The organism is Clostridioides sp. ES-W-0018-02 (genome assembly GCF_020658175.1).
Lineage (GTDB): Bacteria > Bacillota > Clostridia > Peptostreptococcales > Peptostreptococcaceae > Clostridioides.
This window is the reverse complement of the sequence record NZ_JACVVY010000004.1, coordinates 57,672-444,355: the sequence shown is the minus strand read 5'-3', so window position 1 is coordinate 444,355 and position 386,684 is coordinate 57,672. Positions and strand designations below refer to the sequence as shown.

Genomic DNA, 386,684 nt, shown 5'->3' with positions numbered 1-386,684 from the left:
TTGGTGCAGCATCAGCTCAAAATGATATGCCTATAATACTTACTAATGAAAATAGTAATATAACTGAAATAAATGATTTATTCAAAGATAAAAAAATAGATAAATCTTATATAATAGGTGGAGAATATACAGTTTCTAAAAATATAGAAAACAAACTTAAAAATCCACAAAGAATATCAGGTAGTACTAGAAATGAAACAAATGCAAAAGTAATAAAAGAGTTCTACAAGGATTCTAATATAAATAACCTATATGTAGCTAAAAATGGAATCAATAAACAAGATGATTTAATAGATGGTTTATCTGTTGGGGTTTTAGCTGGAAAAACTAAATCTCCTGTAATACTAGTAGGAAATTTACTAGACTATAGTCAAAAAGAACTATTTAAAACTATGAGATTTAAATCAGTAACACAAATTGGTGGAAATGGAAATGAAAATTCATTTAAACAAATTAAAGAAATAGCTTAATATTTTAAAACGGGCTATATTCAAATAATTTTATTTGAATATAGCCCGTTTTTATTACAATTATAAAATTAATCTTTATTTATCATTCATACTTAGTAATTTATCTAAGTATACTGACTTTAGCTGCTTACTAGCCAAAGCTTTTTTAGCTGGTTCAAGTTTTAATATAGCTGATAGTATCGCTCCCATAGCTCTATGACTAGCTAAGGCATTATTATCAAAAATTAGATTTTGTAATTGCCCTTTCTCGATTGCCATGAGAACTGCTCTATGTACTGAATTTGCAGGAGTTATTATTTTTTCATCTCTCTTTAATAGCATAACACTATTTTTGTGACAATTTCTAACACAAACGCCACAACCTAGACATCTATCCTCATCAACTTTTATATATTCTTTATCATTTTCTTTTACTTTACTTATTGCATCTATTGGACATGCAGATATACATTTACCACACTTTACACAACTTTCATGGTTTATATTTGGTATAAAACTAGTTGTTTGTACTGGGTGAAGATTTCCAAATCTTTTTGCTGCTACTAGCGCCTCACAACAGCAACCACAACAATTACATATAAATGTAACTCCTTTTCGAACATTTTCTCCACATTGAACTAAATTATGTTCATATGCTTGATGAAGTAATTCCTTACATTCTACTTTATCTACACGTCTTGCAAATTTATTGTTTATTAAAGAATTAGCTACATTGTCAAATGTCATACATATATCCATAGGAGCATCACAGGCTTTTCCAACGTGTTGCATTCTATGTCTACAATAACACATGCTTATACCTATATGAGTCGATTCATCAATTATATGAGTAGCTCTTTCATAATCTAAAATACTTACTTCATTATCATTAGTCAATACTTCTTCTTGAACGTAAACTCTTCCAAGTTTTGTTTCTGTTGAATAAAATAAATCTTTAATAAAATCTTCTTCTACATTCATATACTGATAGTAAAGTTCTGATAAAAGTTTTTGGTCTATATCGTGTCTTGTTCTCATCATGGCAAACTCAAAAAAACCAGCCATTGGAGGAGACATTATATATTTTTTACCTTTTTTATCTTCTATATCTAGTATTAGTGCCCTACTAGCTAGCTTATCTAGCACCCTATATGCTTCACTTTCACTTGTACTCCAAATTTTAGCTGCTGTTTTTACTCTAAAAGGCTTTATTGGAAGTTGTGCCACTAATTTTGCCTCTTGTTCTGTAAAAAGTACATTTAGTATTTTATATAATGTATCGGAGGGTGGAGCACCCTGTGGAAATTTATTTATTCTTTCCTCTAAGCTTTTATACATGTTTTTAGCAGTTATATGAGAAATAGTAATCACCTTCTTTTTCTTTTGTTTTGCAATATAATCAAATATCTTTCTTTATTATCTAAACTCCTACTTTATATAATACCAATTCTTTCTAAATAGTTAAATACCTCTAGCAATTTATTTATTAGATTTCTTATATAAATAAAAACCGTTTAATCAGCATAATTATAGTTTATACCAATTAAACGATTTTAATAATATTTTACATATCTATAAATTATTTTTATAGTATTTTATATACTTTCCTTTCTTATATTATCTATTATATTCTCCTTATTTAATTTGTTCATAGGTATATATGCTGCTATAAAGGTTATTATAAAAACACTAACTATGCATATGCCAATTGCTGTCCATGGTATAACTGTAGAAAACTCAATTACACCTGAAACTAATTTATTCATAATTAATATCAACCCAATACCAATTGGTACGCCAAACAATAAAGATAAAATACCATAGATAAAACTTTCTAAGTATATCATTTTTCTAAAACCTACAGGAGTAACACCTATTGATTGTATTATTGCTAGTTCTCTTTTTCTTAGATTTATACTTGTACTTATTGTATTTAGTATATTTGTAACACTTACTAGAGATATCACTACTATAAACCCATATACAAAAACTTTAATAGCTTTTAAATTTTGCTTTTCACTTTTGTCACTTGTATTTTCATCATGAAAATTGACATTATTTTTTTTAGCCAAAGACTCTATACTCTTCCTAGTCTGAGCACTTCCCCCTGAGTCAATAAAGACAATACCTTTCTCTAACTTTAAATCCATATTTTCAGCAACCTCATCATAAGTTAAAAATTGCAATCCCATATTTTGATAACCCATTCCTAGACGTTTTTCATCTGTTATACCAAGAATTTTTATGTTTACTTTTTTCTTTGAATCATTTTCGCCAGTATATTCACAAGTTACAATATCTCCAACTTTGTAATTAGTTAACTCTATTACGCCTTTCTTACCCTTTGATTCAAAGTAACTTTTTCTAACAAATATCACTCCATTTTCTTTAATCGCTCTTTCTTTATCAAAAGAGCCTTTTATTAAGTTTTTTGTTTTATTTTGTATTGCAGTTTCTCCAGGAAAAATTATTTCGTTGTTGTTAAACTCATATACATAACTATCTCCAACCTTACGTTGTTGATAATAATCCTTAATTAGATTTTCTTTAGATTTATTTATTTTATCCTTATCTACTCCTATAGAAATATACTCTCCTACAGCTACTTCAAAGTTTTTTATTCCAGATATATTTTTTAGTTTATTTATAGTATCATCCATAGACTTAGATATTTGTCTTGAACTTAAATATAAATCGTAGTTTCTTTGAGAATTTCTGATTTCTTCACCTTTTAAGAAATTCGCCATAAATCCGCTAAAAGATATAAATATTACTATACTTACTATTAAAGAAAAAAGTGTCACAATAAATTTCTTTCTATTTCTTCTTACACTTTTATATGCAAGTACACCTTCTGTTCCAAAAACTAATTTAATAAGTTTCGAATTTTTAACCTTACCTACTTTGTAATCTCCACTACTCCTTATTACACTAAGAGGAGAAATATTAGAGGCTGTTATTGCAGGTAGGAGAATTGATATAAAAATTGTAAGTAAAACAATTATTATACTGATAATTATTATTAATGGATTATATACTATTTGTAAACCCATCTGTGATACAACTGATTCTGTAAGATATTTATTTATAGCTTTAAATACTAAATCTATAGCTACTGTTCCAGACAATAGTCCTATTGGTATTCCAATACAGCTAATTATAATACCTTCAATAAAAACTAATCTTTTAATTTGATTAGTAGTAGCTCCTATAGAATTTAATATTCCAAACTGCTTTTTTCGTTCAGTTATAGAAATACTAAAAGAATTATATACTGTAGCAATTGTACATATAATTACTAAAATAGTTACCATAGTAATTATAGCTTTTATAGAACTATTTATATTTGCATACTTACTAGCTCCTTGTAATCTCAATAAATGTTCATTGTATTTTATCATTTCAGAGTTTGATGCTTTATCTTTATTTGTATATATATTATTACTTATTTTTCTTGTTATTTCATATATATCTTTAGGATTTTTTGCTGTTATTGATATATTCACTGTCTCTTTATTATTATCTATAGGATTAAAGTAAGTTAAACCAGTATCAACTTGGTCAGTGAGTTCAAATCCTGGCCTTTTGATTATACCTACAATTTTAAATGTCTTTTCTTTTTCATTGGCAATATAATCACCTTCATGAAATACACTCATATCATCAATTTTTTTGTTATTACTATCAAACATATCACCTACTTTTAAGGTTATCTTATCTCCTATTTTTAGCTTTTTCTCCATAAGATTAACTATGTTTTCACTTAAAATAATTTCTCCATCTTTATCTGGAAATCTACCTTCTTTTATAGAAACTATATATCCTTCCATAGCATTTTTATCATATTGCTTAATGCTTAATATACCATTTACAGTATCTTCTATTCTAGAGTATCCAAGTTGATTAGTAAGTGCATAACTTTTTATTTCAGCTGATTTTGTTGCATAGTCTATATTTTTTTTGTTTACATTGTAGAATTTAGCATGAAAACTCCCATCATTTTTTATGGTTTCTCTTATTTGATAATCCATAAAACTTTCAAATATGTTACCTATACCACAAATTAAAGCAGTGGAAAGTATTATTCCAATTATAGTTACAATAGTTCGTCTTTTATTTTGTTTTAAATATCTAACAGTTAGAGATGTATATAGATTCATTTATATCACCTCATCACTTTTTATAATTCCATCTTCTATGCCTATAATTCTATCCGCCTGAAGTGCTATATTTTTGTCATGAGTTATCATTATTAATGTTTGATTATATTTTTTTACTGATAATTTTAATAACTCTAGTATTTCTTTTGAGTTTTTGCTATCTAGATTACCTGTTGGTTCATCTGCTAATACTATAGATGGTCTATTAATTAAGGCACGTCCTATAGATGTTCTTTGTTGTTGACCTCCTGATAATTGATTAGGAAGATGATTTTCTCTGTTGCTTAGACCCAATATTTTCATCAAATCATTCAAGTATTCTTTATCAATCTTTCTATTATCAAGCTCTGCTGGAAGTAATATATTTTCTTTGACATTTAAAACTGGAATCAAATTATAGAATTGATATATAAGACCTATATTTCTTCTTCTAAATATTGCCAAATCCTTAGTTTTTAGATTATATATATCTACATCATTTATATAAACCTTACCACTAGTAGGTCTATCAACACCTCCTAATAAATGTAATAATGTACTCTTTCCACTTCCACTTGGACCTGTTATTGCTATAAACTCACCTTTTTCTATAGACAAGCTTACATTTTTTATTGCATCGACTTTTGTTTCATTTTTACCATAACTTTTAGTCAAATTTTCTACTCTTAAAATTTCCATAACTACCTCCAATATTTATATTCTGTACTTCATATATTAGACTCAAGCTATTACTATAAAGTGAATTAAATATTACAGATTAGTCACTATTATCATCATATATCTTATGAAATGCTATATGAAATTCAGTTCCTTTACCTTTTTCACTATTTACATAAATATCTCCATTTTGACTTTCTATTATGGATTTTGCCATTGCAAGCCCTATACCTACACTATCCTCTTTTGAACTACTTTTCCCTCTATAAAAACGTTTAAAAATATGTGGTATATCTTTTTTATCTATACCTTCACCATCATCTTTTATTATTAACTCTGAAAATAATGGATTTTCTTTGTAAATTATACTTATATTTCCAAACTCAGGAGTATGTTCTATACAATTTTTTATTATATTTACTAAAGCCTCAACTGACCAATCAATATCACCAACATAAGATACATTACCATTGCCTTCTATACTTAACTTTTGGTTTTTAATCTCCATAGGTATTTTCATTGGTTGGATTGCTCTATGTATAAGTTCACTAAACTTTATTTTTTCTCTCTTAAACTTTATAACTTTAGCTTCTACTTTTGATAATTTAAGCATACTTTTAATCAACCAGTCCATACGATTTAGTTGATTTTTTATCTTGTCTAAAAAATCTATTTTCACTTCATATGGTACATCATTATATAATAAATCACTTAGTATGATTAAGGAAGTCATGGGAGTTTTTAACTGATGTGATATATCTGAAATTGTATTATTTAAAAATATTTTTTCTGAATTTAAAAGTTCAACTTTTTCATTAAGAATTGTTGTCATCTTCAATAGCTCTGTTTTTAAAAGACCTATCTGCCCTTCTTGATTTCTATTTTTCATATCAAATTCTTTTCCTTCTGAACTATAGTAAACATACTTAGTCATATCTGATAAATCATTATACATAGTTCTAAAATATTTAAGTATCAACATAAATATCATCATAAAAATTATACAAACTAAGATTATATTTATTTTTATAGTGTTTGAAAGTAATTTGGAAGTAAGAGGCTCAGAATTTATTCTAATAGTTTTGTCATAGTTATACTTACTTAATATTTTCTCACCAAATTCTACATTTTGCATGGACTTTCCTTGTGTTATTATATCTACGATATCACTTTCTAGTTTTGGATACTTGTTAACTAAGGTTCCTATTATAGCTTGATTATTTTTTACAATCATATTTTTAGTTGTATTTATATTGATTACACTAAATCCAGTTGATATAAGAATTACCATCAACATTAAAATAATATATTTACTAAAAAAATTCTTTACTTCAGGATTATATAGAAACATTATTTTCACTTCCTATCCATTTATAACCTAGTCCTCTTACAGTTTCTATGTAAATTGGTTTACATAAGTCATCTCCTATTTTTTCTCTAAGTCTTTTTATATAAACAGTTAAAGTATTATCACTAACAAAATCATAAGTTACATCCCAAAGCTTTTCTAGTATTTGAGTTCTACTCAAAACTGTATTTTTATTCTGTATAAGAATTAAAAGAAGCTTATATTCAACAGATGTCAGAAATATTTCTTTGTTATTTTTATATACTCTAGCTTCTAATGTATATATATTTAAATCTCTATATTTAAGTATCTTTTTATTTTCTTCTGTAGCGTCACCTTTTCTTCTTAAAACAGCTTTTATTCTCGATATTAATTCTCTAATTCTAAAAGGTTTTGTTATATAGTCATCTCCACCTATATCAAGACCCAGTACAATGTTTACTTCTTCATCATAAGCAGTTAAAAATATTATAGGAATCTGAGAAAACTTTCTTACATACTCACAAAATTCATATCCTGTTCCATCTGGTAACATTACATCCAGTAGTACCATACTATATTCATTAGAAGATATCATTTCTTTTCCACTTGATAAATCCTTTGATATATCTACACTAAATCCCTCTTGCTCCAATGCATACTTTATTCCAAAAGAGATAGTACTGTCATCCTCAACTATCAATAACTTTAACATAACTATTTCCCTTCTTAACATTTTAATTTTAAACTATTTACATATACAACTTTTATTATACACAATTGTTTTAGATACTAAAATATATTTAGAATTACAAAATAGTCACAAACAATTACTAAAAACATAAAAATAAAAATGCAAGTTGACACTTAACTATTTTGAAAATAGTATAGATTTTTCTCAAGTTAAGCTACAACTCACATTTTAGATATTTAATTTTATATAAACTAGTATTCTCATCTGTTTAACTATTTAAAGCTTACTTTATTCTTCCTCATATTTTTTATATTCTTCTTCTTTATAAATATTATTTTTTTTGTCATCTTCATGTAAATCAATGTCTTTTTTATCATTTTTAACACTATTTACATAATGCATCATTTCTTCTTGAGAAACATGTGGACAATTTTCACAATTTATTCTTCTTGAATTAAATTCTCTTACTTTTTTTTTTAATTCTTCATATTCATAATCTTGTTTTTTATCACTACAATCACATTCATAACCAAACTCATCATATTTATAGTCATTGTATTGATTATTTCCATAATACTCTGTATCAATCATTTGAGACATTTGAGATTTAGATTTAATGTTTTTTATCATCCTATAAGTTGCATATGCACCCACTCCTGTAATCACGGCTCCTGCAAACATCATTGGCTTACTCATTCCATCATCTTTTTTATTCATTTGTCTTTTAATTAAATATGTTAACATATTTTTTCTCCTTTCTGATTTCTATTTATAGATAGTATCTGTATTATTTTGATAAAAATTATGTTATTTTTAAATTACAATTTTTACAAATAATATAAATCATCTTGTAGAATATAAATTTATATTTTGTACTTGATAATGTTTTTTGTGTTATACTATATATATAACAAGTATTTTTATTTATAACGATATTATGGAGGTTTTTTATGATTTTAAATTTAGATTTTAATAGTGATAAGTCTATTTATGTACAAATTAAAGAAGAGATAACTAAAGCTATAGCTTCAGGAGAATTAAAAATAAATGAATCACTTCCATCTGTAAGAAGTATGGCTGAAAATATTGGTGTAAATCTACATACTGTAAATAAGTCTTATAATGAACTAAAAGAAGAAGGATTTTTAAATATTGATAGGCGAAAAGGTGCAATTGTAGCTCAACTTCCAATGGAAACAGAAAATTCAACTCGCCAAAAAAATAGAATTGATTTAGAACTTTTAGTAGCAAAATCTTATTTATCAGGTATCAATAAAGAAGAGTTCTTGACGTTAAGTAAAAATCTATTTGATAAGTATGAGGTGAAATACTATGAATAAGATTGAATGTTTATTTACAATATTTTCAACCTTAATTTTGATGTATGCTACTTTTTATTTTATGCCACATCTTATTGGCAAAAATCACATTTATGGTGTTTCTATAAACCAAGAACATAGAAACTATCCTGATTTTATAATACTTGATAAAAAATTTAAAAAACTTTTATCTATAGGATTCATTGTGATTTTTATTTTAGTTTTAGCTCTAGTTTTTATGTTTGATAAAATAGAATTTTCTTATTCTATTAGTATTATAGGGTTTTTACTATATGAAAGTATATTATATATCTATATTCATAAAGAAGTTAAAATGACTAAATCCAAGTTTTTCACTGAATTAAGTCAGATAAGTGCAGACTCAAAATTGGTAATAGATATGGATTTTATAAATGAAAAAAATAAAATAATAAAAAAATTTAAGATATTGTATTTAATACCAGTATTACTTACTTTTGGAATAAGTATTTTTATATTGCTTAACTATAATCAATTACCAGATTTAATTACTACGCACTCTACTATAACAGGAAAACCTGATGGATTTATGAAAAAATCCTATCTTGGTGTGTTTAAATTAATAGGTCTTGAGTTTTGTATAATGATTTTATTATATATAACTTCTATTGGAGCTATAAAAGCGAGAATTAAAGTAGATACAAATAAAATTGAAGAAAGTAAAACTAAAAACATTAAATATCTAAATAAAATTGGTTATTTGTTTTTTATATTGATGATTATGATGATAGTACAATTCTTTATCGTTTTTTTATCATTAAAAACAAATCCAAATTTATTAACTGTTATAAATATAATAATGCTTTTAGTTATAATTTATTTAATGGTAACATATATTAATTCTCCAAATTTAAAATCCAATTCTTCTTATACTCCAGACAATGATGAAAAGTACTGGATAGGAGGTATTATATATAATAATCCAAACGACCCATCATTTATGGTTGATAAAAGATTTGGCATAGGATGGACTATAAATTTGGGAAATCCGATTGGAAAGATATTATATATTCTTATAGCTATATTTTTAATTTTTTCACTTTTTAGTGTTATAAAATCTCTTTTACTTTAAATACCATAAAAGGTATCTTACTTGTATTATTGGGTATTATATTTTGTAAGATAAGAAATATTTCATATTATCATTGAAATATAGTATTTATATATTACTAGGAATGGAGATTTGCATAATGTTGTCAAAAACTGAAATTAAATACTTTAATGATTGTGCTTCTGAGATACTTTCATCTGAAAAAGTACAACTTATGAGAACATTTCCTCATCATGGCAATGTTTCATGTCTTGAACATAGTTTATCAGTAGCATATTATAGTTATCTATTATGTAAAAAATTGCATTTAAATGTTGAAATTCAAAGCGTTATTAGAGGGGCTCTACTGCATGATTTTTTTCTTTATGACTGGCATTATAAAGGTGATAGAAAGGGATTACATGGTTTTACTCATCCTAAAGAATCACTAAAAAACGCAAATTTATTCTTTCAAATAAATGAAAAAGAAACAGACATTATTTTAAAACATATGTGGCCACTTACTGTTAGACCTCCTAGATACAAAGAAGCATTAATTGTTTGCTTATTAGATAAATTTTGTTGTCTAGTTGAGACTCTAAGGATACACTCACTACTCTCTCCTTACCACATATAAAATAGGTCTTTGATATTGTTATAATTTAATTTAAAAAGAGGTATTAAGATTACATTTAACTTAATACCTCTTTATTAATTTATTATTTATTTTTGTCATATGCTTATAAAATATAATCTTATCCTTGATAACTTATTCTTCTTATAGAGATACTTACTACTTTAAATAATAACATACCAGCTATTAAGTTTATCAATATTGCTGGTACCACTGCTACCATAAATAACGCTGTGAATGAAGCTCCAGGAAGACCTACTATAGCTTGAGCAACTAGTAAAAATAGAGTTCCACTTATAACTGTTCCTACTGGGAATATTATTGTTGCAGCTATTAAATCTTGTTTTTTACTGTTCAATTTTTTCATAAATGGTAATTTATAAATTATATACATTATCATGAACATTATATTTATTGTAATAGTTTTATCAAGTATATTTGGAATCTGACCACCTGGGAATTTAGTTGTTAATGCTGCAAATATTCCTGTTACAATTCCTGCTACCAAACAAATCTTATAATCATCCTTATTTAGTATCATTATTATAAACATCATTGCTAGTGATATATCTGGTTGCATTGGAAGTCCTATAGCAGGTGTAAGTTGATGTATCAATAATCCCATAGCTAAAAGTATTGCATTTAAAGTTAATTTTTTTGTATTTGTTTTCATTGTAATATTTCCCCCTAATTTGTTTAATATTTATTTCATTTTCGTTCCAATTTTCCATATCATTCTCTTTAGCTTTAGAAGTTCATAACATCTCTCTCACCACCTTTTATTTTAAATTATATAATTTCTTTATTAATAGTTTTTGCAAAATAAAAAACTCCGTCCTAAATCAATAGGACGGAGATTATCCGCGTTGCCACCTAAATTATATAAAAAATAAGCTTAAAACTTAATTCTTATATATCTCATTATCAAGTACTTACATACCCTATTCGCTGTAACGTGCGACTGACGATAAAGTCTACTCTCATAAAAATATAATTTCAATTTATTCCTCTAAGGTCCATTCACTATATTCCTTCTTGCTAAGATTCCACCATCCTCAGCTCTCTATGTTGAAGCTAAACATAATTACTCTTCCTTGTCATAGGATTTTTAATTTGCTGTTGCTATTATAATATTCTAAATTTTTATAATTGTCAACTGTATTTTTTATTTTATTTAAAATTTACAAAAAGTGTAGAATAATTTTTATAAATGCTTTAAACTTTTATTTAAATATTGAATTAGGAAGGATGATATTATGTTTAGAGAAATGAGATTAAAAAAGAGAGAAATGACAAAAGAAGATACTATAGAAGTATTAAAAAATGGTGAATTTGGTACTTTTTCTACTATAAGTGAAAATGGCTATCCTTATGGAGTTGCTGTAAATTATGTATACTTTAATGATTCTGTATATTTTCATTGTGCAAGAAGTGGACATAAATTAGATAATATCTCAGCAAATAACAAGGTTTCTTTCTTAGTAGTAGCTAATGAAAGTGTTCTTCCAGATAAATTTAGTACTACATATGCTAGCGCTGTAGTATTTGGAAAAGCTTCAACAGTAGACAATGAGGAAAAGAAAAATGCTCTTGTAGAAATAATAAAAAAATATTCTAAGGGCTTTATTGAAGAAGGTATGAAGTACATAGAAAAAGATATAAATTTGACAACTGTAGTTAAAATAGAAATAGACCATATTTCTGGTAAAGCTTCTCGTTTATAATAATCTAATACGATATAATAAAGTGGCTATATGTATGGTCACTTTAAATATATTTATTTATCATTATTTTTATTAATTGAAAATGCTCAAAACACTTTAAGAAACTTCCTCAATACCTATGTAGATACAACACAAAGTTACTTGTATCCAAGCTGACATAAATTTTTCCACACCCATATAAAAACTTGAAAATAATACAGTCATATATGTCAAATATCAACATAAATTACAGAATTTTTTTGCCATTAAAACTATCAAAAAAAGTAAGTAATTATTGAAAGAGAGGTTGAAAATAATTATGAAATTCAAGAAAAAACCAAAGTTTTTACTCCTCATTACATTTTTAATAATAACTATATTATCAACAGGAGCAACAGCTTTAGAAATCCATACATCATCACAAGTACATGGTGATAGTGATATCAGCAATAGAGGAAATTTCAATACCTCTGCTAATTCCAAGGTAGGTGCAGACTCACAAAAAAGCAGTGATAGCTTACCTCACAATGCACAAAACCTTAATGTTTCTTTAGACATCTGCAATGGAGGAGTAGAAATACTACCAACCTCATCCAACAAAATAATAGCAAATTACAACAACCAATACTACAATATTAAAATGATAGAACAAAACGCAAAATGGGTTGTATCTATATCAGGAAAAACAGCTAAAATGGGCAATTCTAGCTATGTTCAACTCCATATTCCAAATATAAAATGCAATATGGATGTAAATGTGCTTGATGGTAGCTTTAGTTATGATTTACCCGAAAATTGTATTGATGCAATAAATGTTACTTCAAAAGATTCAAGTATAGAATTTACTTCAAAAAATCAATACAAAAATAGCACTATTTCTCTATCCGCAACAGATAAAGAATTTCTTAAATATGGTCTAATTAATTATCCAGACTATTTTACTAAGATGAATAAAGGATTTGAATATAAGAATGGTACGAGAAAAAATCAAATTGACATTTCGCTAACAGGATTTACTAATGTTGATTTTAGAGATTAAAACATAAAAAATTGAAGGCTTTAGCCTTCTTTTTCTTTGACTTTCTGTATTCATATTTATATTTTATTGTTTATTTTTCCTTTTGGATATGAGTACATATATCATAGCACTAGGTAAAATTGAACATATTACTCATCCACAAATAATAATTATAAGAACATTATTCTTTTTATTATTGACGTTATTTATACATTGTGATATTCTTTAAGCAAAACACCATTCTGTTTAAGGGAGGATTAAATAAATGGCACGAAAACCTATTTTAGAAGGTGGTAAAAGAGAAGAAATACTTAAATGCGCTTTACAGTTGTTTCTAAAAAACGGTTATGAAAGCACCTCTATTCGCATGATATTAAATGAGGTTGGTGGAGAAGTTGGAATGTTCTACCATTACTTTTCTTCCAAACAAGAATTATTTGATGAAGCCTTAAGACTCTTCATGAAAATGCAAGGAGAGCGAACTTCTAAACTGATGAGTCAGAAATCCGATAAGATTTCCCCACGAATGAGATTGGAACAACTTATAGAATGCTATGACAGCGGAATGGATGAATTTTCGAAATTATCTGATGGAGCTATTCATTGGTCAGTTTTATCATCTATTCACAGCTTAACCTTAGAAGCAATTCTGCCCTCTTTTAGGACAATGATTATTGAAATACTCAGATTAGCAGATAAAAAAGACTTAAGTGAGTCTAAATGGCTTGCGCCATTTGTACTAAAAGGTATCAGTGGATTATTACATGATAAATCATTTGCTGAATTAAGCAAAGAAAAACAGATGCTTTTAATTATAAATTTACTATGCAGAACTTTACAAGTTCCATATAGCTTGTTTGAAGAATAAGAGAATATCGACAATGAACATCTATGTATTAAAATTGAACAATGACATCAAAAGTATATCTGAGAGAAAATGGCATTAAAAACTGATATAAGATTTGGCCTCGTTATTATGAGTAAGCAAAGAAAACTGAGTTAAAAATATAGAAAACACCAACAACTCATAAAAATGTAGTGTTTATACGAGTTTTGGTGTTTTCCTTATTCTTGACTTGCATGAAAATATGATTGGCAAGAATGGGCTGGTATATACCACTCTTTCATGCTTGCCATTTTTAAAAACAGCAAAAATGATGTTTCGTAAAATATCTCAATAAGGCACATATAAATTATACCTACTCTGAATCATAACCCCATTACTGTTCTTCTTAAATACTGATTGAAATTACCATACTCAACTTTTGTCAATGTTTCTGGATAAGACATCAAAATTAACTGATGTCCATTGCATTCTTCATGGTATGGTGGGTGAATATGTTCAAAATCATTTACCTTATATCCAACCCTCTCATAAAAACCTTGTCGCTTGATGGAAATTTTATTAATGGGAGGGTCGATTTCTAGAATAACAGTTTTGCCTCGCTGGTTTAACAGCTCCAAAGCTCTTTTTCCATACTTTTTATTGCGCATTTCAGGATTGATACAGAAATGTTCCACATAAATAAAATTCTCTGTTTCCCAGCATAAAATGATACCAACCATGTCGTTTTCATCATAAATTAAGTTAAATTGATATTCTTCATGACCCATAATTTCTGCTTGTAAAGATGGGTTTCTCTGTTCATGAAAAGGAAAACTTACATTGTATAACTTTATTGCCTCTAAATACAATTTATCTTCATATGTTCTTAGCCTCTCAAAGCGCATTTTGCTATCCTCCTATTATATAAAACAACCTTCGCACCACATCTTTTTAGTCTAATGAAACTCTAATTAGCTCTTATTTAGATTATAATATCTGTCCAAGTATAAAATGAATTGTAAGGTTAAACCATTGCTGAAAATATATCTATTTTTTATATATACTAAGACTGTTTAGATAATCTCTTATACCAAACTTAACATCATCACTTGGTCTTATATCAGAGTTATCTCCTGCTATATGAAGTATTCCATATGCTGGATGACCTCCTCTTACTGTACATGGAACTGATAAAAGCGTCATCCCCATATGTTGAGCAAATATATTCATTGATTGTAAAGCTAGTTCTCCTCCTCCATGTTGTGAACCTGCAGTAGCAAAACAACCAAATATTTTTCCACTTAAAGGTGCTCCTACCCATACATCAGAAAAACTGTCCATAAACATCTTCATTTGACCAGATACATTTCCATAATATGTTGGTGAACCCATAAATATTGCATCATAATCTAGTAATTCTTTTCCAGATTTAATTACATTTATACTTTCAAATTCATCTTTATGTTCCTTTGAATTTATCAAATAGTACTGAGGAAGTGTTTTTGCAACCTCATCACTTACTTTAAATATATCTACCTCTATATTCATTTCTTCAAGTACCTTTTTATACTCCCTTGCTAATAAATATGTACTTCCACAAACGCTATGAAAAATCACTGCTACTTTCATTTTTATCCCCCTAATCAAAATCAAATTTATTTTTTATATAGTGCTTTTATTATCAAGTACCATTAAATGATACTAAATGGATTTAAATATACATTACTTTTTATTGTTTCAATCTCTTCAAATTCATCCAAAAATCTCTTCATAACATGTTTAAATATATCTTCTGTATCAAAATGTCCACAATCTACTATACATATTCCCATATCAAGTGCATCTTGTGCCTCATGATATTTTACATCACCAGTTATTAGAACATCTGCGCCTTGTCTCTTAGCCTTTTTCACAAACTCAGAACCAGCTCCTGTTACAACAGCAATTTTTGTTATCTCGGTATTAAGACTTCCAACTACCCTTATATGCTTCATATTTAATTTTTCTTTTATTTTATTAGAAAGATTTTCTAATGTTGTACTTTCATCAAGTTTACTTATTCTACCTAATCCAAATGTTTTTCCTTTGTTTTCTAGCTTGTACAAATCATAAGCAACTTCTTCATAAGGATGTGCATCTATCATAGAACTTATCACTCCACCTAAACGCTTCTGTGGTACTACAGTTTCAATTTTAACCTCATTTACACTTTCTATATCATTTATACTTCCAAGAAACGGATTTGAGCCTTCTAATGGCTTAAATTGACCTTCTCCTTCTATCGAAAATGTACAGTTACTATAATTTCCTATATGGCCTGCTCCTGAATTACTTAGTGCCTTTCTCAACACTTCTGAATAATTACATGGAACATATACTGCAAGTTTGTATAAAGTCTCATTTTCAGTGACATCTAAAACTTTTGAGTTATTAAATTCCATAATTTCCATGAAATAATCATTTAGACCATCAAATGCTATGTCAAAATTGGTATGCATAGAATAAAGGGCTATATCATTTTTAATGAGTTTTTGTATAAGTCTACCTTTTAAGTCTGCGCTATTAATCTTATTAATTTTTCCAAATATAAAAGGATGATGTGTAACAATTAAATCAACATTTTGAGATATAGCTTCATTGATTACATTTTCATTGGCTTCTAAGGATACCAGAATCTTCTTTACATCCATATCAAAATCTCCAACTATAAGACCTACATTATCCCAATCTTCAGCTAAGCTTAGAGGATACTTTTTTTCAATTTTTCTAGTAAGACTCTTCAGTAACATATTTACCTCCTATTTATTTTATTAAATTTTCAAGTTTTCTTATTGCTATTTTACTTTCTTCTCTCTTCCTATCTATTTCTTCTCCATGTTTACCTTCTAGTTGATTAACTATAGCACTATATGTTTTTATTTTTTTTTCTACAAAGTCATAAAAAAGAGAATCTTTATTTTCTAAAAGTTTTATTCCAACTTCAAACTGTATCTCATCTTCTATTATAGTATTTTTACCTGTATATTTGGCAACTATTATTTCATATATCCTAAAATCTTCTCTCACTAAAGCCTCTGTTAAAATTTCATATCCATTATTCAGAAGATAGCGTCTAAGCTCTTCTTGTGCCTGCATAGGCTGTAATATCAATTTTTCTATACTATGTGCTACTTCTTTTTTAGCTTCTAGAAGCTCACTTATCAATATACCTCCCATACCAGCAATTATTACTTCTTCAACTTCACCTATTTCTAGTACCTCTATACCAGAACCCAATCGTAAATCGACTTTCTCTAAAAGATTGTTCTGTATGACCTCTTTTCGTGCATTGTCAAGAGGTCCTTTATTAACATCTGCCAACACTGCAAATGGAACTCTTTCCTCCTTTAGCAAATAAACTGGTATGTATCCATGGTCCGTTCCTATATCAGCTATCTTTTTACCATCTGACACCAATGATGCTATTTTTAATAATCTATCTGTTAGTTTCAAAGATATATCTCCTTTCAATCTTTTTATTTGTTCTTGATTTTAAACTAAAACCAAGATAAAAAATAATATAAAATCTCTACCACAAAATAGCCATGAGATATCACTTATCCCATGGCCTTTATTGCAAAAACATTAATGATGTATCTTTTTAATCTAAATAATCTCTAAGTTTTTTTGATCTACTTGGATGTCTTAATTTTCTTAGTGCTTTTGCTTCTATTTGTCTTATTCTTTCTCTAGTTACATCAAACTCTTTTCCAACTTCTTCAAGAGTTCTAGCTCTTCCATCCTCAAGACCAAATCTAAGCTTTAATACCTTTTGCTCTCTATCATTTAATGAGCCAAGTACATCTTCTATTTGTTCTTTAAGTAAAGAATATGCTGCTGCCTCAGCTGGAGCTGGTGCATCATCATCTGGAATAAAATCTCCTAAATGACTGTCCTCTTCTTCGCCTATTGGAGTTTCTAAAGACACTGGGTCTTGAGCTATTTTCATTATCTCTCTTACTTTATCTTCTGTCATTTCCATTTCTTTTGCAATTTCTTCTGGTTTTGGGTCTCTTCCAAGTTCTTGAAGTAGTTGTCTTGATACTCTTATTAATTTATTTATAGTCTCTACCATATGCACTGGTATTCTTATAGTTCTCGCTTGGTCTGCTATAGCACGTGTTATAGCTTGTCTTATCCACCATGTTGCATAAGTACTAAACTTATAGCCCTTTGTATAGTCAAATTTTTCAACAGCTTTTATAAGACCTAAATTTCCTTCTTGTATTAAGTCTAAGAAAAGCATACCTCTACCTACATATCTTTTTGCTATACTTACAACTAGTCTTAAGTTCGCTTCAACTAATCTTTGCTTTGCTATCTCATCACCTTCATGCATTCTTCTAGCAAATTCTACCTCTTCATGTGGCTTAAGTAGAGGAATTTTTCCTATTTCTTTTAAGTACATTCTAACAGGGTCGTCTATACTTATCCCTTTTGGTAAAGATAAATCCACAGTTTCTATTTCTATTGCAGAAGAGTCCTCATGTGAAATTACTTCTGCATCTTCATCTATGTGGCTCATATTTAAATCGTCATCAGTAGCCGAAAAGTCTATATCAGCTTTATAGTTCTTTGTTTCTGTTATTTCTATTCCCAAATTACCTAAAGTTTCATAAAGATTTTCTACCTGATCCTTATCAAGTTCAGTTTCAGAAAAAGCTTCCATTATTTCTGCAAGCGTCAATGAACCTTGCTTTTTTCCTTTTTCTATTAGTGTCTTAGCGGTAACTTTTTTTAACTCTTTTTTATTCGACTTATTTTCCACACTCAAACCTCCTTTCTCTACAAGCTTTTTAAAATTTTATTTATCTCAACTATTTTTAAAGCAATTTCCATAACTTTACCATCTACCTCTTTCATATCATTATTATTTTCTAATTCCTGTTGTTCTTTCAACAAGTTATTAATTTGTTCTTCTAATGAGTTCTTTCTGATATTTGTTATTATTCCTTCTATTTCTTTTGTGTTCTCTAAGTTTATACTATTCAAAGAAATTGAATTTAATTCTTTTAAGTATTCTTCGGATATGTTTAAACTTTTCAATTTGTCAATAGTTATTTTGTCCAATTCTTGATTTTTAATCATGTAATTTAAAATTTCTTTACTTTCATTCAATAAAAAATCACTTTCTTCTACTTTAAGTAGAGCTATTTCTCTAATTTTTTTGTCTTCTAACATTATTTTTATTAGAGTTTCTTCAACTAATTGTTTTCCATCTTGTCTAACTTCGACTTTTTCAATTACTTTTTCTTCTATCTTTTTCTGGTTTTTATTATTATATGGCTTATTGTAGTTTTTACCATACACTTCCCTTTTTATAGACTCGACATTAATATCTATTTGATTACTTAAATATTTTGTATAAAAATCAATTTCTACAGGACTTGTCAATTGTTTTATAATCTTAGAAGCTTCTTTTGCAAACTTCACTCGTTCTTCATCTTTTTGAATATTGAATTCTTTTTTAAGATGATCTATTTTATATTTTATGTAGTGAGTAGAAACATCCATTGCCTTTTTATAATCACTAAGTCCGTACTTTCTTACAAATTCATCTGGGTCTTTAGAGTCTTTCAAATCCAAAACTTTTACAGTAATGCCTAATTTAATAAGTATATCTATAGCTCTTAAAGTCGCTTTTATTCCAGCTTCATCAGAGTCATAAGATATAATAGCAGTATCCGCATATCTTTTTATTAAAATACCTTGTTGTTCAGTCAAGGCTGTTCCAAGGGTTGCTACTACATTTCTTATACCATACTGATAAAGTGAAATTAAATCCATATATCCTTCAACTAAGACTATAGTTTTATTATCTAAATTTTTTCTAGCAAAATTTAGTCCATATAAGTTTTGTTTTTTATTAAAAATTAATGTGTCTGGAGAATTTAAGTATTTTGGTAAAGAATCATCTAGTACTCTTCCTCCAAATCCAATTATATTTCCTCTATAATCAAATATAGGAAACATAACTCTATTTCTAAATTTATCATAGCAATTAGTTCCATCTCTATTTCTTGCAATTAGACCGCACTCCAATAAATCTTGTTTTGTATACCCTTTATTAATAAGAGCATTCATAAGAGAATTCCATGAATCCAAAGAAAATCCTAGACCAAATTTTTTAATTATTTTATCATCTAATCCTCTAATCCTTAAATATTCATACCCAAGATTTTTACTTCCCAATAAGTTTGAAAGATAAAATCTAGCAGCTTCTGTATGAATATCTTGAAACTTTTTAGATTTCTCTATTTTCATTCTAGTTTCTTCATTCATGTTGGTATTAATTTCTATACCACATTTATTTGCTAAAATTTTTACAGCATCCATAAAATCTAAATTTTCCATTTTCATGACAAAATTTATCACATCTCCACCTTCACCACAACCAAAACACTTATAAATTTGTTTTGATGTATTTATATAAAAAGATGGAGTTTTTTCTCCATGAAATGGACATAATCCTTTATAATTAGCTCCAGATTGTTTTATATTCATATATTCAGATATTATACTTGCTATATCACATCTAGCTTTTATTTCTTCGATAACGTCTTTTATATCATTCATATTATCACCTTCTGGTGTAATTTTTTGTGTTAACATTTCTATTCTACACTATATTCTAAATTTGTCAATCACTCAATATACAGAATTCGACTTTTTTTATTGATATCCTTCTTATTAATCAAAAAATTTTTATTTTTTATGTTAATTACATCAATATTAGATTTTTATTTATGTCAAATAATCTAACTATTAAATTATATATCTATTATCTTATAAATTTACATCAAAACTATCACGAATAAAAAAGAGGCTCTTGCCTCTTTTTAATAAACACTAATTGATTTCATCAAATCTTCAAATTCATCAAAGCAGAGAGATTGAATCCCATCTGATAGAGCATTTTCTGGGTCTGGATGAACTTCTACCATTATTCCATCTGCTCCACATGCAAGTGATGCCATTGACATAGGTTTTACTAAATATCTAACTCCAGTAGCATGACTTGGGTCTACTACAACAGGAAGTCCCGTTTCTTTTTGAATAATCGGTACAGCCGCTAAGTCTAATGTATTTCTAGTATAATCATTGTATGTTCTTATACCTCTCTCACACATTATAATGTTACTATTTCCTTCTATTGCTATATATTCTGCTGCACCTATCCATTCAGTAATTGTTGATGCGATTCCTCTTTTTAGCATAACAGGCTTATTTTGTTTTCCGATTTCACTTAAAAGAGTAAAGTTTTGCATATTTCTTGAGCCAATTTGAATTATATCACTGATACTATATAATTCATCCATATCTCTTATATCCATAAGTTCTGTAATAACAGCTATCCCAACCTCTTCTTTAACTGCTTTTAATATTTCAAGACCTTCTTTTTTTAATCCCTGAAATGAGTTTGGTGATGTTCTTGGCTTATATGCTCCTCCTCTTAAAATATTTGCACCATGACTTTTTACAAATTTAGCAGTCTTTAAAAGTTGCTCATAACTTTCTATTGCACATGGCCCAGCTATTACAAGTTTATCTTCTTTTACAGTTATTTCTTTATTATTTGTATTTATCACTATCTTTGAATTATCATTAAATAGGTTTTTTCTCATAACCTACAAGCTCCTTTACTTCTTCTATTTCTTTAGCAGATAGGAGATTTAAATATTCTTTTATTGATTTTTTATTTATTAAAAGTTCCTCATTCAAATCCATAAGTGGTATCAAAACAAAAGCTCTATCTTGAATCCTTGGATGTGGTATTAGTAATCTTTCATCAGTTGAAACTACATCATTAAAAAATAGTATATCTACATCAATAGTTCTTGGACCCCAATGTACCATTCTCTCTCTATGCAATTCTTCTTCTATTTTTTGACAATATTCTAACAACTCATAAGGTTCAAACTCTGTTTCTATCTCTACACACATATTTAGAAAATCTGCTTGTTCTGTATATCCCCATGGCTTTGTTTCATATAATTTTGATTCTTTTACTTCATATATAGAATCACTATCTCTCAAAAGTTCACATGCTTTTGATAGATTATCAAATCTATTGCCCATATTCGTCCCTATTCCCAAATAAGCCTTATTCATCTCTTGTTCTCCTTATCTCAACACCAAAGTAGTCATAAATTCCATTTACAGGAGCTTCTGGCTTTCTAACTCTAACCATAACTCCATTTACAAGGTTAAATTTATTTAAGACTTCTTCAGCAATATTCTCTGCCAAAGCCTCCAAAAGATTAAATTGTTTATTTTCTGTAATATCCTTAACAACACTATAAACTTCAGCATAGTTTACAGATTTATTTATATCATCACTAAGTCCTGCTTCTCTTGAATCAACATAAAGTTCCATGTCGACAAAAAATTTCTGACCTAGAAAATTTTCTTCTTTAAGCACACCATGATATCCATAGAATCCTAGATTACTAAGTAATATTTTATCCATTATACTACACCTACTTTCTATATATTGCATCAGTCATTTTAGCTGCCATTAAATTTTCATAAACATCATGCACTCTAACTATATCTACACCATCTCTTATTCCAAGTACAGTAGTAGCTATTGTTCCTTCCAATCTCTTTTTAGGTTCAACTGGAAGTACTTTTCCTATTACTGATTTTCGAGATGTTCCAAGTAAAATAGGATAGTCTAATTCTTTCAATTCATTTAATCTTCTTAATACTTCTATATTTTGCTCAAATGTCTTCCCAAACCCTATCCCTGGATCAAGAACTATTTTTTCTTTTTTTACACCACAGTCTATTGCCATTTTTATGCTCTCTTTAAAGAAGTCCTTTATTGACTCCATTATATCTTTGTCATAGTTTGTCCCATCTTGATTATGCATTATACATACTTCTGCATCATATTTTCCTACCACAGAAGCCATATTCTTATCTCTTCTAAGCCCCCAAACATCATTTACCATAGTGACACCTAATTTTAGAGCTTCTTCTGCAACATCTGCCTTGTAAGTATCTATTGATATTGGTATATCTAATTCTTTTTTAAGTTTTTTTATCACAGGGATTACTCTTCTTAGTTCTTCCTCTGAATCCACATAGCTATGACCTGGACGTGTAGATTCACCACCTAAGTCAATTATATCAGCACCTTGTTCAACCATTTCTTTTGCATGTTTTATTGCTATGTCTAAATTACTAAAGTCTCCTCCATCAGAAAAACTATCTGGAGTTACATTTAATATACCCATTATATAAGTTCTTTTACCATAATCAAACACAGTTAATGACACTCCCTTAAATTAAAATTTATATCTTATCAAACGATTTTTATCTACAATAATTTACTACTTCATAGTAATTAAACTCATAGCCTCAGCTCTTGATGCAATATCTTTTTCAAATATACCTCTAACTGCTGATGTAACAGTTTTTGAACCAGGCTTTTTTACACCTCTCATTGTCATACACATATGTTCAGCTTCCACTACTACTAAAACACCATATGGCTGTAACTCTTCCATTATTATGTCTGCTGCATTTTTAGTAATTCTTTCTTGTAATTGAGGTCTTTTTGCTAATGTGTCTATTACTCTAGCAAGCTTAGAAAGCCCTGTAAGTCTTCCACCTTTTGGTAAATAAGCGATATGTGCCTTTCCAAAAAAAGGAACCAAATGATGCTCACAGCATGAATAAAATGGAATATCTTTTACTAGTACTAGTTCTTCATGCTTTTCATCTGCAAAAAGAACTTTTAAGTGGTCTCTTGGTTCTTCACTAAGACCAGAGAATATCTCTTCATACATTCTAGCAACTCTATTTGGAGTCTCTATTAGACCTTCTCTATCTGGGTCTTCACCAATTGCTTCTAATATTTCTCTTACTGCATGTTGTATTTTTTCTTTATCTACTTTATTCATTTAAACTCCCCCCATTGACTCGTGACTAGAAGATTAATTTTATAATCTTTTTTGTCTCAATTTCTTTAAAAATATAATTATAAACATCTAAAAGTTTTTGATAGTCATAACTTTCACTTACCTTTGATACTAGGTTAAAAAGTTCCTTATTTTCTTTTTTCAAAACTTTTAGCAATTTTTTATCTTTTGGTACCCATTTATCATTTATATTAAAGTACCCAATTATTATATCTTTTAAATATAAATTCGTCAAAAAATGATATTCAAAAACATCAAATTTTTCTTTATTTTTCAACTTTGATATTTTTGTTTCAATATCTTGTTTTAAAAAAGACTTTTCTTCTAAAGACAATTTGCTAGGACCTTTTAAGTAAATATCTCTGCTCATATCTTTTATAGTATTGGATATATTCTCCATATCAAATAGTACTTTAGCATCCTTCATCTCTTTCACAAAGAAGTACTCTCTATCTGACAATAATTTTTTTACACCATCTTTTGAAAAATAATTTATATCAAATTCTATTCCCTTTTGTTCAAACAGTACTCGCTCTTGTTTTTCCCCTTCTTTTACAAAAACGAATACATCAATATCATTAACTTCTACATTATAAAAACTAAAATCTACATCTTTACTAGAACCCACTAGAAATACTGCTAATGTATTTGGATTGTCTATTATTTTTTTAATATTTTCACTATATACTTTATAAGTATGACTTGCCATCTCTTATCTCCAATAAATTGTTAATATTTTAATTTATTACAAACACTCTATTATTTTATTAAAAATAATATTTTCTCTGCCAAATTCTGTCTTGTCAATTTCTGTAACTTTCATTGCTCCCATAAGACTATTTGTGACAAAAACAAAATCAAAACTACTAATTTCTGATATGTTAATTTCATTTTCCATCAACTCTATATGTAATTCGTCACAAATCTTTATAATCCTTTTTTTTATTGTTCCATTTAAAATTGGTAATTTACTACTGGGTGTATATACTTTACTTCCTCTTATAAAGAATATATTACTCATAGAACATTCTAAAATCACACCATCTGAATTTATAAATATACCATCATTGTATCCATTCTTATTTGCAATATTTTTAGTATATATATTTTCAAAATAATTAGTAGTCTTATGTCTATAAATTAGGCTATCTCCCCTAACTATAGGAGATATAGTCAATTTAAAACCTTTATTATATGCTTCTTTATTATATGGAATTTCTCTAATAGATATATTGTAACCTTCATCAAAAACGGTAATCCTAAGTGCTTTATTAATAATATTTTCTTTTTTTATGTATTTAATAATTTCATCTATTAGAAATCGCTTTTCATAATTTATATTCAAATCCAAACATGTTATCGAATTGAGCATCCTATCTATATGTGTATTTAAATCTATAGCTATACCATCTTTAACTTTAATAGTCTCAAATAACCCAATTCCAAATTTACTCAAGCTACTATTAAAGCTTAAATTATTCTTCATAATATCCCCTCAAGGCTTTCATTATAGATTTTGCTTTATCTAGTGTTTCTTGGTATTCTTCATCTGGGTCAGAATCCCAAGTCATGCCTCCTCCAACTTGGAAGTATACTTTTTTGTCTTTTTTTATTATAGTTCTAATTGCTATATTAAAATCCATATCACCATTAAAACCTATATATCCAATTGAACCAGTATATACATTTCTCTGTGTTGGTTCCAGTTCATCTATGATTTCCATTGCTCTAATTTTAGGTGCTCCTGTTATAGAACCACCTGGAAAAGTTGCTTTTATTATATCAGTAGCATCCTTATCATCTTTTAGTTCACCTACAACTGTTGAAACCAGATGATTTACATTTGCATAAGGTTCAATTACAAACAACTCTGGAACTTTGACACTTCCAGTTTTGGATATTCTACCAATATCATTTCTTTCTAAATCCACTATCATAAGTAACTCTGCTCTATCTTTTTCGCTATTTTTAAGCTCCTCTTGAAGCTTTAAATCTTCTTCCTTATTTTTACCTCTTGGTCGAGTGCCTTTTATTGGTCTTGCCTCTATTTTTTTATCAATACATCTTATAAATCTCTCTGGAGAATTTGATAAGATATGTGCTTCTTCAAAATTTAAAAATGCTCCAAATGGTGCTGGACTAAATCTTCTTAAATCTCTATATAACTCAAAACTTGTCAATTCTGTTTCCCCACTAAACCTTTGTGTCAAATTAGCTTGATATATGTCACCTTGTCTTATGTACTCTCTAACATTTCCAACTGCATTTTTAAATTCTTCCTTTGTAAAGTTAGATTTAAGTTGAATAGGTTTTACATCTTTTTCCTGATAGCATATACTATCTATTCCTTTTTTCTCTCCTGTTAATATTTTTTCTTCTATATCAGCTATTATTTTTTCTTCTACTTTTATATCTATATCTGGAGTGGCTATGTAAGTTTTTCCCTTCAAATGGTCTATTACTATAACATGGTTATAAAATCCAAAATATATATCAGGCATTTCAATATCATCTATAGCAGTTCTAGGTAATTTTTCTATATAATTTCCCAAATCATAAGACAAATATCCTACAGCTCCACCTATAAACGGTAAGTCAGTTTTATTTACAACTTTATATTTATCTAATTCTTTTTTCAAATTTTCTAATGGATTTTCATCAGTATTTTTATATCTTAACACTTTAAATGGCTGGCTACTTATAAAAGAATATCTTCCTAACTTTTCTTTGTCCATAGCACTATCTAATATAAAACTATCATTTTCATTTCTAAAAATAGTAAATATCTCAAAAGAATTTAATTTAGTTTTTATTTCTCTTATCATTTTATCTATGTATCCTTTCCCTAGCTTCTTTTATAAAGTTTTTCAGCATTTCATGACCATACTCTGATAAAATAGCTTCTGGATGAAATTGTACTCCTTCTATTAAATACTTCTTATGTCTAATTCCCATTATTTCACCTTTACTTGTTGTTGCTGTAACTTCAAGTTCATCTGGAACGGTATCAGAATCAATTATAAGCGAATGATACCTAGTAACATTTAATGGATTTTTAAGACTACTAAAAACTCCCTTATTACTATGGTTTATACTGTATACTTTTCCATGAACAGGTTGTTGTGCTTTTATTATGTTACCACCAAAAACATGTCCAATAGTTTGGTTACCTAAACAAATTCCTAGTATAGGCTTCTTATCTTTGAAATATTCAACAATATCTATACAAACCCCAGCTTCTTTTGGAGAACATGGACCTGGAGATAACACAATTATCTCTGGATTTAGTTCTTCAATATCTCTTAATGTTATTTCATTATTTCTTTTTACTATAACTGTTTCCCCCAATTCTTCTATGTATTGTACTAAGTTATACACAAAAGAATCATAATTGTCTATCATGAGAATCATACTATAAATCTCCCCCCCAAAAAATTATTTAATTAATTCAGAAACTGTAACAAACTTAAAACCTTTTTCTATCATCTTTGGAATAAATATATCCAAAGCTTTGACTGTATCATCAGTTGCATAGTCATGTAAAAGTATTATATCTCCATTTTGTACTTTATTAATTATTTTATCTGCGATACTATTAGCTCCAGGATTTTTCCAATCCCTCACATCTACGCCTGTCCATAAAACTACTTTGTAATCATGCTTTTTTGCAATTTCTACTAAATCCTTTTCTCTGTAACTCCCAAATGGTGGTCTAAATAATGTAGGTTTCTTTCCAGTAACTTTCTTTAAAATTTCTTCACACTTAACAATCTCCTCTTCAATTTGACTAGAAGTTAAATTGCTTATATCAGGATGATTAAAAGTATGATTTCCTATTTCATGCCCTTCTTTACTTGCTCTTACCAGTGGTTCTTTATACCACTGTGCATGTTTTCCAGCTATAAAAAATGTAGCCTTTACATTATACTTCTTTAACACATCTAAAACTTGATCAGTTTCTTTAGGATGAGGTCCATCATCAAAGGTAATTGCTATTAGTTTCTTTTCCCTTGAACCATGTTTAATTAAAATATTTTCATTCGTTTCCATCATTAAAGCAGAAACTTTACTAAAATTGGCTATTAGTATTATTCCACAAAACAAGACTACTGCTATTAAACTCTTAAATATTGTCTTTTTTTTCCCTGGTGTCATTTTTAAACTTCCTTTCAAATATTTTAGTTATTTATAAAAATTTTGAGTGTAGTACGTTTTATAACTTCCTCCAAATATTACTCCAACTCCAATATTATTATAATTCCCCAAAATATTTTTTCTATGTCCTTCTGAATTCATCCAAGCTTCATGTGCATATATTGCATTAATCTGTCCTGCTGCTATGTTTTCTCCTGCTGAAGTATATATTATTCCTTCTCTTTTCATTCTATCAAAAGGAGTTTCATCTTTTTTGTTTATATGGTCAAAAAAATTATTATCTCTCATATCTTCACTGTGTTTTCTTGAACTTAAAGTGGCTTGCTCACTGTATCTTAGTGAATTCAATCCTCTTTGATTTCTAACACTATTTACAAGGTCTATAATTTCAAATTCAAAGCATTTTTTAAGTTCTTCTTTATCAGTTGGATATAATTCTTTGAACTCATCTTCTGTACTTTTATCAATTATTAAATATGAACAAACTCTATTTTTTTCATGAATATCGTAGAAAATTGTAATATATTTACCTTCCTTATTTATTATATCATATTGATTTTCTGAATTTATTATATATCTAGTATTTCCTTTTTTCTTATATTTTAATGGAGTAATCTTGTTTCTTACTGTTTGTCTATCTTGATTTATTTTTATATCTTGATTTTCACATGAGTTCATAGAGTTACTGTAAAGTGCAACTACCTCATCATTTTCAACACCAACCATTGCAAAATCTTTTCCATATTGATTATATACATACCAGTCAAATCCATATTCACTAGTATCAATTCTACCAGGCTTTCCAATATTAGCTAAAACTTGATTTAAGTTTTCTCCTAAATTTAGTTTTTCAAAATTTTTTATATTAGTCTCGTTTAAATTATTCTCTCCATTATTATTTAGTTGTGAGCTTTGATTTTTCTCATCTTCCTTTTTCTTTGAATTATCACTTAAGTTTATTTTATCTAAAAACTCATTCCATATTTCGCTTTGAAAAAATTTTTCCTTCAAATCATCTACTTCTCTCAATAATTCAGGACTATAAAATAAAACAATAAGTATTACTAATACTAAAGCAATTAATTTTTTCAATATATTCCTCCTTTAAAAAGCTTCACTAAAAATTTCTAATATATACATTATCATGTATTAATACTGATAATATATACTAATTAAATCCTATTAACATCTCTTTATATGTTTTTTATTTAATAAGTATTATAAAAAAGCTTTACCTATTAATAGATAAAGCTACAATCTTAATGAAAATATTTCATCTAAAGTTCTATCAAAGATAGATGGCTTATCAAATTTCCAAGTTCCTTCATAAACTAATTCATTATTTAGATAAAAAGTACCTTGACCATGTTTTTTACCATGCATAAACTCTCCTACATACTTCTTTCCTTTTGACCATATGTAAGTTCCTTTTCCATGAATCAAATTATTTTTCCATTCTCCTTCATAAAGTATTTCTCCTTCACTATTATAACAAATACCATATCCCTCCATCTTTCCACCTTTAAATTCTCCTGCATATATACATCCATCATTCCATTTATAAATACCTTTTCCATCTTTTTTGCCATTCTTCCAAGTTCCAATATATTCATCTTTACTGTTATAGAGCATATTCCCAATGCCATTCATCATGTCTTCCTCAAAATAACCTATATACTCATTACCGTTTGAAAATACAAAATTTCCTTTTCCATTTTTTTTATCTTGTTTAAATTCTCCTATGTACTCCATATCAGTTCCTTCATCAACAAAAAAAGTATATGAACCTTGACCTTCCATCTTTCCTTCTAAAAACTTTCCTACATATACATCTCCATTAGAAAATTTATATATTTTGTTTTTTGGCTTTTTTGTATCGACATCATCTATATCACGAATTGTTTTTCCTTCTAATTCCAAGACTTCACTTTCTGATGCAAAATCACCCTTTTTTAAAACACGTTTTTTCATATTTTTTATGCTCTTAATCTCTTTATTTACTTCATTTATATATTTTAAATAATTATCATACAAATCAACATATTCTTTAGATAAATTCATAATGCCATTCCTCCAACGTTATTCATAGATATTTTATTAAATCTATTAAATTTATTATATCCTAATACTGGTCATGTTTTCTACACATTGAGTAATTTTTTCAATTTTAATTTTAAAATAACCTCTTTTAAAGTGATACACAAATAGTAAATAAACCATATTTATTATATTTTTAAATAAAAGAAGCTGAGGACTATAATATATAAATTTACATATTACAAACCCTCAGCTTATATTTTTATAGTTTATAAGTCTTTTGCTTTAAATCCTCTTCCTTTTACCTCTGTAACATCATTTACAGATATAAATGCTTTTTTATCATATTTTAAAGCTATATCCTTTATCTTTGGTATCTCACTTGATGCAACTATTGTATATATAATCTTCTTTTTTTGATGAGTGTATGCACCCTCTGCATCCAAGAAAGTTACACCTCTAACTAAACTTCTCATTATGTCTTCTGCTATCAAATCGACTTCAGTTGACATTACCATAACAGATTTTTGATAATTCATTGCATCTTTAATAAAAGTCATTGAATATGCATTTAGAAATAATCCTATGAGAGTATATAATGCTAAATCTAAACCAAATAAAAAGCTTCCTGTAAGTACTATCAAACCATTTATTGCTAAAGCAGTATCTTTCATTTCTATATTTTTCTTAATTTTTAGTATTGCAGCTATAATGTCTGTACCACCTTGAGAAGACCTAGTTCTAAATACAATACCAACTCCTAAACCAGATAATATACCTCCATACACACTTTGAAGCAATATATCATTGATAGGTATGATATTACTTACTTCCTGAGTTGCACCTAATAATAATGAAAATACAATCATATTTAATAAACTTGAAATACAAAATTCTTTTTCTAGGTATATAAAACCTAAAATAAATATTGGAATATTGATTAAAAATGTTAATAGACCCACATTGATATTTGTCAAATAGTTTATAGATGTTGCTATACCTGTAGCACCTCCACTTAATAGATGTGCTGGTCTTAAGAACCCATTTATTCCTATAGATGTCATCAACATCCCCAGTAGCATTGTTGAATATCTTAAAGCTGGATGTTTTTGTAGGGTATTCTTAACTTCACTCATTTCTTTCTCCCTTCAATTCTTATAAATCTTTAGAATTTTAAAAACTTACTTTTATATATATTATTACTGATGTAATAGATAATATTTCAAGCAAATTTTTTCATAGAGTTTCTTGAACTGTCATCTATTACATCATCTATTATAGTATCTTTTATATATATGTCTAGTGCATTTTTTTATATTCCAAAATTTCAAAGTACTTAAATTCTCTCATTTATGCTCCAAATTAAAATTCTTCTAGCACAATATGATACTATATATTATGCAACTTGCAATATAGTAAATTTATAGTATTTTTTCTTAAATATTTATTTTTATAGTATTTTAGTAAACTTAACCATATAATTCTTTATTCATAATTAAGTTTTAAATGAAATTTTTATTTTTATAATTTCAGTACATGATTTTTTTATTTCATTATTTGCAATTTTTCCATTCAGTTTTTACTTTAAAATTTTTTTATTTTATTTTGTTTTAAGTATTCAAAGACGCCTATTGTTACTTTATATTTTTACATAAAATTCATTATAATTGGGATTAATATTACTGTAATCGTACCAGAAACCCCAATAGAAACTCCACTCATTGCTCCTTCTACTTCTCCAAGTTCAAAAGCTTTAGTTGTTCCCAGAGCATGTGCTGATGTCCCAAGTGCAATTCCTTTAGCAACTGGATGATTTATATTTCCAAGTTTAAATACAGTAGAAGCAACCATCCCACCAAAAATACCTGTAAAAATTATAGCTACTACTGTTATTGACTCTACACCATTTAAAGAATTTGCTAAAGATATTCCCATTGGTGTTGTTATAGATTTTGGAATAAGAGAGTTTATTATACTTACATCTGAATTAGCTATTTTACCAATTATTAATACAGATGCAAAAGAAATTATTATACCACAACCTATTCCTATAACAATCTCAAGCATATGCTTTTTAAATAATTCAAACTGTTTATAAAGTGGAACTGCAAGCACTACTGTAACAGGTCCTAAAAAGAAATTTATGCTATCTGCTCCTATCTTGTAATTTTCATAAGGAATTTTTGTTATGCTTAGAAATAATATGATTCCTACAATAGCAATTAACATAGGGTTACATATAGGATTATTTGTTTTTCGCTGAATGTATCTCCCTAAATTAAAAAACACGATTGTTACTATTATACCAAATACTGGTGTTTGTAATACATTATACATTCTTTTGTCCTTCTTCCTTCTTTTTTATCATTTTTTCCACTATAATTCCAGTGGTGTACATTACTACTAATGTACTTAGACATATAACTAGTAAAAGTACTAATACATTTTCTTTTATTAGGTCTAGTGATTTTATAAGAGACACTCCCGCTGGTATAAAAAATACAGCCATATTATCAAGGAAAAATCCACTTATATTTTCTATACTGCTTAAATCCAACACTTTAAATTGTAGCAATATGAATAATAATAGCATGCCAACTATACTCCCAGGAATAAGTATAACACTTTGTATAAATGAGCTTATATACTCTCCTATTACCCATATACATAAAATTATTACTAATTGATTGAAAACTTTCATTTTCCACCTCCAAAAACTAAAGAGATTGTTTCAAACCATATATTTGTAGTCTTATAAACAAGCAAATATCTTTCTTCAAATAGAAAGTTATGATTTAATACAATCTCTCTTTAAATTTATTTTTATTTTAATTTAATAAAATACATACTTGGTTGTTTCAAAAAACTTAATTATATAAATCTATTTTTTGCTTAAAATTTCTTTTGTTTTTGAATTGTTATACATACTATCTGGAACTTCACTTCTTAAACTATAAAAAGTTTTTTTTGCATTTTCTAAATCTCCATTATCATAATATAGCATGCCTAACTCATAGTAGGAATCATCATAGTACTGGTCATTTTTAGTATACGTATTTATATACTTCTTATAATACTTTATAGCTTCATCCTTATTTTTCAATGCTTTATTTGTTATTGCTAATTGATATATTGATTCAGAAATGTATTTTTTAGTTTTTCCTGAGGAAACTATACTTTTGAAACTATCTATCGCTTTTTCATACTCTTTATTTTTCTTTAAATCTAAAGCCTTATAGTATAAGTCTTCCTCATTAGCTACAGTGATTTCTTTTTCTGGTTCTTTATTTTTAGCTTCATCTAACTCTTTATTTGTTTTTTCTAATTCTTTATTTGTTTCACCCAGTTTTTTATCAGTTTCAGTTAACTTCTCATCTTTCTTACTTATCTGATTATTCAAGGTTTCTATTCTCTTTTTACTTTGAATAAAATATACACCCATTGCAATTACAATACAAGCAAATATAATATATGGTAAGCTATTTTTCTTCTTCTTTTTAACTCGTTTTTCCTCTTCTTTTTTACTTGTATCTTCTGGTTTCTCTTCTTCTTTTTCAAATACTGGATTATCTTTATCTATCTCTTTGAGTCTATCCAAATATCCTTCTCTCTTTTTTACATTACCTAGTTTATCATACAATAAAGATAAGATTACATATGGTTCTATTAGTTGTGGTTCTTCCTCTACTATATTCTCCAAAATATGTATTGACTCATAATTCATTTCTTCATTTATAAACCTTATAGAATGATTGTATCTGCCTAAAAATGTTTTGAAATCTTCAGATGAAATTAAATTAACATATTTTCTTGATATATGATTATTTTCATAACATAGAGCAGTATAAAAACTTTCAAATGATTTAGCAAAATCGCATTTTAATAACTTTAGAAGCCCTCTAAGATTTAATATATCAATATCTTTAGGATTTATTTCTAAAGCTTTATTTACCATATTAACAGCACTAGTTATATAGTCTTTATACGCTAAGTCCAATGCATTATTGTACCTTTTATATGATTCTAATTTTAACTCCTTTGATGTTGTATCTGACTTTGACTTCAAAGCTCCTTGTAAATTTAAAAGAGTCTCTTCTTTATAATTAGTAGTCACATAGCTTTGTTTTAATGCTTTTAGTGTCTCATCACCATCTTCTTCTTCTATGTTAAAAAAAGTTAAATCGCTTTTATTTTCTTCTATCAAAGATATATCTAAAATTTTTCTAGGCATGTTTTCTATATCTTGTTTTATATCTTTTACTAAAATAATAATCACCTCCACTTCAAAATATATATTTAAGATAACATATTTAATATGTCAAGTCAAAACTATACATTTTTTGCCATTATTCTCACAATAAAAAAGGTAATCCAATTCTTTTTATGAAAAGGTTACCTTTTTTACAATATTACTAACTTTTAATGTTGAATTTTTTTACTTTTCTATAAAGAGTAGCTATACCTATATTCAATGCTTCTGCTACTTTTTTCATTCCTTCTGTATTACTGCCATATTTTTTGATAGCATTTTCTATAGCTTCTCTTTCAAGGTCATCCATAGTCTTAACCTCTTGTTTGTATAGTTCATCCAATTTAAAAGATATTAAATCAGACATACTCCTTACAAAAGCAGTTAATTCCTTATCTTTTGAAAGTATCTTTTCTTTTTGCTCTTCATTAAATGCAGCTATACCCAATATTCCAAGTATATGTTCTCCCATTTTAACAGGAGTACATATATCTGCTAACTCTTTACAGTTTTCTCTATTTGCACACTTATTACAGTTCTCTTCTATTTCCTTATTTATAACATAGGATTTTCCATCTTTTAAAACAAGAGAATACACAGATTTCTCTGATATTGTTTCTCCTATTTTACCTCTGAATATTCCTGTTCCTGCTATCCTAGTCAAATCTTTTGTAACTAAAGTAACATCTACATCTAACACATTAGAAATATTCTCGCAAATACTTTGAACGTAATTAGTTATATTATTTAAATTCAAAGTAATCCCTCCTATTTAGATTTATATTTTTTAATACTCTACATAAATCCTATTCTTGAGAACTTTAAGCTTGTGGTTGTGGTTGTGTCTCACTAGGTTTATTATCAGTTGGTGGTGTTTCTGGTTTTGGTTTATTATCTGTATTTTGATTATTTGTATTTTGATTATCTTTATTTTCATCTGTCTTTGGCTTTTCTTCTGGTTTTGGTTCCATAGTTCCAACTAATATAATACCTTCCTTCTTAGGATAATATGAATTAGCTATTTTTTCAGTTTTAATTTTCTTGCCATTTGCATCATTAAATGTTCTATATGTTGATACAGAGTATGCATTTCTTCCACTCTTATCTACTTTTTCTTTTCCTTTAGGCATTGAAGAATCATTGACCCTCTTCATTGTAGTTTGTGAAACTCCATCTAATTTTGTTGATATTGTTATATTTTGTTTATCCTCTGCACTTCCATATATATTGCAAACAATTTGATTTCCTGAAACATAATTTTTTATGTAAATTGGATGCTTAAGATTGTTTTTAAATAAGAAATCTATTCCGCTGTCTGCAACAGTGGCATCCCTTCCTTTTGGAACATAACTTGATGGTATAGTATGATTTTTTACATTAGTAATTTCTAAGCCTGCATATAAAACAGAATTATATAGAGTTGATGAAACTTGACAAACTCCTCCACCATAATCCTCTTCCATTTCTCCCTCTACTATAACAGGAGCACTTTTGTAGCCATTCGCTTTGCTTCTTTTTCCTGTATGTTCATTAAACGAAAAAGTTTCTCCTGGCATAAGTAAAATATTACTTATACTATCTGTTGCTAATTTTATATTTATACTTCTATTTACCTGAGAAGTTTTAAATGTTGTTGCATATTTACCTAAATTTGTGTCTATATTAGCAAGTTGCTCTTTTTTTATTTTTGCTGAAGTAGCTTTTACCACTAACTTATTTGTATACTTTCCTTTTTTAATCTGACTGTCAAAACTATTCATACTCTTAGAAATATCCATTTTAAGGCCATCAGAATCTGGTACAACCTTTACCTTATCACTACTTATATCAATTGTTGCATCTTTTACCTCTACATCTATTTCTTTAGCTATTTTTTCCATTTCTGTTTTTAACTTATTTTTATCATAATTTGTTACTACTACTAAATTACTCTTTTTACCAAAATTTGCTGAAATAGTTTTTGATAGGTTGCTAAAGAAACCATTCTTTCTATTTAAATTATATGCATTTTCTACAGTTTTATCCAAATCAGCAGATAAATTTAGGTCTTGACTTTTAACTTTCCAACTTCTATCGTTGTAATTAAATTCAACATTATCTAAATTGTATTTTTTAGCTAATTCCTGCTTAGCCTGAGATTTAGTTAATCCTCCAACACTTATGCTATTAACATATGTGTTTTTTGCTATTTTCTCCCCTTTAAACTGCATACACATTATACCTACAAATATTACTAATAATAATGCTACAGCTCCAATAGCTATAACTAGCTTTTTGTTCACATTAATCATCCCTTACTTCTCCTTACAATAAAATTATTTATATACACCTACTATTATATTACTACATAATGTGCCTTAAAAACCCAAAAACTTTTTAATTATATAATAATTTAACATTATCAATATAAATAACTAATATTCACTCAATCCTTTTTCTGATATAGAATATATTTTTTCATTGTATATGTTGATAGCATAAACTTCTTTTCCTCTAAATAAACCTTTGTTTACTACAGCATAATAATAAATATTTTTTTGTTTTCCAAATAATTCTTCTAAACTTTTTTTACTTTTTACATATTTATCAGCTTTTTCTATATCCAATATATCAACCTTTTTGTATTTATTTTCTTTTTCATCAAGAGTATTAGTCAACACAAATTTAGCTTTATCTTTAGTAATACCAAATTGATAGCTTCCATCTTCTAATATTCTAAAATATCCTTCTCCATAGTCCACCTTATAATCTTTTTTACCATCTTTATATGAATATAAATCTTTAGTTTTTGCACTTATTAAAACTTCATTTATTAATTTATCATACTCATATACCTCAGCATAATAGTATTTATCGTTTTTTACCATTTGTGGAAGTGAGTTTATAGATAGATTTGCCTTTTCTTTCCCACTTTTTTTAGAGATTATATTTATAATGTCATCAGATGTTAAAGTATACAATGATAAATTCTTTTTATATTTCTTCTCTAAACTTTGTACCTTTTCATCGTCTGAATAGTCTTCTTTTAGATAGTCTATATACTGTAATGCTTTCTCATAATCACCAGAAGTGTTTGCTTCTTCTGCTTTACTTATATAGTAATCATACATTTCTTCAACACATTGTTTTTTAGCGTTTTGAGCTAGGTTGTAATATTTTTCGTCTTCTTTTAATACTTTATTATATTTTTCAATAGCATCATAATATTTATATACTTTTTGGTCTTTTACTGCAGAGTCATAAACATCTCTAGATTCTTTAATTGTTTCTACATTTTGCTTGTATACATCTAAGTTGCCACCTATACCATTTAAAATTGAAATAGTATTTATGTAAGAAATTGCCACATTGTAAGTAATATTTTCTTCTTTATACATTTCTCCAACTCTATTAGCTTGAGTTATTAAATCATCTACATTTATATTTATTTTATCTAATGATTTTACTGTATTTATTAATCCAATAAAACTTTCTTGACTTATATCTCCATCTAAATATTTGTCACCACTATTTAATAATAATTTATTTATTTTTTTAGAAATGGATTTATTAAACCTTTCCATTTTTGAATCAGAAAACTTTTTATCTACACTTGCATAGTAATCCACAGCAATAGAGTATTGTCTTTTCTCTACAATTTTTAACAACTCATTTGCTTCATTTCCTACACTAAATTCATTACTACTTAAGAAAAATACTATGATTAAAACAAGTATGCCTAATGCTGATAATGAAACTGCTACTATAGATTTTCTTTTTTCATCAATAAAATCTACAGTTTTTTCAAATAAATCTCTAAAATTCATTATAGTTCCCTCTCTATTTAGCAATATTTATATTTATGATAAACTAAATTTCTTATTGGTTATTATATCATAATTCCTGAAAAAAAATAAAAACACAAGTTAAATCGTGTTTTTATTTTACCTACCAATCATTATTTTATACATAAATATTTCCTTTACATAAATTATGATATCTTTCTCTTTATATCCCTAGAATGACTTTTTTGTTTTTTATTAGCACTGACATTTTTCATTCTTGTTGTATGTATAGTTTTGTTAGCAAATATTTTTCTAGCATTGCATAAAACAACTCCTGTAGTCAAGCATACTGTAAGCACACTCGCCATTAAAAAGTAATAATCCAATCCTACATGTACTCCCATAACTGAATTTATTAATACTAATGCAAAAGTCATTGCAAAACATATCATCATGGAGATAACTAAAATTCTTAGAATTTTTTTCAATCCAATCACCTCGTATAATCACTAATATTGACACTACCCCTTATCCATTACTATACCAAATTAGTAAAAAAATAGCAATTATTATTGTCATTTATATTACGAAAATATTAAATATTTTTAATAAATATCTTTTTTTGACATTAGTATTCCTTCATTTTAATAAAATAGTAACACTAATCTGTGCTAATTAATAGAATGAAATAAATGATAATTTATTGAGGGGTGATTTACATGCCAAATTTGCCAAGTTTAGGATCCAAGGCTCCTGATTTTAAAGCCAATACAACAGATGGCCCTATTAGACTGTCTGATTACAAAGGTAATTGGGTTGTTTTATTTTCACATCCTGGTGATTTTACACCAGTTTGTACTACTGAATTTTTATGCTTTGCTAAATATTATGATGAATTTAAGAAAAGAAATACAGAATTAATCGGCCTAAGTGTTGATAGCAATAGCTCTCATTTAGCTTGGATGTACAATATGTTTTTACTTACAGGTGTAGAAATCCCATTCCCTATCATAGAAGATAGAGATATGAGAATTGCCAAATTATATGGCATGATATCAAAACCAATGAGTGATACATCTACTATCCGTTCTGTATTTATTATAGATAATAATCAAATATTAAGAACTATTCTTTATTATCCATTGACTACAGGAAGAAATATACCAGAAATACTTAGAATAGTAGATGCTCTTCAAACTAGTGATAGAGATAATGTAGTTACTCCTGCAAACTGGTTCCCTGGAATGCCTGTTATCTTGCCATATCCTAAAAACTATAAAGAGTTAAAAAATAGAGTAAATAGTTGTAATAAAAAGTATTCATGTATGGATTGGTACTTATGTTTTGTGCCAGATAATTACACAGATGAAGAATATACTAAAAATATTGATGATACTTACAGTTGTAAAAAAGAACATACTAAAAATATTGAAAATGATTACGAACAAGAAAATATTAAGTGTATAAACAAATCTCATGACCACAAACAAGAATACAATAAGGATGTTAAAGATAGTTGTGATTTCGAACAAAAACATACTAAAAATACTAACAAAATTCATAACTCCAAACAGGATAAACTTAAAGATAAATCCTGTGATGAAATAAAATACAAATACGATAAATGTAGTAAAGAGGATAATAGCTATGATAAATGCGATAAAGAAGATAATAGCTATGAGGATTTCTATAAACAAAATTATAAAAACTATGATTATACAAGTGAAAAAAATTCTAAAAAAATAGCTATGAAAACATTAAAAGACTCAAAGAAGTTAGTTAGACCACAAATAAATGACCCATATAATCCAATAGTTGAAAATATAAATTGTCCAGATATAAATCCTATTGTAATGGAATATGTTCTTGGTAATCCAACTAATGTAGATGCTCAGTTATTAGATGCAGTTATTTTTGCATTTGCTGAAATAGACCAATATGGTAATTTATTTATTCCTTATCCTAGATTCCTAAACCAATTGCTTGCGCTTAAAGCTGAAAAGCCTAGCTTAAAAGTAATTGTAGCCATTGGTGGTTGGGGAGCTGAAGGATTCTCCGATGCAGCTTTAACGCCTACATCCAGATATAACTTTGCAAGACAAGTCAATCAAATGATAAATGAATATGCTTTAGATGGAGTTGATATCGACTGGGAATATCCTGGAAGTAGTGCAGCTGGTATAAAATCGAGACCTCAAGATAGAGAAAATTTCACACTTTTACTAACAGCTATAAGAGACGTTATAGGAGATGAGAAATGGCTTAGTGTAGCTGGAACAGGGGATATGGGATATATAAACTCAAGTGCTGAAATAGATAAAATAGCTCCAATAATAGATTATTTTAATCTTATGAGTTATGATTTCACAGCAGGTGAAACAGGGCCAAATGGCAGAAAACATCAGGCAAACCTTTTTGACTCAGACTTATCCTTACCAGGATATAGTGTTGATGCAATGGTTAGAAACCTTGAAAATGCTGGAATGCCTTCTGAAAAAATCCTTCTTGGCCTTCCATTTTATGGAAGATTAGGTGCCACTATAACAAGAACTTATGATGAACTTAGAAAAGATTATATAAATAAAAATGGATATGAATATAGATTTGATAGAGTTGCTCAGGTTCCATATTTAGTTAAAGATGGAGAATTTGCAATGTCATATGATGATTCATTATCTATATTCTTAAAAACTCAATATGTGCTTAGAAACTGTTTAGGTGGTGTATTCTCTTGGACATCAACTTATGACCAGGCAAATATATTAGCTAGAACTATGTCTATTGGTATAAATGACCCTGAATTGTTAAAAGAAGAACTTGAAGGTCTTTATGGTCAATTCTAATTAGACATAATATAAAATTTTATACTTTTGACATATAAAAAAGCAGATTGCATTATATTAAATGAGTTTTACTTAATTGATAATAATATCAATTATTTTGAAATCAGAAACTTATCTTATTATAATACAATCCTGCTTTTTTGGTTATAAGTCAATGTTTTTTTAATAGCATGCTAATTCCTAATTATATACCAATAGCTTTTTTGGCTAACTTATCAGCTTCTTCATTGTATTTATTTCCAGAATGCGCTTTAACTTTCATAAATCTGACATTTAACTCAGTTTTGATACTATCATAAAAGTTTTTATATGCTATAGTTCCTTCTTTATTTGTTTTCCAAACTCCAGTGCACCACTTTTCAATACCTTCATAGTCAAAATATAAAATCAGGTTTTGAATATTATTATCAATACAGTACTGCATTGCAATTTTAGAAGCTTCTATCTCACCCGCCACATTTCTCATACCTACTAAAGTTTGCTCTTTTCCATTTTTACTATAAGTTTTTATAACTTCATTCTTCTTTAGAATTACAACACCTGAACCATACATCTTTATTGAATGCTCATAACTACCATCAACATATGCTTCTATAAATTCTTCATCTTCTTTAAATGTTGGTTTTGTTGCTCCATAAACATACTCTTTTGCTTCCTGTGATGTAGTAAAACTCTTGTATTCAGCTCCTGAAAATCCATTTACTTGTTTTTTACACTCATCCCATGTCTCATATATTCCAATTTTTTTGCCCTTTTTTACAGCATAAAACTTTTGTTTTGCCAAATATATCACTCCCACCATTAGTTTTTATGTTTCTCTCATAAATATATCTAGATTTATTAGATAATTTTTATCGAAATACTTTACTCTCATATCTTTGTTTTCAATATCTATATGATATACTTCTCCTTTTACAGCTCTTTGCCTTATATTTTCATTGATATCTTTTTTTATAGTATTTTTATCAACTTCATCATTTTCTATTTTAGTATTGACCTGTAATGCTTTTATAGTATCAAATATAACAGATTTTAGTATTAGGCTTCTAGATTTATTTAAGTGTTTTTTTGCATAAGTATAAAAATCGTTACTATTCATCTTTAAAATTTTACAACCATGCAAATCTTGCTCTAGTCTTTTTAATGTGCTTATATTAGTGCCAACATCAAAAATCACAAAGCATCCATAATCATATTTACTTCTTAAAAGTCTTCCCATAGCTTGCTTTACTTTTATAGTCATCTGGGGATAATTTATACTGTAATAATCTATATTATACTTCTTCATTATAGTATAATACAAAGGGTCTTTAGGGTTTAAATTAGGAAGCTTGTCCAAAGTTACACATACCAAACCATCGCCTGGAATGTCTACACCTTCAAAACATCCTTTTGAGCCAAGTACTACACACTTTCTATTTAAATCATTAAGATGTCTAACACCTTTTTTATTAGCATAAATTTCTAAATTTAAACCATGCAAATATTTTTTTAATATATCATAAGTTTTTTCTTGTCTATTTTTACTATTAAAAAGAGCTAACATATGCCCTTCTGTAATGCATGATATATTCGATATAATTTTACTTATTTCATTTGGAAATTCAGCATTTTTATACTCACAAATATCAGAAAACGCTACTACAGAAACCATATTCTTATAATCAAAAATTGGTTCTATAATTTTTTCTATATTCTTAACCCTATCTATTCCCAATGTAGTTTTAAAATAAGACATATTTTGAGATAAACTTAAGGTTGCTGATAAAAATATTCCTTTCTCTAGCTGAGATAAAATATTTTCTTCAAATAAATCTGCTATTTTTAATGGAACTACTCTAAATTCAAAATCATTATAATTCTTTTCAATTTCAACTATTCTTGCATAATCATCATTCTCATCATACTCCAAGAAAATTTCAAAAACAATTTTTATATCCTCTAAATCTCTTGTCTTTGCTTTTCCAAACTTATATATATCTGTTTCTTTATCTATACTATCATCATCAATATTCCTATAAATTACAATTATTATTGAAACTAAATTTTTTATTATTTTTTCACAACTTAGTTTTATCTTTTCACTATACAATCTATAGCTAACTTCAGTATCTATATCATCTTTTTTTATTTTTCCTGCAATTTCATCTATTTGTAAATTTAATTCCCATCTTAGGTTATAATTGCTTACATTACCATATTCACTACAATTGCCAAATGCTAATATTGAATCTATTTCTTCAATAATAAGATTTATACTCCTAGCAATCTTTTGTTTATCTTTTCTTTCAATTTTTAATATATGATAGAATTTATCAAAAGCCTTTATTTTCTTCATGTTTGTATTAGTTTTTTTATACATAAAACTACTATCTTGTATAAATTCATAAGGATAAATTTCTTGCAATAAGTATCTTAAAGACTTTGAATTTATGATACTTGAAAAAAAATCATATCCTTTTTCAGTTAAATTGTGAGCCTCATCTACTATTATATTTTCTAAAGGCTTTTCATCTTTATATGGCCATTTAGCCAGTAAAGAGTGGTTTATTACTGTTATATGTTCATCTTTTAACTCTTCTGTCCTATTTTTATATAGACAATCTTTTTTACATTTTTTAGGTTTACACATGTTTGGGTCACAACTTATATTTCTTAAGTGAGTATTTATTTCCTTGAAGTTATCCAACACCCAATAATTTATTTCTTCTATATCTCCATATTTACCACCTTCAACTAATCTTTCTAAAAATATTAAAGATAATATTTCTTCTTTAGTAGGTTCTTGAGACTCATAATCTGCTATATATGCTTCTAATCTATCTATACATATATAGTTGTTTTTTCCCTTTATATATCCATAACTTACTTTACCATTTAACCCTAAAGAATTTAACACATTTGGAATATCTTTATTTATCAATTGTATCTGCAATTCTTTTGTATCAGTAGAAATTAGCAATCTTTTTTTATTAATTCTAGCTTCTAATATAGCTGGCAATAAGTATCCAACACTTTTTCCTATCCCTGTTGGCGCCTCTATGCACGCAATTTTTTCGTCATCTTCATTATTTCTAAACAATTCTCGTATTGCCTTAGTAAGCTCATACTGACCTGGTCTATATTCATATGTAAATCCCTCTTTACTCTCCCATATATGCTTATATTTTAATAATTCTTCATATTTCTTTTCTTGCTCACGTAAAATTTTTAAAGTTTCTTTTTCTTTTATATTTTCTTCTTTTGGATTAAACTCCTCATCTTCTTTTATAATACTTACATCATGAGATAAATCATAGTTTGCTTCTTCTAAAAATTTACTCCATTCCCATTTTCCAAGATTAAACTTATTTAGATATGAATTTATTTTAAAACTTAATGGCTCTAAATTAGTTTTCTCATGGTTATTAAATCTTATTAAAAGAGAATTTACAATATTTATAGTATCAATAGCATCTGATAAAGCTCTATTCTTGGTCTCAGATTTATCGCTAGTTAAAATACTTTTTAAATACACCAAACTATAATCCTTATGATATGGCTCTAAAATAATTGCCAACTCAATTGAATCAATAAATTTATTTTTTAGCTTTGGCATATAGTACTCAAAAAACTTTATTTTAAAACTTAAATCATGACATATAATCAGACTATCTCCTACAAAATTTCTTAACTCCTCTTCTACCATTTTTAGATTAAAAGCATCTTCTAAATCAATTTTTTTAAGATTATCACATAGAGAGAATACTTCTATAGGTACTTCAGCTTTATTTTTTATTAACGATTGATATGTCTCAGCTTTCCAATCTTTAATTTTAACAGCTCCAACTTCTAAAATTTCTGAATTTAAATAGTCTATTCCACTAACTTCTATATCTAAAAAAACAACATCATTCAATATACTTATTATATTATTCATTTTTTTATCCCTTCAAGTTAAACCAATTTCACTTCTACACAATAATTGCTCCTTATATTTTATCATTTATAATGTATTTTGTTTAAGATAATTAATGTTATTTTATATATCTTAAAAGAAACTTCTTTAATTTATTATTTGTATATATGAATATTTTTAACTATAAATATTCAAACTATATTATAAGAAAGATTTACTTGAAATTTTAAATAAGAGGTGACATTGTGAAAAAAGATAGCCTGAAAAAATACATTATGATAGGAGCATTCGCTTTAATACTTTTTGGAATTGCTAGTATGAACTTTAAATCCCTAGATAAAACAAAAACTCAAATTTCTAGTCCAACACTTGATACACATGAATATGATTGGTATTTTAATCCTAGAGAGGATGGTAAACAACCATCACCTATAAAAGAAGCCAATTTTTTTAAGAAATATGATTCATATTATGTAGGAAACCCTAATGAAAAAGTTATATACTTATCATTTGATGCTGGATATGAAAGTGGGAACACTCCAAAGTTGCTAGATACACTAAAAAAACACAATGCAAAGGCACAATTTTTCGTAGTTGAGAGTTATATAAAAAGTAATCCAGATTTAATAAAACGTATGGAAAAAGAAGGTCATTTGGTTTGTAATCACTCAAAAAGTCATCCATCAATGGCTGGAATTACAGATTTTGAAAAATTCAAAGAAGAAATTACAAGTGTAGAAAAAGCATATAAAGATGTTACTGGAAAAGAAATGCCTAAATATTTTAGACCACCAATGGGTAAATTTAGTGAACAATCTCTAAAATATACACAAGACTTGGGTTATAAATCTATATTTTGGAGTTTTGCTTATGTAGATTGGTATGAAAAGAAACAACCTACTCATGAGTTTGCTAAAAACAAAATTTACTCTAGAACACATCCTGGTGCAATAGTTTTATTACATCCAAATTCTTCAACTAATACTGAGATATTGGATGAAGTACTTACACATTGGGAAAAAGAAGGTTACAAACTTAAAACACTTGACTATTTAAGCAGTAAAAAATAACATTTTAATTAAAATAAAACTCCCTCATGAATTATAGTAAAAATAAATCTATTTATAAATACTTTAATTCTTGATGGAGTTTTGTGTTTTAGAATTATTTAAAAAGCATTGTCCATTCATTTATCTCTTCATATCCTATATCGTGATATATTTTTCCTGCTATTTCATTATTATAAAAAAGACATGGTATTTTCCCTTCTGACAATAGTTCTTTACTTAAATTGTACACCATATAACTAGCAAGCCCTTTTTTTCTATGCTGTTTGTCTGTACTTACAGAAACTATCATTGCTAAAAAACTAGTTTCCATACCAGTTGATACAGTACTAATCATAGTATTATTATCTTTTATGAAATATGCTCTTACGTTACCTTCTTTTAAGTACTCTTTTCTTGCTTCTATGTAATTTGGACTTACCTTATATCCTGATTCATTTAAAAGTTTTCCTATTTCATCAATGTCTCTTTCATATGCCTTTTCTATCCTATATTCATTCATAGTAGAAAAATCCAGCTCTTTTATTTTCTTTAATATACAAAATTTATTATCCAATTTTTCATAAAAATCTTTGTATATACTCACTAGTCTATCTATTACACACTTTTTTCCACTTATACTTTCTATATCTAATCCTTTTATATGGCTTTTCATTTCTTCTACATCAAAATTATTTTCTAAACTATAGATTATAAGTGTTGACTTATTTTTTAATATTATAGAAGTTATACTTTCTTCTTTTGTCTGAGACCATACTTCTTGAGAATCAGAACTAAATCCATAGTTTTCAACATATCCAATTATAAATAAGTTTAAACTTTCTTCATGTGATACATATTGCCAGAATTTTTTTTCTAAAGTATTATCTATTTTTACAATCAAGTGTACATCCTCCTTTTGTGTTAATAATGATATACCTTATAATTTATAGTATCATTTAAAGTTATTAACTTCTACTAAATATTCTAAATTTTTGTAAATAATTTAAATTTGTAAATTTATAATTTTTTCAGAAAAATCAATCAGTGATTATATTATATTTTCTACTTTACAAAATTGAACTATATTTTTAAATTTCTATGCAATATGTTGGTATTTCTGTTTATATTCTTTTAATGCCTCATCCCAGGCTTCTTCTACTGAGATACCTCTCTTGGTTGCAATCCTTTGTGCTAATTCTATTATTCTCATAGCTTTTCTTGATATATTCATATATTTTCCTCCTCTAAATTATCATAAATTATTTTAAAATTATTTAATTTGTATCAAATATATTACTTACTTATATATTACTAACTATTTGTGTACTAAGTGTGAACTATATTAGAAGAAATTTAGAACTTAATAAAACACAAATTTTATATATACTTCATATAGATTTGTCATATTATAAAAACAGTGATATAATTTATTATCATTTTATGGAGGTGATATATTATAAAAATAAGAGATGAATATACATGCCCTCTTGAAATTGTACATGATATCATTAAAGGGAAATGGAAGACTATAATTGTATTCAAGTTGAGACAATGTAATAAAACATTCTCTAACTTAGAGCATAGTATAGATGGAATAAGTCAAAAAATGTTAATCCAACAATTAAAAGAACTTAGAGAATTTGGTATTGTTGATAAAATCAGTTCAACTGGATATCCATTACATACTGAATATTTCCTTACCAATCGTGGCAAAAAAATGCTCCAAGTTGTAGAGATAATGCAAGAAATAGGTATAGAATATATGCTTGAACATGGACAACAAGAATTTTTAGACAATAAAGGAATCTGTTATAATAAATAATTCTATACATACCAAAAAGTAAGTAATTTACATTTCATTTAGCAGTATTATAATTAAAATATAAAAGGAGGTATAAATATGTCTATAGCTTTAATTTTAATTGATATTCAAAATGATTATTTTAAAAATGGGAAATGTGAATTATTTAATACAGAAAAAACTGCTGAAAATGCTAAAAAAATACTGACACTCTTTAGAAAAAATAACTTACCAATTATTCATATACAGCATATATCAATGAGTTCAACTTCATCATTCTTTCTCCCCGACACTTATGGTGCAAAAATAAATAAAAATGTTTTTCCACTTGAGAATGAAGAAATTATCATTAAACATACACCAGATAGTTTTTTTAAAACACGTTTACAAAGTTGTCTTGAAGAAAAAAACATAGATAAATTAGTGATTTGTGGAATGATGAGTCATATGTGTATTGATACAAGTGTAAGAACAGCAAAGAAACTTGGATACGATATTACGCTTATAAGCGATGCTTGCACAACAAAAAATTTATTTTGGGATGACAAAGAGATTAATGCTGAAATTGTACATCAAGTATTTATGGCATCCTTACAATCTAGTTTTGCAGATATAAAAAATACAGACATTTTTTTGTCTAATTATTGTAAATAAAAATATTTACCATTATAAAGAGCAAACTTAATTAATTTAAGTTTGCTCTTCAATCATATAATCTTATATATCCCTTCTAGTATTTTTATATATATAAAATACTTTTTCTGATTTTAGATTTAGGTGCAACAATCATATAATTTTCAAATGTTACTATATCCACATAAAAAATGTAGTGTTATAGTATATATAATATTACATAAAAGGGGGGTGCTAAATAGATGAATAATCATATACTTATTCAATTTGAATATATAGCAAGAATCATTATTGCTGGTTTATGTGGAGCTTTGATTGGATATGAAAGAAAAAATAGGCTAAAAGAAGCTGGAATCCGAACTCATTTTATAGTAGCACTAGGATCAGCACTTATAATCATTGTTTCTAAATATGGGTTTGATGATGTAGTAGGTACTCCAGGTATTGGTTTAGACCCTGCCCGTGTTGCAGCACAGGTTGTCAGTGGGATAGGTTTTTTAGGGGCTGGATTGATATTTATCAGAAATCAATCAGTGAGTGGACTTACTACAGCTGCTGGTATATGGGCGACAGCAGGTACAGGGCTTGCAATTGGTTGTGGATTATACTTACTTGGTATTGTTTCAAGCATTATTATCGTTATCACGCAAATACTACTTCATAGAGATAGGAAATGGATGAAACTCCCTACAGCAGAGCAGGTCTCTCTCAAAATTTCTAACAGCACTGATTCAATCTCATATATTGAAGAAAAATTTAAGCAGTCTAAAATTGAAATTATAAATATGAATATTAAACGCATTGATGGAGATTGGCTAGAAGTAATTATCTATACTAAATTACCCAAAGGATATAAAAAGACAAATCTGTTAAAGTTGTTTAGTGATAATCCTCTTATAGAATCTTTAGAGATATAATATAAAAAATAGACTAGCTAAACACTAGTCTATTTCTTTGTTACTAATAACATATTTTACAAGCTACATATCCATTTGCTTCTGCTTCTTCTCTACTCATTGAAATTGCACCTTCCATATTATGTGCAGTAGGAGAAGAATGATATTTATTTGATTTAGATTTTCCTCCATTTGCATATACAGTTTCAGATGTTTTTTGGTTGTTTGGATTTGATTCTTCAGTTTTAGGATTTTGAACTTGAACGTTTTCAGTTGACTTATCGACGCTTTCTTTATCAAGTTTTTCTGCTTTTTCCTTTTCTTCTTTTTCTTTCTGAGCTAACTCTAACTCCTCTTGTTTTTTCTTTTCTTCTAACTCTTTTTTCTTTTGTTTCTCTAAGTTATCTTTTTCTTCTTTTGCTTTTAATTCTTGTTTTTCTTTTACTTCCTTGTCTTTTGTATCCTGTTCTTCTTTTCTTTTTATTTCCTGTTGCTCATTTAAGTTAGGTTCCGTTGCTACTTTAAACGTTGCTCCCCACCATACCCAATTGAACATTAAGAGTATAAACACTACAAATAGGCTTATAACAACTTTTAATGTTTTTACTATTTTATTACTATTTTTATTTACACTTTTTACTAAAAATAGAATAGACAATAATAATAATGTTAATGGTAATAATAAAATTCCTATAATAACAATTAATATCTTTTGCCAACTTTTTAATACTTTAAACTTCTCAAACATAAATTCCCCTCCAAAACAATAAGTTAACTACTTTATCATCCATGACTATCAATCTAATAAGATTTAAGTCTGATAAATATTGATGTTAATTTTTAATAATCCCTTAATTTTCATCCTATATCCCCCTGTTTATACATTATTAATTAAATTATATAGTAAACAAATAATAAATGTTGTCGAAAATCAAAATTATATATTGTTAATTGGGTATAAAGATAATTATTACTAATTTTCAATCTAAACACTATCTACTTATACTTTAACCAATATAAAACATAATTAAGACTTATTCTTATGTCACACATAGAATGGAAATGAAACAGTAAATATTTTAGAAGTTCTTAAAATACAATTTGCCACCAATTTTATAATAAAGTGGCAAATTGGTGGCAAATTTACATTTTTTTATGTTATTTATTGTCTAGTTTATTAAAATTTAGCTATTTATTTACAGGAACTTGAATTTCAGTTACAAATTCATCTACAATTCCAGTTTCATGTATATCTATTTTATATATCTCTATTGGCGCAGCATTTATTTTATAATTATTTTCTTTTATAAATCTAAATACTTTTTCCATATATATTTTATTATTAGAGTTACTTCCAGTATAATTTAATGTTACATAGTACCCCTCATCAAAAACTATATTATATATCTCCTCATTATCTTCCAAAAAACAAAATACAGACTTAAACTCATTAAAGATACCATTATTGATTGCTTCAATAGAAAAAGCAGAACCAATATTATTATTTCCAAGTATATTAAATCTGTCTTCATATTCTTTTTGAAGCTTTTGAATCAAGAAATCAAAATCCTCATCTCTTTCTATATCAGCATTTAATTCTAAGGCTTTTCTTTTTTCTATATATACAACTTCTATCTCATCTATTTTAGTATTTTGAATCACACTTTCAATTGAACTTAATCTTGTTATGATATTTTCCTTGTGACTTACAAGTTCAAGCATCTTTTTGTCAATTAAATCAAGTTCTTCATTTAATATAGTTTTTGTAGATTCTATACTTCTATCGTCTAAATATTCTTTTATCTTTTTCATTGGAAAATTCAAACTTCTAAATTCTTTTATCAAATTCAATTTCCATATATCAGATATATTATACATTCTATATCCATTGGTATCTCTAAATGGTTTTAGAATTCCTATTTCTTCATAGTACATTAAAGAATCTCTTCCTATACCATATATTTTAGATATTTCTCCTATTTTATAATAATCTTTCATTTATATATAAAGACCTCCATAATTATATTTTTTCTTAAAAATAAATAACTCGTCTATTTCCCTAATTCTATTTTAGAATATACTAAAAAATCGTCTAAAACAAGTTTTCAAAAATAAATTGTATTTTGTTAACTATCTAAATATATCTATATTTTGTTCATTATTCTATTATAATATTGATTATGATGTTTCTGACTCTACGCTTTTCAAAAGATATATTTGACTTTGTATTTACATCTATGCCATTATGTTTTTATATGATATTTTTTATTTCCAAAATATACCTTTATAAATTTAATAATATTGATATATTATTTCAGTATATTGTTCAAATATTAATTAACATTTAAATATTTTTAATATAAACACAGTTAGTATCAAAAAATCAAAGTATCTTATGGAGGAATGCTATGCCAAATTATGATTATATAAAAATGTTAAATAAAAAAGTAGAACTATTGTCTAAAGATTTAGAGAAAAGAAATTGTAAATTAAAAGTCTCAAACGAAATAGATTTTTTTACTAAAATGCCAAATAGAAAATGTATATATCAATATATTGATAATTGTATTTCAAAAAATACTTCTATTGGAATTATGTTATTAAATATTGATAATTTTAAATTATTCAATGATATATACGGATACCTAGTTGGAGAAAATTTATTAATTAATCTCATTCAAAAACTATTGTATTATGTTCCAGAATCTAAAGGAATAGTTGGCCATTTAAAAGGAGAAGGATTTTTGATTGCTATCCCAAATATATCAAAGGAAAAATTAGATGATATGGGAACATCTATTATAAAATCTGCTAGGGAATTAAAAATACAACTTCCTAATGAAAAAGAAGTCTATTCTAATGTTACATTTAGTATTGGTAGTACAGTTTGGAATGGTAAATCAGATGTAACTACTTTAATACTTTTAAATCAAGTATATAGTGCTTTAAAAAAAGCTAAAAGTGAAGGTAAAAATAGATACATTTCATTTGATTTTAATGATAATAATTTTTATAATAAATTAGAAAGTGATAAAGAATTTTTATCAGAAATATCATATGCTTTATTGGATAAACAAATTGAGGTATTTTACCAACCACTTTATAACATAAAAAGTAATACTATAGTTGGATGTGAAGCACTTGCACGCTGGAGACATCCTCTTAAAGGGCTTCTCACTCCAGATAAATTTATATCTTTATTTGAACACTCTGGACTTATAATAGAATTAGATTTATATTTATTTGAAGAAAACTGTAGAAATATAAGAAGATGGATTGATAACAATGATGTGTTTGTATCAATTTGTTGTAATTTTTCTCGTCTTCACTTTTTTAACCCTAATTTTCCAAGTACTTTAAAAAATATTACTGAGAAATACAGTATATCTACATCAAATTTTAGCATTGAAATTACAGAAAATATATTAATAGAAGATACAAATACAATTATTCAACAACTAAACGAATTACGTTCTTTTGGTTTTTCTGTATCAATAGATGATTTTGGCTCTGGATATTCATCCTTTGGTATGTTGCAAAATCTCCCTTTGGATATAATAAAAATTGATAAAATATTTTTATCCCATGACTTAAATGATTTTAAAAATACAACAATTTTGTATTCTATAATAAATATTGCAAGAGCTCTTGGTATGCTTACAGTATGTGAAGGTGTTGAAACAAAACAACAAGTAGAGTTTATCAAAAGCATAAACTGTGACATTGCTCAAGGTTTTTATTATGCAAAACCTATGGAATGTAAGCAATTTGAAAAGTTACTATCTAAAAAAAATACTTCAGATAAAATGTTTATCAAATATTCTGATATAGGAAAATCTTTAATAGAAAAAATCTTTGATGCATTTTTTATTATGCAAGATATGCAAAAACTAAGAGCAAATGTTATTGAAAATATTAAATGGTTTGATTTTTATAACAAAAAAGAACTTATATCTTTTTCTGAGGTGATAGAACACTTTGAAAAACATATCAAAGGTAAAAAATTTTCTATTCTTTATAAAAGCATAACTCCACATGATGTTGGTTCAGATTCATTACTAATTAGTGGAGAAGCTGTTTTATCTGATGAAACTACTGATTATCAAAAATATAGTAATTTCTATTTTAGTGCAAATTGTATTATTTCAGAAAATAAATTAATCTTAACAAAAATACATTTAGATTTAATTAAAACTGCTGGTTATATAAATGAATTTGAATCATATTCAATACCTAAAATGACAAACACTCATCTCGATGAAAGTAGTACTTTATCACAATTTTATTCAATGCTACCTGTAGGTATCATTCGCTATGATTTACTTGGTGATATGATTATTACATATATGAATGAGGAAATGTTTGATATTATAGGTTATACAAAAGAACAATTTTTTGGTGAAATGAGTGGCAACTTAAGAGCAATTGTTCATCCAGATGATTTAGATTTTGTTTATAAAAAAAGTTTAGAAATGATTGACACAAATAATATTAATCCTTTTTTATACAGATTTATAAAACGTAATGGTCAGATTGTTACAGTTATGTATAAACAATGTAATCTTTCTGCAATTGATGGAAGATCTATTGCACAAGGTATGTATATCGATGTTGATAAAATAAAAAATTTAATAGATATTTAATTTTAACTGTCTCAACTATAAATAAATTACAAATACTGTTATAGATTTATTAAATTAAAATTCCAATTTATGTATAATTAATAACAATCGTTCGACAAATTGATGATAAAATTCCCACTATGTGCTATAAGTTAATATATAATGCAATAAAATTAATTTAAATTTAAGTCACTAGGCTATTTAGAGTAACTATTTTTGATTTATTTGTGTTTTTATAATAAAATCATTTGATGCTATAAATCAGAGTTAACATAGATAAAATAAGTTTTTATATAAAAAACCTACTTTTACTTAAAATATTGCATAAATTTTTCTTATTTCATAGAAATGTCATAGTTCAACAAAGTTTTCTAATTTAAAAGCATTAATGTATAATATAATTAATTTATATAATATTAAGAAAGGGGAATATCATGAGCACACTCTCAAAAAAAGCACCTGAATTGGTAAGACATATTTTAATGAGTTTTTATGTAAATCGAGATATTAATGAGGTATTAAGATATCTGTCAAAAGATATTACTTGGATTGGTCCAGGAGAACAAGAGTTTCTCACTTCTTTTAATGAAATAAAAGACTATTTTTATGCTGGTCAAAATGAAGTCCCTTCTTGTGATATGAATAATGAAACATTTGAAGTTGTAAGTGAAGATAAATATAGATGTATTGTAGTAGGAAAATATACTATTCGTACTAAAGAAAATGACCAAATGATTTTAGAGGTGTGTCAGCGTTGTACATTTGAAATAATTGAAAATAATGGACAGTTATTGGTGAGACATATGCACATATCAAATCCATATAGTGAAATGCAAGTTGATGAATTCTTCCCTAATAAAATAGGAACACAAAGTTATGATTATTTGCAAAGATTACTAAAGGAAAAAACAGAAGTAATTGAAATGATTACCAATAATATCAATGGTGGATTAAAAGGAAGTAATGATGATGATACATATTCATTCTTCTATGTCAATGAAGGATTACCCAAAATATTAGGATATACATACGATGAGTTTATTGAAATGAGTGGTGGCTCTGCAGTAGGTGCTGTATACCCACCAGATTTACCTAAAGCACTAGAAGATTGCCAACGTTGTTTTGCAAAAGGCACTACCTATTCATCTGAATATAGAATACGTAAAAAAGATGGAACATTAATGTGGGTATTAGACTCTGGAATGAAATCCTTAAATAGTGATGGTATCGTAAAAATTAATAGCATTATTACAGATATCACTCAACTAAAAAATATAGAGTCTGAATTAAAGTTAGAGAGAGAACGCTATCGCATTGCTTTACAAAACATTACAGATATTATGTTTGAATATGACATTAAAAACGATAACTTTATGATATATCAACGAGTTGAAATAGACCGAAAAATTGAACTAGAAAATTTTGAAACGAAAAATTATTCTAACATATTGAAAGATGGAAAAAGCATTCATCTTGATGATATTGGTAAATTATTAGAAGTACTTCGCGGAAATCTTCGTGAAACAATTGAAATACGACAGTTAGAATCATTAACTAAAGATGAATGGAGATGGATTCGTGTTCAATGTTCAGTTATTTATGATGGTGATCATAATCCAATCAAAACAATTGGCGTTTTGAAAGATATAACTGAAGACAAATCTAAATTAGAAAAATTAATTGCTCAAACTCAACGAGATCCATTAACACAGCTTTATAATCAAAAAGCATCAGAAAATTTTATAGATGAGTATCTTAACAGTACTAAACAAAAAAATAATGAAGCTTTAATGGTCATTGACATTGATGACTTTAAAACTGTAAATGATTCTTTTGGACATTTAGAAGGAAATGAAGTTTTAGTTGCTGTTTCAAAAATATTAATGCAAAATGCAGATGATAAGGATATGGTTGCTCGTATTGGCGGAGATGAGTTTATGATATTTATGAAATCGTTGACAAAGGATTTTGTAATAAAAAGTATTAATGATATTTTAACTGATGTAAGCAAAATAAAAGTAAAAAACAATCATCAAATAACATTAAGTATTGGTATCGCTTTTGCTACAGATTCAAGTAAATCATATAAAAACTTATTTTCTAAAGCAGATGAAGCTTTGTATTTAGCAAAAGCAAGTGGTAAAAATTGTTACAGAATATGTGAATAATATATTTATTTAACATATTCCATATTAATATAAATTTAATTTATAAGATATATACTTTTATAAATGCTATAATGAAGCACTGTAAACAGTAAATTCTTCCCAAGTTAAGTTATTACAATCAATATAATTTTTAATAATTCAACTTCTTTACTATATGCTCCAATCCTCTAACTACTACTTATATATTAAACTTTCTGAGGTTAACATATAGACCTCTTTACTGGTTTTTATACTATCTTTTAATCTTATACATATTTTATATATAACGAAATATTTTTGTATAAAAACATTTCGTTATATATAAGTTTCTAATTTTATAATCAATAATATAAGTTAAAATATTTGTCAATTTAATAAGATGTATTTTTAATTTGTGTTATTGTTTATAAGTCATCTCGATGATATACTGAAATTATTTAAAACATCTTTCATATGCTTAAAGAATAAAAGTACTATGAAAACAAAAAATTTAAAGAATATCCCCCTTTTACTGACAGTTTTTTCTTGGCATCAAAAGATGGAAATGCGATTTTTCCAAATGTCAAAAAACTTGATATTTCAGGAAGTCGCTACTTTAAATCAATTAATAAACTTAAAATACCTCTAAATCTAGAATCTTAATCAACATTTATAGTATATTCAAGTTGTAGTGCTAAGTTTACCCATTTACTCAAGTATCTAAATCTATTGTTAACTCTTTTTCATACTTTTTATAATTTTTTAATTTTTCTACTTCCACTTCAAGTAAATTGGATAAAATATTTTCATTTATGCTATCTTCATTGATTAATTTATTAAGTAAATGTTCTATATAATTACTATCTATCTTTTTTATTTCCATAAAAATTAGCCCTTCTAAATAAAATTTTATTAATTTATTTTTATTATATTATATTTGAAATTAAATCAATTTGTATTTGTAATTTTTTAGACACTCTTTATACTTATACTACTGCTATACTTTGATTAGGAAAATTAAATCTAATATAATTTTGTGATTATTTAAAAAAAGTCATATCTTAAAGGAGGTTTTTCTATTGAAGTTAAAAGAAAAATGGATTGATTTATTAAACCCAAAATATATTGAAAACGAGGAAAAAAGAAATAAAATACAGATTATAATATTTTTTTCTATAACTTTTGGTTTAACTTATTTATTAGGTTTTCTATTATATTTCAATAAGTTTATTGACCCAGAAAATTTTGGATTATTTATGATGATATTGCCCTTATCCTCAGTTGCAATCGCAAAATTTTATACAGAAGGAATGACTAATGATAAATATAAATTTTATTCATTAATAATATTATTTTTTCTAATTTACTTATTTTTACTTATTATTGAATTATTAAACTTAATAAATAATCAGCAATTTCAATCATTAAATACTATATTGGTTATTATAAGTAGTTTATCTATTATTCTTTATTCTGACAGTATAAAAGATTTGTCTCCTATAAAAAATATTAAAGTAGGTTGTTTATTAATTTTTTATTTCATGTTTTCCAAAATTATTCCAGAATCACTTAGCCTAATAATACAAGGAAATCAACCTAACTATGAAGGTATTTTTAATTATATATTCTCTTCTATGATGTTATTCTTCTCTATATACCCTTTTTTTGGTGAAGAATATGGTTGGAGAGGATTTTTGCAAGATATATTTTTTGATAGATTTGGTAAAAAAATTGGTATTCTAGCACTAAGTATGTGTTGGAGTTTGTGGCATTTACCTCTAATATTTACATTATATACACCCGAAACACCAGTATTAGGCTTAATAACTCGCTCAATATATATATTTGGAATTTCAATATTTTTAGGATATGTATACATGAAGACTAAAAATGTATGGTTTTGTGCTATAATCCACGCTTTAAATAATACATCTTTTCTTATATCAGGTTCTAGTATTACCTATTGTTCAACTATTACTTATTCTGATATATTAGAAATATCCATACTTATTTTAATTTTTTATGTTCCATTTCTATTTACAAAAGAATATAAGCAAAACACATAAAAATTATTATGTAAAGGAGATATACTATATGAACTTTTGGAATACCTATCTTATACTTATTGGAATAGGAATTATAATATTAACTACAACAATATACTTAATTAAATATAAAATTGTTTTTTGTAGTGAAAAATATTTTAATAAATTAGAATCAATGTATGGAAATATAGATAAAAAAAGAATTGTTAAAAATGAGAGATATAATATGGATGAATTAAAAAAAATTCATAAAGAGGAAATAATTTACATAGAAAAATATAGAAAATATTATGATTATAGTTTTAAATTTTATAATAATATGAAAGAAATGAACTCTATTGAAAATATAAGAAAAGGCTAGAATTAAGTCATCCTTGAAATCTAAAAATAACCCTGTAACCTCATTTTATATTACTTTGTATGTAGCATTTTTAACACCCTTTTTTGTAATTATAATTAGTAAATTAAAAATATACTTTATTATCATTGAAAGTTTTATCTTGATTTTCTTTATTCTTATTCTAGGTAAAGCAAATAAAAAATCAATGGAGTTTAAAGAATACCAGATATATTGCATGACTTCATTACAAATGTTGGATGACATGGAAAATAAAAAACTTATAGAAAGAAAATATATAAAAAGAAGGTAACAACTAACTCTAGTTGCTACCTTCTAGTCTATTTAACTAAGTTTTCTACTTCACTAAATGCTTTCTCATTCCCATCCCCGCCAATTTGAGTTATATTTTTGAACTTTTTATTTTTGATTAACTCTTTTTGGCTATTATCTAATCCATTTCCAACTAAGACTACTGGAGATTCAGTTTTGCCTGCAAGTACTCCTACTGATAAAGCATCTACTAAATCATCTTGTTTATTCATTCCATTCTTAGCTACATATAAGTCATTAAGTATCTCTTTTCTATAGAAATGATTTATTACTTTTGAATTAGTTTCTGTTCTATCAGAACCCGCTATTTTAGTTACAGATGGTAATGTATTACTCACTTTTTTAGTATTAAATAAAGATTCTCCACCTATTACATATGACTTTGATACTTCTTTATTACCTATTAAGTCTTTTATATCTTTCATATCATCATTTTGATTGGTAAGAAGAATTGGCATTTCCTCTTTTGCTGATATAGCTCCCATGCTTACTGCATCAGCTAGTCCTTTTTCTCCATTAACCACTACCACTTTTGACAACTTGGAGTTTTTATCTAATTCTTTTGCAAGTTTTATTGATGTTTCGTATCTATCATTTCCAGATATCCTAATTACATTTAATCCCTTTGTCTTTAAATCAGATACTACTTTTTCACCTACAGACTTTAATCCACCTACTATGTACACATTTTTTACTTCTAATCTCTTTATTTCTTTTTCTGTTAATTTATTTAAACTATCATTTTTAGTAAGCAGTATTGGTGCATCTTTAGACTTGGCAAATGGTGTTGCTGATAAGGCATCAGATATACTAGAATCATTTATTAACACTATATTATCAGCTTTATTCCATCCTTTTTGACTTATTTTTACTGATGTTTCATTTCTGTCTGAACCAACTAGTTTTGAGTTTGAAGTTGCTGTGCTAGGTTTAGAAGACTCTTCATTTGTGGATGATGAACCTCCTCCACCCCCTGACGAATTTCCTCCTGATGTTGATTTTTTTTGATTTGACCAATCTAACTCTTCTAATTTTGTGTTTTTGCTTACATCTAAACGGGTTAATCTATTTTCTCTACAATACAACCTATTAAGTTCTGTGTTTTTCGTTACATCCAAGCTAGTTAATTCATTTTGTGAACAATTTAAACTTCTCATAAGGACATTATTACTTACATCTAAACTGGTTAATTTATTTTGCGAACAATTTAAAAGACTCATAAGGACATTACTACTTACATCTAAACTGGTTAATTCATTTTGTGAACAATCTAAATTTCTTATCTTACCGTTTTTGTTTACATCTAAATTTGTTAATTGGTTTTTTTGACAGTTTAATGTAACAAGTTCCACATTATCAGAAAGATTTAAATTTACTAATTCATTTTGTGCACAAATTAAGTATTTAATATTTTTATTTTTACTTGTATTTAAACTATCTAATTTATTTTTATAACAAGTTAAATTCTCCAAGTCAATATTTTTACTTATATCCAAAACATTTATCTCATTACCATAACAATATAATTCTATAAGTTCTATATTATTCCCTATATTCAAATTTGTTAATTTGTTTCCTGCACAATCTAGATATTTTAAATTCTTATTGCTGCTTATATATAAATCCTGTAGATTACTTTCACTACAAGTTAAATCTTCTAAATTAATACAATTTTCGATATTTAGATTACTTAATTTTTCTTGATTACAATATATTTTTACAAGTTTTTCATGGTTTTTCAAATTTAAACTCTGCAATTTATTATTTTGACAACTTAACTTAAGAAGTTCTTTATTATTATCTAAATTTATATTTGTTAATTGATTAAATGAAAAGTTTAAATCTTGTAATTCTAAATTTGTAGATACATCTAAAGTATTTAAATTATTATACTCACACTTTAAAATTTTTAATTTCTGATTCTTAGACAAATTCAAACTACTCAATTCATTTTCAAAGCATAAAAGAGTTGTCAGATTAGTTGCTTTAGTTATATCTAAGTTTTTCAAATTATTTTTTCTACAGTTCAATTTTTCTAATTTAGAATTTTCTATAACTAAGTTTGTTAGATTATTTTCCCCACAATGTACTGTTATTAACTCTTTATTATTTCTTAAGTCTAGACTTGTTAACTGATTTTCATTACAATACAATTCTTTTAAATTTATATTGTTACTTAAATCTAGATTAGTTAACTGATTTCCTCTACAACTAAAATTTTCTAACCCAATAAAATAATTAATTCCTGATAAATTTTCTATTGATTTGCTTCCTAATATTAAATCTTTTGTAGATTCTATAATCGCTTTTTTCGAAGTTCCAATAGGATTCCCATCATCCAAAATACCTAATTTATCACAAATTACTTTTCTAAAATTTTCATCAGGAAAGGCTTCTTCCATTGTCATATTTTCTAAGTTATTAATTTGCCTTGCTTCATATCTAACTTCCATATTCTTCTCAATATCTTGTGCATTTATATCATGTACTAAAGGTGATACAACTACCAATGAAAGTGATAAAATAACTGCTTTTTTACTTAAAGTTTTCATCCCCACACCTCAATTAAAGTAATATTTATTCAATTGAATTGTAGCACATATTATAAAATTTCGAAATAAACTTTGAAATTAATATCCTAATCTTCAAATAATTTTTATTGTTTATAGACAAAGAAGGTAACAACTATTTTAATTGCTACCTTCTAATCATCAATTCTTAAGTTTTGATATACTAAAATTTTCAACTTGAGACTTAAATAACTGCTCAATCTCGTCAATTATACTTTGTATCTTACTTTCATGTTCTAAATCATAATATATATTTATCTCACCGATGCTATTTATACTTATAGAATATTCTTTTCTTTCTATTATACATATGCTTCCACAATCTGATAAATCATTCTTGTATATTGATTTTAATTGTCTTTTTATCTTGAGAAAGTCTATCACTGGATAAATATTATTTGGATAAAAACTCTTATCATTTATTAACATCTTATCCACCCCTTATCATTCTATTTATTAAATTTATACCTTAATCAAAATCATATTAAACATATTTTCCATATTTTTCATAATTATTTATAATAAAATATTAAATCTATAATTTGGCTTTTACAAACTCTCTAGCCTTATCCATTGTAGACCACACATCATTGTCATATATCTGAGTGAATTTTTTTCCTATAATCTTACTCATTTCTTTTATTTTATTGCAAGTTACTCCACCAATTACATACAGATTTTGTGTTTAATGTGGCTTATAGGCTTCTATATCTGTAACTAGATAACTTTCTTTTACTCTCTTGTAATATAGTCCTAAAATGTCTGCTGATACTTTATCATCACCACTATAAACAATTGTTTATACATTTGCTTCACATCATTATTTACAATACTCTTATTTAATATACCTTCTACAATTAACTTGGCCATACTTTCATATCCAAGTTTTTTAGTTCTCTAATAATCTTCTTTATTGTCACAGAAAAAACTTTCAATTAACATTGCTGTAGGCTTTGAATCATTTAAAATATATCCGATAATATTGGTGCAACTCCAAGCAAAATAAATAATTCAAATTCTAAGTTTTATACAAAACAAGAAGCACAATTGTTATTAGAAAAATAGAAAAATATCCTTATAGGTATACCAATTTTTCTGATGCTAACTCTTGGATTGCATTTTGGTAAAGCTGTATCACTTAGATGGTCAGTTAAATGTCAGTAATATAGATAATACAATTTACTTATAAAACATTTAAAATCACTATTGTTTAATAAAATTTATAATTATTTGCTATTTGCTGTTGACATTGGTACTATACTATAGTTTATCATCTATATTAGTAATAAATAAAATTATTAATTAATAGTTTCATAATTTTTATAATAGCTTTACAAGGAGTGATAATAAATGGATACAAAAATATCTATAGACGAAAACATAAGTTTGGGCAAAAGGTTTTTTAAATACTTAGCTCCATCTGTAGTTGCAATGTGGGTTTTCTCATTATATACAATGGTTGATGGAATATTTGTAAGTAAAGGAGTTGGAGAATTAGCCTTAGCTGCTGTTAATATATCTATGCCTTTTATTAATTTTATATTTGCGGTTTCTTTGTTATTTTCAACTGGTGCATCTACTATAATCGCAATTTATCTAGGAAAAAAAGATATCAAATCTGCAAATGAAGTTTTTTCATTTAATTTAGTATCAATAATTATACTATCATTAATTATATTGGCAGTAACCTTTTTTAACTTAGATAGATTGGCATTATTTTTAGGTGCCACAGAATCTACAATTGGTATGGTTAAAGACTACCTAGGAATAATAATATTTTTTAATGGTTTCTTTATAGTCTCCTATTCTTTAGAAGTTATAATAAAAACTGATGGATTCCCAATATTGGCTACTGTTGGTGTTATAATATCAGCCCTTACAAACATCATACTAGATTATTTATTTGTAATAGAGTTTGGATGGGGTGTAAAGGGTGCTGGTATTGCGACTGGTTTGTCTCAAGTTTTTTCTACTGTTTTTTTCTTAATACACTTTTTTAGAAAAAACTCAACTTTGAATTTTTCTAAATTTAAGGTTAATTTTAAGACACTTAGAAAAATTCTCTTTATAGGTTTCCCTGATTCAACTACTGAATTAAGCTGCGGTATAGTTGTTTTACTTTTTAACTTGAGTCTTACTAAATATATAGGAGAAAATGCGCTTATTTATTATAGTGTTATAAACTATATAAACACATTGGTTCTTATGACTATGATGGGTATCACTCAGGGTATGCAACCACTTACTAGTTTTTATTATGGTGCAGGAAACATAGATAATGTAAAGAAATTATTGAAGATGGGTGTAAAAGCTACAATAATAGCTTCAATAGCTGTATTTGCAATCTGTATGACTTTTTCAGAACCAATAGTTTCTCTGTTTATTCACCCAGAAGAGACTATATTATTCAATGAAGGAGTTCGTGTATTTAAAATATTCTCTATATCATTCTTATTAGTTGGATTTAATGTAATAATTTCAGGATTCTTTGTTTCAGTAGAAAAACCATCAATTTCTACAGTTATATCTCTTGGTAGAGGTCTTATAATCGTCTCTCTAAGTTTAATTGTAATGATACTAATGTTTGGTGGTCAAGGAATATGGATGACTACTATTGTTTCTGAATTTATATGCCTTATTGCATCAATAATTTTCTTAAAGAAGAATTTTTCTACATTAGATTCTAGTCTAAAAAAAATAGCTTAAACAAAAGTAGCAATAATAATATATAAAATACAGAATACCTATTATACAATCTTGCAAACATCAATACTTTGCATACATTAAGATTGTATAATAGGTATTTTATTTATGTACTTATTTTATTTCTAAATAACCATAACCATCTTTTATTACATTTCCTTTTACTTCATATTCTACAGGAGTTCTAAATACTGGCCCATCTACTACAAATGTATGATATTCTCCATGCTCTCCACATGGGTCTGAGCCTGTTTCTTTTATCTTTTTCACAAGTTCTCTGGTTAATTTTTTTCCTAGAAATTCCTCTCCTAAATGCTTTAAGTTTACTTTTGTTATGACACTACAAAATCCACTATCTATAAATTCATATACCAATTCCTCTCTACTTTCTTGCCACAATGGTAGTTCTACCTTCATACCAACTGCATCACATCTGTCAGAGTCCCACTTTTTGTGACTTTCTATATCTATATCTCCATATGCACATATTGTTGCTCCCATGTTTTTAGCTTTTATTAAAGCTCTCTCAAAACTCTCTTCATACCCTTCTACTCCACATTCAGCAACTAACAAAGGTAGTCCAATACTATCACTTACTTGTTTAAGCATCTTATGCTCTAAGTTATGAGTCCATGATTTTCCATGTTCTTCACTTATAGTTGTCAAGAGTGCCACAGGCTTATATCCTTTTTCCAACATTCTATTTAATGCTAATATACTATCTTTACCACCACTAAATGACATTACAAATTTTTCATCAGCCATTCCTAACACCTCTTTCTTTTAACTTTACTTACTATCCTAATTATACCAAATTTTTAAGTTATATAGCAAATTATATAGTATTTTAAATCATTAGTTTACTATAAAGAATGTACCTAAAATTAAAAGTATAACCCCTATGTATTTGTATAAATGCATTGTTTCTTGTCCCAAAATCACACTATCAATAAAAAAACCGATTAGAACTTGAGATACAAGTGTTAATATAAGTGTATTTGATACCCCTAAGTTTGGAATTGCTTTTACTGTAAAATATATTATTAGCCCTCCAAATACTCCTCCTAGCAATAACTTATAATTAAAACCATTTAAAGATACTAAACATTTTAAATCTCCAGCAACTATTATACTTGCAAGAAAAAATATTGCTCCTACAGTCAAACTTATAAAGGTGGCAACCAATGCTGTTGTACTCTTACCTAATTCTCCATTTATAAAAGCTTCAAGAGCAGTAGACCCACCCGCCAATAATGCAAATATTATTGCCCATAATTTTGTCATGGACAAACCTCCTCCTATATAATTCTATTAATAAGAGTTTATGATACAACCTATTAATTAATTACTAACTAGAGTTTTATTTTTATACTATGTGGCTTTATTTGAGTATAAATTTCTGTTATAATTGTTCTATTGATTTTGGAGGTGATTTTATGTATACAAATTTTAATATCAATTTTGATAACTTTAATAAAAAGGAAAATGCTACTAAATTTATGATAATGGGAGTGTTACTTGTTATATTGGGATTCTTGTGCCTTACGTTTAAGACTCTAGGTATAAAATTAATTTCTTGGACTTTTGGAGTTGCACTTTTATTCTTTGCATATTTAAATCTTAAAAACATTAATGAGTTAAAAAGATATGCTACTAAAGAAGAAATTAAACCATCTACCAATGTTCAATGGATTCTAATAATTACATGTATACTACTTTTTATATTTCCTCAAAAAATACAGAGTATTTTCTCATTACTTTTGGGCTTTTATTTAATTTTTAATCAACTCGTAGTGTTTGTAAATAGTAAAAATAATCCATATTCTAAGTTTACAACTTGGAATATAGTTAAAACTTTATTTGGTATATGCCTTATATTGTCACCACTATTTTTATCTAGATTTATAGTCTCAATAATGTCATTTTTTATAATATTATTTGGACTTGCTCTATTTTTTTCTGGAAACAAATCTAGAAAGTATTAATTATTTTGTTGCTTTATTCTTCATTACTTAAAATAGAATTTGTTTAAGTCACCTATTTGTGGTAATATGTTTTTTGTACAAATTTAATGTACAATTTTATTAGAAATAGGTGATTACTTTGGATAAATTTAAATATGCTTTTGATAATAAAAGATATCATACTTGGAATTACTACCTTAGAAATACATTTGGAGAAAAAGTCTTTAAAGTATCAATAAATGCAGGATTTACTTGCCCAAATATTGACGGAAGTATTGGCTATGGTGGTTGTACTTATTGCAGTAGAGAAGGTTCAGGCGACTTTGCTGGAAATCCTAAGGATAATCTTATTAATCAATTTTATAATATAAGAGAAATGATGTTAAAAAAATGGCCTCATGCTAAATATATTGGCTACTTTCAAGCTTATACAAATACTTATGCACCTCTTGAGGTTTTAAAAGATAAATATGAAACTATACTATCTCTTGATGATGTTATAGGTCTTTCAATCTCAACAAGACCTGACTGTTTACCAGATGATGTAGTTGATTATCTATCTGAACTTAATAAAAGAACTAATCTATGGGTTGAACTTGGACTTCAGACAATTCATGATTCTACATCTAAAATTATAAATAGAGGACATGATTATAAAACATTTGTTGAAGGTGTTGAAAAATTAAAGGCTAAAAATATAAAAGTAGTTGTACACATTATAAATGGTCTACCTGGTGAAGATTATAATATGATGATGGAAACTGCTAAGGCAGTCGGCAAAATGAATGTGGATGGTATAAAAATACATCTATTACATGTTATAAAAGATACTCCTATGGAGAAAATGCTTCAAAATGGGATGTTAACTCTTATGAGCCAAGATGAATACATTAATCTTGTTTGTGACCAACTAGAAATATTACCTGAAACTATGATAATTCATAGACTTACTGGCGATGGTAAAAGAGATGAACTGGTTGGACCTTTATGGAGTTTAAAAAAATGGGAGATTTTAAATCAAATTGATGATACATTAAAATCTCGAAACTCCTATCAGGGGTGTAAATTTATTCAAGGTTAAATAAATGATTAAAGATAACATAATAGCTATAGATAGCTTTATATAAACATAAATCTATCTATAGTTATTTTATTGTTTCCAAAGCAAATTTCATATTAAAAATTACAATGAAAAATACCCCTATATAAATATATAAGGACAAAATACATACTCTTAAATACTTTCTGTTTTCTCAGTTTGTTTTAATTTATTAGACTTATAGAACATTTTTATTCCATCATAAGAAAGATTAAGTGCTATTACAGCTGATATCAACATTAACATCACTCCAAACAGCTTTCCTATAGAAAAACTTTCTCCTAGCATAGTGCATCCAATTATAACAGAGCCAACTAATTCTACTGATGCTACAACACCTGCAACAGATAACTCTACACCTTTAGATATACCTGCTGCATAAAAAATATATGCAAGTGCCGCTGGAACAACCCCTAACATCAACATACAAGATAAAATATTTAAATCTTTAGCATAGGTTAATATTTCCCATGGTCTAGCAGAAGGAATCATAAATATCGCTCCAAATAAAAAGCTGTAAACTAATATTGTTGAACTTGAAAATTCTTTTAAGGCATTCTTACTAATAGTTGGCATAAGTGCATACGCTATTGCAGATAATATTCCAAGCAATAATCCCATAGTACTTAAGTTTTGAAAATTTAAACTTCCACCAGTTACTGCCATAATAGCTCCAATAAAGCAAAAAATCAGCGAAAATATTTTACTTCTAGTAATACTCTCTTTATAAAAAAATTTTGAAAATACAGCTAAAAACAATGGCGATGTATACAATAAAACTGCTGCTACAGATACACCTACAGTATCAATAGCTTTAAAGTAACATAAATTAAACATAGCTTGACATATAATTCCTATTATTACTGAATAAATAATTCCTCTTTTGTTTATTTTCAAAATATGTGGTGTTCTTATAGCTGAATAAACACCTAAAACTATAAATCCAAAAAATAATCTTGTAAATGCTACTTGTTCTGATGTCAATCCACTTCCCATCAGAAACTTTCCAAACAACCCAAGTGTAGCCCATAAGATTCCTGCTGTTGCTATAAATACATACCCTTTACTTTTTTCTCCCATCTTAAATACCCCTCTACTATTATTTAGTCAATACACATCATTTTTATCAAGCAAAAACCATGCCACTTTTATTTTATTTATATCGACACTAAAAACTTAGAATTTGCAACAATATTACTAGTTTTTCAACTTTTCTATAGTTATTTCAAGTATATTTTAAGTTGATTTAGACTCGCTTTAATTGTAAAATAAGTTATATATAACTTATTCAAAGTTAAAATAGACTGAAGTTTATGTATTATATAAAGATTATACTTTTAATTATATTTAATAAATTAAATATATTTTAATATATCATTAAAAATTTAGGGGGACAATAGGGAAAATGGATTTAGATTTAGAGTTTTATAAAAAAATATTAGAGGCTTCTCATGACGAAATATGTGCATCTGATGATAAAGGTATAATAATATATTGTAATAAGGCATTTGAAGAAAATTATGGTCTAAAAAAAGAAGATATTTTAGGAAAAAATGTTTCTTTCTTAGAAGAATCTGGATATTCAACAAAAAGCCCCATACCAGTAGTATTGAGAACAAAGTCTAAATTTTCACTTGAACAAGATACTCAAACAGGAAAAAAACTTATTATAACTGCAAGTCCTGTATTTGATGAAAATGGTGAGCTAGAATTCACGGTTGAAAATTGTAGAGATATAACCGAACTTAATAATATAAAAAATAAACTTGAAGATACAAAAAAACAAGTAAAAAAATACAAATCTGAAGTGGAAACACTATATAGAACTGCTCTTCGGATTGAAGATACAGTAATTATGGATGGCATAGTTATGAGACCTATTATGAATACAGTCAACCATGTTTCTAAAACTGATGTAAGCGTACTATTATTAGGAGAATCTGGAACAGGAAAGAGTTCACTTGCTAGATATATACATCACAATAGCAACAGGTCAAGTGGTCCATTTATAACTATAAACTGTGCAACTATATCTCCACAACTACTTGAATCTGAACTTTTTGGATATACTTCAGGTGCTTTTACAGGTGCAAGTACCAAAGGTAAAGTTGGTCTTGTAGAATTGGCTAACGGAGGAACTCTTTTTTTAGATGAAATAGGTGATATACCACAAAATCTACAAGCAAAATTTTTACAATTGATACAAGATAGGACTTTTACTCCAGTCGGAAGTTTAAAAAATAAAAAAGTTGACATAAGAATTATATCCGCTACAAATGCTGACTTAATTTCTAAAGTAAAAGAAAAAAAATTTAGAGAAGATTTATATTATAGATTAAATGTTATAGAAATAAAACTCCCTCCACTTAGAGAAAGAAAGGATAATTTAGTAGAGATTATAAAATATTATTTTAATAGATATTCAAGTGACTTTAATCTAAACAAGACAATTTCAAAAGAAGCTATAAGTATTATTGCAAACTACAGATTTCCAGGTAATATAAGAGAGTTACAGAATATAATTCAAAAAATCTTACTTACTTGTAGAGATAATCATATAACAACAGACGATTTACCAAGTATACTCACTAAAAATGTAAATATTGTAAATTATGGAAATAACCCTCCAACATACACAACCAATGTAGATAATTCTCTACATATTGATTATAAAAACAAAAACTTTGACACCTTGATTATGGAGTATGAAAAAAATGTAATTTTGGATGCTTATGAGAAATTTGGTAGTTCTTATAAAGTAGCTAGACAACTTGAAATTTCTCAATCCAAGGCTAATAGGCTAATTAGAAAGTATACTAATACTTAATTTTAAATTTGATAAATAAAAACTTAACATTATTTACATATTGTAAATTTCGCCAATTACTGGTATTATGAATATGGTTGAAATTATTTAAATAAATGTGATTGACTTAATTTCATATATTTACCATTAAACTTTTATCATAAATATCATATCATAATAATATATTTAATAAGTCTAATAAACTATACGAGGTGTAAATATGTTAATGAATACCCATTTTATTATGGCAAAATCGATACTTAATAATATAGATGAAAATAAAACATTCTTTATAAGCGAAAAAAATTTTATATATGGTAATATAAAGCCAGATGCTTTTTCTAAATATAAATTAAAAAAACATTATATGGATGAATCATTTAATATGATTGCTTCTAAAATAAAATATCTGTGCAGTCTTACTATAGACAGTGTTTCTAAATATTTTTCAGTAAGTAGACTTAGTCAAGAGCTTGGTGTTATCTGCCACTTTTTATGCGATTTTTTCTGCTTAGCTCATAGTGAACGCTGGGAATTTAAGCATAGTTTGAATAAACATGTTACTTATGAAAGAGAACTTGGAGCATTTGCAAAGGATGTTGATTTATCTAAAATTAAAGGTAATACTATAAATAGTGGATTTGAAAAATTTTTTGTTAAACTTTACAATGAATACAAAAAGAAAAGCGACTATATGAATGATTTAAAATTTTCAGCGTATACTTGCAATAGTGTTATAAATTATATATTAGATTCTATTTTAGCTAATACAATAAAATCATACCATATAGCAAATTGTGGTTAACTTAAGAATTTTAAACTGACAATTAATATAATCAAAATGACTGCTCTACAGAATATAAAATCTAGTTTTATAATTCTACTGAACAGTCATTTTTTTATACTGAATAGGTAATACCTTATAAAATTGATTAATTAGTAAATCAACAAACAAAAATAATTTACTAATTTTTTATTACTTCTCATCAATCTTATATCTAACTGTTTATTTTTATGATAGCATCTATAGCACTTTTTACACTATCTACTACATAATTTGCACTTTGTTTTACTTCTTCTCTTGCCTTTGACATTACAAAACTATATTTAAATCCCTCTAACATACAAATATCATTTGGAGAATCTCCAATAGTAGCAACTTCATCTGGACTTACATTTAGAGTTTTTATTACATGTTCTATGCTACCTCTTTTTGATACACTTTTAGGAACTATGTTTAAAGTATAAGTACTAGAAAAATATATTTCTAACACTTCACTAAACTCACTTTTTAAATATAATTCTATTCTAGACAACTCTTCTAAATTTTCAGAGCATATACCAATATTGCCTATAAGATTATCAAAACTATCTCTTTTCTCAAAATCGGGGTCCACTATAAAATCGCTAGAATAATGTCTAAAAGCTGTTGTGTCACTATCTACAATTACATCTCCTTTATATTTAAAATACAATTGTGCATCAGTTGATTCAAATCTATCAATAACTTTTTTTACTAATTTATCATCTATAGTTTGCTTAAAAATCACATTATAGTCTTTATCATGTATAAATGCACCATTTTCACATATATAATAGCCATTCATATCTAAGCTCCCTTCGATAATATCACGAGCCTGTTTGAAAACTCTACCTGTAGCAACATTAAACTGTACTCCTCTTTTTTCTATTTCCTCAATTGCTACTATATCTTCTTTTGTTATAGCTCCATTTTCATATAAAGTTCCATCTAAATCACAAAATATATGTTTTATCATAAATTAAAAGCCTCCAAAAATGATTTTATATTATACCAATACTTTAAATATAATCAATATCACAATAGTTTAAAGTTTTTCTAATTGTATTCTCAACTCATTAAGTAAATCTCTAGTAGCTCTCAATCTTATTTTTCTTCTATCTCCATTAAATATATTTTTTTTCACTATTATTTTTCCATTTATATATATTGCAGTATAAACCAACCCTACAGGCTTTTCCTCAGTTCCTCCACCAGGTCCAGCTACTCCAGTTGTAGATATACCTATATTAGCTCCAAGCCCTTTAGCAACGCCCTCAGCCATTTCTATTGCTGTTTGTTCACTTACTGCTCCAAAGTCTTCTAAAGTTTCTTTTTTTACTCCCAATCTTTTCATTTTGGCTTCATTAGAATATGTTACACATCCTTCAAGAAATACAGAAGATATTCCTGGGTAGTTTATAAGAGATGAAGATACCAAACCTCCAGTACAAGATTCAGCCACTGCTATTGTTAAGTTTTTTTCTACAAGAAGCTTAGAAACAGCATCTTCTAATGCAGACTCTCCTTCAGATACTGAAATATCTCCTTCAGTATATACATATTTACCTACTCTGTCCTTTATCTTTTCTTCTACTGGTCTTATAAATTCAAAAGCTTGTTCTTCATTTTCAGCTTTTGCAGTTATTCTTATTGTAACTTCTAATTCCTTTGCATACAAAGCAACTGTTGGATTAGTTTGTTCATCAATTATATCTAAAATTTCCAATTCTAGGTTTGACTCCCCTATTCCATACAATCTTAAAGTTTTTGATACTAGCATTTCCTTTGTAAATTGTTGTAGGTAAGGTTTGACACTTTCATTAAACATTGCCTTCATTTCTCTTGGAGGTCCAGGTAGTACTATTATACTTTTATCATCTTTCTTTAAAATAGCTCCTGGTGCTGTTCCATTATTATTTTTTAATACTATAGCATCCTTTGGAAAATATACTTGTTTCATATTATTTTCGGCCATTTTTTTTCCTGTTTTAACAAAGAATGATTCTAAGACTTCTAATGATGGTTTATGTAATTCTAATTCCTGTCCAAAATACTCTGCTGCAGTTTCTTTTGTCATATCATCACCAGTTGGTCCAAGACCTCCTGTAGTAATTACTAAATCACTTCTTTTTAAGCTTTCATCAAAACATTCTAAGAGTCTTTGCTTATTATCTCCAACTGTACTTTGATGGTATACTTCTATTCCCAATGCTGCAAGTTCTTTAGCTAAAAATTGAGAGTTTGTATTTACTATATCTCCCAACAGTATCTCTGTTCCTACACTTATTATTTCTGCTTTCAAATTTTATCACTCCTTGATTTATAGCCACTAAGACTAGTCTTAAGTTCATACCACTAATTTTAGCAAAAATAATGATATAAATAAAGTTAAAAAATCATTCAAATCTATCTGTAAGTTAGATTATCACTCTAAAACCACACATAATATAAACTTCACATGTAGTGGTACTTTCATCATCAACCATTAATTCATATAATTAAGTAAGTAAATTAAAAAATTTAATTTAAAAATAATAAAATTTAAAATAGGAGTGTATAATATGAAAATAGCAGTTATAATGGGTGGAATATCATCAGAGAGAGAAGTTTCTTTAAATTCAGGAAAAGAAATATATAATAATCTTGATAAAAGTAAATACGATGTTGTAAAGGTGATAATAGATGATAAAAAAGATATATTTACAAAAATACCAGAAGATACAGATTTTGCAGTACTAGCACTACATGGGAAATTTGGTGAAGATGGATGCATTCAGTCAGTACTTGAGACTATGGATATACCATATTCTGGATGTGGACCTCTTTGTAGTGGAATGTGTATGGACAAAAACATCACTAAAAAAATGCTTAGAGATTCAGACCTTCCTACTGCTCCATGGGCTTTAGTAAAATCAATTGATGAAATAAATTATGATGAGATAGACAAAATAGGCTATCCAGTATTTATAAAACCAAATTCAGGAGGTTCAAGTGTTGCTACATTCTTCATCCATTCCAAAGATGAAGTTGAAGAAGCAGTTCGTAAAGGTTTAGAAGTTGATGAGTTTGTAATGATTGAAAAATATATACCAGGTGGAGAATATACTTCATTCATATTAAATGGCGAAGTATTTCCTACTATATCTATAAAATCAGACTCAGGATTCTTTGATTATGAAGCTAAATACTCACTTGAAAAAGGAGCAAAAGAAGAAGTTATTTATTTAGATGATGAACTTCAAAAAAGAGTAAATGAGATTTCTGAGACTTGTTGGAAAATTTTTAATTGCAAAGCATATGTAAGAGTTGATATGATTATAAGTGAAGGTATTCCTTATGTTCTTGAGCTAAATACTCTTCCTGGCATGACTAAAACTAGTTTAATACCTAGAAGTGCCGCTGCTAAAGGTCTTGAGTATAGCCAATTATTAGATAAACTTATAGAATACTCTTTAAATTAGATAATACAATTTGAGGTGGTAATTTGATATTTTCAAATCTAAGATTAAATGATAGTGAACCAATTTATATACAAATTAAAAATTATATAAGTGATATGATATCAAAAGGATTAATTCCAGACAATAGTAAGCTCCCTTCTACAAGGGAGCTTAGTCAGCTTTTACAAGTTAGTAGAAATTCCATAGTCTTAACTTATGAAGAACTAAAATCAGAGGGCTTAATCTACTCTGTTTCAGGAAAAGGTACATTTGTTAATTCAAAAAATAAATCTTCAAACACTACATGGTCTTTAAATTGGGATTGTTTAGAGAATACATACTCTAAAAAAGCTAATGAATTAGATATTATAAAAAGCGAAATACCTTGGAGCTCTAACCTAATATCATTTAAAAGTATATCTCCTGATGGAGATTTATTTGATATGGAGGAATTAAAAAAATCTTTTTTAAATAGAATCTCATTAGAAGGTCACAAACTACTTAACTATGGATATGCACAAGGTTATAAACCTCTTATTGACTATTTGCTTGAATATATGACAAATAAGGGCGTTGATATTAATAACAAAGATATATTAATTACAAATGGATTTACAGAAGGCTTTGATATTATTATGTCCTCTTTCACTCAAGAAGGAGACTATATAATTTGTGAAAATCCTACTCACAACACAGCTATAAAAATTATGAAGTCACACAATCTCAATATTTTAGGTGTGGATATATCTGAAAATGGTTTAGATTTCAATATGCTCGAAAATCGTTTAATTGAGTACAAAAATAAAATAAAATTTGCATATATTACACCTTCTTATCACAACCCAACAGGGATTGTAATGACCCCTGAAAATAGATATAGATTCTATAATCTTATGAAAAAATACAATATAGCAATTATAGAAGATGGATTTAATGAAGAATTACTCTACAATAGTTCTCATATATTTCCCCTCTGCTCTCTTGATAATATGAATAATGGTGTTGTATATATTGGTAGCTTTTCAAAAATTTTATTTCCTGGAATAAGAATTGGATGGATTTTTGCAGATAAAAAAGTTATAGATAAGTTAGAAAGTGTAAAAAGGTGCAGAAATATACATGTATCTTTTTTAGACCAAGGTATTTTATTTGATTATTTAAGTAATGGAGGATTTGAAAAATACGTAAAAAAAATACGTAAATTCTATGGGGATAAATTTAACTTCGCCTATGAATGTGTAAAAAAATATATGCAAACGGAATATATCTTAGGTGATGGTGGTTTGCATATATTTATCAAGCTTAAGAATATAGATACTAGAAAGCTATTAGAAAAATGTTACAAAAAAAATGTTATCTTCATGCCTGGAGATTTATTTTTTACAAATGGCTTTGGTTCTGACACTTTAAGACTTGGATTTTCGAGACTCTCTTTTGAAGATATTGAAACTGGTATAAAAATAATAGGAGAAACTATAGATGAAATGTCCTAGGTTAACTAAATATTGTTAGCCTAGTTTATTTTTATGAGGTATAATATATATAGTTTATATGAATCTAACATGGGGGATAATATGAGTAAAAAGTCAAAACGAAAGAAGATTAATAAATTAAAGCTAACAATTGTAATAACTGTATTATTTCTTGCCTTACTATCTATATATGAGATATTTTTCTCTAAATCCAACAAAAAAGATAATATAAAAAGTCAAGAAACTATGCAAGATAAAAACAATACAACAGAGGATTCTAAAAATAATCAAAACTCTACTAAAAAACAGGAAGATAACAACATTAAGCCCACTTTTTCATATTCTTCAATACCAGATAACATAAAAAACAAAATGATTGGTAAATCTATGCCTTCTGATGAACCTATAGGATTTGATAGTTTATCTTACTTGCAACTTACCTACTACGGATTTGATGAAAAAACTCATCAAGGTGAGATGATAGTAAATAGTGAACTAGCTTCAGAAGTTGTCGATATTTTTAAAGAGTTATATGAAAAAAAATATCCAATTGAAAAAATTAAATTAATAGACGATTATGATGCTGTAGATGAAAAATCTATGTCTGATAATAATACATCTGCATTTTGTTATAGAACTGTAGCTGGTACAAATACTGTCTCAAATCATGGTAAAGGACGTGCTATAGATATAAATCCATTACAAAACCCACATGTTTCTGGAGACAATGTTAGCCCTAAGGTAAGCACTGTTTATGCAGATAGGTCGGCTTTAAAATTTGGAATGATAAAAAAGGGTGATGATTGTTATAATGCTTTTGTAAGCAGAGGTTGGAGTTGGGGTGGATATTGGAAAAACCCAGACTACCAACATTTTGAAAAATAATAGATTAGAAATAAAGGTGAATTATATGAATTTAATGACATTGGAAAATATAAGTAAAAGCTATTCTGAAAAAAAATTACTTGAAAATATATCTCTTGGTATCAATGATGGAGAAAAAATAGGACTTATTGGTGTAAATGGTACTGGTAAATCTACTTTACTTAAAATTATTGCAGGAACTGAAGAAAGTGAAACTGGCAATATAACAAAGGCTAATGGTATTAGAGTAGAATATCTTCCTCAAAACCCAACTTATGATGAAAATTCAACTGTTCTAGAACAAGTATTTAATGGAACTTCAGAAGAATTAAAACTACTTGGTAAATACCAAGAAACTTTAGAAAAACTTAATTCTAACTTTACAGATGAACTAAATAAAAAATTATTATCCATGCATGAGAAGATAGATGCTTTAAACCTTTGGGATTTAGAAAGCGAAGCCAAATCTGTACTTACAAAGCTTGGTATAAATGATTTCAATCAAAAAATAATAGAACTTTCTGGTGGTCAAAGAAAAAGAGTTTCTCTAGCCTCAGCTCTTATTACTCCTTGTGAGCTTTTAATATTAGATGAACCAACAAACCATCTAGATAATGATACCATCGATTGGCTTGAAGAATACCTAAATTCAAGAAAAGGTTCATTGCTTATGATAACTCATGATAGATATTTTTTAGACCGTGTTACAAATAGAATAATTGAATTAGATAAAGGTAGATTATTTAGCTATGATGGTAATTATTCAATATTTTTAGAAAAGAAAATGGAAAGACTTGCATTAGAATCAAGTATTGAGGATAAACGACAAAATTTAATCAGAACAGAACTTGCATGGGTTAGACGTGGAGCTCAAGCTCGTAGCACAAAACAAAAAGCTCGTCTACAAAGATTTGATGAACTTGTAAATAGAGACTCTTTCAAACCTGATGAAAATATTGATATATCGGTTGCCTCAAGTAGGCTTGGAAATAAAATAATAGAAATACACAATATATCTAAATCTTTTGAAGAAGTTACAGTTATAGATAATTTAGAATATACTTTAGCACGTACAGATAGAATTGGCATAATAGGTAAAAATGGTATGGGTAAATCAACTCTAATAAACATAATAAATGGGAAATTAGCCCCTGATAGTGGATATATCTCAATTGGAGAAACTGTAAAAATAGGTTGCTTTTCTCAAGATGATTCTCATATGAACATTGGCATAAGGGCTATAGACTATGTAAAAGAAGCTAGTGATTATATAGAAACTTCTGATGGTACTAGGATTACAGCTTCTCAAATGTGTGAAAGATTCCTTTTTAATGGTACCATGCAGTATACTTTGATAGGCAAACTATCTGGTGGTGAGAGAAGAAGACTACACCTTCTTAGAATTCTTATGACAGCTCCTAATGTACTTCTTTTGGATGAGCCTACAAACGACTTAGATATAGAAACACTAAAAATATTAGAAGAATATCTTGATGAATTTAAAGGTGTAGTAATTACAGTATCACATGATAGATATTTCCTAGATAGAATCTGTAATAAAATATTTGCATATGAAGGAAATGGAAAAATTCATATTTATACAGGTAATTATAGTGACTATCTTATTTATAGAGAGATTCAAGGAATTGAATTTGAAGAATCTAAAAAAGAATCACTTAAAAATGATGATTCAACTGCTCCAAAAAAAGAAAAACCTAAAAATGATAAAAAACTTAAATTCTCATACAATGAGCAAAGAGAGTTTGAAAATATTGATTCTGACATAGAAAAACTTGAATCTAAAATTGCAAAACTTGATGAAAGTACTTCAAAATTTGCAACTGATTTTACTAAACTTCAAGAAATTTTAGATGAAAAATCAAAATTGGAAAAAGAACTTGAGTACAAATATGAAAGATGGGAATATCTAAATAATTTAGCTGACGAAATAGCTAATAATAAATAATATTAAAACATCTAAGTTTAATAACCTTTACTTTAAGTTTATAAGTTATAAATATTTAAAAGAGCTATATGTCTTTAAAAACATATAGCTCTTTTTTAACTATCTTCTAATTTTTATATTCTGATATATCCTATAATAATTCTTTATTATAAGTCTATATCCATTCTTTCAACATAGTGACAATTGACATCAATATGATTAAAAAAAACCAATAACCTTTCATAAAGTGGATAAGATTCTTCTCCATATTTGGATTCTAAGTTTTCACCTATTTCCCTAACAGTCTTTTGACCATCAATTTGTAAAAATACAAAACTAGAATATTCATCTAGCTCTATTTTTTTATATTTAGGTATTCTAGCTTTTAACTTTCTAAAAAACTTTTGAATCTTATGGTCCTGTTTTTCAAGTATAGTTACAATACCATTTTCATCTACTTCATATTCAAGTCCATCAGTAATTTTAAATACAATATCTAAAACATCATTACTCTTGCTCATTATTTTTTACTTTAGATAAAATGATAGGTAATGTTGTAAGTACAACTAAAACTATTAATAAAGCAATTGCCATTGAATTTGTAGCAGCAAAACCACTTGGTACTTTTGGAGTTATAACTCCAGTTACTTGTAATATTATACCTATTAAACCAATGATAGATCCACCTGCAACAAGACCAGAAGATAAACTTATACCATTAGAAACTTTAGCTTCTTTTTCTTTTTCAGATTTAGATACTAGTTCAACAAATAAACGAATTAATGCTCCAACTAATATTATAGAAGTTGTTGCTATTGGTAAATAGAATCCTATAGCTATAGTCATTATTGGTAAGTTTAATGCATATAACACAATTGCCATAAATACTCCAACAATAATCATAACCCAAGGTAAACTACCTGACATAATACCAGAAGTTAATGTTGACATTAAGTTTGCTTGTGGTAATGCAAATTGTACATTATCACCAGTAGCTTTAAGTTGGTCAGAAAGTAATAAGATTACTCCTACAACAACTATAACACCAACTATACTTGCAACTGTGAAGTAACGTTGCATTTCATTTTTGCTACCACCAATGATGTAAGTTACTTTTTGAGATTGAGTATATCCTCCAGCTATAGCAATAGCAACAACTATAAATGACCCAAATAAAAGTAATGATTTATTAGCTTCTAAATCAGTCCATCCCATTATAACAAATACTAATGTTACAATAACTAAAGAAGCTATAGTCATACCAGAAACTGGAAGATTTGATGTTCCTATTGTTCCTGTTAAACGTCCAGCTACTATGACGAATAATAAAGATAATAAAAGAGATATGATAGCTCCAATAATTGCCATAGCAATATTACCAGAAATCAAGAACGCTGCTAAGAACCCAACTACTACTCCACCTAATAAAAGTATCATTTGTATAGATGAACCTTCTTCTGCATCTCCAGTACTTGATTTAGCTTTAAGTGTTTCTTTTATAGAAGCGATTATAGTTGGGATAAGTTTTATTGCACCAATAATACCTCCACAAAGCATCATACCAGCACCTATATATTTTACATAACTACTAGATATAGCTCCAACATCCATTTGGTTAAGAGGCATTGCAGGATTATTCCATACCATAGCTCCATCTTTAGCCATATCAGTAAAGTAACCTATTAAAGGTGCAATACCAAAGTTTGATAAGATACTTCCTGCAAACATTGTTAAAGAAACTTCAAGCCCTACTATAAACCCAATTCCTAAAAGTAGAGGGTTTACTTCAATATCAAATTTCCATTTGTAGAATTTACTTCCTACAAGACTCATTACATTGTTTGCTACATTTAAGAATGAACCAGTTAATACAGTGATAAATCCACTTATTACAAATCCAATTCCCATGTATTTAATTGAGTCTCCACCAGCCTCTGAAGCAACAAGTGTTTCAGATATAGCCATTGATTCTGGGTACATAAGTTTACCATGTTCTTCAATTATTAAATAATTGTGAACTATTGCTGCAACTCCTATACCAAATAAAACACCACCAACTCCAACAGCTAAGCCTTCTAAAAATGTGATTTGGCTTCCAATTAAGATAACTGCTGGTAATACGAAAATGAATCCACTTGCAACAGATTCCCCACCACTTGACATACCTTGGATTAAGTTCTTACCAAGAATACCCTTTTGGCGAGCAAATGCTCCAACAAAAGCAGAACCTATTATAGCTCCTGGAATACCTGCTGCAACTGTAAGACCAGCTTTCATTCCAGAATAAGTTGTAGATGCGGCAAAAATGGCAGCTAAAATGATACCGATAATCAATACAGCTACATTTCCACCGGTTCTGGACTTATCTGTGATGTATGGAACGTAATCTTTTCCACTAACCTCACCATAAGCTCCCTTAGGTAATTTTTTGTTCATAAAATTTTCACCCCTTTTCAGTTTGTATATATTATAACATATATACATATAAAACTTAACTTTTTATTATTTTACAAATAGCGAGTAAAAACTACTAAAATTTAATCCCATATTATTAATTTCTATTTTTAGATATTTTTATGCTAATTTTCTTTTTATTTTTCGATTATACTAAAAAGGATTAAGATAAAAAATAAAAAATTTTTTTATATTAAAATTAAATTTGTTATAAAAACACTTTAAAACACGGAAAAGTATAAAAAATACAATAATCATCCTTATAAACAGATTTTCACCACAGTAAAAATGTACAGAAAATTCTTTCTTTTATGTCAATTGATTCATTCTTGAAAATAGGTGTCATAAAGAAACTTCTATAGTTCCTTTATAACACCTGTCATAATACAAAATCACTCTGGCAATGCCCTTTTATTTACTTTTCCAATTGGTGTAACTGGTATTTTATCTATCCTCATTATTATTGTTGGAATCATGTATGGAGGTAAATGCTCATTTAAATATTCTCTAACTGTTATGTCATTTATTTTTTCACTATCCTCATCATCAATCACATAATATGCACATATATACATATCTCCATCCTCATTTGTTCTTGAGATACAAACAACACTTTTAATTTCTGTAATATTGTTTATTATGTTTTCAATCTCATACAGCTCTATTCTAAATTCATCAATTTTTACTTGATTATCCATCCTACCAATATAATCCAAATTTCCATCATCTAGCCATCTTACCAAATCACCAGTTCTATACATTAATTTATTATGTTCACAAGTTTTGTAAGGATTTTCTACAAATACTTGCTCTGTTAAACCTTTTTTATTTAAATAGCCTCTTGATATTTGGATTCCTGATAGACAGAGTTCTCCTGGAACTCCAATTGGGCATAGTTTATTTTTTTTATCTAATACATATGCATAAGTATTAAAGATTGGCTTACCTATTGGTATTTTCCCATACTCTTTATCCACATGAAAAGAAGTTGATACAACAGTAAATTCTGTTGGTCCATACTCATTATATAACTCATAGTTACGTTTTCTATATCCTTTTAATCTTTCTCCTCCTGTCTGCACAATCCTAAGTGAACTGTTGTTACAGTTTTGTATAAATAATCTTGCAAACGCTGTTGGTAATGCTAATATGGTTATATCATTTTCCTCACAATACTCATTTACTGTATATTCATCAAATTTTGCTTCTTCTGGCATAATGTTTATTGAAGCACCCATCAATAGATATGGAAATAGTTGTTTCATTACAGCATCAAAACTAAAACTTAAATATATCCCACATATATCATTTTCTGTAGCACTTATAGCTTCTATACTATAATAACACATATTTACTAAACTCTTATGCTCTATAGCTATAGTCTTTGGTCTACCAGTTGACCCTGATGTAGATATTGTATATGCACAGTTTGATGGTGTTATTTTTTCAGTTAAGTCATATCTAATTTTAAATATATCTTCATCATTTATATCAATTACTATTGTGTTTTCATTTATAACCTTACATCTAAGTTCGTCTGTAGTTATTACTACTTTTGCATTACTATCTTCAAGAAGGTAATTTAATCTTTCTTCTGGATTACTTGTGTCTATCGGGAAGAATGCTCCTCCTGATTTCATAATTCCTATGGCTGTAACAATTATATTAATGTCTCTTGGCAACATTACAGCTACTATATCTTCACTTTTTACCCCTATATGATTTAAATAGCCTGCAAATCTATCAGTTAACTCATCAAGTTCTCTATATGTCAAATTTCTATTTTCGTCTCTAACAGCTACATTATTAGGTGTTCTCTCAACTTGTTCCCTAAATAAATTAATATAACTTCTGTCATATGGTATCTCACATTGATTATCATTAAAATCTTTCAATAATATTTTTTCTTCTTTCTTACATACAAATTCTAAATCTTCTATTAAAATATTGTTATTCCTTATTATCTGCTCTATTATATAATCAAATTGATTTAATATCCTTCTAATAGTTTCTCTTTTGTATATAGATGGCTTATATTTTATTTTTATTTTTAATGCCCTTTTAGTATAAACTATTACAGATAAATCATATCCTTTTTTTTCTATGTCATAGTCATATGATAAATCAAAACTTTTAGCTACAAATATTGTATTTATAAGTTTAGTATTCAGATGATTTTTATTCTCTATATCTGATAATAAATAGTATCCATATTCTAAAGACCTACTCCATTGCCTTTTTAAATTTTTTACAACATCTATAAACTTTTCGCTTTGTCGAACCTTAACTCTTATAGGAATTATATTTATTGTTTTTCCAAAAACTACATCATCTTCATATGTATACTTTTGTAATATAAGTCCATAGATAGTTTCTATAATAGAGCTTATGCTTATATTATTCATTTTAGAATATTGAATTAGTTTCTCATGTTTTTCAATATCAATCTTAAAAATTTCATCTACAACTTCGTCAGAACAATCTTTATAAAAAAAATCATTTGGAATTTTTGCTAGATTGGTATAATCATCTAACAAATCCATCCAATAATTCATAGCTCGTTCTAAATTAACTTCATACATATCAAAATTCCCCCTTACTACTAAATCTATAGAAAAAATTCTTTTGGAATTTCATTTTTTTAAATACAGAAATATATTAATAATATATATGCAAGCTCTAAACACATGAGCTTGCATAAACTTATACTTATATATTATGACTATTAAATTCGTAATATTTATAATGTTTAAAATATATTATAACACAGATATGATTTTATTTTCTTACATTTATATAATATATAAATTATAAATTGTTATTTAATTAATGTATAATTATATTGTTTAGAATATGATATATTATATTAATTAAAATTTTATAAGAATAAGTTATATTTATTGAAAGGAGCTTTACAAATGAACATTTATGCTCACAGAGGTTTTAGTGGAAAATATCCAGAAAACACTATTCTCGCTTTTAAAAAATGCTTAGATATGGATATATACGGAATAGAACTTGATGTTCACAAGACTAAAGATGGAAAAATTGTAGTTATTCATGATGAAACGGTTGATAGAACTTTTAATGGACATGGTTTTGTAAAAGACCTTACTTTAAGAAAACTAAAAACATTGAACTCATCCTTTGAGGGTTACCAAAACAATAAAGAATGTAAAATTCCAACTTTAGAAGAAGTCTTAATCTTAATTTCGCCTACAGACCTTATCTTAAATATAGAACTAAAAACTGACAAAGTAAATTACACTAATATAGAAAAAGATGTTTTGAAACTTATTTTAAAGTATAATATGAAAAACAGAGTTCTTATATCTAGTTTTAATAGTAATAGCTTAAAAAATTTTCATAAGTTAGAACCCAGTATAAAAACAGCTTTATTATGCTACTTACCTATAAATAATGTAGTTGAATTTGCTAAATTTCTAGGAAATAGCTATCTTCACCCTCCTTTAATTTTAGTAAATGAATCTCTAGTTGAACTTTGTCACAAAAATTTACTAGGTGTCAATGTGTATACTGTAAATGAAGAAGAAGATATGCTACATTGTCTATCTCTTAATGTAGATGGTATTTTTACTAACTATCCAGATATAGCTTTAAACCTTTTACAATCGAAGCAATATAGCTAGTTATATAGTAGTTTATACTCCTTGACTTTTATATGATTAATATGTACAATTTTATTAAATTTAGCTTGGAGGTATACTTATGGATAACTTATTAAATGAACTTAAAGCTTTAAAAAGTAATTTGGATAATTTACCAATAGAAAAAATAGAAAATTACGATTTGAGTAAAACAGTTTTATTTATAATTGATGTCAATAATGGTTTTGCAAAACAAGGTGCCTTATACTCTCCCAGAGTAGAATCTTTGATAAAACCAATTGAAATTTTCGCAAAAAAAATATCAAATAAACTAAATAAAGTAATTGCATTTACTGATTGTCATACACCTAAATCTATAGAACTTTTAAGTTATCCTGTTCACTGTTTAGAAAGTGATGTGGAAAGTGAATTGGTTGACGAAATTAAATCTATAGAAAATCTACAAGTTTTCCCTAAAAACTCTACTAATGGATTTTTCGCACTAGAAAATTTAGACTTTGATGGTATAGACAATATAATTATAGTTGGTGATTGCACAGATATATGTATATATCAATTTGCAATAACTCTAAAATCTTATTTTAATCAATATAATATCGAAAAAAATATAGTTGTTCCTATGAATTTAGTAGACACTTATGACATTCCTAATGTTCATCCTGCAGAGATTTTAAACCTAGTATTTTTTAATAGTATGCTTCAAAATGGAATTAAGGTATTAAAGGAAATTAGCTTATAATAAATACTTTATAGATTTATATAGGGATACAACTTTGATAATAAGATTGTTCTATACAAATATTACTTAATACAATTAATTTAACATAACTAAAGTATATAAATATAGAAATCGCAATTTAAATATTCTTCTATACCTCTTCTGTAGGAGAAATTAAATTGCGACTTCTATTTTTTACATAATACTAATCAACTATACCGCTTCAATAGTTAAATTTACTTTTTAATAATCGTATTTATTTGTAGTTTCACACATAACTACTTTTATCTTTTTATTAAACATATTCTTATATTCTAATAAAAACTCATTTAATTCTGAGTCCATAAGATTTATTTTTTTGTCACTACAAAGCATTATTTTTTCTTGATCTATTATTACATTAATATCATTTAAATCATTTTTTATGAATGTTGTTATACAACTCTTAGGTTGAATTTTTTCACCATATTTCTCATAAAATCCTGCACTCTTTTTAAACGATTCTAAATCTTCTGTAGATACTTTGCTGGAAGTATTATTACTCATAAAACCTGCTGTAGAAGGGTCGATTCCAAAGTTTCTAAGTTGTTTTTCTACTTCTTCAGTGTCCATACCATATCTTTCCATGAACTGTTTTTGTATTTTCATAAACTTTTCTTGAGATATGTCATTATCTTTCATATAATCAAATATTTTTCTTGAAAATTCAGCCATCGACATCTTTCCATCCATAACAGAAAAATATAAGTTATATATGTATTGCTCAAATTTATCTACATCAGAATCTTTAACTTTGTTTTTTAATTCGTTAAAGTCAATTATTCTATCATCAGACATTTTTTATCCTCCTAGCTAAATTTTTACTTGTATAAGATTATACCATACTTCTAATATATTTATATATACACTATTTTTTTAATTTAACCATTTTTTCTGTTGCATCTAATTCACACATTCTTCCTAAAGGAATAGTTATCATTGGTATACAGTGCCCAGATTGTAGATTATATATAGCTGGCTTATTAACCTTCTGCGCAAATTCCTCCAATAGTTCTATTAAATCTTCTTCTTTGATACAGTCTTTAAAATCTCCAAAAATTATACCATTACATTCATCCAGTTTTCCTGAAGAATACAATTGAGTTAACATCCTGTCTAATTTATATTGACATTCTCCAATTTCTTCAATGAATAAAATTTTATCCTTTGCATCTATTTCATATTTAGTTCCTATTGTAGAAATTATTAGAGATAAGTTTCCTCCCATTATTATTCCCTCTGCTTTGCCTTCACATACAGTATAAATCTTTTCTTCTTTTGGATTTTCTAAGTATAACTCATCTTTAAATTCTAAAGCATCTACTAGAGATTTATAAGTAAATTCATCCCATTTAGCTACATTCGCTGCCATTATTCCATGATATGGTAAAAGACCACAATTTTTATAAAAAGCTAGATTTAAACCTGTTATATCAGAAAAACCTATAAATGGTTTAGGATTTTGTTTTATTATTTCGTAATTTATTTTATCTAGTATTCTTGTTGTTCCATAACCTCCTCTTAAACACATAATTATATCTACTTCTTCATCTAAGAACATCTCTTCTATATCTCTTACTCTAATATCATCATTCCCAGCTAAATAACCTTTATAATTTAGTCCACAACTTTCAGAAAATTTAACTTTATAACCATACTTCTCCAAATTAAATTTTATTTCTCCTAGACTTATATTTCTCAATGGTCCAGAAGGCGCAATTACTCCTAACATCTAAACACCTCTTCTTCTAAAATGATATATTCTAATTTATGCTAAACATCTCTACTATAATTATAAGACATTTTATTTATACTTGATACAGAATAATGTTTTATATAGAATAATATAATTATAATAATGAAGAAAAATAAATTTTTAATTTTAATATAGTTAGGATGTGTTTTATGATTAATATTAAAGCTCTTTGCCATGATATAAATGATTGGGTTATAGATATTAGAAGAGATTTACACAAAACTCCAGAACTTGGCTTAGAAGAATTTCAAACTAAGAAAAAAATTATTAAATATTTAGATGAAATAGGTATAAGTTACATTGAATATGAAAATCACACAGGAGTAACTGCATATATAAATGTAAATCCAAACTTTGAGACAATTGCTATAAGAACTGATATAGATGCTTTACCTATAACAGAAAAACTCAATCTTCCTTATAAATCCATTAATTTAGGTAAAATGCATGCATGTGGCCATGATGCACATACTGCTATTTTACTTGGCACTTGTAATATACTATTTAAATTAAAGGATTATTTAAATGTAAATGTAAAGTTTTTTTTCCAACCTGCTGAAGAAACCATTGGTGGCGCTAAACTTATGATAGAAGATGGATGTATGAAAAATCCAGATGTAAATTATATATTTGGTCTTCATGTAAATCCCAATATTGATAAAAGTTTAATTGAACTAAAATACAATACTTTAAATGCATCAACAGATACACTTTGTATAACTGTATATGGCTCAAAATGCCATGGAGCTTATCCTCATCAAGGTGTTGATGCTATAGTTATCTCTGCTCATATCATAACTGCTTTGCAGACAATTGTCAGTCGAAATACAAACCCCACTGATTCTGTAGTTATTTCTTTAGGAAAAATTGAAGGCGGAATTAAAGAAAATATAGTTTGCGATAAAGTTGTTATAAAAGGAACCTTAAGGACTTTAACGCAGGAAACCAGAGATTTTTCAAAAAAACGAATTAGAGAAGTTTGTGATTTTACTTGCAAAACATTTGGTGGAAATATTGATGTTGAAATTGAAGAAGGTTATCCTTCCCTTATAAATTCAAATTCTCTTGTAGATTATGTTAAACAAAATGCAGTAGAATTATTTGGAAAAGAAAATATTTTGATTAAAGATACACCTACTCTTGGTGCTGAAGATTTTTCATATTTTTTGGAATATTGTGAAGGTGTTTTTTATCACCTTGGTTGTGCAAATCAGGGAAAAAATATTAATTCTCCTCTTCATACAGATACCTTTGATATTGATGAAGATTGTCTTATTACTGGTGTTATGCTTCATTCAAAAAATGTATTATCCTTTTAATTATATGCTTCTATCTCCTTTTTATATTGACTCTCACATGGTGTTAGGGTTTACTCTAAAATTACAAATAACAAACCAAATAATTGGAGGTAATATTATGAAACAAATTTTAGTAAACCCTATAGGAAAAATACGTGTTCAAGGTGAAGAAATTTCTATCAAATTGGATAAAAAGTATATACCTGCATTAAAAGCACTTGATGAATTTAGTCATTTAAATGTAATCTGGTGGTTTGATGGATTTGATGATGTTGAAGCAAGAAGTATCTTAGAAACTCCAAAGCCTTATAAAAAAGCACCTGATGTTATGGGAATATTTGCGACAAGGTCACCTATTAGACCTAACCCAATAGCATTAACTACTGTACAAATTATTAGCATCGACCATGAGCATGGTATAATAAGAATTCCATATATCGATGCTAATGATAATAGCCCTGTTATCGACTTAAAACCATATACTCCAAGTATTGATAGAGTTGAAAATCCCTCAGTCCCTGAATGGTGTAGTCATTGGCCTAAATGTGTAGAAAAATCAGGGGAATTTGATTGGGAAAATGAATTTGAATTTTAATTTATTTTAGATAGAGTATTAAATTAAAGGTAGAGTATTAAATTAAAAAATTCTAATTTAATACTCTACCTTATTATATTTTAATTCTATAAAATATTCGTTGTATTTCATTTTCTTGAATTATATAATTGATTTTATCCACTTTCATATTGGCAAATTATCTTGTATACTTAATATAAATAATTATAAAGGAGAATACTCATGACAATATTTAGTCTACAAACAGCAAATTTATTTGGATGGATAGCTATTTATAGCCCCTTAAACATCTTCTTTTTTACTAATTCTATAGAATAATTCTATAATTCCACTCTTTCTCCTAATCTTAAAACACTACAACCATTAAACAAACTTAAAAATAATATCTATCAATGTTTTAAGTATGTTAAACTAGTAAATGTAGCTACTTCTGTGTTACAATTTTATATAAATATTGTATATAGCAATAATAGGATAATAGATACTAGTTAGTGTTATATTTCTAATATCAGTTATTTTTCAGTTACAGATTTAATAATAATTAATAATGAGAAATAATATTTTTCTACCTCTTATTAATTGTATGTTTACTGTTATCTGTTATTATCATTAATAATAAATTTAAGGGGGCTTATATTATGAAGTTATATTTAAGTGCCGATATAGAAGGTACTTGTGGCATTGTAAATTGGGATGAAACAAAGCTTGAATGTGAATTTTCACAACACTATAGAACACAAATGAGCAAAGAAATAGCAGCTGCATGTAATGGAGCTACTCAGTCTGGTATGCATGAAATACTTGTTAAAGATGCACATGATAGTGGTAGAAATATTAATCCAGATATTTTACCTGAAAATGTCAAAATCCTTAGAGGATGGACTAAAGACCCACTAGTTATGATGGCTGGTATTGATAAAAGTTTTGATGCATGTGTATTTACTGGCTATCATTCTGGAGCTACTTGTAATGGGAATCCACTTTCTCATACTATGGATATTGACTATGACTATTTTAAAATAAATGATGAAATAGCATCTGAATTTACTATAAATGCTTATGCTGCTGCATACTATAATGTTCCTGTAGCATTTTTAAGTGGAGATGAAATGCTTTGTGAAAGTGCAAAAAAACTAAACCCAAATATAATCACTGTTCCTGTTTCAAAGGGAATTGGAAATGGCTCAATTTCAATCCACCCAAATCTTGCACTAAAAAAAATAGAAGAAGGTGTTCAAGAATCTTTATCTGGAAATTTATCTAGACACTTAATAAAATTACCAAACAAATTTAAAATTGAAATAAAGTTTAGAGAACATTACAAGGCTTTTAAAGCTTCTTTTTACCCAAGTATGAAAAAACTAGATTCTCAAACAATACTATTTGAAACAGAAGATTATTATGAATTTTTAAGAATGTTGTTATTTATATAAATTTCATGTTATACATAAGGAGTTGATTAAGATAAGTAATAAAAGAAGGATTCCTTTAGGCGAATTTATTTCTGTATTTTTATTTTTTGCTGTTTTTTTTGGTATAACTTTTTGTATTTTCACTGTTATAGGAATTGGCTTCTTATCATTCTTAGGTTTTGAATATAAATCTCTTGGGTCTGTACTAATTTTCTTTTTAATATATTTTTGTATAACTACCCCAATTGATTTTCTATGCACTACCATTTTAGATATATTTAGATATGTAAACAAATTGCCGTATTCAATTTATAAATTTTGCGAATTTATAATTGATTTTATACTGACTTTTTTAGCTATGAACATAATTGATACATTTATGGATTCAATAATGATTCCTTTAAGTACAGAAATTTTATTTGCCTTACTTTCTTATCTCTTATCTGAATGCATGGATTTTTTTGATAAAGATAAGAAAAAATCTTAATAAAAAGATAGATTACTTAATAGACGATTTATATATCCCTATTATCTAATCTATCTTTATTTGTGTAATCTTTTATATTTAAAATATAGTTTCTTCTATTTCTTTAGTCATCTTTATAGCATCATCAAAAAATTTATCTATATGCACCACTTCATCACTCAATCTTGAATACTCTGCTGCAAATGCCATTACATGACTTTCTATAGCATCTTTTGCTGCTGCTCTTCCTTTTTCTAAGTCTTTATTTAAAACTAATTTAATAAATTCAGTTATGAGATTTCTATCATATTCTTCTACCATATCTTTCTTATTTGATGGATTTATAACTACTTCTTCATTTTTTCCAAATTCTTTAATTCTTATCTCATTTTTATTTAAATCTCCACCAACTTCTCCCTGACTAAACATCATCTTTATAGTTCTTCCATTTTCTTTAGTAAATGCACATAAATTAAAAGTAGCAGTTACTCCATTTTCAAATTGTAATATATTTACCATGTTATCTACTACATTATTATCACATCTGTAAACACATCTTCCATATGGACTTGTCTCAAGTATCTTTAAAAGATTCTCTTTTGTAGGATTTATATGCACAGCTCTATTTATATTTCTGTCATTTTCTAGGTAAATTTGTTTTGCAGAATATGGACATTTCTTTTCTACCAAACATTGAAGGCAATTCTGTGCCATTTCTCCCCCAGCATTTTCATTATTAAGATGCTTTAAACTTCCAAATGCAGAGATTTTTTTACATCTACTACCTACCAAATATAATAGAATATCCATATCATGACAACTCTTCGCCAAAATCAAAGGGCTTGTCTCATTACTATTTCTCCAATTCCCTCTAGTAAAACTATGAGCAAAATGCCAATAGCCTATATTCTCATTATATTGTATACTAACTAATTCTCCTAATTTTTTACTTTCTACAATTTCTCTTAATTTATTGTAAAATGGAGAATATCTAAGTACATGACAAATCATAAAAATCTTATCTTTATACTTCTCACATAGGTCATTTATATGTACTAATCCATCTAAACTATTAGACATTGGTTTTTCCAATAATATATGATAACCTTTTTGAAGAGCTAAACTTGCTACATCATAATGTCTATCATCATTTGTAGCTATTATGACTGCATCTGCCATTTTATCCTGTTTAAAGAATTCTTCTAGACTTTCAAATACATTTTTGCTATTTAAGTTATACTTCTGTGCAAATAATTCACGTCTTCCTTTTTTTGGCTCTGCTACAGCAACTATCTCACATGTATCAGAATTTTCATAAATATATGGAGCATATGCATATGTACCTCTATTACCTGCTCCAACCACAGCAACTTTTACTTTTTCCATACTTTAAATTATCCCCTTTATATTATTCTACTACTTTATTATATTCTATTTTTAAATATATTTGGATATTTTTGATAAAAGAAACAGCAGTTATAGTTTTTTACTTTTAACTGCTGTTTTAACTTAATATGCTATTCTTTTTTAGAATCATATTATTTATTTTTAATGTAAATTTTAATACTATTTTTATTTATTTTGCTTGTCAATTTCTTTTTCTAGCTTGTCTAATTTTTTATTGTATAAAAACATATAAAATGCTGCTGAAAAGACTATCACATATCCTACAACACTTAGCATATCTGGATAAACATTAAACAAGAATATACTCAAGATTGCTGAAAATATTATATTACTATAGTCAAATATAGAAATTTCTTTGGCTGGCGCATACTTATATGCTAAAGTTATACCAAATTGACCTAAACTTGCAAATACTCCACCTAGTAATAAATATACAAGTTGCATAAGAGTCATTGGTTCATACACTGCAAAAGCTATTGGTCCTACAGTAACTAATGAAAAAACTGAAAAGAAAAACACAATTGTATAATAATCTTCTCTATCTCCAAGAATTCTTAAACAAGTATATGCCATTGCTGCAAATACAGCTCCTGCAACTCCTCCTAGATATGGAATTACTTCAACACTAAATGTTGGTTTTATTATAAATAAAGCTCCTATAAATGCAATTATAATTGCCCCTATCTGCTTTATGTTTATTTTTTCTTTTAGAATAATTGCACAAAATATAACTACGAGAAAAGGACTCATTTTATTTAGCATATTAGCATCTGAAAGCATCAACTTATCAATTGCATAATAGTTAAATATAACCCCTAAAGTTCCAAAAATTGACCTATATAAAAGAACTTTCATATTTTCTTTTTTACCTGTTAAACTTCCTTTATGTTTTATGATTAGCCAAAACGCTATTATAGCCGATACCAAGTTTCTAAAAAATACTTTTTGAAAACTTGGTAAATCGCCTGCCAGTTTTACAAATGCAGACATCATTGCAAAACCAAGAGCTGATGCTATTATAAACATTATACCTTTTATTCGATTTGATTTGATTGTACTACTCATATTTACCTCTTTTCTATACAAATACATAAACCTATATTTAAAAACTACTTAAAAAACTAAAATTTCTAAATTAAATAATAATTATCTAAATATTCCAATTTATACTATAATTAAAAGTATAAATTATGTCAAGTAACTAATAAATCTTTTCAATTAATAACAATAATAATTATAAGTAAAAAGTTATATCTTTTTATAGATTATTCGCCAAATATATACTATAATTTTATATAGTATAGACTTTTTTTAATTTATTATTTAGATTTTTAGTGGATTTTTTAATTATGGAGGTATTTAAAATATGGAAATAAAAAGATATGAAGGAACTGGAAGAATGAGTAGAGCTGTAGTTCACAACAATACAGTTTATTTATGTGGACAAACTCATGCTGAAGGAGGAGTAGTTGAGCAAACTACTGAAGTTTTAAATAAAATAGAAGATTTATTAAACAAATATGGTTCAGACAAACAACATTTACTATCTGTTACCATTTATTTAAGAGATATGAAGGACTTTGAAGCTATGAACTCTGTATGGGATGCTTGGGTTGAAAAAGGATTTGAACCTGCTAGAGCTTGTGTTGAAGCTAGACTTGCTAGAGAACACTTATTAGTTGAAATGAGCGTTGTTGCTGCTACAAAATAATTGTTTTAAATTTAATAAGCAAATATAATTACTTTAACCTATAAGGAGATATAGTATTGATTAATACTACATCTCCTTATTATTTAATTCATCAATTTAATTGTTTTCTATTGGCAATATCAACCTAGATGGATATTTTCCTCCATGATAAATTGCATTTTTTGCTTTTATATACTCAATACTATTATAACTATCTTCAGTGTTACTATTTTGGAATATAAAGTTTTTCGCACTAGATGTTATATCTAACCTAATTCTATGCCCAGTTTTAAATGTATTTGATATTTTTGAAGTTGTTATTGTAAACTTATAAATTTCTCCTTCTTCCATAAATTCTGACTTGTAAAAACTATTTCTGAATCTAGCACTTAGTATACCATCAGCTAATTTAATTGAGTTTCCATCTAAATCCACATCCATAATTTTTATAACCCAATCAGTATCTTTTGCCGAACTTGATGCAAAAAATTCCAACTTTATATCACCTGTTATAGTAAATTCTTCACTAAAAGCATCTGATGTGTAGCACAACATATCACTTCTTTTCTCCAAATCTTTATAATTATTTGGAACTCCCACTTCATTTTCTGACATATCAATCAACTGTATTGAAGGGTCTTTTGGATTATATATGTAACTATCATAATTTTCTTTTGAACATTCTTCAAAAGATAGTTTTCCATCTCCTAAAGATGTATTAGCATTTCCACCACTTATTAAATAGATACTTTTATCTATTTTATTTGCTATTGGCCAATTATCTGCCATCTTCCATTCATTCGAACCTACTGAATAATACTCTATTGGAGCAGTCTTATCTATATCATTTTCTACTCCTTTTAAGTATTTATCAAACCATAATAGATAGTTATAGTCTACATCATACCTCAATGAATTATCTCCAAAAGGAATATCATTTATATCCCTTATCGTGTTTGAATTATGCATCCATGGACCTAATATAGCCTTTCTCTTTCCTCTTTCATAATTTTTTATTACATCCAAAGCTTCTGTAGTACCCATACCATTATCATCATACCATCCAGATATGACTAATGCAGGCACATTTATTTTATCTTTTTTTAGATGCCAATCCATCCTATCCCAATATTCATCCTTTTCTACTCTTTTTATCCACTCTTCTAAAAATTCTATTCTATATCCAAGTGCTTCAATAGGTATATTTTGTATCGGTCTTATATTTAAAACATCATCCCAGTCATCTCTTAGCATTTTACTTCTATCAACTTTATTTCTTGATACCATAAATGCCCATGCAAGCATTCCAGATACAAAAGCTCCACCTTTTCTTGGTATGTCAATAAAAGGACTACCTGCTGTAACTATACTAATTAAAGCTTTTAGATGTTTGTTTCCTGAAGATGCAGCTGCCCATTGAACATAACCAAGATATGAGGCTCCCATCATTCCAACAACTTCATTTGACCAGTCTTGTGCTACTATCCAATTTATAGTACTATCTCCATCTTCTCTTTCATAAATCATAGGCTCCCACTTACCTTCTGATTCATTTCTTCCCCTGACATCTTGTATTACAACAGCATATCCCCTTTGTACATACTTATAATATATTTCTTTGTCATTTTCTTTTCCATATGGAGTTCTCATAAGAATTGTAGGTACTTTTTTAGTAGAGTCTTCAAACTTAGGAAGATATACATCTGTAGAAAGTTTTATTCCATCTTTCATATCAATCATATAATTTCCATCAAATTTTATAGGATATATCGCTTCATTTTTATGTGTTTTATTCCACTCTTTTAATATCGTATAATCCTCATATTCATCCATAATTAGTATAGTACAAGTTTCCCTGGACAAGCATATAAAACCAACTATTTTATTATCCAAAACAATTACATCTAAAGGAAATTTTTTATTTCTTTGAACCCAGATATAGTCATTAAACTTAGAATATGTTTCTCCTAACTCATTTACAACCATACTTTTATCTGTGTTTATTAAGCTATTACTATAAACATTAAAGTTTTCAAATAAGAAGTTTAAATCTATTTTTGTAAGATTTAAATAATATATTCCTTCATCTTTATTCATAGGTTTTATTTCTTCTATTTCATTTGTAAAAGGATTTAATTTTTCAATAAGTAATGTTTCATCAAATACTACATTACCACTATACAAACCAGATATATATAACTTAAACTTTTTCAATAAAATTCACCTCCTAGAGACCAAGAACCATTTTTATTGCATATGCCACCGATATACCTGCATAATTTCCTAATACTCCACCAATTACCCCCATCACTACAGCTACACTTACAAGCGAATTCCATTTTGCTGAAGCGGCTACTAAAGCTGACGTTGGACCATCAGCAATTGCTCCAACTATAGAAAGTATTACATATTGATACTTTATCTTTAACATTCTAGTTACAAATAGATGGAAGACAAATGAAGCAAAGATTATGCTAAAGCAATAAAATGTTATAGTAAAAGTTGAACCTAAAAATTCTTTTATATCTACTGAAAATCCTATTGTACATAAAAAGAATAATGCAACAAACAATCCTAAATCTAAATTCCCCTTTAATTTTTTTACTGGTTTTAATTGAGCAATTATAATTGAAATTGTTGTAACTAAAAGAATTCTTGCTGCACTGCTAAAGCTTGAACTAAAATATCCTGAAAGAATTGTTGCAACCTCTGTAACAACAAAGCCTATAGCCAGCATCCAAGCGATATCTTTTATGCTCCACTCTTTTGATTCCATAAATTCTTCATTCTGGCAATCTTCTAACTCTGATTCTTCTAAATGATATGGCCAAAACTTTTGAAACTTCTTAGAATTTTTTAATATTGCTGGAAGTGCAAACATAAATATTAATGTTGGAACTCCAATTACATAATCAGCTGCATTCGCTGCTGCTAGAGTTTGTCTACTTACATTAAGACCTGTTCCAATAGCTGTAAGATTAGCACTTCCTCCAGTATATGTACCTACAAACATCCCTGCAACTTTCCATCCTTCTGATATTTCACCTGCAAATACCAATCCAAATAAAAACGCCATTATACTTACTGTCAATACTGCCACAAAAATTGCTATTAAAGGCTCTCTTGATAGCTTTGTCATTTCTTTTAAATCAACACTCATCAACATTATAGTCATAGAAACTGGTATAGCATATGTAGAAATAGTTCCATACAATTCTGTACTTACTGGAACTACCTTTAAATTTGAAAGTATTATTCCCATTATGATTATTGTAAGTGCTGGTCCTAGACTCTTAGTTACTTTATATTTTTGTAAGTAAAATCCAAATGCAACCATAGCTGTCATTATTGCAAGTATACTACCTGTACTTGAAAAAAGTGTATTCATATTTAACCCCCTAATTTCATCATAAGTTTACTTCTATTCCTAAACCTGGTTTGTCGATAAGATTCATAATATCTCCATCCATTTCAAATCCTCCAGATATACTTTCTAACTCTTCACAAAACATAAAACTATCAAGGTCAGCTTCTGTTATATTCTTCTTAGATGCTATTAAATTTGCGGCTGCTGTTATACCAATCCTTGTCTCAAGCATACATCCTAACATACAATTAACCCCACTTGCTTCAGCTATATTATTGATTTTTATTGCAGGGTAAATTCCACCAGATTTCATTAACTTTATATTAAATGTATCAACTGCATTTTTCTTTATAGCTTTAATTGCATCTATTGGTGAATGTAATGACTCATCTATCATAATCTTAGTATTACTCTTATTTCTTATGTAAGCAGTTCCATCTAAATCCCAATGTGGAAGTGCTTGTTCAATCGCATCAACGCCAAATTCTTCTAGTTTTTTGATAGTATTTATGCTACTATTTACATTCCAGCCTTGATTTGCATCTATTCTAATTCTTATATTATCTCCAACAGCTTCTCTAATTAATTTTACAGCTTCAATATCTTCTTCAGGTCTTATTCCAGCTTTAAGTTTCAATATTCTAAAACCTTCTCTAACTCTTCCCAGTGCTTCTTCTGCCATTTTCTCTGGTTTATCTATACCTATAGTTATATCTGTTTGAATTTTGTTATCATATCCTCCAAGAACTTTATAAAGAGGTACATTCATAATTTTACCTTTAAGGTCATACAAAGCTATATCAATTGCTGCTTTGGCAGAAGTATTACCTATTATGATTCCATCCATAATTGTATGTATAGTTTCAATATCTAATGGGTCTTTACCTATAAGTTCCTTTTTAAACATGATTAATATAGAAATTACAGTATCTAAAACTTCACCTGTAACTGCTGCAAGAGGAGCAGCTTCTCCAAATCCACAGTAACCTTCATCAGTCTCAATTTTTAAGATTATGCTCTCTCCATATTCAATTGTTCCAAACGAAACTACAACAGGCTTTCTTAATTTGATTCTTAATTTTTCAAATTTAATATCTGTTATTTTCATGTTAACCTCCTCATTTTTGAAGTAATAATTTAATTTTTTTATTTTTATACTTCAAATTATATTATTACTTCAATACATCTGTCAATATAATTTACTGAAAATTTAATTTTTTCTAAAATATCCTACAATAATACCTTTAAAATTAATAATCCTATATTAAATTTTTCTGCATTATATTGATTCATCAACAAATTATTTTTATAAGATTTTATTTGCACCTCACTAATTGCTAATTCTTAAAATCTTCCATTCATCTTTCTTGCTACTACTTCTATGTTATGCTATAATTACTTTGTTTTAATCGAATATTTTGTATAAATTTTATTATTTGGAGGTTCTTATGCTAGGGGAAAAGATGAGAAATATAAGAAAAAACAAGAAAAAAACACTAAGTGATGTTTCCAAATTGACAGACTTATCTATAAGTTATATATCTCAAATCGAAAGAGATGCTATTGAACCATCCCTGTCTTCATTAAGAAAAATCGCTGAAGTTTTAGATACTCCTTTATATATGTTTATGGATGATAATAACACGGATGATTTAGTCATCAGAAAAGAAGATAGAGTTATGATGAAGTTTCCAAAAAGTGAAATGTTTTATGAGATAGTATCTCCAATGCCAACAGCTGATTTTGCACCTTCAATCTTATTTTTAGAATTTGAACTTAAACCAGAAAGTGAAGATACTAAAGACTATATCTCTCATGCATCAGAAGAAGTGGTTGTATTGACAAGTGGTATAGTTGATATTTGTATAGGTGAAAATATAGTAAGATTAAATCCTGGGGATTCAACATTTATAAAAGCTAATACTCCTCATAAAATTATCAATCCAAGTAAAGATAAACCAGCTCGTGGATATGGTGTTATATCACCTCCCATTTGGCCAATAAAGTCCAAGTAAATATCTACAATACAATTGTTTAATATGTAAAATGTTTTAATACATAAAACCAAAACGTAAGCTCTTTTAAAATTAATGTATTTACTCAAATAAAAATAGCTATTTGACTAATTCAAACCATTTTAATAATGGCAAATAGTAAATAGCTATTTCTAAATTGTACTTTAAATTGTAACAAAAATTAATATTAATTAAATTTAAATTAAACCGCTATATCGTTTAATACTTTGGCTTTAACAACTCTTATATTTTTCATACTTTTATATATATCTTGAATCTTATCTTCTTGTTCTTTCAATAATCTATGAGCTTCATATATATCTACAAACTCAAACTTTACTACATCATTTGGTTTTGCTTGTGCTAACTTACACAAATCTACACTTATAACATTTCCTATTTTAGTATAACCACCACTAGTTTGTCTATCTGATAACATTATGATAGGTTTCCCGTGTCCAGGTACTTGTATAGCTCCATAAGAAATACCATCAGATATAATATCTGCTCCATTAATATGCTTTATACTATCTCCTTCTAATCTACAACCCATTCTATCTATTTCATTTGTAACTTTATATTCATTTAATAGAAATTTTTCTACTTCCTCTTTAGAAAAAGCATCAAATTGAGGTCCTTTTACAATTCTTAGTACTATTTCTGAACTATAATTTGGAATGTATTTTGAATTTAATTTTTTGTTTATTGTAAAATCTTTTTCTTGAGCAAAAGTATTTATATAATCACCTTTTTTAAGTGCTCTACCTTCAAATCCACCAATCTTAGCTCTTGTATAAGTTGATTTACTTCCCATTGCAAGTGGAACATCTATTCCACCAGCTATTGATACATATGCCCTAGCCCCTGAGTTTACACCTCTAAATGATAATATGTCACCAGGATTTATTTGATATGACCTCCAATTTTGAATCTCTTTTCCATTTATTCTAGCTCCTAAATCTCCACCAGTTACTGCTATTTGTGTATATTCATCAAAGGTAATTGTAGGACCTAACATTAGAACCTCCAAAGAAGCTTCATCTTCAGAGTTTCCAACTAATATATTTCCCACTCTATGTGCATATTCGTCCATTGCTCCACACCCAGATACACCATATTGTCCATATCCAACTCTACCTCTGTCTTGTATTAATGTTTGGAAACCTCCTAATTCTACTTTAAATCCCATATATACCACTCCCTGTATTATCACTATTTTTAAACACTTAAATTATTTTTTTCAATTTCTATAAATTCATCTAAAGTTATTGGAACAAACTTTATAAAATCTCCAGCTCGAAGTAAAATTTGTTCTTCTCTATTTTCGTCATATAGTTTTAAAGGTGTTCTACCAATTATTTGCCATCCACCAGGGCTATCTATAGGATATACACCTGTCTGAGAACCAGCTATTCCCACACTTCCACCATAAATTTTAGTTCTTGGTACTTCTAATCTAGGTGTAGCTATTCTTTCATCCATTCCACCTAAATATGGAAATCCAGGAGTAAATCCCAACATATATATTAAATACTCTCTGCCTGTGTGTATATTTATGACTTCATCTACAGTCAGATTATTGTAACTTGCGACAGTTTCAATATCTATACCAAATACCTTATCGTAACATACTGGAATTTCATGTATTTTAGGTTTTGGCAGCTCTATACTTTCTAAATTATTTTCTATTTTTTTTAAGCTCTCAATTAAACTATCAAAATCTATTTTCAAGGGATTGTAGCTTATCATAAGTGACCTATATGTTGGCACCATTTCTGTAACAATACCTTTGAGATTTGATATTTCTATCGCTCTCATAAACGAAATTACTTTTTTATTTATATCTTCCGATATTTCATTTCCAAATTCAGCAACTACTGCTTTGTCTCCTGATAGCAAGTATCTAGTTTCCATAAATGTCACCTCTTTTAAATTAAGCAAATAAAGTACTCAGGCTACTAAGAGAAGTTATCCCTGCATAAGCAGATATTAAAACTACTATTAATCCAAATATCAAAAGCCATGTAGGATGTTTATAATCACCAACAATATCTTTTCTCTTAGATGCTATAAGCATTATTCCTAAAGTTATTGGAAGTATTAAACCATTTAAAGCTCCTGCTAAAATTAATAAAGTTGCTGGCTTTCCTATAAATGCCATTATAAGTGTTGATATAGCTATAAATGCTATTATAAAATACTTTTCATTTTTTGCTATGAAAGGATTTAGCGTCTTTAAGAAAGAAACTGATGTATAAGCAGCTCCTATAACTGATGTAATTGCAGCAGACCATAATACAAGCCCAAAAAATTTATATCCTATCGCTCCTGCACTAAATTTGAAAGCTGAAGCTGCTGGATTTTCTGGGTCAAGTTGAATCCCTTTTGAAACCACTGCTAATATTGCTAAAAATAAAAGTACCCTCATCATAGTTGCAACTAATATCCCTAAAAGAGATGATTTAGTTATTTCTTTTATATTTTCTTCACCTGTTATTCCACCATCTATTAATCTATGCCCTCCAGCAAATGTTATATATCCTCCAACACTTCCTCCAAGTAGAGTTATTATTGGAAATATCAGTGTCTTTGGATTTTCTGGTTTTACCATTCTATAAACTGCTTCTCCAACAGGAGGATGATTTGATATTGCTACATATCCAAGTATAATTATCATACCTAATGCTAAAAACTTAGTTATCTTATCTACTAAAGAATTTGAATTTTTTGACATAAATACAAATATTGCTATTAATCCACTTAATACAGTTCCTAATGTCATATTCATATTAAACATTACATTCATACCAAGTGCAGCTCCACCAACATTTCCTATATTAAAAGCTAATCCACCAAGGCCTACTAAAAAGGCTACTAGGTAACCTAAGCCAGGTACTATTTTATTTGCTATATCTTGACCTCTAAGACCTGATACACCAATTACTCTCCATACATTCACTTGAGCTCCTATAAAAAGGATAGTTGTAATTAGTACTACAAATGAAAAACTTGGCCCAAAATCTTGAGTAAACTGTGCTGTCTGAGTTAAAAATCCTGGCCCAATTGCTGATGTTGCCATTATAAATGCGGCCCCTATAAGTGCCCCAACGTCTTTTTTACCTTTTTCGTTATCTGTAATATTTTTTGTACTCATATTTTATTTCCCCCTCATATTATCAGTCTTACAATGTGTCCTCTGATGAACAAACTTCCATATTTTCTAATGGACAAACCTCTATACTTTCTAATTCAAAACGTTTTCTTATTTCTTTAACAAACTCTATTGCTTTTGGATTGTCTCCATGCACACATATAGAGTCCGCTTTAATATGTATAATTTCGCCAGTTATAGTTTCCACTGTTCCTTCTTTTACCATCTTAACAACTCTATCTATTGCAGTTTTTGTATCATGTATAACGGCTCCCTCTACATTTCTTGGAACCAAAAATCCGTTGCTATCATAGGCTCTATCTGCAAATACTTCATTTGCAAACTTAAGTCCAACCTCTTTAGCTGAATTTATCATTTCACTATTATATAACCCTAACAATGTAATATCTTTATTAACTTCATATATAGCTTCACAAATCGCCATAGCTAAATTTTTATCTTTTGCAGCCATATTATATAAAGCTCCATGTGGCTTTACATGCTGTATATTACATTCATTTGAAGTTGCAAATGCCATTAATGCTCCTAATTGATACTTTGTATAATCTTTAGCTTCTTGTTTTGTTATTTTCATCTCACGTCTTCCAAATCCTATTAAATCTAAAAACCCTGGATGTGCTCCTATTTTAACTCCATTTTCTTTAGCGAGTTTTACTGTTTTATCCATATGGCTAGGATCTCCTGCATGAAATCCACAGGCTATATTAGCTGATGAAATATATTTTAAGACTTCTTCATCTAAACCAATCTTATATGTTCCAAAACTTTCTCCTAAATCGCTATTTAAATCTACTTTATACAATTTATGACCCCCCTTGCTAACATTTTGATAGAATAAGTAGTTTTAATTTTTAAATTTTGTTTATTATATATATTGCATGAAATATTTTATTACTTGTATGCAATCTATTTTTTCAACTATTTTATTACATTTAATTAATATAATTTTACCATTTAAGGAATTTTTTTGCAATTAATTTAAATCGACATTCATTTGTACTTCTTTTTCAAAAACATTTTTCCCATTTTTTAGTTAATAATTAATTATTTATAGATGAATTATAGCTTTTAACTTTCATTTTTAAAGCATTTTTCAATTTTAATAACTTTGTATGCAAGACAGAAGTGTTTTTTTTCATTCATTTGTTTATTTCATCTATATAATTATCTATTTTTGTCCATAGAATGTCTTTACATTCCCTTAAATACTTCATTTCATACTTTGAATGGAAAAATTTAAATATGTATACTAAATGCATGTTAAAATATTATTTTAAAAAGACGACAATATTTGTACATAATGTAGACATATAAATTTATAAATTATACAATAGTATTATTAAGATTATATATTTTTTAACATAAATTTTATATTGGAGGAAAAACAATGGAAAAAAACTATACTATGCCGATATACCAAAAGATAGCTTTGGATATTGCAAATAAAATATATACAGGTGAAATACAGGAAGATTCAGTATTGTTTGGACGCTCTGTTTTGGCTGGTAAATACAATGTATCACCAGAAACTATAAGAAGAGCTGTTAAAATTTTAGAAGATATTGGCGTTGTTAAAAGCATAAAAGGTAAAGGTGTTATTGTACTATCACCAGACAAAGCTTCTTCTTTTATAAAAAAATATAGAGACATTACAAATATATCATCATATAAATCAACACTTTACAATTTAATAGATACTAAATCAAATCTAGAAAATGAAATCTTAGATACTATAAATAAAATTATAGATTATTCTAATAGACTAGAAATAATAAACCCCTTAGTGCCCGTTCAGTTCACAATAAATTCTAATTGTAAGTACATTGGCCAAACAGCTGCACAAACTAAGTTTTGGCAAAATACAGGAGCTACAATTGTTGCAATCAAAAGAGGTGAGGAACTTATAATCTCTCCTGGTCCATATATTGAATTTTTAGAGGGAGATATTCTTTTGGTTGTTGGAGACCAGCATATTTATAATTCTATACCAATGTTTTTATACGAAAATGAAAAATAGATTATACTATTTGGTTACAACTATGCAGAAATATAAATTTGAGAATAAAAAAGTAAAAATAAAAAAGTAGAGCTTTACAAAGCCCTACTTTTAAGTTTAAACACATCTAACCTTTAAATTTCTGACTCATCTTCTTTTTCCCAACTTAAAGCTCTTGATACAGCTTTCTTCCAACCTTTATATAATCGACGTCTCTTCTCTTCACTCATATTTGGATTAAACTCTTTTTCGACTGACCATTTTGATGTAATTTCATTTCTTCCAATATAGAATCCTACACACAATCCTGCTAAATAAGCAGCCCCCAAAGCTGTAGTTTCTACTATTTTAGGCCTATCTATATCTACATTTAGTATATCTGACTGGAATTGCATTAAGAAATTATTATTACTTGCTCCTCCATCAACCTTTAATGACTTTAATTTTAATTTTGAATCATGTTGCATTGCTTCCAATACATCCTTTGTCTGGTATGCAATTGATTCCAATGTCGCTCTAATTATATGCTCTTTTCTTGCACCTCTTGTAAGACCCAATATTGAACCTCTAGCATACATATCCCAATATGGAGCACCAAGACCTGTAAATGCAGGTACTACATACACACCATTAGTATCTTCTACTCTATTTGCATAAAATTCACTGTCGCTTGCAGATTCAATCATTTTAAGTTCATCTCTAAGCCATTGGATAGATGCTCCACCAATAAATATACTTCCTTCTAATGCATAAGTTACTTTTCCATCAACACCCCAAGCAATCGTTGTAAGCAAACCATGTTTAGATTTAACTATATTGCTACCTGTGTTCATAAGTAAGAAGCAACCTGTTCCATAAGTATTCTTTGCAGTACCTTCTTCAATACAATGTTGACCAAATAAGGCTGCTTGCTGGTCTCCTGCACATCCAGCAATAGGTATTTTAGCCCCTGATAACATACGCTCATCTGTATGCCCATAGACATAGCTAGAAGGTTTTACTACTGGCAACATACTTATTGGTATATCTAATTCTCGTAATATATCTTTATCCCATTCTAAGTTATTTATATTGTACATCATTGTTCTAGATGCATTTGAATAATCTGTTATATGTACTTTCCCACGTGTTAAGTTCCATATTAACCATGTATCTATAGTACCAAATAACAATTCGCCTTGTTCTGCTTTTTCTTTAGCACCTTCTACATTATCTAGTATCCACTTTATCTTTGTTGCTGAAAAATATGCATCTATCAAAAGACCAGTTTTTTCCTTTATTGATTCCTCTAATCCTTTACTTTTGAGTACATCACAGATTTCTGATGTTCTTCTACATTGCCATACTATCGCGTTATAAATCGGTTTCCCAGTATACCTACTCCAAACAATGGTCGTCTCTCTTTGATTAGTTATACCTATTGAAGCAATTTCTTCTGGTCTTATACCTGCTGTTTCTATTACCTCTCTCATTACCCCACTTTGTGAACCCCATATTTCCATAGGGTCATGTTCTACCCAGCCAGCTTTTGGATAAATCTGTTTAAATTCCTTTTGCGCAATTTTTACTATTTCGCCTTTTTTATTAAATAATATAGCTCTTGAACTAGTTGTCCCTTGGTCTAGTGCCATTACATATTTCTTTTCCATTATTTTATTCTCCTTATCATATAATAATATTATTAACTTATTAAAAAGAAAAATCTAATATTACATAATTTTAGTACATATTACTGCTTAAATATAAAAAATATAAATCTAATTAGATTAAATACTTATATAATAAGGCATCTATTTTACGCCATATCTATATATTAATATTATACATTATAGCTTGCATATTGATTAATAAATTTTAAAGGTTTATAATAAACAGTGTTCATAATAATTTTAATGAAAGAGGTGGTCATATGCCTAAGATTTTAGAAAATGTAAAGGAAGATATACTAAAAGTGTCTCGAGATATGATTTTGGAAGAAGATTACTCAAATATTAGCATAAGAAAAATAGCCCAAAGGTGTGGTATAAGTGCAGGTACAGTGTATAATTACTTCAAATCAAAACAAGAAATAATAGAATATATTATAAAATCAGAATGGGATTTATTGATAAGGCGAATTGAATACTCTAATAAAAATAGTAATAATTACATTGAAAAACTAAATATTATCTTTACAGAAATAAGAAATTTTATAAACAAAGTTCATAATATTCAATATGACGATTTTTTAGATACTTTTGAAATGAAAAGATTTATCGAAATGAAAAAACAAAAAAATGATTTTCATGAGCAACTTTCAAATAAAGTATATGAAGCTTTACAACAAGAAGATTTCTTTAATAATGATAAATTAGTATGTAATATCATAATCAAAATGTTTTTTTCATACTCAACCTATCTTCATATAGAATTTGAAGATTTAAATCCGTATATTGAAAAATTAATACATTAAGGTGGTGTTTACCTTGAATTCTAATACTAGTGTTCAAAGCAAAGATAATAATCCAAAGTTATTTTTAGTACTCACTCTTTATCTTTTAGGTATATTTATGGGAGCTATTGATACTGGAATAGTATCACCAGCAAGAACAATTATACAAAATAGCCTAGGTGTAAATGAAAAAACAGGAATTTGGATGATTACTATATATACACTAACATATGCATCTGTAATCCCTATTTCTGGTAAATTAGCAGACAAAATAGGAAGAAAATATGTATATTTAGTTAGTATATTTCTATTTGGTAGTGGCTCATTAATCTGTGGATTATCATCATTATTTTCCAACTTTTACATTTTACTAATTGGCCGTGTTATACAAGCTATTGGTGGAGGCGGAATTATGCCAATTGCTACAGCAGAATTTGGAACCACTTTCCCAGAAAACAAAAGAGGTATGGCTTTAGGTTTAGTTGGAGCAACTTATGGTATAGCAAATATTTTAGGTTCAAGTATAGGTAGTACAATACTAAGTATATTTGGAACTCAAAATTGGAAGTGGTTGTTTTTTGTTAACCTTCCAATATGCTTGGTTATAATTATTGGAGGAATACTATGTATTAAAAATAATAAGTCTACATCTACAGAGAAAATTGATAAATTAGGAACATTAATGTTGATATGTATAATAGTATCTTTGTTATATGGTCTTATGAATATAGACTTTTTTAATTTTAAAAATTCTCTACAAGATACATCAGTTTATCCTTATTTATTGACATTTATAATACTTATACCTATTTTTATATTTGTTGAAAATAAAGCTAAAGACCCTATTTTGAATTTCGAATATTTTTTAAATCCAAGAATACTAATAGTACTCATTTTATCTTTAATTGTTGGTATTGGAATGATGGGTATGGTATTTGTTCCACAATATGCTGAAAATGCATTAAAAATAAATGCTGGTTCTGGTGGATATTTTGTTGCTATATTAGGATTATTTGCAGGTATTGCTGCTCCTTTGAGCGGAAAACTTATTGATAAGTTTGGCGCAAAAAAGATACTGTTACTTGGATTTTCAGTATCTATGATAGGCTCTCTTTATCTGATTTTAATTGCACTAAAAACCAATACAGTATTTAGTGTATGTGTAAGTCTTATATTTATGGGATTAGGAATGGGATTTACTATGGGAACACCTTTAAATTACATGATGCTTTCAAATACAAAAATAGAAGAATCTAATTCTGCACTTGCAACACTGTCTCTGATACGTTCAATTGGAACTTCAATTTCACCTGCAATAATGATTGGATTTATAGCACATGCAGGATTATCTGTACAGGATAATATTATGGATATAGTTGGTAAACCATCAACACCTAAAATAGTTCAACTTGAAGAACTTGAAACTATGATAGATGATTTAAAGTCAGACCCAGAAATGGCTAAGAATTTGAAAAATATTTCTATACCAAACATGAACGATTCATCAAGTATTAATATGGATATGACAGATGGCAAACTCCCAAAATACTTACTAGACAAAGTTCAATCAGCAGATACAACCAATATTACCAACATCACAAAAGAAATATCAACAACAATGTTTGATGAAAAAGTTCCTTCTGTAATTACGAAAATAGAATTAAATGTCCAAAAAGGAATAGATGGTACTCAAAGTGGAATAAATGGCATTGAAGAAGGTGAAAACAAACTAAACAGTGGCATCAAAGGAATTCAAACTGGTATTGACAATATGATAAAAGCTAGAACTGGTATTAATCAAGGAATAGCTGGAATAAAAAAAGGTATCGCTGGCACTGATAAAGGCATAAAAGGTATGGAACAAGGTATAAAAAAACAAGATAAAGCTATAAATGAAATGACACTTGCTTATAATAAAATACCTACAATACCACAAGGTACTACTCCTTCTGATAATGAAAATTCATCAAATAATCAAGAGCAAAATGACACTAGTAATTCTGACTCAAACAGTAATAAAAATGATTCTACAGAAAATAAAAATAACAATTCTAGTGAGAATAAACCAAATTTAAATGAAAAAAAAGAAGCTCTAAATTCTCAAATACAACAACTAAAAAAAGCAAGAGCTGAGTTAAACACCAAATTGCAAAAAACTAAATCTCAAAGAAAAGAATTAAGTAAAAAACTTAAAAACATGGAATCTCAAAAGAAAGAACTTCAGAGAAAATTAAATGATTCCATAAATAAAAAACAAGACATGGAAAAAGGTTTTGACACAATGGAACAACAGAAAAAATCGCTTCAATTAATTCTAGCAAAAACACAGGAATTAAAAGATGAAATACCAAAAGCTTTTAATAAGTCAAAACTAGATTATATAAATTCTATAGAAAACAATAAAACAAAAATAGAAAATACACTACAATCTACTCTAAATTTAGGATTTAGACAGATGTATATAACAGTTTTTTGCGTAAATTTACTTGCATTCATAGTATTGTTATTCTATAAAGAAAACAAAACTAGATAAACAAATCCAATAGTATTATATTGTAAGCCTATATTATATTTTAAACATTTGAAATTCTTTATCTTTAACTAATATAAACTACAGTATAATACTATTCTCTTTCTAATATCTATCCTTAATATAATTTTTATATATTCTTCATTATTAGAAAATTATATTTTCATACCCAAGTATACTTTAAAAGTAATCTATAAAATATATTATTGAAACTATTTTATTTTCAATATCTACTTTTGTCTATTAAAAGATATCTATAAATCAAAATAAACCATATATTTTCAATTATAATATGTTAAAATCATAGTATGAGTATATTAATTTAAGCAAAATGTCATTCAGACTTTATTTTAGTAATTTTATAGAAGAAAAGGAATATACCTCGATTTTTAATGTCATTTGGACTTTATTTATAAAAAGAAAGGAGTGTGTTTCATGGATACTTTAGGAAAAAGAATTGCTTATTTGAGAAACTCCAGAAAACTTACCCAGCGTAAACTTATGGATATTTTAAAATTTGAAAACTTAGGTAAGTTTGAAACTGGAGGTAGAAAGCCTAATTGCGATATATTAATGTCAATAGCTGATTATTTTGATGTTAGCACTGACTGGCTTCTATATGGAAAAGAAAAAGTAAACTCCAATAATAGTGTTAAAGAAAATAAGGAAGATTATTTGTATAATCTACATGTAACTGATGATGAAATGATGGTATTAAACCTCTATAGGCAATTGAATGAACGTGATAAAATAAAAATAGAAGGAATGCTAGAGTTTAAGATATCTGAATATAAAGAATTAGAAAAACATTCTCCTACTGAGGATAACGATAAACCAGTTTAAACATACATAATTTGATACGAATTTACATCATTTGTAGAGATTCTTTTTTTGTGATAAATTGGCAACTAAAATATGGATATTAAATTGCTCAAATAAACTATGATTTAATTACAAATACATTTATTGTAGTTGAATTAACATATCCATATTTTAGTTTATATGTTTTTTATATGTTTTTAAAAATATTCTATATCACTATGTAATTCTTTCTATCTCTAATTAATATATTACTTACGTCTTTAATTCTTCCAACATCTTTTTATATACAATTGTACATCCTTCGTAATTTTCCTCTTTAAGAAGGATTGAGCATGAAGTAGAATATTTAGTTAAAATATCCAATTTTTCCATGTTTAAACTTCGTACACCATTGAGAGCTGTAATAAAATCATCAATTGCTCTACAGCACTCTATTACTCCATCTGAATCTAATTTACACATAAGAATATGTCCCTTCTTCATATATTAGTTATTAATATTAATCTTCTTCTGAGTATTCTATATTAAGCAATTGATAAATTGATGATTTATATTTTTTTCCTGTCCTTCTGCCATTTAAAATAGCTGACAAATAGTTTTCATTAACACCGACTTTTTTTGCTAATTCCCTTTGAGTCATGTTTAATTCAATAAGCCTTTGCTTGACCTGTATTCCCAAAAAAGGTATCCATTTTTTTCGAGTATCCATTTAATCAAGTTCCCTTTCTAAATAATTTATATTTATTTTTATTATTAAACTTATACACCTCCCTCTGTTTAGTATATTTTTTAAATATGTACAAATATTAAGTACATGAATTTATTTAATACTAAATAAGATTTTTTGATTACTTTGTGCTAAAATTAGGATGTAATTTCGTATCATTAAATTAATTATAAAGTCATTTTGACCTTAAGTCAATATTTTTTATGTCATTTTGACCTTAAATTTGCAACTATCTATATTTTAAAAAGTCTTTCTGACATTAATTGAATGGAGAGTGTTTATGGATACTTTAGGAGAAAGAATTGTTTATTTAAGAAAAACAAAGAACCTTAAGCAATATGAATTAGAAGAAATGTTAAACTGTGATAATTTGAGTAAATTTGAAAGAAATATTAGAAAACCAAATTATGAGATATTAAAATCCATAGCTGATATATTTAATGTTTCTGTAGACTGGCTATTAAATGGAGATAATATATCACAAGAATCAAATTTAATTTGCGATTCCTCACCAAACTATCCATTTAATAGCATCAGTTCTAATGAAATAAAACTTTTAAAAAATTTTAGAAAACTAAGTGATTATGATAGAGCAAAAATAGAAGGTATGATTGAATTAAAACTTCATGAATATGAAAAAGAGAAAGATTTTGAAAAAACTGAGTATGATAAAAATAAAGATAAAAAATAGATAAATAATTTTTATGTTGCTTTTGATACGATTTTACATCATTTCTTTGCTCTAATATTTTTATTTCATTTATTTTCTTTTTTATAGTTTTATGATAAAATAATTAGTATATTTTGCTTTACTTGAATGTAATTATTTATACAAAAGTCAAACATAATATAAATGTAGTAAATTTTTAGTTTCAAGTAATCTCTCGTTATTATAACTAAATATTTATTAAAATTAGGAGGATAAAATGGGCTTAAAAGACAAATTCGCGCAATCATTTGCTAGATCAAAAACTATGAGTGGCCCTGAGAAAAAGGCTAATGAAATAATGGGTAAATTACTTCTTAAGAAGGCTATATTACCTATCGTTTTAATGTTCGTGATAATAATCGCTGGAGCTATGCTGAAAATCAATTCTTGGGTTACACTTGGCATAAATTTAGTTATTGCTGTTGGTGCTTTCTTCTACATAAGAAATTCTAGTAAAAAGTATCAAAACTTTAAACCTTATGTTGGCAATTTGATTAGTTTAGAGAAAAAAGGTAAAAAAGAGTATGTTGCTATTATAAAACAAGGTAAACTACCAGTTAAATTACAAATTGCTTATGGTGGTGAAGACCTTGAACATATTAAGAAAAATCAAATGGTTCAAATAAGTTATAATCCAGATGCTAAGATAGCTATTTTAGTTAACAGACAATAATTTTATAGTTTAATTATAAAAAGAGGTAGCATTAAATGCTACCTCTTTTATATTTATATATTTTTTTAATTTTACTAGTATATGTTGTTGCTTCTACTAACCATTGTTACCAATTTAAAGTTATAACCTTTAAATTGGTAACATATCTTTTATATCATTTATTAAACTCACTCTAGCAGTGTTTACACTAACACATAACTCATCTATTGCCCCTTGGACATTAGTAGAATTAAGTTTGCTTACTGTATTATCATAACTTGTTTTCTCTGCTGTTGTTTCTATACTATCAAGACCTTGTTTTACCTCATTCACTGCATTTACAAGACTTGTTTTATCTATCGTATTGAGTAAAGTTGTATCCCCTACTTTGTTATTAATCTCTATCTTATTGTCATCAATTTTAGTATTTAACTCTGTTTTAGCAGCTTCTATATCATTTGTCAAAAATGTTTTAGTTATATCTATTTTCTTATCTAGTTCTTGCATATCTTTCAAAGTTGCTAAAATAACAGTTGGGTCAACCTTTAAATTTACACTTGATGTATTAGAAACTACCAAAATAATTCTTATAATTAAATCTTTTACACTTCCAGAATCAACAGTTGGTTTATAAGTCTCTGGATATTTAGATATAGCTATAAGCTTATTATCTGAATCAAATATCCCAACTTCCCTTATCATAAATCCACCAATACTACCTGGTATTACAGTTTCTATAACTATCCAATTAGAATTTTCATCGTCTATTTTTACATTACTTATATCACCTTCCCAAACAACCTTTTTAAGAGATGTTTGTTCCTCTGTTGGATTGTATTCATTTCCTCCACCATCTCCAAGTTGTAACTTCACTAAGTCTACTTTCTTGCCAAGAGCAGTAGCATTTGCAATAGATGCTTTACCTGCTTTAGTCAAAATTGTATAATATTTTTGTTCTGCCAATTTATATCGCCTCCTGTTTAGGATATAATATTACTTTTTCCATACTTCTATCATTTCCTGTAGTAATACTTATTTCTCCAAATATATCTATATTTGATGGTGTCCATGGATATACAGTAACTGTTTCTCCTGTATTTACAGCAGTTCCACAAAACAATTCATTTTTATTCAACAAAATCATTTTAAACCTATGTTCTAAATGACATGGCTTTACACTTTCTAATACTTTATCTAACTCTACAATTGAATTATAACTACAATTATTAACTACAAATTCTAGTATAAATATAAATTCATTGCTAAGAACTTCTACTTCAACATTAGTCTTTGTATAGGCCTCACATATGTTTTTTATAACCTTTATTTTAGTTGTTCCTAAACTTCGTATTTTGGCTTTTATGTTACTTCTTCTAGTTTCATAATTTAAATCTTCATTATTTTGAATGCAAAGTATTTGTTCCCACATATCAAGACCCCATGTGGATGTATCAACAAACATTTGATTTATAGTATCATCAATATTTTCCTTCAATAAAGATAATTCAGTATCATAAGAGTTTTGTATTGCTTCAACTATATAATTCTTATAAAATGATGGAAGTTTATCAATTAATTTCATAAAACTTCCACCTCACTAAAATTTAAAGTTGTAACACTAGGTATTTTATCATCCTCAATTTTTATGTTATCTGTTGAATTATTTACAAGTAAATTACTTAAATCATGAACTCCAGAAGTACTTATTAAAATACCCAAAATTTTTGTATAAACAATTTCTCCAGTTATGGTTCTAAAGTACTGATTTATATTTTCCAAAAAGCTATTTTTTACCATATCCAAAGTGTATCCCCCTTCTAATTCCATAGAAGCACTTATACTTATATTTATAGGTACTGGAGTAGTTACTGTTAAGGTTGGCCCTATTGGCATTTCTTCTTCAATATGTTCTCTACATTTATTTATTATTTCTTCTTCAACAGACTGATTATTTTGACCAAATAGAAGAACTTTAACTGTTCCAGCGCCATTCCACCTTGGATATATCTTTGCATTATATACACCATCAACCTCTAGAGCCCATTCTTCATAATGAGCTTTATTTCCACTTGTTGCCTGATTCTTTTGTATTTTGAAAAATCTTTCTCTCAATTCTTCATCAGTTTCAATTTCTGTACCACCTGAAAATTTATTTATATTTGTTATCTTTTCAACACCAAATATAGTGTCATTTAACTTAAATTCACAGTCAGATGGTAGATTGTATTTAGTTCCAATTTCTAATGCTTGAACTGGACTTATATTTCCTTCTTCATCACCAATTACAACATCCTTTATTACTATAAATAATAAATCTTTATAAGAGATAATTGTTCCATTTGCTATTTCTACACCATTATCCCCTATAAACTCTACTTCCCCAGTAGCTTCACTACCAAGTTTTCTATATACACCAAACTCATTTACTCTTTTATCTAGTAACTGGTCATAAGTATCTTCAATAAAAGCCATTTTATGTATATTAGAAAGTTCAACATACATTTTAGCAAGTTCAAAGTTATTTCCAGAAACCATATCATTTAAAAAAGAGCCTTCTCCTTTATAAACATCTAGATTTATATTTTTAAGAGTTCTATTTTTTATTACTTCATAGGTTTGTTCACTATACATTTATTTCCACCTCCCCATAGATAGTGGATATTTTTATATCTGCACTTAATACATCTTTTTTAAAGTTAGTATTTAATACATTTACTTGTAGAATGTATGGATTCATCAATAAAGCTTCTTTTATATATCTAGATGCTTCACTTTCTGTAAGACCTTTGCTGTACTTTTGCCCTATTAAATCAGTCAATTCAGTTCCATAATCATCTGAGTAAATTTCATGTTCATATTTATTTGTTTTTATACACTTATAAACCCAAACTCTTATGGCTTCATTTTTTTCAACAGTCTTAAAATCCCCATTTTCTAATATTGGCTCGTCTTTTTCAAAGTCCCATGCTACTTCATGGAATAATCCTAATTCTTCTTTTTTAGGAATTCTGTAATCCTCTGGAACACCTATAAATGGAAATATTATGTTAGACATTATAAACTCACCAACTTACTTACTACTGCAAATTTTTCTCCAACTTTAAACATTATTACTGTATCTCCTTTATTGAGTTGACTAGTAAGTGGTTCATTCAATTCATGAGTATGATTATCAGACTGTTTTGTTATAAAATCCCTTGTCGCTCTATCAAACAACCAACAGTCTATAAGTAAATTATCTTTATCTAAAACTATATTGTTCATTGATACTTTTAAATCAGGCAATTTATTTACTATTATTCCAACAAAAAAAGAAGGTTCATTATGAAATTTACCTTCTTCTCTCATTATTCCAATAAATTCATTGATTGGATTAGCCACTATATCACCACCTTTTATAGAACTCTTTTTGCATTATGAAAATCTTTTCTCTTACTTAATTTACTTATTTTTACCACATCTCCAGTACCTGGAGCATGTATAAATTCTCCATTACCTATATACATCCCAACATGATGAACTTCTTTTCCAAAAAACACTAAATCCGAGGGTTGTAAATTATTTTTACCTACATCTTTTCCATATCTAGATTGTTCTTTAGATGTTCTTGGTAATTTTACCCCTACTTTATTGAAACAATATACCATGAGACCAGAACAATCAAACCTATTTGGACCAGTGGCACCCCACTTATAAGCTTTTCCTCTATGCTTCATAACTTCATCTATAACTGTCTTAGCTTTTCCTGATGAATTAATAGAGTAAGTGCCATCTCCTATAACTGCTTTTCCATTCTTTTTACCCCAAGCATTACATTCTTTATTACTAGCCATCAATATATCAAAATGATACACTCCATTTTTTATATTTATCGCTCCTCCTCTATCAGTAACAGTATAAACTTTTCCATCTCTAGATGTACCAGTTCCCTTTACTTGTATCTTTGTTCCAAATTTTATACTCTTTGGTGCTGCGCAAGTATTCTTTTTAGGGTCTAGTCTATTTCCTTGTGCATCATAAAGTCCACCTTCCATAGAATTATTTGCAGGATAATATGCAGTAAATAAAGCTTTAACCTCATTCCCATTCATAATACCATCACCACTATCAACAATTTCCTTTTGCTCATCTTGCCCTACAGACTTTTCATCCATAATATTTTGAAAATTAAGTTCTAGTTCAATTTGATAATCTCCATTTTGCCATGTATGTTTATCTGTATCTATATAAAATAACCCTACTAACTTAGTATATGAATCTTTTACTTTTACTCCTCTACCAGTTACACAGCTTATGTCTCCATATCCTTTTAGAGAACAAGTCCTTTCAATTCCTTTAAACTCACTTTCTACATCTGTTGTACTATTTTCTTGTTGTTGTATAACTTTTTGCATTATTACATTTACTTCTTTAAATATCGAATCATTAACCTTCTCACTAATCTTATTACCATATTGGTCAACTACCAATACCTTATTTTTTACATTTTCCATACTTTCTGAAAAAGTTGTATTGATAAGATTAAATCCTTCTTCAAAAGTAACATTTAATGTAACAGTTCCTTTCTCAATAACATTAAATTTATCAAGATTAGCCTCTATCATATATTTTTTCTTTGTAGTCTTACTTGCTTCTGTATAAGCACTCATTATGGTATCATATCCATTTACAGATATAAACATTTTAGTATATTTTACATTAGTCTTTGGTATATTACCAATTGCAAGCTTATTATCTGCAAATACTTGCTTTGCAATATCCTCTACTAACTTGTCCTTAAAATTATATGACACTTCACTTTGTAAAAGTAAAAATCCCATATCTTTAGCTGTAAAATTGATGTTAACACTACTTGAGTCTTTAGACCTATTAATTATCATTCCTCTAAAAAGTTCTTTTTCATCTACATAAAAACAAATCGTACTAGCTATTGGAATATCAATCTGCTGAAAATTAATATCTGAAGCTGACTGTACTATTGAAAACTCTAATGTTCGTGATGGAGACTTATAGTCTCCAGACCAAGAAACTGTATCTACAATATTGCTTATATCATATATATTTCCGTTTTTTATGTGTACCCAAATCTTTATAATAAAAAATCACCTACCTTTTTGTTTAAACTTTGAGTAATTTTTTATAACAATTACGCTACTTTTTAGGATTTGCTCTAGGTATCTGTAGTCTTTTATATTCTCTTAAATCCAATGAAAAGTACACATCTCTTGTACCATCTTTTTCTTCATAGCTAAAACCTTCTATTATCACTTCCATATTTATATTTGTCTCTGTAACTGTAAATCTCAATATGAAACCTTCATTCATCCACCTTTGAATTTTATTTACACAATCATATGGTGATGGAAATCCTTTATAATTACAAAAAGAGTATTCCTTATTTGGAAAAAAACTAGATATATTTATACTTCTAAGGGCTACTCCTCCAAAGGTCGCTATTTCTCCAACTTTAAGTATATTTGATGAGTTTATAGTTGCTTTTCCATTTATACTTATTGAGGATGGTATTACTGGAAATCTGAATCTATCTTCAGCTTGTCTAAGCCACATTTCCATTATAAAACACCTCCTAGTTGTGCCATTTGTATGCTTGCAACTAATTTTGATGTTACTTTTTCAATATCAGCTTCTTCTCTAATAACTATTGTATCAGCTAATTTAGCTATACTTATATTTCCACCATTTTTTCCACTTCTATATTGATTTGCTTCTTGTTTAGTTAAAACCATTTCACCTTCATGAAGTCTTGTTGAGAAATCATTGTATGGTACATAATTTAAACCAAATGCATTATTTTTACCAGAATCACCAGCCTTTGTTCCAGCATATGGATCCTCTTTATAATTTTTTTTACTTTTTTCCACTAACTTTAAAACAGTTCCTGTAATACTTCCATTCTTTATCTTATTAACCATAGTTTGCCACCACTTACATATATCTTTAACTATTTTACACACTTTATCTAATATGTTAAAGAAAGCTCCTAATATTGGCTCTACAATTTTCCATCCTGTTTCTAACAAAGGCCCTAATGTCTCCCATACTGTTTTCCATATAACTCCTAATGTTTCTATAAAATTATTTATTTGAGGAGCATATTCTCCTAAAAAAGTAAAAATTCTTGTAATAATTGGGCTGACGGCTTCTACAACAGGTCCAATCAATTGAAATGCAGTTGTTACTACAGTACCAAATATACTTATTATACCTTGTGCAACTGGTGATTTATTGTTTATACTGTCTAATAATCCGTTAACAAGATTTACTATAGGAAGTAATGAATTTGTTAATGCTGTAAAATCAATATTTTGAGCAAGCATCTGACCTGTATTACCTATTGCCCCCGGAATATGCCCTAGTGCTGTAGCTGTCTGAGTTTCAATTGGATTTTGTTTATTTTCAGCAATCTTTTTTCCATTCATTACATCTGCTACTTTTTGAGAAAATCCACCCAAACTTTGTGGTACTTTTTCTAAAAATGAATTTATCTTTTCTAATCCACCTTGTAATATAGTATCAAATGGTTCAATCATGTTATTCAATCCCATATCAATGTAAGTTGATGCACTAGATAATAAACCAGGAATTGTAGAAGCCATTTCATTAGCTAATCCATTTTGCTTCTCCTTTATACCTTTAAGTGCATCATCAAATGTTTTATAATTTTCTCCAACCAAAGTATTTAGTGCATCCATATTACCCTTTGATGCACTTACAAAAGCTGCTGACACATCTTGTTCACTACTGGTATCCATATTTAATGCTCTGACATCTACCATAGCCTGAGTTATCTTCTTTGATTTACCAGCATCTCCTCCACCAATCATCATTGCCTTAGTACTCATTGAAATAACTTCACTAGGATCAAAGGGTGTTTTTAATGCAACATCTTTTACTATATCATCGTAATAATCATTAGCTTCAGACTTAGCTTTAGCCTTATTTTTAATTCCTGTAGTTCTTTGAACAACATTAGTTAAAACAGCTTTTTGATTTTGCCCTTTACCTACTAAATCTACACCTTTTTTTACAGCTTCACCTACTGAAAATCCATTAGTAATATCAGATATTTTGTCTTTTATTCCTCCTAATACACTACTTGCTTTATCTTTTATTGAAATAGCTCCACTCCACACTCTCCCAGCAAATTGCTTTAATTTTGATAAGGTACCTATTAAAACATTTTTAGCTAAGTCTTTAACTGAAATGGCACTAATCCATTTACTATTTTTAATTTTACTTAATATATTTAGTATATTTTGAACACTGTTACTTCCTTTTACATCCATCACTACTCTGCTATTAAAAATTTTATTCTTAAGTCCAGGTAATTTATCAGTAACCATTTTTTTGGGAACATCTATTGTTCTAGTTTTAACTCGCTGAACAATCTCTTGTACAGTTTTTATTTTTGTAGGTTTATTACGCTCGTCTTTATTAACCTCAGAATTATTATTTTGGGATCTTGCATTTGGATGTGTATCCCTTCCTTTTTTACTATTTGCAATTTGTGATAATCTAACTAACTTACTTCTAGCCTTTTCTGCCTCTCTTCCAATTGTCCCTAAATCTTCACTAAAATTTTTACTTGATGAATTTGAATTATTCATACTTGCATTCATTTTTTCTATAGAAGAATTTACACTTTTTATGCTATCTTTCATTTTTTTTATAGAAGAATTTACACTACTTATACTACTACTTGCGCTAGCCATAGAACTCTTAATATTATTTGCCATTGCATTTGTTGAAGGAGAAACAGATACAGTAACTCTTCTAAAAGTCTCAGTAACTGATATGATTTGCTTCATTTTTGGAGTGTAATTATCTGTAAGATACATATTTATACCTTCTTCTCTTACATTACCCACTATATACCACCTCCTGTCAAAGGACAAACTCCGTATCCATGCTTCATTTTTTCAACTTCCTCTTCAATTTCTAAGGCGAAAAAAGCTTCAATAAGCTTTAATTCGCCTTTATCCATTGCATAAAAAAGGGACGGTCTAATACCTTTTGTCTTCCAATAATAATACATTATTGTGGTCTTGGTATCCGTCCCTATTAGTTTTTTACCTCTTCTATGACTGCATTTTTACCATAACCCATTACATCTTGAAGGATTCTGTATAGATTAGTAATTTCACCTGGTAACAATAGCTTTCTTGCTAATTCCTTTGGAGTTGGAGCCTTAAATTTACTCATTAATTCCTTGTTTTTAAATAAAAGCTTTCCATCTAAATCACAAACACCTTCTATAATTGTAAGCATCTGCATCTCTGGTAAGTCTATATCCGTTTTCATATTTTCATCAATTTTAAGACAAGTATTTTGTATCTCCTCATCTTTACTTATTGTCAATGCTCTACACATTACTTTAAACTCCTGACCAAATATACTTGATAATCTCTTAAGTTCAACTATAGTACTTGGTCTTTCTAAATTTTCTGTATCTACATTTAAAAGTAAGTCTACTATATTTATATTTTTTGATAATCCATTTTCACTCATTATTATCTACTCCTTTATCAATCAATTTCTATTAACTAATTAATTGTCCTTATTATCTAACAGCATTTATTAACTATATATTTACTAACTATCCAGATAAAACTAAATTATATCAAGGAAGTCATACTCAGTAAATGTGAAAGGAGCTTCTATTTCTCCTTTTACTCCAACTTCCCAATCAGCTAAAGTTAAGTCATCAAAAGCTATATTTTTTACTGCTATTCTCTCCGCTCCATAAGAATCTGGGTCATTTAGCTTAGATATAGCTACAAATCTAGGTTCAGAACCTCTTTTTATCTTTTCTCCTATTAATTTATGCATTCTTGAGCTGACATGATATAAAGTTATTGAACCTTTTCCTTTATAGCCCATATACTTCGTATCAGTTCCCATTTGACCTGCTATTATAATATCTTCCTTTGTAAATTCCATCTTTGCTTGAAATTTCTTTACTTCTGCTACTTTATCTCCATCAAGCCAAAGTTCTCCCCAAGTACCACTCATTACATTTCTAGCTTCCATATTTGCCATATTAATAATCCTCCTATATTTCTATTGATAAATCTATATCTTCCATAGCATCTAACATCTTTATTTTTGATGTTAAGAATACTTTTGAACCTGTATTAGCTTCTCTTAGTTCTTGCTCTTTCATATTAGATATATCTATATTTTTAGATTTTAAATACTGTTTTTGTGATTCTATATCTATATCTATAATTGAACCAGCTTCTATTAATTCTTCTTTTTCTAATTCTTCTAGATATTCTTTTATAGCTACTATTAATATACATTTATTATCATAACTATTAGGAATCTTGCCTATATAATCGTCTATTATTACTTTCTTTATATCATTATTTATAATATCCAAAGTGTCAACTATCTTGATTTTTTGGAACATCTCTCCTTTTTCTTCAGTTAAATCAGTTAAAGAATTTATTCCTCTAGCAATTCTTATAGCTCCAGATTCTTTAATAAGGATAAGCTCTCCATTATTAACTTTTGACTCTGCATCAGCTTTAGTGCTTTTAGGTATATCAATAACATCACCAAGCTTAGTATAAGTTATTGATTGACTTAAAGGTGTTCCTGCTATAATACCAGCTATTCTACTCGTAAACTCCTCAGCACTATACTTCTTTGTTCCAACTAATGTATCTTCTGTAGTAAAATTAATTATTCCCTCATGATTTCCTGCAACTTTGCCCAATATCGCTTTAACTTTAACCTTATCTGTATCTCTAAGTTTAATTATCCAGCTTTTGATGACATTCTTATCAGCTTCTATTGCTTTAGGCATACATAAATAATTAAATTCTTTAGTTTCTAAAAAGTCTAAGGCACTTTGAACCTCTTCCTCTTCTCCTAACACATAAACTAGTACTTTATTTGGTGCATTGACATTTCCCATCAAAGCCATTTTTATATAGTCTTTATTTTCAGCAGATAAATCAACTGGTATATCCTCTTTTTCATGTATTTCATTAAATCCTAATGCTTTGGTATCTTTAAGCACTATTGCAATTATTCCTCTAGCTGAACGCTCTTTAACAGTTGTAGCTAGCTCCTTAAATGATATATTGATACTTGGTAATCCTATAGCCATACTATCACTCTCCTAAGTTTAAATTTATTTCTTCCATATTTTCATATACTTCTTCTTTTTCATATACACTATCAAGAAAGTTTAATGTAATTGAAAAGTTCAATGTATAAATTGACTCTTCTTTTTTAATACTTTGTTCAATTTTAGTTATATTTAATTTTCTATCTCTTACATTTACAGTTCTATTAAATAGCTTATCAAGTTCATCTGAAACTTCATACATTCTTATATTATTTGATTGTGGTCTTGGTAAATACTTTATAGACATAACAACATCTTTGTTATTTGTCTTTAACATTATGGGTGTAGAAAGAAGTGATACCATACTTACAAAAAAACAAGACCCTTCTGAGCCTTGCATACTTTCATCATCAATAAAAATACTTTCATCAAAACTTTTTTTTAGTATATCAATAATTGTTTCTAATATTTCTTTCTTTTTAAGCAAATAATCACCACGCTATCACTAAATATTTTTTTACTTAATGTGGCAAACTTCTTATGAGTAGCATAAGTAATTTTTAAAGATATATCTAATTTCTCTACTGTTATGTTCCCTCTATATTTTTAGGTAATATCATGTTTCTCAATTCCTCACCTCCCTCACTATAGATTTCTTTCACAATAACATTATCTCACGTATTTCAGTTGGTGTTGTTGCTATAGTGTGTATAAAGTGTTGTAAAAGTGTTATGTTTTTTATAATATTTCACTTAATTTACAAATCATCTTTTTCTTTAAGTTGTAGCAAGAAGTTCTATCTAAATGCAATTTCATAGAAATATAGGTCATGTTATTTTTAGTCTTACTATTATAAAAGAGATTAAAAAATTCCATCTCCATATCATTTAGACAAGTTAGAGCATTTTCTATTTTTTCCTTTTCTATTTCTATATCATCTTTTTCCATTTTTAATTTTCTTAATCTCTCCTCTTTTTTTACAACTTCATTTTCAACAGAAGAACTTATATTATATGTAGTACTAGTTTTTTCAGTATAAACTACAGCTCCACATCCAAAGTATTCATTTTCACATCTTTTTATATCTAGGTTAATATTCTTTATCTTTACATCCAAATACTTGTAATTATGTAATCTTTCATCTACTTCCTTAAGTAATATATCTTTTTTATTATCCATTGTATTTCTCCTTTTTATATTTTATTGTCTTTAGCCTTAACTTTATAATGATAGTTTCTAATCAATAGCCTTATTGCAAGTTCCACAAACTTTAAAGAACATTTTGTTCTATATATATTCAAAAAATTTTATTCATATTTTGTTCTGAAATAACAGAATTTTTTATGCAAAATAAATCATAACTTTTTATGTCTATTTCTACTCTTGATATATAATTATTTGTAATTCCCGCTTTCTCCAAATTTAGTTTGCGACAACCTTATAGATTCTCTGTAACCTTTTAAATTATTTTTAAACATACTTTTCTCCTCCTAGTATAATTAAGAATATTTTGTTCTTATCTATATTCATTATATAGAATTATTTGTTCTTTATCAATATTTTTTAGAAAAAATCATTCTTTTTTCTTTTATTAGTTTTAATTTTTAGAACAATTTGTTATAATTTATACATAAGGTGGTGTTATAATGTTTGCCAAAAGATTAAGAGAACTTAGAAAGGAATTTGGATTTACTCAAAGAGAACTTGGTGAAAAAGTAGGAGTTTCTCAAAGAGTTTTAGGATACTATGAAACAGAAAACAGATTTCCTGATGAACATATTTTAAATAAATTGGCTGATGTATTTAATGTATCAGTTGATTACCTTCTTGGAAGAACCTTGGTTAAGGAAAATATTGACACTGTTGCGGCACATAGAAAAAATCCACATGAAGACTTACCTGAAGAAGCTCAAGAACAACTTAATGATTATATAGAATTTTTACTAAATAAATATAAAAAAAAATAAACTATATAATGAGCAGATTTATTTCTCTGCTCTTTTAATATAACTTTTCATCAAACATACATTCTATATTAGGGGGATTTTTATGAATAATTTGGATAAACTTTTTGAATTAGCTTCTCAGGAAGAGATAATAATTCATTATACCACTCATATTGCAGGTGACTTAGAAGGATTATATATAAACAGGCATGGTATAAAAGTTATATCATTACTCAGTAACTTAAAACAAAATACCAATAAACTTACATCCATATTAGCAGAGGAACTTGGACATCATTTCACTAGTTTTGGATACTATATATCCTCTTATAATGATTATTACACAAAAATCATTATAGATAAATGTGAAAATAAAGCTTTAAAATGGGCTTGTGAATTTTTAATTACAGAAGAAGATATAATAAATATAATTAATTCTGGTATTACTTGTGTTTATGAAATGGCTGATATACTTAATGTAGATATCAAATTTTTTCAAAAAAGATTGGAATTCTTATCATTAAAAAAACAAACTTTACCACTTGGTAATAATAAATATCTTGTATTAACTAATTTGCCATATTTCTACATATTTGATCCAATTTCATAATAAAATGGTAGTAATTTTAATTGACTTAATAGCAAAAATCTATATATTTATTTTAGCAAATTTTGGTTTCTATAAACTCAATATTAATATATAATAATGATAGCACATTATTTAAAATTCTAAAAACAAATACATGCTTTTTTAAGAAAGGTTGTTTGATGAATGTATAAAGAAAAGTTTTTTGATAATTATTTTAAGTTCTTAGCACTATTTTTTTGGCCAATTATGTGGTATAAGTGGATAGTAATTTCAAATGGTACTCTTGAAAATACATTATTTACTGCTTATACAATTGTTGCAATTATTTACATCATTTTATACTCAATATTTATAATAAAATATAAAGACATTACACAAATAGATTTCTTTTACAGGATAAGCACTTTACTTGCATTTATATTTACTCTTTTTAGTTTCTTGATATATCCAAAGAGTTTATTTTTCTTGTATCTAAAGATAGTTTTTACTGGAATATATTTTTATTATTCAATAGTAAAAACACTTAAATTTAAACATGAAGAAGGAATAGTGGGAATTATGGCCTCAATTCTATTGATTGTAATCACCTTGTTCTATTAAATCTAAGTCTATTTGACTTAATATGACTTTAAATGTTAGACATATACATCGTTTTCTGATATTATTTAAGTTGGTAGCTTTATATTAATAATGAAATACACTATAAAAGGAGTTAACTATTATGGAAAATATGGAAAAAAAAGTTTTAGTAACAGTTGGAGAAAAAGAGATAACTAATATTGATATTGAAAATGCATTAAAATCATTAGATCCTTATCAAGCAATGCAATTTAAAACTGAAGAAGGAAAAAAACATTTATTAAATGATTTAGTAAACCAAGAACTATTCTTCTTAGATGCTAAGGACGAAAAATTAGATGAAGAAGAAGTGTTTAAGTTAGAAATGAAAAAAATAGAAGCAAATGTATTAAAGCAATTTGCTATAAATAAAGTTTTATCTAGTGTTGATGTAACAGAAGATGAAAAAGTAAAATTCTTTGAAGCTAATAAGAGTTCTTTTTCTAAACCAGAAAGTGCAACTGCTAAACATATACTAGTAGATAGTGATGAAAAAGCTAAAGAAATACTTGCTCAAATAAAATCAGAAGAAATATCTTTTGAAGATGCTGCTGTTAAACATTCTTCTTGCCCATCTAAAGATATGGGTGGTGATTTAGGAACATTCGGTAGAGGACAAATGGTTCCTGAGTTTGAAGAAGCTGTATTCTCTATGGCTAAAGGTGAAGTAAGTGAACCAGTTAAAACTCAATTTGGATACCATATAATAAAGTTAGAAGACCTTCAAGAAAGTACAGAATCTACATTTGATGAAGTTAAAGATGAAGTTGAAAAAAGTTTATTATACCAAAAACAAAATGAAGTTTATGGAAATAAAATAAATTCTCTTAATGCTAAATATGGAAATCTTGTAAAATACAACGACTAATAATAAAACAACAGATAAAAAAGGCTGTCTTATCTATAATTTTTAGAAAAGACAGCTTTTATATTAAAGTTTAAGAATTTAATTTCATATTATTATTCTTTTATTACAAAGAATAGAAGTAGAAACTTGAAAAGTTTCAAAAAATTTTCTAATTATCATCTGCTAAATTTTTATATCCACGTATTATCTCATAACAATAACCTATTACATCTCTTCTTTTTATTATCCCAATAAATGTATCTTGGTCATCTATAACAGGAATAAAATTTTGATTTAAAGATTTTATTACTAAATCTTCAATATCTGCATTGATGGAAACAGGAGAATTATCCATTTTTCTATTTATATCTGTTACTGGAACATCTTCCAATCCTTTTAGGTCCAGATTTAAGTCGTTTTTTAATGTCCATAAAAAATCACCTTCTGTTATAGTTCCAATATATTTACCCTCTTTGCTTATTATTGGAATTGCAGAGTATTTGTGATATTCCATTTTTTCTAGGGCTTGCCTTATAGTGTAGTCTTCATATATATATGCTACTTCACTTTTTGGTGTTAGAAAGAATAATATGTTCATTACACTACCCACCGTTACCGAAAACTTATAAATATTATCCAATATTTATAATGTTACTTTTTTGCAGTAACTTTCTCCTTTCTCATTTTCTAAGTATTTTTTAGATACTATACGCTGTAACAAGCGTTTTTCTTTTAATAGCTTTAAATGTCTATACTTTATTAATATTTTTATATGGTCTATCAGCGTCACTTATTCTTTTTATAGAAAATTAACTAGAGGTTAATTGACTTAAACTTAGCCATAATAATTTTACTCTACACTATTAATTTTAACATATTTATCTTATTATTAATGCCTTTATTTTAATAATTTTAATTTATTTTGCAATTAATTTAGTTTACAAAAAACTGAAAAAACCGCTAAACGATTAGCGGCTTATCTGTCATATTACTAGAATACTAATATATATGAATTTTTAATTATAATCTAACTACGTTAGCAGCTTGAGGACCTTTAGCTCCATCCACTACTTCGAATTCAACACTTTGTCCTTCTTCTAATGATTTGTATCCATCTCCTGTTATAGCTGAGAAATGTACGAAAACATCTCCTTCACCTTCTACAGATATAAATCCAAATCCTTTTTCATTGTTAAACCATTTAACTACACCAGTTTTCATTAATAAATCCTCCTAAAAAAACACAATTATTTAGCTACTCTTTTCTGTAACCTTATTACTACTTTATCATATATAGCTATGTTTGTCAATTATTATTATTTTTATACATTAACAATCATTTTTTTTAATTTATAATATTAAATCATTGTTATCTTTTATACTTTATTTTTCTTTATAAATTTTTAATAGTTTATTTTTATTATATGGAATCTTATAGATTTATCACTCCAACCTAAATCCCATGGCACAAGCATTCTATCAGTATTATGACAGGTTACCAAAGGATATCCTCTTGAATCCAATCCCGTTACAGTCGAAACATGTGTTATTCTACCTTTTTTTTCATATCCTACAAAATCTCCAGGACGTAGATTATAAGCTTCTTTGTAAACATCTTCGTAAGAACCTTTAGCTATTAATGAACCTCTTCCACTATAGAGAGCATAATTTTTAAAAGCTTGCGCATTTACCCATGCTTTTGTTCCTGCTCTTTCACTATAATTCCAGATTGAATTTTTCTTAAACTTTCCACTTTCAAACATTATCTGTGATGCAAAGTTGGCACAATCTCCACCTTCTGGATTATAATCTCTATAATTTGGATTAAACTTCATACCATGTTCTTCATCTGCTGCTGCTCCACAGTATTTATGTGCATAATCTATAGCCTTCTTTTGCTCTTCTGTAAGCTGTAACTCTACAGCATTTTGTTGACCAATATAGCTTCTTATATCATCAGATTTTATATTTTCTAAATTTAAAGAATCTGCAAAAGGGTCTGTATACCACTCTTTAGTTATTACATATTGATTATCTATGATTTTTACATTTAGATAGTGATATGTACCTATTCTAAATACATTTTCTTTGTCCTTTTGATTTTCATATGAGTACTTATACTCAGTTGATACAGAACATATTATGCCATATAAGTCTTTTTCTTTTTCTTTTATTTTTTTAACTTTGACTCTTGTCTTTATGTCTTTAAACTTTACACCTTGTTTACTAGACCAATTTTCTAAATACTTCATCTTTTTTACTTCATTTTCATAAGCCCAAAGACCAAACTTTTTTTCTGTTTCATAAAGACCTTTTAAAATATTTTCATTTTTCTCTAATATTGCCTTATTTCTGTAGTCAAATAAATTTTCAAGCAATAACTTATACTGGTCTTTTACATCATCACCTTCAACAGTAGCAGATTCTATAACTTTTTCTTTCATATTTTTCATACTTAAATCATTAATTAAAAATACACCTGCTGTAGTAGCTAAAGATAAAAATACAAATGCCATTATACCTTTGATGTACTTATTTTTATTTTTCAGTATTTTCAAAGCCACACCTCCCAAATAGTACACCTTACGAATAAATTCACAAAAAAGCTATTATTATATACAATAATTTTCATATTTAATAATTCTCTATCTTATTATGTCCAATATTAAAAATTAATTGTATTGATACACTGTTTTTTTTACAAATTTTTATTTTATAATCTACTTTTTTCTTTTTTTTATAGTAATATATATGTATATAAATATTTTGATATCATTATGATTAATACATACTAATGGAGGGTTTTTTATGCAAAAAAAAGTCGCAGCAATTAATGACTTATCTGGAATAGGAAAATGTTCATTATCAGTTGCTATACCTATACTTTCAGCATTAAAGGTTCAATGTTGTCCATTTCCAACAGCTATACTTTCAAGTCAAACTGGTTATCCTGAGTTTACATTTTTAGATTGCACTGATGAGATGGTAAAATATTCAACTGTTTGGAAAAATTTAAAAGTCAACTTTGATAGTATATATAGTGGTTTTTTAGGTTCAAAACATCAAATTGAAATAGTGGCAAACTTTATAAATGATTATCCAAATGCTTTTATCGTAGTTGACCCTGTAATGGGCGATAATGGAATTATGTATCCAATCTTTACAGAAGAAATGAGACATGAAATTAAAGAATTAGTTAGACATTCAGATTTAACTACTCCTAATTTAACAGAAGCTTGTTTCTTAACTGGAAATGACTATACAAAAAAGGATTATAATAGAGATGAACTTATAAATATTGTAAAATCTGTATCTTCTTTAGGACCTAGTAAAGTTGTAATCACAGGTATATTAGAAGATGATAATATATTAAATTTAGCTTATGATAGAGATACTGACCATATATTCTTTACTTCTGTTAAATACAATAACTGTTCTTATAGTGGAACTGGAGATATATTTACATCTATACTTTGTGGTATGCTAGTGAATAACCATGACTTAGGAATAGCTGTTAATACTGCAACAGATTTTATATATAAAACGATAAATTATACGTCTCAATTTGACACTGATAGAAATGATGGAGTGATGTTCGAAAACTTTTTATCAGATTTAATTAATATATAAAATTAACCACAAAAATTATCCATTTTACAAATACCTACCAAGTATATAAAATTTAGGTATTTATAAAATGGATATAAGTATTAAATTATTGGTATTTCAATTGTTATCATTGCTCCACTAGTTTTTATAGAATTTTCAACATTTAAATTACCATTATGTTTTTGTATAATAGTATTTGCAATGTATAGACCCATACCATAATGAGATTTAGAGTTCCTACTCGAATCGCCTGTATAAAACTGTTCTGTAGCTTTTGATAAATCTTCCTTAGAAAAACCTCTTCCACAATCTGTAATTACAAATTTTAAATATCTTTGATTTACTAATACATCAAAATATAACTTACTTTGATTTGTTGAATAATCAATAGCATTTGAAATTATATTCATAATAGCTCTAAATAATAATTCTCTATCTATTGTTATATTCTTAGGTAAATCATCTTGCTTATAAAATTCCACATCTAAACTTTTTGTACTGGCCAGTGCTTCTATTTGCACCAAAACATCCTCTATAAATTTATCAATATTAATACTTTCTTTATTAATTGTATAACCTTTATCTGCTTTAGATATGTATATTAGAGTGTTAATATATTTTTCTATCTGAGTAACACCATTTGCTATATATTCCATATATTCTGATAGCTCAGGATTGTCATTTATTTCAATCAATAAGTCCGCATTTCCATGTATAATGGTTAATGGTGTCTTTATATCATGTGCTAATGCAGATATCTGTTCTTTTCGAGTTTCTTCCAGTCTCCACTGCTTTTCTAGAGAATCTTTTAATGCTAGCTTCATTTTTTCTATAGAAAAGAGAACATTATCAATTTCATAAATATCACTAGATTCTATTGTAAAATCTAAATCTTGCTGTTGTATTTTTTCTGTAGCATTTTTCAAAAGGTCCATTTTTGCATTAATTTTTTTACCAAAAGATTTTGATAGTATAACCATTTCAATAAAAAATGCTACAACAAAAATAATTATCCCTAATACTTCTGGCTTTGGCAAATATTTTCTTAAACCTGGAGAATTGAATTCTGATACTATATCATATCTTATTATACATACTTCATTTTGTCTAAAAAGTTTTATATAATTGTCTGACGAATGTCCACTTTTTACTTCAATACCTTTCATTAAATTCCAAGTTTTTTTTGCTTCTTCATTATTAAAAGTTCCCGAAGTCAATTTACCATCTAAAGTGTAGATTCCATAGTCACAAAAATCTGGTATTATATCTTTAGTTACTTTTTCACTTGAAATAATTTCATCTTTATATTTGTAGATTTGCTTTTCTGTATAATTGGATGGCAACACTACTCCTAATGATAATAACACAGAAAACAAAAATACTAAAAGAACTCCCAAAGTAATTGTTGTAACAAAGAATACAGACAAATATCTTACAAAAATAGTTCTTAACTTTACAACTTTTTTATTATTAGAATTTTTTTTCCGAAACATTCGTATCATATCCTCCAAACAGTTTAATTAACACCTAAGCAACTGTATATCTGATTATTTTTATCTCTTTTCTGTTATCAAATTATACTATAATATAATAATACAAATAATCTAAATAAACAATTAATTATTTTATTCTTCAGATTTCTTACCTTCCCATTTAGAAAACCAAATACATAAAATTACAAATGCAAAAATAGTTGCAAAGCCACAAATTAAACCTATTGACTGGAACTCTTGAATTGATTCAATTTCTTTAGAACTTGAAAAAGATGCCCAAACACTTACAAATCTAACACCCCATGCACAAGGAATATACTGCCATATACCATCTCCTAGTCCAGTTAGTAATAGTGCTGAAAGTAAAGTCTCCACTATACCTACTCCAATTGATGTTCCTTTTCCAAATCTCAAACTTAAGAATAAATGTAATATATATTCAAATAGATTACTTCCTGCTAAAATTAAAATTGAAATCATATAAAAACTTAGTGTAAAATGATTATTATTAAAAATAGTATCTATACCAAATTCAAAACCTAACACAGAAACTAATGTTGCTCCAAAACCAAGGCATATTAAAATTACATATTTACTTATAATTGTAAGGTATTTTGGATTAGATGATGTTAGTATATGCTTATAATTTCCTGAGTAATATTCTTGTTCAACGCACATTGAACACATAATACTTGATAATAAAGGAAAAGCTATAGCTATAACTTGTAAATATGCTACTATCTTTGATATACTATCATAACCTGAAATATTGTAATATCCTAAAAATAAGCCTATTCCTACTAATGCAATACAAAAGTGTATTAGTACTATGTAAGTTCTTTTTAGTTTTATCAAGTCAGAATTAAATAGTCTTATTAGTTGTGCCATATTATTTCACCTCTCTATTTTTAAACCAAGCACTTGTAGCTAAAGTAAATAATATAAATAAGGCAATAGATATTAATATCCCTGGTAAAATGACATTAGTGCTTAAAAGTTCATTTCCTTCTGGTACAGGAAGTCCATTTGGTAAAATATGCAATATTGCAGCCATTAATCTTGATGGAATTGAATATGGAAATAAGCACCATGAACTTGTAGTTGAAAAAACAGCTACTCCAAATACAGTGAAAAACATATTTATTAAAACTGTAATAAACAAACCAAATTTTGAGGCTAAAAACATACAAAGTGGAATTTGCCACATAAATAGTAAGATAAGTACTATAGTTCCAATAATATTTTGATTTATTAAAATAGTTTTCTTATAAACTACTCCAATAAAAACTATCCCTATCATGAAAATAATTGAAGATATACAAAGTATAATGGTACAATAAAGTATTTTTCCAGTCCAGATATTTTTTTTGTCAACTGGCAATGACAATACACCTCGATACTTCTTTTTTTCATCTTTTTGTACTACTAAAGAACAAATCAAAGTTATTGCTCCTGGAAGAAACATAGTATACCACCAATTGTAAGCACCATTTTGTCCTCCACCTAGTCCAAAGCAGATAAGTATAGAAAATATTGGGGCTATCCAAGACAATCTCATTCCAAAAGTTCCTTTCATCTTTAGGAATTCTGCTCTAACAAATCTTTCCATGTTACTTACCTCTCTTTCTATTTTCAGCTACAACTTTCATAAAAAGTTCTTCTAAATTTTGTTCCCTTGATACTTCTCCTTGATACCCTATTACTCCATTAGAAATTATTCCAATTTCATCTACAACTTGCTCAACCTCAGATAAAATATGACTTGATAAAATAACTGTAATTCCTTGTTTTGGAAAAGAACGAATCAGTTCTCTAAGTTCCTCAATTCCAATAGGGTCAAGTCCATTTGTAGGCTCATCTAAGATTAAAAGTTTTGGGTGATTTAATAATGCAATAGCAATACCAAGACGTTGCTTCATACCCAGAGAAAACTGACCTGAACGCTTTTTAAAAGTATCTCTTAAATCAACAATCCCTAAAACTTCTTCAATGCGAGAGTCAGGAATACCAAGTAATGTAGTATGAACTTTTAAATTTTCTCTTGCTGTTAAATTCTCATATATAGCAGGTGATTCAATAAGAGACCCAATGTTTGCTAAATCTTTTCTAGTCCATCTATGACCTTCAAATAATATCTTCCCAGAAGTGGGGTTTAAGATTCCTGTTATCATTTTTAATAAAGTGGATTTCCCAGCTCCATTCGGCCCTAATAATCCATAAATAGAATTATGTTTAATTGCAATTGAAATATTATCAACTGCAACCTGCTCCTTAAACTTTTTAGAAACTCCTTTTACTTCCAAAATATAATTACTCATAATTTTCATCCTTTCTTTTGTCAAACTTATTTACAAGAATCATTCTAAATCATAAATATAAGGATTTTATAAGAATTAAAAAATTATAAAAAAAATGATGTGCTTTTAAATAAAACACATCATTTCTTATGTTAACTCTATTAATTCTCCATTGTAGTATATCTCTACTTCTTCAATCCAAATACTATTATCATCTTCTTGAATGACATTTTTGATAATATTATTTATAGTATATATTATATTTTGTTCATTTAAATAATCATCTTTCCAAGAAACTCTCCCCTTTTCATCAGGTTCAACTAAGTTTATCTTAACTAGACTATCTTTTTCCTGAACTTCTACTTCCATATCTAAACCATTAAAATACTCATGTGATAAAGTATCTAAGATTAACTGTAGTTTTTCTTTTAATGTACTTTCTTCATCTATTTGTAAGTATTTTACTATCTTTTCATCCTTTGAAACTATCTCTATAGGTATTTTAGCTGTTCTTCTAGGATTAATTGTATCAGTTTCTTCTTTGATATCTTCACCTTTCTTTACAACTGCAGAATCTCTAGAATCAACCAATTCTACTTTGTCAACTTTATAATCCATACATGCTGTACTCAATAAAGTAGTAGCAATTATTAAAAAACTTACTGCTATTTTATTCATAAGTATCCCTCTCCCAATTCTATTTCGATACTTATTATACCATAGTATAGACTATATTTTTATACTTTTAGGTCAATTTATTAATTATAGTAATGAATTATTTACATTTCTAATTTATTTGAATTTATTTTTATAGTATACTCTTGTTCTAAATTCGACAAGTTTTCATTTAAAAGCCCTTTTATTTCTCTTATATTTTTATATGCGTTATGATTTTCTTCACTGTGTTCATATTCAATTGAACTATCATTGTATTCTTCTGACTCATCATTAATTTCTTCTATTCTTTCTTTAGATTTTATATCGCAATTAAACTTATACTTATTTACTGGTAGACTAAGACTTACTTTAGAATTTGGAACCTCTATATCTAAATTTTTAGCAATTGGAAAATCACAATATATGCTAAAGTTGTTATCGTAATGTGAATTTCTACCTATTTTTTCTTTTATATTTATATTTTCAGGTATATATTGTTCTACATTATTGACAAATATGTCTTCATATTCTGAAGATATATCTAATGATTCTGTTTCTATATTTACGTTTTTAACACCTAAGACTGATTTTGTAGATAATTCAAGATTATTGCTAGATATTAAGTTTAATGTATCTAGCTTATTTATATTATTTTCAGTTATAACTCTCTCAAATCTTCCATAAGAAGTCTTATATGTTATATTGCTTGAAGCTACATTATCATATACTAATAAAGATGAATCTACACTTGATACATTTATATCTACATTATTTGGTACATAGATTACTATTTCCCTATAATCTCCTGAAAACATATTATTTATAGATGTATTGAATAATTGGTCAAAATTTTTAATTTTTTTAACACGATTTTCATATTTTCTTTCACCTTTTACAACTAATGTCTTATCCTTTAAAGTTACATTATATTTGTAAAATTCATTGTTTCCTCTTGTTGTCACACGTACATCTTCACTTGAATGTCTCTTTATCGTAACATTTATATTGCCAACAGATACATCTAACTTGTCAATATTTACTTTTTCTTGATAAAGTTTATTTTCCTTTTTGAATTCAGCTTCTTTTTCGAGTCCAAAGTTTATTAAGCTTGGCATAACTAAAATCCCTGACCATGTTGTTCCAATTATACCTATTACCAATAAAACAGCAGCAAATATGGCAAGTTTCTTATTCATGTTTATCTTCTCCTTTCTTATCATCTATTTCTTCAAAATCTTTATACATTGCCTCAAAATTTATACTATCATCGTTGTAATTATCAGATTCCTTTATATTCTCTTCTTTTTCTATATTACAATAATCATCATATAAATCTTCATTACTATCTTTATTTAAATCTTTCTCACTTAAAGTATCCTTATTTCTTTTTTCCATCTTTTTATTTGCATTTATATAAATGTTTTTTCTCTTTATCCAATTTATATAACTGCCTAACAATTGTTTACCTAACTTTATAACAAACAGTAAAATTTGCCATGCCAGTATCTCTAAACCTATAAATGCTATAGTCGCAAATATACAAAACATTGTAACATCTGGAACCATTGAAATAAATTTAATCACAAATGGAATTGATATGACAAAAGCAATCAATGTACATACTAACCCAATAGCAACTGAAATAATAGCACATACAAATGCAAATGCTGGAATAATCAATAATAAGGATAAAAATACTAATAAAATCTTTATAGCTTCTCTAGATACTCCTCCGACACCTTCTTCTATACTTGGAGTAAGCTTATCATTTACTCTTTCTTTCGATTTATTGTACTTTTCTTTAGCTTCATCTTTTAAAATAGAATAACCCTTTTTCATATCTAACTTGAATTTACTAAACTTATCATTTAAAATATCTGTGTTTATTATTTTTTCATCTTCAATGTTTTTTTCTTTTGTCTGTAGAATAAGTTCTCTTGCTATAGATTTTGGTGAACCAAGTGATGCTATTATTTCCATATCACTCTTTCCTTCTATAATCCCATCTACAAAATATTCTTCATAATCTCTCAATATATCATTAACTTCGCTCTCAGAAAAATCCTTTTTTAGATAATCCTTTAAAATTTCCAGAAACTCAGTTTTATTCAAGTTCATTACCTCCCTCATCTTCACTTATTAAAATCTCAACAGCTTTTACAAATTCTCTCCACTCTTCCATCAGATTGGATAAGTTTTCTTTTCCTAGTGAAGTTATTCTATAGTATTTTCTAGCAGGACCCTCATTAGATTCTAGTATATACGTTTCAAAATACAAATCTTTTGTCAGTCTTCTTAGAATAGGATATATCGTTCCTTCATTTACATCTATTACTTTGGAAATATTATGTACTATTTCATATCCATACATATCTTTTTTAGATATTAGAGCAAGTACACAAATTTCTAAGACACCCTTTCTAAATTGTGTGTTCATATACTCCATCCTTTCTTTAAATACACAGTATTGTGTTTTACAAGGTACTATGTTAAAACTTCTTATGTTTTTATAATAACACAGTACTATGTTTTACACAATAGTTATTTTTTAATATTATTATTGATTAAATTCTTATGTAAATGTATAATACTCTAATCAGATATATTTTATGAAAGTGGTGATAAATTGTCTAAAACAAAAGAAGATAAAACTATATTAATCTTAACAGCTCAATTTGGTGCTGGTCATATAAGTGCTGCAAAAGCAGTTAAAGAATGTATCATGGAAAAATATAGTAATTACAATGTTGTTATACAAAACTTTATAAATGCAAGTATACCTATGATGAATAAGCCTATGGTGAAGCTTTATGAAAACAATACAAAATATACTCCTGGATTATATAATTATTATTATTATTTTAAGAAATCGTTTGACTCAAGACATGATTTCTCTCATAAATTATATACACCTAAACTTTCTGAGTATATTTCTGATATAAATCCAGATTTGATTATCTCTACATTTCCACTAGCTGCTGCTTGTGTAAATAATTTCAAGATAAAAAACCCTGATATAAATATACCAACATTGACAGTTATCACAGATGTTGTAGACAGTATGGAATGGGTTTTTGAAAATACAGATTTATATTTTGTTCCATCTCCAGAGATAAAAAATAGATTTTTTCAAAAAGGAATAAGTCCAGATTCCATAAAAGTTACTGGTGTTCCTGTAGATAAGAGATTCCAGATTGAAAGTAAAGAACCTTGTTATGGAAAATATAGGCTATTGCTTTTGGGTGGAGGAAGAGGTCTATTTGATATAGATGAGGATTTTATGCATTGGATAGATGACTTCATTGAAGAACATATTAATTCCATAGAGATTACAATAGTTACAGGTAAAAATAAAAAACTATATGATAATTTAACTCATAAAAAACCTCTAAAAAATATAAAAGTACTTGGATTTGTAAATGATATGTACAATCTGATAAAAGAATGTGACTTAATGTTGACTAAACCTGGAGGAGCAACTATATTTGAAGCAATCCAGTCTCAAACTCCAGTACTTGTTAAAATGCCAAAAGTTGGTCAAGAAATTGAAAATGCTAAATTTATAATAGATAAAGGACTTGGAATGATTTATAGTGATGACCTAGACCTAAAAAACATATTTTATAAGTTAGTATCAAATGAGTTTGATTCTATAATAAATTTTATGAAAAAGAATCTAGAAGAGTTTAAAACAGTCATTCATCCAGATGAAATTGCTGATTATATATCAGAGTTAATAGATAATCAATATAATTAATTTTATATTAATTTTATTGTAAAACTTAAAATCCAAAATTAAAGGCAATTGAGTATGGTTTTTACATTTGAGATTTAACTCAAAATGATTTAATCATACTTAATTGCCTTTATAACATCAAAATCAAATTATTACTACTTTATCTTAATATATATTTTTCTTGTATTGCATATATAATTGTTGTATTTCTTCCATGCTTCTCTTTAGTTCTATTTGTAAATCCGAAGCAGTTTGATAATCTTTATTTTCTACAGCCTCTCTTACTCTAGTAAATAGTGATTCCCTAGTTAAAGTATCTTTCATAATATTAAACTTTAAGTCTGATATTGAATTCCAAACTACTTCATCAAGTGCATCCATATTTTCTTTTGTGTGTACTTTTACAATACTTCTTATCTTTTGAATTCCAGCTTCTATTATTCTAGTTTTTAATTTTTTTTGCCACTTATCTATTGCCCCAACTTTAAATGATTCTATTATACTATCAGTAAATACATCACCTTGTTTTAAAGATTTTAATTTAGAAGCATATATTTCTAGGTTTTTCATATTTTCATAAACTGTTGCTGGAGGTGTTCCAAATCTTGCATTTCTTTCTTCTAAATTATAATGTTCAAATACATCATTTTCATCTCTATATGCTCTGTCTTTTTCTAAATAGAAACTTTCTTCTCCCACATTTTTAGATAATTCTTTTTCTAGTTCTTTAGTACTAAGTCCACTCTTAGCTGCTGCTTTTATACCATCTAACATTGTTTGATAACATCCTGCTATTACTAGGTAAGTATTAGATAGAGGACTTGGTGATCTTAATTCAAATCTTACAGTTTTTGGATTCTTTATATCTCTTATTAACCCAACAAGTACCGACCTATTTCTAGATGGCATTTCATAACTATGACCTAAAGATGTAACTATACATACAGGTGCTTCAAATCCAGGAACCAGTCTATTAAATCCATCATTAGAAGCGGTTACAATCGGATTTAATACTTCATAATTATAAAGAAGTCCCATAAGAGCTCCATACCCTAATTCACTTAGATAGTCTTCTTTTAAATCTTTTGGAGCAAATAAGTTTTTGATACTTCCATCTTTTAATTTTGCACTTACTCCTACATGTGTATGACCACCACTTCCTGCAACTCCATGAATCGGCTTTGCTTTAAATGTAACTTCTAATCCATGCGATGTAAATACATCTTCTATAACATCTCTTACTAATAATTCATTATCTGCTGCTTGTAGTGGTGTAGAAAACTTCCAAGAAACCTCTAATTGCTCCATAGCATGGTTTGTTTTTCCATCTATACTTATAGAACTTTGAATTCCCCCAACCTCTTTATGAGCCATTTCAGGGCTTACACCTAGCTTTTGAAGTATTATTAAACTTTGTTCCAGACAAGTTCTTATAATACCATGAGTTCTTTTCCAGTATTGTTCTTTTAAGCTTTGTGATACATATAATTTTTCTAAGTCAGCTTTATCTTCAGGAGTATTAACCCAAAATTCGAGTTCTGTAGCTGCTGTTAACATTATTTCTTCTATATCATCTACTGAGTTTATTCCTATATTGTTTATTACATGTGGATATTCTCTAAATATTTCAAACATAGATTTCTTAAAATATTTATCTGCTTTTTGAAGAATTCCCCTAGAACATACTTTTTTATTATCGTGTATTAGAAATGCAGGTATCTTTAATGTTCCTACAGGCAACCCTACTTCTTCATCTATGTATTCCATATTGTAATCTACATACCAATGACAACTTTTATCTGGCATTAAGTCTACTTTTGCATTATTCAATGTTGCTATATTGTAAAGTTCAACACTTGAACCATCAGTTTGTATAGCTGATTCTAAGAATTTATCTATATCCTCTAAAAATAATTCTACAGGAATTTTTTCATCTGTTGCATTTCCTCCTAAGTCAACTCCCATTAAAGAAACGAACCTTATGTTTTTATTGCTCTCTAGGATTTCTCTTATTTCTTCATTGGTATGCTTATCTTTCTCTATTACATATAATAAACTCTCCATCTTTTCACTCTCCTATGATTTTTGTGTAAATTTTATTTTATTAAATATACAAGATAAAATTCATTTTTCCTTATATTCATGAATTTTTCTTGCAAAATATTCGTGTTTTATTCGTGTTTTTATTTATATTATTATATATCAAGTACAAAAAGTTCGCAATATTTTTTCTTGGAAAAATATTATACATACAATAGTTTAACATTTTTATAAATATGGGGTATACTAAAATAAAAGTATTTTTGTTTAAAAATTTAATTTAGCTTATAATATAATCTATACTAGTAATAATACAAAAATTTAGGAGATAAACTTTATGGAATACATAATTTTCGATTTGGAATTCAACCAAGGATTTGACAAAAAACTCAATAAAACTGTGTCCAATGAAAAATGTCCTTTTGAAATTATACAAATAGGAGCAATTAAACTGGATTCTAAATTTAATATAGTAGATACATTTAATAGCTATATTAAACCTACACTATACAAGGCAATGCACCCTTTTATTAGTCGTATGACCAATATTAAAGACTCTGATTTTAACGATTCACCTACTTTTCCTGAGGTTTACAACAATTTCATAAAATTCATAGCATCACACGACCCTATACTATGTGTTTGGGGGGTTGGAGATTTAAAGGAGTTATACAGAAATATCAATTATCATAAGCTAGCATCAGATATTTTACCTAAGTCTTATATTAATATTCAACAACATGCATCTAAATATTTTAATAATCCAGCAGGAAAAAGTATTGGCTTGAAAAATGCTATTTCTATATTGGAACTTGATGAAAAAATGTCTTATCACAACGCTTTAAATGATGCATATTATACAGCGAAGGTTTTTATTAAGATATATAATCCAAGCATAGTACCTGATATATATGTGTATACAAATATTAAATCTAAATCTATAAAGTATTCTAATAAAAAAAGAGTTGACTATGATAAATTATTTGATGAGTTTAAGAAAATTCTAAATCGTGATTTGACTAAAGATGAGAAAAAAATTATTAATTTAGCTTACAACATGGGAAAAACAAATCAATTTGAGTTAGAAAACTCTAAGCAAAGAAAAAATAAGTGAAATTTATTTAGGTTAAAAAAAGGCATGTAGATTAAAAGAATAATTAACTTTAAATTTACATCTACAGCCCAATTTTTATCCTGATTAAACTTCTATCTTATCTCTAATTCTACTGGACAATGGTCTGACCCCAATACCTCAGTATGTATATTTGCACTTGTCAATCTATCTTCTAATTTTTTAGATGCACAAAAATAATCGATTCTCCATCCAGCGTTATTTTTTCTTGCATTAAATCTATATGACCACCAACTATACACTCCTTCTTTATCAGGATTAAAGTATCTATATGTGTCTATAAATCCACTATCTAATAATTTAGAGAATTTTTCTCTTTCTTCTTTTGTAAAACCTGCGTTCTTTGTATTGTTTTTAGGATTTTTTAAGTCTATTTCTTTATGTGCAACATTCATATCTCCACACACTATTACAGGCTTATGATTATCTAATTTAACTAAATAATCTATAAAGTCATCTTCCCATCTAGTTCTATATTCTAATCTCTTTAATTCAGATTGAGAATTTGGCGTATATACAGTAATAAAATAAAAATCTTCAAATTCTAAAGTTATAACTCTACCTTCCTTATCATGTTCTTCTATATTTATTCCATACATTACTTTTAAAGGCTCTTTTTTTGTAAATATAGCAGTACCTGAATAGCCTTTTCGCTCTGCATAATTCCAGTACTGAAAATAACCTGGCAAATCTAACTCTATTTGCCCTTCCTGTAATTTAGTCTCTTGTAAGCAAAATATATCTGCATCAATATCTCTAAAAAAGTCTAAAAATCCTTTCCCAACACACGCTCTTATCCCATTGACATTCCACGATATAAATTTCATATTCCACTCCTCATCTAAATAGCAATTTTCTATTAGTTTTTTTATTTATTTTTCTATTTGTTTTTATTTTAACATTAATATACTATAAATTTATTTTAAAATCATTATTTCTTTAATACCTAAAAGATACATACTTTAATCAAATTTTAATTTTTTTGTTAATTCTTCAGGATTCATTGAAGAAACATACATATTTGTTCCAAGTTCAAATCCTCCAAGGTTATACTTTCTTGGTATTATGTGCATATGGACATTAAAGTATGATTTTGTTTCAATTTTTGTTGGATGAGTATGGATACATAAGTTAAATGGCATATACCCATTTATATTATATAATTTTTTAAATAACTTTTCGAATATCATAGAAATCTCTTTTACATTATTATCTGTTAATTCATCAAACTTTATGTTGTCTTTAAATATTACTCTTACTTCTCCACTGTACTTAGTTGCATATGGTATAATCACTAAAAAAGCGTCTCCATTATAAACCACTCTTTTATTTAAACTTATTTCATTTTCTACCAAGTCATTATACAAAGAGCTTTTATTACTATCATAATACTCTTTTGAAACCAACAATTCATTTGTAATTTCAGGTGGAATAAAAGACATAGATAGTATTTGAGCATGTGGATGCATCAAAGATGCTCCAGCCTTTCTCAAGAAATTTTTAAAAATACTCACATATTCTACTTTGTCATCTTTCGACAAATCTTTAAATCTATTTCTATACATAAAAAAAACATCTTCAAATTCTTTTTGATTCATATTGTAAAAACTGCTGTTATGTTTATTGCTTTCTATCATTACCTCATGAATACCATATATATCTCTTGCCAAATCATCAATTATAGGAAATTTATTATATATAGATTTTACAAGCCAACCTTCATCACCTTTTATTTCAAATAGTGTATCTGTTGCATAAGCTTCATTTCCCTTACAAAATGGGCATCCTTCATCGTATTCATTCGTTTCTTCTTCATCATTTGGTACATCAATTGTATCTAATGGTCTTTTCAGCCTATCAGTAGCAAATATAACAACATCATTAGTAATTGGATCTATTCTTAATTCTCTCATAATTAACACCTCTTAGTTAATAGCCTTTAATATAATTATATGATATTTATTGTATCTGTTAAATAAATTTATAATATTTTTTATAATTTTACATATTTAGTATTAGGTATTTTAATTTTCTAATACTAAAAAATTATAACTAATATATCCATATATTATCATACTATAAATAAGTTTATGTACATATAATTTATTAGTATAAATACGAGTATTTCACTGTAATTTGTTAAAAGTTTATTTTAAAGCTATATTAATTTTTTTTGATGATTTTTACCTATAAGTATGTTATTATTATCTTGTAAAGATGTCTTGTATTCCAATATACAATTTACATAATACAATATACGTATTTAAATTAAATAGGGGGTATTAAAATGAATTATTCAAACAGAGTTAGTGCAATGCAAGCCTCTCCAATCAGAAAACTTGTTCCATTTGCACAAGCAGCAAAAGATAAAGGAATCAAAGTATATCACTTAAATATAGGTCAACCAGACATAAAAACTCCTCAAGGGTTTTTTGATGCTGTTAAAAACTTTGATAGCGAAGTTTTAGAATATGCTACTTCTGAAGGTATTCCAGAATTATTAGAAGCACTTCAAAATTACTACAAAACTTACAACATGGATTTTGAAAAAGATGAATTATTAGTAACTAATGGTGGTAGTGAAGCTTTACTTTTCACTATGATGGCTGTTTGTGACCCAGGAGATAATTTATTAGTTCCAGAACCATTCTATACTAACTACAATGGATTTGGTCAATGTGTAAATGTGGAAGTTAATGCTGTTACAACAAAAGCAGAAAACGGTTTCCACCTTCCATCAAAAGAAGAAATAGCTTCTAAGGTAGATGATAGAACTAAAGCTATAATTCTTTCTAACCCAGGAAATCCAACTGGTGCAATTTATACAAAAGAAGAACTTAATATCCTAGCTGAAATAGCTAAAGAAAAAAATCTATGGATAATAGCAGACGAAGTTTATAGAGAATTTGTTTATGATGGACTTGAGTATACTAGCTGTGGTAACTTAGAAGGTGTACAAGACAGAGTTATAATAATAGACAGTGTTTCTAAGAGATACAGTGCTTGTGGTGCTAGAATTGGTTCTATCGCTTGTAAAAATAAAGGTCTTATAGCTCAAATACTTAAATTGTGTCAAGGAAGACTTTGTGTTCCTACATTAGAACAAATAGGAGCTGTTGAATTATACAAAACTCCAGCTTCTTACTTCAAAGAAGTTAATGAAGAATACAAAAAAAGAAGAGACGTATTATACAATGAATTAATAAAAGTTGAAGGTGTTATATGTAAAAAACCAACTGGTGCATTCTATATAGTTGCTAAATTACCAGTTGAAAATGCAGAAGATTTCACAATCTGGATGTTAAAAGAGTTCAGTAAAAATAATGAAACTGTTATGGTTTGCCCTGCTGAAGGATTCTATGCTACTCCAGGTTTAGGACGTGACGAAATAAGATTAGCTTACATCCTAAATGAAACTGACCTTCATAGAGCTGCTACATTATTAAAAGAAGGTTTAGAGCAATATGTAGCTTTACACAAATAAATTTTAAAAGTTTACTTTATGTAAATTTTATCAGATAAAAAGTCCCCTTTTCAACCAATATTTGAAAAGGGGATTTTTCATAGTTTTCTATCTAAATTCGTCTTTATTTAATATATATTGAAGAGTATTTATTGCTCCTAGATAGTTCTTTCTATCTTCTTCAGTTAGTCTAGAAAGCTTCTCTTCTAATCCATCACTCAATTTATCCATAAAATCAGAAGCTATCTTATCTCCTTCTTCTGTAATATCAATTAAATACTTTCTTCTATCAACTAAATCTCTTTTTCTTGTTACATATTTCTTTTCTGTTAAATCATCTACCATACTAGTTAGACTGCCTTTTTCTATATTTAATTTAGAGCATAAATCAGTCATGCTTATTACTCCATAATTTCTTATAAATACTAATGCTCTTAATTGTGTTTTATTTACATTATAGTCTGGTGCGAATTTTTTTAGGTCTTCTAAATATAAGCTAGAATAAATCTTCGGAAATGTTTTTACCAAAAAACTTATAGTATCTTTTACTACGTATTTCATACAATCACCTCAGTTGTTTTAAAATTTATTAAATTATCTAACTAACTTATTTCAGTTTACATTAAAAATATTGCAAGTACAATAGTTTTTAAATAATGATTAAATTTAATTAGTAATCTTATTGTTTTTCTTATTTTTAATAATATTTCTCTGATTAAATATTATTTATATAGCTATTTTATTAAATTCATGATATAGTAAATAAGGAAGAACTCTTCACAGCGGTGAAGAGCAGACGCTAGCCCATTAAAATGGCTATCTTATTTATAAATAAGATAGCCATTTTTAATTATATTTTATCTATAAAACTTACACTCTTAAATCCACATCTACTTTTCCTAAATCTTCTTTATAATCTTTTATAGCTGGTTCTACAACTTCATTTACAAATTCTACAACTTGTTCTGGAGCTCTACCTATAAAGTTTTTTGGGTCCATTATAGATAATATTTCTTCCTTACTCATTTTAAATGAATCATCATTCATTATAAGCTCAATTAAATTATTATCTTTACCTTCATGTTTAACTCTATAAGCAGCTTTCATAGAATATTCTCTTATTATCTCATGTAATTCCTGTCTATCTCCACCTCTTTTTACAGCTTCCATAAGTATTGTTTCTGTAGCCATAAAAGGAAGTTCTTCATTTACACGTTTATTTATCATATTTTCATATACTACTAACCCATCAGTTACATTTATACCTATTTCAAGTATAGCATCTGCTGCCATAAAAGCTTGAGGTATAGCTAATCTTTTATTGGCTGAGTCATCTAATGTTCTCTCTAACCATTGAGTAGCCTGTACCATTGCAGGGCTTATAGATTCAGATATTATATATTTAGATAAAGAAGCTATTCTTTCACTTCTCATTGGATTTCTTTTATAAGCCATTGCTGATGAACCTATTTGATTTTTTTCAAATGGCTCTTCTAATTCTTTTAGACTTTGTAAAAGTCTTATGTCATTAGTCATTTTATGCATACTTTGAGCTATTCCTGATAATACACTTATTACTTGATAGTCCAGCTTTCTAGTGTATGTTTGTCCACTTACTGCATAAGAAGAACTATATCCCATTTTGTTACAGATTTTCTTATCTAACTCTTTTACTTTTTCATGGTCTCCTTCAAATAAACTTAAAAAACTTGCTTGAGTCCCAGTAGTCCCTTTAACTCCTCTTAATTTCATATTGTCTATTCTATAATTTAAGTCTTCTAAATCAAGAATTAAATCTTGAGCCCACAAACAAGCTCTTTTCCCTACTGTTGTAAGTTGTGCTGCTTGAAAGTGCGTAAAACCAAGAGCTGGCATATCCTTATACTTAAGTGCAAATTCTTTTAAGTTGTTTATCAAATTTACAAGCTTTACTCTTAAAAGTTTTAGAGCTTCATTCATTTGTACAACATCTGTATTATCTCCAACATAAGCAGATGTTGCTCCTAAATGAATGATTCCTTTAGCTTTTTCACATTGTAAACCATACGCTTTTACATGAGACATTACATCATGTCTTACTTCTTTTTCTATTTTTCTAGCTTCATCAAAATTTATATTATCTATATTAGCTCTTAACTCATCTAATTGTTCTTCAGTTATATTGATTCCTAACTCATGCTCACCTTCAGCAAGAGCAACCCATAATCTTCTCCATGTAGAAAATTTAAATTGTGGAGAAAATATATAACTCATATCTTTACTACAGTATCTATCTGTAAGCGGATTTGAGTACGTAGTATATTTGTTATCTATCATTATATTAGCACCTTCCTTAAATCTTTTGTTGTATAGTTATTATGTACATATTAGTACATAAATAATTATATATAATTTTACGAACTATAACAAGGCTTTTTTATTTTTTGTTCATATTTATATAGATTATTTTTTATGTGCTAATATTTTTTATTTATATCTAGATTATCTTTTTCAATTAAATAATCCACAATCTCGCTATCAACAAAATTCAATACATATTTATACCTAATTGCATAGTATTTATCACTCCAGCCAAGTTGATTTTTTACGTCACTCTCATCTGCCCCAAGTCTTAAACTTATTGCTGCAAATGAATGTCTAAAGTCTCTTGCTGAATATTGAGAAAGTCCTGCTAAATCTAATGCTTTTTTTACTATCAATCTGACATTTCTATCTGTTATAGAATTGCTTTTTTGAGTTGTAAAAATAAAATCATCATTAGGTATTATTACTTCTGGAAGTCCAGAATAGTTTCTGTAGTCTTCTAAAAGCCTAAAAAAGTATGGATGTAACTTTACTACTCTCTCTTTTCTTCCCTTTCCTAGTCTAACATACGAGTTATCGTTTTCATCTACCATAAGGTCTTTCCACTTTAAGCTAACTAATTCATTTAATAAACACCCAGTAGTAACTAGACAGACTATTATCACTCTATCTCTTATATTCAGTTTTGGCAAAATACCTATAAGCTTATTTATTTCCTGTATGCTTAAAACATCATCCTTTGTCTTTATTCTAGTTACTGTTGGTTTTTCTACATGTCTAAATGGATTTATATCTATATATCCTTCTTTTCTTAAGAAGTTGTAAAAACTATGTAAATAACTATATATCTTTTCACAAGTTGATTTTGCATATTTGGTTTGTATATAGTCCACAAAATTTTTACAATCTTCTTTTGTTACATAAATTAATTCCTTTCCTTTTAGAAACTCTTTAAATAACATAACCTTTGATAAATAATCGTGTTTTGTATTTGGGTTTAATTTTGTAGAAAAAACATTAAAAGTTTCATACTCATAATCATCCAATATTTTCGTACTATACATAATAACTCCTTTCCTTTTCATAAAATAAAATAGTTATACTTTTACTATACCATATATTTCCCCCTCATATATACCCCTTATTCAATAGACAAGTTTCAAGTTTATGATTTTAAATTATGAAGGTTTTATGAAAATATCAATCTTCCATTGTGCACTACACAGTACTATGGTATTATAAGTTAGTAAAAGATGGCATATTTTATTAATCTTTGAATAAAATATGCTACTATAAATTTGTATTGGAGGTATTTAAATTTGGAAACATTTAGTTTGCTTGAAGTTTTTAAAGCAGTCATTTTGGGAATAGTTCAAGGAATTACAGAATGGCTACCAGTAAGTAGTACAGGGCATATGATATTAGTTGATGAATTTATAAAATTGAATTTTTCATCTACATTTATAAATACATTTTTAGTTGTAATTCAATTTGGTTCAATATTGGCTGTACTTGTTATATTTTTTAGGAAGTTAAATCCTTTTGATAGTGCAAAAAATACTAAACAAAAAAAAGAAACAGTTCGCTTATGGCTTAAGGTTATAATTGCAGTTATACCATCTGGAGTTATTGGTATACTGTTTGAGGATGATATAGACAGATTATTCTTCAATTCAACAGTAGTTGCAATTGCTCTTATTGTATATGGTATAATAATGATAGGACTTGAAAATAGAAATAAAAGACCAAAATATAAAGATTTTTCTCAAGTTACATATAAACTAGCTCTTTGTATAGGTTTATTCCAATGTCTAGCTCTTATTCCAGGTACATCTAGATCTGGTTCAACTATAATCGGTGCAGTATTACTTGGTACTTCTAGATACGTAGCAGCAGAATTTTCATTCTTCTTAGCTATTCCTACAATGCTTGGAGCTAGTGCATTAAAACTTTTAAAAGCTGGGTTTGGATTTACTGGATTTGAATGGCTTATTTTAGGTGTTGGCTCTGTAGTAGCTTTTATAGTTTCAATCGTAGTTATTAAGTTTTTTATGGATTATATCAAAAAACACGATTTCAAAGTCTTTGGCTATTATAGAATAATTTTGGGTATAGTTGTTCTTGGTTATTTCTTTTTATTCTAGAGTATTTTAATTTAATGACAAATGATAAGGAGAAAAATTATGAGTGTTAAAAAGGAAATATTTGATTGGATTAAGTCAATAGCCATGGCTATTGTACTTGCATTTGTAATATTACAATTTATAAGACCTTCTATTGTTAGTGGAGAATCAATGTATCCTACTTTAGATGATAAAGACTATCTAATTTTAAATAGAATATCATATAAAGTTGGTAAACCTGAAAAAGGTGATATTGTAGTTTTTAAAACTAATTTAGTTGATGGAGATACTGGAAAGAAAAAAGATTTAATAAAGAGAGTTATAGCTACTGAAGGTGACAGTATAAAAATATCAAATTCTAAAGTATATGTAAATGGCAAATTACTAACCGAACCATATATACATAATAATTATACTTCTGGAGATATAGACACAGTTGTTCCAGAAGGAAAGTTATTTGCAATGGGTGATAACAGAGAAAATAGTAATGATAGTAGATTCCCAGATGTAGGTATGGTTGATGAAGACGAAATTCTTGGTAAGGTCATGGTAAGGTTATTACCTTTTGATAATATTGGAAAAGTAAGTTAAAAAAATAAGAGACTGAGTTGGTAATATTTATTCTACACAATTCAGTCTCTTTTAATTTTTTGAATTCAAAATATGTTTTATTCCCTATCTTCTTTTGATTCTGTAATAATTCTTATTATATCACTTGCATCTTCATTAAAGGTTGTTACTATACTTAGATAGTCAGTGGCCCTGCTCATAGCCAAATAAACCTTATTTAAATCACCTACAAAGTCATTTACTTGATAATCTTGCTCTGTATCATTTATTGTTTGATTATACAACATTTCTAACTCACATATTATTATCGCTTTATATTCTAAATTCTTTATTGTATATATATTTGCTATTGTCGTTCCTATCTTCTTACTTATGTTTGTTAAGTTATCTTCTGCGCATATATAAGGAATTTGTGCTTCTTCTAATGCCTTTTTTAACATGTATTGAAAATAAATAGTTTTTCCACTTTTTAATTTCTTCTTATTATAAGGATATACAATAGCAACTTCAGAATAATCAAGACCTTTTTTGCTTATTAAATATTCGATTTCCCATATTACAGAACTTATTTGGTCATCTAAATCACTTACTTTTATTATATCAACCGACTTATTACCACCTCTAAGTGCTTTTGTATTAAAAAAAGTATTAAACTTTGTATTAGGTCTTAATTCATTAATATAAGCGTTAGAATTATTGGAAAAATTATTTGTAAAATCAACAATTTCTTTAGCTTGCCTATAATTTTTATTTAATATTATTTTATCATCAAACTCTATATTGCTGTATAGTTTCCTAAATATATTTAGTCTATTAAAGATATTTAAAGAGTTACAAGAATACACATTAAATATGAATTTTGTTTTATATAAAAACTCTCTTATAAAATCTATTTCATAATCTAAAAAACTTTCTGCTTCATCAATAAAAATAGCCTTAAACATATTTTTATTCTTTATAATGTTTTGTGCTTGCTTTACAAGATTATTAAATGTTTTTTCATAATCATTTTTTAACATATTATAGTCAATAATTAGATTATATTTTTTAGCTAATTTAAATATAAAGGAACTAAATGTATGAACTTCTAAATTGTTATTGTCTTTATATAATAATTCTATTCTTTCTCGAAGTTCATTACATAGTTGTTTTGTATGTGTAAATATTAGTAACTTATGATGTGGATATACTTTTGCCAGTTTTATAGCTCTAGAAAGCATATTTGCCGTTTTTCCTATACCAGAACCGCCTTCAATAAGTGTATTTCCATATTTAATAGAAATAGCATCTTTAATTTGAATTTCTTCCATCATAGTTGCTGTATACTTATAGTCATCATTATAGAAGGAAATTTTTTTAAATTTTTCGTTTAGGTGAAGTGTGTCATTTATTATATAGTATTCTGAACATATATCTAATAAAAATAAATTTAAATTTATTTCATCATTTTTTTCCTTAAGATATTCATCCAGTGAAGCACTAGCCATTATATCTTGAAGCTTATTTTTATCTATTATATTATTATTCACAAATTCTTCAAACTCATAAGCTTCATCTACTTCAACATATGGCATAATGTAAACATAGTTATAGCTTATATTTCTATTCTTTTGTCCCATTTTTAGTTTCAAAAGCTCATATTCCTCATGCATAACTTCAAGTAACTCTTCTTCCAAAATAAAATATATGTCTTCTGTTGTATCCATAAATTTTATAAATAAAATTTTTCCATCTTTTACATACAACAAGTCAGTATTTATTCCTTTAAAAGGAGTAACTTTTGGCACTACTTTAACGTCCTTATTGATATTTTCGTAAAATACTTTCTCGAATTCTTTCAATTTCAGGGCGTCTAACTGAGAGTTTATATTTATGTATTGGCTCACTTATATTACCTCCTTCTGTTATAACTAATTATACCATTTTGAACTATATTTTTATATATACTTTTTATAGGCAAATTTCGTAAACAAATTCAAAATAAGTACAAATAAATACAAAACTATTAAAGAAAAATTGCAATAAGTATAGATATATATAAATATAAAATTCTTTATGATAAGCACTGACAAAATAAACTTCAGAATTATTTTTTTAAATAATAAATAAAATCTACTCTAAAAAGGTAAAATTTCTTTAACTAGTGACTTATATTACTTAATTATATAAAAATTAACGAACAAAAAATTTTAAAACCTGCTAAAAAATAATCCATTCATATTAGCAGGTTTTATTTAAATTATCTTCCTAAAAAAACATTAAAGTTTGATATATCTGTGTAAACTGCATAAAAAACAGGGTAACGATTTTGGTATAGTTCATTTACAAACTTACCTTGCATTCTCACAGGGAAATAGTGTCCATCTATATGACGGAAGTTAAAAATCACTTCAAAAGTTTCTCTCTTAGGTATTGCTTTATTCAGTGTATCAAGTACAACCTGTAAATCCTCTGGTGATATAGGTGAAAGTACATCAAAATCTTTGGATGAAACATTTCTAGCTGAATAACCAGTAAACTCAAGCATTTTTTGATTAAAGTAAAGTAGTTTCAAATTTTCCATACAAGCAAATTTTGCAATCCCATCAGTAGACATCTCCAACAATAACTTTACATCTCTAGTGTCTATATTAAATGCTATACCATCAATAGAATCATCCCCAAAAATATGGAAAGAATTTTTTCCATGACCCTTTGTATAGTAAAGTGCTTGGTCTGCTTTTTCATAGAGTTCAGAATACTTACAGCCATGCTCAGGATATATTGCCACACCAATGCTACATGAAATAGAAAATTCTTCATGTTCAGCAAAACGTTTCTGGTTAATCTTAGAACAAAAACGCTCTAATTTATCCATAATTACATAATTACTGCTATTGAAATCTTTTATCAACACAACAAATTCATCTCCACCAATACGCCCAACAATATCATCTTCACGAAATTGAGACTTTAATTCTAATGCAAATTCACTTATAATAAAATCTCCAAATGCATGACCATATCTATCATTTACATTTTTGAAATCATCAATATCAAAAATCAGAAAAATATGTTCTGAATTTTGATTTTTATCACTTTTTAAAAATGTACTAATAAAGTCCTCTGTTACTCCCTTATTATAAAGACCAGTAAGAGAATCACGTTGTGAACGCTCAAGAAGCAACAATTCTCTATTTTTTTCTTCATCTATATTTTCACGATAAGAAATCATGCGAACAGATTCATCTGATGTCCAAAAGAAAATTCTGGCAGTAATCCTCATCCAATGATAATTTTCTTCATCTCTTTTAATTAAAAAGTCATAACTTATGTTATTGATTCCACTATTATAACACTTAAGAACATTTTCAGGTAAAAATGTATCTAAATAACCTTGTGCATACTCTTCTTTAATTTGCCCTTTAGCAATTATATAGAGTGCTTCATCATATGGTGTGCTAAGACTTAAGCCAAACTCTTTAAAATATCGATTTGCATCTTCACAACCAGCTTTGTTATTAGTAACATCAATCTCAAAAATATTTTCATAGAGATCTTCAGTAGATTTACTCAATAACTTTTGATATTCTAATTTCTGAGAAGAGCTGAGATTAATTATTTGTTGCTTGTATTTCTTAAGCACACGTGTAATTGTAAAAAGTACAAACATTATAATTAAAATTATAATTGCAATCCCTTTTAAAAACTGTATTTGAAGTTGTCTACTCATTGTAGTCAAATCATTTTCCAAAACAAGATGCCATTTTAAACTTGGGATATACTGATATACAACATAACTTTTTAATTTTTCTGATGAATTCCAAAAACTATTCTGTTCTTTTTTATTGCTCAAGATTAAATCTTTTGAAGCAGATAAATTACTACTTTCGTCTTCAAATAAATTAACATGTTCATAGCCTGTTTCCTCAGATGATAATTGAACAAATCCTTTATCATCAATTAGACGTGCTACAACATCAAACTTTTCATCATATTCTTTAAGTAACATTTGTAATGAGTCAACTTTTAATCCAACCCCAATAATTCCCATAGTTGATCCATTATCATCTTTTATCTTACAATTTACAAATACAGTAATACTATTATTACTTGCCTCATCATTATCAACATTTAATGAATATTCTTCATCCTGTTTTAAAAAATCATAATACCACTGATTCTCTGAGTTGTCAGCACTAAGTGTCCTATCAAGTCCATTAAAATGATAATAATTATTTGTCTTGGTTGAAACTAAAAAAACAGAATCATAGGAATATTTATTTCTGTATGTATTTAAGTAATCCTGTAATTTATAAACAAAGTTCCTATCATTTATATATTCTTTCTCACTAGTTAAAAAATTTTTTAATAGACTATCATTGGCCATGGTAAGTGATACATTTATAGGTTGTGAAAGAAGTTTATCTATCTGATAATAAATACCTTCAGCAGCCAATGTAGATACGTGTTCAATATCATTTTTAAAAATATTAGTATTAGATTGGTACCCAATCACAGATGTAGCTATAAAACCAATAGTAATAATAACGCAAACAATAACATTTGTATGTAAAAGTGTATTTTTTTTCATCATGTATCCTCTCTTTCATCATCACTTTGGCTCATTGTATTCTCAACTTTTTAGTGCTTACAATATAATTAATTTTAATCAGCAAACTATCTCAAAAACTTAATTTTATTTCAAATATTAAATTTCATAAATCAACATTAATGCATAGATATTACATGTAAAAACATATAAATTGCTCATCTAAATCATTTTTAATAATATAAATCTATTATATAATTTTTATTTATTATTATATATTTTTAATATTCCTATAATATATTAATATAATCGATAATGCACATCCAAAGCACATCAACAAAACAAAAAACTTAAGAACTTCTGCTGTATAAAAACATATTATCTATCTTTAACAATTATAATTAAAAGTTTTTTGATACAGCATACCTGTAGTTAATTCTGCCCAACTGTAATTTGTCATGTATTCTCCAGCATATGTGTTAATTGCCATCATATCCCACCTTAACATATTATAATAATCACAATCAAATTTTGTAATATCTACTGCAAGGCTATTCCATTTTTTAATAACTATATATTCAATTTTTGCATCCTTTATGGTTTTCATCAGATGTGATATAACAGTTTGCGTTTGATTTTGCAAAGAACGATTGTATTCTTTGTCTTCCCAAAGTACTGCTGCAATTTCAGCAATAGTCACACTTGCTCCTTTCCTATCTACTAAATAAGCTAGTAATTCTTTTGATTTTGCTCTAGTAAAAGTTAATGGCTTTTCATCTACAAATACCTCAAAGTTACCAAATGTATGAATAAATATATGGCTCTTATGGTTCAAAACAACAGGAGAACGTAAATTTTCTATTTCTTTCTGAATTCCTTCTATTGTAACAGGCTTTAGAAGATATCCACTGGCATGCATTGAAAATGCATCTAACGCATATTCTGAATAACCAGTTACAAAAATAATATTTATGTTTGGTAAAATTTCTTTTGCTAGACATGCAAACTCTAGTCCATTCATACCGTACATCTCAATGTCAAGAAATGCAATATCTACAAAATTTCTTTTTAAATACTCTAGCGCCAACTTAGGTTCATCAAAAAGAGTAACTTTTTCAATACCAGAAATATATGTTAATTTTTCATTCAAATTTTTAAGAGCAATTTGCTCGTCATCTACGACAATTATATTCATAATTTTACCCCTTTCTAATAGGAATGATTATTGTTGCTATTGTACCTTTTCCTATACCACTTTCTATATTTAGAATTCCATTACATTGTGTCTCTAATCGTCTTTTTACATTTTGAATACCAACATGGCTTTTTCCATCATTAACTCTTTCAAAGGGTTGGAAACCTACTCCATCATCTTTTATAACAATATAAATGTTATTTTCATCCTTGGATGTTGATACTATAATTGTTCCCCCTTCTTTTTGTTTTGTAACACCATGTCGTATCGCATTTTCAACAATTGGTTGTATAGTGAGAACAGGAATAAAAAAATCAGTAATTGTAAGCTCATAATGTATTTTTATACGCTCTCCAAAGCGTAATAACTCTATGTACAAATAATTTTTTAAATGAGCTAATTCTTTTTCAAATGGAATTAGCTTTTTTTGTGTAAGAGAATCCATATTTCCACGAAGATAAGAAGAAAATTTTTCTACTGCATGAACTGCCATGTTAGAATCATGTTTACACAAATATTGGATAGTGTTAAGTGCATTATATAAAAAATGAGGCTGTATTTGACTAAGCATTATAGAAATACGATTTTCCATCAATTCTCCCTCTAATCTCTGTTGAAACTTTTCCTTTCTTTTGATAGATAGCATCATATGCCCAATCTGTAATACAATAGTGGTTAGAAAACCTATACAAAAAAATGGTAGACTTCTAATGTATATAGTATAATAATTTGCTATTTCTGCAATACCACCTATAGTTGCTGGTAGATAAGCAAACAAAGCAATCTTAGCATCAGATTCTCTGTATATAATAATTTCAATAACCAAGAACCCCATACCAAGTAATACAATTAGAATACAGATGCTATTTTGTAAAATCAGAAACTCATGCAAATCATAAATATGAAGTATTTGGAGAATAATACAAAGTAGTATAATAGTCATAATTAAATACACACATAAATTTATAACGTTCAATCTCCACTCAGTTAAGTAAGTAGACAAATAAAGTATACAAAAAGTTGGAAGTAAAAACTGCGACAGTAATTCCAAAATACTGACAAGAGTTGGAGATTGGATAATAAGAGTAAGTATATTAAAATCTGCTAAACACCAAATTCCTCCAAATATAGCAAAACATGATAACAAAAAAATCTGACGTGTTAGCTCACTTTTCAAAAAAAACAAAATGATACTTGCAATTAGACCAAATAAGCCAAAAGATATTGTTAACATAGTAAATATAAGACCAATCCTGTTTTCGTGGAGTATACTAACAATTAAATCGCCCTTGGAGCCAATCTGCATTTCATCAAAAAAACATACTAATTGTAATGCTCGCCCACTAGGGTACACTCGTTGTATATTTATCTCAACTAAATCGTCAACCGATATTCCATCAGATTTAAAACCTGTCCAAAGATGACCTGTAGACTTTGTTAGTGCATTTTCTCTACCTTCTTGTATGGAAAATACCTCTTTATTAGATACACGAATATCAACTTTTAGATGGCTGATATGTAGCAAAAGTGTCTCTCCAGCTGGAATATTTCTGCTAAAATGTCCACGCAAATAAATAGACTCTTTTCTTATATCATTCAATGAGTCAACATTGATAAACGGCTGAAGATTTTCAGAATTAGATGTTCTAAATTCTCCAATAAATGAAACTGGAATAAGATTGCTTCGAGGATTTGAATGTTTATCTGATTTAAAAGCACAAACAAACAACAGTATTACTGATAAAGTTAGTAATACTGGTAAATAATACATATACCATCTAGATGTTTTCTTTTCCACAATAGTTTCCTCCATAAAATATATGTATATCTTTTATATATTTGAATATATAAAAAAATTATATAACCTAAAAATATTTATTTAGATATAATAGATTATTTTATCACTTCATTATATCAAACAAACTTAAATAATTATACAAACAATGTGTATATAAGGATTAATTTTATTAATTCTTTATAATTAATATTTATCAGCCTTATAATTATTTCAAATTATATCATTTTATACCTTGAAAATTAAAAAGCCACAGGATAAATTATTAAATCCTGTGGCAAATCTAAATTTTTAAAAATATTTTTATTATCATTTAGATATTTATATTTTATTTTGCATATTCTATAGCTCTTGTTTCTCTTATTATACTTACTTTTATTTGTCCAGGATATTCAAGTTCATCCTCTATTTTCTTAGTCATATCTCTAGCTAATAAGTGTATTTCTTCATCATTTATAGCTTCTGGTTTTACCATTATTCTAATTTCTCTACCAGCTTGTATAGCAAATGATTTTTCTACACCTTCGTATGAATTAGCTATTTCTTCTAGTTTTTCAAGTCTCTTAATATAAGCTTCTAAAGTCTCTCTTCTAGCACCAGGTCTAGCAGCTGATATTGCATCTGCTGCTGTAACTAATACAGCTTCTACTGTTTGAGGTTCATAATCTCCATGATGTGTACTCATAGCATGTATAACTTCTTTAGATTCCTTATAACGTCTAAGTAAATCCATACCTATTTCAACATGTGTACCTTCCATTTCATGGTCTACAGCCTTACCTATATCATGTAACAAACCAGCTCTCTTAGCTAATCTAATATCTGCACCTATCTCAGCAGCCATTATACCAGCTATATGAGCAACTTCTATAGAATGTTTAAGAACATTTTGTCCATAACTAGTTCTATAATTAAGTCTACCTAATAATCTTATTAATTCTGGATGAATTCCATGTACACTAGTTTCAAATGCAGCTTGTTCACCATATTCTTTTATAATATTGTCAACTTCTTTTCTCGCTTTTTCAACCATTTCTTCAATTCTAGCTGGATGTATTCTTCCATCTGCTATTAACTTCTCTAGAGCAATTCTTGCAATTTCTCTTCTTATTGGATCAAATCCTGATAAAATTACTGCTTCTGGAGTGTCATCTATTATAAGGTCTATCCCTGTTAAAGTTTCTAGAGTCCTTATATTTCTACCTTCTCTACCTATTATTCTACCCTTCATTTCATCATTTGGTAAGCTTACTACTGTAACAGTAGTTTCAGCTACGTGATCTGCTGCACATTTTTGAATTGCATATCCTATAATTTCTCTTGATTTCTTATCAGCTTCTTCTTTAGCTTGACCTTCTATCTCTTTTATCATTATAGACATTTCACGTCTTACATCTCTCTCAGCATTTGTTAAAATAATTTCTTTAGCCTTATCAGATGTAATTCCTGATATGCTTTCTAATTTTTCCAATTGTTGAGTTTTTATTACTTCAACTTCTTCTTCTTTCTTTTCAACTGTCTTTAATTTTTCACTTAAATTTACTTCTTTAGATTCTAAATTTTGTAATTTTCTATCTAAGACTTCTTCTTTTTGTACTACTCTTTTTTCATACTTTTGTACTTCTGTTCTTCTTTCTTTGTTTTCTCTTTCAGCTTCTGTTCTCCATTTATGGATCTCTTCTTTAGCTTCTAATAACTTTTCTTTCTGTACTGTTTCTGAGTCGTGGTGTGCTTTATCTATTATTTCTTTGGCCAAGTTTTCAGCTTGTCCAATTTTTGCTTCAGATATATTTTTTCTAACAAAATATCCAGCTATAATACCAACAGCTGCACCTATTACAATCATTACTACACTATCTATGACATCCACCTCCTTCGTTAATAATCCCAAAATGTCATCACTATGATTAAAAAATATTCCTAATAATTAAAATTAAATTTAGATATTTTATCCTCACTTAATTTTATAATTTTTTCAACATTGTGTCAAGCTAATAGGGAGCGTGGTATGTCCTTATTTAATAGTTATTTTTTTATATTTTCACTTATTTTTCAACAACTTCTTCTGATACCAAAGTACCGGCTTCTTCACTAACCTCATTTAAATTGTAAAATGTTCTAACTTTTTCATCTATTTCATTAGTTAAATCCATATTATCCTCTAGGAATTTTTTTACATTTTCTCTTCCTTGTCCAAGTTTAGTGTCATTGTAACTATACCATGAGCCTGATTTTTTAACTATATCTATGTCAGCAGCTATATCTAAAAGATCTCCAATTTTTGATATACCTTCTCCATACATTATATCAAATTCAGATTGTTTAAATGGTGGTGCTACTTTGTTTTTAACAACCTTAACTCTTGTTCTGCTTCCTATAACCTTGTCACCTTGTTTTATTGTGTCTATTTTTCTAACATCCAATCTAACAGATGAATAGAACTTTAATGCACGTCCTCCAGTAGTCGTTTCTGGATTTCCAAACATTATTCCTACTTTCTCTCTTAATTGGTTTATAAATATAGCAACACAATTTGATTTTTTAATCGAACCAGTTAATTTTCTAAGTGCTTGAGACATAAGTCTAGCTTGTAAACCTACATGAGAATCACCCATATCTCCGTCTATTTCTGCTTTTGGAACCAATGCTGCAACTGAATCTATTACTATTATATCAATTGCACCACTTCTTATTAATGCCTCTGCTATTTCTAAGGCTTGCTCTCCTGTATCTGGTTGAGATATGATTAGATTATCAACATCCACACCCAATGCTTTTGCATATACTGGGTCAAGCGCATGTTCAGCATCTATAAATGCAGCTATTCCTCCATTTTTTTGAGCTGATGCTACACAACTAAGTGCAACAGTCGTCTTACCAGAAGATTCAGGACCATATATTTCAACTATTCTCCCTCTAGGTAGACCTCCTATACCAATAGCTATATCTAAACCAATTGCTCCTGTTGATATAACATCTATAGACATAGACGTTGCTTCTCCCAATTTCATTACTGAACCTTTACCAAAATCTTTTTCAATTTTACCTAAAGCTTCATTCAACGCTTTTAATTTTTCTTGATCTACACTCATCTCTATACCATCCCTTCATTTATCTACAAACATTTGTTCTCTTGTTATATATTAATTATATAACATAAATCAAACCTAGTCAATTTAAAAACGCTCCTAATGATTATATTTTTATTTGCTACATTTTATTTATAAACCATTATCAATAATTATATACACAAAAGAAAATATTCCTAAAAAAGAAAAGAGGTATACTATTATAGTATACCCTTTTTTACATTTTTAAAATTTTAAGTTGCTATTTTTTATTTATTAATCAATCAATTTATGATTATTAAATGATAATATTCTATTTAGAAGACATGAAAAGTTCTTTATTTTTATATAGGTATTCCCATCCAGAATATAAAGTAAGCAGTGTTGCTATAAGTATAAGAATTCCACCTATATTTAGTATTAATTCATTTTCAAACTGAGCCCCTAACAATAAAATTACTACTGATATCATTTGAGTTATCGTTTTAAGCTTTCCACTGCCACCAGCTGCTATTACTTTTCCATCAGCAGCTGCTATAGCCCTCAATATGCTAACTGTAAGTTCTCTAGCTACTATTATAATTACCATCCAACTACTTACAAGACCATCTTCTATCATACATGTAAGTGCTGAGATTACTAATAACTTATCTGCTAATGGGTCCATAAACTTCCCAAAATCAGTAACTAAGTTATACTTTCTAGCTATCTTTCCATCTAGTGCATCAGTAATTGAAGCTACTATAAAAATAATACAAGCTAATAAAAACTTGTTCGGTACATTAAATAACATTATTAAAACAAATACTGGAATTAAAAATATTCTAAACAAAGTTAATTTGTTAGGCAAGTTCATATACAACATCTCCCATTAAATCGTATTCCATTGCATCATTTATTTGAACACTTACGAATTCTCCTACTTCAAGATTATCTACACTTTTTACATATACTATACTATCAATTTCTTCTGCATCACCCTGTGTTCTTCCTGTATATACATTATTTTCTATTTGCTCTTCTATAAGGACTTCATATGTTTTTCCTATTTTTTTATCATTAAGTTCTTCAGATATTTTTTGTTGAATCATCATTAAAGTATCTCTTCTTTGTATTTTTACTTCTTCATCTATGTGATTTGGTAATTTATCTGCTGGTGTATCTTCTTCTCTTGAATATGCAAATGCACCTAGCCTATCAAATTTAACTTCTTTGACAAAATCTACAAGCTGTTTAAAATCTTCTTCTGTTTCACCAGGAAAACCTACTATTATCGTAGTTCTAAGTATAGCATCTGGTATATTCTTTCTTATAAGTTTAATTTTATTTAATATATCCTCTTTACTAGTTTTTCTATTCATTAACTTTAAAATACTGTTACTTGCATGTTGTATTGGCATATCAAAATAGCTACATATATTATCATGTTCTTTTATAACTTTAATCAGTTCTTCTGTTATCGATTCTGGATATGAGTACATGACTCTTATCCATTTAAACCCATTTATCTTTGCAAGCTCTTCTAAAAGTTCTGGTAATCTTTCTTTACCATATAAATCAAAACCATACTTTGTAGTATCTTGAGCTATAACTACGAGTTCTTTTACTCCAGATTCAGCCAATTTATTCGCTTCTTTAATTATATCTTCAAATTTTCTACTTCTATATTTACCTCTAAGCTTAGGTATTATACAATAAGTACAATTATTGGAACATCCCTCTCCAATTTTTAAGTATGCCATATAGCTAGGTGTAGATAGATATCTTGGTAAGTCCTCATTAAATACAAACTCTATATCATCAAGGCTTACAATTTGATGTTTCTCACTCAAATCTTTAAGTATGTCATCTATATTTTGGTAGCTTCCTGTACCAACTATTGCATCTATTTCTGGAATTTCAGTTTTTAATTCCTCAGAGTATCTTTGAGCTAGACATCCTGTTACTATCAATAGCTTTAGATTACCAGTCTGTTTTAATTCTGCAAATTCTATTATCGTATCAATTGATTCCTGCTTAGCTGACTCTATAAACCCACAAGTATTTACTATAATTACATCAGCTTCTTCAAAATCTCCTATTAATTTATAACCCTTTTTATTTAAAATTCCCATCATTATTTCTGCATCCACCAAATTTTTTGAGCATCCTAATGATTCTAATGCTATCTTTAACATTTTTTCTCTCCTTCCAATATGCTCTCATATAAGCCTATAACATCTTCTAGGGCTTTTTGTGTGTCATCAAAATTTACAATTTTATTGTACTTATATTTTTCCACTGAATGCATATAAAGTGGGTCGTAATATTCTATAAGATATTTTTTTACAAGCTCTTCATATTTACCTGATTCTAATAAATCAATATATCCATCTACTTCTTTATGACCCAATCTTTTTCTGAATTTATTTATACACTCTTTTAAAACCAATATATTATCTTCACCTTTACCATAAATATAATCTCTACAAAGTCTATTGACTCTATTATCAATATCACATTCCAGTAGTATATGATACCCATCTCGTATCATTGCATCGAAGATTTCATTAGGAACTATGACACTTCCAACTCGCTTACTTTCACTTTCAACAAATATATAATCCTTCTTTGAGAAAAATATACTTTCAAATAAATTAGTTTCAAAGTTCTTTTGAGATGGTGGCTTCTCATCAAATGTTATAAAACCAAAGGTTGAACCACTATTTTTAGCTATACCTTCTAAATCTAATACATCTATTTCTTTTTTCTTCAATAAATGCAATAAATCAGTCTTTCCTGAACCAGTTAATCCATGCACAGATATAAAGTTCTTTGTATTCATTATATTTCTTAAGTAATCCAATACAAAGTTTCTGTAAGCCTTATATCCACCTTCAAGTTGATAAACATTTACACCTAATGATGACAATACATTTACTATACTTCCACTTCTCATTCCGCCTCTTGCACAATATATGACGATATTATCATAATTTGCTGCAAGCTCTGCTGCCTGTAAATATATATCCTTTAGCTTATATGATACATAATCAAATCCTTTTTGTATTGCTTCATGTTTTCCCTGCATCTTATAAATAGTTCCGACTTCATTATGCTCATTGTTTTTAAAAAGAGGCATATTAAAAGCATTTAATATATGGTCTTCTTCATATTCCCCTTCTGTTCTTACATCTACAAAAACTACTTTTTCTAGCTTAAGTGCTTTTTCTATTTCTATAACTGACAATTCTATTCACCTTCTAAATTCTGCAAATCTTGTTTGCTTATTAGTACCTTTCTCGGTTTGCTTCCCTCGCTAGCTCCAATTATACCTCTTTCTTCCATAGAGTCAATAAGTCTAGCCGCTCTATTAAATCCTATTTTAAATCTTCTTTGCAACATAGAAGCAGATGCTTGACCACTATCTACAACAAATTCTATTGCCTCACTTAAAAATTCATCCTCATCACTAGATTTTGATGTGTTAACTTTAGATATAGTTTCAATTATATCTTCCTCATACTTTATTCCATCCTTAACTTGGTCTTTTACAAAATCAATTACTCTTTCTGACTCACTTTCTGATATAAATGCACCTTGAAGTCTAACTGGTTTTGCCGCTCCAAGTGGGTAAAATAGCATATCACCTTTACCTAAAAGTTTCTCTGCTCCACCCATATCAAGTATTGTTCTTGAATCAGTTTGAGATGACACTGCAAATGCTATTCTAGATGGTATATTAGCTTTTATAACACCCGTTATGACATCAACAGATGGTCTTTGTGTAGCTACAATCAAGTGCATTCCAGCAGCTCTGGCCATCTGAGCTAGTCTACAAATATAATCTTCTACATCATTTGCGCTTGCCATCATTAAATCTGCTAACTCATCTATTATTATTACTATTTTAGGTAATTTTTCCTCTGATTTTTCATTATAACTTGTTACATCTTTTACTTGAGCATCTGCAAATAATTTATATCTTCTATTCATTTCTGTCACTGCCCAGTTTAAAGCATTAGCAGCTTTTTTAGGGTCTGTAACTACAGGTATCAGAAGATGTGGTATTCCATTATAATTTGCAAGTTCAACTACCTTTGGGTCTATTAAAAGTAATTTTACTTCATCAGGGTTTGCCTTATATAATATACTACTTATCAAAGTGTTTACACAGACACTCTTTCCTGAACCTGTAGAACCAGCTATAAGTAAATGTGGCATCTTACCTATATCTCCAATTATAATTTTACCTGCTACATCTTTTCCAAGTCCCATTGCAAGAGGTGAATCAAAATTATTAAACTCTTCACTTTCTAGAACTTCTCTTACTCCAACCATTTGAGCTTCCTCATTTGGAACCTCTATTCCAATTGCACTTTTCCCAGGGATTGGTGCTTCAATTCTTATACTTTTAGCTGCTAAACTCAAAGCTATATCATCAGTTAAGTTTACAATTTTACTTACTTTAACCCCTGGACTTGGTTGTATCTCATATCTTGTTATAGTCGGACCAACTGTAACTTGATTAATCTTTGCTTCCACTCCAAAATCTGAAAGTGTCTTTTCTAAAAGAGAGGCATTTTTTAAAACCTTCTTTTTGCCATTTTCATCAGATTTTTTATTTACTTTATTTAAAAGTTCAACACCAGGTTTTTTATAATTTGAATAGTCTTCATTATTTGACTCTGATACAATGCTTATTGGTTGAGTTTTTTCTACAGCTAAATTAGATTTGCTTATATCAACTTTCTTTTCTGGTTTAGTCTCTACAACTGAATTTTCATTTGTAGCTTTCTGTAACTCTTTTAAAACATCTAGTTCTGGCATACTTTGAGTTCCTTCTAATATTTCTAAATATTCATCTTCTGCCTTGTTAAAACCAACTATTTTAATAGTTTTATCGTCTACACCATCACCATTTTCTTCTTCTAAATATTCATCTTCTTCATCTTCATTGTCACGACCTTTTGACATTAGCCCTTTAAAAAATCCAGGCTTCTTGTTTACAGTAGTATCATCTACTTCATCAGTTATCATATCTATTGCAGATTTTTTCATATTTGCAATTTTATCTTTAAAAGTTAAATTACTGTCTTTTGATGCTTTAGATTTTGACTTTGCATTTGATACCAAGTCTTTTATAGAAATATTAAATATAAACATTATAGAAAGTATAAGAGCAAATATACTTATTAGCCATCCACCTGCTATACCAAATATTTTACTCATATAATACGCAATGGTTGTTGCTATTAAACCACTACCTTGTCCACTTACACCCAATTTCATAACATCATCAAACATATTACCTTTTAGTGGGCTATCTACAGGAAGAGTTCCTGCATTTAACAATCCATAAAATACAAAAATAAATAAAATAATTATGTAGTATAATTTAGTCTTTCTCAGTCTATATATATATTCATTTCCATCAAAAAATCCTAGAAGTCCTGTTATAATTACTATAAATGGTATTGCTATGGAAAGTCCTCCAAATAATCCTTTAAAGAGATTTTGCATTATCACAGGTATCCATCCCATAGAATTAGAATTTAAACTATATAATAAAAATACACCTATAAATATGGTTATCAAATTATGATATTCTGCATTAAAGCTTAAGGTATTTACCTTCTTTTTTTTCTTCTTTTTCGTGGCCATTAATATCACTCCTTATTTTTAGCAAGTTTTACCCCTTCATAGCAAAAAGTGCTAATGCCTTAACACTAACACTCCTACTTTATTACATCATTATATCATAAATTTTATTATTTAAACAAATTTTAATCATTATTTTTTTCTTCCTCTGACTCTTTTATAAGCTCTTTTAATTTTTTAATAGCATCTTTTAATCCACCAACTTCATCTATAAGCCCATAATCTACAGCTTCTTTTCCTATTAGAACACTACCCACATCACTTATAAGCTCATCTTTCTCATGCATAAGTTTATCAAGTATATCTCTTTCGATATTAGATGTTCTTATGATAAATTGAATTATTCTCTCTTGCATCTTTTTAAAATACTCGAAAGTTTCATTTATACCTATTACAAGTCCAGTTGTTCTTACAGGATGTATAATCATTGTTGCAGTTGGAGCTATAAATGAGTAATCACCAGCAGTAGCAAGAGGAACACCTATACTATGACTTCCCCCTAATACAAGAGTAACTACTTTTTTGGATGTACTATTTAAAAGTTCTGCAATAGCTAGACCTGCCTCAATATCTCCTCCAACAGTATTTAAAACAACTAGTACTCCTTTAACATCATTACTTTCTTCAATTGAATAAAGCATTGGAATTATATGTTCATACTTCGTAGCTTTTTTCTGAGGATTTCCTATAAAATGACCTTCAATTTCTCCAATTATAGTTATACATTGGGTATCTTTAGGAGGCTGAGGAGGCATCTCACTAGTGCCAAATTGTTTTATACATTCTCTTTCCTCACAGCTAGAATCTCTTCTACAATTATCTTTATCAAATGTTTCATTATCATCTTTATAATCTTTCATAAAAAAACTCCTATCAAAATATATTTAACTTAGTTTTACCAAATAAATCAAATATATTAAGATATAAGCAAAATTATTAAATTTTGAATAAAAGTAATTGTATTACGATTCTTATTTTACATAAAATTGTTGGTGTATTGCATGTACTGCTGTATGCATATCTTCTTCACTAACTAAACAAGATATAGTCATATTTGAATCTGATGTTTGTAAAAGAGATACTCCTGCTTTTGATAACCCTCTAACTACTTTTGACATGATACCAGACATTTCATCAGCTATTCTTGAACATATCAATGTTACTTTAGCACAATCTCTATTTACTTCATAATCTAATTCAAATTTATCCAGTATTTCTTTTAATTCTTTTATATCAGCATCTTCAATAACAAAGGCTTTTTCTGATATAAAGAAATTTATCATATCTATATTTATAAGTTTCTTTTCTATTTCATTTAATACTTCTGTAAACACTTCTTCTGCTGATTTAATCTTAACTTGAGCAACACTATCTTTATTTGCAACAGCAACTTTAAGGTCTTTTTCTTGTTCATATTCTATATTTTGTTCTAAATGCTTACATAAAGAACCTATTTTTGTACCTTCAAAAGTTGGATTCATTGTATTTTTTATTGCTAGAGTTATATTTCCACTTTTAGCCAACTGTACTGCTCTTGGATGTATTACCTTAGCTCCTTTATCTGCCATTTGAAATACTTCTTCATAATCTATAAAACTCAATACTTTAGCATTTGGTTCTACTCTAGGGTCTGCAGTCATTATACCATCTACATCAGTGTAAATTTCAACTGTCTCACATTCTAAAGATTTACCAATAGCAACTGCTGATGTATCACTTCCACCTCTTCCAAGAGTCGTTACTTCACCATCATCTGTTACACCTTGAAATCCAGCTATAACAACAACTTTACCATCATCTAATGCTCTTTTTACCTTTTTAGGGTTTATATATTTTATTTTTGCATTAGAATACTCATCACTTGTAATTATACCTGCTTGTTGACCAGTAAAGAAAACAGATTCTATACCTTTTGCATTTAATAAATTAGCAAGAACTGTCCCTGATATTATTTCACCACAAGACATTATTAAATCAAGTTCTCTTTTATTTGGTTCATCATTTACTGAATTACACAGATTTATAAGTGTATCTGTGGCATATGGAGCGCCCTTTCTACCCATTGCTGAAACTACTAATACTAATTGTAACTCTTCATCATTATCTCTGTATGCTTTTACTATTTTACATACTTCATTCATTTTTTCATATGATTCTACTGATGTCCCACCAAACTTTTGCACTAAAATACTCATTTTTTCCTCCTAAATATATCCCTCATATTCTATAATTATCATATCATTGCCTATTTTTTTTACATTTCTCCATGGAACTTCTAAAAATGACTTATCTTTTCTTCTGGCAAAAAAGCCTTTTTCTTTTGGAATTAAAAGCGCCAATATCCCGCCTGTAGTTTCATCTAGTATAAGGTCACACTCTCCAATAACTCCTAATCTTTCTCCTGTGACTAAGTTAACTATTTCCTTACCTGCTATTTCAGATAAATTCATATTTTATACCTCCAGAGATTTACTTTTTAAGATATTAATCCAAGTGCAGAATATCTTCTACATCTCTTCCCACTATACATGTACCAATATTTTCTATATTGAATACCTTATCAACAACTTTTTTTACTGAATTAATATCAACATTATTTATACATTCAAGTATTTCATCTGTAGTTTTTACTTTTTTACTCAATAACATAGATTTACCAGTAGACATCATTCTACTGCTAGTACTTTCTAAATCCAATATATAATTACCTTTTAGTTGCTCCTTACTTTCAAATATTTCTTTTTCTGTAAGATAATTTTTTCTTATATTTTCAATTTCTTCTTTTATTAAATTATAAACATCTTGTAAATTTTCTGTACTCATACTTGCAAATATACCCAATTCACCACATTTTCTGTATAGTGTTTGTGATGAATATATTGAATATACTAACCCTTTTTCCTCCCTTATCTTCTGAAAAAGTCTTGAGCTTATACTTCCACCAAAAATATTATTTACCACTGCCATTGAATAAACTTCATCATCATTTTCAAATGGAATACCTTTTAAACACATAGCCAAATTTACCTGTTCAGTATCTTTATTTTTTGATATAAAACAAGGATTAAACGTAGCCTCAGTTACGTCTATATTTAAATTTCTCTTTTTCCAGTTTCCAAATTTAGATTTAAGTTTATCTACCATATCATCAAAGTCAAAGTTTCCAACTATAGAAATGACTGCATTATTTGGAATATAATATTTGTTTAAGTACTCTAACATAGATTCCTTAGTTATATTGTATAGAGAATCTTTTGTCCCAATTATATTCATCCCTAAACCATCATTAGCATATATATTTTCGACTAATAAATCATAAGATAAATCGTCTGGAGAATCTTCATACATCTTAAGTTCCTCCAGTATTATAAGTCTTTCCTTATCTATATCATTTTTATCAAATCTAGAATTTAGTATCATATCACTTAATACATCTATTCCTGTATCTATATGCTCATCTATTAATTTTACATAATAACATGTACATTCTTTACTTGTAAATGCATTGATTTGCCCACCTAAATTGTCAATTGTGCTAGCAATCTCTTTTGAGGTTCTATTTTTGGTTCCTTTAAACATCATATGTTCTATAAAATGAGAAGTTCCACTTACCTCTTCTTCTTCTATTCTAGACCCTGCATTTATCCAAATACCTAATGTTATTGACTTTAGATATGGTATTTCTTCACCAATTATTGTAAGCCCATTTTCCAGTATTTTTGTCTTATACATTACATTCTCCTAAAAATTTATTCTTTATTTTACATTGGATTATTGAAAACACTATGTTCTAATTCTATTTATTTTTATATGTATTACATTATAAGTCAGTCTTTTAATTAATTCAACTACAACTTATACAATCTTAATCAAATTTTTATACTTTGTCTACTTAAATACATCACTAAGTTTACCTGGTTTTAATCCTTTTTCTCTTACAATTGCTATAATATCATCAATACATTTTGTCGTTGCATCAGTTGGATGCATTAAGATTATACTACTATCTTTAATATCTTTTTTCTTCATTCTATCTATAATTACTTCTGGTTGATCTTTATATTTCCAGTCTATAGTATCAGCATCCCATTTAATTGAAGTATATCCTAATTCTTTAGCTGCCTTCACTGTTTCTGCTCCAAAAGAACCTGCTGGAGCTTGAAAAAACTTAGTCTTTTCATTTATAATTTCTTCAATTATCTTTTTAGAGGTTTCTATTTGTTTGTAGTTATCTTCATATGATAGTGTCGAATAATCTAAGTGTTTGTATCCATGATTTCCTATTTCATGTCCTTGTTTCTTTATCTTCAATAATTCATCTTTGTTTTTTTCTGCCCACTTCCCAGTTACATTAAAAGTAATTTTTACATTCTCTTTTTTGAGAGTTTCCAAAATAGATTCTATGTACTCTGTTTCCCATCCAAGGTCTACGTTGCATGTTAATGCAACGTAGCCACTTTTATCTTTTGTGCCTCTCTCATATGGTAAATCTACTCCATTAAATAAGTTGAAAACGGGCTTATTGTTAAACAATTTTAATACCATTACCCCTCCTGACAATCCTAATAATATCACTAAAATTAGTATTATAATTTTTTTGAGCTTACTCTTATTAAGTACCATCATTATCATTAAAACTCCCCCTAATTATGTACAAATTGTTTCTTATTTAATACTATTAAAGGAAAGCTCTATTTATGCACTAAATATAACATAAACCTTTCTCTGTATATCAATAAAAAATTATCTTAAAAATCTCTTAATTAAACCTCTATTATTAAAAAAATTTTAAATTAGCTATTTATTTTTCCTATTATTTTAGAATTTCCTATAGTACTTCCTTCCATTACCTTTAATATAAGAGGACATAATACATTTTATATAAAAAGCCTCTGTTAGCAAAAGTAACATAGGCTTTTAATTTCATATTCAAAAGTTTAATTTCATACTTGAAAATTTATTATAATAACTAGAACATGTTTATGTAATTGTGCTTTTAAAATCTACAAATCAGCTTTAGTTTGTTGATTTCTTTAAACTTTTTCTTTCTATAAAAAAGAAAGCCACTAAAAGCTGAACTACTGCAACAATTGAAATACAAATAAATGCAACATCCATTCCAAATACATTTGCTGTAGCATTTGTCATACCTCGTGATGTTACTGTAGCAGTTGTCATTACTGCAACAAAAACTGCTGAGCCAATAGCTCCAGCTATTGTACGCAATGAAGTAAGTAATGCTGTTCCGTGAGCAATATTTTTTTCACCAAGCACACTCATTCCCCAGGTAACAATAGGCATCATAATTAATCCAATAGCTATCAGACGTATAATATAAAAAGCAGAGATATACAATACTGAAGTATCTTCTCCTACAAAAGATACACCAAGACAACTTATTGCCAAGAATATACTTCCACATACAACTAGCTTTCGTATTCCAAACCTATCATAAAATCTACCTGCAAAAGGACTTATAAGTGCCATTACAAGAGAACCTGGCATCATAATGAGACCACACTTAGTTGCTGAAAATCCTCTTACTGTCTGGATATATATTGGAATTAAAGTGGAACCTGCCATCATTACAACATATAAAAGCATACTTATAATTACAGCAAGTCTATAACTTTTATTTTTAAGAATACGAAGTTCTAGAAATGGCTCTTTTGAGTGAATCTGACGTAAAGAAAATACTATAATTGATACTATACCTACAAATAATGGTAAAGCAATATTTATACTAAAAAACTCAGTTGTCCCAATATTCCCAAGCCCAAGTAAAAGACCACTAAATCCTACTGCACATAAAATCATAGAAAACGTATCAAATGATTGTTTTTTTGTCTCTATTACATTTTGTAACACTCTAGATGCTATAATAATATCAATAATACTTATAACTAAAGAAAACCAAAAAATAGCTTGCCAATTAAAAATATCAATGACAATTCCTGCTAGAGTTGGAGCAAATATTGGAGCAGCACCAGCAGCCAAACCATATATACCCATTATAGAACCCATTTGCTCTGCAGGATAAATTGTTAAAATTATTACTTGTGTCATGGATAGCAACACTCCATTCCCCATTGCTTGCAATATACGCCCAAACAAAAGGGGTGTAAATGAAGATGCACTAGCAGAAAGCAACAATCCTACAGCAAAAAGACTCATAGCACTAATGAAAAGTGGTTTTGTTGGAAATCTCCTAATCAAAAATGCAGTGGCAGGAACCATAATTCCCATAGCAAGCGTATATGCACTAGTAAGCCATTGAGCTGTTGTGGCTGATATATTTAAATCCCCCATCATAACTGGCAATGCAGTAGTAAGAGATGTCTGAAGTAATGAGCCAACTATAGAACCAATCAATAGTACAGCAAAAATCATATTTCTAGATTGCTTATTTAAACTCATGTCTTTACCTTCTTTCTGTTTTTATTAGCAACACTTAAGAAATATCTCTATTTTTTATCTTCAAAAAACTTTATAATCTTTTTTTGAATACGTATGTAAGCAATAGCATCTTCTGGACCTAGTGCTTTTAAAAATTCAACTGTATACTCTAAAAATTCTTTTTCATTTATTTTCTGCTGTTGTATTCCCTTAGGCATTAATTGAACTAGTGTCTGTCTACCATTTTGTGGGTCAACACAGCGTTCAATCATTTCCTTTGATTCTAATTGATTAAGAATAGCAGACATTCTAGCAGTACTAACATTCATAGTACTACTTATTTCTTTTGGATTTACTTTTTTATTATTTTTAGATAAATAACCCAATACAAATTTTTCACCACTTTGTATATCTGCAATTTTATCTTTATGTGGTATTTTTACCATCAATGTCTTAACCTTTCCAAGTTCAAGTGCTAATTTCATATAGTCCACATTATCACCTCCTTAATTGCTAATACTATTAGTAATTTACCATATGTTGTAAATAAAATCAATATTAACACGATATTTAATAGTCATTATCATATTAGCAATAAAAAAAAGCAAAACCCTAGGATTTTGCCTTTAATTATTTAATATATTATTTATTTTTATGCTCTGGTTTTGGTAAAAGAACTTTTCTAGATAAGTTAACTCTTCCTTTTTCATCTATTTCTGTAACTTTAACTTCAACTTCATCTCCTATATTTAACACATCTTCAACCTTAGCAACTCTTTCATGAGCTATATGAGATATATGAAGTAATCCTTCTTTTCCTGGAAGTATTTCAATAAATGCTCCAAAATTCATTATTCTACTTACTTTACCTTTATAAGTTTTTCCTACTTCTGGTTCAATAACTATATTATTTATAAGTTCTTGAGCTCTATTAATCATATCAATTTCAATACCTGATATGAATACTTCTCCAGTTTGTTCAATATCTATCTTAACTCCAGTTTCATCTATTATCTTAGTTATTATTTTTCCACCAGGTCCTATTACATCTTTTATTTTGTCAGGATTTATTTGCATTTTAACAATCTTAGGTGCATATGGTGAAAGCTCTGGTTTTGGTTGAGATATAGTTTTTCTCATTTCTCCTAGTATATGGATTCTACCTTCCTTAGCTTGTTTTAAAGCACGTTGTAGAACTTCTTTATCTATACCATCTATTTTTATATCCATTTGTATCGCAGTTATACCATGCTCTGTTCCAGCCACTTTAAAGTCCATGTCTCCTAAGTGGTCTTCCATACCTTGTATATCTGAAAGCACTGCTACTTTACCATCATGCTTTATAAGTCCCATTGCTATACCTGCAACCATGTCTCTTATAGGTACACCTGCATCAAGCAGAGATAATGTTGAGCCACATACACTCGCTTGAGATGTAGAACCATTTGAACTCAATACTTCAGAAACTAATCTAATAGCATAAGGGAAGTCTTCTTGAGATGGTATCACTGGTAGTAAAGCTCTCTCAGCTAAAGCACCATGCCCTATTTCTCTTCTACCTGGACCTCTTGATGGTCTAGCTTCTCCAACACTATATGATGGGAAATTGTAGTGATGCATATATCTCTTGTTTTCTTCTTCATCTAATCCATCTAACTTTTGAACATCTCCTAAAGCACCTAAAGTAGCTACATTAAGTACTTGAGTTTGTCCTCTAGTAAATATAGCTGAACCATGAGCTCTAGGTATCATACCAGTTTCACACCATATAGGTCTGATTTCTTCTAATTTTCTATTATCTGGTCTTACATTTTCATGCACTATAAGTTTTCTTACTTCTTCTTTTATTATATCTTGTAATACTTCCTCTATATCACCAATAAGTTCTTCAAAATTTTCAATAGTTTCTTCAAAATGAGCTAGAGTTTCTTCTTTAACTCTATCCATCTTTTCCATTCTTTCTAGTTTTTCAAAAGTTTGAACTGCGTCCTTCATCTTAGCAGTTGCAAATTCACGAACCAATTGAGTTATTTCTTCTCCTGCATGGTATAATTCAACAACAATTTTTTCTTTTCCAACTTCTGCAACTATACCATCTATAAATTCAACCACTTTTTTTATTTCTTGATGAGCGAATAAAATAGCATCAAGCATTATATCATCTGGAACTTCATCTGCTCCAGCTTCAACCATCATTATTGCTTCTTTTGTACCTGAAACAACTAGATGCATTGAACTTTTCTCTCTTTGCTCTGCATTTGGATTTACAACAAATGCACCATCTACAAGACCAATACATACTGAACCTGTTGGACCATTAAATGGTATATCTGATATAGAAAGTGCTATAGATGAACCTATCATTGCTACTATATCTGGTGTGCAATCTTGATCTACTGATAAAACTGTTGCAACTACCTGAACATCATTTCTAAATCCTTTTGGAAATAATGGTCTTATTGGTCTATCTATCAATCTTGATGTAAGTATCGCTTTTTCTGAAGGCTTACCTTCTCTCTTTAAAAAACCTCCAGGTATTTTACCTACAGAGTATAATTTTTCTTCATAATCTACACTTAAAGGGAAAAAGTCTATTCCGTCTCTAGGCTTAGCTGACTTAGTTGTATTTACCATTACCATACTGTCGCTGTATCTAACTATACAGCTACCGTTAGTCATTTCACAAATTTTTCCTATTTCTACAGAAAGTTCTCTCCCTGCGAAATCCATTTTAAATATTTTATGTTCAAACATTAATGCTTGTCCTCCTCTTATTAAAAACACGTATATCACTCTATTTACTATATTATCAAAAATACTATAAATTAACAATATAAAAATTATCTTTGCCTATATATGCAAGAAGCTTATATTCCTGCTAATTAGAACAACTTATAGCTAATATATCTGGCCCTGTATGAGAGCAAATAGAAACTCCACCTCTAGTAAACAAGACTCTTCTTGCTTTTATTCTTTTATTTACTTCTTCTTTTAATATTTCACAATCATGTAGATTATCTCCACAGCCTATTGTTACTATTTTCCCTTCTAAAGACCCTTCATTCATTTCTAAAATTATATCTACTAGTTTACTTGCTATATTTTTTACTCCTCTGACCTTGTTTACCAACTTAGCTTCCCCATTATCAAAGAAAAATATAGGTTTTATATTCAACATATTTCCTATTAAAGCAGTTGCTACTGGAACCCTTCCACTTTGTTTTAAGAAATCAAGGGTATATGGAGCAAAAAGTAATCTTATACTGCTACGAATGTTTTCTAACTCATTTATTATTTCTTCAAACCCCAAACCTTCTTCAACAAGTTCACAGGCTTTTATAACATATTGCCCACTACCAAGTGATAAGTTTCGAGTATCAAATATATGTATTTTTTCTTTTTCATTCATATCATTCTTAGCTATTACAGCACTTTGAAAAGTTCCTGAGGCATTTGATGCACCTGTTAAACAGATTATATGATATCCCTCTTCTATAAACTTATCAAATACTTCTTTAAACTCCATATATGTAGCTTGTGAAGTCTTAGGTATTTGTTTTATTTCTTTTACTTTCTTGTAAAACTCTTCTTTATCTATATCCACTCCTTCTATGTATTCTCTACCATTAAAAATAACTGTAAGTGGAACTATTTCTATATAATCTTTCTTTGATATTTCATCTGGAATATCGCACAAACTATCACATACTAACTTTATTTTCAAAATAATTTCCTCCTTATTCTAACTAAATATTATAGTATAAAGTTTCTATATTTATCTTGTCTTTCCTTTTTAATTGCTTATGTATTTATATATTACCTTATATTCTTACCCAATATTATTCATTTTATAATTTTTTATAATGTATAAATTACTTTTATTATTAACTATTTTACTCTATAATAAATTAACTATAAAAAAGCAGGTATACACTATACCTGCTTTTTTATAAAGAATGAAATTACTTTCTTAATCCTAATTTAGCTATTAATGCTCTATATCCTTCAAGATCTTTTTCTTTTAAGTAAGCTAATAAGTTTCTTCTTCTACCAACCATTTTTAATAGTCCTCTTCTTGAATGGTGGTCTTTCTTATGAGTTTTTAAATGTCCATTTAGATCATTTATTCTAGCTGTTAATAAAGCTATTTGTACTTCTGGAGAACCAGTATCTCCTTCAACTCTTCCATATTCTTTGATTATTTCTGTTTTGTTTATCATTTAGATTACCTCCGTATTTTTTTAGAAACGCCTATTACTAAGCATTGATTGGAGTATTCAAAAGCTGAGTAATGGTTATTTTCCTTAATCATTTTATCATACATTACCTGTTTTTGCAAACATAGTTTTCATATACATAGTTTATGTCATTAGACAATTGATTTTTTAAGTCATCTATTGAATTAAATTTTCTCTCATCCCTTATTCTTTCCAAAAATTCAACAATTATATTTTCACCATAAATATCTCTGTCAAATTCTAAAATATTTGTTTCAATAGACAAAGATTTTCCATTAACCGTTGGGTTGTAACCTACATTTGTAGCACCAAAATAAACCTCATCTCCAATATGTACAATAGAAGCATAGATACCTCTCTTTGGAATGAGCATATTATTCTTAAGGTCAATATTTGCTGTTGGGAATCCAATAGTTCTTCCAAGGTGTTTAGAATGTATAACACAGCCTTCTAACTTGTAATTACGACCTAAATACTCTTTGACATTAGTCATATCACCTTGGGATACTAAACTTCTAATATAAGTACTACTCACTCTTACATCATTTATTTTGATTGGTTTTATTACTTCCACCTCAAAACCAAATTCATCTTCTAAGCTTTTTAATAGATTGACATTACCTTCCTTCGCTCTGGCAAACGTAAAGTCATGTCCAATTACTATTTTTTTAGCTTTTAATTTTTTTACTAGTATCTCCTCTACAAAATCCTTTGCAGGTATTTTGGTCATATACTCATCAAATGGTATGATTACAACTATATCTATTCCCAATTCTTCCAATAATCTTATTTTGTCCTCATTGCTTATAATATTTTTTGTTGAGTTTGGTCTAAAGTAGTTTACAGGATGATTTGCAAATGTAAATACAATACTCTGTATATTTTCTTTTTTTGCATATTCAACTGCTTTTTTTATAAGAACTTGATGTCCTTTGTGTATGCCATCAAAATTCCCTATGGTAATGACACTTTCTTTTATGTTTGCTATTTCTGCTATAGATTTTATAATCACCATAATAAATTTTCCCCGCTAAAATTATAATTTACTCTTAACTTATTCACAAACTATTATAGCATAAGTAAAAGAGATAGACTATAGAAGTTATTATAGTACTATCTCTTTTGGTGTTTTTTCAAATACATTGATTATACAAACATCTTATCACTTTTAACACTTATTGTATTATTATGTTTTGATAATTTTCCTAATCCTAAGAAGTTATCTTTACTGTATACTCTTACAAATTCATCATCTTTACTGAGATTGTTCTTTAAAAATCTCTTATCATCTATTGAACCACCATTACTATAATATTTTATAGCATTAGGGTTTAATACAATATAATTAAACGAATCCAATACATAATCTATATCATATAAATGTTTATCCAGAGTTTCATTTGCATAAAATAATTCTAATTCTTCCAGCGTTATCGAATTTTCCAAGTTAAATTTGCCAGAAGATGTTCTATTTAAAAACGACATATGTCCTCCACACCCTAGATATTCTCCTATATCATGGCAAATGCTTCTCACATAAGTCCCTTTAGAACATTCAACATAAAACATTACTTTATTACCTTTTATACTAAGGATTTTTATATCTTTTATGTTTATTCTTCTAGTTTTTAAAGTAATCTCAGAGCCTCTACCACTTCTTACTAAATCACACATTCTCTTTCCATTTACTTTTAAAGCTGAGTAAATTGGAGGAAGTTGATCTATTTCACCTTTTTGCGTATCAAAAGCTCTTTCTATATCTTCATTACTCAACTTAAAATCATCAACTTTTTTTATAATTTCGCCAGATGAATCATAGGTATCTGTACTTATACCTAAAGTAAGTTCACATATATACGATTTATCTTTGTTTAAAATAAGTTCACATACTTTTGTAGCTTTTCCTATACATATTGGTAAAACACCTGATGCATCTGGGTCAAGAGTACCTGTATGCCCAACTTTTTTCATATTTAAAATCTTTCTTACCCTACTTACAACATCATGAGACGTCATACCTGTAGGCTTCAATATATTTATAATCTTATTCATTTTATTGTCACCTTAAATTGATTTTAACACTGCCTCTAATACCATTTTTTTAGCATTATCAATACTATCTTTGATAGTGCATCCAGCAGCTCTTATGTGACCACCGCCACCAAATACCTTAGCTATTTCACTTACATCAACATAATTTTTTGACCTAAAACTCACTTTAATTTCATCTTGTTTTTTTTCTTTAAATAAAATTCCAACTTCAATATCCTTTATATCTCTAGTATATGTTGTTATACCATCAACATCATTGAAACTCATGTTATTCCTATTCATCATATCCTGAGTTAAAATTATACTAGATACCTTTGAATCAAATATCTCCAAAGATTTCAAAGCTTCACCTAATAATTTGTAATAATCAGAAGAATTACTTTGATATATATTTTGTATTATAGTATTTTTTTCTGCACCCAAAATAAGTAAATCCTTTGCCATTTCAAAACTACTTGCATGCACATTTGAATAGGAAAAATTTCCGGTATCAGTTACAAGACCTGTGTATAAACATGTTGCTATGTCTTTATTTATAATCTTAATGTCTTTTATTTCTTGAAATCTAACCAATAAATTATACACTAGTTCACAAGTAGAAGATGCATCAATATCTACATAGTTTAAGTCTCCATATGAATCATTACTCGCATGATGGTCAATACAGATTACTTTTGATGCATTATTTTTGATTTCATCACTTACACATATTCTCATCTTATCTCCACAGTCAAGTGCAATTAGAGAATACTTATTTATATCAAATTCATGAGACTTATAAATTTCTATACCTTCAACTAAAAACTTTAAATTCAATGGAGCTTCATCATCAAGTACATAATATACATTTTTCCCTAAATTTTTTAGTGTATAATACATTGAAAGTGTGGAACCAATATTATCTCCATCTGGACTAATATGAGAGGTAACTATAAAATAGTCACCTTCATATATATAATTTATAATACTATCAATATTATTCATCATAATTTTCATCCTCATTTTTTTGAGTATTTTTTTCATTTACTCTCTTTATAAGGCTATCCATATACATTCCTTTTTCTATTGAATCATCAAGTTTAAATATTATCTCAGGAATATATCTAAGCTTTATATTTTTTCCTACTTCTCTTCTTATATACCCTCCAGCACTCTTAAGTCCTGCTAATGTGGATTCTTCATCTCCACCTAGAATACTTACATATACATAAGCATATCTTAGGTCATTTGTAACTTCTACATCAGTTACACTTACCAAAGATGTTATTCTAGGGTCTTTTACTCCATTTATAAGCATAGTGCTTACTACTTTTCTTATTTCTTCTGCAATTCTTCTTGTTCTATTATATGATGCCATACCATCGACCTTCTTTACTAACTGATTTTCTTTGATACGAATTTATAATTTTCTTTCTACTTCTTTAGTTATATAAGCTTCTACTATGTCGCCTTCTTTTATGTCATTATAATTTACAAAACTCATACCACATTCGTATCCAGAATTAACTTCTTTTACATCATCTTTAAATCTCTTAAGTGCTGCCAGTTCACCTTCATGTATTATTATACTATCTCTAACTAATCTTATTTTACAGTTTCTAAATATTTTACCATTAGTTACATAACATCCAGCTACTGTTCCAATACCAGATATTTTATATATTTCTCTTATTTCAGCTTTTCCTGTTTCTTCATCAACATATTCAGGGTCTAACATACCAGTCATAGCAGCTTGTATATCTTCTATAGCTTTGTATATTATAGTATATGTTCTTATATCAACATTTTCCTTCTCTCCTAGAGATTCTGCACCTGGAACTGGTCTTACATTGAATCCTATTATTATTGCATTAGAGGCTGCTGCAAGTAATATATCTGATTCTGTTACAGCTCCAACACCTCCATGTATTACTTTAACCTGTACTTCTTCATTTGATAATTTTTCTAAAGATTGTTTAACTGCTTGTACTGAACCTTGTACATCTGCTTTTATAACTATGTTAAGGTCTTTTATAGCACCTTCACTCATTTGACTAAATAAAGCATCTAGTGATAATCTTTGAGTTGATTTTAACATCTCATCTCTAAATAATTGTTGTCTTCTTGCTGCTACACTTCTAGCAATTTTATCTGTTGGAACCTCAACAAATTGGTCTCCACCTTGTGGAACTTCTGATAGCCCTAATATTTCCACTGCTGTAGATGGACCTGCTGTTTTTACTCTTTTTCCTTTTGCATTTATCATTGCTCTAACTTTACCACATGCAACACCTGCAACAATTGGATCACCTACTGTTAGAGTACCACCCTGAACAAGTACTGTTGCAACTGGACCTCTTCCCTTATCAAGCTCAGCTTCTATAACAGTTCCTACTGCTCTTTTATTTGGATTGGCTCTTAATTCTTCTATTTCAGCAACCAACAATACCATTTCTAAAAGTGTATCTATTCCTTCTTTTTTCTTAGCTGATACTGGAACTGCTATTACTTCTCCACCCCAGTCTTCAACTAATAATCCCTGGTCTGCTAATTCTTGTTTAACTTTATCTGGGTTTGCACCTGGTTTATCTATTTTATTTATAGCAACTATTAAAGGTACTCCTGCTGCTTTAACATGGTTTATTGCTTCTACTGTTTGAGGCATTATACCATCATCTGCTGCAACAACTAATATTGCTATATCTGTAACTTGTGCTCCTCTTGCTCTCATTGATGTGAAAGCCTCATGCCCTGGTGTATCTAAAAAGACTATTTTTTGTCCATTAATTTTAACTTCTGAAGCACCTATATGCTGAGTTATTCCTCCAGCTTCACCTGAAATTACATCAGTTTTTCTTATTGCATCTAGTAAAGATGTTTTACCATGGTCAACATGTCCCATAACTGTAACAACTGGTGGTCTAGGTTTTAAATCCTCTTCATTATCTTCTTCAATTTCCATTAAAGCTTCTATTTCTAAAGCTTCTGTATCATCACTTTCTGCTACTGTTAATTCAAATCCATAGTCTTTGGCAGCTAAAGCAGCAATCTCAAAATTTATCTCTTGATTTATTGTTGCCATAGTTCCCATTTTCATAAGCTTCATAATTATTTCTGATGGAGATTTATCTAATTTAGTTGCCAATACTTGTACTGTCAACTGTCCATCTATTTCTATAATATTTCCATTTTCTTGAGATGAATCTTCACTTAACACTTCAAGTGCTAATTCTAACGCTTCACCTTCTAATACTGAATCTTTGTCAGTTACATTAATATCTAATTCAGCTAACTTATTTATAAGCTCTTCATTTGATATATTTAATTTTTCTGCTATTTGGTATACTCTTGTTTTTGACACAAGATCACCCCCTATTTTATTTTAAATTTCTATTAGTTCAATTATCTTTTTAGCAAAATTTTCATCTTTTATTCCTACGACTGCTCTTGGAGATTTTCCTATTGCAAATCCTATTTCATCTTTTGTTGAAAAAAATAGATATGGAATATTTCTAAAAGTTGATTTATCTTTAAAAAGTTTTTTTGTGTTATTTGATGCATCTTCTGCAATTAAAATTAATTTTACTTTTCCTTTTTTTAAGTCAAGCAAAGTTGAATCATCACCAGACACTATTTTCCCTGCACGAGTTGCGAGTCCTAAGAACGAGTGTATCTTTTCTTTATTATTTTTCATATTCTTCTAACTCCATAAGTAGATTATCATAGACTTCATCAGGAACATCAATTTTAAAAGCTTTATTTAATGCTTTGCTTTTTATAGCTTTTTTTAGACATTCAGAGCTTTTGCATACATATGCTCCTCTTCCATTAGCTCTTCCTGTTGGGTCTAAAAATATTTTTCCTTCTTTATTTTTAACTATTCTTATAAGCTCTTTTTTAGAGTCTCTATCTTGACACGCTATGCATTTTCTTTGAGGCACTTTTTTTACTTTTTTCAAAGCCATCCCTCCTTACTCTTCTTCTTTGAAATTATCATCTGAGATATCTAACTCATCTTGATTGATAAATTCAGCTTTAATACCCTCATCTTCTATTTCTTTGGAATTTTCAAGATTTATCATTTCTTGCTCTGCTTGAGATTCGCTCTTAATATCTATCTTCCAGTTTGTCAATTTTGCTGCAAGTCTTGCATTTTGGCCTTCTTTACCTATAGCAAGTGATAGCTGATAATCTGGAACAATAACTAAGGCAGATTTTTCATCTTCATTTATATCTACTTTAACAACTTTTGATGGGCTAAGTGCTGCTGATATAAACTCTGCTGGATTTTCACTATATTTTATTATATCTATTTTTTCATCACCAAGTTCATCCACTATATTTTTTACTCTAAGTCCTTTTGGACCTACACAAGCTCCAATTGGGTCTATTTTTTCATCTATAGATCTTACTGCCATTTTAGTTCTTGACCCAGCTTCTCTTGCTACTGATTTTATTTGAACTATACCCTCATATATTTCAGGAACTTCTTCTTCAAATAATCTCTTTACTAGACCTGGATGACTTCTTGATACAACTATTTGAGGTCCTTTGTTAGTCTTTTTAACTTCAAGTATATAGAATTTTATTTTTTGACCTGCTTTATAATTTTCAAATGGGATTTGTTCACTTTGAGTCATTATCCCTTCTATTCTTCCAAGATTTACATAAACAATATTTTTATTTGCTCTAGCAACCTCTCCTGTAACTATTTCATTTTCTTTTTCTATAAATTCATTATACACTATTTCTCTCTCAGCTTCTCTTATTCTTTGAACAACTACTTGTTTTGCTGTCTGAGCTGCAATTCTCCCAAAGTTTTTAGGTGTAACTTCATGCTCTATAATATCACCCAGTTCATAATTAGGGTTTATTTCTCTAGCATCTGCTAACTCTATTTCTAAGAAAGTATCATACAAGTCTGATTCATCGACAACTACTCTTTGAGAAAACACCTTTATATCGCCTTTGTCTCTATCAAACTCAACTCTAACATTTTGTGCTGAACCAAAGTTTTTTTTGTATGCAGTTAAAAGAGCTTGCTCTATAGTATCTATAAGTATTTCTTTATCTATACCTCTATCAACTACTAATTCATTTAGTGCTTCCATAAATTCATGATTCATTTTTTATTTCCTCCCTATTTAATATACCACTAAAACTTTATTGCTAATCTAACAATAGCAACATCTTTTCTATTAAATTCCATTTCTTCACCATTTATAATGATTTTTATATTATTATCTTCTGTTAATCCTACAAGTTCACCTTCAAATTGTTTACATCCATTTAATGGTTTATATAATTTTAAATCTACATCTCTACCTTGGTATCTAGCAAAATCTCTGTCTTTTTTTAGTGCTTTATCAAGCCCTGGAGAAGATACTTCTAAGAAATAATTCTCTTTTATAGGGTCTTTTTCGTCTAATATTGGGCTTAGTTCTCTACTAACTAATTCACATTCGTTTAAAGATATTCCTTCTTCTTTATCTATGTATACTCTTAAGTAGTATTCTCCCGCTTCTTTTACATATTCAACATCAACCATTTCAAATCCATGTTCATCCGTTATTTTAGTTACAATTTCTTCAATTGCTACTTCTAAATCTTTTTTCATTAAATTACCTCCTATTCAATTGTAAATGACTATTTTAAATTTATTAAATAATTTTTAAATTAAATGTATTTAATAAATTTAAAATAGTTCTTAATAATATATTTAAAATAAAAGAGTGAGAACAGCTGTCTCACTCTTAGTTTCTGCAAAGTATACTATTTTCTATACTATGATATCATAAAATTCTTTTATTTGCAACTTTTTGAACTAACCTAAAACAGTGACAATTGGTTCTCATCACTCATATTTTCAAGTGAGCCATGATTAGTAAGTGTTTCTATTACTGTTTTTGATACTTTTGCTCTCTTTCTTAAATCTTCTTTTGATATAAACTCACCATTTTTTCTTTCATTTTGAATATTTAAAGCTGCATTTCCTCCAAGACCTTGTATTGCTGCCATTGGTGGAAGTAATGTTTTTTCTCCAACAACTATAAAGTCACTTGCATCCGATTTATATATATCAACTGGTAACAGCCTTATCCCCCTTGCATACATTTCAAGTGCAACTTCTAATACGGTCAACATACCTTTTTCCTTTGTAGTTGCATCATTTCCCAATGCTTCAATCTCATTTATTTTTGATTTTATAGTATCTAAACCTTTAACAATTAAATCTGCATCAAAATCTTCCACCTTTGTAGTAAAGTAAGTTGCATAAAAGGCTTCTGGGTAATGTACTTTACAATATGCAATTCTAAATGAGGTCATAACATAAGCAACAGCATGTGCTTTAGGGAACATATATTTAATCTTTTTACACGAACCTATATACCATTCTGGAACATTATTTTTCTTCATTTCTTCAATATGTTCTGGTTTTAAACCTTTCCCTTTTCTTACACTCTCCATTATTGTAAAACTCATCTTAGGAGGTAAGCCTTTAAATATTAAGTAGTTCATTATGTCATCTCGTGTAGATATAACATCTTTTAATCCCACTATATCTTCTCTAACTAAATCTTGTGCATTATTTACCCAAACATCTGTACCATGAGAAAGACCAGATATACGTACGAGCTCTGCAAACGTAGTAGGTTTTGTATCAAGGAGCATTTGTCGTACAAACTTAGTTCCAAATTCAGGTACAGCAAGACATCCTATAGGACAATTTATCTCTTCTGGTGTAACTCCTAACGCTTCTGTAGATGTAAATAAAGACATAGTCTCTTCATCATCTAGAGGAATTTCAGTTATATTTATTCCAGTAATATCTTCAAGCATTCTTATGATAGTAGGACCGTCGTGTCCAAGTATATCAAGTTTAAGTATCCTACCACTTATTGAATGATAATCAAAGTGAGTAGTTATAACGCCACAAGAAGTATCATTTGCTGGATATTGTATAGGTGTAAAATCATATACATCTTTATAGTCTGGTATAACCATAACTCCACCAGGATGCTGTCCTGAGGTTCTTTTTACGCCAGTACACCCATTTGAAAGTCTAAGTACCTCCGCATTTGGTACACTTATATTATTTTCTTCTACATATTTTCTTGCATATCCAAAAGCTGTTTTTTCTGCTACTGTACCTATAGTTCCTGCTCTATATACATATCCCTCTCCAAATAATTCTTCGGTGTATTTGTGGATTGTTGGCTGATAATTTCCTGAGAAATTTAGGTCTATATCTGGTTCTTTATCTCCTTCAAAACCTAAGAAAACCTCAAACGGAATGTCATGACCATTTTTAGCAAGTTTTCTTCCACATTTTGGACAATCCTTATCTGGCAAGTCAACACCTGACCCCCATTCACCTATTTCATAAAAAAAGGAATATTTACAATCTTCATTTTCACAAATATAGTGAGCTGGTAGAGGATTAACTTCTGTTATATCACTCATAGTAGCTGCAAATGATGAACCAACAGAACCTCTTGAACCAACCAAATACCCATCTGAAAGAGATTTTGCAACTAGTTTTTGAGCTATAATATACATAACTGCATATCCATTACTTATTATTGAATTTAATTCTCTATCCAATCTCTTTTGAACTATTTCTGGTATTGGCTCTCCATAAATCCGTTTAGCTTTTTCATAGCACATTTCCCTTAATTCTACATCTGAACCTTCTATAATTGGTGGATATGTATCATCTGGTATAGGTTTTATATTTTCAACCATATCAGCAATCAAATTACTATTTTCAACCACAACTTCATATGCTAATTCTTCTCCAAGATAACTAAACTCCTCCAACATTTCATCTGTTGTCCTAAAATGTAAATAAGTCTCTTCTTCATCTACCTTAAAGCCTTGAGAATACTTTAGAACTTTTCTTAAAACAGCCTCATGTTTATCTAAAAAATGCACATCTCCAGTAGCTACTGGAATTTTATTAAACCTCTTAGCTGTATCAATTAATTTTCTATTTAATTCTCTCAGCTCTTCTTCATCCTTTACTTCTCCTTTATCAATCATAAACCTATTGTTATCTATAGGCATTACTTCTATATAATCATATAAATCTATTATTTTTTTCATTTCTTCATCAGATGCATTTTTCTTTACAGCTTGAAAAACAACCCCTGCTTCACAAGCGGAACCAATTATGAGACCTTCCTTATACTCATTTAAAATACTTCTAAGGATTCTTGGGGCTCTAAAAAAATGATTTACATGTGCATCTGAAATTATTTTATATAAGTTTTTTATACCTATAGAATTTTTTGCTATCAAAGTTATATGATTTGTACTAAGCTTTGTATAATCGATTTTTCCAAGAATATTATTCACATCACTTAAAGTTTTGGCACCTTTTTCTGTAAGCATCTGTAAAAATTTATTAAATATAAGTGCAGTTGCTTCCGCATCATCAACTGCTCTATGGTGGTTTAAAAGAGGTATGCCAAGCTCTTTAGCAACAACATTTAATCTATGTCTTTTTAACTTTGGAAGCATTACTCTGGCTAACATAAGTGTATCTACTTTTTTGTGATTATACATTATCCCCTGTTCTCTACACTTTTGTGATATAAATCCAGTATCAAACTCCGCATTATGTGCAACTAGTACACTATCTCCAACAAACTCCATAAATCTTGGAAGAACTTCTTCAATAGTTGGCTTATCTTTAATCAATTCATTAGTTATTCCTGTTAATTCTTGTATCTTATACGAAATATCTTTTTCAGGATTTATTAATTCACTAAATCTATCTACAATTTTAAAATTTTCTATTTTTACAGCACCAATTTCAGTTATTTTATCATTTGTATTAGAAAATCCAGTAGTCTCTATATCAAATACAACAAACGTCTGAGAAAGTTCTTTATCATTTGCATCTTCTATAATAAGAGAATCATCTTCAACTAAATACCCTTCTACTCCATAAAGTATTTTTATGTTGTTTGCCTTACCAGCATTCATAGCATCTGGGAATCCCTGTACAACACCATGGTCTGTTATAGCAACCGCTGGATGTCCCCATTTTGCTGCACGTTCTACAAGTTTTTTAACAGAACAAATAGCATCCATAGAAGACATCTGAGTATGTGCATGAAGCTCCACCCTTTTTTCTTCTGAAGTATCTTTTCTCTCTGGTCTAGCTTCTTGTCTAATTCCACTAATCATCATACTAATTTCTCTTTGATATGTATCATAAACTATGTCACCTTTAAGTTTTAAATAAGCTCCTTTTTTAACATTTTCAAGTACTCCATCTTTATTGGTATCTGTTAAAAATAGCTTACAACTTATTGAACTAGTATAATCTGTAATTGATGCTATCATAAGTATTTTTCCATTTTTAAGTTCTTTAGTCTCAACATCAAATATATCTCCAACAACTGCAACTGTTCCAGAAGAGGCATTTAAACCAGATATATTTTCAATCATAGCATTTGCATTATCTCCATAGACTAAATTTTCGTCAACTTCTGATTTAATAACATAGCCTTCTTCTTCATTTTCTTCACACTTATTAATTTGTCCAATTTCCAATGCTCTAATTTTTTCTTCCATTTCTCTATCATTTATTCTTATAAGTCTTTCTACATTTACCTTTTCATCAACAGCTTTTTCAATAGTTATATCTAAATCCAATCCCAATTCTTCACTAAGAACAGTTTTAAGTACATGAACTACATTTTTTTTTATTAATCTCTCATAAAATATACCCTTTGGGAGTTTTATTTTTAATTCTTCATCTAAACAAAGAAATTCAACTTGCTTATACCATCCTGCAATGGATGGACACAGGTACTTTAATATATACAAGATATTATTCCAATATTTTTTTATAACATCTTTGTTAGATTTTCTTTCAAACCCAGTAAATCTTATTTTCATCTTTATATCTTTAAAATAATCAAACTTATACATCAATTCTTCTCTAAATTTATCTAAAAGTTCATGTGAAACAATATCTTTAGATGTCAGGTAAAAATAAACAATTTTATTTTCTTTAAAATAAACTACTCTACTTATGTAAACTTCTTTAAGTTGCTTTCCAAGACCGCTGTTATTAATTTCTAATTTATCTAAATATTCCTTAACACTTTCCATTTATATCCTCCTTTCCTAACATTATATATATTATTACCACTTTTTCTCTATTTCTATCTATTACTCATTTATATTTACTTAGAATTAATATTATAGCATAAAAATTTTGCTAATATTAAGATTTATATCTTGTAAATTATATACAAAAAGACTACAGATAATTTAAACAAAATGAAAAACTACCCATAGTCTATATTTTTTACTTATGTATTACTTATATTGTGGTACCTCAAAGACTAAACTACTTCCACCACTATAAAGGCCAATTAAATTTTCCATAATTCCAGAAATTCCATTAGCCCAATTTACATCAGTTGCATATTGGTGCCATGTATAATCATAATTCCACTTCATCTTGTAAATAGTATTTTGATTATACTTAGAACTATTTACATAGTTTTGAGATATCCATTTTGCAGAACCATCTATCGTAGCTTCAATACTAGTCCATCCATTAGAATATGCTGCCTCTGCTCCTGAAACATTGGCACTTTTATCTATTGCTCCTATTCCAAAAAAATTATACACTTTAACTGGTTTGCTAAGAGCTTGGCCTTTATAAGAAGTCAATGTCTGACCTTGTGCAAGTGTAGATTTACCATAAGCAGTTTCCCACATAGCATGAGATACTAGATATACTACATCTATATTATACTTCTTAGCAGCGTTTATAAATGCGGCTCCTTGATTCTTAAATACACTAGAAGATAATCCATTAAGGTATGAATTTAAGCTTGACTCTGATATACCACTTCTATAGCTATTAATTTTTAAGAATTGCATCATACCTTTTGTAGTATTTGTAAAGTTTTTAGGATTTAAATAATATTCTATGTCACTTGAACTAGCATTTACAAATGAACTTGTTCTTTGTGCTGAAAATGTACTAAATTCAGGACTTGGGGTACTTTTTCTATTACCTGGAGCTATTACATTCCCTCCTGCTGTTGCTTTCTCAACTTGTTTACTTACATGAGAAGCTAGTGTATAGTTTAAAGATTTGTAATCAATCTTAGCTCCACTTATATTTGCCATACCATTTACTTGTCCTGACGTTGTAGAATCATTATTTCCATTATTATTGGAATTGTTATTTGAGTTATTATTATTTGTATTATCATCTGATGTATCTGTCGAATCAGCTAGATAATTCCCCACAACAAATGCTTCTTTATTGTTAAAATTAATTTTAGCCCATCCACTACTTTCTGACATCACAGTTACTTTGCTTCCCTTATAGACTTTTCCTAATTTACTATATGTAGAGCCTGGACCACTTCTTACATTTAAAGAGGCTGTATTTACAAATTTATTAGTATTTTTTTTATCAGTATCTTGGCTAGAATTATTTGTATCACTCTGACCTGCATCTGATAAATACATACTAGATACATATCCATCTTTTCCATTATACTTTATTTTTGACCATCCATTAGATTCTGATATTACTTCTACCTTACTTCCTTTTTGTAACTTACCTAATACACCATAGCTTGTATTTGGGCCACTTCTTACATTTAGTGAAGTTGTATTTACCTGCTTAGTTTTTGATTTATTAGTTGAACTTGATACATCTCCTAGATAAGAACTCGATACATAACCTAGTCTTCCATCATATTTGATTTTTGACCAGCCATTGCTTTCTGATATTACTTCTACTTTTTGTCCCTTTTTTAATACAGTTATAACTCTATAGCTTGTTCCTGCTCCATTTCTCATATTTAAACTATTTGAGGTAACCTGTTTTTCTTTATTTGTAGATGTTCTTAAAAAGTCACCATTAGATTTTGCTATATATTTTGATGAAGCCCAACCTTCTTGTCCAGATTCAGCTTTTATTTTATACCATCCATTAGAAGAGTCTTTTATTAAAACTTTATCATCTTTTTTAGCAACAAAAGATATACTACTTTCGGCAGTTGGTTCATTTCTTACATTTAAATAATTTATAGTCACTATACCTATTTCTCCATCAGCATGTGCATTTACCATAGTTAATGGCAATACAGCTAATGTTGCTAAAGCTGCTTTTTTCTTCACTTACTTCCCCCGCCCTTCTTTTAACACTAAAACAATTTTAATATAATTATACGACAACTTATGATTTTAGTAAATATTGTCTATTTATATTATGTATACATTTTATTTATACTTTCTTTATTTTCATTTCTGATTTTAATTTATCTATTTATATATTGAAAAATATAAACTCTTTTAGCTCATATAATTTTATTTATGCCCACTCTTTAAATTGATTTGTAAAACATTAAGAAGATACTCAGAATCTAATAAAGTAACATAAACTTTATAATATGTAGTACAATCTATATATAATAATTTTGGAGGTGTAAACTATGGATGCAAATAACCTAAAAGACTTAATATCTAATCATAATAATATAGTATTTTTTGGTGGAGCAGGTGTTTCAACTGAATCTAATATACCAGATTTCAGAAGCTCTACTGGACTTTTTAGTCAAAAACTCAATAAACAATTTACTGCTGAGCAATTAGTTTCACATACTTTTTTTGTTAAATATCCAGAAGAGTTCTTTGAATTCTACAAAGATAAACTGATATATCCTAATGCAAGACCTAATAATGCCCATATAGCTTTGGCAAAGCTAGAAGAAATGGGCAAACTTAAAGCTGTTATAACTCAAAATATTGATGGACTTCATCAAATGGCTGGAAGTAAGAATGTTTTAGAACTTCATGGTTCTGTACATAGAAATTACTGTACTAACTGTGGTAAATTTTTTGATTTAGAAGCTATGCTAAATCTAGGAGGTAATATTCCTCATTGTGATGATTGTGGCTCTATAGTAAAACCTGATGTAGTGCTTTATGAAGAAGCTCTTGACGGTGATGTTATTACTAAGACAATTTCTGCTATAAGTAATGCTGATTTACTGATTATAGGAGGTACATCCTTGGCTGTATATCCAGCAGCTAGTTTTATAGATTATTACAAAGGTAAATATATTGCTCTTATTAATAAGGCAAACACAGTTTATGATAAATCTGCATCTCTTGTAATTAATAGACCTATTGGAGAAGTTCTATATGAAGCTGTATTAAGACAAATATAGATTTATTTCAATATTTTTATTATATATATGAGTTTTTATGTTGAATTTAAAGTTTCTTTTTATTATTATTTTTGTTATAGTATTTTAGTATAAATATATAATTTGAAAGGAGCTTTTTATGAAACTAAAAACTATATCTTTACCAGAACTTAATAATTTAGACCCAACACTGGAATCTACATTTATCAAAATGGGTGAAGAGCAAGGCGAACTAGCTGAATGTATAGGCAAATTCAGAAATCTAAGTGGAGAAAATAATGACTTAGATGAAGTTGATATTATAAAGAAAACTGCTAAAGAATTGATGGACGTGGCTCAAACATGTGTAACTATGATGTTTAAACTAGAAGAACAATATGGTATTAATCTTGATGAAATACGCAAAGAACATATAAAAAAACTAGAAAAAAGAGGCTACATAAAAAACCTAGATAAGTAAACATTCTATCTCTAAATATTTATTAAAATAAATTTAAAGTCTGAAATGTTTAATTTCTATGTAAATTTGCTATTAAATGGTATCTCAAAATGATTTTTTAAATTGTAATTGAGATACCATTTTTTATTTTATTTGTGTATATTATTTAATATTTTCATAAACAATTAAATTTTATCCAGTATAATGAGTTTTTGTCAGCAAAATTTTATTTTTAACTTCTATATTGTTCTCTCTTATTTTCATAAATTTTACTATATTCTTCTATCGCTTCATCCCATGCTTCTATATCTGTTATCCCTTTTTCAATTGCTAATAAATGAACTATCTCAGCTAACTTTGATGCTGATTCTATTATTCCCATTTGTTACACCCTCTCTATTGTCAAATACTTACAAAAACTGTTAATTAGTTCTAATATTTGTTATTATTATTCCCAAAAACTTTAATAAATAAAAATATTTTTATTTTTTGACACGATTCTAATATGGCCACTATGACTACGAAATTTAAAAACTTTTATCTCTTTAAATTTTCTATATAAAATCTTAACTTTATTAAATTTTTTATATATTAAATTGACAGAGGATGAATATATTTATATAGGTACATATTAATTTATTATAGGAGAGAATGCTCTATGTTTAAAATTTTTCTTTTTTCTAGTGAACAGTTTGTAAGTCTTTTTATATTCGGATTATTTCTATATCATTGTCCAAAGCTAACAAAAAATATTTTACCCTATAGTTACACAGTTGAAAAAATACTTTGTACCTTAATGGTAATAGTCGTTGCTTTAGAACAAATTTTAATTATTTCTTCAGGGAATTATAGCACCTTGAATTCCTTACCAATTGGAATTAGCCATATTTGTATCTACATATGTATAGCTATATTAGTTTTTAAACAGTATCATTTTTTTAACATATTTTTTTCTTGGAGTTTAGTTTGTTCTGTTGGAGAACTTATTTTTTCTAAAAACTTAGGATACGAATTTCCTAGCTTCATATATTTTCTATTTATCTTCTCTAAATGTTTGATAATATATGCAAATATTTATATGGTTGATGTAAGAAAATTTAAAGTTAACAGACATGCATTTAGAGATAATTTTGGAATTTGTCTTATTTATTTTTCATTTATATTTTTACTAAATACATTTACTGATTCACAATATTACTATAGCTTTTTAAGTTACAATACAACTACCATTTTCATATTTATTTTTGCTACTAGCATTGTGTACATACTTCCTCTTTTATCCAATATAGATACCTTTATCCTTGAAAAAAAGAAAAAGAGTAAATAATTTGTTTAAATTTATAAATAAAGCCACTTAGATATTTTTTAAGTTTTAAAAATATCCAAGTGGCTTTACACATTAAACTATAGTTTTTGTAATATATAATTTTATACCTCTGCTAAATAATACAATGTCCTAACAGGCTCTCCTGTCGCTCCTTTTGATTTATATCCCTTTGATTTTGATGATGTACTTGTACCTGCTATATCCATATGTATCCATGGAGTACTGCCAACAAATTCTCCAATAAAGGCTCCTGCTGTTATGCATCCAGCATTTTTACCTCCAGTATTTTTAAGGTCTGCTTCTTCTCCCTTTACCATATTTTTAAACTCATCATAAAGAGGCATCTTCCAAACTCTTTCTCCAGATAAAGTAGATGCTTTTTCCAATTCACAATAAAAATCATCATTATTTGTTACTACAGGAGTTGCAACATTACCTAATAATGTTAAAGCTGCACCAGTCAATGTTGCTACATCAACAACTTTTGTTACTTTTTCATTATTAATAATGTAATATATTGCATCGGCTAATGTAAGTCTACCTTCTGCATCTGTATTTAAAACTTCGATAGTTTTTCTTGCCATAGAGTTAATTATATCTCCTGGCTTATATGAACCTCCCGATAAAGCATTTTCACATGCAGCTACTACTGCTATAACATTTTTCTTTAATTTACTCTGAGATATGGCACACATAGCTCCTATTACACTTGCAGCTCCAGCCATGTCTGTTTTCATATCTAGCATAGATGCATTTGATTTTAAAGAATATCCACCAGTATCATAAGTCAATCCTTTGCCCACTAGACCTAGTATATCTGAATTCTCTTCATCTCCAAAATATCTCATTACTATAAATCTTGGTTTATTAACTGAACCTCTTGATACAGCAAAAAAAGCTTCCATACCCAATGCTTTTATTTTTTCTTCTTCATAAATCTCAACATTAAATCCATACTCTGCCCCAAGTCTAACTGCCTCTATTGCCAATGTCTTTGGGTATATTATATTTGATGGTTCGTTAACTAGATTTCTAGCTATTATAGTTGAATTAGATAGTATTCTAGCTTTTTCTATTTGACAATCTGCTTCTTTTTCAGTGAATATAATTATATTCTCTATTTCTCTTTCTTCAAATTCTTTACTTTTTGTCTTATATTTATCAAATTTATAGTTTCCAAGCAATATTCCTTCTGAAAAAGCACCTATCTCTTCTATATCTAAATTAATATTTATTATGTTAATATCATTATTTTTACATACTTTATTTCTCAATATACTTTTTATTTTTTTACATAAATTGCCCCCTATGATTCTAAGTTTTTCCTTATCTAAAGATTCTTTCTTACCAAGACCAACTAGACAAATATCTATTAGATTTTCATTTTCGAGCAATGTCACAATCTCTATGTTATTTTCTTTAGCACTGAAGTTTTTACTTACAATATTTAATTTATCAAACATTGTAGAAACATTCTCATCTTCAAACACAGTAACTACAGTTATAGCATCATCCAAGCTTTTTAATATTTCTTTAGAACATTTTATCTGCATATCAAATTCTCCTTTTTAAAATAATTGCTCAATTATATTTCTAGAGTCTTCCAAAGAATCAAATAATTTATCTTTGTTTTTTACATCTAAACAGTTCATTTTATCACTTATTATAGATATAAATTTTAATATTTCATCATCTAGTATTTTTTCTCCACTTTCAGTTATTCCATAAAAAGTATTTCGTCTATCTCTACTATCTTCTTCTCTATATACATAGTCTTGCTCAACTAGCTTATTAAGCAATATACACAAACTAGAAGTAGATACATGTAAGTCTCTACTTAAATTTTTAAGTTCCATTTTATTATGCTTTCTTATACTTACTAAAGCAAAAAATTGCCTTTCTGTAAGTACTTTACCTTTTTTATATCTTTCATTATTAATAATCTTTATTAAATTATGAAAGTTATTCATACTTTCCAACAACAAAATAGATAACTCTTTATCACTCATAAAATTCACCTCAAAATTAATAATTGGGACTCCCTCTCATCCCCCCAATATGTTTATATATCTCTAATATAATACTTCTTTTCTTTTTATAATTATACTATAGATAAACTTTATTATCCATTTAAATTGTTTTAAACTAAAATATTATTAGGTATAAAGTAAAAAACATTTAAATTACATTATAAAATAGTGAGACTTATATCAATCTCACTATTTTACTTAAGGATATATTTTATTTTCAAAAGTATTCTAATCTTATACTACATATTATTCTTGTCTGTATTTTTATTATTTTGAGATATATTCTGAATTTTTTCTAATACTCTAGGAGTTATAGACAAGATATTATCTACTAGATTAATATTACTATCTAAACTCATTATTCTAGTTTCTCCACTTTCAACTACTACAAATGCTACTGGTTGTACAGATATAGCTCCTGCACTACCTCCTGCAAAATTTGTATCTGCTTTTTCACTTTTTATTTCAATATTTTTATCTTTCTCATCATATCCTTTTGAATATTCTCCTCCACCTATACCAAATCCAATTGTTACTTTTGATATAGGAACAACTACTGTAGTATCTGTTTTTATAGGGTCTCCTATAATAGTATTTGCATCTATAGAACCTTTAATAGTTTCAAGAGTTGTTTCCATAAGACTTTGTATCGAACCTGTTGCTCTCATTACTATCACCTCCCTTATAATTTCCTTTATTTTTATTCATAACCTTATTAACCATTATTATAAAATGAAATAAATCTTTTATTCTTGACCTTATATGTATCCTTACATTTCCCAAAAAGTAATCTTTTGTAAAATTTGGATTTACATTTAGATATATTTTTTCTGCATCAATTATATTAAATAAATTTCCATATAGAGTATTTATTAATACATACACAGAAGATGTCAAACTTACATTTTTAGTTCCAAAATCAATGTTTGAATAAAATTCATGTATTTTTATCTTTTTTAATAGTCTATAAATACTTAAAAGGTCATCAGCTAATAATATACTAGAGTCTATATTATTCTTCATCCCCTCTTTTTTATCATTATTGTTACTATTTTCAGCTGGATATAGTTGTCTATTTATATTTATTAAATCAAACATGTATTTTATATTAAGTTTTAAGCAAACATCTTTATTGTTTATATCTGCTATTAATAAGATATTTATATGAGACATTAAAAACAATACAATTATACTTATTATAAAAATTATTGCTATTATTAAGTATTTAAAATTAAGTAATTCATTAATCTCCATGTCTATATTATCATCAAAAAATTACTATTTATACTTAATTAACCATATTTATTTTACCAAAACCACTTTTTTATATTCACACAAAAAAACACAATAACTTAGAGTATTTTAAACCTTCTAAAAAATTTAAAACTATAAACTAAATTACTGTGTTCTCCATATTTTTATTTTAAAATTAACATTTCTATTGTAAAATTAATATTCTCTTTGTATAACATTTTATTCATTTGTTAATGCTTCTTGATAAGTTTCTATAGCAGGCAACTCTTCAAGACTTTCTATATTTAGCAACTTTAAAAATTCATCTGTTGTCTTATAAATTATAGGTTTTCCTATTTTATTAAGTCTACCAGCCTCTCTTATAAGTTGATTTTCAAATAGAGTTTGTAGCACCTTATCACATTTTACTCCCCTTATATCTTCTATCTCTACCTTCGTTATTGGTTGTTTATATGCAATTATAGTAAGAGTCTCTAGTGTAGCTTGACTCAAACTTTTCTTTTTCTTTGGTTCAATAATTTTTTTTATATATTCTGCATAATCTTCATTTGTACACATTTGATATTTGTTTTCCAATTTGATTATTTGAATACCTCTATTTTTTTCTCTATATTCATCAATAAGTAAATTTAACATAATCTCTATCTCTTTTGATGAAAGTTCTTTATTTATTATATAATTTAATTCTTTTATACTTATTGGGTCACCATATGCAAACATAATAGATTCTATAATACACTTTATATCTTCTCTTTTCATTTTAACACTCCGAACTTTTTCTAATTAAAATATCATCAAAAAATATATCTTGTACCACCACTATCTCTTTTTCTTTTATAAGCTCCAATATAGATAAAAAAGTAGCAATTATTTCATCATTTTCATATGATTTTATGATATTTGTAAAAGTAACTTCTATTTTCTCTTTTATGACATTTCTTATATACACTATTTTTTCTTCCACAGATATTATCTTTTTTCTCACTATTTTATCCAATTTTTCATCATTAGTACTTTCAATTTGTGATGTTTTAACCTTAAATATATATGGAAGTATATTTTTTATTGCCTCTATTGATATATCTTCTAAATCTACATTATCATCAATAACTATTTCTTCTTTAGTTCTATAAAATCTTTCATTAATATAAGTTATATTTTCCTTTATATCTTGTGATGCTATTTTAAATTTTCTGTATTCTTCTAATTTCTCCATAAGTTCTATTCTTGGGTCTTCTTCTTCATCCTTTTGTTTGTAAAGTAAGTATTTAGATTTTATCTCTAAAAGCTTAGATGCCATAGTTATAAATTCGCTAGTTATCTCTAAATCCATTTTGTCTAACATTTTTAGATAATTAAGATATTGCTTAGTTATATCTATAATTGATATATCTTTTATATCTATCTTGTGTTTAGTTATCAAGTCATACAGCAAATCTAATGGTCCCTCATAAACTTGTAATTGTATATTATACTTCATATTAATCCCTCTTTAAGTTATTTATTTTATTAAACAAATAAATATACTATTCTTAGTAATACTGTATATATTGGTGTTAATATTATTTGATATATCCCTGTAAATAAAGCAATCAACAAAATTATATAACTCATATTTTCAAATTTATATACATATTCATTCCATTTATATGGAACAAGTGTAGATATAACTCCCCATCCATCAAGTGGAGGTATAGGCAGTAAATTAAAAGCTGCAAATCCCATACTATATAAGAATACATATTCAGCTATTGTATTTATCGCATACATGTGCACATATTTATTTATAATGACACAGACTATAGCGGTCAGAACATTACAGAAAACACCTGCAAGTGAAACTATCAAATTGCCTATCTTGTAATTTTTAAAATTATTAGGATTTACTGGGACTGGCTTTGCCCATCCTATTCTAAGAATAAACATAGCCAAAAGACCAATTGGGTCGACATGTCTTACAGGATTTAATGTCATTCTTCCATAAGCCTTAGCTGTATCATCACCTAATAAATGTGCCGAGTATGCATGACCAAACTCATGTATTGATATTGCCATGGCTATACCAACCAAACTTGCTACGATTTCTCCTATATTCATACTTAACATTAATGTACATCTCCTAAATTAAATTTTTAATACTATTATAACAATTAAATAACTTATAATCAAAATTATTTTATATTATAATAATTGTGTGTATAAGCATAAAATTAAAATTCATTTTTTACTTTATAACTTTTATTATTATATCATATTAGCTGTAAAAATATAATAATTACACTTATTGGTAGTACAATATTATATTGACATAAACTGACATTGTTGTTATCTTATTGGTGTATTACAAATGAAGGTAACAACAAAATGAATAGTACTGTAGAAAATAATGAACTAAAATTTAGATACACAGTTGAATCAGATACAAACCTTTTATTAAAATTTATAAAAGAACTTGCTTCTTATGAGAACATGTTAGACGAAGTTATTGTAACTGAAAAAATACTTAATCATTAACTATTTGTAAAGAAAAAGGCAGAAGTTTTAATTGGTTAGCAAAATAAATTACATATAAATATTATTTAATTTGACAACTAAAAAAATTAAGTTGTCATTTTTTTAGTTGTTCTTAATTTTTAGTCAATATCATACAAGAACTACAAAAAAATATATGTTACACTTTATACATTATGAAAGGAGGTTGTCCAGGTGAAACAAGAAGAACGCACAGTATGTTTTGATAGTGAATTAGAAATTGAAGCATATAGATTCAAAGGTATTATGCAAAATTTTCCAAACCATTTTCATGAACACTATGTGATTGGTTTTATAGAAAAAGGTCAAAGATATTTATCATGCAAAAACAAAAAGTATACCACAAGCACAGGAGATTTATTACTTTTTAATCCTTTTGATAGTCATACTTGTGAACAAATAGATAATGAAGTTCTTGATTATAGATGTATTAATATTAAACCAGAAATAATGCAAAAAGCTGTATTAGAAATTACAGGGAAAAATTATTTACCTCAATTCAATCAGCAGGTAATATTTCGTAGTGAATTAGTACCTTTGCTACAAGAACTACATCATATAATTATGGAAGAACAATTAGATTTTAAAAAAGAAGAAATATTCTTTTTCCTAATTGAACAAATAATCAATGAATATACAGAGCCAGTTTTACAATCTAACTCAGAAAAAATAAATACAGAAATTCAAATAGTCTGTGATTATTTAGAAAATAATTATGCTGAACGCATAGCACTTGATGAATTAAGTTATCTAGCAAAAATGAATAAGTACTCATTACTTCGTAATTTTACAAAATTAAAAGGTATTACACCCTATAGATACCTTGAAAATATAAGAGTAAATAAAGCTAAGAAACTTTTAGAAAATGGAATAGAACCTATAGATGCTGCTATACAAACAGGCTTTGTGGACCAAAGTCACTTTACAAATTTCTTTAAAAACTTTATTGGTCTTACACCTAAACAGTATCAAAATATATTTATAAACAATGATAAAAATAATTTTAAAGAGGATAAAAAGGAGAATTGAAAAATGGAAAATAAAAATGTAAAATGTGTTATGGTAATAGATGAAAATTTACCAATGGGAATTATATCAAATACAGCAGCAGTAATGGGAGTTACACTAGGTAAATATACTCCAGAAATAGTAGGTCCAGATGTAGTTGACAAAACAGGTAATAATCATTTAGGAATTGTTGCTATACCTGTGCCTATCTTAAAAGGAAACAAAGAAATTATAAAGAATTTACGTAAAAAATTATACACTCCTGAATTTGAAGGATTAACTGTTGTAGATTTTTCAGATGTTGCACAAGGTTGTAATATTTATGAGGAATTCACACAAAAAATTGCCACTGTCCAAGAAGATGAACTACAGTATTTTGGTATAGGAATATATGGAAATAAAAAGCAAGTAAATAAACTTACAGGCAGTATGCCTTTACTTAGATAATCATTGTAAGCATCCTGCTTATAACAATCTTTAATATACTAGATAAAAATACCCATATAGTACTTCTATACGGGCATTTTTTATGTGAATTATAGCTGTATCTTATCGCAAGTTATTATATCATATTATCAATTATTCTTTGAAGCATTTGTAGGTAACTTGCCTTATTTATATCTTTATTATTTATTAATTCTACTTCACCTATTACTTTTTTATCTTTACATATCTTTATCTTTCCTAAAACAGTACCTTTTTTAATTGGCATTTTAGGATTTTTTACTATTTCTATTTTCTTTTCAAACTTTTTAGAACTTCCTTTTTTAATAAGAGCATTTAAGTCTTCTTTAGCAACTAATTTGACTTTATTTTCATCAGCTTTATCTAATGTAAGTGTAGCGATATTATCTCCCTTACTACACAGCTTAACGCTTTCATAATTTGCAAATCCATAATTTAAAAGACTAGATGCATCATTAAATCTTTCAGGAGAAGTTTCTGCACCCAAAGTCGCCGCAACTAAATGAGTATTACCTCTTTTTGCTGATGCTGATAGACAATATTTAGCTTCTTGAGTAAATCCAGTTTTAACACCAGTAGCTCCTTGATAATGCTTTATAAGCTTATTAGTATTTGCAAGACCTACTGTAACTTGTTTTTTACCTACTACAACCTTATCCATCCATGTAGTTAAGTATTTACTTATCATTTCATGTTTTAATAATTCTCTAGACATTAAAGCTATATCATGAGCAGATGTATAGTGATTTGCTACTGGAAGTCCATTTGTATTTGCAAAATGAGTATCATTCATATTTAGCTCCTTTGCTTTAGAATTCATCCTATCAACAAACCCTTCAACACTTCCAGCCAAGTGTTCAGCCATAGCTACACAGGCATCATTTGCAGAAGCAACAGCTATACCTTTTAATAAAGTATCAACCTTTTGAGTTTCTCCTGGTTCTAAAAATATTTGACTACCACCCATACTAGATGCAGTTTCACTCACTTGTACTTCATCATCAAGTTTAATATCACCTGAATCCAAAGCTTCTACAATAAGTAACATTGTCATTACCTTTGTTACACTGGCAGGAGGAAGCTTCTTATGAGCATCCTTTTCATATAAAATTTGTCCACTACCAACATCCATCAAAATTGCCGATTTTGAAGATATATTTAGTTGGTTGGCATCAGCATTGTCCTTACTATTTGCAAAAGAAAAACTCAAAGGAGTAAATGCAAGTAATATAGCCAAAGCAGTACTAGCTAATTTTTTCATAGATGTCACCTCTTAAAGTTTATTTAAACTTATTTTCTCACAATTAACTTTTTTTATTCTAAATGCCTAGATATACCTTGACCTAAATTTTTTTTCTTTTCAAGCTTTTTAAAATAATCTTCTAAAACACCTTTATTCGATGCATTTTCTATTATTTCAAAGGCATCTTCATAATTCATTCCATATTCTCCTGCTATTTCCATCTTAGTTTGTTTTAAAGCGTTTCTAGCATTTTGTTTTGAAATATTATCCATAAATATCCTCCTATTAATAAAATTTATATATAAGTAGTTTTTACTAATAAAAGATTGTTATAATTGGTATTTTATGTAATATCTAAATTTTTCAATATTAAAAAGACCTCTTGTAATTCTTAAGATGATATCAATTTAATCTTTTGATATCATTTTAAAAATTACAAGAGGTCTACTTTTCAATTTTATAAACTTTATATCCTATACTTCCATTATTATAGGAAGTATCATTGGATTTCGCTTAGTTTTTTGATATAAATACTCTTTTAGGTTTTCTTTAATGTTATTCTTTAAATAAGCCCATTCTTTAATATTTTTCTCTTCACACTCGTTTAGAACGTTTTTAATTATATCCTTTGCTCCATCCATTAAATCTTCAGACTCTCTTACATACACAAAGCCTCTAGATATTATATCTGGACCTGCTAAAACTTTGCCTTCATCTTTAGAAATAGTTACTACAACTATCATAAGACCATCTTCTGATAAATGCTTTCTATCTCTTAAGACTATATTACCTACATCTCCTACACCTAATCCATCAACTAGTATATTTCCTGTTTGTATACGATTTGCTACTTTAGCAGAGTTTTTATCTAACTCTAAAACATCTCCTGTTTGCATGACAAAAATATTTTCCTTGTCCATTCCAAGTTGTTCAGCTATTTCAGCATGTCTTTTTAACATTCTATATTCACCATGAGCTGGCATAAAAAACTTTGGTCTAACTAATGCATGTATAAGCTTTAATTCTTCTTGACAGGCATGTCCAGAAACGTGTATATCCGCTATATCACTATATACTACTTCTGCTCCTTTTTCAAATAAGAAGTTTATTACTCTTGATATTAATTTTTCATTTCCTGGTATTGGATGAGCAGATATTATAACTAAATCGCCACTCTTTATTTCTACTTTTTTGTGTTCTGAAAAAGCCATTCTAGCAAGAGCTGACATAGGCTCACCTTGTGAACCAGTCGTTATTATCACTAACTCGCCATCTTCATGCTTGTATATATCATTTAAATCTATTAGCATATCGTCAGAAATATCTAAATATCCTAATTCCTTGGCAACTCCAACTACATTTACCATTGAACGACCTGATATAGCAACCTTCCTATTAAACTTTTCAGCTGTATTTATTATTTGTTGTAATCTGTGTATGTTAGATGCAAACGTAGCAACTATAATTCTTCTACCATTTCCCTTTGCAAATAACTCATCAAGACCTACTCCAACAGTTTTTTCAGACATAGTAAATCCTGGTTTTTCTGCATTAGTACTATCTGCCAACATTAAAAGAACTCCTTTTTTGCTCAACTCACAGATTCTATGCATATCCATAACATCACCATCAATTGGAGTTAAGTCAATCTTAAAGTCTCCTGTATGGTATATTATCCCTTGGTCTGTGTGTACTGCAATAGAGTAAGCATCTGGTATACTATGGTTATTTTTCAAAAACTCTACTTCCATATTATCAAGCTTTATAACTTGTCTTGGAGTTATGACATTTAACTTAACATTATTCATCTTATGTTCTTTCAATTTTACTTGTATAAGACCTATACTAAGTCTCGCTCCATATACAGGAACATTTATCTTTTTTAGTATATATGGAAGAGCTCCTATATGGTCTTCATGTCCATGTGTAATAAATATACCCTTTATTTTATCCCTGTTTTTGACTAAATAAGTTATGTCTGGTATAACTATATCTACTCCTAACATTTCATCTTCTGGAAAACTAAGTCCAGCATCTATAACAATTATTTCATCTTTATACTCAACAACAGTCATATTTTTTCCAACTTCGTTAAGTCCACCTAAAGCCATTACCTTTATCTTGTTGGTGTTCTTTTTGAACAATTGCATCATCTCCTTCTGTCTATTTAATTTTTTAACACGTTCTACAATCTTAAATAATATCAAATCACGCACTCGCTACCAGTTATTCTTATTGTACCATAATTCGTATCATATTTTAAGCTATATTTAAAATACATTTAACGTATTATTTTGACAAACCTATTTTATTTTGATATCCTCTAAATATTATATGATTTAATATCTGATATTTTAGGAGGATTTATGCGTGGTAAAACTCATTGTGCAATAGGAATTTTAACAGCTATCCAGACATCTTTAATTTTTACAATTCCTATATCTCTAGTAGATATTTTAGTTTCAGCTACTTTTGCAGTACTGCCCGATTTGGATAAATCTAATTCTATGGTCTCAAATTTCATTCTAAAAAACAATATATCCAAATACATATATAGAATTTTTATATACGCTATTAATATTATTATTTTCTTTATTTCAATAAATATAAATGATAATTTTTATTTAAGTGCAATAATTACATTTGTTGCAATTATAATTATTGAGGCAAAACTAACCCATACATTTCTGAGAAAAATCTTTCTATCATTAATATTTATACTATTAGCTATATGCTTATACATCGTAGAAGTTGAAATATATTTTATAATTTTTTGTCTAATGTTGTCAATTTTTCCCTGGCTAAAGCACAGAAGCTTTTCTCATAGTATATTTGCAACCATCATAATATATTTTTTACTAAAACAAATAGAATTAATCACTAGTATTAATAATTTATCTTTTTATGGAACACTTGGCTATGCAAGCCATATGTTTTTAGGGGATTTATTTACAAAACAAGGAATACCACTTTTTTATCCACTAAGTGAAAAAAAGATTTCCTTAGGATTTTTAACAGTTGGAGGACCATTTAGTAATTTTATAGAAAAATCATTTATTTTCATACTTATAGGATTAATTATATTTTCAATATTAAAATTATAAAAAGCTTTAAAGCTATTTATATTTATACTATATATTTAAATTTATAATAAAAAATGGAAGAATAGCATAGAATATAAAAGTTCTATACTATTCTTCCATCAACATTAAATTACAGAAGAATTATTCTTCTGAATCACTTATTTTATTACACTCATCACATAATCCATAAAATTTAACATCATGATCAAGTATTTTAAATTTGTACAATGATTGTATTTCTTTTTCTATATTGTCTAAAAGGTCTTCTTTAGCTTCCATTATCTTTCCACAATTTTTACAAATAAGATGATGATGATTATGACAGTCTTCTTTATGTAGACTAATCTCATATCTTATACACCCATCATCTAAGTTTAGTTTTGATATTAATCCTATTTCGTCTAATAACTGCATTGTTCTGTATACAGTAGCTAGCCCTATTTCAGGACAGTCAACCCTAACTAAATCATAGATTTCTTCACTACTTAAATGTGAATGGTCATGTTGAAGCAATATCTCAACTATTGCTCTTCTTTGTGGCGTAATCTTAAAACCAGTTTCTTTTAACTTGTCTTTTAATAAATCCATTGTGTTTGCCATAACATCACCCTTACTATTTTCAATTGATAATCTTTATTAAATAATATTGTAATTGATAATTCTTTTTTTGTCAAGACATTTGAAAAAATTTAATTTCTTCTCATAATATAAATATATACCCATAAAAGATATATTATTCACCAAAATCTATAAATTTTTTAATAAAAAATAAAAAAACAGATATATACTATAAATACTTTTTACAATTAATAATTCTTAATTAAAGTAAATACAGTAAAATACCTGATTTTTTATATACAAACTTAATTATTTACCTAGTTAAGTCCATTTGATTCATCTTCGTCGTAATTTAAACCTTCTTCTTCCATTATAGCAGTATATACAGCTACAACAGTTTCATACTCTTCATCACTTTCTAAAGGTATTAGTATTTCTCCTTCTTCATCTTCATCAATTCTAAATATTAAAGCTTCTTCAGCCTCTTCATCATCTAAAGGCATTAATATTGCATATTCTTTTCCTTCTGCTTCTAATGTTAATATTATTTCAAATTGGCTTTCTACACCATTTTCATCAATTAAATTTATTATATTTTCTTCCATAATGTCATTCACCTCAAATTTATTTTTATTTTTATTATTTATATTATATATCATAAGTATTCAATTTTATAGTTCTTTTATGAATTTATTTTAAAATCTAAATATCCTTGTAAAATTATTACTGCTGCCAACATATCTATAACCTTTTTTCTTTTTTGTCTACTAACATCCGCTTCTAACAAAGATCTCTCTGCTGCTACTGTAGAAAGTCTCTCATCCCAAAACTCTACATCAATTCCTGTTTCTTCTTTTAATAATTCACAAAACTTAATTACCTTTTCTCCTTGTGGTCCTAAAGTACCATTCATATTTTTTGGTAATCCTGACACAATTTTATTTACTTGTTTTTCTTTTATTATAGCTTTTAATTCTTCAATATCCTTCTTCTTGCCAACTCTTCTTACCGTTTTTATCCCTTGTGCAGTTAATCCCATTAAATCACTTACAGCAACTCCAATAGTTTTATCTCCAACATCAAGACCCATTATTCTTCCATCTAACATATTTTCTCCTTTTATTTACCTTATTTTATAAAACATATACATTTCATTAATTACAAAAATTGCAATATGAATTTTTGATGTAAGCTGTTTGGTTTACATTAATAATCATATTGCAACTTTTTATTCAAAGCATATATACATTAAAAAATTTTTAATTATTTTTTTCAAATATTATCATGTTTATGCTTATTATTATAAGTGGTATAAGTATATATATAGATGCTGTAGATGCAGCAACTATACCAGAGTCATTAACTAAAAGAGTAATTATACAACCAACCATAGATGCAATGAATCCTTTAAACAAAATTGGAAAATTATTCATTATCTTTCTAAAGTGTCTAGATGGTTTAAATATAAGTACTGCAATCACAGCAATTCCCACAAGTAAAATATTTACCCATACACTTGTCTGTGCTAATTGCATATTCATTTGAATTTTTCTTCCAAATGTCTGCAATATCTCTCCTGGTCCATTTAAGAAAATTCTTTGTACAAACATTCCTAAGTGAGATTCACTACCTGAGATTATATCTAGAGCTGCAAATGCACAAACAACAACCACAGCTGAAATAGCTAATAGTGCAACTTTTTTAATATCTAGTTTAGCATCATATATAAGCATTATAAACAACAAATATGCTACACATTCTGATATTGCTCCACCAACATTTGCCCCCATAGAAGGATATGCGCTAGTTATAAGTATTATTAATGAAAATATTACAACAAGTGGCTTAGAAACCTTCTTGTAATGTAATAAAACTGCTAAACCAAATACTGCACTTGCTATGGTTACACCTTCATACTCATTTCCTACACCATAGTATCTGGCACCAATAACAGCATCATAACTCATTATATTATTTTGCATTAAGTATGTTCCAAATACAGAATCTATGACTATTATTAAAATAGTCAGTGTTGCAAAAAATCCCATATGTTTTATATCATTGTCTTTAAATAACTTTCGACCTAATAAGTATAACACTAGTGTAGTTACAAATATTCCCAAAGATATTGTAATTGGGGTCTTAAAATTCATCAAAGGAGCCAACATAAATGACAGAGGCATTATTATACCCAATTTTATAAACTCCTTAAGTACTTTGAATACACGCTCTTTATGTGGCATGTAATTTCTAAAGAATATTGCAAACATTGCAATTACCCAAGAAGCAGATATTACACCTACAAATCCATTTATGATACTTGACCTTATAGATGATATAGATACTATCTTTTTATAAAGTGATTTTAGGTAACTAGCATTATCTTCTTTGTCAACCAAAGTATAACTTCTACCCACCATTTCATCATTTTTAAGACCAAACTCATTTAATATGTCCACTCCAACATCTAAGTTTGCAACAATACCAGCTTTTCTTGTTGTAGCAGATTCCAATAGACCCTTTCCTTCTCCACTAAATTTTATTATTGGAGAAAGTCTTCTCTTATTTTTATAATCTAAATCACTTGGAAAAGCACTTGATACATAAACAGTATCATTTTCTCCAACCATAGAAAATACTTCTTTAAGGTATTTATCTATATTTTTTACAATATTTTTCTTCATTGCAGCATAAGTATTATCATTTAAATTCAATCTATACATATCTAATCTATATGTATCTCCAAGCTCTACAAATATAGCATCACTATTTTTATAAGACTTTTTAGTTTCATCTAATAACTTATCGTAGTCTGTAACTATTCCAAACGGCATCTTAGAATCTTTTTTGTTAATATCATCAATATTCCCAGAATCAATTCTTCCATATTGATCCATAGCAACTAAACATAAATTTCTATTTTTAACCAATTGGTTATTTTCAATTATATCAGCATTTCCAATTACGGATGTTTTTAGTCCATTTTCTGATAAAGTTTTTCCCAATGAACCTAAGGTTGCTCCATATTCTCCATACTCTAGATTTTCATTTATTGACCTATTAATACTTAAATTATTTATCTCTTTAGCTTTTTGACCTGTTGCAACTTCAAAAGTTTTAGCAGTATCTTGGTCTACTTTTTGAAAATTGATATAGTCTTCAGTAGTTACATCAGCTCTTACTCCTGCACCCATACTAGCATAAGACCTTCTATCATCAGTACCTTGATCCCCTCTTATATTCATAAGAGCTATATGACCTCTCTTTTCTAGCTCACTCTTTAAGATTGGAACCTTCAACATACTTCCAAGATTGGTCCTATTCATATCAATAAATATGACTTTGCCCTTTTCTTCAGCAGAACTGTAGCTAGCAGTTGATACAAAAATCATAATAACTACTGCCAACAATGACATAATCTTTTTTCTCATTTATTTGACCTACTTTCTATTCAGATAGTGCGTGATTACTTCTTCAAGTATCTCATCTCTTTCAAATTTTTTAATTATAGCTCTTGCATTTTTATGACTAGTTATATAACTAGAATCGCCAGAAAGGAGATACCCTATAATTTGATTTATAGGGTTATATCCTTTTTCAACTAGTGCTTTATATACAAAATCTATCGTATCTCCCACACTCATTCTATCTTCTGGTATTCCTTCAAATTTCATAGTGTAGTCTAAATCTTTTTCCAAACTAAAAACCTCCTTAAGTGAATGTTATTTAACTTGTGTCTTAATAACCTCACTTGCATAGCTTAGAGCTTGGTCAACCTTAGATATGTCACTAGCTCCTGCTTGTGCCATATTAGGTCTTCCTCCACCTTTTCCTCCAGCTATTTTTGCAACTTCTCTAACTATATTCCCTGAATGTATTCCTTTATCTAACACATCTTTAGTAGCAGTAACTACAAAGTTAACTTTATCATCTACTACATTTGCCAATACTACTACACCAGAGCCAAGCTTATCTCTTAAATTATCTGCTGTTTCTCTTAGTGTATCCATATCCATACCTTCAAATTTATTAGTTATTAAGTTAACTCCATTTACTTCAAGCTTAGAATCAAAAATAGAATCAGCTGATTGTAAACTCATTTTAGTCTTTATATCATGTAATTCTTTAGATAAATTTTTATTTTCTTCTAATAAAGAACTTATTCTTTGAATTAAATTATCTTCTTTAGATTTTAAATTTACACAAACTTCAGATATAATTCCTTCTTTTTCTTTTAAGTATTCATAAACAGCTTTTCCTGTTATTGCTTCTATTCTTCTTACTCCTGCTGCTACTCCACCTTCAGACAATATTTTAAACATTCCTATCTGAGAAGTATTTGTCAAGTGAGTTCCTCCACAAAGTTCTGTAGAATAATCTCCCATAGAAACTACTCTTACTTCATCACCATATTTTTCACCAAATAGTGCTGTAGCTCCTTTTTCTTTTGCTTCTTTTATATTCATAATATCACATTTTATGTCTAAAGATGATAAAATAACATTATTTACTTTTTCTTCTATAACTTTTAATTCTTCATTTGATATAGCTTCAAAGTGAGTAATATCAAATCTTAATCTATCTGGAGTAACTAAAGAACCAGCTTGATTAACATGCTCTCCTAATACTTCTTTTAGTGCTTTATGAAGTAAATGTGTAGCACTATGGTTTCTTGCAGCAGACATTCTAACATCTCTATCTACTAATGTCTTTACTTTATCTCCATTACTTATTTTTCCTGATTTTATTATACCTATATGTTTTATACTATTATTAGCACCTTTTTTAGTATTTAATACTTCCACTACTAAATTTTCGTTGGTTATTAATCCACAATCACCAACTTGTCCTCCACCTTCAGGATAGAAAGTAGTATTGTCTAGTACTATAGATACTTTATCACCTTCTTTTGCATTTTGAACTAATTCATCCTCTTTAACTATAGCTTCAATAATTCCTTCACCATATAATTCACTATATCCATTAAACATACTATCTATAGTAGACTCTAATTTTGATAGAGGGTCTTCCTTCCAACTTTCTCCATCCATATTTCCTCTAGCATTTCTAGCTCTTTCTTTTTGTTTTTCCATTTCTTCATTGAAAGACTCTTCATCTACAGATAAATGTTCTTCTTCCAAAATTTCTTTAGTTAAGTCTATAGGGAATCCATAAGTATCATACAGTTTAAAGGCTTCTTGACCACTTAAAACAGTTTTTCCTTCATTCTTTAATGCTTCTATATATGAGTTCAATATTTCTGTTCCTTGGTCTATAGTTTCATTGAATTTTTCTTCTTCTATTCCAACAACTTTTTTAATATAACTTTCTTTTTCAACTAAAACTGGATATGCTTTATCATTTACCTTTATAACTTCATCTATCAGTTTTTGTAAGAATAATTCTTTTACACCTAATAGTTTACCATGACGAGCAGCACGTCTAAGAAGTCTTCTAAGAACATAGCCTCTTCCCTCATTTGATGGAAGTACTCCATCACTAACTAAGAATGTCACAGCTCTTATATGGTCAGTTATTATTCTTATTGATATATCATTTTTTGGATTTACTCCATATTTTACTCCTGTTAACTTTTCAACTGCTTCCAATATAGACTTAATAGTATCTACTTCAAAGATAGTCTCCACACCTTGCATGATACATCCCATTCTTTCAAGGCCCATACCTGTATCTATATTTTTACTTTCTAATAAACTGTAGTTTCCTTCTTCATCTCTATCAAACTGAGTAAATACATGGTTCCAGAATTCTAGGTATCTGTCACAATCACAGCCTGGTTTACAGTCTGGATTATCACATCCATATTCTTCTCCTCTATCAAAATATATTTCTGAACAAGGACCACAAGGACCTGTACCTATCTCCCAGAAGTTATCATCTTTACCAAGTCTAACCATTCTTTCTTCTGGAAAATTCATTTCTTTTGCCCATATATCATAAGAATCGTCATCTTCTTCATATACAGTTACCCATATTTTATCTTCTGGGATACTTAGCCATTCTGTGACAAATTCCCATCCCCATTTAATTGATTCTCTTTTAAAGTAATCTCCAAATGAGAAGTTACCCATCATTTCAAAAAAAGTGGCATGTCTTGCAGTTATACCTACATTTTCTATATCTCCAGTTCTTATACATTTTTGAGATGTACACATTCTTAAACTTGGAGGTACTTCTACACCTGAAAAATAATTTTTTAAAGGTGCCATACCTGAGTTTATAAGCAATAAACTCTTGTCATTGTTTGGTACTAAAGAATAGCTATCTGCTGCATAGTGACCTTTTGACTCAAAAAATTCTAAAAACTTACTTCTTATCTCGTTTAGTCCCATCTTTTCCATATTATGTTCCTCCTAATAAATTATATTTTTTCGTTTAAATAAAAAACCTCGTCCCTATAAATAAATTTATAGGGGCGAGGACAATCGCGGTACCACCCTAATTATCATAAAAAATTATGATATCTTCGGAAAACCTTAGCTATAACGTAACTACCGTCAATCTCTACTTAAATCTACCTTGTTAATTCAAAGTACATTGTTCAAAATTGCTACTAAAAGGCTGCTTCAAATATTTTATTCTAAGGGCTTTCAGCATGTTCCCTCTCTCTGTAAGACATCAAATACTTTACTATTCCTTATCACTGTATTTGTTTTTAATTAATATAATAATTATATTACTAAATTTTACAAAATTAATCAATACTATATTTTCATATACAATAAATTTATTTTATAAACTTTGTTTTAGATTTATAGACTATATTACTTATTTTATAAGTTTCTTAGATATTTTTATAAACTTTTCTCTATTATTCCTCCGCCTACTACAATATCTCCATCGTACATTACAACAGATTGACCTTTTGTAATAGCTCTTTGAGCTTCATCAAATACTATTTTAATAGTATTTTCTCCAACATTATAAATAGTAGCTGGTGATGGTTTTGCAGAGTATCTTATTTTTGCTTGAACTCTTAATGGCTCTTCTAGTTTGTCTATTGATATAAAGTTAACATCTTTTGCAATAAGTTCTTTTTTAAATAATTCTTCGTTGTCTCCAAGGACAATAGTATTATTTATTGGATTTATATCTACTACAAACATTGGTTTGCCAAAAGTAATTCCAAGACCTTTTCTTTGTCCTATTGTATAGTATAGTATCCCTTTATGTTTTCCAAGTATATTTCCTTTAGTATCTACAAAAAAACCTTCTTCAATACGCTTTTCAGAATGTTTTTTTACATAATTTGCATAGTCATTATCTTTAACAAAACAAATTTCTTGACTATCGGGTTTATTATGGACTGCCATTCCCATTTCTTTAGCAATTTCTCTTACTCTATCCTTTTCATAATCACCTATTGGTAGTAGTGTATGTTTTAATTGTTCTTGTGTAAGATTATAAAGTGCATAAGTCTGGTCTTTTTTATCTGTAACAGATTTTTTTAATAAATATCTTCCTGTATCTTCATCTTTTTCTATTTTTGCATAGTGACCTGTAGCCACATAATCACATCCTATTTGTCTAGCTCTTTTATAAAAATCGTCAAATTTTATATGTTTATTACAAGCTATACAAGGATTAGGAGTTTTTCCTTCTAAATATTCATCTATAAAATAATCTATTACTTTTTCTTTAAATACTTCTCTAAAATTAAGAACATAAAATGGTATTCCTATTTTATTTGCTACTCTTCTAGCATCTTCAACTGCTGATAAAGAGCAACAACCACCTTCATTTTCAACTTCGTCATCGTCTTGCCATAATTTCATAGTAACACCAATGACGTCGTATCCTTGCTGTTTTAAAAGATATGCAGCTACAGAACTATCTACTCCTCCACTCATACCTATCATTACTTTTTTATTCATAAACAAATTTCACCTCATCTTTTGCATTACTTATTATTATACCATATAGAGCAAGCATTGTATTTATTTAAAATATAGCTTGCTCTATTTTCTAAAAAAAATAATATTATTAGGTAATTTTAAAAGATTTAAGGGTAATTTTTTATTTATTAACTACCACTACTGACGCTGTTGTTTCTGTTATTATATTATTAGAATTACTAACATCAACTAGTTCTATTTTCACCTTATAAGTACCTTCTTTATTTCCAACTAGATAAACTTTTGTTGTTGCACCTTGCAATGGAAAACCTTCCATTGGTCCCCATCCTGTGTTTACTATGTTAAACCAGTTTCCATTGCTATCCTTAGCAATTAGTTGTATTCCATCTAAATTTTCTGAATCTTCTTCCGCTTTTATTTGAACTCTTACATTATTATAATCATTTTTACCTTTATTTAGTGTAATATCTACAAGCGTTCTACCATCTACACTTTCAAACTTAGGTATACTACCATTTTCACCCTCATCTATTTTATTTTCTTTCGTTATATTAGCTATATCATTATTTTCATTTATAGTTATAGAAGCTTTACCCCAGGTAGCAGTTTTTGAATCTTGTAATAATGTACAATCTCCATATCCATTAACAATCACTTTATCTTTATCATAGTTATCAGTTTTTATTGGAGTATATTCACTTATCTTACAATCACCTATTAAATCTAGACTTGCATTAGTTTCATTTACAATTCCATCAGCTTTTACATATTCTACATTGACTCCATACCATCCGTTTCCACTTGTTACAAGATTTGAAGCTATTACTGATGAACCATTTACTATTAAACCTGCCCCTTTATTATTATTTAAAGTTACATTGTTTAATTCAACATTTTGTGATAAATAAACATGCATTCCTGATTTATTTAATTTGTCTGAATCTAAACCTGTTACTTTTAGATTGTTTATTTTTACACCATCTTTTCTGTCTATTGTTACTATATTTTCGTACCCTGGTTTAGTATCAGTAAATTCTACAGCTTTTTTCAATTCAGCATTATTAATACCATTTATAACTATTTTTTTATCTATAACAACTGGCTTTTTAACATCTATTTGTCCACTTATTTCCCACACTTGACCATCTTCTTGTAAAGCAAGTGCTTCTTCTAATGTATCAGTATCAGTAATCTTTATTGTCTCCACTTTAGCAGGTTCAGCTACCGTTACTGTAATAGTTGGAAGTGATACTCCTTCTGATAGCTTATATCCACTTGATAGACTTGCACTAAATATATACTTTCCTGCTACTTGGCTAGCATATTCTGGTGTACTTTTCCAAGTTACACCTACTTTTGTATTAGCCACTCCAGACACAGTTGCTGATAACTCTTTTGGTAAGTTTAACTTACTTAATTCCGTTCCATTTTCTACATTTTGTACTTTTATTGAATTATCAAGTGCTGTTATTGATGTTATCAATTTATCTTTTACAGATGAACCACCACTTGAACTTCCTCCACTTGATGAAGAGCCTCCAGATGAACTTCCACCTGGTTTAGTGCCATCTACACTTGGAGTCTGAGAACCTTCTACTTTGTCAGTTATTATTCCTTCATTTTTTATATTTGTTCCTGTAGCATCATTTTTTATGTTTGTTATTTTTCCGTTGTTTTTAACTACAACATTGCTAGAATTATTTTGTATTTCTACTTTTTCTATTTTTGCTCCACTTTCATTTATTATTGTTCCACCTTTACTATCCTTAACCAAAACTTTATTTATTGTACCTTTATTTACTATATCTGCATTTGGAGCAGTTACTACTATCGTACCTGTATATGTACCATTTAAATTTACAGAAATTGAATTATTAGTACTCAATGATAAATCATTTGACATAGTTCCTGATGGCTTAATATTTATAACATCATTTGCATCAGCTTTATCTAAAGCTATTTTTAACTCTTCTATATTTTTAACTTCATATGTTGTTGTAGATTGTGATTTTTTTATCTCAGAAAAAGCATTCTCATTGCCTGAACCACCAACCTGTGTAACTGTTTTTAAGCTTTTAGTATTTAATACTTTTTCTTGTTCTTTATTTAATTTATTTCCAACTAAAACTACTGGTGAATTATTTTTTGCTGCCAATGAACCTACTGCTAATGAATCTATAAGATCTCCTTGTTTATTCATACCATCTTTTGTTATATATGCATTTTTCAACTCTTTTGAACCATATAATCCACTTATAACAGCCGCATTAGTTTCATTTCTATCTTTTCCTGATAATCTCCTAGGACTAGGTAAAGTGCTTTTTGTAGCTTCTGAAATCGACTGCACTCCTCCTATTACATAAGATGTTTTTATACCTTTATCTTTTATAAATTGATTTGATTGTTTTATTCCATCTTCTGGACTAGAAAGAATTATTGGCATTTTATTTTGAGCAGCCGCAGCTCCTACACTTACTGCGTCAGCAAGACCTTTTTCTCCATTAACTACAACTATCTCTGAAATATTACTACTTGCTTTTCTTACAAGAGACTCATCCAATTTTTTAGCTATTTCTAAAGAAGTTTGATATCTATCATTTCCTGAGATTCTTTCTGTATCAATTTTTAATGATTTTAATTGTGTCTCTACCTCTGAACCTAAAGTTTTTGTCCCGCCTATTAAATATACTTTTTCTGCTTTTAACCTTATTATTTCTGCTTTAGTTCTATCATCTAATTTATTGTTTTGTGTCAAAAGAATTGGTGCATTCTTAGAACCAGCAAAAGGAGTTGCAGTCAATGCGTCTACTATAGTATTATCATTAACTAATATCACATTTTTAGATGTATCCCATCCTTTTTTACTTATTTGTATGGCAGTTTCCCATCTACCTGAACCTTTAAGTGTATCACTGTTTGTTTGAGCACTTGATATGCCTGTTGTCGCACTGCTAACTACTAATGATATAGTAAGTATTGCTGCTATCCTCTTTGGTATTTTCATAACTGTTCCCCCTAATATTGTATTTAGTTGAAATGTGCCTTTTTAAAGAAAATAGCATTTTTAAGTAAAAATTTCTGAAAATATATTTTTATATGAAATCCTCGTAAACGATTGATTTGCTGAGATTTTTTATATTTTTTAATGTTTAAATATTATGGATGTGTATATTTTTTTATTATTTGATTAATTTCCAAAACGGGCTAGAATGGCAGTTTTAACAATAAAAAATAGCCGTTTTCTTTAAAACGGCTATTTTTCATCTTACTATACCATTATACACTTTTTTAAAATGATTTTAAACTTTTTTTGGAAAATTATTCCTTATTTTATTCTTCTTCCTCAATATCATGGTCATGAGCATCATCTATAACATATCCATCTAATTCTGGTATATGGATATTATTCTTTTTAGCATAGTCTATAAGTGCTGCTTTTACAGCTTGTTCTGCTAAAACTGAACAGTGCATTTTTACTGGTGGTAAACCATCCAAAGCTTCAGCAACAGCTTTATTTGTAAGGTCTAATGCATCTTTTATAGTCTTTCCTTTTATCATTTCAGTTGCCATAGAAGAACTTGCTATAGCTGAACCACAGCCAAATGTTTTAAACTTAACATCTTTTATTATGTCTCCTTCTATGTCTAAAAATATCTTCATTATATCTCCACATGTAGGATTTCCAACTTCACCTACACCACTTGCACCTTCAATTTCTCCCATATTTCTTGGGTTCATAAAATGTTCCATAACTTTATCACTATATTGCATTATTTTTTCCTCCTACATTAATTTATGCCTATTTTTTATGTCTTATCTATTTTGTCTATTTTACTAATCCTTGTTTCTTTGCATCATCGTAAAGTGGTGACATACTTCTAAGTCTTTCTATAACTTTTGGTAAATTTTCTAATATATAATCTATATCATCATCCGTTGTAAAATCTCCAACTGTAAGTCTCAATGAACCATGTGCTATTTCATGTGGTAAACCTATTGCAAGTAATACATGTGAAGGGTCTAATGAACCAGAAGTACATGCAGAACCACTTGAACCAGCAATTCCTAACATATCTAATAGTAAAAGTATTCCTTCACCTTCTATAAATTGGAATGCAAAGTTTGCATTTCCTGGTAATCTATTTTCTAAACTACCATTTATTCTTGTATAAGGTATTCTTTCTAAAACACCATCTATTAACTTATTTCTAAGACGAGTTAAAGTCTCAACATGGTTTTGCATATTTGCTTTAGCTAATTCTGCTGCTTTTCCATATCCAACTATTGCAGGTATATTTTCTGTACCTGCTCTTTTGCTTTTTTCTTGTGCTCCACCATGGACAAAGTTATGAAGTCTTACACCTTTTCTTATGTATAAAGCTCCAACACCTTTTGGTCCATATATTTTATGTGAAGACATACTCATTAAATCTATTCCTAATTCTTTAACATCTACTGGAATATTACCTGAAGCTTGTACTGCATCAGTATGGAATAATATACTGTGTTTTTTAGCTATTTCAGATATTTCTTTAATAGGTTGTATAGTTCCTATTTCATTATTTGCAAACATTATACTTATTAGTATAGTAGTATCTTTTATTGAATCTTCTAATTGTTTTAAATCAATTTTTCCTTCGCTATCAACATCTAAATAAGTTATTTCAAATCCATGATGTTTTTCTAAGTATTCACATGTATGAAGTATTGCATGGTGTTCTATTTTTGAAGTTATTATATGATTACCTTTATTTTTATTAGCATAAGCTACACCCTCTAATGTCCAGTTGTCACTTTCTGAACCACCCGCTGTAAAATATATTTCACTAGGTTCAGCATTTATAAGGGCTGCTACTTGTTCTCTTGCTTTATCTAAAGCATCTTTTGCTTCTCTTCCGAATGTGTGAAAACTAGATGCATTGCCAAAATAATCTGTTAGGTATGGCATCATTGCATCTAATACTTCTTTTTTAACAGGTGTTGTTGCAGAATAATCCATATACAATCTTCTTTTTTCCATTACATTCATCTCCAAATCTATTTTTTAGTTATATTTGTTATATCATTTTCTAATTTATTTTTGTTATAGTCATTTATCATATCTTTAAGAGTAATTGAATCTATAACATCTTCTATACCCTTTTTCATCTTTTCCCAAACTATTTTTGTTACACACATGTTTGAGTTTTCACAGACATCTTCATCTAGTACACAGTCAGATAATGCAACTGGACCTTCCAATACTACAAGTATATCTCCCACTGTTATGTCTTCAGCATTCTTTGAAAGCAAATATCCTCCTTGAGCACCTCTTACACTTTTTACTAGACCCGATTTTTTTAAAGATGAAAATATTTGTTCTAAGTACTGGTCCGATATTTTTTGCTTTTTAGCAATAAATTTTAATGACACTGGTCCATTATCTTGATTTAGTGCTAATTCAAACATTGCCTTTAGTCCATATCTACCTTTAGTAGACAACTTCATACATTATCACCTCTATATAGAAATCTAATTCATACTGTTTTAGTAGGAATTACTTTCAACATAATTTTATTATACCCTACTAATTTTGTCAAGATTAATTTTAATTTTTTTATTTTGAATAAATCCCCCATTTTCCAATGTTTTCAAATCCTAATTTTTTATATATCTTTCCAGCTTCTTCATTATCATAAAACAAACAAGGCATTTTATTCTCTCTTAAAAGTTCTGAACATAGTTTAATTAAACATTTTGTAGCAAGCCCTCTAGCTCTATATTTAGGATGTGTACCTACTCCAATTATCATTGCATGAGTCCTGTTTTCTGATGTACTCTTTGCCATTGATACTACTTCTTTGTTAATCTCTATACAATATCCTCTACCTGTTCTTAAACCATTTTTTAAACTATCTAAAGTTGTACTGTGGAATTCATCTATCAAATCATAAAGCCTAACTGTTTTCTTTAGATTTCCAAGTCTAATTCTCTTGACCTTTTCATTACAATGATTGTCAACTAAAAATTTTTTAGTTCGAAGCTTACAAAAATCAACTATTTTTAGATGATTAAGTCCTAATCGCTTTGCTAAAGCATCTACAGCACTTATTTTTCCAGAAATTTCTTCGTAATCAGTGTCACAAAGCAATTCATAAAAGCCTTCAACATCATACTCTCCATCTGAATAAAACATCATAAATTCAAAATATTTAAGTAGTACTGCTCTGATTTCACCATTTAAACCTATATCTGCCCATAAATTTAAAAAGTTATTTCCATATCCATATCTTTCAATATCCCCTATTATAAATAAATTGTACTCAGGTTCTTTTTTTAAATATTTCATAACTCTACTATGATAACTTGAGTTAAGCTTTATAATCATAATATCTACCCCCGATACATAAAATTCAACTTAAAAATCGCTATCCAAATATTCTAGATATTTCTTTATATTTTTCTCAGTTTTGTTTTCTTGTGGTATGTAGTAAATACTATCTTTTATGCTATCTGGTAAATACTGTTGTTTTACATAATGATTTTTAAAGTTATGAGGATATTTATATCCACATCCTCTACCTATATCTTTAGAACCAGAATAATGAGCATCTTTTATACTGTTTGGTATGTCTTTAACAAATTCTCTATCTAATTCATCTAATGCTTTCATTATTGCCATACATGCAGAATTAGATTTTGGCGATGTAGCTAAAAGAACAGCAGCTTCTGCTAATGGTATTTTTGCTTCAGGAAATCCAAGTTGCATAGCTGAATCTACACAGGCTTTTACAATAACAACTGCATTTGGATAAGCTAAACCTATATCTTCACTAGCTATTACTAAAAGTCTCCTACAGATACTTATTAAATCTCCACCTTTTATAAGTCTTGCTAAATAGTGTATGGATGCCTGCGGGTCACTTCCCCTTATAGATTTTTGAAATGCACTTAAAATATCATAATGACTATCACCATTTTTATCATAGTTTATAATTTTATTAAATGTAGATTTTTTTACTACATCTGAATCTATATAGATTATGTTATCTATATTTGGTTTAGTTGAATAAACTACTAATTCTAAAGCATTTAAAGCCCTTCTCATATCTCCATCAGAGATAATAGCTATATCCTCAATAGCATCATTATTACATTCAATATCCATATAACTATCTTCATTTAAAACTTCAATTGCCCTTCTTAAGCCTTTTTCTATATCTAATTTTTCTAAAGGCTTAAATTCAAATATAGTCGCTCTACTTAGAAGAGCTTTATATACATAATGATATGGATTCTCTGTAGTACTAGCAATCAAAGTTATACTACCATTTTCCATAAATTCTAATATCGACTGCTGTTGTTTTTTATTAAAACTTTGTATCTCATCTATATATAGTAAAACCCCATTTATATTACTTATACTTCCAAGTTCTGCTATTACTTTTTTTATATCTTCTAGTGATGAATTAGTGGCATTTATTTTATAAAAATTTTTATTGCTTTTTTCTGCGACAATTTCTGCTACAGTAGTTTTTCCAACACCTGGTGGACCAAAAAATATCATATTTGGCAAAAAATTAGTCTGTAATATCTTAGACAGTATTTTTCCATTACCAATTATATGACTTTGACCTATTACATCATTCATTGTTTTTGGTCTTATTTTATCTGCTAAAGGCATATTCCCACTCCTATTCAAAAAAAATATTTCATGATTATTATCCCAATAATCCGTCTAAAAAAGGTATCTATTTGAAATAGATACCTTTTCTAATCACAATCTATAAAATTTAGATTATTGATTGTTTTTTAATTTTTTTAATTCATCTGTAAGTTTATCATTAAGTATTCTTATATGAGTTCCTTTCATACCTAATGATCTTGATTCTATCACACCTGCACTTTCAAATTTTCTAAGTGCATTTACTATAACTGACCTAGTTATACCAACTCTATCAGCTATTTTACTTGCTACAAGTAAGCCTTCTTTACCGTCTAATTCAGCAAAAATATGTTCAACTGCTTCAAGCTCGGAGTAGGACAGAGTGCCTATTGCCATTTGAACTACAGCTTTTTTTCTCATTTCTTCTTCTAATTCTTCACCTATTGCTCTTAATATCTCAAGACCAACAACAGTTGCACTGTATTCAGCTATCACTAAATCATCATCATTAAATGACATTGAATATCTTGAAAGTACTAATGTTCCAAGTCTTTGTCCACTTCCTAATATTGGTACTACAGTAGTATATTTTTGTAATCTTCCTTGTTCTTCAGGGAAAATCTCTAATATCTTCTCACCATTTAAGTTTTCTAGTGTCTCATCAATTTTTAATAAGTTTTGAGTATATTCTTCTGAGAATTTTTTTTGCTTAGTATATTCGTCTTCTATAACTGAGCTATCTTCAATATCATTTAAATGAAGCCCTAGAACTTTACCTTTTGCACTTACTACATAAACATTAGAATTTAATACATCTCCTAATGCTCCGGCCAGTAAATCAAAAGAGACACTGCTTCCACCACTTGTTTGTAATGTTTTATTTATTTTTCTTGTTTTTTGTAATACTTCACTTGCCATTTAATCATCTCCTCATGAAATTTAGGCCTTTTAATAACCTTTATATTTTCTAATATTATTCTCACTTTTAATGAAAATTTATTTTTATATTAGTTGTTCACACTTGAAAGATTATCATAGTTTGGAACCTTTTTCAAGATAATTATGTGATTTTTTTCAATTTTCACTCTTTTCCGTCATTATGCTCTTTTGACTCTTTGTTACATTCTTTATTGGAGCATACTGTTTTCGTTTCAGATTTAGTCACTTTTTCAACCATATATGAACCACACTTTTCACAAAACTCTCCTGTTGGCTTATTCCAAGCTACAAAGTCACAGTTTGGATAATTAGAACATCCATAAAAAGCTTTCCCTCTTTTGGATTTTCTAAGGATAATTTCTCCTTCTTCACATTTTGGACATTTAACACCAATTTTATTCATAATTGGTCTAGTCGTTTTGCAATCAGGATAGTTTTTACAAGCCATAAACTTTCCAAACCTACCATATTTTATAACCATATTAGAGCCACAGTTTTCACAGATTTCATCAGTTTCTTCATCCATATTTATTTTTTCTATATTCTCAAGTGCTTCTTCAATGGCTTCTTTAAGTGGTGCATATGCTTCAGATACAATTTCTTTCCAATCTGTATTTCCCTCTTCTATGACATCAAGCTTACTTTCCATATCAGCAGTAAAATCTACATCTATAAATTTATGAAAATTATTTTCTAAAATATCAGTAACTATTATTCCAAGTTCTGTTGGACATAGACTTGTGCCTTGCTTTTCAACATATTCTCTATTTAATATAGTAGCTATTGTTGGAGCATACGTACTTGGTCTACCAATTCCCAGTTCTTCCAATGTTTTTACCAAACTGGCTTCTGTATATCTTGCTGGTGGTTGTGTAAAATGTTGGTCTGGCAATATATTTTCTATACTTAATATATCTCCTTTTTCTATACTTGGTAGAATCTTATCTTCTCTTTCTGAAAAATTGTATACCTTAGTATATCCATCAAATTTCATTTTTGAACCAGTGGCTTTAAATACAATATCTCCAGCCTTACATTCTACATTTAGTATATCGAATACTGAATCCTCCATTTGACTTGCTATAAATCTTCTCCAAATTAAATTATACAGCTTATATTGGTCTTTACTCAATGAAGCTTTTATGCTATCAGGAGTTCTATCAACGGAAGTTGGTCTTATTGCCTCATGTGCATCTTGAACCTTTTTAGTGTCTGGTTTTTCTTTTTTTTCTACAGGGTTTTTATAATAATTTTCACCTAAGTCACTTATTATATAATTCTTAGCTTTTTCTTTTGCTTCATCAGATATTCTCTTAGAATCAGTTCTTATATATGATATAAGACCAACAGTGCCTTCACCTTCTATATCTATACCTTCATATAGTTCTTGCGCTATCATCATTGTTTTTTTAGTAGTAAAAAACAACTTATTTGCACCTTCTTGTTGAAGCATACTTGTTGTAAATGGTTTTGGAGCTGATTTACGTCTTGATTTAGATTCTATCTTTTCAACTTTTAAATCCTTTCCTTCCATTTCTTTTAGTATTTCATTAACAGCATCTTCATTTTCTAATTCAATTTTTTCATCGTTCTTGCCATAAAATTTTAAAGTTATATCTTTATCTTTTGCTGTCTTTGCTTCAACATCTATTGTCCAATATTCTTTTGGAATAAACGCTTTTATCTCTTTTTCTCTATCACAAATTAATTTTGTTGTTACTGATTGTACTCTACCTGCACTAAGACCTTTTCTAACCTTTTGCCATAATATAGGGCTTATTTGATATCCTAAAAGTCTATCCAATACTCTTCTAGCTTGTTGTGCATCTACTAAGTTTATATCAATATTTCTAGGATGCTTAATTGCTTTTTTAATTGCATCTTTAGTTATTTCATTAAACTCAATTCTACAATCATCAGATTCATCTAAATTTAGTATATGAGCTAAATGCCATGATATAGCTTCACCTTCTCTATCAGGGTCAGTTGCTAGATACACTTGTTTAGATTTTTTAGCTTCTTTTTTTAATTCCTTTATTACATCGCCTTTTCCTCGTATATTTATATATTGAGGTTCAAAATTGTTTTCTATATCTACACCTAATTTACTTTTAGGTAAATCTCTAACATGACCAACTGATGCTTTTACTGTATAATGACTTTTACCTAAAAATTTTTCTATGGTCTTAGCTTTTGCAGGCGATTCTACGATGACTAATGTTTTGGCCATAAAACCACACACCCCCACTACCTAATCTTAATTTATACATTTAAACTGTACGTTTTATTATTCATCTCTATTACTAACTCATTTAGTACTAATTCATTGATTATTGAATTTACATACTTTATTTCTATACCAGTATAATCACAAATACTATCTATATGCAAGCTTCCTTCTCTTTTTATAGCTTCAATTATTTGCTTAGACTTGGCATTTAAACTTATATTATCATATTTTTGATTTATTTTTTTATTGATAATATTAAATATGTTATACTCATTCAAAATATCATCTATATTTTCAATTAATTTCGCACCTTCTTTTATAATTTTATGACATCCTCTACTCATTTGAGAATTTATATTACCAGGTACTGCAAAAACATTTTTTCCATGTTCAAGAGCAAACTCTACTGTTATTAATGCACCACTTCGTATTGCTGCTTCTACAACCACTACTCCATCACTTAATCCACTAATAATTCTATTTCTATTAGAAAAATGATATGGAGCTACTGTTGAGTTAATATTATACTCTGATAATAATAGTCCCCCATTTTCTAATATTTTATTTGATAAATGTAAATTTTGTTTTGGAAGAGGGTTGTCTACTCCTGAACCAAGAACCGCTATAGTCTTAGATTTTCCATTCATACAACCTATATGTGAATATGCATCTATTCCTATGGCTAATCCACTTACTATATTAACTCCATATTGAGACAATTGACAACTCATTGTTTTTGCACAATTAATTCCATAAGCTGTAGGCTTTCTTGAACCTACTATAGCTATATTGAAATTATTATTAACTAAACTTATGTCACCTTTGTAAAATAATAACTTTGGAGCATTATATATATTCTTCAAATTTTCAGGATATTCTTCGTCATATTGGCAAATATATTTAATTGTTTTTTTGTAAAGTAGTTCTTTTATATTTTCTAAATAAGCGTGACCTCTATATTTTACTATATTTTTTCTAATATTCAAGCTTATATTTTTTAAATTATATATTTCTTTTTCAGAAAAATCAAATATATCTTCAATATTTACTATATTATTTTCTATTATTTCAATTGTTTTTGTTGTTATTCCACTAATTGATTTTAACCATAAATAGATATCTTTTTTCTCCATAAAATACACCTCAAAAACTTATTTAAAATAGCTATAATAAGCTCTTCTAAATGAAAAAGCTTCTATAATACACTGTGAATTTATCAACTCTATTCCTTCTAAATCAGCTATTGTTCTTGCCATCTTTAAAAGTTTTGTATAACTTCTACTACTTAAGTTATATTTATTAAATATTACTTTAGCCATTTTTGAAGCTTCTTTTTCTAATTTACAATATTTTAATAAATTAGAAGCCTTAATTTCACTATTATTTTTTATATTATCTTCTTTAAATCTATTTATTTGTATTTTTCTAGCATTTTCTACTCTCGTCTTTATTTTTTGAGAACTTTCTTCTTGTTTTGATGAATTTAAATCATCATATTTTACAGTATTTACTTCTACAAAAATATCAAACCTATCTAATAATGGTCCTGATATTTTATTTATGTATTTATTAATTTCATTACTCCTACATCTACACTCTGTATTTGACATATAATAACCACATGGACATGGATTCATAGCTGCAATTAGTAATACTCTACAGGGATATTTTGTACTGTACTTTACTCTAGATATATTTACATACCCATCTTCTATAGGTTGTCTCAAAGTCTCAAGTATTTTCCTATCAAATTCAGCAATTTCATCTAAAAACAAAATCCCCCTATGTGCTAGTGCTACTTCTCCAGGTCTTGCATCTGTTCCTCCACCAATTAAAGACTGCTTTGTAGTTGTATGATGAGGCGCTCTAAAAGGTCTCTTATCGATTATGCCTTTATTTTCATCTATCATACCCAATACACTATAAACCTTACTTACTTCTATCATCTCTTCTATACTTATATCTGGCAAAATTGTTATTACTCGTTTTGCAATCATTGTTTTACCTGAACCTGGAGGCCCAATCATAAGTATATTATGATTTCCAGCAGCGGCTATCTCTGCGCTTCTCTTTATAAAATAATTTCCTCTAACATCCTTAAAATCTTCATCATATTTGCTTTCTTTTGTATCATAAAACTCAGGATATTTACAATATGTATAATCCCCGTTTGTTTCTATTTCTTCATTTAAAAAAGACATTATTTTTTCTTTATCGACTTTTATTTCTCCATTTAAAAACCCTATACATTCTTTTAAACTTTTAATAGGTATTATATCAATTTCTTCTATAAATAAACTTTCTCTTATATTGTCAACTGGTATAAAAATACGCTTTATATTTTGGGTTTTTGCACCTATAATTATTGGTAATATCCCTCTTACTTTTCTTATTTTTCCATCTAGTGATAATTCTCCTATAAACATACTTTCTCTTATATAATTTTCATCTTTTTCTATTAACCCTCTTAAAAGACCTATACTTATTGATAAATCTAAAAAAGCACCTTCTTTTTTTATATCTGCTGGTGATAAATTTACAACAATTCTTGTATTTGGAAATTTATATCCACTATTGATAATAGCTGATTTAACTCTCTCTCTCGCCTCTTTAATTTCCTTACTTGGAAGACCGACAATATTAAAGCTAGGTATACCATTACTTGTATCCACCTCAACCTTTACTAGAAAACTTTCAATTCCTATTAAATTACTTGAGTTAATAATACTTAACATATAATAATCCTTTCCAAACCTTTATCTTTCTTAAAAAGCATTCATTATGTGATTTACTCTTTTTTCTGATAAATAAACTTCTACAATATCAAATCTTATGGGAATATTATGTAAATTATTTTTTGTGATATAGTATTTAGCAATCTCAACTATCTTTTTTCTCTTCTTGAAATTTACAGATTCACAAGGATAACCATACCTTAAACTAGACCTTGATTTTACTTCTACAAATACAATCTCATCATCTATCCTTACTATTATATCGACCTCTCCAATCTTTAATCTGTAGTTTTTTTCTAATAGTTTTGCGCCTTTTGACAATAAATAATTAATTGCTACTTCTTCTCCAAAATCACCTTTTTCTTTGTTATTCATTTTTTACTCCAATACATTAAATTTTTACTTTTTGATTATGGTCAGTATACGATTTAACTATTCAAATCTTTTAGATTGATTTTATTTCTATTAATATTAATAGATACTTCTATTGACTTTATTCTTTTATGATATTATCCTAGTTTTCATAAGGAAAGTTTATTTTTATGGAGGAGTCCTTTTAATGAATAGAAAAAAATTAGTTACTTTTATACGATATTTGTCCCTATTTATAGTACTTGTAAGTTCTTTAAACACTACTGAAAATATATTGTATCCAGTTATAACCATAATAATATTATTTCTAATTATAATAAATAATCAAGTCAGATTTTTTTCTTTATCAAATAATAGTAGACTTGTACTTATTTCTTATTTTTTAGAATTTGCTTTAATTTTCATATTATATAATTGTACAAAGACTTTTAATTCAGTTTACTTTGTTCCTTTAATTTTGGACATATCATTTTTTATAAATAAAAAATACAAATACATATTATTATTTTTCATTATAGTATCTTCTTTTATTATTAGTTTAGACAAAAACTTGTATCTAGCGTTGGAATCAAGTTCAATATTATTGATTATATCTATACTTTCTATATATATAGAAAGTGAAAATATATCTAAATTATACAATCAAAACCTTTATGATAAACTTAGAATTTCTAAAGATAAATTAAAAAAATCTAATTCTGATTTAGAAATTTATGCAAGTTCTATAGAAGAACTAGCCATTTTAAAAGAGAGAAACCGAATATCTAGAGAAATACATGATAGTGTTGGACATTCTCTTTCTACAACAATAATACAGCTAAGTGCTATAGAAAAGCTCTTAACTGATAAGCCAGAAGTATCTGATTTAGTACATGAACTCAGAGAATTCGTAAATGAAAGTTTTCAAGATGTTAGAAGGGCTATATCTGAGTTAAAACCTATTGAATATGAAAATTATCAAAATTTATTTAAAATTAAAGAACTAATTAAAAGCTTTATTAAGCTTACAAATATTAATGTAAGACTAACTATATCAAAAAACACTTGGAACCTATCTAGAGCTCAGTCTATAGCTTTATATAGACTTATTCAAGAATCGCTTTCCAATGCATCAAGACATGGAAAAGCAAGTAAAATCAAAATTTTTATAACATTTAATCCTTCAAATCTTATAGTTACGATTAGTGATAATGGTATAGGATGTGAAAATATAAAAAAAGGAAATGGAATTAACAGTATTAGCGAAAGAATATATGAACTAAATGGAAAAGTTGAATTTGATAATCACAATGATGGATTTACAATTAGAGCTTCTTTTCCCAAATTTTTAGGGGGTGATTTTTTTGAGTAAAATCAAAGTTCTTATAGTTGATGATGAAAAACTAATTAGGAAGGGTCTTAAGATTATATTGTCATCTTATGATGATTTGGAGATAATTGGAGATGCCTCTAATGGATATGAGGCTTTAGAATTTTGTAAGTCAAATGAGGTAGATGTTGTTCTTATGGATATTAGAATGAATATTTGTGATGGTGTTTTAGGTACAAGACTTATAAAAGAATATGATGAGTCAATAGCACTATTAATTTTAACTACATTTAATGATGATGAATATATAAAGGATGCAATGAAATTTGGAGCTTCAGGTTACCTTTTAAAAGACAGCTCTGATGAAGTGTTACATGAGGGAATACGCTCTTCATTTTTTGGCAATGTTGTACTTGACAAAAATGTAATTGAAAAAATTATGTCAGTTGAAAAAACTGTCGAACACGAACATATTTCTAATATATATAATTTAACTGAAAAAGAAATATCCATAATTAAGTTAATTGCAGATGGGCTTAGTAATAAAGAAATAAGTCAAGAATTATTTTTATCTGAGGGTACCATAAAAAATAATATAACTAATATTTTAGGTAAATTGGAACTTAGAGATAGGACTCAATTGGCTATATTTGCTTTCAAAAATAAAATTGTAATATAATATGTCAATAAAAAAGCTAAACTATAAACAAAATTTTAAAAAACTTAACTTATAATAAATATAAAACTATAAAGTGACTTAAGTCACTTTTTTTAGTGACTTATAGTAATAGAAATACACCTATTAATTCTTTATTATAATATTATAGATTTTTAAATTACACAAAAATATTTTGGGAGGGATTTTTATGGATATAGTTAAAGTAAATAATATAACAAAAAGATTTAATGATAAGTTAGCACTTGATAACATTAGCTTTTCTGTTAAAGAAGGGGAAATATTTGGACTTATTGGTCCAAATGGTGCTGGTAAATCTACACTTATAAGTATAATTACCAATCTTACTTTACCAAATAGTGGTAATATTCAAATAAATGGTATAGATTTGTCAGCAGATCCTATGAGTGCAAAATCTATAATAGGATTAGTTCCACAGGAATTAGCAATTATGGAAACACTAACTCCTTTTGATAACTTAGAATACTTTGGAGCTTTCTATGGATTGAAGGGCAAGTTACTTCAAGATAGAATCAATGAGGCCTTGGAAGTTACAGGTCTAGCTGAAGTTAAAAAGAAAAAAGTAAAAAAATTATCTGGTGGTATGCAAAGAAGATTAAATATTGGGATAGCACTTTTAAACCACCCTAAAATATTAATATTAGATGAACCAACTGTAGGTGTTGACCCTCAATCAAGAAATCACATTTTTAATTTTATAAAAGATATATCTGAAAAACAAAAAACTACTATTATATATACATCTCATTATATGGAAGAAGTTGAACATCTTTGTTCTAAAATCTTTATTATGGATGAAGGTAAAGAAGTTGCTTTTGGGGATAATAATTATCTAAAATCAATAGTATCTACAAGTACAAAATTAATTATGGAAATAAAAAATATAAATGCTCAACTTATATTTGATTTAAAAAATACTAAAGGAGTTATATCTGTTTTAGAAAATACTTCAGTAATAGCATTAGATGTAGATAAAAACTTTCTGCTAACAGATGCACTTTCTGCTGTTGATAAAAACAATTCAAAGGTAGTACGTATATCTTATGAAGAACCTAGTTTAGAAGATGTATTCTTAAATCTAACAGGTAAAAATTTAAGAGACTAATGGGGGTGATTTTATGAAATTATATATAAGTGTAAAAACTATGTTAAAAGGTCTGAAAAGTTCCTTCATGATTAGTTTGCTATATTTCTTGGCTCTTCCTTTACTTTTAGCTTGGTTCCTTGGAATGGTAACAGGAGATATGTTTCAAAATCCTATAAAAACAGAACCTATATCAATCGTTGTATATGACAAAGATAGTTCCAAGTTATCAAGTAATTTGACAAACTTTTTAAAAGATGATTTATCTTCTGTACTAAAAATAAACAAAGATGATTCTGATGCAGATTTAAAACTTACAATACCTAAGGGATACGAAAACAATATTCTAAATGAAAAATCAAATACTTTAAATATAGAAAAACTTGGAACTAATGATGACTTAGCAATACTACTTCAAAACATATTAGATACTTATCATGAAAAATTATATTTAAATAATTCTCAAAAACTAAGTTCAGAAGATTTTTCTAAGTTGTTTAATAAAAGTTCCATTGCTACTTCTATAATAAAAAGCGATATCGAACAAAACTCATATGAATACTTTGCTTTAGTTTCATTGGGATTCCTTGTAATAATTTTCATAATGAATAATATTTTGTCAAATTATATAAGTGAATCAAAAGGGCTTTCAAAAAGACTTTATTCTATGCCTATAACTAGAGTGCAGTATTTAATTTACGACTTTGTAGGTTTATGGATTTACTCATTTATATTTCTATTATTATATGTTTTATTTTTTAGAATACTAGGAATAACATTTAAAGGTAATCTTGCCATATTGACCTTACTATGTGCTTTATCATCATATTTTATGACTTCGATATCTACTTTTGTAACTAGTTTTTTTAGTAAAAAATATGGTACATTCATAGTTTATATGTTACTTTTCTTACAGACAATTTTTGGAGGTATTTTTAACATGATAAGTGAAACTTTTACTAAGTTTACTAGTTTATCTCCAACTTATTTGATAGGAGCTCTATATAGTGACTATGAAAGCTTCAATACTTTAAGTTCAATAAGTAATTTAATTGTAACATGCTTAGTTGCCTCTACAATATTGATTATATTCTCTATTGTAAAAGAAAAATATAAATGGAGGGAGATTTAATAATGATTAGATTAATTCTTGCAAATATAAAAAGATACATAAAAAATCCTTCTCTTTTAGCTAGTATGGTTATGATTCCTATTATATTAGTTGTTTCTCTTAACCTTTTTTCTAGTAAATCAGACAATCAATCTATGTACTTTTCTCCAGTAGCAGTTGTATCTAACTCTTCAGGAAAATATGAACATAAATTGATAAATAATTCAAAGTTAAAGGAAAACACATTTAGGTTAAATGAAGAAGATAAAGCTATGAACTTACTAAAAAATAATAAAGTTTCTGCAGTATTTGTTTTAGACAAAAATTTTTCAACTGATATAGATAACTTAAAAAGACCTGCTGTTAAATGTTTTAAAACTGAAAATGGTGGTGGTAGTCTTTGGGCAGAATCAGAAATAGAATCTTTTATCAATAATTCTTTAAAATCAAAAATAGATAGAAATCTGGATGAAAAATTAACTAAAACAACTATAGTTGATAGCAAACCTGATAAAAACACAAATTTATTTTTACCAGTTTTCTTAATATGTTATTTTATGTATATTAACGCAGCGCATCTTGCTTCTGACTTATTTTCATTAAAAAAATCAAATGTTTTAAGAAGGCTTATTTCTACAAAACATAAAGATATAAAAATAATTTTTAGCATACTCTTAGGTTTATTTTTTATTCAAGCAATTGTATATACTTTAATACTTGGATGCCTTACATTTGTTGGAGATTTTAAATTAACTCTAAATGTATTAATGATTGTACTAGCAAATAGTTTTGTTTCCACTGGATTTGTATTTTGTATAGCTAGAGTATTCAAAAATGAAAACTCTATAAGCCTTGTAACTACATTTTATTCTTTAATAGGTTTAGCTATATCTATATCTAGTCTGATACCATCAATGAGTGAATTATCATTTATGGCTAATCTATCAAAGCTTACACCTTTTTACTGGACTATAAACGCTATTAAAAGCAATGATAGCATTTTAATAAATGTAATCGTTCTAATACTTATTGGAATAATATTTGTAACAGCTGGAAGTTTTAAATTAAGAGATTTTGCAAAAAACTAATGATTACTAAATATAGTTAGTATATAATTTTATACAATACTAACATAATATTTCAAGATGTTAAATTATTTTATATTATATTTTTATAGTTGGCTTTATAGTTGGTTTTAACCACTTTTGATGCTAAACTTAGTATTATATATTAATATTTTTGACTTGTCAATAGTTTTATGATATAATATTAATTATTAGATAATTAAAGCATTGTACCCAAATTGCAATATCTAAAATTCAGTTTGGAGGTATAACTAACATATGTATAATATCGGTGAAAGTGTGATGTATCCAAAAGAGGGAGCCTGTTATGTAAGTGATATTGTAACCAAGGAAATAAATAAACATATGCAGAAATACTACGAATTAACTGTCATTTTCAATAGTACTCTTAAAATTTCTATTCCTGTTCTGAATGCTGACAAGATTGGTGTCCGTCCAATTATGAACGAAAATGAAATTGATAATTTTATCCAATCTATTAACAAAACAGATGCTATATGGATTTTTGATAGAAAGAAGCGGCTTAAATTATACCATGATAAATTTCATTCAGGAGATATCTTTGAGATTGTAAAACTAATTAAGATGCTTATGATACAAGATTGTTCAAAACAATTATGTAGTACAGATAAAGACTTTTTAAATAAAGCTCAGAGATTTGCTTTGTCGGAATTAGCTGCTGCTCAATGTAAATCCTATACAATCGTATTAGAAGAAATGAAAAAACATATTCTAAATCCGAAAAATAATAATTAAACCAGTCTTAAAGACTGGTTTTATTTTTTAGATTAATCATATTTACTACCATATTTTACTTTAGATTTCATAATCTAGTGTTCATAATCTAGTGTTTATAAAGCCATCTTAACTAGAATATATTTTATACAACAAAAAACCAAGTGTAAGTCAGTAATATGATTTACACTTGGTCAACAAAATCTAATCTTCCTCAAGTTCCTTTTTTTCTTCCAATAATACATTCAATTCATTTGCTTCTAAAATCTGTGCTTCTGCAATGTCAAGTAACTCTTGTTGCCATTCCACACATTTATCTTTGTAATCAAAAGGTAGCGTTCTGTCAACTATGTACTTATCGATACATTCCTCCGCACTTTTAACTATTTGCTTTCTCTCATCAATAAATTTTTCTAATTCTACTAAGGCTTCTTCATAAGCTTTTTTACTCATATAAATTCCCCCTTTGTATAATTATTCTACATTAAAATGATTTTTCCTCTTTTTTGTATAAAAATTTATTTGTATATAACTTTTCCATCAATATCTTTTATAGTTTGACATCCAGTTAATATCATAGAACCACTTAATTCTGATTGAAGTTTATTTACATAAGTTTCTACACCATCAGTTGCTCCACCAAATGAAGCTGTTACAAAAGGTCTTCCTATTAATACTGCATCTGCCCCTAGACCTATCATTTTTAATACGTCCAACCCTGTTCTAACTCCACCATCTGCAAGTATTGTAACTTTACCTTTAACAGCCTCAGCAATCTTTGGTAAAACTTCACATGCTCCTGGAGTACAGTCAAGTACTCTTCCTCCATGATTTGATACAACAATTGCATCTACACCTGCTTCAACTGCCATTAACGCATCTTCTACAGTCATTATTCCCTTTAATATAAATGGTAATTTAGTAGATTTAACTAATTCTTTTATTTGGTCAACATTTTTAGGAAGTACTGGTTTTCCATGTAGTGATAAAGTTACTAAACCACAAGCATCTATATCAACTCCAACTGCAAATGCTCCAGCTTCTTCAGCCAATCTTATTTTTTTTATAATATTTTCATTGTCCCAAGGTTTAATAAATACAATTCCAGCACCATTATACTTTTTAACTACATCTAAATTTTCCATTAAAAATGCATCTACTGCTGTATCTCCAACCATTGCATAGATACCACTATTGACACATCCTGCAACTACTGGTTCTATGTAATCTCTTTCATTTATTTTTCCACCCATATTTAAAGTAGTTCCTGTTACTGGAGCTGCAAATATAGGAGCACTCATTTTTTTTCCGAACATTTCTATAGATGTATCAGGATTTGAAACATCATGTATTACTCTCATATTTACTTTTACTTTTTCTAAACTCTTGCTATTTTCTATAAAAGAAGAACCACTTCCTTTACCTCCCATACCAGGTACTTCACCTGCACAGACAACTCCATTACAAACTTTACAAACTTTACAACTTCCATTTAAATTTTCTCTAGCATTTTTTAATAGTTCATTATAATCCATCTCTAATCCCCCATTAATTATAGTAATTTATATAATATATATTATATCATATTATGTTTATAGTATATTTTTCAAGAAGCTTTTTCTATGTATAGGAGTTATCCCATGTTTTTCAATAGCTTCATAGTGTTCTTTTGTTCCATATCCCTTATGAGATTTAAATCCATATTCTGGATATACTCTATCATATTGATACATTATACTATCCCTAGTAACTTTCGCTAATATACTTGCTGCTGCTATTGATATAGATTTTGAATCTCCTTTTATAATTGGATTTTGAACTATATCAATTCCTGGTATTGTCGCTGCATCAACAAGTAAGTAATCTGGTGTTTGTTTTAAACAATTTATTGCTTTTTTCATTGCCATATACGTGGCATTTAATATGTTAAATTCATCTATTTCTTCGTTATTTACTATCCCTATTCCATAATCTAATGCTTCTTTTTTTATTACTTCAAAAAGCTCATCTCTTTTTGCTTCACTTAGTTTCTTAGAATCATTTACGCCTTCTATTTTTGTATTTTTCTTAAACACTACAACAGAAGCTACAACAGGACCTGCAAGTGGTCCTCTTCCAGCTTCATCAATTCCTCCAATATATAAATATCCTTTACTATATCCTTCATTTTCAAACGTATTTATAGTTTCTAATCTTTCTGCTTCTTTTCTAATATTATCTAGTTTCTTAGCAAGTTTTATAGCCAAACTTTGAACAGATTTTCTTTCGTCCACTCTTAATATTTCTATATATTCCATATACTTTTCAACTTCTAAAGCCTCAATTATTTCTTTAATCTCCCTCACACTCTTGTTCTGCATGCTATCCCCTCATCTTTCACCTGTAAAAATATTCTTCTCTTAAATATATTAAAAACTCACTAACTTAGAATTTAATTGCATCCACTATATCCACATTTTAAACATATACTACATCCACCTGTATGTGCTATTCCTTCACTACCACACTCAGGGCATACAAACTTTTCATCTTCTTCAAAATTTTTACTTTTTAATTCTTTGGCTTTTTCTTCTTTATTATCTTTTTCTTCTTTATTATTTTTATGAGATTCTTTTTTGTTATTTTCTTTTTTATTATCTTCTTTTTTTTCATTTATTAAGATTCCACTCCTTTTGCATCCATCTCTAAATATTGTCACTCCCTTAAGACCAGCTTCCCATGCCTTAACATATATGTTGAAAACATCTTCAATTGTAGTTTCAAAAGGTATATTTATTGTAGATGATATAGAAGCATCAATATACTTTTGCCATACTTTTTGCATATTTATTCTTTCTTCATATCCTATATTCATAGCAGTAACAAAAAAATTTGGTAAACATTCTTCATCTGTAATGCCTTTTTTATCCATATATTCTTTAACTATTGGAGTATATACTTTATAATACACATCTTCATCATGCAAACTTTCAGTTTTTCTTATATATGAAAGATTAAATATAGGTTCTATTCCTCCACTAATACCTATCATTGTAGATATAGAACCTGTAGGAGGTATAGTTAAAAGTTGTGAGTTTCTAAGCCCATACTTTTCAACCATCTCTTTAATATCATCATTTAGGTTTTCTATAAAAAATCTAGATTTAGAAATATTTTCATATTTATACTCACTAAATGTGCCATATTCTTTAGCAATCAAAGCTGATTGTTTTACAGCTTCGTTAAGCATAGTTTTACCAATTAAATCACACAATTCTAAAGATTTATCAGAACCATATCTTATTCCCATCTTTATAAGCATGTCAGCAATACCCATTACACCTAATCCTATTTGTCTATATTTATAGACACTATCCCTTTGTTCTTGTAATGGATGTAAATTTAATCCCTCATCTAATACATCATTTAAAGCTACCACAGCTTCTCTAACACAAGATTTTAACTTATTAATATCAAAGGTAGCATGTTCCCCAAATGGTTGTATTACAAACTCTGATAAGTTTATTGAGCCAAGCAAACAGCTTCCTCCACTTGGAAGTGGCTCTTCTGCACAAGGATTTACACCTGAAAAACAAAAATACTTATCTTCACTCATAAGGTTATATGTTTTTATTTTGTCCCAAAATAATATTCCTGGTTCTGCATAATCCCAGTTATTTTTAACAAACTTATTAAACAAATCATATGCATTTACTATTTTGACTATTTTTTCTCCAGTAGTTTCAACTTCAAAAGTACAATTATACAGCTTTTTTTCCTTTACAGCTTGCATAAACTCATCTGTTACTCTTACAGAAATATTTGCTTTAGTAACCTTCTCCAAATCAGTTTTTATATCTATAAATTCCTCTATTTCTGGATGATTTACATCCATAGAAATCATAAGAGCTCCTCTTCTACCTCTTTGACCAATCAAACCTGTCGTCATGCTATAAAGTTCCATAAAAGACACTGCTCCAGTTGTATATTTTGCAGCATTATTTACTTTTGCACCTTTGGGTCTTAATTTTGAAATATCAATTCCAACCCCTCCACCATAACTAAAAGTTCTAGCAAGTTTTTTTGCAGTGTCAAAAATATCTTCTATACTGTCTTTTGGTGGCTCTATTACATAACAATTAGAATAAGTTACTTTTTTACCTTCTTTATGTAAACCTCTATTTGCTAAAATTCTACCTGCAAATAAAAATCTCTTTTGTCTTATTAACTTTGATATTCTTGGACTATTATTTGAAATTCTCTTTATCCATTCATCAAAACTTTCTCCATCGTGTCTATACTTATTTTTCCATATTGATTTTTGTAATTCATCAAACTCCCAAGCCTTATGTCTTATTTCTGAACGTCTTTCTCTATATAATATGTAGTGTTTTGCTATATCTTTTCTATTTGATTCCATAAGTAATACTTCAACTATATCTTGGATTTCTTCTACAGATAAACATTTTTCCATAGAATTATAATCATTAGCGATTTTTCTTGATATATCATATGCTAAATCTCTATCTACTCCACCTTCACTATTTATACTAGCCTTATAGACAGCATCTTCAATCTTACTTTTACTAAAAAGTTCTTTTGTCCCATCTCTTTTTATTATGTACTTCATTTTTAGACCTCCAATAAATTAGTATTACATTAATACACCTATTAGTTGTAATTCTAAACAAACTTTTTTCTATATTTGCATGTTTTCATATTAATTATCTTACACAATATATATTATACTATTTTATATTCAATATAACACGCTTTATAGTTTTCTCAATTAAGTAAATGAACTTTTTATATTCTAAATATCTTCTATTAAAAACTTAAAAATAACATAAAAAAGTATATAAAAGTGTAATTATACTCTTATATACTTTATTTTTTTATAAATTTTATCCTTATTATTCCATTATTTTCCATTGAAATTATTAATAAATTCTTTATATTTTCCATATAAATATGCTACATCCCATAAATATTATTTGTAAATATATATAACAAAATTCAACCTAACAATAATCTATCTTTAATCTACTTAATTTAATATCCATTTACATATAAAGTTTTACATATCAAAAAGGAATTGCCTCCTAAATGATTTTAATCACTTTAAGGCAATTCCTATATGTATTAATTATTCTTTATTATTGTACAGCTTTGCTGCTTTGAGATGGAATAAAGTTTCCTATTATCCCTGCTATTACAACTGGAACTACCCAGTTAAATCCTAATGAAGCTAGTGGTAAGCTATTAACTAAAGGTATATTTATACCAAAGCTTGTTGCAACTGTTAATACACTTACTAACAATGCCATATATGCAGCGCATTTAAATACATTGTCATTTTTAATTTGATTACTAAATAATGCTAGTATAACTAGAGTTATAGTTGCTGGATATACCATACTTAATATAGGAGAAGAGAATTTTATTATTGTACTTACTCCAAAGTTTGATATGATTGCACTAAATACACAAACTACTATAACTATATGCTCATATTTTAATTTTCCATCTGTAAGTGTTGAGAAATATTGACCTGCTGCTGAAGAAAGACCTATAGCTGTTGTTAAACATGCTAATGTAACTATAATAGCCAATAGAATCTTACCTGTATTTCCAAGTAATGCTGCTGTTATTGAAACTATTAAAGCTGTTTGTTGAACATCTTGTCCATATATCTTAGATACAGTTGCTCCAAGGTAACATAGTCCACCATAAACTAGTGCCATACCTATTACCGCTATAACACCTGCACTTACTGTAGCTTTCATCTTTTCTTTTTCACCTGTATAACCTTTAGCTATTACTGACATGATTATAATTGATGCAAATACACTAGCTGCCAATGCATCCATTGTTTGATATCCTTGAGTTATACCTTCTGCAAATACATTTTGTATTAAAGAAGTATCTCTTATGTCTCCTAGTGGAGATACAATACCTTTAACTATTAATACTGCTAAAGCTATAAGTAAAGCTGGAGTTAAAATTGATCCAACTATATCTACAACTTTTGATGGTCTTATTGTTAAAACCAATACTATAGCAAAGAATACTATAGAGAATATTACTGGGCTTATTCCTGAACCTATTGTAGGTAATATACCCATTTCATAAGTTGTTGCTGCTGTTCTAGGTATTGCCAAAAGTGGCCCTATACAGATTACCATTGCACATCCTAATACAACACTTAATCCTTTACCAGCTCTTGAAAACATTTTTGATGTGTCTCCATTGAACTTAGTTGCTGCTATAACTGCTAATAATGCCAAACCACCATCTGCGAAAAGGAATCCTATGAAAGCTACTAGCCAGCTACCTCCGGATAAAACTCCTAGATATGGAGGGAATATTAAGTTCCCAGCACCAAAAAACATTGCAAATAGTGCAAATCCAATTACAATTACATCTTTAAACTTGATTTGTTTCTCACCCATTTAAAGCACCCCCATTTGAATTTTACTACTTTTTATTACATTTTACCAAAAAATAAGTCCAATCTCTTCTTAAATGAAAACCTTTTGACGAGATTTTATTTAATTATACATTTTTGACTTAAACTTGTCAATTATGTTTCATAATTTATAAAATCTTCGCAATATTTAGTACAACTTTCTTAATTAAATAAAATTAACATGTATACTTTAAACATATATGCTTTTTTTATTTTTATTTAATTTTTCTTGACAAAATTAAAACTTTTAAATCATCTTAATTGTGCTACTTTTTCAATTATTCGCATTATTTACAATTTATATTGCTTTATAGACAATATTAATGTATACATCACTCTCCTTTTTGTTTTATATAATCTTTTAAGTTCAATTTAAATTTTAAATATTTTGTGTTTATTATATAATCTGAAAAAAAAGCAGTCAATATGATTTTTAATTTTTTTAATTTTCAAAATTATGATACTTAAAAAATCGTTTTCCTTTTGTCATAACTTCTATTTACGTTAATTCTTGTAGTATTTTGTATTTATTTTGCTAAATTCACTATTAATTTTACTGAATTCCAATTCTACTCTTATAGACTTTTTACTTACTAGAGTGCTTCCAAAGCATTTTTTCTGAAAATTTTTTATTATGATTTGTTGATTTATTTTTCTTCATAGAAACTATATTGTAAGTTCCAACTTGTTAAAACTTTGCAGTTGCTAGTATTCATCTTAGTTTACTTATTTTTTAGAATTTACTAAATAATCTTAATATAATTCAATTAAAAAACAATTTAGTAATTTACATAAGTTATTTATATGTTCAAATGCCTTAAATTTTATTTTATTATTTTATTATTGTCACAATTTTATTTATATAATATTTTTGTAAAAGTCAACTAATACACATATCTGAACTTCTAATATTCCTTTAAATAGCTTTTATAAATACTCATTATTGTTAAAAAATAAACATTATTTTTTTTTAATACTTCTAGCTAATTTTACTATATCAAATGCAAATAATTAGTATGTACTCAAAAATAAAAAGAGTTATCTATATAAATAGTTTCATTTATTATAGATAACTCTTTTATTTTCAAATGCTTATATTTCAATTAAATAAGTTTTAATTTGTACCAAGTGTATTAGATTGACTCTTTGATGGTATAAAATTACCAATTATTCCAGCTATTATAACTGGAACTACCCAGTTAAATCCTAATGAATGAAGGGGCAAAGAATTTACTACTGGAACGCTTACTCCATAACTAGATATAACTGTTAATATACTTACAAGCAATGACATATATACTGCTCCTTTGTATACATTATCATTCTTAATTTTTTCATTAAAGAAAGCCAATATTATTAAAACAATTGATGGTGGATAAACTATACTTAGTATAGGAGATGCTATCTTTATTATAGTTCCAACACCAAAAGATGCTACTACTGCACTAAATACAGATACGGCTAATACTATTTTTTCGTAACTTAACTTACCTTTTGTAAGTCTAGAAAAATATTGCCCTGTTGCAGATGTAAGACCTATAGATGTAGTTAAACATGCTAGAGATACTACTACTGCTAAAATCGCTTTCCCAACATTTCCAAGCAATCCTTGTGTTATATTTACTATTACTTGTGATTGTACTGCATCTGTTCCATACATTGTTGATACAGTTGCACCAAGGAAACATAATCCACCATAAACTAGTGCCAATCCTCCACAAGCAAGAACACCTGCTTTACCAATCATCTTTAACTTTTCACTAATACTAGTATATCCTTTTTCATTTAGAGATACTATCAGTACTGATGCAAGAGCTATTGCTGCAAATGCATCCATTGTCTGGTAACCTTGACCAATACCTTCTGCAAATACATTAGGTATCATAGGTTTATCTATTACCTCTCCAAGAGGAGATATAACACCTTTTATAATTATAAATGCTAAAGCTATTAGAAGAGCTGGAGTTAAAAATTGTCCAACTATATCTACGACCTTAGATGGTCTTATTGTTAATACATATGATATCGCAAAATAAACTATACAGAATAATAACACTGGAATTGAACTTCCAAATAAAGGCATTATACCCATCTCATAAGTTGTTGCGCCTGTTCTTGGTATAGCTAAGAATGGTCCTATACATAAAATATCTACACAACCTATAAGAATTCCCAATTTCATACCACATCTTTTAAACATTTCTACTACGTTTCCATCGAATTTAGCTGTAGCCATTACTGCTAGAAGTGCCAAACCAGCATCGGCAAATGTAAATCCTAAGAAGGCAATTAACCATTCTGGACCTGTAATTATTCCCAAGTATGGCGGAAATATTAAGTTACCTGCTCCAAAGAACATTGCGAATAATGCAAATCCAAATACTATTACATCTTTGGTCTTACCCATTATAAAATCCCCCTTTTTAACCTTATTAAATTAACAAAATTTCTCAATTGTTCACGTTTGCATAAATAAATTAACTAAAACAATAAGAATCTATTATTAAATTAATAAAATTAAATAAATTTTTAATATATTGTATTTATTTGTGCTTATTATATATTATATGAAACAAGCACGTCAATATGCCAAAATTGCAAATTATCATACTGATTTTAATTTTCAAAAAATTAGGTATATTTGTCTTAAATTAATATTTTTGAAAGTTTTATAATCTAATTTATACTTTCATGTGACAATTTTTGTCTATATTTCAGAAAAGAAAAAAAACCTTTTAAAAAAAGGTTTTTTTTTACTTATAATATTAATTTTTTAACCCAGCTTTAAAATCTATCTTTTAACACTCTCTGGTACTTCTAGTGTTATATTGCCTATCTTTCCATCTCTAAACTCATTTAAGACAGTTACAGCTATGCGTGTATAATCAAGTTCTTTCCCACCTGTTATGAATCCTCTTTTATGACCAATCATATACATTGTTTCAATTGGAGTTTCTCCTAAAGAATCTAATTTATATCTAGCTTTCAACTTTTCTGGCTCTATTATCATAAGTTTTTCTATAAGTCTTAAAGCTAAGGTCTCAACGTCTAAAATTTCATCTTTTATAGCTCTACTAAATGCTAAGTTTAAAGCAACTTCTTGGTCTTCAAACTTTGGCCAAAGTATTCCAGGTGTATCTAAAAGTTCAAGATTTCCCTTTAATCTAACCCATTGCTTACCTTTAGTTACTCCTGGTTTATCTCCTGTTTGAGTGCTTTTTCTACCTGTTAATTTGTTTATAAGAGATGATTTTCCTACATTTGGTACACCAACTATCATTATTCTTATAGCTCTTTCTTTTCTTCCTTTATCTTTTAAAGAACTCATTTTTTCTCTAGTTACATTCTTACATTCTTCTACTATCTTATTTACACCTACACCTTTTAATGTATCTACTGGTATAGCTTTTATGTTATTCTTTTTGTAGTACTCAATCCATTGATTTAACTTATCTCTATCTGCCATATCACTTTTATTTAATACAACTACCCTAGGCTTATCTCCTACAAGCATATCTATATCTGGATTTTTGCTACTAAATGGTATTCTAGCATCTAAAAGTTCAACCACTACATCAATTAGTTTTAAGTTATTTTTTACTAATTCTTTGGTTTTCTTCATATGGCCTGGATACCAGTTTATATGTAGATTATTATCCATAAGATACTCTTCATATTCATTTGACATGTATATCACTCCTTTAAAATAGTATGTTATTGTTACCTAATTTTACTAAAAAATATATCTACTTAAAACCTTACATTGTCACCCTTTTAACATCATACTTTACATAATATTATCTTCTTATTTTTAGTATTATTTCAAAATATAATCCAATATTTATTGATTTTATTTTCAATTTTAAAATTCCTAAATCTATCAATAAATAGTATATTTTCAACAAATAATCATATCTGCTTACAATTTAATTATTTGTTATGATTTCAGTTAAAATAGAAAGAGGACTGATAAATCAGCCCCCCATTTATAAGTAAAGTTTTTAATTATCTATTTCTAGCTTCTTTTATCTTAGCAGCTTTACCTACTCTACCTCTTAAGTAGTTTAGTTTAGCTCTTCTTACTTTACCTTTTCTAGTTACTTCTATTTTTTCTATTTTTGGAGAGTGAACTGGGAAAGTTCTTTCTACACCAACATTGAAAGACATTTTTCTAACTGTAAAAGTCTCTCTTGCTCCTCCACCTTGTCTCTTTAATACTACACCTTCGAATATTTGTATTCTTTCTCTTTTACCTTCTATAATTCTAACGTGTACTTTAACTGTGTCCCCAGGTCCAAAATTAGGAACTTCATTTTTTAATTGTTCTTGCTCAATTGCTCTTAACATTTCATTCATCTTTCTTCCTCCTAAATATCATAGACGTTCTTAACTACCCGACCAGTGTAAACAGAGGAACGCCCGTATTTCCAACATTTTATATTATACTATACTTCTATAGTTATTACAAGCATTTTTATATTTTTAATTCCATTTATAGCCACTTTATTGTATACATGTATATTAAATTTTTATTGTATATGTTTTTATTTTTCTTGAGATTTTTTATATAAGTCTAATCGTCTTTCCTTAGTTATTCTTATAGATTCTTCTCGTCTCCACTCATCTATCTTTTTATGATTTCCTGATAAAAGCACTTCTGGTACTTTTAACTCTTCAAACTCTCTAGGTCTTGTGTAATGAGGATACTCCAATAGATTATCTTTAAATGACTCCTCTTCAAATGATTCGTCCTGATTTAATACTCCTGGAATTAATCTTGATATAGAATCTATCATTATAAGTGCAGGCAGTTCTCCTCCAGTTAGTACATAATCTCCAATTGAAATTTCATCAGTTACTATTAAATCAATAATTCTCTCATCTATTCCTTCATAGTGACCACATAGAAGTATTATATCCTCTTGGATAGACATCTCTTTGACTATAGATTGATTGTATACTTTACCTTTGGGAGTTAAATAAATTACTCTTGGATTGTTTATATTATGAGTTTTTATTATATGCTTATATGTGTCATATATAGGTTGAGGAGTCATCACCATACCAGCTCCTCCTCCAAATGGATAATCATCTACTTTTTTATGTTTATTATTAGAAAAATCTCTTATATTATATATATGCACATCAATTATGCCTTTTTCAACTGCTCTTTTCATTATACTTTCATTCATGTATGAATTAAATATTTCTGGAAAAAGCGTCATTATATGAAATCTCATATTACCACCTAATCTATCATACCCTTAATAGGGTCTATAATCATTTTTCTTTCATCCATATCTATAGTAGGTACAAATTTTTTTATAGCTGGTATCATAAATTCTTTATCTTCTTCACCTTTTATTACATAGACATCATTTGCAGAATATTGAAGTACATCCTCTAAGACTCCTACATACTTTCCTTCTATAGTTAAAACTACCAAACCAATCATGTCTGCTATAAAAAACTCGCCTTCTTCAAGGTCTCTACTCTCTTCTCTAGACACATACATAAATTTATTTTTTAGCTTTTCTGCTTTTTCTATAGTGTCTATATCTTTTATCTTCATTATAACCATAGAACCTTTATATCTTACATTTTCTACAGTCCACTTGTTGTTTAAATCTTTTCCTAAATAAAAATCTTTCAATTCATCAAATCTATCTATATCATCAGTAAGTGGATAAACTCTTACCTCACCTTTTAGACCTTGTGTGTTTACTATTTGCCCTACCTTAAAATGAGTTAATTTTTCTTTCATGTTATCACCTTCTCAAAAAAATTTAATCTTATGTTACCATATCATCATAAATTCTCAAAACTGTACACAGTTATACAAAAAGGACTAGGCACTATACCTAATCCTCCTCTTTACACTATCTCAAGAGAAACTTTTATGTTTTCTCTATTTGCAACAGATCTTACGACAGTTCTTATAGCTTTAGCTATTCTTCCCTGCTTCCCAATAACCTTACCCATGTCATCTTGAGCAACTGTAAGCTTTAAGACGATACCGTCATTGTCTTTAAATTCCTCAACAACAACTGAGTCAGGATTATCAACTAGAGCCTTAGCTATATCTACAACTAGCTCTTTCATATATTTCATCTCCTAAAGTAACCTCAACAATAAGTATTTACTTATACTAATTGCTAAGAGAAAATTATTTTGCTTGTTTAGAAGCTTCGAATTTTTCTATTACTCCATTTTTTACAAGTAATTTTTTAACTACTTCTGTTGGTTGAGCACCAGTAGCTAACCATTTTATTGCTTTTTCATCATTTATTCTTACTTGTTTAGGTTCAGAAATTGGATTATAGTATCCTATTTCTTCTATGAATTTTCCATCTCTTGGAGCTCTTGAATCAGCTACTACTATTCTGTAGAAAGGTTTTTTATTAGCGCCCATTCTTTTTAATCTTATTTTAACTGCCATTACAGTCACCTCCGAATAATTTTTACTATTTTTTATATTTTATTTAAAAAAAGGTAAACCGCCTAAGCCGCCCCTTTTCTTCATACTTTTTTGTGAACCAGCAAACATCTTCATCATTTTTTTCATTTCATTAAGTTGTTTTATAAGTCTATTTACATCTTGAACAGTAGTTCCACTACCTCTAGCTATTCTTTTTTTCCTAGAAGCATTTAATATTCCTGGGTTACGTCTCTCATATGTAGTCATTGACTGAATTATGGCTTTAGTTCTATTCATTTCTTTACCATTCAAGTCTACATCTCCAAGTTGGTCTTTTATATTTCCCATACCAGGCATCATACCAAGTATCTTGTCTAGAGGTCCCATATTTTGTATTTGTTCCATTTGTTGTAAAAAATCTTCAAAATCTAGTTCTTGTTTTTTGATTTTTTGTTCTAATTCCTTAGCTTTTTCTAAGTCCATACTTTCTTGTGCTTTTTCTATTAGGCTTAATACATCTCCCATACCTAATATCCTTGATGCCATTCTGTCTGGGTGGAAAGGTTCTATATCATCTAGTTTCTCTCCCATACCCATAAACTTTATAGGTTTTTGTGTTACTGCTCTTATTGAAAGTGCAGCTCCACCTCTAGTATCTCCATCTAATTTAGTTAATACTACTCCATCAACACCAAGTGCTTCATTGAAGCTTTCTGCAACATTTACTGCATCTTGCCCTGTCATAGAGTCTACAACTAAAAGTATTTCATGTGGCTTAACTTCTGACTTAATTGACTTTAACTCATCCATAAGCACTTCATCTATATGAAGTCTACCAGCAGTATCTATAATAACCAAATCGTTAGCATTTTTAATTGCATGACTTAAACCTGCCTTGGCAATATTTACTGGACTTTCTTTATCTCCCATATTGAATACAGGTATATCCAATTTTTCACCAACAACTTGAAGTTGCTTTATAGCTGCTGGTCTATAAATATCACAAGCCACCAATAGAGGCTTCTTGCCTTGCTTTTTAAAATATCCTCCAAGTTTTCCTGCTGTCGTAGTTTTACCTGCACCTTGCAATCCAACCATCATTAAGATTGTAGGAGGTTTTGAGGAAATCATTACTTTACTTTGTACATCCCCCATTAAACTTGTAAGTTCTTCATTTACAATTTTTATTACATGTTGAGCTGGTGTCAAACTTTGCATAACCTCTTGTCCAACACATCTCTCTTGAACTTTTTTTATAAAATCTTTAACTACTTTAAAGTTAACATCTGCTTCAAGAAGAGCAAGTTTAACTTCTCTCATAGCATTTTTTACATCTGCTTCTGTAAGTTTTCCTTTTGACTTTAACTTACTGAATGCCCCTTGTAGTTTATCCGACAATCCTTCAAATATCATTTTATCATCTCCCTACATACATCTTCTATATTTTCTAGCTTAGGGATTAAATTAGCACAATCTCTATTGTGCAATAAATCTTCTTTAATGTCAATAATTTTATTTCTTATAAATTTAATATTTTTTTCCTGTTCTTGAAGCTTAGATACTAAATGTAGCTTTTCTTCATAATCTCTTAGTATCTTTTCTGAACGTTTCAATGTATCATATACACCTTGTCTTGATACACTTAAATTCTCACTGATTTCACCTAAAGAGTAATCCTCTTCATAGTATAGAGCTACTATCTCTTTTTGCTTATCAGTTAGTAATTCTTTATACTGTTCAAATAACAATCCAATTTCGACCATTTTTTCTATATTCATATCTTACACTTCCTAGCAGTATACTGTAAAGGTTATTTACTTTACACTATTGTATTTTATATCATATAAACACTCTTGTCAACCATTATTTTTAAAAGAATGCTAGTTACCAAATAATGCATCTGAAAATGATTTTGCATCAAAATCCTGTAAGTCTTCTACTCTTTCTCCAACTCCAATAAGTTTTACAGGTACATCTACTTCTGACTTTACTGCAAGCACTACTCCACCTTTTGCTGTTCCATCAAGTTTTGTAAGTACTATACCTGTTATATCTGCAACTTCTTTAAATGTTTTAGCTTGAACAACTGCATTTTGACCTGTTGTGGCATCTACCACAAGAAGTACCTCACGCTTTGCTTCTGGAAATTCTCTATCTACTATTTTAAATACTTTTCCAAGTTCATTCATAAGATTAGCTTTGTTGTGTAACCTTCCAGCTGTATCACATATCAATAAATCTGTCTTTCTAGCTTTTGCTGCCTTTATGGCATCAAACACTACTGCTCCTGGATCTGCTCCTTCTTGATGCTTTATTATGTCTACATTAGTTCTATTTGCCCAGATTTCTAATTGCTCTGTTGCTGCTGCTCTAAATGTATCTGCTGCTGCTAATAAAACTTTTTTCCCATCTTTTTTATATCTATTTGCCAATTTTCCTATTGTAGTAGTTTTGCCCACTCCATTTACACCTACCATTAGAATTATACATGGAGCTGGTTCTATGTCTAATGTAGAGTTTTCATTTGTAAGGATATCTTCAACTATAGATTTAAGTTCTTCTCTTACCTTTATTGGTTCAGTAATTCCCTTTTGCTTTATCTTATCTCTTAGTTTCTCAATTATGTCCATAGTTGTATTTACACCAACATCTGCTGTTATTAAAATTTCCTCTAAATCCTCAAGCAATTCTTCATCTATTTTTGTATATGATTTTAAAACCTCATCTATTCTATCAGTTATTCCTTGTTTTGCCTTTGTTAATCCTTGTTTTAATCTTTCAAACAAATTAACTTTCTTTTCTTCATATTTCTCTTCTTTATTTTCATAATCTTCATGTTCAGTTTCTTCATCATTATTATCATTGTTTAATGCTTCTATTTCACTATCTAGAGAATCATTATTTATTATCTCTTCTACATCTTGTTCATTAGTATCTATCTTATCTTCTATCTCTCTATCTTCTTCAGCACTTTCATCAACAACTTCTTCTTCAGTTTTTTCTGGAATATCTTCTACTTTATCTACAACTTCCTCCTCAAACCCTGAAAAAATTGTTTCTTCTACATTTTCTAAGTTGTCAGCACCAGTTTCTATTTCTTCTTCTGAGCCAACATCTTTTTTTTCTAATTCCTTATCCTTGTCTTTGCCAAAACCAAATAATTTTTTTAACACTATTCTTCCTCCTATGTCAATCTAAGTTATATAATATCAGTTATCTCTTGAGCTTCTTTTAGTTTTAAACTAATAACTTTTGAAATAGCTTTTTCTTGCATTGTAACCCCATATATATAATCAGCAGCTTCCATAGTTCCTCTCCTATGAGTTACTGATATAAATTGTGTCTCTTTAGATAAATCCTTTAAAAATTCTCCAAATCTGAATATATTTGCATCATCAAGTGGAGCCTCAATTTCATCTAATATGCAAAATGGTGTTGGTTTTGTAATTAATATTGCAAATAATATACTTATTGCAGTTAGAGCTTTTTCTCCACCAGACAGTAGATTTAAATTCTTCATTTTTTTACCAGGTGGTTGAGCTGTTATTAGTATATCACTTTCTAATAAATTTTCTTTATCTAAAATAGTTAATTCTCCACATCCACCACCAAAAAGTCTTTTGTACACATACTTAAAGTTTTTACTTATTTCTTCAAATTTAACCTCAAATTCAGATTTCATATTTTCTTCTAATGTATGTATAAGTTTTTCTATTTCCTCCATAGATTCTTCTAAATCTTGTTTTTGTTCACTATAAAAATCATATCTTTCTTTTATTTCTTCATATTCTTTGATAGAATCTATATTTATATTCCCAAGACTTCTTATTTCTCTCTTTAAATTTTCTAAGAATTTTCTATCTATCTCTAGATTTTCATCTTTGATTTCCAATGCTTGTACTAAAGTCATTTCATATTGTTCAAATAACTTATTTATATATGTGTCTTGACTAGTTTTTAATCTTTCTAATCTTCCACCAACCTTAAATAAACTTTCTTTAAGTTCTATATGTTGTCTATCTATAATTTTTAACTCTTTACCAATTTCATCAAAGTTATTTTTCAAGTCATCTTTAGCTATTTTTCTAGTTTCAAGATTTCTATTGCTGTCCCCTAATTGCTTAATTAAGTTTTCTTTTTCTTTTTCTTCAATAGCTATAGAGTCTTGTAACTTAACTATTTCTTGTTCTTCATAATTTAATGATTCATCTAATTGTTTGGTTTTTTCTTCTAACTCACAATTTTCACCAGATATTCTTTTTATATCTCTAACTATACTATTATAAGCTTCTGTTTTCTTTACTAAAGTTAGGTTTAATTCATCAAATTCAGATTTTTCTTTATCATACAAATCATTATATTTTTTTATTTCATCACTTAATATATCAATTTTTTCTTTATTTTGATTGTATGTATTTTCTAGTGCTTCCATCTCTTTTTTAACAATGTCACTTTTTTCGAGAGTATAATTCAAGTTAGAACCCAAATCACTTTTCTCATTATTTAATCTAGTAATGCTAGATTTTAAAGATTCAATCTCAGATTCGATATTTTCTATACTTGTACTCTTTATTATAATGCTTTTTTCTAAATCTTTTACTTCATTTTCAACTAAGTCAATTTCACTTTTTATATTTTTTATATTTTTATTTAGAGATTCTTTTGTAATTTCTAGACCTGAAATCTCAACCTTAACATCATTTATTTTTTCTGTATATTCGTTAATAAATCTTTTTCTTGATAATATATTTCCGTTAGTTTTTAAACTACCTCCTGTTAAAGAACCTCCTGGATTTAAAATTTCACCATCTAAAGTTACTATTTTAAATCTATGACCAGTTTCTTTTGCAAATTTTATCCCCTCATCTATATTATTTATAAATATCGTTCTTCCAAGTATATTTTCAATTATATTTCTATATTTTTCATCAAACGTAATTAAATCACTTGCTATTCCTATAAATTTAGTATTTGCTTTTAAATTTCCCAAACTTATTTTATTTGATTTAATTATATTTAATGGCAGAAATGTTACTCTTCCTAAATTATTCTTCTTTAAATAGTTTATTGCAGATTTAGCACTAAACTCATCATCAGTTATTATATTTTGCATATAAGCACCAAGTGCTGCTTCTACGGATTTCTCATATTTTTCAGGAACATTTATAATCTGTCCTAGCGCTCCATGAATACCTCTTAAATCCTTATTTTTTAATACTTCTTTTACACCTCTATTAAATCCCTCATAATGATTTTCCATATCTATATAAACATTTAACTTTGAGTTATATCCATTTAGATTGTATTTACTTTTCTGTATTTCATCTTCTACCTTATTGAGTTCATTAATAGAATATTGTAAATCAGCAGTTAATTTTTTATTTCTGTTATTCACATTGTTTAAATTTTCTTTTTTCATATTAAATTCTTTATTTATACTATCTAATTCAGAAGATTTTGTTTGGACATTTTGGTTTAACTCTGCTATTTCTGAGTTTATGTTTTCATCTCTGATATTCATATTTTCTTTATTTGCATTTAAAGCAGATAACTTATTACTAAATTCTTGCTTCTTATTTAATATATCTATTATATTTTCTTTAAATAATTCTATATCATTATTTAAAGATTCCAACTTCATCCTTTGATTTTCTTTACTAGATTCTAACTTTTTTATATTCTCTTGTAATATCGATAACTCTTCGCTATTTGAAGACTTATTACTTTCTAATTCTTTTATGTATACCTTATTTTCATTTAGCTTTTCTTTTATATTGTTTATTTCAGAATTTTTTCTATGAATTTCATTTGTAAAGTTTTTTATTCTTTCTTTAATTAAATTTATCTGTGACTCTTTTTTTGATATAACACCTTTAATTGAATTTATATAATCTACAGATTTTTCAATTACATCTTGTAGTACCTCTATCTCCTTATCAACATCTTCTTGTTTTTTCTCTACAACATTTTTTTGTTCTTCTTTTTCTTTAAGTTCTTTTTCAAGAACTTTACTATGCTCATCAACTTCACTCAGTTCTTTTTCTATTCCTTCAATTTCTCTTATAAAATTATTGACTTCTAATATTTTTAATTTTTCACTTATTTCTAAATACTTTTTTGCTTTTGTTTGTTGATTAAAAAGAGGTTTTAATTGATTTTCAATTTCTATATATATATCATCTATTCTTTCTAAATTTTCTTTTGTATTACTTAAATTTCTTTCTGCTTCCTGTTTTTTATATCTATATTTTGATATACCACAAGCTTCATCAAAAACTTTTCTTCTACTTAAAGGATTATTACTCAATATTTCATCTACTTTTCCTTGCTCTATGATTGAATAACCATCTTTTCCAATACCAGTATCTAAAAAGACTTCTTTTATATCCTTTAATCTGCAACTCTTATTATTTAGAAAAAATTCACTTTCTCCATTTCTATAAGCTCTTCTTCTTATAGTCACTTCTGTAAAGTCTAATTCTAATTGATTCTCAGAATTGTCAATAGTAAGAGCTACTTCACAGTAATTCATGGGTTTTTTTGTATCTGTACCTGCAAATATTACATCTTCAAGTTTGTCTCCTCTAAGACTTTTGATACTTTGTTCTCCTAATACCCATCTTACGGCATCAGATATGTTACTTTTTCCACTTCCATTTGGTCCTACTATCGCTGTTATTCCTTCTTTAAAAATAATATCTGTCTTTACTGGAAAGGATTTAAATCCCTTTAACTCTAGTCTCTTTAAATACAAATCGTTTCTCTCCCTTCATTGTTAAAACTAAAGGTTATAAATGTCATACAATTTTCTATGGATGTCTCTCATATTAGCAATAATTAAACTTTTCCCATCTAACACAATTTCTAATTGATTTATATCTAAATCTGATTCTTGTGTTTTTAAAATCACACCAAAATTTTCTTTCATATATTTAATATTTGTTTTTTTATTTCCTATTATTTTAGAAATATTCTTTTTATTAGACTTCACCAACACGTTATTTATATTTTTATTTTGTAAAATAAGAAATTCTAAATAATCTTTTATCATCTCAGCTTCTACTAATTCTCTAAAAGCAGGGTGATATGGACCCGCTAAGACAGCTTTTCCCATTTGTATATCATCAGTAGCTTGAAGCCCGACTCTTATTACATTTATATCATTAACATAAAATAATACAAGTACTTTTTTTACTATTCTTATACTCTCGTCAAGTGTAAATGGCTTATATTCGTTTTGCTCCATCAATTTTTCCAGACCAGTCTCTTTTACCACTAAAGTTGGATAAATTCTTACACAATCTGGTCTAAGCTCTACAAATTTTTTGGCTGTAAATATGCATTTTTCTTCTGTATCAGCTGGAAGCCCAACCATCATTTGTAAACCAAGTTTAATTCCACTATTTTTTATCAACTTTGAACTCTTATATACAATTTCTGACTGATGACCTCTAATACTATCTAACAATACTTTTTCATCTAAGGATTGTACTCCAAGCTCTATTATACTTGTCTTATATTCTTTTAACATTTCCAATATTTCTTCACTAATACAATCTGGCCTTGTGGACATTCTAATATCTTTTATAAAACCTTTTTCTACATATTCTTTGGCAACAGCTAATAAACTTTTTTGTATATCTACATCTATGGCAGTAAAACTTCCACCAAAAAATGCTATTTCTACATCAGCATCCTTATCTATAGTCTTTAGACATTCTTCAATTATATTTCTTGCATCTTCACTAGTAACATCAGTACTCACACCTGTTATTTTTTTTTGATTACAAAATATACAATCATGAGGACAACCTTTGTGAGGAACAAATATAGGTATAATTCTCTTTTTCATCTACAACATCCTTCTAATCTAAATATTTCTTTTTATATTTTTACATATTATATTTATTTTTCCCATAATTTTTTCTTTAAAGCTACTTTAGCAGCCAATTGTTCTGCTTCTTTTTTACTTTTACCTTCTCCTATCCCCAAAACACCTTCATTAATTCCCACTTCCATAACAAACCTTTTATTATGGTCTGGTCCTTTTTCTTCTATAAGCCTATACCAAATATTATTTTCTCCATTTCCTTGTAATACTTCTTGAAGATGTGTTTTATAGTCTCTAAATATATTTCCCTTTCTTGAATCGTAAATTATATTTTCCATATGGTGTAATATAAATTGTCTTGCACTTTCAAATCCTCCATCAAGATATATTGCTGCTATTACAGCCTCAAATGCATCTGCTAATATTGAAGTTCTATGTCTACCTCCAGTAGCTTCTTCACCTCTACCCAGTAACATATGAACCCCTAAATTTATATCATTTGCAACTTCACTTAATGAATCCTCACAAACTATATTTGCTCTAAGCTTAGTCAATTCCCCTTCGGGCAGATTAGATTCTTCATTAAATAAATAATCACTTATCACTATGCCTAAAACTGAATCTCCTAAAAATTCTAATCTTTCATTAAAATTATATCTCTTATTTTCATTAGAATATGAACTATGTGTAAGAGCTTCTAGTATATATTCTTTATTTTTAAATTTATAATTTATAACATCTTCAAATCTTTGTATATTATCTAGTAATTTTTTACTTATCTTCATTATTACATCCCTCCAAAATCCTATTCTATAAATTCTAGTGTACTATTTTTGTGCAACTATTGCAAAACCAAAATCTAAAATACTTGTCCTCATAAAAATAAAACTACCTATGAAACAAAATATCTCATAGGCATCATAGGCAGTTTTATTTCTTATGAATTTTTATTCTCTATCATCACAATTCGAACAACCACCACATGTACAATCATCATCATCATAATCATCTTCTGATGATAATATTACAGCCTTACAATCAGGACAAACAACATCTACGTCATCATCATATAATAAATCTTCGTCTATTTCTACTAATTCTCCACAATTTGGGCATTCCATTTCTATATAGCTGAAGTCCTCATCGTCATCATTTTCTTCATCTTCTTCGTAAAGGTCATCTTCCATGTCAGCAATATCTTCTTCTAAATCTGCTAAATCTTCGTCTATAGATTCAACAAAATCTTGAAGTTCTTCCTGTTCTTCATCCAATGTTACAATAGCTTCTGCAAATACTTCTAATGCATCAACTATTTTATGTATCATTTTCCCTTCTTTACTTTCAGTGCTTATTTCTAAACCTTCTGCTAAACCTTTTAAGTATGCAACTTCTTCATATAAATGTTTCATGTAACACCCCTCGCTTTCTTTTTAATATATAAACTAAAAGCTCATATATCTTATATTATTAAGACATATAAGCTTTTATATACATAAATTTTTATACTCTTGATAAATATTCACCTGTTCTAGTATCTATCTTTACTTTATCTCCAGTATTTATAAATAATGGAACTTGAACAACTGCACCAGTTTCAACTGTAGCTGCTTTAGTTACATTACTTGCTGTATCACCCTTTATTCCTGGCTCTGTATCTACAACTTCTAGCTCTGCAAAGTTTGGAGCTTCCACTTGGAATGGTTGTCCTTGATAAAATCTTATTGTAGCAACTTCATTTTCTTTTAAGAATTTAATTGCATCTTCAACTTGATCATAGTTTAATGGTATTTGTTCAAAATTTTCTTGGTCCATAAAATAATATAACTCACCATCATTGTATAGATATTGCATTTGTCTTGTATCTATTACAGCTTTAGGGAATTTTTCACTTGGATTAAAACTTTCTTCTCTTATAGCTCCTGTTTTTAAATTTCTGTATTTAGTTCTAACGAAAGCAGCTCCTTTACCTGGCTTAACGTGTTGAAAATCAACTACTAAACATGGTTGTCCATCTTTTTCAAATGTAACACCTTTTCTAAAATCACCTGCTGATACCATTTTTTGTTCCTCCATATTAAAATAAATTTCTTATTTTTTAGTAAATTTTACATTACTATGCCTTTAAAATTATATCTCTTACTTGAATTCTGTCAAGTCAGGATTACAAATTTTTACTAATATCATAATATCATAAGTTATACAATATAAACAAGTATTTGGCAGATTACTTATCCTATATTTTTATTATTTACATCTATAATCACACTTTATACATTTTATATATTGATATTATTTATCTCTACAGCTATACTTTCCACTATTACTCATTACTTTTTATTTAAAAACAATGGATAAACATAATTTTTTAGATTTTTACAGAATGACTTTTATGAAAATTTAAAACATTTTTCTTCATTAATAATACTGTTACTTAAAATTACACATTTTTAATAAAATTCCATACTTTTACTTTAAACTCAGTTTCATATCTTTGATTACGTTTTGATAATTTCAATATTATATTAATATATTCTCCATTATTAGACATTGAGACATACATTTCATCTACATAATCACCAATTTCATATCCACCAGCTTGACTACTTTCACCATTTAAAGAATTTACAAACAACTTATTTCGTCTCTCATTTAATATAATTTCTTTGTTGCTTGTATATTCTTCATTATAAGTTGTATTTTCATCTATATATCTACATTTTATGGATGTCATTTTTTTTAAACCTTCATCATTAGAAGATAAATTTATTATCCCCTTAGAATTACTAATGATTCCTTCTATAGATTTTGTAATTTCAATACTTTGTTGTTGTAACTCCATTTTATCTTCTATTTTAACTTTTAAATTCATTGTAAGTGTAAATATAGAATATAAAGTTATCACCAGTACTACAATTACAGTTAAAGATACTGCACTTTCTAAAAGTAAATATCCACATTTACGTTTCATATTTTCCCTCTTTCAAAAGTACTCTTCCACTTACAGGTGTTATTGTTATAGTTTTATTTAATCTACCATTATATATCTCTATTGTAGTTGCTCTTTGAGGTGAGCCATCAGATTTAAATTTTATAGTTTCAATACTTCTTGCGATTCTTACATTTCTAGGCAGTACTATGGATTTAACATCTTTGCCATCTTTTCTCAATACATATCCTTCTTGTTCCTTTTGTTTTATATAGTATATATATGTATTGTAGTTGCTAAACATATTAATTCGTCTAACATACCTTATATCTGAACAAAGTTGACGTGCAAATAAATTTATTTTATGATTTTCAAGATTATCTTTTGGAAAACATATTGTAGTTATCAATAGTATTATACTTATGGATACTACTAATTCTATTACAGTCACATTCCTTCTTTTTTCAAAGTTATACACCCCTATACTTATATATATATACTAAGTTTTTTTCATCAAAGTTCTTTTTTATATTTTCTATTATCTCTTGGTCGATTTCTTCTTCTCCATTAGTGTTTTGATTATCAAAATCTTTACTGTCAGTCTCAAATATAGTTGAAAGTTCTATTTGGTCAAACGATTTAGACTCATCAGATGTTTCAATAGAATCTTTATCACTATAATCAGCCTCTGTATAATCTTTAATATCAACTCCTACCCATGGATTTTTAATTTTCACGCTCACTTTTATTACTTTTAAAAAGTCTTTCTCTCTAGCTGTACTTGTTATGTCAAATTCAAAAAAATCTCCTTTGTCATATATAGTATTGTTTTCTATTTTTAAATGAACTTCTTCTAAATTACTATAAGATATATCTTTTATTTTTTTTATACAATCAATCATATTATTTCCTAAGAAATAGTCTCTAAATTCTTCTTCATTATTAGATATATTAATAGCTTCTTCCACACAGCAAAGAACATTACTTATTGATATTTCTATACCACTTAAAGAAACTTCCCTTAACTTAGCATCTTTATATTCTAATTCAAATAAGTTATCATTACTATAAATTAAACCTATACACATAATACATACAGTGCTTATAATAGAAAATATTATCAATGTTATTATTAATATAGAACCTTTATTATTTCGTAACATAACTCTTAAATCTTAATTGTTTTAAATCACTCTTAATTTCCATATTTATCTCATAACATTGATAATAGTTTAAAATTTGTTTCACTGTGCTATTTATCTCATAACCTTTTATGTAGTTTTTATTTATTTCATCCTCAGTCAATTGATATTCATTATTTTTTATTTTATATTTCTCATCTTCCAAGTATTTCTTTGCAATATTTAACATTTCTCTATTGGATACATTTTTACTAATAAAACTATAGCAGTTATATAAAGATGTAGATACCAAATACACAGCTACATATAATATGGCGATACTCATTATACATTCAATTGATATAAAACCACTCTTTTTCGTTTTCAATAATAAAAAACCTCTCATTAATATTTTTATTCTATAGATTAAATCTTAAGGATTTAGTTATAAATTCTTTTCATAAAGCTCTTTTATACAACTATTTTCATTACTATCTAACTTTATTCCAGTCCATATACAAAATGCACTTAGACCTTGATTTATTAACATATCAATTCCAAATATAACATCTAAATTGTATTTTCTCGCCCATTTTATAAGGCTTGTTTCATGAGGCTTGTATACTATATCACATACTAGTATTTTTTTGCTTGGAATCAATGATTCATCTATTGGACATAAGTTATTCCCCATACCTATTGGTGTAGTATTTATAAGTATATCAATTTTGCTTAAATCATTTTTATCAACTTCTTTAGTGCTATAGACTACATCTAATTTAAAACTGGATTTTATTATATTTGATATTTCCCTTGCTTTATCTATACTTCTATTTCTTATTTCTATAGATTTTACATTGTTAAATGCAAGTTCAATAGCAATACTTCTACACGAACCTCCACAACCTAATATCATGACCTTTTTGTCTTTTAGGTCAAACCCATTTTCAATTACAGCTTTTACAAATCCAACTCCATCAGTATTATATCCTTTTAATCTACCTCCTTCATTCTTAATCGTATTAACTGCTCCAACTAATTTTGCTTTGTATTCAATATAATCCAAGTATTTAATTATATTTACCTTATGAGGTATTGTCACATTACAACCCTCTATCCCCATACTTTTTATGGACTCTACTGTTTTCCATAAGTCTTTTGGCTCTACATCAAAGCATACATAAACATTATTTTGTTTGTATTTTTCAAATAAGTAGTTATGCATGATTGGTGAAAAGCTTTGTTTCACTGGATGTCCTAAAAGACATATAAGCTTTGTTTCGCTATTTATAATCATATCTTTCTCCCTTTTATTTATTGACATCTAAAATTCAATTTATACCAAATAAACTAATAATTTATCCGTCTTATTTTTTATATATTCAACAAAAAATTAAACTTAAATTCTTCTTTTTAATGTTATATTACAGCCAAAAGTTTGTAAATATATGTTTTAAATTCTAACAGTATACATATTATTTTATTGAATAACAGTCAACTTGGATAAGTCTCCTTCATATAATTTAAAGTGACCGTTAAAAAGGGGGGTGACTTATTGGCAGCGCTTAAATCTTTTGAAAAACCCTTAACCCCTGAAGAAGAGATTGAGTATTTAACTAAATTTAAAATAGAAAATGATAAAAGTGCAAAAGATATATTGATTGAAAGAAACATGAGATTAGTAGCTTATATCGCAAAAAAATATAACAATTCGACAGAGGATCAAGATGATTTAATATCTATAGGTACAATAGGATTAATAAAAGCTATAGAAACTTATAATATAGATAAAGGAACTCGACTGGCAACATACGCTTCTAGATGTATTGAAAATGAAATTTTAATGAATATCAGATCTAACAAAAAAAACAAATCACAAGTATCTCTACAAGACCCTATCGGAACAGATAAAGAAGGTAATGAAATAAGTCTTTTGGATATACTTGGTACAGATGTCAACTATGTTCTTGACGAAGTTGAGTTAAAAGTTCAAGTTGGAAAACTATATGAACAACTTAACAAAATCCTTACTCCTAGAGAAAGAGAAATTGTCCAGTTAAGATACGGGTTAACTCCTTATGGGTATAAAACTCAAAGAGAAATAGCACAAAGACTTGATATCTCTAGATCATATGTGTCCAGAATCGAAAAAAAAGCTCTTAAAAAACTAGAAAAAGAGCTTGTTCAAGAAAATTAATATTATATTTTTAGAAGGATATATCGTATAACATTAGACAAAACAACTTGCCTAAAAATTAAAATTACGATATATCCTTAAATTTTATAATACATGACTTTATTTTATACTTTCACATATTTCTTTAAATATAGGTATTGCTGATTTACTTTCCTTTTGAGTTCCTTCTACTAGCACAGTTATTACATACTTAGGTCTTTTCTCTGGATAAAATCCAGTTATCCAACCATGATCTATTGGCTTTTTATTCAGACTACTTTGAGCTGTACCAGTTTTTACCCCACATCCTCCTTCTAAATCCTTTAGGACTTTAGCTGTTCCAACTTTAGAAACAGATTTCATAATTTCTTTTACTTGTGTGCATACATAAGGAGAAATAATTTCTTCTTTTTTTGAAGACTTATAGGTTTTTACTGTCTCCATATCATTATTTACAAGACTTTTATATAAATATAATGGTTCAAATGTTCCATTATTAGCTATTATCTGGGTCATTTGATTTATTTGGAGTGGTGTAAATTCTATATTTTCTTGACCTATAGCTAAATTACGTATTGATATATTTTTTGGAGCTTCTCTAATTCGTTCTTCATCAAGACCAATATCAACCTTTTCAAATAAATGTAATTTTTCAGCAGATTTTAATATCTTCTCTTTACCAACTTTCATTGCTATATCTAAAAATGCTGGATTACATGAATTAGAAAAAGTTTGCTGTAAGGATTGAAGACCATGTCCATCTAGTTTATTGCATCGCAATATTTCATTACTATTTCCAACTTTAGTTTTACCTTTGCAATTATAGGTATAATTCTCATCTACAACTCCATTTTCAAGCGCAGAAAATAGTACTACCATCTTAAACACAGAACCTGGCGGATATGTCGATTTTATGACTCTATTCTCAAATTCTCCATTTTTACTCTTTAAACTCTTTGCTATGTTATTTTGGTCAAAATTAGGTCTAGAACACATAGCAAGAATTTCACCTGTAGATACGTCTGAAATCACTGCTGCTGTTGGATTTTCTTCTTTATTTAGTATTTGCTCTAAATTTTTTTGAATATCATAATCAATAGTAGTTTTTAAATGTTTATCTTTATCTTTTTCATCAATTGTTTTTACACTTCCCTTTAAAATATTTAGAGATTTTTCGTTTCCCGCATCTCCTGCTTTAAAGGCACTTATATATTTTTCATTTGAGTTTCTAAGCACACTATCCATACTTTTTTCTATCCCCAATTGACCTGATTTATCATCATCTTTTATATAACCTATTGTATGTGATAATAAACCATCCTGTGAATATCGCATAGTCTTTTCTTCTAACATTATACCATTCTTCTCAAGTTGTTTTTTCATGCTATTATCAATATTTTCGGTCTGAATTTGTATTATAGGATGTGCCAATTGTTCTTGTATAATTTTATATATTTCCAAATCATCCATCTTCGTAGCCTTCTTAACAAGTTCCAGTATTTTATAGTTGTTATTTAATTTTTCTTTCTCAACAACTAAAATCTGAACTTTACTTGTATCTGTAAGTTTCTTATTATTTCTATCATAAATTATGCCTCGTCCACTATTTAACTCTACTTTCTCAACACTCTGCGATTCAACATTTTTTTTGTACTTATCACCTTTTAATACCTGTATATCAACTAGCCTATATATTAAACCACTATAAATTATTAAAATTATAGTAAATATATACCAGCTTCTCTTTCCCACTTTTTTAAAAAATGGAGTCTTCTTTTTTGACATGAAATCACCCCTTAGATAATTTCATTATTGACAATTTCTAAGGGGCTAATACTATTTTTATTAAATTTTTATTACTCTTCAACTTTTTCTTCTATAACTTTTCTAAGCATATAATCTTTCTCAACTTTTACAGATAGTTTTAACTTAACTATCTGTCTAGGGTGAGGAGCTGATTCTATAGGCTCTCCTTCTTCGTTGTACATTTCTTCTATTTTAGTAAACATAGTTTCTTTATAAGGTCCCATAACTTCTATTTCATCACCAACACACATTTTATTTCTCTGTTCAACTACAATAAGCCCATTTTCATCCTCTGTCTCTCTAACTATACCTATAAAATCATAGTTTCTAACATATGATGCTGATTGATAATTTTGGTCTTCTGTTGTTGGCTTATTCAAGTAAAAACCTGATGTGAAATGTCTATGGCTCCCTTTCTTCAACTCTTCCATCCACATAGGATTAAATTTCCAGTTTTCAGGGTCCTTATAAAATTCATCTATTGCCATTCTATATGCTCTTACAACTGTTGCTACGTAATATGATGTCTTCATTCTTCCTTCTATTTTTAAGCTTGTTATACCAGATTTAATTAATTCTGGTATGTATTCTATCATACACAAATCTTTTGAGTTAAAAAAGAATGTACCTCTTTCATCCTCATATATAGGGAAATATTCACCAGGTCTTTTTTCTTCAACTAAATGATATTGCCATCTGCAAGATTGAGCACAAGAACCTTTGTTTGCATCTCTTCCAGTCATATAATTACTTATCAAACATCTTCCTGAGTAAGAGATACACATAGCTCCATGCATAAAAGCTTCTATATCCATATCTAAAGGTGTTTTAGCTCTTATTTCAGATATTTCATCAAATGATAATTCTCTTGCCACTACAACTCTTTTTATTCCATGTTCATACCAAAAATTGGCACTAAGATAATTAGTTGTATTTGCTTGTGTACTTAAATGTATTTCCATATTTGGAATTACTTTTTTAATTACACTAAGAACACCTGGGTCAGCTATTATAACTGCATCTATTCCTATCTCTTCTAACTCCAATAAATAAGCTTCTAATTGTAGGAAATCTTCATTGTGAGGTATTATATTTACTGTTACAAAGACTTTCTTCCCTCTCTCATGTGCAAAAGCTACACCTTCTGCCATATCTTCTTTACTAAAGTTTTTTGCAGCAGACCTCATTCCAAAGATTTCTCCACCTATATAGACAGCGTCTGCTCCATATGTTATAGCTATTTTTAATCTCTCCAAATCACCTGCTGGAGCTAAAAGTTCAACTTTATTTAATTCCATCTACGTCACCTCTTTTACTTTCTTTATAACTTAATGCCACACCATCTCCGATTGGTATCAATGATGTACTCAAATAATCACAATTACATATATAATCTAAATAATTTCTCATTCTTTTTACTATGGTTTTCTTTCTTCTTACAACAAAATCATCATGTGCAACCATTCCTTTATATAAAATATTATCAGAAACTAATAGTCCACCATCTTTTAGCTTATCTATAACTAAATCAAAAAATAGCTTGTATTGACCTTTTGCTGCATCTATAAATATAAGGTCAAATTCACCTTGGATTTGACTCAATTTTTCTTCTGCATCTCCTTCTAGTATAGTTATATTATTTTCAAATCCAGCTAATTTTATATTTTCTTTTGCTTTTTCTATCATTTTTTCGCTTCTTTCAACAGTTATTATATCTGCACCTTTTCCTATGATTGTTGCAAAGAAAATAGAAGAATAACCAATTGCACATCCTACTTCTAAAACTCTTTTCGGCTTTTGAATCTTTAATAAAACTTTTAACAAGTCTGAAACTTCTTTGTGTATTATAGGAACACTATTTTCTTCAGCATAAATTTCCAAATCTTTTAAAAGTCCTTCTTTTTCTTTTAATGTTACTCTTATATAATCTTCAACCAAGTCATTAACTATATTACTCATAAAAACACTCCCTAAAATAATAAACATCAAAATTTTGTCTTAATTTATTATTTTTTAAATTCATATTGCTCTGTATATTTACACTTTCTTTATTATAAATCTAAGAATAACAATTTTCAATAAAAAAGCCCAACATTATTCTTACCCTGTTAGACTTTTTATAATCATTGTTTATTTTGTGGTATTTTCATTATTTGTTGTTTTTGTATCTTTACCTTGTTTATCTCTCGCTTCCTTGTACTCTTTAACATATTTTAAATGGTCTTGATAGTTTGTACTATAGTTATTTCCTCCATCAATCTTTGCTACAAAATACAAGTAATCTGTTTTATCTGGGTAAAGTGCTGCCTCAATAGATTTTATACCAGGATTTGATATTGGTGTAGGAGGTAATCCTTTATTTTTGTAACTATTATATGGTGAATCAATTTTTAAATCATTATAAGTTACAATTTTCTTTCTTTCTTCAAATATATATTGTATTGTTGCATCTGATTGAAGAGGCATACCTACTTTAAGTCTATTGTAAAATACACTTGCAATTATTGGTCTATCTTTATCAAGTACAGCTTCTTTTTCAATTATTGAAGCCATCTCCATTACTTCTTGAAGAGTCATCTTTGATTCTTTTTGTTTCTTTTTAAATTTGTCTGTATATTTACTATCAAATACGTTTAACATTTCATTTAAAATATCTTCCTCTGATTGTTTCTTTGAATTAAAATAATATGTTTCTGGATACAAAAATCCCTCTAAAGAAGTTATTCCATCTTCTTTTAAAAATGTAAACTTGTCATAAAACTCTTGAGGTTTTTTTATTAGATTTTCAAAGGTAGTTTTATCTCCTAAGTTTTTATTTACTAATATTGATATAATTTCTTTAGATGTAGACCCTTCTGGAATAGTTACTTTTACACCATCATGATATATTTTTCCTGAAGCTAAAAGGCTTATTATATCATTATTTGAATACGATTGATTAAGTAAATATGTTCCTGATTTTATAGATGGTGCCTTATTACTTACTTTTACTATCAATTTAAACAATAATTCATTTTTTATTAATTTATTTTCATATAGTATGTCAGATATTTTTCCAACTGATGCTCCACTTGGAATGTCAATAATTACATCTTCTTTGTTATTTTTGTCATAAGGACCTATTTGCATAGACACAAATATACCTACCACAACAATTAAAATAACAACTATTAATGCTACTATTTTCAATCTATTTTTTTTAAAATTCATAATATAATCTACTCCTTATGTATATTTGTCCATTTTCTATTATAAAACTAAGCACTGTAATTTTCAATCATCTTGTCGAATAAACTTATTTATATTATAAAAAAATACTTTAAAATATATTTTTATTATTATATATTTAATACTTCTCAAACTTTTCAAAAAAATAAAAAACCTAACACTATTTTTAACATGTTAGGCTTTTTATAATCACTTTTTCTAAAATTTTCTAAAATTTTTTAATTTCATCTTTAGTTACAATACCATATACTAATTTATTTTTTTCTATTTCTTCATCTACAATAGAATATGAATTGACGAATCTATCCTTTGCTAATGTAAGTTTTTTCTCATCATCATAGTGCATATATGCTAAAACTTCACCCTTTTTTACATAATCTCCAACTTTTTTTTCTAAAATTATTCCTGCTGATAAATCTAAAATATCATCTTTAGTTTCTCTACCAGCTCCAAGAATCATAGCTGATATGCCTATATCTTCTGCCTTAATCTTACTTATATACCCAGATTTATCTGATTTGATTGGATACTTATACTTTGATTCTTTAAATAGAGAATAATCATCAACTATATCTTTATTTCCACCTTGATTTTCTATGAACTCTTTAAGTTTATCTATAGCTCTACCAGATTTTATTGATTCTTGTATCTTTTCAATACCATCATTAAAGTTACATGCAACTTTTGCTAAAACCAGCATATATGCTCCTAAAACTTCACATAATTCAACAAGGTCTTTTGGTCCATTTCCTTTTAAGGTTTCAATTGCTTCTATAACCTCTAAAGAGTTCCCAACAGCAAAGCCTAGAGGTTCATCCATATCTGTCACAATTCCTATGGTATCTTTATTCATACCAACACCTATATCAACCATAGCTTTTGCCAATTCAAAAGACTCCTCTAAAGTCTTCATAAATGCCCCATTTCCAGTTTTCACATCTAATACGATTGCATCAGCTCCGGAAGCTAGCTTTTTAGACATTACACTAGATGCTATCAATGATATATTGTCTACAGTTGCTGTAACATCCCTAAGAGCATAGATTTTTTTATCTGCAATTGCTACCTTTGCACTTTGACCACAAACTGCTATTTTATGCTTGTTTACAGAATCAATAAATTTATTTATATCCATTTCTGTAGAAAAACCTGGTATAGCTTCCAATTTATCAATAGTTCCTCCAGTATGCCCGAGACCTCTTCCAGACATTTTTGCAACTGGTGCTCCACATGAAGCAACTAAAGGTATAAGAGCTATTGTAGTCTTATCTCCGACACCACCTGTACTGTGTTTATCTACTTTTATACCATCGATATCTGAAAGCTCTATCATATCACCAGAGTGCATCATTGCCTCTGTAAGATATACAGTTTCTTGTCTATTCATCTTATTTAAATAAATAGACATTAATAGTGCAGAAGCTTGATAGTCAGGTATATCTCCTTTAGAATAGTTTTCTATAAAGTAATTTATCTCTTCTTTGCTAAGTTCTAAATTATCTCTCTTTTTTTTTATAATATCATACATTCTCATACTTGAAATCTCCATTCTAACCTGTAATAATGTAAATAAATTTATAAACATATTTATATATTATAATATTATAAAAAACTGTCTCTTATTAGAAATACTTTTCTATATCAAGACAGCTCCTTATTAATTATTTTCAAATTGTACATTATCTATTTTATAATAAATTTACTTAAATCCTCTATAAATTCTTAACTGTACTCTTAACTAAGTTCAAAAACTCTGATTTGACTTTTTGAGTAGTTTGTATAACTTCTTCATGACTTAGTGGTTGATTTAAGATACCAGCAGCCATATTAGTTATACAAGATATACCAATAACATCAATATTAGAATGTCCTGCTACTATAACTTCTGGAACTGTTGACATTCCAACTGCATCAGCCCCCAATATTTGAGCCATTCTTACTTCTGCTGGTGTTTCATAATTAGGCCCACTAAAGAACATATATACACCTTCTTTTACATCTATATTGTATTCTTTAGCACACTCTTTAACTATATCTATATATTTACATGAATATGCATCTGACATATCTGGAAATCTATCTCCAAGTCTATCATCATTTTTTCCTACTAATGGATTACTACCACTAAAATTTATATGGTCTCTTATAATCATCAAATCCCCTGGTTTAAATTGCTTATTTACGCCACCAGCAGCATTAGTTACTACAATAATTTCGACTCCAAGAGCTTTCATAACTCTAACTGGAAAAGTGGCTTCTTTTTGAGAATAACCTTCATAGTAATGAAATCTTCCTTGCATAGCAATTACTTCTTTTCCTGCAAGCTTTCCAATAACAAGTTGCCCAGCATGTCCTTCTACTGTTGAAACAGGGAAATTTGGAATTTCGCTATATTTAATTATGACAGAATCTTCTATATCATTTGCTAAATCACCAAGCCCAGAACCTAATATTAGACCAACTTTAGGCTTTATATTAATTTTAGAATTTATAAATTTACTACTTTGTTCTATCTTTTCAAACATTCCAATCCCTCCATTCATTCTATTAAGATAATTTTTATTAGCTTATATATTTATCTTCTATTTAATATTTAAAATAAATCTTTTTTAAAACTCGTTCCATGTTTAGGCAGTTTTACATCCAATATATCTGCAACAGTTGCTCCAATATCAGCAAAAGTATCTTTTATTCCTAAATTAAATCCTTTTTTAATCTTACTACCATAAATCATTACTGGAATATATTCTCTTGTATGGTCTGTACCTTTATATGTTGGGTCATTTCCATGGTCTGCATTAATTATAAGAATATCATCTTCCCTCATATTGCTCATTATCTCAGGAAGCCTATTATCAAACTCTTCAAGTGCTTTCTTATATCCTTCTGGGTCTCTTCTATGACCATATTTTGAATCAAAATCAACAAGGTTTGAATATATCAAGCCTTTATTATCTTGTTTCATATATTTTAAAGTTTCATCTACTCCATCCATATTACTTTTAGTATGAATAGCTTCTGTAATTCCTTTACCATTAAAAATATCTTCTATTTTTCCAACAGCTAATACTTCAAGACCTGATTCTTTTATATTATCAAGTACAGTTGGTTCAAATGGGTCCAGTGAATAATCTCTTCTATTTGAAGTTCTAACAAATTCACCTGTTTTTTTACCTATAAATGGTCTGGCAATTACTCTAGCCACTGCATTATCACCCATCATTATTTCTCTAGCTATTTTACACATACTATACAACTCTTCTAGTGGAATCACCTCTTCATTAGCTGCTATTTGAAATACACTATCAGCTGAAGTATATACTATTACATCTCCAGTTTTTATTTGATGTTCTCCATATTCATCAATTATCACAGTCCCTGAAGCTGGCTTATTTCCTACTACTTTTCTTCCAGTTTTTTTCTCAAACTCTTCTATAATTTCTTTTGAAAATCCATGTTCAAATGTTTTAAAAGGTTTATCAACTATTATCCCAGTCATTTCCCAGTGACCAGTAGTAGTATCTTTTCCTTGAGACATTTCCTTACATTTTCCAAAGCATCCTATTGGCTCTTTTTCATCTTCAAAAAAATCTACACCATCTATATTTCCTATACCTAATTTTCTCATATTAGGAATTTGTATTTCTGGATATTCTTTAAATATATTTCCAAGAGTACTTACATCCTTACTGTCTCCAAAATTTTCAGCATCAGGCAATGCTCCTATTCCAACACTATCAATTACAATCCAAATTACTCTGCTCATATAAATATGCTCCTTTTAAATTATAAAATTTGCTATATAGTCTATTTAGCTTCTACTTTTTGTAACTCTATATCAATATCATTTCTAGGATGTTTTTCTTTTATTTCTCTTCTCACGTTTTTATCTATGTGGTTTAAATATACTTGTAAACTAGACAAATTAACATTTCCTAAGATTTTACTTACAACAGCAATGTTAGCACCTTCATTCAAAAGATGAATAGCAAATGAATGTCTAAGCATTGTAGGATTTATGTTTTTATCTATATTAGCTAAATTAGAATATTTTTTTATAACTTTCCAAAGACCTTGTCGTGTGAATCTTTGTCCTAATGAACTTACAAATAATGACTTTTCACCTTCTACAGCTATTTTAGGTCTTGCTTCTTTTAAATATTTATCTAAATAAAGTTTTGTAATATCACAAAGAGGTATCACTCTTTGGCTTTTACAGCATGAACTACAATATATATAGTCAATATCCAAGTCAACATCGTCTACATTCATATCTACTAGCTCTGATACTTTTATACCTGTACCATATAATACTTCAAAAATAGCCTTGTCCCTAATTAATTTAGGTGTTGTTAACTTAGGAAAATTTAATAATCTTTCAATTTCTTCTTCTGTAAGTATATTTATATTTTCTTTTTTTACCTTAGGTTTTTTTATATCCTTTGCAGGATTATTTGTACATACATGATTTAAAAATAAATAATCATGAAAAGATTTTATAGATGATATCATCCTTGCTATTGTAGCTATTGATACATTATCTTTTTCCAACTTTATTAAATAACTTATAATATCATTTTCTACTATATCTACTAGTTTAATGCTTTTTTGATTTATATATTCCATATATTTTTTTATATCCATAAAGTATGATGCCACTGTGTTCTCTGATAATTTTTTTTTATCTTTTATGTAATCTATATATCCCTCTATAATATCCATTATAAACTCCTTTATTTAACTAGGAACTTAATAATACCAATACTTACAGTATTTAATATTAATTGCAACCCCAATGATAGTGCTATTATAATTATAATATTTAGTATGTACCTCTTAATTAAAAACTGCATATTTCTTCTATTTTTCTTTTTAAATTCATAAACCATCTCTTTAAAATAGCTTAAACTAATTAATGTTAATATGATTGCACATGGAATAATAATCAAATTTTTAAATAATATTATCAAAATCATTTTTGCACTCTTAAATTTTAATGCCAATATAAAACTATTTATTGTGTATCCAATTGACATTCCCTTTAAGACAAAAATTACTAATACTGCTGGAATTGTTACTACAAATAGACTTAATAGAGCTATCGAGCCCATAAAGATTGTATCTGACTTTAAATTTTGTAGAACGGTATCTTTTACATTTATATTTAGATTATAATACTCTACAGCAGGATTTATATTGTTTAATATATTATCATTAGAACCTGGTAATATTTTATTTATATAGGACCCAATAACAATAGACATCATAAACAACAATCCTATAATAATTATTTGTCTATTTAATTCTCTAAAATCATTTTTTCTATATGTTTTTCTCAATTTTATTCCCCCTTGTCCTTTATAAAATAATATGCTGTAGGACAAGGGGTTATTCATTTTTATAAATATTAATTTTTAAACATATCTTTTACTAATAATAATCCAATAGAAGTTTTTGCATCTTCAACATCATTTTTTAATACCATATTATAGGCTTCTTCAAGTTCAACTTCGTAAACATCTAAAAATTCATCTGCATCTAGATTATTTTCTCCTGGAGTAAGACCTGTTGCCAAATATACAAACATTATCTCATTAGAAAAACCTGCTGAAGTGAAAAATTTATGTATTAGCTTAATATTTTTTGCACTATAACCAGTTTCTTCTTTTAGCTCCCTCTCAGCACATTCTTTAGGACTTTCATTTTTTTCTAGCTTACCAGCTGGAATTTCAAAAATTGGTTTTTCTATAGGTTTTCTAAATTGCTTCACTAATACAACTTTATTATCATCTGTAATTGCAACTATTCCTACTGCACCACCAACTTCTACTAATTCCCTCTTTTGATATCCTTGTCCTGGAATTTCAACAGTATCGACCTTTAAAGTAATTACCTTACCTGTATAAACTCTATCACTACTAATAGTTTTTTCTTCTAATACCATCTTAAACCTCCATTAAGTAATATGCTGCTGTACTTGCAGCTTTGAAAAATGCCTCATCTTGCTCATAATTTCTTCCCATACTTTTTACTTTTAGATTAAAATAGTCTAAATCCTCTTTCGTTTTATTATTATCTATATAAATTATATTATGCTTTTTATCTAAACCACTAGTTTTAACTTGTTCTTTTATAAATTTTAATTTTTCATCATCATATATAGTTATTGGTATATCTATATTTACATTTACAATTTCTTCAAATACAGTCATACTGTGATGTGAAATACCTTGATGCCTTTCTCGTTTGTCAGCAAAACTAATTCTTGGAATTGCTATTGCTTGTCCTCCAAGCTTTATTACAGCATCAAGAATTGGACCTTGTTCAATTCCTGTAAATCCATATTTAGTACCTGTACCAGCAATTCCTGGTCCCATACTTACAAATACTACATCGGCTTTTAATATTTCTTTTGCTGTAATCAATGCAGTGTATATATTTATACACTCATAGTCTCCCCCAAATGCATTTCCTATAGTTATTGTACTATCTATTAATTTTTTTTCTTTTAAAGTATCTACATTTTTACTTAAATAAATTGGAAGAGATGCTCCATCAGTCATTATATATACTAGTTTCTTATTCGGGTTATTTCTTTTAAATGAAGCTACAAATGGAGTTAACATACTATGAAGAGTTCCTACTACAACAGGAAGGCCTTCTAACTCTGTAAAATCATCAAATTTATCATGATAAATGCTTTCTTGTTCCTCAACAGCGTCTACCTTTATTTGAAGTGGTGTATATCTAAGTTTCATTATATGACCACCTTCAATTAAACTAGATTCCAAATTGTTTAAATTAGTTATTACAAAATGGTATCCACCAGTTCCTAGACTTAGTTCTACTGCTGTTGTATTTAAAACTACTTCATCCCCTATATCTACTACTCCAGACAGTTTTGGATAATTGTATGCTCTTTGTATTTCTCCATTTATATTTACTCTTATATCATCCAACGTTTCAGTTTGACTTACAATTGACTCAACAATCCCCACTCTTTTGCTTATCATAATGCTACCTTCCCAACTTATCTATAAAATTTAATAATTTATTTTTTTCTATTATTTTAGTCAATGAGTATTTTTCGGTAAATATATGCATAATAACTACAAATATTAACCATCCCAGTCTGATATTAAATGGATATCCAAAAGAAATTAGAATTCCAATAGACATTCCAAGAACATTTGAACCAGTATCTCCCATCATTGCTCTTGCCTTTAAATCATAATTAAAGTATGCAAGTACATTTGGAACTATAAGCAGTGGAAGAACTTGAACAAATCCTGTCAATGTTAAAAATACAATCACCATTATAAATAAATATGCTTTTATTGCTCTTCCTGGTCTTAAATCTAAAAGATTCATTAAATTGGTTGATAGAGCTATTATTAATGTATTTACTATTATATCTATTATGTCTTTTGATATAGACACAGAAACTATAAGTCCTACAAATCCACCAAACAAGGCCTTAAAGCCTCCAGTTGTAAGACTTCCTTTAAATAAACTTTTAAAGTGACCTTTTAGACCACTTACATTTCTATTTCCAATAATATCGTCTAGTATTCCTGCAAAAAACATGGATATCATACCAAACATAAACATAAATATATATGCTAAATCTCTATATTCTGTAGTAAAAAATGCAAGTATTATTCCATTAATCACAAGCATAGGTAAAAATACAATTCCCATACTTACTGGTATCATATCTTTTTTGTAGTTTGGTCTAAGTATATTTCCATTTATCAATAAATTTTTAAATAGTGGTATTGCAGCATAGGTTCCAAATAATCCTGTTAATAATAAAATGGTATAAAGTATATAATCTTTCACTAAGATACTACCTCCATTCTTTCTTTTTTTGTCCTAAAACCTTTTTTATATGATAATACTGCTTGCCTCTATGAATAAATCCTTTTAAATTTCTGCCAGTTTCATTATGAGTCATGTTTACTAATACTTCTTTAATTTTAAAACCATACTTTAGTATATCAATCGTCATTCCAACTTCAACACCATATCCAAAAGGTATTTCATCAAATTTTTCTAAAACTTCTCTTTTAAATATTCTTTGACCTGACAGAGTTGCATCTAGTTCAACTCCTGTCATCTCAAAAACAGAATTTTTAGCTAAACCTTTTACAAATCCCAGACCTCCTTTTTTCTTTGCAGGAGGAAACTTTGCTATAGTAACATCAGCTTCACCATTTAATATTGGTACAATTAATTTTTCAATTTCTTTAGCCGAACTACCTAGATCTCCATCCAAAAATCCTATAATATTTGCGCTTTTCATTGATACTTTAAGCCCATAGTTTAAAGCATATCCTTTACCTCTGTTTTTATCTAACTTAAAAAATTTAATTTTTTCATTCTTTAATTCAGATACAACCTTAGCAGTATTATCTGTTGAACCATCATCTACAACTACTATTTCATTTATTTCTTTAATTCCAACTATACTTTCTAATGTATAGTTTATTCTACTTTCTTCATTATAAGCTGGTATTATTATACTTATATAAGAATCCATTTTTTCTCTCCTTAAAATTATTTCTATTTTATAGATGGCAACAATGAAGTTGCAGTATCTAATCTACCAAAATTACCAACTATATTACCTTGTTGTAAAAGCATAGCTAGAGATACACTTCCTACACCTTCATCAATATTATCTATAGTTGCAACTTTATTTTTAGAATATAATTCTACATAAGAAGTTTTAACTCCTGTATTTTGAACTTCTACTAAATATTTATTTTCTGATTTTATTTTTGAAACTACAAATTTTTCTATTTTGTCAAATTGTTTTGTATTATCTTTTGCATCATTTCCACCAGCTATTACAACAGATTCATATTTTAGATATGTGTCACCAATAGAGTTAAATTTTATTACATCTAGTTCTTGAAGATATGTCAAAATGTCACTTGCATCTTCCTTTTTCAAGGTATCAATTATATAATTAACTGCATCATTTGTATTTTTAATTTCTGTACCTAATTTACTTGAGATTTCTTTTAATTTTTCTGGATTTGTTATATTTTCTTTTAACACTATGTTAAATGCAACACTACCATTAGATTTGTTTATTATATCTTCTATATTTTTTGTATAATCATCATTTTCATTAGCTGATATTATTCCTATACTTTTTCCACTTAATGAACCAATTAAAACCTTGTCCACATTTTTATTTATAAAATTAATTGCTTCTTCATAATCTTTATTTACCTTTGCTAAATCTACATCAAGTTTATCATTTTTTTCTTTTAAAATATTAAATTTATCATCCAAGTCATTTATTATATTTGCTTGCTGCTCGCTTAATTGTTGATTATTATTTAAATTAAATCCTACTAACATGCCTATACCCAAAGCTATAAATATAGCCCCAATAGTGACTATATAATATTTCATATTAATATGCATATTTATCCTCCTAAAATTTACATCTGTAATAATACCTTAAATTTCAATTGCATTAACTGTATAAATTGTTGAACTCCTGGTGACAATGATGCAACTACCAGCACAGGAAATAATGCTGTTGCTATTAACGCCCATATGTACTTTATCTTTAGCTTACTTCTATATAACAAGTTAACTCCTTTAGCATCTATAAGCTTAGAACCTATCTTTAGTCTAACTAGAAAAGTACTTGCCATTCCCTTTCTTCCTTTTTCAAGGAAATCAATCATATTTGAATGTGTCCCCACTGCTACTATTAACTCTGCTTTATACTCATACGCAATAAGCATAGCTATATCTTCACTAGTTCCTGGTGCAGGAAATACAACTGCATCCAAACCTAGTTCTTGAACTCTCTTAAGACCTGGTGCTCTACCATCTGTATAAGCATGTACTACTATTTCACTAGCTTTTTTTAAAGCTTCATCGCTTACACTATCCATATCTCCCACAATTACATCTGGAGTATATCCAAACTCAATTAAAGCATCTGCGCCTCCATCAACACCAACTAGAACAGGTTTTACCTCTTCTATGTATGAAAGCATTGTACTTAAATCCTCTTTATAGTCCTGACCTCTTACAACTATTAATACATGCTTATTTGCATAATTAGTTTGTACTTTTGGAATTTCTACTTCACCAAGTATAAATCCTTTTTCTTTTTTAGCATAATCTATAGTATTGTCTATAAATCTATCTAATTCTACGGCTAAGTTTTCATAAGCAGCCTTTATTTGATACGAAACTTCATACTTATCTAAAACTTCACCTGCACCTAAAAACTCTCCTTCTCTATATATCTTTCCATCTATAACTTCTATAGTCTGTCCTTCTTTTAATTCTTCAAATAATTCTTCTCCAATATTATCAATTATTAAGATATTATTCTCAGTCAATATTCCTGGACCTTTATTAGGATATCTACCACTTATAGAAGGAGCCGCATTTATGACAAGTTTTATTTTGGCTTCTACCAAAGAGTTTGCAGCAACTTCATCTATGTCTATATGATTTATAACTGCTATTTCCCCACTTTCAACTCTTTTAGCAAGCTTTTTAGTTTTTCGATCTACTTTTATAGGGGCCTCGACTCTCATTTTTAAACCTCCACTATCATTATTAAAATCACATTATATTATAGCATTACTTAAGAATAAAATAAATGTTTTAAGTTGGTCTTACATCTTTAATCATTATAACACTATATTTTATGATTTTTTTATTTAATACTTTTTGTAATATACTTTAAAAATTAATGTTTCGACTTGTTAAAGTATATTTTTATATTAAAAAACAAATCAACATTAATCTACAACTGACAAAGGTACATAATATGGCCATATTATAATAAAATTATATTAAATAAATAATAAAGAAAAAATAAAGCTTTTATTATATATTAAAACAGCAAAACGGTATAACCCTATTGGTTATACCGTTTTGCTGTTTGTAATGCATATTTATTGCCAATACCTTCATTAAAAGGTCTTACTTTTTCTGTCTATTTATTTAACCATACTATGTTCTAATCTTAATTTATCAGCAATCATTGCTATAAATTCTGAATTAGTTGGTTTTCCTTTAGTATTGTGTACCGTATATCCAAATAATTGATTTATTGTGTCAACTTTGCCTCTACTCCATGCAACTTCTATGGCATGTCTTATTGCTCTCTCAACTCTACTTGGTGTTGTATTGAATTTTTTAGCTATACTTGGATATAACTCTTTTGTTACTGCACCTAAAAGTTCAACATTATCAATGACCATTTTTATAGCTTCTCTTAGATATAAATACCCTTTTATATGAGCTGGTACTCCTATTTCGTGTATTATATTTGTGATTTCTGTTTCTATATTACCTACATTTTTAACGAAATCACTTCTTGTCATTTGAGTTTCTTGAACTGGTCTAGGCTTTGGCTCTACTTGAGTAACTCTATTAGAAACTAGTTCTCTAATTCTGTTTATAAACACAACAAAATCAAACGGCTTTACTATGTAGTAATCTGCTCCTAGATTTATTGCGCTTTGAGTTATCTTATCTTGACCTACTGCTGATAGTACTATTATTTTTGGCATTTTAGGTATATCCATAGTATTTAATTTTTCAATTACACCTAATCCATCCAGATGTGGCATTATTACGTCTAATATTAATAAATCTGGTTGTGTCTTTTTTACTAAATCTAATGCTTCAATCCCATCTTTAGCTATGCCTAATATATCGATATCATCCTCATTAGACAAATACTCTTTTAATACCTGACAAAAATCCTTATTGTCGTCTGCTAAAACTATTTTGATTTTTTCCACTAAAAATCCCCCCATTAAAAAACATCTTCTTATTACAGAAAACTAAACTTTTTACACAAATTGTTCCTAATTATCTACTCTAAAGCATATTCGACACTTCAAAATTATATTCCTCCTAGATAAGTGATAAAATAATAAATTTTTTTAATGCCTCACCTACAATTTTATCATTTCATCTATAAAAATACCATATCCTTTTTTCGGATTATCTCTAAAAACATGAGTTATTGCACCAATAATTTTATTATTTTGTATTATTGGAGCCCCACTCATCCCTTGTACAATCCCCCCTGTGTATTCCAATAACTTATCATCTACAACTTTTATTACCATATCTCTATAATTTCCTTTATCATATACTATACTTTCTATTTTTATATCATAGCTTGTTATATTTTTGTTTTTGTCTTCAAAAAGAATTATTGCATCCCCTATTTTTACATCTTGAGGTCTTCCAACTTCGATTAATTGTAATTCTTTATTTGCTAAATTAAATTCTTTATTTTGTTTTTCTGTAATATTACCACTTATACCTAATTTTGAGTTATTCGAAAAATTTCCCATCAGATTACTATCATTAAAATCACCTTTTATTCTGCCTACTTTTTCATTACTAGCTTTTAATATTTTTAGTTTTTCTGGTTTATATATATACCCTTGCTTAATCTTTAATAGTTCATTAGTGTCCGAATCTTTTATAGCATGACCAATTGCTTTAAATTTTTCCATATTAGGGTCATAAAAAGTCATAGTTCCAATTCCAGATATCTTATCTCTCACCCATAATCCAAGTTTATAATTACCATTTTCTTTTTTAGTTTCTATTGTCTCTGTTTTATATTTATTTTTTCTTTCAAAAGTCACTTCTACTTTACTTTTTTTAGCTTCATTTAAAATTTTTGATACATCCTGACTATCTTTTATTTTTTTATTATCTATTTTTACTATATTGTCGCCAATCTGTATGCCTCCAATATAATCTACATCCTCTTCCTCATATCCTAAAACCAATACACCATCTGTATTTGCTTTCACTCCAATTATATTTCCAAGTGGATATACATATTTTTTATCATGATTCTTAATTGTAAAAGTTTCTATTGGGGTCTCCTTATTCATATTACAATTTTTATTTTGAAAAATTATAACCATCATAAAAATCGATACAGCTCCTAATATTATCCAAATATTTTTGAAATTCTTATTTATTTTGTTCATATATTCATCTACTCCTATGCTGTATTATTATGTATTTATAATTCCTTTTTCGTAAAAATTTATTCATTTAAAAACCTCGTTGTATATCTTACTAAGTGCTTTTTATCCTATAATATGGTAGTATTATATTGTGGTAAAAAGTTTGAAGGGCGGTAATATTTTGAAATTAAATGTAAGAATTGCAGATATAAATAATTGGCATGATTTAGTTAATTTGTCTGTAGATAAGAATCAATTAGATTATATAGAAAGCAATGCACTTTCTATTGCTGAGTCTAAGTTTATAACAGCTTGGATACCTGTTGGAATATATGATGACAATATACTGATAGGATTTGCTATGTACGGTCGCCTAGAAGATGACAGAGTTTGGCTTGATAGATTCATGATTGACTCAAAGTATCAAGGTAAAGGATATGGAAAAGCATCCTTAGATTTCCTTATAAATCATCTTAAAAATGAATATAATTGCAATGAGTTATACCTTAGTATATTCGATAACAACAAAATGGCTATTGGACTTTACAAAAGCTTTGGATTTGAGTTTAATGGAGAACTTGACTATGGTGGAGAAAAGGTCATGGTATTAAAATCTAATTGATATTAATAAAAATATATATCTATCAAGGAGGTGAAATCATTATATAAATATATTTATATAATGATAAATAAAATGACTCAAAATGTAATTTTAAAATTTGTTGAAGAAAATGATTTAGAAAATCTTGAAAATGTAAAGATTTTATTCACTGAATACTCAAATTCATTGAATATAGATTTGTGTTTCCAGGACTTTAATAATGAATTAAAAACACTTCCAGGAAAGTATAAAAAACCTTCAGGCTCATTAATACTAGCATTTGTTGATGAAAATTTAGCAGGTTGTGTTGCATTAAAAAAACTTGAAGATGATGTATGTGAATTAAAAAGGTTATATGTAAGAGATAAATTTAGAGGACTTAAAATAGGAAAAATATTATTAGAAGAAATCGTAAAAGAAGCCAAAAAGATTGGATATACATATATGAGACTAGATACTCTTCCAAGCATGAAAAGCGCTCAAGGTTTATACGAAAAAATTGGTTTTTATGATATAAATCCTTATACTTATAATCCAATTGAAGGGGCTAGATATATGGAGCTAAAATTATAAATAAAAAAATAGAGTATAAATAAAATTATAGATGTTTTATTTATACTCTATTTTATTGATTAAATTATTTTAAATATATTTATTTCTCTAAATCTTCCAAACCAACACTTATATCTTCAGTTATATCTTTTATATATTCTATTCCATTATTGTATGTAAGCTTTGCTTTGATATAAATTATATCATTAATATCCTTTTTAGGAAAATTAGCCTCATAATTTACTTGCTCTCTATCTATATTATCATCTTTACTACCATTTGATAATTTAGCAGACTTAGCTTTATATACAGTATCACCTTTACCTTCATTTACAATAATATCTACATTTTCTAACTTTATATCATCATAAACTTTATTTTTTGATTTTTCACTTTCATGATTAAATAAATTGCTGTTTTCCAATATTTCAATAAAGTATTCCTTATTGTCCCTTATTCCATAATTAAATACAGGTGGTTCAGGCATATAATCAGACTTAGTCAATTTTTGAACATCTGAACTTTCAGATATTGTACCACTTGTAACTACTTTATAATCATATTCACTACCTGTAGTTATTTTTATTTCACAAGTATATGATAATTCCCCATGCTTTGTCATCTCAATCTCATTCCATTTATCACTATCTGCTTTATACATAAAGATTACTTTTCCATCCTTGCCAAGTTTGCTCAATTGTGTATCTACATCAATTACACATTCGTCTTTTTCTAATTTTTTAACTTTTAAATCAATACTTTTTGTTATATAACTTTTTGACATTTCTTCATTAATTATATTGCTAATATCTGACTTAGTATTCATAATTTCTTGTGATAAATAATCTAATTTATCATTAGAAGTGTCAAGATTATTCTTGATACTATTAATAGTTAATAAAATATACCCTAATACTATAATAACTATGATTATAAAAATTAAGTGCATAGTATTTTTTTTATTCATTTAATACCCCCCCCACTACTACTTTAATACATAATATTATACTCAAAAACTTAAATTTTTTACAGTTACAAGTCTATACAAGATTTATTTAAATTATAATTTTTATTTATTTTTGATATCCAGATAAAATATTTTAAAATATTTTCATCATAAAAAATAGATGTAAAGTATCTAGATTAAATATTCTCTACATCTATTTAAAATAAGCTCTTTCACTAACACTTTTTAGCCATTTCAATAATTTCGCTTGCATGTTCTATAGTTTTTTCTGTTATATTATTACCTGCTATAAGTCTTGCAATTTCATTTTTTCTTTGAGATTGATTTAATTTCTTAACATTTGTAAATGTTCTATTATTTGAAGTATCTTTTTCTATACAATAATGGGTATCTGCATTTGCAGCAATTTGAGGTAAATGAGTTATACATATTATTTGTTTTTTCTTTGCTATATCACTCAATTTCTCACCAACAATTTGTGCAGCTATGCCACTTATCCCTGTATCTATTTCATCAAATACTAAAGTATCTATATCATCTATATCAGCTAATATAGTCTTAAATGCCAACATAAATCTAGACATTTCACCACCTGATGCAACTTTATATATAGGTTTGATATCTTCTCCTAAATTAAAAGATATCATAAATTCAATATCATCTATTCCATTTAAAGTAAATGAACTTTCTTCAAAATTGACTTTGAACATTACATTTTTCATATTTAGACTCTTTAATTCATCAAGAAGTACTTCCTCTAATTGAATTGCCACTTTATTTCTTGCTTTAGTCAGTTTGCTAGCTTTTACTTTTAGCTCTTCTTCTATTTTTATTAATTGATTTTTTAATTGTTCAACTCTTTCATCTCTATTTAATATCTCATCTAGTCTATCTTTTGTCTTTTCATAATATTCAAATATAGCTTCTATACTATCTCCATATTTTCTTCTTAAGTTATTAATCTCATCAATTCTAAGTTCAATCTGTTCTAATTCATAAGGTTCAAAATCTATATTATCTTTGTAATTTCTTATATCACTAGATATATCTTGTAGTTCATACATTATTCTTTCTATAGTTTCACTATATTCACTTAAAACACTGTCATATTTAGATATATCATTAAGCTCTTTAGATGCAATACCTATCAAGTCAATAACATTATATTCACCATTATGTAATTTACTGTAACTTAAGTTTAAATTATTATATATCTTTTCACTATTTCTATAGACATCTCTTTGTTTTAATAAATCTTCATATTCATTTTTATTTAAATTTGCAGCCTCAATTTCATTTATTTGAAACCTTAATAAATCTATTTCTCGTTGAATCTGCATATCATCTTTATTTTCTGTTAAAGAGTTCAAAGCTCTCTTTACTTCGCTGTATTTGTAATAAATTTTTCTATAATCATCTTTAAACTTATCTAGTTCATTTTCTCCAAATAAGTCTAAAAATTTTAAGTGTGTATCCTTATTGAATAAAGCTTGATTTTGATGTTGACCATGTATATCTATAAGTGTAGATGCAATTTCCTTTAGAAAAGATACTTTAACAGTCCTTCCATTTACTCTAGCAGTACTTTTCCCATCTGAATATATCAATCTAGTTATAACCAATAAATTATCATCTTCTATACTTATATCATTTTCATCTAATATCTTTTTTAGATACACGTTATCTGAGAAAAATATAGCTTCAACAAGTCCCTTATCTGTACCTTTTCTTAGAAAAGACCTGTCATATTTCTCACCTAGACAAAGTCCAAGCGCATCTATTATTATAGATTTTCCTGAACCAGTTTCTCCCGTAAGTATATTTAAGTTTTTATCAATACCCAGCCTTAGTTCTTCAACTAAGGCACAATTTTTCATATATAATTCGAGGATCAAGTCTAAGCCCCCTTTTATTCTATTTATCTAAATTATGAGAAGCCTCAACGACTTCCACTATTTTTTTGTCATACATATCACTATCAAATTCATATCCTTCATTTCCATTCTTTAAATGAATTAGATATTCTATATTTCCTTCTGGACCCTTAATTGGAGAAAAATCTAATCCTAAAATTTCAAATCCATTTTGCACTGAAAAATCAGAAATCATTTTTATAACTTCTATATGTGTAGATTTTTCTCTAACTACACCTTTTTTACCTACCTTTTCTCTTCCTGCTTCAAATTGAGGTTTTATCAAGGCTACAATTTCTCCATTATTAATAACTAATTCTTTTGCTTTTGGAAGTACTAGTTTCAATGATATAAAAGATACATCAATTGATGCAAAATCTGCAAATTGCTTTGTATCTTCTATTGTTACATTCCTTATGTTTGTTCTTTCCATACACACAACTCTATCATCTTGTCTCAATTTCCACGCAAGCTGACCATAACCAACATCTATGGAAAATACTTTTATAGCTCCATTTTTTAGCATACAGTCTGTAAAACCACCCGTAGATGCTCCTATATCCATACATACTTTTCCATCAATAGTTAAGTCGAAGTTCTTCATTGCTTTTTCAAGCTTTAATCCACCCCTACTAACATATGGTATTGGGTTTCCTTTTACTTCTATAGCACAATCCTCTTTTACTTCTGTACCTGCCTTATCACATCTTTGATTATCAACAAAAACTAATCCAGCCATTATTGCTTTTTTAGCTCTTTCTCTACTTTCAAAATGCCCTTGCTCTACTAACAATAAATCTATTCTTTTCTTCATAAAATTACCTTTCTGTTAAAAGCTACTTTAATATTGACTAAAGTAGCTTGAAGTAACACACTTGATATTTATTCTAAGTGACAAATTTTAAATTTTATATTAAATTTAATCCATATTATTTATATTAACTCTCTTAATTTATCAGCAATGCACTTTGGCGATAATCCTACAAAATTATATAGTTCATCTGCATTGCCATGTTTTATAAACTCTTCTGGTATTGCTATATTAAGTATATTTACTTTATATCCATTATCTATAATAAATTTACTTATTCTACTTCCAAATCCGCCAGTAATAACATTATCTTCTACTGTAACTACATTTTTATGATTCTTAAATAAAGTATGCAACATATCTTCATCCATAGGCTTTAAAAATCTAGCATTAACTATTGTTGGATTTATACCTTCTTCTAACAATATTTCTTTAGCTTCTAGAGCATGTTTCACCATATTCCCAATAGAAAGTATGACTGTATCTTGTCCATCATCTAATATCTCATATTTTCCTAACTTAATTTCTTTGTATTCTCCTTTATTTAGGTAATAACTATTTCCTCTTGGATATCTAATTGCCAATGGAGAATCCAATTTTAATGATAAATCCATCATAAGTTCCATTTCTCTTGTATCTTTTGGAGCCATCACTACAATATTTGGAATAGAATTTAAGTAACTTAAATCAAACATACCATGATGAGTTTCACCATCATTTCCAACTAGACCAGCTCTATCTATAAGAAAAGTAACTGGTTTTTTTGTTATACATACATCATGAATAACTTGGTCATATGCTCTTTGTAAAAATGATGAATATACAGCAAAATAAGGCTTCATACCATTTTTTGCAAGACCTGCCGCAAACCCTGTTGCATGTTGTTCAGCTATACCAACATCATAATATCTTTTTGGGTAAGCACTTTCAAATAAGTTTAATCCTGTTCCAGATGGCATTGCAGCTGTTATAGCTACTATTTCTTCGTTTTTGCTAGCCATCTCAACCAATTTTTCACCAACACTAACCGACATAGACTTAACTTTAGGAGATGTTACACCTGTCTTTATATCAAACTTTGATACTCCATGATATTTATCAGGTTGTTCCTCTGCAAATTTATATCCTTTTCCTTTTTTTGTAATAACATGTAAAAGCACAGGGCCTTTTTTATGTTTAGCTTTTCTAAGTGTTTCTATTAATTCTTTAGTATTATGACCATCTATAGGACCATAATATTTTATACCTAATGAATCAAAAAATGAACAATCTTGAGGAGAAAAACTATATATTAATTTGTCCTTAAATCTATGTGCAGTCTTAGATAAAATTTCACCTGTTGATGTAACATTTAAAATCTTATCAACTTCATCTGTCATTTTAACAACTGTTGAATTTCTTATAATACTTGATAGATATTTAGACATTCCGCCAACATTTTTATCTATAGACATCTCATTATCATTAAGAATTACTATCATATTAGTATTTATATATCCCAATTGATTTAAAGCTTCAAGTGCCATACCTCCAGTTATAGAACCATCTCCAATTACAGATATAACACTATAGCTTTCTTTTTTTATATCTCTAGCACAGGCAATACCTGTTGCCACAGAAATAGATGTACTGCTATGTCCTGTGTCGAAAATATCATGAGGACTTTCACTCTCCTTTGGAAAACCACTTAGTCCGTTGAATTGTCTTAAAGATACAAAACAATCTTTTCTTCCAGTAACCATTTTGTGAACATAAGACTGATGTCCTACATCCCATACAAATTTATCTTTAGGGCTGTCAAACACTTTATGAAGTGCTAATGTTAACTCAACTACACCTAAGTTAGAAGCTAAGTGTCCTCCTGTCTTGGAAACAGATTTTACTAAAAACTTTCTTATATCCTTTGCAAGTAAATCCATTTCTTCTATGCTCATATTTTTTATATCTTTTGGAGAATTTACTTTATCTAAATATTTATACATATTATCCTCACCTTTTATTTTGTAAATTTTAAATTTACATCAATATTAAAGCTGTTACTATACCAAGTAAAGCTCCAAACCAAACCTCTAGTGGTGTGTGACCTATTAATTCTTTTAATTTCTTCTGCTCTATATGCTTTCCATGTTGAAGGTCTGCTACCATCTGATTCAATATAGTAGCTTGTTTCCCAACAGCACGTCTAACACCTGCTGCATCATACATTATAATCAGTGCAAGCACAGTAATTATAGCAAAATCAGTAGAATTAAACCCTTTTTCAATGCCTACCACTGTAGCTAAACTTGTAACAAAAGAACTATGAGAACTAGGCATACCTCCTGAAATGAGTATTCTTGAAAACTCAATTCTCTTTCCCTTCCCAGTAAATATCTTTATAAATTGTGCTAAGAAACAAGCAATAAGACTTATTCCCAAAGCCCCATTGTTAAAAATCTCCGAAAAAAAGTTCATTTTTCCCTCCTCGATTTTAGCTGTATATTTTAATATTCTCTATCTATTATATATTCAGCCAATCCCTTTAAAAAATCTACATTGTCAGATAATTTTTCTATACTCTTCTTTGCCTCATCTATTAAATTATGTGCAATTTCTTTAGATTTATCTAATCCTAAAAGAGATGGATATGTTGATTTATGATTCTCTATATCACTGCCAACTTTTTTCCCTAATTTTATTTCATCTCCCACTATATCTAGTATATCATCTACTATCTGGAATGATAATCCGATATTTTTTGCATATTTAGTTATTTCTTCCATTTGTTCTGAATTTGCTCCACCTATAGTTGCTCCTGCTCTCATACATCCAACCATCATTGCAGCAGTTTTATTCATATGTATATAATCTAATTTTTCTTTTTCAATTTGTTTATTTTCACTTTCTACATCTACCACTTGCCCACCTATCATTCCATATATTCCAGCACCTTTAGCAATTTCATTTATAGCTTTTAGATATTTTTCTGGATTTTCTTTATTTATTGAACCTGCAAGCATAACTTCAAAAGCATAGTTCAGTAAAGCATCTCCTGCTAAAATTCCCATTGCCTCTCCATATACTTTATGGTTTGTTGGTCTTCCTCTTCTTAAATCATCATTGTCAAGAGCTGGTAAGTCATCATGTATAAGTGAGTATGTATGTATCATTTCAATTGCAATAGCAAAAGGTATAGCTTCTTCTTCATTTCCTCCAACTACCTTACAGGCTTCTAGTGTAAGTATTGGTCTTAATCTCTTACCTCCAGCGCTCAAGCTGTAGTTCATAGCCTCAATAACAGTTTTTTGATAACCTTCTTCTTTTGGCATATATTCTTTAAGTATATCTTCTATAAAACTTGCTTTTTCTTTTAAATGTTGTTTAAATTCCACTTTTATTCCTCCTCTATTCTAAAATCCTCTTCTATTCCTAATTGATTAAATTTACTTATTTTTAATTTTGCATCATCCAAAAGCTTATTACAATGTTTATAAAGACTAATTCCTTCTTCATATAAGCTTAAAGATTCATCTAAGCTAGCATTTTTAGATTCTAACTCATTTAAAATGCTCTCCAATCTTTTGTAAGCTTCTTCATAGGTTAAGTTCATATTATACCTCTTTATTTTCAATTTTATCTATTATACATTCTAAATTTCCATCTTTTAATACTATATCTATGTTGTCTTCAGTTTTCAATCTTTTTATACTATTTATTACTTTTCCGTTTTTTTGAACTATACTATAACCTCTGTCCATAGTGGCTAATGGACTTAGGTTATGAAGTAATGCTCCAACCTTTATTAATTTTTCATCTTCTAATTTTAAATTATTTTCTATTCCAAAAATTATTTTATCATATATTTTATCCAATTGTATAACTTTATCTTTTATTGTGTAAGAATCTAAATAGTTATTTATTTTATTAAACACTGATTCTAACTTGTATTGGTCTAATTCAACTTGGTTTATAAGAGACTTGTTAAGTCTGCTTTTTATATTCCCAAGTTTATATTTTATGTCATCTAATGATGGAGTTGCAATCTCAGCTGCTGCTGATGGTGTTGGTGCTCTCATATCAGACACAAAATCACAAATAGTAAAATCAGTTTCATGACCAACTGCTGATATTATTGGAATTTGAGAGTTAAAAACTTCTCTTGCTACCATTTCATCATTAAAAGACCAAAGTTCTTCTATTGAACCCCCACCTCTACCAACTATAATTGTATCCACATTCTTCATATGATTAAAAAATCTAATTGCTTCACATATTTCTTCTGCTGACCTATCTCCTTGAACAGTTACTGGATAAAGCTTTATATTGACCTTTGGATATCTTCTTTTTATTACATTTATTATATCTCTTATAACAGCTCCTGTTGGAGATGTTATAACTCCAATTGAATTTGGCATTCTAGGGATAGGTATTTTGTATTTGGAATCAAACAAACCTTCTTTATTAAGTTTTTCTTTTAATTTGTTAAATTCTATGTGTAAATTCCCAATTCCCTCTATTTCAATTTCATTAATATATAATTGATATGCACCATCTCTTTCATAAACTGATATATATCCACTAGCTACAACCTTTACTCCATTGTCTAATTTTAGATTACGATTAAAATTACTTTTAAAAATTACACAGTTTAGCTTTGAAGTTTCATCCTTTAACGATAAATAAACATTTCCACTGCTATGTATTTTAAAATTAGAAATTTCTCCCTTAACTTTAAGATTAGAAAGTATTGGGTCATTTATTAAAATTCTTTTAATATATGAATTTGCTTCACTTATATCTAAAGCTCTTAGTTTCATATTTTTTCTCCTAAAAAGTTATTCAATCCTATTATAGCACACCCAACAGCATTATCAGTTGAATATTGTGGCTCTGTAAAATGAGCTTTTATACAATTTTTACTTAGTTTTAAACTTAATTCTTTGAGGATATACTTACTTGCAGAAACTCCACCTGCAAAAACTACTTCTTCTACATTGTAAGCTTCACATAAATATATTAAAGATTTAAACATGTTTCTAACTACTGAATCCAGTACTAATTTAGATATATATTCTTTTTTATTTTTACTAATATTATCTCTATTGTCATCTATAATTTTATTCACCTGATTTTCTAATCCAGATAAATTCATATATCCCTCTCTTACAGAAGTTTTTAGACCACTTTCTATTTTAAGATTACAATTTAAAGCATTTTCATCTAGATATTTTCCTGAAGGAAATTTATATCCTAGCTTGACACCTATTCTATCTATAAGTTGCCCAAAGCTAATATCTTTACTTCCTCCAATTATATCTATATTATATCCAAAATTATTGTATAACTTACTTTTATCATCTTTTTTAGTATTTATTTTAGCTATTGCATCTAAGTTTTTTTTATTGCTTATTTTAGTTATTACATCTAAATCTTTGTTATTTGCATCATAATTATTATCATGCTTAGTTATTAAAAGTATCTCTGTAGTGCCACCTGACATATGAACAGAAATAAATTTGTTATTATTTTTTAATTTACTATTTAATAAACTAGCCTCAATATGATTTTCCTGATGAGTCGTTTCATAAAATTTACATCCATGTATACTTGATAATAACTTTCCAAAATTGTACCCAACATTAAATACAGGCATGTATGAATTTTCAACTGGTCTAGGCTTAATAGATGAACAAACTCCCTCTATGACAAATTTGTCCCCAAATGATTTTATCCTATCACTAAGTAATCCTAAATTATTTATGTGTTGAAACACAGCTTCACTTTGTCTCAATCCTTTTGAATTTTCCTTTACTTCTAGCATTATTTTTTCATTAAAAATAACTTTTTTATCTAAAGAGATAGCTGCTATAGAAGTAGTATAGCAGCTAGTATCAATTCCAATTATTATATTATTGTCCAATTTCATCAACAACACTTCCTAATATTCCATTTATAAATTTAGGAGATTTATCATCACAATATATCTTTGCAAGTTCCACAGCTTCATTTATTGATACTTTATTAGGAGTGTCTAAATAAACTATTTCACACACGGATAATCTAAGTATAGACACATCTACCTTTGGCATTCTATCTACTGTCCAATTTTTAGCATGCTTATTTATTAATTCATCTATCTCATCATGATTCTCTCTTAGTGCTTTACATACTGTATTTATATATTCTCTATCTACTATATCTTCAAGTTTAGTATCTTCTAATTTTAATTTTGCATTATTTGAGTACTTAAGTGTAAGTTCTTCATATCTATTTATAATATGTTCTGAATTATCTTTTAAGAAAGAATCCACTTTATCGTCTAAACCTTCAAACTCCTCTTTATTAATATTTATTTGGTATATAAGTTTCATTATATATTCCCTTGTTGTACTTTTTTGTGCCCTATCTTTTTTCATCAATTAAAATTCTCCTTTAAGTTTAATTATCTATATAAAATCAAATGCCAACAAAAAACCCTCTGACTTTTCAGAGGGCTAATATTAATTTTTCTTAGTTGCTTTTACTTCTTCTTTATCAACTTTATCTTTCTTAAAGCTGATTCCTTGAATGTGTATATTTACTTGAGAAACCTTCAGTCCTGTCATTGTCTCAACAGTATTTTTTACATTTTCTTGAACTTTAAAAGCTGTATCTGGTATTGACATGCCATATTTTATCATAACCATTACGTCTAAATTAACATCCTCTTCTTCTATTTGTATCTTTACTCCATTATTTTTTAACAACTTATCTGTTAATGTTGCTGTAGTTTCTATGCCCTCAACTTCTAATGCTGCTAAACCAGCTATTGTAGCTATTACATCATTAGATATTTTTACTTGTCCAAATTTATTATCTTCCATATTAAAACTTACCTCCTGATTTTAAGGAACTATTTTTATAAGTATAATAATACCAAATACAACTCTACTTTGCAAGAAAATAACCTCAGTTAATTCTGAGGTTTATATTTTACTTAGTATTATTATTTGTAAGTTTAATATTTTCATACTTTACATTAGCCTGTTCTGCAACCAAATCAAATATTTTTGCTGCATCTTTCTTATCTAATTTAGCTTCATTTACAACAACATTGACTTTGCTATCACTTATATAAACTAATGCTTCTTCATATCCCTTTGTACTCAAAAGATTTTCTATTTGAAGCTCCTTTTCTTGAGTTTTAACTATATTTAATTTCATATTAGAAGCTTCTTTTCTAGATTCCTCTGTTGTAGATGGATTATTTATCATTTCATTTAAATCCTGAACTAATTCATTTCTTTGTTTTTCTCTATTCATTTTCATATCTAAAATATAAGATGCTTTTTTCATATTCTTTTCAGATGATAATTGAGCTTTTATTTCTTTACTTGTTTCAGTTACTTTTTCCTTAACCTTACTAGCCTTACTATCAACTATATCAATGTCAGCACTCTCTTTGCTATTTTGTTTATCTGTAGCATCTGAGTCTTCTTTATTGCTACTATCACTATCATCAGTAGTATTCTTCTGTAATTGAGCTTCTTCATATGCTTTAAATTCTTTTGATGTTTCTAGTAAAGATTTCTTACTAAGTTGATAATTTACTGTTCCTACTATTACTAACATTGCAGTTAAAGTTATTATTACAAATCCTCTTCCCTTATAATTAAACTTCATTCATTTATCCCCCCGGTTATATGTATTTATTTAGAATATATTTCTACTTGATGACCTGCTACTTGTAATGATGTTTGAACTGCACTATAAAGTGTTTCTTTGACATTTGGATTACTAGCTCCACTTGCTACTACTATCACTCCTTTTATCTTTGGCTCTGTAGTTTTTATAACTACAGGGTCACTTGAATTTGAAGTTATCATTGTTTTATTTTCACTTGAAGTTGTAACTGTTCTTTCTCCACCTTGTGCATCTTTCTCCTCTGTTGTTTCTGTTGTTTGGTTTGAGTTAAAAGCAGGTTGTATTTCTTCACTTGACTCAAATGTAATCATTACATCAACATCTCCTGCTCCATCAATTTTAGATAGTATTGTTGTTAATTTTGATTCTAAATCGTCTTTTTCATGTTCCTTAGCAACTTGTTTTTCAGTCTTTTTGTCAGCATCTGTTTTTCCAACTTTTTCATCAGTTTTGCTGCTTGGAAAACAAGATAATAGTACTAATGATACCACACATATTCCAGCTATAGTTATTAGTGAATATACCTTTCTCTTATCTTTGTCGTTTAAGTTTTTAAACATTCTTCCAACTCCTATTTATCAATTTGTATAGTTTCTATAGAAACATCAAGCACTTTTATTAGGTCATTTTTTAGTTTGTCTTCATTTAGATTCAGTCCATACTCTGTACCTTTTTTAAAAACTTGTTTAGAATTTTCTTTGTCATTAGAGTTTATGCTATCTTCATCTCCTTTAGTACTATTATTTTCATTTTCTTCATCACTATTGCTCTTTGACATATTATTTTTTTCTTTTATTTTTATATTATTTATATTTGCACCATTAAGCTCTATATCTTCTAAATCATAACCATATTCATCAAGCTTTAGCTTAAGCACTTCTTTCAAACCATCTTCATAGCCCTTAGATAAGCTAGTATTTCCAGTCTCTTCTGCTAAAGCATTTGTACTATCTACATATTCCTTATTGTAATTTCCCATAGATTTTAAAATTCTATCTTCTAAGCTCATGTCTTTTGAAAAAAATCCTACCACTGGAGTTATTACAATAAATACGAATATAAAATTTAACACCAAGTTAACATACGGCTTTATCTTGGAACTAGGTAAAATCATATCAACTATATTTACTATAAATGCTCCTATTAAAATACTAACTATCCATGCCTTTATGCCCTCTAACATAGCATCCTCCTCTCTAAAATATTTAGATTAAAAGTAATTACTCTTTATTAATCTATACATTATCCTTGACTTACAACACTTATCGAGGTCAAAATAGCTACAGTCACAAAGAACATTATTGTTATAGCAATTACTGATGCTAACATTATTATCATTAGATTTGCAACTTCATTTAAAAAATTTGATATCCCATCTTCTCCAACAGGCTCTACAATTATTGCTGCCAATTTATATACCACTATGACAGATAAAATTTTTATCACTGGAAGCAAACAAATCCCAATGAGTAAGATAAGCCCTATTCCACCAAATATATTTTTTATAAGTTGAGATGAAGATAGTAAAATATCCACAGAATCTGATACAAATCCACCAACAACTGGTATAAAGTTACCTATAGCAAACTTCGCAGTTTTTACACTGAATTTATCAAAACTAGTTACATATAAGCCTTGTATAGATACAAGTCCTAAATATACGGTAAACATAGCCCCAATAGAAACATAATTTATTTGTTTGACAAAAGAAAAAAATCTTTTTAGCCTTATGTTTTTTGATAAATTGTTTATTATTAGAATTCCAAATGCAACAGTTACTGATACAAATAAAAATTTCTTGAAAAATACATTTATAAATGTCACTCCTCCTATAAAAATAGGATTTAAAGTAGTAGATGTTATTGGAAATCCAATTAAAAGTAAAAATGTTATTAGTATTGGCATTATAACTTGCATAAGACCTACAGTATGGTCTATTGCATCATAACAAATTTGTAGTACATCTTTAAATCCAATTAAAGTGAGCGATACCATTGTAATAAATATTATATACGTTGCTATTTGACTAACTGCACCTGATGAAAAAGAATTCTCTAAACTTTTTAAAATAGATGACAGTAAAGCTAATACTAAAATTACTGCCACTACCTTTAAACTTGCTTTAAACTCATCAAACATCAATATCTTCAGTCCATCTTTATTAAATAAATCTAAAATATTTTTTTCTCCACTAATTAGGTCTTTTACAAACGATTTTAAATTAACATCATTAATAACTATTTCTTTATTTATATAATCTTGAATTTCATTTATATCTAACTTGTCTAACTGACCATCAATATATTTATCTATGCTACTCTTAGCTTCACCATATTCTTTATCTTCGCTACTTGGAACCTCATTAGCAAATATTATAATGGCAAAGATATTTACAAAAAAGAAAGTCAATACAAATCCCATAATCATTGGTAAAAATCTTTTTTTCATAAGCAACCATGCCTCTCTTCACTCTATAAACCTCAATACAACAAAATATCCTTTAAATAACAACTAATATATCTATAGCTATCTACCTTAATATAAATAACTATGGAATTATATTCACCACCATTTCTACAATGGATAAAAGTATAGGGAAAGACATTGACATAACTATTATTTTTCCTCCAAACTCTAGTTTTGAAGCAATGTTTCCTTCCCCACAATCTTTACAAAGTTGTATTGCAAATTCCATTAAATATGCTATTCCTATTAATTTTATTATTAAAGATATATACATAGTTGGAATATTAGCTTTATTAGCTAAATCTTGTATACTATCTATTATAAAATTTAGCTTAAACATAACTGATAATAATATTGTTACTCCAGTTATTATTGCTATGAAATTTGCTATTTCTGGTCTATCTTTTTTTATTACTAAACAGAGTGTAGTTGAAATGATTGCAATTCCTATTAATTGCATTATTTCCAAATTACTCCCTCCTCTTTAGTAAAGTTGAAACATTGTTCTTACAGTATTGAATAAATCACTTATTTCTGTTATTACCATCCCCAACACGATTATTACACCTGCCAAAGTAGTAAGCCCTGCCCAATCTTTTCTGTCTGTTTTTTCCAATATCATATTTAATACTGATATTAGAATACCTACACCTGCAACCTTTAATATCAATGATATCTCCATAATAAACCTCCCCATATTAAATCAATATAATACATATACCTATGCCTATAAAGGTTACTAATTTTTTATATAGCAACCCTTTTTTACTTATGTCTTCTTTTGTTTCATAGGTTTGTTTTTTCAGATTTTCTATAGATAAATCTATCATTCTTTGTTGGGACTCTATATCACTTTTTCCCAATGTAAGAATTAGATTTTTTAATTCCTCAATTTCTTTACTTCCAAGATAAGTTTCTTTAACTAAAATTTCAGTATTCTCTGATATTATTTCTTCTAAAGTTTTGCTTTGTTCATTGTGAAGTTCTTCTGAAATTTGATAGAAAAAATTCCAAAAACAAAAGTCTTTATTGCATCCTATCCTTCTAAAAATTTCTTCTAATGTATAAAGCCCAAAAGATAAATCCATCCTTAATATTTCTAAAACTCTTATTAAATCATTTAGTTGTTTGTGTCTTCGTGTATAGGTTTTGTATATATGTTCACCTATCAAATAACTACTTCCTATTAGGAGTGCTATAATAATTATCTTAATTTGCAAAGTACCATCTCTTTTCTTCTAAATCATAAATTTTTTCAATTGTCCCTGCACCTTTCTTAGCAGAAAGAATTATAACTTTTTTAAACAATTCTTTGTCTAAGAGTCTGTTTAACTCTTTTCTATTTTGTATATCTTCCATTGAATCTCCATGTACAGTAGTTATTAATCCAATACCTCCATTTAATGCTGTATATAATGCCTTTATTTCTTTCTCACTTCCAATTTCATCTGTCACAATAACATTTGGCGACATTGACCTTAAAAGCATCGTAATACCCAACTCTTTTGGGCAAGTTTCTATTATATCAGTCCTTATTCCAACATCCATCTGTGGAGCACCTAAGTAAGCTCCTGCTATCTCATTACGTTCATCTACTAGTGCTACCTTCAATCCTTTAAATCTATATTCTTCATTACCATTACTTAAATTTCTTACTATATCTCTAATTAAAGTTGTCTTTCCACATTGAGGTGGCGATATTATCAAAGTATTATTAATTTGATTTTTACCTTTTATGATATGACTTAAAATCTTATTTGAACATCCTATGACTTCTCTTGATACTCTTATATTTAAAGATGATATGTGTTTTATATTTTTGACTTGTCCATCTTCTACTATTACTTTTCCAACTAACCCTACTCTATGGCCTCCTCTCAAAGTTATAAACCCTTTTTTTATATCATCCATAAATGAATGTATTGAGTATTTACATATTATTTGAAAAGTTTGCTCTATATCTTCCCTTGTCACTATATATGAATTGTGCTGATTTAAATCAAGTTCCATAGTTTTTTGATTATAAAAATAATCTTTAGAGTTTGCATTTAGTATCAATGGTTTTTGTGAACGTAATCTAATTTCTTCTATGTTTAGATTATTGTCTGAGATTTTTTCTACCTTCTCTCTTATGTTTGTAGAAAGAGAGTTTATTATTTCATCTGAAAGTTTATTCATTTCTTGTCCTCCTCCTTTGTTTATATAATTCTATTTATAAAGGACAAGGAATATTACCAAAACCTATATAATTTTTTTAATAATATTTATCTATAAAAAAATGAACCCTATTGTTTAGGATTCACTTAATAAGTAAATTATTATAAAAATAAAAACTAAGACCACTCTCAAGCATAGAGTTATCTTAGTTTTTTATTATCTACATTTCTTTTATTAGCCCTTTTTTATAGGCCATTAAAAGCAATTTTAAGTCTTCTATTTCTTCTTGTATTTTTACACCCTCATCAGTATCTCTCACCATTTTTCTCTTTGCCTTATGCTCTACTACAACAGTTGTCGATAAGATATCGCTTTCATTTGCAATAGCCTCTTCAGCAGAATTAAATGGTTCATGTGATACTAGTTGTAAAGTTCTAGAATTATATATCAAAGTGTATCCAGCTATACCAGTAGTTTTTTGATAGGCTCTAGAAAAACCACCATCTATAACAAGAATTTTTCCATTGGCTTTTATTGGGCTCTCTCCATTTTTACTTTCTACAGGAACATGCCCATTTATTATATGTGATTCATCAAGTTCTAAATCAAATTCTTCAAATATTCTTTCACAAGCAACATCACTTTCTCTAAGCTTAAAATATGGATTCTTATTTTCTTTATGAGTCTCTTTTTCTGCTATAAAATATCTTTCAAATGTAGTCATATCGTCTTTTCCAAATAATGATGAACATTTTCCAGTCCACAAATACCACATAATATCCATACCATATAGTTTTTCTTCTGCTTTATCCTTAAAGAAAAAACCTTCTCTTGCTAGAGATTCCATCTTATCCATAAGGATTTTACCTTTATACTCTTTTCCCATTATATTCATAGACATAAAGCTTCCATCTTCATTCAATGGGACACATCCATGAATTAATAAATTTGAGTTTGCCTTTAAATATATACTTCCTTTAGAAAATAAAAATGAAACATGCTTTTGTAATTTTTCGCTACCTCTAAATGAAGACACTAATTTTTCAATAACATTTTTTTCTTCAATACTCAATTTATATGGGTCTTTTTTGTCTATTGTAGGCAAATAAGTATCTTTTAGTTTATATGTTTTTCCTTTTAAAGTAATAGTTCCCTCTTCATAATTTATCATGTTAAGCAAAAGCCTATGCTCCATTTCAAACTCAGGTCTTCTCTTTATCACTTCACCTTCAAGTTTAAATTGAATTATACTTATTGCCTTATGCATTTTTGCCATTAAAGACTTTTCTGTTGTTGTCACACTTTGGTCATTAATCTTAGGAATAAATTCTTTACATGGGTCATCTTTATACATTTCTATTGCAAAAGTAGCTAAAGGTAATAGATTTATCCCATATATATCTTCTACGATATCTAGGTTTGCATATCTAGCCGAAATTCTAAGTGCATTTGCTATACAAGTTTTTTCACCTGATGCTGCACCCATCCATAGTATGTCATGATTTCCCCATTGAATATCTACACAATGATGTTCAATAAGCTTATCTACAATTATATCTGGTCTTGGACCTCTATCATAAATATCACCTATTACATGTAGTCTGTCAACAACTAACTTTTGTATAACCGTAGAAATTGCAATTATAAACTCTTTAGCTATACCTATATCAACTATTGTCTCAACTATACTTTTATAGTATTCTTCTTTATGTTCACTTTTAATATGTTCATGTAAAAGTTCTTCTATTATGTATTTAAAATTTTCTGGTAAAAGTTTTCTAACTTTTGACCTAGTGTATTTGCTAGAAGCATACTTACAAAGTTCTATAAGTCTATAGATATTTATTCTATAAAAATCATCTATATTTTCCTCTTGTTTAATTATTAAGTCTAGTTTTTGTTCAGGATAGTATACAAGAGTTGCTAGCATCTTTTTTTCACTATCTCTTATTGTATTTGAAAATAATTCTTCTATTTTTCTCTTTATTACACCAGAACCATTTTTTAAAACATGTACAAATGGCTCATATTCGCCATGTACATCTGTTATAAAATGTTCAGTTCCCTTTGGAAGATTTAATATAGCCTCTAAATTTATTATTTCTGTACTTGCTTTCGATATGCTTGGATATTGTTTTGATAATAACTTTAAATATTTAAGTTTACTATTTAAATATTCATCTGATATTTTACACAGATTTTTCATAATTCGTCCTCCAAAATTATATTAAGTTATATTCTTTTTTTAATTATACCATACTTAATATGATTTTTTCGAGATAAAATGTACACTAATTATATTCCTAATAAAAGTGACATCCCTATCAAATCAGTATAAACACCATTGTAATAACATTCTTTCTTTAATATACTTTCTACTTCAAATCCGACTCTTTTGTATAATTCTATAGCATTATGATTTTCTTCATTAGTAACAAGAGTTATTTTCTTAGTTATTCCATTTGATTTACACCATTCTATAAGGTCTAACATAAGTCTTTTACCTAATCCAGCTCCCCAGTATTTTTCTTTAACAACAATTCCTAAAACTCCAACATGCTTTCCTTTTGCTTTTTGATTGGAATCAATTGTAGCAATACCAGCTATCTCTCTATCTATAAATGCAATTAATTTTATTGAGTTATCAGATGCTTTTGCTGACTCTATAGAATTTTCTTGGTCTTCTAAAGATATTTTATATTCATCTTTCCCAAATGAAAGAAAATGAGTTTCCCCACCTACTTCATTATAAAAATCTATAATAGCTTGGGCATCTTCTTTTACGCCTTCTCTAATAGATACTTCTATACCATTCTTTAAAGTTATTTCTGACATAAATTTACCTCCTAACAAGTTTTTTATCTAATAAACATAATACTATTATTTTACATCTATTACAATATTTTTCATGTATTAATAACAATATAAGGTTATACTAAAATAAAAATTTAATAATATTTTAATATAACCTTATATATATTTATTTATATTCAATTTTTTGATAATATTCCTCTGCTAGTTAAATAGTATTTACAATATAATTTAAACAACTTTCTTTAAATCTTCTCCATAAACTTTTCTGTTATAAGACTTCATTATAAAGTATAGTGGTACTCCAACTGCTAATGCTCCTAATCCCATAACTAATTGGTGCATAGACGCCTGGAATAATAACCATGTACCAACACACACTGCAATTAAAGGAATTACTGCTCCAAATGGAGTTCTAAAAGTCCCTACTAATTCTGGTCTTTTCTTTCTAAATACTAACACTGATAGAGAAGTAGGTATATATTGTATAAATCTAGCAACTGCACTTATTGCTGCTAATTCAGCAAAACTTCCAGACAAAGCTATTGGTATAGTAATTATCATAGTTGCTATTATTGCTACATATGGTGTACCATTTTTATCTTTCCTTGCAAACATTCTTGGTAACATTTTGTCATCAGCTAAAGCTACACAGCTTCTTGGATTTACAAAAGCACCACACATACAAATTCCACCAACAGAAACTAATGTCCCAAAAGTAACTAATCCTGCACCCATATTTCCAAAACATATTCTCGCCGCATCTGCAACAGGAGTAGCTGTACTGGATAATTTATCTCCTAAAATACCAACACACACAACTTGATTTAATATATATATTATTGATGCAATTACTATTACACTTATAATTGCTATAGGTATATTTTTTTGAGGATTCTCCATATCTTCTGCTGCTACTGCTATAGATTCAAACCCTGTAAATGAATAAAACATTAAAAGTGCTGCTGCTCCAAATTCTGTAACTCCTGCTCCTGGTGGTACCATCGTTGAATTAGTAAAATTAGCTCCTTTTATAAAAAATACACCTATTACTATAAATAATACTAATGGAATTAGCTTACCTACTGTTATAACATTTTGTACAATTTTTGATAAAGATACTCCTAATAAATTTATAATTGTAAGTCCAACTATCATAGCTACTATTATAATTTTTTGTATATGTGGGTCACCTGCAGGAGCCCATACTGCTGATAAAGATGTAGGAAAACCTACTATTAACGCTCCCCAAGAAATACATCCTATTACCCATTTCATAAGACCTACTTCAAATCCAAAAAAATCTCCAAATGCTTCTTTGGTGTACACATATGCAGCACCATTTTTATTAAATTTACCTGCCACTTCAGCAAAACAAAACGCCATAGATAAAACTAATAGCATATCAAACATATATACAAATATACTCGCAACACCAAATGCCTTCATTGCGTTTCCTGGTAATAGGAAAACTCCTGCTCCTACAACCGCATTAATACCTAAAAGTATAATACTTATTAATCCCATTTTATTTTTTTCGTTCATGTTTAATCCCCCCAAGGTATATTATAAAGTTGAACAAATATTTACGAAATATTTAAATAACTTTTCCATTTTATTACAATAATCTACCATCATTTCTGGATGCCACTGTATTCCTACTACAAAATTTTCATCCTCTTTTTCAATAGCTTCTATTATACCATCTTTTGAGTATGCTATGGCTTTTAATCCTTCACCAAGTTGTTTAATACTTTGATGATGATAACTATTTGTAAGTAATTGTTTTCCTAAAATACCTTCTAAAATACTCCCGTCTTGAACATCTACCTTATGAGTAGCTACATGTCTTTTAGAAGATTGTGTATGTTTTATGTAACTTCCTTTAACAAGACTATTATCTTGATATAAAGTTCCACCTAGGCTTACATTTAATATTTGTAGCCCTCTGCATATACCTAGTATTGGCTTTTTAAGTTCTAAAGCTATACTTATAGCAATTAAATCAAATTCATCTACTTCGGGATATATAAACGTTGTTTCTTCTCTTGTTTCTTCACCATATAATTGAGGATTAACATCCCATCCTCCAGATATTAAAACTCCATCAACCATCTCAATCTGTCTCTTTATAACTTCTCTATCTGTATTTACTGGAATAATAACTGGGCTACCTCCTCCCTTTAATACTGCGTTTATATAATCATTATTTACATAGGATCTTTCAAGCCCAGGAAACATTCCATTTTCCATTATTATCAGATTTCCTAAAATACCTATTATTGGTTTCATAATTAAACTCCTAACTAGTTGATTGTTTTATGTACTTATTTTTTATTTATATAATTCTCTAATGCTAGAGAAAGTTGGTCTGGACAAGATGTTGGTTTTGTTTTACACTCTATTCCTTTTAGTTTTTGAATTACATTTTCTATATTCATACCTTCAACCAATACTTTTAATCCTTTTAAATTTCCATCACATCCACCAACAAAATTTACATTTGTAACTTTGTCATCTTTTACCTCAAATTCAATTTCTGTAGCACAAGTCCCTGTTGTTTTGTATTTCATAATTAAACCTCCCAATTATTTTGTTGTCTTATCTATATAGTTAGCAATATATATGCCAAAATTTATACTTTACGTTTATTTATTATTTATCAAGTATTCACAATGCTTCCATCAAATATTTTTTTATTTTTAGATATAAATACAAATTTTTTTGCAAATAAAAATAGGTAATGGGTTATTTACTTATAACCTATTACCTATCTAAACCTATTGTCTAAACCTATTTATATTTAATTTATTTTTATATGCTTTTAATATATAGTATTAAATGTTAATTTGAGCATAAGATGGTTTAACTTTTATATATATCTTTCCAAGTTCTAAGATATTTCTATTTAGAATCTTTTACTTTAATATACCTAATTCATATTATTGTAAAACTTTATACCTTCTTGTGTTATTTGACTTCCACATCTTCCAGATTTAGATGATATGTATCCACACTCACTCAAATAAGACAATACTTTTCTTACTTTATTTTCAGATATTTCAATACCCTCCTCTGTAAGTTTTTCTATTATAAAACCTCTTCCAACTCCAGAAGTTAAATCTTTTCTTTCATATAGTATTCTAAGTATATACTCAAATTCTTTTTTGGTATAACTAACCCCATCATCAAAGCTACTAATATATTCTGTCTTTATATAAGGTGGAAGGTCATCTTTAAAAACCATACTTTCACACATTAAACTTACATAAGAAGCAACATTTTGCAACTCTCTTATATTTCCTGGCCAATTGTATTTTTCTAAAATAACCTCAACTTCAGGAGAAATTTTTATATCCTTTTCCAAAAAGAAATTCATGAGAGTTATTATATCTTCTTTTCTCTCCCTCAATGATGGTATGTCTATTGGTAGTACATTCAATCTATAATACAAATCTTCTCTAAATTTACCTTCTCTAATCATTTTAGGTAAATTTTTATTTGTCGCAGCTATAATTCTAACATCTATATTTATAACATTGTGGGAACCTATAGGCATAACTTGTTTTTCTTGAAGTACTCTAAGTAATTTTGTCTGTAATAATGGAGGCATATCTCCAATCTCATCTAAAAATATAGTTCCATTGTTTGCAAGTTCAAATAGACCTTTTTTCCCTTCTCTTAATGCTCCTGTAAAAGAGCCTTTTTCATAGCCAAATAACTGACTTTCTAATAAGCTATCTGGAACTGCAGCGCAATTAACTGCTATAAAAGGCTGATTACTTCTATTAGAGTTATTGTGAATTGATTGGGATAATAATTCTTTACCAGTTCCACTCTCTCCTATTATTAAAACAGAAAGGTCTGATTTAGATATTTTTTTAGCTAACTCTATACACTTTGTCATCCTCTTATTCTTAGTTTTTATATCTTTGAATGTGTACTTTGCTATTTGACCTTGCTCTCTTAATTTATTGGTAAGATTTTGTTCTAATTTTTTTATATAGGTTATTTCTTGTAAATTGTAGTATATACCAGCTTTATTACCCATAGAAAATATATTTTTTTTATTTACATTTATATATTTCTTATTTGTAAATACAACTTCATCAGCAATTTCTTTATCTTCAAGTAAAATATCCAAATCTTTAGAGATAATATCTTTTATGTTTTTTCCTCGTATATTTCTGTTTATACCTAAAATTTTTAATACTTCTTTATTAAATGTATTTACAACACCATCTATTGAAGTAAATATTATTCCATCCTTTGACAAATTTAATATAACATCTTGTTCTTCTATTTTTAGAAATAATTGTCTATAATTGTCTTTGACACCATTATCTAAGCTTATTAGACGTTCAGAATATACCATCAGATTTTTTCTTATTTCCTTCACATCAATTTTAAGCCCATTTATTATCTCTATAAAAGTAGATATATCAATGTATCTATTTCCTAAATCAATTACCTTATTTATATAATTTGGTACTTTTTGGGTTACTCCAGGTGTTATGGCTATATCTATATTTTCATAGGTTTGTCCTTCAATATATGGAGTAAGCTTTAAATTTTTTACTCCTATCTTATAAAACAGACTTATTGTTTCTAATGTAGTTTCTTTTGTGTCATTTACAACTAATACTTCTGTTCCATATGGTATTGAAAACAATCCATATATTTCTTTTTCTTTAAGAGTTCTTCTCACAACTATAATTTTACTATCTTGTACTAAATGCTTTCTCATGCTATTTAATCTGTCATCATTCATTACTAAAACAAAATCACCTTGTATTTTATCATCATCTTTTAAATTTTCTAAATAATAATGATTTATATCAAGATAATTTTCTAAAACTAATCGTATATTTTCTTCCAAGAAAGATGATAGTTTAGTTATCTTATCTGTTACTATAGCTATTGACTGCTTCATATTTATACCTCATATCTATATAATATACAATTATTTGTACACTACTTTATTTCTTCCAAGCTGTTTTGCTTTATATAGATTTTTATCAGCTTCTTCTAATATGTTTTTGCTATCAGAGACATGGGCTATACCTGCACTTATAGTCACAGTCACATCTTCACCCCATTTTTTATTTTCAATTGCATTTCTTATATTGTCAATTATATCAAACACTTCTTCACCAGATTTATCTCTTATCAATACAGAAAACTCTTCTCCACCATATCTAAATACTTTATCTTCTTGCTCAAGCATAACACAAATAGTATTTACTATGCCCTTTATGACAACGTCTCCAAATTTATGTCCATAATTATCATTTATAAGTTTAAAATTATCTATATCTATCATTACAAGTGCAAAGTTATCATCTTTTTCTCTGTACTTATTATACATAATATCAAAACTTTTCCTATTATAAACATTTGTAAGTCCATCATGTAAATTTTGTGCTTTAAAGTACTTCAATCTATTATATAAAAAAGTAGAACCTAATGTAATAATTAAAATTACACTAAATAATATTTTATAAGACTTAATTTCTTTTTTACTTTTTTCAAAAAACTCACTTTCACGTGATACCTTATCAATTATATAAAAACTAATTTCCGAATCTCTTATACTTTTGCTCTCTTTATATTCATTTATTAATATCTTCTGGTACTTATTTACAGAGTTTACATTCCCTTGTTTCTCATATATATTCAATATTTCATTTAAGGTTTTTATTTTCTCTTGAGTTAACTTTCTTTTAGTAGATATCTCTAGGCTTTTTTTATAGTTATCTATTGCAGAATCATAGTTTTTACTTTTATATTCCAAATTTCCCATTGCCATATAGTAATACATACCTTTATCTAATATATGAATTGATTTATCATATTTTATAAGATAATCAGCTCTTTCTAAAAGAGTCATTGCCTTTGATATCTCATTTTTTCCTACATGTGCATTTGCCTGCATTATAGAAGCCATTATTTCAAAATCATTGTAATCATCTATGTTTACAAACTTTTTATAGTCTTTTACATTGCTACATGTTTCAATGGCTTTATCATATTCTCCCAACTCTACATATATTTCTGCTAAATTTATAAGAGCATATAATCTAACCATTCCATTTTTTTCATCTTCATCAACATCTATCTTAAAAGAATCCTTTATTAATTTTTCTCCTGTTTCATATCCACCTACCTTTAAAAGTATGCTCGCCAAATCAACATCTAGTCTTGCTTTTTCATAATTATCCCCTAATTTCTCAGCTAATTTTATAGACTTTACAGTTAAATCTACTGCGCTAGAATAATTATTATCCATTATGTACACTGATGCTAGTCTTTTCTCTATACTAAATCTACACTCATCAGATAATTTTACATCTGATGTTCTCATCTTTTCTAACGAATCAATAATTATCTTCGTTCCATCTGGGACATATGAAATAGTCTTTAACATATCCCAAACTTCATTATATACTTTATTGTATTTTTTTTCTGGGATAGATTCAAAAGAAGTTTTGACCATTTTTTTTGCTTCATCATACTTCTTATCCGACACAAGACTTTCAGACATATATTTTCCCTTATTTATAATTTCTCTTTCTTTAAGTCCATTTTGATCATACCCTATAAACAAAATAATACTAATAAGTATTATAGCTATAAAAATTATCTTTTTGGGTAAACTTTTCTTTGGTAGTCTAAAATTCAAAATTTTAGCCCTCCTTCTGTATATTGTAGAATGAAAACTTGCATATATATAACCTCTCAATAATTTATGATACAATATATCAAAATGATTTACAACATGTGCTAGAATTAAATTTTAATAAAAAAGTCCCCTAAATTAGACATTTATTCTAATTTAGGGGACTTTTAATTTAGTTAATATAAATTTATAAGGTCAAAAACAAGTGCTTGTTTTTTAATGTTATTTTTAATATTTGTCATTTATTTATACATATTTTTTTAGTACAATTGTAGCATTATGCCCACCAAAACCTAAAGAATTTGATAGTGCATATCTAATATCTTTTTCTTTACCTTTATTTGGAACATAATCTAAATCTAAATCTTCGCCAACTTCTTGTATATTTATAGTTGGAGGTACAAAATTATCTTCTATACTCATTGCACAAACAACTGCTTCTATTGCACCTGATGCTCCTAATAAATGACCAGTCATAGATTTTGTCGATGATACACATAAATTATATGCATTTTCTCCAAATACAGTTTTTATAGCCATAGTTTCATATAGGTCATTATAATAAGTTGAAGTTCCATGAGCATTTATATAATCTACTTCTTCTAGTGGAACATTTCCATCTTTTAAAGCCATATTCATAGACCTAGCTGCTCCTTCTCCATTTTCAGCTGGAGTTGTCATATGATATGCATCAGCAGTTAAACCATATCCTACTACTTCTGCATATATTTTTGCACCCCTTGCTAAAGCATGTTCTAAGTCTTCTAATATAACAATACCTGCTCCTTCTCCCATTACAAATCCATCTCTGTCCTTGTCAAATGGGCGTGATGCAGTTTTAGGGTCATCATTTCTAGTTGACATAGCCTTCATATTACAGAATCCAGCAAATGCAAGTCCTGTTACAGCAGCTTCAGAGCCTCCTGCTACCATAATATCTGCATCTCCTCTTTGTATAACCTTAAAGGCATCACCTATTGAATGAGTTCCTGATGCACAAGCTGTACATACATTAGTATTAGGTCCTTTTGCTCCTAAAAATATTGAAACTTGACCTGCTGCCATGTTTCCTATCATCATAGGTACAAATAGTGAACTTACTCTTTTGTTTCCTTTTTCTAAAAGAATTTTATGTTGAGTTTCTATTGCTTCAACCCCACCTATACCAGAGCCTATTATAACTCCAACACGTTCTCTATCAACTTTATCTAAATCAAGATTTGCATCTTCAACTGCTAATTTTGCAGAAACTATTGCAAATTGAGCAAATTTATCTAATCTCTTTAATTCTTTTTTGCTTATATATTCCTCTGGATGAAAATTCTTAACTTCTCCTGCTATTTGAGTTTGATATGTGCTAGCATCAAAATTAGTTATTTTATCTATACCAGATACTCCAGATTTTATATTGTTCCAGAACTCTTCTTTTCCTGTTCCCAATGGTGTAACACATCCAAGTCCCGTTATTACTACTCTTTTATTCATCTGATACCTCCACTTTTTTAAAGCTCGACTATTTGTTAGCTTCTATATAGTTAACTATGTCCCCTATAGATTTGAAGTTTTCTGCTTCTGTATCTGGTATTTCTATACCAAATTCATCTTCAAGTGCCATTATTATTTCTACTGCATCTAATGAATCTGCTTCTAAATCTTTCATTAATGATGTTTCCATAGTTATTTCTTTATCTTCTACTCCTAATTGTTCTATTATTATTTCTACAACTTTATTAAACATTGTGTTCCTCCTAAGATTTTTTATTTTAATTTTTATTTTAAATAGATTTCTCTACTTTTTAAAGTATTATTTTTTATTATTGCATTACCATTCCACCATCTACATTTAACACTTGTCCTGTTATATAACTTGACATATCACTAACTAAAAATGCTACAGCATTGGCTACATCTTCTGGTTTACCATAAGATTTTTTTGGTATATTTGATAGTGTTGATTCTTTTACCTCATCACTTAGTACTTTAGTCATATCTGTTTCTATAAATCCTGGTGCCACTGCATTTATATTTATATTTCTTGATGCTAATTCTCTTGCAGAAGATTTTGTAAATCCAATCACGCCAGCTTTTGATGCACAGTAATTAGTTTGACCTGCATTTCCCATGATTCCAACTACTGAAGTCATATTTATTATTCTACCATATTTCTTTTTCATCATAGGTTTAATAACTGCTTTTGTACAATTAAATACACCTTTTAAATTTATATCTATAACTCTATCAAAATCTTCTTCTTTCATTCTCATAAGTAATGCATCTTTAGTTATACCTGCATTATTAACTAATATATCAATTTTTCCAAACTCTTTTATAATAGAGTCCATCATTTGATTTACTTCATCAGATTTAGATACATCACATTTTATAGAAGTACATTTTACACCCATACCTTCTATTTCACTTTTAGTTTTTAGGGCTTCATCCTCTTTAGAAGTATAATTGATTACTATATCAGCTCCAAGAGATGCTAGTTTCTTTGCTATTTCTCTCCCTATACCTCTAGAGCCACCAGTAACAATTGCTACTTGTCCTGTAAGATTTATCATTATATCTCTCCATTTCCATAATCTTGTACAAATTCATTTAAAGAATCTATACCATCTATATTGTAAATATTCACACTTGCTTTTTTATTAGAGGCTATCTTCTTAATAAATGCTTTTAAAGTTTTTCCTGGTCCCATTTCTATAAAAGTATCATACCCATCATTTAATAATCTTTCTATAGAATCTTCCCAAAGTACAGAAGAACTTACTTGTTTTATAAGCAAGTCTTTACCTTCATTTTCATAGTAATCTGCATTTACATTTGCTACTACATCAACTTTAGGCTTAGTCATATTAACTTTGTCTAATTCACTAGCTAGTTTTACTCCAGCTTCTCTTAACATTGATGAGTGGAAAGGCCCACTTACATTTAATTTAACAGCTCTTTTTGCTCCTGCCTCTTTACATTTTACCATTGCTTCTTCTATCTTTTCATTTTCACCAGATATAACTACCTGACCAGGAGAATTGTAATTTGCTACTTCTACAATCCCTCCTTGTATGTCTTTTACAACACTTCCTAATATTTCTCTATCTAAACCTAAAATCGCTGCCATAGCTCCAACCCCTGTTGGGACTGTTTCCTGCATAAATTTACCTCTTTTTTTAACTAGGCATACAGTATCTTTAAAATCAATTGCATCTGCTGCAACTAATGCACTATATTCTCCTAAAGATAAACCTAAACATGCATCATATTTTAAATCTATTTTTGATTGTATCGCTTTTAGTACAGCTACACTATGTGTAACCATAGCTGGTTGAGTATTTTCAGTTTTAGAAAGTTCTTCTTCACTACCCTCAAACATAAGCTTTTTTAAATCTATATTTAAGGCACTACAAGCCTCGTCTATCACATTTTTGGCAACCTCGTTATTTTCATATAAATCCTTAGCCATCCCTACATACTGGGCTCCTTGACCAGGAAATACTAGTGCAACTTTTCCCATCATGCTCCTCCTGATTTATAGTTCTATGCCTGGCATAATCTCTTTTGCTTGATTTACCATAGTTTCTATAATTTCTTTACAAGGTGTTATTTTTTTTACCATAGCAGCACTTTGACCTGCCATAAATGAACCTTTTTCTATATCTCCATCTACTGTTGCAAATCTTAAAGCACCTGTACCTTTTTGGTCTAATTCTTCAGGAGTAGCTCCATTTTGTTCCATCTTTAAGAATTCTTTTGATAATTTATTTTTTAATGTTCTTACTGGATGACCTGTGCTTCTTCCTGTAACAATTGCATCTCTATCTTTTGCTTTTAACACTAATTCTTTGTAGTTTAAATGTACAGAACACTCTTCACTACAAATAAATCTAGTTCCTACTTGAACTGCATTCGCACCCAGTGCAAATGAAGCAACAATACCTCTACCATCTACAATACCTCCTGCTGCTATTACAGGTATATTAACAGCATCAGCAACTTGTGGAACTAAAACCATAGTAGTAAGTTCTCCTATGTGTCCTCCACCTTCTGTCCCTTCAGCTATTACTGCTGTAGCTCCTAACTTTTCCATTCTTTGCGCTAAAGCTATTGTTGGTACTACAGGTATAACTTTTGTTCCAGCTTCTTTTAATCTGTCCATATACTTTGCAGGATTTCCAGCACCAGTAGTAATAACTTGAACCTTCTCTTCTATAATTAAATCTATTATATCATCTACAAATGGTGACATAAGCATTACATTTACACCAAAAGGTTTATCTGTTAATTCTTTACATTTAACAATTTCTTCCTTTATAGCTTCTTTTGGTGCATTTCCTGCTGCTATTATTCCAAGTCCACCTGCATTAGATACAGCACTTGCTAATGATGCAGTAGCTACCCATGCCATTCCCCCTTGGATAACTGGGTATTTTATATTTAACAGTTTGCAAATTTTATTCATATCATTCTCCTTCACTTAAAATCAAAAGTAAACTTTTTATTGTAAATTAACTTTAATTTTTAGATAAAGCTAATTTTGTTAATTAAAGAATTTTAGATGTTTTGTACTATAAAGTCCACTTAACAACTGAAGCTCCCCAAGTTAAACCTCCACCAAAGCCAACTAAAACTACATTATCACCTTTTTTGATTTTTCCTTCTTTATATGCTTCATCTAGCGCAACAGGTATAGATGCAGCAGACATATTTCCATACTTATTTATATTTACATAAACCTTATTCATATCAAGCCCTAATCTCTTAGAAGAAGCTTGTATTATTCTTATATTAGCTTGATGTGGTATTAGATAGTCTATATCAGTTGTATTTAAATTTGCTTTTTCAAGAGCTGTTAAAGATGTTTCTGCCATCTTTCTAACTGCAAACTTAAATACATCGCTACCTGCCATCTCTATTGTATGTAGATTAGCTTCTACAGTATCTTTACTTGCTCTAAGTCTTGAACCTCCAGCAGGTATCTTTAAACAATCTTTTCCCCTACCATCAGAACCCATATGTGTAGATAGGATTCCGCCTTCACTTACAGGTCCAATAACAGCTGCTCCAGCACCATCTCCAAATAATACTGCTGTTGACCTATCATTGTAGTTTAGAAACTTTGAGCAAGTTTCTGCTCCTATTACAAGTACATTTTTATAACAACCAGTTTCCACAAATTGCTTTGCAATAGTTACTCCATATACAAATCCAGAACAAGCTGCTGATATATCAAACGCAGTAGCATTCACTGCTCCTATTGCTTCTTGTACTATACATGCAGTTGAAGGCAAAGACATATCAGGAGTAATTGTTGCCAAAATAATCAACTCTATGTCCTCTACATTTAACTTTGCACACTCTATAGCTTTTAAAGCAGCCTTAGATGCTAGGTCAGAAGTTGCTTCATTATCTTCTACAAATCTTCTTTCCTTAATACCAGTTCTAGTGCTTATCCACTCATCTGATGTATCCATTATTTTTTCGAAGTGAAAATTATCATATGATTTCTCAGGTAGATAACTTCCCACACCTAATATTCCAGCCTTTGTATTCATTATATATTAAACCTCCAAAACGAGTTTATTCATCTTCGTTATTTTTATTTTCTTCATTATATTTACTTATAAATTGATTGATATCCTCAACAACTTTTCCTTTTGTAAATTTTATACCTTGATTTATAGCATTTTTTATAGCTTTAGCATCAGAGCTACCATGAGCCTTTATAACTCCTCCATTTAATCCTAGAAGTGGAGCTCCACCATACTCAGAATAATCTATAAAACTCTTTAATTTTTTTAAATCATCTTTTATAAGTAATGCTCCTATTTTGCTTTTTGTACTAGCCATAAAAGTTTCCTTTATAAGACTCATAACTGAAAGGGCTACCCCTTCAGCAGATTTAAGTAATATATTACCTGTAAATCCATCACAAATAATTATATCTGTATATGCATTTATAACCTCTCTAGCTTCTACATTCCCTATAAAATTTAAATCTAATTTTTTAATTTCCTCATATGATTTTTTAACTAAATCATTGCCTTTACCTTCTTCTAGTCCAACATTTGCTAGTGCCACTTTAGGATTTTCAAGTCCCAACACTTTTCTTGAGTAAATATTACTCATAGCTGCAAATTCAACTAGATTCTTAGATTTACAATCTGCATTCGCACCACAGTCTGCTATAAGTGTCATTCCTCGCTTTACATTTGGTATTGCTGAGCATAAGCAAGGTCTATCAATTCCTTTTATTCTACCGACTACAAATAATCCACCAGCAAGTAAAGCTCCTGTGTTTCCAGCTGATATTATAGCATCTGCCTTACCTTCTTTTACGAGGTTTAATGCTACTACCATAGATGAATCTTTTTTGCTTCTTATAGCCTTAACTGGTTTATCTTCATTTTCTATAATCTCAGTAGTATGAACTATTTCTAGTTTATTTTTATCAAATTCATAATTTGAAAATTCCTTTTCTAATAAATCTTTATCTCCTGTGATTATTAAATCTACTTGATATTCTTTTATAGCATTTACTGCGCCTTCTACATTAGATTTTGGTGCATTATCTCCACCCATTCCATCTATTACTATTTTCATGATTTTCCTCCTAATCTAACTCTTCAAAGATAAACTTCCCTCTAAATATTTGCTCTTGGGCTTTATTGTTGATAACAACTTTTACATAATGCTTTTTGTCTATATTTCTATACACTTCTGCTTTTGCTATAAGTCTGTCTTGTTGTTCTATCAACTTAAAACATTTTACATTTGCAACTCTCATAATAACTTTAGGTGCATCTATTATAGCCATTGCTAATGAATCTGCTAGAGAAAATATATACGTATCTTTCAAAGTATTAGTTTTAGAGTAAATCATGTCCTCTGTAACTTCTAACATAGATATACCTAATTGCCCTACAGATAAATCAATGATTTCGCCTGTAATTTCCTTTACTCCTAAAGTCTTTACTTTTGAACTCTGAGTTTCTGCTATTGATTTGACTCTTTCTCTTAGCTCTGGTATGTTTAGACTCATTCTATCTAATCTTATTGTCTGTATACTAACATTAAACAAACTTGATAATTCTTCATCAGTATAAAAAGGATCAGTCTTTAGCATATCTATAAGCTCTTGTTGTCTTTGGGCTTTACTCTTCTTTTTCATGTTCCCTCCAAATTTTATAGCTGTAATTAGTACCAGCTACTAATAGTAGTATATAGTAACACACAAAAATTTTCAATACTTATATTATTATTTTTCTAATTTTTAATATGCATAAAATCCATTTATTTCTCTAGTAAATCATCTTTTTTATATGTACAAAAAAAACATGTAGAGTACACTCTACATGTTTTTTAGAAGCTATTACTTAGATACAACTTCTTTACCTTTATAATATCCACAGTCTGGACACACTCTATGTGGTAATTTTGGCTCATGACATTGTGGGCAACTTACAAATCCTGTTGCTTCCATCTTTGAGTTAGCTGCTCTTCTCATTTTTGTGTTTGATTTAGACGTTTTACGCTTTGGTACTGCCATTTACGCCACCTCCTTAGTCAAAATTTAATTAAATAAATCTTTTAATTTAGCAAAACGAGGATCTATGTATTCCTCATCGTTTGTAATTTCACTGCAAGAACATTCTTCTTTATTTAAGTTTGCTCCGCATCCTTGACAAAGACCTTTACAGTTTTCACTACAAAGAACTTTATGAGGCACATTAAAATCTAATGTCTGTTCTATTATATCAATAAGGTCGATTTCTTCACCATCAAATATAAAAGGATCAAACTCCTCAAATTCATCTTCATCATAATCTTCTTCTTTTACTAAAAAACCTTGTATAGAATACTCTAATGGTATTTCTACTTCTTTAAGACATCTTGAACAATTGTCAACAATTGTAAAATTAACATCTATATCTAGATACAAACCTTTATTAGTCTTTGATACTTTACCTTTTAAATTTACAGGTGATACTAATTTGTAAATCTCATCACAATAACTAATAGTATCAATTTTTTCACAAAAATTCAAGTCTATTTTGTCAGTTTCTTTTCTATTTATTTTTTCTATGCTAACTTTCATTAAGTTCACCTCAACATATCACCAAATTTATTATACAAATCTAGCATTTGTTTGTCAAGTATTTTTACTTGATAGGCATAAGTTTAATTAAATTATTTTACTAATCTTAATGTATCTCTAGCTATCATTAATTCTTCGTTAGTTGGTATTAAAAGCATTTTTACTTTAGAGTCAGCAGTAGATATTACTGTTTCTTTTCCTCTAACATCATTAGCTTCCTTATCTAGTTTCATTCCTAAGAACTCCATATTAGAAGCTATGTCTGCTCTTATAGCCTTTCCATTTTCACCTACACCAGCAGTAAATACTACAACATCTAATCCATTCATTTCAGCAGCATAAGCACCTATATACTTTTGTACTTTTTTAACATAAGCTTCTAATGTTGCTTGAGCTCTTTCATCTCCATTTTTAGCTGCATCTTCTATATCTCTGAAATCACTAGAAATTCCAGTCATTCCATATACTCCAGATTCCTTGTTCATTAATTTATCTAATCCATCAGCATCTAAACCTTCTTTTCTCATTAAGAAAGGTAGTATAGCAGGGTCTATATCTCCACATCTAGTTCCCATTATTAATCCTTCTAATGGAGTGAATCCCATAGATGTATCTATACATCTTCCACCATCAACAGCAGCTATAGAAGCACCATTTCCTAAGTGACAAGTTACTATTTTTAAGTCTTTTATATCTTTTCCTAACATCTCTGCTGCTTTTTGAGATACATAGTTATGAGAAGTTCCATGGAACCCATATCTTCTTACTCCATATTTAGTATATAATTCATGAGGTAAACCATATAAGTATGAAGATTTAGGCATTGTTTGATGGAAAGCAGTATCAAATACTCCTACCATTGGTACACCTGGAAGTATAGCCTTACAAGCATCAATTCCCATTATGTTTGCTGGATTATGAAGTGGAGCTAAATCTATACATTCTTTTAAAGCTTCTTCTACTTCTGGAGTTATTACTACTGAAGTTGCAAATTTTTCTCCAGCATGAACAACTCTATGCCCTACTGCATCTATTTCTTTCATTTCTTTAACTGCACCAAATTCTGGGTGAGCAACAGCTTCTAATACTAATGCTATTGCATCTTTATGGTCTTTCATTGGTTGTTCAACAATGTATTTATCATCTCTTCCTGCTTTTTCATGTTTAAGTATAGAACCTTCGATTCCTATTCTTTCAACTAATCCTATACATAAAACTTCTTCATTACTCATATCTATTAATTGATATTTTAATGAAGAACTCCCACAGTTTAATACTAATATTTTCATTATTATTTCCTCCTTAGATTTTTATAAATGATATGTAATCAATTTTGATTCATAATAAATGTCTAAAAACTTATATTTTATTATTTTGTCATAGATATATTATTGTATACATTAAACGATTTTCATAAATAATATATCACCTTTTAATATAAAAGTATATACTTTTTTTTATATTATATCATATTTCTACTATGGCAAATTGTGTGTTTTAATAACAATTTATTAACAAATTAACTTAATGTAGATTATTCTTTCCCATTTGCTATAATAATATAATATAAAGGCTTAATAAAGTTATTTTAATAACACTTAACTGATTTCTTATTATGTAGTATTTCTACATTTTAACAAATTTTTTTATGTTTTTTAGCTAGGTAATTAAAAATTTAAATTTTATACATATTATAATAAATTACAATATAGATAAAATAAACAAAGGAAAAAGGAGCATTTTATGAATATACTTGGATTAATAGTTGAATATAACCCATTTCATAATGGACATATCTATCATTTATCTAAATCTATAGAAAAAACAAATGCAACACATACAGTGGCAATCATGAGTGGAAACTTTCTTCAAAGAGGTGAGCCCGCTTTATTTGATAAATATACTAGAGCAAAAATTGCTGTCGAAAATGGTGTAGACTTAGTTATAGAATTACCAACTATGTTTGCTTGCCAAAGTGCCGAAATTTTTTCTCATGGTGCCATCACAATTTTAAATTCTCTAAACTGCATAAGTTCTGTATGTTTTGGTAGTGAAGAGGGAAACACAGATATTCTTTATAGTATTGCAGAGATTTTAGCAAATGAGCCAAAAGAATTTAAATTACTTTTAAAAAAATATTTAGATGATGGTATGTTATTTCCAGTGGCTAGAGCTAATTCACTTTTTGATTATATACACCAATATGAAAACAACGACTTATCTCAAAAAACTACAAAAGAACAATTATTAAAAATATTAAATTCATCAAATAATATACTTGGTATAGAATATATAAAAAATCTTATCAATTTAAACAGCAATATAAAGCCATTTACTATTTCCAGAGTTCAGTCAGAGTACAACTCTAAAGAAATTGATAATAGTATTTGCTCTGCTACTGCTATAAGAACTTCACTTAAGGAAAATTGTAATATCTCTCAGTTAAAAAAAGTTATTCCAGAAAAAACTTATAGTATATTAAACGAAAAAATAGATAATAAATTTTTTCCTATGTTTGATGAATTATTTTTTGATACTTTAAAGACAATCATACTTAGGGACATATCCAATTTAAAGGATTATTTTGAAGTAAATGAAGGTATAGAAAATAAAATTTACAAAGATATTTTTACATCTAATTCTTTATACGAATTACAATTATCAATTAAATCTAAGAGATATACTTTAACTAAAATCAAGAGAACTTTAAATAATATATTGTTAGGCATAAAAAAAAGCGATATTCACCTTGTAAAAGATATAGATATTGTTCCTTATATAAGAATACTTGCTTTCAATGACAAAGGTAGAGAAGTTCTAAAAGAGATAAAAAATAAATCTAACATAGACATAATAAATAAATTTTCAAATATATCATTTTCATTAGATGATGCTATTTTTAAAACACTTATAAGTTATGATATAAAATCTACAAATATATACAACTCAGTATATTATAGAAATAATCAAGGTTTAGTAAAAGGTCCTATGGACTTTTACACTCGTCCAATATATGTAAAATAAGTTTTTTAAATAACCTTATCAATTTTAAATAACCTCATTAAATTAATAAGATGTATTTATAATTACAAATATTTTTTATAAATAAAATACGCTTCACATGTGTATTCATATTTTTAGGATGGTAACACCAACTTAACTTAAATAATATTTCATATTTCTAAAGTTAAATAAACATTGCCATCCTAAAATCTTTATAAATAATATTAATATTTACAAATACTATTAACATTAAAAAGTAAATTTAAGTTATTAAATTTAAACCTGTTTTTTATAACTTTTATGTTTAAAAATAACATTTATATATTTAATATATTTTTCCTGGATTTAAAATATTTTTAGGGTCAAAAGCTATTTTTATATTTTTAATTAACATCATATAGGCATCTGATTTTGATTCATGTAAATACTCTTTTTTTGCATATCCTATACCATGTTCACCTGAGACTTGACCATTAAGTTCTCTAGATTTTTTATACATACAGTCAAAAGCTTCTTTTAATCTTACTTTCCAGGTATGTTCATCCATACTATCTTTTAATATATATATGTGTAGATTTCCATCACCTGCATGACCAAAACTTTTTATTCTTATTTTTAACTCATCTTGAAGCTCATGAGTATATCTTATAAACTCTGCTACCTTGTCTCTTGGTACAACGACATCACATTCATCCATTTCTGTTGTAGATGCCTTTATAGCTTCTAAGAAAGCACCTCTGGCTGACCATATGGAATCATTTCTTTCTTGCGTATCTGATATAAATACATCTAATGCTCCATTTTCTAAACACAGATTAGCAACTTTTTCATATTCTTTTTCAATTTCTTCAATACTATTTCCATCAAACGTAAGTAGAAGATAAGCATCTGATGTATTATCTGGAAACTTTTTACCTAAAAATTCTTCCGCAGCCAATATTACATCTCTCTCCATAAATTCTATGGCTGTTGGTATTGATTTCGATTTTATTATTTTAGGAACAGTTTCTATTGCCATTGATAAATTTGGAAAAGGTATAAGTAAACTTACACTTTTATTTGGTAAAGGAAGCAATTTTAATATCGCTTTTGTAACTATTCCTAAAGTTCCTTCTGAACCTATTAATAAATCTTTTATACTATATCCAGAACTATTTTTAACTACTTTTCCCCCTATATTTATAACTTCTCCATTTGGTAATACTACTTCAAGACCTCTAACATAATCTCTTGTAACACCATATTTTACTGCTCTCATTCCACCTGCATTAGTATTTATATTACCTGCTATTGTAGCACTCTTCTCACCTGGGTCAGGTGGATAAAATAAGTCTCTCTCTTGAACATATTGACCTATTGTCATAAGCAAAACTCCTGGTTCTACTGTCAATGTTAGATTTTCATAATCAACCTCAAGTATTTTATTCATTTTACATAGATTAATCATTATTCCACCATTTATGGCAACAGCAGCTCCTACAAGACCAGTTCCTTGTCCTCTTGGCGTAACTGGTATATTGTTTTCATATGCATATTTCATTATTTTAGATACTTGCTCGGTTTCAATCACATTTACTAAAACCTCAGGATATTTTTCTATTCCTCCAAGTTCATCATGTGAAAAATCTTCATTTATATCACTTCCAACTACTACATTTTCATCTCCACAAATATCTATTAAAAAATCTATATCTTTTTTATCAATTGATTTATACATCTCTATCCCCCTATTCAGCTGCTGATGCCACATATATTTGCTTATCATTTTTTTTATTTTCTATTTTTTTTATCAATTTAGGAATAATATCATAAATATCTCCTATTAAAGCTAAGTGTGCTACATCAAGTATAGGTGCCTTATCATCTTTATTTATAGCTACTATATAATCAGCTCCTTGCATTCCTGCAACAAATTGAACAGCTCCAGATACACCACAAGTTATTATTAATTTAGGCTTTACAGTTCTACCACTAAGACCTATTTGTTTTTTAGCATCTATCCAACCTGCTTCTATAATCGGTCTTGTTCCTGCTACTTGAGCATTTAACTTGTCAGCTAATTTATATATCATATCCATATCTTCCTGTTTCTTTATTGCTCTACTTGCAACTACTATTACTTCTGCTTCTTCAAGACCAACTTCTTTATTTTTTTCTTTTACACTCAGTACTTTAATCTTAGATTTTAATTCTTTTTTTTCTATTTCACATAAAGTTATTTTTCCTGTAGCATTTTCTACCTTTTCTGGAGCTGAAAATATTTTATATCTTACAGTGGCAAATTGAGGTCTATTATTGGGTGTATTTATGTGAGCCATTATATTTCCACCAAATGCTGGTCTTATCTGGTCTAAATCAGTGTTTGATTGCACATCAAGTATTGTACAATCTGCTGTAAGCCCTGTTTTAAATCTAGCAGCAAGCCTTGGAGCTAATGACCTACCTAATGTAGTTCCACCAACCAACATTATTGTTGGTTTTATTTTATTTATAAAGTTTTCTATTGCCTTTGCATATGGTTCTATCCTAAATTCTTTAAATTCATCTTCATCGTATACAAATACTTCATCAATACCATAGGAGATAAGATTCTTACATTTATCTTTTATATCTTTTCCTACAAATACACAATATACAGGTTGCTTTATTTTTGATGCCATTTTGCGAGCTTTTCCTATAAGTTCATATGTTACAGGATGTATATTTCCATTATGATGTTCTACATATACTGCCACTCCCTTCCATTCATCCTTATTTATTTTTGCTTTATTACTTTCTATAAATTCAAATGCACCTTTGGGTCCACTTTTGACACACAATTTGCACATCTTACAGCCAGCACTTATTTCTACCTTACCTGATTTTTCTTCTATAGCACCAAAAGGACAAATTTCTAGTACTCTTTTTAAATCAGTTATTTTATCTTGATTTACAACTATTTTTGACATTTCTTCTTCCCCCTTAGACTAATTTTAATTCCTCTAATTTATTTATAAGCACAGAACTTAACTCTTCTGGATTTCCTCTCATAATATTTTTATCTGTATTTGGCTTAGGAGGAAATATTCTTACAACTTGAGTAGGGGAACCATTTAATCCATAATTATCTTCGTCCTTATCTTCAAAATCATCTAAACTGTACACAGGTATTTTTCTTTCTTTAGTCTCTAACTTTAACTTAAATGAAGGCAATCTTGGTTGAAAAATATCTTTTTCTACTGTTATCAAACAAGGATACTCAATTTCACATACTTGTAAATCATTTGGCATATCTATTTCAACAACTATGCTTTTCTCTTTGATTTCAATTAATTTTGTAACATTAGTTACATGAGGTATATCTAAAAACTCGGCTACTTCAGGTCCAACCTGCGCTGTATCACCATCAGTAGTTTGTTTTCCACAAATTATTAAGTCTACTCTACCCATTTTTTTAATACCTTGCGATATAGTGTAAGAAGTTGCCAAGACATCTGCCCCTCCAAATCTTCTATCGCTTATTAAAGCTCCTTCATCTGCCCCCATCATAAAACTCTCTTCTATTACCTTCTTTGCTTGCGGAGGACCCATAGTAAGTACTTTTAAATTAGCTTTTATGTCGTTTTTTATTCTAAGTGCTGTTTCTAAAGCATATAAATCATAAGGATTCATTTTTGAATCTACTCCATCTCTTTTCAATACACCTGTGGATTCATCAACCTCTACTGTGGTTGTTCCAGGTACTTGTTTAATACATGTCAAAATTTCCATAAACTACACCCCTTTTTTATTTAACTATCACTGATACTCCATCAGGTATAACTGTAACTTTACTATCTTCACCGACTATATTAGTAGCCATCTCTAAAGCATCCTTAAAATTAAATGCATGTTTCATATGCATTTTATTTATCATTTCAGGACTACACTTATCTGTTACCATTATTACAGTATACTTAGATAGTATTCTTGCTAATATTTGAAATTCCCATTGGTCTGGAATTGTATCACATCTGTCAACACTTCTAATTTTTTCTAAAAGTTTTTTTGGAGAATCTGCATTTGCTACATTTTCATAAAAGGATTGACCTCCATGACCATCATTACATGCTGCAATCATTATTATTACTCCACCTTCTTTACAGGTAGCCTCTGCTGCTGTCATACCCTTAACTGCTTGATAAATATTTTGGTCTAATGGGTATCCACCATTTGTACTCACTACAATATCTGACTTTATGGAATTTACTTTTGAGAGTTCTGTTACAAATTCACAACCTCGGGTATGTGCTTTTTCGACATCACCAGCAAATGATGCTATTACTTTTTTCTCTTTATCTATTACAACATTCAATATAAATGCTAGTTTGGCAACCTTAGCTGCATATACCATATCTTCATGAATAGGATTATTTTTTAATTTTCCAGTTCTCGAATTGTCACTATCTATAAAATCACTACAATGGTTATACATTATAGTCTTTGCAGAGGCTATTCCTGGAAGTACACTTTTTCTTCCTCCTGAGAAACCTGCAAAAAAGTGTGGTTCTATAAAACCTTCTGCGATTAAAAGTTCTGCATCATATGCAAGTTTATTTATATATAAATCCCCACCTGAAGGTAATACACCCACCTTGCACATAGCTTCATCATCAGTAGATATATGCATGATTATTTCTTCATTATCTACAATTTCTTCTCCCATCTTATAAACTAATTCTTCTCTTGTACTTGGCCTATGAAAACCAGTTGCTACTATAATCTTCACATCAATTTTAGGATTAGCTTTCCTAATTCTTCTTAAAAGAATTGGCATAGTTACTTTACTTGGAACAGGTCTTGTATGGTCACTTGTAATTATGACTACATTCTTTTTTCCTTTAACTAACTCTTCCAATGATAAAGAGCCTATTGGATTATTCATAGATTCTTCAACTATTTCTTCTTGTGTCTTATGTTCTACATAATTATCCGATTTTGATTCCAAGACACCAAGAAAACGTTTGTTAGGTATTTCTAAAATCATTCCTTGCTTTGAATAAGGTACTTTTAACTTTACCATCTTTAATCTCCCATTATAATAAACTATAAAATTGGTATGTGGTCATACCAGTTTTACATTTATATAATAGTACCATTATCTTCTATTTGCAAGAATAATTTATTTTATAACAAACTTTTAATTTTCATTTTTTCTGTAGTTTTTACTTATAAATCTCATATGCTCTTTCGCTTTTTCATGTGCAAGTTCAGTATTGTTTTCTATAACTGCCTTATATATAGCTTCATGTTGCTTAAGCAAGATAGTTTCATTTAAAGGTTCTGCAATTATCTTCTCTCTTGCATCCTCTATAAATCCATCAAACAATTTTGAGGCTGTTATAAAAAGACTTTGAATTAAATAATTTTTACTTATTGTAGCCAATTTGCTGTGAAATTTTTGATCTAATAAAACCAAAATTTGATTATTATCTTTTTTATTGGTTTCTATTCTCATTTCATCTATTATACTTTTTAATTCTATAGATTCAGAAGAAGTTATTCTCTTTGAAGCAAGTTTTGCAATCTCAATTTCTAAAATTATTCTAAGCTCTAGTATGTCTTCAAGTGTACCATTATTCAGTTTAAAAATCATAGATAAAGGTTCTATTAAAGTTTTTTCTATATTTGTGCATATAAAATTACCCTCACCTTGTCTGCTTTCTATCACACCCATAGTTTCTAAAACCCTGATAGCTTCTCTAATAGAGGTTCTACTTACATTCATTTGTTCAGACAATTCTCTTTCAGATAGTAGTTTATCACCCTTTTTTAACTCTCCATTTAATATTTTATATTGAATTTGCTCAATTACTTGTTCATAAACTTTTTTACTAGCTATACTATTAAACATTTTTTCCTCCCATGTAGTAGTCGTTGTTATAATATATATCTATTATATATCTTAAGCCATTACATTCATATATTTTTGTTACTTTTAATATAATATCTTATAACTCAAATTTACAGGTGATATTATGAAAAAAAATAAAATTATTGGTTTTTTCGCTCCAGCTATCATAGTTGGGGTTCTAGTTTTAGGCATTATCTTATACCCAAATGAAGCTATAAAATCTGCAAGAGAGGGTTTTTCCATATGGTCTAATGTTCTAGTCCCATCGCTACTCCCTTTTATAATTGGTGCAAACCTAATTGTCGATTTAAAAATAGTAGATATTATAGGGTTTATTATTAATCCCATAACTAGACTTGTGTTTAATGTATCAGGAAAAAGTGCTTTAGCTTTTGCAATATCAGCAGTATCTGGTTATCCAGTGGGAGCAAGTCTAGCTTCTGAATTTAGAAGCAATAAACAGATTTCTAAGCATGAAGCCCAAAGACTGGTATCTTTTTGTTCTACATCAGGACCTTTATTTATAATAGGCTCAGTTGGTACAGGTATGTTTCAAAATTCAAATTTAGGTTACTTGATGATTTTATGCCATTACTTGGGAACTATATTAGTTGGTCTTTTTTTCAGAAATTATGGAAATGAAAATCTTCCAAAGACAAAATTAGATTTAAAAACAAACATAAAAAACATAATTAATATTAGAAGTTCTAGTGGTAATGGTTTTTTTGTTCTATTTGGAAATGCTGTCTTTAATGGAGTAAATACATTACTTACAGTTGGTGGATTTGTAATTGTTTTTTCGGTAGTATTTAAAATACTATCACTATTTAATGTAATCTCTTTAATAGCATCAGTTATATATTTACCACTTTCACTTTTAGGTGTCAATAAGGAGCTCTGTCAAGCATTTGTAAGCGGTCTATTTGAAATCACAATTGGTTGTAATAAGGTATCTAGTATAACAAGTGCCCCAGAAATCCTAAGAGCATCTTTGGCTAGTTTTCTGATAGGATTTAGCGGATTGTCCATACTAGCTCAATGTTGTACATTTTTATCAAAAACAGATATAGACTTAAAATTATACATATTAAGTAAGTTTGCACATGGACTTTTAGCAGGTTTATTTATTTTTATACTTTATCCTATTGCAAACTCTACTGTATTAGTTTCTAGCTTTGCTGATACATATAATGTTATATATAATAACTTAATTTGGTTCTATTATCTTAGCTATTATGACACTATTCTTCAAATTGTAATAATAATCTACTTAATTTCAGCTTTATTTGTTGCTAAAAAACACATGAGAAATTTATCTACAAGTGGAAAATTAATTAGATATAAAAATACTTTTTTTATAAAAAACTTATTTCGAAAAAAATAAAATGTATAAAAATTAACTAAATGCTTCCATTTTCTAATTATATTTGTCATAATCTTAATAACCTTTTTAATTACTTTATCAGCATAGTTATTTCATCACAATTTTGATAATTTTTTATAACAATATTTTTCAAAAATTCTCCTTAATCACATATAGCACACTTATATAAAGTAATTGGTATATTTTTCCAATATATAATATTTCATTTATATTATATAATAAATACCGACCTAAACTTATCAAATCAAACTAAGAGGAGTGGTTGAAAATGGCAACAAGACCTATAGAAATAGACGAATATAAAAAGATAATGGAACTACTACATACGGGCTTTATTTATAGTGAAAATGGCGTTGAAAAAAGATTTAGAAAGAATCCTAAGGTTGCATTAGCACTAATGTTAGAAGCTAATTTAGGTCTAAGAATATCAGATATTTTAAGATTAAAAATAGGTAATTTTAAAGGTAATATGTTGGAAATAAATGAAAAAAAGACAGGTAAACTACAGTATAGACCTGTTAACAAAAATATAATTGAATCTATAAATGAACATGCAAGAAAGTATAATCTTAAATCAGATGACTACTTAGTAAATATAAAGACAAAAGCTATCCAGAAACAATTGAGAATAATTTGTAAATACTTAAATTTGTATAACATAAGCACACATAGCTTTAGAAAGCTCTATGCTACTACTCAATTTGAAAAGAGTAACAATAACTTAGAATTAGTTAAGGAACTCTTAAACCATAGCTCTGTAGCCACTACACAGCGATATATAAGGGTAACTCAGCAAGCTATTAACGAGGCGAGTGAAAATTTTTTTATTGAATAAGTAAAATGTTATAATCTATCTATTTTTCTATTATCTTATTAAGTCACCAGCTGTTAAAAAGGTGAAGAAAAACAAAATAAACTTTTTGTTTTTCTTCACCTTTAAATTTTTACAGTCATTACATAGATATTTTAATCTACTTTTAATAGTTTTTTAACTGACTTACTATATTCATTTCTCTTTACATCTTCTAAGAACCTATCAATTTCATGTTCTGATTTTGCATTTATAAAAATAGCAAATTCTTCTTCATCTATAATATTATAGCTATCTACATATTTATCTAAACATTTTAAAATTCCATCTTTATTATATTCACTAAATCTAACTACTGCACTACATTCATCTTCTATAAGCCCACTCAAATCCAATTTACCTTTTGAAAAAGACTTTATATTTGAACTCCTATTATCTATTATATCTATGATATCAGCATAAACAGCACTTCCTGTTGCACCTCTTCCAGCACCCTTACCTACAAAAGAAAGTTCTCCTACAGAATCTCCCACTATAATTACTACATTAAACTCATTATCTATTTTAGACAGCATATTATCATTATCCACCAATGCAGGTCTAACAAATCCACTTACTTCTCCCAATTCATATTTACTTCTAGCAACTAATTTTATCTTACAATTTAATTTCTTAGCATATTCTATATCCTTTTCATCTATTGAAGTTATTCCTTCTAATAACAAATCTTTCCAATACACTATTTTCCCATAAGATAAAGTAGATAATATAGATAGTTTTCTAGCACTATCATATCCTAATACATCTGCATCTGGATTAACTTCTGCAAATCCTAGTTCTTGTGCTTGTTTTAAAGCTACATCATATGGTAAATTTTCATCATACATCTTTGATAATATAAAGTTGCATGTTCCATTTAAAATAGCATTTATACTTTTTATATTATTACCTTCTAATGATTCTATTAATGGCTTTAAAACTGGAATACCACCTGCTACTGATGCTTCAAATTTAATGCTAACATCATTTAAGTTAGCCAGCTCTATAAGGTCACTACCTCTTTCAGCTAATAAATCTTTATTTGCTGTTACTACATGTATTTTTTTATTTAGAGCTCTTGTTACATAATCAAGAGCTGGATTTAGTCCTCCAATTACTTCAACTAATATATCAACATCTTTGTTAAATATATCTTCTATATCTGTTGTTACCTTATCAAAATATCTCTTTGATTTATGCTTCTCTTTATTTTTAACTAAAATTCCAGCTATTTCTATTTCTCTTTTTAAAGTATTATTCTCTATTAAATCTATTAATCCACTTCCTACTGTTCCATACCCTAGTATTCCTATCTTCACTGTTACATACCCCCATCACTTTTGATTATATTAATTTATTTATATATATAAATATGCCAATTAAAAAAGCTTGAGTATAAACTCAAGCCATATGACGGGTTTATACTCATCTTTCAGCGTAATTGCTGCAGGATTTAGCACCAATGTATATTAAAATATACTGGTTGCCGGGCTTCATAGGGCCAGTCCCTCTGCCTCTCTTGATAAGATTGCTAATTTAAATTTATTGTTAATAGTATAATACAATTTTTCCCAATTGTCACTATATTTTTTAACTTATTTCTTCTAAAATAATCTAATTAATTATCTAACTGCTCTTTTAGTTGGTTTACCTTTTTTTGTAACATTGTTATTTTTGACCTTAGCTTTTGCCTGTTCATGACCTGGAAAAAGTATCTTGGGCTCATCAATATTTCTCTTGTAAATAGTAAACTTAAAACCAATAGCTTGAACAAACTCTGCTCTTAAAGCTTCACATACTGCATTAGCAGTTTCTTTAGCATCAAGACCTGCATTTTCTAGTATAGTAACCTTTACTAGTTCTCTAACTCTTAGCATATCCTCTAATTGCTCTAAAAAGCTTTCTGTAACGCCTTCCTTACCAATTTGTGTAGTAGGCTTTAAAGTATTTGCTAAAGATCTTAAATATGCTCTTTGCTTTCCTTTTAACATATTATCACCTCTATAATTCTATATCAAAATTAATTGTAAAATTCAAATTCCAATTCGTAAATTCTAACTACATCCCCATCTTCAATTCCCATCTCTCTAAGCCTATCAAATACACCTTGACTTTCCATAGCTTTTTGGAAATATTGAAGTGATTCCATATCATCAAAATTTACAGAATACATTATTCTTCTAAGTGCCTTACCTGTAACTACATATACACCATCTTCAACATCTATGTTCAATCCTTCTTCTGTTCCAATATCAAGTTCTGGTCTATACATTTCTTCTTCTGAAACTAATTCCACATCTTCTACTTCTTTTAACATTTTAGAAACGTAGGCAATTACATCATCTATTCCTTGACGAGTTGCTGCAGACATCTTAAATACTGTATATCCTCTACCTTCTAATTCGTCCTTAAATTTTTCAAATTGGCTTTCATCTTCCAATATATCAAATTTATTTGCAACTACAACCTGAGGTCTTGTTGAAAGCTTCTCATTATATAATTTAAGTTCATCATTTATTTTGTCAAAATCCTCAATTGGGTCTCTACCTTCCAGTCCAGATATATCTACAATATGTATCAATACCTTAGTTCTCTCAACATGTCTTAAGAATTCATGACCTAATCCTATACCTTCAGAAGCACCCTCTATAATTCCAGGTATATCAGCAAGTACAAAACTATCTCCAAACTTAGTTTGAACAACACCTAAATTTGGTGTCAATGTTGTAAAATGATAGTTTGCAATTTTGGGCTTAGCTTTGGTTACAACTGATAAAAATGTTGACTTACCTACATTTGGAAATCCTAAAAGACCTACATCTGCTATCATTTTAAGTTCAAGAGTTATCCATCTTTCTTCTCCATCTGTACCAGACTTTGCAAAAGCTGGAGCTTGTCTTACTGCATTTGCAAAGTGTTGATTACCTTTACCACCTATACCACCTTTTGCAACTACTGCTGTATCTCCTTCTTTCTTTAAATCTGCTAGTACAAGACCTGTAGCTTCATCTCTTATTACTGTACCTGCTGGTACTTTTAATATTAAGCTTTCTCCATTTTTACCAGCTCTTTTACCTTTGCTACCGTCGCCACCGTGTTGAGCTTGATATTTTTTCTGGTATTTAAAGTCCATTAATGTTCTAAGACCTAAATCAACTTCAAATATGATGCTCGCTCCACGACCACCATCTCCACCATCTGGCCCACCAGCTGGAACATATTTTTCTTTTCTAAATGCTACCGAACCATTTCCACCATTTCCAGCTTTTACAAATATTCTCGCTTTATCTATAAACAAATTCTTCACCTACTTAATTAAAAACTTTTAATTAGCTTTACCAAAAATACTATTATAAATTCATCAGTATTATAAGAAAAAGGAGTGCATCAACACTCCTTTTATGTATATTACTCAGCTATTGCTACTGGATATATACTAACTTTTTTTCTCTTCTTGTCTTTTCTTTCGAATTTAACAGTACCATCAACTAATGCAAATAAAGTATCATCGCTACCTTTTCCAACATTAGTTCCTGGATGTATTTTAGTTCCTCTTTGTCTAACTATTATACTTCCAGCAGTTACTAATTGCCCATCGAATCTCTTAACACCTAATCTTTTAGATATAGAATCTCTACCATTTTTAGAAGAACCTACCCCTTTTTTAGATGCTAATAATTGTAAATTCATGTTTAACATATGGAGTCACCCCCTACTTTTTTAAAATTTTTATATTTTTTGGGTATTCCCGTTTAATTTCTTCAACCGCTAATTGAAAGTGATTTAGTAATAACTGTGCATCTTTTAGATATGTATCTTTAACTATACATTCTATATGCCCTTCTTCTCCTACTACCTTTTCAAATTCAATCTTTTGTAACTTGTCTAAAGAGTTTATAACTGCAATAGCATTAGACGTAACTGCAGAACAGACTATATCATAGCCTATTTCAGCAAAATCAGCATGTCCCTTTAAACAAAAACCTTGCAACAAGAAATCATCATTATAATAATATTTAACCTTTATCATAACTAGTCCAATAACTAAGCGTTGATTTTCTCTACAACTATCTTAGTATATGATTGACGATGTCCTTGTTTTCTTCTGTAATCTTTTTTTGCTTTATACTTGAAAACTATAACTTTCTTAGCTTTACCTTGTTCAACAACTTTTGCTTGAACAGATGCTCCTTCTACTACTGGAGAACCTAATTTTAATTCTCCATCTTTAGAGCAAGCTAATACTTCGTTTAAAGTAACAACATCACCTGCGTTAGCTTCTAACTTTTCAACGAATAATACATCACCTTCAGAAACTTTATATTGCTTTCCACCAGTCTTTACTATAGCGTACATTAAATACACCTCCTCGGTCTCAAACTCGCCAGTACAAGGTACTTCATTAGAAGATTTAGACCTTTACTGTGCGGCATTACAATTATTAATTATAAAATATTTACATTTTATTGTCAACTATTTTATCAAAAATAACATTTGTTTTGTTGTGTTTTAATGCGCAGTTTGCGTTTAAAGAAATTTTCATATTATATTTTTCACCAATTTTATCAATTATATCCATATAATCTTCTTTTATTTGTTTAAAAACAAAATCATTGAATTCTATTATTACGTTTTTATAAACTGTATGCTCACTTATTCTCATAATTTCTTTTTCGACACTATCCACTATATGATGTATAGATTTTATAGTTTTCGTTCCATCACAGCATGGGCAAGCCATTAAATAATACTTATCAATAGACTCTTTTTCTCTTCGTCTTGCAACTTCTACTAAGCCAAGTTTTGTCATTCCTAACACTTCAGCTTTTCTCTTATCTTTACTAAACTCTTCCTCTAGTATGTGTAATACCTCATTTTGATATTTCTTTTTATACATATCAATAAAATCAATTATTATTATTCCAGCTATATCTCTAATTCTAAGCTGTCTCACAATTTCCTTTGCAGCTTCAATATTTGTTTTATAAACAGTCTCATCAAGTTTACCAGTTCCAACAAACTTACCTGTATTTACATCTATAACGGTAAGAGCTTCTGTTTTTTCTATTATTAAATAACCACCACTCTTTAACCATACTTTTTCATTTAATAATTTTTCTATTTGAGATTCTATTCTATATAAATCAAATACATCTTTATTTTCTTCAAGGTATAATTTATCAATATAATCATTATTTATAAGCTTCAAAATAGGTTTTAATTCATGATATTTATCATAATTATTGATAATTATAGACTCAATCTCATCATTTACATTATCTTTTACATATTTAGTTGCAAAATCTAAGGACTTATATAATAGCTTTGGTCCCATACCAAGTTTATATTCTTTTAAAATATTATCATACTTTAATTTTAACTCTTCTATATCTTTTTTTATTTCATCATGAGTACAGCCTTGAGCTTCAGTTCTTATTATTAATCCCAAGTTTTCTTTATTCACTGCTTTTGTGATTTTTTTTAATCTAAATCTTTCTCTTTCATCAGTAATCTTATTTGATATAGTAGTTCTGTCGTTGGAAGGTATATAGACAATATACCTTCCAGATATACTAATTTCAGTATTTAATTTTGCACCCTTAGTACCAATTTCTTCTTTATTTACTTGAACCAAAATCTCTTGCCCAGATTTTATGGTACTTTCTTTTTTTAACTGTAAATAAGCAAGTTTCTTAAATCCAATATCTACAAAACATGCTTCTATTCCTGGTATAACTTTTTTTACAATTCCACGATATATATTGGATACAGTTTTTTTATTTAAGTTATCTTCAACAAAAAGTTCTACTAACTTTCCATCTTCAAGCACTGCTGTTTTCTGAGACCCTATTAAGGACTCAATAACTATCTTCTTCACAACTTCACCTCTCACGAACTTACATAGGAGTCACTAATTCCCCATCTTCTAATACATATAAATCTCTTCTCAATATATCAACTTCTAATGGGTCAATATCCAGTTCAAACATCTCTAACATTTTAGGAATAAGTATATTAGTATTTAAATTAGTTTTTGAACCTGTAGCTATAGTAGCAGTAAGAGTGATATGCTCATCTTCTAAATTTAAAACATCAAAAGTTCTTATCATGGGTCTTATATCAACTTCAACCAATTTTCCTTTTTTATTCTTTTTTGTTATGATTATCTCTTTATTATTCATAAAGTCAATTACTTTTCTTTTTACAAACTCTTTAGTCAAAGGCCTTTTTAAATCTATATTAAACAGATACTCTCCATAATCTATTACGGAAGAAAGAGAAGGTGTCTGTCTATCAATTTCCTTTGCTTTAATAAATTCTATCCCCTCTGGAAGTTGAACTGACACTTTATCTAAAAACTCATCTACCAATAAATCATCTTCTATCTCAATATCCACATACTCGCCTTGGCTTTCTGTCCCTAATGCTAAAGCATTACCATAACTCATCTTAGGATGAGGGTTAAACCCTTTAGAATGTGATAAATTTATTTCAGCTCTCCTAAATGCTCTTTGTAATAATCTTTGAAGGTCAAGATGTGATATATATATCATATCACCTTCTTTTTTAAATTTGACTCTAATTATTTTACTCATATTAACAAAGCCCCCTTCCTATATCATGTATATTTATTCCACAACCATTACAATTATGTCTGCAATCAGAAGTGATTTTTTCTTTTTTAGCATTTTCATCTTCTCTAATCAAGAATTTTTTACTTACACCTACATCTATATGGTCCCAAGGGAATACCTCTTCATATCCTCTATTTCTATGTGCATAGAAGTCTATAGAAAGATTGTTTTTTTCCATAGCTTCCTTCCATATATCTAAACTGAAGTGTTCTGCCCAGCCATCAAATTTTGCACCTAATTTAAATGCATCATATATAACTTTTCCTATCTTTCTATCTCCTCTAGCTACTACAGCTTCCATCAAGCTAGTCTTTGAATCATGATAGTTATATTTTATGTTGTTATTTCTCAATTTATTGACTAAATGTCTTTGCTTATCAACTACTTCCTCTGTTGTATCTTGACCATTCCATTGGAACGGTGTAAATGGTTTTGGTACAAATGTAGATGTACTTACTGTAACACTAAAACTTCTTTTTAGCTTACCTCCATTTACTTTTCTGTAAATATCAATAACTTTATAAGCTAATTTGGCTATTCCATCCAAATCATCATAAGTTTCAGTTGGCAAACCAATCATAAAGTATAGTTTAACACTATTCCATCCCATTTCGAAAGCTCTTTCTGTTGCATTTTCTAAGTCTTCTTCTGTAACACCTTTATTTATAACGTCTCTAAGTCTCTGAGTTCCTGCCTCTGGAGCAAAAGTAAGTCCAGATTTTCTTACTTGTTGTATTTTATCAGCAATCTCCATTGAGAAATTGTCTAGTCTAAGCGATGGAAGTGAAATTCCTATATTATTAGATGCATATTCATCTACTAAATAATCAGTAAGCTCAGACAACTTACTATAGTCACTTGTACTAAGTGATGATAATGATATTTCATCATATCCAGTATTCTTAACTAATTTGTCAAGTATCTCTTTAAGTCTTTCAACACTCTTTTCTCTTATTGGTCTGTATATCATACCAGCTTGACAAAATCTGCATCCTCTTGTACAGCCTCTAAACAATTCTAACACTATTCTATCATGAACAGTATCTATATAAGGTACTATTAATTTTTCTGGATAATCTACAGTTTCAACATTTTTTATTATCCTCTTAGTAGGACTCTTAGTAACCCCTTCTCTATTAGGAGTTACACTTTGAACTGTACCATCTTCATTGTATTTAACATCATAAAAACTTGGTATGTATACTCCTTCTATACTTGATATTCTGTATAAAAAATCACCTCTAGTTGTTTTATTTTTCTTCCACTCTTTATACTCATTTACTACTTCTAAGTTAACTTCTTCACCTTCACCTAATATTACTATATCTACAAAATCTGCTAAAGGTTCCGAATTATAAGCACAAGGACCTCCAACCATTATAAATGGGTCTTCCAATTTTCTTTCTTCTTTTAATATTGGTATATTGGCTAAATCTAATATATTTAAGATATTAGTGTATGAAAGTTCATATTGAAGTGTAAAAGTAACAAAATCAAAGTTTGTTATAGGCTCTCTTGACTCTAATGCAAATAATGGTATATTTTTTTCTCTCATTATATTTTCCATGTCAACAGCAGGAGAATATACTCTCTCACAAAATACATCTTCATCTTTGTTTATTACATCGTATAATATATGACTTCCTAAGTGACTCATCCCAACTTCATACAGGTCTGGAAAACAATGTGCATATCTTATCAATTCACTATTGCTAGTATCTTTATGAATTGAATTTATTTCATTCCCAAGATATCTAGCAGGCTTTTCTACTTTTTTTAAGATTTTTTTCAAGTCTACTTTATTCATTTATTAAAATTCCTCCAAACAAGTTCTTTATTTTTATTCTTATTTATAAGTAATATTATACACGATAAAATATTTTCTATCAAAAATATAACTAAAATATTGAATTTAAAATCTATATTATTCACAAAATAGTATATCTAAAAATATTTTCTATTAAATTTTTATTAAAATACAGATTTTTTACCAAATATGATATATTATAAACATAAAACTATGTTTTTGATGACTTATAATGACATCTTTTGTTTCACTGACCTCAAAATGGGGTATGTTATTTATATAATGATAATTTTTAGGAGGGTTAAAAATGAGTAAAGTTTTCGAAGTAAAAAAAGATATCTACTTTACTGGCGTAGTAGATGAAGGTTTAAAAGTATTCGACATAATAATGGAAACAGAGTTTGGGACAACTTATAATTCTTACTTAATAAAGGACGAAAAAACGGTTTTATTTGATACAGTAAAAGCAAATTTTAAGGATGAATTTTTAAGTAATTTATCAGAAGTTACTGATATAGCTAAAATTGACTATGTTGTAGTCCATCACACAGAGCCAGACCATGCTGGTAGTTTAAAATACTTATTAGATTTAAATCCTAATATAGAAGTTTATTGTACTAAAGCTGCTAAATTATACTTAGATGGTCAAATAAATAGACCTTTTAATTGTCATGTAATAAAAGATGGTGAAGTTTTAAATATCGGTAAGAGAAATCTTAAATTTATAACTGCTCCATTCTTACATTGGGTTGATACAATGTTTACTTACATTGAAGAGGACAAGACTCTTTTAACTTGTGACGCATTTGGTTGTCATTTTGCAAGTGTTGATTCAGAAGTAGTAAACAGTGAAGATTATCTAAAATCAGCTAAACATTACTATGATTGCATAGTTAAGCCATTTGCTAAGCACGTGTTGAGTGCTGTAGACAAGGTTGTAGGGCTAAACTTAGAATTTGATACTATATTAACTTCTCATGGTCCAATGCTTACTAAAGACCCAATGGCTGCTGTAAAGAGATATGTTGAGTGGTCTACAGAAGCTATTAATACAACTAATCAAAATCAAGTTTCTATATTCTACTTATCAGCTTATAGCAATACTTTAGAAATGGCTAAAAAGATAAAAGAGGGACTTGATAAAGAAGGTGCAAAAGCTGAATTATATGATTTAGAAAATATGACATTAACAGAAATGCATGATACATTAGTAGTATCAAAAGTAATACTATTAGGTTCTCCAACTATAAATAAAACAATGGTTAAACCTATGTGGGATTTATTCTCTGTTATAGACCCAATGGCTAACCAAGGTAAGATAGCAGGAGTATTTGGTTCATTTGGTTGGAGTGGTGAAGGTATAACTATGGCTGAAACTTTACTTAAAGCTATGACATTCAAAATGCCTGTAGAATCTCTTAAGAAAAAATTCTTCCCTAGTGAGGAAACATTAAAAGAATGTATGGAGTTTGGTGCAGAATTTGCAAAATTAGTTAAATAGTTATTTTTATTTAAATGACATATATCTATATTCCATCATTTAAATTATATAAAAAAACTCACATTAGAGTTTTTATCTTATAGAACAAATTAAAATGAGGTAGCTATTTTAGCTACCTCTTAATTTTATATATTATTTACTTTTATTAAACACGTTGACTTTTGCTCTTCCTAACTTCTCTCCATGATAGTTCTCCCCTATCAAGAGCTTTTATAAATATTTCTGCAGAAGCTAGATTTGTAGCTATTGGAACATGGTACACATCACAAAGTCTTATCAAAGCTTGTATATCTGTCTCATGAGGTTGAGATGTAAGTGGGTCTCTTAAAAAGATAACTAAATCTATTTCTTGTGTTACGATTAAAGAACCTATTTGCTGGTCTCCACCTAAAGGTCCAGATGCCAATCTAGTAATCTTTAATTCAGTTTCATCCATTATTCTTTTTCCTGTAGTTCCAGTTGCATATAGTCCATATTTTTTTAAAATTGATTCATAACCTATACAAAATCCTACTATGGTATTTTTCATTTGGTCATGTGCTACTAATGCTATATTCATTATACTCAATCTCCTCAATTTATGTTTAGAACTCTTACACTTAGAAATTTATTTTCTTTCTTCTCATACACACATTTAGTACTAATCCTAGATTGGCTAAAGATGTTAATAGTGAACTTCCTCCATAACTTACAAAAGGTAATGTTACTCCTGTTACTGGAATTAACGCAACAGTCATAGCAATATTTTGAATTATCTGGTAAGCAAACATACCCATAACACCAACTACAATGAGGGTCCCATAAAAATCCTTAGCATCTCTTGCAATTGCTAAAATCCGTAATAAAAATATTGCAAATAAGATTATAAGCACTGTCATTCCTATTACACCAAGTTCTTCACCCACAACAGCAAATATAAAGTCACTATCTTGTACTGGTAAGAAATCTTCTTGGTTTTGACTTCCATTATACAGACCTTTTCCAGTCATACCACCAGAGCCTATTGCTATCAAAGATTGCATAACCTGATAGTTTCCTTTTAAGGTTACATCTTCTGGATTTAGGAAGGCTTCTATTCTTACTTTTTGATGGTCTGCCATCATTAAATACATCAATGGCATTGATACCAAGAGTATTATTATTCCTCTTTTTATTAGCTTAGAACTAAGACCTGCTGTAAACAGCATTGCAAATACCATACAACAAAATACAATTCCTGTTCCTAAGTCTGGTTGAGCAAGTAGTAATCCAATGAATGGGAGAGAATAAACTACAACAGGTATAACCTCTTTTAATGTATTTAATTTATCCTTCTTTGTCTCAAGTATCTTTGCATAACTAAGTATAAATGTTAATTTTACTATTTCAGAAGTCTGCAAATCAAGTGGACCTAAGTTAATCCAAGACCTCGCACCGCCTTTTTCAGTACCAATTCCAGGTAATAAAACTACAGCTAATAAAACAAGGCTTATTATATAAAGAGCCTTATAGTACCTTCCTAGAAGATTATAATCAAAAAATAGTATTACTATAATCATTCCTATTCCAAGCACAAAAGCTAGTCCTTGCTTAACTAATTGATTATATGAACCTGTAGAATTAGCATGTGTTGCACTACTAAGTATAACAAGCCCAAAAATAAAGATAGCTAATACTGTAACTATAAGTTTCCAGTCTAACTGTTTTATCAACTTAATTGTCGACTTATAATTAATATTGATTTTTTTCAAAGAATCACCGTCTTTCTATCTTTAAACATATAATTAAATAAAAGGGGCATATACCAATAAGGATATCCCCCTTTTAAGCACTAATTACATACATCTATCTTTAATATTCTTTAATGGTATATTAGCAACTAATGCAGATACAGGTTTGTCATCATGTTCACCTCTGCATTTAGACATTTTGATTTCAAGGCCATCTTCTTCTATTTCTGCATAGTTGGCTATTACTTTTAAAATATCTGTTTTTATCATCTCTAAAAGTTGTGGTGAACAATCTACTCTATCATGAACTAAAACTAGTTTTAACCTCTCTTTAGCAACAGATTTACTAGTTTTAGCTTCGTTAGAAAAAACTCTAAATAAATCTAACACAGATGTATCCTCCTTTGCTACTTAGCCATGCTAAACATTTTTTTTAGTCTACCAAAGAATCCATCTTCAACTTCAAGTTCAAGTAGAGGAACTTCTTCATTTAGTATCCTTTTTGCGATATTTTTGTATGCTTGACCAGCAAGAGATTTTGAATCAAGTATTGCTGGTTCACCTTTATTTGTTGATATAATTATACTTTCATCATCAGGAACAAGACCTAATAAATCTATTGCTAGTATCTCTATTATATCTTGTTTGTCCATCATGTCTCCACGCTTAACCATATCATTTCTAATTCTATTTATAACTAATCTTATTTCTTTTATTTCATTTGCTTCTAATAGACCTATTATTCTATCTGCATCTCTTACTGCTGATATCTCTGGATTTGTAACTACAATAGCTCTATCTGCACCTGCTATTGCATTTTTAAATCCTTGTTCAATACCTGCTGGGCAGTCTATTATTACATACTCGAAAGATTCTTTTAATTTTTCACATAGGTCAACCATTTGCTCAACTGATACAGCGTTTTTATCCCTAGTTTGTGCTGCTGGTAATAAATATAGATTATCAAATCTTTTGTCTTTTATTAGAGCTTGCTTAAGCCTACAAGTTCCTTCAACAACGTCTACTATGTCATAAACTATTCGATTTTCAAGACCCATTACTACATCTAAATTTCTAAGTCCAATATCTGCATCTACAACTACAGTTTTTTTATTTTCTAGGCTTAGCGCAGTTCCTAAGTTTGCTGCGGTAGTAGTTTTTCCAACTCCACCTTTACCGGATGTTATAACTATAACTTCGCTCATAATACTACCCCCTATTTTTCTTTCTATTTGTCCAACTTTGACAAATAGCTTTCGATTACAATTCTTCCATTACTCACAAAGGCTATTTCTGGGCTAATTTCTGATTCAATTTCATAATTTTCTTCATCATCTGGAGCTTCTGCAATATTATCTGCTATTTGCAATATTTTTGGATTAAGATTTCCAGCAACAACATAGGCAAACTCATTGCCCTCTGAACCTGCATGCACAAAACCTTCTATTTTCCCCATTACAAAAACATTTCCTCCTGCTACAACCTTAGCGCCAGCATTTATATCTCCCATAACAACTGTATTTGATTTTGAAATGACCTTTGAACCAGGTCTCATATCATTTAATATGACTACATCACCTTCAAATTCAATATTTTCGCCAGATCTTAGGGTATTGACATATTTTGTTTGAAAATTATTATTTTCTTCAATTTTTTGATCTTCAACAAATTCCACATCAAATCTAGAAGTAATTCCTTCTTTTAATTCTAGAATCTCCATGTCAGTTAAATAATCACTGTTAATTTTACTAATTTTAGCACCATTAAAAAAACCAACATACGCTTCCAATTTGTTTATTATATTTTCTTGTATTTCTTCAAATGGAGCTTCTCTTTTTATATTTACTATTATCCCTCTTTTATTACCCTTGAACTCTACTAGTTCTTGACTACAAATTTCTCTTAAAGACATAACAACCTCCAGAGTGATATATCATTTATATTCTTCAAATGCGCTTTAAACCCTTTTATTTTTTCTACATAAAGCTAAAGTTTATAAATGGATTTAACTTATCTATTGATTTGTGACTCGAAATTTATATTTTCGTCAGAAGAATTATTAACATCATCCGTCTTGTTGTCTTTTTTGCCATTAGTTGGCTCTAATCCCATATATGTTCCAATAACTTCTCTAGTTGGTAAAAGTGAGAATACACTTGAATCACCTTGAGGAATTACACATACAACAGCTATTTCTGGGTCATCTGCTGGTGCAAATGCAACAGTCCATGTAAAAGAACCATAATCTGCTTTAAACTTATCTATTTGGTCATCTGTTATTTTTGGATTTAATTCTTTTATAGCTTTTCTTAAATATGAAGAATTCACTTTATCAGTATCCTCTAATTTAACTTTTACTCCATCTTCTAATTCTTCTTCTAATTTCTTTCTTTCTTCGTCTTTTAAATCTTTATTTTCTAGTTTTTTCTTTATTTCTTTTTCTTTAGCTAATGAAAGTTCTTTTTCTTTTTCTGCCTTCATCTTATCAGCCATTTTAATTGCATCATTTAGATTAACATTATAAGATGACATATGACTCTTTAAATATTCATATTCATTATCTGTAGGTATTTTACCACTTTTCTCAGCTGTACCAGTCTTTGCTGCTACATCTATTGGGAAATCAGCAAAAGCACTTTTTGCTGTACCTTGTCTAGCAACCAATTTCATACCTTTTGTTAGTTCCTTTAGATTGTCTGGATTTTTGAAAGGTATTTTTTCCACTTTCTTTTGGTCATTAATTTTTACTGATGAATAATCACTTGAAACAGCTCTATCAACTACAGATAATTCTACTAAATTACCTCCATTTGCTATAGCAGCTACGTATCTTGATATTTGAGCTGGTGTATAGGCATTTTCACCTTGCCCTATAGCTAAGTTGAATGTATCAGCAGTACTCCATTTTGCAAAGTTAAAGTAACTAAATACCGCCATATCCGCTACATCTTCCACTCTATTTTCTTTAACATCCAATTTTTTCAATCTATTCATCGTTTCTACTCTACCAGGAGTTTTCTTTTCAGCTGCCCAACTTACAATTTCATCGATTCTTTTTTCGTATTCTTTAGGATTTTTATCTCTAGTTATATCAACAAAGTCATTGGCCATTTCTCTATCTAAAGCTGATTTTAACAATGCTTGTGTTGATTTTAATTTATCCTCTGTGCTAGGCACCTTACCTGCTCTTTCTTCTACTTCGTCTTCAAGCCCAGTATTTTCATCTAATCCAAATAGTTTTGCATACTCAAGTATCTTATTTGCATTCATATCTATACCAATACTTTTTCCATCTGGCCATGTCTTACCTGTACCAATAGTTGCCATATATATGTTACAAGACTCTTGTATAGCTTTATATAAATTTGTCATACCATGATTTCCTCTACCATGGTTCCACACATAGTCCCCAAATGATTTTTTCCCTAGCATAATAACTCCAGGGTCATTTATAGTGAAATTTGGATTTAGACCATTTTCTAAAGCTGCCATTGAGGTTACCATCTTAAATGAAGAACCTGGCTGGAATTCCCCTTGTGTAACTAAGTTTAATAGTGGACTTCCTGCTAGTAAGTCATTTGGATTCTTTGGTTGTAGTGCTTTATAGTCTTCTGTAGAAATACCCTTTGCAAATTTATTTGGGTCATAGTCAGGATAACTTGATGAAGCTAAAACCTCTCCATTTTTAACATCAATAGCTATAAGAGCTGCTGATTGTGCCTTTCCTGCATATGCACTAATTGGCTTATCCCCAAACTTACTTTTAAAAGTACCTCCTTTTGAAGCAACTTCTATTATCTGTTTTAATGCATTATCTGAAACTTCTTGTAAATCTTTATCTAATGTAAGGTATACAGTATCTCCTGATTTAGGTTTTTTTGATTCAATTTCTTTACTGATTCTACCCAATGCATCAACTTTAACCATTTTATAACCATCAGTTCCTCTTAGCTTGCTTTCATTACTTTTTTCTACTCCTGCAAGACCTACCATATCTCCTGTTTTATATCCTTTTTGTAGATATGATTCTATTTGAGTTGATGGCATTTTTCCTACATATCCTAACATATGTGAAGCTAAAGTTCCATTAGGATAATATCTCACTGGTTCAACTGCTACTGAAACACCAACAAGGTCCATAGCACTTTCCTCAATCTGTGCAATGGTAGTTTCTCCTACATCTTTTGCAATTGTTACTGGATTATATTGAGAATATCCTTTTGATTTTATTAAATCTCTTACAACCATTATTTTTCTTGCATCTTCATTACTTAAACTTTTATCAATCTTAAATGCATCGCTATTTCTTACTTTTTCAAACGCTTTTTCAGCACTCAAATTAGTCTCTTTTATTTTATAACTGGCCAACCAATCTCTCTTATCTCTCTCTGCTGTAAACATCCATTTACTAACTAAAATAGGAGGATAGTATCCATTTTCATTTAGTTTTGCTTGTAATTTTGTTGCATCTAACCTTTTATCTTCTTGAGACAAGATTCCTGCTGATATAAGTTTATCTACCAAGTAATAAAAACTCTCTTTAGCATTATAATCACTTGGTATTCCATTTTCTGATTTATATTCTCTAATCTCTCTGTCATATGTATAATAGTACTTTCCATTTTCTACATATATAGGAAATTCATCTACATATTCTTCACCATTTTTCTCAAGTAAATTTATAAGCTTCAATGATATTTCATTTGCTCTTGAACGCTTATTAGCATCTTTTTTATTAATATCGTTACCTGAAACTTGAACAGTAAATAAATTTTTATTTCCTGCTAGCAATCTTCCATATCTATCTTTTATTTCTCCTCTTGGAGCCTCTATTGCCAATTTTTTATATGTTTTATTTTCAGCTAACTCATTGTAGTATTCATATTTAAATGTAGTCATGTAGACTATTTTTACTAAAATAGCTAAAAATATCACGCTTATGACTATTTTCATTATTTTAAATCTATCAACTTGTTTATTTTCTTCCATGAAATCACCAACTAATCTTCTTTAAGTTTTAAAACTGCTCTTTTAGACAAGCGATATATTATTAAACCAATTAAACTATTCACTATTGGTGCTACTAGTAGACCCTTTACTAAAAGTGTTGATATGCTATAGCTTTGATAGATTATACTAGATGTACCTATATTGACAATTGAATCAATTAAACTCCCTATTAAAACCAAAACGAAAGTAATAATATAGCTACCTTTATATAGTTGATCCCTCATGTGTCCAATCGCATATGCAATAACAAACAAAACTAATGCATTTACACCAAGAATTCCACCAATGGTTATGTCCTTAATAAGCCCTATTATGGCTGCTATAATCCCACCTTCTAATTCATCCAAATAAAGAGAAATTATAGTTACATATATAAGAACTAAGTTAAAGCTTATTCCAAAAATATTTATATAATTTGTTATACTATTTTCTATAGTCATAACCACAATACCCAATAGACAAAGTAAAACTTTTTTCATTGTTTTTTATCCCCTTTATCCTATATTTCTTGGTTCTATGACTACAACGTCATCTATATTCTTAAAATCAACATAAGGTTTTACAACTACATATTTTAGTGATTTATCTTTATCATCAATTACCTTTTCAACCTCACCAATTGGTATGCCTTCTGGGAAAAATCCAAGACCAGATGTTGTTATTATATCTCCTTGAATTACATTATATGATGAGTCAAACATATAACCTTGTAAATAACCTTTACTATTATAACTATCCTTATTGTCTAAAGTAGTATTTTGAGTAATTGCTCCTTTAGCACTAGCATTTTTTGCTAATTTAAAACTTACAGATGATTTAGAATCTAATAGTGAAATTGCCTTACTATAATCGTTGGAAACTTCATAAACTATACCAACTAGACCACTGCCATTCATAACTATACTTTCTTTTTTTACACCTGAATTTTTTCCCGCACCTATTATAAAACTCTCATACCAGTTTCCATCATTTTTACCTACAACACTTGTAGAAATACTCGTTGCTTTATATTTTTCTTCTACAAAGCTAAGTGTCTTCTTTAATTCTTCTAATGATTCTGTCTTGTCTAATTTGGTATTTAAAGCTATAACATCTTTTTTAAGCTTTTCATTTTCTGATTCTAATTTTTTTACCTTTTCAGAGTTATCTCTATAATTTAAGATATCTTTAAAACCATTTTTTATAAATGAAAATCCATCATTTATTCCTTTTCCTACACTTGTAATAGCATCTGATGCTACACCTAAGTTTACTGGGCTTCCACTTGAAAACTTACCAATTGATATACCCACAATTCCAATTAAAGTGATAGCAACTACGCCCGTTGCTATCACTTTAACATTAATCCTTTTTTTCTCATTTTTATTCTTGTCAAATCTCAAGGCCATCACCAACTTCTAATTTTTAGCATTCATCATTAATACTTTTTCAAAAATTTCTTGGTCTTCAACAGATTTTCCTGTTCCAAGTGCAACACAATCAAGAGGAGCTTCTGCTATTTGAACAGACATTCCTGTTTCTTGTGTAATAAGTTTATCAAGACCTCTAAGTAAAGCTCCTCCTCCTGTTAGCATTATTCCGTTTTCCATTATGTCTGATGCTAATTCTGGTGGAGTCTTTTCTAATGTAGATTTTATAGCATCTACTATTGAACTCACAGGCTCTTTTAATGCTTCTCTAACTTCTGTAGAACATATTTCTATTGTTTTAGGTAACCCTGATATTAAATCTCTACCTCTTATTTGCATATTTATTTCTTCATCATCTTTAAATGTAGAACCTATGCTAATTTTAACATTTTCAGCAGTTCTTTCACCTATCATAAGATTATATTCTTTTTTTACATAGGCAACTATAGACTCGTCAAATTCGTCTCCACCAATTCTTATAGATTTAGCAGTAACAATTCCTCCTAGAGATATTACAGCTATTTCTGAAGTACCTCCACCGATATCAACTACCATATTACCTTCTGGCTCTTCAACCTTTAATCCAGCTCCTATAGCCGCTGCCATTGGTTCCTCTATAAGAAATGCATCTTTAGCACCAGCTTGTCTTGCAGCCTCTTCTATAGCTCTCTTTTCAACTTCTGTAACTCCAAAAGGAACACATATAGCTATTCTTGGACTTACAACACCTTTTTTATCAGCTGCTTTTTGTATAAAGTAACTAATCATTGATTGAGTTATATCAAAGTCAGCTATTACTCCATCTTTCATTGGTCTTATAGCTACTATATTTCCTGGTGTTCTACCTATCATTTTTTTAGCTTCTTCACCTACTGCTAAAACTTCTTTACTGTCATCTCTTATTGCAACAACTGAGGGTTCTCTAACAACAATACCTTGTCCTTTTATGTAAACTAATGTATTTGCAGTCCCTAAATCTATTCCCATATCCTTTGTCATCTTGTTAAAACTAAAAAAACCTCTTTTTTCTTTCTTTTTTTCCTTAGCCATGATTTTACTCCTTCCTACTAATTAAGAATCATGTTTAAAACATTCTCCTACTATTTTATCACATATAAAGTCAAATTATCATATTTTCTTTAAAGCTAAAGTATAATCCATCTCCAATTATTATATGGTCAATTATTTCAATCCCAATTATTTCTCCGCATTTAATAAGTCTTGATGTAATATTTTTATCTTCCTTTGATGGTTCTACACTTCCTGAGGGGTGATTATGCATCACTATTATTTTACTTGCACTTCTCTTTATAGCTTCTTTAAAAACTTCTCTAGGATGGACTAATGATGAGTTTAAAGTCCCTACAGATATATCTACATCAGATATTATCTCATTTTTTGTATTTAAAAGAACTGCCTTAAAAACCTCTTTTTTCAAATACCTCAGACTATTCATATAATATTTATGTATATCCCAAGGATTTTTTATTTTATACTTCATAGGTTTAAAACTAGCTACTCTAAAGCCTAGTTCTAAAGCTGCTTTAATTTGGGCTGATTTTGACAATCCAATTCCATCTATATTACACAGCTCCTCTATTGTCATTTCCTCTAAATGTCTAATACCCTGAATATCTTTATTTATTATATAGTTGGCTAACTCGATTGCATTTTTATGTTTGTTACCAGTTCTTAAAAGTATAGCCAACAATTCAGCATTTGATAAGCTTTCTACTCCTTCAGCAAGCATCTTTTCTCTGGGTCTTTCCTCTAGTGCCATTTCTTTTACCTTAATGGTTGAATTAAATGACTTTTTCAGATAAATCACACTCCATAAAAAAGATTTATATTAAAATGTTCCTTTAACAAGTCACCTAACTTTGAAATTGGAAGTCCAACTATATTAAAATAATCGCCTCTAATCTCTTCAACTAGCAAAGCTCCATATCCTTGTATTCCATAAGCTCCTGCTTTGTCAAATGACTCTTTAGTTTTCAGATAATCCTCAATATCTTTTTCTGATAACGTTTTAAATTTTACATTGCTGATTACATAGTCAATTATTTTTTTATCTTTGCACAAGTTTATTAAGCTAATACCTGTTATGACTTGATGCTCTCTTCCAGATAGTCTACTTAGCATGTCTCTTGCACAAGACTCATCTTTAGGCTTTCCTAAAATAGCATTATCTAAAACAACAACAGTATCAGCTCCAATAACAACATCTTTCTTATGTTTAGATGCTACAAACATACTTTTTTCAAAAGCTAATCTCATAACTAAATGTTTTGGTGCTTCACCTTCCAATATAATCTCATCAATTTCACTTTTAATTATATCAAATCTTACATTTGTATTCTCTAGAATTTCTTTCCTTCTTGGAGAGGCTGATGCCAAGATTATATTCATTTATTCACCTCATTTGTACGTAATTTGTACCTATTTAGTCTATCACTATATTGTAAAAAATTCAACAGAAATGTCGAACCTTTTTTGTTACACTATTGTTATATTTATTACCAATAAAATAAATATACATAAAATAGAGGTATGGAAATTATTCCATACCTCTGTTTTATGTACTCATTAGAGATATGGAAATTATTCCATATCTTTATTTTGTCCATATTACAAAATTTTAATAGCTTTCTTTGGACATTTTTCCATACATAAATGGCATCCTACACATTTGTCTGCATCTACCTTATGTTTTTCTTTTAATTCACCTTCTATTGCATCAAACTTACATTGTTTTTTGCACACTGTACATCCCACACAAAGTTCTTGGTCAATAGTAACTTTCTTTCTTTTAGCTATATCACCTGATATTACTTTTGTAGGGCATTTTTCTACACATTGCATACAACCTACACACTTACTAGGGTCTATTTTAGCTATTTTGTTTTCAAATATTATTGCATCAAATTTACAAGCTTTTACACACATTCCACAACCAATACATCCAGCAGTACATTTTTCTTTAACAGCTTTACCAAATTCTTTGCTATTACATTCTACAACTATTGATTGGCTTTCTGGTTTTGTAATTATTATACCCTTAGGGCATGCTTCTTTACATTTTCCACAGTTAACACATTTTTCTTCATCTATTACTGCTACTCCATCAACTATAGAAATAGCATCAAATTTACAAACAGTCTTACATGTTCCAAGACCTAAACATCCAAACTTACACATTTTAGCTCCTGAATTTAAAACATTTGCTGCTCTACAATCAGATATTCCTTCATACTCATATTTATCTTTTGCACTTGAGCAAGTTCCTTTACAAATAACTTTTGCTACTTGTTTTTCACCTGCTTCAGCACTTACGCCCATTATTTCTCCAACTTTTGCACCAACATCTGCTCCACCTACAGGGCAACCATTAACTGGTGCTTTTCCTTCAACTATCGCACTTGCAAGACCTCCACATCCTGGGAATCCACAACCACCACAGTTAGCACCTGGAAGTACTCCTAGTATAGCTTCCACTCTTTCGTCTACTTCTACAGCAAACTTTTTAGATGCAAAATCTAATACTATCCCGAAGATTAAGCCCATAACTCCTAAAACTAATACAGCTGTAAGTATCACTATTTTCACCCCTCTTTTTTATAGCTTTATAAGTCCTGTAAATCCTAAGAAAGCTATTGACATTAAACTTGCTGATATAAGTGTTATAGGGAAACCTTTAAACGCTTCTGGTATATCAGCTAATTCTAGTCTTTCTCTTATACCTGCGAATATTACTATTGCTAAAGTAAATCCAGCTCCTGCTCCAAATCCGTTTATTATTGTTTCTACTAAATTATAACTTTTTTGAACATTAACTAGAGCTATACCAAGAACTGCACAGTTTGTAGTTATAAGAGGTAGATAAACTCCTAATGCTTGATATAAAGATGGACTCATCTTTTGAATTACCATTTCAACGAACTGAACTATAGAAGCTATAACCAATATAAAAGCTATTGTTTGTAAAAATTCAGTTCCAGTCTTTACTAATAAAATTTGTATAAAATAAGTTATAATTGAAGCTAGAGTTAGAACGAATGTAACTGCAACTCCCATCCCTACTGCTGTATCAACTTTCTTAGACACTCCTAAGAAAGGACATATACCCAAGAACTGAGATGTTATAACGTTATTAACAAGAACGATACTTAAAAATAAAAGTATTAAATTCATTTATTACACCTCCACTACGCTTTTTTACTTCTTAATTTATTAAATCCTGCAAATAAGAATCCTAATGTTAAGAATGCACCTGGTGGTAATATAAATATTAATACTGGTTGGAAAGATGCTCCAAATAGTGTCATTCCAAATAAACTACCATTTCCAAGTAATTCTCTTACTGCACCTATTACTGTAAGAGCAACAGTAAATCCAAGACCTTGACCTACACCATCAACAATTGAAGCTAGTGGACCAGTTTTAAAAGCAAAACTTTCTGCACGAGCTAGTATTAAACAGTTAACAACTATTAATGGTATATATATACCAAGAGCCTTATCAAGAGCAGGAACATATGCTTTTAAAACCATTCCTACTATTGTAACAAATGTAGCTATAATGACTACAAATATAGGTATTCTTATCTTATCTGGTGTGATTTTTCTTAGTAATGATATAACTAAATTTGCACATATTAAAACTGCTGCTGTTGAAAGACCCATACCGATTCCATTTATTGCTGAAGTTGTAACGGCTAGTGTTGGACACATACCTATAACTTGCACAAATGTTGGGTTCTCATCTATTAGCCCATTTTTAAATACTTTAGCTAAATTCATAATTAACCCTCCTTATTTATTAAGAGCACTATTGAAGACATCTATTGCAGCATTTACTCCTGTAGTAACTGCTGTAGATGTAATAGTTGCACCTGATATTGCTAATATTTGATTTTCTGCTGTTGTGCTTCCTTTTGCTACTTCAAGAGGTTCAGCAGTTTTTCCTTTGTATTGACCTTTAAATGCATCATCTTTAGCTTTTGCTCCAAGTCCTGCTGTCTCTGACATATTACCAATATCAACACCTGTAACTTGGCCATCAGCTGATATACCTACCATAACTTCAATTTCTCCACCATAGCCACTTGGTTTAGCTTTTAAAGTATATCCTACTACCTCAGAACCATCTAGCCCTTCATATACTTCAGCTATAAGACCATCTCCAAGGTCTTTATAAGTACTTTCCTTCATTTCTTTAAATTCTTTTGCTTCTGGAAGTACTGCTTTTCTAAGTTCATTGTTTGCTTGTATATTTCTTTGTTCTATTACTGGAGCTGTAACTTGATTTGTAGCTCCAAGTGCTAATGAGGCTATTGCACTTATAGCAAGTAAAGTTCCACCTAGTCTTACCATACTATTCATTATTTAGCCACCTCCCCAAACACTCTGTTTCTAACAAACTTATCTATAAGTGGTGCAAGACAGTTTACTAGTAGTATTGAGTAAGATACACCTTCTGGATATCCACCATACATTCTTATAACAGTTGTTATAAGACCAGCTAATACAGCGTATATTATTTGACCTTTCTTAGTCATAGGCGAAGTTGTATAATCCGTAAGCATGAAGAATCCACCTAACATAAGTCCTCCAGCAAACAGTTGATATATTGCAAAATTTATATTAAATCCACCTAAAAGGAATGTTAATATAAATACAGTTGCTATGTAAAATACTGGGATAACATAATTTATTATGCCTTTATACATTAGGTATACTCCACCTAATAATAATAATATTGCTGATGTCTCACCTATACATCCACCAATATTACCAATCATCATATCAGCGAGACTAATTCCATTGCTAGAAAGGTCTGCTAATCCTGCTGCTCCATTTTTCAAAAAGCTTAATGGTGTTGCAGTAGTAACTGCATCTAAATTTTTACCTATCCAGTTAACACCTGGTTGAGTCCAAGCAGTCATTGCTACTGGAAATGATGCTAATAAAAATGCTCTTGCAGCAAGTGCTGGATTGACAAAGTTACATCCAATTCCACCAAATACCATTTTAACTACTAATATTGCAAATATTCCTCCTACTAGACACATCCACCAAGGAAGTGATGCTGGTACGTTAAATGCTAATAATAATCCTGTTACAACAGCTGAAAAATCTCCTATAGTACTTTTATGCTTCATAAGTTTTTGATATAAAAATTCAGTACCTACTGTACCAAGTATACAAAAAAACATAGCACTCAATGCATTAAGTCTAAAGAAGTATACTCCTGCTACTGCTGCTGGAAGGAGTGCTATAATAACTTGTTTCATTATATATGAAGTATCTTCATTACTTCTCACATGAGGAGAAGATGATACTATCAACTTATTTTCCATCGTTTTTCCCCCTTAACTTTCTTTATTTCTGAGCAGCTTGCTTTCTTCTCTTTGCTCCTATTTCTCTTTTTGCTGATCTTATAGATTGAAGTAATGGTCTTCTTGCTGGACAAATAAATGAACAAGACCCACATTCTATACAATCCATAGCTCTATGATATTCAGCTGTGTCATAATCTTCCTTCAAAGAATATGCACTTATGAAAAGTGGTTGTAAGAATGATGGACATACATCTGTACATCTTCCACATCTTAAACAATTTTGAACATCTGGTGTACGTGATTCTTCTTCATCTAAACATAAAATCCCTGAAGAACCTTTATTAGTTGCTATTTCAGTAGTATATTGAGCTATCCCCATCATAGGTCCACCCATTATCACTTTACCAACTTTTTTATCTTCTTTAAAACCACCACATTGGTCTATTATTTCTGAGACTAATGTCCCAACTTTTGTTATTAGGTTTTTAGGTTCTTTGATACAGCTACCTGTTATTGTAGTAATTCTTTCTACCAAAGGCATACCTGTTTTAATAGATTTAGCTATTTGAGCTGCTGTGGCAACGTTGTCAACAACTGCACCTGCTGCTATTGGCAATCCGCCTGATGGAACTTCCTTACCTGTACACGCATAAATAAGTTGTTTTTCTGCTCCTTGTGGATATTTCACTTGAAGGCCAACAACTTCGATTTCACTATAATCTTTAGCTACATTTTGAATGGCTTCTATAGCATCTGGTTTATTTGTTTCAATTCCTATAAATCCTTTTTTAACATCTAATACTTTCATTAATGCTCTTAAACCAAATACAACATCTTCTGGATTTTCCACCATTAATCTGTGGTCTGCAGTTAAATATGGTTCACATTCTGCCCCATTTAATATAACTACTTCTGCTTTACTGTCTGGTGGAGGAGATACTTTTACATGGTTAGGGAATGTAGCTCCACCCATACCTACTATTCCTGCCTCTTTTATGATACCTACTATATCTTCTTTGATCAAATCCTCTAACTGACCTTTTGGTTGAACACTTTCATGTAATTCTTCCTTAAAGTCATTTTCGATAACTACACATTGAGCTGAACCACCTGGTACTTCATGTTGTTCAATAGCAATAACTTTACCTGATACTGAAGAATGAACGTTACATGAAACGAAACCTTGCTGTTCACCTATTTTTTGCCCAAACTTTACTTCATCACCAACTTCAACAATAGGTTTAGCTGGTGCCCCTATATGTTGTTGAAGAGGAATGTAAACTATCTTTGGAGCTTGAGCTTTTTCAAGTGCCTTTGTGTTAGAGTACTCTTTTCTATATGGAGGATGTATCCCTCCCTTAAAAGTTAAGAGTTTCATTGTTTTACCCCCTTATCTATAAAAAAACATTTTTTCTGCCTTCTATAAGTATACTATATATATTAAAAAATCTTAACAATTGTTAAAAAAATATCCCTATTTTTATAATTTATTTTATAAATCAACGCCTCTTTATTAAGTTAAAACGAGGAAAAGGATTGTCTTATTAAACAATCCTTTTCCTATAGCTTTCTAAAGTCTAAATTTTCTGTATTTTATTTTATGGAATTTATGAACAAAGAATACTCTTGCATAGATGATAAAAGTAGACTTTTACTTACACTATATTTTTCTTCATTTGCTGCTTTTGAGGCAGTATCAATTTTTTCGTTTATGTTCTTTACATAGTCAATCAAATTATCTTTAAATAAACTCATTTCAGAATAATCAATCTTTTCAGCTTCTTTTGATATATTTTGTGATATTGCCTTTCTATTTGTCAAAATAGTATTATATTTTTCCATATCTACATTATTTTCATCATTCGACCAAAAACTTGATTCTTCTTTAAAGTTTGTTATTAATTTATTTAATTCTTTGGATATACTATCTATATAAGCATAATTACTTGTATATTCTAAAGATAGCATAGGTGCATCTAAATGAGATAAAAACGCATCTGGAAATACTTTTCTTATAGAACTCATATGCTTTCTAACTTCATTTTCATCAAAAGAAGAGTATGTTTGTATTTTTTTTACTCCATCCTTCTCCATAACTGAAAAAGGTATATCACTACTAACTAATGATGTTTGTATTTTTTTCAAATCGTCATCATTATCTATTGCAGCAACTTGGATGGTATATATATCCCATCCTTCAATAGTAGCTAATTTTACTTCTTCTGGTTCCTTGGTATTATTTACTGCTTTTTCTGAATTATTATTTTGATTATTATTTGAATTAGTTTGTGATTTAGATTTTTTTCCATTTTTTATGGCATTTAGTTCATCAGATATATCTTTATAAGTTATATCTGATGAACTATTTAGAAATGGTATTTTAGCTGATATATACTCTAACATCTTGCTATCTTTTATTTTTGTATAAGAATAATAGCCAATCAAACATAAACAAGCAATAGTTATTATATACTTACGCACATCTATCTTATGTCTATTATTATTAAATCCTCTGTATATCGTCTTTCTTCTATTCATTAGTTTGTCCCCTCCCAAAATTATATTATTAATAAAGTATATTTTTAAGAGTCTCAATTTATGAATAGAAAACTTATTTATTTTAATTTTTTAATAAAAATTATATCTACGAAGCAAATCTTCTTGCTCCAAGCAATGCTTTAGACCAATATGAAGTAGTCAAATTGTCTACTTTAACCTTATTAGGATTAGTTTGAGTTCCACTACAATGTATAAACTTACTATTGCCTACATATATACCTACATGGTTCGTTGCTCCATCTCCGTCAGTATCAAAGTAAACTAAATCTCCTGGTGCATAGTTACCCATAGAAACTGCACTTCCAAATTGAGCTTGCTCTCTAGAAACTCTTGGTATAGAAAGTCCAACTGAGTGTTTAAAAACATACTGTGTAAATCCAGAACAATCAAACTTATCTGGACCAGATGCTCCCCATTGATATGGTATTCCAATAAGTGTATATGCAAAATCTACTACTTTTGAACCATTTACAGTCGATTTATCTGAATTTCCAATAGATGAAGAATTTGAATTACTATTAGATTGGGAATTATTATTAGATGATGAATTAGAGTTTTCTTTTAATCCTTCAGTAGTCTCAGAAATATAACTAGAACTTACCCATCCAGTTGTCCCATTTGATAATTTTACTTTATACCATCCATTACTTTTAGCTTTTAACTCAACAACATCTCCACCATTTAATTTTCCGATTACAGAATAGCTTGTCCCAGGACCACTTCTTACATTTAAACTTACAGTAGATGTTACTTTTCCCTTCTTGCCTTCAAGTGATACTTCACTAGATTGATTTTTATCAGTGTTGTTATTATTAGTAGTATTACTTGAATTAGAATCATTTGTTCCAACATCTTCTGATGTTTTTGAGATATACTGACTACTAGCCCATCCAGTAACTCCATTTGATAGCTTTATTTTATACCATCCATTACTTTGTTCTAATAACTTTACTACATCTCCATTATTTGCTTTACCAACTAATGAGTAGTTTGTACCTGCACCACTTCTTATATTTAATCTAGAACTGACATTTACTTTTCCATTCCCACTAATAGATGTTCCACTTGATGTTGAATTATTTTGATTCGAAGTACTTCCAGATGAACCACTCGTTGATATGTATTTTGAACTTCCCCAGCCAACAACAGAACTTGACACTCTTACTTTATACCAACCATTAGATTTTTCTAAAATTTCTACAGTTTTTCCCTTATATAACTTTGCTACTTTGTCACAATCAGCACTTGGCCCGCTTCTTATATTTAAAGCACTAGCTGTCACAACTCCCTTTTCAAGAGCACTTGCATGTATGGAACTAACAGATACTGCTACTGCTCCAATCCCTAAAGCCGTTATAGCTTTCTTCACTACTATCACTCCCCCCAACATATTTTTATAATCATAAATTTGTACCACTATTATCCATTTTTAACAACTATATTTTAATGATAACTTATTCTATTATTAATTGTAAAGAAATTATAATTATATTATTAAAATTAATGATTCTTAGGAAGTATTTCAATCCAATAATTATCTGGGTCCGCTATAAAATAAATTCCCATACTTTCATTTTCAAAACATATACAATCTAAGTCTTTATGAAGTTTTTTTGCCTCATCAAACTCTTCAACTTCTAAAGCCAAATGGAACTCATTATCCCCTAAATTATATGGTCTATCCCAATCTCTAAGCCAAGTTAACTCTAATGTATGGCTAGTAATCCCATCTCCTAAATAAACTAGTATAAAACTTCCATCTTCTGCTTCTTTACGCTTTACTTCTTTTAGACCTAAAGCTTTATCATAAAAATTCAAACTTTTTTCTAAGTTAGTAACATTAAAATTGTTATGGCAAAAACTAAACTTCATTTTGAAATCACTCTCCAATTTTTACTTTTTTTATATTATATCATTATTATAACTTTATTTAAATCAAATTAAGTTAAAAATTTGAATAATACTACGTAATACTTAAGTAGCATTAAATTATTTAAAAGAATATGTCAAAAAAAGAATAAGTTCTATTAAACACATGAAAAAATTGTACTCAAGTTATCTTGATTGTGTAAAATAATAGAACTTATTTTTTTAATTTTTATATTTAATTTTTAATTTTTTCTTTTATAATATAGTTTATTACTTTTTTTCTAATATCTTCAGCACTATAATCATCCTCTATTTCTATATCTAAAAGTTTTGCTATTGATTTCATATCTTCCCTAGTTTTTGACCTATAGCTTGATATCAGTTCATCTTTTATTTTCTCAGGTTCTAAAAGATATTCTTCATCTCCTCTTTTGAAAGTAACATATTTTTGAGCATATGAATTTCTATTATAGTATATATACCTTGATATTTTTCTTAAAATCTGATTATATGAAAGTCGCTTATTAACATTAAGCTTTAAGTACTCTGAAAAAGCAAATAGCTCTTTTTTTGATTTAAATAATGTTTCTTTTTTGATAGTTCTTGATATCGAAGTTACACTTTCTTGATATGCACACTTTTTTAACATTTTTAAATATACTCTATTAAGACCAATACTTTGATTGAATTTTTTTATATTATTATTAATAACTTTATCCAAATTACCTTCAAAGTATTTTTTTGCTCCTTTTTGTGATACATAACTCTCAAGTTCTTTGTGGGCCATATCAAGTATCATTTTTTTTAAATCTTCTTTATATCCTCTAGACTCCATGATACTCCCTCCCTTAGCTATTTATAGTATATTCAAAAAGTTTACGAAATGTGAATCTTTCTCGAAATTTTTTACTTTTTATGTATATATTAATTTAAAAGGGGAGATAATAGTAATGTAAAATCAAACATACTCAATCTCCCCCATTTTTAGACCTCTATTACTCCCCCAATAGAGGTCTTTTTTTATTTTATTATTTTTTATTCAATTCCTTTTAATTCAAAACCTAACTCTGCTATTACTTCTTTTAACTTATCAACTGATACATCATCTTTCATATCTACAGATGCACATTTATTTTCCAAATCTACATCTAAAACTTCAACACCATCTATATCTTCTGTTAATGCAGTTTTAAGGTGATTTACACAGTGTCCACAACTCATACCTTCTACTAATAGTTTCTTTTTCATATCAATTACCTCCTTATACCCTATAAGGGTATTTTATCACACAGTTTAAATTTTTTAAATATAAATTAGTCATTTAATTTATTTCGATTCATTTGAGCTTATATCTAAGTTAGAGATTCCCTCATATACATCAAATTCATTTGGAGTAATCTTTCCTTTTAGTCTACTATTGCTTACAATATAGTTGTTTCTAATAGCTAAACTTATAAATGTTGCATTATCCTCAACATATTTTTGTACATCTTTATAAGCTTTCTTTGTTTCAATTTCAGATGCAGAACTTGTCAGTGCAGACATGTATCCATTTAACTTATCATCAGTATATCCGCTGCTTGCTATTATACTACTTACATCTGGTACAATAGATAATTTCCATCCTACCAATGCCAAATCGTAATTTTTAGAATTAAGGGCACTTTCCATTTCTTTGTCTGATAACTGATTTATTGTATTGTTTATTCCTATAGCTTTTAGGTTTTCACTTATTATATGTGATGTTTTTAACCTCTCACTATTATCTTTATTTACTATTATTTTTAAATTCATTTCAGAAAGTCTTTTCTTTACTTCCTCTTTTTCTTTATTTTTTTTATCTTCAGCTTCTTTTTTTACTCTCTCAGCTTCTTCTTGTTCAGCCTTTTTTTGTTCTTCTGCAGTAAGTTTCTTTGTATTTTTTTTAGTTGATTTTTTTTGTTTTTTATCTACCTTATCATTTTTTGGATTCACTGCATTTATATTTGCATATTCTACTTTATTAAGATACTCAATCGCTTTATCTTTATTGTACTCTAAATCTTTCACATCACTGCTATAATATTTTGATTTTGAGTTAAGTGGAAAATTAACAGGAGTTGCATCATCCATATAACCTTCACTAATAATTCTACTTTTATTTATAGAATGTGCAATTGCTTTTCTAAAATTGACATCCTTAAAAAAAGAATTATTGTAATTAAATAATACACATTCATAATCTCTACCTTGATATTTTGTTATATTAAACTCTTTTTCTTGAAATTTGCTCAAATCATTCAGCGTAACATTTGTTATATCACTATCAAGAGCCATAACCATAGATGTTCTAGCATCTTCGTTAGGAACCATTCCTACTTTTACATTTTTCATAGCTTTAGGAACTTCTTCATAGTAATCCTTATTCACAGATAAAATCATTCCTTCTCTTTCTGTATATGATTCTATTTTATATTTCCCATTTCCTATCATATTATTATTTTTGTCATTTACATCTTTTGAATCTAAATGATTTTGAGATACTATTGGAAATATTAAACTATCAATAGAAAAAGCATACTTAGCTTTAAATTTTATTGTAAAATCTTTATCTGATTTAATATTTACAGAAGCTATATTTTTTGTAAATTCATTATATGGACTTTCTGCACTTTTTTGAATTAAACCAATTGTATAATTTACATCATTTGAAGTAACTTCTTTTCCATCATGCCATTTTGCATCGTTTAATTTTATATCTATACTCATTCCATCTTGAGCTATATTGTACTCCTTCACTAATTGAGGAGTTACATTATAGTTTTCATCTATTGTAAACAAGCCATCATAGATTAAGTTCATTATGTAGCCAACAGACTTATCAGTATTTGTTATAGGGTTTATAGTCTTAGGAGTCACCATCGTTAAGTTTATATACTTGGCATCTATAGAGCTCTGACTTTTAATACCTGATTCACTGCTACTTTCTTTTGTTTTAGTATTACTACAACCAACTATCATAAGAGTTATAGCTAAAATTACTGTTAAGACTTTTATTTTCTTCATTAGTTTTTCCCCTTCTCGCCATATATCTTATTATAATTTTTATAATTATTTTTTACTTTTTCTACATACTTTGAAGTTTGTTCAAAGGGTATATCATGTAGATTCTTTCCATCTTTACTATATTCATTATTTTCTAACCATTTCTTTACATTACCTGAGCCACCATTATATGCAGCTATTACTAAATCCAATGAACCAAATTCTTTATATAATTTATTTAAATACCAACAACCAATTCTTATGTTGGTTTCTGGGTCAAAAATATCAATATTTTCTAGATTCAGTTCTTCCGCTCCCCAATCTCTAGTTATGTCTAATATTTGCATTAACCCTTTGGCCTCTTTTTTTGAAACAGCAGAGCTATTAAACTTACTTTCTGCTTTTATGACACTGTAAACTATATTTTCATCTAAATTAAATTCTTTAGAATATTTTTCTACATACTCTGAGTATTTTTTAGGATACAAAAACTTATGTATTATTTTGCTTTCCATTAATAGTGCCCCAAATAAGATTATAAAAATAGATAGAACCAATACTTTCTTATTATTCACGCCAATTCTCCTTCATGTATTCAATAAATTTGTATACTTTATTCTCTAATTCAGTTATTGTTCCCGAATTATCTATTATATAATCACCATATTTGGATTTTTCTTCCTGACTCATTTGTGAATTTATTCTGCTAAGTGCTTCTTGTTTACTACAATTATCTCTCTTTTGTATTCGGCTAATTTGTACTTCTTGTTTACAAGTAACCACTAATAGCTTATCTACTATTTCCAAAAATCCACTTTCTACTAATATTGCTGCATCTAATATTACTATCTTTTCGTCTTTTTTTCTAGCTTCTTCTATATCACTTATTATTTTTTCTCTTATTATTGGATGTGTCAGATTATTTAACTCATTAAGTTTTTCTTCATCATTAAAAACTATTTTCCCAAGAGCTTTTCTATCTAAAGTTCCATCATCCTTTTTTATATTTCGACCAAAATGTTTAAATACTTTTTCTAATAACAACTCATCCTCAAAGATTTGTCTAGATATAATATCTGCATCCACTATAGTAATGTTAAATTTTCTAAATATATTCGATAGGCTGCTTTTTCCACAGCCTATCCCTCCTGTAAGTCCTAATATCAACATAAAATCACCTACTTTGTCTCATACCAAGAACTACCAACATTTAAATCTACATCTAAGTGAACATCCATATTTACAGCATTTTCCATTTCATCTTTTACAATCTTTTTAACTATATCTATTTCATCGTCAATTGCTTCAACTATCAATTCATCATGAACTTGTAGTATAAGCTTTGATTTCAAATCATTTTCTTCTAACTTTTTGTGAACATTTATCATAGCAATCTTTATTATATCTGCTGCACTTCCTTGTATTGGTGCATTCATTGCAAATCTCTTTCCTCTATTTCTCTCCATAAAATTGCTAGATTTTATTTCTGGTATATATCTTCTTCTGTTTAAGATAGTCACAGCATAACCATCTTCACTGGCCTTTTCTACTGTAGTGTCCATAAACTCTTTTATCTTATGATACTTAGCAAAATAACTTTCTATATACTCTTTTGCTTTTGGCACAGGTATATTTAAATCATCAGCCAATCCAAAATCACTTTTACCATATATAATACCAAAGTTTACTGCCTTAGCTGCACCTCTTAATTCACTAGTTACATCTTCCATAGAAACATTGAAAACTTGTGAAGCTGTTTTAGTATGAATATCTTCATTATGTTTAAATGCTTCTATCATATTTTCATCTTGACTCATATGTGCAAGAACTCTAAGTTCTACTTGTGAGTAATCGGCATCAACTAGCTTACAATTTTCATCTGCAATAAACACCTTTCTTATTTTTCTACCCATTTCCATTTTTATAGGTATATTTTGAAGATTTGGTTCTGTAGATGAAATCCTTCCAGTAGTTGTTATAGTTTGATTAAATGATGAATGAATTCTATTACTTTCTGGATTTATTATGTTTAGAAGACCTTCAACATAAGTAGAATTCAGCTTTACTATTTGTCTATACTCAGTTATTTTGTCTATTATTGGATGTTTATCCCTTAATTTTTCTAAAACATCTGCATTAGTTGAGTATCCAGTCTTGGTTTTTTTGATTATTGGAAGTTCTAATTTTTCAAACAATATAACACCTAATTGTTTTGGTGAATTTATATTAAATGGCTCTCCTGATAATTCATAAATTTCCTTTTCTAGTGTAGAAATTATTTCTTTAAACTCAATACTTAGGTCATCTAGTATACTCTTATCTACTTTTATACCTTCATACTCCATATGTCCTAAAACTTCCACCAAGGGCATCTCTACATGGTAAAAAAGACCATCCATACTCATATCGATTAAACTTCTTTCCATCATAGGAATTGTTTCTTTAACTGTGCAGATTATTTGCCCCATATACTCTGCCAAATCTTCAAATTCTAAATCTTCGTAGTTCTTAGATTTAACACCTTTACCTAGTAATTCTTCTTTTGATTTAACTTTTTTTGATAAGTATTTCATAGCTATAGCACTACAGTCATATGATGTAGATGAGGTAGAATCTATTAAATACTCCGCTATTGTTATATCAAAATTTATATTTTCCAAGTTTATATTATATGGCTTTAAAGATATATAATCATCCTTTAAATTATATCCAAACTTCTTGATTTCTTTATTTGAAAGTATACCATCTAATTTTGTTACTTCATCTGAATCTATATAATATATTTTTTCTCCATCTACACTTATAAAGATATATATTATATTTTTTTCAAGTATATTACCTTGTCCTCTAACAGTTTTTAAAATAACTTGTCCTTTTTTATTTACTTCATCTATAAATTTATCTATATCTTTTAATTTTAATATTTCTATTTTTTCTTCTACTTGTTCGGTATCATCTGAGTCAACCAAGTCAACTAATCTTGATAAAAGGCTTGTAAATCCAAAATATCTAAACTTATCTAAAAGTTCATCTTTATCATAATCGCCAAAAATCATACTATCCAAATTTACTTCAATTGGTACATCTCTTATAATTGTTGCAAGTCTTTTGCTTTGAATAGCTATTTCTTTATTTTCTTCTATCTTCTTTTTTACGCTTCCTTTAAGTTTATCTGTATTTTCTATTAAATTCTCTATACTAGAAAACTCTTTTATAAGTTTTATTCCTGTTTTTTCCCCTATTCCAGGTACTCCTGGTATGTTGTCTGATTTATCTCCCATAAGTCCTTTTAAGTCAATAAACTGAGTTGGAGTCATTTCATATTTTTCAATTACAGAGTTAAAGTCATATTCTTCAACTTCTCCTACACCTTTTTTTGTTATAAGAGTAGTCGTCTTATCTGAAGCAAGTTGAATGGCATCTTTGTCTCCAGTTACTATGTATACTTTATATCCATTATCCTCTGCTTTTTTAGAAACAGTTCCTATAATATCATCTGCTTCATAACCATCTATTTCTAATCTATTTATTTTAAATTTATCTAAAAGGTCTTTTAGTGGCTGTAATTGCTCTGCTAATTCATCTGGCATTCCCTTTCTTCCTGCTTTATAATCTTTATACTCTAAGTGTCTAAATGTAGGTGCTTTTCTATCAAAAGCTACACTTATATGTGTTGGTTTATATATATCTATTATTTTAAACAACATTGTCGTAAATCCATATATAGCATTAGTTTTTAAGCCTTCTTTATTATTCATTTCTGGCAAAGCGTAAAATGCTCTATTTATTATTGAATTTCCATCTATTATAATTAATTTTTTTTCCAAATTATATCACTCCTAAAGATTCTCTATTTTTGTAACATATATATTATATACCAATATGCTATTATTTAATATTCCCATAATAATAATAGTATATTAAAATTAAATATGTTGCAAACAATATATTTTTTTGCTATAATAATAAACATGACATGACCGAGTGGTGGAATTGGTAGATGCAATTAACTCAAAATCAACTGTGTTGATTCATAAGTTTTTATGAGGAAAAGCTAGTATTTATGATATTTTGACAGTTTGATGAGTGCTTTGTATTCAATATTCCTCTTGCATATTCTTGGAAAATCTGGTAGGATATACAAGTAGTTCGGATTTAAAATATAAGCCGCTGTGGCGGAACTGGCAGACGCATACGACTCAAAATCGTACGGGAAACCATATGGGTTCGAGTCCCATCAGCGGCACCAATAAATTAAAACTCTTTAGTTTAGACTAAAGAGTTTTTTTATTGTAATATTTTTTCATCTTTGTTTCTAGCCTTGTATAAGTATAAATACCATAGGCATGACTTCTTGAACTCCTAAAACATATCTAAACAAAGCAGGATTTTTTATGTATTTACTTAATAAATCCATACTTCTTATCATATTGATTTTTTCCCAATCTCTAAAACTTTTCCCTCTCTAAAAATATTTATAATCAATCATCATTATTCAGTATAACGATTCGATATTATTTTAAAGTATTTGTCATTTAAAACAAACTTGTAATAAAAGCATATCTGAAAGTATTCTGACTCCAATACTTAATAAAGAGTTCTTTTTACAATTATAGATATAAACAACATCTATCTTAATGGACTGTATAGAGCTACAACCAAAGGCAAACACATATAGTTAAACAATGTGTCCGTGATTTTTCTTTATTATTTTATCATAATAGCTTTATTAATCCATTATAACATTACATCATTTTAAAAAAATTATATAAAAAGTCAAAATTTACATATATATTAATAAAACTTGTAAAAACACAGCTAAATTTGTACAATTAAGTACTTAAAACTTGAAAATACTTACTTTGCTATATATTTTAGATAAATATATAATTTATTTAGTTAAAAAAGGAAGTTGTAAATATAAAAGATAATTTAAAAATAACACTAAAATACATAAAAAGTTATAAAGCTAGATCTTTAACAATTGCTCTGAGTATAATTCTTGCTACATCAACTTATTGTTGGTATTGGTACTCTCAAGAAGTGCTCAGCAAGCAGTGGTAGTTAAATAGTATGGGCTTAAAATCAGAAATAAATCAAGACCTCACTCTTAATATATATATTATTAATTTTAGTTGTTTTATTTATTATTCATTTATTAAATAATAAAAAGATAAGGAGTCTAATATGATATTCAGTAGTTTAATATTTTTATTTTTATTCTTTCCAGTCACACTCATTTGCTATTACTTGGCAAATTCTAAGTATAAAAATGTTGTGTTACTTCTAGCAAGTATTGCCTTCTATGCATGGGGAGAACCAAAATATATTTTTTTGATGATGCTATCAATAATAGTAAACTATATATTGGGTATTAAAGTTTCTTACAGTAAAGATAAGAAAATATGGGTTGTGCTTTCTGTGATTTACAATATATCCATTCTTGGGATATTCAAGTATAGCAATTTCTTTGTAGATAATATTAATTTTTTATTAAACACAAATATAACTATACCTAAAATTAAATTACCTTTAGGTATCTCATTTTTCACATTTCAGATAATGAGCTATGTAATAGATGTATATAGAAATGATGCTAAAGTTCAAAGAAAATTAACTAACCTAGCATTATACATAAGTTTATTCCCTCAGCTTGTAGCAGGTCCTATTGTTAGATATCAGACTGTGGCAGATGCCATTGAACATAGAGAACATAATTGGTATAAATTTACTCAAGGCGTAAACAGATTCGTTATTGGTCTTGGAAAAAAGGTAATTTTAGCAAATCAATTAGGTATAATTGCAGATGATGTATTTAATAAGTCATCTGGAGATTTATCAAGACTTGATGTGTGGCTAGGTGTAGTTTGCTATACACTTCAAATATTCTATGACTTTAGTGGTTATAGTGATATGGCTATTGGTTTAGGTAAGATATTTGGATTTAATTTTTTAGAAAATTTCAACTATCCATATATCTCTCAAACAGTATCTGAGTTTTGGAGAAGGTGGCATATATCTTTAAGTACTTGGTTCAAAGACTATGTATATTTCCCATTAGGTGGAAATAGAGTCTCTAGATTAAAACTATATAGAAATCTATTTATAGTATGGTTTTTAACTGGCATGTGGCATGGAGCTAATTGGACTTTTATTATATGGGGTCTATATTTTGGAATATTAATATCAATAGAAAAAGTATTTTTAGAAAGGTTGTTATATAAAATGCCAAGAATCATAAGACACATGTATTTACTTTTTATAGTCATGATTGGATGGGTATTTTTTAGAGCAGAAGATTTACCAAAAGCTATTAAGTTTATAGGTATTATGTTTGGTTCTGGCAATTATCCACTTGTCAGTAATGCATTCAATGTATTTATAATTGAATATTGGTATATAATTGTTGGAGCAATCATTCTATCAACTCCTATTGTAGAAGTTATAAAGTCATTAGTAGTTAAGAAGAAGAAAAATACACTAAATAGCACAATGTGTCAAGTTACTAATGCGGCTTTCATAGTTGTTTGCATGTTTATTGTAATGGTAATGTTAAGTAGCTCAACTTATAATCCATTCTTATACTTTAGATTCTAATTTTGGAGGTATTGACATGAATAAAAATAAACCAAAGATTGTTGCCATTTCATTTTTAATTATAGTATTTGGATTTTTTATACTAAACTTCTCACTTCCAAAGAAAAAATTAAGTATAACTGAAAATAGAAATCTTGCAAAATTCCCAACTATAGAAAATTTTAAAAAAGGTAACTACATAGATAAATTTGAAGAGTACTTTAATGACCATTTTGCATTTAGAGATGAAATGATATCAATAAATACAAAATCTCAAGCTAGTTTAAATAAAACTAAAGTAGGTAACTATTACTTAGGAAAAGATAACTGGATATTAGGTATGTTTCCAAAAGTTTTAAACCAAAACCAATTAAATAGATACGAAAAGTCTATTAATTACTTATCTGTTCTAAGTAAAGATATGGGAAAAGATGTGTATTTTACAATGATGCCACATAAATCTAATATGCTAAAACATTTATATCCTAAGTATGTTGATAATATAAGTAATATAGATATAAATTTAAAGAATTTTAAAAGTAGATTAAATCAAGATTCAATTAAATACATAGATATGGATGAGTATTTTTTAAGCAACTATTCAAATAAAGAAAGAGAAAATTTATATTTTAAAACTGACCATCATTGGACTGGATATGGAGCATTTGAAGGCTTTAAAATGATGGCATCAAATATGGACTTGGGTCTTTCTAAGCAAGATTTAAGAAATCATTTTAATAGCTACAAAAAGTCTATAGTTACTGATAAAAAGTTTGTAGGAAGTTATAATCAAAATATAGATATGCTAATTAAAGAAAATGAATATGTAGTTTATATGACAAAAGATAACCAAGATTATAGCTTTGATATAAATGGAAAAGAAAAAGAAGAAAGACAGGTCTATGCAACTAAAAGAAGTGATAAAAAGTGGGATTATGGTGGGGCATACATTAGAGGAGCTCAAACTAATATATTAACTGTAAAAAATCCTAAAGCATTATTAGATAAAAAAATACTAATATTTAGAGATTCATACCAGGCTCCTACAACACTTTTATTTGCTGATATGTTTAATGAAGTAGAGATAGTAGACCCTAGAAATATAAATTCAATAGATAAAACATACAAAGATATGATTGAGGAAAGCAATGCCGATGTTGTAATGTTTATGTATAATAGCTCTGGGTTTGATTCAATGATAGATGCGATGATAGATAAAGGAATAGTATAATATAAAAATATTAACTAAAATTAATTTTAAGGGATTATTTCAAAATAAAAATTTGAATCATCCCTTTTTTATACCAAAACCGGAAAAGAGACTATTTATCTAACAATGCATATACCTACCATATAAACTTATAAACAACCTCTCTACACTATGTTATCTTTTTAAAAATATCAATATATATCTTATATTAGCATAGCATAAACAATTAAAAAATAATCCCATACGTCTTTTTTACAATAGAGATAAAATCACAAAAATTCTTAGACAGCCACTTATCCTTATGATAAATTAATTGTGAAAAAATATTATAGTCTGTAGTATAAGGAATCTTAACCAATTCATGTTTTTTTAATTCCTTTTCTACTGCAAGCTCTGGAAGAAGGCACAATCCAAGCCCACTAAGTACTGTTTGTTTAATTACCTGAATACTTCCAGTTTCAAGAACTATTTTGGGTACTATAGATGATTCAGATAGCTCTTTCTCAAATAAACTTCTATAACAACAACTCTTTACTGTCAAAATAAATGGAACATTTTTAAAATCCTGAATATACACCTTTTCTTTTAAGGCTAACTTAGTTTCTGGAACTGATAAGATACAGATTGGCTCCTCATTTTTTAATACAGAAATAGTAGATTTATCATTTATAGGTAAATCAAGTATAAATGCTATGTCAATCGTATTATCAGCAAGTAAAGGAACAAAATCAGAAGAATCTAGAGTTTTTATAAAAAGGTCAACATCTGGATATTTCTCTTTATATACTTTGATAATCTCAGGTAACTTAAAAATACAAATAGATTCTGATGCTCCAATAACAATACGCCCATAATTATCTTTCTCTTTATACATCTTTTTTATATCAGATGATAATAAAAGCATTTTTTCAGCATATGGAACCAACTTCTCACCTTCTCTAGTCAATTCTACACTTTTTCCTATACGTTCAAAGAGATGTACATCCAATTCCTTTTCTAATTGTTGTATATGAGCTGTAATATTTGATTGTGCATAGTTCAAATGTTCAGCAGTTCTAGTAAAATTTTTAATTTTACTAAGTGTTAAAAATGTATTTAAATGCTTTAATTCCATATCTATGTACCTCATTTCATCTAAATATCAGATTGATATAATCAAATCAATCTATTTCACAAATAATTAGATTGATGTTAACATACAGATATACTAAAAGTCAAACAAAAATAAAATCTAAAGGAGATTCTAATGTTATCAAAAACTAATATAATTGAAGAAGTAAATAATATTGAACAACTGTACGTATACAAAAAATTAGGAAAAATAAACAATAATATACTAAGTGTTGTATAAGTAGCAAATAGAAGCTTAGATTTTCATGTTCATGAAAAATCAGATGAATTGTTTTATGTAATAGAGGGAGGATTTAATTTGGAAACTCCAGAAGGATTAACAGAAGTTAAAGAAGGAGAATTTATCATTGTACCTCAAAATACAATACATAGACCAGTAGTTAAAAAACTTACAAAATTTCTAATGATTGAATTAGAAGGAACTCTTAATAAAAAAAATAGTGGTAATTTATATGAAGACTAGCCTATTTTGTAATCTATAAAAATCATTCATAAGTAATGATAATACTATAGTACTTCTCTTCAAAACATATAGAATTCCATATAAAAAAGCCACAATATATAATACTTGTGGCTTTTAAGAATTTATACATATAGTTTAAGCTTATACTGTCAATTTATAAACTAATTTGCTTTTATATAATTTTATATTCAGTGTTATAATTCATTACAACTTTTTATCTAATTTATTATATACAACAGCACCACAAATAAATTGAAATAAAATAAGTAATCCAAGAACAATTAAAACCCACCTACTTGTCAGCATTACAGAGAACACACTCAATATAGAAACAATAAGTATAAGAATTACGAAAACATAAGACATGATTTGATTAGTAATACGTCCAGATTTGTCACGTAACATAATTCTTCTTTCATCATTCATCTCTATCCTTTGATTCTCTATCTTTTCTTTATATTCTACAGCTCTTTCTGGTTTACTCCAATATATATATTGAAAAATCATACATACCCCAGGACCCAAAGTAGCTCCAGATAATCCCCAAATCAAAGCCTCAAATGAAAACTCTGTAAGTGTAGCCAATAAAACAAGTAAAATTCCACAAATAAAATATCCAATTCCAACATATAATCTGTCCTTTTTCATTTTTACTCCTCCTCATAAATAAATATTTCTTCAATATTCATATCAAAATATCTTGCTATCTTAAAAGCTAATATAATAGAAGGATTATATCTACCATTTTCTAATGAACCTATAGTTTGCCTTGATACTTGCAAAGCAGATGCAAGTTCTTCTTGTTTTATACCTCTCTTTTTTCTTATTTCTTCTAATCTATTTTTCACTTTGCTCTCCTTTTATACCTCATTTATGTAAAGTCTACTTTCCATAATTATACAACGATATCCATCTTATGTAAAGTATGCTTTCCATTTATCAAAAAAAATAACAGACCATTTCCAGTCTGTAATTTTAAAGGTTTATATTGTTCGTTAATTTTGGGATTGTTTCTTAATTGGAATCCAAACTTCTGTTGTATAATCAGGAGCATTAATATCACCATTAGGATAAAGTTCAATATCTGGTACATTAGCATATACATATCCAGAGCTTGGTAACCATTCAGTAATAATTCTTTTTTGTAATTCTTGTATTGCCAAAGCATTTGGCATTGGGGAAATACATTCAAATACTGCCCATGTACCTGATGGTATAAAGTATTCATAAGTATTTTCTACTATAGGATTATCCGTTGAGACAGCAATGTAATAATCTAAGCCTTTATTATCTGTACATACACTAACTCCAAGCAACCCATGAGGTTCGTTATTTATTAACTCTGAAATCTTATCAATTGTTCCATTTTTTATGGATTTATCCCACAATTTAGGAACTTTATCAAAACACTCTTCTACAATCATATTCATACTTTCTTTTATACCAACAATACGAAATCCCTTTTTTTCCACAATACGATATTGCATTTCTACATTTCCCTTTACATAAATAGTTAAGGTTATCCTAGGATATGCTTTTAAAACAACACCTTTTGCTCTAGCAGCAGACGGAGAAATACTATGTATGTTTTGAAAAGCCCTATTAAAAGATGTGGGTGAATCATAACCATATTTCTCAGACAGCTCTAAAATTTTAATATTACTATTTTGTAGTTCAAATGCTGCCTTAGTCATACGTCTACGTCTAATATATTCAGACAAAGGTACTTCTGCAATATATGAGAACATTCTTTGAAAATGGAAGGTTGAACAACATGCAATTTTTGCTGCTTCTGCATAATCCACTCCACTTTCAAGATTGTCTTCAATATAAGTAATAGCTTGATTTAATTTATTTATCCATTCCATTTAACATTCCCTCCAAGCAAATTATACAGTTTAATAAAATAATATACCTCTCAATCTATGCACAAAATTGTAAGATTTAAAATACTATTTCAACAATAGATACAGATTCAGTTTAAAGTATAACATTTACTCATTTAGCTATCAATTTTATATTGGCTTTATATCAAGTCCAATAATTTACATTAATAATCCTCTTTTACATAAAATTTATCAACTAATAATGCTGAAATTAGATTATACAACTATACAACAAAAGAGTTCAATGACATTATTCCATATAATGTATTGAACTCTTTATAGAAATTAATTTAAGTAAAACTAAATTAAATATTAAACTGTTTTATATATTACAATATCCAACTATTTTATAGTCTTCTGGTATTTTATAATCTTTGTCTGGAGTACCTAAATTCCATTTTAACTCAAACATAGTTGCACTTATTATTGTTGCAAAATAAAGCATAACTATACCAACATCTATTTTTTCTTCATACAAATTAGTATGACCATCTTTTCTAACTGCTAAAACTACAACTCCTCCATCAACTATAAATCTCCATGGTTGTCTATTTAATGTAGATGGAGCTAATCTTGCATAATGGAATGCATCAAGAAGCGCTCTCTCTTCTAATATATTTGTATTTGCATTATTTCCCCACTCATCCATATAAACTACTTCTTCTACACCTAAACGAGAAGAACTATTGTCTGAAACAACTTGCATATCAGATTTTGAATAATTATCACCAGTCTTTGTAGCATTTAGTACTTTAGTATTGCTTGCATTTTCTCCATATCCAATGGCAATAATTCCTGTTACCTCTTTGTCTGAGTCAATTCCAAGTTTATCTAATACCTTTTTACTATCCTCAAAAGTAACCCAACAAGAACCTATTCCAAGGTCTGTTACCTTAAAAATTATATTTTCTCCTATGTATCCTGAATTTTCGATGTAATTATCTTTTACTTCAGATAATATTATAATATAACTTGGAGCATCTATCATGTTTCCTTTATATCCTGCTATTTTATCTAAATTGTCAAAAACTTCACTTCTATTCATTACTCTTATATCAACGTCTATCTCTGGAACTAGTTTCTTACAAGATTCTGAGTATTTCTTAATCTCACTAAGATACTCTTTTTTAATATCTGTCTTTTTATATTCTCTAACAGACTTTCTATTTAATATGATTGTTTTATAATTCATAATTTTATCCTCCCCAAACTAGTATATTATTAATTATATACCCATTAATGTGATATTTTACGCATTTGCTTAATAAATAATAATTACAATTTTGTAATTATTATTTATTAATAATATTCCACTTTTACATTCATAATGACCAGTTGTGCAAAATCCATTGCCAACCTTCAAATAAAAACATATTATAAAGATAATATAAAATAAACAAACAAATCTTAACAAAAAATTAAACTTTTTTTACACGAAAGAAGGCTTCCCGTTGCCTTCTTTATTTTTTATAAAAAAATAGACTGCTTCTAAAATGATTTTACATTTTTGAAACAGCCAAAGTATTTTATAATGACAACTATATTTGAGGATGTGAGGGAGAGTTGCCATTATAAATTTAGGGTAATTATATTATGTTTTAAGCTAGTTCTTTCTATATTTCTATAATACATTACATATATGAATTTTATATGATATTTGTATAAACAACATATAAAATTATATATTTTAATTATATTAAATCTTATTATTACATCTACTGCAACAATACTCATAGGTCTCTACATTATTTGGAATATTTACAAATACAAATTCTTTACAGTTGTCGCAATACTTTAATATAGATATAGTTCCACAAGTGTAACATTCAAATGTCACACACTCCTCACACTCTTCTATTACTTCAAATTTTTTACTATGTTCACCACACTCTGGGCACTTGCGATTATTTACATTCATAAATACTCCTCCTTATTAGTATAGTTAAAAACATGTCAAAAACTTAATCAAATGTATTTTATATTACTTATTATATATTCTATAATAAATCATATTCCTAGATAATAAAACAAATTAAATAAAAAAAAACCATAAATTTTAAATTTATGGATTAATTCTTGTAATGATAACTCTATTTGAGGATGTGAGGGAGGGTTATCATTACAATAGGGTATTATATTATGGTTTTTAAGCTAGTCTTTCTATACTCTATATAATACATCTGTTATATGAATTTTATATGATTTTTACATAAATATTTTATGAAGTTTAAATTTTTTGACTAATTTTGTATCTGTAAAAAGTTCTCTAAAAATCCATAACATCATAAAAATCCAACATTTAAGTAAAACATTATAAAAAAATTTGTTCAATAATCTTAACAAGTTACATCACCTCATTAACGATTATTAACACAAAACTAAACAATCAATCATAAATTATTCCTAAAACTTAATTTTGATAATTATTGATATACAATCTCTTGATTATCAATCTTATTTTGCATTTCTAATAAAATTTCTTCAACTGAATTGTCAAATATATTGCCTAAATAGACTCTTTTTTCTTTTTGAATGGAATAAGATTTTACACTGCCATCAGAAGAAATATATACATGGCTCCATTCTGCACCATATTTTGAAAATCTTTCTCTTATATCTTTAAACCTCATATCTTCTATTTTTATTGCTCTTCCTCTAGCTCCCCTTACTACTGTATGCCCTCTTTTTATCAAACTAGTTATTTTTATATCTTCTTTTAATTTAACATGTATGTTATCATTCTCTGAATATACATTCCATATTACTTTATGACGATAATCATCTAATTCTCTTATCAAACTTCTTTCAATAGTAAAACTATCTTTAGTTACTATAATTAAATCAAAATGGTCTAACATATATTGAAATACTTCTTTCATATCTTTGTTTTTTAGAATACCTTCACCAATAACTTCTATAAACCTACACCCTTTTTCATACATACACTTTAATAAACTTATAACTTCAGAAAAATATTGAACCCTATTGTCATTACCATCTATCTCTATTGTAAAGTATAAAGGTGTAAGATATACTTTATTTCCTGTTATCTCAAAAACACTTGATAATGTTTGTTCCTCATCTTCAAAGGTTAAATATTCATTATCATAAAACATAAAAAATTCCATAACCTTATCTCTCATGTCAGGGATATTTCTATATCTGTTGGATAATATATCTAATATATCTTTAGTAGTATTTTTCCCATCACATTCTGCTAGTACAACAACTTGCTTCCAACTTAAACTATCCACACTTCCTATACTTTTTTCATATCCATTTGCCTCATCATAAATAGGTCCAATTATGATATTTTCTTTTGGCCACATATGAACTCTAGTTCCATCTTTTAATTTCGGATATTTGTTTTTTACAGATTCATAAAATCTAATTATATCACCCATGATTTTTAACTACCCCCTATATTTTAAATATTACATGCTAAAAATAACAATTTATTTACATTAATTAAATAATTATTAAAAATTAATAATTGTATCTATTTAATAGGGTTTTACACCAATTTTATATATATGTCATTGATGTTTATATACACAAAAAACCTTATTAATTAGACTTTAATGTAATTCTTACTACTTCTGGTTTACAATTAAGTCTAATGAGAACTTTTGAACCTCCTAAGCCTTTATTTAAAACCATAGTGCTACTACCTTTTTCATATTTTCCCCAATCATACTTAGGAAAAAACTCTCTATTTGGAGATAGTACACCTCCAATAAAAGGTATTCTTATTATACCACCATGAACATGACCAGCCAGAACTAAATCAGCTCCCCATTTTACATATTTTTCAAAGAAAAATGGTGTATGAGCTAAAAGTATATTATACTCATTTTCGTTTATTTTACCTAACTTATCTTGTACAAAACTGTCACGCAATTCTAACTTTTTATTATTAGCAAAAAAATATGGATAGCATTCCAATGGTATGATTAAACCATATAGATTAATATAACTATCTCCTTTATATATTCTTACAGATTCATTTTCCATATTTATTATTTTTTTTGAATACAATTCCTTAAAATAATCCCTATATAGATGTTTGTATTTTTTTATTAAAGATTTTTGTTCATGATTTCCAATTATATGGTACACTTCATATTTTTTTACTAAATTATCAATTAAATCTAATGCAATTTGAAAATTTTTATTTTCTCCATCAACTAAGTCTCCTGTTATAAATATAACATCTGGATTTAAGGATTCAATTTTATCTATCAATGTTTTATTATTGTTTTTATCAAATACCTTATTATGTAAATCACTTACTTGAACTATTTTAAAATCATTAAATTCTTTTGGAATTTTTTCATTAAATATGGTATATTCTGTTGTTTCTATATGTTGAGTCTCATACTTATACAGAATATATAAGATTGCTAATACTAATACTGTCAATATAACTTTCATAATCATATATTCTTCCTTTTTATTATATTTTATTAATATTATTATAATGCTTTTATGTTTATTTTAAAACAATAATGTTAGTACATGCATACAAATCTTTTCGACATTATAAAAATAAGTTATCCATTTTGGTAATAAATATTTATTCCCAAAATAGATAACTATAAAATTATCTATAAACTTCTATATTATGAAATACAGTTCTTCCGTTATTTAAATTTTTATATAAATGTTCTAGTGTTCCATCAAATCTAATTGAATGTCCAGACTCTAAAATATAAGTTTTTCCATCTACATTAAGTTCAAGTTTACCTTCTATTACAAGTACATACTCTTCCAGAACATGACTATGTGTAGATGAAACATGAGTACAATTTGCTTCAAGCTCAATTATAAAAAGTTCAAACCTCCTTTGAGGGCTAAAAGGATATATAGGATACAACTTCATATTGCCTTGTTGTTCAATAATAGGTTCTACATCCTCTTTTTTTATAACCTCATAAGTGTTTGTATTTTCATTTAACAGTGTCGTAAAGTTTATTTTGAATCCAGATGAAATTTTCCATAAGGTAGATACAGTGGGGCTAGATTCACCTCTTTCAATCTGCCCCAGCATTGCTTTACTAACTCCTGTCATCTTTGAAGCTTTATCTAAACTTATACCCATATCTTGTCTTAATAACCTTAAGTTTTCTCCTACATTAGGAAATTTATTATCCATGTTAAAATCCTCCTGATAGCCTATTTGTATTCTATGATTTTTACTCCTGTAAGCTCTACTATCTCTTTTAATTTTAACATATGGCTATTGCAAATTTCATCAAATTCATACATATAATCTTCAAGCCCTAATGCTTTATATTTATCAAGTCCAAATTTATGATATGGAAGTAATTCCATCTTTCCACCTAAAACATTTTGCTTTACAAATAATGCAGTGTTTCTTATATTTTCTTCACTATCATTCACTCCAGAAATAATTGGTACTCTTATAACCATAGATTTGTTTAATTTTGAAAGTCTACATATATTTTCTAATATTATCTCGTTACTTACTCCTGTATATGCTCTGTGAACATTATCATCCATAGATTTTATATCTACAAATATATGGTCTATTTTTTCAAAGACATCCTTCACTTTATCCCACTCAAAATATCCACAAGTCTCAATTGCTATGTTTATACCTTTATTATAAAAAGCATCAACTAATTCTCTTAAAAATTCAATTTGAAGTGTGGGTTCTCCTCCAGAAAAAGTTACTCCTCCGTTAGACTCAAAGAAAAATATAAAATCTTTTTCAACTTCCTTTACAATCTCTTCAACAGTCATTTCTTCAGTCATTATACAGATAGCATCATTAAGACATGTTTTAACACATTTTCCACACAAATCACACTTATCATTTATTTGACTTCTGTCAAATAATGAACTTATATTTTGAGGACAAACATCTGTACACCTATTACAAGATATACACTTATCCTTCATGACTCCTAGCTTTACTATATTGCTCCATGAATCTGGATTAGAACACCACTTACATTTTAATTTGCATCCTTCTAAAAATATAGTAGTCCTTATTCCATCACCATCATTTACTGAAAAATGTTGTACCTTTACAACTTTACCTTTTTTACTCATAATCTACCTCATAATTAAAATTTACTGTGTGAGTTTCTGGCTATTATAGCATCTTGCATCTCTCTTGATAAATTAACAAATTGAGTACTATATCCAGCAACTCTAACTAATAAATCTTTATATTCTTCTGGATTTTCTTGAGCTTTTAATAAGACATCATTTGATATTGTATTAAATTGTACGTGGAATCCACCTAGTGCAAAATATGATTTTACCATAGAAGTTAGATTTCTAAGCCCTCTTTCTGTTTCAACCAAATCTTGATTAAATCTCAAATTTAGAAGTGTTCCTCCAGTGTGAACATCATGATTTATTTTTGATGCAGATTTCATAGCTGCCAATGGACTTGTTGTATCAGTTCCAACAAATGGAGAAACTCCTTCTGTCAAAGGTTTTGTAGCTTTTCTTCCACATGGAGTTGCACCTACTATTTTTCCAGTTGGAACATAGTTTGATATACCCATAAATGCACTATTAAATTTAGAACCAAAAATATCCTTATATTTTCTAGTTTCACTGTAATAAAAATCAGAAACTTCAATAGCCAATGAATCTACATAATCATTGTCATTTCCATATTTAGGAACATCTAAGGCAAGTTTTCTTAATTCTTCATAGCCTTCCCAGTCATTATTTAATGCTTTTGTTAACTCTTCTAATGTAGTCACCTTATCTTCAAATACTAATTTTTTTATAGCTGCCAATGAGTTTGAAACTACACCTAGACCTATGCCTGTTAAAACAGGTCCTATATTGTATTTTGCCCCACCTTTACTTAAATCAATACCTTTATCCAAACAACCATCTACACAGGTAGATAAAAATGGTCTTGGTACTATTTCTTTATGAATTTGTTGAGCAACAGTAGTTCCTATAACAGAATTCTTGATAAGATATGCTAGTTGCTTTAAAAACTCTTCTTTAACTTCTTCAAAAGATGCAAATTCATTGATATTTTTTACATCTAACCCCATTTTTTCTCCAGTTAATCTACTCTTCCCTTCATTCATAGCATATTCTAGTGCTGCTGCAAAATTAATATTTACTGCTGAAGTCCATTGACCTGTCTTTCTAAAGTGAGGAACTACACAACCACAATTGCTCCAATCTCTTGCATCTTCTGCATCATATCCATCTTGAAGTAACATTTGTGCCCCTGCACTATCACTGTGTATAGCAGGAAAACCAGTACCTTGTTTTACTAATTTCGCAACTGCCATAACAAAATCATCTGGTGCTCCCTGACTTATTCTAACACTTAAACCTGGTTGATGAGTTTTTACACTTTCTGTTGCCTTTAAACACATATATGAAATATCATTCGTTCCATCAGTTCCATTTCTCTTTTTGCCACCAACAGTAAGGTTTTGAAATTGGTTGTATCCTGCAAAATAATTTGCTGTATTTGCTGATATTGTCCATACCCACTCTGATAGCTTAATCCATAGAGCCTCTATCAACTCTTGAGCCTCTGATTTAGTTATATTTCCTTTTTTAGTATCTTTTTCATAATATGGATACATATATTGGTCAAATCTACCTAAGTTCAATGCTAATGGATTTTCAGATAAAACACCACCTAATTGCACAAACCATACAAATTGTATCGCTTCATAAAAACTAGTTGGAGGATTTGCTGGTACATTCTCACATACTTCTGATATTTTTATAAGTTCTAACTTTCTTTTTGAATCTTTCTCTGATTCACTCATTTCTTTTGCAAGTTTTGAATATCTATTTGCCAATGTCATGATACCATCTGCAACAATAGAAACAGACTTATAGAAATCTATTTTTTCAATATTTTCTGAAATTGATATATCTAATTCTTTTATCTTCTTATCTGCTTCTTTCTTTATCCCCTTATATCCTTTTACAAATAGTATATCTTGATAATCTGGAGTTACTTCCCCTACTGCCTGTCTCCACTTAGAATCATTATCTATTATTCCTGTATCTACCAATATCTTAGCTGTATCTTCTGGAATTCTTGCTAAAAAAACTTCTTCCAAAGATTTACCCTTCCAATATGGAAATATCTCTTTTCTTATAAATTCTATTTGCTCTTTTGATATGACATATGGGTCTTGAGTTCTTTCATCAAAAGTATCCATTTCCTTATCTACCCATTGCCAAGAAAATTCTGGTGTTAATATACCTGTTCTTCTAAATTTACCAGCTGTACCTACAATTAATTCATTCTCAAATATTTTTATAGGAAGTTCTTTGCATGCATCTAAAAAGGCTTTCGCTCTTCTTATACATATGGCTTCTCCCTCAGTCTTTTTATGTGATTCTGTAAAAATTCTAGCCCTTTCACAACATATCATAGGTTTAGAATTAACGTATTCTTGTCTAAATGCTTCTATTCTATCAGTTTGACTCATTTAAAATCCCCCTTTGGATAATATATATTAACTTTTGTATGTTATAACATACTTTAATTATATTATACTGTCCTTTAACATAAAATGGCAACCACAAATAATATATTTTTGAATAAAAAACATTACTAAAGATAAATATGAATTTTATTTTATAATTTATTTCTAACCTGTCATAATTTATTTATTACATCAATGACTTGAAATATCAAATTCATATTCTAAACTCAATTTTAGTACTTTAGTAGATTTTTTAACTTTGTTAACTTCAACATGTATATCATTCATATAGGGAAGTTCTACAGAGCCTACACCTTCATTAAATATTTTTATAACTTTATTTGAAAAATCTTTCTCAGTTAAATCAGTATTAGTTAATGACTTAAATATGTTGTACATAAATTTAATATATTTATCACTTTCAGCTAACTTTTTATTCTCAGGATATTCTTTAGCACAGAGAATATCTACTACTGATTTTCCTTTTTTGTTATCTTCAGACATAGAGTAAAATAAACTTCTAATATCTTTTTCAGGTGGCTTTTCAAATCCATTTATAGAAACTACAAAACTTTCATCTGAATTTGAATTAACTACCTTATAACCACTATCCGTTATAGCCTTTGAAAATTTTTGAGATAAATCTTTTTTAACTTCTTCCAATCCTTCTACAGTCCCAGCTTTTTTTGAGTAATCCTCAAACAGTTTAATAGAGTCATTTTTTTTAGCTTCAATTGAGTTGTTTGATGAATTTTCACTAGCTTGCTCTGAGTTATTTAAATCTTCATTGGATACAGTTGTTGTGCATCCTACCATTAAGCTTGAACTTATACTTAAAATTACTATCATAGCTAAAATATATTTTTTCGCCTTCATATATATTTTCCTCCATTGTATTTCTACTTTTCAAGTTTTTATTAATTACATCCTGTATTACAATATCTTGTATTTTTATTATTTTTATGGTTAGTTTTTCAATATATATCACCTTTCTTTGTAACTAATTCTTATAATTAAGATTAGTAAAATTATAAATTTCTTTATGCTTAAAAATAAGGATGTTATCTTTTATTATTAAAAAGATAACATCCTTATTTTTAAGTATCAATATAGATGCCCCAACTAGTAACTTAATCGACCCAACTGTCAGCATCTTGATTCAATGGTATGCATATATTTAGTATAAATTTGTCTTTCTGATTTTCTAATAATAATTCTCCATTATACTCTTGTAAAGACGATTTAATACTTTGAATTCCTATTCCATGTACAAATTTATCCATCTTATCTGTTAACAGTATATTTTTATTAGAAATAACATTATTTGCTTTACTATTCTCACATTTAAGTACAAAAAATGATTTTGTTATAGTTCCTTTAATTCTAATATATCTATCAATATTTTCATCTGATATTTTCTCACATGCTTCTATTGCATTATCTAAAATATTGGCAAATATGCTTGACACATCTATGGGTTTTATAAAATCAACTTTTGAAAAGTTTATGTCACAAATAAATTTAATTCCCTTTTTGACAGATATTTCACTCTTCTCATTGATTATAATGTCTAATATCATGTTTCCTGTATTATAAATAGATTTGAACTCTCTAATTTCATCTTTTAAATTATTTATATATTCATTAATTTCTTTGCCATCATTTTTAAGATTATCTATACAGCAAATATGATTGTTTATGTCATGATAAAGCTTCTTAACCCTCATATGAGATTCTTGAATACTTAAATAATGAGCATATTGCATATCTAACTTATTTTTTATTAATTCATTCTGAGATTTTAATTTATTATCTTTTATTATTTGCCTAAACAATAATATAAGAACAATGGTGCTAGCTCCTATTATCTTTGGATTTACAAAATTCTCAAAATAATATGGTTCTGAATGTAACCATCTAAACCGTTCTAATATTCTTGATATATAGACTCCAATTATATTCATGGTGTTAGCCATTAGAGCAAATAACAAATATACATAATTCCTTTTATCTTGGCTAAGCAATTTAAATCGATTATACAGAAAACTAAGTATCATATATACAAATATAATAAGTAGATTACTGTATATGTAAACCTTTATATTATCAGAATCAGATGCCAAAAGCCACTCTTTAGATGAAACAAAATTACCTGTAACTACAAAAAATAAAATTCTATCTACAACATCTTTAAAACAATCATAATAAATATTAAATAGGAAAAAGAAAATTATAAATTTAATATATCCTATGTTGTAAAAATAATTATAATATATCGCCCATACAATAAATACTACAACATCAATCAAATAGTACATATTATTAATATAATTTTCTTCTATATTAAATAATCTAGTTATTTTAACTATAATATAAATTAATCCCAATAAAGTATAAAATACTATTTGTTTGTCTTTTTTATTATCTTCTTTATAAATTAATATCCTTTTCAGAATAATAAATCGTACACATATAGATACAATTAATAATAAATCAGACATAAAATTTAACATATTGTATCACCAAGAAATTTCAAAAATTTTTCCTTAACCTCTTTATATCTATATCTACTAATAGGTACTTCTTCTCCACTTTCTAAAATAGCAATATTGGGCTTTATATTTTCTACATAACTTAGATTAACTATAAAGCTTTTATGACATCTTACAAATTTATCTAGTTTTAAATCTTTTTCTATTTTTCCTAGACTATACTTTACTCCAAAACCCTTATTTATTGTGTGTATTAACATATCTTTTTTTTGAATTTCTATATATTTTATTTCATTTAAATAAATCTTGTATATATTAGACTTGTTCTTTATTACAATGTAATTACTTTTATTTGTTTCAATATCTTTAATACAAGTTAATATATGTTTTTTTAATTCTTCTAATTCTATGGGTTTTAACAAATATCTATAAGCTCTTACTTCATATCCTTCTTGCACATAATCTATTAAGGAGGTTATAAATATTATCTCCATTTTATTATCTACTTCTCTAATCTTTCTTGCAGTATCCATTCCATTCATTTGCTCCATGAGTATATCAAGAAGCAGTATATCTATATCTTTTAAACTCACTTTGAGTAAATCTTCTCCAGAACTATATTTTTGTATTTCATACTCTACATTAATAATTTTTAATATATTATAAAGATATTCTTCTATTAAACATTGTGTTTCTTTTTCATCTTCACAAATTGCTATCCTAATCATAAGTTCCTGCTACTCAAAATATGGTCAAATATATCCATATAGAGATTTTTCCTTTTTCACTGAACCTCGCCTTACCTAAGCGACTACGATTTTGTATAGTTCTCCAAAGGCTTAAATTTCGAAGTTAGCCCTCCGTACATATATAAGCACTCTTGAACCACGTGTGTGCGAATCAATTTGATTTTAAGCTAGCTTATATTTTTTAGTATTTTTAAGATTAATAGTTGCATTTAAATCCCTATCTATAGATAATCCACATTCACATTTGTAAACTCTATCTTTGAGTTTTAAGTTTCTTTTAATCTCTCCACACTTACCACAAGTCTTTGATGATGGATAAAATCTATCTGCAACTCTAAGTTCTATGCAACTATCCTTACATTTAGATGTTAGTTTGGTTCTAAATCCATAGAGTTTTTGACTCACAATAGCTTTTGATAAATACTTATTTTTCATCAAGTTAGAAACTGCTAAATCTTCAATTACTATATAAGATGGCTTGTTTTTCGCTATCTTGCTTATAGTTTTATTTATATAATCAGTTCTTATATTAGCTAATCTTTGATGAAGTTTTTGTACTTTGACTACTTGTTTTTGAATATTTTGACTAGTAGCTCTCCCTTCTTCTATTTTATTTCTTATTTTTAAACTTTCATATTTCCTTGAAAGTTTTATCTGTTCTCTTTTTAACTTCTTTTCAACTTCCTCATCCTCTCTAATTTTTTTCTTGTATTTTCTTAATCCATATATGCGACAACTAATCATCTATTATCATTCCTTTAGCACTAGCATTACTGTCTGAGAAATTCAACCTGATTTTTAAATCATCTTTTTAATTAGAAGTTGAAACCCTTGTATAAATGTTTATAGTGTTTACTCATACAATCACACTTTTCTGTGATTGTATTATACTATATTTGATTATATTTAAATATATTTTTATTTTCTAATTACAACGCCTTATGCACTTTCTTATTGCACACTATTGAAATTTTTTAATTTATATATTTAAATGTGATTTTAAATATTCGATACCTTAGAATAACATTTTTAAATTATTCTTATCAATACTCAAGATTTAAATAAAATCTAAAAGGTTATAACTGATACGAATATATATAAAGAATAACATTTATTGATAAAAAAAGTGTCTCAAAGTCATTTTGAGACACTCTCCATCTTTATTTAGTTAATTTTTTAATCCTTAAGTAATACATTATTCTTCTATATAATTGTACCAAATACAAAATTAATAACATAATTTGCAATGCGATAGTACAAATATCTACTCCATAACCATTAAATAAATTTCTTATTTCAGTGAACAATAAATATATAAAAATAACTACTAAAATAGTAAATAAAAATACATTCATGAATAAAATTGATTTTACTTTGTCTTTTTTATCCAAATCACTATATAATTTAGGAGGTACATCTTCATATATTTTACTCCATACATACCATGAAGATGTACCTATAAAACTACCAATGCTTCTAAATATAAGATTCCACCCTCTATACTTATGTTTATTAAAATAATCTTCCTCAGCATCATAATAATAATCAATGGCATATTTTATTTTTCTTGGAGTTCCTTTATAAAAATAAAATATTCCTCCAAATTTACTTATCTTATATAAGTTATATCCTTGTTCTTCCATATCTTCTAACCATTCTTCTATCCTATCAGGTGAACTATACCAATCAAATTTAAACTTCATTTTCTTTTCCATAAAATTCACCTCCAAAATGATATTTTTGACATATGATAATCTGTCTTAATAATTATATCATTTTGATATTAATTTTAGGTTACAATTGGATATCTAAAAATCTATTTAAATAGCAATAAACTAATAGCCATAACAACCATTCCTGCAATTAATCCGTAAATTGATAGATGATGCTCACCATATTCTCTAGCTGATGGTAATAGTTCATCGAGTGATATAAATACCATAATACCTCCCACAAGAGCAAACACAATTCCAAGTGTAGTGTCATTTAGAAAATTTCTAAGAAGTACATACCCAATAATTGCCCCTAAAGGTTCTGACATTCCAGATAAAAAAGAATAATAGAAAGCTTTCTTTTTATCTCCTGTAGCGTAATACACTGGTACAGATACAGATATTCCTTCTGGTATATTGTGTATAGCTATTGCTATAGCTATTGGTATCGCTATTGTAGCATCATCAAGCGCCGATATAAATGTAGCTAACCCTTCTGGAAAATTATGAATTGCTATAGCCATTGCTGTAAATATCCCAGTTCTTAAGAGAGATTTATTTTTTTGTATATTTTTTTCATCCAAATTTTCCATTTTCTTTATCTCATGAGGATTTTCTTCTTGAGGAATTAACTTATCAATAATTGCAATGATAGCCATTCCTGCAAAAAAAGCTATTACAGTTGACCAGTTTCCTAATTTTTCTCCCATAGACTTTGTTAGAGCTTCTTGTGCCTTAGGAAATATTTCTATCATAGATACATAAATCATAACACCAGCAGAAAATCCTAAACTTACAGAAAGAAATTTAGTATTGGTCTTTTTAGCAAAAAACGCTATACAACTTCCTATTCCAGTAGACAAACCTGCAAACAAAGTTATTAAAAACGCAAACATTATATTACTCAATTAAATCACCTTCTTATTAATTGATATTGATTATCATTTTCTTTTATAGTATCATATCTTTTTTTTATAGTCAATATTTATAGTAATTATAGACAATAAAAAAGCAGAGTATAAACTTAATCTCTGCTTTTTCTTTATAGTATATTAAATTTATTTATTTAAAAAGTCTACTGCATATTGAACATATAAGGCAGTTCCAATCTCTAAAGCATCCTCATCTATATTAAAACACCCATGATGATGAGGATAACAAGCTCCTTTAGCTTCATTTCTAGCCCCTACAAATGCCAATGCACCAGGTGCAATATTCATAAACTCAGCAAAATCCTCTGCTCCTGTTACTTTTTCAAATAGTGCTATACTTTCTTTTCCAAATAGCTTAATTACTGCTTCTGTAGCTATCTTTGAACATTCCCTGTCATTTATAACAGCTGGTGTTAAATATCCATACTCTAACTCAGCCTCTGCTCTATATGCTTCTGCTGTAGATTTTGCTATACGTTCTAAAATCGTAGGAATCTGTTTTCTAAGTTCTGGATTAAATAATCTTATTGTACCTTCTAGAACAGCTTCACTTGCTATTACATTAAATCTTGTTCCAGAATTTAAAATTCCAACACTTACAACTAGCGGCTCTAAAGGACTGACTTCTCTACTAACCATGGATTGTAAGTTCATAACTAATGCAGAACTTGCAAGTACCGCATCAACACCTTGATGAGGAAGTGAACCATGACCACCCTTACCTTTTACAGTAATTTTGAAGAAATCAGCAGAAGCCATTCTTGGACCTTCTTCAACTGACACAGTCCCACACTCTACATCACTCCAAAGATGAATTCCAAATACACCATCTACACCTTCCATAGCGCCATCTTTAATCATAGCTCTTGCACCTTTACCTACTTCTTCTCCTGGTTGAAAAAATAATTTCACAGTTCCATTAATATCATCTTTAATATCATTCAAAACCTTAGCTGCTCCTAAAAGCATTGATGTGTGACCATCATGTGCACAAGCATGCATAAGCCCCTCATTTTTTGATTTGTATTCTACTTCCGTACACTCAACAACTTGAAGTGCATCCATATCTCCTCTAAGTGCTACAGTTTTTCCTGGATTATTTCCTTTTATAGTTGCGACTACACCTGTCCCTCCAGATGATACATATGGTACTCCTATTTTATCAAGCTCTTCTTTAATTCTCTTTGATGTTCTAAATTCTTCCATACTTTTTTCAGGATTTTCATGAAATTCCCTTCTAAGTTTGATTACATAATCTTTATATCCATTTGTTATTTCTTTAATATTCATTCCAGACCTCCAAGTGTAACATATTCTTCTTATTTTTTAAATGCCTTATTTATTAATTAAAGTTTATATAAGATTTACAAAAATACCTGCTATTACTACAGAAGCTATTGTTACTGTAGTAAATCCACCAACAAGCATCTTTGGAAGCATTTTATCCATCAGAAATTCTTTTTCTTCTGGAGTTTCAGCTAGAGCCTTTACTGCTTCTTCAGTTAATATATAATTTGGTGGGAAACCATAAAGTGCTGTAAGTGAAACTGAAAACGCCATTTCCTTACTTTCACCCAAAAATTTACCTACTATAATAGAGAATATTCCCATACCTATTACACCAAATATTATAATTCCTACAAGAGGAACAGCCATTTCAGCAAGCATTGCTGGTGTAGCTTTTGCTAATCCTGCAAATATAAAAGCCATCAATGATGTCATTAACCATCCAAATGAACCAGATTTATTAAGTGGCTTTCTGTCAACTATTCCAAGTTCTGATGCTATTACACCAAATATTAAACAGATAACATATCTTGATACAACTTCATTTGTAAGATTTGTAAATTGTACTGCTAACCATGCTACAAGTCCTAATCTAAGTATTATCATATATGTTGTGTCGTACTTTTCAGGTAAATCTGGAATTATCTTAAACTTACTCTTTTGTTCAGGTACTTTTTCAGTTTCTTCTTCAGCTTTAGTTACAGTTACTTTTCCACTTCTAAAATCTGATAAAAGTCTTTTTCCTTCTTTTTTAAGCATCAATGCTGTGATAGGATAACCTGCAAATCCTTGTGCCACATACATTAAAATCGCTAAAACTGCCAAACTCGCAAGACCTTTTGCTGTAGCCGCATCTGCCATCATTATAGATGCAACTAATCCTCCTGTAAGAGGAGGTGTAGCGATTACAGCTGTATCCCATCCAAACACTAGAGTTCCTAATGCCAAAGCTCCTACACATATTCCTACTATTCCTGCTAACGCTATTACAATTGTTTTCCATTGACCTGCTAGCTCTTTAATACTCATCATAGTTCCCATATGAGTTATTAATAAAAGCATGCCTAATTGTGCTAATGGTGTCCCTAAAGCTGCTAAATCCACGATATTTTCTGGGAAAAAAGTCCAAAATCCTACTATAAATATAATTGCTGATACAAAAACTGATGGAACAAAAGCTTTAGTTTTTGCTGAAACTACATCTCCTATCGTCAGTGATACTAAAACTAGACAAAAAGCTGTTATTGCCTCCATACAAAATCCCCCCTCATAAATAAATATATTTGTATACAATGTATGTATAGTTATCCATTATTTTACTACTTTTGAAAAACATTTCAAGTCAAAATTCGATTTTTTTCATAAAATTCTATAAATTCTATAAATTAAAGTTAGTTTTCTAAATTATTCTTTTTGTAAAAACGTTATCCTGTAAATTGGCTATTTAACACTACTTTTATAAATAGAATTAAATATAATTTGCAAAAAATAAAACATAGAATACATTTTTCATAAAACATCTCATTAATGTAAAATGAATTTGCTTTATGAATCTTAATATATTCTATGTTTATAAATTTAATGTATATGTTAGTTATTGTGTAATCTACTATATACTCCATTTTTATTTACTAACTCTTCATGAGTACCTCTTTCTTCAATTCCTTTATCTGTCAGTACTATGATTTCATCAGCATTTTTTATAGTAGTCAACCTATGTGCAACAACTAAATTTGTTCTATCTTTACTTAACTCTTCTAAGGACTCTTGAATTTCTCTTTCTGTTACATTATCTAAAGCGGAAGTAGCTTCATCCAATATTATTATTGGAGGATTCTTTAAAAAGATTCTTGAGATTGAAATTCTTTGTTTTTGTCCCCCAGATAATTTTACTCCTCTTTCTCCTATATAAGTATCATATCCATCTGGCAAAGTTTCTACGAAATCGTGTATTCTAGCTTTTTTTGCAGCCTCAATCATCTCTTCATCTGTAGCACTAGGATTTCCACAAAGAATATTATCTCTTATAGTTCCTGTAAATAAAAATACATCTTGTTGAACTATACCTATATTTTTTCTCAAAGATTTTAAACTTACATCCCTGATACTTTTTCCATCAATTTTTATATCACCTTTATCAAACTCATAAAATCTTGGCAATAAATTACACAATGTAGTCTTTCCTCCACCAGAAGGACCTACTAAAGCTATAGTTTTACCAGCTTCTATAGATAAACTTAGATTATCTAATACTTGGGTATCATCTTCATATGTAAAAGATATATTTTCTATCTCGATGTTACCTTTTACATGTTCAAGTTCAACAGGGTTTTTAGCTTCTTTTTGATGGTCCTGTTCCATTATCTCTATGAATCTTTTAAAACCTGTCATACCATTTTGATATTGTTCTGTAAAGTTTATCAATTTCTTCATAGGTTGTATAAACATCTTTACATATAATATATATGCAGCAAAATCACCTAAAGTAATTTTCCCAAGATAAGTAAAGTATCCACCAGCTATAACAACTACCCATTCCAAAATATCCATATATAAATTCATACCAGAATAATATTCTGCCATTACTTTATAAGAATCTTGTCGTGCTCTCCTAAATAATTTATTACTTCTTACAAACTTATTTAATTCTTCTTTTTCAGTACAAAAAGACTTAGTTACTTTCATTCCAGCTATGCTATTTTCTAAAGTTGCATTTACATCACCTATAGTAACTCTACTTTTCATAAAGGCTATATTCATCTTATCTTTTTTTGTTATAGCAAACCAAATTATAAATGGCAATATAGCAAAAATTATAAGAGTAAGAGGAATATTTATATCTATAAGTATAAAGAATGAACCAACTAACATTACTATAGAAATGAATAAATCTTCAGGACCATGATGTGCAAGTTCTGTTATATCCATTAAATCATTTACTATTCTAGACATAGTTACACCAGATTTATTATTATCAAAATAAGTATTTGGAAGCCTCTGTAAGTGTGTAAATACCTCATTTCTCATATCAGCTTGCATATCTACACCAATGACATGTCCCCAATATTGCATAAAATAATTAAGCCCTGCTTTTGCTATAAATATAAGTATAAGTACAACTGCAAAAACTACTAGCATTCTTAAATTTTTATTTGGAACAATGTCATCCATTATATTTCTAGTTATCATAGGATAAACTAAATCGCATAAAGAAAATAAGAACGCAGCTATAAGGTCTAATGTAAAGATTTTCTTATATGGTTTATAATATTTGACAAATTGTTTTATCATAAGTTTTAAATCCTCCTTTACCAATACGTCTAAAAAATACCCTTAAATTAGTATAACATAACACTAATTTTAAATCTTTTATAAAATTGCAATTCAAAAGAATATGTTTCATAAAATTGAATACTTATTTTATATAATCATATATTTAAAATACACCTAAAAAGAGCCATATCTATGTAAATAAAATTTTACAAGATACAACTCTATATTTAGTACTAAATATTTTTTATAACTGTAAACTCAAAAACTTATTTTAAAGCATCCAATATTTTCTTATCTAATGCAGCAGTATTTATACCTGTTATGTATGCTGTTGCTTTTATTGCAGGTATATCATAAGTTG

364 protein-coding genes, 1 tRNA gene, 1 pseudogene, 1 riboswitch and 2 other annotated features (1 of these 369 only partly in view) are annotated in these 386,684 nt (G+C 28.1%); of the genes and pseudogenes, 71 read left to right on the top strand and 295 right to left on the bottom strand.

Annotated features, from left to right (window positions below; translation table 11 throughout):
* On the top strand, positions 1-470 hold a 470-nt coding region (locus IC219_RS13070; RefSeq protein WP_227853439.1), incomplete at its 5' end, for a cell wall-binding repeat-containing protein.
* A 75-nt stretch (positions 471-545) separates the two neighbouring features.
* On the opposite strand, the gene IC219_RS13065 is transcribed toward IC219_RS13070, so the two are convergent.
* From IC219_RS13065 to IC219_RS13040, 6 genes are all read right to left on the bottom strand, one after another.
* Entirely contained in the window at positions 546-1,820 is a 1,275-nt protein-coding gene (locus IC219_RS13065; RefSeq protein ID WP_227831157.1) for a 4Fe-4S dicluster-binding protein, read from the bottom strand.
* Positions 1,821-2,044: 224 nt separating this feature from the next.
* Positions 2,045-4,609: an ABC transporter permease gene (locus tag IC219_RS13060; RefSeq protein WP_227831158.1), complete on the bottom strand. Its 2,565-nt coding sequence runs from the start codon at positions 4,607-4,609 to the stop codon at positions 2,045-2,047.
* Positions 4,610-5,287 carry an ABC transporter ATP-binding protein gene (locus tag IC219_RS13055; protein WP_227831159.1) on the bottom strand — a complete coding sequence of 226 codons (678 nt, stop codon included), beginning with the start codon at positions 5,285-5,287 and terminating at the stop codon, positions 4,610-4,612.
* 79 nt (positions 5,288-5,366) lie between these two features.
* On the bottom strand, positions 5,367-6,617 hold the full coding sequence (locus IC219_RS13050) for a sensor histidine kinase (protein ID WP_227831160.1): 1,251 nt from the start codon (positions 6,615-6,617) through the stop codon (positions 5,367-5,369).
* Positions 6,604-7,308: a response regulator transcription factor gene (locus IC219_RS13045; RefSeq protein WP_227823717.1), complete on the bottom strand. Its 705-nt coding sequence runs from the start codon at positions 7,306-7,308 to the stop codon at positions 6,604-6,606. Before IC219_RS13045 ends, IC219_RS13050 begins: the two co-directional genes overlap by 14 nt.
* Positions 7,309-7,575: 267 nt before the next feature.
* A complete protein-coding gene (locus tag IC219_RS13040) occupies positions 7,576-8,031 on the bottom strand; it encodes a hypothetical protein (RefSeq protein ID WP_227432827.1) in 456 nt (151 codons plus the stop codon).
* Positions 8,032-8,237: 206 nt separating this feature from the next.
* On the opposite strand from IC219_RS13040, the gene IC219_RS13035 reads away from it, so the two are divergent.
* The 3 genes from IC219_RS13035 (at position 8,238) to IC219_RS13025 (ending at position 10,312) form a co-directional block, all read left to right on the top strand.
* A complete protein-coding gene (locus IC219_RS13035) occupies positions 8,238-8,627 on the top strand; it encodes a GntR family transcriptional regulator (protein WP_227432825.1) in 390 nt (129 codons plus the stop codon).
* The gene (locus tag IC219_RS13030) at positions 8,620-9,717 is read left to right on the top strand and encodes a DUF5808 domain-containing protein (RefSeq protein WP_227482312.1); all 1,098 of its coding nucleotides are present in this window, start codon (positions 8,620-8,622) and stop codon (positions 9,715-9,717) included. The genes IC219_RS13035 and IC219_RS13030 overlap by 8 nt, the downstream gene beginning before the upstream one ends.
* A 118-nt stretch (positions 9,718-9,835) precedes the next feature.
* Entirely contained in the window at positions 9,836-10,312 is a 477-nt protein-coding gene (locus IC219_RS13025) for an HD domain-containing protein (protein WP_227831162.1), read from the top strand.
* 118 nt (positions 10,313-10,430) lie between these two features.
* Here IC219_RS13025 and IC219_RS13020 read toward each other — a convergent pair whose 3' ends face one another.
* Positions 10,431-10,982, bottom strand: a complete 552-nt coding sequence (locus IC219_RS13020) for a tryptophan transporter (protein WP_227482311.1) — start codon at positions 10,980-10,982, stop codon at positions 10,431-10,433.
* A 170-nt stretch (positions 10,983-11,152) separates the two neighbouring features.
* Positions 11,153-11,419, bottom strand: a binding site (T-box leader).
* Positions 11,420-11,565: 146 nt separating this feature from the next.
* Between IC219_RS13020 and IC219_RS13015 the strand changes: the two genes are divergently transcribed.
* The 3 genes from IC219_RS13015 (at position 11,566) to IC219_RS13005 (ending at position 13,898) form a co-directional block, all read left to right on the top strand.
* Entirely contained in the window at positions 11,566-12,033 is a 468-nt protein-coding gene (locus IC219_RS13015) for a pyridoxamine 5'-phosphate oxidase family protein (RefSeq protein WP_227482310.1), read from the top strand.
* A gap of 298 nt (positions 12,034-12,331) precedes the next feature.
* Positions 12,332-13,051, top strand: coding sequence for a hypothetical protein (locus IC219_RS13010; protein ID WP_227831163.1), 720 nt, complete (start codon positions 12,332-12,334; stop codon positions 13,049-13,051).
* A gap of 244 nt (positions 13,052-13,295) precedes the next feature.
* Positions 13,296-13,898, top strand: coding sequence for a TetR/AcrR family transcriptional regulator (locus IC219_RS13005; protein WP_227432817.1), 603 nt, complete (start codon positions 13,296-13,298; stop codon positions 13,896-13,898).
* Positions 13,899-14,239: 341 nt separating this feature from the next.
* Here the strand turns inward: IC219_RS13005 and IC219_RS13000 are convergent, their stop codons facing one another.
* From IC219_RS13000 to IC219_RS12875, 26 genes are all read right to left on the bottom strand, one after another.
* Positions 14,240-14,761, bottom strand: coding sequence for a GNAT family N-acetyltransferase (locus IC219_RS13000; RefSeq protein ID WP_227432815.1), 522 nt, complete (start codon positions 14,759-14,761; stop codon positions 14,240-14,242).
* Between the two features lie 142 nt (positions 14,762-14,903).
* Positions 14,904-15,485, bottom strand: coding sequence for a flavodoxin family protein (locus IC219_RS12995; RefSeq protein WP_227432814.1), 582 nt, complete (start codon positions 15,483-15,485; stop codon positions 14,904-14,906).
* Positions 15,486-15,547: 62 nt separating this feature from the next.
* Positions 15,548-16,645 (bottom strand): Nif3-like dinuclear metal center hexameric protein, encoded by a 1,098-nt coding sequence (locus IC219_RS12990; RefSeq protein WP_227831164.1) that lies wholly within the window; start codon positions 16,643-16,645, stop codon positions 15,548-15,550.
* Positions 16,646-16,658: 13 nt separating this feature from the next.
* On the bottom strand, positions 16,659-17,348 hold the full coding sequence (locus tag IC219_RS12985; RefSeq protein WP_227831165.1) for a class I SAM-dependent methyltransferase: 690 nt from the start codon (positions 17,346-17,348) through the stop codon (positions 16,659-16,661).
* A gap of 148 nt (positions 17,349-17,496) precedes the next feature.
* Positions 17,497-18,663: an RNA polymerase sigma factor RpoD gene (gene rpoD, locus IC219_RS12980; protein WP_227432810.1), complete on the bottom strand. Its 1,167-nt coding sequence runs from the start codon at positions 18,661-18,663 to the stop codon at positions 17,497-17,499.
* Positions 18,664-18,680: 17 nt separating this feature from the next.
* On the bottom strand, positions 18,681-20,471 hold the full coding sequence (gene dnaG / locus IC219_RS12975) for a DNA primase (RefSeq protein WP_227823712.1): 1,791 nt from the start codon (positions 20,469-20,471) through the stop codon (positions 18,681-18,683).
* 263 nt (positions 20,472-20,734) lie between these two features.
* Positions 20,735-21,520 carry a 3-deoxy-7-phosphoheptulonate synthase gene (gene aroF / locus IC219_RS12970; RefSeq protein ID WP_227432807.1) on the bottom strand — a complete coding sequence of 262 codons (786 nt, stop codon included), beginning with the start codon at positions 21,518-21,520 and terminating at the stop codon, positions 20,735-20,737.
* Positions 21,501-22,007 (bottom strand): 2-amino-4-hydroxy-6-hydroxymethyldihydropteridine diphosphokinase, encoded by a 507-nt coding sequence (gene folK / locus IC219_RS12965; protein ID WP_227823711.1) that lies wholly within the window; start codon positions 22,005-22,007, stop codon positions 21,501-21,503. Before folK ends, aroF begins: the two co-directional genes overlap by 20 nt.
* Positions 22,000-22,365: a dihydroneopterin aldolase gene (gene folB, locus IC219_RS12960; RefSeq protein ID WP_227432804.1), complete on the bottom strand. Its 366-nt coding sequence runs from the start codon at positions 22,363-22,365 to the stop codon at positions 22,000-22,002. Before folB ends, folK begins: the two co-directional genes overlap by 8 nt.
* A gap of 10 nt (positions 22,366-22,375) precedes the next feature.
* Entirely contained in the window at positions 22,376-23,167 is a 792-nt protein-coding gene (gene folP, locus IC219_RS12955; RefSeq protein ID WP_227831166.1) for a dihydropteroate synthase, read from the bottom strand.
* A gap of 66 nt (positions 23,168-23,233) precedes the next feature.
* Positions 23,234-23,806, bottom strand: coding sequence for a GTP cyclohydrolase I FolE (folE, locus tag IC219_RS12950; protein ID WP_003429416.1), 573 nt, complete (start codon positions 23,804-23,806; stop codon positions 23,234-23,236).
* Positions 23,807-23,831: 25 nt separating this feature from the next.
* Complete coding sequence (locus IC219_RS12945; protein WP_227432800.1) at positions 23,832-24,533, bottom strand: hypothetical protein; 702 nt, start codon at positions 24,531-24,533, stop codon at positions 23,832-23,834.
* 36 nt (positions 24,534-24,569) lie between these two features.
* Positions 24,570-25,310: an aminotransferase class IV gene (locus IC219_RS12940; protein WP_227831167.1), complete on the bottom strand. Its 741-nt coding sequence runs from the start codon at positions 25,308-25,310 to the stop codon at positions 24,570-24,572.
* Positions 25,300-26,649 (bottom strand): aminodeoxychorismate synthase component I, encoded by a 1,350-nt coding sequence (pabB, locus tag IC219_RS12935; protein ID WP_227831168.1) that lies wholly within the window; start codon positions 26,647-26,649, stop codon positions 25,300-25,302. Before pabB ends, IC219_RS12940 begins: the two co-directional genes overlap by 11 nt.
* A 1-nt stretch (position 26,650) precedes the next feature.
* The gene (locus IC219_RS12930) at positions 26,651-27,235 is read right to left on the bottom strand and encodes an aminodeoxychorismate/anthranilate synthase component II (RefSeq protein ID WP_227831169.1); all 585 of its coding nucleotides are present in this window, start codon (positions 27,233-27,235) and stop codon (positions 26,651-26,653) included.
* A gap of 24 nt (positions 27,236-27,259) precedes the next feature.
* A complete protein-coding gene (locus IC219_RS12925; RefSeq protein WP_227432793.1) occupies positions 27,260-27,979 on the bottom strand; it encodes a polysaccharide deacetylase family protein in 720 nt (239 codons plus the stop codon).
* 27 nt (positions 27,980-28,006) lie between these two features.
* The gene (locus IC219_RS12920; protein ID WP_227432791.1) at positions 28,007-29,071 is read right to left on the bottom strand and encodes a CAP domain-containing protein; all 1,065 of its coding nucleotides are present in this window, start codon (positions 29,069-29,071) and stop codon (positions 28,007-28,009) included.
* Positions 29,072-29,230: 159 nt separating this feature from the next.
* Positions 29,231-30,040, bottom strand: coding sequence for an MORN repeat-containing protein (locus IC219_RS12915; protein ID WP_227432790.1), 810 nt, complete (start codon positions 30,038-30,040; stop codon positions 29,231-29,233).
* Positions 30,041-30,285: 245 nt separating this feature from the next.
* Positions 30,286-31,152 carry a YitT family protein gene (locus IC219_RS12910; protein ID WP_227432788.1) on the bottom strand — a complete coding sequence of 289 codons (867 nt, stop codon included), beginning with the start codon at positions 31,150-31,152 and terminating at the stop codon, positions 30,286-30,288.
* A gap of 511 nt (positions 31,153-31,663) precedes the next feature.
* Positions 31,664-32,353 (bottom strand): LrgB family protein, encoded by a 690-nt coding sequence (locus IC219_RS12905; RefSeq protein ID WP_227432787.1) that lies wholly within the window; start codon positions 32,351-32,353, stop codon positions 31,664-31,666.
* A complete protein-coding gene (locus IC219_RS12900; protein WP_227831170.1) occupies positions 32,346-32,717 on the bottom strand; it encodes a CidA/LrgA family protein in 372 nt (123 codons plus the stop codon). The genes IC219_RS12905 and IC219_RS12900 overlap by 8 nt, the downstream gene beginning before the upstream one ends.
* A 180-nt stretch (positions 32,718-32,897) precedes the next feature.
* Positions 32,898-34,298, bottom strand: a complete 1,401-nt coding sequence (locus IC219_RS12895) for a tetratricopeptide repeat protein (protein ID WP_413926943.1) — start codon at positions 34,296-34,298, stop codon at positions 32,898-32,900.
* 130 nt (positions 34,299-34,428) lie between these two features.
* Positions 34,429-35,022, bottom strand: a complete 594-nt coding sequence (locus tag IC219_RS12890; protein WP_227432784.1) for a GAF domain-containing protein — start codon at positions 35,020-35,022, stop codon at positions 34,429-34,431.
* 64 nt (positions 35,023-35,086) lie between these two features.
* Positions 35,087-36,556: a VanW family protein gene (locus tag IC219_RS12885; protein WP_227432783.1), complete on the bottom strand. Its 1,470-nt coding sequence runs from the start codon at positions 36,554-36,556 to the stop codon at positions 35,087-35,089.
* A gap of 123 nt (positions 36,557-36,679) precedes the next feature.
* Positions 36,680-38,071, bottom strand: coding sequence for a UbiD family decarboxylase (locus tag IC219_RS12880; RefSeq protein WP_227831171.1), 1,392 nt, complete (start codon positions 38,069-38,071; stop codon positions 36,680-36,682).
* A gap of 164 nt (positions 38,072-38,235) precedes the next feature.
* Positions 38,236-38,484, bottom strand: coding sequence for a hypothetical protein (locus IC219_RS12875; protein WP_255612780.1), 249 nt, complete (start codon positions 38,482-38,484; stop codon positions 38,236-38,238).
* A 264-nt stretch (positions 38,485-38,748) separates the two neighbouring features.
* Here IC219_RS12875 and IC219_RS12870 point away from each other — a divergent pair, with 264 nt between their 5' ends.
* Complete coding sequence (locus tag IC219_RS12870) at positions 38,749-40,872, top strand: peroxiredoxin (RefSeq protein WP_227831172.1); 2,124 nt, start codon at positions 38,749-38,751, stop codon at positions 40,870-40,872.
* A 184-nt stretch (positions 40,873-41,056) separates the two neighbouring features.
* On the opposite strand, the gene IC219_RS12865 is transcribed toward IC219_RS12870, so the two are convergent.
* Entirely contained in the window at positions 41,057-41,656 is a 600-nt protein-coding gene (locus tag IC219_RS12865) for a viroplasmin family protein (RefSeq protein WP_227432776.1), read from the bottom strand.
* 24 nt (positions 41,657-41,680) lie between these two features.
* A complete protein-coding gene (locus IC219_RS12860) occupies positions 41,681-44,791 on the bottom strand; it encodes a helicase C-terminal domain-containing protein (protein ID WP_227831173.1) in 3,111 nt (1,036 codons plus the stop codon).
* A 224-nt stretch (positions 44,792-45,015) separates the two neighbouring features.
* Between IC219_RS12860 and pdaA the strand changes: the two genes are divergently transcribed.
* Entirely contained in the window at positions 45,016-45,840 is an 825-nt protein-coding gene (gene pdaA / locus IC219_RS12855) for a delta-lactam-biosynthetic de-N-acetylase (RefSeq protein WP_227432773.1), read from the top strand.
* Positions 45,841-45,934: 94 nt separating this feature from the next.
* On the opposite strand, the gene IC219_RS12850 is transcribed toward pdaA, so the two are convergent.
* A complete protein-coding gene (locus IC219_RS12850; RefSeq protein WP_227831174.1) occupies positions 45,935-46,720 on the bottom strand; it encodes a GNAT family N-acetyltransferase in 786 nt (261 codons plus the stop codon).
* A 195-nt stretch (positions 46,721-46,915) separates the two neighbouring features.
* The gene (locus IC219_RS21745; protein ID WP_255287760.1) at positions 46,916-47,050 is read right to left on the bottom strand and encodes a hypothetical protein; all 135 of its coding nucleotides are present in this window, start codon (positions 47,048-47,050) and stop codon (positions 46,916-46,918) included.
* 312 nt (positions 47,051-47,362) lie between these two features.
* Here IC219_RS21745 and IC219_RS12845 point away from each other — a divergent pair, with 312 nt between their 5' ends.
* From IC219_RS12845 to IC219_RS12835, 3 genes are all read left to right on the top strand, one after another.
* Complete coding sequence (locus IC219_RS12845) at positions 47,363-47,641, top strand: winged helix-turn-helix transcriptional regulator (protein ID WP_413926944.1); 279 nt, start codon at positions 47,363-47,365, stop codon at positions 47,639-47,641.
* Between the two features lie 78 nt (positions 47,642-47,719).
* Positions 47,720-48,274, top strand: coding sequence for a cysteine hydrolase family protein (locus tag IC219_RS12840; protein ID WP_227823704.1), 555 nt, complete (start codon positions 47,720-47,722; stop codon positions 48,272-48,274).
* A gap of 221 nt (positions 48,275-48,495) precedes the next feature.
* Entirely contained in the window at positions 48,496-49,170 is a 675-nt protein-coding gene (locus IC219_RS12835) for an MgtC/SapB family protein (RefSeq protein WP_227432770.1), read from the top strand.
* Positions 49,171-49,213: 43 nt separating this feature from the next.
* Here IC219_RS12835 and IC219_RS12830 read toward each other — a convergent pair whose 3' ends face one another.
* Entirely contained in the window at positions 49,214-49,897 is a 684-nt protein-coding gene (locus tag IC219_RS12830; RefSeq protein ID WP_227482295.1) for a hypothetical protein, read from the bottom strand.
* Positions 49,898-50,337: 440 nt separating this feature from the next.
* Positions 50,338-51,147: a MerR family transcriptional regulator gene (locus IC219_RS12825; RefSeq protein WP_227831175.1), complete on the bottom strand. Its 810-nt coding sequence runs from the start codon at positions 51,145-51,147 to the stop codon at positions 50,338-50,340.
* Between the two features lie 410 nt (positions 51,148-51,557).
* On the opposite strand from IC219_RS12825, the gene IC219_RS12820 reads away from it, so the two are divergent.
* Positions 51,558-53,792 (top strand): EAL domain-containing protein, encoded by a 2,235-nt coding sequence (locus IC219_RS12820; protein ID WP_227482294.1) that lies wholly within the window; start codon positions 51,558-51,560, stop codon positions 53,790-53,792.
* Positions 53,793-54,205: 413 nt separating this feature from the next.
* On the top strand, positions 54,206-55,939 hold the full coding sequence (locus tag IC219_RS12815; RefSeq protein ID WP_227831176.1) for a sensor domain-containing diguanylate cyclase: 1,734 nt from the start codon (positions 54,206-54,208) through the stop codon (positions 55,937-55,939).
* 670 nt (positions 55,940-56,609) lie between these two features.
* Here the strand turns inward: IC219_RS12815 and IC219_RS12810 are convergent.
* A complete protein-coding gene (locus tag IC219_RS12810; RefSeq protein ID WP_227482292.1) occupies positions 56,610-56,780 on the bottom strand; it encodes a hypothetical protein in 171 nt (56 codons plus the stop codon).
* A 196-nt stretch (positions 56,781-56,976) separates the two neighbouring features.
* On the opposite strand from IC219_RS12810, the gene IC219_RS12805 reads away from it, so the two are divergent.
* Complete coding sequence (locus tag IC219_RS12805) at positions 56,977-57,963, top strand: CPBP family intramembrane glutamic endopeptidase (RefSeq protein WP_227831177.1); 987 nt, start codon at positions 56,977-56,979, stop codon at positions 57,961-57,963.
* A gap of 28 nt (positions 57,964-57,991) precedes the next feature.
* On the top strand, positions 57,992-58,303 hold the full coding sequence (locus tag IC219_RS12800; protein ID WP_227831178.1) for a hypothetical protein: 312 nt from the start codon (positions 57,992-57,994) through the stop codon (positions 58,301-58,303).
* 317 nt (positions 58,304-58,620) lie between these two features.
* On the opposite strand, the gene IC219_RS12795 is transcribed toward IC219_RS12800, so the two are convergent.
* The gene (locus tag IC219_RS12795) at positions 58,621-61,164 is read right to left on the bottom strand and encodes a cell wall-binding repeat-containing protein (RefSeq protein ID WP_227831179.1); all 2,544 of its coding nucleotides are present in this window, start codon (positions 61,162-61,164) and stop codon (positions 58,621-58,623) included.
* A gap of 159 nt (positions 61,165-61,323) precedes the next feature.
* Complete coding sequence (locus tag IC219_RS12790; protein ID WP_227831180.1) at positions 61,324-61,611, bottom strand: hypothetical protein; 288 nt, start codon at positions 61,609-61,611, stop codon at positions 61,324-61,326.
* A gap of 921 nt (positions 61,612-62,532) precedes the next feature.
* Here IC219_RS12790 and IC219_RS12785 point away from each other — a divergent pair.
* Positions 62,533-63,888, top strand: coding sequence for an MATE family efflux transporter (locus IC219_RS12785; RefSeq protein ID WP_227434323.1), 1,356 nt, complete (start codon positions 62,533-62,535; stop codon positions 63,886-63,888).
* A 111-nt stretch (positions 63,889-63,999) separates the two neighbouring features.
* On the opposite strand, the gene IC219_RS12780 is transcribed toward IC219_RS12785, so the two are convergent.
* A complete protein-coding gene (locus IC219_RS12780) occupies positions 64,000-64,650 on the bottom strand; it encodes a diphthine--ammonia ligase (protein WP_227434322.1) in 651 nt (216 codons plus the stop codon).
* Positions 64,651-64,740: 90 nt separating this feature from the next.
* Positions 64,741-65,169, bottom strand: a complete 429-nt coding sequence (locus IC219_RS12775) for a DMT family transporter (protein ID WP_227434321.1) — start codon at positions 65,167-65,169, stop codon at positions 64,741-64,743.
* A gap of 152 nt (positions 65,170-65,321) precedes the next feature.
* On the opposite strand from IC219_RS12775, the gene IC219_RS12770 reads away from it, so the two are divergent.
* Both IC219_RS12770 and IC219_RS12765 read left to right on the top strand, forming a co-directional pair.
* Positions 65,322-65,870 (top strand): DUF308 domain-containing protein, encoded by a 549-nt coding sequence (locus IC219_RS12770; protein ID WP_227434320.1) that lies wholly within the window; start codon positions 65,322-65,324, stop codon positions 65,868-65,870.
* Positions 65,871-65,988: 118 nt separating this feature from the next.
* Positions 65,989-66,930, top strand: a complete 942-nt coding sequence (locus IC219_RS12765; RefSeq protein ID WP_227831181.1) for a TIGR01212 family radical SAM protein — start codon at positions 65,989-65,991, stop codon at positions 66,928-66,930.
* 153 nt (positions 66,931-67,083) lie between these two features.
* Here the strand turns inward: IC219_RS12765 and IC219_RS12760 are convergent, their stop codons facing one another.
* The gene (locus IC219_RS12760) at positions 67,084-68,028 is read right to left on the bottom strand and encodes a DMT family transporter (protein WP_227434318.1); all 945 of its coding nucleotides are present in this window, start codon (positions 68,026-68,028) and stop codon (positions 67,084-67,086) included.
* Between the two features lie 325 nt (positions 68,029-68,353).
* Here IC219_RS12760 and IC219_RS12755 point away from each other — a divergent pair, with 325 nt between their 5' ends.
* On the top strand, positions 68,354-69,775 hold the full coding sequence (locus tag IC219_RS12755; protein WP_227434317.1) for a sigma-54 interaction domain-containing protein: 1,422 nt from the start codon (positions 68,354-68,356) through the stop codon (positions 69,773-69,775).
* Positions 69,776-69,974: 199 nt separating this feature from the next.
* Positions 69,975-70,559: a zinc dependent phospholipase C family protein gene (locus IC219_RS12750; protein ID WP_227482286.1), complete on the top strand. Its 585-nt coding sequence runs from the start codon at positions 69,975-69,977 to the stop codon at positions 70,557-70,559.
* A gap of 193 nt (positions 70,560-70,752) precedes the next feature.
* On the opposite strand, the gene IC219_RS12745 is transcribed toward IC219_RS12750, so the two are convergent.
* Positions 70,753-71,532 (bottom strand): HAD family hydrolase, encoded by a 780-nt coding sequence (locus IC219_RS12745; RefSeq protein WP_227434315.1) that lies wholly within the window; start codon positions 71,530-71,532, stop codon positions 70,753-70,755.
* Positions 71,533-71,601: 69 nt separating this feature from the next.
* Positions 71,602-72,858: a competence/damage-inducible protein A gene (locus IC219_RS12740; RefSeq protein ID WP_227831182.1), complete on the bottom strand. Its 1,257-nt coding sequence runs from the start codon at positions 72,856-72,858 to the stop codon at positions 71,602-71,604.
* A gap of 259 nt (positions 72,859-73,117) precedes the next feature.
* On the opposite strand from IC219_RS12740, the gene IC219_RS12735 reads away from it, so the two are divergent.
* The 4 genes from IC219_RS12735 to IC219_RS12720 all read left to right on the top strand — a co-directional run bounded on the left by IC219_RS12735 (position 73,118) and on the right by IC219_RS12720 (position 78,298).
* On the top strand, positions 73,118-74,017 hold the full coding sequence (locus tag IC219_RS12735; RefSeq protein ID WP_227482284.1) for a D-alanine--D-alanine ligase: 900 nt from the start codon (positions 73,118-73,120) through the stop codon (positions 74,015-74,017).
* A 23-nt stretch (positions 74,018-74,040) separates the two neighbouring features.
* Positions 74,041-75,489 carry a PLP-dependent aminotransferase family protein gene (locus tag IC219_RS12730; RefSeq protein WP_227831183.1) on the top strand — a complete coding sequence of 483 codons (1,449 nt, stop codon included), beginning with the start codon at positions 74,041-74,043 and terminating at the stop codon, positions 75,487-75,489.
* 81 nt (positions 75,490-75,570) lie between these two features.
* Positions 75,571-76,353 (top strand): M15 family metallopeptidase, encoded by a 783-nt coding sequence (locus IC219_RS12725; protein WP_227831184.1) that lies wholly within the window; start codon positions 75,571-75,573, stop codon positions 76,351-76,353.
* Between the two features lie 25 nt (positions 76,354-76,378).
* The gene (locus IC219_RS12720) at positions 76,379-78,298 is read left to right on the top strand and encodes an ABC-F family ATP-binding cassette domain-containing protein (protein ID WP_227482282.1); all 1,920 of its coding nucleotides are present in this window, start codon (positions 76,379-76,381) and stop codon (positions 78,296-78,298) included.
* 146 nt (positions 78,299-78,444) lie between these two features.
* On the opposite strand, the gene IC219_RS12715 is transcribed toward IC219_RS12720, so the two are convergent.
* The 3 genes from IC219_RS12715 to IC219_RS12705 form a co-directional block, all read right to left on the bottom strand.
* A complete protein-coding gene (locus IC219_RS12715; protein ID WP_227853328.1) occupies positions 78,445-78,798 on the bottom strand; it encodes a PqqD family peptide modification chaperone in 354 nt (117 codons plus the stop codon).
* Entirely contained in the window at positions 78,785-80,713 is a 1,929-nt protein-coding gene (locus IC219_RS12710) for an OPT family oligopeptide transporter (protein ID WP_227434308.1), read from the bottom strand. The genes IC219_RS12715 and IC219_RS12710 overlap by 14 nt, the downstream gene beginning before the upstream one ends.
* Before the next feature lie 410 nt (positions 80,714-81,123).
* Entirely contained in the window at positions 81,124-83,313 is a 2,190-nt protein-coding gene (locus IC219_RS12705) for an amino acid adenylation domain-containing protein (RefSeq protein ID WP_227831186.1), read from the bottom strand.
* Between the two features lie 336 nt (positions 83,314-83,649).
* On the opposite strand from IC219_RS12705, the gene IC219_RS12700 reads away from it, so the two are divergent.
* A complete protein-coding gene (locus IC219_RS12700) occupies positions 83,650-84,381 on the top strand; it encodes a glycerophosphodiester phosphodiesterase (RefSeq protein WP_227434306.1) in 732 nt (243 codons plus the stop codon).
* 79 nt (positions 84,382-84,460) lie between these two features.
* On the top strand, positions 84,461-85,099 hold the full coding sequence (locus IC219_RS12695; protein ID WP_227434305.1) for an isochorismatase family cysteine hydrolase: 639 nt from the start codon (positions 84,461-84,463) through the stop codon (positions 85,097-85,099).
* Positions 85,100-85,321: 222 nt separating this feature from the next.
* Here IC219_RS12695 and IC219_RS12690 read toward each other — a convergent pair whose 3' ends face one another.
* Positions 85,322-85,915 (bottom strand): DUF3867 domain-containing protein, encoded by a 594-nt coding sequence (locus IC219_RS12690; protein ID WP_227434304.1) that lies wholly within the window; start codon positions 85,913-85,915, stop codon positions 85,322-85,324.
* 70 nt (positions 85,916-85,985) lie between these two features.
* Positions 85,986-86,849, bottom strand: a complete 864-nt coding sequence (locus IC219_RS12685) for a S66 peptidase family protein (protein ID WP_227434303.1) — start codon at positions 86,847-86,849, stop codon at positions 85,986-85,988.
* 173 nt (positions 86,850-87,022) lie between these two features.
* On the opposite strand from IC219_RS12685, the gene IC219_RS12680 reads away from it, so the two are divergent.
* From IC219_RS12680 to IC219_RS12665, 4 genes are all read left to right on the top strand, one after another.
* A complete protein-coding gene (locus IC219_RS12680) occupies positions 87,023-88,192 on the top strand; it encodes a M20 family metallopeptidase (RefSeq protein WP_227831187.1) in 1,170 nt (389 codons plus the stop codon).
* A gap of 97 nt (positions 88,193-88,289) precedes the next feature.
* Positions 88,290-88,766 (top strand): SAM-dependent methyltransferase, encoded by a 477-nt coding sequence (locus tag IC219_RS12675; RefSeq protein WP_227482276.1) that lies wholly within the window; start codon positions 88,290-88,292, stop codon positions 88,764-88,766.
* A 617-nt stretch (positions 88,767-89,383) separates the two neighbouring features.
* Positions 89,384-90,178, top strand: coding sequence for a M55 family metallopeptidase (locus IC219_RS12670; RefSeq protein ID WP_227831188.1), 795 nt, complete (start codon positions 89,384-89,386; stop codon positions 90,176-90,178).
* 22 nt (positions 90,179-90,200) lie between these two features.
* A complete protein-coding gene (locus tag IC219_RS12665) occupies positions 90,201-90,644 on the top strand; it encodes a regulatory YrvL family protein (protein ID WP_227434299.1) in 444 nt (147 codons plus the stop codon).
* A 78-nt stretch (positions 90,645-90,722) separates the two neighbouring features.
* Here IC219_RS12665 and IC219_RS12660 read toward each other — a convergent pair whose 3' ends face one another.
* Positions 90,723-92,009: a Gfo/Idh/MocA family protein gene (locus IC219_RS12660; RefSeq protein WP_227434298.1), complete on the bottom strand. Its 1,287-nt coding sequence runs from the start codon at positions 92,007-92,009 to the stop codon at positions 90,723-90,725.
* Between the two features lie 186 nt (positions 92,010-92,195).
* Entirely contained in the window at positions 92,196-93,095 is a 900-nt protein-coding gene (locus IC219_RS12655; protein WP_227482274.1) for a DMT family transporter, read from the bottom strand.
* 301 nt (positions 93,096-93,396) lie between these two features.
* Here IC219_RS12655 and IC219_RS12650 point away from each other — a divergent pair, with 301 nt between their 5' ends.
* Positions 93,397-93,741 carry a RidA family protein gene (locus IC219_RS12650; protein WP_227434296.1) on the top strand — a complete coding sequence of 115 codons (345 nt, stop codon included), beginning with the start codon at positions 93,397-93,399 and terminating at the stop codon, positions 93,739-93,741.
* A 96-nt stretch (positions 93,742-93,837) separates the two neighbouring features.
* Here IC219_RS12650 and IC219_RS12645 read toward each other — a convergent pair whose 3' ends face one another.
* The 3 genes from IC219_RS12645 to IC219_RS12635 are packed head-to-tail and all read right to left on the bottom strand — an operon-like array spanning position 93,838 to position 98,195.
* The gene (locus IC219_RS12645) at positions 93,838-95,934 is read right to left on the bottom strand and encodes a CocE/NonD family hydrolase (RefSeq protein ID WP_227482273.1); all 2,097 of its coding nucleotides are present in this window, start codon (positions 95,932-95,934) and stop codon (positions 93,838-93,840) included.
* A gap of 13 nt (positions 95,935-95,947) precedes the next feature.
* Entirely contained in the window at positions 95,948-97,108 is a 1,161-nt protein-coding gene (locus IC219_RS12640; protein ID WP_227434294.1) for a DUF819 domain-containing protein, read from the bottom strand.
* 19 nt (positions 97,109-97,127) lie between these two features.
* Positions 97,128-98,195: a mandelate racemase/muconate lactonizing enzyme family protein gene (locus tag IC219_RS12635; protein ID WP_227482272.1), complete on the bottom strand. Its 1,068-nt coding sequence runs from the start codon at positions 98,193-98,195 to the stop codon at positions 97,128-97,130.
* A 340-nt stretch (positions 98,196-98,535) separates the two neighbouring features.
* On the opposite strand from IC219_RS12635, the gene IC219_RS12630 reads away from it, so the two are divergent.
* A complete protein-coding gene (locus IC219_RS12630) occupies positions 98,536-99,102 on the top strand; it encodes a helix-turn-helix domain-containing protein (protein WP_227434292.1) in 567 nt (188 codons plus the stop codon).
* A gap of 202 nt (positions 99,103-99,304) precedes the next feature.
* Here the strand turns inward: IC219_RS12630 and IC219_RS12625 are convergent, their stop codons facing one another.
* Genes IC219_RS12625 through IC219_RS12610 form a run of 4 tightly spaced genes read right to left on the bottom strand, consistent with a single transcriptional unit; the run spans position 99,305 to position 103,076 of the window.
* Entirely contained in the window at positions 99,305-100,291 is a 987-nt protein-coding gene (locus IC219_RS12625) for a biotin-dependent carboxyltransferase family protein (RefSeq protein WP_227831189.1), read from the bottom strand.
* Between the two features lie 29 nt (positions 100,292-100,320).
* Positions 100,321-101,016 carry a 5-oxoprolinase subunit PxpB gene (gene pxpB, locus IC219_RS12620; protein WP_227831190.1) on the bottom strand — a complete coding sequence of 232 codons (696 nt, stop codon included), beginning with the start codon at positions 101,014-101,016 and terminating at the stop codon, positions 100,321-100,323.
* 19 nt (positions 101,017-101,035) lie between these two features.
* On the bottom strand, positions 101,036-102,256 hold the full coding sequence (locus IC219_RS12615) for an NRAMP family divalent metal transporter (protein WP_227853329.1): 1,221 nt from the start codon (positions 102,254-102,256) through the stop codon (positions 101,036-101,038).
* Between the two features lie 28 nt (positions 102,257-102,284).
* A complete protein-coding gene (locus IC219_RS12610) occupies positions 102,285-103,076 on the bottom strand; it encodes a LamB/YcsF family protein (RefSeq protein ID WP_227434288.1) in 792 nt (263 codons plus the stop codon).
* A 585-nt stretch (positions 103,077-103,661) separates the two neighbouring features.
* Here IC219_RS12610 and IC219_RS12605 point away from each other — a divergent pair.
* Positions 103,662-104,291: a TrkA C-terminal domain-containing protein gene (locus IC219_RS12605; protein WP_227434287.1), complete on the top strand. Its 630-nt coding sequence runs from the start codon at positions 103,662-103,664 to the stop codon at positions 104,289-104,291.
* 113 nt (positions 104,292-104,404) lie between these two features.
* On the opposite strand, the gene glpK is transcribed toward IC219_RS12605, so the two are convergent.
* Positions 104,405-105,919 carry a glycerol kinase GlpK gene (glpK, locus tag IC219_RS12600; protein WP_227831191.1) on the bottom strand — a complete coding sequence of 505 codons (1,515 nt, stop codon included), beginning with the start codon at positions 105,917-105,919 and terminating at the stop codon, positions 104,405-104,407.
* 260 nt (positions 105,920-106,179) lie between these two features.
* On the opposite strand from glpK, the gene IC219_RS12595 reads away from it, so the two are divergent.
* The 3 genes from IC219_RS12595 (at position 106,180) to IC219_RS12585 (ending at position 110,074) form a co-directional block, all read left to right on the top strand.
* Positions 106,180-106,722, top strand: a complete 543-nt coding sequence (locus IC219_RS12595; protein ID WP_227434285.1) for a TetR/AcrR family transcriptional regulator — start codon at positions 106,180-106,182, stop codon at positions 106,720-106,722.
* Between the two features lie 13 nt (positions 106,723-106,735).
* On the top strand, positions 106,736-109,234 hold the full coding sequence (locus tag IC219_RS12590) for an MFS transporter (protein WP_255612987.1): 2,499 nt from the start codon (positions 106,736-106,738) through the stop codon (positions 109,232-109,234).
* A 432-nt stretch (positions 109,235-109,666) separates the two neighbouring features.
* Complete coding sequence (locus tag IC219_RS12585) at positions 109,667-110,074, top strand: helix-turn-helix domain-containing protein (RefSeq protein WP_227434283.1); 408 nt, start codon at positions 109,667-109,669, stop codon at positions 110,072-110,074.
* A gap of 231 nt (positions 110,075-110,305) precedes the next feature.
* Here the strand turns inward: IC219_RS12585 and IC219_RS12580 are convergent, their stop codons facing one another.
* Complete coding sequence (locus IC219_RS12580; RefSeq protein ID WP_227434282.1) at positions 110,306-110,515, bottom strand: hypothetical protein; 210 nt, start codon at positions 110,513-110,515, stop codon at positions 110,306-110,308.
* 37 nt (positions 110,516-110,552) lie between these two features.
* A complete protein-coding gene (locus IC219_RS12575) occupies positions 110,553-110,762 on the bottom strand; it encodes a helix-turn-helix transcriptional regulator (RefSeq protein ID WP_227434281.1) in 210 nt (69 codons plus the stop codon).
* A 298-nt stretch (positions 110,763-111,060) separates the two neighbouring features.
* Here IC219_RS12575 and IC219_RS12570 point away from each other — a divergent pair, with 298 nt between their 5' ends.
* Together IC219_RS12570 and IC219_RS12565 are read left to right on the top strand one after the other, a co-directional pair.
* Positions 111,061-111,471 carry a helix-turn-helix domain-containing protein gene (locus IC219_RS12570; RefSeq protein WP_227434280.1) on the top strand — a complete coding sequence of 137 codons (411 nt, stop codon included), beginning with the start codon at positions 111,061-111,063 and terminating at the stop codon, positions 111,469-111,471.
* Positions 111,472-111,706: 235 nt separating this feature from the next.
* Entirely contained in the window at positions 111,707-112,162 is a 456-nt protein-coding gene (locus IC219_RS12565) for a hypothetical protein (RefSeq protein WP_227434279.1), read from the top strand.
* Between the two features lie 129 nt (positions 112,163-112,291).
* On the opposite strand, the gene IC219_RS12560 is transcribed toward IC219_RS12565, so the two are convergent.
* The 14 genes from IC219_RS12560 to IC219_RS12495 form a co-directional block, all read right to left on the bottom strand.
* On the bottom strand, positions 112,292-113,104 hold the full coding sequence (locus IC219_RS12560; protein WP_227831193.1) for a phage tail protein: 813 nt from the start codon (positions 113,102-113,104) through the stop codon (positions 112,292-112,294).
* A 1-nt stretch (position 113,105) separates the two neighbouring features.
* Positions 113,106-113,723, bottom strand: coding sequence for a putative phage tail protein (locus tag IC219_RS12555; RefSeq protein WP_227434277.1), 618 nt, complete (start codon positions 113,721-113,723; stop codon positions 113,106-113,108).
* On the bottom strand, positions 113,720-114,772 hold the full coding sequence (locus tag IC219_RS12550) for a baseplate J/gp47 family protein (RefSeq protein WP_227831194.1): 1,053 nt from the start codon (positions 114,770-114,772) through the stop codon (positions 113,720-113,722). Before IC219_RS12550 ends, IC219_RS12555 begins: the two co-directional genes overlap by 4 nt.
* On the bottom strand, positions 114,765-115,196 hold the full coding sequence (locus tag IC219_RS12545) for a DUF2634 domain-containing protein (protein ID WP_227434275.1): 432 nt from the start codon (positions 115,194-115,196) through the stop codon (positions 114,765-114,767). Before IC219_RS12545 ends, IC219_RS12550 begins: the two co-directional genes overlap by 8 nt.
* Entirely contained in the window at positions 115,196-115,522 is a 327-nt protein-coding gene (locus IC219_RS12540; RefSeq protein ID WP_227434274.1) for a DUF2577 family protein, read from the bottom strand. The genes IC219_RS12545 and IC219_RS12540 overlap by 1 nt, the downstream gene beginning before the upstream one ends.
* Positions 115,523-115,536: 14 nt before the next feature.
* Entirely contained in the window at positions 115,537-117,021 is a 1,485-nt protein-coding gene (locus IC219_RS12535; protein ID WP_227434273.1) for an NlpC/P60 family protein, read from the bottom strand.
* A 271-nt stretch (positions 117,022-117,292) separates the two neighbouring features.
* Positions 117,293-117,715: a hypothetical protein gene (locus tag IC219_RS12530; protein ID WP_227434272.1), complete on the bottom strand. Its 423-nt coding sequence runs from the start codon at positions 117,713-117,715 to the stop codon at positions 117,293-117,295.
* A complete protein-coding gene (locus IC219_RS12525; RefSeq protein ID WP_227831195.1) occupies positions 117,715-120,030 on the bottom strand; it encodes a hypothetical protein in 2,316 nt (771 codons plus the stop codon). The genes IC219_RS12530 and IC219_RS12525 overlap by 1 nt, the downstream gene beginning before the upstream one ends.
* On the bottom strand, positions 120,030-120,197 hold the full coding sequence (locus tag IC219_RS12520; protein ID WP_227434270.1) for a hypothetical protein: 168 nt from the start codon (positions 120,195-120,197) through the stop codon (positions 120,030-120,032). Before IC219_RS12520 ends, IC219_RS12525 begins: the two co-directional genes overlap by 1 nt.
* Before the next feature lie 26 nt (positions 120,198-120,223).
* Positions 120,224-120,670 carry a phage tail assembly chaperone gene (locus IC219_RS12515; RefSeq protein ID WP_227831196.1) on the bottom strand — a complete coding sequence of 149 codons (447 nt, stop codon included), beginning with the start codon at positions 120,668-120,670 and terminating at the stop codon, positions 120,224-120,226.
* Positions 120,671-120,772: 102 nt separating this feature from the next.
* Positions 120,773-121,201, bottom strand: coding sequence for a phage tail tube protein (locus tag IC219_RS12510; RefSeq protein ID WP_009896262.1), 429 nt, complete (start codon positions 121,199-121,201; stop codon positions 120,773-120,775).
* Between the two features lie 13 nt (positions 121,202-121,214).
* Positions 121,215-122,279, bottom strand: a complete 1,065-nt coding sequence (locus tag IC219_RS12505) for a phage tail sheath subtilisin-like domain-containing protein (RefSeq protein ID WP_227831197.1) — start codon at positions 122,277-122,279, stop codon at positions 121,215-121,217.
* 4 nt (positions 122,280-122,283) lie between these two features.
* The gene (locus tag IC219_RS12500; RefSeq protein WP_227831198.1) at positions 122,284-122,727 is read right to left on the bottom strand and encodes a DUF6838 family protein; all 444 of its coding nucleotides are present in this window, start codon (positions 122,725-122,727) and stop codon (positions 122,284-122,286) included.
* Positions 122,728-122,978: 251 nt separating this feature from the next.
* Positions 122,979-123,419, bottom strand: coding sequence for a hypothetical protein (locus tag IC219_RS12495; RefSeq protein ID WP_227831199.1), 441 nt, complete (start codon positions 123,417-123,419; stop codon positions 122,979-122,981).
* A 467-nt stretch (positions 123,420-123,886) separates the two neighbouring features.
* Here IC219_RS12495 and IC219_RS12490 point away from each other — a divergent pair, with 467 nt between their 5' ends.
* From IC219_RS12490 to IC219_RS12480, 3 genes are all read left to right on the top strand, one after another.
* On the top strand, positions 123,887-124,207 hold the full coding sequence (locus tag IC219_RS12490) for an XRE family transcriptional regulator (RefSeq protein ID WP_227434265.1): 321 nt from the start codon (positions 123,887-123,889) through the stop codon (positions 124,205-124,207).
* 82 nt (positions 124,208-124,289) lie between these two features.
* Positions 124,290-124,796, top strand: a complete 507-nt coding sequence (locus IC219_RS12485) for an ImmA/IrrE family metallo-endopeptidase (RefSeq protein WP_227831200.1) — start codon at positions 124,290-124,292, stop codon at positions 124,794-124,796.
* Positions 124,797-125,505: 709 nt separating this feature from the next.
* On the top strand, positions 125,506-126,261 hold the full coding sequence (locus tag IC219_RS12480; RefSeq protein ID WP_227434332.1) for a peptidylprolyl isomerase: 756 nt from the start codon (positions 125,506-125,508) through the stop codon (positions 126,259-126,261).
* A gap of 148 nt (positions 126,262-126,409) precedes the next feature.
* On the opposite strand, the gene IC219_RS12475 is transcribed toward IC219_RS12480, so the two are convergent.
* From IC219_RS12475 to IC219_RS12465, 3 genes are all read right to left on the bottom strand, one after another.
* Positions 126,410-126,838: a CBS domain-containing protein gene (locus tag IC219_RS12475; RefSeq protein ID WP_227434263.1), complete on the bottom strand. Its 429-nt coding sequence runs from the start codon at positions 126,836-126,838 to the stop codon at positions 126,410-126,412.
* Between the two features lie 422 nt (positions 126,839-127,260).
* Positions 127,261-127,461, bottom strand: coding sequence for a cold-shock protein (locus tag IC219_RS12470; RefSeq protein WP_227434262.1), 201 nt, complete (start codon positions 127,459-127,461; stop codon positions 127,261-127,263).
* A gap of 182 nt (positions 127,462-127,643) precedes the next feature.
* Entirely contained in the window at positions 127,644-128,798 is a 1,155-nt protein-coding gene (locus IC219_RS12465; protein WP_227434261.1) for an amidase domain-containing protein, read from the bottom strand.
* A 250-nt stretch (positions 128,799-129,048) separates the two neighbouring features.
* On the opposite strand from IC219_RS12465, the gene IC219_RS12460 reads away from it, so the two are divergent.
* Positions 129,049-129,870: a pyridoxamine kinase gene (locus tag IC219_RS12460; RefSeq protein WP_227831201.1), complete on the top strand. Its 822-nt coding sequence runs from the start codon at positions 129,049-129,051 to the stop codon at positions 129,868-129,870.
* Between the two features lie 80 nt (positions 129,871-129,950).
* On the opposite strand, the gene IC219_RS12455 is transcribed toward IC219_RS12460, so the two are convergent.
* The 8 genes from IC219_RS12455 to IC219_RS12420 all read right to left on the bottom strand — a co-directional run bounded on the left by IC219_RS12455 (position 129,951) and on the right by IC219_RS12420 (position 136,733).
* Complete coding sequence (locus IC219_RS12455) at positions 129,951-131,342, bottom strand: sensor histidine kinase (protein WP_227831202.1); 1,392 nt, start codon at positions 131,340-131,342, stop codon at positions 129,951-129,953.
* Between the two features lie 132 nt (positions 131,343-131,474).
* Positions 131,475-132,230 carry a lantibiotic immunity ABC transporter MutG family permease subunit gene (locus IC219_RS12450; protein WP_227434258.1) on the bottom strand — a complete coding sequence of 252 codons (756 nt, stop codon included), beginning with the start codon at positions 132,228-132,230 and terminating at the stop codon, positions 131,475-131,477.
* A gap of 1 nt (position 132,231) precedes the next feature.
* Positions 132,232-132,951: a lantibiotic immunity ABC transporter MutE/EpiE family permease subunit gene (locus IC219_RS12445; RefSeq protein WP_227434257.1), complete on the bottom strand. Its 720-nt coding sequence runs from the start codon at positions 132,949-132,951 to the stop codon at positions 132,232-132,234.
* A gap of 1 nt (position 132,952) precedes the next feature.
* Complete coding sequence (locus IC219_RS12440) at positions 132,953-133,660, bottom strand: lantibiotic protection ABC transporter ATP-binding protein (RefSeq protein ID WP_227823671.1); 708 nt, start codon at positions 133,658-133,660, stop codon at positions 132,953-132,955.
* Between the two features lie 126 nt (positions 133,661-133,786).
* The gene (locus IC219_RS12435; RefSeq protein WP_227823670.1) at positions 133,787-134,317 is read right to left on the bottom strand and encodes a hypothetical protein; all 531 of its coding nucleotides are present in this window, start codon (positions 134,315-134,317) and stop codon (positions 133,787-133,789) included.
* 101 nt (positions 134,318-134,418) lie between these two features.
* Entirely contained in the window at positions 134,419-135,492 is a 1,074-nt protein-coding gene (locus IC219_RS12430) for a DUF4097 family beta strand repeat-containing protein (RefSeq protein ID WP_227434254.1), read from the bottom strand.
* Positions 135,485-136,414, bottom strand: a complete 930-nt coding sequence (locus tag IC219_RS12425) for a DUF1700 domain-containing protein (RefSeq protein ID WP_227482261.1) — start codon at positions 136,412-136,414, stop codon at positions 135,485-135,487. Before IC219_RS12425 ends, IC219_RS12430 begins: the two co-directional genes overlap by 8 nt.
* Positions 136,401-136,733, bottom strand: a complete 333-nt coding sequence (locus IC219_RS12420) for a PadR family transcriptional regulator (protein WP_009889116.1) — start codon at positions 136,731-136,733, stop codon at positions 136,401-136,403. The genes IC219_RS12425 and IC219_RS12420 overlap by 14 nt, the downstream gene beginning before the upstream one ends.
* Before the next feature lie 189 nt (positions 136,734-136,922).
* Here IC219_RS12420 and IC219_RS12415 point away from each other — a divergent pair, with 189 nt between their 5' ends.
* Positions 136,923-138,053: an MGDG synthase family glycosyltransferase gene (locus IC219_RS12415; protein WP_227434252.1), complete on the top strand. Its 1,131-nt coding sequence runs from the start codon at positions 136,923-136,925 to the stop codon at positions 138,051-138,053.
* 144 nt (positions 138,054-138,197) lie between these two features.
* On the opposite strand, the gene IC219_RS12410 is transcribed toward IC219_RS12415, so the two are convergent.
* Positions 138,198-140,096: a glutamine synthetase gene (locus IC219_RS12410; protein WP_227434251.1), complete on the bottom strand. Its 1,899-nt coding sequence runs from the start codon at positions 140,094-140,096 to the stop codon at positions 138,198-138,200.
* Positions 140,097-140,409: 313 nt separating this feature from the next.
* Between IC219_RS12410 and IC219_RS12405 the strand changes: the two genes are divergently transcribed.
* The gene (locus tag IC219_RS12405) at positions 140,410-141,186 is read left to right on the top strand and encodes a 3'-5' exonuclease (protein WP_227434250.1); all 777 of its coding nucleotides are present in this window, start codon (positions 140,410-140,412) and stop codon (positions 141,184-141,186) included.
* Between the two features lie 92 nt (positions 141,187-141,278).
* Here the strand turns inward: IC219_RS12405 and IC219_RS12400 are convergent, their stop codons facing one another.
* Both IC219_RS12400 and galT read right to left on the bottom strand, forming a co-directional pair.
* On the bottom strand, positions 141,279-142,031 hold the full coding sequence (locus IC219_RS12400; protein ID WP_227482259.1) for an exodeoxyribonuclease III: 753 nt from the start codon (positions 142,029-142,031) through the stop codon (positions 141,279-141,281).
* A 135-nt stretch (positions 142,032-142,166) separates the two neighbouring features.
* Positions 142,167-143,117, bottom strand: coding sequence for a galactose-1-phosphate uridylyltransferase (galT, locus tag IC219_RS12395; protein ID WP_227434248.1), 951 nt, complete (start codon positions 143,115-143,117; stop codon positions 142,167-142,169).
* Between the two features lie 374 nt (positions 143,118-143,491).
* Here galT and IC219_RS12390 point away from each other — a divergent pair, with 374 nt between their 5' ends.
* Positions 143,492-144,688, top strand: coding sequence for a pyridoxal phosphate-dependent aminotransferase (locus tag IC219_RS12390; RefSeq protein WP_227831203.1), 1,197 nt, complete (start codon positions 143,492-143,494; stop codon positions 144,686-144,688).
* Positions 144,689-144,775: 87 nt separating this feature from the next.
* Here IC219_RS12390 and IC219_RS12385 read toward each other — a convergent pair whose 3' ends face one another.
* The 3 genes from IC219_RS12385 to IC219_RS12375 all read right to left on the bottom strand — a co-directional run bounded on the left by IC219_RS12385 (position 144,776) and on the right by IC219_RS12375 (position 148,035).
* Positions 144,776-145,228 (bottom strand): MarR family winged helix-turn-helix transcriptional regulator, encoded by a 453-nt coding sequence (locus IC219_RS12385; protein ID WP_227434246.1) that lies wholly within the window; start codon positions 145,226-145,228, stop codon positions 144,776-144,778.
* 309 nt (positions 145,229-145,537) lie between these two features.
* Positions 145,538-146,983 (bottom strand): adenylosuccinate lyase, encoded by a 1,446-nt coding sequence (gene purB, locus IC219_RS12380; protein WP_227482258.1) that lies wholly within the window; start codon positions 146,981-146,983, stop codon positions 145,538-145,540.
* A gap of 140 nt (positions 146,984-147,123) precedes the next feature.
* Positions 147,124-148,035, bottom strand: a complete 912-nt coding sequence (locus tag IC219_RS12375; RefSeq protein ID WP_227831204.1) for a tyrosine-type recombinase/integrase — start codon at positions 148,033-148,035, stop codon at positions 147,124-147,126.
* Positions 148,036-148,290: 255 nt separating this feature from the next.
* Between IC219_RS12375 and IC219_RS12370 the strand changes: the two genes are divergently transcribed.
* Together IC219_RS12370 and lepB are read left to right on the top strand one after the other, a co-directional pair.
* Positions 148,291-149,115 (top strand): undecaprenyl-diphosphate phosphatase, encoded by an 825-nt coding sequence (locus tag IC219_RS12370; protein WP_227434243.1) that lies wholly within the window; start codon positions 148,291-148,293, stop codon positions 149,113-149,115.
* A 39-nt stretch (positions 149,116-149,154) separates the two neighbouring features.
* Positions 149,155-149,685, top strand: coding sequence for a signal peptidase I (lepB, locus tag IC219_RS12365; RefSeq protein WP_227434242.1), 531 nt, complete (start codon positions 149,155-149,157; stop codon positions 149,683-149,685).
* 77 nt (positions 149,686-149,762) lie between these two features.
* On the opposite strand, the gene IC219_RS12360 is transcribed toward lepB, so the two are convergent.
* The 31 genes from IC219_RS12360 to IC219_RS12210 form a co-directional block, all read right to left on the bottom strand.
* Positions 149,763-151,550 (bottom strand): UvrD-helicase domain-containing protein, encoded by a 1,788-nt coding sequence (locus IC219_RS12360; RefSeq protein WP_227434241.1) that lies wholly within the window; start codon positions 151,548-151,550, stop codon positions 149,763-149,765.
* Between the two features lie 353 nt (positions 151,551-151,903).
* On the bottom strand, positions 151,904-154,237 hold the full coding sequence (locus tag IC219_RS12355; RefSeq protein WP_227831205.1) for a diguanylate cyclase: 2,334 nt from the start codon (positions 154,235-154,237) through the stop codon (positions 151,904-151,906).
* 346 nt (positions 154,238-154,583) lie between these two features.
* On the bottom strand, positions 154,584-155,390 hold the full coding sequence (locus tag IC219_RS12350) for a response regulator (protein WP_227434239.1): 807 nt from the start codon (positions 155,388-155,390) through the stop codon (positions 154,584-154,586).
* Positions 155,391-155,394: 4 nt separating this feature from the next.
* Positions 155,395-157,188 carry a histidine kinase gene (locus IC219_RS22030; protein WP_227831206.1) on the bottom strand — a complete coding sequence of 598 codons (1,794 nt, stop codon included), beginning with the start codon at positions 157,186-157,188 and terminating at the stop codon, positions 155,395-155,397.
* A 325-nt stretch (positions 157,189-157,513) separates the two neighbouring features.
* Positions 157,514-159,055, bottom strand: coding sequence for a ribonuclease Y (rny, locus tag IC219_RS12340; protein ID WP_227434331.1), 1,542 nt, complete (start codon positions 159,053-159,055; stop codon positions 157,514-157,516).
* Positions 159,056-159,230: 175 nt separating this feature from the next.
* Positions 159,231-160,277 carry a recombinase RecA gene (gene recA, locus IC219_RS12335; protein WP_227434237.1) on the bottom strand — a complete coding sequence of 349 codons (1,047 nt, stop codon included), beginning with the start codon at positions 160,275-160,277 and terminating at the stop codon, positions 159,231-159,233.
* 289 nt (positions 160,278-160,566) lie between these two features.
* Complete coding sequence (pgsA, locus tag IC219_RS12330; protein ID WP_227434236.1) at positions 160,567-161,109, bottom strand: CDP-diacylglycerol--glycerol-3-phosphate 3-phosphatidyltransferase; 543 nt, start codon at positions 161,107-161,109, stop codon at positions 160,567-160,569.
* Positions 161,096-162,430 carry a 30S ribosomal protein S12 methylthiotransferase RimO gene (gene rimO / locus IC219_RS12325; protein WP_227823664.1) on the bottom strand — a complete coding sequence of 445 codons (1,335 nt, stop codon included), beginning with the start codon at positions 162,428-162,430 and terminating at the stop codon, positions 161,096-161,098. The genes pgsA and rimO overlap by 14 nt, the downstream gene beginning before the upstream one ends.
* Positions 162,424-163,482 (bottom strand): tRNA 2-selenouridine(34) synthase MnmH, encoded by a 1,059-nt coding sequence (mnmH, locus tag IC219_RS12320; protein ID WP_227434234.1) that lies wholly within the window; start codon positions 163,480-163,482, stop codon positions 162,424-162,426. The genes rimO and mnmH overlap by 7 nt, the downstream gene beginning before the upstream one ends.
* A 2-nt stretch (positions 163,483-163,484) precedes the next feature.
* Positions 163,485-165,896 (bottom strand): FtsK/SpoIIIE family DNA translocase, encoded by a 2,412-nt coding sequence (locus IC219_RS12315; protein WP_227831207.1) that lies wholly within the window; start codon positions 165,894-165,896, stop codon positions 163,485-163,487.
* 122 nt (positions 165,897-166,018) lie between these two features.
* Positions 166,019-166,753 (bottom strand): ClpP family protease, encoded by a 735-nt coding sequence (locus IC219_RS12310; RefSeq protein WP_227434232.1) that lies wholly within the window; start codon positions 166,751-166,753, stop codon positions 166,019-166,021.
* Between the two features lie 111 nt (positions 166,754-166,864).
* Positions 166,865-168,088, bottom strand: a complete 1,224-nt coding sequence (dapG, locus tag IC219_RS12305; protein ID WP_227434231.1) for an aspartate kinase — start codon at positions 168,086-168,088, stop codon at positions 166,865-166,867.
* A 9-nt stretch (positions 168,089-168,097) separates the two neighbouring features.
* Positions 168,098-168,343 carry a YlmC/YmxH family sporulation protein gene (locus IC219_RS12300; RefSeq protein ID WP_003419503.1) on the bottom strand — a complete coding sequence of 82 codons (246 nt, stop codon included), beginning with the start codon at positions 168,341-168,343 and terminating at the stop codon, positions 168,098-168,100.
* A gap of 34 nt (positions 168,344-168,377) precedes the next feature.
* Complete coding sequence (locus IC219_RS12295) at positions 168,378-169,625, bottom strand: M16 family metallopeptidase (RefSeq protein ID WP_227831208.1); 1,248 nt, start codon at positions 169,623-169,625, stop codon at positions 168,378-168,380.
* A gap of 156 nt (positions 169,626-169,781) precedes the next feature.
* A complete protein-coding gene (locus tag IC219_RS12290) occupies positions 169,782-170,525 on the bottom strand; it encodes a polysaccharide deacetylase family protein (RefSeq protein ID WP_227434229.1) in 744 nt (247 codons plus the stop codon).
* A gap of 384 nt (positions 170,526-170,909) precedes the next feature.
* Positions 170,910-172,310, bottom strand: a complete 1,401-nt coding sequence (locus IC219_RS12285) for an MDR family MFS transporter (RefSeq protein WP_227482251.1) — start codon at positions 172,308-172,310, stop codon at positions 170,910-170,912.
* Positions 172,311-172,357: 47 nt separating this feature from the next.
* Positions 172,358-172,774 carry a MarR family transcriptional regulator gene (locus IC219_RS12280; RefSeq protein WP_227434330.1) on the bottom strand — a complete coding sequence of 139 codons (417 nt, stop codon included), beginning with the start codon at positions 172,772-172,774 and terminating at the stop codon, positions 172,358-172,360.
* A gap of 157 nt (positions 172,775-172,931) precedes the next feature.
* Positions 172,932-175,043, bottom strand: coding sequence for a polyribonucleotide nucleotidyltransferase (gene pnp / locus IC219_RS12275; RefSeq protein WP_227434227.1), 2,112 nt, complete (start codon positions 175,041-175,043; stop codon positions 172,932-172,934).
* A 124-nt stretch (positions 175,044-175,167) separates the two neighbouring features.
* The gene (locus IC219_RS12270) at positions 175,168-176,013 is read right to left on the bottom strand and encodes a DegV family protein (protein ID WP_227831209.1); all 846 of its coding nucleotides are present in this window, start codon (positions 176,011-176,013) and stop codon (positions 175,168-175,170) included.
* Positions 176,014-176,251: 238 nt separating this feature from the next.
* Positions 176,252-176,509 (bottom strand): 30S ribosomal protein S15, encoded by a 258-nt coding sequence (gene rpsO / locus IC219_RS12265; protein WP_227434225.1) that lies wholly within the window; start codon positions 176,507-176,509, stop codon positions 176,252-176,254.
* A gap of 103 nt (positions 176,510-176,612) precedes the next feature.
* A complete protein-coding gene (locus IC219_RS12260) occupies positions 176,613-177,542 on the bottom strand; it encodes a bifunctional riboflavin kinase/FAD synthetase (RefSeq protein ID WP_227434224.1) in 930 nt (309 codons plus the stop codon).
* Between the two features lie 131 nt (positions 177,543-177,673).
* A complete protein-coding gene (gene truB, locus IC219_RS12255) occupies positions 177,674-178,579 on the bottom strand; it encodes a tRNA pseudouridine(55) synthase TruB (protein WP_227434223.1) in 906 nt (301 codons plus the stop codon).
* A gap of 12 nt (positions 178,580-178,591) precedes the next feature.
* Positions 178,592-179,575, bottom strand: a complete 984-nt coding sequence (locus IC219_RS12250) for a DHH family phosphoesterase (protein WP_227482249.1) — start codon at positions 179,573-179,575, stop codon at positions 178,592-178,594.
* A complete protein-coding gene (rbfA, locus tag IC219_RS12245) occupies positions 179,556-179,936 on the bottom strand; it encodes a 30S ribosome-binding factor RbfA (protein ID WP_227434221.1) in 381 nt (126 codons plus the stop codon). The genes IC219_RS12250 and rbfA overlap by 20 nt, the downstream gene beginning before the upstream one ends.
* Before the next feature lie 42 nt (positions 179,937-179,978).
* On the bottom strand, positions 179,979-181,919 hold the full coding sequence (gene infB / locus IC219_RS12240) for a translation initiation factor IF-2 (RefSeq protein WP_227434220.1): 1,941 nt from the start codon (positions 181,917-181,919) through the stop codon (positions 179,979-179,981).
* 21 nt (positions 181,920-181,940) lie between these two features.
* Positions 181,941-182,252 (bottom strand): L7Ae/L30e/S12e/Gadd45 family ribosomal protein, encoded by a 312-nt coding sequence (locus IC219_RS12235; protein ID WP_227434219.1) that lies wholly within the window; start codon positions 182,250-182,252, stop codon positions 181,941-181,943.
* A complete protein-coding gene (gene rnpM / locus IC219_RS12230; RefSeq protein WP_227434218.1) occupies positions 182,242-182,523 on the bottom strand; it encodes an RNase P modulator RnpM in 282 nt (93 codons plus the stop codon). The genes IC219_RS12235 and rnpM overlap by 11 nt, the downstream gene beginning before the upstream one ends.
* Positions 182,524-182,529: 6 nt before the next feature.
* Complete coding sequence (gene nusA / locus IC219_RS12225) at positions 182,530-183,684, bottom strand: transcription termination factor NusA (protein WP_227434217.1); 1,155 nt, start codon at positions 183,682-183,684, stop codon at positions 182,530-182,532.
* A 29-nt stretch (positions 183,685-183,713) separates the two neighbouring features.
* Entirely contained in the window at positions 183,714-184,175 is a 462-nt protein-coding gene (rimP, locus tag IC219_RS12220) for a ribosome maturation factor RimP (RefSeq protein WP_227434216.1), read from the bottom strand.
* 212 nt (positions 184,176-184,387) lie between these two features.
* Complete coding sequence (locus tag IC219_RS12215) at positions 184,388-188,686, bottom strand: PolC-type DNA polymerase III (RefSeq protein WP_227831210.1); 4,299 nt, start codon at positions 188,684-188,686, stop codon at positions 184,388-184,390.
* A gap of 210 nt (positions 188,687-188,896) precedes the next feature.
* Positions 188,897-190,726 (bottom strand): SH3 domain-containing protein, encoded by a 1,830-nt coding sequence (locus IC219_RS12210; protein ID WP_227831211.1) that lies wholly within the window; start codon positions 190,724-190,726, stop codon positions 188,897-188,899.
* Between the two features lie 314 nt (positions 190,727-191,040).
* Here IC219_RS12210 and IC219_RS12205 point away from each other — a divergent pair, with 314 nt between their 5' ends.
* Both IC219_RS12205 and IC219_RS12200 read left to right on the top strand, forming a co-directional pair.
* Positions 191,041-191,778, top strand: a complete 738-nt coding sequence (locus IC219_RS12205) for an NAD-dependent protein deacylase (protein WP_227823660.1) — start codon at positions 191,041-191,043, stop codon at positions 191,776-191,778.
* Between the two features lie 118 nt (positions 191,779-191,896).
* A complete protein-coding gene (locus tag IC219_RS12200) occupies positions 191,897-192,217 on the top strand; it encodes a MazG-like family protein (RefSeq protein WP_227831212.1) in 321 nt (106 codons plus the stop codon).
* 211 nt (positions 192,218-192,428) lie between these two features.
* Here the strand turns inward: IC219_RS12200 and IC219_RS12195 are convergent, their stop codons facing one another.
* The 8 genes from IC219_RS12195 to IC219_RS12155 form a co-directional block, all read right to left on the bottom strand.
* Positions 192,429-192,578 (bottom strand): hypothetical protein, encoded by a 150-nt coding sequence (locus IC219_RS12195; RefSeq protein WP_227434212.1) that lies wholly within the window; start codon positions 192,576-192,578, stop codon positions 192,429-192,431.
* A gap of 1,046 nt (positions 192,579-193,624) precedes the next feature.
* Entirely contained in the window at positions 193,625-195,076 is a 1,452-nt protein-coding gene (locus IC219_RS12185; protein WP_227434210.1) for a leucyl aminopeptidase, read from the bottom strand.
* Positions 195,077-195,091: 15 nt separating this feature from the next.
* Positions 195,092-195,532 (bottom strand): MarR family winged helix-turn-helix transcriptional regulator, encoded by a 441-nt coding sequence (locus IC219_RS12180; RefSeq protein ID WP_227434209.1) that lies wholly within the window; start codon positions 195,530-195,532, stop codon positions 195,092-195,094.
* A gap of 260 nt (positions 195,533-195,792) precedes the next feature.
* Positions 195,793-196,221 (bottom strand): GerW family sporulation protein, encoded by a 429-nt coding sequence (gene ytfJ, locus IC219_RS12175; protein ID WP_227434208.1) that lies wholly within the window; start codon positions 196,219-196,221, stop codon positions 195,793-195,795.
* Complete coding sequence (locus IC219_RS12170) at positions 196,175-196,807, bottom strand: DUF2953 domain-containing protein (RefSeq protein ID WP_227434207.1); 633 nt, start codon at positions 196,805-196,807, stop codon at positions 196,175-196,177. The genes ytfJ and IC219_RS12170 overlap by 47 nt, the downstream gene beginning before the upstream one ends.
* A gap of 219 nt (positions 196,808-197,026) precedes the next feature.
* The gene (scpB, locus tag IC219_RS12165) at positions 197,027-197,566 is read right to left on the bottom strand and encodes an SMC-Scp complex subunit ScpB (RefSeq protein WP_227434206.1); all 540 of its coding nucleotides are present in this window, start codon (positions 197,564-197,566) and stop codon (positions 197,027-197,029) included.
* Position 197,567: 1 nt separating this feature from the next.
* Positions 197,568-198,287 (bottom strand): segregation and condensation protein A, encoded by a 720-nt coding sequence (locus tag IC219_RS12160; RefSeq protein WP_227823659.1) that lies wholly within the window; start codon positions 198,285-198,287, stop codon positions 197,568-197,570.
* 29 nt (positions 198,288-198,316) lie between these two features.
* Entirely contained in the window at positions 198,317-198,913 is a 597-nt protein-coding gene (locus tag IC219_RS12155; RefSeq protein WP_227434204.1) for a site-2 protease family protein, read from the bottom strand.
* A gap of 258 nt (positions 198,914-199,171) precedes the next feature.
* On the opposite strand from IC219_RS12155, the gene IC219_RS12150 reads away from it, so the two are divergent.
* The 3 genes from IC219_RS12150 (at position 199,172) to IC219_RS12140 (ending at position 200,794) form a co-directional block, all read left to right on the top strand.
* Positions 199,172-199,321, top strand: a complete 150-nt coding sequence (locus tag IC219_RS12150) for a hypothetical protein (RefSeq protein ID WP_227831213.1) — start codon at positions 199,172-199,174, stop codon at positions 199,319-199,321.
* Between the two features lie 192 nt (positions 199,322-199,513).
* Positions 199,514-200,368: an AraC family transcriptional regulator gene (locus IC219_RS12145; RefSeq protein ID WP_227831214.1), complete on the top strand. Its 855-nt coding sequence runs from the start codon at positions 199,514-199,516 to the stop codon at positions 200,366-200,368.
* A gap of 3 nt (positions 200,369-200,371) precedes the next feature.
* Positions 200,372-200,794 carry a DUF2000 domain-containing protein gene (locus IC219_RS12140; protein ID WP_227434201.1) on the top strand — a complete coding sequence of 141 codons (423 nt, stop codon included), beginning with the start codon at positions 200,372-200,374 and terminating at the stop codon, positions 200,792-200,794.
* A gap of 115 nt (positions 200,795-200,909) precedes the next feature.
* Here IC219_RS12140 and IC219_RS12135 read toward each other — a convergent pair whose 3' ends face one another.
* From IC219_RS12135 to IC219_RS12125, 3 genes are all read right to left on the bottom strand, one after another.
* The gene (locus IC219_RS12135) at positions 200,910-202,073 is read right to left on the bottom strand and encodes a D-alanyl-D-alanine carboxypeptidase family protein (RefSeq protein ID WP_227434200.1); all 1,164 of its coding nucleotides are present in this window, start codon (positions 202,071-202,073) and stop codon (positions 200,910-200,912) included.
* A gap of 53 nt (positions 202,074-202,126) precedes the next feature.
* On the bottom strand, positions 202,127-202,327 hold the full coding sequence (locus tag IC219_RS12130; protein WP_227831215.1) for a CD1290 family small acid-soluble spore protein: 201 nt from the start codon (positions 202,325-202,327) through the stop codon (positions 202,127-202,129).
* Positions 202,328-202,528: 201 nt separating this feature from the next.
* Entirely contained in the window at positions 202,529-204,205 is a 1,677-nt protein-coding gene (locus IC219_RS12125) for a ribonuclease J (RefSeq protein ID WP_227434198.1), read from the bottom strand.
* Positions 204,206-204,421: 216 nt separating this feature from the next.
* On the opposite strand from IC219_RS12125, the gene IC219_RS12120 reads away from it, so the two are divergent.
* A complete protein-coding gene (locus IC219_RS12120) occupies positions 204,422-205,159 on the top strand; it encodes a metal-dependent hydrolase (protein WP_227434197.1) in 738 nt (245 codons plus the stop codon).
* 120 nt (positions 205,160-205,279) lie between these two features.
* Here the strand turns inward: IC219_RS12120 and IC219_RS12115 are convergent, their stop codons facing one another.
* From IC219_RS12115 to IC219_RS12030, 18 genes are all read right to left on the bottom strand, one after another.
* Positions 205,280-205,738 carry a Fur family transcriptional regulator gene (locus tag IC219_RS12115; RefSeq protein WP_227434196.1) on the bottom strand — a complete coding sequence of 153 codons (459 nt, stop codon included), beginning with the start codon at positions 205,736-205,738 and terminating at the stop codon, positions 205,280-205,282.
* 275 nt (positions 205,739-206,013) lie between these two features.
* On the bottom strand, positions 206,014-206,301 hold the full coding sequence (locus IC219_RS12110; RefSeq protein WP_009889069.1) for a DUF1292 domain-containing protein: 288 nt from the start codon (positions 206,299-206,301) through the stop codon (positions 206,014-206,016).
* Positions 206,302-206,378: 77 nt separating this feature from the next.
* Positions 206,379-206,804 (bottom strand): Holliday junction resolvase RuvX, encoded by a 426-nt coding sequence (ruvX, locus tag IC219_RS12105; protein WP_227434195.1) that lies wholly within the window; start codon positions 206,802-206,804, stop codon positions 206,379-206,381.
* A gap of 151 nt (positions 206,805-206,955) precedes the next feature.
* Complete coding sequence (locus tag IC219_RS12100; protein ID WP_227434194.1) at positions 206,956-209,127, bottom strand: hypothetical protein; 2,172 nt, start codon at positions 209,125-209,127, stop codon at positions 206,956-206,958.
* 9 nt (positions 209,128-209,136) lie between these two features.
* On the bottom strand, positions 209,137-209,394 hold the full coding sequence (locus tag IC219_RS12095; protein WP_003419418.1) for an IreB family regulatory phosphoprotein: 258 nt from the start codon (positions 209,392-209,394) through the stop codon (positions 209,137-209,139).
* A 24-nt stretch (positions 209,395-209,418) separates the two neighbouring features.
* Positions 209,419-212,058, bottom strand: a complete 2,640-nt coding sequence (alaS, locus tag IC219_RS12090; RefSeq protein ID WP_227831216.1) for an alanine--tRNA ligase — start codon at positions 212,056-212,058, stop codon at positions 209,419-209,421.
* Between the two features lie 67 nt (positions 212,059-212,125).
* Positions 212,126-212,370 (bottom strand) — a binding site (T-box leader).
* A gap of 141 nt (positions 212,371-212,511) precedes the next feature.
* Entirely contained in the window at positions 212,512-213,591 is a 1,080-nt protein-coding gene (gene mnmA / locus IC219_RS12085; protein ID WP_227434192.1) for a tRNA 2-thiouridine(34) synthase MnmA, read from the bottom strand.
* Between the two features lie 142 nt (positions 213,592-213,733).
* Positions 213,734-216,577 carry a cell wall-binding repeat-containing protein gene (locus IC219_RS12080; RefSeq protein ID WP_227831217.1) on the bottom strand — a complete coding sequence of 948 codons (2,844 nt, stop codon included), beginning with the start codon at positions 216,575-216,577 and terminating at the stop codon, positions 213,734-213,736.
* A gap of 326 nt (positions 216,578-216,903) precedes the next feature.
* A complete protein-coding gene (gene nifU / locus IC219_RS12075) occupies positions 216,904-217,344 on the bottom strand; it encodes a Fe-S cluster assembly scaffold protein NifU (RefSeq protein WP_227434190.1) in 441 nt (146 codons plus the stop codon).
* Positions 217,345-217,399: 55 nt separating this feature from the next.
* Positions 217,400-218,593 (bottom strand): cysteine desulfurase NifS, encoded by a 1,194-nt coding sequence (nifS, locus tag IC219_RS12070; protein ID WP_227831218.1) that lies wholly within the window; start codon positions 218,591-218,593, stop codon positions 217,400-217,402.
* Positions 218,594-218,610: 17 nt separating this feature from the next.
* The gene (locus tag IC219_RS12065) at positions 218,611-219,060 is read right to left on the bottom strand and encodes an RrF2 family transcriptional regulator (protein WP_227434188.1); all 450 of its coding nucleotides are present in this window, start codon (positions 219,058-219,060) and stop codon (positions 218,611-218,613) included.
* A gap of 109 nt (positions 219,061-219,169) precedes the next feature.
* On the bottom strand, positions 219,170-219,940 hold the full coding sequence (locus IC219_RS12060) for a GNAT family N-acetyltransferase (protein ID WP_227831219.1): 771 nt from the start codon (positions 219,938-219,940) through the stop codon (positions 219,170-219,172).
* 30 nt (positions 219,941-219,970) lie between these two features.
* Positions 219,971-221,236 (bottom strand): replication-associated recombination protein A, encoded by a 1,266-nt coding sequence (locus IC219_RS12055; RefSeq protein ID WP_227831220.1) that lies wholly within the window; start codon positions 221,234-221,236, stop codon positions 219,971-219,973.
* A gap of 114 nt (positions 221,237-221,350) precedes the next feature.
* The gene (gene codY, locus IC219_RS12050) at positions 221,351-222,136 is read right to left on the bottom strand and encodes a GTP-sensing pleiotropic transcriptional regulator CodY (RefSeq protein ID WP_227434185.1); all 786 of its coding nucleotides are present in this window, start codon (positions 222,134-222,136) and stop codon (positions 221,351-221,353) included.
* A gap of 163 nt (positions 222,137-222,299) precedes the next feature.
* Positions 222,300-224,387: a type I DNA topoisomerase gene (topA, locus tag IC219_RS12045; protein WP_227434184.1), complete on the bottom strand. Its 2,088-nt coding sequence runs from the start codon at positions 224,385-224,387 to the stop codon at positions 222,300-222,302.
* A 32-nt stretch (positions 224,388-224,419) separates the two neighbouring features.
* Complete coding sequence (gene dprA / locus IC219_RS12040; protein WP_227434183.1) at positions 224,420-225,520, bottom strand: DNA-processing protein DprA; 1,101 nt, start codon at positions 225,518-225,520, stop codon at positions 224,420-224,422.
* A gap of 18 nt (positions 225,521-225,538) precedes the next feature.
* Positions 225,539-227,122 carry a YifB family Mg chelatase-like AAA ATPase gene (locus IC219_RS12035; protein ID WP_227831221.1) on the bottom strand — a complete coding sequence of 528 codons (1,584 nt, stop codon included), beginning with the start codon at positions 227,120-227,122 and terminating at the stop codon, positions 225,539-225,541.
* A 30-nt stretch (positions 227,123-227,152) separates the two neighbouring features.
* Positions 227,153-227,497 carry a YraN family protein gene (locus tag IC219_RS12030; RefSeq protein ID WP_227434181.1) on the bottom strand — a complete coding sequence of 115 codons (345 nt, stop codon included), beginning with the start codon at positions 227,495-227,497 and terminating at the stop codon, positions 227,153-227,155.
* Positions 227,498-227,681: 184 nt separating this feature from the next.
* On the opposite strand from IC219_RS12030, the gene IC219_RS12025 reads away from it, so the two are divergent.
* From IC219_RS12025 to IC219_RS12000, 6 genes are all read left to right on the top strand, one after another.
* Positions 227,682-228,845: a sensor histidine kinase gene (locus IC219_RS12025; RefSeq protein ID WP_227823649.1), complete on the top strand. Its 1,164-nt coding sequence runs from the start codon at positions 227,682-227,684 to the stop codon at positions 228,843-228,845.
* Positions 228,838-229,482 carry a response regulator transcription factor gene (locus IC219_RS12020; protein ID WP_227434179.1) on the top strand — a complete coding sequence of 215 codons (645 nt, stop codon included), beginning with the start codon at positions 228,838-228,840 and terminating at the stop codon, positions 229,480-229,482. Before IC219_RS12025 ends, IC219_RS12020 begins: the two co-directional genes overlap by 8 nt.
* A gap of 187 nt (positions 229,483-229,669) precedes the next feature.
* Entirely contained in the window at positions 229,670-230,605 is a 936-nt protein-coding gene (locus tag IC219_RS12015) for an ABC transporter ATP-binding protein (RefSeq protein ID WP_227434178.1), read from the top strand.
* A gap of 13 nt (positions 230,606-230,618) precedes the next feature.
* Complete coding sequence (locus IC219_RS12010; RefSeq protein ID WP_227482233.1) at positions 230,619-231,716, top strand: ABC transporter permease; 1,098 nt, start codon at positions 230,619-230,621, stop codon at positions 231,714-231,716.
* Positions 231,717-231,718: 2 nt separating this feature from the next.
* Positions 231,719-232,783: an ABC transporter permease gene (locus IC219_RS12005; protein ID WP_227831222.1), complete on the top strand. Its 1,065-nt coding sequence runs from the start codon at positions 231,719-231,721 to the stop codon at positions 232,781-232,783.
* 255 nt (positions 232,784-233,038) lie between these two features.
* The gene (locus IC219_RS12000) at positions 233,039-233,536 is read left to right on the top strand and encodes a CarD family transcriptional regulator (RefSeq protein ID WP_227434175.1); all 498 of its coding nucleotides are present in this window, start codon (positions 233,039-233,041) and stop codon (positions 233,534-233,536) included.
* Positions 233,537-233,719: 183 nt separating this feature from the next.
* On the opposite strand, the gene IC219_RS11995 is transcribed toward IC219_RS12000, so the two are convergent.
* The 25 genes from IC219_RS11995 to aroE all read right to left on the bottom strand — a co-directional run bounded on the left by IC219_RS11995 (position 233,720) and on the right by aroE (position 259,556).
* Entirely contained in the window at positions 233,720-233,968 is a 249-nt protein-coding gene (locus tag IC219_RS11995) for a hypothetical protein (RefSeq protein ID WP_227434174.1), read from the bottom strand.
* 65 nt (positions 233,969-234,033) lie between these two features.
* Positions 234,034-235,050: an alpha-hydroxy-acid oxidizing protein gene (locus tag IC219_RS11990; RefSeq protein WP_227823647.1), complete on the bottom strand. Its 1,017-nt coding sequence runs from the start codon at positions 235,048-235,050 to the stop codon at positions 234,034-234,036.
* Between the two features lie 57 nt (positions 235,051-235,107).
* Positions 235,108-235,875 carry a ribonuclease HII gene (locus IC219_RS11985; protein WP_227434172.1) on the bottom strand — a complete coding sequence of 256 codons (768 nt, stop codon included), beginning with the start codon at positions 235,873-235,875 and terminating at the stop codon, positions 235,108-235,110.
* A gap of 71 nt (positions 235,876-235,946) precedes the next feature.
* On the bottom strand, positions 235,947-238,124 hold the full coding sequence (locus tag IC219_RS11980) for an adenosylcobalamin-dependent ribonucleoside-diphosphate reductase (protein WP_227831223.1): 2,178 nt from the start codon (positions 238,122-238,124) through the stop codon (positions 235,947-235,949).
* Positions 238,125-238,650: 526 nt separating this feature from the next.
* Positions 238,651-239,946, bottom strand: coding sequence for a branched-chain amino acid transport system II carrier protein (gene brnQ, locus IC219_RS11975; protein WP_227831224.1), 1,296 nt, complete (start codon positions 239,944-239,946; stop codon positions 238,651-238,653).
* Between the two features lie 1,131 nt (positions 239,947-241,077).
* Positions 241,078-242,370: a branched-chain amino acid transport system II carrier protein gene (gene brnQ, locus IC219_RS11970; protein WP_227831225.1), complete on the bottom strand. Its 1,293-nt coding sequence runs from the start codon at positions 242,368-242,370 to the stop codon at positions 241,078-241,080.
* 384 nt (positions 242,371-242,754) lie between these two features.
* Positions 242,755-243,651, bottom strand: coding sequence for a ribosome biogenesis GTPase YlqF (gene ylqF / locus IC219_RS11965; protein ID WP_227831226.1), 897 nt, complete (start codon positions 243,649-243,651; stop codon positions 242,755-242,757).
* Between the two features lie 317 nt (positions 243,652-243,968).
* Positions 243,969-244,319 (bottom strand): 50S ribosomal protein L19, encoded by a 351-nt coding sequence (gene rplS / locus IC219_RS11960; protein WP_227434167.1) that lies wholly within the window; start codon positions 244,317-244,319, stop codon positions 243,969-243,971.
* A gap of 188 nt (positions 244,320-244,507) precedes the next feature.
* Positions 244,508-245,203 carry a tRNA (guanosine(37)-N1)-methyltransferase TrmD gene (gene trmD, locus IC219_RS11955; RefSeq protein WP_227434166.1) on the bottom strand — a complete coding sequence of 232 codons (696 nt, stop codon included), beginning with the start codon at positions 245,201-245,203 and terminating at the stop codon, positions 244,508-244,510.
* Positions 245,204-245,211: 8 nt separating this feature from the next.
* A complete protein-coding gene (rimM, locus tag IC219_RS11950) occupies positions 245,212-245,727 on the bottom strand; it encodes a ribosome maturation factor RimM (RefSeq protein ID WP_227831227.1) in 516 nt (171 codons plus the stop codon).
* 110 nt (positions 245,728-245,837) lie between these two features.
* Complete coding sequence (locus tag IC219_RS11945; protein ID WP_227434164.1) at positions 245,838-246,065, bottom strand: KH domain-containing protein; 228 nt, start codon at positions 246,063-246,065, stop codon at positions 245,838-245,840.
* A 64-nt stretch (positions 246,066-246,129) separates the two neighbouring features.
* On the bottom strand, positions 246,130-246,402 hold the full coding sequence (gene rpsP / locus IC219_RS11940; RefSeq protein WP_003419338.1) for a 30S ribosomal protein S16: 273 nt from the start codon (positions 246,400-246,402) through the stop codon (positions 246,130-246,132).
* A gap of 39 nt (positions 246,403-246,441) precedes the next feature.
* On the bottom strand, positions 246,442-247,794 hold the full coding sequence (gene ffh / locus IC219_RS11935; RefSeq protein ID WP_227434163.1) for a signal recognition particle protein: 1,353 nt from the start codon (positions 247,792-247,794) through the stop codon (positions 246,442-246,444).
* Positions 247,791-248,159 carry a YlxM family DNA-binding protein gene (gene ylxM / locus IC219_RS11930; protein ID WP_227482226.1) on the bottom strand — a complete coding sequence of 123 codons (369 nt, stop codon included), beginning with the start codon at positions 248,157-248,159 and terminating at the stop codon, positions 247,791-247,793. Before ylxM ends, ffh begins: the two co-directional genes overlap by 4 nt.
* Positions 248,160-248,261: 102 nt before the next feature.
* Positions 248,262-249,554, bottom strand: a complete 1,293-nt coding sequence (gene ftsY, locus IC219_RS11925; protein WP_227823642.1) for a signal recognition particle-docking protein FtsY — start codon at positions 249,552-249,554, stop codon at positions 248,262-248,264.
* Between the two features lie 26 nt (positions 249,555-249,580).
* Entirely contained in the window at positions 249,581-253,135 is a 3,555-nt protein-coding gene (smc, locus tag IC219_RS11920; RefSeq protein ID WP_227434160.1) for a chromosome segregation protein SMC, read from the bottom strand.
* A gap of 27 nt (positions 253,136-253,162) precedes the next feature.
* Positions 253,163-254,233: an elongator complex protein 3 gene (locus tag IC219_RS11915; RefSeq protein WP_227434159.1), complete on the bottom strand. Its 1,071-nt coding sequence runs from the start codon at positions 254,231-254,233 to the stop codon at positions 253,163-253,165.
* A gap of 53 nt (positions 254,234-254,286) precedes the next feature.
* Positions 254,287-254,997 (bottom strand): ribonuclease III, encoded by a 711-nt coding sequence (gene rnc, locus IC219_RS11910; protein WP_227434158.1) that lies wholly within the window; start codon positions 254,995-254,997, stop codon positions 254,287-254,289.
* A gap of 162 nt (positions 254,998-255,159) precedes the next feature.
* A complete protein-coding gene (locus IC219_RS11905) occupies positions 255,160-255,621 on the bottom strand; it encodes a CD1247 N-terminal domain-containing protein (RefSeq protein ID WP_227434157.1) in 462 nt (153 codons plus the stop codon).
* A gap of 91 nt (positions 255,622-255,712) precedes the next feature.
* Positions 255,713-256,270: an elongation factor P gene (gene efp / locus IC219_RS11900; RefSeq protein ID WP_227434156.1), complete on the bottom strand. Its 558-nt coding sequence runs from the start codon at positions 256,268-256,270 to the stop codon at positions 255,713-255,715.
* Positions 256,271-256,649: 379 nt separating this feature from the next.
* Entirely contained in the window at positions 256,650-257,180 is a 531-nt protein-coding gene (locus tag IC219_RS11895; protein WP_227831228.1) for a hypothetical protein, read from the bottom strand.
* Positions 257,170-257,589 carry a hypothetical protein gene (locus tag IC219_RS11890; RefSeq protein ID WP_227434154.1) on the bottom strand — a complete coding sequence of 140 codons (420 nt, stop codon included), beginning with the start codon at positions 257,587-257,589 and terminating at the stop codon, positions 257,170-257,172. Before IC219_RS11890 ends, IC219_RS11895 begins: the two co-directional genes overlap by 11 nt.
* A 19-nt stretch (positions 257,590-257,608) precedes the next feature.
* On the bottom strand, positions 257,609-258,301 hold the full coding sequence (locus tag IC219_RS11885; protein ID WP_227831229.1) for a hypothetical protein: 693 nt from the start codon (positions 258,299-258,301) through the stop codon (positions 257,609-257,611).
* Positions 258,288-258,647, bottom strand: a complete 360-nt coding sequence (locus IC219_RS11880) for a hypothetical protein (RefSeq protein WP_227823637.1) — start codon at positions 258,645-258,647, stop codon at positions 258,288-258,290. The genes IC219_RS11885 and IC219_RS11880 overlap by 14 nt, the downstream gene beginning before the upstream one ends.
* A gap of 57 nt (positions 258,648-258,704) precedes the next feature.
* Positions 258,705-259,556 carry a shikimate dehydrogenase gene (gene aroE / locus IC219_RS11875; RefSeq protein WP_227831230.1) on the bottom strand — a complete coding sequence of 284 codons (852 nt, stop codon included), beginning with the start codon at positions 259,554-259,556 and terminating at the stop codon, positions 258,705-258,707.
* A 258-nt stretch (positions 259,557-259,814) separates the two neighbouring features.
* Here aroE and sigK point away from each other — a divergent pair, with 258 nt between their 5' ends.
* Positions 259,815-260,456: an RNA polymerase sporulation sigma factor SigK gene (gene sigK / locus IC219_RS11870; protein ID WP_227434150.1), complete on the top strand. Its 642-nt coding sequence runs from the start codon at positions 259,815-259,817 to the stop codon at positions 260,454-260,456.
* 99 nt (positions 260,457-260,555) lie between these two features.
* On the opposite strand, the gene IC219_RS11865 is transcribed toward sigK, so the two are convergent.
* The 17 genes from IC219_RS11865 to IC219_RS11785 all read right to left on the bottom strand — a co-directional run bounded on the left by IC219_RS11865 (position 260,556) and on the right by IC219_RS11785 (position 278,485).
* Entirely contained in the window at positions 260,556-262,220 is a 1,665-nt protein-coding gene (locus IC219_RS11865) for a peptidoglycan D,D-transpeptidase FtsI family protein (protein WP_227482213.1), read from the bottom strand.
* Positions 262,221-262,291: 71 nt separating this feature from the next.
* A complete protein-coding gene (locus tag IC219_RS11860; RefSeq protein ID WP_227482212.1) occupies positions 262,292-263,539 on the bottom strand; it encodes a peptidase U32 family protein in 1,248 nt (415 codons plus the stop codon).
* Positions 263,526-264,200 carry an O-methyltransferase gene (locus tag IC219_RS11855; protein WP_227434147.1) on the bottom strand — a complete coding sequence of 225 codons (675 nt, stop codon included), beginning with the start codon at positions 264,198-264,200 and terminating at the stop codon, positions 263,526-263,528. Before IC219_RS11855 ends, IC219_RS11860 begins: the two co-directional genes overlap by 14 nt.
* A 171-nt stretch (positions 264,201-264,371) precedes the next feature.
* The gene (gene mltG / locus IC219_RS11850; protein WP_227482211.1) at positions 264,372-265,451 is read right to left on the bottom strand and encodes an endolytic transglycosylase MltG; all 1,080 of its coding nucleotides are present in this window, start codon (positions 265,449-265,451) and stop codon (positions 264,372-264,374) included.
* Positions 265,452-265,677: 226 nt separating this feature from the next.
* Positions 265,678-267,003 (bottom strand): pyrimidine-nucleoside phosphorylase, encoded by a 1,326-nt coding sequence (locus IC219_RS11845; protein WP_227831231.1) that lies wholly within the window; start codon positions 267,001-267,003, stop codon positions 265,678-265,680.
* Between the two features lie 178 nt (positions 267,004-267,181).
* Positions 267,182-267,994, bottom strand: coding sequence for a purine-nucleoside phosphorylase (locus IC219_RS11840; protein WP_227831232.1), 813 nt, complete (start codon positions 267,992-267,994; stop codon positions 267,182-267,184).
* Positions 267,995-268,062: 68 nt separating this feature from the next.
* Positions 268,063-269,235 carry a phosphopentomutase gene (locus IC219_RS11835; protein WP_227434143.1) on the bottom strand — a complete coding sequence of 391 codons (1,173 nt, stop codon included), beginning with the start codon at positions 269,233-269,235 and terminating at the stop codon, positions 268,063-268,065.
* 41 nt (positions 269,236-269,276) lie between these two features.
* On the bottom strand, positions 269,277-270,191 hold the full coding sequence (locus IC219_RS11830) for a tyrosine-type recombinase/integrase (RefSeq protein WP_227831233.1): 915 nt from the start codon (positions 270,189-270,191) through the stop codon (positions 269,277-269,279).
* Between the two features lie 11 nt (positions 270,192-270,202).
* Positions 270,203-270,808 carry a stage II sporulation protein M gene (locus IC219_RS11825; RefSeq protein ID WP_227434141.1) on the bottom strand — a complete coding sequence of 202 codons (606 nt, stop codon included), beginning with the start codon at positions 270,806-270,808 and terminating at the stop codon, positions 270,203-270,205.
* Between the two features lie 68 nt (positions 270,809-270,876).
* A complete protein-coding gene (locus IC219_RS11820; RefSeq protein WP_227434140.1) occupies positions 270,877-271,413 on the bottom strand; it encodes an NUDIX hydrolase in 537 nt (178 codons plus the stop codon).
* A gap of 1 nt (position 271,414) precedes the next feature.
* Positions 271,415-272,482, bottom strand: a complete 1,068-nt coding sequence (locus IC219_RS11815; protein ID WP_227434139.1) for a DUF3866 family protein — start codon at positions 272,480-272,482, stop codon at positions 271,415-271,417.
* Positions 272,483-272,486: 4 nt separating this feature from the next.
* Positions 272,487-273,311, bottom strand: a complete 825-nt coding sequence (locus IC219_RS11810) for a glycosyl transferase (protein WP_227434138.1) — start codon at positions 273,309-273,311, stop codon at positions 272,487-272,489.
* A gap of 7 nt (positions 273,312-273,318) precedes the next feature.
* Entirely contained in the window at positions 273,319-274,011 is a 693-nt protein-coding gene (locus IC219_RS11805) for a glycosyltransferase family 2 protein (RefSeq protein WP_227434137.1), read from the bottom strand.
* 23 nt (positions 274,012-274,034) lie between these two features.
* Positions 274,035-274,910, bottom strand: coding sequence for a copper transporter (locus IC219_RS11800; protein ID WP_227434136.1), 876 nt, complete (start codon positions 274,908-274,910; stop codon positions 274,035-274,037).
* A gap of 17 nt (positions 274,911-274,927) precedes the next feature.
* Positions 274,928-276,049, bottom strand: a complete 1,122-nt coding sequence (gene steA, locus IC219_RS11795) for a putative cytokinetic ring protein SteA (RefSeq protein WP_227434135.1) — start codon at positions 276,047-276,049, stop codon at positions 274,928-274,930.
* Positions 276,050-276,457: 408 nt separating this feature from the next.
* Positions 276,458-277,282: a sporulation transcription factor Spo0A gene (spo0A, locus tag IC219_RS11790; protein ID WP_003424711.1), complete on the bottom strand. Its 825-nt coding sequence runs from the start codon at positions 277,280-277,282 to the stop codon at positions 276,458-276,460.
* A 141-nt stretch (positions 277,283-277,423) separates the two neighbouring features.
* Complete coding sequence (locus IC219_RS11785) at positions 277,424-278,485, bottom strand: SpoIVB peptidase S55 domain-containing protein (protein WP_227434134.1); 1,062 nt, start codon at positions 278,483-278,485, stop codon at positions 277,424-277,426.
* Positions 278,486-278,645: 160 nt separating this feature from the next.
* Between IC219_RS11785 and IC219_RS11780 the strand changes: the two genes are divergently transcribed.
* Together IC219_RS11780 and IC219_RS11775 are read left to right on the top strand one after the other, a co-directional pair.
* A complete protein-coding gene (locus IC219_RS11780; RefSeq protein ID WP_227434133.1) occupies positions 278,646-279,086 on the top strand; it encodes a GNAT family N-acetyltransferase in 441 nt (146 codons plus the stop codon).
* A 72-nt stretch (positions 279,087-279,158) separates the two neighbouring features.
* On the top strand, positions 279,159-279,638 hold the full coding sequence (locus IC219_RS11775; protein ID WP_227831234.1) for a GNAT family N-acetyltransferase: 480 nt from the start codon (positions 279,159-279,161) through the stop codon (positions 279,636-279,638).
* A 79-nt stretch (positions 279,639-279,717) separates the two neighbouring features.
* Here the strand turns inward: IC219_RS11775 and IC219_RS11770 are convergent, their stop codons facing one another.
* The 37 genes from IC219_RS11770 to IC219_RS11590 all read right to left on the bottom strand — a co-directional run bounded on the left by IC219_RS11770 (position 279,718) and on the right by IC219_RS11590 (position 314,467).
* Positions 279,718-280,584, bottom strand: coding sequence for a hypothetical protein (locus tag IC219_RS11770; protein ID WP_227831235.1), 867 nt, complete (start codon positions 280,582-280,584; stop codon positions 279,718-279,720).
* A gap of 215 nt (positions 280,585-280,799) precedes the next feature.
* Positions 280,800-282,479 carry a DNA repair protein RecN gene (recN, locus tag IC219_RS11765; RefSeq protein WP_227434130.1) on the bottom strand — a complete coding sequence of 560 codons (1,680 nt, stop codon included), beginning with the start codon at positions 282,477-282,479 and terminating at the stop codon, positions 280,800-280,802.
* A gap of 19 nt (positions 282,480-282,498) precedes the next feature.
* Positions 282,499-283,311 carry a TlyA family RNA methyltransferase gene (locus tag IC219_RS11760; protein WP_227434129.1) on the bottom strand — a complete coding sequence of 271 codons (813 nt, stop codon included), beginning with the start codon at positions 283,309-283,311 and terminating at the stop codon, positions 282,499-282,501.
* 119 nt (positions 283,312-283,430) lie between these two features.
* A complete protein-coding gene (gene dxs, locus IC219_RS11755; protein ID WP_227831236.1) occupies positions 283,431-285,290 on the bottom strand; it encodes a 1-deoxy-D-xylulose-5-phosphate synthase in 1,860 nt (619 codons plus the stop codon).
* Positions 285,291-285,324: 34 nt separating this feature from the next.
* The gene (locus IC219_RS11750) at positions 285,325-285,762 is read right to left on the bottom strand and encodes a divergent PAP2 family protein (protein ID WP_227434127.1); all 438 of its coding nucleotides are present in this window, start codon (positions 285,760-285,762) and stop codon (positions 285,325-285,327) included.
* Positions 285,763-285,791: 29 nt separating this feature from the next.
* The gene (locus tag IC219_RS11745; protein ID WP_227434126.1) at positions 285,792-286,679 is read right to left on the bottom strand and encodes a polyprenyl synthetase family protein; all 888 of its coding nucleotides are present in this window, start codon (positions 286,677-286,679) and stop codon (positions 285,792-285,794) included.
* Between the two features lie 2 nt (positions 286,680-286,681).
* The gene (gene xseB / locus IC219_RS11740; protein ID WP_227434125.1) at positions 286,682-286,897 is read right to left on the bottom strand and encodes an exodeoxyribonuclease VII small subunit; all 216 of its coding nucleotides are present in this window, start codon (positions 286,895-286,897) and stop codon (positions 286,682-286,684) included.
* A gap of 1 nt (position 286,898) precedes the next feature.
* Complete coding sequence (xseA, locus tag IC219_RS11735; protein WP_227482203.1) at positions 286,899-288,104, bottom strand: exodeoxyribonuclease VII large subunit; 1,206 nt, start codon at positions 288,102-288,104, stop codon at positions 286,899-286,901.
* Complete coding sequence (locus IC219_RS11730) at positions 288,101-289,213, bottom strand: O-sialoglycoprotein endopeptidase (RefSeq protein ID WP_227831237.1); 1,113 nt, start codon at positions 289,211-289,213, stop codon at positions 288,101-288,103. The genes xseA and IC219_RS11730 overlap by 4 nt, the downstream gene beginning before the upstream one ends.
* A complete protein-coding gene (nusB, locus tag IC219_RS11725; RefSeq protein WP_227831238.1) occupies positions 289,197-289,703 on the bottom strand; it encodes a transcription antitermination factor NusB in 507 nt (168 codons plus the stop codon). The genes IC219_RS11730 and nusB overlap by 17 nt, the downstream gene beginning before the upstream one ends.
* A gap of 84 nt (positions 289,704-289,787) precedes the next feature.
* On the bottom strand, positions 289,788-290,150 hold the full coding sequence (locus IC219_RS11720) for an Asp23/Gls24 family envelope stress response protein (protein ID WP_227434121.1): 363 nt from the start codon (positions 290,148-290,150) through the stop codon (positions 289,788-289,790).
* Positions 290,151-290,259: 109 nt separating this feature from the next.
* Positions 290,260-290,949 carry a SpoIIIAH-like family protein gene (locus IC219_RS11715; RefSeq protein ID WP_227434120.1) on the bottom strand — a complete coding sequence of 230 codons (690 nt, stop codon included), beginning with the start codon at positions 290,947-290,949 and terminating at the stop codon, positions 290,260-290,262.
* Between the two features lie 26 nt (positions 290,950-290,975).
* Positions 290,976-291,530, bottom strand: coding sequence for a stage III sporulation protein AG (locus IC219_RS11710; RefSeq protein ID WP_227434119.1), 555 nt, complete (start codon positions 291,528-291,530; stop codon positions 290,976-290,978).
* 11 nt (positions 291,531-291,541) lie between these two features.
* Complete coding sequence (locus IC219_RS11705; protein ID WP_227434118.1) at positions 291,542-292,153, bottom strand: stage III sporulation protein AF; 612 nt, start codon at positions 292,151-292,153, stop codon at positions 291,542-291,544.
* Positions 292,154-292,212: 59 nt separating this feature from the next.
* On the bottom strand, positions 292,213-293,418 hold the full coding sequence (gene spoIIIAE / locus IC219_RS11700; protein WP_227434117.1) for a stage III sporulation protein AE: 1,206 nt from the start codon (positions 293,416-293,418) through the stop codon (positions 292,213-292,215).
* A 100-nt stretch (positions 293,419-293,518) separates the two neighbouring features.
* Positions 293,519-293,896: a stage III sporulation protein AD gene (gene spoIIIAD, locus IC219_RS11695; protein WP_227434329.1), complete on the bottom strand. Its 378-nt coding sequence runs from the start codon at positions 293,894-293,896 to the stop codon at positions 293,519-293,521.
* A 24-nt stretch (positions 293,897-293,920) separates the two neighbouring features.
* Positions 293,921-294,118, bottom strand: a complete 198-nt coding sequence (gene spoIIIAC, locus IC219_RS11690; protein ID WP_009888937.1) for a stage III sporulation protein AC — start codon at positions 294,116-294,118, stop codon at positions 293,921-293,923.
* A gap of 16 nt (positions 294,119-294,134) precedes the next feature.
* Positions 294,135-294,656 (bottom strand): stage III sporulation protein AB, encoded by a 522-nt coding sequence (locus IC219_RS11685; protein ID WP_227434116.1) that lies wholly within the window; start codon positions 294,654-294,656, stop codon positions 294,135-294,137.
* Positions 294,646-295,614 carry a stage III sporulation protein AA gene (gene spoIIIAA / locus IC219_RS11680; protein WP_227482199.1) on the bottom strand — a complete coding sequence of 323 codons (969 nt, stop codon included), beginning with the start codon at positions 295,612-295,614 and terminating at the stop codon, positions 294,646-294,648. The genes IC219_RS11685 and spoIIIAA overlap by 11 nt, the downstream gene beginning before the upstream one ends.
* Before the next feature lie 199 nt (positions 295,615-295,813).
* Positions 295,814-297,799 (bottom strand): fructose-1,6-bisphosphatase, encoded by a 1,986-nt coding sequence (locus IC219_RS11675; protein WP_227482198.1) that lies wholly within the window; start codon positions 297,797-297,799, stop codon positions 295,814-295,816.
* An 89-nt stretch (positions 297,800-297,888) separates the two neighbouring features.
* Entirely contained in the window at positions 297,889-298,428 is a 540-nt protein-coding gene (locus tag IC219_RS11670; protein WP_227434113.1) for a GNAT family N-acetyltransferase, read from the bottom strand.
* Positions 298,429-298,635: 207 nt separating this feature from the next.
* A complete protein-coding gene (locus IC219_RS11665) occupies positions 298,636-299,949 on the bottom strand; it encodes an APC family permease (protein WP_227434112.1) in 1,314 nt (437 codons plus the stop codon).
* Between the two features lie 21 nt (positions 299,950-299,970).
* The gene (locus IC219_RS11660) at positions 299,971-300,696 is read right to left on the bottom strand and encodes a gamma-glutamyl-gamma-aminobutyrate hydrolase family protein (protein ID WP_227434111.1); all 726 of its coding nucleotides are present in this window, start codon (positions 300,694-300,696) and stop codon (positions 299,971-299,973) included.
* Between the two features lie 35 nt (positions 300,697-300,731).
* On the bottom strand, positions 300,732-300,977 hold the full coding sequence (locus tag IC219_RS11655) for a TIGR03905 family TSCPD domain-containing protein (RefSeq protein WP_227434110.1): 246 nt from the start codon (positions 300,975-300,977) through the stop codon (positions 300,732-300,734).
* Between the two features lie 359 nt (positions 300,978-301,336).
* Positions 301,337-303,337 carry a sigma 54-interacting transcriptional regulator gene (locus IC219_RS11650; RefSeq protein WP_227831239.1) on the bottom strand — a complete coding sequence of 667 codons (2,001 nt, stop codon included), beginning with the start codon at positions 303,335-303,337 and terminating at the stop codon, positions 301,337-301,339.
* A gap of 30 nt (positions 303,338-303,367) precedes the next feature.
* Positions 303,368-305,086, bottom strand: coding sequence for a tetratricopeptide repeat-containing diguanylate cyclase (locus IC219_RS11645; protein WP_227831240.1), 1,719 nt, complete (start codon positions 305,084-305,086; stop codon positions 303,368-303,370).
* 243 nt (positions 305,087-305,329) lie between these two features.
* Positions 305,330-306,568: a beta-ketoacyl-ACP synthase II gene (gene fabF / locus IC219_RS11640; RefSeq protein ID WP_227434107.1), complete on the bottom strand. Its 1,239-nt coding sequence runs from the start codon at positions 306,566-306,568 to the stop codon at positions 305,330-305,332.
* 28 nt (positions 306,569-306,596) lie between these two features.
* Positions 306,597-306,821 (bottom strand): acyl carrier protein, encoded by a 225-nt coding sequence (gene acpP, locus IC219_RS11635; protein ID WP_227434106.1) that lies wholly within the window; start codon positions 306,819-306,821, stop codon positions 306,597-306,599.
* A gap of 76 nt (positions 306,822-306,897) precedes the next feature.
* Positions 306,898-307,647, bottom strand: a complete 750-nt coding sequence (gene fabG, locus IC219_RS11630; protein WP_227434105.1) for a 3-oxoacyl-[acyl-carrier-protein] reductase — start codon at positions 307,645-307,647, stop codon at positions 306,898-306,900.
* The gene (fabD, locus tag IC219_RS11625) at positions 307,647-308,597 is read right to left on the bottom strand and encodes an ACP S-malonyltransferase (protein ID WP_227831241.1); all 951 of its coding nucleotides are present in this window, start codon (positions 308,595-308,597) and stop codon (positions 307,647-307,649) included. The genes fabG and fabD overlap by 1 nt, the downstream gene beginning before the upstream one ends.
* 15 nt (positions 308,598-308,612) lie before the next feature.
* On the bottom strand, positions 308,613-309,542 hold the full coding sequence (gene fabK, locus IC219_RS11620; protein ID WP_227434103.1) for an enoyl-[acyl-carrier-protein] reductase FabK: 930 nt from the start codon (positions 309,540-309,542) through the stop codon (positions 308,613-308,615).
* A gap of 106 nt (positions 309,543-309,648) precedes the next feature.
* Entirely contained in the window at positions 309,649-310,635 is a 987-nt protein-coding gene (locus IC219_RS11615; RefSeq protein ID WP_227434102.1) for a beta-ketoacyl-ACP synthase III, read from the bottom strand.
* A gap of 25 nt (positions 310,636-310,660) precedes the next feature.
* Entirely contained in the window at positions 310,661-311,683 is a 1,023-nt protein-coding gene (gene plsX / locus IC219_RS11610) for a phosphate acyltransferase PlsX (RefSeq protein WP_227482194.1), read from the bottom strand.
* 10 nt (positions 311,684-311,693) lie between these two features.
* Entirely contained in the window at positions 311,694-312,251 is a 558-nt protein-coding gene (gene fapR, locus IC219_RS11605) for a transcription factor FapR (RefSeq protein WP_227434100.1), read from the bottom strand.
* A gap of 201 nt (positions 312,252-312,452) precedes the next feature.
* Entirely contained in the window at positions 312,453-312,629 is a 177-nt protein-coding gene (gene rpmF, locus IC219_RS11600; RefSeq protein WP_003419113.1) for a 50S ribosomal protein L32, read from the bottom strand.
* A gap of 24 nt (positions 312,630-312,653) precedes the next feature.
* Positions 312,654-313,178, bottom strand: a complete 525-nt coding sequence (locus IC219_RS11595) for a YceD family protein (protein ID WP_227434099.1) — start codon at positions 313,176-313,178, stop codon at positions 312,654-312,656.
* A gap of 92 nt (positions 313,179-313,270) precedes the next feature.
* A complete protein-coding gene (locus IC219_RS11590) occupies positions 313,271-314,467 on the bottom strand; it encodes an acetate/propionate family kinase (protein ID WP_227831242.1) in 1,197 nt (398 codons plus the stop codon).
* A 454-nt stretch (positions 314,468-314,921) separates the two neighbouring features.
* On the opposite strand from IC219_RS11590, the gene IC219_RS11585 reads away from it, so the two are divergent.
* Positions 314,922-316,202: a nucleotidyltransferase gene (locus tag IC219_RS11585; protein ID WP_227831243.1), complete on the top strand. Its 1,281-nt coding sequence runs from the start codon at positions 314,922-314,924 to the stop codon at positions 316,200-316,202.
* Between the two features lie 304 nt (positions 316,203-316,506).
* Here the strand turns inward: IC219_RS11585 and IC219_RS11580 are convergent, their stop codons facing one another.
* The 5 genes from IC219_RS11580 to IC219_RS11560 all read right to left on the bottom strand — a co-directional run bounded on the left by IC219_RS11580 (position 316,507) and on the right by IC219_RS11560 (position 322,053).
* On the bottom strand, positions 316,507-317,898 hold the full coding sequence (locus IC219_RS11580; RefSeq protein ID WP_227831244.1) for an FAD-binding oxidoreductase: 1,392 nt from the start codon (positions 317,896-317,898) through the stop codon (positions 316,507-316,509).
* Between the two features lie 10 nt (positions 317,899-317,908).
* Positions 317,909-319,129: an FAD-binding protein gene (locus IC219_RS11575; RefSeq protein ID WP_227434095.1), complete on the bottom strand. Its 1,221-nt coding sequence runs from the start codon at positions 319,127-319,129 to the stop codon at positions 317,909-317,911.
* 13 nt (positions 319,130-319,142) lie between these two features.
* Positions 319,143-319,931, bottom strand: coding sequence for an electron transfer flavoprotein subunit beta/FixA family protein (locus tag IC219_RS11570; protein WP_227434094.1), 789 nt, complete (start codon positions 319,929-319,931; stop codon positions 319,143-319,145).
* Positions 319,932-319,947: 16 nt separating this feature from the next.
* Positions 319,948-321,222: a nickel-dependent lactate racemase gene (larA, locus tag IC219_RS11565; protein ID WP_227831245.1), complete on the bottom strand. Its 1,275-nt coding sequence runs from the start codon at positions 321,220-321,222 to the stop codon at positions 319,948-319,950.
* Positions 321,223-321,339: 117 nt separating this feature from the next.
* Positions 321,340-322,053: a FadR/GntR family transcriptional regulator gene (locus tag IC219_RS11560; RefSeq protein ID WP_227482189.1), complete on the bottom strand. Its 714-nt coding sequence runs from the start codon at positions 322,051-322,053 to the stop codon at positions 321,340-321,342.
* Between the two features lie 124 nt (positions 322,054-322,177).
* On the opposite strand from IC219_RS11560, the gene IC219_RS11555 reads away from it, so the two are divergent.
* Positions 322,178-323,437 carry a sporulation integral membrane protein YlbJ gene (locus IC219_RS11555; protein WP_227434091.1) on the top strand — a complete coding sequence of 420 codons (1,260 nt, stop codon included), beginning with the start codon at positions 322,178-322,180 and terminating at the stop codon, positions 323,435-323,437.
* A gap of 268 nt (positions 323,438-323,705) precedes the next feature.
* Entirely contained in the window at positions 323,706-324,272 is a 567-nt protein-coding gene (locus tag IC219_RS11550) for a tyrosine-type recombinase/integrase (protein ID WP_227434090.1), read from the top strand.
* 131 nt (positions 324,273-324,403) lie between these two features.
* On the opposite strand, the gene IC219_RS11545 is transcribed toward IC219_RS11550, so the two are convergent.
* The 9 genes from IC219_RS11545 to IC219_RS11505 form a co-directional block, all read right to left on the bottom strand.
* On the bottom strand, positions 324,404-325,606 hold the full coding sequence (locus IC219_RS11545) for a homoserine dehydrogenase (RefSeq protein WP_227434089.1): 1,203 nt from the start codon (positions 325,604-325,606) through the stop codon (positions 324,404-324,406).
* Positions 325,607-325,709: 103 nt separating this feature from the next.
* Positions 325,710-325,816: riboswitch (SAM riboswitch) on the bottom strand.
* A 93-nt stretch (positions 325,817-325,909) separates the two neighbouring features.
* Positions 325,910-326,278 (bottom strand): YhbY family RNA-binding protein, encoded by a 369-nt coding sequence (locus tag IC219_RS11540; protein WP_227434088.1) that lies wholly within the window; start codon positions 326,276-326,278, stop codon positions 325,910-325,912.
* A 29-nt stretch (positions 326,279-326,307) separates the two neighbouring features.
* The gene (obgE, locus tag IC219_RS11535; RefSeq protein WP_227434087.1) at positions 326,308-327,585 is read right to left on the bottom strand and encodes a GTPase ObgE; all 1,278 of its coding nucleotides are present in this window, start codon (positions 327,583-327,585) and stop codon (positions 326,308-326,310) included.
* A 110-nt stretch (positions 327,586-327,695) separates the two neighbouring features.
* The gene (gene rpmA / locus IC219_RS11530; protein WP_003419086.1) at positions 327,696-327,986 is read right to left on the bottom strand and encodes a 50S ribosomal protein L27; all 291 of its coding nucleotides are present in this window, start codon (positions 327,984-327,986) and stop codon (positions 327,696-327,698) included.
* Positions 327,987-327,999: 13 nt separating this feature from the next.
* On the bottom strand, positions 328,000-328,317 hold the full coding sequence (locus IC219_RS11525) for a ribosomal-processing cysteine protease Prp (protein ID WP_227831246.1): 318 nt from the start codon (positions 328,315-328,317) through the stop codon (positions 328,000-328,002).
* A gap of 14 nt (positions 328,318-328,331) precedes the next feature.
* Positions 328,332-328,643 (bottom strand): 50S ribosomal protein L21, encoded by a 312-nt coding sequence (gene rplU / locus IC219_RS11520; protein WP_003419082.1) that lies wholly within the window; start codon positions 328,641-328,643, stop codon positions 328,332-328,334.
* Between the two features lie 100 nt (positions 328,644-328,743).
* Complete coding sequence (locus tag IC219_RS11515; RefSeq protein ID WP_227482188.1) at positions 328,744-330,165, bottom strand: Rne/Rng family ribonuclease; 1,422 nt, start codon at positions 330,163-330,165, stop codon at positions 328,744-328,746.
* Positions 330,166-330,184: 19 nt separating this feature from the next.
* On the bottom strand, positions 330,185-330,883 hold the full coding sequence (locus IC219_RS11510; RefSeq protein ID WP_227823627.1) for a TIGR03936 family radical SAM-associated protein: 699 nt from the start codon (positions 330,881-330,883) through the stop codon (positions 330,185-330,187).
* Position 330,884: 1 nt separating this feature from the next.
* Positions 330,885-332,729: a TIGR03960 family B12-binding radical SAM protein gene (locus IC219_RS11505; RefSeq protein ID WP_227831247.1), complete on the bottom strand. Its 1,845-nt coding sequence runs from the start codon at positions 332,727-332,729 to the stop codon at positions 330,885-330,887.
* A 307-nt stretch (positions 332,730-333,036) separates the two neighbouring features.
* On the opposite strand from IC219_RS11505, the gene IC219_RS11500 reads away from it, so the two are divergent.
* Positions 333,037-334,230, top strand: a complete 1,194-nt coding sequence (locus tag IC219_RS11500; protein ID WP_227434082.1) for an FprA family A-type flavoprotein — start codon at positions 333,037-333,039, stop codon at positions 334,228-334,230.
* Between the two features lie 145 nt (positions 334,231-334,375).
* Here IC219_RS11500 and IC219_RS11495 read toward each other — a convergent pair whose 3' ends face one another.
* The 26 genes from IC219_RS11495 to polA all read right to left on the bottom strand — a co-directional run bounded on the left by IC219_RS11495 (position 334,376) and on the right by polA (position 359,977).
* A complete protein-coding gene (locus IC219_RS11495) occupies positions 334,376-334,789 on the bottom strand; it encodes a methylglyoxal synthase (RefSeq protein WP_227434081.1) in 414 nt (137 codons plus the stop codon).
* A gap of 40 nt (positions 334,790-334,829) precedes the next feature.
* Positions 334,830-335,960, bottom strand: coding sequence for a rod shape-determining protein RodA (gene rodA, locus IC219_RS11490; RefSeq protein WP_227434080.1), 1,131 nt, complete (start codon positions 335,958-335,960; stop codon positions 334,830-334,832).
* A gap of 84 nt (positions 335,961-336,044) precedes the next feature.
* Positions 336,045-336,329 (bottom strand): cell division topological specificity factor MinE, encoded by a 285-nt coding sequence (minE, locus tag IC219_RS11485; RefSeq protein WP_054273171.1) that lies wholly within the window; start codon positions 336,327-336,329, stop codon positions 336,045-336,047.
* Positions 336,330-336,346: 17 nt separating this feature from the next.
* On the bottom strand, positions 336,347-337,144 hold the full coding sequence (gene minD / locus IC219_RS11480; RefSeq protein WP_227434079.1) for a septum site-determining protein MinD: 798 nt from the start codon (positions 337,142-337,144) through the stop codon (positions 336,347-336,349).
* Between the two features lie 23 nt (positions 337,145-337,167).
* On the bottom strand, positions 337,168-337,851 hold the full coding sequence (gene minC / locus IC219_RS11475) for a septum site-determining protein MinC (RefSeq protein WP_227434078.1): 684 nt from the start codon (positions 337,849-337,851) through the stop codon (positions 337,168-337,170).
* A gap of 98 nt (positions 337,852-337,949) precedes the next feature.
* The gene (locus tag IC219_RS11470) at positions 337,950-340,928 is read right to left on the bottom strand and encodes a penicillin-binding transpeptidase domain-containing protein (RefSeq protein ID WP_227434077.1); all 2,979 of its coding nucleotides are present in this window, start codon (positions 340,926-340,928) and stop codon (positions 337,950-337,952) included.
* A gap of 11 nt (positions 340,929-340,939) precedes the next feature.
* Positions 340,940-341,428, bottom strand: a complete 489-nt coding sequence (gene mreD / locus IC219_RS11465; RefSeq protein ID WP_227434076.1) for a rod shape-determining protein MreD — start codon at positions 341,426-341,428, stop codon at positions 340,940-340,942.
* Between the two features lie 15 nt (positions 341,429-341,443).
* Entirely contained in the window at positions 341,444-342,337 is an 894-nt protein-coding gene (gene mreC, locus IC219_RS11460) for a rod shape-determining protein MreC (protein WP_227434075.1), read from the bottom strand.
* A 9-nt stretch (positions 342,338-342,346) separates the two neighbouring features.
* Complete coding sequence (locus tag IC219_RS11455; RefSeq protein ID WP_269469188.1) at positions 342,347-343,408, bottom strand: rod shape-determining protein; 1,062 nt, start codon at positions 343,406-343,408, stop codon at positions 342,347-342,349.
* A gap of 70 nt (positions 343,409-343,478) precedes the next feature.
* Positions 343,479-344,138, bottom strand: a complete 660-nt coding sequence (radC, locus tag IC219_RS11450; protein ID WP_227434327.1) for a RadC family protein — start codon at positions 344,136-344,138, stop codon at positions 343,479-343,481.
* Between the two features lie 44 nt (positions 344,139-344,182).
* Positions 344,183-344,767, bottom strand: coding sequence for a Maf family protein (locus tag IC219_RS11445; RefSeq protein WP_227434074.1), 585 nt, complete (start codon positions 344,765-344,767; stop codon positions 344,183-344,185).
* Positions 344,768-344,986: 219 nt separating this feature from the next.
* Positions 344,987-345,958 (bottom strand): RnfABCDGE type electron transport complex subunit B, encoded by a 972-nt coding sequence (locus tag IC219_RS11440; RefSeq protein ID WP_227434326.1) that lies wholly within the window; start codon positions 345,956-345,958, stop codon positions 344,987-344,989.
* Positions 345,959-345,973: 15 nt separating this feature from the next.
* Entirely contained in the window at positions 345,974-346,549 is a 576-nt protein-coding gene (rsxA, locus tag IC219_RS11435; RefSeq protein ID WP_054269663.1) for an electron transport complex subunit RsxA, read from the bottom strand.
* Positions 346,550-346,563: 14 nt separating this feature from the next.
* A complete protein-coding gene (rsxE, locus tag IC219_RS11430; protein WP_227434073.1) occupies positions 346,564-347,157 on the bottom strand; it encodes an electron transport complex subunit RsxE in 594 nt (197 codons plus the stop codon).
* 12 nt (positions 347,158-347,169) lie between these two features.
* On the bottom strand, positions 347,170-347,739 hold the full coding sequence (locus IC219_RS11425; protein WP_227434072.1) for an RnfABCDGE type electron transport complex subunit G: 570 nt from the start codon (positions 347,737-347,739) through the stop codon (positions 347,170-347,172).
* A complete protein-coding gene (locus IC219_RS11420; RefSeq protein ID WP_227434071.1) occupies positions 347,739-348,716 on the bottom strand; it encodes an RnfABCDGE type electron transport complex subunit D in 978 nt (325 codons plus the stop codon). The genes IC219_RS11425 and IC219_RS11420 overlap by 1 nt, the downstream gene beginning before the upstream one ends.
* Positions 348,717-348,738: 22 nt before the next feature.
* Complete coding sequence (gene rsxC, locus IC219_RS11415) at positions 348,739-350,076, bottom strand: electron transport complex subunit RsxC (RefSeq protein ID WP_227853330.1); 1,338 nt, start codon at positions 350,074-350,076, stop codon at positions 348,739-348,741.
* A gap of 215 nt (positions 350,077-350,291) precedes the next feature.
* Complete coding sequence (locus IC219_RS11410) at positions 350,292-351,236, bottom strand: hypothetical protein (protein ID WP_227434069.1); 945 nt, start codon at positions 351,234-351,236, stop codon at positions 350,292-350,294.
* A 106-nt stretch (positions 351,237-351,342) separates the two neighbouring features.
* On the bottom strand, positions 351,343-352,626 hold the full coding sequence (locus tag IC219_RS11405; RefSeq protein ID WP_227434068.1) for a C40 family peptidase: 1,284 nt from the start codon (positions 352,624-352,626) through the stop codon (positions 351,343-351,345).
* 131 nt (positions 352,627-352,757) lie between these two features.
* On the bottom strand, positions 352,758-353,129 hold the full coding sequence (locus IC219_RS11400; protein WP_227434067.1) for a VOC family protein: 372 nt from the start codon (positions 353,127-353,129) through the stop codon (positions 352,758-352,760).
* A gap of 232 nt (positions 353,130-353,361) precedes the next feature.
* Complete coding sequence (locus tag IC219_RS11395; protein ID WP_227434066.1) at positions 353,362-353,961, bottom strand: hypothetical protein; 600 nt, start codon at positions 353,959-353,961, stop codon at positions 353,362-353,364.
* 200 nt (positions 353,962-354,161) lie between these two features.
* Positions 354,162-354,374, bottom strand: a complete 213-nt coding sequence (locus IC219_RS11390) for a heavy-metal-associated domain-containing protein (protein WP_227434065.1) — start codon at positions 354,372-354,374, stop codon at positions 354,162-354,164.
* A 78-nt stretch (positions 354,375-354,452) separates the two neighbouring features.
* Positions 354,453-356,171: an ABC transporter substrate-binding protein gene (locus IC219_RS11385; protein WP_227434064.1), complete on the bottom strand. Its 1,719-nt coding sequence runs from the start codon at positions 356,169-356,171 to the stop codon at positions 354,453-354,455.
* Positions 356,171-356,725 (bottom strand): lytic transglycosylase domain-containing protein, encoded by a 555-nt coding sequence (locus IC219_RS11380; protein ID WP_227434063.1) that lies wholly within the window; start codon positions 356,723-356,725, stop codon positions 356,171-356,173. Before IC219_RS11380 ends, IC219_RS11385 begins: the two co-directional genes overlap by 1 nt.
* A complete protein-coding gene (gene coaE, locus IC219_RS11375) occupies positions 356,718-357,320 on the bottom strand; it encodes a dephospho-CoA kinase (protein ID WP_227434062.1) in 603 nt (200 codons plus the stop codon). The genes IC219_RS11380 and coaE overlap by 8 nt, the downstream gene beginning before the upstream one ends.
* An 8-nt stretch (positions 357,321-357,328) precedes the next feature.
* Complete coding sequence (polA, locus tag IC219_RS11370) at positions 357,329-359,977, bottom strand: DNA polymerase I (RefSeq protein WP_227482181.1); 2,649 nt, start codon at positions 359,975-359,977, stop codon at positions 357,329-357,331.
* Positions 359,978-360,316: 339 nt separating this feature from the next.
* Here polA and IC219_RS11365 point away from each other — a divergent pair.
* The 3 genes from IC219_RS11365 to IC219_RS11355 all read left to right on the top strand — a co-directional run bounded on the left by IC219_RS11365 (position 360,317) and on the right by IC219_RS11355 (position 363,957).
* Positions 360,317-360,399 (top strand) — tRNA-Leu (locus IC219_RS11365).
* Positions 360,400-361,337: 938 nt separating this feature from the next.
* Entirely contained in the window at positions 361,338-362,747 is a 1,410-nt protein-coding gene (locus IC219_RS11360; protein ID WP_227831248.1) for an MBOAT family O-acyltransferase, read from the top strand.
* A 16-nt stretch (positions 362,748-362,763) separates the two neighbouring features.
* Positions 362,764-363,957 (top strand): alginate O-acetyltransferase AlgX-related protein, encoded by a 1,194-nt coding sequence (locus IC219_RS11355; protein WP_227831249.1) that lies wholly within the window; start codon positions 362,764-362,766, stop codon positions 363,955-363,957.
* A gap of 205 nt (positions 363,958-364,162) precedes the next feature.
* Here IC219_RS11355 and IC219_RS11350 read toward each other — a convergent pair whose 3' ends face one another.
* Positions 364,163-365,050 carry a LysR family transcriptional regulator gene (locus IC219_RS11350; protein WP_227831250.1) on the bottom strand — a complete coding sequence of 296 codons (888 nt, stop codon included), beginning with the start codon at positions 365,048-365,050 and terminating at the stop codon, positions 364,163-364,165.
* Between the two features lie 267 nt (positions 365,051-365,317).
* Here IC219_RS11350 and IC219_RS11345 point away from each other — a divergent pair.
* Positions 365,318-365,530 (top strand): annotated as a pseudogene (locus tag IC219_RS11345) (cupin domain-containing protein); the annotation flags it as partial.
* Between the two features lie 204 nt (positions 365,531-365,734).
* Here the strand turns inward: IC219_RS11345 and IC219_RS11340 are convergent.
* From IC219_RS11340 to IC219_RS11245, 20 genes are all read right to left on the bottom strand, one after another.
* Positions 365,735-366,178 (bottom strand): hypothetical protein, encoded by a 444-nt coding sequence (locus IC219_RS11340; RefSeq protein WP_227831252.1) that lies wholly within the window; start codon positions 366,176-366,178, stop codon positions 365,735-365,737.
* 2 nt (positions 366,179-366,180) lie between these two features.
* Positions 366,181-366,378: a helix-turn-helix transcriptional regulator gene (locus IC219_RS11335; RefSeq protein ID WP_021383879.1), complete on the bottom strand. Its 198-nt coding sequence runs from the start codon at positions 366,376-366,378 to the stop codon at positions 366,181-366,183.
* A gap of 147 nt (positions 366,379-366,525) precedes the next feature.
* Positions 366,526-367,398, bottom strand: a complete 873-nt coding sequence (locus IC219_RS11330; protein WP_227831253.1) for an AraC family transcriptional regulator — start codon at positions 367,396-367,398, stop codon at positions 366,526-366,528.
* Between the two features lie 340 nt (positions 367,399-367,738).
* Complete coding sequence (locus tag IC219_RS11325) at positions 367,739-368,608, bottom strand: nitroreductase family protein (protein WP_227434057.1); 870 nt, start codon at positions 368,606-368,608, stop codon at positions 367,739-367,741.
* Between the two features lie 504 nt (positions 368,609-369,112).
* Positions 369,113-369,334, bottom strand: a complete 222-nt coding sequence (locus tag IC219_RS11320) for a hypothetical protein (protein ID WP_227482178.1) — start codon at positions 369,332-369,334, stop codon at positions 369,113-369,115.
* A 505-nt stretch (positions 369,335-369,839) separates the two neighbouring features.
* Positions 369,840-370,820, bottom strand: a complete 981-nt coding sequence (locus tag IC219_RS11315; RefSeq protein WP_227482177.1) for an SPASM domain-containing protein — start codon at positions 370,818-370,820, stop codon at positions 369,840-369,842.
* Between the two features lie 163 nt (positions 370,821-370,983).
* Positions 370,984-371,856 carry a metallophosphoesterase gene (locus IC219_RS11310; RefSeq protein WP_227434054.1) on the bottom strand — a complete coding sequence of 291 codons (873 nt, stop codon included), beginning with the start codon at positions 371,854-371,856 and terminating at the stop codon, positions 370,984-370,986.
* A gap of 163 nt (positions 371,857-372,019) precedes the next feature.
* A complete protein-coding gene (locus IC219_RS11305; protein ID WP_227434053.1) occupies positions 372,020-372,571 on the bottom strand; it encodes a helix-turn-helix domain-containing protein in 552 nt (183 codons plus the stop codon).
* 20 nt (positions 372,572-372,591) lie between these two features.
* Positions 372,592-373,494, bottom strand: coding sequence for a glycyl-radical enzyme activating protein (locus IC219_RS11300; protein WP_227434052.1), 903 nt, complete (start codon positions 373,492-373,494; stop codon positions 372,592-372,594).
* Positions 373,495-373,508: 14 nt separating this feature from the next.
* Entirely contained in the window at positions 373,509-375,881 is a 2,373-nt protein-coding gene (locus tag IC219_RS11295; protein WP_227831254.1) for a formate C-acetyltransferase/glycerol dehydratase family glycyl radical enzyme, read from the bottom strand.
* 189 nt (positions 375,882-376,070) lie between these two features.
* On the bottom strand, positions 376,071-376,754 hold the full coding sequence (locus IC219_RS11290; protein ID WP_227831255.1) for a hypothetical protein: 684 nt from the start codon (positions 376,752-376,754) through the stop codon (positions 376,071-376,073).
* Between the two features lie 254 nt (positions 376,755-377,008).
* A complete protein-coding gene (locus IC219_RS11285; protein WP_227831256.1) occupies positions 377,009-378,391 on the bottom strand; it encodes a sensor histidine kinase in 1,383 nt (460 codons plus the stop codon).
* Positions 378,385-379,098, bottom strand: a complete 714-nt coding sequence (locus tag IC219_RS11280; RefSeq protein ID WP_227831257.1) for a LytR/AlgR family response regulator transcription factor — start codon at positions 379,096-379,098, stop codon at positions 378,385-378,387. The genes IC219_RS11285 and IC219_RS11280 overlap by 7 nt, the downstream gene beginning before the upstream one ends.
* 183 nt (positions 379,099-379,281) lie before the next feature.
* On the bottom strand, positions 379,282-379,863 hold the full coding sequence (locus tag IC219_RS11275) for an RNA-guided endonuclease InsQ/TnpB family protein (protein WP_413926945.1): 582 nt from the start codon (positions 379,861-379,863) through the stop codon (positions 379,282-379,284).
* Positions 379,864-380,279: 416 nt separating this feature from the next.
* Positions 380,280-380,834 (bottom strand): DUF2812 domain-containing protein, encoded by a 555-nt coding sequence (locus IC219_RS11270; protein WP_227482173.1) that lies wholly within the window; start codon positions 380,832-380,834, stop codon positions 380,280-380,282.
* A 101-nt stretch (positions 380,835-380,935) separates the two neighbouring features.
* Positions 380,936-381,727: a zinc transporter ZupT gene (zupT, locus tag IC219_RS11265; protein ID WP_413926946.1), complete on the bottom strand. Its 792-nt coding sequence runs from the start codon at positions 381,725-381,727 to the stop codon at positions 380,936-380,938.
* 162 nt (positions 381,728-381,889) lie between these two features.
* Positions 381,890-383,053, bottom strand: coding sequence for a M20 family metallopeptidase (locus tag IC219_RS11260; RefSeq protein ID WP_227434045.1), 1,164 nt, complete (start codon positions 383,051-383,053; stop codon positions 381,890-381,892).
* 63 nt (positions 383,054-383,116) lie between these two features.
* Positions 383,117-384,304, bottom strand: coding sequence for a hypothetical protein (locus IC219_RS11255; RefSeq protein WP_227434044.1), 1,188 nt, complete (start codon positions 384,302-384,304; stop codon positions 383,117-383,119).
* A 336-nt stretch (positions 384,305-384,640) separates the two neighbouring features.
* Entirely contained in the window at positions 384,641-386,341 is a 1,701-nt protein-coding gene (locus tag IC219_RS11250; protein ID WP_227434043.1) for an ABC transporter ATP-binding protein, read from the bottom strand.
* 248 nt (positions 386,342-386,589) lie between these two features.
* A protein-coding gene (locus tag IC219_RS11245) for a PTS sugar transporter subunit IIB (RefSeq protein WP_227434042.1) crosses the window boundary here: on the bottom strand, positions 386,590-386,684 show its final stretch. Its footprint extends 181 nt past the window's final position; 95 of the gene's 276 nt are visible here — the last part of the coding sequence; the start codon falls outside the window, past its right edge — the gene reads right to left on this strand; its stop codon occupies positions 386,590-386,592.

Coding starts and splice junctions, on each gene's coding strand:
- IC219_RS13060 (WP_227831158.1), bottom strand. CDS start 4,609: ATGAATCTATATACATCTCTAACTGTTAGATATTTAAAACAAAATAAA.
- IC219_RS13055 (WP_227831159.1), bottom strand. CDS start 5,287: ATGGAAATTTTAAGAGTAGAAAATTTGACTAAAAGTTATGGTAAAAAT.
- IC219_RS13050 (WP_227831160.1), bottom strand. CDS start 6,617: ATGTTTCTATATAATCCTGAAGTAAAGAATTTTTTTAGTAAATATATT.
- IC219_RS13045 (WP_227823717.1), bottom strand. CDS start 7,308: ATGTTAAAGTTATTGATAGTTGAGGATGACAGTACTATCTCTTTTGGA.
- IC219_RS13040 (WP_227432827.1), bottom strand. CDS start 8,031: ATGTTAACATATTTAATTAAAAGACAAATGAATAAAAAAGATGATGGA.
- IC219_RS13035 (WP_227432825.1), top strand. CDS start 8,238: ATGATTTTAAATTTAGATTTTAATAGTGATAAGTCTATTTATGTACAA.
- IC219_RS13030 (WP_227482312.1), top strand. CDS start 8,620: ATGAATAAGATTGAATGTTTATTTACAATATTTTCAACCTTAATTTTG.
- IC219_RS13025 (WP_227831162.1), top strand. CDS start 9,836: ATGTTGTCAAAAACTGAAATTAAATACTTTAATGATTGTGCTTCTGAG.
- IC219_RS13020 (WP_227482311.1), bottom strand. CDS start 10,982: ATGAAAACAAATACAAAAAAATTAACTTTAAATGCAATACTTTTAGCT.
- IC219_RS13015 (WP_227482310.1), top strand. CDS start 11,566: ATGTTTAGAGAAATGAGATTAAAAAAGAGAGAAATGACAAAAGAAGAT.
- IC219_RS13010 (WP_227831163.1), top strand. CDS start 12,332: ATGAAATTCAAGAAAAAACCAAAGTTTTTACTCCTCATTACATTTTTA.
- IC219_RS13005 (WP_227432817.1), top strand. CDS start 13,296: ATGGCACGAAAACCTATTTTAGAAGGTGGTAAAAGAGAAGAAATACTT.
- IC219_RS13000 (WP_227432815.1), bottom strand. CDS start 14,761: ATGCGCTTTGAGAGGCTAAGAACATATGAAGATAAATTGTATTTAGAG.
- IC219_RS12995 (WP_227432814.1), bottom strand. CDS start 15,485: ATGAAAGTAGCAGTGATTTTTCATAGCGTTTGTGGAAGTACATATTTA.
- IC219_RS12990 (WP_227831164.1), bottom strand. CDS start 16,645: ATGTTACTGAAGAGTCTTACTAGAAAAATTGAAAAAAAGTATCCTCTA.
- dnaG (WP_227823712.1), bottom strand. CDS start 20,471: ATGAATGATATAAAAGACGTTATCGAAGAAATAAAAGCTAGATGTGAT.
- aroF (WP_227432807.1), bottom strand. CDS start 21,520: ATGAGAAAAAACCTATTTAATGATAATTCAAAGATAGTGATAAATACA.
- folK (WP_227823711.1), bottom strand. CDS start 22,007: ATGAATAAGGCTTATTTGGGAATAGGGACGAATATGGGCAATAGATTT.
- folB (WP_227432804.1), bottom strand. CDS start 22,365: ATGGATAAAATATTACTTAGTAATCTAGGATTCTATGGATATCATGGT.
- folE (WP_003429416.1), bottom strand. CDS start 23,806: ATGAATAAAGTAGATAAAGAAAAAATACAACATGCAGTAAGAGAAATA.
- IC219_RS12945 (WP_227432800.1), bottom strand. CDS start 24,533: ATGGCAAGTCATACTTATAAAGTATATAGTGAAAATATTAAAAAAATA.
- IC219_RS12940 (WP_227831167.1), bottom strand. CDS start 25,310: ATGAAGAATAATTTAAGCTTTAATAGTAGCTTGAGTAAATTTGGAATT.
- pabB (WP_227831168.1), bottom strand. CDS start 26,649: ATGATAAGAGAAATAAAAACTAAATTAAATTCTTTTGAGATATTTACT.
- IC219_RS12930 (WP_227831169.1), bottom strand. CDS start 27,235: ATGATTCTCATGATAGACAATTATGATTCTTTTGTGTATAACTTAGTA.
- IC219_RS12925 (WP_227432793.1), bottom strand. CDS start 27,979: ATGACACCAGGGAAAAAAAAGACAATATTTAAGAGTTTAATAGCAGTA.
- IC219_RS12915 (WP_227432790.1), bottom strand. CDS start 30,040: ATGAATTTATCTAAAGAATATGTTGATTTGTATGATAATTATTTAAAA.
- IC219_RS12910 (WP_227432788.1), bottom strand. CDS start 31,152: ATGAGTGAAGTTAAGAATACCCTACAAAAACATCCAGCTTTAAGATAT.
- IC219_RS12905 (WP_227432787.1), bottom strand. CDS start 32,353: ATGTATAATGTATTACAAACACCAGTATTTGGTATAATAGTAACAATC.
- IC219_RS12900 (WP_227831170.1), bottom strand. CDS start 32,717: ATGAAAGTTTTCAATCAATTAGTAATAATTTTATGTATATGGGTAATA.
- IC219_RS12885 (WP_227432783.1), bottom strand. CDS start 36,556: ATGATTAATGTGAACAAAAAGCTAGTTATAGCTATTGGAGCTGTAGCA.
- IC219_RS12880 (WP_227831171.1), bottom strand. CDS start 38,071: ATGAATTTTAGAGATTTATTTGAAAAAACTGTAGATTTTATTGATGAA.
- IC219_RS12875 (WP_255612780.1), bottom strand. CDS start 38,484: ATGATGATATGTTTTGCAATGACTTTTGCATTAGTATTAATAAATTCA.
- IC219_RS12870 (WP_227831172.1), top strand. CDS start 38,749: ATGCCAAATTTGCCAAGTTTAGGATCCAAGGCTCCTGATTTTAAAGCC.
- IC219_RS12860 (WP_227831173.1), bottom strand. CDS start 44,791: ATGAATAATATAATAAGTATATTGAATGATGTTGTTTTTTTAGATATA.
- IC219_RS21745 (WP_255287760.1), bottom strand. CDS start 47,050: ATGAATATATCAAGAAAAGCTATGAGAATAATAGAATTAGCACAAAGG.
- IC219_RS12840 (WP_227823704.1), top strand. CDS start 47,720: ATGTCTATAGCTTTAATTTTAATTGATATTCAAAATGATTATTTTAAA.
- IC219_RS12835 (WP_227432770.1), top strand. CDS start 48,496: ATGAATAATCATATACTTATTCAATTTGAATATATAGCAAGAATCATT.
- IC219_RS12830 (WP_227482295.1), bottom strand. CDS start 49,897: ATGTTTGAGAAGTTTAAAGTATTAAAAAGTTGGCAAAAGATATTAATT.
- IC219_RS12825 (WP_227831175.1), bottom strand. CDS start 51,147: ATGAAAGATTATTATAAAATAGGAGAAATATCTAAAATATATGGTATA.
- IC219_RS12820 (WP_227482294.1), top strand. CDS start 51,558: ATGCCAAATTATGATTATATAAAAATGTTAAATAAAAAAGTAGAACTA.
- IC219_RS12815 (WP_227831176.1), top strand. CDS start 54,206: ATGAGCACACTCTCAAAAAAAGCACCTGAATTGGTAAGACATATTTTA.
- IC219_RS12810 (WP_227482292.1), bottom strand. CDS start 56,780: ATGGAAATAAAAAAGATAGATAGTAATTATATAGAACATTTACTTAAT.
- IC219_RS12800 (WP_227831178.1), top strand. CDS start 57,992: ATGAACTTTTGGAATACCTATCTTATACTTATTGGAATAGGAATTATA.
- IC219_RS12795 (WP_227831179.1), bottom strand. CDS start 61,164: ATGAAAACTTTAAGTAAAAAAGCAGTTATTTTATCACTTTCATTGGTA.
- IC219_RS12790 (WP_227831180.1), bottom strand. CDS start 61,611: ATGTTAATAAATGATAAGAGTTTTTATCCAAATAATATTTATCCAGTG.
- IC219_RS12785 (WP_227434323.1), top strand. CDS start 62,533: ATGGATACAAAAATATCTATAGACGAAAACATAAGTTTGGGCAAAAGG.
- IC219_RS12780 (WP_227434322.1), bottom strand. CDS start 64,650: ATGGCTGATGAAAAATTTGTAATGTCATTTAGTGGTGGTAAAGATAGT.
- IC219_RS12775 (WP_227434321.1), bottom strand. CDS start 65,169: ATGACAAAATTATGGGCAATAATATTTGCATTATTGGCGGGTGGGTCT.
- IC219_RS12770 (WP_227434320.1), top strand. CDS start 65,322: ATGTATACAAATTTTAATATCAATTTTGATAACTTTAATAAAAAGGAA.
- IC219_RS12760 (WP_227434318.1), bottom strand. CDS start 68,028: ATGGGAGAAAAAAGTAAAGGGTATGTATTTATAGCAACAGCAGGAATC.
- IC219_RS12755 (WP_227434317.1), top strand. CDS start 68,354: ATGGATTTAGATTTAGAGTTTTATAAAAAAATATTAGAGGCTTCTCAT.
- IC219_RS12750 (WP_227482286.1), top strand. CDS start 69,975: ATGTTAATGAATACCCATTTTATTATGGCAAAATCGATACTTAATAAT.
- IC219_RS12745 (WP_227434315.1), bottom strand. CDS start 71,532: ATGATAAAACATATATTTTGTGATTTAGATGGAACTTTATATGAAAAT.
- IC219_RS12735 (WP_227482284.1), top strand. CDS start 73,118: ATGAAAATAGCAGTTATAATGGGTGGAATATCATCAGAGAGAGAAGTT.
- IC219_RS12725 (WP_227831184.1), top strand. CDS start 75,571: ATGAGTAAAAAGTCAAAACGAAAGAAGATTAATAAATTAAAGCTAACA.
- IC219_RS12720 (WP_227482282.1), top strand. CDS start 76,379: ATGAATTTAATGACATTGGAAAATATAAGTAAAAGCTATTCTGAAAAA.
- IC219_RS12715 (WP_227853328.1), bottom strand. CDS start 78,798: ATGAGCAAGAGTAATGATGTTTTAGATATTGTATTTAAAATTACTGAT.
- IC219_RS12710 (WP_227434308.1), bottom strand. CDS start 80,713: ATGAACAAAAAATTACCTAAGGGAGCTTATGGTGAGGTTAGTGGAAAA.
- IC219_RS12705 (WP_227831186.1), bottom strand. CDS start 83,313: ATGTATGAAGTTAATTTAGAACGAGCTATGAATTATTGGATGGATTTG.
- IC219_RS12700 (WP_227434306.1), top strand. CDS start 83,650: ATGAACATTTATGCTCACAGAGGTTTTAGTGGAAAATATCCAGAAAAC.
- IC219_RS12695 (WP_227434305.1), top strand. CDS start 84,461: ATGGATAACTTATTAAATGAACTTAAAGCTTTAAAAAGTAATTTGGAT.
- IC219_RS12690 (WP_227434304.1), bottom strand. CDS start 85,915: ATGTCTGATGATAGAATAATTGACTTTAACGAATTAAAAAACAAAGTT.
- IC219_RS12685 (WP_227434303.1), bottom strand. CDS start 86,849: ATGTTAGGAGTAATTGCGCCTTCTGGACCATTGAGAAATATAAGTCTA.
- IC219_RS12680 (WP_227831187.1), top strand. CDS start 87,023: ATGATTAATATTAAAGCTCTTTGCCATGATATAAATGATTGGGTTATA.
- IC219_RS12675 (WP_227482276.1), top strand. CDS start 88,290: ATGAAACAAATTTTAGTAAACCCTATAGGAAAAATACGTGTTCAAGGT.
- IC219_RS12670 (WP_227831188.1), top strand. CDS start 89,384: ATGAAGTTATATTTAAGTGCCGATATAGAAGGTACTTGTGGCATTGTA.
- IC219_RS12660 (WP_227434298.1), bottom strand. CDS start 92,009: ATGGAAAAAGTAAAAGTTGCTGTGGTTGGAGCAGGTAATAGAGGTACA.
- IC219_RS12655 (WP_227482274.1), bottom strand. CDS start 93,095: ATGAGTAGTACAATCAAATCAAATCGAATAAAAGGTATAATGTTTATA.
- IC219_RS12650 (WP_227434296.1), top strand. CDS start 93,397: ATGGAAATAAAAAGATATGAAGGAACTGGAAGAATGAGTAGAGCTGTA.
- IC219_RS12640 (WP_227434294.1), bottom strand. CDS start 97,108: ATGAATACACTTTTTTCAAGTACAGGTAGTATACTTGCAATAATGACA.
- IC219_RS12635 (WP_227482272.1), bottom strand. CDS start 98,195: ATGAAAATAACAGATATTAAATTTGAAAAATTAAGAATCAAATTAAGA.
- IC219_RS12630 (WP_227434292.1), top strand. CDS start 98,536: ATGCTAGGGGAAAAGATGAGAAATATAAGAAAAAACAAGAAAAAAACA.
- IC219_RS12625 (WP_227831189.1), bottom strand. CDS start 100,291: ATGGGATTTAAAGTAGAATTAGGAGGTTTCCAAACATTAATACAAGAC.
- pxpB (WP_227831190.1), bottom strand. CDS start 101,016: ATGGAAACTAGATACTTGCTATCAGGAGACAAAGCAGTAGTTGCTGAA.
- IC219_RS12615 (WP_227853329.1), bottom strand. CDS start 102,256: ATGAGTACAAAAAATATTACAGATAACGAAAAAGGTAAAAAAGACGTT.
- IC219_RS12605 (WP_227434287.1), top strand. CDS start 103,662: ATGGAAAAAAACTATACTATGCCGATATACCAAAAGATAGCTTTGGAT.
- glpK (WP_227831191.1), bottom strand. CDS start 105,919: ATGGAAAAGAAATATGTAATGGCACTAGACCAAGGGACAACTAGTTCA.
- IC219_RS12595 (WP_227434285.1), top strand. CDS start 106,180: ATGCCTAAGATTTTAGAAAATGTAAAGGAAGATATACTAAAAGTGTCT.
- IC219_RS12585 (WP_227434283.1), top strand. CDS start 109,667: ATGGATACTTTAGGAAAAAGAATTGCTTATTTGAGAAACTCCAGAAAA.
- IC219_RS12580 (WP_227434282.1), bottom strand. CDS start 110,515: ATGTGTAAATTAGATTCAGATGGAGTAATAGAGTGCTGTAGAGCAATT.
- IC219_RS12575 (WP_227434281.1), bottom strand. CDS start 110,762: ATGGATACTCGAAAAAAATGGATACCTTTTTTGGGAATACAGGTCAAG.
- IC219_RS12570 (WP_227434280.1), top strand. CDS start 111,061: ATGGATACTTTAGGAGAAAGAATTGTTTATTTAAGAAAAACAAAGAAC.
- IC219_RS12565 (WP_227434279.1), top strand. CDS start 111,707: ATGGGCTTAAAAGACAAATTCGCGCAATCATTTGCTAGATCAAAAACT.
- IC219_RS12555 (WP_227434277.1), bottom strand. CDS start 113,723: ATGAAATTAATTGATAAACTTCCATCATTTTATAAGAATTATATAGTT.
- IC219_RS12550 (WP_227831194.1), bottom strand. CDS start 114,772: ATGTATAGTGAACAAACCTATGAAGTAATAAAAAATAGAACTCTTAAA.
- IC219_RS12545 (WP_227434275.1), bottom strand. CDS start 115,196: ATGTCTAACATAATATTTCCATTTATAGGTGTTCCAGAGGATTACAGA.
- IC219_RS12535 (WP_227434273.1), bottom strand. CDS start 117,021: ATGATAATTAATAGGTCTAAAGACTCAAGTAGTGTTAACATCAATTTT.
- IC219_RS12530 (WP_227434272.1), bottom strand. CDS start 117,715: ATGGAAATGTGGCTTAGACAAGCTGAAGATAGATTCAGATTTCCAGTA.
- IC219_RS12520 (WP_227434270.1), bottom strand. CDS start 120,197: ATGTATTATTATTGGAAGACAAAAGGTATTAGACCGTCCCTTTTTTAT.
- IC219_RS12515 (WP_227831196.1), bottom strand. CDS start 120,670: ATGAGTGAAAATGGATTATCAAAAAATATAAATATAGTAGACTTACTT.
- IC219_RS12510 (WP_009896262.1), bottom strand. CDS start 121,201: ATGGCAAATATGGAAGCTAGAAATGTAATGAGTGGTACTTGGGGAGAA.
- IC219_RS12505 (WP_227831197.1), bottom strand. CDS start 122,279: ATGGCTATAGGATTACCAAGTATCAATATATCATTTAAGGAGCTAGCT.
- IC219_RS12495 (WP_227831199.1), bottom strand. CDS start 123,419: ATGGATAATAAAAAAGATATATTACTTAAGGAAGTAGATGAAAGATTA.
- IC219_RS12490 (WP_227434265.1), top strand. CDS start 123,887: ATGTTTGCCAAAAGATTAAGAGAACTTAGAAAGGAATTTGGATTTACT.
- IC219_RS12485 (WP_227831200.1), top strand. CDS start 124,290: ATGAATAATTTGGATAAACTTTTTGAATTAGCTTCTCAGGAAGAGATA.
- IC219_RS12480 (WP_227434332.1), top strand. CDS start 125,506: ATGGAAAAAAAAGTTTTAGTAACAGTTGGAGAAAAAGAGATAACTAAT.
- IC219_RS12475 (WP_227434263.1), bottom strand. CDS start 126,838: ATGAACATATTATTCTTTCTAACACCAAAAAGTGAAGTAGCATATATA.
- IC219_RS12470 (WP_227434262.1), bottom strand. CDS start 127,461: ATGAAAACTGGTGTAGTTAAATGGTTTAACAATGAAAAAGGATTTGGA.
- IC219_RS12460 (WP_227831201.1), top strand. CDS start 129,049: ATGCAAAAAAAAGTCGCAGCAATTAATGACTTATCTGGAATAGGAAAA.
- IC219_RS12455 (WP_227831202.1), bottom strand. CDS start 131,342: ATGTTTCGGAAAAAAAATTCTAATAATAAAAAAGTTGTAAAGTTAAGA.
- IC219_RS12450 (WP_227434258.1), bottom strand. CDS start 132,230: ATGGCACAACTAATAAGACTATTTAATTCTGACTTGATAAAACTAAAA.
- IC219_RS12445 (WP_227434257.1), bottom strand. CDS start 132,951: ATGGAAAGATTTGTTAGAGCAGAATTCCTAAAGATGAAAGGAACTTTT.
- IC219_RS12440 (WP_227823671.1), bottom strand. CDS start 133,660: ATGAGTAATTATATTTTGGAAGTAAAAGGAGTTTCTAAAAAGTTTAAG.
- IC219_RS12435 (WP_227823670.1), bottom strand. CDS start 134,317: ATGAATAAAATAGCAGTAAGTTTTTTAATAATTGCTACTACTTTATTG.
- IC219_RS12430 (WP_227434254.1), bottom strand. CDS start 135,492: ATGAATAAGAAACTTGCCATATTTGCTGCTGTTTTATTGGTAATAGGT.
- IC219_RS12425 (WP_227482261.1), bottom strand. CDS start 136,414: ATGAACTTGAATAAAACTGAGTTTCTGGAAATTTTAAAGGATTATCTA.
- IC219_RS12420 (WP_009889116.1), bottom strand. CDS start 136,733: ATGAACACACAATTTAGAAAGGGTGTCTTAGAAATTTGTGTACTTGCT.
- IC219_RS12410 (WP_227434251.1), bottom strand. CDS start 140,096: ATGGAGAGTTTATTATATGTAATAGAGAAAGATAAGCATACCAATGAA.
- IC219_RS12405 (WP_227434250.1), top strand. CDS start 140,410: ATGGAATACATAATTTTCGATTTGGAATTCAACCAAGGATTTGACAAA.
- IC219_RS12400 (WP_227482259.1), bottom strand. CDS start 142,031: ATGAAATTTATATCGTGGAATGTCAATGGGATAAGAGCGTGTGTTGGG.
- galT (WP_227434248.1), bottom strand. CDS start 143,117: ATGAGAGAATTAAGAATAGATCCAATTACTAATGATGTTGTTATATTT.
- IC219_RS12390 (WP_227831203.1), top strand. CDS start 143,492: ATGAATTATTCAAACAGAGTTAGTGCAATGCAAGCCTCTCCAATCAGA.
- IC219_RS12385 (WP_227434246.1), bottom strand. CDS start 145,228: ATGAAATACGTAGTAAAAGATACTATAAGTTTTTTGGTAAAAACATTT.
- purB (WP_227482258.1), bottom strand. CDS start 146,983: ATGATAGATAACAAATATACTACGTACTCAAATCCGCTTACAGATAGA.
- IC219_RS12375 (WP_227831204.1), bottom strand. CDS start 148,035: ATGTATAGTACGAAAATATTGGATGATTATGAGTATGAAACTTTTAAT.
- lepB (WP_227434242.1), top strand. CDS start 149,155: ATGAGTGTTAAAAAGGAAATATTTGATTGGATTAAGTCAATAGCCATG.
- IC219_RS12355 (WP_227831205.1), bottom strand. CDS start 154,237: ATGAAAAAAAATACACTTTTACATACAAATGTTATTGTTTGCGTTATT.
- IC219_RS12350 (WP_227434239.1), bottom strand. CDS start 155,390: ATGAATATAATTGTCGTAGATGACGAGCAAATTGCTCTTAAAAATTTG.
- recA (WP_227434237.1), bottom strand. CDS start 160,277: ATGAGTGTAGATCAAGAAAAATTAAAAGCGTTGAATGAAGCTTTAGGT.
- pgsA (WP_227434236.1), bottom strand. CDS start 161,109: ATGAACTTGCCTAACAAATTAACTTTGTTTAGAATATTTTTAATTCCA.
- rimO (WP_227823664.1), bottom strand. CDS start 162,430: ATGTTAAAGATAGCATTAGAATCATTAGGATGCTCAAAAAATTTGGTG.
- IC219_RS12315 (WP_227831207.1), bottom strand. CDS start 165,896: ATGGCCACGAAAAAGAAGAAAAAAAAGAAGGTAAATACCTTAAGCTTT.
- IC219_RS12310 (WP_227434232.1), bottom strand. CDS start 166,753: ATGAAAGATTATAAAGATGATAATGAAACATTTGATAAAGATAATTGT.
- dapG (WP_227434231.1), bottom strand. CDS start 168,088: ATGAGTATTTTAGTGCAAAAGTTTGGTGGGACATCAGTAGAATCATAT.
- IC219_RS12300 (WP_003419503.1), bottom strand. CDS start 168,343: ATGAATTTATCTGAAATAGCAGGTAAGGAAATAGTTAACTTAGTCACA.
- IC219_RS12295 (WP_227831208.1), bottom strand. CDS start 169,625: ATGTATAAGACAAAAATACTGGAAAATGGGCTTACAATAATTGGTGAA.
- IC219_RS12290 (WP_227434229.1), bottom strand. CDS start 170,525: ATGATAATGATGGTACTTAATAAGAGTAAGCTCAAAAAAATTATAATA.
- IC219_RS12285 (WP_227482251.1), bottom strand. CDS start 172,310: ATGAGTTTAAATAAGCAATCTAGAAATATGATTTTTGCTGTACTATTG.
- IC219_RS12280 (WP_227434330.1), bottom strand. CDS start 172,774: ATGAAATTAGCACTTGAACTTGGAAAGGTTAAGACATTGATGGTAAAA.
- pnp (WP_227434227.1), bottom strand. CDS start 175,043: ATGTTTGAACATAAAATATTTAAAATGGATTTCGCAGGGAGAGAACTT.
- rpsO (WP_227434225.1), bottom strand. CDS start 176,509: ATGATAAACAAAACAGAAATAATCAAAGAATATGGAAGAGTTGAAGGA.
- IC219_RS12260 (WP_227434224.1), bottom strand. CDS start 177,542: ATGGTGATTATAAAATCTATAGCAGAAATAGCAAACATAAAAGAAAGT.
- truB (WP_227434223.1), bottom strand. CDS start 178,579: ATGAATAAGATTATAAATATATTGAAGCCTACAGGTATGACGTCTCAT.
- IC219_RS12250 (WP_227482249.1), bottom strand. CDS start 179,575: ATGAAAATTATGATGAATAATATTGATAGTATTATAAATTATATATAT.
- rbfA (WP_227434221.1), bottom strand. CDS start 179,936: ATGGCATCATATAATAGAACAAGAAGAATTGCAGAAGAAATAAGAAAA.
- IC219_RS12235 (WP_227434219.1), bottom strand. CDS start 182,252: ATGAAAAATAATAAAGAAAAGATACACTCGTTCTTAGGACTCGCAACT.
- rnpM (WP_227434218.1), bottom strand. CDS start 182,523: ATGGCTTTGAAAAAAGTAAAAAAAGTGCCTCAAAGAAAATGCATAGCG.
- nusA (WP_227434217.1), bottom strand. CDS start 183,684: ATGAATCATGAATTTATGGAAGCACTAAATGAATTAGTAGTTGATAGA.
- rimP (WP_227434216.1), bottom strand. CDS start 184,175: ATGAAAAAAGATTTAGAAGTAGCAATTGAAGAAATTGTAACTAAAATA.
- IC219_RS12215 (WP_227831210.1), bottom strand. CDS start 188,686: ATGGAAAGTGTTAAGGAATATTTAGATAAATTAGAAATTAATAACAGC.
- IC219_RS12205 (WP_227823660.1), top strand. CDS start 191,041: ATGGATGCAAATAACCTAAAAGACTTAATATCTAATCATAATAATATA.
- IC219_RS12200 (WP_227831212.1), top strand. CDS start 191,897: ATGAAACTAAAAACTATATCTTTACCAGAACTTAATAATTTAGACCCA.
- IC219_RS12195 (WP_227434212.1), bottom strand. CDS start 192,578: ATGGGAATAATAGAATCAGCATCAAAGTTAGCTGAGATAGTTCATTTA.
- IC219_RS12185 (WP_227434210.1), bottom strand. CDS start 195,076: ATGCAGATAAAATGTTCTAAAGAAATATTAAAAAGCTTGGATGATGCT.
- IC219_RS12180 (WP_227434209.1), bottom strand. CDS start 195,532: ATGAGTGATAAAGAGTTATCTATTTTGTTGTTGGAAAGTATGAATAAC.
- ytfJ (WP_227434208.1), bottom strand. CDS start 196,221: ATGAGAGCAACAGGTTCGATACAAAGTCTTATGGAAACAACTCTTGAA.
- IC219_RS12170 (WP_227434207.1), bottom strand. CDS start 196,807: ATGGAGATTAATGAATTACTTAATTTTAAATACTTAATAATAGCAATA.
- scpB (WP_227434206.1), bottom strand. CDS start 197,566: ATGAAAAGAGAAGATATAAAGTGTATTATAGAATCTATTATGTTTGCA.
- IC219_RS12160 (WP_227823659.1), bottom strand. CDS start 198,287: ATGAAGTATAATATACAATTACAAGTTTATGAGGGACCATTAGATTTG.
- IC219_RS12155 (WP_227434204.1), bottom strand. CDS start 198,913: ATGTTAAGTATGAATATAGGAGAAATCGTAGCAAGTTTGGTTGGTATA.
- IC219_RS12150 (WP_227831213.1), top strand. CDS start 199,172: ATGAATAGTACTGTAGAAAATAATGAACTAAAATTTAGATACACAGTT.
- IC219_RS12140 (WP_227434201.1), top strand. CDS start 200,372: ATGGAAAATAAAAATGTAAAATGTGTTATGGTAATAGATGAAAATTTA.
- IC219_RS12135 (WP_227434200.1), bottom strand. CDS start 202,073: ATGAAAAAATTAGCTAGTACTGCTTTGGCTATATTACTTGCATTTACT.
- IC219_RS12130 (WP_227831215.1), bottom strand. CDS start 202,327: ATGGATAATATTTCAAAACAAAATGCTAGAAACGCTTTAAAACAAACT.
- IC219_RS12125 (WP_227434198.1), bottom strand. CDS start 204,205: ATGCAATTGTTCAAAAAGAACACCAACAAGATAAAGGTAATGGCTTTA.
- IC219_RS12120 (WP_227434197.1), top strand. CDS start 204,422: ATGCGTGGTAAAACTCATTGTGCAATAGGAATTTTAACAGCTATCCAG.
- IC219_RS12115 (WP_227434196.1), bottom strand. CDS start 205,738: ATGGCAAACACAATGGATTTATTAAAAGACAAGTTAAAAGAAACTGGT.
- IC219_RS12110 (WP_009889069.1), bottom strand. CDS start 206,301: ATGGAAGAAAATATAATAAATTTAATTGATGAAAATGGTGTAGAAAGC.
- ruvX (WP_227434195.1), bottom strand. CDS start 206,804: ATGTTAGATGGAAGAATAATGGGTCTTGATGTTGGAGATAAAACTATT.
- IC219_RS12100 (WP_227434194.1), bottom strand. CDS start 209,127: ATGAGAAAAAAGATTATGTCATTGTTGGCAGTAGTTATTATGATTTTT.
- alaS (WP_227831216.1), bottom strand. CDS start 212,058: ATGGAAAAGATGGGACTAAACGAGATAAGAAGTAAGTTTTTAGAATTT.
- mnmA (WP_227434192.1), bottom strand. CDS start 213,591: ATGAATAAAAAAGTAATGATAGGTATGAGTGGAGGAGTAGATAGTTCT.
- IC219_RS12080 (WP_227831217.1), bottom strand. CDS start 216,577: ATGAAAATACCAAAGAGGATAGCAGCAATACTTACTATATCATTAGTA.
- nifU (WP_227434190.1), bottom strand. CDS start 217,344: ATGCAATATAGTGATAAAGTTATGGAACATTTTATGAACCCAAGAAAT.
- nifS (WP_227831218.1), bottom strand. CDS start 218,593: ATGGAAAAAAGAAGATTGTATATGGATTATTCTGCAACAACACCTGTT.
- IC219_RS12065 (WP_227434188.1), bottom strand. CDS start 219,060: ATGAAGTTGTCTACTAAAGGTAGATATGGACTAAAGGCAATGTTTGAA.
- IC219_RS12060 (WP_227831219.1), bottom strand. CDS start 219,940: ATGATTATAAAGCTTAACTCAAGTTATCATAGTAGAGTTATGAAATAT.
- IC219_RS12055 (WP_227831220.1), bottom strand. CDS start 221,236: ATGCCTTTAGCAGATAAAATAAGACCAAAAACAATGAATGATGTAATA.
- codY (WP_227434185.1), bottom strand. CDS start 222,136: ATGGCAAGTGAAGTATTACAAAAAACAAGAAAAATAAATAAAACATTA.
- topA (WP_227434184.1), bottom strand. CDS start 224,387: ATGGCCAAAACATTAGTCATCGTAGAATCGCCTGCAAAAGCTAAGACC.
- dprA (WP_227434183.1), bottom strand. CDS start 225,520: ATGGAGAAAAAAGATATCTATTTATGGTTAAAATCAATTAGTGGAATA.
- IC219_RS12035 (WP_227831221.1), bottom strand. CDS start 227,122: ATGTTAAGTATTATTAACTCAAGTAATTTAATAGGAATTGAAAGTTTT.
- IC219_RS12030 (WP_227434181.1), bottom strand. CDS start 227,497: ATGAATAACAAAGAAAAAGGTGATTTTGGAGAAGAAGTAGCAATTAAT.
- IC219_RS12025 (WP_227823649.1), top strand. CDS start 227,682: ATGAATAGAAAAAAATTAGTTACTTTTATACGATATTTGTCCCTATTT.
- IC219_RS12015 (WP_227434178.1), top strand. CDS start 229,670: ATGGATATAGTTAAAGTAAATAATATAACAAAAAGATTTAATGATAAG.
- IC219_RS12010 (WP_227482233.1), top strand. CDS start 230,619: ATGAAATTATATATAAGTGTAAAAACTATGTTAAAAGGTCTGAAAAGT.
- IC219_RS12005 (WP_227831222.1), top strand. CDS start 231,719: ATGATTAGATTAATTCTTGCAAATATAAAAAGATACATAAAAAATCCT.
- IC219_RS12000 (WP_227434175.1), top strand. CDS start 233,039: ATGTATAATATCGGTGAAAGTGTGATGTATCCAAAAGAGGGAGCCTGT.
- IC219_RS11995 (WP_227434174.1), bottom strand. CDS start 233,968: ATGAGTAAAAAAGCTTATGAAGAAGCCTTAGTAGAATTAGAAAAATTT.
- IC219_RS11990 (WP_227823647.1), bottom strand. CDS start 235,050: ATGGATTATAATGAACTATTAAAAAATGCTAGAGAAAATTTAAATGGA.
- IC219_RS11985 (WP_227434172.1), bottom strand. CDS start 235,875: ATGCAGAACAAGAGTGTGAGGGAGATTAAAGAAATAATTGAGGCTTTA.
- IC219_RS11980 (WP_227831223.1), bottom strand. CDS start 238,124: ATGAAGTACATAATAAAAAGAGATGGGACAAAAGAACTTTTTAGTAAA.
- brnQ (WP_227831224.1), bottom strand. CDS start 239,946: ATGGGTGAGAAACAAATCAAGTTTAAAGATGTAATTGTAATTGGATTT.
- brnQ (WP_227831225.1), bottom strand. CDS start 242,370: ATGGGTAAGACCAAAGATGTAATAGTATTTGGATTTGCATTATTCGCA.
- ylqF (WP_227831226.1), bottom strand. CDS start 243,651: ATGTCAAATGAATATGAAGAGTATCTTATGGATAATAATCTACATATA.
- rplS (WP_227434167.1), bottom strand. CDS start 244,319: ATGAATGAAATGTTAAGAGCAATTGAGCAAGAACAATTAAAAAATGAA.
- trmD (WP_227434166.1), bottom strand. CDS start 245,203: ATGAGATTTCATATAATGACGCTTTTTCCAGAAATATTTAATTCATAC.
- rimM (WP_227831227.1), bottom strand. CDS start 245,727: ATGAAAGAAAAATTAACTCATTTTAAGGTAGGGCAAATAGTAAACACA.
- IC219_RS11945 (WP_227434164.1), bottom strand. CDS start 246,065: ATGAAAGAGCTAGTTGTAGATATAGCTAAGGCTCTAGTTGATAATCCT.
- rpsP (WP_003419338.1), bottom strand. CDS start 246,402: ATGGCAGTTAAAATAAGATTAAAAAGAATGGGCGCTAATAAAAAACCT.
- ffh (WP_227434163.1), bottom strand. CDS start 247,794: ATGATATTTGAAGGATTGTCGGATAAACTACAAGGGGCATTCAGTAAG.
- ylxM (WP_227482226.1), bottom strand. CDS start 248,159: ATGAATATAGAAAAAATGGTCGAAATTGGATTGTTATTTGAACAGTAT.
- IC219_RS11915 (WP_227434159.1), bottom strand. CDS start 254,233: ATGAAAAAGAGAATTATACCTATATTTGTTCCTCACAAAGGTTGTCCT.
- rnc (WP_227434158.1), bottom strand. CDS start 254,997: ATGAAGATAAGTAAAAAATTACTAGATAATATACAAAGATTTGAAGAT.
- IC219_RS11905 (WP_227434157.1), bottom strand. CDS start 255,621: ATGAAACATTTATATGAAGAAGTTGCATACTTAAAAGGTTTAGCAGAA.
- efp (WP_227434156.1), bottom strand. CDS start 256,270: ATGGTATCAGCAGGTGATTTTAGAAAAGGTGTTACATTTGAAAAAGAT.
- IC219_RS11895 (WP_227831228.1), bottom strand. CDS start 257,180: ATGAAACGTAAATGTGGATATTTACTTTTAGAAAGTGCAGTATCTTTA.
- IC219_RS11885 (WP_227831229.1), bottom strand. CDS start 258,301: ATGTTACGAAATAATAAAGGTTCTATATTAATAATAACATTGATAATA.
- aroE (WP_227831230.1), bottom strand. CDS start 259,556: ATGATTATAAATAGCGAAACAAAGCTTATATGTCTTTTAGGACATCCA.
- IC219_RS11865 (WP_227482213.1), bottom strand. CDS start 262,220: ATGTCAAAAAAGAAGACTCCATTTTTTAAAAAAGTGGGAAAGAGAAGC.
- IC219_RS11860 (WP_227482212.1), bottom strand. CDS start 263,539: ATGGAATTAAATAAAGTTGAACTTTTAGCTCCAGCAGGTGATTTGGAG.
- IC219_RS11855 (WP_227434147.1), bottom strand. CDS start 264,200: ATGAGTAATATAGTTAATGACTTGGTTGAAGATTATATAAGAGTAACA.
- mltG (WP_227482211.1), bottom strand. CDS start 265,451: ATGAATTTTAAAAAAAATAGATTGAAAATAGTAGCATTAATAGTTGTT.
- IC219_RS11845 (WP_227831231.1), bottom strand. CDS start 267,003: ATGAGAATGTATGATATTATAAAAAAAAAGAGAGATAATTTAGAACTT.
- IC219_RS11840 (WP_227831232.1), bottom strand. CDS start 267,994: ATGTTTGAAAAGATAGAACAAAGTAGTAAATTTATAAATTCTAAAATT.
- IC219_RS11835 (WP_227434143.1), bottom strand. CDS start 269,235: ATGAGCAGAGTAATTTGGATTGTAATTGATAGTGTTGGAATAGGAGCA.
- IC219_RS11830 (WP_227831233.1), bottom strand. CDS start 270,191: ATGGATATTATAGAGGGATATATAGATTACATAAAAGATAAAAAAAAA.
- IC219_RS11820 (WP_227434140.1), bottom strand. CDS start 271,413: ATGGTATTAGAAGAAAAAACTATTAGTAGTGATAGAGTTTATACAGGT.
- IC219_RS11815 (WP_227434139.1), bottom strand. CDS start 272,482: ATGATAAGCAAAAGAGTGGGGATTGTTGAGTCAATTGTAAGTCAAACT.
- IC219_RS11805 (WP_227434137.1), bottom strand. CDS start 274,011: ATGGATTCTTATATAAGTATAATAATACCAGCTTATAATGAAGAAAGT.
- IC219_RS11800 (WP_227434136.1), bottom strand. CDS start 274,910: ATGCATATTAATATGAAATATTATATAGTCACTATTGGGGCTATATTT.
- steA (WP_227434135.1), bottom strand. CDS start 276,049: ATGAGAGTCGAGGCCCCTATAAAAGTAGATCGAAAAACTAAAAAGCTT.
- spo0A (WP_003424711.1), bottom strand. CDS start 277,282: ATGGGGGGATTTTTAGTGGAAAAAATCAAAATAGTTTTAGCAGACGAC.
- IC219_RS11785 (WP_227434134.1), bottom strand. CDS start 278,485: ATGAACAAAATAAATAAGAATTTCAAAAATATTTGGATAATATTAGGA.
- IC219_RS11775 (WP_227831234.1), top strand. CDS start 279,159: ATGACTCAAAATGTAATTTTAAAATTTGTTGAAGAAAATGATTTAGAA.
- IC219_RS11770 (WP_227831235.1), bottom strand. CDS start 280,584: ATGAATAAAAAAAATACTATGCACTTAATTTTTATAATCATAGTTATT.
- IC219_RS11760 (WP_227434129.1), bottom strand. CDS start 283,311: ATGAAGAAAAGAATAGATTTATTGTTAGTAGAGCAAGGGCATTTTGAA.
- dxs (WP_227831236.1), bottom strand. CDS start 285,290: ATGTATAAATATTTAGATAAAGTAAATTCTCCAAAAGATATAAAAAAT.
- IC219_RS11750 (WP_227434127.1), bottom strand. CDS start 285,762: ATGAACTTTTTTTCGGAGATTTTTAACAATGGGGCTTTGGGAATAAGT.
- xseB (WP_227434125.1), bottom strand. CDS start 286,897: ATGAACTTAACCTATGAAGAAGCTTACAAAAGATTGGAGAGCATTTTA.
- xseA (WP_227482203.1), bottom strand. CDS start 288,104: ATGAAACTAAGAGCTTTAGATATAAGTGAAGCAAATTCATATATTAAA.
- IC219_RS11730 (WP_227831237.1), bottom strand. CDS start 289,213: ATGAAATTGGACAATAATATAATAATTGGAATTGATACTAGCTGCTAT.
- nusB (WP_227831238.1), bottom strand. CDS start 289,703: ATGAAAAAAGATAGGGCACAAAAAAGTACAACAAGGGAATATATAATG.
- IC219_RS11720 (WP_227434121.1), bottom strand. CDS start 290,150: ATGGAAGATAATAAATTTGGACAAGTAAAAATATCTAATGATGTAATA.
- IC219_RS11715 (WP_227434120.1), bottom strand. CDS start 290,949: ATGAAGTTTAATTATAAGGGAAGAGGATTTGTAATAATAACTTTAACT.
- IC219_RS11710 (WP_227434119.1), bottom strand. CDS start 291,530: ATGTTTAAAAACTTAAACGACAAAGATAAGAGAAAGGTATATTCACTA.
- IC219_RS11705 (WP_227434118.1), bottom strand. CDS start 292,153: ATGTTAGAGGGCATAAAGGCATGGATAGTTAGTATTTTAATAGGAGCA.
- spoIIIAE (WP_227434117.1), bottom strand. CDS start 293,418: ATGAAAAAAAGATTTTTACCAATGATTATGGGATTTGTATTGACTTTC.
- spoIIIAD (WP_227434329.1), bottom strand. CDS start 293,896: ATGCAATTAATAGGAATTGCAATCATTTCAACTACACTCTGTTTAGTA.
- spoIIIAC (WP_009888937.1), bottom strand. CDS start 294,118: ATGGAGATATCATTGATATTAAAGGTTGCAGGTGTAGGTATTCTAATA.
- spoIIIAA (WP_227482199.1), bottom strand. CDS start 295,614: ATGAATAAACTTTCAGATGAAATAATAAACTCTCTTTCTACAAACATA.
- IC219_RS11675 (WP_227482198.1), bottom strand. CDS start 297,799: ATGAAAAATCTGTGTAAAATATCAGATGAATATTTAAATAGTAAACTT.
- IC219_RS11670 (WP_227434113.1), bottom strand. CDS start 298,428: ATGTCAGAAATAACTTTAAAGAATGGTATAGAAGTATCTATTAGAGAA.
- IC219_RS11665 (WP_227434112.1), bottom strand. CDS start 299,949: ATGAACGAAAAAAATAAAATGGGATTAATAAGTATTATACTTTTAGGT.
- IC219_RS11660 (WP_227434111.1), bottom strand. CDS start 300,696: ATGAAACCAATAATAGGTATTTTAGGAAATCTGATAATAATGGAAAAT.
- IC219_RS11655 (WP_227434110.1), bottom strand. CDS start 300,977: ATGAAATACAAAACAACAGGGACTTGTGCTACAGAAATTGAATTTGAG.
- IC219_RS11650 (WP_227831239.1), bottom strand. CDS start 303,337: ATGAAGCAGTCAATAGCTATAGTAACAGATAAGATAACTAAACTATCA.
- fabF (WP_227434107.1), bottom strand. CDS start 306,568: ATGAATAAAAGAGTAGTAATAACGGGACTTGGATGTGTTACACCATTG.
- acpP (WP_227434106.1), bottom strand. CDS start 306,821: ATGTTTAATAAAGTTGTAGAAATAATAATAGAACAATTAGGAGTAGAA.
- fabG (WP_227434105.1), bottom strand. CDS start 307,647: ATGATAAATCTTACAGGACAAGTAGCAATTGTTACTGGTGGCTCTAGA.
- fabD (WP_227831241.1), bottom strand. CDS start 308,597: ATGGGAAAAGTTGCACTAGTATTTCCTGGTCAAGGAGCCCAGTATGTA.
- fabK (WP_227434103.1), bottom strand. CDS start 309,542: ATGAATAAAATTTGCAAACTGTTAAATATAAAATACCCAGTTATCCAA.
- IC219_RS11615 (WP_227434102.1), bottom strand. CDS start 310,635: ATGAATACAAAGGCTGGAATATTAGGTGTGGGAAGTTATCTACCTGAG.
- plsX (WP_227482194.1), bottom strand. CDS start 311,683: ATGAAAATAGTAATAGATGGAATGGGTGGAGATAATGCACCAAAATCT.
- fapR (WP_227434100.1), bottom strand. CDS start 312,251: ATGAAAAAGAAGAGTAAAGCCCAAAGACAACAAGAGCTTATAGATATG.
- rpmF (WP_003419113.1), bottom strand. CDS start 312,629: ATGGCAGTACCAAAGCGTAAAACGTCTAAATCAAACACAAAAATGAGA.
- IC219_RS11595 (WP_227434099.1), bottom strand. CDS start 313,178: ATGAAAGTTAGCATAGAAAAAATAAATAGAAAAGAAACTGACAAAATA.
- IC219_RS11590 (WP_227831242.1), bottom strand. CDS start 314,467: ATGAAAATATTAGTATTAAACTGTGGGAGTTCTTCATTAAAATATCAA.
- IC219_RS11585 (WP_227831243.1), top strand. CDS start 314,922: ATGAATATACTTGGATTAATAGTTGAATATAACCCATTTCATAATGGA.
- IC219_RS11580 (WP_227831244.1), bottom strand. CDS start 317,898: ATGTATAAATCAATTGATAAAAAAGATATAGATTTTTTAATAGATATT.
- IC219_RS11575 (WP_227434095.1), bottom strand. CDS start 319,129: ATGTCAAAAATAGTTGTAAATCAAGATAAAATAACTGATTTAAAAAGA.
- IC219_RS11570 (WP_227434094.1), bottom strand. CDS start 319,931: ATGGAAATTTTGACATGTATTAAACAAGTACCTGGAACAACCACAGTA.
- larA (WP_227831245.1), bottom strand. CDS start 321,222: ATGGTAAAGTTAAAAGTACCTTATTCAAAGCAAGGAATGATTTTAGAA.
- IC219_RS11560 (WP_227482189.1), bottom strand. CDS start 322,053: ATGTTTAATAGTATAGCTAGTAAAAAAGTTTATGAACAAGTAATTGAG.
- IC219_RS11555 (WP_227434091.1), top strand. CDS start 322,178: ATGAAAAAAAATAAAATTATTGGTTTTTTCGCTCCAGCTATCATAGTT.
- IC219_RS11550 (WP_227434090.1), top strand. CDS start 323,706: ATGGCAACAAGACCTATAGAAATAGACGAATATAAAAAGATAATGGAA.
- IC219_RS11540 (WP_227434088.1), bottom strand. CDS start 326,278: ATGTTAAAAGGAAAGCAAAGAGCATATTTAAGATCTTTAGCAAATACT.
- rpmA (WP_003419086.1), bottom strand. CDS start 327,986: ATGTTAAACATGAATTTACAATTATTAGCATCTAAAAAAGGGGTAGGT.
- IC219_RS11525 (WP_227831246.1), bottom strand. CDS start 328,317: ATGATAAAGGTTAAATATTATTATAATGATGATTTCTTGTTGCAAGGT.
- rplU (WP_003419082.1), bottom strand. CDS start 328,643: ATGTACGCTATAGTAAAGACTGGTGGAAAGCAATATAAAGTTTCTGAA.
- IC219_RS11510 (WP_227823627.1), bottom strand. CDS start 330,883: ATGAGTAAAATAATTAGAGTCAAATTTAAAAAAGAAGGTGATATGATA.
- IC219_RS11505 (WP_227831247.1), bottom strand. CDS start 332,729: ATGAATAAAGTAGACTTGAAAAAAATCTTAAAAAAAGTAGAAAAGCCT.
- IC219_RS11500 (WP_227434082.1), top strand. CDS start 333,037: ATGAGTAAAGTTTTCGAAGTAAAAAAAGATATCTACTTTACTGGCGTA.
- IC219_RS11495 (WP_227434081.1), bottom strand. CDS start 334,789: ATGAATATAGCATTAGTAGCACATGACCAAATGAAAAATACCATAGTA.
- minD (WP_227434079.1), bottom strand. CDS start 337,144: ATGAGCGAAGTTATAGTTATAACATCCGGTAAAGGTGGAGTTGGAAAA.
- minC (WP_227434078.1), bottom strand. CDS start 337,851: ATGTCTTTAAGAGAAATTTGTAGTCAAGAACTAGTAGAGTTCAAGGGT.
- IC219_RS11470 (WP_227434077.1), bottom strand. CDS start 340,928: ATGGAAGAAAATAAACAAGTTGATAGATTTAAAATAATGAAAATAGTC.
- mreD (WP_227434076.1), bottom strand. CDS start 341,428: ATGAAAAAAGTTTTACTTTGTCTATTGGGTATTGTGGTTATGACTATA.
- mreC (WP_227434075.1), bottom strand. CDS start 342,337: ATGGCCTTGAGATTTGACAAGAATAAAAATGAGAAAAAAAGGATTAAT.
- IC219_RS11455 (WP_269469188.1), bottom strand. CDS start 343,408: ATGGCTAAGGAAAAAAAGAAAGAAAAAAGAGGTTTTTTTAGTTTTAAC.
- radC (WP_227434327.1), bottom strand. CDS start 344,138: ATGGCACTAGAGGAAAGACCCAGAGAAAAGATGCTTGCTGAAGGAGTA.
- IC219_RS11445 (WP_227434074.1), bottom strand. CDS start 344,767: ATGAATATAATCTTGGCATCAGCCTCTCCAAGAAGGAAAGAAATTCTA.
- rsxA (WP_054269663.1), bottom strand. CDS start 346,549: ATGAATTTAATACTTTTATTTTTAAGTATCGTTCTTGTTAATAACGTT.
- rsxE (WP_227434073.1), bottom strand. CDS start 347,157: ATGAATTTAGCTAAAGTATTTAAAAATGGGCTAATAGATGAGAACCCA.
- IC219_RS11425 (WP_227434072.1), bottom strand. CDS start 347,739: ATGAATAGTATGGTAAGACTAGGTGGAACTTTACTTGCTATAAGTGCA.
- IC219_RS11420 (WP_227434071.1), bottom strand. CDS start 348,716: ATGGAAAATAAGTTGATAGTATCATCTTCTCCTCATGTGAGAAGTAAT.
- rsxC (WP_227853330.1), bottom strand. CDS start 350,076: ATGAAACTCTTAACTTTTAAGGGAGGGATACATCCTCCATATAGAAAA.
- IC219_RS11410 (WP_227434069.1), bottom strand. CDS start 351,236: ATGAATAGAAGAAAGACGATATACAGAGGATTTAATAATAATAGACAT.
- IC219_RS11400 (WP_227434067.1), bottom strand. CDS start 353,129: ATGAAGTTTAGTTTTTGCCATAACAATTTTAATGTTACTAACTTAGAA.
- IC219_RS11395 (WP_227434066.1), bottom strand. CDS start 353,961: ATGGAGTCTAGAGGATATAAAGAAGATTTAAAAAAAATGATACTTGAT.
- IC219_RS11390 (WP_227434065.1), bottom strand. CDS start 354,374: ATGAAAAAGAAACTATTAGTAGAAGGTATGAGTTGTGGACACTGTGTA.
- IC219_RS11385 (WP_227434064.1), bottom strand. CDS start 356,171: ATGAAGAAAATAAAAGTCTTAACAGTAATTTTAGCTATAACTCTTATG.
- coaE (WP_227434062.1), bottom strand. CDS start 357,320: ATGTTGATATTAGGACTTACAGGAGGGATAGGCTGTGGAAAAAGCAGC.
- IC219_RS11360 (WP_227831248.1), top strand. CDS start 361,338: ATGATATTCAGTAGTTTAATATTTTTATTTTTATTCTTTCCAGTCACA.
- IC219_RS11355 (WP_227831249.1), top strand. CDS start 362,764: ATGAATAAAAATAAACCAAAGATTGTTGCCATTTCATTTTTAATTATA.
- IC219_RS11350 (WP_227831250.1), bottom strand. CDS start 365,050: ATGGAATTAAAGCATTTAAATACATTTTTAACACTTAGTAAAATTAAA.
- IC219_RS11340 (WP_227831252.1), bottom strand. CDS start 366,178: ATGAAAAAGGACAGATTATATGTTGGAATTGGATATTTTATTTGTGGA.
- IC219_RS11330 (WP_227831253.1), bottom strand. CDS start 367,398: ATGGAATGGATAAATAAATTAAATCAAGCTATTACTTATATTGAAGAC.
- IC219_RS11325 (WP_227434057.1), bottom strand. CDS start 368,608: ATGAATTATAAAACAATCATATTAAATAGAAAGTCTGTTAGAGAATAT.
- IC219_RS11320 (WP_227482178.1), bottom strand. CDS start 369,334: ATGAATGTAAATAATCGCAAGTGCCCAGAGTGTGGTGAACATAGTAAA.
- IC219_RS11315 (WP_227482177.1), bottom strand. CDS start 370,820: ATGGGTGATATAATTAGATTTTATGAATCTGTAAAAAACAAATATCCG.
- IC219_RS11310 (WP_227434054.1), bottom strand. CDS start 371,856: ATGATTATGAAAGTTATATTGACAGTATTAGTATTAGCAATCTTATAT.
- IC219_RS11305 (WP_227434053.1), bottom strand. CDS start 372,571: ATGGATAATAAATTTCCTAATGTAGGAGAAAACTTAAGGTTATTAAGA.
- IC219_RS11300 (WP_227434052.1), bottom strand. CDS start 373,494: ATGAGTAAAAAAGGTAAAGTTGTAAAGGTACAACATTTTTCAGTAAAT.
- IC219_RS11295 (WP_227831254.1), bottom strand. CDS start 375,881: ATGAGTCAAACTGATAGAATAGAAGCATTTAGACAAGAATACGTTAAT.
- IC219_RS11290 (WP_227831255.1), bottom strand. CDS start 376,754: ATGAAGGCGAAAAAATATATTTTAGCTATGATAGTAATTTTAAGTATA.
- IC219_RS11285 (WP_227831256.1), bottom strand. CDS start 378,391: ATGTTAAATTTTATGTCTGATTTATTATTAATTGTATCTATATGTGTA.
- IC219_RS11280 (WP_227831257.1), bottom strand. CDS start 379,098: ATGATTAGGATAGCAATTTGTGAAGATGAAAAAGAAACACAATGTTTA.
- IC219_RS11275 (WP_413926945.1), bottom strand. CDS start 379,863: ATGATTAGTTGTCGCATATATGGATTAAGAAAATACAAGAAAAAAATT.
- IC219_RS11270 (WP_227482173.1), bottom strand. CDS start 380,834: ATGGAAAAGAAAATGAAGTTTAAATTTGATTGGTATAGTTCACCTGAT.
- zupT (WP_413926946.1), bottom strand. CDS start 381,727: ATGTTTGCGTTTTTAATAACTTTGTTTGCAGGTTTGTCTACTGGAATA.
- IC219_RS11260 (WP_227434045.1), bottom strand. CDS start 383,053: ATGAATATTAAAGAAATAACAAATGGATATAAAGATTATGTAATCAAA.
- IC219_RS11255 (WP_227434044.1), bottom strand. CDS start 384,304: ATGGAGGCAATAACAGCTTTTTGTCTAGTTTTAGTATCACTGACGATA.
- IC219_RS11250 (WP_227434043.1), bottom strand. CDS start 386,341: ATGATAAAACAATTTGTCAAATATTATAAACCATATAAGAAAATCTTT.